Origin of the sequence: Acutalibacter sp. JLR.KK004 (assembly GCF_036941085.1) — a bacterium.
GTDB lineage: Bacteria > Bacillota > Clostridia > Oscillospirales > Acutalibacteraceae > Acutalibacter.
Genome location: NZ_JAYMNQ010000001.1, coordinates 1,630,457 through 2,078,408, shown reverse-complemented (window position 1 = coordinate 2,078,408; position 447,952 = coordinate 1,630,457). Strand labels below are relative to the sequence as shown.

The following is a 447,952-nucleotide window of genomic DNA, read 5'->3' as shown; positions in this document are numbered from 1 at the left end:
AAACTGAAGGATATGTGGGAGAAGCTGAACATCTTCTATCTGGACGATGTTCCCGCTGTGTCCGTTATGTATCGTCCCATCAACTTCCATTCCACCAATGAAACTGTCTGGACAAACTTCCCCCAGGCTGACGATGAAACCAATATCCCTCCCATGATCTGCTATGACGGCTATGGCTATGCCGCCATGTTCAATCTGGAGCTGGTTGAGGGCTAAAGAGGTTTTGCAGTACATTTCAGAAAAACTGAGATGAGCAAGGGCCTGTGCAGAAGAGGCCCTGCATAGAAAGAAGGCGGCGGAGAAAAGGTAATAGGACTTTCTCCGCCGCCAATTTCTATATAAGGATTGGTGAAAAGTACTGAAAAGGAAGCGTTGAACCATATTGTTTTAGGGAAAGCGGCTGAGGGAAGGAATCCCGGGAGCCGCCACTAAAAAGATGAGGTGATAGTGTTGAAAGGCTTTATGAAGTATTACGGCAAGCGCATTGTGTGGTACGTGATCACACTGGTGGTAGCCGTGTTCCTGAACTTCCTGCTGCCGCGGCTGATGCCGGGCGACCCTGTAAAGGCGCTGGCAGTGCAGGCCACCCAGGGCGTAACAGACCCATCGGTGCAGCAGAAAATGATCGAGCAGTACTCCAAAGAGTTCGGGCTTGACAAATCCCTGCCTGAACAGTTCTTTGTATATGTTGGAAAATTATTCCAGGGCGATATGGGCAACTCCCTGTCCCAGTATCCCCGGACTGTAAATGATATAATCGGATCCTCCGTGGTGTGGACGCTGGGGCTGCAGATCCCGGCCATCATCGTGGGCTGGTTCCTGGGGAACCTTTTAGGAGCCATAGCGGCGTACATACGCAAGGCGGTGGACGCGGCGGTGCTGCCGCTGTTCATGTTCATCAGCAACTTCCCGGCCTTCGGCCTGGCGTTCATCATGATTTATGTGTTCAGCTCGGTGCTGAAGATAGCGCCTACAGGAGGCGGGTACTCCTTTGACATGAACCCCAGCATGAGTTGGGAATTCTTTGCCTCCGTATTGCGGCACTACCAGCTCCCGTTCTGGACGGCAGTGCTCATCACCATCGGCGGGCAGGCCATCGGCATGCGTTCCATGTCCATTTACGAGCTGAACGCGGACTATGTGAAATACAGCCGGTTCCTGGGGATAAAGGACTGGAAAATCGTGCTGTACGTGTTCCGCAACGCCATGCTGCCGCAGATTACAGGCCTGGCGCTGTCCTTCGGCACCATGATAGGCGGCAACCTGGTGGCGGAAATTGTGTACAACTATCCCGGGCTGGGGACAGCCATGTTCGGGGCCATAGGCGCCCGGGACTATCCGCTGCTGTCGGGCTGTACGCTGGTGATTACCATCATGGTGCTGATAGCAAACCTGGTGGTGGAAATCCTGTACGGCATAATCGATCCCCGCGTGAAAGCGGCGCAGATGGAAGCGGAATAAGGGAGGTAATGAAATGAAACACCAGTTAAAACAAGCATTCACGAACCCCAAGTTCCTGGTGGGCTTCGTACTGTTTATGCTGATGCTGCTTACAGCCATCATCTACCCGCTGCTTTCGCCGTTTGGAGCGCTGGACATGATAAGCGGGGGATATTCGGCGCCGGGCACGTATGTGTCGGTGCAGGACGTGGCAGGATCGAATAAGGCGGAAGCGCTGAAGGTGGAAACCGTAGGCGGAAGCGCGGCAAGCCTGCTGACAGAAGACAACAAGAAAGACATGAAAGACTGGCTGGTGAAGTTCGGCGGCCTGGATGAATCGGAAATTGATATCAGCAACGGGGATGCGCTGGTGGAGCAGTGGTTTGCCCATTATGACTCCGCGAACAAGCAGAAGGGCATCACCTCCGCGAAGAAGAAGGCGTATGTGCGTCTGGACAATTCCCTGCGGGAAGCCGGGGCGGATATTATCCTGGCCACCCGGGAGGAGGACGGCAGCCTGGCAGAGTCCCGGACAGTGGCAAGCAATGAGTTTGTGTCGGTGGGGTCCATCAGCAACAAGGTGACTTTCCCGCTGGGCACCGACAACTTTGGCCGGGACGTGCTGACAGAGCTTTCGGCGTCCATTGCGGTATCCCTGCGCATTGGCCTGCTGGCGGGCCTTATCGCCACGGCCATCGGCCTGACCATCGGCCTGCTGGCAGGCTTTGTGGGAGGCTGGGTGGATAACTTCCTGACCTTTATCACCAACATTTTCACGGTTATCCCCAGCTTTGTTATCCTGATTCTGATAGCCAACGCCCTGAGCGAAGCAGGCCGCGGGCCGATGATGGTGGGCACCATCATCGGGCTTACGGGCTGGCCCTGGACGGCACGCTCCGTTCGTTCCCAGGTGCTGTCCCTGCGCAACCGGGACCACGTGAACCTGTCAAAGCTTTCAGGGCACAGCATGCCGCGGATTATCATCCAGGACATCCTGCCTTATGTGGCGTCCTACGTGGTGATGGCGCTGATCCTGCAAATCTCTTCTGGCATCCTGGCGGAAGCGCAGCTTTCCATGCTGGGCCTTGGGCCTTCCAACTCCACAACCAGCACTCTGGGCATTATGATGAACTGGGCGCAGAACTTCCAGGCCATCCAGGGCGGAAGCTGGTGGGCATTCGTGCCGGTGGTGCTGTCCGTAGCGATAATCTCATTCTCGCTGAACCTGATGAATACGGGGTTAGACCAGGTGTTCAACCCGCAGCTTCGCGACTAACCGGGAGGATAGAACATGGGAAAAGTAATGCTGGAAGTAAAAGACTTAAAGACGAAGTATGTGACGCGTTTTAAAGAGGACGTGTTCGCAGTGGATGGGGTGTCCCTGAAGATAGAGGAAGGGAAATCCCTGGGCGTGGCAGGCGAGTCCGGCTGCGGCAAATCCACGCTGGCCCTGAGCCTGATGGGGTACTACTTCGCGCCCCTGCACTATATCAGCGGTGAGATTATCATTGACGGGCAGAACATCTCCGGGATGAAGCCGGACGAGGTGCGCAAGAAGATACTGGGGACGGAGATCGCCTACATCCCCCAGGCCGCCATGAACGCTTTGAACCCCACCCAGAAGATCATCCGCTTTATAGAGGACGTTATCCGCGTCCACGACAAGAGCCTGAGCAAAAAAGACATCTATGATATGGCGGTGGAGCGCTTCCGCATCCTGGGCCTGCCCCCGGAGGTGCTGCAGAAGCATGCGGTGGAGCTGTCCGGCGGCATGAAGCAGAGGACGGTTATCGCCATCTCCACCATCCTGTCGCCGAAGGTGCTGATAGCGGACGAACCCTCCTCGGCACTGGACGTAACCAGCCAGAAGATGGTTATCAAGATGATGCGGGAATTGATGGAGAAGGGCTTTATCAAGTCCATGATCTTCATCACCCACGAGCTGCCGCTGCTGTACAACGTGACAGACGACATTATGGTTATGTACGCAGGACAGATAGTGGAGCGCGGCACAGCCAAGGAAATGGTGTTCGATCCCATCCATCCTTATTCCAAGGGCCTGATGGGTTCCATCATTGTGCCGGAGGAGGGCACCAGGGAGACAAAGCTGGAGGCCATCCCCGGCACGCCTCCGAACCTGAAGCACCCGCCGGCTGGCTGCCGGTTTGCGCCCCGGTGCAAGTATGCAAAGCCGGAGTGCAAGGTATATGAGGTGCCGGAGAAGGAGTTTGAGGAGCACAGGATGTACCGCTGCTGCTATGAGGTGGACTATTTGAAGGAGGTGTACGGGAGAAATGGCTAGAGAGTTGGGGAAATCAGTATTGAAGGGTGAGAACATCACCAAGGTTTTCGGCTATGGCAAGACCCGCACCGAGGCAGTGAAGCAGGTGAACTTTGACTTCCGCGAGGGCGAGGTTATCTCCATCGTAGGGGAGTCCGGCTCTGGGAAGACGACCATTGCCAGGATGATCCTGGGTCTTATCAACATCACAGAGGGGACGCTGTACTTTAACGGGCAGCCCCGGGACATTTCCAACGGCAAGAAGAGGAAGGAATACTGGAAGAACATCCAGGCGGTGTTCCAGGATCCGTTCTCATCCTTCAATATGTTCAACAAGATAGATGATTTGCTGCTGGACTGCATCAACATGACAGGAGGGAAGCACCTGTCTGACCAGGAGAAGTTTGACAAGATGACAGAGGCGTGCTCGTTTGTAAACCTGAAGTATGCGGAGCTTACGAACAAGTATCCCTTCGAGCTGTCCGGCGGCCAGATGCAGCGTTTGATGATAGCGAGAATCTTCCTGCTGAAGCCGAAGATTCTGATAGCGGACGAACCCACGTCCATGGTGGACGCCTGCTCCCGTGCGACGATTCTGGATATGCTGTTGAAGCTGCGTGATGAGATCAATATGACCATCATCTTCATCACCCACGACATCGGCCTGGCGTACTATGTATCCGACTCTGTGTATATTATGGAGCATGGCGCGTTTGTGGAGGCTGGCCCTGCGGAGGATGTAATTATCCACCCGAAGGCAGCCTATACCAAGCGTTTGATTTCCGACGTGCCCAAGATTTTCAGCGAATGGGATTTGAGCACTGTGGGGTAAAAAGCTATAAAGCCTGAGAAAACACAGAAGGGAAGCCCCGTCCATTTGGACGGGGCTTCTTTGCTGTGCTTTAAAGGCGGTTACAGATTTAACTCCATGTCCCCATTCTTCACCCAGCCCAATCTGCGCAGGCCAAAGTCAATGATCAGGGAGAGCAGGGCGGGTAGGATAAAACAAATCAGCGCAAGCCCCAGCCAGTCCATGGGAGTGATGGCTGCTTTTGTCCCGGCGGCAATGTCGCTGACCCAGCCGGAATAGACCCCAATCTGCCCTACCAAACCGCATGTGCCCATGCCGCTGGAAATAGGCGCGCCGTTCATCTGCAGGCCGAAAAGACAGGTAGCCAGCGGCCCGGTGACAGCGGAAGCCAGGGTGGGGGCAATCCAGATTCGGGGATTCTTAATAATGTTGGGCACCTGGAGCATAGACGTGCCCAGGCCTTGGGCCACCAGCCCTCCCCACTTGTTTTCCTGAAAGCTAATAACCGCAAAGCCTACCATTTGGGCGCAGCAGCCGGCTACTGCCGCGCCGCCGGCCAGCCCGGTAAGCCCCAGGGCAGCGCAGATAGCCGCGCTGCTGATAGGCAGGGTGAGGGCAATTCCCACCAGTACAGAGACAAAAATTCCCATGAAGAAGGGCTGCAAATCTGTAGCCCACATAATCAGGCTGCCCACGCTGGCGGCGGCTGTGCCGATAGCAGGAGCGCAGAGATAAGCCAGGGCCGCGCCAGAGAGGATGGTGACTGAGGGTGTAACCAGAATGTCCACAGGCGTTTTTTTGCTGACCAGCTTTCCAAGCTCGGCGGCAAGAATAGCAATCAGCAACACTGCCAGCGGGCCTCCCTCGCCGCCCAAGGTGTTGGAAGCGCTGCCCACGGCAGTCAGCGAAAAGAGCACCAAGGGCGGAGCCTTTAAGGCGTAGCCAATAGCCACTGCCATAGCAGGCCCGGCCATGGATTTCGCAAAGTTTCCAATGTCCACCAGCACCGTTAGCCCGCACTGGGCGCCGATGGTGGAAATGATAGTACCGATAAGCAGGGACGCAAACAGGCCCTGGGCCATAGCGCTCATTGCGTCCACAAAATACAGGCGGCAGTAAGCCTTTACAGTCTGCCACGCCCCGGCCCTTTTGCCGGGGGCGGCTGTCTTTTGATTTTCCATACAGGATTTTCCCCTTTCCAAAAAGGGAACGGGGGAAACATGCAGAGGCGTTTCCACCGTTCCTTCAGGCGTTTAAGTGTGGATCCGCTTCCGTACAGGTTGCGTATATATATTGGCTATGTTGCCTGGGCAAGAAGTCTGTTTTTGGCAGGGGAATCGCCGCCGGAGGCTTTCCGGTTTGCCTGGTCGTTCCCTTTCCCTACTGGCAGTACGTCCCGCCCGGGCCGTCTTGGGTTCAATCTATTGTAACATAAAGGCGCACACCTGGCAACCAGAATTTAGAAGTCGTACCAATAGGGCATAGCACAAATCTTTCCGGCAAATTTTGCAGGCTTCTGTGTTGGAAATCCTCGAAAACCGACAGGTTTTCTTGCGGTTTCCGCCTTGAAGCCCACAAAATTTTCTCGAAAAACTTTGTACCACTCCTATCGGTACAACTTCTTACACAAGGGAATGCCTGTTTCAGCACTCCCTTGTGAAAAAGCCGGACTTAGCCTTACCGCACACGTTTCAGCTTCCCGCCGCACAGGCAGCGGTACCGCCAAGGTGCTTTCACCACCTTGCACATGCGCAGCCTTTTTATTTCCCTGCCGCAGGACTGGCACCGCAGGACATACTTTACCTCCTCCCGCCGCAGAGGGGAGAAGGCTTCCTCCACTTTCACCGTCCGCTGGATAGAGGTGCCCAAAGCCTGGTTTACAACTGCCGCATAGCTTTTCCACAAAGGCCCGTGGTTCCGGCACCCAGGGCAGGTGTGCAGCAGTTCATGGAGAAGCGTCTCCTTCAGTAAGTCTGGGGACTGTAAAATCCCGGCGGACACCTCAATGGTATACGTTCCTTCCCGGAACCGGCAGCAGCCCAGCCGCCGCTTGGCCCGGGTATTCACCTGCACCTGCGGCAGGATTTGGGGGGAGACAGGCACCTGCAAGTCCCGCAGTTGTGCCAGCAGGGCTGCCATCAGTCTGTCCAGTTCCCCATCCTGTCCGCACATTTTTAATGCCTGCGGCCCTGTTTCCAAAACCAAACCTCTCCTTTACAGGTCTATCCAATACCGGCGGGTTAAACGGCCATCTTCTTCCACCCTGTTTTCCAGTTCGCCGCCGCAGTCCTCTATGGTGCTGGCAGAGGCCTGGTTCTCATCATCACAGGTGACAAGCACCCGGGCAAGGCCCCGCTCTCGGGCCTTTTCCAGGCATAGGGCCAGCATGTAGGGCGCAAGGCCCTTACCCCGGCAGCTAGGGCGGATGCCATAGCCGATGTGCCCGGCGTAGTGCAGGAGGTAATCATTAAGCTCGTGGCGGAAATCTATGGCCCCCAGCACGCGGCCTGCCCTATCTGCAAAGAAATAGGCGGTGGAGGGCACCAGGCCCTCCGGCGGGTTTGTGCGCATGGCAATAGTGTCCTTCAGCCACTGCTTATGTCTTCTGCCTTTCAGCTCCATAGCTGCCGGATTAAAGCCAGGCCCCTCGCCGCCCCATTCGCCATAATAAGCCATAAACGCCTCCTCGCTTACTTCCTCCGGCAAAACCAGGGCAAGCCCTGCTGCCTTGGCTCGAATCAGGCGGTATTCGGCAGCAGTCATCGAGTAAAAGCTGGCGTCCTTATACGTGCCGTCATAAATCTGCAGGGCGCGGCGCAGTGTTCCTTCATAGGTAAACCCGCATTTTTCTATCACCCGCCGGGAACCTTCGTTGCCTACATAATGATCAACTGTCAAAAGCTTTACACGCAGGCGCTGGAATGCGTAGTCTATAACCGCATGGGCGGCTTCCGTGGCAAAGCCCTTGCCCCAGTGCTCCTTGGCGGTGCAGTAACCCAACATGCGGCACTGGACGTTAGGGGCGCGGTGGGTATCCCTGTGCAGGCCGATGGAACCCACTACGGCACCCGTGCCCTTTTCCTCCATGGCAAATACGACGTCCGGATAATCTTCAGCCGTCCATTTTTCCAGGATTTCTTCGGCTTCCCCCAGGCTTTCACAGGGCTTCCATCCGGCGGAAGGCCCCACGTCCGGGCTGGACGCATACAGGTAAAAGGCTTCCACATCGTCCATGTTCCAAGGCCGCAGGAGCAGGCGGTCTGTAGTCAGCGTCCTCATAGGCGTTGTTCCTCCTTTGCCATAAAAATCGCCATGCGATACAGGATTCGCACAAAGAGCCATGATAATACAGCCTTTTGTGCCCGGTATCGTTCCTTTCTGCATATTTTTCACACTAACTTTGTGTTCACACCCAGGTGGTTAGTTGTCCTCTCTACGGGGATTCTTGGTTTTTGCGGGTTCTTAGGAAACTTGCCGAAAGCAATGTTTTGGACTTCTTTTCAAAAAGTCCCTTAAGTGCGGTCAATGGACAGCACACCCTTGATTTTTGACAGGCGGTCGATAATGTTCTGAAGCTGGGGCAGGCCGTTAATAGAAATGGTGGCGGAAATTACCGCGTTGACGCCGCCCTTTTCCTGGCGGGAATTTAACGAGTGGATAAAAATTTTCATATTGGAAAGCTGCATGGTCACGTCAGCCAAAAGGCCTGCCCGGTCTTCCGCCACAATGTGCAGGGTAGATTTGAAATCGTCTTTCACATCCCCCTCCCAATAGGCGTTCACCCATCGTTCCGGCTCGGGGCATTGGGTCAAATCCTGGGGGACGTTGGAGCAGCCCCGCTTGTGGATGGACACGCCAAAGCCCCGGGTGATAAAGCCCACAATGTCGTCTCCGGGCAGGGGGTTGCAGCACCGGGAAAGCTTTACAAGGCAGTTGTCCATCCCCTCCACCAGTACGCCGTTTGCCACCTTCTGTTTGCGGGGCACTGCGGGCGGGGGGATCTGGGCCGGATCCTCCGGGGCAGAGGCCTTGTGCAGGCGCTGGTATTCCTCCTTAATGCGGGGCAGCACCTTCCAAAGCTGTATGCCGCCATAGCCGATGGCAGCGTAAAAATCTTCCTCATTAGAACAGTTGTGGCGCTTGCCCACGCTTTCCACCATGTAGGCCATCAGCTCCGGGCTGAAGGCCATGCCGCTGCGCCGGAACTCCCGTTCCAGCTCGGCCTTGCCCTCTATAATGTTCTCTTCCCGCTTCTCCTTTTTAAACCAGGCCCTTATCTTGTTCCTGGCCTCGCTGGTGCGCACCAGGGTGAGCCAGTCCCGGTTTGGCCCCTTGCCCACCTCCTTGGTGGTAAGGATTTCAATAATCTCCCCGGTTTTCACCTTGTAATCCAAAGGCACAATGCGCTTATCCACCTTGGCCCCAATCATCCGGTTGCCCACAGCGCTGTGGATGGCATAGGCAAAGTCAATAACCGTCGAACCCATAGGCAGGTTGCGCACATCCCCCTTAGGGGTGAACACGAACACCTCTTCCGGCACAAGATCGCTTTTGATGGAGTGTACCAGGTCGGTGATATCCTCGCTTTCCGCCTGGTTTTCCAGCATCTGGCGTATCCAGGAGAGCCTGTCGTCCATGGAGCGGTTGTCGGAAGCCTTGGCAGACATGCCCAGCTTATACTTCCAGTGGGCCGCAATGCCGTATTCCGCCGTATAGTGCATCTCCCAGGTGCGGATCTGCACTTCAAAAGGCACGCCAGCCTTGTTTATCACAGTGGTGTGCAAAGACTGGTACATGTTTGGCTTTGGCAGCGAGATATAGTCCTTGAAACGGTTGGGCAGGGGCTGGAAGGTGTCGTGGACAATGCCCAGCACGTTGTAGCAGTCCTCAATAGTGTCCACAATCACCCGCAGGGCAAAAACGTCGTAAATCTCCTCAAAGATTTTCCCCTGGATGAACATCTTGCGGTAAATGCTGTAAATGCTCTTGACCCGGCCTTCAATATACACGTTGGGCACTGCCTGCCCGATGCGTTCCTTTATCTGCTTTTTCATGGAAGCAATGAATTCGTCCCGGCTTTTGCTGCGGGAAGAAAGGTTTTCCAGCACCTCGTGGTATGCGGAAGGATCCAGATATTTTAAGGAGATGTCCTCCATGCATTCCTTTACGGTGCGCATACCTAAGCGGTGGGCAATGGGGGCATAAACCTCCAGGCATTCCCGGGCTTTATCCCGCTGCTTCTGAGGGGAAACGTATTCCAGGGTGGAAAGGTTGTGCATCCTGTCGGCAAATTTGATGATAATCACCCGGATGTCCTCTGCCATGGCCATCAGCATTTTTCTAAGGTTTTCCGCCTGCTGCTCCTCCCGGGAAGAATAGGGGATTTTGTCAAGCTTTGTCACGCCGTCAATAAGCAGGGCCACCTCATGGCCAAACTGGGAGGTGATGTCCTCAATGGTGCAGTCGGTATCCTCCACCACATCGTGGAGAAGCCCCGCCATCACAGACTGGGAGTCCATGCCCAGCTCCACCAGAATGGCTGCCACAGAAAGGGGGTGGATGATATACGGTTCTCCGGAACTGCGCCGCTGATCCCGGTGTTTTTCCTCCGCCAGCCAGTAGGCCTCCCCAATGCGCTCCCTGTCATAGTCCTTGCCGCTTTCCCCTATGATTTTTTGCAGCTCTTCATAAGAACTTATCTGGATAATGTCCGCCATTTTTCATCCCTCCTCTTTATTTACAGTTCCGGGCCTGCCAGCCTCTGGTACAGGGGAGAGGCGAAGATATCCACCTTTTCCTTTGCAGGCGCCAGGGCTATATGCAGGGCCTCCCCCTTTTCCTGCCGGATGATAAGCCCCCGCTCCTCCAGCATGTCTAGAGACACCAAAAGCTTTCCCAGGCCGCTTTCCGGCTCTCCCAAGGCCCGCAACAGGGCAAGAGGGCCTGCGGGGCGGCCTTTTCTCCCTCCTAAATGCCTGTACAGCGCCGCAAGCTTTTTCCTGTCCGGGGCAAGGCTTGCTTTCTCCTCCTGTAATAAAGGCTCCCCGCAGCGCAGCCTTTCATACAGCCGCAGGCTTTTTATACAGTCCGCTGTCTCCAGCCCCGCAGGCTTCATGTCTTTTATCACAATGCTCAACTGTTCCTCTCCCCGATATTCCCGGGCTTCCAGGGCCACAGCCAAATCCAGCATGTCTCCCGGGGCATAGGGGAACTCTTCCGGCTTTACCCGGAAGCGCATGCACCGCACAGTCATCTCCTCCCGCGAAAAGAGCAGCCGCAGGTGCTCCCCTCCGCCCACAGGCAGAACTTCCCGCAGTTCCATCCCGTACAGGCCGAAAAGGGGCTGGGGATTGCCGCTGCCAAAAGGCGCCAGAGGGGCAAGGGAGCGGGGGAGGGCAGGGGAGAGGATGCCGGGCCGCAGCTTGCAGTCCAGCCGCAGGGTTTGGGCGGGCATAAAGGGACAGGCTTCTTTTGCGTATTCGTTTATTTTCTCCCGGAAAGCGTCCACATTTTCCGGCGCCATGCTGGCCCCCGCTGCCATGGGATGCCCGCCAAAGCGGGTGAGCAGCTCCGCGCAGTGAGAGACAGCCTCAAAGAGGGAAAAGCCCTCCACGCTGCGTCCGCTGCCCCGGGCCTCCCCGCTGTCCACTGAAATGACAAAGCATGGCTTGCCATAGCGTTCTGTCACCCGGGCTGCCACAATGCCCACCACCCCGTGGTGCCAGCCCTTGCCGCTTACCACAATCACCCGGGCATACCGCAGCCGGGGATCAGCCTCCACTGCCGCCATCACTTCCCCGCTGATTGCCCGCTCAATCTGCCGCCTGCGCTGGTTGTCCTCCGCAATCTCCGCCGCCATGCTCTGGGCGGTGTCCTCCTCCTCGCAGGTGAGCAGCCGCACAGCCCGTTCCGGCGCGCCCATGCGTCCGGTGGCATTGATACAGGGGATAACGGAAAAGGCCAGGGAGGTGGCTGTAAGCCCGGTTTGTTTCCCGCATTGGGCCAGAAGGGCATCCAGCCCCAGCCGGCCCCCTTTTTCCAGCAGCCTCAGGCCAGCCTGCACAATGGCCCTGTTTTCCCCCAGCACAGGCACCACATCGCCAATGGTTCCCAAAGCCGCCAAATCGCCATATTCGCTGACCACCTGCCCCGCATCCCCGTCCTCCAGGGCAATCAGGAGCTTTAACACCACTCCGGCCCCGGAAAGCTCCCGGAAAGGGCTTTCGTCGTCAGCCCGGTGAGCGTCCACTACGGCAGCGGCCTGGGGCAGGCGCTCGTGGGGCCTGTGGTGGTCAGTCACCACCACGTCCATGCCCAGTTCCCCTGCAAGGGCCACCTCTTCTATGGAGGAGATGCCGTTATCCACTGTGACAATCAGGTTCACCCCCTGCTGGTGCAGGGCCTCCACAGCCCCCCGGTTCATGCCATAGCCCTCTCCCTCCCGCTGTGGGATATAGTAGAGCACATCGGCCCCCATGGCCTGCAGATAGGAAAAGAGCATGGCAGTGGCGGTTACGCCATCAGCGTCATAGTCTCCGTACACCGCGATTTTTTCAAAGTCCTCCACAGCCCGCCGGATACGGGCCACAGCCTTATCCATATCCCGCATCTGGTAAGGATCCGCAAGCGCCTCCCCCTGGAAAAGCCCTTCGATGGCTTCCCGGGTGTGGATCCCCCGGATGTCCAGCAGGATGCCCAGGGAAGAGGGCAGGTCATATTCCTCCGAAAGCTTTGCCGCCCGCTCTTTATTGAGGGGCGCAACCTCCCATTTTCTGATATTCAACAAACCCCACCCCATCCGCCATGCGGCACAGAATTCGCACAACAAGCCATAAAAGAACAGCTTTTTGTGTTCAGCATCGTTTTTGCTTTATATAGAGAATCTGTCCCTATTCTATCATTTTCCCCGGGGAAAATCAAGTAACAGGCCGATTACAAGGCTTCCACCGCCATTTCTTTGCCCCTTCCAAAAGCCCATGAAAAGAAAAGGCGGGGCAGCCGGAAATCCCGGCCATCCCCGCGTGTTTTCCAAGCATTACAGCCGCACCAGCCCGGCCTCCAGCATCTCCTGGGCCGCCAGCAGCATTCCCAACTGCCCGCTGTGATAGTTCAGCCCCCCCTGCATCCAGGCGGCGTAAGGCTCCCGCAGGGGCGCGTCGGCGGAAAGTTCGATGGAGGATCCAAGGGTGAAGGCCCCTGCCGCCATAATCACCTGGCTGTCATACCCAGGCATGTCGCTAGGCTCCGGGGCCACAAAGGAATCTACAGGCGCGCCCTTCTGCACGCCCCGGCAGAAAGCGATAAGGTTTTCCGGGGTTTCCAGCCGCACCACCTGGATAATGTCCGCCCGCTTTTCCTCTGGCGCAGGGGTAACGCCAAAGCCCAAAAGGGAAAACAGGGCTGAGGCAAAAGCAGCCGTTTTCAGGGCTTCCCCCGTCACATGGGGGGCATGGAAGGCACCCATGAAAAGCTCCCGGCTGTGGCCCAGGGTGCAGCCGATTTCCCGGCCTGTGCCCGGTGTGGTCAGGCGGTAAGCGCACAGCTCTATCAGGTCATGCCGGCCTGCGATATATCCCCCTGTAGGGGCCATGCCGCCGCCGGGATTTTTAATCAGGGAGCCTGCCATAATATCTGCGCCCACAGACACAGGCTCTGTCTTTTCCACAAATTCGCCGTAGCAGTTGTCCACCATCACAATGCAGTCCGGGGCCTTCCGCTTGGCAATCTCCGCTATGCGCCCAATTTCCGCAACAGAGAGGGAGGGCCGCAGGCTGTATCCCCGGGAGCGCTGGATGTACACCATCTTGTACGCCGGGGAAATCCGTTCTTCCATGGCGGCATAGTCCGGCCTGCCGTCTGGAAGCAGCTCCAACTGCTCATAGCCAATGCCATATTCCTTCATGCAGCCAGGTTTTTCCCTGCCGGGCAGGCCGATAACCCCCTGGATGGTGTCATAAGGGGTGCCCGTTACGCACAGCATCTTGTCCCCGGGCCGCAAAAGCCCAAAAAGAGCCACCGTCAGGGTGTGGGTGCCGCTGACGAAGTTCCACCGCACCAAAGCGTCCTCCGCCCCCAGGGCATAAGCATACACCTGGTCCAACACGTCCCGGCCCGCGTCGTCATAGCCATAGCCTGTGCTGCCGAACAGGTGCCGCTCGCTGACCCTGGCCCGGTTGAAGGCCGCCAGCATTTTCTGCTGGTTATACCGCTGGTTTTCTTCAATCCCCTCAAAGGCGGGACGGCACAGGGCCTCCGCCTTATCCGACAGCGCCAGCAGCCTTTCATCTATGTTAAAATATGGAAACATGCCTGTCCTCCTTCCAAGCCGTATATATCCAGTTGTCCTCATGGACATACTGGTGCTTCCGGTAAAAAGGCTCGTTTTTGTCCTGCTCCCGGAATATGTACAGGGTTTTTCCCGGCAGGCAGGCCTCTGCTTTTTCCAGAAGCCTGCTGCCAATACCCTGGCCCCGCAGGCTTTCTTCCACTGCCAAAGCCGAAAGCACCGCGCCCCTGCGGCTGATGGCGGACACCACCGCGCAGCCTGCCAAGGCCCTGTCCTGGTACTCTGTCAGTGCCAGGGCCGTACCCCGGCGCAGCTTCAGGGATAGATCCAGATAAAACGGCTCAAAGTCCCCGGCCATGCCGCAGGCTTCCAGAAGGCCGTATATGTCCCGGATAGGTGCTTCCCCTAAGGGAAGCGCTGGTTCGCTGCCGGAAGGCAGCACCTTTTTCAGCACCTCCCCCTGCAAAGCGGGGGAAAGCCCCAGGGCCTTGGCAGCGGCTTCCGGCGCGATAACCGCCTCCGGGCCGATTGCCTGTAAAAACCCCCTTGCCTCTGTCCTGTCTCCAATTTCCCCGCAGACAATCAGAAGGCCGTCTACCAGGCAGTAGGCACAGCCGCTTTTCTCCTCCAGCCAAAAGCAGGCAAAGCCTTTGTCAAAGCCATAAGACCGGATAAGCGCCGCCATTTTACAGCCAAAGGCTGTTTCTTCGCACAGCCGGGAAAGCCTGCGCTTGTCCTCCTCTTTTTCCACAAACCGGATCAACCTGCTCCCCCCTCACACAGAAAAAGCGCCCCGCAGGGCCGCGGGGCACCAAAATTTTCAAACTGCCGGGCCTGAACGCATCCAGGCTGCTTACTTGGTGAAATACATCACCGCATTGACAATGATGACAAAGGCAAAGAAGCCCACAGCGATGAACTTCGTCCACCGCGCCAGAAAAGCGTCTACGCTCCGGGCCTTGTGCTTGGCTAAAAAGGTGTCGGCAGCGCCTGTAACCACGCCCACATTTTTCTGGTTGCCCTCCTGCAGCAAAACCACCAGGATAATGGCAATGGAAAAGAGCAGCAGCACAATACCGAAAATAATTTCCACAACGCTCATTTGGTTCTCCCCCTATAAAGGTATTTTTTGCAGCCCCGGCCCACAAGATGTGGGTGATTTTTCCCGGAAGCCAAAACTCTGTCGCAAAATAGCATAAGATATCATACCACAGCCCGGCCTGATTTGCAAGGGAAAGGGGCGCTTTTTTAGAAATTTTTTCTTCCTGCATAATTTCTCCCCGCCTGGGCCACAATATGACCAAGCAGCCGGCAGCGTTTGCGTGCCGGCAAAGAAGCGGGTCGTCCAAAAGGACCGGAGCCTCTGGGGGCTTTCGAGGAATCCGCCCCTTTGCAGGCTCCGGCTGCTCGCCCTCTGGCTCCTCAGCGCCGGCAGCTTTGGAGACCAGGGGGCCGATTTTTTTGCAGGCAAAAATTTTTACAAATACGTGTACGTGTACGTGCCTGCGTTTGAACCCGCGCCCAGCCCCTTACCCGTAGGACACCAGGGGGTTCATCTTGCCATGGCTGCGCCCGTCCATCTTGTCAATGTATTTGATGGCCCGCCCTGCCCCCAGCACCACGCAGTTTTCCGGGTTGTCAAAGGTGACCACTGGGATTTTTGTCTTTTTGGAAAGCAGGGTGGAAAGGCCGTAGAGGTTAGCGGAACCGCCTGTAAGATAGATGCCGTCTGTAAAGATATCTGCCAGCAGCTCTGGCGGTGTTTCCTCCAGGGTAGCCTGCACTGTGCGGACAATGGAAATGGCAGGCTCTATAAGGGCTTCAATCATCTCGTCCGAGTTCATAATAGTGGTTTCCGGCAAGCCGTTCATGGCATTGCGGCCTTTGAGCACAAAGGTCTCCAGCCTTTTCCGGGGATAGGCGCAGCCAATGGCCCGTTTGGCCCCCTCTGCCATGCGATCCCCGATTACCAGATTGAACTTCCGGCGGACATATTTCACAATGGCGTCGTTGAAATCGTCCCCGGCAATGTGGGTGGAGTTTGCAATGGCGATGCCGTTTAAGGAGATAACCGCCATGTCTGTGGTGCCTTCCCCGATGTCCACGATCATGGTGCCATGGGGGGCGGCAATGTCTACCCCCGCCCCGATAGCCGCCGCCACAGGCTCTTCGATCAGGCACACCTTGCGCACGCCGGCCGCGCCAATGGCGTCTACCACCGCCCGCTTTTCCACCTCGGTTACCCCGCAGGGGACGCTGACTACCACCCGGGGCATAAAGACCCGGCTGCTGCCCAGGCGCTTTAAATAGTAGGTGATCAGGTGCTCTGCCAGGGAGAAATCGGAAATAACGCCGTTGCACAGGGGACGGGAGACAACAATGCGGTCTGAGGTGCGGCCCAGCATTTTATATGCCTCTGTGCCAATGGCAATGACTTCATCGGTGAGGGTATCCACGGCAATAATGGAAGGTTCGCTGAGTACAATGCCCTTGCCGTCTAAGTAAACCTTGAAATTAGAGGTGCCCAGATCGATGGCGATATCGGTTCCTATCATACTTCATTCTCATCCTTACTCTTCATTCGGGGGCGCCCCGCTGGAAAGCTTTATTATGTATTTCCCTGCCCCGCAGGCTGGAAAATGCATGGACAATTTTTCTCCGGTTCGGGGCGGCCCATTCCGTTCGCACAATTTGCCTGTACTTATACAACATATAGTATACACCAAAGTTCCCGCTTTTTCAACAAGAATCTTTTGGCGGGATGTTCAGGGCCGGATTTCCCGTTATTAAGCTTTTTCCGGGAAAGAGACGCGGCACTTTTTGAAGCTGCAGCGCTTGTTTTGGAGATGTCACTTTATATAAATAAAAACAACAAAAAATCTCTTGCCAAAAAGCGGAAAACCGTGTAAAATGGGAATAAGCATCCAGATGCCATGCGCGGTGCCCGGATGTTGGGCAGTATACATAAACTAAGGGAGGTTTTTCTTATGATAGACGGGAAGGTTGCTGTAGCTGTTGTGGGCTGCGGCGGTATGGGCGGCGGCCATGCCGTGGCCATTTCCACTGGCAGCGGGCAGGCCCTTTGGATGACAGACGGCTCTAAAGGCCGGGAGCTGGCCCCCGGCGATACGGATCTGAAAACCAAAATGGTGCTGGCAGGCACCTATGACGTAAAGGAAGAGCGTCAGGAGTGGGCCAGAAACCAGGGCTTCCATACCTATGACAGCTTCGAGCAGATTTTGGAGGATCCCCAGGTGGACGTGGTGCTGGTAGCCACGCCGAATGACAGCCACAAGGATCTGTCCATCCGGGCTATGCAGGCAGGCAAAAATGTGCTGTGCGAAAAGCCTGTTATGATGAACAGCAAGGATCTGGAGGATGTGCTGGAGGTTGCCAAGGAGACTGGCAAGGTGTTTTATCCCCGGCAGAACCGCCGCTGGGACAAGGACTACCTGATTATGAAGAAGCTTTATGAGGAAAAGACCCTGGGGGATATTTTCCACATTGAAAGCCGTTACCATGGCTCCCGGGGCATTCCCGGCGACTGGCGGGGCGTGAAGGCCCAGGGCGGCGGCATGATGTTTGACTGGGGCGTACACCTGCTGGATCGCCTAGTGATGATGATCCCGGAGAAAATCAAGACTGTATACGCCAAAATGACCCACGTCACCAATGACGAGGTAGACGATGGCTTCATCATGCAGATGACCTTTGAAAGCGGCTTGACTGCCACTGTGGAAGTGGGTACCTGCAACTTCATCACCCTGCCTCACTGGTATCTCTGCGGCACCAAGGGAACAGCGGAAATCAAGGATTTCCGGGATCCGGGCCACATGGTTATCCTGCGGAGCTGGGAGGACAAGGATGCCACGCCTATCCTCATGGGCGAGGGCCTTTCCAAAACCATGGCTCCCCGGAACGAGGACACCATGGACGATCTGCCCCTGCCAGACATCACCTATGATCGCAACCAGCTTTATTCCAATGTTTGCGACGTGGTACAGGGCAAGGCCGAGCAGATTGTGAAAAACGAGGAAGCCCTCCGCATTCTGCGCCTGATGGAAGCGGCGCTGGAGTCTGACGCAAAGGGCGTTGCCGTACAGTTTGAATAAAATCTTTTGCTGCTCCAAAAGCCTCCGGGTTGTGACGAACCGGAGGCTTTTTTGCGCCTCTGCAGCTTGAGACAGGTAGACATAATTTTTGCGCATATTTCTCCATACTTCTTGACAGGCATATGAGAACCATGATACACTAAATTTACAACATAGTGGGCAATTATTTATACAATAATTCCTTAAACCGAATCAAACGACGCCTGTTAAAGGTGCCGGAAGCCGCCATTTTTTCTTTATGGAATCGTTTAACCCCACTGTACAAAATGTATGATGGAGACGGGATGATATGGAAGGAGGATTTATCTGTGAAAAAAGTATGTATGGCCTTGCTGGTAAGTGTATTCGCCGTTGTTTTTGCAGCAACAGCCTATGCTGCTGATACGCAGAAAGAGCAGGCATATGAGGCGGAAAGCGATAAGATTTATCAAGCCACTTCTCAACGCGTCCGTGCCTATCTGGCAGAGGAGGCAGGTGTTTCTAAAGAGCGGGCTGGCGCGGTGAAACTCAGAGGGGCACAGTGTCAGGAAATCGGCCGCGCCATTGACCAGATTATGCGGGAAGAGTATGAAAAGGCGGGCTGGACAGAGGTTATATCTGGCGCCAGAACTGCCCAGGAGGTATATGAAATTGTATCTCAGGATGTAGACGAGAGAGCGGTTAAACTGGCCTATATGGATTTAGATAATACGCCGGCTGAGCTGCACGACTATATCCTTTCTGCCCGCCGGGAAATTATCTACCGGTTTTCCTGGTCTGCCGACTACGTTGCAGGAGAGCTTGGCTATGGAAGCGCGGAAAATCCGGATGACCGCACCTTTGAGATTTCTCCCAGGTTCAGCGATCTGTTCCCCGGCTGGTATGAGCCAGAGCTGGAATTGGAACTGCCGGACTGGAAGGATGCGCCGAACCCTAGTGTGGATACTGCGGGAAAAGGGCCTCTGGCTGCTGCACTGGTTTCTTCGCTGTCTGAGTCAGCCAGGCTTCATCAGTGTTTGTATAGAGGGTAAACTGCAATATGTATTTATAGGAAGCTGGCGGCTTCCAGAAATCTAACCTGTGCATTTCTGTACAGAAGGCCCTTGCTGCGGCAGCCCTTAAACGGGCGCTGCAGCAAGGGCTTTTTTATAATACAGATTCTTTTTCTCCTACAGGCGATGCCGCTTAAAGCGACAGCCATGAATTGTGCGGTATTGCCTGTAGACAGCCCTCCTAAAACATGGTAGAATAAGGCTGAAAAGACCATGGTCCGGCGGTTCTGAAAAGCGGAAAAAGTCTGCGGCGTGCCTGGGCCGGGGGAGAGAGGGACTACAATAATACGAAAGAAAAGAGGGAGACGCTATGAAGCTGGAAGACAGAGTCCTGCTGCCGGAGGAGGGTTTTTACAAAGCGAACCTCCATTGCCACACCACTATTTCCGATGGAGAACTGACGCCTGAGGAGATTAAGGCGGCCTATAAGGGCCAGGGGTATTCCATTGTGGCCTTCACAGACCACGAGCAGTATCGCTGGCACAAGGAGCTGGACGATGAAAACTTTCTGGCTCTGGCAGCTTATGAGACAGAGATGTGCGGCTTTGAAACCGGCCCTGGCTGCTGGCCGGATTTGAAAACCTATCACTTGAACCTGTTCGACACAGATCCCACGGAAAAGCAGGAGATAAAGGCCCAAAGCCTGCGCCCGCCCCGGCGGTATGGGGATATGGCTTCCCTGAATGAGTACGTCGCCGCCATGAACGAGCTGGGGTTTTTAGTCTGCTATAACCATCCTTACTGGTCGCTGCAAACCTACGAGGACTATAAGGATCTCCGGGGCCTATTTGCCATGGAGATTTATAATTACGGCTGCGAGCATGACGGGCTGTACGGCTTCCATCCCCAGTCTTATGACGAGATGCTCCGCTCCGGGCAGAAGCTTTTTGCCTTGGCTACAGACGATAACCATGACCGCGTGCCCTTTACAGATCCGCTCAATGATTCCTTTGGAGGCTTTGTGATGATAGCCGCTGAAAAGCTTGCCTACAAAAGCGTAATCCGGGCGCTGCGGGCAGGGCGGTTCTACTGGTCTATGGGGCCAGAGCTGAAAGGGGTTTCCATTCAGGACGGCGTGCTGCGGGTGAAAACCTCCCCTGTAGAAAAAATATTTGCCATCCAGAAGGGCCGGGACTGCTACAAGCAGTTAGCCCCCCGGGGTGAAACCATTACAGACGCGGAGTTCCCCCTCACAGGCAAGGAAGGCTGGCTGCGTATAGAGGTGCGTGACGGAAAAGGCCTGTATGCAGGGACAAACGCCTATTTTGTAGAAGATCTGTAAAGGCCTGCCCAGCGCCTTAGAAAGTCTGTAAAATGGAAAGGAACAGCGGCGTGCTGCTTTGCAGCACGCCGCTGTTCCTTTTTTAATAAGCACCTAAAGCCTGTTATTTCTTGCTGAAAACAATCATATTGGTAAGCTTGCGGCTCGGGCTTGCAAGCCAGGATCCGTTTACATACAGGGTGGAGGAAGCGCCGCCGTCCAGGTTCATGGCAGTCTCGCAGCCCAGGGCTGCCATCACCTTGGAAAGGGCGCCCAGGGTGCAGGTGCAACTGACAATCACCACAGTTCCGTCGGTTTTTACGCCAAGAGCCATCCGGGCCCGGGAGCCGCCTGTGAAGCTGGTGTCCAAAAAGCCTTCGTTTTTGTAGGTGGTGGCGTTGCCGTATGCCTTGCCGTTTTTCACAACCGTAGGCCCGGCGCTGAGGGAGGTCTGGATGTCCTGGACGGCAGAGCCTTCATAGGCCACATCCACCCGCAGGGTGTCGCCGGGCTTGGCATCGGTGAAAAGCTTTTCCTCCACCTGGCGTTCGGCCCTCTCTATCAGCAGGAAGCCGCTGCTGGGGATGGGCACATTGCTGGCGTTGCTGTAAACATTGGTAACCTTTCCGTTCCCGTCTACAGCCAGGCCGCGGAAAATCTTGCCGTCCAGGACGCTTTTGCCAAAGGCCCGGGTATAGATCATTCGGGTGGCGTCCGGGGCACGCACAGGCCGGTTCGTGCTCACCCTATCAAAGGAAGCGTATTTTTTTCCGTTTTTTTCCAGGGTGACAGTCTGGTTGATCGTCATAAACTGGATGGATGCCTTGCCGTTTTTGTCCACCACAAAGGCGGGCTTGGGATCCACTGGATTATTGTACACCCGCACTACCTTGCCGCCGCTGACAATGCCGCTGGAGGTGCTGAGGTCACTTCCGGAATTGAAGTCGGCGCCGTTTACAGCTACATAGCCGTTGTTGTTCTTGATGATATTGGAAGCAGTGTCATTTTTATAGAACTGGTTCCCCGCCAGTACAGCCTTGGCGGCATATCCCTTAGAGGGGTCAAGCTCCACGCCCCGCACAGACACGCCTGCCACCGTTTTCCTGAAGGTGACGGGGGCCTTAAACACCGGCTCTGGAGGCTTGGGAGGCTCGGGAGGCTCGGGAATCTGATCGCCCTCAAAGGGAGCAATATCTGCCAGGCGGCACAGCATGGCGGCGGCCTGGTGCCGGGGCGCCTTGCTGCCGGGGGCGAAGGTGCCGTCCGTATTGCCGTTTATAATACCGGCCTTCTGGCAGGCGGCTACGTCCTCTCTGGCCCAACTGGCGATTTTATCCTGATCCTTAAAAGTTATAAGGGGTTTTTTCTCGGTCAAATCCACCTTGCCGGGATAGGCCCTGGCAGCCCGCACCATAAAAGCGGCGGCTTCCTGGCGGGTTACAGGCCCGTTGGGGTCAAACCTCCCGTCGCTGCCGTTGGCAATGCCATGCTGGGCGGCCCAGTTTACATAAGGGTCATACCACTGGCTGGAAGGCACGTCGGTAAACAGGTTCATGCCCTTATACTGGTCAATTTCACTTTGGGGCACAAGGGAAGCCGCCAGCATTTTGACAAACTCCGCCCGACTTACGGAATTGTTGGGGGCAAAGGTTGTGTCGCTGGTGCCATTGATAATGCCCTTGTCTGCCATGGCATACACATAGCCGGCATACCACTCTTTCTTGGGAACGTCATGGAACACTTGGACCGCAGCGGAAGCTGTGGCAACAGGCAGGGCGCTGGCCATAAGGATACAGGCCAACAGGAAGGAACAAACTCTCTTTTTCAAAAATCTTCATCCTTTCTTCTGTCCCGGTGTAAAAAGGGATAGTTTCTTTACGAAATAGGGCGTTGGGGCAAGGGTGTACCTTGGGCCTGTCCTACTGCACCAGCCCCACTGCCACATCGTTGACATTGGTGCCGGTAGGCCCGGTCATCAGCAGGCCCCCGCATTTTTGCAGGGCGTGGTAGGCATCGTTGTTCCGCAGCACAGCAGGGATATCCACTCCGGCTTTTTCCAGTGCCGCCGCAGTGCCGCCGTCTACATAGCCTCCGGCAGCGTCTGTAGGCCCGTCGGTGCCGTCGCTGCCCAGGGAGAACACCGCCGCGTGAGGCAGTCCCGCGATAAGGGGAGCCGCCGCCAGGGCCAGCTCCTGGTTGCGCCCTCCCAGGCCCTTTCCGGTGAGATGCACCACTGTTTCGCCTCCGGCGATAAAGGCCGTTGGCCTGCCCTGCCCGGCATGGGTTTTCAAAATGCTGCCCAGGAAGCTGCCTGCCTCCCGGGCCTCGCAGCACAGCCGGTCTGTGAGGATAACCGGGGCATACCCCAGCTTTTCGCATTCCGCCGCGGCATGGGCGCACAGCTCCCGCACGCTGCCGGTAATCCGGGTTTCCACATTTTCCAGGGACTTGGGGGTTTCCTCCTCCAACAGGGCCAAGGCCTTGGGAGAAAGGCGCAGGCCATACCTTTTCACAATCTCCAAAGCCTCCTCCCGGGTGCTGGAATCCGGGTAGGCGGGGCCGCTGGCAATCATGTCCAGGGGATCCCCGATAATGTCGCTGAGCACAATGCTGAACACCCGGGCCGGGGCGCAGTGCAGGGCAAACCGCCCGCCCTTTACCCCGGACAGCCGCTTGCGCAGGGTGTTCATCTCCACAATGCCCGCGCCGCTTGCCAGAAGCTGGTTTGTGATATCCTGCAGCTCCCCGCCGGGGATGAGGGGCTTTTCAAACAGGGCGCTGCCCCCGCCGGAAAGCAGGAACAGCACCGTATCCTGCTCTGAAAGCCCGGCTGTCAGCTCCAGCGCCCGCCGTGTGGCGGCAAAGCTGTTTTCATCCGGCACCGGGTGCCCGCCTTCCAGGCATTCCACCCCAGGAATATCTCCCAGCACGTGCCCGTATTTTGTGGCCACCACGCCGCCGTCCACCCGGCCCAAAGCGTCCGCAGCGGCTTTGGCCATCTGCCAGGCCGCCTTGCCTGCGGCCACCAGCAGGGTTTTGCCACCCCTGGGCCTGAAATCCTCCAAAGCCCGCCTTACAGCCTCGTCCGGCAGCACTGCCCGCAGGCTTCCTTGGATAATCTGCTGCGCGTTTTGAAACAGGGAACAGTCCATTTGCCTCCCGTCCTTTCCCGGGCGTATGCCCCGCCCATCCTGAATGATTTAGGACAATTATACCACAACCATTGCCCTATGGCAAGATTTCACAAAAACCCTCTTGCAATGGGCTGGGGAAATTGGTATTATTAAGAAAAGTCTTAGGGCAGCGCCGCTGGCACCTTATACTGCTTAGCATGATGCGGTATCGCCTTAACTATTTTCTTTTGTGGAGGTTTTACCATGCTTTTAATTAAGAACGGGCTTATCAGGCCCATTGACGGGGAAGACATCCCCGGCGGACAGGTTTTAATTGACAACGGCAAAATCCTGGCAGTGGGCAAGACAGTGGAAGCGCCTGCCGGCGCGGAAATCCTTGACGCTTCCGGGTGCCTAGTGGCCCCGGGCTTTGTGGAGGGCCACTGCCATATCGGCCTGGACGAAGAGGCCATCGGCTTTGAAGGGGCGGATTACAACGAAAGCACCGACCCGGTCACCCCCCACATGCGGGGTATCGACGGCCTGAATCCCATGGACGAGGCTCTTTTCGACGCCTACAGTCACGGGGTGACCACCGCCGTCACCGGCCCCGGCAGCGCTAACGTGGTGGGGGGCACTTTCCTGGCTGTAAAGCTTTGCGGCAGGCGGGTGGACGACATGGTGGTGAAGAACCCTGTGGCCATGAAAATAGCCTTTGGGGAAAACCCCAAGCGCTGCTACGGCGGGAATAACAAAAAAGCGCCCATCACCCGTATGGGCACCGCCGCCCTGCTGCGGGAAACCCTGCAAAAGGCGCAGAACTATAAGGAAGCCCTGGATGCCTGGGAGAAGGATCCCAAAGAAAACAAGAAGCCGGACTTTGATATGAAGCTCCATGCCATGCTGCCGGTAATGCGGGGGGAGATTCCCCTGAAAAGCCACGCCCACCGGGCAGACGATATCTTCACCTCCCTGCGCATAGCAAAGGAATTCGGGGTGGGTATCACTCTGGATCACTGCACCGAGGGCCATCTCATTGCTGAAGAGCTGGCGGCAGAGCAGCGCCCCTGCCTGGTGGGGCCAACCTTTGGCAGCAAGAGCAAGTTTGAGCTGAAAAACAAGTGCTGGGACACCCCCCGGGCCTTGGTGGAGAAGGGATTAAAGGTTGCCATCATCACCGACGCCCCGGTTATCCCCCTGAAATACCTGCCCCTGTGCGCGGGCCTTGCCATGGAAGCCGGGCTGGAGGAAAAGGAAGCCTGGAAGGCTGTCACCCTGAACCCGGCGGAAATTACGGGTATCGCCCACCGGGTAGGGAGCCTGACCCCTGGCAAGGACGCGGACGTGGTTATTTACAAAGGGGATCCCCTAAAGGACATGCAGTGCAAAACCCTTGTCACCATTATCGACGGAAAAATCGTGTACAAGGCCTGACGTTCTTTTATGGAAACAAAAAAGCTTATGGCGCCCCGGGACGGGCTGCTTCTGCTGGGACTGCTTCTCCTTGCCAGCATCCTTTTCCTGGTGCTGGGAAACCGGCCCCAGGGGACTGCCGCTGTGGTAGAGCGGGACGGGGAAATCCTCTGCCGGCAGGAATTGTCTGCCCTTGCAGCCCCTATGGAGCTGGAGTTTGAGGGGGAGGGGGGGCACCGGGCCACCCTGCGGATTTCGCCGGAGGGCGGGTGTTTTCTTGCGTCCACCTGCCCGGATCAGACCTGCGTGCGCACCGGGGTTATCACCCATGCCGGGGAAACCGCCCTTTGCCTGCCTGCCCGGCTGGTGCTCCGGCTGGAAGGGGCAGCGGGAGAGGCAGACGCGGAAACCTATTAAAGGAGACGGTGGTGTGAAAAACAGTCGAGACAGGGGGGGCGCAGCGGTTTTTACGAAGCAGAAAGCTGCCCGGGTGGCCTTTACGGGCATATTGGGGGCCTTGGCCCTGTCCCTTTCCTTTCTGGAAAGTCTGCTGCCCCCTTTGCCTATGCTGCCCCCGGGTGCAAAGCTGGGGCTGTCCAATATTGCCGCCATGTACGCTGCTGGCAGCATGGGCCTGCCCTGCGCCCTGTTCCTGGCTGTGCTCAAAGGCGGGTTTGCCTTTTTGGGCAGGGGGCTTGCCGCCGGGGCCATGAGCCTGTCCGGCGGCCTGCTTAGCACCCTGGCGGCCTGCTTCCTTTTGCGCCGCACCAGGTGCTCCCTGATGGGGGTGGGGGTTTCAGGGGCGCTTACCCATAATGCCGCCCAGTTGGGAACAGCATGGCTGCTCACCTCCCAGGCAGTCCTGTCCTATGTGCCCGGCCTGATTCTCTTTGGAACCCTTACCGGGCTTTTAACGGGCCTGGCCTTAAAGCTTGTCCTGCCGCCCCTGAAAAAGCTGGGAACAGGGCTGGGGGTCTGGCTGTAAGAAGCTGGAAAAAGTTTGGCCCAGACACTTGACAACCTGGACGCTTTGTGCTATACTGCAAGACAAGAAATAAATACTTGCAAAACCGATGAGCAGGAGTAGTACCGTTTAGCAGGATGCGTTTCAAGAGAGTCCCGGCAGGTGGAAGCGGGGCAGCGCAGGCAGGCGGGAATGGACCTGTGAGGGCCTGCCCGAAGAAAGTTTTCTTTCCTTAGGGGGGACGGAAGCCTGCCGTTATAAAGGATAGCGTATGGAAGTACGCGAAAGAGGTGCGTCCCCCAAAGGGATGAATTTAGGTGGTACCGCAGATGCAAGCGCATTTGTCCTAAGAGATTTAGGATGAATGCGCTTTTTGGTTTTACGGAAAACCCTGCCTTTTGCAGGATTTCCTATGCGGTTATGCAAAATCTTGCGGAATTCCCGCAGGTTTTTATATAGATAAATTCAGGAAAGGAAGAGAGACAATGGAACAGAAAATCCCTTACAAGATCTTTTTAGACGAAAGCGAGATGCCCAGGGCCTGGTACAACCTGCGGGCAGACATGAAGAATAAGCCTGCCCCCCTGCTGAATCCTGATACCCTGCAGCCCGTCACATTTGAGGAGCTTACTCCGGTTTTCTGTGACGATCTGGTGCGCCAGGAGCTGGACACAGACACCCGCTTCTTTGAAATCCCGGAGGAAATCCGGCAGTTTTACAAGATGTACCGGCCGTCCCCACTGGTGAGGGCCTATTTCCTGGAGAAGGCCCTGGATACCCCTGCCAAAATCTATTATAAATTCGAGGGGAACAACACCTCCGGCTCCCATAAGCTGAACTCTGCCATTGCCCAGGCCTATTACGCCAAAAAGCAGGGCCTTAAGGGTGTTACCACAGAGACAGGGGCCGGGCAGTGGGGTACAGCCCTTTCCATGGCCTGCTCTTATTTTGATTTGGACTGCAAGGTGTACATGGTAAAGGTTTCCTACGAGCAGAAGCCCTTCCGCCGGGAAGTTATGCGCACCTATGGCGCTTCTGTAACCCCTTCCCCTTCGGAAGAAACGGCTGTGGGCAGGCGGATCCTGGAGGAGCATCCCGGCACTTCCGGCAGCCTGGGCTGCGCCATTAGCGAGGCTGTAGAGGTGGCAACCTCCACGCCGGGTTACCGCTATGTGCTGGGCTCTGTGCTCAACCAGGTGCTCTTGCACCAGTCCATTATTGGCCTGGAAGCAAAGGCGGCCCTGGAGAAGTACCATATCAAGCCCGATGTCATCATCGGCTGCGCCGGAGGCGGCTCCAACCTGGGCGGGCTTATCTCTCCCTTTATGGGCGAAAAAATCCAGGGTAAGGCTGATTACCGTTTTATCGCGGTGGAGCCTGCTTCCTGCCCCTCCCTCACCCGGGGCAGATACGCCTATGATTTCTGCGACACAGGCATGATGTGCCCCCTCTCTAAGATGTATACCCTTGGTTCCGGCTTCATTCCTTCCGCCAACCACGCCGGGGGCCTGCGGTATCATGGCATGAGTTCTGTGCTGTCCCAGCTCTATGATGACGGCCTGATGGAGGCTGTGTCTGTAGAGCAGACCGCCGTGTTTGAGGCCGCCAAGCTGTTTGCCAGGGTGGAGGGCACCCTGCCCGCGCCGGAGTCCAGCCATGCCATCCGGGCGACTATAGACGAGGCTGTTAAGTGCCGGGAAACCGGGGAGGAAAAGACGATTCTCTTTGGCCTGACAGGCACTGGGTATTTTGATATGACCGCCTATCAGAAGTTTAATGACGGCGTTATGAGCGACTATATCCCCACAGATGAGGAAATTGCAGAAAGCCTTGCAAAGCTTCCCAAGGTTGACTGAGGCGCATAAGCATAATAGTGAAAGGCCCTGTCTGCGTCCAGCAGGCAGGGCCTTTTACTATTGCCAAAGAATTATTTCGTGGTTACATATTTATGGAGCGTCTCCCGCACAGCGCCCGGGCCTGCGTACAGTTCCGCTGTCATGGATTCTACCCGCTCTCCCAGCCCCGCGGCGTAGAGATCCACCCCGAACACGTCCGCCCGGCTGAACAGCGCTTTCAGGCAGGACATGTCCTGCTGTCCCTTTTTCACTTCCAGCGGGGCAACAATGGCCTGCAGTTCCTCCAGCAGGGGATCCGGGGAAGGGGCAAAGGGTGCGCCTGTATCGTCCACGCCCTTGATGTACCGGGCATAGCCTGCCAGCACCAGGGGGATCAGCAGCAGGCTGTCCAGGGAAAGCCCTTGGGCCTGATAGGCCTTGATGGTTTCCCCAAAGCGGACAGGAAGCTTCTGGGAGGTGTCAGTAGCAATGCGCTGGGGCGCGTCGGGCATGAAGGGGTTGGGCAGGCGGCGGGTGAGCACTGCGTCTATAAAATCCGCAGGCTTCAGTACCCCCGGATCCACCACTACAGGCATGGCCTCCTGATATCCCAGCCTGGTAACAAGGCCCCGGATGTCCTCATCCTGCATTTCAGCGGAGATCAGCTCGTATCCCAGCATACAGCCCAAAATGGACATGGCGGTGTGCAGAGGGTTCAGGCAGGTGCAAACCTTCATTTTTTCCACCTTATCCACAGTGCCCCTGTCTGTAAAAAGCACGCCTCCCAGTTCCAGTGGTGGGCGGCCGTTAGGAAAGCTGTCCTCTATCACCAGATACTCTGTCTCCTCCGCGTTGACAAAAGCGGCGGTATAGGTGTTCTTTTCCGTCAGGATTGTCCCGCTGTCTGCAAAGCCTTGGGCTTCCAGCATTTCCCGCACCTTCCCGTTAGGCCGGGGGGTAATTTTATCAATCATGCTCCAGGGACAGGAAACCTTGGTTTCGTCCTGCAAGTAGGACAGGAAAGCCTCCGGCACCAGCCCTGCCTGCACCCAGGCTTTGCCATAGGCCAGCAGGGCCTCCCGCAGTTTGTCTCCGTTATGGGAACAGTTGTCCATGCTTTGCAAAGTAATGGGCCAGGCCCCGGCGCGGCAGCGCTCTAAAAGAAGCAGGGCGGCCTTTCCCATCAGTGCTTCCGGAGCCAGCCCCCGCTGCAGGTCGGCAGGGGAGAGGCCATAGCCCTTTTCCGTAATGGTAAAGCTTACCATCTGCAGGGAGGGGGCCCGGAAGATTTCTATAAGCCGCTCCCAGTCCTGGGGGAGCTGAGGGGAGGCCTTCAGGCTCTCCGCAACGGAAGCCACCACCTGTTTTTCCATGGAACCGTCCGCCTTCAGCACCACCAGCAGGCTCAGATTGTCAAAGGGGCGGTAGGCCCGGTCGATAATTTCATAGTCAAAGCCCTCCGCCACAATCACGCCTTTGTCATACTGCCCAGCGTCCAGCAGCCGTTGCAGCACTGCGGCGGGAAAAGCCCGGAAAATATTGCCCGCCCCGAAGTGCAGCCAGGCAGGCTCTTTCTTGGTGTTCTCCCGAACCTCTTCCAGGTTAAACCGGGGCAGGGCAATGCCGGCCTGCTCCCAGGGGGCCTTGTCCCGTATGCCGTCAAAATGCAGTTTCATACGTTTTCCCTCCCAAAATCAACAAAATATAATGTCTGTCTGGATTTTATCATGTTTTCGCTGCCTTGTAAAGACGGCCTGCTGGTAATGGGTTTATCATTCCGCCTGTAAACAAACCCAACTGCGCATAAAACATGCCAGGAAAATCATAATTTTTATATTGACAAATGCTTTTAAGTGGAATATACTACAAACAGACAGATGCACAACTGTTTCATCTGGTGTGGACAGGTATTTGTGAAGTTCTGTTTAAAACAGGTTGAAAGGAGGTGGATGTATCAAAAGGATAGTGCTGACCAAGCGCGAAGATGAGCTAATGAACTTCCTGTGGGACGCTGGGAAGCCGCTTTTAGTGGAAGAGATGCTGAACACAGGCGGGGAACATGCCTGGAATGAGACATATCTTCGTGCCATGCTGAAATCTTTGGAAAAGAAGGGCGCTGTAGAGTGTTGCGGGTTTCTGTTGCGCAGCAAGCTGTATGCCCGGCAGTTCAAGCCGAAAATTTCCAAAGAGGAGTTCTATATGCAGCTTGCCCTTGACAGAGGCGCAAAGGCGGAAACGCTGTTCCAGGTTGCAGCGGCTGCGGCTATGAAAAGCGGGAATGAAAGCCCAGACGAAGTCAAGCAAAGGCTGGAGGAGATCCTGGAAAAGGAGATCCGGGAAAATGTTAGAACAGGGACTGACGGAGAGAAATGAACATAGAAGTAAGTTTTTTCTCAGTATGTATGGGGATTCTTTTTAGTTCATTTTTTATCGTTGCTGTCCATTTGTTGCGGAATAATAAGGCTTTTTTGAAGGGCTTTGGCGTTATTACAGTGCTGGTGCTGCACGTACTGTCTCTTTGCAGAATGTTGTTGCCTGCAGATTTCCCGTTTACTGAACCCATTCGTGTGGAAAAGATATATAATGACATATATTTGTTTCTCGCGAAGTCCTGTGGAAGCATAGCTGGCAGAGAGTTTAGCATTCTGGATATTCTTCTATGGATATGGTTCTTTGTAAGCGGAGTCTGTCTTGTCTACTGGATGTTTTCTTATTGCAGAAACATGCATCATTTTGGCAGATTTCGGAATAATCGTAACCTGCTGGGCGAGGAGATTCTAAAAGTAGTGCAGAAAGAAACAGGCCGGAAAATGAAAATCCATTTGATGGTTTATCCCACTTTGGATGGCCCGAAGAGTATCGGCTTGTTTAAGAAAATAATTCTTTTACCTGCTAAGGATTACTCAAATGAAGAGTTGTTTTCCGTACTTGTACATGAATACGCACATTTTCTTAACCATGATTTATGGATAAAGTTTCTTGCGAAGCTGTTCCAATGCCTTTTCTGGTGGAATCCCTTAATAATTTTGTTACAGCACGACTTAAGCCAGATACTGGAAATCAAATGCGATTTCACGGTTAGGCAAGTGTTTTCAAAATTCAAGAAGACGGCATACATGCAGACGCTTATCCGGGTTTATGAAGATGAGAGTACGCCTAAAGAAAATACGCACAAAGGGATAATTGCCCGCATACCTTCTCTTTTCTCCTTTGATACATTGTTTCATGGCAAGTTCAAAAACTTGTGGCGTCCTTTTTGGAAACGCGAGAAGCCGCCAGAGAAAACGGAAATTTATGAACGATTCGATATGCTGAGCAATCCTGGAAAACCTGTAACACTTTTCGCGCAAATTCTTTTCTATATTCTTTGTGCGATAGTAATTGTGTGGTCATATTCATTTGTTTTTCAGCCGTTTTATGAGCCACCAACGGAAGAGGTATATACCAATAATTTAACATCTACAGCATTTGTTTTTGATGGTTACATATTAAAAGATACTGATGATATATATTATTTGGTTACAGAAAACGGAGAGTTGTATCCAATAACTAAAGATGCGGCAGAAGCATTTATAGCATGTGGATATTTGCTTAAGGAGGAGTAGGTTGGAATGGACGGAATTATGCCTTTGAGGGATGAAATCCTTATGTATACTCGGATATATAATGGTAGGTTACAGTATCGCCGGTGGAATGCAACACGTAATTACTGGGTGGATCCGTATTGGATTGATGCTCAACCTTAAATGAAACAGAAAATTCACTGCATAAAGCAGTTCCAGGCGGGATACCTTCCGGTAACCCGCCTGCTTTCTGTTTTAATCCTATTATAATGTAAAATAATAGGGATCTATTTCATCCCATGGCTCTGGTTCTTCCCGCATGTCCGCCAGATTGATTACAGGCACGCCTTGCTGCTGGGCGTATTTCACCGTATAGGCAGTGCCGCCGCTGGCTTTGCCTGGCTGTAAGTAACACATGCAATACCCGCTGTGATCCACCATATACCGATTGCGTTGAAACATGCAAGAATGGGTATAGTGTTCGGAAACATAAATGACCTGATCGGCCTGTTCGAGAATTTTATAGTATATCTCAGAGTTTTTCTGGCTCCAGCGGGCATTTTGTTCACGACAGGGCAGTGCCAGGATCAGTTTAAGGTGCGGGAATTGTTTCTCTCTGGCCCATAAAACCGCCTGGGCGGCCATGGTGTCAAACCCCAGGGCACCACCAGCCATAAAGGCTTTAACCCCTTTCCTGGCCGCTAGGGAGGTGATTTCGCTCTGGAGTTTTTGCCGCAGAAGCGTGAGATGTCCACTTTCTATACGTCTATGCCCTGTGAAACAGCAGCATTCTTCCCGGTTAATATTCATAAACATCCCCTTACGCAGCAAAATAAAAAAGCAGCCCGCCCGACCGTATTGTGCATCTCAATAACCTGCTACAGAAAAAGCAGGTGGGTGCCCTCCCGTTTGGTTCTCGCTCCCTTCGTCCAGCAACGGTCAAAGCCGTGCCGGGAGGTCTGCAATCCGCAAGCGGAGGCAAGGCTCCCAATATGAGGAGTGTAGGGTTATATGTGCACAGTCCGCGAATCGGGCAGGCTGTTTTACACAAAAGCCAGCCTGCCGCGCCCAAAGGCGCAGTATTCAATTTCGTGAAAAGATTTTATTCGTCCTCAGGCTCGTCGAAATAGGCTTCATTAAAGCGGGTTTCAAAAATGTCTGCCAGCTTATCCAGCAGCTCGTCGTCATCAACTTCCTGAAGCTGTTCCTCGCCGTCCTCTTCGACAACCTCAAAGATGTAGTAGGTTTCCGCGTCAGAGGAGATGTCCTCCGGATCCTGCTGGGTGGGAACCAGCGCCATATAGTGACCGTCATCGTTATCCAGCTCGTCGATGATTTCGAATTCATGCTCCTGCCCTTCATCGTCGATTAGGGTAATCAGATCGGCCTCATAACCGTTATCCATAAGCAGTTTGCGCTCCTTTCCGAAAGCATGATGAGCTTTCTCTGAAACACATTGTACATAAAAATGGGGCTAAAGTCAAGAGTGAATCGGCAAAAACCACCGGATATCCGTTTTTTTCACGAGGCTTTCACCTCTTTCCGCTTCTATAGCCTGCCCGTTTCCCTGCCCTTTAATGCCCGCAAAGTAATCATATTCCGCAGGCTTGTAAAAAATGCAAAATTTTTTTCAAAAAAGTTTAAAAAACCTATTGACAAGCTCCTGGTTTAGTAGTATACTATAGCCAGAGACAAGGGAATAAGAAAAACTAAAGTCTCAAAAGCGCATTCGCAAACCGGAAGTAGGCAAGGCAAAAGCTGAGCATGAAAACGGTGAGGAGAGAGTAAAAAGAACTGCAAAGCCTGATTTGACAAAGAAAAAATAGCTGCAACCAAAGCTAAAAAGGCAGACAGGTTTTAGTAAACAGAAAAAGTAACTGCAAAGGAGCAGCGAAGGGATTTTCTGAACAGCAAGCAGTTCTGGAAGAGGAGACAATGCGAAGCGCGAAAATCATGAAAGAAAGGCGGGTGAGTCCGATGGATACAGTTGAATCACAGCACCAGGTCTGCGGACTCATAGTCCGCAGATAATAAAAAATCGGGAGAAACGAGAAAACTGAAAGAGGGGTACACCCACTGAAGCATTCTCAAATATGTAAAAGGCCAATAAAGCACGGGACTGCTTAACAACGTCTGGTTATAAGCTTCTTTAAGCGGATAATTTACATAAACATAAAGATAGACGGAAGGCATTAAGCGGCAATGATGTGCTGGAAAAAGAAAGAGGTACACTTCCGGTGTACAGTTTCAAATGTTGGCGGATTGACTAAACAATGTGTCACAGGAAGTTTCCTTAAATAAAAGAGGAAACCTTAATCGGAAAATATTAAGCGCTGTGATGAATGTTGTGATAGAAATCGCATGAGAGACTATATCGAATTACTAACATAATAAGCAGGGATTCGGTTTTAACAGTTCACTCATACGTTAATCTCTCGTAATGAGAGGGGCTTTCAAGGAGCACTTGGAAGCCCCTTTTTAATATTATGCTATGCATTTAAAGGTAAGCTCATTTTAGTTCTTTGGGAAAGCAGCCTTTCAGAAACTGTCTGCAAGTTTCTTGATGCATAAGAGAAGCCCCCGGTTTTTACCGGGGGCTTCTCTATTGAACGCACTTGAAAATGGGAATTTATCTAATTTCAGGCAAAGCTTGTTATAAATATATCTTACAAATTTTACGCCAGGAAATTCATAAGCATCTGGGCCACTTCGGCCCGGGTAGCAGTTCCAGTAGGATCCAGGCGGTTGTTCCCCTTGCCCCGGATAATCTCGTTCTGCACAGCCCAGCGCAGGGCAGGCAGGGCATATTCGCTGGCTTTGCCGGCATCGGTGAAGGGGGAGAGGACATTTTTCTTGCCCTTTGGTTCCCCAGCATACCGCCAGAGGATAGTGGCAAGCTGTTCCCTGGTAATAGAGTTGTTAGGGCCAAAGTGGGTGCTGTCATATCCCATTACATAGCCCTTCTGGGCCGCCCAGTTGACAGCGTTTGCATACCATTCCTTGGCAGGTACGTCGGTGAAAGAACTGCCGTCGCGCACCCAAGGCTTGCCCTCCTTGTTGTAGAGGATTTGCGCCAACTGCGCCCGGGAAAGCTTCTGGTTGGGGGAAAAGACAGTTTTGCTGTCTCCCTGCATCAGGCCGTTCAGTTCTGCAAATTCCACAGCCCCATAGAACCAGTCGCCTTTACGCACGTCGTTAAAGGGATTTTTCCATTGGATAGCGGAGTCAAAGCCCACAAAATAGAGGGAGAAATGGCTTGTGGTATAAGTGGCGGCTTTTTCCACCTGGCTGTACCGGGTCGGGCAGGCCGAGGCTTTCCCTTTCTCGTCCAGATAGTATACAGTGATGCCCGCAGCCGACTGCCCCGGCTTTAAGGTGTAGGGCAGGGAAACTGTGGCTTTGCCTGTGCCAAAATCGGTAATGGCGGCATTGCCCTGGAGGCTTAAATCAAAGGCGGGAGCTGTGCCGATGGACTCCAGTTGCTCAGGCGTTAAATCGTGCCGGTCTTTTGCAAGAATTTTCAGCGTCACCTTGCTGCCTGCCTGCTTCTGAATGGAAGCCAGCGCGGCGGCATCAAAGGAGACGGAGCCTGTGGAGAGCTTCAAAGACAGCCCCTTCACATCGTTGCCCTGGGCCTGGGCCGCAGCGGCAATTTCCCCAATAGCAGCGCCGGGCAGCTCTACTGTGTCAATCTCCTGCTCCAGGCCGGAGAAATCAATCAGCACCATGCCGGTGTCCACCTTTTCCCCAATCACGCTGCCAAGCTGGGTGGTATCAATGGTGCTCACCACAGCGGTGGAATCTTTTATGCTGGCCACAACCTCCACCGTTTTTTCCTCGCCGGAAACCGGGATTTTCACCTCCACAGGCGGAACAGGCACCTCCTCCACCTCGCCGAAGGCCAGCACCTTCACAACGGCATAGCTCCCAGCCTCAAACTTATTAGTTTCCTTCACACGCACGTAATAGGTTCCGGCGGGAAGCCCGGTAATGGTGTTGCCGGTGCAGTCCTTAGCGTTTGTAAAACCACTGTTTGTAGCGTATTCCATTTTATCCGTAGTGCCGCTGATTTGCCCGTCTCTGCCGTCCTTCTTGGTGGGGGAAGTGGCTTTCAGTCCGGTGGGCGCCGCAGGGGCCGCACCCTTGCCAATGCTCCATTTTATTTGTTTTGCATCGGTGGTGCCGTCTGCCCACTGGAATTTTTTAGTATCCTGTAGGGCTGCAGTCGCGGTATACTCGCCTATCTCTGTAGCTGTGTTGCCGACCAGGGTATACCCCGTTCCTGCTTCCACGCCTGTCAGTTCTTTCCCCGTATATTTCAGCCCGGTTTTGGCAACAGGGATAGCGATGGAGGTAGGCTTACCCGGTTCTGGAGACGGAGAGGGGGACGGCGTTGGTGTGGGTGTTGGCGTTGGGGTCGGCGTTGGGGTTTCGCCGTCCGTTGGGATAGTAACAGTAAACTGCGCTTTTGGCTTTACCCCAGCCGCACAGTTAGCTGTGGGAACAGAGATAGTAAAATTATAGGTGCCAGCCGGGATAGGTGTAACACTATTCTCCATTCTGAAAATGAAACTATCATCATAAACTTCAAAGATAAATTTGCTACCTGAATCATTCCAAGTGTAGTAATCGTTTTCGTCAGGTTCGTTATTCTGCACATATTGAGCATCTTTACTATTTATCAGCACAGTTAGACGGATAAACGAAAGAGAGGAAATGGACGCTGAATCCTCCCCAAATTCTACATCATAAGGAATTTCAACCTCTGTTTTATTATCATTTACTTTCGGCGTGTTAGCCGCCAGGCTTTTCACTAATATCTTCTGCTCGGCCCCGGCACTGGGATCTACGACTTTCCAGTTTCCGCTTCCATCATTTTGGATAGTTAGTTTTGATTGATCTGCGGTGTTTTTCGGAAGAAATGAAAAGGAGTTGGAAGCGGACTTGGGAGCTAAGATGAGAAGCTGATTGACCGAGACGTTCCCGGACGAAACATTATTAAACACACTCCCAATCCCAACCTTTGTTTCTCCGCTCACCGTTCCGTTAATGGTAAGCTGCTGTTTTTCTCCCAGCACCAGCGTGCCGCCGCCAGCAAAATTACCGACTGGGGTAGTACAACCTGTGATGTTCAGTTCGGCTCCAGAACGGACGGAAAGTTCTTGTTCATCCCGGAAGCTGCTGTTTGCGCCCATAATCAGCTTGCCCGCCTCAACTGTCAAGCTGGAAATATCCTTAAAAACGCATGTTGGCGTGGAGTTTGGGCTTGCATTGTACACCACTTTCGTCTTTGTAGCGCCAGCTCCGTCCACGTCGGGAATTTTAGCACCCGTAATGGTGACAGTGCCACCTACTTTGTATTTATTAGGATCTGGGCGTGTTTGCTTTGATCCCTGAACTCCTGCTGGATTTCTCTGCTGTGCGCCGCCGGCATAGATTGTTCCTAAAGGAAGCACACCGCCGCCTGCATTTGCATAATTCTCAATGCGGAGGGTGGGGTTCCCTGAAAACGTATTTGCTGTTCCATCAAAGTTATCAGTTGGATTCATAGCGCCCATGCATAGACTGCCTGCGTAAATATTGCCGCTGCCTACCACGTTTGTCTGTTGGTCGTTGCCTTGAAGGTTTGTACTTCCTTGAATCGTGATAGTGTTTGTAGAACCGATGTTAGGAACATCAAAGTTCTCATATGAATTCTTCAGAAGTGTACCGCCAAACACGTTGATAGAGGAGCCCTTGGCTGTTACGCTATCTAAAGTCAGGCTATATCCATTTGCAATAATAGCGTTGCGGGTGCTGGTTGTAAACGTGAATTCGGTGCCTTTAAAAGTTACATTTGCGCCTAATAAAATGCCTCCCCGATAAACACTAATACTTCCACCCTCAATGGTGACGCTTTTGTCGATAATCCAAGGATTGTCACTCGTATTGCCCGATTGTCCGGCAAAAACAGAACCTGAACACTTAATTATATCGCCATCTTGTACATTATTAGTTGAATTCTCAAGATAGGTAATCAGATCTGTGCCGCTTGCAAGGTCATGGACTTTCCCCGCCGCTCCCGCTGCCAAGGGCAGGGCGTATAGGGGGATTGCCAGTGCCAGTAAAAGGCTGATAATTTTTTTCATATATACTCCTCCTGATCTATGATATGCCTGCACGTGAAACCGCGAGCCGAGGGGAAGCTTCCCCTGCCCAGAAAAGCGGGAATCCCCGCTTTTCTAATAGTGTATCATACTCCCTGTATAAAAGTCTACATAAAACTTTTCAAAATAAAAAAATTTATGCCCAGTCCCGCCCAAACAAAAATAAGAATGATTTTCATCTGGACATAAACGGCGCTCCGTGGTACAATAATTTCAGTGGGCTGGCAGGCTTTGGCAGCACGCGCCGGCCCTGGAATTTTTAGAAAGGATATTGTACGCAAAGAGGAGGAAGCTCATCATGGAAAATCAACTGGAATGGCTGGACGAGTATAACATTGGCGTTGAGGTGATTGACAAAGAGCACCAGCGGCTCTTTAAAATTATCAAAAAACTTATGGATTTCAGTGAGGAAGAAAAGAAAAACCAGCGGGCCTGCCAGGAGGGCGTCAAATACTTTAAAGGCCATACCGTGAAGCATTTTGCCGAGGAGGAGGCTTATATGGCCTCTGTGGGCTATGAAGGACTGGAAAGGCACAGGAAAATACATACAGGCTTCCGGGTGAACACCCTGCCCGCCCTGGAGCAGGAGCTGGAAGCGGCGGAGTATGCCCCGGACGCAGTGGATCACTTCCTGGGCGTGTGCGCCGGATGGCTTATCGGCCACACCCTCACAGAGGATCAGGCCATCGTTGGCGGGGCTGTCAGCAAGTGGGAGGGCCTTCTGCCGGAAGAAGAGCTGGCGGCCATGAAAAAGCTGATTGTCCAGTTGGTGTTCGATATGTTCCATCTGGAGTCCCAGGTGATCAGCGACACCTACGGCGGGGAAAAGTTTGGCCGGGGCGTATATTACAGGCTGACCTACGGCGCGCCCAAAGAGGAAAAAAAGCAGGAAGTCCTGTTGATTTTTGAGGAAAAGCTGCTTATCAATACAGTGGGAAAGGCCATGGGCCTTAAAACCAATAAGCTGGACACCAGGCTGGTTCACGCCGCCCGGTATACAGCCCGGCAGTTTGTGGGCCGGGTGCTGGAGAACTTCCCGGAGGCCTCCCGTTACGAGCTGAAGGATGAAAACCTGCTGACGTATGAACAGTTCCAGCAGGTGTTCGACCGGGAAAAGCCCCAGGTAAGCCTGCTGTTCAATACAGGCGGGGCGGGGTATTTTGCCTATTGCATGATTGCCCCCCGCCTGCTGGAAAAGGGCGTGGGCACCTCCCTGGAGGCAGATAACGCCTTGGAAGAGGTGGAGAAGTTTCTGTCCAGGCGGGAAGAAGTGGTGGCGGAGGAGGAGAGCAATCCCAAGCCTAAAGTGCTGGTGGTGGACGATTCCGCAACCATCCGCACCGGCATGAAAACCCTGCTGGGGGAGGACTATGATGTGCTGGTGGCAGAGTCCGGGATATCCGCCATCCGGGCCATCACCCTGGATAAGCCGGATCTGGTTCTGCTGGACTATGAAATGCCGGTTTGCGACGGCAGGCAGACCCTGGAAATGCTGCGTTCCGTAAAGGAATTTGCCAGCCTCCCGGTAGTTTTCCTCACAGGCAGGAGCGATCCGGAAAGCGTGCGCAAGGTTATGGCGCTGAATCCAACTGGTTATCTGCTGAAATATTTAAAGCCTGCGGAGCTGAAGCAGAAAATTGACGCCTTCGTTGCCGCCGCAAAGAAATAAGCTTTTTGCATATGTTTTTCTGCACATATTTCCAGGCGCCTGTTTATGTGCAGACAGCTTTTAAAACAGCCGGAACGCCTGCTGCCTTAGCAGAAAAATCTTGACAAAACAGGCGGGGTGGGCTATAATCTTAGAAAAAATAGAGAGAATGACAGTGACGGGAAGAAGACGCTGCAAGCGGCGTTTCAGAGAGCCTGCGGGTGGTGAAAGCAGGTGCGCGGCCCAGTGTGTATGCTGATCCCCGAGTCGCCCCCCTGAAAGCCTGTGCCGTAGGGAGGGCCGTGCGGCGGCGTTATCCGCCAAGCCTTGTCAGAGGCCTGAAGGGCGCGTCCCGCGCCGAAACCGGGTGGTACCGCGTAAATACCCTTGAGATTTTCGCCCCGGATACAGAAGCAGTTCTGTATCCGGGGCTTTTTCTGCCTCTGGGCAAACCCTATGGAAAGGACGGATTCCTCATGAAGCAAAGCTATAAAAAATACAAGCCCTTCACTCCCCAGCCCCTGCCTGACCGTACCTGGCCCGACAAAGCCCTTACAAAGGCCCCAATCTGGTGCAGTGTAGATCTCCGGGACGGCAACCAGGCCCTTGTAAACCCCATGAACCTGGAGCAGAAGCTGGAGTTTTTCCAGATGCTGTGCAAAATCGGCTTTAAGGAGATTGAGGTGGGCTTCCCGGCAGCATCGGAGACGGAATATGAAATCCTCCGGGCGCTGATAGACCAGGGGCTTATCCCTGACGATGTATCGGTGCAGGTGCTGGTGCAGGCCCGGGAGCACCTCATCCGCAAAACTTTCGAGGCCATCCGGGGCGCAAAAAACGTCATTATCCATTTCTATAATTCCACTTCGGAATTACAGCGCCGGGTGGTATTCGATACGGACATGGCCGGAGTGACAGAAATTGCTGTGGAAGGGGCAAGGCTTATCCGCCGCCTGACCCAGGAGCTTATGGCAAAGGAGCCTGTAAACGTCCGCTATGAATATTCCCCGGAAAGCTTTTCCGGTACAGAGATGGACAACGCTGCCATGATTTGCGACCGGGTGCTGGAAGAACTGGGGGCCACGCCGGAAAACCCGGCTATTATCAACCTGCCCAATACAGTGGAGTTGTGTACCCCCAACACCTATGCCGACCAGGTGGAATACTGCTGCCGGAAAATGAAGCGCCGGGACTGCGCCATTATCAGCCTCCACGCCCACAACGACCGGGGCACAGGTACAGCCGCCACAGAGTTGGGCCTGATGGCAGGGGCGCAGCGGGTGGAGGGCACACTGTTCGGCAATGGGGAGCGCACAGGCAACGCGGACATTATGAATGTGGCCATGAACCTGTATGCCCAAGGGGTGGATCCGGCCCTGGACTTTTCCAACATGAAGCATATCCGCAAGGTATACGAGGAGTGTACCCAGATGCAGGTACACCCCCGCCATCCCTATGCCGGGGAACTGGTGTTCACAGCCTTTTCCGGCTCCCACCAGGACGCTATCAGCAAAGGGGTAAACTACATGGCAAAGCACAGCTCCCCCTATTGGGAGGTGCCTTACCTCGCCATTGACCCGGCAGATTTAGGCCGGCAGTACGAGCCGATTATCCGCATTAACAGCCAGTCCGGCAAGGGGGGCGCCGCCTTTGTCATGCGGCAGAACTTTGGCTATGTACTGCCCAAGGCCATGCACCCGGAGTTTGGGGCCAAGGTTAAGGAGGAGTGCGACCGCCTGGGCCGGGAGATAAGCGCCGGGGAGGTGTTCGCCATTTTCCGGCGGGAATATTTGGACGTGAAAGAGCCATACCACCTGATGGCCTACAAAATCTTTGAAGAGGACGGGGGTCAGGGTCAGGTGGTGGTGGATTTTGAAGGCACCCTGCGTTTTGACAACCACGCCCAGTTTATCTCCGGAAAAGGCAATGGCCCTCTGGACGCGTTCTTCAATGCTTTGCGCACAGTGGGGCTTACAGAATATGAATTTATCTCCTATAGCGAACATGCTGTTTCCGGCGGCGCAGATTCCAAGGCAGTGTCTTACATCCAGCTCCGCTATGGAGGAGAGGTCATTTTTGGCGTGGGCATGGACAACAACATCAGCGTTGCTTCCATCAAAGGCATCCTCTGCGCCATCAACAGGCAGCAAGCGTGACGCTTGTTTCAAGACGCGGGGATCGTAAGCAAAACGGGATCGCTGCGCCGCTGTGCGGCCTGCTCACGAAGGCTGCCGCGTGCCCGGCGCGTATAGTAAACGCACTTGAAAATCGCTGCAGCCCGATTTTCAAGTTGAGCGGCTGAGCCGCCCGGTTCAAAAGAGGTATTCTACCTCTTTTGAACTGCGTTAACTATAAACAGATATTGTGCGAAAATAAAAGCGCCCCCAAGCCTGAAATGGCCTGGGGCGCTTTTAAAAAGGAGGCTGCAAGTGAGCCTGAACGCTGGTCGGTATCCTGCATTTTATATGTTTGCCAGCCTTTGCAGGGCCTCCTCTTTTGTGCTTACAAAGAAAAAATCCTTCCCTTGGTTAGACTCATAGATAAAATCGTGCAGGGGCTTGCTGGTATAGTGGGAAAAATCCCCGAAAATAGCCGCTTTCACATGATAATTGATAAACTTTTGCAGAATTTCCCCTGCAAGCCTGGTGCTGAGGATAAAGAAATCCTCGCATACAAGGCTCTTGTCCAGCACCAGCCTGGCAGCGCCCGTCTCGTATTTAACCGTCATGGCCAAATCCAGGGCGGACTGCGCGTCTGTAATCACCGGGACATCGCTGGAAATAACCGCTATATCCTTCCCGTTTTCCTTTATATATGTAATATCCAAGAATCATTCATCTCCTTTTACCAACCCTGGGGAACAGGCTCTAGCTGGAAAGGAAGTATGCCATATAAAAGGGAAATTGTCAAACCAGCCCCTGGAAAGCGCGGGACAAAAGCTGCCGGCTGCCAGGGGCTGGTTTTCAGGGGTGATTTAGTTCCTGTGCGGAATGATGAACAAACTGTGAATTAGAGGAAAAATGGAAGGTTTCTTGCAAAAAAGCCAGGATTTGCAAACAATTTGTAGCCTTTTCCATTTTTACGAAACCATCAAAATCCCGGCCAGCCAATGCTTTCCCAAAGGCCAGTTCTTTACAGGAACAGCGCTCCTACATGGTATACCACAAAGGTGACAGCCCAGGCCACGGCAATCTGGAAAGCGGCGGTGAGTCCTGTCCAGGCCCAGCTTTCCGATTCCTTCTTAATGGTGGCCAAAGTGGCGGCACAGGGCACATACAGCAAGGAGAAGGTCATGAGGGCATAAGCATTTAAGGGGCCGAAGCCGATGGCGCTGAGGGCCTGGGTAAGCTCTGCCATGCCTGCGGCAGTGGTGGCGTTTCCCACGCTGAACAGCACCGCGCAGGAGGATACCACCACTTCTTTTGCAGAGATGCCCGCAATGAGCGCCACCACAATCTGCCAAAACCCTAAGCCAATGGGGGCGAAGAAGGGCACAATCCACTGGCCTATCTGGGAGCCAAAGGTTTGGGACATGTCCAGAGAATAGCCCTGGGGGCCGAAATTCAAGAGGAACCACATGAGGATGGAGGCGATGAAAATAGTGGTGCCTGCCTTGGTGAGATAGTCCTTTACCTTTTCCCACACATAGATGAAGATGGTGTGGGCGCTGGGGGCCTTATATTCCGGCAGCTCTATGAGCAGGCTGCTGCCTCCGGCGAGGTGGGCGTCGTCCTTTGTCTTGCGGTCGAACAGGTGGATGATAAGGGCGCACAGCACAGCCACCAGAAGCCCCAGCACATACATGGAGTAGGCCGCCAGCATGGCAAATTTCCCGAAAAACAACTGGGAGAACAGCACGTAAATGGGCAGGCGGGCGCTGCAGGACATAAAAGGCGTGATGAGCATGGTTTTAAAGCGGTCACGCCGGTTTTCCAAGGCCCGGGAGGCCATGATGGCAGGCACTGTGCAGCCAAAGCCCAGAATCATGGGGATGAAGGATCGGCCGGAAAGCCCCAGCCTTCCCATAATACCGTCCATCACATAGGCCACCCTTGCCATATAGCCGCTGTCCTCCAAAAAGGCCAGGGCCAAAAACAGGATGACAATGTTTGGCAGGAAGGTTAAAATGCCTCCCACCCCGGCGATGATGCCGTCTACCAAGAGGGAAATAAGGGGCGGGGCTACCTGGAGATATGTAAGCAAAGAGGCGGCCCCGCCGGAGAAGGCCTCCAGGCCCAGCTCAAAATAGCCTTTCAGCCAGTCGCCCACCGTGAAGGTGAAGAAGAACACCAGGGCCATAATCAGCAGGAAAATGGGCAGGCCCCATACCGGGTGGGTCATAAGGGAATCGGCCTTGTCGGTGACAGCGGCTTTTTTGTCCTTATTCACCAGCACTTCGTCGATAACCTCTTTGATAAAGGCATATTTCTCGTTGATAATGTCCTGCTCATAGCTGCGGCTGATAAGGGCCGGATCGGCGAGGGGAAAGGCCTTCGTGATTTCCGGATCCTTTTCCAGCAGCTTGATAGCGTGCCAGCGCAGGTTCTGCAGGGAGGGGTACTGCTTCAGAAGCTGCTCCATCACCTGGTCGATTTTATCCTCTATCTCGTCGCTGTACACCATGGCGAATTCCTTATGGTGCTGGTGCGGGTGCCGGGTGGCGCTGGTGCTTGAGGGCTGGCTGCCATGGTGGTGGATGAGGGGCATGGATTCTTCCGCATCCTTGTGGTGGGCGGCGGCGTGCATGAGGATGTCCAGGCCCGTTTTCCGCCGGGCAGACACAGGGATGACCGGGATGCCCAGCATTTCCGGCAGCCGGTGGGTGTCAATCTCCATGCCACGCTTCTCCACAATGTCCATCATGTTCAGGGCCAGGATAACGGGCTTGCCCAGCTCGATAAGCTGCAAGGTGAGATAGAGGTTGCGCTCCAGGGCGGAGGCATCTGCCACGTCGATGAGCACGTCTACCTCGTCGCTTAAAATATACTGGCGGGTAACCTGCTCTTCCATGGTGTAAGAGGTGAGGCTGTAGGCCCCGGGCAGATCCACTAGCCGGTATTCGTGATCGTGAAGCCGGAAGCGCCCCTCTTTTTTCTCCACCGTCACGCCGGGCCAGTTGGCAACCTTCAGGTTGGCCCCGGTGTAGGCATTGAAAAGGGTGGTTTTGCCGCAGTTGGGGTTGCCCACAAAGCCGATGGAAACCGAGGGCTTTCCCCCCTCCGGCGTGTGCGTTTTATGTTCCATGCTCATCCCTCCTCCACCAGAATGCGGGAAGAAACAGCCCTGCCCAAGGCAAAGCGGCTGCCCCGTATTTTGATAATCATGGCTCCCCGACGCTTTTTCCGCAGTACCTGTACCGGACAGCCCCGGGTCATGCCCAGAGCCTGCAAACGCCGGGTAAGCTCCAGGGGGAGCGCGGTGCCCTCCACCTTATAAAAGGCCCCCGGCCTTCCTTCCTCTAATGTCATGCCCTATACCTCCTTGTAAGCTGTATACCTGCCTGTTTATAAGTTAGTATAAACCAACTCCTTTGTCAATGTTTTTTTCCGGAAATTCCGGGAGCTTCTCCCTTTTTTCTAAAAATTCCCGGCAGGTTTTGACTTTTTCCTCCCTTTATGCTAAAATATACAGTACAAAATTTACAGGAGGGATGGGCTGTGATTGATCTGCACCTGCATCTGGACGGCTCCCTGCCGGCTGCCTTCATAGGGGAACTTGCCGGGAACCAGGGCGTGGCTTTGCCGGAAAACCTGGAAAAGGCCCTGAAGGCCCCGGAAAACTGCCAGAGCCTTGACGAGTATCTCCAGTGTTTTGACTTGCCCCTGTCCCTGCTGCAAAACGCGGAAGCCCTGGAGCAGGCTGCTTTTACCCTGTGCAGCCTGCTTTACAGCCAGGGCCTGCTGTATGGGGAAATCCGCTTTGCCCCCCAGCTTCACACCCGGAAGGGGCTTACCCAGCGGCAGGCGGCAGAGGCTGTATGCCGGGGCGCGGCCCGGGCGGCGCTGCCTGTACAGGTTATTTTATGCTGTATGCGGGGCGGCCCATACCCTGTAAACCGGGAAACCCTGGATACGGCGGCCGCCCTTCTGGGCAAGGGCGTTTGCGCCTGCGATCTGGCTGGGGCAGAGGGGCTGTATCCCACAGAAGAATACCGGGAGCTTTTCGCCTGCGCCCGCTCTTTGGGGCTTCCCTTTACCATCCACGCCGGGGAGGCCGCAGGCCCCGGGAGCATCCGGGCGGCGCTGGAAATGGGAGCTGCCCGCATCGGCCATGGCGTGCGGGCAGGGGAGGACAGTGCCCTTTTACAGGAGCTTGCCGCCCGGCAGGTCCCCCTGGAGATGTGCCTGACCAGCAACGTGCAGACAAAAGCTATAAAATCCCCGGAAAGCTTCCCCTTGCGAGAATATCTCCAAAAGGGCCTGTGCTGTACGGTGAACACAGACAACATGACGGTTTCCGGGGTGAATCTCCGGGAGGAATATAAAAAGCTTGCCGCTTTGGGGCTTACAGGGGAGGAAAAGGAAGCACTGCTCATAAACGCGGCCAGGGCCGCTTTCCTGCCAGAGGAAAAGCGGCTGGCATTTGAAAAAGAGGCGCGGGCAAAAGGGGACAACTGGCCTGCCTGAGAAAACGAAAAGGGAGGGACTGATACATAATGAAAATGAGAAAAATTTCCCGGGGCGCAAGGGCGCTGGCTTTTATGCTGGCCCTGCTGGCAGCAATCCCCTTTGGGGCCGCCGCCAAGACCATTGAGGAGGTGCAGGCCGAGCAGGAAAGGCTTGCCGCCGAGCACGAACAACTGGAGCAGCAGTTGGAATCCCTGCGGGCCGACGAGGAAAAGGCTTTGGAGTACCAGCAGGCTTTGGAGGAGAAAATTGGGCTGACGGAAAAGAAAATCGACGTGTCCAGAGAGTCCATTCAGGTGATGGACAGGGAAATTACGGGCATGGAGAAAAAGCTGGAGCTTTCCCGGCAGGAATATGAAGAAACCCTTACCACCTTCTCCCAGCGGGTGCGGGCGCTGTACATGTCCGGCTCTGTGGGCACTTTGGAAATCCTGTTAAGCTCTGACAGCTTTTCTGATTTTTCCATGAAGTCGGAAATGCTTTCCGCAGTGACAAAGCACGACCAGCGGCTCGTGGAAAAAATTGAGGAGTACCTTCAAAAGACCCAGCAGGACAGGGAAGCCCTGCAGGACATGCGGGAGGAAGAAGCCCAGGTGAAGCGGGAGCTGGAGGCGGCCCAGGAGGAGCTGGAGGGCCTTTATGAAGAGAACAACACCCTGATTGCCGACCTGGAGGAGCGCCAGGTGATGACCCAGGACGTTATCGCCCAGAACGAAGAGGAGGATGCGGCCCTGGAAGCAGAGCTGCAGCGGCTGATTGAGGAGCGCAACGAGGAAGAGCGCCGCCGGAAGGAAGCCGAAGCCTTGGCCGCCGCCCAGGGGGGCAGCGTGTCCCCGAACCCTGGCGGCAGCACCGTAAACCTGCGGGGGGACTTTGCCCCCATGTGGCCCCTGCCGGGGGTGGGCTATGGCAGCATCACCGGGAACTATGGGGATATGTATTTTAACGGGCCTCATAACGGCATGGATATCGGCGCGGGATACGGCACCCCCATCGTGGCGGCCCAGTCCGGGCAGGTGCTTTCCGCGGAGTATCACTGGTCTTGGGGCAACAATGTGCTTATCTGGCATAATTCCAGCTTTTCCACCCGGTATGCCCATTGCAGCTCCCTGGCGGTGTATCCGGGGCAGTATGTAGAGGCGGGACAGACCATTGGCTATGTGGGCAGCACAGGGCAGTCCTTTGGCAACCACCTGCATTTTGAGGTGTATGCAAACGGCGTGCGCACAGATCCCCGGTATTATCTGGCGGGTTTTTAAAAAGCGTTTGAGGCTTCCTTTTGGAGGCCTCTTTTTTTGACAGGATCCGCTTTTTCTCCCAGGATGGCTTTGTTCTGAAACGGGAAAAATCTGCGGCGCGCGTTGACTTCACAGGCGGAATGGGGTATACTCTATTTGTATATATAAAGGCAGCACCGCACAATCCCCTGCTTCCGTCTTAAGCGGTATTGCCTAAAGCAAAGCGGTTCAAAAGAGGCGGAAACCGGGCTTTACCGGTTTTCAGGTGCGCTTGCCATAAAACCTCTCTGCAAATTCGCCGTTTCAGTACGGCTGGAAAGGAACGCGAAATATGAAATTGCTGATTATCGGCGGGGTTGCCGCCGGGACAAAAACCGCCGCCAAGTTTAAGCGGGAAAACCGGGAGGCAGAGGTTACCCTTCTGTCTAAAAGCGGGGACATCTCCTATGCCGGGTGCGGCCTTCCCTACTATGTGGGCGGGGCCATCCAGGACAAAGGGGAGCTGATTGTCAACACCCCCCAGCGGTTTTCCGCCCTCACCGGGGTGGAGGTGAAAACCCTGCGGGAGGCTGTGAAAATCCTGCCGGAGGAAAAGCGGGTGGAGGCCAAAAACCTTGCCACAGGGGAGACGGAAACCTATGGGTATGACGCTTTGGTAATTGCGGTGGGCGCGTCCCCTGTAATGCCCCCTGTGGAAGGCGCGGAGCTGCCCGGGGTGTTCCAGGTGCGCACGCCTGGGGACGCGGTGGCCATCCGGGAATACCTGGAGGAAAACAATGTGAAGAAAGCCGTGGTGGCAGGCGGCGGGTTTATCGGCCTGGAAATGGCGGAAAACCTGCTGCAAAAGGGTGTGGCCCCCACCGTGGTGGAAGCGGCGTCCCAGATCCTGCCCGGGGTGCTGGATCCGGAAATGGCAGGGTATGTGAAGCGCCATTTGCAGCAAAACGGCGTGCGGGTGCTCACCGGGACAAAAGCCCAGGGGATTTCCGGGCAGGAGCGGGCAGAGGCTGTGCAGACCTCCGGCGGCAGCCTGCCCTGCGGCGCGGTGGTTTTCTCTGTGGGCGTGCGGCCCAACACAGCCTTTTTAGAGGGCACAGGCATTGAGATGCAGAAGGGCGCTGTGGTGGTGGACGAAAAGCTGCGCACCAGCCTGCCGGACATCTATGCCGCTGGGGACTGCGCCCTGGTGAAAAACCGGCTGACCGGCAGGACCCAGTGGTCGCCCATGGGCTCCTCCGCCAACCTGGAGGGCCGCACCCTGGCCCAGGCCCTGGCCGGGGAGGAAAAGTCCTTTGCCGGGGTGCTGGGCACTGCCGTGTGCAGGCTGCCCGGGCTGAACGTTGCGAAAACCGGGCTTACGGAGCAGGCCGCTAAAGACGCGGGCTACAACGTGGAGACAGCCCTCATTGTCACAGATGACAAGGCCCATTATTACCCCGACTCCTCCTTCTTTGCCATCAAGCTGCTGGCGGACAGGGACACCCGCGCCCTTTTAGGCCTGCAGGTGTTGGGGCCTGGGGCAGTGGACAAAATCTGCGATTTAGGGGTGCTGGCCATCTCCATGGGGGCAAAGCTTTCCGATTTGGAAAACCTGGATTTAGCTTACGCGCCCCCCTTCTCCACAGCCATCCATCCCTTTGTCCAGGCAGTATACGTGCTGGAAAACAAGCTGGACGGGGTGCTCCAGAGCATGACCCCGGCAGAGTATGCCGCAGGGGCAGCCGAGGGGTATACCATTATAGACACCAACCAGCAGCCTGTTATCCGGGGGGCAAAATATGTGGATCTGTCCACTGTCACTGGGCCAATCCCGGGCATTGATAAGGATGAAAAGCTTCTTCTGGTGTGCGCCAAGGGCCGCCGGGCCTATTTCCTCCAGAACCGCCTGAAGGCGCTGGGATATGAGAACACCCTGGTGCTGGAGGGCGCCACCTCCTTTAACGAGGTGAGAGTGAAAGCGGCTGGGGCCGCTGTGCCCCCGGAGGAGGTCACCCGGGTAAAGGCCCTGGGCTTCCTGTGGGACAAAAACACCCCCGACTGCTTTAACGGCCGGGTTATCACCCGCAATGGCAAGATTACGGCGGAGGAGATGCGGGCCATCACCGAGGCCGCCGAGAAATACGGCAGCGGGGAAATCGCCATGACCTCCCGGCTGACCATTGAAATCCAGCATGTGCCCTTTGACAACATTGAGCCTCTGCGGGAGGAGCTGATGGCGGCGGGCCTGGAAACCGGCGGCACCGGCAGCAAGGTGCGGCAGGTGGTTTCCTGCAAGGGCACCACCTGCCAGTATGGACTCATTGACACCTTTGCCCTGTCAGAGGAGATCCACGAGCGGTTCTTCCATGGGTATGCAGGGGTGAAGCTGCCCCACAAGTTCAAAATCGCCGTGGGCGGCTGCCCCAACAACTGCGTGAAGCCTGACCTGAACGACCTGGGGGTTATCGGGCAGAAGGTGCCGGAAATTGACCTCAGCAAGTGCCGGGGCTGCAAGGTCTGCCAGGTGGAGCGTGCCTGCCCCATCCATGTGCCTGTGGTTGCGGACGGCAAGGTGATTATTGGCGATGCCTGCAACCACTGCGGCCGCTGTGTGGGCAAGTGCCCCTTCAAGGCGGCGGAAAGCTTTGTGCCAGGCTACCGGGTGTATATCGGCGGGCGCTGGGGCAAGAAGTTTGCCCATGGGCGGTATCTTGACAAGGTGTTTACGGATAAAGAAGAGGTGCTGGCTGTAATTGAAAAGGCCATCCTGCTGTTCAGGGAACAGGGCATTACTGGGGAGCGCTTTGCGGACACCATTGCCCGCCTGGGCTTTGAGAACGTGCAGGAGCAGATTCTCTCCGATGAGATTCTCTCCCGCAAGGAGGAAAACCTTTCCGCCCAGAAGCATTTGAAGGGCGGCGCAACCTGCTGAGTTTCTGAATTGGCAGACGAAAGGGTTTCTAAAAAATAGGAAAAGCAGCAAAAAGCGCCCGCCTTAAGTTAGATACTCGTAAGACAGTATTAGATTTGTTTTTTGGAAACGGCGTAGCGTTGGCTATGCCGTTTCCCCGTTTTGTAAGTCGTTCAGCAGGGACGCGGGGAGTATTCCCACAAGGTCATAGGATATGTCAATCTGCTGTTCCCTGTGTCCGTTTGAAGTGTCCGGCATATGGACGTAAACTGCTTTCACCATGTCATTCAGTACGGCGGGGGTCAGTTCGTCCATGTCGAGATACTCATGTACCTTGCTGATGAACCGTTCAATGTTCTCTGCCTGTTCTTCCTGTTGGTTAATTTCCTCATTCAGTTGCAACAGCTTTTCCCGCAGTTCTTCCTGCTCCTGTTCGTAATCGTCAGAGAGCATTTGAAATCTGCTGTCAGAAAGTTTACCATTTGCGTTATCTTCATAAATACGCTTAAACAATCGGTCAAGTTCCGCAATTCGGCGTTCTGCTTGCGTCAGTTGCCGCCGCTTTGCTGTCAACTCCCGTTTTGCGTCTGCTTTCTGTTTTGCGCCCATAGCCTTACGGAATTGTTCTTCATGGTTGGCTACACAGGCAATCGTCAGCCGGAGATGAGCAAGCACACCCTGTTCCAAAACTACGGCGCGGATATAATGCGTCGGGCAGACTTCCTTTCCTTTGAGCCTTGAAGTGGAACACACAAAATGGTCTTGCCGCGCTTCAAAATTTTTGCTTGTGCAGTAGTACAGCTTTTCGCCGCAGTCAGCACAGCGGACAATGCCGGAAAACATATTTGTCTTTCCCGTTCTTGTCGGGCGGCGTTTGTTCTTCCGTAATTCCTGTACTCGCGCCCATGTGTCAGCATCTATGATTGCTTCATGGGTATTTTCAAACCTTGTGTAGATAAACGAGATGCCGCCCCAAAACACCGTGATAAAGTCAAACAATGTGCGGAAAATCCGAAGATTATAGCCAATAAAAGAAGGAAAAAGTTAGATATTTCAAAGCAGCCTCCCGTTTCAAAAAATTTACGCACCAAAGATGCAAAGTCCGCTATTTATGGACGGAGTAAACTCGCTATCCACCTACCCCCAAAGTGACCGGAAAAGTCCGGCAGCTCTGGGGCTTTTGTTTTCCCACCACTGTTACATTTGCTTCGTTTGCACTCTGGTTCTTTGGTGGTGTTGGTAATAGCTTTCTCCATGCCTTTCGGCTATACTTGCCTTGCAATCAGCGGAAAGGAGAATAGCACCATGCCAGCTACAAGAAACCTTTGTGCGCAACTGCCCCTGGACCTGCACCAGCGCGTCTGCGAGGCCAGAGAGGAATCGGGCCTGACCACCGCGCAGTACATCACCAATCTGTTACTCGAATACTATGAAATGAAAGAAAATGGAGGAAATGCAGCTATGACGAATGGCAAGAATCGAACCCTGGCCTTCCAAATCGATGAAGAACTTTTTCAGCGGATCAAGGCGCACCTGGAGCGAGAGAGCGCCCGCCTGGGCCGGAAGGTCACCCAGCGGGAGTTCGTCCTGAACGCAATCATCGGAGTGCTGAACATGAGTGAGCCGATGGACGTGGACGAGGCCGGTGTCAGCCCCTGTGAGGCCGGGGCGGAGGACGGCAGCGCCCAGCCCCAGGAGGAGGACACCCCCGCCGCGTTGAGCGCGTAGTGGGCCGTGTGAGGCGGCGACAACCAAACAGCAGATGAGAGGCCCCCAGAGCATCCCGATCACCGGGATGCTCTGGGGGCCTCTTTTCGTTTTCGCCAAAGGAGGTGACTACTACGAGACGAACCCCAAATCCAGAGGATTTCTGGAAATTCACGGACGAGGAGATGGAGACTGCCAAGGGGACAGACCTGCCGGACCTGCTGGAACACTTGGGCTACACCGTCCGCCGCCTGGGTAGCCGGTATCACACCACCAGGGAGATGGACAGCCTCCGCATCAAGGACCGCCGGATCTGGAAGCGCTACTCCAACGGCACGGGCGGGGACGCCATCACGTTTTTGCAGGAGTTCTGCGGCAAGGATTTCCGGGAGGCGGTGAACTACCTGCTGGAGTTCAATGGAGGCCGCGCCAGGGACTCCCCCATCCCCCACCCCAAGCCTGTCCAGAAGAAGGAAAAACCTGTCTTCACCCTGCCCATCGCCCATGCAGATCAGCGGCGGGTGTTTGCCTATCTTCAAAAGAGAGGCATCGCCGCCCAGGTCATCCGTGGCTTTATCGACTCCGGCCTGCTCTATGAGGACAGCCTGCACCACAACTGCGTGTTCGTGGGCCGGGAGGCCAGCGGCAAGCCGGTGTTCGCCAGCAAGCGCGGCACCTATGACCTGAACGGCTCCGGTTTCAAGGGTGATGCGGTAGGCAGCGACAAGAACGTGGCCTTCCGCCTCCCCTGCGACCCGGCTCTGGATTGGGTGGCGGTATTCGAGGCCCCCATCGACCTCATGAGCTTCTGCACCCTCCACCGGCAGGTGCGGAGCAACGCCGTGGCTCTGTGCGGCCTGTACCAAGGCCCGCTGGACACCTACCTGCGGGAGAATTCACACCTGAAGCGGATCGTTCTTTGCCTGGATGCGGACGGGCCAGGGCGGGAAGCTACAGAGAAGTTCCAAGCGGAGTACGCAGAAAAAGGTTACACCGTATCCGCCCGCGCCCCTGCCCATGGCAAGGATTGGAACGAGTACCTGTTGCAGCGAGGCCGGACCAGAGAAAGGGGGAAATAGGGCTCCCACGGCAGCCCAGCGAAGCGGGTGCCGTGGGAAAAGGAGGAGCAGCGAAGTGAGCGAGTCCTGCCGCTTGCGGCGGGACGAGGGATACGGAGCTTGCGACGATGCAGTCAGGCCGCTGCCAGATAATTCATCATCCAGGCTGAAAAATACGAAAAAACGGAGGAAAATACCATGAAACGCATTTTCACCATCCTGTGTGCCCTGGCCCTTGTCATGGCTGGGAGCGCCACCGCCCTGGCGGCGGAACCGGAAGCGGGCCAGAGCGCCAGCTATTACCCCGTGTCCGTGGAGGAGTACACCTACGGCGACTTTGACGAGCTGCGGATCAACAAGATCTATCAGCTCTCGCTGGCAGACGATCCCAGCCTCATCCCCACCGAGGACTTCATCCGCAACGGGCGGCGCTACTATCTGCTGGACATGACCCGGAAGGACGAGGTGGGGGTGGACATCCAAACTCATACAGAAGCCGTCACCCAGGCCAGCGATACCAATAACCTGGAGACCATCCTCCAGCGGCTGGACGCGGAGATGGAGGTGACCACAGAGGACGGCTATGTGGGCATCCTTCGGCTGGACCACACCAGCGTCCAGGTGACCACAGACGGCTACGCCACCAAGACCAGCACCCTCACCGCCAGCCGCAGCTATCCCAATCTGTCTGGACCGCATCACCGATGAAAACGGCGAGATCAACATCACGGACCTGGAGCCGGGTGTGTACTCGGTCAAGGAGACCGCCACGGTGGCGGACCACATTCTGGATGTGCGGGAGTACCATGTGGAGCTGTTCCCCGGCCAGATCAGCACCATCACCATCGAGAACCAGAAGCGGCCCAACCTGATCGTCTATAAAAAGGATGCGGACACCGGCGAACCCATCCCCAACACCGTTTTTCTGGTGAAAGCGGCGGACGGCCATAGCGTGGACGAGATCAAGACGGACAGTGAGGGCAAGGCCGTCCTGTCCAACCTGCTGCCGGGGGTGTATGAGATCTCCGAGAAGTCCGTCCCCGCCCCCTGGCTGATGGACGCCCCGCCCCAGCTGGTGACGCTGTACGCCAACCGGGAGCATAGCGTCTACTTTGAAAATCACAAAAAGCCGGTCTTGACCATCAACAAGGTGGACAGCGTCACCGGCAGCCCCATCCAGGGGGCCAAGTTCCAGGTGTGGTACGGCAGCAACAACACCAGCACCGGGGAGCTGAACAGCCTGGGCGTGTTCTTCTCCGACGCCAACGGGCAGATCGTCATCGATAACCTTCGGGACGGCTGGTACAAGGTGACGGAGCTGGAACCCGCCGCGGGCTTCACCATCAAGCAGCCCGCTACCCAGGAGTTCTACATCAAGGGCGGCGAGAGCAAAACGGTGGTGTTCGAGAATACCCCGCTCAATGGGATCGTAGTGGAGAAGTATGATTCCGTCACCGGCGAGGCCCTCCCCGGCTGCACCTTCCAGCTGAAGTACCTGGGCGGGACCAGCGGCACAGGCGGCACCGCCATCGGCACGAAGGTGACTGGCAAAAACGGGACCGCCATCTGGACGGGCCTTAAGCCCGGCACCTATGTGCTGGAGGAGGTGGACCCTGCCGATGGCTACAGTATCATCCAGTCCTCCGAGACCATCTTCCTGGCGGACAGCGGGGAGCAGAGCGTGGTCACCGTGCGCTTCACCAACGCCCCGGACGGGACCCTGCTGATCAGGAAAGTCTGCTCCGTCAACCCCTCCATCACCCTCCAGAATGCGGAGTTTAAGGTGGCCTACGCGGACGGTTCTGTGGTAGGAGACAGCAACGGCATCTACAGAACAGACGAAAATGGAGAGATCCGCATCCCCGGTCTGAAGCCCGGAAAGAGCGTGGTGGTCACCGAGACCCGCGCCCCCGCCGGATTTTTGATCGACACTCAGAGCCAGACCATCCAGATCCAGGAGGGCAAGACCGTATCCCTCACGTTCAAGAATCAGCCCAAGGGCCAGTTGATCGTGCAGAAGCGGGACAGCCTGACGGGCCAGCCCCTCCCCAACGCGGAGTTCCGCATCACCACCGCCGCTGGCTGCGAGGTGGGCCTGGACGGGGTCATCGGCACATCTACTTTGACCCAGAACGGCCTGTTCACCACCGACAGCAACGGCGAGATCCGGATCACTAACTCTGTCACCGTCAATGTGATCGAAGCCATTGGCCGCCGCATCCGGGCGGTGGATGAGCAGCTCCGAAAGGAGGCAGCGGCATGAGCGAGATCGGCATCAAGGATACCTGTTCCATTGACGCTCCCTCCTTTGGAGGACAGTGTACCATAAAATGGCGGAAAACGCAAAAGTGAGGTGAGAGAGTATCGCAAAAATCAAAGAAAAACGCACAGTAAAGGGCAGATTGAAGGAAAAAGTCAAGGCCGCGCCCAAGGTACTTGTCCGCCGTGGGCTGGACGATGGTACGGAACGCCTGCGGGGCCAACTCCGGGAAACCGCCCAGCGGGGGCAGGCCAGCGACTACGGCGGCGACCGGATCGAGGACACCGCCGCCCGTGTAGCCTATCAGGCGCGGCGTGGGGTGGAATCTCTTCTGAAGAAGAAAAAGTCCGCCAAGGGCCAGGAGCAGACTGAAGGATCGCGCACCACCGCAGACCAACTCACACAGGAGATCCCGGCAGATCCACCGCCGCCAGAAGTCCCGGCAGAGCAGCCTTCACCCCATGACCCGATTCCACGGGAACGCCCCCGGATCAAAACATGGGAAGCTGTTTCTACCAGGGAGGGCGGCGCCGGCGCTGGGCCATCCCCTGGGGAGCGGATGAAGCAGGGGCAGATCAAAACCAGGGAGTCCGCTGTACATGATGATCCCCGCCCGGATGTTTCGCCCGCGCCGCAGACCGGATCGGGGGCGCCCCAGATTAGGACGAGAGAAAGCACTGCCCGTGAAATCCCCGCTGATGCGGGATCGGCCCCGCAGGTAAGATCGGAGCTGCCGAAGATCAAGACGAGGAGCGCTGTCACCAGCGCCCCCTCTGGCGGCAGTACCGCTCCTCCTGCTGACCATAGGCCGGGGACGCCTGATCGGCTGTCCATCAAGACCAGAGAAGCCTGCATTCAAAGTCAACCTGTACCAGAGCAGCCGCCCCAGGCGCTCGTGCAGGGCGGGCAGGAGTTTGTGCGGGAGCGTGGCCGTGCCGCAGCCATGAAGCGGGCAGAGGGCCAGCGGATGGTGAATGGTGGGGAGACTGCATCCCCTCCCGCTCCAAGCCAGCGCAGGTACGCTGGTGGGCAGGGCCGGCGCACCTCGGTCCAGGCTGTGCGCAGGCCGCCAAGTCCGGGAGAACCGGACACCCGGCCTGTGCGGGATGGTGGACGGACGATCATCAAAACGGCCCGCTCCGGGCGAAAGACCACAGAACGCACCGCCCGCCAGACTACATTGACGCTGGAGTGATTCCCAAGTTCGCCGGCTGCACAGGCGGCTCTAATTGGTTTAAAGACCGGGGCCAGTGGCAGGATGGCGACTATGAGCCACGTCCCGGAGACCTGATATTTTTTGACTGGAACAATAAAGGCGGCTCCGGGCCGCAGGACGATGTGCCGGACCATGTGGGCATCGTGGAGCGGGTGGAGAATGGCGTGGTCTACACCGTGGAGGGCAACTCCGGCGATAGCTGCCGCCAGAACACCTATAGCGTGGGCCATTATGAGATCTGGGGCTATGGCTGTCCCATTTACAACTAAACAGCAAAATCCTATCAATCGCAAGCGGCGGAGAAGCAGTTTCTCCGCCGCTTAACTATTATAAAGGAGCAAAATATTATGGCAGTTTTTAGAGTAGAACGCACCCAGAATTACACCGTCATGAGCAATTACCACCTGCGGGATAAGACCATCTCCTTCAAGGCAAAGGGCCTGCTGTCCCTGATGCTTAGTCTCCCGGAAGATTGGGATTATACCTTGGTCGGCCTCACCCGCATCAGCTTGGAGGGCAAGGACGCTATCCGGGCCGCCGTGGTGGAGCTGGAGAAAGCCGGGTATGTCACCCGCTCCCGTGTGAGAAATGAAAAAGGTCATCTGCAAGGGACTGAGTACGTTATCCGGGAACGGCCTGTTTTTTCGGCCCAGCCTGCGTTGGAGGAACCTGCGTCGGAAAATCCAACGTTGGAGGACACAACGCAATTAAATAGAGATAAAAACAAAATAACTGATTCACAAATTACGGAATCATTTCCCTTCCCTTCATCCCTTCCCGCAGCCACCGCCCCTACTACGGCACAACAGCCGGAAGCGAAGGAAAGGAACCGGAGCAGGCGCGGCAGTATGAGCAAAGGCGAGATGGACACCTATCGGGGGCTGATCCGGGAGAACATCGGCTATGACGATTTCGTGCGGGAGCATCCCTATGACGCCGCACAGTTGGACGAGATGGTGGAGCTGATGGTGGAGGCGGTCTGCTCCAGAAAGAAAAATATCCGGGTGGCAGGGAACGACTTCCCCCAGGCAGTGGTGAAGTCCCGGCTGCTGAAGCTGGACGGAGAACATATCCGCTTCGTGTTCGACTGCCTCCGTGAGAACACCACCCAGGTGCGGAACATGAAGCAGTACCTGCTGACCGTGCTTTACAACGCCCCGGCCACGATTGAGAACCACTACGCCGCCCAGGTCAACCATGACCTCTACGGCGGGGAGGCGGCATAGAGGCAGAAACAGCGCCCTGCCGCTGACAAGGCGCTGTTCTCATTTCGTTGGGGGCAGGGTGGCGTTCAGCAGATCTCCCGCTCGGACGCCAAGAGCATCCGCAATGTTGTATAGCACTTCGAGGGAAAAGGGCCGCACGATGTTGGGGGCCTCAATGGAACTCAGATGGGAACGGCTGATCTTCGCCTTCTCTGCCAGCTTTTCCTGGGACATCCCTTGCATTTTTCGCAGGCTGGCGATCATCAGGCCAAGTTCGATGAACCTGTCCCGATTGCTGAATTCCACTTCCTTCTTGCTCATCCACGGCATCCCCCTGTGATTAGGATGCCTTTATTATAAAATTTTTGCGCTTTGTTATCCGCTCTTATAGTTGAGCTATTGACTAATATATTGAGCAAATGTATAATATACAAGTCTTACATACACAGAGCGGAAAACGAAATCCTCGGTTTGGTGCCGGAGGATCAGGAGCAGAATAGAAAACAGAGGCCGGAGCGGTAACTGCAAAATCCTCCCGTGCCGCTTGGCATGAGAGGATTTTTAATGCTCATTCTCATCAGGATCGAGTCCGTGAAAAAAGTCATCATATGGGCATCCGTAGATCTTCCTTAATTCTATCAAAACACTGGCACGTATGTTCAGCTCGCCAGCCTCATATTTGGCGTAGGTAGTTCTCCCAATATCACATCCCCGCCGTTGTAACTCCGCACATAGCTTTTCCTGCGATATATGACGGCTTTTGCGGAGCCTTCTTAAATTGTCGCCCATATTTCTATCACGCCTGATTTTCTGCTCCATATGCCGCCCCACTATTTTCGACCAGTATTGGTTGCAAGTAGTGTTAGTATATGCTATACTGAGCGGCAGTATTGTCCGTGATACTGGTCAGCTTGGGAAATATATCACGACAAGAAAGGAAAAATTTTTATGATCTATGATGAAAGCACGAAAAAAGAACTGGACGCCATTCTCAAAGCCTTTGAGAATTACATTGATGGGCAGAACTATTTCGATATAGTCTACTCCAAAAAAATCGGCTATGTCTGGATCGTGGTTGATGAACCCGGCGCGGCAGGAGCGGAGCAGCTTGACACACCGGAGGCCCTGCTGGACAACCTGTTCAATGACATTATCAACGATGTTGTTGCTCCCCGTTCAACCACCCACCTCAATGAAACGCGCACTATGACGGAGAGCGAGGAAGCGGAGTGCCGCCGCAGGATCACCGCCATTCTGGAAACGATTGAGGGCGGCGGGGCCGAGTACCTGGAATACCTGGATGAGTATATCCAGGACTACCAGGAACGCTACGCCGGGGACGGTGGATCGTGTTAGAAAACTGCTGCGCGTTCACCGGCCACCGTCCGCATAAGTTTCCCTGGAAGGAAAATGAGGCGGACAGCCGATGCGTGGCGCTGAAAGCGGTGTTGTTGGAGCAGATCGCCGCGCTGGTGGACGTAAGCTTTACACAATTCCTGTCCGGGATGGCCGAAGGAACCGATACCTGGTCGGCCCTCTCCGCCCTCGACTTAAGAGAGAAGAATCCCGCGATCAAGCTCCACTGTATCCTCCCCTGCAAGGAGCAGGCGGACAAGTGGTCAGCTTCATCGCGGGACCTCTATCATTCTATCCTGGATCGGGCGGATTCCATTGTCTACGTCAGCAGGACCTACTACAAAAATTGTATGCTGGACCGCAACCGCTTTTTGGTGGACCACACCGCCGCTCTGCTGGCCGTTTATAACGGAGAACGGCGCGGCGGAACGGCGGCGACTGTGCGCTACGCTCAGAAGATGGGCCGGGAGATCATCGTGATCGACCCTCTTACCCGGTTAATCTCCCATTCGGGATGATCTGCTCCTCTTTATGGAACACATACCCACACGCACAAGCAAAATCGTCAATCAGCCGCCCCTTAATGGTGAACACTTCCACTTCATCACCGCAGTTTGGGCAGACACGCTCATCCAGCACAGGCGTCTTGTTCTTTTCTTCGCATCCGCCGAGAACGCTCATTTTCAATACCTCCCTGTTCTTGATAAGAAGATCGGCTTATAGCCCCAGCTTGCCAACGATCCCCTGCAACGCTTTACGAACGGGGGAATCTGCGGGTAGCGTCACCGTGGGACGGCCATCACAATCATATTGATAGACCAGATTATCATGGGGGACAACCCCCAGCAGCTCCAAGCCTTGCTTTTCAATTTCCTCCCGTGTTCCCTCGTTCAGTTCCCCATTTGGCGCACGGTTGACGATCAGTGCTACACGCTCCGTTTTCAACCCCAGCTCCTTGATAAGCTGTGCGATCCGGCCAGCAGCCTGGACACCCCGGCGGGAGCAATCGCTGACCAAGATGGTGGTATTCATGTTGGGCAGCAGGCCCCGGCTGATATGTTCCAGTCCGGCCTCATTGTCCACCACGATGTAGGGATAATTTCCCTCCAGCTTTTGCATCTGCGTTTGTAGCAGGCCATTGACAAAGCAGTAGCAGCCTTGGCCTTGGGTACGGCCCATCACCAGAAGATCAAAGTCATCGTCCTCCACCAGCGCGTCATTGAGCCGCATCTCCGCCCAGGTGTTTTTCTGCATCCCCACCGGCAGGGCATTTGTCCCCGCCCGCTCGATTTCCTCGCGGATTTCTCCCAGGGTACTTTCAACCTCAACGCCCAAAACCTCATTCAAGTTGGAATTGGCATCGGCGTCCACTGCCAGCACGGGTTTCCGTCCGGTTTCACAGAGGTACTGGATCAGCAGTCCGCAGAGAGTAGTTTTCCCTACGCCGCCCTTTCCGGCCATTGCAATGACATGAGCCATATTTTCATGTCCTTTCAAAATTATGTTGCCGCCGCTTCTTTCACAACAAAATAGCCGCTGACCATATCTGCTTCCAGAATTTCTCCCTCTAAGGCCATTTCCCGATCCATCAAATCGGTAAAAATGACCATGCCATCTTCGCAGCGGATATGTGTGACATTTTTTAGAACAATGCGGCTGGGATGACGCTCTCCCTTATAAATTGTCGAGAGGCACATTCTTACACCAGACCTCCCGAAATCAGGTCCTGCGCCAATTCCTGCACACCAGAACAGCTATTTGTAAGCTCTGCGCCAATCAGGCCAGCGGCGGCAATCTGAGAATCAGCGGGCAGGGTCGCCGCAATTTTTCCCGAATCCGCCACGGCATCCACCATGGCCTGCCGTGTATCGTCTGTAACTTTGTTGAGAACAAACCAAACCGGCTTGCCGATACTGCCGCCCAACTCCTGAATTTTTTTCGACAGCCGCAGGGATTCAAAAGAAGGATCAACGATCATCAGCAGCAGGTCAACGCCGTTATCCACTCCACGCCCAAAATGCTCAATGCCCGCCTCCATATCCATCAAAGCAAATTCGTTTTCCGACAACCGCAGGTTTGCGATAAACTGCTGAATAACATTGTTCATCGCGCAGGCGCAGCCCTCGTTGGCCTGATGAATCTTGCCGCTGGCCATGAGCATCAAGCCATCCTTTTTGCCGCAGTACCCTTCCGGGATGTCTGAAAGCGACCAGGGACCGTCAAAGAATTTGTGAGCAAAATTGGAGAGCATCATATCCTTCAGCACGTTCTCCTTGCCGCCGAAAAACGCGGTGAAGTCCTTGGGCAGCTCCATCCCAAGCTGGCGGTGCAAGCCATAGTTGGATTCATCCGAATCAACGACCAACACCCGCTTTCCAGCGCGGGCCAGTGCCTTTGCCAGCAGAGCGGTGGTGGTGCTTTTTCCGCAGCCGCCCTTTCCGCAGATCGCTATTTTCATAGTGGTTCCTCCATTCGTTCGTAAGATGCCCTCATTATAAAAAAATTGTCCAAGACTACAACCCCCGGTGGGGGATATAGTCCTGGACGTTTTTCTGGAATATGTGCGGAATTAGACAGAAATCAAAAAGATGTGCAGAACTTTCAACCAATGAACATTGCTTCGTATTGCCGTTGGAGCCGGTCTAAGATGATCGTGCCAACAGTTACAGCGTCCTCTATGGACAAATAGTGGTCAGCACTGCCGTCCAGAAACAGCCGCCCGGAGCCGTCAATCTCATCTTCCTCCTCGGCCAGCCAGAGTTTCCATGTTACCGGGTACTGCGGGAGAAACGGAAGGACCGCGCAAAGATCGGCGTTGGAATTTTCCAGCTTCGCACCCAACGCGGTACAGACCGCTTGCAAGTTTTCCAGTGGCTTTTTTCCAAAATACAGGGCCATCGCCTGCTCGCAGGTGCGGTCAAACCCACTGCCGCGAACCAGTCCGTCCCGCAGTTCGCCGAAGGTAATGAATCTCTGGTTCAATGGCGTCCCGTCCGCCATCTCCAGGTAATGCAGGATCACCAGATAGCGCCATTCCTCCAATACTGGTATATTTGCTGCCTATGGTGGCATTGGTGCTGGGCGGAGTGATTGCATCGCTGTTTACAAGTGCAACTGGAATACAGATTGCTACCGCAGCAGTATGTATGGCGCTTGCGCTAATTCCAGCAAAACGATATGATCGACTGCTTGAGGAACGTGGAAAAACATCTTTTATCATTACTAAGCTTCTTACATGATGATGATAAGGAGTACCAAGGAGGGGCGGGTTTCTAATGCCGAGTGAAAAAGCACGCTCTTTTGAAAAGTTGAAAGAAAATGATTTGTATTTTTTAACGGAATTTTTCAAGGCGTTAGGAACTCCCACCCGTGTGCGTATTCTGCTGGTTCTTATGGAGCAGGACGCCTGTGTCAGCGACTTGGCGGACCGGCTGGGCCTGACACAATCTGCGGTGTCTCACCAGTTGAGCCTCTTGAAAGCCAATAAACTGGTGAGGCAGCGCAGGGACGGGAAAATGATCTTCTACACCCTGGTGGACGACCACGTTCGGATGGTCATAGAAAAAGGGACGGAACACGTTCTGTTGCGATAAACGAGGTATTGCACGATGACGATGGATCAGTTGAAACCTGGACAGAGCGCCTATATATTGTCCATAGGTGGAAGCGGTGCGCTCCGCCATCACCTGCTGGATATGGGGCTGACGCCCCAAACAGAAGTTACCCTTCAAAAAATCGCGCCCATGGGCGACCCGGTTCAAATAAAACTACGCGGCTATGAACTGACCCTGCGGCTTGACGAGGCGCAGAAAATCACCGTGGAGCAAGTCCACGAAAAAAAGGCTCTGCCACACAGCGAACAGCGGCGAACGGCTGTGACTCATCCGGGAATGGGTGAGCTTGGCAGGGTCAGAAGCTACCACTTCCACGATTCTGCGAACGAAATTCCAAAAGGAGCAAATATCAGGTTTGCTCTGGCCGGAAATCAAAATTGCGGAAAAACTACGCTGTTTAACCAACTCACCGGCGCAAATCAGCATGTTGGGAACTTCCCTGGTGTGACCGTTGACCGAAAGGACGGTGTAATACGCAATCACCTGGAAGCCGTTGTAACCGACCTGCCAGGAATTTACTCCCTGTCTCCCTATTCCAGTGAGGAAATTGTCACAAGGGATTTTCTGATGGATACCCGCCCGGATGGGATCATCAATATTGTGGACGCCACTAACATAGAGCGAAATCTGTACCTCACCATGCAGATCATGGAATTGGGTATTCCCGTGGTGCTGGCTCTCAATATGATGGACGAGGTTCGGGCGAACGGCGGTTCCATACGGGTCAATGAGTTAGAGGAAATTCTCGGCATCCCGGTTGTTCCGATCTCAGCAGCGAAGAATGAGGGCATCGAGGAATTGATCGACCACGCGCTCCATGTGGCGAGGTATCGGGAGGTTCCTGGGCGGGTAGATTTCTGCCCGGCCAGCGCCGATGAACATGATCCGGTAGGTGCGGTACACCGGTGCATCCACGCCGCAGTACATATGCTGGAACTGGAGGCAAAGGGGAAAGGACTGCCTGCCCGCTTTACCGCCACAAAATTGGTGGAAAATGACCATCTGATTGCGGAAAAGCTATCGCTTTCAACTGAAAAGCAGACGACCTTTGAACACATGGTAGCTATGATGGAGAAGGAAACGGGACTTGACCGGGAGGCTGCCCTCGCCAATATGCGCTTTTCGTTCATTGAATCCCTGTGTGCGAAAACAGTGGTGCGGCCCCATGAGAGCAAGGAACACCGGCGCAGCATGGCAATCGACCGGATATTGACTGGCAAATACACAGCCATTCCCTGCTTCGCTGGGATCATGGCCCTTGTCTTTGTTTTGACTTTTAATGTGATTGGAGCGGCCCTGTCAGATTGGATGGGAGCGGGGATCGATGCGGTCGTTTCGCTGATAGACCGGCTGCTCACCAGCGTCCAGGTCAACCCGATTGTCCATTCCCTGGTGATTGACGGTATCTGCGGAGGCGTGGGGAGCGTCCTGAGTATGCTGCCCACCATCGTGACCATGTTTTTCTTCCTGTCTATTCTGGAGGACACCGGATATATTGCACGGGTAGCCTTTGTGATGGACAGGCTCCTACGGAAGATCGGTCTTTCCGGCAGGAGTATCGTTCCCATGCTGGTGGGCTTCGGATGTTCCGTACCCGCCATCATGGCAACCCGAACGCTGTCCAGTGAGCGGGATCGCAAAATGACTATCCTGCTGACGCCCTTTATGAGCTGCACCGCCAAGCTGCCAATCTACACATTGATGATCGGCACATTTTTCCCCAAACAGTATCAGGCGTTGGCTATGGTGGGACTGTATGCGCTGGGAATCCTCTGTGGGATTCTGTATGCGCTGATTTTGAAAAAGACGAAATACCGCGGCGAGCCGGTTCCCTTTGTGATGGAGCTTCCCAACTACCGGCTTCCCTCCGCAAAGAGCGTATGGCAGTTGATCGCTGAAAAGGCCAAGGGCTTTGCGAAGAAAGCGTTTACTATCATTTTCGCGGCCTCCATTGTGATCTGGTTCTTGCAGACCTTTGATGTGAGGCTGAATGTAGCCGCTTCCGCCGACCAGAGCATCTTGGCGCTGTTAGGCGGAGTGATTGCCCCGCTGTTTATCCCGCTGGGCTTTGAGGATTGGCGGGTTTCTACCGCCTTGATTACCGGCTTTACCGCAAAAGAGAACGTTGTATCTACCCTGACTGTTCTGCTGGGCGGGGATGTATCTCTGCTGGGAAGCCTGTTTACGCCTTTCACCGCGATAGTTTTCTTGGTGTTTACACTGCTGTATACCCCCTGCGTTGCGGCAGTAGCTACTGTGAAACGGGAAATGGGCGGAACCAAGGCCGCAGTTGGAACGGTAATTGCTCAGTGCGCTATCGCATGGATCATAGCGTTTGCTGTGCATAGTGTGGGGCTGCTGGTTGGCCTTGTATAAGGAGATTAGATACCTATGCCTAAAAAGTATTGCGACACACCCTTCCAGACCACCTGCGGCGGTCAGGCCCTCATCGAGGGGATCATGATGCAGGGTCCGGAGAAACGTTGCATCGTGGTACGCAGACCAGATGGGACCACCGAATGTACCGTGGAGGCCATCCCACCGAAGAAAAAAATCTGGACCGTCCCGTTCCTGCGAGGCTTGGCGGGCTTTATCGGCTCCATGTCCTACGGCGTCAAGGCCCTCATGCACTCGGCGGAAGTGGCTGGTGACGATGAGATGGCGGATGAGGAGCCGACTAAGTTCGACCTGTGGCTGGAGAAGCGTTTCTCCACTGAAAAGGCAATATCTATTGCCCTTACCGTCTCCATGATTGTGGGGCTGGCCTTCTCCGTGGGGCTGTTCATTCTGCTGCCCTCCGCCCTGACGGGACTGATTGGTCTGGTCTGGAAAACCATACCTCTATGGGTGCGCAGCGTGATCGAGGGCGTACTCAAGGTGGCGATCTTCCTGTGCTATCTGATTCTCTGCTCCCGGATGAAGGAGATGAAGCGGGTGTTTTCCTACCATGGGGCAGAACACAAGACCATCTTCTGTTATGAAAACGGCCTGGAACTGACGATAGAGAACGTCCGGCCCCAGCCCCGGCATCACCCCCGCTGCGGGACCAGCTTTCTGTTCGTGGTCATTATGGCGTCCATTTTCTTCTCCATCGCCATCTTCACCCCGCTGCAAATCGAAAATACATTTTTGCGCATGGGCCTTCACCTGCTTCTTCTGCCCCTGATCGTGGGCATCACCTGGGAGTTCAACCGCTATGTGGGCCGTCACAGCAACGCCCTTTGCCGCGCCCTCCGCGCCCCCGGCCTTTGGATGCAGAACTTCACCACAAATGAGCCGGACGACTCCATGATCGAGGTGGCCATTGAGGCCCTGAAGCAGGTTATCCCGGAGAAGAAGGGCAGCGATAGGTGGTAACATCAATTCATAGTGTGTCTTTACTACACAGAGCATAGCATTTGCTATGCGCAGTGTAGGGCTGCTGATTGGCCGTGTATAAGGAGATTTAAGATGAATTTAGCGAGCATTATCATTCTTTGTATCGTTGTGGGCCTCTTTGCGGTGTCTATTGTTTGTTCCAAAAGTACCAGCGCAAAGAGCTGTAACGGCAATTGTGTGGAATGTGAATTTCGATGTAATAAAGAAAAATGAGGGAAAACCATTTTAGTGCTTTTCATAAGACCGCCTGTCAAGTGCGGCAAGGGAAGTAACTGCCCTTGCCGCCTTCCTTTATTATAATCCAAAAATATACTGGGGGAGGGAGCATTGTGCTGGGGTTGGACTTAGTTTGTTTGGGTAATCGCATTCGTGAAGCCAGAAAAGAATGTGGTCTTACTCAGCAAGAACTGGCAGATCAAACCGGATTAGCGGTCAAAACGGTTCAAGATATAGAAAAAGGGCGTAAAAATCCATCTTATGAAACCTTAGCGCGCTTAATGGAGCGGCTTGCAATGTCCCCTGATGCGGCGTTTCATTCAAAAACCATTACCCCGACTGAGGAGATGAAGGACTTCATTGAGAATTTCAAGTCATGCGACCCCAAGAGCCAGGAAATACTGCTCAAAACCCTTCATTTTTTAGCGGAGCAACTTCGTTCCCCTCAAGATGAGCCTGACTGAATCCATTTCATCGGCTAAGGTCTGTTACAAAGGAGTATCGTGAGCTATTTACTGATTAAGGAGAATATTTTCTCAAAAAAACTACAGCATTTTCACGGTACAACTTTAGAAAGAAACCGGCACTATTATTTAGGTCAAGTCGGCACTTAAATGCACATACTGATATAAACCAACAGAACGCCAGACGGTCACAAAGACTATCTGGCGTTCTGCTTTGTCGGTTTTGGTCGGATTTTCTGGTGCTGCAGTATCAATGGCAGCCCTACATAGCGAAATACCCGTAATCACCAAATCTCAAACCGATCACCCCTAAAATTTGAGATTGGAGATCAAACAATGTTTTATGACCAAGAAAAGTGCGGAGCGCGTATCCGCCAGATCCGCAAGCAAAACGGCTATACACAGGAAAGGCTTGCAGAGGAGCTGAACATGGACAGGAGCGTCCTGAGCCGTGTTGAAGCCGGTAAATATGTCTGCGGAGTGGATTTCCTTGCCCAAATTGCCAGCCTTTTTGGAGTCTCGTTGGACTTTCTGGTTTTTGGCAAGGTTCAAAGCCAAGAAACTGTACATCTGAGGGAATCCATCGCAGATCTCATCCGGCAGCTCGAACACTTCAAAAGGAGCATCTAAGAAAATGTTCGAAATTAGCACAGGAATGTGCTGATTCCTCTCTAAAAAAGAAAAGCCACACCCTTTAGAATATAACCACGGCGAGAGCCTCTGCACCTTGAAAATTGAACACCAGCAGTACGGATCACCACACGGACAGACGCACAGTGCGCGCCATGGCCTGGAGGGAGCGGAAGCTCTCTCCGGGCCGCGATAAAGCCTGTGCGGGGCAGCCAAGGCAAGGCTGCCCGTCATCCCAATGGGTTGAAAGCAGTAGAGACCCTTGGAATGTGTCCGTGAAGGTCCGCCAAGCCTTATCCGTTACTGTTCCCTATATCTCATCGGGGGTCGAGCTGAGAATACGATGAGTACTTATGAGAAAATGAACCATTACGAGGGGAATTTTACGGATGAATTACGACAATAACAGGCAAAACGCCCATAACGAGATCGACCACATATTCAAAGACCTTCTCCCCACCCGGAACATGGCGGAGCGTCCCGCCCAGGTGGCCCTTTGCCACCAAATGCTCAACGCCATGCTGGAGGGCGGCATCGCCCTGTGCGATGCTGGGACGGGGATCGGCAAGACCTACGCCTATCTGGTGGCCGGAACGGTGTACAGCCGTTTCCGGGCCGCCTGCGGGCTGGGGCCGAAGCCCATCCTGGTCTCCACCTCCAGCATCGCCCTCCAGACCGCGGCGCGGGACGAATACCTTCCCCTGCTGTCCAATGTGCTGACAGAGGACGGCATGATCGTCCAGCCCCTCCAGGCGGTGATCCGCAAGGGAAAGTCCCACTATGTCTGCGATGACCGTCTGGAACGGCGGCTGGGCCAGTTGGATCTCCGAAAGAAAAACTGGAGGGCCGGGAATGCCCTGCTTGCGCTGCGGAATGAGCTGGACATGGACGAGATCGCCCATCTCAGCCACTATGACCGGGAACGTGTCTGCGTCCCCCAGATCTGCAACTGTTCGCAGGAGACCTGCCGGTATCGTTTCTTTTTGGAGAAGTGCGATTCCGGGCGGTATCTTTTCCAGATCTGCAACCACAACCTGCTGCTGGCGGACGCCATCCACCGGGGCAGCGGGCGAAAGCCCATCCTGCCGGACACCTGCGCCCTCATCGTGGACGAGGCCCATAAGCTGCCGGAGACAGCCCGCCAGATGTTCGGGGTGACCCTGGCTGCGGAGGACATCCGTGCGCTCACCCACAGTCTGCGAGGGGAACGCTTCCTGCTGGCTGCAGAAGTCCTGAACGACAGCGCCAAGGGCCTGCTGCGGAAGCTGGACCGCCCGCCGGAGGACAGGCCCTTCGTCCACTACAAAACATCGCTGGCCGCACCGGAGCGGAGCCTGACGGTGATCGCCCGGCAGCTCCACGGCCTGCTCACGCCTGCCACCCGCAGGCGGCTGAACAGCGTGTCCTCTACGGTGTCCCTATTCCACCAGGGCCACCCGGATATGGTTTTCTACACGGAGGAAGATACTCACGGCGGCACCATGCTGTGTGCCACCATTTCCGATCTGACCGCCCAGCTCCGCCAGACGCTCTGGCGGCAGGAGCGGCCCGCCATCCTCACCTCTGCCACCCTGGCTGTGGGCGAGGACTTTCGTCGCTTCAAAGAAGAAACGGGCCTGCTCACCGACAGCCGTGTCACAGAGTCGGTCGCACTTTCACCCTTCGACTACCAGAAGAATTGTCTGCTATACTTACCGCAGGTTCCACCCAAGCAAAAGGCCGCAGCCTATTATGACGAGCTGGCAAAGGAGATCGCCGCCCTGCTGGACGCGGCCCAGGGTCACGCCCTGGCGCTGTTCACGTCTTATGCCGCCATGTCGGCGGTGAAAGAACGTCTGCCGGGCCACGGTCTGCGCTATCCGCTGTTCACCATGGGCCGCAGCGCAATCCATACCACGGAGCAGTTCAAGGCCAGCCCAGGCAGTATGCTGCTGGCGGCGGGGGCCGCCTGGGAGGGCTTTGACTTCCCCGGCGACTGTGTGTCCCTGCTGATCATCCCCCGCCTGCCCTTTGCCGTGCCAGACGCTTTGAAGGAAAAAGAGCGGGAGAACCATCCCACCCTCCGGTTGTTCATCCGGGCGGTGGTGGTACCGGAGATGCAGATCAAGCTGAAGCAGGGCTTTGGCAGAGCCATCCGCACCGAGACAGATACCTGCGTGGTGGCCATCCTGGATGAGCGGGCCGCCAAGGGCAAGCGCTACAGCAAGGATGTGCTGGCCGCTCTGCCGGAAATGCCTGTCACCGGCAGCCTGAAGGACGTGGCGAAATTTATCCAGTCGGTGAAAGGGCCGGACTATTTCCGGGAGGCATCCGCATGATCGACACAAAAAATGAACTGCGGTATATTTTGCTGACCCGCTTGCTGGAAAGGGCCGCCTCCGCTGGCCTGTTGACCCTGGAGGAACTGTACGCCGCCAAACGGCTGGCGCGGGATAAATACCGCCCCCAGACTGTTTGGGAATAGTGATAGCTATTCCCGCCAAGGTGTGGTAGTGTTGTCGGTACCCAGAGGAAAGGAGGCCGCGCCAGATGAGCAAAAACATCACCATCATCCCGCCCAGCGAGGCCAGGCCCGATGTTCTTCGGGTGGCGGCGTACTGCCGTGTCAGCACCGCGCTGGAGGAACAGGAGTCGTCCTACGCCTCCCAGATCCGCAGCTACACCGAACTGATCAGCCAGCATGAGGGATGGGAGCTGGTAGACATTTACGCCGATGAGGCGGCCAGCGGCACGAAAACGGACAAGCGGGAGGACTTCAACCGTCTTCTGGCCGACTGCCGGAAGGGCAAGATCGACCGGGTGCTGGTGAAGTCCATCTCCCGCTTCTCCCGGAACACCAAGGACTGCCTTGCCGCTCTGCGGGAGCTGATGCGGCTGGGCGTGACCGTTCAGTTTGAAAAAGAGAATATCGACACCGGAACGCTCACCACAGAATTGATGGTGAGCGTTTCCAGTTCTCTGGCCCAGCAGGAGTCCATGTCCATCTCGCAGAATATCCGCATGGGGTATCGCCGGAGAATGGAACGGGGTGAATTCATAGCAAGCAGCCCACCGTATGGATACCGGAACGCGGGAGGCGGACGGCTGGAGATCGTGCCGGAGGAGGCGGAAGTGATCCGCTGGGTGTTTGAATCCTATCTGAACGGACAGGGCATCGTCACAATCGCGGAAGAAATGAACCGCAGAGGTGTTCCCAAGAAACATGGAGAGGCAGCATGGATACCGTATGCTGTCGCCTGCTGGCTGCGAAACGAAAAATATACGGGCAATACCCTCTGTCAGAAAACTTTTACAACCGGATTTCCATACATCAGCGTGAAAAACCGGGGCGAAGTGGATCAGTTCTATATAGAAAACAGTCATCCTGCTATCATCAGCCAGGAAATATTCGACAAAGTGCAGGCCCTCCGAAAGAAGAAAAAAGCGCCCGCTTCTGCGCCGTCCAAATTCCCATTGACGAGGAAAATGATCTGCGGAAAGTGCGGCGCAACATTTTACCGCACTGTTGACCGGCACGGGGCAAATAATTGGGTCTGTTCAGGCCACAAAGACGGCAATAGGAATGGGAAGGGCGCCTGCCCAAACCTGTCTGTCCGGGAGAGAGATATCTACACGGCCTTTATTCGGATGTACAACAAGCTGCGGCTCCATGAGGGCATCATCCTGCGGCCCGCTCTTGACCAGATGGAGGCTCTGGAATCCGCTGTGCAGCGGGAGAATCCAGCCATGCTGGAGGTCAATCGGGCCATCGCCCAGGCTACCGAGCAGAACTATAAGATCAGTAAACTCCGCGCCAGCGGTCTGCTGGACGCGGACGCCTGTGCCGCCAAGCTGGCCGCCCTGGACGCACAGCTGACCCAGCTCCGGGCCAAACGGCGGAGACTGCTGAGGAATGATGACATCAGCGAAATGGCGGATGCCCTGCGTCAGACTGTGGAAACACTTCATCAAGGGCCGGAACAGATGGATGAGTTCGATGAGGATTTGTTCAACGAGATGGTTGAGAAAATCACAGTGGATACCGACCATGTTCTGCGGTTCCGCCTGAGAGGCGGTTTTGATGTGGCTGAACCGCTCTGGAGGGAAACGAGATGAACAGAAAAATGCCATACGGTTATCAGATACAGAACGGGATGATTGTTACTCAATCCCAGGAAGCAGCGGGCGTAAAACGGATATTTTCCCTCTACCTCGCGGGAAAAAGCCGGGATCAGATTGCGGACGCCTTAAATACGGAGGGCTACTGTTACAGTGCGGAAAGCCCCAAGTGGGATAAAAACCGAGTCAGGCAGGCGCTTGAAAATCCACGCTATATGGGAGCGCACGACTACCCAGCGATTATAGCTGATGAGACCTTCCGCATGGCACAGGCAATGAAAGAAAAAAGGACCCGCAAGCGGGGAAATCATCCAGCATTGTGCCTGACCCCAAAGCTTCACTGCGGTCATTGCGGCCACAGCCTGCGCCGGATCACAAATCCTGGGGCGGCTTGGCGCACTCCAGCAGGACGAGGAACAGCGGGCCGGTCAGGAGGCCAGACTGCGGGAGCTGGCGGAGTGGCTGAAGAAGCAGAAGTCCGAATTTGCCGAGTACGATGATTCTATCACCCGCAGGTATGTGGAGAGGATCACCGTTGTGGATGCCGAAACCATCCGCATCAAGTTCCGATATACCGATGTTGAGATCGACAGGGCTGTCAGGACATAATCAGGAGAATACACCATGGAAATTTACATCACGGGAGACCTCCACGGAGATCTCCGGCGCTTCCAACCGGAAATCTTCTACGAGCAGGAGGGCCTTACAAAAGAGGACCTCGTACTGGTGGCAGGTGACTTCGGCTGTGTGTGGCACGGCGATGAGCGGGATGACGAGGGCCTGGACTGGCTGGAGGGACGGCCCTTCACCACGGCCTTTGTGACCGGGAACCACGAAAACTACGATGCCCTGCGGAAATATCCGCTGGCGGAGTGGCGAGGCGGAAGCATCCGGCGAATCCGTCCCTCGGTGATCCTGCTGGAACGGGGCCAAATATTTGACCTGGGCGGAAAACGATTCTTCACCATGGGCGGAGCCAGCAGCCATGACATTCAGGACGGCATCCTGGAGCCGGACGATCCTCTGTTTAAGAAGAAATGCAGGGAGTTGGACGCCAGGGGCGCGATGTACCGGGTGAACCACCTGTCCTGGTGGAAGAATGAGTTGCCCAGCGAGGATGAGTACCAGACCACCAGAGCCAGTCTGGACAGAGCGGGCTGGGAGGTGGACTACATCCTCACCCACTGCTGTCCCACCAGTGTGCAGGACATATTCAGCGGCGGGCTTTATCAGAGGGACGCCCTAACAGAGTTCTTTGATGAGGTACGCCAACGGTGCCGGTTCAAATACTGGTTTTTCGGACACTACCACGAGGATATGGTCATAGAAAAGAAATATGTGATGCTCTACGAACAAATCATTAAACTTAAACTGTGAAAAGAGTCCGGCAGGGCGGGAACTTGTTCCCGCCCTGCCGGACTCTTTTCCGTTAAAGCCACAATTCGCCGCAGGCTGGCAGTATGTGCCTGAATTCCTTGCGCTGCAACGCTTACCCAGGTGCATCTTTTTTATCTACAGAAGGAATGGTAGACAATGCCTGCATATTACGTCACTTATACGCAGGTTTAATCGATATTTGGCGAATCTGTTGCAAATCGCCTTTGGAAATTGGTGAAAATCACATATTGAGAGGTATTGTTATGCAGGCTTAGACGAGGCTCTTCGTACTAAAACCTGCTTTTATTCATGCTTAAGAAAGTGAGGCAATCATGAAAATTCCGTATGGATATGCTTTAATCAACAAGGAAATCATTGTCAATGAGGAAAAGGCAGATGTTGTCCGTAATATATTTGGATACTATCTTGCTGGAGCCAGTCTAGGGAAAATTGTAGATATGCTTTACACAAAGGGCATCCTTTCCCCATCTGGTAATCCGAAGTGGGGCAGAGCAGCAGTGGACAAACTCCTAGCTAATGCAAAATATATACCCATTGTTGGTGTGGAAATATATATGGATGCTCAGTTTGAGCGGGAGCGCCGATGCAACGTAGATTACGATAAAGCTGGACATCCCAGAAAAACGTCCAGATATCAATCCCCATCCTTTTAAATAAATTGATACTACCCAAATCTCACTTTTTCTGCTATACTGGTAGAAAAGGGGAGAACTAGATCATGATGCCGGAAGAAATAAGTAACCTATACATACGTATTGCCTTCCAGTATGAGTCTGCGCTTAATCAGCTTGTCGATAAGGGCCTGGTGGATATGGATTTGGCGGACAAGTCCAGGCAAACCTTTTACAACACATTGGATGAAGAAAAACTGCGGACAGCTCAAAAGATTAGGAACCATACGGAGATCATACGCCGTTACATGAGAGGCATGATTTGTGAGGGCATGGTTTCATTGACAGAAGTAGCAAGGCAGTACTCAAAGGATTCTCCTGGGTATATCATTCAAAGCTGGATGCGAAGCCGCAATACTTTGGAGTTTCTTCGTCAATGGGAAAATGACATGAATGGTGAATTTGATGATAGGGCTTGTGAGGAATTGATTTACCAGGCACATACGACATCGCTGACAGTTACACCATCTTTGTGGATCAGGAGGACACACGCTGTTGGGATGCGTGTGAAGCAGGGCAAAGGTGGAGGCGTAAGTGCTTATCCTGAGATCGCAGCAGACTTTCATTTATGGCTTGATCCTGCGGAAAGATTAGCATTGCTCCGCTTGTCTCAGGAGATAAGAAGCAACGGAGAGGCGAAATCATGTAATTAGGGATAAAAGAATGCGGCAAGGCTACATCCAACGATTTCTATAAAGTCTTAGATAAACTATTTATATTGCATAAATAAAGGAGCGTGAAGTATTGTGGCCGTAAATGTCGATGAACATTTTAATGAAATGAAGCAGTCTTTTTTAGCAAGTGCTATTACCGATATTTCGTGCTATATTCAACTTGCTGACACAAAAGTATCTATAATTATGGGTGCTCTTGTTGCGCTTATCGCTGGTGTTCTGGCATGCTATGAGCCTATAATAGAGGTTGTTTCAAATATTAAACCGTGTAGCTGGGTTGGGGTCAGTGTTGCTATTTTTTCAATTCTATGTTTATCCAGCGTTATTGCAGTATTTGTACTGGGAATATTAACTATTCGTGGGCATAGCTCCATTATCGATTACAAATCAAAGGGTATTTACCGAAATCTTCCAAGGAGTATTCATTTGATAAATATAGACAAGATGTTCTCTCAATGTCAGACAAAGACATCATTGAAAACATGGCGGCGGAATTATATAAATTAAATGACATAAATAGGCAGAAATCCAAGACAATGAAGTGGACAATTTATTCTTTTTCCTTTGTACTTTTTTCTGCAGCTGTTCTTGGGGCCCTGCTTCTAATATCTACACGGTGAGGGATTAAAATGGCTATTTTTTCCTCTTTCAGAATACGGGCAATCTGTGTCGGTCCGTACCCCTCTAAGCATAAGCGGAAAATCCGGCGCACCACTTTGGCGGCTTCTTCATCTACAATCCAATGCTTTTTGTTGTCGGGGTCTTTCATGTAGCCATAGGGCGGGTTACTGCAAAGATGTTCCCCCGCTTCCCCCTTTGACTTCATCACAGCGCGGATTTTCTTACTTGTGTCCTTTGCGTACCACTCGTTGAACACAGGTTATTGGGGAAAGGGAAAGCAAACAGGCAAAAATCCAGTATTCATGCGGGTTTGCGGCGAGATGGCTCTCAAAAGCTAACCTCACAAAAGACAGATTATTGCACAATCACATATCGTTTCTAAGGGAGAATGTTGATTCCGGTCACATTCTCCCTTTTTTTATACCAAGAAACGAGGTGATTATCTTGAACACGCAAATCATCGCCATCGCCAACCAAAAGGGAGGTGTGGGCAAGACCACAACCTGTGCTAACTTAGGGATTGGGCTGGCACAGGCGGGAAAGAAAGTGCTGCTCATTGACGGGAACCCGCAAGGGAGCCTGACCATCAGCCTGGGCAATCCCCAGCCGGATAATGCGGATGAAAACAAGACGCATATCCTTAACGCTCTCACTCTTTCCGAGTGGGAGGAATGCGAAGTCCGCCGCCGGATTGCAATACTGTTGGAGCCGCTTGCCGAGGACAAAGACTGCTATCTGCAATTCATGGACAGATACCTGAAAGCCTATCAGAAAAACAACGGATATATCGGGGAGCCGGACGAACTTTGAATTGCAAAAGTGAATTGATTTATTTGAAGTATCAGCCAATAAACTATGAAATACGAAAGGGGAACAGAAATGGAACTGAACTATTTTAGGGACAGGCTTTTTGATTTACTGAATGACAGCGAGGGGATGGGGATTACCGACCTGAACACAGACGAGCGGAACGGATTACTTACTGTCATGACTGACGACGGGAATGTATTTGAAATCGTATGCCAGCAGGCAGCGGGAAAGGGGGACGGATGGATGACCGCAAGCTGACTGTATGTTACGGGCGTGGCAATTACAAGCAGGCTCCGCCGCAGATTGTTTTACAAGGAAAATGGCTGGAACAGACCGGATTTTCCGCCGGGGACAAAATCACCGTGAAATGCCAGCAGGGGCAGCTTATCATCACAAAGAACGGAACAAAGAAAGATTCAGAGGAATAAAATTTTCTGTCAATCTCGGAAACCTCCTAACGGCGCAAAATGCGCCGCCCCTCTCCTGCGCGGATGTGCAGGAGTAAGCGACCGCAGGGAGCGCAAAGCCACGCCGATAGGCGTGTTCGGTCGGACGCGCAAGCGGACGCCTGGGGCTTGGGGGAACCCCAACAAGCGAGCCGGAATATCCCAAAAGGATATTCCGGCTCATTGCTTGCCTACGATATGGAAAATGTCTAATATCAGCGGCTGTCGGAAGATTTTGACATCGGTATGCGAATATGAAAAATAAAAGTCTTATCGGAACAAAAAAGACCGATTGGAGTGGAAAAGCATTTCCTCATCTGCTATCATATTTCACTGGAAGCGCCGGAGGGCGCTTTCATTAAGATAATGCATTAGCGAAAACTAACCAAAAGGAGGATAAACTAATGTCAAATGCAAACACAGACAAAAAAATGAAGGGGAAAGACCTCATTACAATCGGTATCTTTTCTGCGATTTACTTCGTAATCAACTTTGCTTTTATGCTGATGGGTGGTATTCATCCTGTTCTCTGGATGTTGATGCCTGGATTTATCGCTGTCTTTGCCGGGATTCCATTTATGCTGATGGCGGCAAAGGTGCAGAAACCAGGAGCAGTCTTTTTGATGGGATTGATTACGGCGTTGATCTATTTTGCCACAGGACAATTCACTCTGGTAATCTTGATTTCTATGGCCTCCACCTGTATTCTGGCAGAGGTGGCCCGCATTGTTACGAAGTATAACAGCTTTAAGGGCAACTCTGTCGCTTATGTGATTTTTTCACTCGGCATGGTAGGCTCCCCTTTACCGATCTGGCTGTTCAAAGCAGATTTTCTGGCTCAAATTACAGAGCAGGGGATGCCCGCTGATTATGTGTCAGCGGTAGAGGCTCTTTCTTCCAATGCCATGCTGATTGTCCTGTTTGTAGCTCCGATCATTGGCGGGATTATCGGCGCTTTTATTGCAAGGGGACTGTTCAAAAAGCATTTTGTAAAGGCGGGAATTGTGTAATGGATCGTTCTGGCAGAAAACATACATTAAAATTTGACCCTCGGACAGAACTTCTTTTGTTGGTAATGGCAAATGTGGTGGCATTTACACAACATTCCATATGGGTAGAAATTGCATGGGTTGTTTCGCTACTCCTGCTGATTATTGCCTGCGGCTGCAAAAAAGCCGCAGGCAAATTGGCAGTTGCTTTTGGGATTTGCCTGCTCTTGCAATATTATATTTTCCCCAACGGCCCGAAGATTTTAGCCAGCAGTTTTACAATTCTGGTTTCCTATGCAAGAAAGATTTTTCCCTGTCTGATTGTGGGAACCTTGATATTACAGAAAACGCCGGTAAGGGAATTGATGGTTGCTCTCCGTAAATGCCATATTCCGCAAGGTCTGATTATCCCTCTGTCGGTAACAATCCGCTATTTTCCTGCACTAAAAGAGGAAGTGGGATATATAAGGGATGCCATGAAGCTGCGTAATATTCATGGAATAGAGAAAATAGAATGTCTGCTTGTACCGATTATGATTTCAGCCACTACAACCGCAGAAGAATTATCTGCCGCTGCTGTCACAAGGGGAATTGAAAATCCGGCTCATAAGACGAGCATGATTGTTATGAAATTCGGAGGACAGGATTTTCTATGTCTGGCATTTGGAGTTATGTTTTGTTTTATTTCGATTATGGTTGGATAGGGGGTGCGGCTTGTGATAGAAATAAAAGATGTTTCATTTGAATATGAAAAAGAACAAGGAACACTCTCGCATATCGACTTGCAGATTAAGCAGGGCGAATGTGTTCTTCTCTGTGGCGAAAGCGGATGCGGCAAGACCACGGTTACAAAATTGATTAACGGGCTGATCCCCCACTTTGTAGAAGGCGGCACTCTGTCAGGAACGGCTACCGTAAACGAAGTAGAAGTTGCGAAAACAGAAATGTATCGACTGGCAGAGCAGGTTGGTTCCGTTTTTCAAAATCCAAAGTCACAGTTTTTTAACATTGATTCAGATAGTGAGATCACTTTTGGTTTAGAAAATGCCGGTATTGCCCCGGCAAAAATTAAAGAACGGTTCGAGGCCACGGTTTCGGCTTTGAAAATCAGATCACTTCTTGGCCGGAATATTTTTTCCATGTCGGGCGGTGAAAAACAGAGCCTTGCTTTTGCTTCGGTATATGCCATGAATCCGTCTGTTTTTGTTCTGGATGAACCAACGGCTAATCTGGATGCAGACGCAATTGACATTCTGCGTCAGCAGATTATCCAGATAAAAAAGGAAGGACGGACAATCATTGTGGCGGAACATCGGATTTACTTTCTGATGGACTTGATTGACCGGGCTGTATTTATACAAAATGGAAAAATCGCCCGGATTTTTTCCGGAGAAGAATTTCACAAAATATCCGAGGAACAACGGATTACAATGGGGCTGCGGAGCTTGGAGCATCCGGTACTGGATCTGCCGCATACCGACCCGCCAGGAACAAAAATCGGACTTTCGGTAGAAAATATTTCCTGTGCCTTTGACAAGCAAACCGTATTCTGTGAAGTCAGCTTTGGGGCGGCTCCCGGAGAGGTTCTTGGAATCATTGGGCATAATGGGGCTGGAAAAACAACACTGACCCGCTGTCTGTGTGGTCTGCTGAAAGAAACCAGTGGAAAAATCTATCTTGACGGAAAAGCCTTGAACGCAAAGCAGCGAAATAAAGCGAGCTTTTGTGTTATGCAGGATATAAACCACCAGCTTTTTTCGGATAGTGTTTGGAATGAATGTGAATTATCTATGCCGGAGTGTCCGGCAGAGCGTATAGAGCAAATTTTGAAGGCGTTTGACCTGTTCGATTTTAAAGACCGTCACCCTATGGCCTTATCAGGAGGACAGAAACAGCGGTTAGCTGTGGCAACCGCGATTCTCTCGGATAAATATCTCTTAGTGTTTGACGAGCCGACCAGCGGGCTGGACTACCACCGGATGCTGGAAGTCAGCAATATGATTCAGAAACTAAAGACTGAAAATAAAATTATCCTGATTGTTTCACATGATTTTGAGTTTTTGAACCGGACTTGTGATAAAATATTTGACATGGAGGGATACCATTCAGAAAGGAGGCAGGAAAGTGTCAGAAATATTTGAACAAATGAATTATGGCCTCAATGTTCAAGGCATAGTTGAAACGGATGATTGTAAAGTCATGCGGTTGAATGACAGCTCTGGTGATGGCACAATGACACTTTACCAGGTATTTCCCGGAGTGTTTCTCATGTATAATGATTTTCACATGAAGCAGTGTGTTTCAGGCTTTCAGACCGATATGGACTTATTGTGTATCGACCATTGCAGGGAAGGACGGATTGAGCAGGAGGCCGGTGCTGGCGCATATAGTTATTTAGAAGCCGGAGATTTGCGTGTGGATCAGCGTATTCATCACAACGGAAAAGTGACATTTCCGCTTTGTCATTACCACGGAATATCTATTGGCTTTCAAATGAGTGTCGCTGCGAAAGAAATCCCGGCTCATATGAAGGATTTTTCCGTTGATATTTACGAATTACAGAAAAAATATTGCAGTGATACAAAACCTTTTGTAATTCCCGGCGAACCGGCAATCGAGCACATTTTTTCTGAATTATATAATGTACCTCTCAAAATCAAAAAAGATTATTTCAAGATTAAAGTGTTGGAATTGCTTCTGTATTTGGATGCCTTAGAGCTGTCAGGGCATACGGAGGAACGGCCATACTTTTATAAAGGACAGGTAGAAAAAATCAAAGCAATTCAGGCACTTCTGACAGAGGATTTAACTAAGAATTATACATTGGAGGAACTATCAGAACAGTTTGATATTGCATTGACACCGCTCAAGAACTGTTTCAAAACAGTATAGGGTTGACAATCCATGATTATGTACAACGCCGCCAGTTGACCGAAGCTGCAAAACTGCTTGTTCTTTCCGACAGACCAATCCTTGAAATTGCGCTTTCTGCCGGATATGAGAGCCAGCAGTCCTTTACGGATATTTTCAAAGCCATGTATAAAAAATCCCCCAACAGGTACAGAGAGGAAGAAGAATTTTATCCATTGCAGCTAAGATATATCTTGAATGAAAATCCTACAAATTTAGAGGAAAAAGAATGGCAGGATAAAATCGTCTTTGCAACAAAGGAAGATATACCCAAATGGATAGAACTGGTTCACCTTGTCATTGACGGTTTCCCGCACTTGGACGAGAAGCAGTACCTTGCACAGTTACAGGAGTATATCAAAAATAAGCGGGCATTGATTTTGAAAGACGCTGATACGGCAATCGGGATTATGGCATTTAACGAGGTGACAGGGAGCATTGATTTCTTTGGGGTACACCCACAGTATCGGAAAAGAGGGATAGCAAAAGCATTTTGTGAAAAAGCATTGTATGAACTTGCACGTTCCGCACAGATTAGCGTGACGACTTTTCGGGAGGGTGACAAGGCAGACACAGGCTATCGGGAGATATGGGGAAGCCTTGGCTTTGCCGAAGCGGAATTGCTAATTGAGTTTGGCTATCCGACACAGCGGTTTATACTTCACAAAGAAAAATCGGAGGGCGAGGACAATGAGTGACCTAAATTCATTATCACAGAACTTTACACTAAAGTCGTTGCTGAAATTTTCATTTCCGACAATCTTGATGATGATATTCATGGGGCTGTATACTGTCGTTGACACAATTTTTGTAGCACGATTTGTAGATACAAATGCACTTTCGGCATTGAATATTGTCTGCCCTGTTATCAATCTGATTGTCGGTCTTGGAACGATGCTTGCAACAGGAGGAAGCGCGATAGTAGCCCGCAAAATGGGAGCAGGAGAACATAAAAGGGCGGCACAGGATTTTACGCTTATTATCTCAGCGGGCATTTTGTTAGGTGTATTGATTGCAGTGTCGGGAACGGCTTTTTATTGACAGGATTATCTGGGGGCTTGGAGCGAGCAGTATTTTATTTCCATACTGTAAAGAATACCTTTTTATCCTGCTGTTATTCACGCCCGCAAGTATCCTGCAAGTGCTTTTTCAAAATCTAATCGTCACAGCGGGACATCCCGGAATGGGTATGGTGCTTGGCGTAAGCGCGGGAATTGTAAATATTTTACTGGACTATATTTTTATGGTGTCGCTTCATATGGGTATTAAGGGGGCGGCGTTTGGTACGGGCATTGGCTATATGATACCGGCGGTGATTGGATTATGGTTCTTTTCCGCAAAGAGAGGAAACCTGCATTTTAGGAAGCCAGTCATAGATTTTTCCGTATTGGCTGAAAGCTGTTCCAATGGTTTTTCGGAAATGGTAAGTCAGGCGGCAACAGTGGTTACAACATTCCTTTTTAACCGCATTATGATGAAACTGCTTGGAGAAAACGGAGTTGCGGCAATCACAATCATTATCTATACACAGTTTTTATTGAGTGCCCTTTACATAGGCTTTTCTATGGGAGTAGCCCCTGTTATCAGCTATAACTATGGGAGGCAGGACGAAAAACAGCTAAAGAATGTATTTTCTATTTGTATGCGGTTTATTGTCTTTGTTTCGGTCACTGTTTTTGCAGTAGCTTATATTTTTGGTTCGCCATTAGTTGGTGTTTTTGCAGAAAAAGGAATGCCTGTTTATGAAATTGCACGAAACGGATTTTTGATTTTTCCCTTTAGCTTTTTGTTTTGCGGGCTGAACATTTTTACCTCTGCCACATTTACAGCATTATCAAACGGGAAGCTGTCAGCAATTTTGTCGTTCTTACGACCTTTCGGACTGATTACAGTGCTGTTGCTTACATTGCCGAATGTCTTGGGTGTAACGGGTGTATGGCTTGCAGTACCGATAGCAGAGCTAATCACTATGGTTGTAGCACTGGTTTTTCTTTATCAGAACAGGGAAAAGTATCACTACGCATAAAAAGGATTTTCATGCCGTCCGGCGGTTAATAAAAAACCGTTGTGTGGCGGCAAAATCATCATGCGCCAAAACAGAATAGAAGCGGCTGAACGGCGGTTTTGAAATAACAATCAAAGCCGCCGTTTTTATGTGGCAGAATGACTTTCATAGATATGGCGGTATTGTGAGGTACTGCTATGTCTGTTTTTTATTTCATGGATAGTTTTCATTATGGTGAATTGTCAAAAAAATCCTGTCTTGTGGAACGGGATATTCTGCCTATGAGTATGAATACACATATCATTTAGTATGTCTTGATAACTCGTATTACCCAAATGCCTATGCCGCTTTATGCTGTATGGGCGTTTGTTGTAATAGCCCCCTACTGGGAAGAAAGGGGGTGAGAGAAAATGAGATATTCTGAACAATTCATGGAGCATATTGAATATGCTTTCCATGCGTTCTGCAAGGTTGTCCTGCGCCATGAAGCCATAAACGCATGGCGGGATTTGAAGCGGAAAATGGAACGGGAAATATCCCTTGACTATCTGATGTCAGAACGATATTTTGAACCGTCTGTTATGGACAGCTACTTTGAAAAGCGGGACAAACCGACCGTATTTCTTGTGTTGGCAAAGGAAGTTATTGTTGATGATGAACGGTTAGCGACAGCATTATCAGAATTGCCGGAGTTAAGGCAAGAAGTTTTGTTGCTTTATTACTTCGTCGGCTATCGTGATGAAGCAATCGGCAGGCTGTACGGGCGTTGCAGAAGTACGATAAACCACACAAGAAATGTTGCGCTGAAACAGTTGCGGAAAGAATGGAGAGATTGGAACATGAGGAACAAAAAGCTGATACCTTTTGAAGTAATCGAAAAAGCCGTTGCCGGAGAGCTGGAAGCGGTAGACGCAGTATTGCGATATTACACCGCACACATCAAATATCTGTCTATGTATAAGGGGTATATCAATGACGATACACAGGACAGGTTAAAGGCGAAACTGGTTGAAGCCATATTGAAATTCCGCTTCGACAGGTAGGTAGCAAAGACAGGATAAAGCTGTCAAGGGTAAACTTTGCGCTTCGCGCCCTTGGCAGCTTTTCCCGCCTTTGCTTGTGGGTAGTCAAGAGGGCGAAATCAGTAGACTGCTTTCGCCCTCGATTTATTATGGGGATTGTTACGCAGTAGAAGGTGTTTTACCCTTGATTTATGCGGCTTTGCGGGCGCTAAAATGACGGGGTAAGGGTTTTATATGTCTGCCCTCAAAAATAGCGTTCTATTGCGTAACAAAATGAAAAAGACAGGTAAGAAACGGTTTGCTTCTTACTTGTCTTTTTCTGCACCCTGTATGGCAGTTACCCTATTTCAGTTTGTTGGTTGATACTGTTTTATGAGTAGCTATCATAGGCAGGCGCTTTTGTATTTGCACCAAAACCAGGGGCATGTCATAGTATGGGAGTGCCCGGCCTGTTTGTATATGGGCGGGATTCAGGTGTGAAGGGTATGAGCCTTAATGAGCAGACAAAAGAAAAATTTTCACCATACCTTTGGGGTGCTGGGCGGCGACATGCGCCAGGTATATCTGGCACAATCCATTGCGGCCGACGGGTTCCCTGTGTTGACAAGCGGCTTGGAAAAGGCCCAGGGGGAGAGGCCGCCGGAGCCGGTGGATTCTGAGCAATTATGCAGGCAGGCAGACGTCATTCTGCTGCCATTGCCTGCTACCCGGGAAGGGGAGACGCTGAACATGCCCCTATCGACCGAGGGCATAAAACTGGACGAGGAATTTGCCGCCAGGTTTTGCGGCAAGCAGGTGCTGGGCGGCATGACAGGGAAGCTGGCTGCCAGCGCGGAGGGCTGGAGCCGCGTATCTTTGCGGGACTATTACCAGCGGGAAGAACTTTTGATAGGCAACGCGGTGCTTACCGCCGAGGGCGCTATTGGGGCGGCTATAGCAGGCCACCCAGGCTCTATCAATGGGGCGCGGTGCCTTGTCACAGGCTTTGGGCGTATTGGCAAGGCCCTGTGCCTTGCTTTAAGGGGGCTGGGCGCCCAGGTGGATTGCGCCGCCAGGAAAGCCTGGGATTTTACCTCCATACAGGCGCTGGGATGCAGCCCGGTGCAGTATGGGGAAATTGGCGGGGGGTATGACCTTATCTTCAACACCGTCCCCCGTGTAGTGCTGGGGGCAGCGGCGCTTTCCAGACAGTCTCCGGACTGCCTGCTGCTGGAGCTTGCCTCTCTGCCCGGAGGCATTGACCTGGAAGCCGCCGGGCGGCTGGGCCTGCGGGTGCAGCAGGAACCGTCCCTGCCTGGGCGCATGTCGCCTAAAAGCGCTGGAGAGCTGATTAAAGAGACGGTTTACAATATGCTGGAGGAGACAGAGAATTAGGAGAAAGGATGCTGGTTTTACAAGATGAAAACCGTAGGGTTTGCCATGTGCGGTTCCTTTTGCACATTATCAAAGGCTGTTGAGCAAATGGAGGGCCTGCGGGAGCAGTATAACCTGCTGCCCATAATGAGCCGGAATACCTATGAGACAGACACCCGTTTCGGCAAGGCCCAGGATTTTATAGACAAAGCGGAAAGCATATGCGGCAGAAAGGTTCTGCATACCATACCGGAGGCCGAGCCTATCGGCCCGAAAGGGCTGGTGGACGTGATGGCAGTGTGCCCCTGCACAGGGAACACCTTGTCAAAGCTGGCCTTGGGCATTACGGATACCCCGGTGACTATGGCGGTGAAGTCTGCTTTGCGCATTGGCCTGCCGGTGGTGCTGTGCCTTGCCAGCAACGACGCCCTGGGGGCTTCCGGGCAGAATGCGGCCCGACTGCTGAACACAAAAAATATCTATTTCGTGCCTATGAAGCAGGATGATCCGGAGAAAAAACCTTTTTCCCTGGTGGCGGATTTTTCCCTGCTAAAGGAAACAATCCACGCCGCCCTGGAGGGCAGGCAGCTTCAGCCCGTGTTTCGCTGACAAACAAGCCCTATAGTAAACGAACTTGAAAATCGGTATATACGATTTTCAAGCCGGGTGGCTGCGCCACCTGGTTCAAAAGATGTATTCCGCTTCTTTTGAACTGCGTTAACTATAACCAGCCCAGCAAGGCGAAAACAGGATTTCCGCCTTGCCGGGCTGGTTTGTATGCTGAGCAGAGGCAGTAAAAAAAGCCCCTGCCCAAAAGGACAGGGGCCGGAGCTGACAGAAGGGGGGAGTCAGCCCCGCTTCTTGCTGGCAAAAAGGGATTGCAGGAGGGACTGGGGACGCTCTAAAACAGCCACATCCTCCTGAAGGAAAGCCACTGGCTGAAGTCCGGCCTGCACAACCAAACGGCCCGGATGCCGGTGGAGCATGGGAAATTCGCTTTTGGGGATGCAAACAGATTGTTCTACAAAGTTATACATAACCAAACCTCCCTTTCTCTATCGCTGCGCCTCCTGCTTTTTAGGGGCGCTTTTCTGGTTTTTACTATTTTGCGGGGAATAAATTCCCTGCTTCATTGAACACATTATAGCATATACCTGCAAGATTTTCAACATCTTTGTGCGAATTTCATAAAATAATTTTTCCCACATCCCAAAATTCATTTTTTTGACATGCAGAAAGCTCTTCTTCGTAAAAAGAGCAGATTGGTGCAAAAGTGTATTTTGAAAGTTGCAGATACTCTGCCGCTTTAGCAGCGTAGCGGGGGAAAACTTTGCCGCGCAGATAAAACAGAGCCGCCCGCTTTCTGAGCAGGAGGCTCTGTTTTGGGGCAGATTTAAATCCTGGGTCAGGTGGGCTTCCGCTCCCGGAGGATGGCGTCCAGCACCCGGTGGGCCGCTTCCTCCTTGCTCATAAGGGGCAGGGCTTCCTCCCAGGAAGGGGTGATAAGGGTGAGCACGTTTGTCTCCCCGCCAAAGCCCGCCCCTTCCTGGCGCAGGCTGTTAGCACAGATCATCTGAATGCCTTTTCTGGAAAGCTTTTGACGGCTGTTTTCCACCAGGTTTTCCGTCTCCATGCTGAACCCGCACAAAAATTGTCTTGGCTTCCGGTGCTGGCCCAGCCAGCCCAGGATGTCATCCGTACGCTCTAAAGGCAGGCTTAAATCGCCCTCCTCCTTTTTGATCTTCTCTCCGCTTACCTGAGCAGGCCGGTAATCCGCCACAGCCGCTGTCTTGATGATAATATCATGCTCTTCCGCCTGGCTCTGCACAGCCTGGAACATATCCAGGGCGCTTTCCACGTCAACCGTTTCCACATAGGCGGGCTTTTTCAGGCTGACAGGCCCGGAAATTAGCGTGACCTGCGCTCCCCTGTAGGCGGCGGCCCGGGCTACGGCATAGCCCATTTTTCCGGTGGAATGGTTTGAAATGAACCGCACCGGGTCAAGCCGTTCCCGGGTAGGGCCGGCTGTCACCAGAATCCGCAGCCCTGTTAAATCTTTTTCATACCGCACCGCGTGATCCACCGCCTCCAGCAGATCCTCCGGCTCGGGCATTTTCCCTTTGCCTGTGGCGCCGCAGGCCAGGTGTCCTGTGGCAGGCTCTATTACCTCCCAGCCATAGCGGCGCAGGGCGCTGAGATTGTCCTGGGTTACCGGATTTTCGTACATGCGGGTGTTCATGGCTGGGGCAATAAGCTTGGGGCAGTCGCAGGCCAGAATGGTGGTGGAGAGCATATCGTCCGCAATGCCATGGGCCGCCTTGGCGATGATGTTTGCGGTGGCGGGAGCCACAAGCAGCAGGTCTGCTTTGTCTGCCAGAGCCACATGCTCCACATGGCTTTGGAAATTCCGGTCAAAGGTATCCACCATGACCCGGTTGTGGGTCAGGGATTCAAAGGTGTGGGGGCCGATAAATTCTGTGGCGTTCTTGGTGAGCACCACCTCCACATTATATCCCCGCTGGGTAAGCTTGGAGCACAGCGCCGCTGCCTTATAGCAGGCAATGCCGCCTGTCACCCCCACTACGATTGTTTTTTTCTCCATAAAAAAGTCCCCCTCTTTTTACTCTAACAGGAACATCTCTGCCCTGTCCTGTATTTTTTTAGCACATTCTTCGGCGGAGGTCAAGTCATTTTGGAAATACTCGTTGAAAATTTTATTGATATCCTGCAAAAGCATTTCGTTGTTTGTCAGCAGGCTGATGGCATTTACCCGGCTGGCCCAGGCATCGGCTGCTTCCACAGCCTTTTCATCGTCCGGGAACATGCCCTTGGCCAGCTCCAGGGCATTGCGGCGGTTCAGCGGGGTGGGGCCGAAATAATCCCCTTCATAGGGCTTTTGCCCCTCCAGTTCCATTTCGCTTAGGAAGAACCGGATAAACCGCCAGGCAAGTTCCTTGTTTTCGCTTGCCACAGGGATGCCTACTGGCCCCACCACTGCCCCGAAGGGGATTGTGCCGTCTGAGGCGGCCAATTGAATGGCAGGGGTAGCGGTATCCGTGCCCTCATACAGCGGGCGCTGGTCTGCCCCTAGTATTTCCGCAACCTGGTCGTTCATAAACAGCCTGCTTGATAACTCCAAGTTGGAAAAGCCCGCATATTCTGTGTCAAAATCCAGCAGATTGTTCCAGCTTACAGTTTTCATAGTGCGAAGCAGTTCTGTAAAGGCAGGATCGTCAAAGCTGGCAGTTTCCTCTTTTTCCTTCAAATAGCGCTGAAGCTCTGTGTGGAAGCAGGTATAGGGATTATAGGTGGCTCCTACAAAATAGCTGTCTTTTGCTGCGGCTCCAGCGTCCTTGGCCCTGTTATACCACTCTATCATTTCCGGGAAGCTGGCGGTTCCGGGAGCCTCCTCCAGGCTTGCGGCTGCGAGCATAGCCTTGTTCAGCCGCATCCCGTTTACAAGAAAAGCCAAGGGCAGGCCAGCGGCGCTGTCCTTATACGTCACTGCGTCCAGCACATTGGTGTACAGTTCATCCTTTTTTACAGCGGGGTCGTTATCTATCCAGGCCAGCAGGTTTTCAAATACACCCGCCTCCACGCAGTCAAAATAGGGCAGATAGTTCATGTCCACCAGGTCTGCCGGGGCCTCGCCACCCATCAACTCTACGATGGTCTGTTGGGCATAAGTTCCCCTGTCTGTGCCTGCGCCTACAAGTTCTACGGTCACATTGGGATATTTTTTGTTGAAGTGCTTCACCCACCTGCTCCAGTAAAATTCATCCGGGGTTTTCAGGGTCAGGGTGCCGCTGATATCTGTATCTTCTGGCGCAGGATCGGAAGCACTGCTTTCCGGTTGGGACTCCGGGGCGGCGCTGCTTTTCGTCAGTTCGTCAAACTTTTCGTCCTGTTCGGATTTCTGGTTGCAGGACGTGAGGGACAGGATAAGGCACAGGGCTAACAGAATGGCTAAAAGTTTTTTGCATTTCATAGCGAAATCTCCTTTCAGGTTCTGAAATCATTACTCATGCAGCCAGATGTCCACCCGGCCCTGTATTTTCTCTGCGCACTGTTCGGCGGTGGTGAGGCCGCTGTTATAAAACTCATCCAGATATTCCTGCACGTCCGGGGAATACAGCTTCCGGTTTACAAGCCCCATGGAAAGGTATTCATCCATCTTCTGGGCCAGGGCCTCTCCGTCAATCTCCTTGCCGGTTTTACCCACCAACTGCTCATATCCGATTGTGCCGGGCACAGTGGAAAATTCTTCTGCCAGCAGGGCAAAGTTCTTTTTGTTCAGCGGGGCGTTCTGGGAATAGAGCAGGCTGCCAAAGGATTGCTCGCTGGTAAGGATGGTTGATTCCCGTTCCCCCAGGCAATAGGAGATAAAGGCCCAGGCCAAGTCCGGGTTTTTCATGCTGGAGGGTACGGCAAAATCGTCAATGGAACTGACTGCCAGCCGCCCCTGGGTATCTGTTACAGGATAAGGCCCTGCCAGGTATTCCATATCAAAGCCGATATCTGTCAAGGCAAATATATTCATGTTGGTGACGCAGGCTAAGGCCGTGCGCCCGCCTGTAACAAATTGATAGGCATATGGATCCTGGCTTTCATCCAGGCTGGTTTCTTCCCCGGAAGCCTGGTAGCGCAGCAGTTCATGGACTAAATAGGCGTTTTGGGCATACATGTTTGCCATCTTGTCCAGGTTAGGCTCCGCGTCGTCCAGAGCGTTGGTGCGCTCCAAAAACCGGGTGAACTCTGGAGACTGGAAGCTGGCGGCTCGGCCATCCACGTCGATATAAGCAAACTTCTCCTCGCCAAAGAGGAAATCCTTGCCCTGCTCTCCGAAAAGCAGCTTGATTTCCGGGTTTGCGGCCCTGGCCTGCTCGTACCAGTCCAGGAGCATGTCGCTGTTCAGCGTGGTGATGCCTGACGTGTCCACGTTTATGCTTTCCATGGCTTTCCGGTTCAGGTACATGCCGTCAAAGTAGAAGGAGAAAGGCATGGAGGTAAGCTTTCCGTCTACAGAAACAGCGTCCAGCACCTGGGTGAAGTATTCGTCGGGGTTGATGGTAGGATCGCTGTCAAAATAGGGCCGCAGATCCAGAAGCACCCCGCTTTTGGAGATGTCATACAGGTTCAGCTTGCCGGGAGGGGAGTAGAGGATATAGTCCGCCTCGCCGCTGACCAGCTCTGCCCGCACCTGGGCGCAGTAGCTGTCCCGGCTCTGGTTCACATCCGGGATAGCGCTGATATTGGTTTCCGCATAGTCAACTGTAATGGTGACGTCTGGGTTTAAATCCATGAATTCTTCCGCCATAATCTCCAACTGGGAAGGGCTTTCGATACGCGCCCAGGAGGAGACGGTAAGCTCTCCGCTCAGGGAACCTGCCGGGGCAAATTCCGGTTTGCTTGCAGGCTCACTTGTTTCGCTACTTTCGGGCTGGGACTCCGGGGCGGCGCTGCTTTTTGTCAGCTCGTCAAACTTTTTGTCCTGCTCCGATTTCCGTCCGCAGGACGTGAGGGACAGGATAAGGCACAGGGCTAACAGAATGGCTAACAGTTTTTTGCATTTCATAGCGAAGTCTCCTTTCAGGTTCTGAAATCATTACTCATGCAGCCAGATGTCCATCCGCCCTTGGATTTTTTCGGCGCACTGCTCAGGAGTAGTCAGCTTGCTGTCGTAAAATTCGGTGAGGTATTCGCTCATGTCGATCACATGGGTTTTGCCATTCACCAAGGGCATGGAGAGAAATTCATCCAGTTTTTTGACGGCAAGATCCGCGTCCAGATTTTTTTGGTGGAAATCCTCTAAATAGTAAGATGCGGTTTGGTACATCATGCTGCTGGTGCGGCAGAATTCCATCTGTTTGGCAAAATTTTTCTTGTTGATGGGAAGCCGCGCCGTGTAGTAAGCCTGGCCCGCCTTCAACTGCATATCCTCCCGTTCGCTGATGCAGTAGGAGATAAATTTCCAGGCCAAGTCCGGGTTTTTCATGGTTGCGGGAATGGCAAAATCCTCCGTAGTATATACGCCAAGCTGGCCCTTGGTGCTTACGGCAGGATATGGCCCCGCCAGGTTTTTCATCAGCCCGCTGACCAGCCCCAGCTCTTGGGCCGCAATGCCGGTAGGGGCTGCCACAGCCTGATGGGCGTTGTCATAGAACTGCTGCCAATACTCGTTTATAAACTCCCGGTCTAATTCCTCGCCGCTGAATTTCTTCTCCATAAACCACTCCACCGTAAGAATATCCTCGCCGAGGAACTGGTAGTGGCCCAGGGCCTCCTTGTCCGGCTCTTCCAAGGCCCCGGTACGGGTTAAAAACTCAATAAATTCCGGGGAGTTGAAGGAAGCGGTTTTGTTTTCTAAATCCACGTAGGCTGGGGCCTCATACGTATAGAGGAATTCCTGCGTAAGCGCACCAAAGGAGGCTTGTGTGCTGGGGTCAATGGCCTTGGCCTGCTCATACCAGTCCAAAAGCATCTTATAGTCGATGGCCTGTATGCCGTCCAAGTCCACCTTCATTTTCTCCATCAGGGGGCGGTTGAGCATCATGCCCTCAAAACTGAAGCTAAAGGGCATGACCGTGTATTTGCCGTCCACAGACATGGCGTCCAGCACCTGGGTATAGTAATCGTCAGGGTTGATGCTGGGATCGTTTTCAAAATAGGGCCGCAAATCCAGAAATACCCCGCTTTGGGAAAGACCGTAAATGTTCAGTTCCTCAATGGGGGAATACAGAAGGTAATCCGCCTCGCCGCTGCCCAGTTCCGCCAAAATGCGGCTTCGGGCCTGTTCCCGACGCTGGGCGCGGGGCATGTCATCAAATATGCTGGAGATAAATTCCACGTTGATTTTCACACCTGGGTGCAGCTTCATAAATTCCTCTGCCAGATACTCTACAGCGGTTTTCGCAATTCCGTCTGACGTATCGGCAGGCCCCAGCACCGTCAGTTCCCCCGTAAGCCCTTCCGGGTCTACATGAGGCGTAGGCTCCGGGGTGGGGGCGGCTTCGCTGCTTTCTCCAGGAGCACTGGAAGCCTCGCTCTCCAGGGCACTTTCAGGGAAAATGTCAGCAGCGGAGCTGTCCTTCCGGGTCAGCTCGTCGAACTTTTTGTCCTGCTCCGATTTCTGATTGCAGGCGCCAAGGGATACAACCAGGCACAGGGCCAGCAGCAGGGAAAAAAATTTTTGACCTTTCATAGGATAACCTCCCTTATGGTAGAACGTATTTGAACATTATTGAAAAATTATGTATATATAGTATAGCTTTCTTTTCGGAAAAAAGCAAGGAAACAGCGTGAATGAACAGGGGGTCTGTTCCCGATATTTCTTCCAGATGGGGCCATTGTGAAAAATTTGCACACACATTCCAGCGGCCTGTGGGGAAAAAGCAAAAAAACCACGGTAAACCGTGGCTTTTCTGCTTTTGATGAGGATGTATTGTTGAAATTACTTGTACTCAAATTTAGCGGCAGACAGGAGCGCTGATGCCATTTACGCTTACGTAGAACACATCTGCGTTGGCAGCGGCAACGGCGTAATTCTGCAGGGCACGGGCCTGACGCCGGGCCATACGAGCGGCCTTGCGGGCCTGATGGGCATTCTGGTTGATAATGCGGGAAGTATATACAGATTCTGCCTTCTTATTCATTGTAAACTCTCCTTTAAAAGTAGATTGTCATTTTGTAAGCTAAAAATGGTTTAGGCTGTCTGGAGGGGAAGGATGAAGCCGTTGATGTTCTGGTAGGAAACATGGGTGTCGGCAAACTCCCCGGCAAAGCGCTCGAAAGCACTGGCCCGGCGGCTCAGCTTCTGCTGGGCGCGCTCTTCCTTATAAACCTGGCTGTTGGATATATCCTTGGAGTTAAAAAGCTTATTCATAGTATATTTCTCCTTTACTGTGCAAAGTTATTTGTTGTGTTTGGGTTTTCAGGCGGTCAGCAGAGGAAGAATGAAGCCGTTGATGTTCTGGTAGGAAACATGGGTGTCGGCAAACTCCCCGGCGAAGCGCTCAAAAGCGCTGGCCCGGCGGCTTAACAGCCGCAGCTCTCTCTTTTCCTTCTGGGTCTTTACAAAGTTCTGCAATTTCTTTTCGCTATAGTTATTCATAAAACATTACCTCTCTTCTCAAATCAAGCCCGTCTCTTTTTCCTGCCGGATTTTACAGCCGGCATACGGGAGCAGCGATACCATACACATTCACATAACAGACATCACGGTTGGCCATAGCCCTTGCGGCACGATCGAAATCTGCCGCCATCTGGGATGCTTTGCGGGCAGCTTTTCTCTTGTCATGCGCTGCTTTGTTCATCATCTTGGAAGTGTAACCGGTTTCTACTTTCTTGCTCATGAGTACTACCCCTTTCTTAATTGTCTTTCTTCAACTCGTCTGTGTTCTCTTTAGCTTACGTGCTTATTATAAACCGGATTTATAAAGATGTCAAGGGTTTTTATAAAGAATTTTTGAAAAAATTTAGAGAAGTTTATAAACCCAAAAATTTCACTTCACACCAGTAGTTTTCAGCAATTTAGCACAGTGCATTTATGAAATGGCATTGGGATACCGGGGAATCCCAGGATAGGAGGGGGTTATCCAGGCGGCAAACCCGCTGGGAATCTGTTGGGCAATAAAAAACCCCCCTGCCTATGCAGGGGAGCGGTTATCTCCCTATATAATAGTATACCAGATAGAGCGCAAAAGAATTTATAAACTCTTTAGAGGCTTTATTTCTTGGTCAGATCCCGCACGCTGTCCCGTTCCACCAGCTCTGTGGGAAGTTCCAGCTTCAGGCAGGGATTCTTAAAACCTTGCTTTTTCAGGCGGTGCAGGTTTTGCAGCATCAGAACGCACTCCCGCCCCATCAGGTGGCGGTAATTCTTAATACTGGTGATATTGGGTTCAACCATGGTGCAGATAGAGCGGTTGTCAAAGCCAATAACAGAGATGTCTTGCGGCACCCGGTAACCACAGCGCTCCAATGCCTTGATAGTGCGCCAGGCTTGGCGGTCGTTTTCCGCCAGAAAGGCAGTGGGCAGCTTGGGCGCAGATTTCAGCAGGTTTTCCAGCCTGTCGGGATCGTAAATGTCCTCGCTGGCGCCAGCCTGGAAATAGTAGCTCCTGTTGTCCGGCAGGCCATATTCCAAAAGAGCCTGATGGAAACACCGGCGGCGCTCCCGCTGGCTGTCATGATCCCAGCCGCTGTATACATAGCCAATTTCCTGGTGCCCTTTTTCCTTTAAATATCGCACCGCGCTGAAAACACCCTGCTCGTTGTTGATGGAAACGCTGCTCACCCGCACATCCGGCCTGTAAGAATCCACCAGGACGCAGGGAATGTCCAGGCTTCTGATATCATTCAGCGCGTGTTCGTCCACGTTGCTTATCTGCACAATGGCCCCCATGGCCTCTCCGCCGTTTTGCAGCAGGCGGCGCAGGTTGGCGTTTCCCTGGCAGCTCATGTGCAGCACCATCAGGTTATACCCGTTCTCCCGGGCTTCCATCTCCGCGCCTTCCAGCACTGCCGGATAAAAGGCGAAGCGGTCGTCGGCCTCATCGCTGCTGGTGTAAATTAAGTAGGCTATCACCTGCCGGGAATGGTTTGCTGGCTGGGCAGGCTCATCCTGCCGGCCGGAGGAGGGCAGGCACCCTTCACAGCACATGCTTTCGCAACCCAGCTCCTGGATTTTTTCCAGCAGGGAGTGGCGCAGGGAATCGCTGATGCCCGGCTTGTTATTGAGCACAAGAGAGATGGTAGCAGGGGAAACCCCCAGCTTTTTCGCTAGTTCCTTTGCTTTCATTGGCCTGCACACCCCAGCACGTTTTTATAAACTTTATAAAGTATACTGCGTTTTCTTTGAAATTGCAAGTCCATGAGGACAATATTTCAGAAAAATTTATGTCGCTCCCAGAAAAATGTGTGGATAGTCACGTAAATCAGCCCCTTTTTGCAGGCAGATTTACTAAAGCATAGCTTGGGGAAAATCCCTAAGCAGGGCAAGCGCCGCAAAAAAAGCCCGCCCTTTCCCATACGCAGCAGGAAAAGGCAGGCTTTTTCCGTAAACCGGTTTTATTCCACTTCAAACAGCGCTTCCGTCTCTACAGGCATGTTGCCGGGCAGCACGCTCATGCCGATGGCAGAACGGCTGGGCGCGCCGGCTTCCTGCCCGAAGAGATCCACCAGAAGCTGGGTGCCGCCGTTTGCCACCTGGGGCTGCTCATAGAAATCCGGGGCAGAGGCCACAAAGCAGGTAACCTTCACCGCGCTTTTCACCTTGTCCAGGTCGCCAATCTCCCGCTTCAGCACAGCCAGCACGTTGAGCATACAGCCCCGGGCGTAGGCAAAGCCCTGCTCTGTGGTTACATCTTCTCCCAGCTTTCCCGTGATGGCGCTGCCATCTGTGGAAGGCCCGCAGCCGGAAATATATACCAGGCTGCCCCCAAAGCGCTTTGCTGGAGCGTACATGCCGCCCTTTGCGGGAGGCTCGGGCAGGGTAAGGCCCATTTCCCGTAATTTTTCTTCAATCCTGCTCATTGTCAATCTTCCTTTCTGTTTGTCAGTTTTCCCGCCGCAGCACCTTTCCAGCGCCAGAAGCGGGTTCGCAGCCGTTTACCAGTATTTTTGTCAAGCCAGAGGCCGGTTGTTTGGGGTTGTCCCAGGTGGCCTGGTCTGTAAACCTTGCCGGGTCAAACTGCAGGATGTCCGCCGCCATGCCGGGTGCCAGCAGGCCCCTGTCCCGAAGCCCCAGCCGCCTGGCAGGTAGGGATGTCATTTTCCGGATGGCTTCCCCTGTGGAGAGCAGCTTTTTCTCCTGGACGTATTCCCGCAGGAACTTGGGGAAGGAGCCGTACAGCCGGGGATGGGGCATGCCGCCCCCGCCGTAGAGGGAGTCGGAAATCAGGGAAACATACGGCAGGCAGAGCACCCTGTCCACGTCTGCCTGGGCCATGCTCATAACAATAATTCCTGCCTTACCCTGGTTTTCGCTGCACAGGCGGCAGAAAAGCCCGCTTTCTGAAAGTCCTGTTTCCCGGGCGGCTTCCGTAAAGCTTTTTCCCGCAAGGCTTTGCCATGCCGGGTTTGCCGCAGAGCTTATAATAATGCGCTCCCAGCCGATGGAGGAAACCATATTGTCCCAGCCGGGAAACTCCTTCTGAATTTCGCCGGCCAAAAGCGCTTCCCCTTCCCGGGCGCCTAAAAAGCCGCATACATCCGGGCCAGCCGCTGTAAGCACAGTGGGAGGGAGGAGGGAGAGGATGGTGGTGGAGCCGCCTGTATAGGGGTAGCAGTCGGCGGTGGCGTCCTGCCCGGCAGAGCGAGCCTTTTCCAGAGCGGAAATGGCACGTTCAATGCCTGTGCCATGGTTTTTCAGGCCTGTCACTTTAAAGTGGCTGACGTTCACTCCCGTCCCGGCTTGCCTGCCAATTTCCAGCACTTCCTCTACCGATTCCGTCAAGGTGTTGCCCTCTCCCCGGATGTGGGCGGTGAGATACCCGCCACATTCTCCAGCAATGCGGGCCATGAAAGCGAAATCTTCGCAGGTGCTGTAGCACTCCGGCGTGTACATAACGCCGCAGGAAAGCCCGAAAGCGCCGACATCCATGGCGTCCCGGATATAGCCTTCCGCCTTTTTTCGAGATTCCCCGTTAAAGGGCACGTTCCCAAAACCCTTTGCCGCTGTGGTGACAGCCCCGGTGGCTGCCAGCACCCCCAGGTTCAGGGAATGCTTTTTGGCGGCAAGGGCTTCCATAAAGTCGGACACAAGAGGGAAAAAGCTTTCTTTTGGGGCCTTGCCCAGACATGGCTCCAGGAAATCGTATAAATCCTCCCGGTATCGCGGGGCGCAGGGGGCAGGGGCCAGGCCGCAGTTGCCCATAACGGCGGTGGTAATGCCCTGGGCCAGTTCAATTTCGCCAAAATCTGAGTCGTACAGGGCGGCCAGGTCGCAGTGGCGGTGGGCGTCTATAAAGCCGGGGGTGATAAGTTCCCCTTGGGCGTCCCAGATTTCCGCGTCCAGCTCCCCGAAAGAGGCGGGGCCAACAGCGGCAATTTTGTTCCCGTCTACCAGCACTTCTCCCGGATAAGGCTCTTTGCCTGTGCCGTCGCAAATCAGCGCGTTTTTAATATGCAGCATACCGTTACACCAACATGCCCCGGGCCGCCACAGGCAGGCTGGTAAGCTGGCCCCGCTCGTACAGGAACAGCTTGTTTTGCAGGTTCACAGCCGGGCACACATGGACGGGGATAAGCTCCAGAAGCTGCCCCACCCGCAGGCCGGTTTCCCCGTCTGCCGCTGTGACAATGCCATGCTCCTCGCTCATGCGGCGCAGGGTAAGGTTTTCCTGGGGCTTGCCCTCCTTGTTTAAAATTACGGCATAGCCGGGATAATAGTAAGGCGGCACGCCTACAGGCGCGTCCATGGGAAAGGTTTTTACCCCGCCGTCAATTACGGCTAAATCCGGACGGGGCGTGCTTACCACTGTGCAGTACAGGCGCACTGCAATTTGGGAGAACTGGGCGCAGCCCTCCTTCATCACCATCCAGTCGTTGAAAATGTAGGTGCCGGGACGCACCTCTGTGGCAAGGCCCGTCTGGGCAGCCAGCAGGCCCGTGGGCGTGGAGCCGATGCTGACATCCTGGATGTCCACCCCGGCGGCCCGCAGGGCTTTGGCGGTTTCGTCCATCAGCCGGGCCTCCTCCAGGGCGGCGGCCTGGGCGTCCTCTGTGGGAGCGCCTTCCAATATTAGGCTTTTGAAAGTGTAAATGCCTGTCAGGCGCAGATTCCCCAGCTTGTTGATTTCCGTTCCCAGTTCCACGCACTTTTCCCGCAAAGCGCCTGTGCGGGCCGCTCCTGTGTCCACCTCCAGGCGCACTTCGCAGGAAACCCCTGCGGCTTTGGCTGCGTCATCTAAAGCCCTGGCCCCTTCCAGGCTGTCCACTGCCAAAATCAGCCGGCGCATACGCCTTTGCAGTGCCAAAGCCCGCTTCACCCGGAAATCCCCCACCATGGGGTAAGCAATAAAGATGTCCTGGGCGCCGCCGCACACCATCACTTCGGCTTCGCTGACCTTGGCGCAGGTAATGCCCTTAGCCCCGGCCTGCAACTGCAAATTGGTGAAATAAGGGATTTTGTGGGTTTTGATGTGGGGGCGCAGAGCGCACCCGCAGGCAGAAACGCCCTCCTGCATCCGGGCAATATTATCCCGCATAATCCCGCCGTCCACCACCAGAGAGGGCGTTTCGGGCAGCTCCATCTTCCCTGCGCGGATTAAATCAAATATGGTTTCCATTGCAGACATCTCCTTAAAAAGCAAATTTAGGGCTTGTTTGAAAAATCGCAAACGCCGTCCTTTTGTCCAAAACATGCGGCTTCCGCCTTGAAACCGCTATGTTCTGTCTCAAAAATTCAGCCCTTTTTCTTGTTTTCAAACAAGCCCCGGGCTGTAAAGGCGTTTTTTATTTTTATAATACTATACACAGAAAAAGAGCGGAAGATATCGAAATATCCTTTAATACTATCACAATCATGCATAAAGCAACCCTGGAGTTCCCGCCGCCCGGCAGATGAGGCTAAGAAGTGAATCCTGGTTCCCAGCGGCTTTTCTGTCCTTTCTTCTCTGGGGACATTATATCATAAGCGCGAAGCGCGTTGATATATGCCCATCGCCCGTCTGACCAAAGGGAAGGAACCGGGCGGGGCAATTTTAATCAAATATAATAACCGCTTTGCGGTTATTATATCATAGAATATTCGGATGTACAAGCGGCAAGGCTTGCAATTCCCCCAAAATTGTTGTATAATTTAACTGAAAAATTTTTGCCGCGAAAGAAGGGGGTTCGGTATGATGACAGGTATATGGCTTGGGATAACCATCGTGGCGGCAGTGGTGGAGGCTGCTGTGCCGGCGCTGGTATCCATTTGGTTCGTGCCCGGGGGCCTGGCTGCCCTTATCTGCGCGTTGGCAGGAGGGGCTGTGTGGCTGCAAATAGCGCTGTTTTTGGCACTGTCCTGCCTGGCGCTGGTTTTCACCCGGCCTTTGGCAAAGCGCCTGCAAAAGCCGGAGCCTGTGGGCACCAATGCCGACCGGGTGCTGGGCGCCCAGGGGGTTGTCACCGAAGACATTGACAACCTGCTTGCCCAAGGGCGCGTGTCTGTGCTGGGCAATAGCTGGGCTGCCCGCAGCGCGCGGCCGCAGGAAAAAATCCCTGCTGGGGAGCAGGTGACGGTGGAGCGCATTGAGGGCGTGAAGCTTATCGTTGCCCCCAAGGAATAAACACGATTTGGAGAGGAGCATTTTTATGGAAGGTTTGATTTATCTGGAACAGCTCGCTGGTTCTTTAGGCTGGATTGTGCTGGCTGTTTTCGTGCTGGCTGTCATTGTTTCCAACATCAAAGTTGTGCCCCAGGCCCACGCCTATGTAGTGGAGCGGCTGGGCGCGTTTCACGCTTCCTGGGGGACGGGCCTGCACTTTAAAATCCCCTTTTTAGACCGCGTTGCCAAAAAGGTGAGCCTGAAGGAGCAGGTTATCGACTTCCCGCCCCAGCCGGTTATCACCAAAGACAATGTCACCATGCAGATTGACACGGTGGTGTATTTCCAGATTACCGATCCCAAGCTGTATGCCTATGGCGTGGAAAGCCCCCTGTCCGCCATTGAGAATCTGAGCGCTACCACCCTGCGCAACATTATCGGCGACATGGAGCTGGATCACACCCTTACCTCCCGGGATGTGATAAACTCGAAAATCCGGGTAATTCTGGACGAGGCCACTGACGCCTGGGGCATTAAGGTCAACCGGGTGGAGCTGAAAAACATCATCCCGCCTGCGGAAATCCAGGATTCCATGGAAAAGCAGATGAAGGCCGAGCGGGAGCGCCGGGCGAAGATTCTGGACGCGGAGGGCGAGAAGCGCAGCGCCATCCTCATTGCGGAAGGCCAGAAGGAATCTGCCGTGCTGCGGGCCGAGGCTGTGAAGGAGACAAAAATCCGGGAGGCCCAAGGCGAGGCCGAGGCCATTCTTTCCGTGCAGCGCGCTTTGGCAGACGCCATCAAGCTGATGAATGAAGCCGCCCCCAGTGAGCAGGTGATTGCCCTCAAGAGCCTGGAAGCTTTCGGCAAGGCAGCGGACGGCAAAGCCACCAAAATCATTATCCCCTCCAATGTCCAGGGGCTGGCTGGCCTTGCCACCACCCTAAAGGAATTGGTGGAGAAATAAGGCTGGGGAAACGGAAAGCCAAAGCTTAATTTATCCGGAAGCAGGAGTGGAGAATTGTGGAAGAGAAGCAGGACTTTTTATCGAAAATGAGCCAAAAGGCCCAAGAGGCTATGGGCAGCGAGACAGCCCAGAAAGCGAAAGAAAAGGCAAGGGAGATGGCGGAAAGCGCTGCCCAGAAAGCCCAGGAAGCCTGGAGCAGCGAAGCGGCCCAGAAGGCTAAGGAAAAGGCAAGGGAGGTGGCAGGAGCCGCTGCCCAGAAAGCCCAGGAGGCCTTGAACAGTGAAACCGCCCAAAAGGCTAAAGCTGCCGCCGGAGTCGCTGTGCAGGAGGCCCAGCAGGCCGTCAGCGAGGCAGTGGCGGAAACGGCAGAGCAGGCCCAGCGGGTGTATGCCGCCGCCCAGGCAGGGGAAGGCGCCGCTGCTATAAAAAAGGCAAAATTCAGTAAAAAGACACTGGTTGCTTTTGGCGTTGTGGCGGTGCTTATCATTGTGCTGCTGGGCATTGCCGGGATAACCTCCGGGGGCGGCAACACAGAAGCGAAGTTTATTAGCAAGGCGCAAAAGCTGTTGGAAACGGATTTTGAAATTGTGACGGACAAGGAAATGGGGATGAAAACCCAGGACGGATCCACACAATATTATATTATCCATAAACCATCTTTTGATAAAGAGGATCCCTGGGGCTGTATAGTGAATCTGAATGCGGAAAAAGGGAAGGTTGTGGAGGCTTCTATCATAGTCGGGCACAATAACCCTACTGGGGCGGCCGGGATTATTACAGGGTCTATTGCTTTTATCCGGACGCTTGATCCATCCCTTTCAGAGGATGAAGCCAGAACTATGGCGGCACAGGGAATCTCTGGCGGCGGGTTTGACAAGACCGTTAATGGTATAACGTATCTGATAGGCGATGGCGGCAACGGTTATATTTTTTCCGCTGTTGTCCAAAAGTAAATGAACGAAGAAACTTTAGGACGGGCGTGCCCTGGAAGGACTGGCGGAGAAATAGGAACGGCAAAGGGCCTGGCGGACAACCAGGCCTTTTCTGCGGCAGGGGACGGACAGGGAATGGAGAAAGCAGGTGATCCCTATGCGCGTAATCATTTCCCCCGCAAAGAAGATGAACGTGGACACAGACAGCTTCCCTGTGTCGGGCCTGCCCCGGTTCCTGCCCCAGGCCGGGCAGATTTTAAAGGCGATGCGGGCTATGCCTCCCGGGGAACTGCAAAAGCTTTGGAAGTGCAATGACGCCATTGCCAAATTAAATGTGGGGCGCCTGCGCCATATGGATTTGCGGCAGGGGCTTACCCCTGCGGTTTTGTCTTATGAAGGCATCCAGTACCAATATATGGCCCCTGGCGTGATGGAAGCAGAACAACTGGCATATTTGCAGGAGCATGTGCGGATTTTATCCGGATTTTACGGAGTTTTGCGCCCTTTTGACGGTGTAACGCCGTACCGCCTGGAAATGCAGGCCAGGCTGCCGTTGGAGGGGTTCAGGAACCTCTATGCCTTTTGGGGCGGCAGGCTGGCGGAAGCGCTGGCAGCGGAGACGGATTTCATAGTGAACCTGGCTTCAAGGGAGTACAGCCGGGCTGTACTGCCCCATCTGCCTTCCGCGGTGGATGTGCTCACCTGTGTGTTCGGCCAGCGGAAGGATGGGAAAGTCTTGGAAAAGGGCACCAGATGTAAAATGGCCCGGGGGCAGATGGTGCGGTGGCTGGCAGAAAACCGCATAGAAAAGCGGGAACAGCTTCGGGCTTTTTCCGACTTGGGATATCATTTTGAGGCAGGATTATCAACAGAAAATCAATTTGTGTTTATAGAAGGAGGACGCTGAAATGCTGGAAACTGGAATGAAAGCCCCGGAATTTACGCTGCCCGACAAAGACGGCAATATGGTTTCCCTGTCCGGTTTTGCGGGCCAAAAGGTGGTGCTGTATTTTTATCCCCGGGACAACACCCCTGGCTGCACCCGTCAGGCCTGTGCCTTTGGGGCGGCTTATGAGGACTTTCAAAAAATGAACGCTGTGGTCATTGGCATCAGCAAGGACTCTGTGGCATCCCACCAGAAGTTTGCCGCGAAAAATGACTTGCCCTTTATCCTGCTCTCTGACCCGGAGCTTGCCGCTATCCAGGCATACGGCGTGTGGCAGGAAAAGAAAAACTATGGCAAGGTGAGCATGGGCGTGGTGCGCTCCACCTTTGTCATTGACGAAAATGGCAGCATTGAAAAAGTGATGCCCAAGGTGAAGCCGGACACCAACGCGGCGGAGATTCTGGAGTATCTCAGGCAGGCGGAGTAATTCCCATAACCTTGCGTTTTAGACATAGAAAGAAGGCCCCATGCTTTTACGGGGCCTTCTTTCTGCCTCCCAGCGCGCGCTTTGTGCGCCTTTGCGCCCAGCACCATTTCCACAGGAACACCACTGCGGCGCAGGAAGCAAACAATACCAGTTCCCAGAGGAATACGGCGGGCAGGGGGTGCAAGTATTTTTTGAGAAAGGTAAAAAGGGGCTTTGTCAGGTTTATAGCGGCGTCTCCCAGCAGATAGCAGCCGAAGGTGAGCCTGCCAAGGCCCCAAACGCTTTTTTGTACTTTTTCCGGCAGGGGAAACCGGGTGTATGCGTATTTTATGATGATATACAGGCAAGCTGCCGAGGCGGAAATGGGCAGGTAGGTTGCGTTGTCCAAAACCAGATAGTTTTGGGGGTTTTGTTGAAAGAGCTTATAGGTGGCAATTGTTTGCAGGGCAGTGAGCAGCAAAAACAAGGCTCCGGCAATGCCTGCCCTGGCCTTTGTAACAGGCATATATCGCTCTATGGCATAGCCCCACAGCACCATGCCCAAAAACGGGCTGAACAGCCCTTGAGAGAAGCGGGGAGAGAGATAAAACTCCGGAAGGAAGATCTGTGCTACAGGCACAGCACCCAACACCCCTACAGACAAAACCAGGATCCATTGCAGGGCGCGCCTGTCCAGTGCTTTTGCCATACACTGCAAGGCCGGCAGTATGCAAAGAATGGCAAGGTAAAGATACAGATACCAAAAGGCGTTGGTGATATTGCCATGCAGCAGTTTTCCCAGAAAGTCCCGCAGGCCCAGGGGCGTGCCCTTGCGCCAGGCATAAAAGAAATAGTATCCTGTGGAGAAAACAAAAAGCACCAGTCCTGTGCGCAGAAGCCTTTGCGCGGATTTTTCCGGGGTGTCGCTTTTTTCCAGCAGCAAAGCGCCGGAAACCAGCAGGAACAGGGGAACTGCCGTCTTGCTGGCAAAGAAATACGCTACGGAAAGGAACCAGGTGGGGGAAGGAGAGGTGTCCAGGAAAATGGAACTGTTGGTGTGGTTGACAAACACCAGGAAGCAGGCTAGTATCCGCATACATTCAAGATAGGCCTTTTTTTCCTGCATAGCTCTCTCACCTCGAAAAAATTTTTTAGTGGGATATCCCACTAAATGAGGAAAGAGCCCTTTCCTCATTATGATATACTTGTTTTATCAATAAAAACGATAACATGCCTGCCATTTTTTGTCAAGCCTTTTGCGTTTAGAAAGGAAAATATGCGATAAAGGGAATGCCTAAATTCTTTGGAACAGGCATTCCCTGTGATTCTCCCCTTGCGGCTTTTTCAAAACCGTATTATAATAGAGGGGCAGGAAAATCCTGCAAAGAGAAAAAGGAGAACTGCAGAATGCTGATAAATGTGATACAAAGCCTTTCCGACGGCCGGGGCGTGGACTGGGGGCAGGCTCTGGCCCAGGTGCTTTCCGTAGGGTTTGTGGTGCTGTGCGTGCTGCCCCTGCACGAGTTCGCCCATGGCTGGGTGGCTTGCAAGCTGGGGGATCCCACAGCGAAAAACGCGGGGCGGCTTACCCTGAACCCTTTTAAAAGCCTGGATCCCTTAGGGGCCTTGGCTATCCTGCTGGTAGGCTTTGGCTGGGCCAAGCCCGTTCCCGTAAACCCCCGGTATTTCAAAAACCCCAAAAGAGGCATGGCCCTTACAGCCCTGGCAGGCCCTCTTTCCAACCTGCTGGCAGCGCTTTTAGGGGCTTTCCTTGCCACAGGCCTGGCGGCGGGGTCTGCCCGCCATGGGTTTAACGCCGCCACGTATTTTATTTTCCAAGTCCTCTATTACTACGTGGTGGTAAATATCTCTCTGGCGGTCTTTAATCTGGTGCCTGTCCCGCCTTTAGACGGCTCCCGCATTGTAGGCATGTTTTTAAGCGATCGCGCCCTTGCCGCTTTCTATAAAAACCAGCAGGCCCTTTCTTTCATCCTTATGATCCTGCTGGTGTCCGGCAAGCTTTCCGGGCCTTTTTCCATGGCCCAGCAGGCGGTAGCCAATGTGATATTCCGCGTTGCGGGGCTGCCCTTTGGGCTTTTTGGCCTGTAACGTGAAAAATTAAGGAAAAAAGGAACGGTGCCGGGTACGAAAAGCAGGTATTTCACTCTTTTTCGCGCGTATCCTGTACCCTGGATGGCAAGTAAAATGGACAAGCTGCAATATAAGCTGGAGGTGTTTGAAGGCCCCCTGGATTTGCTCCTGGCCCTTATCTCCAAAAATAAAATAGATATTTACGATATCCCCATCGCCGAGCTTCTGGAACAGTATATGGAGCAGATTGAGCTGATGCGGGAGGAAAATCTGGATATTGCCAGCGAATTTTTAGAGATGGCGGCAAGGCTGGTGCATATCAAAACCGTCTCCCTGCTGCCCAAGCGGGAGGAAGAGGAGGATCCCCGCCTGGAGCTTACCGGGCAGTTATTGGAATACCAGCAGTGCAAGGCTGCGGCCCAGCGGCTGGGGGAGCAGGCCAGCTTTGACAGCCTGGTGCGCGCCCCCATGCCCCTTCCGGCAGACAACCTTTATAAACGAATCCACCAGCCCCGGGAACTGCTGCAGGCTTTGCAGGCGGCCTGGGGCAAAGGCAGGAGCCTGCTGCCTCCTAAGCCTGAAAGCTTTTCGGCGCTGGTTTCCCGGAAGATTGTGTCAGTGGCAAGCCAGGCTGTGTTCATCCTGCGCCGCCTGTGGAAGGGGCAGCACGTTACCTTTCAGGGGCTTTTTGCCGGGAAGAGGGACAGAAGCGAGCGGGTGGCCCTGTTTTTGGCGGTGCTGGAGCTGGTGAAAAGCCGGCGCATCCGCATTGAAGGGGACAGGGAGGACAGCCCCGTACGGCTTTTGCGGGAGAAAAGGCAGGGAGGGGAAGAAAGCTGAAGGAAACGGAATTATTTGGAAAAATTGAGGCCATTCTCTTTGCGGGGGGCGAAGCTGTGGCCCTGGAGCGCATTGCCCAGGTGCTGGGTGTGCGCACCTATGTGGTGGAAGAGGCTGTGCAGGAGCTGCAGAAAAAGTATAATACCCCGGAAAGCGGCATACACCTGCTGTTTTTAGGGGACAGCGCCCAGTTTACCACCAACCCGGCTTTTATCGAGCCGGTGCGGGGGGTGCTGGACTTAAAGCGGAACACGCCCCTTTCCCAGGCCGCCCTGGAGGTGCTGGCAGTGGTGGCCTACAACCAGCCTGTGACGAAAGCCTTTGTGGAGCAGGTGCGGGGGGTGGATTGCTCTGGGGTGCTGGGAAGCCTGGTGCAAAAAGGGCTTTTGGAGGAGCGGGGAAGGCTGGAGCTTCCCGGCAGGCCCCTGCTGTACGGCACCACGGAAAATTTTTTGCGGTGCTTCCAGCTTTCCTCCATAGACGAGCTGCCCCCGCCTGGCAGCGGGGAGGAACAGGAGGAAGCTGAAGAGGAGCCTGATCCGGTGCAGCTATCGCTGTAAGATTTGAATGGGAAGGGGGGAGCCGCTTGCTGGCGCTTTATATCCTGGGGAGTATCCTGCTGGTGCTGCTTTTGCTGCTGCTTATCCCAGTGCGGGTGGAGCTGGCTTTCCGGGAAGCCTTCCTGCTGGTGATAGGGTATGGGCCGCTGCGTATCCCCATCCCCTTGGAGGGGGAGGAGGAAACGGAAAAGCCGCAGGAGGAAGAAAAAACGCCCCCTGCAAAAAAGGAAGGCCCGGGCAGGCTGAAGCAGGCCCTGAAGCGGGAGGGCTTCTGGGGGTTTTTGCAGGCCCTGGCAGATTTCATCGGGGCGGCGTCCCGGGCCACAGGCAGGCTTCTTTCCCATCTGAAGCTCAGGCAGTTTGATTTATACCTGTGCCTTGCCGGGGCTTATGACGCGGCAGACGCCGCTGTGCGCTACGGGCAGCTAAGCGCCGGGGTTTACGGGGCCTGCGGCCTGCTGTTTTCCCTGATGCCCTGCAAAAAGAAAGGCGTTACAGTGGATCTGGATTACAGCGCCGCTGAAAACCGGGTGGACTTTTCCGCCTGCCTTTCCCTGCGGCCCATCTTTGCCCTGCATATGGCGCTGAAGGTTTTGTGGAGCGCCATCCCCCTGCTGCGCAAGCTGCGGGCTGGGCCTAAATCCAAAAGCAAATCCCGCAGTGTAAAAGCTGATGAGAAAACCAATTGAAAGGAATGTGTGCATATGAGTGACAACCAGGTAAACCGGCTCATGGGCGTAACCATGGACAAAATCAAGGAAATGGTGGACGCGGACACGGTGATTGGCAAGCCCGTCACCACCCCGGACGGCACAGTGATTATCCCTATCTCCCGCATTAGCTACGGCTTCGCTTCCGGCGGCTCCGATCTGCCCTCCAAGGCCCAGCCCGGCGCAGGGCTTTTTGCCGGGGGCGGCGGCGCGGGGATAACCGTAAGCCCGGTGGCTTTTTTGTCCATCTCCAACGGGAATGTGCGGGTGCTGCAAATCGAACCTTATTTCAGCCCTGTGGACAGGGCGCTGGAAAAGGTGCCCCAGGTGATCGACCAGCTTACCTCCCTGTTCAAAAAGAAAGAGGAAGAAGCTGCAAGCGCGGAGGAAACCCCTGCCCCGGCAGGGAAAGCTTCCGGAGAGCCGGAGGAGCAGGCTTGACTGCATAGAACAAGGCCCGTCTGCATAGGCTGTATGGAAAAAGCAGACGGGGTGATGTGATGTGAACAGTTTTACCAAACGGGGCAGGCAGTGCTTTGCAGCCCTGCTGGCAGCAGGGCTTCTGTGGGCGTTTCCAAGCCTTGCCCAGGGGGCGGAGCCAGGGGTTTCCGCGGAATGCGCGGTGCTGATTTCCGGGGAAACGGGAACGGTGCTCTATGAAAAAAACGCCTATGAGCGCCATGCCATGGCCAGCACCACAAAGATTATGACGGCGCTGCTGGCTTTAGAGGAGTCGGCCCGGGCGGGGGATCCGGTGGTGGATATTACCGAGGAAATGGTGGCAGTGGAAGGCTCCTCCATGGGCCTGCAGGCGGGGAACCGCCTGCGTCTTTCCGAGCTTACGGCGGGGATGATGCTGGCCTCCGGCAATGACGCAGCCAATGCCTGCGCCCTGTTCCTTTCAGGCTCCCAGGAGGGCTTCGGGGCGCTTATGAATGAGCGGGCCGGGGAAATCGGCATGAAGGATACTCATTTTGTTACCCCTTCGGGGCTGGACGACGAGGCCCACTTTTCCACAGCCTACGACATGGCCCTGCTTACAAAGACTGCCTTGGAAAACCAGGATTTTGAGGACATCGTCAAGTGCTTTACCCGGCAGGTGGAGTTTTTAGATCCGGCGGGGACGGTTTCCTACACCAACCACAATAAGCTTTTGCAGCTTTATGAGGGCTGCATTGGCGTGAAAACCGGCTTTACCAAAAAGGCGGGCCGGTGCCTTGTGTCCGCTGCCCGGAGGGAGGGCGCCACCTTAATTGCCGTCACCCTGAACGCTCCGGATGACTGGGATGACCATACAGCCCTTTTGGACTATGGCTTTTCCATGATGCAAAGCGTGGCCTTTGACGGCGCCCAGGTGACGGCCCGGGTGCCCCTGGCAGGGGGAAGCCTTGACAGCGTCCAGGTGCAGGGCGCTGCCGGGGAAATACGCTCCCTGCCGGCTGTGGACGCGGAACGGATTGAGCGCCGGGTGCTGTTGCCGAAATTCCTCTATGCCCCGGTGCGCGCTGGGGACAAGGTGGGGCAGGTGCAGTATTTTGCAGGTGGAAAGGAAATTTACAGCCTGCCTGTTGTGGCGGCGGAAAGCGTCCCGGCAGCGGAAAAGAAAGAACCCGGCTTCTGGCAGCGGCTTTTCCACTGGGACTGGGCATAAGGCACTGTAAAAAATAAAGGAAAGGGCGGCATGGGAGCGGAGAGAGGCTCTGGCTGCGGATATGGAAAATGGCGGAAAAAATAAGGGTGCAGAAGCTTTTGGCCCAGCGGGGCGTGTGCTCCAGGCGGAAAGCAGAGGAAATGATACAGGCAGGCCGGGTACAGGTAAACGGCAGGCCTGTAAAGCTGGGGGACGGGGCCGTTCCGGGAAAAGACATCATCACAGTGGATGGCCAGCGCCTTCCCCGGGAAGGGGAAGGCCGCGTGTATCTGGCGCTTCACAAACCCCGGGGCTTTGTCACCACCATGGCGGACGAACGGGGGCGCAGGTGCGTGGCGCAGCTTGTGGCGGACGCAGGCTGCCGGGTGTACCCGGTGGGCAGGCTGGACAAGGACTCGGAAGGCCTTCTGCTGCTGACCAATGACGGGGAATTCGCCAACCTCTGCGCCCATCCCAGCGGCCACGTGGCGAAAACCTACCGGGTCACCCTGCGCCCCGGCGTGACGGAGGAACAGCTAAACCGCCTGAGCACAGGCATTGAGCTGGACGGAAAAATGACGGCTCCGGCAAAGGTGCGGGTGCTGGAGGAGCAGCGGGGCCGGGCTGTGGTGGAAATTGTGCTGTACGAAGGGCGCAACCGGGAAATACGCCGGATGTGCGAGGCTTTGGGGCTGGAGGTGGCAAGGCTTAAGCGCATTGCCATGGGTCCTGTGCGGCTGGGAATGCTTCCTCAGGGGAAATACCGGGAACTGACCCATGAGGAAGTGCGGGGCATTATAGCGGAAGCGAAAAAGGGAGGAAAACGGAAATGATAGAGATTCTGCCTATGGAGGACAGGGAAAAGGAGCGCTCCCTTTTAGAGGGGCTGCCCCTGTCCGGCGGGGAAGCCCGCGTACTGCTGATGAAAGACAAGGGGGAGCCTTTAGGCCATGCGGCAGTGGAGCTTTGGGAAGGCACCCTGCGGATTTTAAAACTGGAAGCGGCAGGCTGGGACGGCAGCCAGAAGCCCCAGGGGGAACAGATCTTTATTCTGGACACCCTTATGCGCTCTGCGGCCTCTTACGGGGAAACCTTTGGGGCAGGGAAAATCGAAACAGCCTTCCCGGATTTTTTCAGCTTCTTTCAGGCCAGGGGCTTTGAAACCGATGATGCCCACGCTTTCGGGCCTATGAGTTTGATTGTAAAATACGAATAAGAGGTATTTCTCGTCTAAACGCCTGCGGCTGCCTGTATGGAAGCCGCAGTTTTTATGAAGAATCTATGAAATAAAGGAAAAGCGGTTGCATTGCACAGGGAGAAATGGTAAAATTTCTTAGAGTGGGATATTTTCTCCCAAGCAAGATAAAATATACAGCCCAGGCCACGGGACGCGGGCAGGGATGTTGGGACAGGGATGGTTTTTAGTATGCTGAAAAGTATGACAGGATACGGGCGCGGCGAGGGCACAGTAAACGGGCGGCACATTGTGTTCGAGGTGAAAAGCGTGAACCACAAATATTTCGAGTGCAACGCCCGCATAACCCGGGGCTGTCTGTTTTTGGAGGAGCGTCTGAAAGCCTATCTGCAGGAAAGAATGGCCCGGGGCAAAATAGACGTGTTCCTGCAGGTGGAAAACTTGGAAAGCGCCGGCACCCAGGTGGAGGTGAACCATGCCCTGGCAGGGGCTTACGTAAGCGCCCTGCGGGAGGTGAAAGAGCGCTATGGCCTGCCGGGAGAGGTAGATTTGCCTCTTTTAACCCGGTATGCGGATATTTTTTCTGTGCGCAAGGCGCCGGAGGATGAGGAAGCTTTATGGCAAGCTGTGCAGGAGGTGGCAGAGCCTGCGGTAGCGTCCCTTTTGCAGATGCGGGAGACAGAGGGCAGGCGGCTGGAGAAGGATATTAAGGAAAAGGCGGAGGCGATTCTCTCGCTGGTGCAGGAGATTGAGTTCCGCACCCCGGAGACAGTGCGGCAGTATCAGGAGCGGCTGCAGGCCCGGATTACAGAGCTTATCGGGGACAGCAGGCTGGACGAGCAGCGGGTGCTGACGGAGGTGGCTGTGTTTGCGGACAAGGTGGCCATAGACGAGGAGACAGTGCGCCTGCGCAGCCACTTCGGGCAGTTGCAGGGGCTGCTGGAGGCAGGCGGCCCTACAGGCAGGAAAATTGACTTCCTGGTGCAGGAAATGAACCGGGAGGTAAACACCATAGGCTCTAAATCCCTGAACCCGGAGATTGCCCATCTGGTGGTGGACATTAAGTCGGAAATTGAGAAAATCCGGGAACAGGTGCAGAACGTAGAGTAGCGGGGAGGAAAGGCATGAAGCTTATCAATATTGGTTTTGGCAACATGGTTTCCGCCCAGCGGGTGGTGGCGGTGGTCAGCCCGGAATCCGCCCCCATTAAAAGGATGGTGCAGGAGGCAAAGGAAAAGGGTGTGGCTGTAGACGCCACCTTCGGCAGGCGCACCAAGGCCGTTTTGGTGATGGACAGCGGCAGCCTGGTGCTGTCCGCGCTGCTGCCGGAAACCATTTCCAGCCGCTTTAACGGTAAAGAGGAAGGGCCTGCCGCTGAGGAGGAAGCATAGGGGCAAAGGCCTGCTGTCATGGAGAAAGGAGCAAGCATGGAAGGTAAGGAGAGAGGGCTGCTGCTGGTAATTTCCGCCCCGTCAGGCGGCGGGAAGGGCACAGTGTTGAAAGAGCTTTTTGCCCAGGATGAAAACCTGCGGCTGTCTGTTTCCGCCACCACCCGGGCACCCAGGCCCGGGGAGGTGCATGGGGAACAGTATTATTTCACCAGCAAAGAGGGCTTTGAGAAAATGATTGGCGCAGGGGAAATGCTGGAGTATGCCCAGTATGTGGGCAACTATTACGGCACCCCCAAGGCCCCGGTAGAGGCTTGGCTTACGGAAGGCCGGGATGTGGTGCTGGAAATTGAGGTGCAGGGCGGGGCGCAGATTAAAAAGCTCTGCCCGGACTGTGTTTCCATCTTTATCCTGCCCCCCTCCATGGAGGTGCTGGAAAAGCGCCTGCGGGGCCGCGGCACCGAAGCGGACAAGGTGGTGCAAAGCCGGCTGGAGGCGGCAAAGGGGGAAATCCCCTGCGCCAGGGAGTATGACTATATTGTGTACAACGACCGGCTGGAGGATGCTGTGGCAGACGTGCAGGCCATCCTGCGGGCGGAAAAGAGAAGATATGCGAGAAACAGCGATTGTATAGAAAGGGTGTATCCAAATGCTTAAACCCAGTGCAAACATTATCACAACCCCCCACACCAGCGCCTATTCCCTGGTGATTGCTGTGGCAAAGCGTGCCAGGGAAATTGCCGAAAAGGCCGACCGGGAAGGCGCTATGCTGGCGGATAAGCCGGTAGACCTGGCGGTGCAGGACTTTGTGCAGGACAAATACCATATTATCGAGCCGGAAAGCTTTGAAGAATGAGCAGCCTTGCCCAGGTGGCGGTGGAAAAAACAGCCTACCACTTTGACAGGCTGTTCACCTATTCCCTGCCAGAGCGCCTGCGGGAGCAGGCCCTCCCAGGAACGCGGGTGCTGGTGCCCTTTGGGCAGGGCAGCCGGGAGAGGGTGGGGGTTATCTTCGCCCTGGACGGGGAGGAGGCCCCTGGCCTGAAGGAAATAAGCCGGGTGCTAGACAAGGAGCCGCTGCTTTCGGAGGAACTGCTGAACCTTGCCAGATGGCTTCAGGGGCACACCTACTGCACTTTGTTTGAGGCTGTGAAGCTGATGATTCCGGCAGGGCTGCAGATGCGGGTGCGGAACAGCTTCCTGCTGGCTCCCGGCTTTAAGGATTTCGACCGGGAGGGCTATTCCCCTTTAAGCTGGCAGATCCTTATGGCCCTGCAGAAGGCAGGGCGGGCAGTACCCTTTGAAAAGCTCTCAAAAGAGCTGGGGATTACAGAGGACTGCCCGGATTTTCAGGCACTCCTGGCCCGGGAAGCTGTGTGCAAAGTGAACACAGCCGCCAGCCGCATGAAGGACAGCCTTGCCAAAATGGTGCGGGCAAACCCTGGCTTTCAGGGAAAGCTGACACCCCGGCAGCGGGATGTGTACGACACGCTGACAGATGTAGGGGAAGCTTCTGAAAAGGAGCTGTGCTATTTTACAGGCGCGTCCCCCGGGGTGGTGCGGGCCTTGGCAGAAAAAGGTGCGGCAGAGCTGTTTGAATACGAGGTGTACCGCCGCCCCGCCTTTTCCAGGGACATCCGGCAGGAGGCGGGGGAGGCCTGCCTTTCCCCCAGCCAGCAGCAGGCGTTGGAAGGCCTCATAAAGGCCTATGAGCAAGCAGGCAGGCAGGAGGCTTTTCAGCCCTGCGCCCTGCTGTATGGCGTTACAGGCAGCGGGAAAACCTCTGTTTATCTCCAGCTTATCCGCCATGTGCGGAAGCAGGGGCGGGGGGTTATCGTGCTGGTGCCGGAAATCTCCCTGACAGCCCAGGCCCTGCGCCAGTTCCACAGTGCCTTTGGAGATCAGGTGGCGGTGCTGCACAGCGGGCTTTCCCTGGGAGAGCGCATGGACGAGTGGAAGCGCATCCGCCGGGGCGAAGCTTCTGTGGTGGTGGGCACCCGGTCGGCTGTGTTCGCCCCGGTGCAGGATTTAGGGCTTGTTGTTATAGATGAGGAGCAGGAGCCTGCCTATAAGTCGGAAGCATCCCCCCGGTTTGACGCCCGGGAGGTGGCCCGGTTCCGCTGCCTGCAAAACCGGGGGCTGTGCCTGCTGGCCTCCGCCACCCCTTCAGTGGAAGCCTGCTTTCTGGCAAAACAGAAAAAATACAGCTTCTTTCAATTAGAGGGGCGCTTTGGCCCGGCGCAGATTCCAGAGGTGGAGCTGGTGGACATGAACGAGGAGGCCCTGCCCGGGGAGGACGCCGCCATCGGGCCAACCCTGGCCCGGGCCTTGCAGGAAAATTTCCAGGCGGGCAGGCAGTCCATTGTGCTGTTAAACCGCCGGGGCTATCATACCTTTGTCTCCTGTCCCTCCTGCCGGGAGGTCATACGCTGTCCCCATTGCAGCATTTCCATGACCTTCCACAGCGCCAACCGCCGCCTGATGTGCCATTACTGCGGCTATTCCATCCCCATGCCCAAAGCCTGCCCAGCCTGCGGGAAGGAAAACCTGCAATACCGGGGGCTGGGCACCCAGCGGGCGGAGGAACAGCTTCAGGGCCTGCTGCCGGAAGCCAAGGTGCTCCGGCTGGACACCGACGCAGTAGCCGCCCGGTATTCCCTGGAGCGCCGGCTGGAGGAGTTCGCCCGGGGAAACTATCAGGTGATGGTGGGCACCCAGATGGTGGCAAAGGGCCTTGACTTTGAAAACGTCACATTGGTGGGAGTGCTCTCCGCCGATCAGTCCCTTTACAGTGACGATTTCCGCAGCAATGAGCGCACCTTCGATCTGCTCACCCAGGTGGTAGGCCGGGCAGGCCGGGGGAAATATCCCGGCAAGGCAGTGATACAGACATGGATGCCGGAAAACCCGGTGCTCCACCTTGCAAAGGAACAAGATTATTTCGGCTTTCTCAAGCGGGAGCTGCTGTACCGCAAGGCACTATTATATCCCCCTTTTGTAGACCTCTTGGTAATAGGCTTTGTAGGGGAGCGGGAATCTGTGGTAAAGGCTGGGGCGGAACAGTTCCTTTCCCTGTTTACAGGCCTTGCTGCCGCCGAATATCCAAGCCTGCCCTTGCGTGTGCTGCGGCCTTCCCCGGCGGCAGTGGCAAAGGTGGGAGGGAAATACCGCTATAAGCTGATTATCAAGTGCCGCGCCGCTCCGCCCTTGCGGGAACTTGTTTCCCGCAGCCTGACAGGCTTTGCGGCACTGCGGGAATTCCGGACGGTTACCGCCTATCCGGATCCGGATCCAAACCGCGTCCTGTAAATGGGGAGGGAAGCGGAATCAACAGAAAGGACGAAAACTCATGGCAATACGGAATATCGTGACCGAAGAAGATGAAATCCTCACAAAACCCTGCAGACGGGTGGAGAAATTCGATGCCCGCCTGCACCAGATCATAGACGACATGAAGGAAACCCTGCAGGCCGCCCAGGGGGCAGGGCTTGCCGCGCCCCAGGTAGGAATCCTGCGTCAAATCTGCATTATAGACGCGGTGGAGGGCGAGGAGCCTTTGGAGCTTATCAACCCGGAGATCCTCTCTCAGAAGGGGGAGCAGTCCGGGGCTGAGGGCTGTCTTTCTTTCCCTGACCAATGGGCGCTGGTAAACCGGCCCATGCAGGTGAAGGTGCGCGCCCAGGACAGGAACGGCAACTGGTTCGAGACTGCCGGAGAAGAGCTTACGGCCCGGTGCATCTGCCACGAGATAGATCATCTCCAGGGCGTGGTTTTCCTCCAGAAGGCAGAGCGGATGTTAAGCCAGGAGGAACTGGAGTCTGGGGATTACACCTGAACAAAATTTTTAGTGAGAAAGGGCGATAGGGAAGGCTGGAACAAAGGCTTTCCAGAGGCTGCATGCAAAAGCCTTTCCTATCGTATGGCAATGAAAATGCGGATTATTTTTATGGGTACGCCGGATTTTGCCGTACCCTCCCTGCAGGCGCTTTTAGACAGGCAGGATGAGGTCTGCGCTGTGTTCACCCAGCCTGACAAGCCCAAAGGCCGGGGCCATAAGCTGGCCCCTCCTCCTGTGAAGGAGCTGGCCCTCCGGCACAGCCTGCCAGTGTATCAGCCTGCCACACTGCGCAAGGAAGAAGTGCAGGCGCAAATCCGCGCCCTGGCCCCGGAGGCCATTGTGGTGGTGGCCTATGGGAAAATCCTGCCCCAGGCAGTGCTGGACATCCCGCCTTTAGGCTGCATCAACGTCCACGGATCCCTGCTGCCTAAATACCGGGGGGCCGCGCCCATCCAGTGGGCCGTAATAAACGGGGAGCAGACAACCGGCGTAACCACCATGTTCATGGGCGCCGGGGTGGACACAGGGGACATGCTCCTGCGCCGGGAGACGGCCATTGGCCCGGAGGAAACTGCCGGGCAGCTTTTCGACCGCCTAAAGGACATGGGCGCGCAGCTTCTGGGAGAAACCCTTACAGGGCTTGAAAAGGGGGAACTGCGGCCTGTCCCCCAAAACCATGAGGAGGCCACCCTGGCCCCCATGCTGCAAAAGGAACTGTCCCAGATAGATTGGTCCCGTCCGGCAGAAGAAATCCACAACCTTATCCGGGGCCTGAACCCCTGGCCCTGTGCCTCCGCCATGCTGGACGGCAGGCGCTTGAAGCTGCTAGGCTCCCAGGTGGCGGAAGCATCCGGCGCGCCGGGAGAGGCCCGCTGCGAAGAGGGTGAGCTGCTGGCGTGCTGCGGGGAAAAGGCCCTGATGATTACGGAACTGCAAACCCCGGAGGGCAAGCGCATGTCCGGGAAAAGCTATCTGCTGGGGCACCCCCTGCAGGCTGGGGCAAAATTTATGTAATGCAGGAAAAGGAGGGCGGGCCATGGCAAACCCAGGACGGCGGGCGGCGCTGGAAGCGCTGCTTTTAGTGGAGGAAAACAGCGGATATTCCAACCTGGTGCTGGATAAGCTTTTGCGGGGGCAAAGGCTTTCCCAGCGGGACGGCGCTTTGGCTTCCGCCATCTTTTATGGGGTGCTGGAAAAGCGCCTGACCTTAGATTACTACCTGTTCCAGTGCCTGCGAGATCCGAAGAAAAAGCCGGAGCGGGCCGCCCTGGAAGCATTACGCTGCGGGGCCTATCAAATCCTTTTCCTGGACAGGGTGCCGGACAGCGCGGCTGTAAATGAAACAGTAGAGGTGTTAAAGGAAACTGGCAGGGAAAGAGCCGCAGGCTTTGTAAACGGCGTTTTGCGGGGGCTTCTGCGCAAGCGGGATTTCCTCGCCCTGCCTGCCGGGGATTCCCCCCGGGCCTGGACAGTGCGTTATTCTATGCCGGAGCCTTTAATCCGCCTGTGGATGGGCGCGTATGGCAGGGAAACCACCCAAAGGCTGCTGGAAGCCTTTGAAAAGAAGGCGGCCCTTTATGTGCGGGTAAATTTGCTGAAAACCACAGAGGAAGCCTTCCAGGCAGAGCTGGGGCAGGCAGGGATATCCTGCTCCAGTGTGGAAGGCCTGCCGGGAGCGGCGCTGGTGGAAAACTGCGGATCCCCTGCGGCCCTGCCGGCCTTTGAAGCAGGGAAGTTCCATGTGCAGGATCTTTCCGCCCAATGGGTGGTGCGGCTGCTGGATCCCCAGCCCGGCGAAACGGTGTGCGACTGCTGCGCGGCCCCGGGAGGAAAGACCTTCACCATCGCCCAGCAGATGGAGGGCATGGGGCAGGTGTACGCCCTGGACATATACAAAGGCCGGGTGGGGCTTATCGCGAAGGGCGCCGGACGGCTGGGCCTGGGGAATGTTACGGCCCAGGTGCATGACGCACAGAAAGGCTTTGCGGGCTTTCCCCAATTTGACAGGGTGCTGTGCGACGTGCCCTGCTCTGGCTTTGGGGTGATACGCCGTAAGCCTGAAATACGCTATAAGCCTTTGCCCTCTATCAAGGAGCTTCCCGCCCTGCAGCTTTCCATCCTGGAAAACGCGGCCGTGGCTGTCAAGCCTGGAGGGCGGCTGGTGTATTCCACCTGTACCCTGAACCCGGCGGAAAACAGCGCTGTGGCGGAAAAGTTTCTCCAGGCCCACCCGGAGTTTGCCCCCAGCCCCATCCGCCTTCCCGGCCTGAAACGGTTCCTGGAGGAACCGGGGCACATGCTGACCCTGCTGCCCTTTGGGGGCGGATCTGACGGCTTCTTTGCCGCCGCCTTTGAAAGGAAGGGATGAAACCGGATGGAGGAGAAAAAGGATATCAAATCCATGACACTGGAGGAAATCTCCGCCGATTTTAGGGAACTGGGCCTGCCCCGCTTTCGGGCCGGACAGGTGTTTCGGTGGCTTTCCCGGGGCGCAGAAGGCTTCTCCCAGATGTCCGACCTTTCCAAAGAATTGCGGGAGCAGCTTTCGGAACACTATGCGGTACGGGGTGTGGAGATTGTCCGCAAGCAGGTTTCACAAATTGACGGGACGATTAAATATCTTTTCCGTCTTTTTGACGGGGAGCATGTGGAAGCTGTCCTTATGCGCTATCATTATGGAATTTCCATTTGCATTTCTACCCAGGTTGGGTGTAAAATGAATTGCAGCTTCTGTGCTACGGGAAAAAGCGGGTTTTCCCGGAACTTATCTGCCGGGGAAATATTATCTCAGGTGCAGTCAGGGTCGATAGACATAGGGGAGCGCGTTTCCCATATTGTGTTAATGGGCATGGGTGAGCCTTTGGATAACTATGAAAACGTGCTGCGGTTTTTGGAGCTTGCCACCTGTAAGGAGGGCATGAACCTTTCCATGCGGGCCATTTCCCTGTCCACCTGCGGGCTGGCAGACAGGATATACGATTTGGCGGACAGGAAGCTGCAATTAACCCTGTCGGTATCCCTCCATGCCCCCAATGATGAAATCCGTTCCCGTACAATGCCCGTAAACAGGAAATGGCCTATAGGGGAGCTGCTGAAGGCCTGTCGGTATTATGCCCGCACAACCGGGCGGCGCATTTCCTTTGAATATGCCATGATAGCCGGGGTCAATGACAGCGACGGGTGCGCCAGGGAACTGGCCCAAAGGCTTAAGGGGATTCTGGCCCATGTAAACCTGATTCCTGTCAACGACGTGACAGGCACCGGGTATAAAAAAAGCGGTATCCGCCGGCAGCGGCGGTTTGTAGAGGTATTGCAGGAACATGGCGTCACCGCCACAGTGCGGCGCACGCTGGGGGCGGATATTGAGGCCTCCTGCGGGCAGCTCCGCCGAAAACATGAAGGAGGGACTGGGCATGAGGGTTGTGCATGACACCCACGTTGGGGCCGTCCGAAAAGCGAATGAGGATGCCTGCAAGGGCGGGCAGCTTCCGGGAGACGGCGCATGGGCTGTGGTTTGCGACGGCATGGGGGGCGCAAATGGCGGCAGCGTTGCAAGCGCCCTGGCCTTGGAGCGCATTGAGGAATACCTGGCGAAAAATTTCCGGGAAGGTCTGAGCGGAGGCAGCATGAAAAGCCTGCTTCTAAACGCCCTGCGCTGGGCAAATGACGGCGTGTATAAGCTCTCCCTGGAGCGCCCGGAGCTGCGGGGCATGGGTACTACCGCTGTGGTGATGGCGGCGGCGGGGGGCGTTCTCCATGTGGTGCATGTGGGGGACAGCCGGGCTTATATACGTAACAAGTGCGGCCTGACCCAGATAACGGAGGATCACTCCTATGTGCAGGATTTGGTGAATTTTGGGCAGATAACCCGAGAGCAGGCCCGCCGCCATCCCCGCCGGAATATTATCACCCGTGTGCTGGGCGTGCATGAAACCGTCCGCCCGGACTATACTTTCTGTAACTTCCGCCCCGGGGACATAGCCCTTGCCTGCTCGGACGGCTTGAGCAATTACGTGGATGACGCCTTGATGGAGGCGTATCTGGAGAAATATGCCGCCGATTCCCAAGAGCTTCTCCGGCAGTTTATCCAGTATGCCCTGGACTGCGGCGGTTCTGATAATATTACAGCAGCGCTGATTTTCGCGGACTAAAACGGCGCGGCTGTATGATAGATTATAGAAAAGGGGCTTTTGCAAAGGGCTTTGCCCCTTCTGCGTATTTTCACTTGGCACTTTGATTTGGCACTGCGCCAGGAAGCAGCGGCTGTATGCCACAGCAAAATTTCGAAAGGTTTGGTAAAAGTATGGACAAATTTATCGGGAAGCGCCTGGACGGAAAGTATGAAATACACGACCTTTTGGGCGTGGGCGGGATGGCCTATGTATACCGGGCCTATGACAGGGTAGAGGATCGGTGGGTGGCCATCAAAATTTTAAAGGAAGAGTTTTCCGACAACAGCGATTTCCTCCGGCGGTTCCGCAACGAGGCCAAGGCCATCACCCTGCTTTCCCATCCCAATATTGTGGAGGTGTTCGATGTAAGCTTTGGAGACAGGCTTCAGTATATTGTCATGGAGTATATTGACGGCATCTCTCTGAAGGAATATATCGAGCAGGAGGGCACCATCCGCTGGCAAGAGGTTCTGCATTTCACCACCCAGATCCTTCTGGCCCTGGAGCACGCCCATGGGAAGGGCATCATCCACCGGGACATCAAGCCCCAGAACATTATGCTGCTTCAGGACGGCACCATCAAGGTGGCAGACTTCGGTATTGCCCGTTTTTCCCAAAGCGAAACCCAGACCATGACCGACAAGGCCATTGGCTCTGTACACTATATCGCCCCGGAGCAGGCCAGGGGGGACTATATCACCGACAAGGCGGATATCTATTCCCTGGGCGTAGTGCTGTATGAAATGCTCACTGGGAAGCTGCCCTTTGTGGCAGAAAACGCTGTGTCTGTGGCCCTCATGCAGCTACAGGCAAAGCCTGCCCAGCCAAGGGAAGTAAACCCCTCCATTCCCCTGGGATTGGAGCAGATTACCATGCGGGCCATGGAGAAGAATCCAGTCAACCGTTTCCAGAGCGCCGGGGAGATGCTGGACGATCTGGATATGTTCCGCCGCAACCCTGCTATGTCCTTCCACTATGACCTTCATGCCCAGCCTGGCTATGATGCCGCCCGGGGCATGGATGCCTATGACAACACCCGCTTCACTCCCACCTATGACGACAGCTATGAGTATGAGGAGGAGTTTGTGCGATCCCGCCGGGGAGCCAGAGGGGCCATGGCGGTGAAGGGCGTAATAGCCGCAGCTATCATTGTGCTGCTGGCTGTAGGCGCTGTGTGGCTTTTGAACAACTGGGAAACCCTCCTGGAGGGGGAGACGGCAGAGCAGATGGAAATGCCCAGCTTTGAAGGGAAGCTTTACGAAGAGGTTATCGGCAACGAAGAATATAATGACTTTTTCAAGTTCACCACCACCGAGGGCAATGATCCAGACAGGCAGCCTGGAGAAATTTTAAAGCAGACCCCTGCCGCTGGCATTATGGTGAAGAAAGGCCGGCAGGTGGAATTGATGGTAAACGGCAAGGTGGAGCAGGTTCCTGTGCCCGACGTGGTAGGGCGCACAGACGCTGACGCCATTGCCCTGCTGAAAGAGATTGGCCTGAAGTATAAGACGGAAACCGTGGCTGACGATGAAATGGAAGTGGGCAAAATCGTCTCCACAGAGCCTTCCAGCGGCGAAATGGTAGACGCGGGATCCATCGTTATCTTGCGGGTAAGCAAAGGCCCGGCCAAAAAGAAGGTAAAGGTGCCGGATAACCTGAAGGGCCAGCTTCTGTATAACGTAACCGCTACCCTGGAGGACGCGGGCCTGGTGGTGGGCAATGTGACCTATGATGACAGCAGCAAGGAAGGCAAAGATATCGTGATCAGCACGAATCCCGAGTCTGGCGCGGAGGTTTCCGAAGGGGCCACAGTGGATATCATTGTAAGTTCTGGCAAGGGCGCGGAAAAAACGCTGGAAAAGACCATCAGCCTGCCTGCCAGCGTTAACGCCAATGTAAACCTCCAGGTATATCGCAACGGCGTTGTCACCGAGCAGCTTTCCATCAACCCCGCCCTGGCTGGCAGCTACCGGGTGGCCTTTACAGGCACCAGCGGGGTGGACACAGTGATTATCACCTTGGACGGCCAGACCTATATGGAGCTTTCCTTTAATTTCGACACAGGGGAGGAGCCAGTGGTGGTACACACCTATGAGGTGAACTTGGGCGGCGGCAATAACGAGGAACCAGATGAACCCTCCGGCGGGGAGGGAGACGGTGGGGAAGGGGGCGAATAGCCGGGAATGGAATACCGGGAAACAGACGGGCTGGTGCGGAAATGTGTAGGCGGCTTCTATACAGTGGAAACACTGGAAGGCTTTTATACAGTTACGGCCCGGGGGCGCTTTCGCAAGGAGGGGGTTTCCCCCTGCGCTGGGGACAGGGTGCGGGTAAGCGTTACCGAGGAGGGCAGAACCGGGGCGCTGGTGGAAATTTATCCCCGGAAAAATGTCCTGGTGCGCCCGCCTTTAGCAAATCTGGATAAGCTCTTTGTGGTGTGCGCCGCTAAGGATCCTGCCCCGGTGCCCCTGCTCATTGACAAGACTGTGGCGGCGGCAGAGCTTTCCGGCATCGATCCGGTAGTGGTGTTCACCAAGGCAGACCTGTCCGACGGCACCCTGGAGGAGCTGATGAAGGGCTACCAGCTTGCGGGGCTTTCCTGCCGCCTTGTCTCTCCGGTCACCGGGGAGGGGATAGGGCAGGTGCGGGAGATGCTCACAGGCTGCGTCTCCGCTTTCACCGGGAACTCCGGGGTGGGCAAGTCTACCCTCTTAAACGCCCTTTTTCCGGAGCTGTCCCTGAAAACTGGGGAGGTGAGCCGGAAGCTGGGCCGGGGCAGGCATACCACACGGGAAGTGGAGCTTTACAAAATAGATGGAAGCAGTTATGTGGCGGATACGCCGGGCTTTTCCACCTTTGAACTGCAGCGCTACAGGCTGACAGATAAGGAAAAGCTGATAGAGGGGTTTCGGGAAATGGCCCCTTTGGCGGCAGGCTGCCAGTTCACCTCCTGCTCCCACACCTGCGAAAAGGGGTGCGCGGTGCTGAAAGGCGTGAAAAAAGGACTGGTGGCAAAAAGCCGCTTTGAAAGCTATGTACAAATGTATCAAGAGATAAAGGATGTCAAACAATGGCAGCAGAAAAAAGGGAATGTATGATTATAGGCGCTTCGCCCATACGGGGCGGGCAGGTCTTTAAAGAGTATGAACTGGAAAAGTATTATGTAATTTGCGCGGACGCAGGCTTTGAGACAGCCCAGAAAAATGGGGTGCAGCCGGATCTGGTGGTGGGCGATTTCGATTCCGCCAAGGCCCCGCCTCCCAAAGACGTGAAGTGCATGACCCTTCCTGTGGAAAAGGATGTGACAGACACCATGTTTGCCGCCATGAAGGGCCTTTCCAAGGGTTACCGGGACTTTGTGCTGCTGGGGTGCTTGGGCGGTCCCCGCTTTGACCACACCTTGGCAAATCTGGAGGTGTTGCGGTTTATCCGGGACCATGGCGGCCATGGCTTTTTAGCAGACGAACGCACCAAGGTGTTTCTGCTGTATGATGAAAAGCTGACCATTACCGGCATGAAGGGGGCTACTGTTTCTGTTTTCCCCTATGGATGCGCAAACTGCAATGTGAGCTATACAGGGCTGCAGTATCCGTTGACCCGGGAGGATCTCACTGTGGGCGGTTTGGTGATGGGGGTAAGCAACAGCATTACCGCGGACAGAGCGATTATCCGGGTACATAGGGGCACAGCCTTGGTGGCAGTATACCAGGGATAAGCCCCGCAGCGTCAGGCGCGTGTGATTGCTTTGTGTGAACACGCTCTAAAAGAACTCTGCTTAAAAAGCCCCCGCTCCCCATGGGCACAGGACGCCTCCCTTCTGCATAAGATGAAGCAAAGGGGGCAGCGGCCCTTTGCGGCCCCCTCCATGGACATAGGGGGTGTTCTGTATCAACATACTTTTATGTGTGGCGGGAGTCGTGCTGATGATTCTGGGCGCGGCGGAACTTGTGCGCCTGATAACCTTCTGGGCCACCCGGCCCATAGGAGGCCAGAGGATGGCCCTGGTGGTGGCTCCTGCTGGAGAGGACGACTGTGAAGCTATGGTGCGGGCGGCAGCAGAGCGGGTGCGGTGGATGGGCTGCGGCAGCAGTCTTATCTGCTTGCTGCCGGAGGAGAACCCGGAACTTTCAAGCATCTGCCGGTTCTTGCAGCTTCAATACCCCTATTTGCGGGTTTCCAAAAAGGAAGATTTGCTGTACCATATATGGGAAGAACTGTAAGAACCCGGAGAGCGTGACGCGGCTGACAGGGTGCTTTTGAAGTCAGCGGGCTGGATTTAGAGAGTGGAGGATGTGGAAACTTGGCTGAAAACGGGCTTTTAGAGCTGAGTGGGACAGTGGAGCATGTGGTCTACCACAACGATAAAAACCAGTATACTGTGCTGGAAATGGCGGCAGGGGAAGAACTGGTGACAGTGGTAGGGGAGTTCCCCTTTGTCAGTGAAGGGGAGGAACTGCAGGTATACGGCGGATGGGATACCCATCCCTCCTTTGGGCAGCAGTTTAAGGCTCAAACCTTTGAGCGTGCCCGTCCCGCCACTGCCGCCGCCATGATGAAATATCTGGCCTCCGGCGCGGTGAAAGGCGTAGGCCCTGCCACGGCCCGGCGCATTGTGGAAACCTTTGGGGAGAAGGCCCTGGAGGTGATGGAGCGGGAGCCGGAGCGTCTTTCCCAAATTAAGGGGATTACAAAGGAAAAGGCCCAGTCCATTGGGGAGGAACTGAAGCGTGTATACGGCATCCGGGAGCTGATGGCTTACCTGGGGGCCTATGGGGTGCGTCCGGAAGAAGCGGTGCAGGTGTGGAAAACCTATGGGCAGGATTCCGTATCCTGTATTCAGGAAGACCCTTACCGGCTGTGCGAGGATGGCATGAATATCAGCTTTACCATCGCGGACATGATAGCGGAGTCTATGGAAAAGCCCAGGGATGATTTGGGCCGGGTGCAGGCTGGGGTGTTGTATGTGCTGAGGCACAACCTGGACAACGGCCACACCTGCCTGCCCTGGGACAAGCTGTGCAGTGCCGCCGCCCAGATGCTGGGGGTAGAGCTGGAAATGGCCCAGGACGCGGTGTATACCATGTGCGAAAGCTTCCAGTTGAGATGCGAGAACGTGGATGGCAAGGACTTTATCTTTCTGGAGCGCCAGCACATTTCCGAGTCCTACATAGCTGCCCGGATGAAGGCCATGCTCCGCATCCCCCCCCAGGCTCTTGGCGGGGCCGACGCGCAGATTGCGGCTATTGAGGCCCGTAAGGGCGTACAATATGCGGAAAAGCAGAAAGAGGCCATCCGGGCTGCTATGGAAAAGGGAATCCTCATCCTCACGGGGGGGCCGGGCACAGGCAAAACCACCACCTTGAATGCCATCATCCACATCCTGAAGCTTTCCGGGGAAAAGGTGCTGCTGGCGGCCCCCACAGGCCGGGCCGCTAAGCGCATGAGTGAATTGACTGGGGAGGAGGCAAAAACCATCCACCGCATGCTCCAGGTGGACTGGGACGAGCAGGATAATCCCGTATTCACCCGCAACGAGCGCAATCCCCTGGAATGCGACTGCCTGGTGGTAGACGAGCTTTCCATGGTGGACGCTTATGTGTTTGAAAGCCTTTTGCGGGCATTGCCCCTTTCCTGCCGGCTGATTCTGGTGGGGGACAGCGACCAGCTTCCTTCCGTAGGGGCGGGCAATGTGCTGGGGGATTTGATCGCCTCCCAGCTTTTTCCCACAGTGCAGCTAAAGGAAATCTTCCGCCAGTCCATGGAAAGCTTGATTGTTTTAAGCGCCCACCGCATTGTGGAGGGGAAGCTGCCAGAGCTTCGCCGCCGGGACAGCGACTTTTTCTTTATGCCCCGGGAAGATCCGGCAGAGACAGCCCAGTTGATTGTTTCCCTTTGCGCCCAGCGCCTGCCTAGAAGCTATGGTTTTTCCAGCGCTTCCGATATCCAGGTGCTGTGTCCGGGCCGTAAGGGAGAGCTGGGCACAGTAGAGCTGAACAAGCTTTTGCGGGAGGCAGTGAACCCGCCCCGGAAGGGAAAAACGGAAGCGCGGATAAACGGGCAGCTTTTCCGGCTGGGGGATAAGGTAATGCAAGTGAAAAATGATTACAACCTTCCCTGGACGCGGGAGGACGGCACCTCTGGGGAAGGGGTGTTCAACGGGGACATGGGGGTTATCACGGAGATTGATAAGCCCGGCGGCGCTATCCGGGTAGAGATAGACGACAAAGAAGTATTGTATGACTTTGACCATGCCGCCAATGAATTGGAGCCTGCCTATGCTGTAACAGTACATAAAAGCCAGGGCAATGAGTTCACCGCTGTCATTATCCCTGTGCTCAACCCTCCCGGCCAATTGTGTTACCGGAACCTGCTGTATACCGGGGTCACCCGGGCAAAGCAGTTGCTGATTCTGGCAGGACGGAAGTCTACGATTGCCGCGATGATTGAAAATGACCGGAAAACCCGGCGGTATACAGGCCTGCAATGGCTTTTGGAAAAGGAACAGGAAGAAATATAATATGTATGCGGCCCCCTGCCACAACGACAGGGGGCCGCATGTTTGTTATCGGTTATTCAGTTCCGCGTATTGAAGTAAATTGCGGCACAGGTACATGACCAGCAGGGATAGGGGCACATTGACGGCTGTCATTCCCAGGAACATGCCGGCAAACCCAAAGGACTCTGGCAGCAGGAACATCAGGCCGATGCCAGCCGCAATCCCAGGCAGGGCCATTACAATCAGCGCCAGGAAGTAGAAGAACAAGACCATCATTTTGGAAGAAACCGAGCCGAACACCCGCTCCACCAAAATATTGCCCGCCGTAAACAGCAGCGAGAAGGAAATCCGCGCCACAATGCACAGCACAACGATTAGCACATCAGCCTTCACCAGCAGCCCTGCGGGCACAAAGATGATAACAGCTTCTATCACGTCTGAAATAAGCGTTTCCTTCATGCAGTACAGCAGCTTTTTCAGAGGCGGTTCAGGCATCAGGTAGATGAAAGGCTTGATAAGCTCCAGGTTGAAGCGGCCCATGCTCTCCGAGAAGATCTGCATGTAGGTAGCCATGGAAAATGTGGCAATAATTGCGGCCCCGGTATCGCCCTCCATGGATTGCTTCATCACAAAGGCAAAGAAGAGGATGATTACCACGAAAATCAGGGACATGTTGGACAGGAAGAATACCCCGGCCCGCCGGTTTTCAATGCGGTGCTTGTAATAGAGGGCGCTGGCGCCCCAGCCATTGCGGAGGCCAGTCTTGCCCACCTTCACATTCTTGGGCACCAACTCATTGACCTTGCCCTCTTTCTGGGCGGTCACATTGGATTGGGCCAGCTCGGCAGTTTCCAGCACATCCTCATAGTAGTTATTTTTGCAGGTGACAATAAGCACAGCCAGCGCTGCTATCAGCACCAGGCACAGTGCGGCCCCAGCAAGGATCATCGGCATATCCTCTGTAAGAGCGCCTCCGATAATAGCCGCTGACCAGCCCCCAGCTGGGAACAGCATTCCCGGGAAGGAGGACAGGAAAGAAGCACAACTGTCCATGGCGCTATAGAAATCCTTTCCGCCGGAAAGCAGGGGGAGGAGGGAGTCCCGGCAGGTGTAAGCCATCCACACAAGGTAAAGGGCCGCTATAGCATAAATGCATATCCGCAGCGTAGTGGTGGCGTTTTCCTTGCCGCTGGTGCGGCTGTAGATGGCCATGGAGCAGAAGGCAGCCAGGAAAATGCAGATGGCAAACCCCAGGATAATCAGTGCCATATGCCCCCAGGTGATGCCAAACGCCACCTTCAGCCAGCCATACTGGAACGCCAGAACCAAGGCCATCACCAGGGAAAGCCCTAACTGCCGCATAAGCCCGTATACCAGCACCCGGTTAGGGTGCAGGGGGGCAGGGAAGAGAAGGGTCACGTCCGACAAGGTGAACATAGGTGTTTTGGCAGAATTGCCCCCGGTTGCCAGTGCCATCAGGAACGTGAAGCTGTAGAACAAAGTGAGCATGGCAGTAAGCTGGTACATGGGCTGGGGCGTTTCCAGCTCCTGGCCGCTGCGGCCCATAACGGAAAAAATCAGGAGGGCCAGCATTATCACCACGTAAGTCAGCTTCGCCGGGGAGTGCAGCAAATCTTTTATCTGGTTTTTCAGCTTTGTGCGTGTCAGATACCCCAAGGCGTTTCTCATAGGGACTCGCCTCCCTCAGGAGCTTTGCCTTCGGTAATCTGGAAAAACAGCTCCTCCAAATCCTGGCCCTCTGTGCCGTCGTTATACCGGGTGGCGGCAAACCGCCCGCCTATCATAATGTTTGCCACATCCCAATAGTCCTCCACACTGTCTATCATGTGGGTGCTGATAAGCACAGAGCAGCCGCTCTGTTTCAATTCCCGGAAAATAGCCTTCAATTCTTTGATGGCATGGGGATCCAGACCCACAAGAGGCTCGTCAAAAATAGCCACCCTGGGCTTGTGGCACAAGGCGCAGCAGATGGAAAGCTTCTGCTGCATACCCTTGGAAAGCTCCTTGCCCAGCTTATCCTTTTTGTCCCACAGCTCCAGCCGCTCCAGAAGCTGCTGGGTGTAGGCTTCATCCTCCACCTTATAGGCCCGGCGGATGAACTCCAGATGCTCTTCCACTGTCAGCAGGTCGTAAACAGCGGGCATCTCCGGTATGTACCCCAACTGCCGCTTGGCTTCTGTTGAAGTGTTTACAAGGCCGTTGATTTCAATGCGCCCGGTAAAGCGCAAAAGGCCTGTAATGCATTTGATGATGGTGGATTTCCCCGCGCCGTTTGGCCCCAGCAGGATGCCAATCTGCCCGTCCCCTACGGCAAAACTGATATTGTCGTTTGCCAAGGTTTTCCGATACTTCTTTGTTACACCGCTAATGGATAGCATAGCAAAATAACCCCCTTCTCCTTTTTGCCAAGACAGGTTTGCCTGCCTTGGAAGCTCCATTCCCTTCTTGGCACGATATTATTATAATATCATATAAATATCGTGTCAAGAGCCAGCCGCAAAAAACATAATAAATAGAGCGTCCTGTCCTATTTTACTGCAAACACACAGGCCATGCAAGAAAGTTAAAAAAATCGTAAGGTTTTTGACAGATATATCATGGGAAAGTTTTTCTAAGCATACCGGCGGCAAAACCGGGCAGGCTACAAAAAGACCACCATGAAAGGATGATGCAGCATGGAGAAACAAATTCCCGGCATGGACAGGGCCGCCCAATCCTATTTCAATACCTTGCCTGTTATTCTGCAGGAGCAGATTATCCAGAGCGGTGCAAAGCTTTGCACCAAGGCCCAACTGGAAAGCTATTGCAAAAATGCCCTGACCCCAGCAGGCTGGAAAAACCTGCAGGAAAGCAGCGGACAGTGAATGGCAAAAAGCAGGCGCGCCGCCATAAAAGGGACGCGCCTGCTTTTATAGTTAACGCAATTCAAAAGAGGTAGAAACCTTCTTTTGAACCAGACGGCTCAGCCGCTCAACCTGAAAACCGGGATGTACCGATTTTCAAGTGCGTTTACGATATATGCCTGCCGCCCTTCTTCCGCAGCTCCTGGAAAAAATCCTGCAGCAGGGCGCGGCATTCTTCTTCCAGAAAACCCCGGTAAAGCTCCGGGCGGTGGCTGATGGGCAGGGAAAAGAGATCACAGGCTGTGCCAGTGCATCCAGCTCTGGGATCGTCCGGGCCATATACCACTGTGTCTATATGGGCGTTGATAATGGCCCCTGTACACATAGGGCAAGGCTCCAGGGTTACATAAAGCTGGCACCCCTGGAGCCTCCAGCTTTTCAAAGCGGAGCAGGCCTGGTGTATTGCCTCCAGCTCCGCATGAGCCAGGGCCGTTTGGGCGGATTCCCGGCGGTTCCGGCCCCGGCCTATCACCTGGCCTTCCTTTACCACCACCGCCCCCACAGGCACTTCCCCTGCCAGGCCTGCCTCCATGGCAAGGGCAAGGGCCTCCAGCATATATTCTCTTTTGGGGATAAAGGCCAGTTCCATGGATTTACACCAGAAGTACGATAAAGTACACTGCCACAATAGCCGCAAGCGCCCAGAACAGGGGGGCTTTTGCAATAGCCGCTGCGGCGCGCCCAAAGCTTAGGAGCTGTTGTGGGCCGTCATACTGGGGGGAACGGCGGGTGATGAAGATTCTGCGGTAGAAAATCAGTAGCAGAAGCAGGCTGAGTCCCCCCAGCCCCAGCAGGGAAAGCTCCAGTACGGCAGAGAACAGATCCGGATTTTGAGGGCAAATAAGCCCGCTGTAACGGGTGAGGATGACAGCCCCGTTATTTATCATGTGTATCCAGATAGTCAGCCACAGGTTGTTCGTGTGGGCATAGAGAAAGCCCAGTACCAGCCCGGCGTTTATAGCAAATACCACTGTGCCAAGTTCCAGATGGGCCAGCCCGAAAAGCAGGGCAGAGGCGGCAACGGAAAACCCAATGCCATATTTGCGCAGGGTGCCGATGAAAATCCCCCTGTCCATGACCTCCTCTAGCATAGGGCCTAAAACAGCGATGGTGGCAAAGTCTATGAGGAATCCCAGCCAAGTGCCTATATCCTCGCTGGTTTCCAGCACCGTTGGCTGGTAGTCTGCACCTTCCAGTACTGTGTAAAGGATATTTGCAAGGATATTGCCCAGAATCATCAGGGCTGAACCTGCCAGCACGCATAGAAGGCTGGGGAAAAAGCCGGTCTTTTGGAATTTCAGGTAATCTGCTGTGTTTTTGCGTCCTGCCACGAAGAACAGGAAGGGGACAAGGCCGGTGGAAAGCACCACAATAAGGCTGGTAATCATAGACATGCCATAGCTGTCAGAGGCGAAAAGGTTTATCCCCAGAACAACGCACAGGATGCCTAAGATATACCCCCATCCGGCTGAAAGGGCCATCTGGGCCAGGGCCAGCAGGGACATGCGGTTCATATCCCTGCTGGCGGCTTTCCCCAGCGGATCCTTTACCGGCCCAGGCCCCGTAAAGACAGGGGGGGCAGGTTGGGCAGGCTGCGGGTAATAGCAGGGCTGGATCCAGCCCTGTGCAGGGGGGACGGAATACCCCTGGGGCGCAGCCCCGGGCACAGCGCTCTGTGGGGGATAGTACCCCTGGGGCGCAGCCCCGGGCACAGCGCCCTGCGGAGGATAGTACCCCTGGGGCGCAGCCCCGGGCACAGCGCCCTGTGGGGGATAGTACCTCTGGGGCGCAGCCCCGGGCACAGCGCCCTGCTGGGGATAGTACCCCTGAGGCGTGGCCCCGGGCGCAGCGCCCTGCTGGGGACAGTACCCCTGAGGCGTGGCCCCGGGCACAGCGCCCTGCGGGGGATAATATCCCTGAGGCGCAGGAGGTGGATAGGGATTAGTCATAGGCTTTTCCTCCCAGTTTTACAGGATACCGCAGACCTTTTGCACATAGTCCGCCGGGTTGTCCAGGGCAATGCCCTCAATGAGCAGGGCCTGATCGTATAAAATCTCCGCGTACAGCTTTAGTTTGTCCTTGTCCGCCTCATAAAGGCTCTGCAGCTTTGTGAACAGGGGATGTTCCGGGTTCAGTTCCAGCACCCGCTGGGCCTTGATTTTCTCCTGGGCAGGCATGGCGTTGAGCACCTTTTCCATTTCAGTGGAAATCATCCCGTCTGTAGAGATGCATACTGGATGGCTTTTCAGCTTGGCGGAAACCTTCACTTCCTTCACCTTGTCCCCCAAAGCCTCTTTCATTGCTGCCAGCATGTCCTTGTGATCCTCTGAAAGCTTCTGGGTCTTTTCCTTTTCTTCAGGGTTTTCCAGATCCAGGTCATCAGAAGCGATATTTTTAAATTCTTTCTCGTTATATTTTTCCAGCACCCGCAGGGCAAATTCGTCCACGTTGTCTGTCAGGCACAGGATTTCATAGCCTTTTTCCAAAATGGCCTCAGCCTGGGGCAGGCTTAAGATCCGTTCTGGGGTTTCGCCGCAGCCATAATAAATAACAGGCTGATCCGCTGGCATCCTGTCGGTGTATTCCTGGAGGGTGGCAAGCTTTTTCTCCTTGGAGGTGGTGAACAGCACCAGATCCTTCAGCTCGTCCTTTTTGGCGCCGTAATCGTTATACATGCCAAACTTTAGCTGCAGGCCAAAGCTTTTCCAAAATTCTTCATACTTTTCCCGGTCATTCGTGAGCATGGATTTCAGTTCGCTGGCAATTTTTTTCTCCAGCCGCCCGGCAATCAGCTTGAGCTGCCTGTCGTGCTGGAGCATTTCCCGGGAGATGTTCAGGGACAAATCCTGGGAATCCACCAGGCCCTTTACGAAGCTGAAGCAGTCCGGCAGCAGATCCCCGCATTTCTCCATAATCAGCACGCCGCTGGCGTAGAGCTGCAGGCCCTTTTCAAACTCCCGGGTGTAGTAATCCATAGGCGGGGTTTTGGGGATGAACAGCAAAGCGCTGTATGTGGCGGCGCCCTCAGTGGAGGTGCGGATTATCCGCAGGGGATCCTGCCAGTCGTAGAACTTCTCCTTATAGAAAGCGTGCATCTCCTCATCAGACACTTCGCTTTTGGCCTTCTTCCAAATGGGCACCATGCTGTTTAAGGTGTCTGTTTCAAAGTATGTCTCATACTCCGGCTCCTTCCCCTCTGTACCTGTGCCCTCTTTCAGGCGGCTTTTCTGCATCTCCATGCGGATGGGGTAGCGGATATAGTCGGAATAGCGCTTTACAAGCTGGCGCACCCGGTATTGGTCGGCAAACTCGGTATACTTTTCGTCCTCTGTGTCCTCCTTCAGCCAAAGGGTGACGGTGGTGCCATGCTCGGCTTTATCGCAGGGGGCAATTTCATACCCTTCCAGGCCCGCGGATTCCCAGCAGTAGGCGCTGTCCGCCCCAAAGGCCCGGCTTTCCACCCGCACCCGGCTGCTTACCATAAAGGCGGAATAGAACCCCACGCCGAACTGGCCGATAATATCCACGTCCTCTTTCTGTTCCTTTTCGGTCTTAAACTGCAAAGATCCGCTTTTGGCAATAACCCCCAGGTTTGCGTCCAGCTCCTCCTGGGTCATACCCACGCCGTTGTCAGAGATGGTGATGGTGCGCGCCTCCTTGTCCGCGTCAATGCGGATGAAGAAGTCCTCCCGGGAAAGGCCTGTGGCCCCATCCTCCAGGGTGCGGTAATAAAGCTTGTCTATGGCGTCGCTGGCATTGGAGATAAGCTCCCGCAAAAAGATTTCCTTGTGGGTGTAGATGGAGTTTATCATCAAGTCCATCAGCCGTTTTGATTCTGCCTGAAATTCCTTTAAAGCCATGTGCTGAAAACTTCCTTTCCCATTCTCATGATGTTTTTATTGTAATACAATTTTCTGTTTTGTGCAAGTCCTGGCAGGGAGGGGGGAGTGTCCGAACACGCAGTTTATATCTACGGTGCACACCTATGGGGCTTTGCCCCAAACCCCACAACCCCTTTTAAAAGAAGGGGAAACATTCCCCTTGGGAATGTTTTGATCCTAAAACCAATAAAGCCGGGTCTGCCATATTGTCTCCTGCAGCAGCATAAGGGAGCATTCCTGTAAGAAAACAAGGGCAGGCGTGGATTCCTCCAAACCTGCCCTCTTTTCTATGCTGCTTATCCTATATTATTAGTACATCCCGCCCATGTCGGGTGCGGCAGGAGCTGCCGGAGCAGGCTCCTTAATATCTGCCACCAGGGACTCGGTGGTGAGGATGGTGGAAGCCACAGAGGAAGCGTTCTGCAGAGCGGAACGGGTCACCTTGGTGGGATCCACAATGCCAGCTTCAATCATGTCCTGGAACTCGCCAGTCAGAGCATTGTAGCCATAGCCTACCTTCTGCTCCTTCTTAATGGCCTCTACAATGACAGAGCCTTCGATGCCAGCGTTCATGGCAATCTGGCGCACAGGCTCCTCCAGAGCCTTCAGCACGATAGCAGCGCCAGTCTTTTCGTCGCCCTGGGCTTCCTCTACATACTTCTGTACAGCAGGGATAGCGTCGATAAGGGCGGTGCCGCCGCCGGAAACAATGCCTTCCTCCACAGCAGCCTTGGTTGCGGCCAGTGCGTCCTCAATGCGCAGCTTCTTTTCTTTCATCTCAACATCGGTAGCAGCGCCAACCTTGATAACAGCCACGCCGCCAGCCAGCTTAGCCAAGCGCTCCTGCAGCTTTTCCTTGTCAAACTCGGAGGTAGTGGTTTCAATCTGGGAACGGATCTGGCCTACGCGGGCCTTGATATCCTCAGAGGAGCCAGCGCCGTTGACGATGATGGTGTTTTCCTTGTCCACCTTTACCTGGTGTGCAGAGCCAAGCTGGCTAAGCTGTGCGTCTTTCAGCTCCAGGCCCAGTTCCTCGGAAATGACCTGCCCGCCGGTGAGGGTGGCGATGTCTACCAGCATCTCCTTGCGGCGGTCGCCAAAGCCGGGAGCCTTAACGGCTACGCAGGTAAAGGTGCCCCGCAGGCGGTTGAGGATGAGGGTGGTAAGGGCTTCACCTTCAATATCCTCAGCGATGATCAGCAGCTTCTTGCCAGACTGTACAACCTGCTCCAGCAGGGGGAGGATTTCCTGGATGTTGGAAATCTTCTTGTCTGTGATGAGGATAGCAGGATCGTCCAGCTCTGCCACCATCTTGTCAGTATCGGTAGCCATATAGGGGGAAATGTAGCCCCGGTCGAACATCATGCCTTCTACCACTTCGCACTGGGTTTCAGCGGTTTTGCCCTCTTCTACGGTGATAACGCCGTCGGAAGTCACCTTCTCCATAGCGTCGGCAATGAGCTGGCCAATTTCATCGCTGCTGGAGGAAACCGCTGCCACGCGGGCAATGTCCTTTGTGCCGGAAACCTTCACGGAATTCTTCACAATAGCGTCAACAGCAATGTTTGTGGCCTTCTGTACGCCGCCCCGCAGCACCATGGGGTTTGCCCCTGCGGTGACGTTCTTCATGCCTTCCCGCACCAGTGCCTGGGCCAGCAGGGTGGCAGTGGTGGTGCCGTCGCCGGCAATATCGTTGGTCTTGGTGGCAACCTCTTTTACAAGCTGTGCGCCCATGTTCTCAAAAGCGTCCTCCAGCTCCACTTCCTTGGCGATGGTTACGCCGTCGTTGGTGATAAGGGGAGAGCCGAACTTTTTGTCCAGCACCACATTGCGGCCCTTAGGCCCCAGGGTGATTTTCACAGTGTCAGCAAGCTGGTTCACGCCGCTGAGAAGGGCCTTGCGGGCATCCTCCCCATAGATGATTTTCTTAGCCATAGTATATCGTCCCTTTCCTGTATCAAAATGTATTTTTCAAACGATTTGAGAACGGAGCCTTAGTCCTCCACCACTGCCAGGATGTCAGACTGCTTGACAATGGTGTACTCCTCGCCGTCTACCTTCACTTCTGTGCCGGTATACTTGGCGGAAATTACCCGGTCGCCTTCCTTGAGATACATCTTGATTTCCTTGCCGTCTACCTCGCCGCCGGGGCCAACTGCCACCACCCGGGCAATCTGGGGCTTCTCCTGGCTTTTGGCAGCCAGCACAATGCCGCTCTTGGTAGTCTCCTCGGCTTCCTCGGTTTTGATGAGCACTCTGTCCAGAAGAGGTTTCACTTTCATAATTCGTCACCTTCAGGCCCTGTTTTAAACGGGCCAATCCTTTCTCCCCGGCGCTATCGTTTTCGCGCCTGCCGGGGAAAGGCGTGAAAACCGCGGGAACCCGCGAAAAAATCAACACAGAAATTTGTTTTAGCACTCGTGAATCTCAAGTGCTAACACATATTCTAGCTACATGGTCAGGAAAAGTCAATACCCTTTCCCCATATTTTTTGACTTTTAACAAATCTTTCATAAATTTCCAGGCAAAAGGCTTTTAAATCAAAAAAAGAAGCCGAAGCATACGCTTTCAGCTTCTCTTACGGTACTGCCGCACAAGGTGCGTGATAACCATAGCCGCCCCGCCAATCAGCAGGTAAATGAACACATAGATCAGGATGGAGGCATCCCAGCCCGTTATAAACAGGCACGCCCCCAGCCAGTAGAGCAGCGCCGCCAGCAAAGGCGCATACCAGAAGCGCCTCATGTCCCACCCGGCGGCAATGCCAATCCCCAGCGCGAAAAGGGGATTGATAAGCAGGAACAGGAGCACAACAGCCCCCAGGAACGCGTCAGAGGGCAGAAAGGAAACCAGCCATGGCGGCAGGAGCATGGCCCCCGCGCAGGGCAGGACTATTTTCAGGTGCTTATACCATGTCTTTTTCATGAGGGGCTTCTCCTGGCTTTAAGCCAATAAATTTTCGGATGAAATAGCAGAGGAGCATGCCGCCTGCTCCCAGCAGAAGGTACAGTGCCAGCAGCTTCAGAAGCATTTCCGTCAGCAAGACCCGTCCGTATAGGCTGAGGAAAAAGCAGAGGGACACGAGGGCCGGCACATACCAGTACCGCCTGACGTTCTTTCCCGCCCCGGCCCCCAGCCCCAACGCGAAAAGGGGGATGGAGGTGATGGGAGGGAAACAGAACAGGACAAAGCTTACAGGCCCTTCCCGGACTATCAGCATAGCCAGAAGGGGCAGATAGACACAGGCGGCCGCAGCCAGAACAAAAAGCAGGTGGGGGCAAAGCTTTTTCATAAAAACCTCCTTTTGGGACAAAGGAAAGGCTTTATTCGTGGCGCAGAGCGTCAATGGGGTTTAAGTTGGAAGCCTTTACAGAAGGCAGCAGCCCGAAAAGGATGCCGATAGCCATGGAGAAAATCACCGCCAGGATGATGAAGGGGATGCTGATAGACACCGGGGCAGAGGTAAGATGGGAGATAAGCTCTGCCATGCCAATACCCGCGCCCACGCCCAAAAGCCCGCCCAAGCCTGTGAGCACAGCGGCTTCCGTCAGAAACTGCCACAGAATCCGGCCTTTTTTTGCGCCGATGGCCTTTTTTAGGCCTATTTCCCTGGTGCGCTCTGTAACAGACACCAGCATGATGTTCATAACGCCGATACCGCCCACCAAAAGGGAGATACTGGCTATCCAGATAAGCTGCTGGTTAGTGGCGTTGTTTAAATCCTGCAGCTCCTGGGCCTGCTTTAATGTGTCCTCCGACTTATAAAGCACCCTTTCGCTGGTAACCTGGCTGTTCAGCAGGGCCGCTACAGCCTCGCCCACAGTGGACATGGCCTCTGTGTGGGACACCTGTACGGCTATTTCCTGGGGCTCGTCATAGGCGAAAAAGGAGGGCCAGATATTTTCCGGCACAAACACAGACCCGCCGGTCTGGGCGCCGGCATAGGTGTAGTAATCCTCAATGGTATTGATAATCGGCTCGAATTTCCTGTCAGGCTCCACCACGCCCACCACCACCAGCGCGGTGGACTTGAACTCAATGGTCTTGCCAATGGGGTCGGTGCCCTGGAAGAACATCTGGGCGGCGCTGGTGTCCAGAATGGCCACATGCCGGAAGTCGGTAAAATCCCTGGGCACAAAGGCCCGGCCTTTTTTCACAGAATAGCTGCAGGTGGAAAAATAGGCGTTGTCAATGCCGTATATCTCGCAGCCGGATATTTCCGTGTTGCTATAATAGAAGGAGCTGTCGTAGCTGGTGCGGCGGTTGTAAGCGGCGGCAGACACCACGTCAGGCAGATCCAAAATGGCGTTATACACGTCGCTGCTTACAGGGAGCACCCCCTCGGGGATACCCTCAAACTCCATCTGGTAGGGGCTGTCATATTCCTGTTGGTAAAGCTGCACCCGGGTTACGTTATTGCCAGAGCCTATCAGGTTCTGCTTAATCTGCTCGTTGGTGCCCTTGATGGTGGACACGATGGAAATAATGGCGGCAATGCCGATAATGATACCCAGCATGGTTAAAAAGGAGCGCATCTTGTGGGACCAGATGCCCTGAAAGGACAGGCGTATATTCTCAATCAAGGATGACTCCCCCTCCGTTTTCTGTTTCAAAATAGGTGCCGTTTTCATCCCGGCCTGTAATAACAGCCCCATCCGGCAGGTTAGGCTCCACAATGCCGGGGGTCTCCGTCCCGTCCCCGCTGCTTTCTTCCTCCAGGGTGCTGGCGTCTCCTTCTGTAGCAGAGGGCAGGCTTTCGCCAGCTCCGCTTTCCAGCAGGCTGCTGCCTTCGCCCTGCTCCCCTTCCTCAGGGTAGGGGGGATCTTCGCTGTCCTGCAGGATGACCCGCACGCCTTCCTTGGTGTCAACGCCATAGGGGAAGGCAATGAAATCCTCAGCAGTCAGGCCGGACTTTATCTCCAGATAGCTGCCGCTGTAAATGGTTTTGCCTGTCTGCACATACTGCTTGTGCAGGCGGTTGTCGCGGCCTGCCTTCATAACATAGAAGCCCGCGTCGTCTTCCCGCAGGTAGGGCTTATCCAGATAGAGGGCGCCGCCATCCGCTGTGTCCTGCACGTTCATGGTAATTTCCACTCCCATGCCATTTTCCAGGCTGTCGTCCCCGTCCTCTACCACAGCGGTAAACTCATAGCTGGAGCTGTTGGGATTTCCCGCGCCGTAATAGCCGTATCCCGAGGAATTGTCCATAGGGAAGTCGGAGATGCTGACAATCTGGGCAGAGTAGCTCATGCCGTTCATCCAGGACATAGCGCTCACTGTGTCCCCTACAGCTATGCTGCCCAGCAGGCCCTCGCTCAAAGAGCCGGAAATATAGAACTTGTCATCCCCGGACACCACCATAAAGGGCTTGCTTTCTGCCACAGCCAGCTCCAGGTCTATCAAAGTGCGCACCCGCCCATCCACATTGCTGAGAACAGTGGAATTGTCCAGGGCGCGCTGGGCGATTTCCAGGTTCAGCTTAGCCTGCTTCAAGGCATACTGCAAATCCCGGATTTCCGTCTTTTTCTTTTCTATCTCTTCCTTTAGCTGGGAGGAGGTATATCCCATGTCATCGTAATTGTTGGGGTTCGGCGTGGGGGTGGGGGTAGCGTCCAGAAGCACATCCTGGATGTCCTCCATGGTGCTGTCCTCTAAGGGGGCCATTGTCTGAATAATGGCGGAAAGCTGGGTGCCGTCCAGCTTGAAGGAGGAGATAAGGCTCCCGTAATTGGAGTTCCCTTCGCGCACCTCGAAAATGGCCGCGAAAGGGGAAGCCAGTTCATTCCCTGCAGGCTCCGCCTGGGAAGGCGTAGCATCCGGCGCTTCGCTGGAGGGTTCATCCCCGTCCGGCTCCGGGCTGGAACCAGGCCCCGGCGTTGGATCCGGCATATCCTCCTGCCCTGCTCCCAGCAGCAGCATTAAAAATTCCTTTGTCATCACGCACCCGTCTGTGCAGAGAAACACATAAGGGTCGCTGGAGGTGCCGCTGCCCGAGTAGGGGAGGGAGGTTTCATCCAAACGGCTGTAAAGGGTTACATCGGCCGGCGGGATGGCGGTAGGCCCCGGGGTGGGAGTGGGGGTAGGGGTCGGCCGGTTTGTGGGCCGTTGGGTGGGTCTGGGTGTGACTACCGGCTTTGCAGTGGAGGAAGGCTTTGTATTCTGCAGCTTTTTCAACTGCTTCTGCGCCTCGTCAATTTTCAGCTCCGTCTGTTTCACAGCCAGCTCCTTGGCCTCCACGTCCAGCTCCAGCTTGGCCTTGTCGTATTGCAGCAGGGGATCTCCAATGTGGACCTCCTGCCCCTCGGACACAAAGACCTCTGAAATAACCTTGTCGGAGGTGGGGAAAATCTCCTGCATATAGTCGCTGAGGATGGTGCCCGAGGAGGTTGCCTGATCCCCCCAATAGGAAGTGGAGAGATAGCTGACCGGCATAACCTCCACGGTTTTCTGATCATTGCGGTACTGTATAAAAAACCATGTCCCCAGCAGGGCGGCAGTAACCACCACCAGCGTGATGGAAATGATGAGTATCCTGTTCCGCAGCTTTTTATTCTGCCCTTGCGCTTTCAAATGCTTGCTCATAGGGTGTGCAGGACTCCTTTCTGTTGCCCGGCCTTACAGGGCCGTATCCTGTCCCGGCAGGGGGACGGGGGTTGTAACCTCCGTGGGGATGGGGCTGCCAAAGCTGCCCTCTGAAACATCCCCTTCCGGGGGAGAATCCGTCAAAGGTTTTCCCTGCGCGTCCACCAGCCTGCCGTCCCGGATGTGCAGGGTGCGCTTTGCGTGGGCGGCAATTTCCGGTTCGTGGGTAATCATCACAATGGTCACGCCCTCTTCGTTGAGGCGCTGGAATATTTCCATAATCTGCTCGCCGGATTTCGTGTCCAAAGCGCCGGTAGGCTCGTCTGCCAGCAAAATTTTAGGGCTGTTTACAATGGCCCTGGCGATGGCTACCCGCTGGCACTGCCCACCGGAAAGCTGGGTGGGCTTGAAGCCGGTGCGATCCCCCAGCCCAACCCGCTCCAGGGCCTGCCGCGCCATTTCCTGGCGCTCCCGGCGGCGCACCCCGGCATACAGCAGGGGCAGGGCCACGTTGTCCTGGGCAGACTGCCTGGACAGCAGGTAAAAGCTTTGGAACACAAAGCCAATGCTGTGCAGGCGCACATCTGACATTTTTGAGTCTCCCAGCCCGGCAATGTCCTCCCCCTCCAGCAGGTAGGCTCCGGAGGTGGGAGCGTCCAGGCATCCAATAATGTTCATCAGGGTTGTTTTGCCGGAGCCGGAAGGCCCCATAATCGCCAGATATTCCCCTTCCTCCACAGAGAGGGAAATGTCCTTGAGCACAGGCACCTCCATGCGCCCCTGCAAATAGGTTTTGCAGATATTCCGCAGTTCCAGCATCATAAGCGGTCAAACCGGGGCGCGGGCTTCCCCGCACCGTTCCTTTCAAAAGATTCAAACAGTCTCCGTCCAGCAGGCTCACCGCAGCAGGGACAAATTTCCAGGGGAAGCCGCCTGCACCCCGCCGCCATCGGCGGGGGCGTCCGCGCTTTCATACAAAGCGCCATCTTCCGATACAACAGCGCTGTCATCCTCAGCGGCGCCGCCTTCTTCTTCCCCGCCTTCAGGAAGGATTTCTCCTTCAGGAACCACGCCTTCAGGCGTCACGTCCATGCCAGGGTCAAGCATCCCGCCGTTGTCAAAGTCTGTCCCCGGCATAGTGGGATCCTCCCCCTCAGCCTGCTGGGAGGCGTCCATGGTGGTCGGCCCGCCAGGCACCAGATTGTCGCTGGGATAGGCGATATAGTCCAGGGTGGAAAGCCCGCCGGTTATTTCATACAGATCGTTCGCCGAATCATATTCCCCTAATGTGACCATGCGCCGTTCCAGCTTCTCATTTTCATCCCTGGCCCAAACAAAGCTGCCAGTGTCATCGTGGGCCACATAGGAAGCGGGGAGCCACAGCCCGGCCTTAGAGGCGCTGTCGCCCATGTCCGGCTCGATATACACATGCTGGCCTAAAAGCAGGCCGTCCAGATCGGAAAGCAGCACGTAGAAATCATACTTGGAGCTTTGCTGCCCGGAGTCGCTCCCATAATACATCATGCTGTTATTCTGATCCTTGGTAGGCTCTCGGTCGATGGTTTCCACTGTGCCAGGCCATGTCTGCTCTTCGTCCACCCGGGAATGCACCACCACAGCCTGCCCCTCATAGAGGGCGTTGATGTTCAGTTCTGAAACAGTCCCCTTAATGCGGAACTCCCCGGAGGAGAGGATGCTTATAAAAGGGGCTGGCTGACCGCTGGCGTCGGTTTTGGGGGTGGTGTTTATCTCCTGGATAATGCCCTCGGCCTCGGAAAGCACCTGGGCGTTCTGCAGGGAATGGTTGAGCTTGTCAATCTCGCTTTTCTTCACTGAACTGCTGTATTCCTCATTTTTAATCTGCAGCTCCACAGACTGTATCTGCACCGTATAGGAATACTCCTCGTCCTTGCCGGCCTTCTTCTTCAAAGCCTCCAAATCGGTTTTCTGCTTTTGCAGGGTGCTGATCTGGTTGGAGATGCCCTCCAGCTCCAGTTCTGCCTGCTTTAAGGAAAGCTGCATTTCATCGGTGTCATAGGCAAACAAGGGGTCGCCGATATGTACCTCGTCCCCCTCCTCCACCAGCACCTGGGCCACAGTCTTGTTTTCATCCTTATTGACCTTGGTAATCTTCTGCGGCTCCACGATGCCGGAATACCGGGGCACAGCGCCGCTGTTCATGCCGGCAATAGAGGAGACAGAGTTTACATAAGCGGGGGTGGCGTTCTGGGCGGTAAGGAAATCCCTCAGCCACAGGAACCAGAAGCACACGGAGAATACCGCCAGGACTGCCAGGGTACTGAACACGATAATGAGGGGCTTTTTCTTGTTTTTCATAGCAAACGCCGCGCGGTACGCAAAGCCAGGCGGTTCTGCCTGCTGGTACCGCTCCTTCCTTTCGTATTTTCACAGGTCGCCCGTTTTAAAGCAAGGGCAAAACCACAAACAGCATTTCTGCATACTTTTATATTATACCCCCCAAAGGCCGCTATGGCAATGTTTTTTTGCGCCATTCACGCATTGTTAAGAATTTAGAAATATATGAACAGGCACAAACCCTTGGATAAGCACCAGAGGAAGCCACAAGCAGGGGTGCTGGCACAGGAAGCCTCCATTGACAAAACAGGGCGGGGGAGAGTATGATGGAAGCGGTATAACGCGGCGGCGAAAAACAGAACCGCCCAGGAAAGGAATGAGCGTGAATGGAACAGACAGCCCGCAGTATGACAGACCTGATAGGCAATACCCCCCTGCTGGAGGCCAGCCGCTTCCTGGCGGGGCAGGGCGGATGCAGGCTTTTAGCCAAGCTGGAATACCTGAATCCGGCAGGCAGTGTAAAGGATCGCGCGGCCCTGTACATGATAGAGGATGCAAAGCGTACAGGAAGGCTCCGCCCCGGCGGGCTTATCATTGAGCCAACCTCCGGCAACACAGGCATTGGCCTGGCGGCAGTGGCGGCAGCCTGGGGCTACAGGGTGCTGCTCACCATGCCGGAAACCATGAGCATGGAGCGCCGGGCCTTATTGAAGGCTTATGGGGCGCAAATTGTGCTGACTCCTGGGGAAAAGGGCATGGCAGGGGCCATTGAAAGGGCAGAGGAGCTGCAAAGGGAAAATCCAGGCAGCATCCTGGCCGGCCAGTTTGTAAATCCCGCCAATGCCCAGGCCCATTATGAAACCACCGGCCCGGAGCTTTGGAGGCAGGCTGGAGAGAAAATAGACGTGTTTATTGCCGGGGTGGGCACAGGCGGCACCATCACAGGCGTCGGGCGGTATCTGAAAGAGCAGAACCCGCAAATTGAGGTGGTGGCAGTGGAGCCGGCAGGATCCCCGGTGCTCTCCGAGGGAAAGGCAGGCCCCCACGGCCTTCAGGGGATTGGGGCAGGCTTTGTGCCGGATTTGCTGGACACAGGCGTCTATGACCGGGTGCTGGCTGTCACCGAGGAAGAGGCCTATGGTGCCAGCCGGGCTTTTGCCACCAGGGAGGGTGTTCTGGTAGGAATATCTTCTGGCGCGGCCCTCAGCGCCGCGAAAACCCTTGCAGGGGAAAGCGCCTATCAGGGCAAGACGCTGGCGGTGCTGCTGCCCGACACAGGCGACCGGTACCTTTCCACAGCGCTGTTCGGAGAATAATGGTAGGTGTGGCTGTGTTTTGTGCGGATTCTAGGGCTTGTTTGAAAAATCGTAAACACCGTCTTTTTGCCCCAAACGGGACGCATGTATGCGCCTGCGGTTCTCTGTGTTGGGAATCCTCGAAATACGACAGTATTTCTTGCGGTTTCCGCCTTGAAACCGCTCCCTTTGGAACAAAAATTCCGGCACTCCTCTATTTTCAAACAAGCCCTAGGTTTGCTTTGCTGGAAAAAGGAATCCTGCACAAAAATCTTGCAATCAATCCCCTGGCATGATAAAATATTTCTAAAATAAAAGAAAAAATGGGAGGACAGGGCGTGCATATTTTGACGGTGGATGTGGGCACCTCCAGTATGCGGGGAATTGTGTTCACCCAGGAGGGGAGGGCGCTTTTTTCCGGGCAGAGGGCCTATCAGCCTTTATACCTGCAAAACGGCTGGGTAGAGCAGGAGCCGGCAGACTGGGAATCCGCCCTTTTCGGCCTGCTGTCCCAGGCGGCGGAAGCTTCCGGGGAGGGGAGCTGGGGCCTTGACGCCATCGCCCTCACCTCCCAGCGCTCCTCCGTTATCCCGGTGGACAGGGACACGCGCCCCCTGTGTCCTGCCATTATGTGGCAGGACAAGCGGGTGGAACCCCTCTGTCAGGAGCTGGAAAAGGAAAACGATTGGGTGTTTAAGCGCTGCGGTTCCCGGGTAAACCCGGTGTTTTCCGGCACGAAAATGGCTTGGCTGCGGCGGGAGCGCCCGGATCTCTATAAAAAGGCCTATAAGCTTCTGGCAGTGCCCGATTACCTGCTCTGGCTGCTTACCGGGCGGCTTGCCACAGACCATACATACGGCAGCCGTTCCCTGTTGATGAACCTGCGCACCCGCCAATGGGACAGGGATTTGCTGGCCCTTTTCGGGGTTGGGGAGGAAAAGCTGTGCCCCCTTATAGAACCTGGATCTGTCTGCGGCATCCTGACGAAAGAGGCCGCCGCCCGAACCGGGCTTTCTCAGGGCCTGCCTGTTGTTACGGCCGGGGGCGACCAGCAGTGCGGGGCCATTGGCCAGGGGGTGGCAAAGGCTGGGGCTGTTTCCATCACAGCGGGCACCGGGGGATACCTTGTCGCCGGGGCGGAAAAAATTCCGGAAAGCCTCCGGGACGATGTGCTGTGCAACTGTGCCGCTATCCCCGGGCAGTATATTTTAGAATCCAGCGTCCTTACCTGCTGTTCGGCTTTCGACTGGTTCCGCAGGGAGTTTTATGGCCCGGATGCCACCCCCGCCCAACTGGATAAGGAAGCGGAGGAGTCCCCTGCAGGGGCGGGGGGCTGTACCTGCCTGCCCTATTTCCAGGGCCGTTCCACCCCGGACTGGAACACCGCCGCCACCGCCCTGTTCCAGAACGTAACCCTCTCCACCCGGCGGCAGGATATGCTGCGGGCCTTGCTGGAAGGCATTGCCCTGGAGCTTGCCAGAGGCGTGGAGGTGATGGAGGGCTATGCGCCCATAGGGGAAATCACCATCAATGGGGGCCTTACCAACAGCAGGCCTTTTAACCAGATGTTAAGCGATGCCTGCGGCCTGCCTCTCTTGCGCCGGGGCAGGGCAGACGCTACCGCCAGAGGGGCGCTGATGGTGGCGGCTTGCGCTTTGGGAGCGTATGGCAGCGTAGGGGAGGCTTGTGCCGCTGTCAGCCGGAATGATCCGGCACAGGCTTATACGCCCCGAAAGGAAAACAGGGAGGCCTACCGCCTGCTGCGGGAGCAGTCTGACAGGCTGTACCGCCTGCTGTGGCCCCCTGTTCAGTGAGGAGGAAAACAATGTATAGTATACGCAAAAACCCCATAGGCATATACGAAAAGGCCCTGCCTAACGCCTTTGCCTGGGAGGAAAAATTCCGGGCGGCGCGCCTTGCTGGCTTTGATTACATGGAAATCTCTGTGGATGAGTCTGACGAACGGCTTAAACGGCTGGACTGGACGGACAGGGAAATCGAAGATTTGCGAAGGCTTATGGCAAAAGAAGGGATAGTTTTCCCCACCATGTGCTTGAGTGGGCACAGGAAATACCCCTTTGGAAGCAAAAACCCGGAAACCCGCCAAAAGGCCATGGAGATTATGGAGAAGGCCATCCTGCTGGCAGTAAAGCTGGGGGTGCGGTGCATCCAGCTTGCGGCCTATGACGTGTATTACGAGCCTTCCGACGAGGAAACTGACGCTTTGTTTATTGCGGGCATGAGGAAGGCCGTGCAGATGGCGGCCCGGGCCGGGGTGGTGCTTGCCATGGAGATTATGGACACCCCCTATATGGGCACCATCACCAGGGCCATGGAATATCTGAAAAAAATCCCTTCGCCTTATTTTAAAATTTACCCGGACATCGGCAACCTGAGCAATTTCACAGAGAATGTGCCCGGGGAGCTGGCCCTGGGGCTGGGGGAGATTGTGGCCCTGCATGTCAAGGAAACAAAGCCCGGGGTTTTCCGGGACTTGGAATTCGGGGAAGGAACGGTGGATTTTGCAGGCATCTTCCAGGCCCTTCACAATTTAGGCTACCAGGGCATGTTCCTCTTGGAGATGTGGGCGGACAATTCCCGCAGCCAGACTGTGGAGGAAGCGGCGGCCCATATCGCCAAAGCCAGAAGCTATGTGACAGAGAAAATGAAGCAGGGCGGCATGGCCCTCTAAAAGGAGTGTGGCAAATGCAGAAAAAAGTTTTGGCAAAGCTTTCCAAATGCTATTCAGTGGCCCCCCTGCTGTATCAGGGCAGGCCCCATTTCCTGGTGGCGGCGGAAAAGCGCGACAGGTGCATCCTCTTTGACGGGGAGGGCAGGGAGCAGGCCACCATATGGGAAGGACCCGGCGGCGTGATGAGCATGGTGCAGGTGCCGGGAACGGACGGGCAGTTTTTGACCACCCACGAGTTCTATTCCCCCAACGATTCCGCTAAGGCACGTATTGTGTTGGCCCAGCCGGAAGGGGAAGAGTGGTCTGTGCGTACCATAGCGGACTTGCCCTTTGTCCACAGGTTTGATATCCTGCAAAGGGGTGGCAGGCGGTACCTCATTGCCTGCACTCTAAAATCCGCCCACGCCCATAAGGACGACTGGAGCAGCCCCGGCAAGGTGTACGCCGCAGAGCTGCCGGAGGATTTATCCCCCTATGGCCCGGAAAACCAGCTTCCTCTTGTCCCCATCAAGGAGGGCGTGCTGAAAAACCATGGCTACTGCCGGCTTTCGGAAACCGGAGGGGACGCGGCCTTGGTGTGCGGGGAAAACGGGGTTTTTCGGTTTGCGCCGCCCAGCGGGACGGGGGAGCCATGGCAGGAGGAACAGCTTCTCGAAACCCCTGCCAGCGACGCCCTGCTGATAGATTTGGACGGGGACGGCAAAAAAGAGCTTATCGTTATGTCCCCCTTCCATGGGGATACCCTGACTATCTACCGGCAGGAGGGCAAGGCCTGGGAAGCTGTGTATGCATATCCGGAGAAGCTTCTGTTCCTCCACGCCATATGGGGAGGCAGCCTTGCGGGCAGGCCCACTGCTGTTATCGGGCACAGGCAGGGGGCCAGGCGGCTTTTAGCCTTTACCTTTGAGGACGGGGCTTACCGCTTCAAAACCCTGGACGAGGACTGCGGCCCTGCAAACGTCTACGGCTGCCGGATAGAGGGGCAGGACATCCTCATTGCCTGCAACCGAGAGACAGACGAGGTTGCCATGTACTATGATTTTTGAGGAGGCGCGTTATGGGATATATTTCGGACATACGGAAGCTTATAGGCCACAGCCCCATTATGATGACAGCCGCCATGTGCATCTTGTACGACAGGGAGAAGGGGCTTTTGCTGGAGAAGCGTTCCGATGACGGTACATGGTGTGTGCCCGGCGGGGGGCTGGAACTGGGGGAAACTTTAGAGCAGGCCCTCCGCCGGGAGGTGAGGGAAGAGGCTTCCCTGGAGATAGAAGATCCGGTGCTTTTTGATGTGCAGGCGGGGATACACATGGTATATCCCAACGGGGACGAGGTATATTACACGGATGTGGTGTACATCGTGGAAAAATATACCGGGACGCCGGAGCCTGACAGGGAGAGCACAGAGTTAAAGTGGTTTCCCCCTGACGGGCTGCCGGACAATATCATGCCCACGCAGATTGGGTACATAAAGAAATTTTTAGCGGAAGGATGAAACTATGCTGGAAGAGTTGAAAGAACGGGTATACAGGGCCAACATGCTGCTGCCTGCACATGGCCTTGTCACCTTCACCTGGGGGAATGTAAGCGAAATTGACCGGGAGGCAGGGATTTTCGCCATCAAGCCCAGCGGGGTGGACTATGACAAGCTGCGCCCGGAGGACATGGTGCTGATGGACTTGCAGGGCCATAAAGTGGAGGGGCGCTACAATCCATCTTCCGACACCGCCACCCACATTGAGCTTTATAAGGCTTTCCCGAAAATCGGGGGGGTTGTCCACACCCATTCAAGCTGGGCCACAAGCTGGGCACAGGCGGGCCGGGGCATCCCCTGTTATGGCACCACCCATGCCGACTATATGTACGGGGAAATCCCCTGCGTACGCAACCTGACAAAGGCGGAAATCCAGGAGGCCTATGAGAAAAACACAGGGCTTTCCATTGTGGAATACTTTGCCGGGAAGGATTATGGGGCCATGCCCGCTGTGCTGTGCAAAAACCATGGACCCTTCACCTGGGGCAAGGATGGGGCAGAGGCTGTGCATAACGCTGTGGTGCTGGAGGAGGTTGCCAAAATGGCGGCCCGGGCGGAAAGGCTGAACCCTCAGATACAGCCTGCCCCCCAGGCCATGCAGGACAAGCACTATTACCGTAAGCATGGAGCCAATGCCTATTACGGGCAGGCAACGTGACGCTGCATCCATGTTCGCCCGCTTGAACTGATGGTTTGTGGATAAAGAGTGGAAATTTTTTGAGGATTCCAAAGGGACTTTTTTATAAAAAAGTCCCTTTGGGCGGGGTGCGGGGCGGCAAGCCCCGCTTGCAGAGAACAGCAGAAAGGATGGTTTGGATGAGCAAAATTGACGAAATAAGCAGGGAAAGCTGGATTATGAGCACCTTCCCGGAGTGGGGGACGTGGCTTAACGAGGAAATTGAGGAGACAAAGGTAGAGCCGGGCACAGTTGCCATGTGGTGGTTGGGCTGTACAGGCATCTGGTTTAAAACCCCCGGAGGCGCTAATGTTACGGTAGACCTGTGGTGCGGCAACGGCAAGCGCACCCATGGAAACGGCAAAATGGCCCCGGGACACCAGATGGCCAACATGTGCGGGGCCAGGGCCATGCAGCCCAACCTACGGGCTGTGCCCTTTGTGCTGGATCCCTTTGCCGTAAAGCAGGTGGATGCTGTGCTGGCCACCCACTACCACCAGGATCACATGAGCGCCGAGTTTGCCGCCCATGTGATACAAAGCGGCATGACCACCACAGACGAAAGCGGTCGGGAAATTCCCGTACCGTTCATCGGCCCGGAAAAGAGCGTGGCCCTGTGGCAGAAATGGGGGGTGCCCGCAGAGCGCTGCATTATCGTAAAGCCAGGGGATACCATTAAAATCAAGGATATAGAGATTGTGGTGCTGGATTCCTTCGACCGCACCTGCCTTGTCACCACAGACGACACCACAGAAAACCGGGAAGAGCTTACTGGCATATGCCCTACGGACATGGACGAAAAGGCGGTAAACTACCTGCTGAAAACCCCAGGCGGCAATATTTACCACAGCGGCGATTCCCACTATTCCATCTATTTTGCCAAGCATGGCAAAGACTACGATGTGGACGTGGCCTTTGGATCTTATGGCGAGAATCCTGTAGGCATGGCGGACAAAATGACCTCCTGCGACATCCTGCGCATGGCAGAGGCCCTGCGGTGCAAGGTGGTTATCCCCATCCATTATGACGTGTGGACAAACTTCATGGCAGACATCAATGAAATCCGGGTGCTGTATGATATGAAGAAAGACAGGCTGGATTATCAGTTTCATCCCTTCTTCTGGGAGGTGGGCGGCAGATACGTCTATCCTACGGACAAGGATAAACGGGCCTACCATCACCGCCGGGGCTTTGAGGACTGCTTTGAAGCGCCCCAGAATATTCCCTTCCGCTCCTGCCTGTAGAGAAGTCCTGGATACAGGATGCTTGAATAAGCACAAGGAAAGGGCCGCTGTAAAAAGCGGCCCTTTTGCAGGCTTGTAAAGCAGGCTTAAAGCCTTATGAGAGAACTTGAGGCCCTTGCGGCGTACTGGGCAGATCTCCCAGATTGTTGTTTTCGTCCCCGTCCGGCAGGGAGCGGAGGTATTCGCTGCCATTGCGGCTGGCAATGGCTACGCCCCGGATGCCCCCCTGCTTGGCAAGCTGCACGCCCTCTCGCTTGGAGAGCACCTGGCCGTCTGAAAGCTCATAGCCGGACACCTTGCCGTCCTTGCGCACCAGCTTCACAATAGATTTTGCGTCCTTGTTAGGCACCGGATTCATAATGTTGATGTTGGCGGGCAGATTGCCTATCCTGCCGTTTTTTTCCTGTTTCATGGCAAAACTTCCTTTCCGGATAGAAAAATGTAGTATAGGCCTATTTTTCCGCCGGCAGGATTCAAATATGCGGCGCCTTCTATTTTTCTGTCCGGATGAACGAAAACCTAAGGCAATACCGCATGATTTTAAGTGGTATATCGCGAAAAAAGATCCCGCGAGATGCCGCTTAAGGCGGTAGCGGGGAATTGTGCGGTGTTGCCCTAGAGCTTGTCCCTAAGCTATGCCAGTTCATACCGCGCTGTCCTGGCAGATCCCCGGCGCAGGGCCTGCCCGCTTTTCACCAGTTCCCCCAAAGCGGCCTCCACAGTTGTGGGGCTTACATCTGGCAGCAGTTTGCAGATTTCCCCTTTGGAAATGGGCACAGGGCTGCCTGCTATTACAGCCTCCACCCGGGATTTTTTTGTCATTTTCCGGCCGGGCAGCAGGGCAAAGGCCTTTTCCGCCTGACAGCCGCACAGATAGAGCAGGGTGAGGAAAACTTCGATAAAGGGCCAATAATCCTGCCGCCGCTGCACCTGCCGGAGGGCATGTACATAAAAGGCCTCATAGCGGCATACCTGCTCCTCCCAGGAGGCGGGAAGGATATATCCAGCCCGTTGGAGCAGAAGCCGGGTGAGCAGATAAGCCGTCCGCCGTCCGCCAGGGGAGAAGGGGCATATGCAGGTAAAGTCTGCCACAAGGCAGGGAATAAGCAGCAGCGGGGGATAGTTTTTTTCTCCGTAAGCAGTAACCAGAGCCTGCTCCCACAGCTCCATGGCCTCGGGAATCTCTTGTGAAGGAACAGGGGAAAAGCCAGGACTTTCCCGATACCGGCCTCCAGCACACCCCGGCGTCCGGGCCAGCAGCAGAGTGTGCAGGCGCAGCAGATCCCGGCGGCATGGCTCCACAGCAGGATGGCCCATTTCCACCTCGAAGAGGGCGTCACGATAGTCTGCCATGTCCCTTTCTGCCTGGGTGATGGGAGGGGAATTGCGGGCGCAAATCTCAGCCGCGCGGCTCTCCATGTTCCCAGCCTGGCAGGCAGACAGCAGGGAACGCACCCGCCCGGCGCTTTCCAGGGCGCTGTATATGGCAGGATAGGCCCGCTTTTGATCCAGCAGCCGGGCCTGCAGGCGGGAAGTTTCCCGCAGCAGCAGGGAAACACCCTGGGGAGGAGTATCCTGAAGAAAGGAATAGTCAAACATATGCAGATCCATCATGCTGCCAGCCGCCTTTCCTGAAAATGGGGGAGAAAACCTCTCTTTTACACTACATATAGTATACCTCCTGCAACGGCAGAAAGCAAGGCCTATCTGCACATATTTTGCAAAAGGCTTATAGCCAGACGGAAAAAGATATGCAAAAAGCGGCGCGAAAACCTCCGCGCCGCTTTTCTGTACAGATGTCACAAAACTAGAAGGGATTTCCCTGGCCTTCCTCATCCAGCCCAAAGAAAGTCAGCGCCTTTTGAATGAACAAATCCCAGAAACGCCACTCATGAGTAAAGCCCTCGCTCTCCTCAAAGGTGGCAGGCAGGCCAATCTTTTCTGCATACGCCTTGAATTCGCAGTATCTTTTCCAAATGAGCGTGTCCTCTGTGCCGCAGCAGAAGTAAAGCTTGGGCAGGATGCCCTCCTCCATCAGCTTGGGCAGGCGATCCCAGACATTCACCACAGAGTTTTTATAAGCGTCTAAACCGCCAAAGGCAGCAACCACATTCTGCACACGCCGGTTAAAGGCAGACTGGTTGCCGTCACCGCCGCCATCATACTTTAGCTCCTGCATCTGCTTTAAATCCACAGGGGCATTGGACAGGCTGGCAGCCCCGGCAAACTTTTCCGGATGCCCGGCAGCATACTGCATGGCCCCGCTGCCGCCCATGGAAAGCCCGGCGATGAAGTTATCTTCCCGCTTGGAGGAAGCTGGGAACCAGTTGTATATTAAAGGCATCAGTTCTTCAAAAAGATAGTCCCAGGCGTTGTATCCTGTGCAGAAGGTGGGCCAGTTTACGTAGTTTGCGTTGTTCCCGCTGGGCATCACCACAATCAGATCTTTTTCGCAGGCATACAGCTCAATGTTGCTCTTGCGAATCCAGTCGGTATAATCTCCAAAGGTGCCGTGAAGCAGCCACAATACCTTGTATTTCGCGCCGCTGCCGTAAAACTGGGCAGGCGTTTTTTCCCGGGGCTTGTCCGGCAGGATAATGTTTACGTCCGTGTTGGTGGCAAGGAATTCGCTTTCAAAGTTTATATGCACCAGTGCCATATTCTGAAATACCCTCCTTACAATTATATGCAGATTATTTGTGCGCCTTCAAACATGTGCAGATGCTTTTCCGGCCTATTCCCCAATGTGTCCGGAGCTAAGGCCTTCCACAGCGCCGCCTAAGGGCAGCCATTCCATACATTCCCCAATATGCTTGTCCCAGAAAACCCAGTCGTGGCCGCCGGGGCCTTCGTGCCAGGATACCTGGTAGCCCAGAGAGAGCAGCAAATCCCGGTATTCCCGGTTGGAACCGATAAGCTCGTCCTCTGTGCCGCAGGCCATGTAGAACTTGGGCTTGTTGGGATTGTTCGCCACTCTTTTTGCCAGGGCGTCATAATCATATTCGCCGCCCTTCACTGTGCTCATGTCGTTGAAAATAGATTCCCCATAGCCTTTGTTGGTGAAAATATTGTCCGTATATTCTGTGGCCTGGGCAAAATTCGTGTCAATGATATAGGCGGAGGACAGGGCCACCACATGGCTGAAGGTGTCCGCAAACCGCAGGCCGTTTACAGTGGCGCCATAGCCACCCATGGAAAGCCCGCCGATAAAGGTATCCTCCCGCCTGCGGGAAAGGGGGAAGGAACGCCGGGTGAACTCTACCAGCTCCTGCCCGATAAAGGTGCTGTACAGGTTTCCTGATTTTGTGTTGTCTACATAGAAGCTGTTGTCCCCACTGGGGCAGACCACTGCCAAATCGTGATCCTGCGCCCAGGCCTGCACCCGGGTGCCGCTGACCCAGTCGGTATAGTTGCCGAAAAGCCCATGGAGCAGGTAAAGGCTTTTAAGGGGGCGTTCCTCCTGCAGGACCGGCTTACCCTCCGGGCCGAACACACGCTTGTCTGTAGGCAGTACAACCTGAATGGGCACAGTGCGGTTTAGGCAGCTTGAAAAGAAATTGCATTGAATCAGCGCCATAATACATCCTCCTAAAAAGAAATTTAGCTTTTTTCCAAAGCGCGTTCACACAAGCTGCATATGCAGATTATCGGGGAATTTTGTGTGCTTCAAGAATAACCCGAAAAGATACGTATGATTGCTTGGTGTGAACCCATTCTCATTATACCCCGAATTCCTTTCCGCTGCAAGTGGCAGAGGCACACCCCCGCCATTACCCTTTCCCTTCCATCCTTTTTTTCTCCCAGCGGCAGATGGACCCATATCCTGCCGCAAACAGCCCGCCGCAGAAAAAGGTTTCCAGGCCGATAAGAAGGAAGGGGCTTTCCAAGGCCAGCCGGGCCATGGCCCATTCTCCCAGAAGCACGCAGGCTACGGCCCAGGCAAGGGGCAGGGCTACATGCGTCCACAGGGAGAGCCGCAGGGCGCTGACTTTCATCAGCCGGCGCAGGCTCAGGGCAGCGTTGAATATCGTGCTGAAAAAGAGGATGCCCACATAGCTTTCCATGCCCAGGCGGCTTAAAAGAAGAAGCACCAGCGTCACCCGCAGGAAGGAGTCGGCAAAATTATATTTCATGGAGTTAAGCTGCTCGTCAAGCCCTTTCAAAAGGCTGTCCACCACCACATCCAGATAGATGAGGGGCACAATGGGGGAGAGCACCTGTAGATAAGCCCCGGCGCTTTTGCTGTGATAGAAGGCGCGGCCCCAGTCATCCCCGAAAACCGCGAACAGCACCGCAAAGAACATCCCGTAGGCTAAGGCGCTGCGCACTGCCTTGCCGGATATGTATGCTACAGCGCGCTTGTGGTCAAGCTCCCGTTCCCTGGCAATTTGCGGGATAAGCAGGGAAGCGAAGGAAGCCAGGAAGGAAGAGGGGAAATAGAGCATAGGCATTGCCATGCCCTGGAGCAGGCCATATTGGGAAAGGGACACCTGATACCCCATCCCGTATGCCTGTAGCTGCCGGGGGATAAGCAGGTTTTCCCCGGTATTGAGTAAGCTGCGGGCAGCGGAGCTGAGGGTGCAGGGCAGGGCGATGTGGGCAAGGCCATGGAGCACGCCGCGGCTTTTTTCCCGTCTGGCAGGGGTGTGCCGCCTGAGACTCCGGCGGTAAGCCCACCAGCTTGTGAGGAAAGACACCGCCTCCCCCAGGGTGGAAGCAGCCATAGCCGCCATGCAGGCCGCCTCAATGCCCTGGGGGGTAAACTTCCAGAACAGCAGCACCGTAGCGCAGATGGTAAGGATTTGCTCCAGCGTGTCAGAGGCGGCAGTGGAAAGGGATTCGTCCACTGCCAGAAAATATCCCTTCATGCAGGTACACAGAGACATAAAAGGCAAGCCAATTCCTAAAATCCGCAGGCAGGGAGCGGCCTGGGGGTTCCCCAGAAACGCGGCGGCGGCAAAATCGGCGGTAAAAAAGAGCAGCAGGGCAATGCCCAGGCTCAGGGAAAGGCAGAAGGCAAAGCACCGGGCCACCAGGGAGCGGAGGGTTTCCCGCTTTTCTGTGGCAATAGCGGCAGACACCATGCGGGTCACAGCCAGGCTGATGCCGGAGGTGGACAAGGTGACTGCCAGCAGGAACACAGAGAGGATAAGCTGGTAAAGCCCCATGCCTGCCGAACCGATTTTTTGGGACAGATAGGCCCGGTAGCCCATATTGGTAACCCGCAGGAACAGGGACACAGCCGTGAGCACAGCGCCCTGTATAAAAAATTTCCGTTTGGCAGCTTTGGTCATAGGACAGCAGCGCTCCTTTCGGCAGGCAGTTGAAAAAACAGGAAAATCGTGTATAATGAGAAAAAAAGAAAGGCAGGAATGCGCATGGACAGCAACTGGACAGAGATACAGATAAAAATCCCGGCCCCAGAGGCAGAAAGGGCCGGGGACATTGCCAACATGGTGGTGCCCTATGGCATTTATATGGAGGACTACTCCCATTTAGAAGAGGAAGCCATGGAGATTGCCCACATAGATTTAATAGACGAAGAGCTGCTGCAAAAGGACAGGGACACAGCCATTATCCATGTCTATATCAGCCCGGAGGAAAATCCGGCGGAGGCAGTGTCCTTTTTGCGGGAGCGCTATGAAGCGGTGGGCATCCCCTGCGAGATAAGCCAGGGGGCCTGCCGGGAGGAGGACTGGCTTAATAATTGGAAAAAATATTTCAAGCCCATGCCTGTGGGGGAAAAACTGCTGATCCGTCCCCTGTGGGAAGAGGAATACGATCCCCAGGGCCGCACTGTGCTGCATCTGGAGCCAGGCCTGGCCTTTGGCACCGGCACCCATGAAACCACCCGCCTGTGCCTGGAGCTGCTGGAGAAGTATGTGTCCCCCGGCACAGGCTTCCTGGACATGGGCTGTGGCAGCGGCATATTATCTGTGGCAGCCTTGCTTTTGGGGGCAAAGTCTGCGGTGGGTGTAGATATTGACCCCCTGGCTGTGAAAACTGCTGTGGAGAATGCCAGGGTAAACGGCGTGGGAGAACGCTTTACCGGGATTTGCGGCAACCTGGGGGAGAAGGTGACAGGGAAATTCCAGGTAGCGGCGGCAAATATTGTGGCGGATATTGTCATCCTGCTAAGCCAGGATGCCCCCCGGTTCCTCACCCTGGACAGCGTGTATATTGTCAGCGGCATTATCGACACCCGGGAGCAGGATGTGCTGGACGCACTTTCCGGCCGCTTCACCGTGCTGGAGCGCCGAGAGGAAAAGGGCTGGGTGGCTATGGCCCTGCGCCTGAATGCCTGAGGAGCCAGGCAGGCTTTTGCAGTGCTGTTCCAAGCGTAAACCCGGGATCCAACGGTTTCCCGGGTTCTCTTATTTTTCCAGCTTTGGTGCCGATAGAGTAGATAAGGATACAATAACTTGCGAGGATCGCGCCAAAAGGAGTTTTTAGTATGATCGACCTCAGTTTCCTTTCCCAGCGGATGTGGGATGTATATTCCCTGTGTTCCGGCGTTGCCAAGGCGGGCTTCAACCGCATGAGGGATTGGGAAAACCTGTCCGGTGTCACCTTCATGGATTTGATGCGCAACGTGGACGGTACGGTAAAATATGCGGCGTCGAACCCAAAAGAGCAGCTAATGCAGGACTATTATGCCTGGAAGGCTGTGCAGCCCCAGCGCTACCTGCCGGAAAGCAAAGGAGATACAGAGGAAAACCGCGCGTTCCTGCGCCGGAATTTCTCCGGACAGCTTTCTGTCATGGACAGGATCTATGCTCTGGACACAATGCGGGAGATGGGGATGATTACAGAGGAGGAAATGCGGGAAACGATTGGGGTAAACGAGTTTAATATAAGCATTGTTAGTCTAAAGGAGATTGTTCCGGTTATGGCCGAGCCTATAGGGCTTGATCCGGCTATCTCCAGATGGAACGAATTCTTTACCCACGCCAATATTTCCCGGTGCCCCACGCTGGACAAGCTGTATGAGATGACAGGCAAAGTCCGGGAAACGTTCCGCCAACGGGAGGCTTACAAAAAGGAACAGCAAAGCGCTGCCGCAGAGGTGGAATCTGCGCTGAACCTGTTAACCAGCCGGAAGGTGTCTTAAACAAAGGAAAAGGCCGCGCCCCACTAAGAGGAGCGCAGCCTTTTTGTCTATAACAAACCACTCGCTGGGAGAGTGGTTTTCGGTATACAAAAAGGCGGCACAGCCTAAATGCCATGCCGCCCTACTCGCTCTATGCGACTTTTCGCAACTCATCCAAAAGATCGCCGGGCGGGGCCTATAGCCTGTCCGGTTGTTTTAGAACATTAAACCCAGTGCAGCTTGCTCATGTCCGCCGTATCCTCAAAGGGGATAGCGCGCTTCAACACATCGCAGGCCTTAACCAAGCCCTCGTTGGTGCTCAGCATGGCGTCCTCGTGCTCGATGGACAGCACATAGTCATAGCCCACCAGGCGGAGCTGGCTGCAGAACTCCTTCCAGAACAGCTCGTCGTGGCCATAGCCGATGCTGCGGAAGATCCAGGAGCGCTTGCTCATGTCGGCATAGGACAAAGTATCCAGGTTGCCGTTTACAGGGCTGTTGATGTTGTCGATGATAGCGTCCTTGGCATGTACATGGAAGATGGCTTCGCCGCCCAGGGCGCGGATAACCTTCAGGGGATCCATACCCTGCCAGAACAGGTGGCTGGGATCCAGGTTGGCGCCGATTTCGGGGCCGACAGCCTCACGGAGGCGGAGCAGGGTGCGGGTATTGTGGACGCAGAAGCCCTGGTGCATTTCCAAAGCGATTTTGTTCACACCGTGCTCTTTTGCGAAGGCTACGAAATCTTTCCAATAGGGAATGAGGACTTCGTTCCACTGCCACTCCAGGGTTTCGGGATACTCGGTGGGCCAGTTGCACACGATCCAGTTGGGGTTCTTGGACTCGGGGCAGTCGCCAGGGCAGCCAGAGAAGGTGTTGATCTGGTGGATGCCCAGCTTCTCGGCCATGAGAATGGCGTTGTGCAGATCGTCGTCAAACTGCTTGGCAATTTCCTTGTTAGGATGCACAGGGTTGCCATGGCAGCTTAAAGCGCTGATCTCCAAGCCAGACTCCTTGATAGTTTCTACAAATTCATTGAACTTGGCTTCGTCGTGCAGCAGCACGCCGGGATCGCAGTGCTGCTTGCCGGGATAACCGCCGCAGCCGATCTCTACCATCTGGGCGCCTAGGCCCTTCAGATAGGCCAAGGCCTCCTTAAGGGGGGTGGAGCCGATGACGTTCGTGAGTACGCCTAATTTCATAACGCGGTACACTCCTTATTGTTTTATGATGGGGCAGAAAGCTTTCTCTGTCCTATTTAGTTTTATTATATAGATTCCCACCAAAAAAAGCAATCCCATTTTTGAAAAAACCTTCCAGCCCGCACAAATATTTTCGACTCGCAGGTTCCAGCAGATGCAAAATAAAGAAAACAGCCTCATTGCACTGCTGCTAAAAGAGGGGTATACTGGTGATGGAGGCGATGCAAATTGGCAAACGAGGATAAAAAAGATTTTAACGCCATGCTGCAGGACAGCAAGGACATGCCCAAATTCCAGAAGCTTACAGACCGGAAAAGCATTGAGAAGTATGGCGGGGACAACATGTTTTTCGCTCCGCCCCTGGAGTATGACCGCCTGATGCGGCTGGTGCCCTTTGGCAGGCTCACTACAGTGGGGGCTTTGCGGGAACACCTGGCCCGGATAAACAGTGCAGACTTTACCGAGCCTATTACAGCGGGCATTTTTGTTTCCATCGCGGCCTGGGCCAGCTTCCAGCGGCAGGGGGACGAAACGCCCTACTGGCGCACCTTGAAAGCCGATGGGGAGCTGAACCCCAAATATCCTGGCGGCGTGTTGGCCCAGAAGGAAAAGCTGGAGGCAGAGGGCCACAGGGTTCTGCAGCGGGGGAGGAAGAATATCCGGTATTATATACAAAATTTTGAAGATTTCCTTGTGGATTTCTCCGCGCTTGCCCCCTGATTTTCTGGCTCCAGGCAGTTCCCAAATTTCCGGTTTTTGACTATAATAGAATAGTATGCTTCAAAATGACCGGGAAAGGACTGCCTTTATGCCTGAAACCATCTCCTATAAAAGCACCCGGATGGCCTGTTACCGGGGATACATTGTCCAAGGGATTGTCAACAACATAAGCCCCCTGCTTTTCGTCATTTTCCAAAAGGAATTCGGCGTTTCCTACACCATGATTTCCTCCCTGATCCTCTTTAACTTTGTCACCCAAATCCTGGTAGACCTGCTGTGCGTGCGCTTTGTCGACAAAATGGGCTACCGGGCCGCCGCTGTCATGGCCCATGTGTGCAGCGCTTTAGGGCTTACGCTGCTGGGGCTTCTGCCCCGGGTGCTGCCTTCTCCCTTTGCGGGCCTTGCCATCGCCACGGCGGTCAGCGCCATTGGCGGCGGTATGATAGAGGTGATTATCAGCCCCATTATCGACTCCCTGCCCTCAGACGCCAAGGACGCCAAAATGAGCCTGCTCCACTCCTTCTACTGCTGGGGCCAGGTGGCAGTGGTGCTGCTGACCACCCTGGCAGTGCGCCTGCTGGGAGAGGGGCTGTGGTGGGTGCTGCCCCTTTTCTGGGCCTTGCTGCCTGCCTATAACTGCGTGGCCTTTGCCACAGTGCCCCTGCGGCCTACTGTGCCGGAGGAGGAAAAGTCCCCCTTAAAAACCCTGTTCCGATCCGGCGTTTTTATAACCGCCATGGTGCTTATGCTCTGCGCTGGGGCCTCCGAGCTGGCCATGAGCCAGTGGAGTTCCCTTTTTGCGGAAAAGGCCCTGGGGGTGCCCAAGGTCATGGGCGATCTGCTTGGCCCCTGCCTCTTCGCCGTATTCATGGGGATTGGGCGCACTATTTACGGAATCTGGGGGGAAAAGCTGGATTTAAACCGGGCCTTGCTGTGTACCGCCTGCCTCTGCGCAGGGTGCTATCTGGGGGCAGCCCTGTTCTCCGCGCCCCTGGTTTCCCTGCTGTGCTGTTCCCTGTGTGGGTTTTCCATCAGCCTGATGTGGCCTGGGGTTCTCAGCGCCACTGCCGCCGCCTATCCCAAAGGGGGCACGGCCATGTTTGGCGTGCTGGCAGTGTGCGGGGACATCGGCTGCTCCTTAGGCCCTGCCCTCACAGGCGCTGTAAGCGACATCGCCCTGGGGCTGGGACGCGGGGAGCAGTGGGGTTTGAAGGCCGGTATGCTGGCAGCGGCCCTGTTCCCCATGGTGCTTATCCTGTGCCTGCTTCTTTCCCGGCGTTTTCAAAAGACCGCATAACCGTATTTTTTAAAGCGCTTTTCTTCGTCAGCAGCAGTAGGCTGGTAGTGTCAAGAGTTTTTCGCAAAATAGTAAGCAGGTTCTGTGGGAAAGAAGTCAGCCAGCGATAGAGACGCCTTCCAGGCTTGCCTCTAAGTGCTTCATATTCATGTACCTCTTACTGCCCCACTGAGTACCGGCTACATGGCGCAGCCTGGCACAGACCAGCATGAGGGCGGAGTTTCCGTCCGGGAAACAGCCCACCACACGGGTGCGGCGGCGGATTTCCCTGTTAAGCCGTTCAATGACATTATTGGTGCGGATGCGCGTCCAGTGTTCGCTGGGAAAATCGCAGTAGGCAAGCGTCTCTTCGATGCCATCTTCTACCTTCTTGGCGGCTTCTTTCAGTTTCATGGAACGAAGTTCCTCTACAACTGCTTTCGCCTTCTCCCGGGCGGCTTTTTTGCTCTCCTGAGCATGGATCGCCAAAGTTTGCGAAGCAAATCTTTTGAGCATCTCTTGGCTACCAGCTTTACCTTGGAGCGAGGTGTTACCGAGAACACATTGCGGTAAAAGCGGACCGTACAGCGCTGGTACTTGGCCTCCGGGAACACTTCTCCCACAGCCTCCAGCATCCCCAGGCACTTGTCCCCAACCACCAGCTTGACCCCGTCCAGACCGCGGCCACGCAGCCATTGGAAGAAGCTGGCCCAACTGGCCTTGTCCTCCTTCATCCCCTCGGCGGCACCCAAAACCTCACGGTATCCATCCTCATTTACCGCAATTGCCACCAAGATTGCCACATTTTCATACTCTCCGCCCCAGTTCCGCCGCAGATAGATCCCGTCCACATAAATGTAGGGATATCTGCCGCCCTGCAAGGGCCGATTCCGCCAATCCTCGATATGGACGTAGGCTTTCTTGTTCAGTTCGCTGATGGTGGCCGGAGATACCTTGCTGCCCCACAGCGCCTCGGTGATATCCTCCACCCGCCGGACTGACACCCCAGCCAAATACATCTCGATAAGCGCTTCCTCCACACTGCTCTCCCGTCGGCGGTACCGCTCGATAATGGCAGTCTCAAAAGAGATCCCCTTGAGTTTGGGCACCTTCAGGGTGACATCACCGGAAGTCGTGGTGAGATTACGGCTGTAGTGGCCGCTGCGGTACCCCTGCCGCTGCTCATTGCGCTCGTACCGCGCCACCTGGGTCAACTTCTCTACCTCTGCCTCTGCCTCCAGCAGCTCGTTCAGCGTTTCCTCCACGCTGCCTCGCACAAGTTCCTTGATCTGACACTTGATTACTTCCTCGTTTAGCTGTACAATCTTCTCAGACATGGTTTGCTGTCTCCTTTAGGAATGGTGTGTGGTAACTTCATTCTACCAGAATTCTGCAAACTATGTCTCTTTTCCTTTTTGCGAAACTTATTCTACCTTATCAGTAGGCTTCTTTTGAACGGTTCTTTTATTGATAACTTTAATAGCAGGCTGCACAGCACTAAAAAGGCAAGACAAACCGCCATGGTCTGTCTTGCCTTTAAGCTTTTAAGCGGACATCTATTTCTCCTGGGGGACAGGAAGATCCTTTACCAGCAGCAGCCGGGAAAGGCGCTGATCCTCAATTTTCAGTACGGTAACCGTCAGCCCTGCTACCTGCACCTGGGGGCGCTCCCCTTCCTTGGGGATGCGGCCCAGCAACTCTGTTACAAGCCCGGCGATGGTGTCATAGTCTCCTTCGGGCAGCTCCACCCCGGCCAAATCCGACACCTCGTCAATGGCGGCAGAACCGTCCACTGTAAAGGCCCGCTCGGAGAGGCGGAAAAATTCGTCCTCCTCATTGTCATACTCGTCCTGTATGTTCCCCACAATGGATTCCATCAGATCTTCCAGGGTGATAAGCCCTGCCGTACCGCCGTATTCGTCCACCACAATGGCTATCTGCACCTTGCGTTCCGTCATCTCTGTGAAAAGGGAACTGCACTTCTTTGTTTCCGGAATAAAGTAGGCGGGGCGCATAAAATCTGTAAGAGAGAGGCCCTGGGGGATGTCTGCCCCCACATAGGGCAGCAAATCCTTGGCATAGCAGATGCCCACCACAGAGTCGATATCCTCATGGTATACCGGCAGGCGGGAACACCCATGCTCTACGGCAGCTTCCACCAGCTCCCGGATAGGGGCGGTGTCCTCCACGGCAATAATGTCTGTGCGGTGTGTCATGGTTTCCCCGGCGGTGGTGTCATTAAAGTCCAGTATATTGGCTATCATATCCTTTTCTGTCTCCTCAATAACGCCCCGCTCCTCGCCCTTGCCCACCATCTGGAGGATTTCCTCCTCGGTCATAGCGTCCTCCAGGGCATGGGGATCGATGTGGAACAGGCGCAAAAGGCCGTTTGCAATCCAGGTGGAAAGCAGGAGCAGGGGCCGCGCCAGACAGGAAAGCCCCCAGATAAGGCCGGCCCAGCGCTTACAAAAGCTTTCAGCCCCGTGGCGGGCGCTCTTTTTAGGGAGCAGATCGGCAAAGAGGAAAAACACCAGCATGTAACACAGAGATACCAGCAGGCAGGAGAGGACAGGGGCCAGCTTCAAAGGCTGCAGGCCCTCTTGGGCCGGGGGCCAGAAGCCGCTGATGCACAAGCTCAGCCCTAAAAGCCCGCAAAAGAAAAGTCCTAGCTGCAAGGGGGTAACAGCGCCATTTTGGGCCTGCAAAACCTTTAGGAGGGTTTGAGACTTTTTGTCGCCGGACTCAGCGTCTTTTTTCACCTGGGAGGGGGATAAGCACCCCACAGCAGATTCCCCCGCCGCGTACAGCGCGGCAAGCAGCAGGCATAAGACTGTGAGCACAGTGGAAACGGCAAGCGTACCGTCAGGTTCGGGAGGCATGAAAAGGAAACTCCTTTCGGGATGAAATTTAGTTACTTTGCGTTTATTTTACAGGAAAGGCCAGGGTTTGTCAAATGCTTCTCCGCAAAAGAGTTATAATGTACTGTTTAAAAAGCGCGGCTTTCCTTGCCTGTGCCCGTTAAAAATGCTATACTAATAATTAATAAACGGAGCTAAGAGGAGGGAAACAGCCATGATGGAGGTTGTGTTCAGCGACAGTGCCGCCGGAAGCCTGAAATGCGCCCTGGGCCGCAAAGGCGTGACAGAAAGCCACGTTATAGGCATTATCGGGGGAGACGGCCTGACAAAAGCGGAACAGCGTGCGCGAATACAGCAGGCCCGGGAGCAAGAGCGCAGGGCCTGGGAACAGGCTGTGCCTCTGGAGGGAAGCCCTGGAGACGTGCTGTGCTTCCCCCTGTACGAAAGCGTGGGGGACATTTCCGGAGAGGACATAGGCCCCCAGCGGGAGCAGGTGCTGAAAGAGCTTCTGGGAACCTGCCCGGAAGGGGCGGAAGCGGCACAGGCTATGGCGGAAACAGGGCGGCAGAGCCTGAGGCGGCTTATGGAGCGGGCTGCCCTGGGAGAGCCTTTCCGGGTGTGGGCCAGCGGAAGCCCGGACGAAGCCTGCGGCCTCTGCTGGCTCTTGGAACAGCTCCGGCCTTTGGGACTGGAAAGCCTCTCATGCACCTGCGTGCCCCTGCCGCCATGCAGGGAGTGGGAAGCGGGGACGCTGACGGCGTACCAGTCCTGGGCGGAGGCGGAGCCGCACCAGTGGGGGCGGCTGGCGGGGGAGGGGAGGAAGCTTTCCCCGGCCTGGGCCAGGATGCTCCAAAACCGCTGGCGGGAGCTGCAGGAGGAAAACGCGCCGCTGCGGGCAGTGGTGAACGGGCGGCTGGTAAGCGTGCCGGAGGAGTTTTACGACCCCTTTATTGCCCGGGAAATCGCGGTTCAGGGCAGGGAATTCCAGGAGGCTGTGGTGGTGGGGCGCGTGCTGGGCAGATACCGGCTGGGGATAGGCGACGGCTGGGTGGCCAGGCGCATAGAAGCCTTTATCCAGGCGGGCCTTTTGGAGGCTGTCACCCAGCCGGAGAAGGATGAGCCAGGTTATCACAGGATTTTGCGCAAAGTCGTGGGAGAGCGTCCCACACCCTGTAAGCCCTTTTTTAAATGGGCTTAACCTTAAAATTTGTTGCAAAATAAAAAGGGTGGCAGCATAGCTGCCACCCTTTTTAGCGTCTGCGCTTTTTCCGGGGATAAGGCTTTGGCTCGTCAGTTAGTTCCAGCAGGTAATCCACGCTGGTGTTGTAAAATTCGCTGAGTTTGATGAGCACTTCTGTAGGAATGTCCCGATAGCCCAGTTCATAATTTGAGTAGCAAGCTTGTGTACAGTGGAGGTAGGTTGCTAAAGCCTGCTGCTTCAAGTCCATATCTTCACGCAAATCCCGAATCTTCTGGTACATAAATACGCCCTCCCTCCTTAACTGTCTTACGGCAGATAGGTCTTTTTAGGGGGCCTTCTTGGGTAAGGCTTTGGCTCATCGGTGAGGCCCAACAAATAGTCTGTGCTGGTGTTATAAAGCTGGCTCAATTTGATGAGCACATTTAAAGGAATCTCACGGTCACCGCGTTCGTAGCGGGAATAGCATACCTGCGAGCATTGCAGGTATGCCGCCACGTCTTTTTGGAATAAATCATGATCTTCCCGTAAGTCTTTTATCCTCTGAAGCATAGTCCATCTCCCATTTTTGTATTGGGTCTTTACCAGAAAGTATAGACATGACAAAATGGCATATTGACAATAGATACCAAAATGGTTTATGATAATTGGGAGATTTTTATTCCAGAAAGGGGACAGGAACATGAGCACAGGTTTTATAATTGCGCTGGTGATACTGGCGCTGGCAGTCCACATTACGATTGTCATAGCTATGAACCAGGCTATGGAGGACAAAGGCTATGGCCGCGGGAGGGTTCGCGCCATCGGCTTGGTGCTGTGCGCGGTGTGCGGGTTCTGTGGGTGCGTCTATGTGGCGGCTTTGTCGGATCTCGTTTCCCAGGAGGCAGGCCGGAGGATTTTGAAAAGTTTGGAAAAGAAACCGTAAACAAAGCGGGAGGGGGCGGGGAAGCCGTCCTGTTTCTGCAATAATGAGGAAAAGCGCGGCAGGCAGGATGAACCCCGCAGCCTTCCGTAAAAATTTTGCAAAAGGCTGATTTTTGCCTTTACAGCACTCGAAAAAAATGGTAGAATAAAACAACACGGGCATGTCCCGGCGTTTTGTCGCGCCCAAATGCCCGATGGAGCAGTTCCGATCATCCTAAAAGGAGGAAATCGTTATTATGGCAAGAAAAATGAAAACCATGGATGGCAACAACGCTGCCGCGCATGTCTCTTATGCCTTTACAGACGTTGCCGCCATCTACCCCATCACGCCCTCTTCCGTGATGGCTGACGAAACCGACAAGTATGCCGCCGCCGGGCGGAAGAACCTGTTCGGCAGAGAGGTGCGCGTAACAGAGATGCAGTCTGAGGCTGGCGCTGCCGGCGCTGTCCACGGCTCCCTTGCCGCAGGCGCGCTGACCACCACCTACACCGCATCCCAGGGCCTGCTGCTGATGATTCCCAACATGTACAAAATCGCCGGCGAGCTGCTGCCCAGCGTCATCCACGTCTCCGCCCGTACAGTGGCTACCCATGCCCTGAACATCTTCGGCGACCACTCCGACGTGTATGCCTGCCGCCAGACCGGCTATGCCATGCTGTGCGCCAACTCCCCCCAGGAGGTTATGGATCTGGGCGCTGTGGCCCACCTGGCCGCCATTAAGGGCAAAGTGCCTTTCCTCCATTTCTTTGACGGCTTCCGTACCTCCCACGAAGTGCAGAAGATCGAAACCTGGGACTATGAGGATCTGGGCGAGATGCTGGACTGGGACGCTGTAAATGATTTCCGCCGCAATGCCCTGAACCCCGAGCATCCTGTGCTGCGCGGCCAGGCCCAGAACGGCGACATCTTCTTCCAGGCCCGCGAGGCTTGCAACAAGTATTACGATGCAGTGCCCCAGGTTGTTGTTGACTACATGGACAAGGTCAACGAGAAGATCGGCACAAACTATAAGCCCTTCAACTATTATGGCGCTCCCGATGCCGACAAGGTTATCATCGCCATGGGTTCCGCCTGCGAGACCATTGAGGAAGTCATCGACTACCTGCTGGCTGCCGGCGAGAAGGTAGGCCTTGTGAAGGTTCACCTGTACCGCCCCTTTGTGGCAAAGTACCTGCTGGACGTGCTGCCAGAGACGGTTAAGACCATCTCTGTGCTGGACCGCACCAAGGAGCCTGGCTCCATCGGCGAGCCTCTGTACCTGGACGTGCTGGCTGCCATCAACGGCACCCAGTTCGGCGTGTGCCCCGTGCTCTCCGGCCGCTATGGCCTGGGCAGCAAGGACACCAAGCCCAGCGACATCATTGCCGTATACCGCAACATGGAGAGCAGCGAGCCTAAGAAGCGCTTCACTATTGGCATTGTGGATGACGTAACCCATCTGTCCCTGGATGTGAAGGAAGATCCGGATACCGCTCCTGCAGGCACCACCTCCTGCAAGTTCTGGGGCCTTGGCTCTGACGGCACTGTGGGCGCCAACAAGAACTCCATTAAGATTATCGGCGACCACACCGACATGTATGCCCAGGGCTACTTCGACTATGACTCCAAGAAGTCCGGCGGCCTGACCATTTCCCACCTGCGTTTCGGCCACACCCCCATCAAGTCCACCTATTACATTTCCAAGGCGGACTTTGTGGCCTGCTCCAACCCTGCATACCTGGAGACCTATGACATGGTGCAGGATCTGAAGAAGGGCGGCAGCTTCCTCCTCAACTGCGCCTGGAATGCAGAAGAGCTGAACGACCGCCTACCCGGCAAGGTGAAGAAGTTCATCGCTGACAATGAGATCAACTTCTACACCATCGACGCTTTTGCCATTGGCAAGGAGTTAGGGCTTGGCACCCGCACCAACACGGTGCTCCAGTCCGCGTTCTTCTCCATCGCCAAGATCATCCCCGCTGAGGATGCCATCCAGTATATGAAGGACGCTGCCCAGAAGTCTTACGGCCGCAAGGGCGAGGCTGTCGTCAAGATGAACCACGACGCTATCGATCGGGGCGCCACTGGTTATGTGAAGGTAGACGTGCCTGCTTCCTGGAAGGACGCTGTGGATGACAGCCAGAAGAAGGTTGCCACCGGCGGCCGTCCCGAGCTGGTGGATTATGTAAACAACGTAGTGTTCCCTGTGAACTCCTTCCACGGCAAGGATCTGCCGGTTTCCACCTTCGAGAAGTATGCTGACGGCACCAGCCCCCAGGGCACCGCTGCTTATGAGAAGCGCGGCGTGGCTGTGGACGTGCCCCAGTGGATTCCCGAGAACTGCATCCAGTGCAACCAGTGCTCTTATGTGTGCCCCCATGCTGTTATCCGTCCCATCGCCATGACCGATGAGGAACTGAAGAACGCGCCCGAGGGCACCCTCTCCAAGCCCATGACCGGCGTGCCCGGCATGAACTTTGCCATGGTTATCTCCACCCTGGACTGCACAGGCTGCGGCTCCTGCGTGACCACCTGCCCCGCCAAGACCAAAGCCCTGCAGATGGCTCCCATCGACTCCCAACGTCCCCAGCAGGCTGTGTTCAACTATGCTATCGACCTGCCTGTTAAGGAAGCTGTTGCCGAGAAGTTCAAGGAAACTTCCGTCAAGGGCAGCCAGTTCAAGCAGCCCCTGCTGGAGTTCTCCGGCGCCTGCGGCGGCTGCGGCGAGACTCCCTATGCGAAGCTGGCCACACAGCTCTTTGGCGACAAGATGTTTATCGCCAACGCTACCGGCTGCTCTTCCATCTGGGGCGGTTCCGCACCTGCCACTCCCTACACTGTCAACAAGAAGGGCCACGGCCCCGCTTGGGAAAACTCCCTGTTTGAGGACAACGCCGAGTTCGGCCTGGGCATGACCCTGGCCCAGAACGCCGTGCGCGGCCGCCTCAAGGAGCTGACCGAGAAGCTGTGCGCCATTGAATATTGCGTGCCCGAAATCAAGGAAGCCGCCAAAGCCTGGATGGACACCATGTGGGACAGCAAGTCCAACGGCCCCGCTGCCGAGGCTTATATCGCGGCCCTGGAGAACGGCGTGATGACTGTGGACGAGAACATCGCTTTTGCCAGCTCTCCCAAGGCTCAGGAAGTCTTTGGTGACAAGGCTCCCGAGTTCCTGGCACATGCCCAGGCCCGCAAGGCCGCAGGCGAGAAGTATTGCGACTGCGAAGCCTGCACCCTGGCTCTGGAGATTTTGAAGGACAAGGATTACCTTGCCAAGAAGTCCATGTGGATTCTGGGCGGCGACGGCTGGGCCTATGATATCGGCTTCGGCGGCGTTGACCATGCCCTGGCTTCCGGCGAGAACATCAACATCCTGGTGTTCGACACCGAGGTGTACTCCAACACCGGCGGACAGGCCAGCAAGTCCACTCCCTGCGGCTCTGTAGCCCAGTTTGCCGCTACTGGCAAGGCCCAGAAGAAGAAGGATCTGGCGGCTATCGCCATGAGCTATGGCTATGTGTACGTGGCCCAGGTTGCCATGGGCGCCGACATGAACCAGTGCATCAAAGCCTTCTCCGAGGCTGAGAGCTACAATGGCCCCTCCATCATCCTGGCCTACGCTCCCTGCATCAACCATGGCATTAAGGGCGGCATGGGCGTTTCCATGGTGGAAGAGAAGAAGGCTGTGGCTGCTGGCTACTGGCATAACTTCCGCTTCGATCCCCGTCGGGCCGACGCAGGGGAGAACCCCTTCCAGCTCGACAGCAAGGAGCCTTCCGCTTCCTACCGCGACTTTATCATGGGCGAAGTGCGCTATAACAGCCTGACCCGTTCCTTCCCGGAGCGCGCCGAGACGCTGTTCGCAAACGCTGAGAAGTATGCAGCGGAGAAGTATGCGAAGCTGAAGAAGATGGCGGAATAATGGGAAAAATCCCCGTTTAAATCTATATGTTTCCTGAAAGAGGGGCTTGTCTGGTTCGCCGGACAGGCCCCTCTGCTTTTTGCCGGGGAAATTTTTTTCAAGGCATGTTGCCAAAGCTTCCCATCCGCCGTCTAATATAGTAAACGCACTTGAAAATCGGTACATCCCGATTTTCAAGTTGAGCGGCTGAGCCACCTGGTTCAAAAGAGGGTTTCTGTCTCTTTTGAACTGCGTTAACTATAAACAGGAAAGAATTTAAGGGCTTTTTCCTGCCCTGCCTATATGGGGGTGGTAACTTTTTTAGCGGGAAGGAATGGGGATTTATGAAAAAAAGAAAAAAACCATTGGACTTTTCTTCTAATTATGGTACAATAAGCATAGCAACACGCGGCAGGGCAGGAGCTTGGCCGCGGGCAAAGGGAGGAGTGCGTTTTATGAAAAGATGGATGTGCCTGGTTTTAGGTTTATGCATGACGGCGGCGCTGCTGTCCGCCTGCGGGGAGGATGACAAGAAGAATGACAGCAGCTTGCCCAGCAGTTCCGGGACAGGCAGCAGCACAGTTACGCCAATTGCTGTGTCACCTTCCCCCACGCCGGAGCAGATGGCAAAGGCTGTAAAGGTAAAAGCGGATGACGGGTTGAATGTCCGCTCCAAGGGATCTACTGACGGGGACAAACTGGGCCTTGCTAAAAACGGATCCAAGCTGGCATTGCTGGTAGAGGACGAAAAAGACGGCTGGTACCAGGTTTCCTATAACGGCAAAGCGGCCTATGTTTCTGCCGAATATGTAGAGGTGGTGGAAGTAACCCTGGACGAATATAACAAGCTGAAAGAAGAAGCCGGCAAGGATAGCAAAACCAGCGGCAAGGACGAGGATAAGGATAACTCTGCCTCTTCCAAGGAGGAGGACAGTTCTCTGGCATCTTCCGGCGGCGATGACGAGGACGGGGAGTAAAGCTTTTGCTATGAATATTTTGATTGTTGGAGGCGGTCTGCTGGGCAGGCGGATTGCCCAGATGCTGGATGAACTGGGCCACAGCGTGTCCATTGTGGACGAGAGCGAGGACAATCTGGCCCAGCTCAGCGATAGTTTTCAGGGGGTGACAGCCCAGGGCTTTCCCATGGACATGAATGCCCTGCGGCAGGCTGGCATTGAAGGCTGCGACGCGGTGGCGGCTGTGACCTCAGATGACAACCTGAATATTGCTGTGGGGCAGATGGCCAAGGATGTTTTTGGCGTGCCCAAGGTTGTGGCGCGGATTTCCGATCCGGACAGGGAGAGCATTTTCCAGAAGGCCGGCCTGCTTACGGCCTGCCCTACCAACATGGCGGCGGACAAGCTGGCGGCAGCGCTGATAAGCCCTTTCCAGGCCCGGCAGGTCACCTTTGGGGAGGCAACTATCTCCTTGCAGTCCCGTTTGGTGGAGCGGAAAATGGCAGGCCACACCACAGCGCACCTGGAGCCTGCCCCAGAGGAGGGCCTGTTTGGTCTGATTAAGAAAGGCGGGCGGTTCCTGCTTTTCCAGGGGGAACCGCTGGCGCTGGAGGCCGGGGATCTGGTGGTGTACAGCAGGGTGATTGATTAGGCGAAAGGGAGGAAGCCCTCATGCAGATGGTAATTGTGGGCGGCGGCAAGGCTGGGTGGAATCTGGCCCGGGCGCTGCTGGAGCGCAGGCATTCTGTGACGCTGGTGGAGAAAGACAGAGCACGCTGCCGGGAACTGGCGGACGCTTTGGATGCTGCCATTTACCCTGGAGACGGCACCCATGTGCCTGTATTAGAGGCGGCAGGCACCTATGGCGCAGATTGCGTGATGGCAGTGACAGGGGTGGATCAGGATAACCTGGTGTGTGCCCAACTGGCCCAGAACCATTTTGGGGCGAAAAAGGTAATTGTGCGGGTGAACGATCCCCGCAACGCCGGCACATTCCGGGCGCTGGGCATCCACAATATTGTGAGCAGCACGGATATCCTGACAAAGATGATTGAGCAGGAGGCGGATATGGCCCACATGCACCTGATTGCCAGCCTGAATAAGGGCAAGGGGGAGATAAGCTCCATCACGTTAAGTCCTGATACAGCCTGGGCCGGGGTGCGCCTGATGGATATGAAGCTGCCAAAAGGCGCTTTGGTGATTTCCGTCATCCGCCAGGGGGAACTGACTATCCCTAACGGCGCAACAGTGCTGAACCCTGGGGACGAGCTGGTGGCTGTCAGCGAAGAGCGCAGCCAGAAAGCCCTGCGCAGAGTGCTTTCAGAAACAAAGTAAAATACATTTGTATAAGAAAAAGGATCCCGCAGAGGGGATCCTTTTTTGTTTGCTGTAAAGCAGGCTTTTCAGCTTGGGAAAGGGATTATTCCGGGGCTTTCATGCTTTCCACCATGCTGATATTTTTCAGCTTCCTAGCCATCACCAAGTTCACTAACACGCTGAACAGCAGGGTCAGCAGGGCAGACCACAGGTAGCTTAAAGGGTACACGCTTCTGCCAAACATGACGATATCCACTTCTGCTGTGCGGATGACAAACTGGTGCAGGGCCACGCCCAGGCCCAGCCCTGCAAGACAGCCGATTATCGTAAGGATGGCTGTTTCCCGGTATACATAGGCCGCCACCTCCCGGTCGAAAAAGCCCAGCACCTTGATGGTGGCAAGCTCTTTTTCCCGCTCGGTGATGTTAATATTGGTCAGATTATACAGCACCACAAAGGCCAAGGCCCCGGCAGAGATAATCAGCACCACCACAATCAGGTTCAGGCTTTGGATGGTGTTGTCAAAGCTGCGGGAAATCTCTGTGTTGAAGGTGGTCATGGCTACATCCCGGCACTGGAGCAGGGCAGTGGTTAAGGCTGTCTCGCTCTGGGGCGATTCCCCTTCCGGCAGGCGGCACAGAATGGAATTCATCTCTGCCGCCTCTCCGAAAGCCTCCTCATAGGCGGCAGGGGAGAGGTACAGGGTGTGGTGGACATAGTTTTCGCAGATATCGGTGATGGTGAGGGAGGCTTCCTGCTCGTTGTGGTTTTGCAGGGTGATTGTGTCCCCGATTCGCAGGTGCTGGCGCTCTGCCAGCTTTTCCGTAATAATAACAGCGTTTTCGTCGAAGATAACTTCCCCGCCGTCTGTCCTGTGGCGGAAGGTGTAATATTCCGGCAGCAGGGAAACGTCGGAGGGGACGAAAATGGTCACACTGTCGGCGGGATAGTCCCCGGCAGGCACCACCGTGCCTGCATCCTGCATGGCGGGCAGGAAGCCTGCCACCCGGCTTTCATCCTCTAAAATGTCCTGCAGGTCACGGCCTTCTAAAGCGCTTTCCTCTGACAGGCCTATTGTAAGCTGGTAGTGGTTCAGCTCTGTAAACTGCTTGGCAGTGATGTCAGAGATAGAGTCTTTCACCCCAAAACCTGTCAGCAGCAGAGCTGTGCAGCCGGCGATGCCGGTTATAGTCATGAAAAACCGCTTCTTATAGCGGATAAGGTTCCGGGCCGTCACCTTCTGGGTAAATTTCAGGCGGCTCCACAGGGGCGTGATATATTCCAGCAGAATGCGTTTTCCCGCTTTGGGAGCTTTGGGCAGCATCAGCCGGGCGGGAACCTCCCGAAGTTCGTGCCAGCAGGCGTTGAGGGTAGCGCCCATGGTACACACCACTGCCGCAATGGAAGCGATGGCGGCATACAGCCAGTTAAAGGGTGTGAGCACATAGGGGATGTCATACATAATGTTGTAGGCTGTGATGATAATGGAGGGGAACAGCCAGGAGCCTACGGCCAGGCCTATGGCGCACCCGGCCAGGCTGGCCGCCGCGGCATACAGCAGGTATTTCACCGCTATCTGCCCGGAGCTGTACCCCAGGGCCTTCAAGGTGCCGATTTGCTGCCTGTCCTCCTCCACCATGCGGGTCATGGTGGTGAGGGCCACCAGCGCCGCCACCAGGAAGAAGAACAGGGGGAACACAGCGGCAATGGCGGCTATTTTGTCCGCGTTGCCTGCGTAGCTTGCGTAGCTGGTGTTGTCCATCCGGTCAAATACATACCACTGGCCTTCTTCAATATCCCGTATCTGGGCTTCTCCGTCCAGTATCTGCTCCCAGGCGTCTGCCAGTTCTTTGTCAGCCTCAGCCTTGCCCTCGTCATATTCCTTCTGGCCCTCTGCCAGCTCCTTTTTGGCATCCTCCAACTGCTGTATGCCATCATCATACTGGGCCTGGGCGTCTGCAAGCTGGGCCTCCGCTTCTGCAAGCTGGTTTTCCCCTTCCTGCTTTGACTGCCGCAGCAAGGCGGCGTTTTGATCCAGTTGGGCTTTCTGCCCGGAAAGGGCCGCCTGCTGGGTTTGTAGGTTCGCGCGCTGGGCAGAAAGTTCCTTTTGGCCCTTGTCAACCTCTGCCCGGCTGGCCTGCACCTGCTGGGCATTCTGCGCATACGCCGCTTTTCCCGCTTCCAAAGCCTGCCTGGCCCCGGCGGTATCAGTGCCCTGGGCCTGCAGGGCCAGCAGGCTTCCTTGCAGGGGGGCAAACTGCTCTGCCGCTTCCGGGGAAACAGCGCTTAGCTGCGCGATGAGCGCCAAAGCTGCCGCGTCAGAGGTGTCGTTTACCTCCAGCCCCAGGCCTTTGGCGGCTTCCCACAAAAGGGCCTTGCCGTTTTCCAGGGAAGCGAGGTTTGCTTCCTGCTGGTCAAGCTGCTCTTTGGCCTTTAGAAGCTGGCTTTCAGCGGCTTCCACCTGGGCCTTGCCTTCATCCAGCTTTTTCTGGGCGGCGTCTAGCTGCCGCCGCCCGCTGTCTATCTGCTGCTGATACTGGTTTATCTGGGCATAGCCGCTGTCTATCTGCTGCTGGGCAGAGGCGGTTTGGGACTGGAGCGCGGCCTGGTTATCCGAAAGGGCGGCTTTGCCGTCCTCAATCTCTTGCTTCGCGTCCAGCAGCTTCTGCTGGTTTTCCTCAATTTCCTTCTGCCCGTCTGTAAGCTTTTCCAGGGCTTCCGCCAACTCCTGCTCCGCGTCGGCTTTGCCCGTTTCATATTCCGATTTGGCTTCTGCCAGCTCAGCCTCTGCCTCGCCTTTTATCTCTTCATACCGCGCTTTGGCCCGGCCTTCCCCCAGTGCCTCCAGGCGTTCCCGCAGCCCGTCCACCGTTTTTTCATAGGCGCCGTCAAAGGAATTCCAGTTTTTAACCCCTTCGGCGGTAAGATAGGCGCCAGTGTAATAGTCTGTGTGGAAGCTTTCCGGCACAGTGAGGGCGAACATGTCAATGGTGCCGCTGCCGGCAGAGGTGTGCTCCTGCTCCATGGAGAGATAGGTAGAGCTTTGCACCGTGCCCACTACTGTGAAGGAGGCAGGCACTGTGTCCTCCAGATCCTGCCCGTCCTGCAGGGCAAGGGTTTCTCCTATCCAGTCCCGCTTTTCTATCAGGGTCTTTGTGAGGATAACGGCACATTCCCCGGCCTGTTCCGGCAGGCGGCCCGACATCAGCACCGGCGTGTTGATGCTGGGCGCCCCCTCTTCCGGCAAGGTGTGCATCCGCAGGGTGAGATCATCCCCTTCCTGGGATTCCACCACAAAATCCATGTCGCGGACAGGCATTACGCCCTCTATGCCGTCCATTTCCTCCAGCAGGCGGATGTCCTCCTTCGTCATCCCCAGGGTGGAGACGGCCCGCAAATCGTAAAAATCTGTGTCGTCGTAATACTGCTCCGCCGAGGCCCGCATGTCTCCTGGAGAGGAGAGCAGCCCAGCCAGGAACCCTACCCCCAGGGCCACAATGGCGAAAATCGCCAGGAACCGGGAGAGGGAGCTGCGCACAGTGCGCAGGATGGACTTGCAATATGTCTTTTTCATAGCATTCCCCGCCCTCCTTTTGTTCCTGCTACCACTCGATTTCCTCTACGGGAGTGGGATGAGGGTTCACTTCATTGGAGAGAGCCTTGCCGCTCTTTATACGGATGACCCGGTCTGCCATAGCTGTCAAGGCCCCGTTGTGGGTGATAATCAGCACTGTGCGCCCGGTGCGGCGGCAGGTGTCCTGCAAAAGCCCCAGCACTGCCTTCCCGGTGTTGTAGTCTAAAGCGCCTGTCGGCTCATCGCACAAAAGAAGCTTAGGATTTTTGGCCAAGGCCCGGGCAATGGCAACCCGCTGCTGTTCGCCGCCGGAAAGCTGGGCCGGGAAGTTTTTCAGCCTGTCCCCCAGGCCCACGTCCTGCAAGGTCTGGGCGGCATCCAAGGGATCCCGGCAGATTTCGCTTGCCAGCTCCACATTTTCCAAAGCTGTCAGGTTCTGCACCAGGTTATAAAACTGGAACACAAAGCCCACTTCATGGCGGCGGTAGGTTGTGAGCTGCCGGGGATTGTAGCCGCTTATCACATTGCCGTCCAGGGTGATGGTTCCTTCGTCGCAGGTGTCCATGCCTCCCAGCATGTTCAGCACAGTGGTTTTGCCTGCCCCTGAAGGCCCTACAATTACGCAGAATTCCCCTTTTTCCACAAAGAAGCTGATGTGGTCAGCGGCGGCAATGGTGTTGCCGCCCATCGTGTAAAATTTGCACACGTTTTCAAACTCAATAAAATGCGACATGAGAATACCCTCCTGACCGCTTATTTGTATACTTGAAGTATAAACAGGATGTGTGAAGGCAGTTTCAAAAAAGTATGAACAAATTATGATTCCTAAACAAATAAAATTTTATGATGTTTATAAGTATTCGGAATCAGGCCGCTGGGCTTTGGCGGCGGCCCAGTCGAAATCCCGAAGCTCCCCTTTGCAGGCAAGGGAGGGATACCCCCACTGCCGCAGCACCTCGAAAGCGCCCACCGCTACGGAATTAGACAGGTTCAGGCTCCGGGCGCCGTCCATCATGGGGATGCGCACGCAGCTTTCCGGATGGGCAAACAACAGGCTTTCCGGCAGCCCGGCAGATTCCTTGCCGAAAAACAGGTAGCAGCCGTCGGGATAGGCGATATCACTGTGGCGGTTTTGGGATTTGGTGGAAAAGAAGAAAAAATTCCCTTGGTTTTTTGCAAAAAAATCGTCCAGGCTATGGTAATAGCGGAGGGTCAGATATTGCCAGTAGTCAAGGCCTGCATGGCGGAGTTTTTTGTCATCCGGGGTAAAGCCCATGGGGCCGATAAGGTGCAGGGCAGCGCCGGTGACAGCACAGGTGCGTGCGATATTCCCTGTGTTCTGGGGGATTTCCGGCTCTACAAGCACAATGTTCAAGGAAGCCATAAAAGGCCACCGCCTTTCAGAAGCCGTACTATGGGACTGGCGCGGCTTCTTAAAAATTCACAAAATCTGGGGGCGGCTGCCCCCGCATAAAGGGAGGGGCAGCGGGTATGCTGAATGGTAGGACAGCCTTGCGGCTGCTGAGAATTTATTTGATACTATGGAGGATTGACGCTATGTACAAGCAGACCATGAACGTGGCAAAGGGCATAGGCATGGGCGTGTTGGCGGGTACGGTGGTTGCGGCTATTGGCGCAAAGGCCATGGAAGGGAACCACCGCAAGGCGGCACACATGAAGAAAAGCGCGGGGCGGGCCATCCATACCGTGGGAAACCTGATTGGCGATGTGGAGAAAATGCTGAAATAAAGGGGAAGCGGGGGCCGTTAGCGCCCCCGCTTCTTTATAGTTCCCAGTCAGGCTCCGCATACTCCGGGCTGGTAAGCTGGGACTCCTCCGCTGGCTTCTGATACAGGATGCCGTTATAATACTGGTCGTCGCGCCATTCACCGTCAAAGACGATGCCGCCGTTTTTGTCAAATTCTGTGCCGTGGCCATGGCGCTTGCCGTTTTTCCAACTGCCGTAGTAAAGCAGGTTGCCATCCGGATCAAAGGCAGAGGCAAGGCCAGTGTTCTGCCCGCCCTGCCACTTTGTCACCAGCACAGATCCGTCTGCACTGCTGATGCTCACCCCGGCGCCTTCCTTTTTGCCGCCTACAATGCGGCCGCCATAGCGCAGGCTGCCCTCCCGGTCAAAGAGGGACACCTGCTGTCCGGGCTTTCCCTGCATCCAGCGGGAAATGTGCAGGGCATGATCCCCTTCCCGGAAGGAAACACCCAGGCCATCCTTTTTGTCATTCCGCCAGAAGCCCGCATAGCTTAAATCGCCGCTTTTATAATAGTGACTGCCAAAGCCCTGGCGCTTGCCGTCTTTATATTCCCCTTCATAGGCGGTCAGGCCGCCGGGCTGCTCGGCCCGGCCTTTGCCTGTAAGCTTTCCCGCCCGCATCCGATCAGAGCCGGAAGGGCTTACAGGGGCAGGCGCGTTCTGGCGGGCTGCAGGAGGGGCAGGGGGCTGGGAAGTTGGCCCGGCGTGCCGGGGAATGGCAGGACCGCTTTTGTGGGCGTGGTTCTGGGGCTGGCGGACGCCGGAAAAGCTGGGACTTTCCCCTAGGGCTGTGCGCCTGGGCGGCTCCCCGCTGTTTGCCTGCCTGGCGGCGGACAGGATGGCAGTATCCTCCAGGCTCATGGAGGGCTGGGAACGCGCTGGCTGCTGTGCCCGTTTAGGCGGGTTCCCGCCGCCTGCCTGCCTTGCGGCGGACAGGATAGAGGTGTCCTCCAGGCTCATGGCAGGCTGGGAGCGTTCCGGCTGCTGCGCCCGTTTGGGTGGACTCCCGCCGCCTGCCTGTCTGGCGGCGGAAAGAATGGAGGTGTCCTCCAGGCTCATGGAGGGCTGTTCTTCCTGCCAGACGCTGGAAGCATGTGTGCTGGAAACAGGCACACCGGAAGAACTGCCGTTTGCGGCAGTCCGCTTGGGCAGGTGCTGGGCAGCGGGCGCCGGGGGTTCCGCATGGAAGGCAGGACAGGCTGGCTCTTCCGCCCGGGAAATTTCCGCCTGCTGCTCCATGGCTTCCCGCACCACCGGTAATATGGCAGAATCCGGCTCTGGCGGCAGGGGATCTTCCGCAGGCTGGGGTTCGGCAAAAACTGCCTGGGCAGCTTCTTCCCATACCGGGGGGGCAGGCTCCTCCGGTATGGGTTCCTCCTGCTCGGGCATGGGGGCTTCCCCGGCGTCTGCCTGCCGGGCATCTGCCAGGATAAATTCCAGGTCAAGCTCGTCTGTCTGCACAGGCTCTTCCGACAGGGGGGCAGGCGGCTCTTCGTGAGGGATATCCTGGGCCAGGGCCTGCGCAGGGGGCGGGGGAGAGACGGGTTTTTCCGGCGCTTCAATCCTGGCGTATTCCTCCAGGCTGGTGAAGGTTACTGCTGTGTCCTCCTCGCCCTCCTCCACAGGGAAAGCACCCTCCTTTATCTCCCAGGCAGGCATCAGCACCATGGTGCCGCTGCTGATTTCCTCCAGGGCCAGGGCGCGCTCCTCCGCCTCCTTCTGGGGGCAGTAGCACACCTGCCCGCTTTCCAGGACCGCAATCAGCGGCGGCTCCCCAAAGCGGGCGTTGATGAGGGCCTGCTCCGCGGAACCGGCCTGATAGGGCGCAGGGTGCAGGATGACGGAGCGGTACAGTTTTTTGCCGGAATCCCAATCATAGCGCTCCACAGTGTTTTCCATGGGATCGGGCTTGAACATCACCTTGGCAGTGCCCGGATCCCATGGCTCATAATATTCTGATTTTTGCCAGGCATGTTCCTTGTTGAAAAACACCCGGCTGACGATGCTCCCCCGGAAGTCCCGGTTTACCAGCACATAGCCGTTTTTCTGGTCAAAGGCCTCCTCCAGGGCAACGCCCTTTTGCCCGGAAACGCCTAAGGCGGTCTTTTTCCAGTAGAAGCCCCACCGGGAAAGCTTCCCGCGCAAGTCTCCGTCAAAGCCCTTTACAACCTCGTGGCGGCCCATTTTCACAGCCCTGCGGCCGCCGGCGAAAAAGCGCTTCCGGGCCGCTGCCAGCTCTCCCTGCAAAACCTCCAGGCTGTCCCGCTGGGGGAAGCACACGCAATACACGTTTTGAGAGAGCAGGCTGGCGCCGTCGCCTCTGGGATCCTTTTTCTCTTTTTCCATGGTTTCCACACTTCCCTCCCGGACAAAAAGACATACTTTTACCTATTATACTATAAAAACCGGGAATAAGAAAGGTTTTATCAAAAATCCCCGAAATTTCCTATGGCTTGCCGCTGAAACATACTGCCTGCAAGTGACTATATGACGGCAGGGCCGGGCTTTAGAAGCTAAGCCGCCCCTGGGGCGCGGCTTCTTATTCCTTGCCGTCCCAACAATAGGTACACAGGCGGCACTTTTCTAAGCCCACAGAAGCCACCATATCATCCAGGCGGTGATAGCGCAGGGAGGTGAAGCTCAGCTTCCTGCCGATATAGTCCACCATGGCTTGATACTGGGGGGTTTCCGGATCCGCGTACAGGTCGATGTTATCTGGGGTGCTGGTGCCCTCCAGTTCCCGGATAACCCGGCGGGTTATCAAATCGTCCTGGGAGGTGGAGCGGGAGAAGTTCAGGTATTTGCAGCTATACAGCGGCGGAGGACAGGCCGGGCGCACATGTACCTCCCGGGCACCGCTCTGGTATAAAAACTCTGTGGTTTCCCGAAGCTGGGTGCCCCGCACAATGGAGTCGTCAATCAGCAGCAGGCTGCGGTTTTTGATCAGGTCATGGACAGGGATCAGCTTCATCTTGGCAATAAGATTCCGCTGGCTCTGTATGGTGGGCATGAAAGAACGGGGCCAGGTGGGCGTATACTTGATAAAAGGCCGGGAGAAGGGGATGCCCGAGGCATTGGCATAGCCGATGGCGTGGGCGGTGCCGGAATCGGGCACGCCGGCTACGGTGTCCGGCTTGGCGTCGTCCCTTTTAGCCAGCATGGCCCCGCAGCGGTAGCGCATTTCCTCCACGCTGATCCCCTCGTAAGAGGAGGAGGGGTAGCCGTAATACACCCACAGGAAGGTGCAGATGCGCATTTCCTTCCCTGGGGCCAGCAGGGTTCTGGCGCCTTCAGGGGTTATCATGGCGATTTCCCCAGGGCCTAACTCCCTCTCCTGGGTATAGCCCAGGTTCAAATAGGCGAAGCCTTCAAAAGAGACGCAGCAGGCCCCGTCTTTTATGCCTACGGATACCGGGGTGCGCCCCAGCCTGTCCCGGGCCGCCACAATGCCCTGGGGTGTTAAAATCAGCATGGTCATGGAGCCTTCAATGGTTTCCTGGGCATAGCGCACGCCCTCAATCAGGTTTTCCTTCTGGTTGATAACCGCTGCCACCAACTCTGTGGCATTGACCTCGCCGCCGCTCATCTCCAGAAAATGGGAGTGGCCATTTGCGAAAAGTTTGTCTACAATGGCCTGGATGTTGTTGATTTTGCCCACAGTCACAATGGCATAGGTGCCATGGTGGGAGCGCACAATGAGGGGCTGAGGCTCATAGTCGGAGATGGAGCCAATGCCCCAGCGCCCCCGCATTTCCGACACGTCCTTGTCGAACTTCGTGCGGAACGGGGAATTTTCGATGTTGTGTATAGCCCGGTCAAAGCCTTTTTCCCTGTCGTACACAGCCATGCCTGCCCGGCGGGTGCCCAGATGGGAGTGATAGTCTGTTCCGAAAAACAGGTCGAACATGCAGTCGTCCTTAGAAGCTACGCCAAAAAATCCACCCATAAATGATATGTTCCTTTCTTTAGGAAGCGCTGATTAAATCTGGTGCGCAAATCGTACCGACAGATTTTTCGTCAGGGTGTATAGATTGAGCGCAGGCAAGCTGGCGCTTGTCAAGCGAAAGATGTGCATCATGACGGAAAATATGCTAGCGAGGTGCGTGCCAAGCCCCTAGGCGCGATTTAATCAGTGGTTCCTTTATCAGAAGCCGTTCCTTGCCCTGCTGCGGGCTTTCCTTTTATAAGTTTATCATACCTTCGGGAAAACTACAATGTTCTGCGGGTGAAAAATACAGGGAAACAAGGGGTTTTGCGGGAGTTTCATAAGGTTGCACAGAAAAGGCCGAAAAGGGGCCTTGTAATGGTGCAAAACATAAAAAATGCAGGAAAGACAAAATCCACTTGCATTTTCCGCCGGGATATATTAAACTATTTAAAGTTTGACCTGTGAAAATGAAAAAGCATTGCGGTACATGATTCATAATTTCATTTTTGATTAGGAGATGTTCGGAATGAAACTGGCAGCGATGGAAATTGGCGAGCTGCGGCGTGTCTGCCGGGAAGCCGCAAAGCAGTATGAAGATTTCAAGTCTTTGGGTATGAGCCTGAACATGGCGCGGGGGGTGCCCAGCGCGAAACAGCTTGATTTGGCCCTGGGCGTGCTGGAAGCACTCCATGCCAGAAGCGAGTTTGCAAATTCTGACGGTGACGACTGCCGCAACTACGGCGTGTGGAACGGCCTGCCGGAAATGCGGGCCATTTTCAGCGAAATGCTGGGGGTGCCTGCCGGGCAGATTATCCTGGGCAACAACTCCAGCCTGCAGATGATGTTCGACGCTGTGTGCCAGGGGTATGTGAAGGGCTTCGGCGGCTATGAGCCTTGGGGCAGGCAGGGAAAGGTGAAGTTTTTGTGCCCTTCCCCTGGATATGACAGGCATTTCGCGGTGACGGAATATTTCGGCATTGAGATGATTCCTGTCCCCATGCTGAAAACCGGCCCGGACATGGATATTATTGAACGGCTGGTGAAGAATGACGAGAGCATAAAGGGCTGCTGGTGCGTGCCCAAATACTCTAACCCCACAGGCGTTACCTATTCTGATGAAACTGTCCGGCGTTTTGCAGCCCTGCGTCCTGCTGCCAAGGATTTCCGCATTATGTGGGACAATGCCTACTGTGTCCACGACCTGACCGACACTCCCGACACCCTTCTGAACCTCTATGACGAGTGCGTGAAACAGGGGACAGAAAACCAGGTTCTGTTCTTTGCCTCCACCTCCAAAATTTCCTTCCCCGGCGCGGGAGTGGCGGCCCTGGCAGGCAGCTCTAAAAATATTGCAGAGTTCCAGAAGCGCATCACCACCCAGACCATTGGCCCGGATAAGCTTAACCAGCTCAGGCACATCCTGTTCCTCCACGACATCAACGGGGTACACACCCTAATGAAAGGCCACAGGGACATCCTGGCCCCGAAGTTTTGCATTGTGCGGGAAACCCTGCAGAAGGAACTGGGGGATTTGGGTATAGCCAAGTGGAGCAATCCCCAGGGGGGATACTTTGTGAATCTGGATGTGATGAACGGCTGCGCGAAGCGGGTGGTAGAGCTGTGCAAGGAGGGCGGCGTGGCGCTTACCAGCGCTGGGGCCACCTTCCCTTACGGGGCCGATCCCAATGACAGCAATATCCGCATTGCTCCCTCCTTCCCGCCAGAGGAGGAACTGTCCCAGGCCATGCACCTGCTGTGCATCTGTGTAAAACTGGCAGCCGCAGAAAAGCTGCTGGACGAGAGGCAGTAACGGGAAAAAGCGTCCAAAGCTTGAGATGAATGAGATGAAAAGCGAATAAGCAGCAAAAGGGCCTGCCGTCTGGGGAAAACAGATGGCAGGCCCTTTTGCTGCTTTGGAACAATTTTCCCCAATTTTAGAGCATGGGTGAGAATACTCTTAACCCTGCCCGTCCCGGGGATAGGGCTTCTCTTCATCGGTAAGGCCTGCAAGATAATCCATGCTGGTGTCTAAGGCCAAGGCAATGCGGCGGCATTGCTCGAAGGTATAATAGCGTTTGCCGCTTTCAATTTTGGAATAGTCGCTTTGGTCGATGCCTGTCAGCATCTGCATTTTGATTTGCGTGTAACCCCGCTTCTGCCGGAGTTCTTTAAGCCTGTTCATAGGGTATCACCTCTTGTTTATTATGGCGAATTGACCTATTTACATTAGGGGTAATTTGACCTATAATGAAACAGAGGTGATGGAAATGCCGGATTATAAAGAGATGTATCTTACGATGGTTCGTGAGACGGAGAAGGCGATTCGCATATTGATTGACGTACAGAAAAGATGCGAGGAAATGGCAATCAGCTCAGAGGATGCCCCTATTACACCCATTTGCAGGCAGATGGGATTGTACAGGACACAAAAAGAGCAGAAAAGTGGGGGAAATGATTGACAGGCGGCGGGTGGTATTATAAAATAAGGCTGGTAAGGCTTGCCGGAAGGAGGCCTGCCGGGAATTTTTAAAAACAGGAAACCAGCGGCGTAAGGAAAGGGGCAGAATCATGCAGAAAAAAGAACTGCTGTACGAAGGCAAGGCAAAAAAGGTCTATAAAACAGAGGATCCGGAGGTTTACATCGTATCCTATAAGGATGACGCTACCGCCTTTAACGGTTTGAAAAAGGGCACCATTGTGGGCAAGGGCGTTGTGAACAACCAGATGTCCAACTTTATGTTCCGCCTGCTGGAAAAGCAGGGAATTCCCACTCACTATGTGGAGGAGCTGGACGAAAGGGAGACTGCGGTAAAGCGGGTAGATATTGTGCCTTTAGAGGTTATTGTCCGCAACAAGGCCGCCGGCAGCCTTTCCAAGCGCCTGGGGCTTGCCGAAGGCACCCAGATGAAAACCACTGTGCTGGAGTTCAGCTATAAAAATGACGACCTGGGCGATCCCATGGTAAACGATTACCACATTCTGGCTATGGGCCTTGCCACCCGGGAGGAAATTGACCAGATTGCCAGCATGAGCCTGAAAATAAACGATTTGATGATAGAATTCTTTCGGTCTGTCAATGTGGATCTCATCGACTTTAAGCTGGAGTTTGGCAAAACCTCTGACGGCGCCATTATCCTGGCCGATGAGATCTCCCCCGATACCTGCCGCTTCTGGGACGTGAATACCGGCGAAAAGCTGGACAAGGACAGGTTCCGCCGGGATATGGGCGGCGTGGAAGAGGCTTACGCCGAAATGATGAAGCGCCTGGGGCTGTAAGGCCGTGGAGACTCTGTCTCCACACCTCTGCAACCTTTTAAAAAAAGGGTGACCAAAAATTCCATTGTAATTCCGGGCAGCGGGCCTTTGGCCCGCCCGCCGGAATTACCGTGAAGTTCTTAATCGACTTTCTTTCTAAGAAAGTTGCGGGGGTGGGGCAGCGCCCCACAGCCTTAGAATCCCGGATTTCTAGAATGGAGGAAAGGAAATAATGGACGCTATGACAGACAAGCAATTCAAGACCATTTTAGAGATGGTAGATATGATTCTGGACGGCTGCAAGGATTTGGAGGAAGCAAAACAAAAGGTGCAAAAGCTTATTGATAACCAGCAAGGGAAAAAAGAGGAATAACAAAACAGCGTTATAAAGGGGAAAAGCTATGTCGAGGGACGTATATGAATCGCCTTTATCCGCAAGATATGCGGGGAAGGAAATGAAATACCTGTTTTCGCCAGACATGAAATTCCGCACCTGGCGCAGGCTGTGGATTGCCCTGGCGGAGGCGGAAATGGAGCTGGGCCTGCCCGTTACCCAGGAGCAGGTGGACGAGCTGAAAAGCCATGCGGAGGACATCAACTACGAGGTGGCACAGGCCCGGGAAAAAGAGGTGCGCCATGACGTGATGAGCCATGTGTACGCCTATGGGCAGCAGTGCCCGAAAGCGGCGGGCATTATCCATCTGGGGGCAACCTCCTGCTATGTGGGAGACAACACTGACATCATTGTGATGACGCAGGCCCTGGAGCTGGTGCGGGACAAGCTGGTGGGCGTGCTGCGGGTGCTGGGGAAATTTGCGGCGGAATATAAAGATTTGCCCACCTTGGCTTTCACCCACTTCCAGCCTGCCCAGCCCACCACTGTGGGCAAGCGGGCCACTTTGTGGATGCAGGATCTGCTGATGGATCTGGAGGATGTGGAGTATCAGCTTTCTAAGGCAAAGCTGCTGGGCAGCAAGGGCACCACAGGCACCCAGGCAAGCTTTTTAGAACTTTTTGAGGGGGATCATGAAAAGGTAAAGGAGCTTGACAGGAAAATTGCGGAGAAGCTGGGATATCAGGCCTGCTTCCCGGTTTCCGGGCAGACCTACTCCCGGAAGCTGGACAGCCAGATGCTCGCCGTTCTCTCCGGTATTGCCCAGAGCGCGGCGAAATTCTCCAACGACATCCGGCTTTTGCAGCACCTGAAGGAAGTGGAGGAACCCTTTGAAAAAGGACAGATAGGCTCCAGCGCCATGGCCTATAAGCGCAACCCCATGCGCAGCGAGCGCATTGCGTCCCTGGCCCGGTATGTGATAGCCGACGCGGTGAACCCGGCCATGACCATGGCGGCCCAGTGGTTCGAGCGTACTTTGGACGATTCCGCCAACAAGCGCATCAGCGTGCCCGAAGCCTTCCTGGCTGTGGACGGGATCCTGAACCTGTATGGCAATGTGGCGGACGGCCTGGTGGTGTATCCCAAGGTGATTGAGCAGCACATGCTGCGGGAACTGCCTTTTATGGCTACGGAGAATATTATGATGGACGCGGTAAAGCGGGGCGGCAACCGGCAGGAGCTGCACGAACGCATCCGGATACACTCCATGGAGGCGGCCAAGGTGGTGAAGGAACAGGGGGGCGAAAACGATTTGCTGGCACGCATTGCCGCAGACCCTGTTTTCGGCGTGACCCTTTCCGAACTCCAGGATGTTTTGCAGCCCGCAAAATATGTGGGCCGCGCACCGCGCCAGACAGAAGAATTTTTGGCGGGGTCCGTGGACCCTGTGCTGGAAAAATATAAGGATATGGAGACCGAAAAAGCGGAGGTAACGGTTTGATCGGATTATATGTCCCAAGGCTCTCCGAGCTGGGCTTCCGTCAAAGGCTGCTCTCCGACCCTGCGACCATGCGCTATAATAAGGGCTATGGGCTAAGCTTTCCCGGGTATCATAACGACACCGGCTGCATAGACTTTCCCCGGGAGGACTGGGACGGCTGGTATGCCCGGTGGGTGAACAAGGAACCCGCGCGGTTCTACGCCTACCTGAAAGATACAGGGAGCGGGGAGTTCCTGGGCGAGGTCAGCCTGCATGGGACCGGCGGCCCCGGCGTGTACGAGCTGGGCATTGTGCTGCACAGCGCCTGGCGCGGGCGCGGGCATTCCCAGGAGGGAATGCGTCTGCTGCTGGAGTACGCGTTTGGGAAGCTGGGGGCCAGGGAGGTTACCAACTGCTTCGAGCGCACCCGTGAGGCCGCGCTGAAGATCCACACGGCTGCCGGCTTCCAAATCGTCAAGGAAGAGGGCGGCCTGCTATATTTGCATCTGCAATGTGACAGGTAAAAGTTTTTGAAGGGTTTTAGGGGGATTTTCTTAAAGGACCTCCTAAGGAAAGGTTGAGAATTATGGTTAAGGCAATCGTAGGCGCCTGCTGGGGCGACGAGGGGAAGGGCAAGATTACGGACGTGCTGGCGGAGAATTCCGACATTGTGGTGCGCTTCCAGGGCGGGTCCAACGCTGGGCACACCATTATCAACGAATACGGCAGGTTTGCCCTGCACCAGCTTCCTTCCGGGGTGTTCCGGCAGAACATTTTAAATATTATCGGCAACGGCGTGGCCCTTTGCGTGGAAAATCTGGTAAACGAGCTGCAGTATATCCGGGACGGAGGCGTGCCAGAGCCTAAAATCGCCATTTCCAACCGCTGCCAGGTGCTGATGCCTTACCACCGGGAGCTGGACAGCCTGGAGGAGGCAAGGCTGGCGGATAAGGCGTTCGGCTCCACCAAGTCCGGCATTGCGCCCTTCTATTCCGACAAATATGCGAAAATCGGTTTCCAGATAAGCGATCTGTATGATGACAAGGACGCTTTGTATGAGCGCATCGACCACGTTCTGGATTTGAAAAACGTGCTGTACACCCAGCTTTACCATCAGCAGCCTTTGAACCGGGACGAAATCTATGAAAAGCTCATGGAGTATAAGGAAATCCTCACGCCTTATGTGGTGGATACCACGGCCCTGCTGCACGACGCGGTGAAGGCGGGCAAGACTATTCTGCTGGAGGGTCAGCTTGGCTCTTTGCGCGACCCGGATATGGGCATCTATCCCATGACCACCTCCTCCTCGCCTTTGGCAGGCTATGGCGCTGTGGGCGCAGGCGGTATCCCGCCCTATGCCATTGAGAAAATCTATACCGTTGTGAAGGCATATTCCAGTGCTGTGGGCGCGGGGGAATTTGTGGCGGAGATTTTCGGGGACGAGGCAGAGGAGCTGCGCCGCCATGGCGGAGATAAGGGCGAATATGGCGCCACCACCGGGCGGCCCCGGCAGGTGGGCTGGCTTGACCTGGTGGCCGCCCGCTATGGCTGCATGGTGCAGGGGGCTACAGATGTGGCCTTTACCGTGCTGGACGCTTTGGGATACCTGAAGGAGATCCCGGTGTGCGTGGGCTATGAGATGGACGGCAAGCGCATTGACACCTTCCCGCCTACGGCCCAGCTTAAAAAGTGCAAGCCCATCTTAGAAGTGCTGCCCGGCTGGCACTGCGACATCGGGGGCATTAAGAAGTATGAGGATCTGCCGGAGAATGCCCGGCGGTATGTAGAGTTTGCGGAGAAGCACATCGGGGTGCCTATCACCATGGTGTCAAACGGGCCTTCCCGGGATGACATGATTTACCGGAAGCCGTAATATAGAGAGACAAAATCTAACAGGCAGTACCGGCCCTCAGGCCGGAACAGGATGTGGGGCGTAGAGGCCCCACATTCCTTTCAACTCAGGCGATGAAAGGAGAGCGATGCATATGTGCGGCATAGTGGGCTATATCGGGGGGGAGCAGGCGGCGCCTTTTTTGCTTACGGGCCTGCAAAAGCTGGAATACCGGGGGTATGACTCAGCCGGGGTGGCTGTGTATAACGGCACAGGGATTCACGTCGTGAAATCCAAGGGCAGGCTCAGTGTGCTGGACGGCATACTCCAGGGCGGGGAAAAGCTTCCCGGCGTGGTGGGCATTGGGCACACAAGGTGGGCCACCCATGGCGCCCCTTCAGATGTGAATTCCCATCCCCAGGTAAGTGATGGGGGAAAGTTCGCTGTGGTGCACAACGGCATCATCGAAAATTACCTGGAACTGAAAAACCATCTGCTGCGCCGGGGCATTGAATTTGTCTCCGACACAGACACCGAGGTGGTGGCCCAGCTTCTGGAATATTACTACAGGGGAGATGTGCTGGAGGCTATCAGCCGGGTGACAGCCCGGGTGGAGGGCAGCTATGCCCTGGGCATCATCTGCGCCGACTGCCCGGAAAAGGTGTTCGCTGTGCGCAAGGACAGCCCGCTGATTGTGGGCCTGGGCCAGGGGGAAAACTTCATCGCTTCCGACATCCCCGCCATCCTGTCGAAAACCAGGGACATCTGCCGCCTGCATGACAAAGAAATCGCAGTGCTGGAAAAGGATGGGGTGCAATTTTTCAACTCGGACATGGAGCTTGTGGAGAAGCCTGTGGAAAGGGTGCAGTGGGACGTGGCTGCCGCTGAAAAGGGCGGCTATGAGCACTTTATGATGAAGGAAATCTGCGAGCAGCCGGAGGCCCTGCGCAAAACCATCTCTCCCCGGATACGGGAAGGGAAAATTGTGCTGGACGACATGAAGCTGACAAAGGAGCAGATCGAAAAGATAAACAAGGTGTTTATCGTGGCCTGCGGCACCTCCTACCATGTGGGCGTGGTGGCCAAGTATGCCTTTGAGAAGCTTTTGAAGGTGCCCATGGAGGTGGACGTGGCTTCTGAGTTCCGCTACCGGGAGCCTATTCTGGATGAAAACACGCTGGTGATTATCATCAGCCAGTCCGGGGAGACGGCGGACACCCTTGCCGCTTTGCGGGAAGCGAAGAAGCGGGGGGCGCGGGTGCTTTCCATTGTGAACGTGGTGGGCAGCACCATCGCCAATGAATCAGATGACGTGCTGTACACCTGGGCCGGGCCGGAAATCGCTGTGGCCTCCACCAAGGCTTACAGCACCCAGCTTGCGGTGATTTACCTCATTGTGCTGTACATGGCCCAGGAGCTGGGCCATTCCCCCCAAGCGGAGATGGAGGCCTACCTGGAGGACTTGCAGCGCCTGCCGGACTTGGCGGCGGCCTGCCTTGCCGATAAAAAGACCATCCAGTATTTTGCCTCCAAATATTTTAACGCCCGGGATATGTACTTTATCGGGCGCAACGTGGATTATGCCGCTTCCCTGGAAGCGTCCCTGAAATTAAAGGAAATTTCCTATATCCACTCGGAAGCCTACACAGGGGGAGAGCTGAAGCACGGCCCCATTTCCCTGCTGGAGGACGGCACGCTGGTGATTGCCATCTGCACCTACGGCAGGCTGTTTGACAAGATGATGTCCAATGTCCGGGAGGTGAAGGCCAGAGGCGCGGTGGTGCTGGGCATTACCACCAGGGACAAGGAGGAAAGCCTTTCCCAGCAGACGGACTACCAGTTCTGCATCCCGAAGATTACGGACTTCATGCTGCCCTCCCTGTCCATCATCCCCCTGCAGCTTTTCGCCTATTATGTGGCTTCCATGAAGGGCTGCGATATCGACAAGCCCAGGAACCTGGCAAAGTCGGTGACGGTGGAATAGCATTAGGCTGGGGGATTCGGAATATTCCTGGAACCTCTGAGAAAGGAAATACCGCGATGAAAATACTTTTATTCTGTGCAAAAGGCTTTGAAACCATGGAGTTTGCCCCTTTCATCGACGTGATGGGCTGGGCCAGGAACGACTATGGGCACGACGTGGAGGTGGTGACCTGCGGCTATAGGGAGACGGTGGTGAGCGCCTTCGGGGTGCCTGTTGCGGTGGATGTGCGCATTGATGAAGTGGACGCGGCGGACTATGACGCGCTGGCTGTGCCTGGGGGCTTTGAGGAATTCGGCTTTTACGAGGAAGCCTATGATGAAAAATTTCAGAACCTTGTGCGGGACTTTCATCAGATGGGAAAGCCCATCGCTTCTGTCTGCGTGGCGGCGCTGGCCTTGGGAAGAAGCGGCATTCTGCAAGGCCGCAGGGCCACCACCTACCACCTGCGGGGCGGACACAGGCAGGCGCAGCTTGCGGCGCTGGGGGCGGACGTAGTTCCTGACCAGCGGGTGGTGGCAGACGGGAACGTGATTACGTCTTACTGCCCAGAAACAGCGGCGGACGTGGCCTTTGCCCTGCTGGAGATGCTCATTGGAGCGGAAAAGGCAGGGGCAGTCCGGCAGGACATGGGGTACTGACCCCCAAGGCCAGGGAAGTTTTTTGAAGATTTTTAAGAAACTTTTTTCCAAAAAAGTTTCTTAAAGCGGGTTCGGGCGGCAGCCCGATCAAAAGGAAGGATGGGAAAAAGCATGAGCAAGGCGCATGAGAAGGTAGTGGTGCTGGATTTTGGCGGGCAGTATGCCCAGCTTATCGCCCGGCGGGTGCGGGATCTGCGGGTGTATTGCGAGATACGTTCTTATAAGACAGACCCGGAGGAGCTGCGGGGTTATAAAGGCATTCTGTTTACCGGAGGCCCCAACAGCGTGTATGCTGAGGGTGCGCCCCTGTGCAGCCCGGAAGTGTTTAAACTGGGGGTGCCGGTGCTGGGCATCTGCTATGGTGCCCAGGTGATGGCCCAGGTGCTGGGCGGCAAGGTGGAAGCAAGCGGGGTGCATGAGTTCGGCAAAACCCAGACCTCCTTTGCCCCTGAATCCCCCCTCTTTGCAGGGGTGCCGGAGAGCGTGTGCTGGATGAGCCACAATGACTATATTGCAGAGGTTCCGGTTGGGTTCACCTCCTCGGCTCACAGTGCCCACTGCCCTGCCGCAGCCATGGAAAACCTGGGGGAGAAGCTGTTTGCGGTGCAGTTCCACCCGGAGGTGGAGCACACCCAGTTTGGCAATAAAATTTTTGAAAACTTCCTGTATTCCATTTGCGGCTGCAAGGGAGACTGGGAAATGGCCTCCTTTGCCCAAGAAACAGTGGAAGCCCTGAAAAAGCAGATTGGAGACAAAAAGGTGCTGTGCGGCCTTTCTGGCGGAGTGGACTCCTCTGTGGCGGCTATGCTGGTACACAAGGCTATCGGGAAAAACCTCACTTGCATTTTCGTGGATCACGGACTGCTGCGCAAGGGCGAGGGCGACCTGGTAGAGAAGGTTTTCCAAAAGGAATTTGACATGAACATTATCCGCGTCAATGCTGGGGAGCGGTTCCTCCAGAAGCTGCAGAGCGTCAGCGATCCGGAGAAAAAGCGGAAGATTATCGGGGAGGAATTTATCCGGGTGTTTGAGGAAGAATCCCGGAAGCTGGGCAAAATGGACTTCCTCTGCCAGGGCACCATCTACCCCGACGTGGTGGAGAGCGGCACCGGGGAAGCGGCGGTTATCAAAAGCCACCACAATGTGGGCGGCCTGCCAGAGGACATGGAGTTTGAAGGATTGGTGGAGCCGCTGCGGGATCTCTTTAAGGATGAAGTGCGCCGGGTGGGGATAGAGCTGGGCATCCCGGAGGCACTGGTATGGCGGCAGCCTTTCCCCGGGCCGGGGCTGGCTGTGCGCATTATGGGAGAAATCACCCAGGAAAAAGTGGCGCTCTTGCAGGACGCAGATGCCATCTTCCGGGAGGAAGTAACGAATTTCGGCCTGGAGCGGGATATCAACCAGTATTTTGCAGTACTCACTGCCAACCGCAGCGTGGGCGTTATGGGTGACGGCCGTACTTACGGGGTAACTGTGGCCCTGCGGGCTGTCACCACCACGGATTTCATGACTGCCGACTGGGCGCGTCTTCCTTATGATCTGCTGGGAAAGGTGTCCAACCGGATTATCAATGAGGTAGAGGGCGTCAACCGGGTGGTGTATGACGTGACAAGCAAACCGCCTGCTACGATTGAGTTTGAGTGATGAAATGGACTTTAGGAAACCAGTATTTATGCGACTTCCAAACAAATTTGTTTAGGCATTGGCAACGATTTGGCAACATTTTTCACATCACGAACTAAATAATTACATCAATGGCATAAGAAAACCTTGCTGATTTTCAGATATGGAAACTGAATATCGGCAAGGTCTTCTTATGCTTATTTCTGCTTTTTCTTTTTCGCTGTTTTCTTTTCTTCTTTCTCGATTTTCTGAAATTCTTCCATAAGCATATCACTGACCGCCTGTGAGGGGACTTTTGCCCAATGCTTTGATGTGTCCAGTTCGGGGTATTTGTACCGCCATTGGTCGTATTCCTCTTTGGTAATCTCGCCCTGTTCCAGTTTGGCGGCTTGCTCCTGCCATGCGTGGAACATATCGAACATGGACGTGTAAGTGGAATAGTCGGACTTGTCAAGGCGCAGGCAGATTTCCCCGTCAATCTCCCCGATTTTCAGCCCGTACATATCTTCCAACGCAAAGAGCGTGTGCATAAGCCCGATATAGGTATCAATATCCGGCACTGTGAGGGCGTGGGTGCTTATATCAAAGATACCCGCCATTTCTTTTACAAGGTCGTGCTTTGGTGTCCTCGCTTCGGTTTCATACTGCGCCATACGGACATCAGAGGTCTTTCCGAGAAAGCCAAGGATTTCGCCTAGCTGTTTCTGTGTCATGCCTTTTCGGTTGCGGAAAAAGCGGATGCGTTTGCCGATTGCCATAATAAAACCTCCGTTATTGTGAAGTGAGGTAAAGTCATGCCAGCTCGATTACGCTCCGCTTCATCTCGCTGTGGCGGTGCGCCATATACGCCTGTCAGAAAGCAGTTCAGCGTGTGCAAGCACCCGCCGCTCTGTTTTCCGCCAGTCGTGCATGACTTTACTTAAACAAATCTGTTGAAGTTAGTATAACATGGTGTAATAGAAATAGCAAGAATAACTTAAATAAAAAAAGTTAAGATTTTCTCGCAAACCACTTGACTTAACGGAATTTATTTAGTATCATAACCATATAGCTTAAACAAAAACAGTTAGAAATTGAAAGGAGAGGGTATTTTAATGACAGAAAAATAATTTATGACAGTGGAGGAAGTGGCAGCGGAATTGCGTGTGTCGAAGTCAAAAGCCTATCAGATTGTAAGGGAACTGAACGCAGAAATGCAGAAACAGGGCTATCTGACAGTGGCAGGACGTGTGAACGCTACATTTTTTCATAAAAAGGTATGTTACAGCGAATAGAAGGGAGATGATGAAATGGCTGTATACAAAGACAACTCTACGGGGACGTGGCGGGTAATCTACCGCTTTACCAACTGGAAAGGGGAGAGGAAACAGACACAAAAGAGAGGTTTTGCAACCAAAAGGGAAGCGCAGGCGTGGGAGCATGAAGCCATGTTAAAGCAGGGCGCAAAATTGGATATGACGTTCGGCAGTTTCTTTGAAGTGTATGAAGCCGACAAAAAACAGCGTGTCAAGGAAAGCACTTGGGAGTCCAAAAGCCATGTGATACGGACAAAGATTTTACCGTACTTTGAAAACCGCAAAATTGCGGAGATAGAAGCAAAGGACGTGATTGCGTGGCAGAATGAGTTGATGGCTTACCGGGACGAGAAAGGCAAGCCCTATTCCGCAGATTATTTGAGGACGATACACGCACAACTGACGGCGATATTCAACCATGCGGTAAACTTTTACAACCTGCCTTACAATCCGGCAAGGCGGGCGGGGACGATTGGGAGCGAAGCCGTTAAGGAAATGGACTTTTGGACGAAAGAGGAATATCTGAAATTTTCCGAAGCCATGATGGATAAGCCCCGTTCCTATTATGCGTTTGAAATGCTCTACTGGTGCGGTATGCGTTCCGGCGAATTACTTGCGCTCACGCCTGCTGATATTGACTTTGAGAAACAGACGGTCACGATCAGCAAGACCTTCCACCGTTCCAAAGGGCGTGACATTATCACAAGCCCAAAGACGAAAAAGAGTAACCGCACAATCAAAATGCCGCCGTTTCTCTGTGAGGAAATGCAGGAGTACATCAAAATGCTTTATGACATCAAGCCGGACGAGCGTTTATTTACCGTCACAAAATCCTACCTCAATCACGAAATGGAGCGAGGGGCAAAGCAGGCGGGCGTTAAGAAAATCCGTGTCCACGATATTCGCCACCCGTATGTCAAGCCCACGACAAAAAATATATCTTTGTAAAAGCAGAAATCCCAAACTATCAGGTAAAATTTGATAGTCTGGGGGATTCTTTTTTCGTGTATTATTCCTATGCCATTAGGTTTAGTTGGGAATTGCTAGTCATTATTTAGCATTTTCAATATTGGTATTGATTTAATTTTACAGACACTGCCGGTTAAATCAATTAACAAACGAGAGTGTTACTTTTCAACATTCCTCTGTGCAAAATGCTCAATAGTATCATTGAATAAAGCATCATCAAACCTTTTACCTAAGAAAACATCATTGCAGATATTAACTAACCAATCAAAATCGTTCGGGAGCAGCTTGTCCTTCAATAAACAAAGTATTCCATCAATGTTAGTCCGTATACCCTGTATTTCAGATACAAGATAGCTGTCATCTTCTGGTTCTGTCAACAACTCTACAGATTTTGAATATACCCATAATTCTTCTGCAATATCTCCTATAGGAAGTGCATCCAAATCAATATCGTCTGATTCAGGCAAATCATATTTTTTAATGAAGCAACTAAGCATTTGCCGCGTTACATCCACAGGATATGGAGGTGTCAATTTATCAAATAAGGAATTGTCGTCTGATTCAATTGCCTTTTTAAGATCAACAAGCATCCTTCGCGGGAACTGTAAGGCAGCAGGATGTATTTTCCCAACCTCATTTGCAGATAATATGATCAAGTAATCAAAGGAAGTATCAGCAAACGAGATGCAACCATAAAGCCATTCGATTAAATTGCTTTCTGATGTAAAATCTAACCCATCAACTATGATAGGATAATAGCTCAACATGTCAATGGTGTAAATCTGATTAGGAAAATGAATCGAATAATTGGATGCTAATTCTGACAATCCGTCTTCTGCTATCTTTCTCTCATCTCGACAATGTCTGTCATACCAATTCCTAATTTGATATTTATTAAAATACTTATTTGGCGAATGTGTTTGGTAGTAGCTACAGCACATTATTAGTCGTTCTATGCTTTCTGTTTCCATAACACAAAGAGCCAGCTGTCTTTCCTGGAAGCCAAAATCAATTATGATTTCTGCAAAGTAATTCTGCATTGTCACAAGAGCACTTTGGGCTGTTGTGAGATTAACCATAGCCAATCTTTGTTTTTGTTCATCCTTAACGAGAAACCCTGCAAATTGATTCGTAAAATTTTGTATGCTTTGAAAGTATTTATTCTTTATTTTTCCTAACCTCTCGGGCACTGTAGCTTTTTCTTCAAAAGGACGATCTTCCTTAGGATATCGCTTTTCACCAGTAGTAATTAGGGCAAATTCTTCACGAAGTTGATCTGTTTCCCTGGCCAAACTCCCTAGTGGTTTTCCACCAAGGAGTTTGTAAATACATGCACAGCACTTATCTGCAAGCAAACATATATGTTCTCTCACATCAAACCAGTAATTTAACCATTCTGTCACGGTATCAAATTCATAATTGCTCATAATAGTTTTATTCCATAGCGACGTAAGATTCTGATGGAACATGATTACAATATTTCTGATGGGCATTTCTTTATGTGCATCATCAGGTACAGTATAAGCAGATAATAAACTTAAAGTTGGTTTTAACACATCTGCACAGTACAAATCAAATATGGGTAATGTCCTACAGACATATTTCAACCTCGAAACACTTTGCTCATTCCCGGTTTTGATATTGCGCAATCGAAGTATATACTCAACATGAATCGCATTTTTTTCGGAATCAATAAATATCTTGTGTGATTTTGTTTGCTGCTTGAGGTATGTAAGGATACGCTTAAGATTCCTTTCGACAAACTCCATATATATATCTTTGTTACCACAGTAGGAGATATACATTAGAGCTGACATGCACTCCAAAGTTAATTTTTCCGGCTCAATCCAAATATTGTCCAAGGAGATGCTTGTAGACAAATTAAATTTAGAATTTATGTTGTAAATCCATTCGGAAATGGAGGCATAAGATGCAATATCTTTTATCTCGGCAAAACTAAAAGGAAGTAATTTTCTATATAAACAATTGCAAAAAGCATAACTATAGAAGGTATATTTTTTCTGAATAATACATAGATATGGCGATTCGGCAGAGACCAATAATTACTGGGCAATTGCCCATTTCACAGTAATGTTTTCGTTTTGACATATGGTAATTTCATCAATACAGTCTATAATCTCGCTGAGAGCAATTTCTTTATAACTCGCTTTCAATAATTTGCGGAATACATGATACTGTTTTTCATAAGCTGTTTTACTGGTGATAATATCATTCCAAATTGCTTTCTTTTTGTTCGCTGCATCTTGGACTGCTCGAAATTCATCTTTGCTGATCTTTCCGTCAACAAACATCTCATAATGGTGAATAGCATTTCTAAAAATTTCTTGATATTGACTGTCGGATTGGTTAATCCCGTTATTAAGGTGCAATAGTTCTTGCTGGTACTGCGAATCTGAAATGAAATGCTCCTTTACATGCAATTTTAATTGGTAGTAGATAGCACGCAAAACATCTTCCTCCCGTACATACATGCCGGTACATTTGTCTACACCTAAACGGTTTTTGGTAATACAGGTGAAAAAATACCAATCAGCATGATTGGTGCCGCGTTTACGCTGCATTTTTCCCCCGCAACACCCACAAATGACTTTGCCCTTTAAAATATTCTCCGTTGATTGACCGTGCTTGGCGATATTAAATGCTTTTTCCTGAAATGATTTTTGAATGGCATCAAAAGTATTTGTATCTACCAGAGCTTCATGTGTTGCGGATACAACTCGCCTTTCTTTCCCTTGTACAAGCATACCGGTATAAGTTCGATTGGTCAGGATATATTTGACGGATCTACTATTCCAGTTTCCGTTACCGTTATCATAATTTCCGGATAAACCATTTGATCTAGCATATTGAATTGGTGTTGGGATTTCTTTTTCATTTAAGTAGCGAACTATGGTGGTCATGCCGATGCCATTCGCTGCTAACTCAAAAATTTTTCGGACAATAATAGCTGCCTTTGGGTCAGGTATAAGTTGGTCATGGTTGTCTTCTGCTTTTTGATAACCAAAAGGGGCTCTTGGTCCAATAAATATACCGTGCTGTGCTTTCATATCTAAAGTCGCCTCCATTTTCTTTTTAATTTCAATAGATACTTGTTCATTAAATGCGTTTGTTATTGGCATCCGAATCTTGGAACTGTAAGGATTTTTCTGATTGGTAATACCATCAATGGTGTCAAATTGGTCGTTTACAGATACAAAACGTACTCCATTGGATGGGAAAAGGACTTCAATATAATAACCAGTTGAGATATAGTTTCTTCCTAAACGAGAAAGGTCTTTTACAACGACACAATTAATATTGCCTGAAAGGATGTCCTGAATCATTTCTTGAAACGCTGGACGATCATAAAATTTACCGCTAAAACCATTATCAATATAGTAATGTGACATAGGAATTTGTTGCTGTTCGCCCCAGCATTCAATGAAAAATTTCTGGTTTTCTATTGAACTGGATTCTTCTTTATTTGCAACTGAAAGTCGAATATATCCTACCGCAACAGGGGAAAGAAATTTCAGTTCTTCTTTATATTTATGTTTTCTGCTTTTTCGTGCCATGAAAATACCCCTTTCAATAGAAAAGGTTACGGCAAAAACCGTAGCCACTGGCAATATCATATCTCATTTGTCGCTTCCACGGGGAAATATCCATTTGTCGCTTCCACGAGCTTAGTCATACGTTCTGCACCAACTTAGCCAATGCGGGCATGAACCCGAAAGCGTTACAGTATATCATGGGACATTCCAACATTACCATGACGCTGAACTATTACGCACACGCAACTTTCGCTTCCGCAAGGGCTGAAATGGAAAGGCTGATTGCAGCATAGCCGCAGACGGATTTACTACTTCTTTTACTACCACCCAGAGGGAAAACCTAAGAAGTTTTGAGGGTATATAAGAACTTCTCCCCATATCTAAAATGCCGGGAAAGCCCGAAAATACGGGCTATACCGACATATAAGAACTTCTAAAGAGATAATCTAAATTCACCATAAATTTTGAACGAAAAAGTGGGGAGGGGGTGCAAGTAGCCCGGAAGTGTGCCCTTGCTTTCGGAAAAACATAAAGAGCCGAAACCCCTTGATTTTATTGGGTTTTTCGGCAGTTGCGCCCCTCTGGTGGCTACTTGCGGGGGTCATGCGCTTAAAAGCAGAAAATAAGCCCTTTAAGCGGCGTTTGGGCGTGTTCGCTTAAAGGGCTGCTGTTATTTTCTTAAAAGCCGCTTAAACCGCGCCAATACTAGGTTTGTGCGGTTTCTTAAAAGGTTTCTTGTGTGTCCTTAAACGCTCCTAAAAGGCAAATCTGAGCGGTTGGTAGCCTTGCGCCGCACAGGCCACTTTGGGGCCGAAAACGGGCAAAAAAATTTTGCAATCCCATTTTGCGAGATTGCAAAATTTTCGCTTTCATTCAAGCAGTTTTCCGCGAAAAAACCTAGTATTTAGGCCGTTTCCCGGGGTTTTCCACATTTTTTCATGTTGAAAAGTAGGCCCGTCCTGGATTTCTCACTCTTCACGAAAACTTACAATTTCTATGTGCTCACCCCAGCCCCTTCCGCCGTGCTTCTGGTACAAATCGTGGGTAGGCTTCTTCACACGGCGCAGTACCCGCAGAAGCCGGGAAACGTCCTTCGGCATTATGATTATCTGCCTGATTTCGTGCGACCCATACCTCATGCGCAAAGGGTCTTAACGCCCTGATGAAAATGTGCCCGGTTTGAAAAAACTCGGCTATGCACTCTGCTATCAGTACCCGGGCAGCGTCGAAATAAACGGGGTAGAGGTATTTCAAATCGCCGGGGGAGAGGTCTTTGACAAGATGCTCTTTTAATGTTACAATGGCGAGGGATACGTCCAATATGTCATGTGGCTGTTTGTTCCAAAGAGCATCGAGCAAATCTTTCCCCAGGGGCGAAGCCTTGATGATGGCAGTTTTTTCATCCATTTTCGTCACCTGTACACACTCCCTCCTGTTGGGATTTCCAGGCATCCAGCAGAGAGAATATGATTTCCTCCATCTGCTTTTTTGTGTAATCATGCGGGAAATACTTGTTCAAGCACTTCTTTTTAAGTGTGATTTTTTCGGGATTTGGCTTTTCGTCTGTGAGGATGTCAATAATCAGGCTTGTGGTCAACGTTGTGCGTTCACAGTAATCCCTTAACTTTTTCGCCTGTTCCATAGACGGCGGCCCGAAAGACTTTTCCTCTATCACATCATAGAGCAACATTTGATCGTCCAAGGGAAGATAGGAAACTTCCACGGTAGGCCGCAGCACCAGCTTGTTTTCGTCCACCATTTGGAGCAGGAGGGGATGCAGATAGGTCAGACGGATATAACGTTGAATTTGTCTGGCACTGTCTGGTGATTTGTTAGCTAACAATTCATCCGACCTCGTGCCCACTGGGCGCAAAGTTAAATCCACTCTTTGTCCTTGATGCTTCATCGCCTCCAACTTCATCCTGTACGCAAACGCCTTTTCGCTGGGCAGGATTTTCTCCCGCTGAAGGTTGCTGTCCACCATAATCAGCGTGGCTTCGTCATCGTCCAACTCCCGCACAAGCACGGGCATGGCGGTAAGCCCTGCTAATTCGCAAGCCCTCTTGCGCCTGTGCCCGGAAACCAGTTCGTACCCACCCTCCAGCCTTGGCCGCACGATGCCGGGCACAAGTACCCCATGCTGGGCTATGCTGTCAGCCAATTCCTGCATCTTTTCATCGTCTGTGACATGGAAAGGATGGTTTTTGAAGGGGTGCAGGTCTGAAAGCGGGATTTTTTGAAACGGCTCGCCCACGTTCTCGCCCCGGCTGACGCCAAACAGTTCGTCCAGGCTGGCAAGCTGGATTTTCCCCGCGCTGCCCCTCATGACGCTGCCTCCAATGTAAACGCACTGTAGGCGGCGGAGACCTTGCCTATAGGGTCGTGTAAATATATACTCTTGCCCTCCGCACTGGTCTCCGCGGCCCGGATGGATTCGGGGATGATGGTGTCGAAGATACGCAGCTTGTCCCCGTAACTCTCCCGCAGCAGGGCTACAATGTCCTGGGAATAAGCGGTGCGCATATTCGCCATAGTGATAAGGATGCCGGAGATTTGCAGGCCGGGATTGAATTTGCGCCGCACCAGCCCGATGGTGGATAGAAGCTGCTCCAGGCCCTTAATGGACAGATAGTGGGCCAGCATGGGGATAATCACTTCGTCCGCCGCTGTTAAGGCGTTGGCGGTGAGGGTGCCCAAGGACGGGCAGCAGTCCAACAGGATGTAATCGTACTGGCCGCGCACAGCTTCCAGAAGTTCCCGCAAAACCGTTTCCCGGCCCATGACGCCCACCAGGTTCATTTCCACCATAGCAAGGTCGATGTTGGCGGGCAGCAGGTCAACCCCTTCGTCCTGGTGCAAGATGTACCCGGCTGGGTCAAAAGGCTTCTGTTGGACAATCTTACCCAGCACTGTGGAAAGTGTCTTTTCTATGCGGTCTGGTTGGTGGAAGCCAAGGCTGGCGGTAAGCGGTCTCGCCTGCCGGCTCGGTCAGTTCGCACCAGAGCGCCACCGGCGCTCGCTCACCCTTGTGGGTCAACGTCCACCAGCAGGACGCGCTTGCCCTGTTGGGCCAGGCCAACGCCTAAGTTTACAGTGGTGACGGTTTTGCCCACGCCGCCCTTTTGGTTGCAGACGGCAATGATTTTTGTTGTTTTACACATATTTTTATCCCTCTTTTTGACTGTTGAAAGTTTGTCGTTCATGTAACGCCGCTGTTTTCCACTCCTCTTTTAAGAGCCATTTTTTGCCCCTTTTTTACTGGAAAAAGAATAAGGACAAACCTGGAAACCCTTGATATCACTGGGTTTTTTGATTTGTCCTTATTATACCGTAAGGGCACACGTTCTGTACCCGTATGGCAAACGCCGGTATGAATCCCAAGGCGTTGCAGTACATCATGGGCCACGCCAACATCACCATGACGCTGGACTACTATACCCATGTTGACGCCTGTTCCGTAAAGGCGGAGATGGAGCGGCTGGCCGCGTAGTGAGTAGTAAAGTAGACCTCTTGCGAAAATAAAAATAGTGCGATAAAATAGAAGCATGAAATACGAAAAGATAGCGGAATATTCAAACACAAAATTTCGGAGAATTACCGGGGTAAAGCGGGCAACATTTGACAAGATGGTAGAAATTCTGCAAAAAGGATATGCGGAAAAGCATCGGCGCCATGGGAGGACGCCAATGCTGAGCATAGAGGATCTGCTGCTGGCAACCCTGGAGTATCTGCGGGAATACCGTACCTATGCCCATATAGCGGAAAGCGCCGCTGAAAAGTGATGCCGAGTATGAGGTGATTCTGGTTGACGCAACGGAATCGCCCATTGAACGACCTAAAAAAAGCAAAAGCGATACTATTCCGGAAAGAAAAAGCGGCACACACTGAAAACACAGATGCTTGTCAGCCTTCAAACCGGAGAAATCATTGCACTGGCATTTTCTAACGGAAAGAGGCATGATTTTCAACTATTCAAGGATTCTCATGTCCATGTCAAGGCAGAAACGGTGTTGGAGGCGGATACAGGATACCAGGGGATTGCCCAGATACACGCCAATTCTCTCCTGCTAAAAAAGTGTTCCAAGAATCATCCGTTGTCCAAACAAGAACGCAAAGATAACCGCAAGATTTCAAGGGAACGTATCTTGGTTGAACACGCCATCCGCTTTGTCAAAAGGTTTCGCATTCTCTCTGAACGCTATCGCAACCGCAGGCATCGTTTCGTGCTTCGCTTTTCTTTGATTGCTGGTATCTGCAATTTTGACCGTTTTGCCTAATTTCGCAAGAGGTCTAATGAATGCATGACCTTCTTCAAAGTGTGGGCAAACGCAAACGCTGCGCGTTAGCGTTGTATGGTGTTTTTACGGGACGAGGGTTGCCTGTGGCAACCTTCGCCCCGAGCCGACCGAGCCGGCAGGCGAGACTCAAAGCACCTAAACCGCCGGAGGCCGCGCGGTTGGACACTCCCTCCCCCTTTCCGCGCCCCTTGCCAGGCTGGGGCATAGTGTGCTATAATATTTAAAGCAACACCGCAGAAATTCTGCTTGGCAAATGTTAGTTTGCCTGCGCGTCCTTTATGTACTCTGACGAAAAAAATTTTTGCTGCGATATGCAGCCTAGAATTACGCGGTATTGCCTTAAAACTTGTTGCTATATTTCCCGCCTGGAGGAAGCTTTTGAAACTCCAGGCAGAAAGGGGGTGGCCTGTGAAGGGCTGGATAAAAAGCGTCCTGGGGGCGGCGGTGCTGTGCCTGGGGTTTTCCGGATGCTCGTTTGCGGGGTTCTCCACCCAGAACCTGATGTCGCCCCCCAAGGTGAACGCGGATCAGCAGAGCATTTACAAGGTGCTCCAGGGTGCCCAGCAGGATGTGACGTTTATTTACCCCCGCAGCGGACAGTACCGATCCGCCATCATTATGGAGGATTTTACCGGGGACGGGGTGGAGGATGCCATTGGCTTCCACCTGCTGGAGGATAACGGCACAAACGGGGTGGAGGTGCAGTTCCTGACAAAGAGCGGCGGGGAATGGGCGGCTGTTTCTGCCTTTACCAACAACGCAACCCAGGTGGACAGGGTGTGCTTTGGCAGCCTGAAAGGCGGCGGGAAAAGCGTGCTTATCGGCTGGGGCAGCACTGCCGGCGATACGGGCCGCACCGCCACTGTAAACGCATACCTCTTTGAGGACGGAGAGATGCGGGAATACACCTTGGGGCGGTATGGCGAGATGACCCTGACGGATTTTGACGGGGACGGGGCAAGCGAGGTGTTTACCATTGACAAATACCTGCCCGCCCCGGAGGAGGGGGCGGAAGCCTCCCCTGCCCGGGCCAGGGTGTATGCCTTTAACCAGGGAAAGCCGGAGGAGATGGCTTCGGCCCCGGCAGACAATGCCATTGCCTCCTATTCCTCTATGATTTTCGGGCAGCTTACAGAGGAGCAGCAGGGGGTAGTGGTAGACGGGGCCACGGCGGACGGCAGCATGACCACCCAGATATTTGTGATGGAAGAGGACAGGCTGCGCAATTACCCGGCAGGGGTGAACACAGAGAATTACCTGAACCCTTACGCACGGCCTTCTGCGGCGGCTTTCACCTCCCGGGACATTAACGGAGACGGCATGCTGGAGATGCCTGCCGTCACCCGCTTGCCCGGCCTGCCGGAGGACGCGGTGCCGGACACCACCAGTTATCTGGTGGAGTGGGATGCCTTCCGGGAAGGAGGTCACAGGCGCACCGTCCTGTATGCCATGATGAATGTGCGGGAAAACTACTGGTTCCAGGTGCCGTACCGGTTCAGGCGGGAGCTTTCCGCCTCTAACGATCCGGTCCGGCGCACAGTCACCTACACTCAGCTTATTGGGGCGCAGGACGGCACCCCGCTTCTGGGCACAGCCCTGTTCACCATCCGGGTGTTCAGCCAGTCTGCCTGGGAGAGCAGGGGGGAGGGAAGCGGCTATGAGATGCTCTGCTCCCAAAATGATTCCGTTTATGGCATTCAGGTGCTGACAAAGGATGAATTCCTCCTGCGGTGCATTGATCAGGTGAAAGAAAGCTTTCAGATGATAACGGTGTAATGCCGGAAAGAGATAAATCATGGGGAGGACTGCAGCATGAAAAAAATCCTGGTGGCCGAGGACGAGCAGAACATTCGGGAATTTGTGGTGATAAACCTGGAGCGGGCAGGCTACCGGGCCTATGAGGCGGAAAACGGGGATCAGGCCCTAGCTCTTTATGATCAGGAAAACGGCGCTTTCGATATTGCGGTGCTGGACATTATGATGCCCGGGGAGCATGACGGCCTGGCAGTGTGCAAGGAACTGCGCCGCCGCAACAGCTCTATTGGCATTATCCTTTTAAGCGCCAAAACTCAGGAGATGGACAAGGTAAGCGGCCTGATGATGGGGGCGGATGACTATGTGACAAAGCCTTTTTCCCCTTCCGAGCTGGTGGCCCGGGTGGACGCGGTATACCGCAGGGTAGCCTTGGCGGCGGAAAACCGGGAGGGCGCCCTGCGGGACGAGCTGCATTCCGGGGAGTTCTCCCTGAACCTGCGCAACCGTTCCTTCATGAAAAACGGCGTGCCCATTGAGCTTACTCAGGTGGAATTTCAGATTATGGAATACTTTTTCTCAAACTCCGGCACAGCCCTGAACCGGGGGGATATCCTCCGGCACGTGTGGGGGCCAAGCTATGTGGGGGAGGAAAAGATTGTGGATGTGAACATCCGCCGCCTGCGCATGAAGGTGGAGGACGAGCCATCAAGCCCTAAGCATATTGTAACAGTGTGGGGCCTGGGCTACCGCTGGGACGTGTAATGCAATAGACCTCTTGCGAAAATAAAAATAGTGCGATAAAATAGAGGCATGAAATACGAAAAGCTAGCGGAATATTCAAACACAAAATTTCGGAGAATTACCGGGGTAAAGCGGGCAACATTTGACAAGATGGTAGAAATTCTGCAAAAAGGATATGCGGAAAAGCACCGGCGCCGTGGGAGAACGCCAAAGCTGAGCATAGAGGATCTGCTGTTGGCCACCCTGGAGTATCTGCGGGAATACCGTACCTATGCCCATATAGCGGCCAGCTATGGAATAGCGGAAAGCGCCGCTGAAAAGTGATGCCGAGTATGAGGTGATTCTGGTTGACGCAACGGAATCGCCCATTGAACGACCTAAAAAAGCAAAAGCGATACTATTCCGGAAAGAAAAAGCGGCACACACTGAAACCACAGATGCTTGTCAGCTTTCAAACCGGAGAAATCATTGCACTGGCATTTTCTAACGGAAAGAGGCATGATTTTCAACTATTCAAGGATTCCTATGTCCATGTCAAGGCAGAAACGGTGTTGGAGGCGGATACAGGATACCAGGGAATTGGCCAGATACACGCCAATTCTCTCCTGCCGAAAAAGCGTTCCAAGAATTATCCGTTGTCCAAACAAGAACGCAAAGATAACCGCAAGATTTCAAGGGAACGTATCTTGGTTGAACACGCCATCCGCTTTGTCAAAAGGTTTCGCATTCTCTCTGAACGCTATCGCAACCGCAGGCATCGTTTCGCATTTCGCTTTTCTTTGATTGCTGGTATCTGCGATTTTGACCGCTTTGCCTAATTTCGCAGGAGGTCTGTTGTTTATTAGGGCTTGTTTGAAAAATCGTAAACACCGTCTTTTTGCCCATAAGCGGTTATCTTCTGCGTCAAAAATTCTTGTCAACCGACAGGTTGGACTTGCGGTTTTTTCCGGAAATCTGACCACCTCTGACCAAAAATTCGTCATTCCCTCTATTTTCAAACAAGCCCTAGACTGAAGGTTTTTACTATGGCATATAAGATACTCATTGTTGATGATGAAAAAATGCTGACTGAATTATTATCAAGCCACTTGCAGGACTGTGGATATGAGACTTTTGTAGCGGAAGATGCGGAGCAGGCAATATCAATGCTGAGTATATATCCAGATTTAATTTTGCTTGACATCAATATGCCCGAAATGGACGGATTGGAGCTATGCAAGATTATCCGTAATAATGTCACCTGCCCTATTTTGTTTTTGACAGCTCGCATTACAGAACAGGATAAGGTAAACGGTTTGCAGGTCGGCGGCGATGACTACATAACCAAGCCTTTTAGTTTACAAGAATTGACCGCAAGGGTGGCGGCTCACCTGCGGAGGGACGAGAGAAGCAAGTGTACTCCTAAAATCGTATCTTCACAAGGCTTAATTGCAAATCTTGCTGAACGCAAAATTTTTTATGGAGAAAGGTCGCTGAACTTATCAAATCGTGAATTTGATATTGTCGAGTTTCTGATGAGTAACGCTAACCAGATATTTGATAAAGAACGGATATACGAAGCCGTATGGGGCTTTAATGCTGAGGGCGACAGCAATGTTATAAAAGAGCATATCCGAAAAATCAGAAATAAACTGGCTGAAGCTACGGGGAAGGAATATATAGAAACAGTTTGGGGGATGGGATATAGATGGAAAAAATGAAGAAAGCAAAATCTATTAAAAGTGCATTTATCTGGACGGTTGCCATTACAATGATAATTGTTTTTACATCCTCTGTTTTAACAATTTATATCTGTTACCGTGTGCAGAAGAATATCCTCCCCGACTCACAGGAAATTTGGCTGCATACACAGACTATTATGGCAGATGGGACGGTATCTGAGGCAAAGCAAAGATTGATACTTGATGAACCTTCTAAAGTGTCTATACTTACCCCCGCTAAATCGGAAGAAGAAAAGTTAGGGGATACAGAATTTACAATAGAGAGAATAGAATCCAGCTTCTCCACACTCCGCCCGAAACAAAAGTTACTATATAGGGCAATAAGCATTTCTATGGTAGGGCTTCCTTTTATCTATTCAGTTATAGGAATCATACTATGTGCATGGTGGTTTTATAGGCAAAAGCTATCGCCGCCAATTCAGATTCTTGCAGATGCAACAAAGCATATAAAAGGGCAAGACCTTGATTTTACAATTGCTTATAACAGTAACGATGAATTAGGCAGGCTCTGCACAGCTTTTGAAGAAATGCGGCAAGCTTTGTATGATAACAACCGACAGCTATGGAATATGATTGAGCAGCGGAAAATTTTACAGGCATCAGTGGCACATGACCTCAGAAATCCGATTGCGATTATAGAGGGCTATGTTGAATATATGCAGCAATGCTTTACAAATGGAAGTCTGAATGATGAGAAATTGCAGCATACACTATCCAACCTTGCGATAACCTCGAAACGACTTGAGCGTTATACAGATTATATTCGTGATTTGAATACCATTGAAGAAACCGAAACAAAGTATTCTGTCGTTCAGTTACCAGATTTTTTGAAAAATGCTACAGATAGCCTTTCACTTATTGCAGGACAGCATAGCTTGGAGATGGAATATCATTCTACTGTATCCGAATGTCAAGTAAAATTAGATGAGCAAATATTTTACCGTATTGTTGAGAATATCTTTTCTAATGCCATTCGGTATGCTAATAGCAAAGTGAGTTTCCTATACACATTTATTGATGATGTACTTACTATAACCATTACAGACGACGGCAAAGGATTTTCAAAGGCAATGCTCCGCAAAAAGAATACCTTTCTTTATTCTGAGGATAAAACGGGTGAACATATGGGATTGGGATTGGCTACAAGCCGTGTTCTTAGCCAGAAACACGGCGGATGTTTAGAACTTTCAAATGTTACTCCGAGTGGAGCTTCTGTAACAATTAAACTTGCAGTCAACAAAGTAGAGTGATATTTTTATTGGAGTAAAAAGTGATTGATAAAGGAGAACAATATGAGAAAAACAATTTTATTTGTAATTTTGCAGCAATATGCAGATTGGGAAGCTGCTTACATTTCATCTGCAATTTCTATGTTAGGGCAAGACAACTATGAGATAAAAACAGTATCTTTATCAAAAGATTACGTTCAATCAATCGGTGGATTTAAGGTGTTGCCAGACTATGATGTTGCATCTGTTCCGAATGATTATGAAGCTCTTATTCTAATTGGTGGGATGACGTGGAGAAGCGAAAATACACAACCAATGAAGGTACTGGCAAAGGATTGCTTTCAAAGGGGAAAATTGTTATGCGGAATCTGTGACGCTTCTGCATTTTTGGGTACAGCAGGTATATTGAACCATGTTGCTCATACAAGTAATGACTTGAATGATTTGAAACAATGGGCAGAAACGAATTACACTGGAGAAACAAATTATATTGCGAAGCAGGCAGTTTGTGATAAAAATGTGATAACGGCTAATGGAACGGCACCTTTAGAATTTGCAAAAGAGATTTTGCTTGCATTACATATAACTGATGAAAAAACAATCGCTGATTGGTATAACTTTCACAAATTAGGCTTCTATATCGCTCCAATGCCTAAAATGTAACTTCCAGTTTATCCGTCAAATCCCTTTAGAACCCTGATATGTCAAGGCATCCCACAGGTTAAATGTTCAAACCTTATGTAGTTTCCCTTGTTTTTGCCCTTATGGGCTGAAACAAGGGAAACTTTTTCACTCCCCGCAGACTACCTTATCCAGCAGTCGGGCGGAGGTACGCTTGGCCTCCCTTGTGGCGTGGGCGTAAATGTTCATCGTGGTACTGACATCGGCGTGGCCCAGCAGCTCCTGCACGTCTTTGGGAGCCGCCCCGTTGGACAGGAGGTTGCTGGTGAACGTGTGCCTGAGCATATGGAAATGGAAGTCCTCCAGCCCCGGCACTTTCTTCTTTGCCTGACGGCACATGATACCTACCGTCCCCGGCGTTTCAATGGCCCCGTCAGGCCGGAGGCAGACAAAAGAGAGTTCCCGATACCTCTCTGGCACCTCCGCCGTCCTGGGCAGGGTGTAGACCTCGTAATAGGCCCTGTCTTTCTCCCTGACCTCCGTGCAGTAGTTCAGGCTGTAAAGCTCCCCATAGCGCAGGCGGTTCCCAATCTGCTCCTTTTTGGCCCTCCGCAGGATCGCCGCCAGCGTGTCGCAGAAGTCCACGGTGCGGACTTTCTTCCGCTTGGTGGCCCCGATCTCCGTCCTGTGCCTCGCCCCGTTGTAACGGATGCTCCGCCGCACCGTGAGGTACTGCTCGTCCAGATTGATGTCCTGCCAAGTGAGGGCGCAGACCTCCCCAATGCGAAGCCCGGTGTAGTAGGCGATCTGGATGGGCAGCAGAGCCGGGTTATCTTTCTTTTTCAGAAAGTTCTCCAACGCCTGGAACTGTTCATGGGTGAGGGTGGGCACAGCCGGGGCGTCCCCGTCCTCCTGGGAGAACAACTCGTATTCCTCTTTCTTCCCCCGCCAGACCACATACTGCATGGGGTTGAAGCTGATGAGCCGCTTGGGGAACACCGCAAAGCGGAACGCCCCTTGCAGGACTGCTGAATACTGCCGTAAGTACCCTTTACTCAGCGCCTTTGCCGCTGTCCCGTCCGGGTTTGTCCCGCCGAAGCTGAGCAGGTCGATGTAGGCTTGCAGATGGTCGGGGGTGACGCTTTTCAGCTTGCGATTTCCGATGGGGTGCTGCTTGATACGGTTGACCGTCCCCTGATAGGCCATCACGGTGCCGTTGCTGAGATTTCCGGGCTTCAGTTCTTCTTCCACCCACATATCCAATAGCTGTCCCACGGTGGTGTTTTCAGACTTTGCCACGAATTTTCTTGCCTCGTAGTCCTCCATCGCACGGCGGAGCAGGGCCTCCGTCTCGGATTTACTCTCCGTCCCGGCGAACTCCCGCTGTACCTGCCGCCCGCTCTCGTCCTCAATATAGAAACGATAGTACCACTTTTTGCCCTTTTTGCGTACAGAACCTTTTGCCATAGATGAAATGCTCCTTTCTATCCGTGGCAATCGGGCCTGTGACGTATGATGTGCGTTCCATCATTTCTGCCGGGTTTTCCCGGCATATTATGTTGTCAAGGTGCCACGGAATCATTGGCGGCGTTCAGCCGCACCTGGGCCTCATGCAGGATGTTATACAGGTAAACTGTATCTACCCTGGTGCGCCCTTTGTCGAAGATATGTAACAGCCCGTCCAGGAACCGCTTCATATCCTCGATAGGAGCCTCCATCTCCCGGCGATAGACCGGCACGATGATGTCGTCAACGTGGATGGTGTATTGCTGAATAGATTTTTTGAGGGCTTCATCCCCAGCCAGCCGGTCGATTTCGTTCAGCGTCCTGCCGTAGTGCTGGGCGGTGATAGAGAACAGGTCGATCAGCAGGCAAAGTGTGGACGTGAGGAACCGCCGCTGGACTTCCGGCTGTACTGTCCTGCTTACAGCGTCCAAGAAGCTGTTCAGATGGTCTAAAACCTCTCCCTCGCAGATGGTTCGGCCATCCTCATCTTTGATTTCCTTTTCCTCGGACAGGCCCGTGAGCCATTCCGGGGTGGTTTGCAGGGCGTCCGCTAAGCCGTTGATAATCATGCTGCGGTTGGGATTGACCCCATCCGTTTCGTACCGCTGGATGGTGGACTTGTTGACCCCCACCCGCCGTCCAAGCTCCGGCATAGAGATACCGATTTCATTCCTGCGCTCTTTGATACGTTTGCCGACCTCTTTTGGAGTGAGCATTTCTGCGTTATCCAAGAAGTTCACCTCCTATCGAGTGTGAGTATAACACAATCAGGTCTGAATTGCAACCCTATATTTCATATATTTTCAAAAATATTTTTTGAAGCACCTTAAAGCGAGTTGACAAACAGCGGCGGTTTGAGTATAATGACGGAGTTGCAGTTGCAAAACAGGCTCAATAGAAAGGAGCGTGCAGAATGAGCGCAGTTAAAATGGGGCTGACCATCGAGGAAGCTGCCGAGTGTACGGGCATTGGGCGGAACACCATGCGGAAGCTGGTGGAATGGGGCAAGCTGCCGGTGCTGAAGGTGGGCCGGAAGGCCATCATCCGGCGGGACACGCTGGAGCGGTTCATGGCCGTCAACCAGGGGCGGAACCTGCTCCGGGAGGGCGACGTCCGCCGGGTCGAGTGACGTACTTTGGGCGTGTCCTCCCAAAATTCACCGGTTGAAAAGAGCAGCCGGGGCGGCGGGGACGCACTTGCAAAATGCGTTGGGTCGGAAGTGGTACAGTCTTAGCAAGCAACGTATTGTGCTATCACAATACAGCTTGACAGGGGTTCCACCCCTATGACCCTGGAGAAAGGAGAATCCATGCGAAGCAGAACGAACCAAATCATCATCCGTCTGTCCGACGAGGAGCTGGCCGACCTCAACGAAAAGGTCAGCAGGGTAAGAGGTTCCCGTGAGCGGTTTATCCGTCAGTGTATCAGCGGCGCTGCCATCAGGGAGGCCCCCTCCGTTGACGTGCCGAAGCTGATTTATGAAGTCCGCAGGGTTGGGGCCAGCCTCAATCGTATCCTCATCATTGCCAACGCCAAGGGTCTGCTGGAAGTGCCGGAACTCCGCAAGGCGATGGAGCGGAACCGGGAATTGGAAGTACGTATCGTGGATGCCTACACGAAAGACTGACGGCAAGAAGCACCGCACAGCCATTAGGCCATGCGGTGCATACATAGGTAGTTAAGATGCTTTTGCCGCAAATCCGATAGAAATACTGCCTGTTACATTTCCTAAAACGCCGTCTGTGGCTCGGAGGAACAATTTATATGTTCCAGGTTTTACCGGCGGCTTAACAGTGAAACTTGCAGTACATTCCAGTGTTTCATCTTCCTGACGCAAATTCTTCACAGAATAATAGATCGTGTTCAAATGGGTATCCCCGGGTTTGACAAAGCCAACCTGCAAGCCATTCCCTGTTTCCGCTGAAACGTCATACCAAATCCTGTCCCCATCGGACAGTGTGTATTCTCCCAGCCATACAATCTCCCCATTGGCCATTGTTTCCAGGTTGACAGGAAGAACCTGGGGATGCCAAATCCTGCCCCCGGCTGTTTCCTGCCAGTCATCATCGTCATCGTCCATATCCTCCAGCAGTTCCGTCACCTCCGCTTCGGTCATATAAGCGACGCCCGTGATTTTGTTGTTTATATTGCGGACAATTTTGATATTAACTGTCCCTTTTGGGTTCATATTCAACGTGTAAACGGACTGGTTGGGCCGGATGTCCAAAAAGATGTTGACAAGCTGGCCTCGGTAGTAATAGTCCTTGCCGTTCATTGTAACGCCCGCCGCTCGGTATTCCGCCGCCTGCGCTTCGGCCCATTCTTTCTCCTGTTTCTCTTTCAACTCGTCAAATTCCTCGCCTCGGTTTAGCTTATTATAGAGCATGGATTGAAACGCCCAGTTTCCATCTTCCAAAGCCCTGCCCAACCAAAGTTCCAGTTCCGCTTCGTCCATACAGTCCGTTAAAGTGGAGAAAAACGCCATTTCTTCATCGGTATATGCCTTTTCTGCAAAGTCGGCAAGCAGAGGAGAATTTGAGTCAAGTCCGCGCACAGCAACAGAGAAGAAAGCGAAATCGCTCTCGGCATAGAGCTTTTCAAGCCATGTCCTTTGAGCATTTTCGTCCAGCCGGGAGAAAGTGATTTCAAACAGAGGCAAACTGTCGGCTTTATAATACCGCTCTATCTCTGAAGAATTATCCTCAATGCTCACGGCTGCTTCTTTGGGATAGACAAAATTATCATAGGAACGGCTCCCTTGCCCAATCGCAAGGACTGCTCCAACCGACTTATTAGCGGCATTTTTTCCCGCACTCGCGATGTCATAGTCCCGCAGGGTAATGTTGTAAATATGTGCATTTTTCGCAACCCCAAACAGTCCTATGATCTTTGCGTCCGGGTCGGTCATGGTGAGGCCCGTAATCTCAAAGCCATTGCCGTTATAGGTTCCTGTAAAAGGGTCATCCCATGTTCCGATGGGAACCCAGTCACCTGCGGACAAGGAAATATCCGCTTGCTGCATATAATTCAGGTTCATGCCGTACTTGCCTGTGCCAATCGCTCTGAGTTGGGCTTCATTATAAACTAAATAATAGGATGTTCCCTTAAAATCCAATGTTTCCATTTCTGACGAATTGTCTGCTGTTTGCGAATTATCAAACAGCGGCGGTACGGATTTTTCTGTATTTATCGAATTTGGCACATCCGCAGCGGCGGCAGTAGGATAAATCCCGACGAAAGCTGCACTAAAAACAATACATAACGTCAGCATACCAGTCAAAAGCTGAATTGCTTTTGATTTTTTCTTAAATTTCATAATCGCACCTAACCTTTCTTTTAGCAGTTCTTTATTTTCGCTTAAAGTAACGGCGCCAAGATTTTCCTTGTATCTCCCAACTGCGACCATAGCGTCAAGTAAGGTTTTCCCATAGTCTTGCGCGTTGCTGCTCCCCATTTTGGCAAGAACGGCTTCATCACAGGAAAATTCACACGCCTTTGTAATTTCCCGGCTCATAAGATGAACCAACGGATTAAACCAATGTAGGCAGACGGTAATTTGAACCAGCCATTTATAGAACATATCCCGCCGTTTGTAGTGCGTCAACTCATGCAGGACGATATAGCGAAAATCCTTTTCGGGAATGTCTGCGCTGGGCAGTACAACACATGGATGGAAAAATCCAATCAGCAGCGGGGATGAAACCAGCGGATTGACACATAATTCAATGGGCTTTTTGATACCTAATTGCTCCGCGACAATAGAAAGTTCGTTTAACCGCTGAATGTCAGAAACCGGGGTTAATCCAGCCTTGATATATCGTACAAAGCCCTGATAGATTGTTATTTTTCGTATCAGAAAACCCAGCGCGGCCACCAGCCACACCAGCCAGATATGATTGATTAACAACACTCCAATATCTTGAAATTGGTGGGCAGTCGTTATATCATCAGCAGGACTATTCACAGGTTCATTGTGTTGCTCCGCCCCAACAGCGGGGGCAAGATTGTATCCCGGAGCATTTTGCTGCGGCGGTAAAGGAACGGTCTGGGATATTGCCTGATCGACAGCCTGATATGCTTTTCCCATCAGGCTTACTTCCGGCCCGAACGGGAGCAACAGCCGTAAAAGAACAATCAGCCAAATGTAATATTGCCATTGTCGGCTGATTTTATCTTTCAAAAACCGTTTTCCCAAAAGCAGAGCCAAGATAAGCAAGCTGCCGGAAAAGGACATAGACAGGAATATTTTCAAAGCTGCGTTCATTGTTGCCCTCTTCCTTTCTCCAGTAGCCGTTTCAATTCCTCATATTCCCCGTCTGCCAGCAGATCGCCCAAAATCAGATTGGAAACCAGACCTTTTACGCTCCCCTCATAAATCTTATCCAGAAAATGTTTCGTCTGCGTTGTCTGGTATTCTGTTTCCGAAACGAGCGTGGTATATTCGTTGCGGCGGCCAATTTTCTTAGCGCTCAAAAAGCCCTTATTCATCAGCCTCGACAAAAGTACAATCAGGGTATTCTTCTGACACGGCTTGCCCCTGGCCGCCAGCCCATCCATGATATAGGGGAACAGCGTCACCTCCTCCGGGTTCCCCCATACGATTTTCATAATTTCCAGTTCGGCATCGGATAATTGCTGCACCATACATTCACCCTCCCATGATGTATAACAAACCGTTGACAGCAAAAATATAACACAGTGTTGTCCTTTCTGTCAAGACCATTTTGCAAAAAAGCGCCGTGGCAAATGAGAATATCAAATTGGCAAAAATGACGGCGAGGCATTGCCCCGCCGCCACTTTGCTTTATGAGTATATGATTTCCGTGTTTACAATTTCCGTCGCACTTGCTCGGATGTTGTTCATCATACCGACCCAGGCCATTTGGTCGGTAGATTTCAGCGCCTCGGTGATACCCTGGGCCTGGGCCATCTGCTGGACGATTAGGTTCATCATTTCCTGTGCCTGCTGGTCAATGTCTGCAAGGTAGCCGTCCAGCTTGCCGCTCAACAGCAAGGCGTTATACAGGGCTGGACGGTGTTCTTTGAGATACTGCTTGTGCCGCTGACCCCACACGCCGACCGACTGTTTTTCTTCAGCGGGTACAGCCAGACAGGGGAAATAGTAGTCGCCAACGAGTTCATACCATAGGCTGTTATTCTCGTTAAAAATGTACTTGTCCATAGTGAAATCCTCCGCTATAATATATTCGCACATACGTCACAGTTCTCCGATTGCCACACACTGTTATATCCTGTTGCGAGGTTTTCTTGCCCTTGCTTTTGCCCTTATGAATAGTCAGGGTAAGGGTAAACTTGTGTGGAAGCGAATAAAGGGATAAGGCGAACACACTGTGAAAAATCCTTTGTTTTCAAGGCTTTTGGAGGATTTTATTGAAAACCCACGGTGAGCAATAGACGCTCATAAAATCGTGGTATTCAAATTCCCATTTATCGAGCAACATAAATACATAAAGAGTAAGACACATAAGACGCAGAACCAGCAGGCTTGTGAGAAATCACAGTTTGTTGGTTTTTCTTATGTAATTTTCTATTCCTTGACCGCATTTTGACATTTGGCTTTTATAATTGAAATACATCAAACATGACAGGAGGATAAACAATGCGAAAACGGATATTATCATTAGTTATGATTTGTGGCTTGCTATTCACTATGACAGCTTGCGGAAATTATAACATAGAGAACGGAAAAGCTCTCCCACAAAACACGGAAGAAAATCCATTCACCAAATCAGAGGAAGATGGCTCTTTAGGTTTTCTCAGCCACGAGGAAGCGAGTCCCACCAGAGCGGAAGACCAGAGTGTTTTACCGTATGAGTATAACGGCGGAGAATTTACCTTGGACTATCAGTTTGTATCACAGGGAAAATTGGATAACATAGGGTTCCTGCTCTTTTTGGACGGAAAGCCGCAGGCGTACAAGGTGAATGATGCGAGGGCGGAATATGAGTATCTCCATTGTTTCCAAACATCAGAAAAGCATGAAGAAAAATTTTCGTTTGTGTTTACACCGAACACGGGAAAAAAAGGGGATACCTTAAATATTACAATCATGAGCATTACCAAGCCTGCTTTCCAACCCGATATGAAAGAAACATCAAGTTACGGCTGGTATCACCAACACCTTGAAAGAGTGCTGAAACTGCATTTTAATGGGGATGCTCCAGACAGCGATATCTTTTATGGAGAAAGTGAAAATATTTTTCGTGATGTCAGCGTTGCAGAAGAAAAAATCACTTCTTCTTTTATTGAGAATGAGCTTGTGAAAAACGGTTGGGATGGAATTACTATGGATACATTGGATAGCGGCGTTTATTCGACTATTTCCTATGATGGCGAATTAGTGTATGACAATATCAATCTTACCAATAAAGATACACTTACAGTGCGCTATACGATTTGCGGAACGCCGGGTACAAGGTATGGCATATCATTCTTCTTAAATCATAAGCCTATATCGTTTGATAAAGTGATTTCATACGATGCAACATTAAGCAAAGGAAATGTGTGGGTAATTGAAGCCACCATAGACACCTCTAAATTAGATGATTTCAATACTTTCTATGCGGTAGCTGTTGCTGCAAGCAATGATTGTTCTACAAATAAGACAGGCTCAATTTTGCTATATAAGGAGGGCTGAAAATGAAAACGAAATTTATGTGCATTATGCTTATACTCGCTTTAGCTCTTAATCTGTCAGCTTGTGGTAACAGTCAGGAAAATGAGAAAAGTTCTGAAAACGGAATTTCCATAGATGTGCCACAGTCCGAAAAAGATAACACATCGGAAAAAACGGGAAATGAAAGCGGCGACAATAATACAAAGGTTGGAACAGTTAATGGCTCGGCTTTCTCTGGAAAGGTCAGCGGCTGTTATTATGCCGATGGCAATCGGATTATTGTTGCAGCAGATAAACTCTATCTTTATGATACTGGGAAAAGCGAGATTATAGCAAGTGCGGATATTTTTTTGAATGAGTTATGTGTGCAGCCTTATTCGGATGGGTATTTCATTGTCGGTGAAGAAAATGGCAGCGGCAGCACGGGTTCGTTTGCAACGGCACAAAGCAGTAATGGAATAAAAGGATACCTATTGAATAAGGATTTTGTTGTTGAGAATACAATTTCCTTTCGTGGGCTGCTAAATGATGATTTTGGCCTCCAAATGGCGAGTGTCGCCATTTCACAGGACGGAAAGCAGATCGCTTTCGGCGGATTACAAGGACTTTACCTCTATGATACTTCTTCCCAAAAGGTACATACCATTCTGAGCTATTCTGAAAATAGCAGGGCAAATAATATGGAGATTGTAACGATAGATAGTCTTACATTTACAGGAGATAAAACTTTAACTTATGTAGGCATGGGAATAAGCTCTAATGGCGGGGATGGAGTCTCTGTTTACGGAACGGTATCTACAGACAATGCAAGTCTTAGTATCACCCAAAAAGCCGATTATGAAGTGGATGTTGAAGAAGTACAAAAGGGCGGGAACTTACTTGTCATGCCCCAGAGCTTTAACAAAAATAATGGAACGCTGCTAATGCTTGATACTGCATCTAATACAGAAAAAAAGATTACATTCTCAGGCAGCAGCGAAGGAAAAGACGGGGTTTTCTGCTCTGAGCAAGGGAAATATGTTGCTACTTCCATTTTGGGAGAAGCCAGCGTAACAATAAATATTTATGATACAGCATCGGGAAAAGTTATCCATACTGAAACAGTCAAGGACAACAACAGTACTTATTTCCTGCGTGTCCCGCAGATTTTAATTTTGGATGAATCAGGCACCTGTATCGTTGTGCTTGGGCGAGGTATTAGTGAAGTAAGCACCTTGATCACAACATTTGGCTTTAAGGGGTGATTATATATGAAAGTATCATTTCAGAATATTTCAAAACAGTATAAAGGTAAATATGCCTTAAAGGATTTTACCACTGAACTCTCGGAGGGTGTCTATGGACTTTTAGGGGCTAACGGCGCAGGAAAAACAACGCTGATAAATATATTTGTCGGCATTTTGGGCAGCGATAATGGAACTGTTTTGATAGACGGTCAAGATGCAAAAAAAATGGGCAAAGACTTTTTATCAAAAATCGGATATATGCCGCAATACCCTATCTTCTATCGGGATTTTACGGTAATGGATTTCCTGTTATATATGTGTGCGTTAAAAGGAATCCCTGCTGAACAAGGAAAAGAACGGGCTTTTAAGCTTCTGGGCATTGTCAACCTTTTAGATGCGAAAGATAAAAAGATTGGCGCACTTTCTGGTGGTATGCGGCAGAGAGTCGGCATTGTCCAGGCAATGTTAGGCGACCCTAAAATCCTTATTTTAGACGAGCCTACGGCAGGACTTGACCCAAGTGAACGCATCCGCTTTCGCAATTTGATTTCACAGTTTGCACAGGGACGGACGATTTTGCTGGCTACCCATATCGTTTCTGATGTCGAGTGTATTGCAAAAGAGATTATTATTCTCAAAGAAGGCACTTTGATTACGCAAGGAACTACCGACGTATTAGAACAGAGTATCTATGGTAAAGTGTGGGAAGTGACAACAAACGCCAAAGAGGCTGCCTGTCTTAGCAACAAATATTATGTCAGTAATATGAAGCAGCAGGGCGAAAATTTTTCAGTAAGAATTGTAAGCGATAGCTCGCCCGCAACAAACGCAGTAAAAGCTTCCCCTAACTTGGAAGATGTATTTTTATATTATTTTGGAGAGAAAAAATGACACGCTTAATCAGATATGAATTTTACAAATTGTTTTGCAAGCGGTCAATACTTGTTATACTTATTCTGTTCAGCGTAATAAACCTGTTCAGAATAAATAATGAATTTCATTCCTATTCCTACTTGGCAGACGGGAAGGACAGCCGCAGTTGGAACAGCGTGTATTGGCAGCTCTATGAAAAATATCGTGGAGAGATAACTACCGATAAAATCAATAATCTTCTTGACCTGTATCAGCCGTTAGCAGATGCTACGGCTGATATGACGGCAAGCACAGCCACAGATGATCCGAATACGATGACGGGAAATATATATAGTGACGAAAACATCTTAGAAAAATACTATGTACAGCCTATGGAATATTTCTATAATTATCGCAACTTTGCTTCGGAAGTGGCAAAAAAGGCAAAAGAAAATGCTGCATTTTATAAGGAACAAGGACTTAACTTTGAAGTGCGTAAAAACAGTGTAATTTACAATCTTTATTCTGGACGGAATATACCAGCTTTTGCCTATCAGGAAATGTATAACTATTATTTGAACTATGATTTTTCAAATATATTGGTTTTACTCCTTTGTTTATACGGGATTATCAGCACTTTCGTCTATGAAAAGGAAACGCAGATGGATATGCTGTTACTGACGAACCCTAATGGCGGTAAAAAAACCGTATTAGCTAAAATTGTTGCAGTTACTTTATTTGTAATAAGTGTTGTAATATGGTTTTCCGTGCTGGATTATCTTGGCTTTTCCTTTTCATTTGGAACAATGGAGGGATATAATCTTCCTTTGTATGCCATCAGCAATTTCAGTGCGGCTGCGGTAAACTGCAATTTGTGGCAATATGTAATTCTATCCGCAATTACAAAAGCAATCGGCATATGGACTATGAGTATGGTATTCCTATTAGTTTCCATGTTTTGGCGTAACGCTCTTATCCCATTTGTGGCTGACTTTGGAGTAGCCTTATGTTTGATTATTACAGGTGCGTCACAGAGTTATTCAAGCAATATTTGGCTAAAGATAATAAACCCATACTCGCTGCTCACTAACCGCATTCTGTTCGGCAAGACTGAATTTATCGGTTTTGCGGGCTATCCAATACAAAGTTTTTTGGGAGCTATTATTTTTGCCGTAATAGTGGGAATGGCTGTAATAACGATAATGGTTATACTTTCTAAGAAGAATTGTCATTGCCGGGACAGGAGGATAAAATGTCTGGATTCATGTACGAAATAAAAAAGATGATGCTCCACCAAAAAGGACTTTGCTATATCGCCCTTGTTCTATTACTTGGCACCATTTGGCTCGTTGCATCAGACAATCCTTATAATAGTGCAATGGAACAGTACAAAAGTGAATATGAATGGTATCTTGAAAAGGTAAATGGATACTGTACGGATGAATCCTCTCTCTATCTGGAACAGGAGGCAGAGAGAATTGTAGAAGCCAAGGGGAAGAAAAGCTGTCTTTTGGAAAGCTACTATGATGGCAAAATCAGTGAAAGTGAATATAAAAAAGAGAGCCAAGAAATCGAAAATGTTCTGGAACATCAAAATGGATTTGAGGTCATATATCAGCAATATCTCTACACCTGCGAAAATGCTGAAAACCGTTATTTTCTTCAAACAAACGGATGGACGGGACTTCTTGGCGGAGGTACGCTTAATTTTGTCTTGTTCCTTGGCATTTTGCTTTTGGTTACACCCGTATTCTGTTCCGAGTATAGCTGCCAGATGGACGCTTTGATTTTGACCTCAAAAGAGGGACGAAAAAGCTCTTTGCATAAGCTGCTCATTGTTATTTCGTGCGTCCTCTTGATGTGCGTAAGCATATCGCTCATTGAATACGGATTTTACAGCCTCAAATATGGACTGCCTAATGGGAATTATCCCATCCAAAGCCTTAGTTACTTTGCAGGCAGCAGCAAAAGCATAACTTTATTTGAGGGATATGTATATATAGGATTGCTCCGTCTTTTTGGCAGCGTGTTTTTAGCAATACTACTTATGTTTATTTCTGTTTTGGCAAAAAAATATGCGGTGACCCTGCTTGCAGGTGCAGTATCGGTCATTATTCCCTATGTAGGTCTATCCAAAACAATTATATACCGCCTGCCGCTGCCTTTGCCATTTCTGCTCGGAACAGACTTTTTTGCAGGAGATATTGTTTCAAGCGATGCTTTTACAGGTGATGAGAAAATTGTTTTTGCAGAGATTCATACTATTACACTGCTGATTTTGTTTTCAGTATCTGTATTCTTATGTATTTTGGCTGCCGCTTGGATTTTGCGGAGCAATTCTAACAAATGGCAAATGAAAACAAGGAAAATGCGAAATGTACCGACTCTTGCTATCATACTTAGTTTCGTAATGACAATGACAGGATGTTCAGATAGTGGAAAAAGCCAGAATTTTATTTATAATTCATCGGCGGAATATGATTGTATGGGCTATGAAATAACACAGGACGCAGAAACTTTTGATTATTATCTTAAAAACACTTCCACGGGAGAAATGCTTCATTTAGTACGCTCACCTATGTTTGGGGCGTTTTCTGATGAAGAAAAGGTATGTGCGTTTTGTGTGTGTTCACCATATCTCTATTATACGACATCGGTTACGGAAAGCCATGTGAACCGTGTCGGAAACTATAACAGCAGTATAACAAAGGTGTCGGTGATAGAACTTAATTTAGATACCTTTGAAGAAAAAATCGTTTTTGAGCAGATTACAAATTCTGGTCGCTCCCTCTTTGGCATTGATTATGAGACGGGTGATAAATGGAAGTTTTTAGAGTTCCATTACGATTTTTTCATAAATGATGACAGCATATTTTTCATTGGCAATGATGGTATAACAGAAGTAAACCGTTTCACGAAAGGCATTACAAAACTTGACATCCCTACAAGTGGAAATATCTCATTCGATGGAGAAAACATTTTTTACAAAAACGAGCAATCGGTTTTAACAAAGTATCATGTTCTAAGCGGCGAAACTTTTACTTATGAAAAAGTAGTTGCATATGATTTCTGTATGGATGAGCAGTCGATTTATTATGTATCCAGAACAGACGGAAACCGTGTATATTCCTGCAACAAGGATGGGAGCAACAAAAGGTTGATTAGCGATACGCCCGCAATGTCGGTTACTTGTGATGCTGGCAACATTTATATATTAGCAAAAGAAAGCGGGGAGAACATCGTTTTATCAAAAAGTCGTTGAGCAATTCCTAATTCGTGACTGTTTTTTGATTTTCCTATGTGAAAATATGTTTTGAAAGAGGATAAGGAACAAATGCAACAATGAATAAGAAAAAACACAGAAAGAGGATAAGGCTCAGAAAAAGAAAAAAGCTCAAACGACTTATTATTGCTTATCTACTAAGGGCAATCGTTATACTGATACCAATTATAATGATTATACTTATGGTTTGCGAAACAAATTGGACAAGGGATTTGAGAGTAGAAAGCCAGACGAGGGGACGCGTCGATAAGTTGTTGGAGCTGTGGTTATGGGCAGCAAGCTGTTTCTCAAAGTCAGCCAGAGAGAAGAAAGAGTGGACAGAATAAAAGCGTTTCTGGTCTTCCCGGGGGCTGCGCTCCACTTTGCCATTATGCCTGGGCGTGTAAGGGCGCATGAGTTTGCGGTGGATACCAAGAGCACGCAGAAATAGATATATGACCGGCTCTTGTTATACTTCCAGCTGGCTCGGCTAACTCCATATTTCTCTGCGTAGAAAAAATGCCGGAACGATTGACAGGGCAAGGCGGGCCTGCTATACTGAACCGGAAGCTTTATAGCAAAAGGGGATGGGGAAGTGCTTTCCAGACTGCGGAACGATCCGTTTTATAAACAAATATGCAAGCTGATGATACCCATCATGCTGCAAAATCTTTTAAACGCCGCTGTAAACTCTGTGGACGTGGTAATGCTCAACTTTGTGGGGGAGTCTGCCATTGCGGCAGTATCGCTGGCCTCCCAGTACGCAAACGTGCTGTTCATGGTGTTTTATGGCCTGGGCACTGGAGCCACCATGCTCTGCGCCCAATACTTCGGCAAAGGAGACATACGGGCGGTGGAGACAGTGCAGGGCATTGCCCTGCGGTTTTCCATGGGCTTTGCAGCTCTCTTTGCCCTAGTCGCAGTGGCGGTGCCGGAATTTATGATGGGTATCTTCACAAATGACCCGGAGCTTATCCGCCTGGGCGCAGGTTACCTGCGCATCCTCAGCGTCAGCTATCTGTGCTGGGGCATCATCGAGGTATACCTTTCTGTCCTGCGCAGCGTGGGGCGGGTGGCCATTGGTACAATACTGAACACAGTGGCAGTAGGCCTTAACGTGATTTTAAATGCTGTGTTCATTTTCGGGCTTTTTGGCGCGCCCCGGCTGGGAGTTATCGGCGTGGCCATTGCCACCTCTGCTTCCCGTGTGGTAGAGCTGGCGCTGTGCTTTGTGGTGTCCCGCCGCAGCCAGAACATAAAGCTGAAATTTTCTACCCTCTTTGTGCGCAACAAGCTGCTTATGGCGGATTTTGTCCGGCTCTCCCTGCCTGCCCTATTAAATGACGTGGTATGGGGCGTGGGCTTTTCCATGTATTCGGTTATCCTGGGCCACCTCAGCGCCGAGGCTGTGGCGGCAAACTCCTTTGCCAACGTGGTGCGCAACTTCGGCTCTGTGCTGTGTTTCGGGCAGGCCAACGCCGGAGGCATCCTCTTAGGACAGATGATAGGGGAAAACAGGCTGGAGGAGGCAAAGCAGGGGGCGAAAAAGGTGCTGGGTCTCACCATTATAGGCGGCGTGCTGGGAGGGCTTGTCATCCTGGGCATCCGTCCTCTGGTGCTGCAGTATGCCGACCTTTCTGCCACAGCCATGGGATATTTAAGCACCATGCTGCTGATCAATTCCTATTACATCATTGGCGGCGCGGTCAACACCACCCTTATTGCCGGGGTGTTCCGGGCCGGAGGAGACAGCCGCTTTGGCCTCATCTGCGATATACTGGACATGTGGGTATATGCGGTGCCGTTAGGTTTCCTGGCAGCCTTTGTGCTGGAGCTGCCAGTTGTGTGGGTCTATTTCCTTTTGTGTACAGACGAATTTGTTAAATGGCCTTGGGTTATCAAGCACTACCGCAGCGGCAAATGGCTGAAAAATATCACCCGGGAAGGGCTGTTTGAAGCGCCTGCTTCCGGGGGAGACGCCCCATGATATATCTCGCCCGGGTGCCGGAGGTTCCGGCAGGGCAGAAAGCATTCCTGCACAAGGCTGCCTGGGCTTTGCTGGGCCTAGCCCTGGGGAAGAAGGCCTCCCGGCTTGCAGATTCCCTGCGCTTTGGGCCTCATGGAAAGCCTTATTTGGAAAACGGCCCCCATTTCAGCCTTTCCCACACAAAGGGCCTTGTGCTGTGCGCAGTGGAGGAGTGGAACACTGGCGCAGACGGGGAATACCTGCGCAGCTTTTCTCCCAGGCTGCGGGAGCGGGTGTTCACCCCAGAGGAGCGTGAGGAGGCCCTGTCCTCTTCCAGCCCTGACAGGGCTTTCACCACCTTGTGGACATTAAAGGAAAGCTATATGAAGCTTACAGGCCTGGGCCTTGCCCAAGGGGCAGAAACACTCCGCTTCCGCTTGGAGGGAGGACAGCCCTTTTTGGAGGGAGGACAGCCCTTTTTGGAGGGAGGCGAGGCCTTTTTCCGCACGGCTGTGTGGGAGGGATATTCCATCTCCCAGTGCGGGGAGCAGCCTTTTGCAATGGAGATCTGCCCGGTAGATTTTCATCTCCTCAACCTGAGAGAGGATCCACAGTAGAAAATCAGTAAAGAGAATAGCATAGAAGCCGTTGTCCTCTCATATCAATGTCACAGGATTACAGTCAGCGGGCCAAAAGGCCGCAAGAGCCTTGGCCCGGGTGACATACCTGCCCGGAGAAGCTGAAGCCATTCGGTTTCCCCGACTATAAACAGAGAGGAACGGTGCAAAATGGTGGTATCCCTGAAAGCAAACAAAAAGCGGGTTATAGCCTTTCTGGTGCTGGCTGCGGTAGTGGTGGGGGCGTGTATATTCCTGCGTATGGAGAAAGAGCAGGAGCCTCAGCAGCCCCAGGAAATCGTGGGGGAGACAAACGAGGAGCGCGTCGCCTTCCTCCAGTCCTTTGGCTGGGAGGTGGAGGCTCAGGCTGCGGAAACCCGGGAGGTCATGATCCCCGCCGAGTTTAACGATGTGTACACAGCATACAATGCCATGCAGCAGGCCCAGGGCTTTGATTTGCTACCCTATGCCGGGCAGGTATGCACACAGTATAAATACCGGATTACAAATTACCCGGAAAAAACCGAGGTGTTCGCCACCCTCTTGGTATACGGTCGCATTGTCATTGGCGGCGACGTAGCCTGTGCAGAGGTAGATGGCTTCATGCATGGCTTTGCACCGGACAGCGCCCGCTATGGAGAGACTGCCGTAAACAACACTGGCAGCAGGCAGAATGAAGCTTCTGCAAGCAGCGCCCCGGCGGCTGTGGAAAGCGCTCCGGCAGAGAGCGCTCCTGCGGCAGACCAGGGGGCCGCCTCTGCCGTAGAGCCTGTGCAGGAAAGCGGGGTAGAGTCCACCGGGGGAGAGCTTCTGCCGGAGGAGGCCTATCCCACAGACTGAACCGATAATCCATAAAACTGGAGTGTGCGCATAAATTCAAAGGGCAGGGTTGGGGCAGCGGCCCCAGCCTTTGCCTGTTTTCCGGGCAGAACTGCATGTAATTTTTAAGGAGGCACCACTATGCCGGAGCGTCTTGATAAATTCCTCACATCCCAGAACGTATGCAGCCGGAAGGAAGCCGGAAAGCTGGTGCGGGCCGGGCTGGTACAGATTAACGGGGTGCAGGCCCAAAGCCCTGCCCAGAAGCTGGAACCAGGCAGGGACAGGGTAACGGCAGAGGGGCAGGAAATTTTATACAGGCAGTATTTATATATCATGATGCATAAGCCTGCCGGGGTGCTTTCCGCCACAGAGGACAGGCAGGCCCCCACAGTGCTGGATCTCCTGCCCCCAGCCCTTTCCCGGCGGGGCCTGTTCCCAGCGGGGCGGCTGGACAAAAACACCACCGGTCTGCTGATTATCACTGACGATGGAGACTTTGCCCACAGGATGCTGTCTCCCAAAAGCCATGTGTACAAGCTGTACCGGGCGCTGCTGGAAAGGCCCGTCTCCCCGGAGGACATCAATGCCTTTGCCGGCGGCATCTCCCAGGGCGGGACGGCTTTTGCCCCGGCAAAACTCTACGCCTTGCCGGGGGAGGAGGCAAATGCCGCCTATGTGGAGATACGGGAGGGGAAGTTTCACCAGGTAAAGCGGATGTTCCAGGCGGTGGGAAACCAGGTGCTGGAACTTAAGCGGTTGAAAATCGGCAGGCTGCGCCTGGATCCTTCCCTGGAGCCTGGCCAGTGCAAGCTGCTGGAAGCTGCCGAAACAGCCGCCATCTTCCAGCAGGACATGGCTGGTTCGGCGGAGAACAGCCCCTCTCCAGGAGATGTTTAGCGGAATTGTCTAAATACCGGAAAAAAACTTTGGGCAAAACAAATCTATTCCCTTCTTGCGATTTTTGCTATACTTATACAAAGGGTTGTGTGAGAATATAAAAAAATAATATATTTTCTTCCATCTGGTTATATCAGGCAATCCAACAATGAAATTTAGGAAAGGAGCGGTACAGCCTTTTCTGTGCGGAGCTTGTACTGCGGGGCGGTTTTTATGGCAAGCGTAACCTTGAAAAATATCAAAAAGGTATACCCCGGCGGCGTTACGGCAGTGTCCGACTTTAATCTGGAAATAGCGGACAAGGAGTTTATCATCCTGGTAGGGCCTTCTGGCTGCGGCAAGTCCACTACCCTGCGGATGATAGCCGGCCTGGAGGAAATAACAGACGGGGAACTGTACATCGGGGACACTCTGGCAAACGGCGTAGCGCCCAAAGACAGGGATATTGCCATGGTGTTCCAGCGGTACGCGCTGTATCCCCACATGAACGTCTTTGAAAACATGGCCTTTGGCCTGAAGCTGCGCAAGCTTCCCAAGGAAGAAATCCGCAAGCGGGTGGAAGCCGCTGCTAAGCGCCTGGATATTTTCTACCTGCTGGATCGCAAGCCCAAGGAGCTTTCCGGCGGACAGCAGCAGCGTGTGGCCCTGGGCCGGGCTATTGTGCGGGATCCCCAGGTGTTCCTGCTGGACGAGCCTCTCTCCAACCTAGACGCCAAGCTGCGCACCCAGATGCGCACAGAAATTGCCAAGCTGCACAAAACCCTGGGCACCACCTTTATCTATGTCACCCATGACCAGACTGAGGCCATGACCATGGGCGATCGTATTGTGGTAATGAAGGATAGCCTTATCCAGCAGGTAGATACTCCTAAAAACCTCTATGAAAAGCCGGTAAACCAGTTTGTAGCCGGGTTTATGGGTTCTCCTCAGATGAACTTTATAGACGCGGTGCTGGGAAAATCCGGGGAAGGGTACACGTTGTCCTTTGGGGGCTGCGTGATGCCAATACCCGGGCATAAGGCGCAGGGGGCGGAGTTGGAGGCCCTTGCGGGCCAAACGGTAGTGCTGGGCATCCGTCCTGAGGACGTGCATGATGAGGAAAGCTTTCTCCAAAAGGCAGGGGGTGCCCATGTGGAATGCACAGTAGAGGTTGCGGAGCTGATGGGTGCGGAAACTTACCTGTATCTTACCTGCGAAGGCGGCAGCCTGACCGCCCGTGTGCCTTCCGACACCCCTGCAAAACCGGGGGACAAGCGCCCCGTTGCCTTTGATCTGGAGAAAATACATATCTTTAATAAAGAAACGGAAAACGCTGTTTTAAACTGACAGATTATACAGAGGGTAAACCGGGGGAGCCTTGCCGCTCTTCCCGGTTTTTTGCGTCATGAGTCCATTTTGTCCCAGCTTTAGAACTTTCAGGCCTTTTTGGGAGAGGGAAAATAGCGGCATATATAAACTTTATTGGAAATAGCCAAAGTTTTTTTCAAAAAAAGGTTGAATTTTCCCAAAAGATTCTGTAAAATGAGACTAGGTAATTTTTATGCTTGCAAAAAGGAAAAATGGCGGGCAGGCACCTGCCGTTTGCGAAAGGGGAAGAGCCATGTCTAACAGATTGTTTCAGGGAATTATCCACCAGATGAGGGATACCATCGACCGCACTATCGGCGTAGTTGATGAAGCTTCCGTAATTATTGCGTGCAGCGACCTTGGAAGGATAGGCGAGGCAAATGAGGAGGTCACCACGGAGGCTTTAACCTCTTCCGATGTTTTCCAGACCGCCGACAGCACCTTCAAGTCCTTTGGCAGCCGCCCCCACCCGGAGTATGCCGTCTTTGTGGACGGGGTTGATCCGGAGGCCAGGAAATATGTGAAGCTGCTGGCAGTGTCCCTCAACAGCATCAAGCAGTATTATGACGAGAAGTATGACCGGGGGAACTTTATCAAGAACGTGATTCTGGACAACATCCTGCCCGGGGATATTTACCTCAAAAGCCATGAGCTGCACTTTGACTCCGATGTGAGCCGGGTGTGCATGCTTATCAAAATCACCGATAAGAACGATGTTTCCGCTTACGAGGTGCTGCAAAACCTGTTCCCAGATAAGAACAAAGACTTTATTATCAATATCAACGAAACAGATATTGCCCTTGTAAAGGAAATCAAGCCCAATATCGACTCCCACGACATTGACAAGCTGGCAGGATCTATTGTAGATACCCTTTCCAGTGAGTTCTACACCCATTGCATGGTAGGCATCGGCACAGTGGTGGACAGCATCAAGGATCTGGCCCGTTCCTTCAAGGAAGCCCAGGTGGCCCTGGAGGTGGGGAAGGTGTTCGACACAGAAACCACTATTGTCAGCTATAATAACCTGGGCATTGCCCGGCTTATCTACCAGCTTCCCACCACCCTCTGCGACATGTTCCTCAAAGAGGTGTTCAAGCGCGGCTCCATCGACTCCCTGGATCACGAAACCCTTTTTACCATCCAGCGTTTCTTTGAAAACAACCTGAACGTGTCCGAAACCTCCCGGAAGCTGTTTGTACACCGGAACACTCTGGTGTATCGCTTGGAGAAGATCAAGAAGATCACCGGGCTGGATTTGCGCGAATTTGAGGATGCCATCGTGTTCAAGGTGGCTTTGATGGTGAAAAAATACCTGTCGAACAATCCGGTAAAATTCTGAGAAAAGTGGTAAAACTGCCGCAAATTGTAATTTATTTGTAATATATGTTACAAACTTATTACAAATTATTCTTATAGAGAATTAAAAAACGTGCGCCCATTGGTATAATACATCTATGCCGGTGGGTGCTGTTGCGTATGCCGCGGTACAGGCTCTGCCTGCACCCACGGGGAAAGGGACGGTCTTGCAGCATGATTGAATTTCGCAATGTATCCAAAGTGTATAACAACGGCACAGAGGCCCTGCACAATATCAATCTGAAGGTGGAAAAGGGGGAGTTCGTGTTCATTGTCGGATCTTCCGGCGCTGGCAAAAGCACCTTCTTAAAGCTGATTATGTGCGAGGAGCGGCCCAATTCCGGTCAGATCATCGTGGACGGCACAGACGTGTCCCGCATCCGCAAGCGGAAAATCCCCTACATACGCAGGAAAATGGGCATTGTGTTCCAGGATTTCCGGCTCATAGACCATATGACTGTGTATGACAACGTAGCCTTTGCCATGCGGGTGGTGGGAGCGTCTCCCCGCACCATCCGCAAGCGCGTGCCCTATATCCTCAGCCTGGTGGGCCTGCAGCACAAGGCAAAGCACTATCCCACAGAGCTTTCCGGCGGCGAGCGCCAGCGCGTAGGCTTGGCCCGGGCGCTGGTCAATAACCCTTCCATGATTGTGGCGGACGAGCCTACCGGAAATATTGACCCGGCCCTGTCCTTTGAAATCGTGGATCTTTTAAGCGAAATCAACCGCCGGGGCACCACCGTGCTGATGGTCACCCACGAGCATTCCCTGGTGAAGCACTTCCACAAGCGCATCATCCAGATCCACAGCGGCGAAATTGTGGCGGACACCGCCGCCATGCAGGCGCCGGCCCCCCGGCAGGAGCTGCCCCCGGAAACCGCCGGGGATGACGAATACGCCGAATATGACAATGACGAGCCATATGAGCCTGAAGAGCGCACTGTCAACGAAGCCTTGGGAGAGATTCCCCAGCCCTACGCGGAGCATGATTACGCTGGCCGCTATGAGCCAGAGGAGCGCACAGTGGGGGAGGCCCTGGCTGCCGTTACGCCGGAAGCCTATGAGGACGATGACTATGACGTGTATGACGATTACGAGGACATCACAGAGGACTACCGCCCAGAGGGCGATGAAGACGAGGAGGAGTTCTGATGCACAGCCTTGGATATTTGCTTGCGGAAGGCCTTAAAAGCCTGTGGAAGAACAGAACCATGAGCATCGCCTCTATCGGCGTGCTGATTTCCTGCCTTTTAATGACAGGCATTGCGGGCCTGCTTTCCCTGAACCTCTCCGTAACCATGAAGTCTATTGAGGGGAACAACGTGATAACTGTGTTCCTGGATCAAAGCCTGCCTTCCCTGACAGCCGTGAAAATCGGCGAGGAGCTTAAACAGCTTGACAATATCGGGGAATGTACCTTTGTGCCCAAGGATGATGCCCTTGCCAATATTATGGCAGGCATGGAGGGGGAGAGCGATTCCCTGTTTTACGGGCTTCAGGGCCTGGAGAACCCCCTGCCCGACGCATACACCATCTCCCTGACGGATTTAAGCCAGTATGATGCCACCATTGCCGCCGTCCAGGCAGTGGAAGGGGTGGATCACGTCTCGGATTACCGGGATACGGCCACTAAACTGAGCAACCTGGACAGGCTGGTGCGGTACTGCAGCATTGGCATTGTTATTGTGCTGGGAGTGGTGTCCCTGTTCATCATCTCCAACACAGTAAAGGTGACCATGTTTTCCCGCAGGATGGAGATAAACATCATGAAATCTGTGGGGGCCACAAACGGCTTTGTGCGCATCCCCTTTATTATAGAAGGAATGGTAATCGGCATGTTTTCCGGGGCCATTTCCGCCACAGTGCTGTATTTTGCCTATGATAAAGCAGTAGGCGTGGTATATGGCATCGTGACGTTCCTTTCCATTGTGGACATCCATCCCTATGTGTGGATGCTGTATATTGCGTATATTGTGGTGGGCATGCTGTTTGGTATGATGGGCGGCGTGATATCCATCAGCAGATACTTGAAAAAGGAAGGAGAAAACGCCATTGTGTAAGAAAAAACTGGGGCATAGAGGCCCTTCTTCGCTGTGCAGATGTTTAGCGGCGTTTGTAAGCCTTGTGCTGCTGTGCTGCGGCGGGCCTATGGCCCTTGCCGCCGATTCCCTGGAGGAACTGCGGGAAAAGCAGGAGAGGCTGGAAGTCCAAAAGGAGATAAACGATCAAAGGCTGGAAGAGCTGGAAAAGACAGCGGAGGAGAAGGCTATCTACCGGGACGAGCTGAACCAGCGGATAGAATCTGTGCAGAAGGAGATTGACGGCCTGCGCACAGGCATCAATGAGTTAAATTGGGAGCTGGGGCAGTTGGAGGAGCGGATTGCCGGGAAGCAGGCCCAGATAGACAAGAGCATGGATCTGCTTAAAGCCCGCATCCGCGCCCTGTATGTTACCGGGGAGCCTTCCGCTGTGCAGGTTGTCCTGAACAGCCGCAGCCTGGTGGAGGTCACCCAAAAAACCCAGCTTTTGCGGGCGGTTACCCAGCGGGACAGGCAGTTGATTGAAAGGCTCAACGGGCAGATAAAGGCTATTGAAGGGGACTTGGATAAAATCAATAGCGACAAGGAGCTGTTAGGCCAGCGGAAAAAGGCCCTGGAAGCAAAGAACACAGAGCTGCTGGAATTGTACCGGGAAGCCCAGGATCTGGCTGCAAACGCGGTAGACCAGCAGTGGGGCGTGGAATCCATCGCCGCCATGCTGGAGGGTCAGATGGAAGAAAACGAAGAAGCCATTGCCCAGTTGGAAGTGGAGATTTACGGCAGGCGGATTACCGGAGACTTTGTAGGGACAGGCACCTTTGTGTGGCCCATGCCCGGCTATACCTATCTCACCTGCAATTTTGGCGACGGAGGCCACCGAGGCATTGACATTGCCGGCGGCGACATTTATGGCAAGCCTGTTGTGGCGGCAGACGGGGGCACAGTGCTGTATGCGGGCTGGAATGACAGCTATGGCAATTGCGTCTTTATCGACCACGGCAACGGTTATGAAACCCGCTATGCCCATATGAGCGAACTGGCAGTGGAGACAGGGGAAGTGCTGGAGCAGAGCCAGGTTGTGGGCTATGCAGGCAGCACAGGCAATTCCACAGGGCCGCACCTGCATTTTGAGACTATCTATAACGGGGAGCTTCAAAATCCCATGGGCTTCTTCTAATCCCCGGAAAAGCCTTTTCATAAAGCCAGCCCTGCCCCCGGTTTGCCGGGGGTTTTGGCGGTTTTGGCGGAAACATTTTCCTGACAGAGGGGAGAGGCTCTAATTTATTCTTGCTGAATCTGGCAGGATATGGTATACTTAAATGCGCCCACAGCCCCTTTTATGGATGAGAAAGCCTGTTTCCAGAAAAACTGCGCCAGGATTTTCTCTTGGCTGTATGATTGGCCCTTTTTTCTGGCAGACTATCTCCATAAGGAGGTGCCTGTCAGCATGAAAAAAGAAACCGGCAAGAAAAGCCACACAAAAGCCATGAAGAATATGGACGAAGAACAGCAGGAACAGGAAGCGGAAGCCGCTTCTGCCCAGCAGAAGCAGATAAACGAGAGCGGCTCGGTAACCACCCACTGCCAAGGCCACACCATCCACTGCCTGACTGTCATCGGGCAGATAGAAGGGCACTATATCCTGCCCTCCCAGAACAAGACCACCAAGTACGAGCATGTTATCCCTCAGATTGTAGCTGTGGAGGAGGATCCGGAGATAGACGGCCTTTTAATGCTGCTCAATACGGTGGGCGGGGATGTAGAGGCGGGCCTGGCCCTGGCGGAGCTGGTGGCGGGTATGAAAAAGCCTACCGTCTCCCTGGTGCTGGGGGGCGGCCATTCTATCGGCGTGCCCCTGGCTGTGGCGGCAAAGCAGTCCTTCATTGCAGAGTCCGCTTCCATGACCATCCACCCTGTGCGCATGAACGGTCTGGTGCTGGGCATTCCCCAAACCCTGGAATATTTCCAGCGGATGCAGGATCGCATCACCAATTTCGTCACCCAGAACTCCAATATCAGCAAGGAGCGCTTTACCACCCTTGCCATGAACACCCAGGAGCTGGTGATGGATGTGGGTACAGTGCTGGACGGCCCTGACGCGGTGGACGAGGGCCTGATAGATTCCCTGGGTTCCCTTTCCGACGCTATGGACTGCCTTATTGCCATGATAGGCAGGGAAAAGAAGAAAAAGCATAAAACGGCGCAGGCGAAAAAGAAGGAGAAGTAAACGTCTCCCGGCGTTTACGCCGTTACATACCAGCATAATCCTGATAAACATAGAAAAAGGAGGCCGCCATGACCATTTTTGACGCTGCCCTGCAGGGCATTATCCAGGGGGCTACAGAGTTTTTGCCTGTGTCCAGCAGCGGGCACCTTTCCATCTCCCAGCACATGTTCGGCATAGAATTGCCGGGTATCCTTTTTGACATTATGCTTCACCTGGGAACGCTTCTGGCAGTGGTTTTCGTATACCGCCAGCTTGTGTGGCGGCTGATAAAGGAATTTGGTTCCTTGTGCAATGATGTGATACACCAGAAGTTCAAGTGGAGCGAAATGAACCGGGACAGGCGGCTCCTGATGATGCTTATCATTGGCCTGCTGCCCCTGTTCCTGCTGTTTTTGCCTATTCCTGGCACAGGCATGAAGGTGAAAGACTTTTCTGAAATGCTGGCTTCCGACAGTTCCATCCTGATGGAAGGGCTTTCCCTGCTGCTCACCAGTGCCCTGCTGTTTTTGGGTATCTTTGCAAACAGGCAGACCCGGCAGAAAATGGTAAAAAACCGGGAAGGGGAGATGGTGCCCTCTAAAGGCAGAAAAAAGCTGCACACCGCAGATGCCCTGGTAATCGGCTTCACCCAGTGCATGGCGGCGGTGTTTCCGGGATTGTCCCGCTCCGGATCTACCCTGTCTGTGGGTCTGCTGCGGGGCGTCAGCCAGCAGGCCGCCCTGGACTATTCCTTTGTCCTGGGAATCCCCTCTATTGCAGCGGCGGCTTTGGTATCCTTGAAGGACATCGGTTCAGCAGGGGAGAGCATTGGCGCAGCCCCGCTGATTGTGGGCATGGCAGTTTCCACTGTGGTGGGCTTTCTGGCTATCAAACTGCTGAAGTGGATCGTCACCACCAATAAAATGGAGATCTTCGCTTACTATACCCTGATTGCTGGGGGCATTGTCACTGTTTTGGGCATTATTGAACATATTATGGGGAAAAACCTGTTTACCGGGAAGCCGCTGTAGGGAGAAACCGGATAGTTCCGTGAGGAAATGGAGGGGGATTCATTTTGGCAGAGAAGAAAGGGGAGCCGGCACAGCGGAAAAGGCCGGCGGCGAAAAAGAGCGCGGCTCCTGCTAAAAAAAAGCCGGCAGGGGGAAGGGGCAAGGCAGCCCCGGCCCGGATGAACGCGGAGGCCATCCGCCAGCGCAATCAAATGCGGGCAGTGGTGATGTTCGCCTGCGCTATTTTCCTGGGGTGCCTGGTGCTGATTCCCGGGGATAACCTGTGGAAATGGGCGCATACAGCGGTTCTGGGCCTGTTTGGCAGTTGGGCCATGCTGTGGCCTGTGCTGATGATTTATATGGCCGTTGTCACCACCTTGGAAAAGCCCCGAGGCCCCATTACAGGCAAGGTGTGGCTCACAGTGGTGATTATCGTGCTGTTCTGCATGACAGGCTTTATCTTCGGCGGGATAAAGCTGGCGGAAGGTTTGAATTTTGGCGAGTACATAAGCGCCTTGTACACCCGTAACGACGGGGTGGGCGGCGGCGTTATCGGCGGGCTTCTGGGCCAGTTGCTCTTAGGGGCAGTCGGCTCCACAGGCGCGAAGATCATCGTGCTGCTCCTGTTGTTTGTGGCTCTGATGGTGCTTACAGGCACCACTCTTATCGGGCTGTTCCGCACCATAAAAAAACCGGTGGACGTAATGTCAGAAGGGCTGCAAAATGCCCGCCAGCGCCGGGAGGAGGAAAGGCTCATCCTGGAACAGGATCGCCACACCATAGACGTGCCCTTAGACCCGGTAGAGGTTTCTCCTGCTGTGGTGGCAGGGGATGTTTCAGCCCTGTTCCCCAAAGCGAAGCCCAAAAAGGAAAAGCCCCAGCGCAATGAAAAGCTGGACAAGCTTCAGGCTGTGTTTGGGATTGAGGAAGAAAAGCCTGCTGAAGGGCCTGTGCAAATACCGGAACCCCAGCCAGAGGCCCCGGAAACCCCTGCCATTGCCGAGAGCACCAGAGAGCTGGACGAGGCTTTAAAGGAGATTCAGGAAATGCCCCTGCCTGTGCCCGCCGCGGTGCCTGCGGATCCAAAGCCGCCTGTGCCTTTGGCGGAGATGGAGGATATTTCTTCCGGCTTGCAAATGGAAATGCCGGAAAAGGAGGAGCCTTCTGACAAACAGGAGGAATTCCCCGGGGCCACGCCGGAGCAGCTTGCCCTCTATCAGGCAGCAGAGCAGATGCAGGATCTCGCTTCTTATTGCTTCCCTCCCGTAAGTATGCTGAAAGAAAGCCCCAAGGTAGATCCCAGCAAGGAAACCGAGGAGCTGCAAACCAACGGGAGCATTCTGGTGGACACCCTCAGCAGCTTTGGGGTGCAGGTGAAAATTCTGGACATCTGCCGGGGGCCTTCTGTCACCCGGTATGAGATACAGCCGGCAGCAGGGGTGAAAATCAGCAAAATCACCAATCTGGCGGATGACCTGGCCCTGAACCTGGCAGCCACCGGCGTGCGCATTGAAGCGCCCATTCCCGGCAAGGCGGCGGTGGGCATAGAGGTGCCCAACAAAACCCGGAACACTGTATGTATGCGGGATCTGGTGCAGTCCAACGCCTTCCAGACCTCTAAGGGCAAGCTGAGCGCGGCCTTGGGCCGGGATATTGCCGGGCAGCCCGTCATTGCGGATTTGGCGAAAATGCCCCACCTGCTCATTGCGGGCACCACAGGCTCCGGCAAATCTGTGTGCATCAACTCCATCATTATCAGCATCCTCTATAAGGCCAACCCCAGCGAGGTGCGCTTTCTGATGATAGATCCCAAGGCTGTGGAGCTAACCGAGTATAATGGCCTGCCCCACATGCTGGTTCCCGTGGTGACTGACGCCCACAAGGCTGCTGGCGCTTTGGGCTGGGCCGTTTCAGAGATGATGAAGCGCTATAAGCTGTTTTCAGAGACAGGGGTGCGAAACCTCTCCGGCTATAACGCCCTGGCGGAATCCCAGGGCTTCCAGGATGAAAACGGACAGCCCATGCCCGCCCTGCCTCAAATTGTAATTATCATTGACGAGCTGGCGGATTTAATGATGGCTGCTCCCAAGGATGTGGAGGATTCTATCTGCCGTTTGGCCCAGTTGGCCCGGGCCGCCGGCATGCATCTGGTAGTGGCAACCCAGCGCCCCTCTGTGGATGTGGTGACAGGCCTTATCAAGGCCAACATTCCCAGCCGCATTGCCCTCACCGTATCCAGCCCTGTGGATTCCCGCACCATTTTAGACTCTGTAGGCGCGGAAAAGCTGCTGGGACGGGGGGATATGCTCTTTGCGCCTGTAGGGGTGAATAAGCCTGTGCGCGTGCAGGGCTGCTTCCTGGCAGACGAGGAGATATCCTCCATTGTGGAATTTGTGAAAAAGACCAGGGAAATAGAGTATGATGAAAGCGTGCTGGAGGAGATAGAGCGCAACGCTGCCAGCGAAGGCGGCCATGATGATGGCCTGGAAGGCGGGGAAGAGGGGCACGATCCCATGCTGGAGGAGGCAGTAAAATGCGTGGTCGATGCAGGACAGGCCTCCACCTCCCTTTTACAGCGCCGTCTGCGGCTGGGGTATGCCCGGGCCGGGCGTATTATTGATGAAATGGAGCAGTTGGGCATTGTTGGACCTCATGAGGGATCCAAGCCGCGGCAGGTGCTGATGACTTACGCCCAGTGGATGGAGCGAAACATGCAAAGGCCCGATCCGCCAGCCCCTCCGGCGGCAGATGGGCAGGAATAAGCCGGAAGGCCGGGCGCTTCTGCGCATCCGTCTGGGCCTGGTTCTGGGCGTGGTGCTTGTCTTTTCCATCACGCCCCTGGGCGCAGGGCTTTTCAGCCGCCTTTTAACAGATTCCGGCTTTAACGCCCAGGCGGAAAATCTGGACGCTGCTTTTTTGCGCGTCCACGTGCTGGATGTAGGCAAGGCTGACGCTGTCCTTCTGGAAAGCCAGGGCTGTGCGGCTCTGCTGGACGCAGGCACTAGCGAAGACGGGGAAACTGTGGCAGATTATCTTCACCGGCAAGGCATTGAAAAGCTGGACTACGCCATCGTCTCCCACCCGGACAGCGACCATATAGGCGGCATGGCCCAGGTGCTGGCGGAAATTCCTGCGGCCTGCTTCCTGCGGGGGGAGTATTGGGAGGAACCGGGCCAGGAGGCGGCAGATCTGCAAAAACTTCTTGCAGAAAGAGGCGTCCCGCAGCGACTGCTGGCCCCGGGCGAAAGCTTTTCCCTGGGCTGTGCCAGCCTTAGAGTGCTTGGCCCTTTAGAAGACTATAAAGACTCGAACAACAACTCCCTGGTGCTGAAGCTTGCCTGTTTTGACTTCACAGCCCTGTTCTGCGGAGATATGGAGAAAAAGGCGGAAAAGGACTTGCTTGCCTCTGGCGCAGACATTTCCGCCGACTTCCTGAAGGTAGCCCACCATGGCAGCCGCACTTCCACCACAGAGGATTTTGCCCGGGCGGTTTCCCCCAGGCTGGCAGTGGTGTCTGTAGGGGCGGATAACAATAACCTGCCACGGCAGGAGCCTTTAAGCGCTTTGGAAAAGGTGGGGGCCTATGTGCTGCGCACAGACCTGGACGGCAATCTGCTTTTTTCCTATAACGGAGAGCGGATTTCCATCAGGAAAGATGCCTGAGAGACAGAAAAATGGTATAGAAAGGAACGAATACGGGGCATAGGCTTCGTATTGCAGGGCGATTTTTATGAAACAGCTTATCATCGACCGTTATGAGGGAAAATATGCCATCTGTGAGGAGGGGGAGCAGAAATATTTTGCCATCGAGCTTTCCGAGCTGCCGGAAGGAGCAAAGCCTGGCTGTGTGCTGGAAATTACCGATAACGGGGAGCTTTCCCTGAACCTGGAAGAAACCCAGCGCCGCCGCCAGCGGATTCTGGAAAAACAGCGCAGAGCCTTTGGCGGGTAAACTGCTAAGAAAAAAAGCACCTGAGAGATCGGAGTCCCCGGTTTCTCAGGTGCTTTTTTCTCTGTGCCTTTGCAGGCACCTTTCCTGTTTCAGGGCATATACTGAAAGTGGCCCCTACTTCTGACGGGAATTCGGGGCACATTTCATTTAGGAGGTTTTTCAGGCGTGAATATGAAGCGGTATTCAGGCTTCCAGGCCTCTGACGGGCTGGATGGGCGTTGTGGCTGTGGCGGTTGTCCGCCTGCTCCGCCGCCCTGCTGTCCTCCGCCCCCATGGCCGCCTTGTCCTACTGGCGGCACAGGCATCACCGGCCCAACAGGTGCTACTGGTCCCACCGGGCCTACAGGCCCTACGGGAGCTACTGGCCTGCGAGGGCCAACAGGCCCTACAGGGGCAAATGGCATCACCGGGCCAACGGGGCCTACTGGTGCAAACGGGATTACCGGGCCAACCGGGCCTCGGGGCAGTACGGGGGCTGACGGCGCTACAGGTGTTACCGGGCCAGCCGGCCCTACGGGAGCCACAGGCTCAGACGGAATCCCTGGCCCCACAGGCCCGGTAGGGCCAACAGGCGCTACGGGTGCCACCGGGCCAGCCGGCCCCACAGGGGCTACAGGCTCAGATGGAGCCACAGGCCCCACAGGCCCGGTAGGGCCAACAGGCGCTGCAGGTGCCACCGGGCCAGTCGGCCCTACGGGAGCGACAGGCTTAGATGGAGCCACAGGCCCCACAGGCCCGGTAGGGCCAACGGGCGCTGCGGGAGCCACTGGGCCAGTCGGCCCCACAGGGGCTACAGGCTTAGATGGAGCCACAGGCCCCACAGGCCCGGTAGGGCCAACGGGTACTGCGGGAGCCACCGGGCCAGTCGGCCCCACAGGGGCTACAGGCTTAGACGGAGCCACAGGCCCTACAGGCCCGGTAGGGCCAACAGGTGCTGCGGGTGTCACCGGGCCAGTCGGCCCTACGGGAGCCACAGGCCCCACAGGTCCAGTCGGGCCAACAGGCGCTACGGGAGCCACCGGGCCAGTCGGCCCCACAGGGGCTACAGGCTTAGATGGAGCCACAGGCCCCACAGGCCCGGTAGGGCCAACAGGTGCTGCGGGAGCCACCGGGCCAGCCGGCCCCACAGGCACCGTAGGACTTACGCCCGTTTTAACAATCGGCACAGTAACCACAGGCGCGCCGGGTACGGCCGCTGCCGCCACCATTACAGGCACTGCCCCCAATTTCGTGCTGAACCTTACCCTTCCCAGAGGCGCTACCGGCCCCACAGGCCCTACAGGCCCTAACGAAGCGTAACCAGCCGGAAATGGCAGGGAAGCCCCTATGCCCAGGGCATGGGGGCTTTCCCCATTTGAGAGGAGGAACATATGGGAACTGTCAGCTTATGCATGATTGTCAGGGACGAGGAGGACGTATTAGGGCGCTGCCTGGACTCCGTAAAAGATTTGGTAGATGAAATCATCATTGTGGACACAGGCTCCCATGACAGGACAAAGGAAATTGCCCGGCAGTATACGGAAAAAATCTTCGACTTCCCCTGGATAGACGATTTCTCCGCCGCCAGGAATTTTTCCTTTGACAAGGCTTCCTGCGCATACTGCATGTGGCTGGACGCAGACGATATCCTGCTGCAGGAGGACAGGGAACGCTTCAAAGAGCTGAAAGCGGAGCTAAGCCCAGAGGTGGAAGTGGTGATGATGCCCTATCATGTGGGGTTTGACGAGACAGGCCAGCTCACCTTTTCCTATTACCGGGAGCGGCTTGTAAAAAACTACCGGGGTATGCGCTGGAAAGGCCCTGTCCACGAGGTTATCGAAACCCGGGGCCACCGGGTATATGCCGATTGCGCTGTCACCCACTGGAAGCTGCACCCTTCCGATCCGGACAGGAACCTGCGCATTTTCCAGGGAATACTGGCAAAAGGGGAAAGCCTGGAGCCGCGGCAGCAGTTTTACTATGGGCGGGAGCTTTACTACCACCAGGAATACGCCCAGGCCCTGGCGGTTTTTGAAGGCTTCCTATCCCAGGGCCAGGGCTGGGTGGAAAACCAAATTGACGCCTGCCGCCACTGCGCCCGCTGCTTATATGGGCTTTGCCGGGCGGAGGAAGCCCTGCTGGCATTTTTCAGAAGCTTTTCCTATGATGTGCCCCGGGCAGAGATCTGCTGTGACATCGGCCAGCATTTCCTGGACAGGGAACAGTGGCGGCAGGCGGCCTATTGGTACAGGCAGGCCCTGCGGTGCGAACGGCAGGACGATAAGGGCGGCTTTGTGCTGCCAGATGCCTACGGCTATGAGCCATACCTGGGGCTGTGCCTTTGCAGCAGCAGGCTGGGGAACGAACAGGAAGCGGAGGCCTATAACGAGCTGGCAGCGGCCTGTAAGCCAGATTCTCCGGCAATTGCCTATAACCGGGCTTATTTTGCCTCTCTCAAAAAGACCTGACAGAAATAAGCACCCGCCTGCAGAGCAGGCAGGTGCTTATTCTTGTATACTTAGGCGCAAAGGTAAGATAGGGAAGCTCAGGAGTAGCATAAAGAAGAAAAAATAAGTTTTTAGAGGAGGGCACCTATGCAAATGACAAAACGTACCAACACGACGTGACGCGTGGCTGGTATCATAGGGCTATGCCTGCATAAGAAAATACCCCCGACTCCGCCGGGGGTATTTCTTGCGCCTTTCATGCCATGGCCTTCTGGAGCGCCGCCAGTACGGTGTCAAAGTCTGCCTCAGTGATCAGGAGGGAAATCTCCACCTCCGAGGTGGTAATCAGCCGGATGTCGGCGTTTGTGCCGGTAATGGCCCCGAACACTTGGGCCGCAATGCCCGGGGTATTTTTCATGGCTGGGTCGTATACAGAGATTTTGTGGTTCACGCTGCTGACAATGACGTTTACATTTGTTTCCCGCTTGAGCTGGGTGGTAAAAGCCAGGATGTCGATAAGGTCGCTGTCGGAAATGGTGAAGGAAAGCCCGGTAAAAGCGCCGTGGGTGGGAGCCATGGAAATCATGTCGATGTTGATGTTATACCGGGAAATGGCCTCGAAAATGTGGGAGATGGAATCTACATTGGCGGGAAAACCCGCTAATGTAACCAGGGTGATGTTGTCGGTGGTGCTGATAACGGTGGAACTGCTCATAGTCTGCCTTCCTTTCCTGCCCGTCTGTCAGAGCAGATCGGACATGCTGTAAAGCCCCGGGGCCTTGCCGTTCATGAAAACCGCCGCGTTAATGGCCCCGGAAGCGAAAAGCTCCTTGGACTGGGCGGAGTGGGACAGGGTGATAACCTCGTGCTGCCCGGAGAAAATTACCTGGTGCTCCCCCACAATGGTGCCGCCCCGCACAGAGTGCAGGCCAATCTCGCTTTTCTCCCGCTTTTTCCGCTGGGAGTGCCTGTCGTACACATATTTCATGGCGTTTTCCCGTTCCCCGTTTATGGCGTCCGCCAGCATGAGAGCGGTGCCGCTGGGAGCGTCGATTTTCTGGTTGTGGTGCATCTCCAGGATTTCTATGTCAAAGGAGCTGCCCAGTACCCCGGCGGCTTTCTTGGAAAGCTCGATGAGCAGGTTTATGCCCAGGGACATGTTCCGGGAATAGAAGATGGGCATAGTTTCCGCCGCTTCCGCAATGGAGGCGGCCTGATCCGGGGAATAGCCTGTGGTACACAGCACAGCGGCTGTGCCCGGATGCGCCTTGCAGTATGCCAAAATGGCGGACAGGGCGGAGGGGTGGGAGAAGTCGATGATAACATCCGCAGGCTCCGGCACTTCCCCGATTTCCGTATACACAGGAAAGCCGATCTGGGGCGCGCCGGTGATATCCACCCCGGCGGTTATCTTGCAGTCCTCCCGCTCCCGGACAAAATTCTGTACGGCAGCACCCATTTTCCCGCCGCAGCCGCACAACAGCAGTCTTGTCATTTCCGATGGCTCCTTTCCTTTTCACGTCTGGACTGGCTTACAGCAGGCGGTGCTTTTGAAGCAGGGCTGCAAGCTTCTGCCGCTTTTCCTCCTGCATGGTGGTCAGGGGCATGCGGCAATGGTTGGTGGAGATTTTCCCCATCTGGAACAGGGCTTCCTTAATGGGGATGGGGTTCACGTCCATAAAGAAACCGTCCATCAAATCCAGGTATTCCACCTGAAGCTTCCTTGCCTCCTCCAGGTTTCCCTGGAGCATAGCGGCGGTTAAATCGTGCATCTGCCGGGGCAGTGCGTTAGAGAATACGGAAATAACCCCCTTGCCGCCTAAAGCCATTATGGGCAGGGTCTGGTTATCCTCTCCGGAGTATACGGCCAGCTTATCCCCGCACAAAGCTAGAGTACGGGCGGCGGAGGCGGTGTCACCGTTTGCCTCTTTTACGGCAACGATGTAGGGGTTATCCGCCAGCTCCTGATAGGTTTCAGGCTGGATATTGCAGCCTGTGCGGCTGGGCACGTTGTAGAGCACGCAGGGCATCTGCACAGAGTCAGCAATGAAGCGGAAGCTTTCAATAAGTCCTTTCTGGGAGGTCTTGTTGTAATAGGGGGTTACCAGCAGCAGGCCGTCGGCCCCCAGCTTTTTGGCTTCCAGGGAAAGCTCCACGCAGAATTTGGTGTCATTGCTGCCAGTGCCCGCAATGACAGGCACCCGGCCTTTCACCTTTTCTATGATAAAGCCCACTGTCTGTAAATGTTCTTCCGCGCTCATGGTGGCGGCTTCCCCGGTGGTGCCGCAGGCGATAATGGAATCAATGCCGTTTTCTATCTGAAATTCAACAAGCCGCTCCAATTCCTCCCAGTAGATTTCGCCGCAGGGGGTAAAAGGGGTGATAAGCGCCGTACCGGCGCCGGTGAACAGCAACTCTTTTGTCATAGGTATCCCTCCGAAAAATCAGTCAAATCGCCATGCGATACAGGATACGCACAAAAAGCTGTGAAAACGCGGCCTTTTGTGCCCGGTACCGTTTCCTTCTTCTGTGTTTTCAGTCAAAGTAGCCCAGCTTGCACAAAAGCTCTGCCATCAGCAGGCCGCCTCCGGCAGCGCCTCGCAGGGTGTTGTGGGAGAGGCAGACAAACTTATAGTCATACTGGGTGTCGGGCCGCAGCCGCCCGGCAGAGATGGCCATGCCGCCTTCTATATTCCTGTCCAGCTTGGGCTGGGGCCTGTCGTTTTCCTCGAAGTAATGAATGAACTGTTTGGGGGCGCTGGGCAGCTCCAGCTCCTGGGCGGGGCCGCGGAAGCTTTTCCAGCGCTCAATAATTTCCTCCACGCTTGCTTTTTTCTCCAGGGAGAAGAACACCGCTGCCATGTGCCCGTCGGACACAGGCACCCGCAGGCACTGGGAGGTGATAGAGGGAGAGCAGGCGTTTACAATGACGCCGTTTTCTACATGGCCCCAAATTTTCAAAGGCTCCTGCTCGGATTTTTCCTCCTCGCCGCCGATATAAGGGATGACGTTATCCAAAATCTGCGGCATGGTTTCAAAGGTTTTGCCAGCGCCTGAAATGGCCTGGTAGGTGCAGGCCAGCACCTTTGTCACGCCTAAGTCCATAAGGGGATGGATGGCGGGCACATAGCTTTGCAGGGAGCAGTTGCACTTAACGGCGATAAAGCCCCGCTTGGTGCCCAAGCGCTTTCTCTGGTGCTCGATGACCTTGTGGTGCTCTGCGTTTAATTCTGGAATAATCATGGGTACATCCGGCGTGCCCCGGTGCTGCTTGTTGTTGGAGATAACCGGGCACTCCTTTTTGGCATAGGCCTCTTCCAGGGCCATAATGTCCTCAGATTTCATGTTCACCGCGCAGAACACAAAATCCACCAAAGAGACAACCTTGTCTATATCCTTCTCCGCGTCATATACGGGCAGTTCTGCCATGGCAGGGGGGATGGGGGCCTCCATGGCCCAGCGGCCCTCCAAGGCCTCCTGATACGTTTTCCCGGCAGAGCGGGCGCTGGCTGCCAGGGCCGTAACCTTAAACCAGGGGTGGTTTTCTAAAATGGTGGCAAAGCGCTGGCCCACCATGCCAGTGCATCCGATAATGCCTACGCGATACTGTTTCATGTTCCAAGTTCCTTTCTTTAGTGGGAGTATGTTTCGTGTTCTGCTTAATTCCTTAGAAGCTGTACCGATAGGAGTGGTACAAATATTTTCGAGAAAATTTTGTGGGCTTCAAGGCGGAAACCGCAAGACATGCTGTGGCATGTCGAGGATTTCCAACACAGAAACCTGCAAAATTTGCCGGGAAGATTTGTGCTATGCCCTATTGGTACGGCTTCTTAGCCTTTCTTCCACCCGGCCGACCTTTCTGGCCCGCTGGGCTTTCACTTCCTCTTCCACGCGGAAATAAAGCTTCATCTGGTTCAGCATAATTTCCACATCGGCTATCTCTTCTGCAATATCGTCTGTGGTGCGCCTGCCCCGCTTATGCTTGCACAGGGCATCCTGTAGCTCTGCCATCTCTTCCAGCAGGCAGAGGATCTGGGCATCCCCGCCCCAGGTGTCCAGGGCCTTTTGAAAGACAGCACGCTCTTCCTCCGTCATAGCCATTCTCCTTTTCCCTCTTTTTACACTGGCAAGTTCTGCGGGAAGAATCAAAAAAACCGGTTGAAAACCGGCTGCCAATCTCCTATAATAGAAATGCCGCGGCGCAGGGCCGCCTGGTTAAGTAAATAGCACTCCATCATACTTGATGACAGTCGCAAAGCTGTTGGCCGCTGCGACCAGGGTCAACTTGCCGGATATCCCCTTCGGCAGCTTACCCTTTCACAAGACTTCTATGGTTCTGGCAACCTCGATCCCGCTACTTTTGAAAGCCGCGCCTCTATTCGTTCTCTATAATACCTTAGTTTTGCGCCATTGTCAATTTTTTCGGCCGGGATATTCTATGAAAATTTTACAGGACTGGTGAACGCCATGCAGGAACATACTTTACAGACCCGCGATTTTTACTATGATTTGCCCCAGGAGCTGATTGCCCAAAAGCCGGTGGAACCCCGGGACTCTTCCCGGCTGATGACCCTTGACAAGGAAACAGGGGAGATAACCCATCGCCATTTCCGGGATATTGCAGACTTGCTGCGTCCCGGCGACTGCCTGGTTTTAAACGACTCCCGGGTGCTGCCCGCCCGCATTTACGGGGTGAAAGAGGGGACAGGCGCCCATGTGGAGTTCCTTTTGCTGGAAAACAAAGAAGATGATGTCTGGGAGGCCCTGGCAAAGCCCGGCAAGCGGGCAAAAGAGGGCAGCCGCTTTACCTTTGGGGACGGGCTGCTCCAGTGCGAGGTTACAGACGTGCTGGAGGATGGGAACAGGCTTATCCGCTTTATCTATGACGGTGTGTTTTTTCAACTGCTGGACAAGATAGGCCAAATGCCTTTGCCCCCTTATATTAAGGAAAAGCTGGAGGATAAGGAGCGGTATCAGACTGTGTATTCCCAAGAGGCAGGCTCTGCCGCCGCCCCCACGGCAGGCCTGCATTTCACGCCGGAGCTGCTGGAGAAAATTAAAGAAAAGGGGGTGGAACTGGGGTTTGTGACGCTCCATGTGGGACTGGGCACCTTCCGCCCGGTAAGCGCGGAGAGAATCACCGACCACAAAATGCACGCCGAGCATTATTACATGCCCCAGTCCACAGCCGACATGATAAATGCCACCAAAGAGCGGGGGGGCAGGGTGATAGCTGTGGGTACTACAAGCTGCCGCACCATAGAGTCTGTGGCCCGGCGGGAGGGGCGCTTTAAAGAAAGCCAGGGCTGGACAGATATTTTTATCTATCCGGGCTATCAGTTCAAGGGCTTGGACGGGCTTATCACCAACTTCCACCTGCCGGAAAGCACCCTCATTATGCTGGTATCCGCTTTAGCGGGCAGGGAACATGTGCTGCGGGCCTATGAGGCGGCAGTGTGGGAACGGTACAGGTTTTTCAGTTTTGGGGATGCAATGCTGGTGGTGTGAGTAAAAATTTTGAGTAGAAAAAAGCCCGCAAAAGCGCAGTATTACTGGGGTTTCGCGGGTTTTTAGGGCTTAATTTTCAAAACAGTTTTTTAGCGTTTTTGGGGCAAAATCGGGTAAAAAGGGCGTTTTTGACCCAAACTTTTGCAAAAGTTTGAGAGCGGAAAAATCGGGATATTTATTCACTTTTATTGCATAAATAATCCCAACAATTTAACCAATATGTGGGTGTACTTAGACTAGAATTGGTGGTTCTTAAGGATTACTCAATTGAGGTGATTATATGAATCAAATAAACAAGTTTTTAAACCAGCAACAATTAAAAGCGCTATGTGGTGTTATGGCCCATACTTCTAAAGGCTTGACTAAGGATGAGCTGACAACGCTATTAGGACAATGTGCGTTTAATACTGTTGATGATGGTTCCTCTCGTAACCAGTGGGGATATACAATTGGCCTCAACAAAAGGGAGTGGCTTTATAACTGCCTTGCAACTGAACTAAACGAGAGTCATTCGTTTAGTAAGGTTTTTTCATTCGTACAGGCTGCTTTGAATCCTGCCATATATACAAGTATCGATAAAAGAGACAAATAAAGTTCTCCTTTTTGCAGGTTTGTCAGTTAACTCAAGCGGTAAATTGGTTGAAGTTTCTCAGGCTCAAACGCTTGCTGAAGTTGACCAGTGGGTAAATCATCTAAAAAAAGCACTGTACGACCGTGCTATACATACTGAAGTGCAGAAATACTGTATCAAGGATTATTTAAGAGCAGACTACTATGATGCCGTGTTTGAAGCAGCAAAAGGATTGGCTGAACGTGTCAGGCAGATTTCTGGCTTAACAACAGATGGTGGAACACTTTTCCATGTTGCATTTTCGAAGAACGATCCTTACATCTTTTTTAACGCAATGAGTACGAATAGTGAGTGCAGTGAATTTGCAGGATTGAAGGAACTACTTGAGGCAATTTTTCATTTGGTTAGAAACCCAGCTGCACACACTCCAAAAGTTAATTGGAAGAGCGATGAAACGAAAGCGCTTGATATACTTACGCTGATTTCATTTGCACACAAGTACTTGGACGAATGCCACCGCATGCCGGGAAAATTACAAGAAGGTGATTAGATGGATAAACCTCAATACATAAATTGGATAGTTAAAGAGTATGGAGTGGTTTTTGAAGATCAGCAACCATTAAATTGCTATAAACTATCTTACGAAATCGATGATGATATCCTTGACGATTGGGCACTTCATATTAGAAGACACTATGTCCCAGATGATGAATTAAGGGAAGATTCTGCTTTGCACAGATTAACTGTAGAGGAATACTTGCGCCAATACGTCATTCCGCAAAAGGGAGAGCCATTTGGTCCAACTGCACGTTCGAATGATATTAGTGAAGTTCTGTTTGCTGATTAATTTGAATTTATTTTGAACTATGAAGTTCCTCGTTGTAAGCAATACAATCGGTCTGGAAAGAATGAATCTGAGCATGGTACAGACGTTATCGCGTATAGATTTTACACTGAAAGAAAAGAACCAAATAAAAACGATGAGCTTGTGGCAGTAGAAGTGAAGGCTCGGCTTTCTTCAACTGAGGCATGCGCAACCATTAAAGACTCAGTTGCTGATTCAAAAAAAGATGAGCACCGGTTTTCGCATACTTTGGACTACTATAGAAAGAAACTTCGTTCTATGGGAAAGAGTTCAGAAGCTGCTGACATTGCAAGATTTCAGCAGAAAACAGAATACCCTTATAAAATATCCTATGTGGGTGCTGCCATTTCAAGCTTGCCGACTATTGAAAAGAAAGTGATTGTTGGGATTAAAGGAGCAGACTTACAGTTGAAAACAGATCAGTCTGTCTTTTATATTCATGGTATAGATTTGATGACCCTGGCGCATCAGGTTTTCGAGAGGTGTACAAAATGATTTTATCAAACACTTCCAGTTATATGCTCAAATATCAAAAGGCGAAAGCTAAATTGATGGAGTATGATATTCCGCTAAAAGACTATCCGAGGTTCCCATTAAATTCAAATGAACTTTCCTATCCTGTTATTTACATACTCTCCCGATACGCCGAAAGCGTTATTGAAAACAATATAGCTGACAAAGAGGAATTTTTACCGTACTTAGCAATAGCCTCACAATACTTTGATGCCGCTGTAGGGGCTAAGGATCGTATAATGTATGATGTCGATTTTTTGTTGTCTGGCGCGGCGGCTTATTTTCTCTCTGATGACTTTGGGAGCGCTAAAGTGTTATGTTCTGAGTTCTTTAATCGAATAAGCCCAGAAGTTAACGCACTACAAAAAATGCTATCCAGTCTATTTGGATATCTTCTTTTGGGTAAGAAATTCCATATAATCAATGATATGCCAACAGGAGAAAGAGTTTGTTATTTGTTGTTATCATATTACACTACCGGAGAGGGGCTAGATGAAATACAGAATTTTTTGCTGGATTTTCGAAAGGAAATTTATGAAAACGATAATCCGATGGAAATATTCTATATAGATGTGCTATATGCTGTGATACTGATGGCTTTGTCAAAATCTACATGGAGACTTTTGCCCCACTATTCTGGTTTAGAACCTTCTCTGTGGTCGAGTTATCTCAAAAGTCAACAGGCAACAAAGATGCTATGGCCAGCGCAACAACTCATTGGTGAAAATGGAATTTTAAGTGGTCAGAGTGCGGTTGTTCAGCTACCAACGGGTGTTGGCAAAACGAAAAGCATCGAACTCATTATTCGTTCCTCATTTATTTCAGACAGAGCAACTACTGCAATAATAGTTGCCCCACTTCGTGCCCTGTGCAACGAAATAGCAAATGATATGATATCAGCCTTTGGAGATGAAGTTTTAATTAATCAGTTTTCAGATATTCTCGAAGATGATTTTTCGTTAGATTCATTCCTATCTTTTAAATCGACAATATTGATTTGCACACCAGAAAAACTCAGCTATATTCTTCATCACCAAGCCGATTTTTTGGCTGAAATAGGATTGTACATATTTGATGAAGGTCATATGTTTGATGATGGAAGTCGAGGAGCCATTTATGAGTTGCTGATTTCTGAAATTCAGGAGTATATCTCAGGAGAAAGGCAAATTGTTCTTCTTTCTGCGGTGCTTTCCAATGCTGAACAGATTCAGGAATGGCTTTTAGGCGGAACAGGTGTTTTAGCCTCAGATTCTAAAATCAAGTCAACGCCTAAAACGGTTGGATTTGTGTCGCAAACGAAAGACATCCACTATTATTCCGATGACGCAACACAAGAAGATTTTTATATTCCTCGCAGCATAGAAGTTGTCGCATTACAAAAGCATCCCAGGGAGCGGAAACAACGATATTTTCCGGAATTGACGGATGCCAAAGATATTGCTATTTATTACGCAAACAAGCTATGTAAAAATGGCGGGGCGGCCATTTTTGCTAATCGAACCAGCACTGTATTGACTATAATCAAAAGAATTATTGAATTAGAAAATCGAGGTTATGATCTTGCTGAGATTAAGAAAAGCAGTGAGGTCGAGGAAATAAATCGGCTTGCTCAATTGATGGCTGATTATTACGGTGAGCAATATCCATATACGCTAGCATGCCGGCTAGGAGTTGTTCCCCATTACTCTAATCTGCCCAATGGGTTGCGTCTTGCTGTGGAATATGCCTTTCGAACTGGGGCATTACACTTCGTTATTTGCACTTCAACCCTTGCGCAAGGAGTAAATATTCCGATAAAGTACCTTTTTATGACCAGTTTCATGGTTGCAAGGAATAGTATGCAGATACGAAGTTTTCAAAATTTGATGGGGCGAACCGCGCGTTCTGGTATGTACACTGAAGGAAGCGTTATTGTTACAGATTCAAAGTTGATTGATACCAGATAAGGATAAAAATAGATATGTATGGGCAGGAGCATAGATTTTCTCCTGCCACGCCTATATTTAGGCGGTTTGACGTTTGGTACGTTTTCCGTATTCACGTTCCATTTCCCGCATTTCTTCATCCGTTGGAATATCTACAATCCCGACATAGGAATAGTAGATGTCAATATCCTGTGTCCGTTTCCCGTCTTTTTTCTCGCATTCGTGGACTACGATTTTATCCACAAAAGTATTTAAAATTTCGGGCGTTAGCTCGTCAATACGGGTATATTTTTTGGTAACGGCTATCAGCTTGGAAACATTGGTTGCTTCTGTGTCGGCTTCGCTGACTTCGGCTTTCAAGGCTTCGATTTCCTGTTTTAGCTGTTCCTGCTCGGCTTCATATCCATCTGACAGCTTGTAAAAGCGTTCGTCATTCAACTTTCCATTGACATTATCCTCATAGATTTTACGGAACAGGCGGTCAAGCTCTTCCATGCGCTTTTCGTCCTTTTCAATCTGTTTCTGCTTTGCGGATAATTCGTATCGGCGTTCCGCAAGGGTAGTGTCAATCTGTTGTCGGATAAATACCCTTTCAAATTGCTGTAAATAGGACAGGAAATGCTGAAGCTGTTTTAATACCAACTGGTATAGGACATCTTCTCTGACATAATGCTGTGTGCATACGCCGCTCCTGCTGTTTCCTTTATATTTGGAACAGCGGAAATACAGATAGCTCTTTGATGAGCGCAGGCTTAGCTTTGTACCGCAGTCAGCACATTCTAATAATCCTGTAAAAATGCTTGTTGCGCCGTTTTTTGTCGGTCTGCGTTTATTTGCCCGTATCATCTGCACTTTGTCCCATAGTTCCCTGTCAATGAGAGGGGTGTGGGCATTTTCGATATACGTCCGCATTTCTTTTGCGGTAGGGATACGCTTTTTGCTTTTAAAGCCTAAACGGGTAGATTTAAAATTTTCTGTAACACCGATATATGCCACATTTTCAAGAATTAATGCCACTGTGGTAGATTCCCAATTATACGGGTTCTCTGACACAATCGGTGCAGCCAATCCCTTTGAAGCCTTATATGCGGATGGGGTTAATACTTTATCCCCCCAAAGCGTATCAGCAATGGCGGAGATTCCTTTCCCCTGCATACAGAGTGAAAATATCCTGCGGACGACTGCCGCCGCTTCCTCGTCCACAAGCCAACGGGTTTTGTCATCTGGATTCCGCAAATATCCGTAGGGTGGTGCGCCCAAATGCTCCCCCGCAAGCCCTTTCGCTTTCTTGACTTCCTTTACCTTTTTGCTCGTGCTTTTTGGATACCATTCGTTGAAAAGGTTGGTAAAGGCGGCAAATTCGTTGCTCTCAAGGCTGCCCGTGTCCACGTTGTCCATGATGGCGATGAACCTCACGCCCGCTTCGGGGTAGATGATTTCGGAGTAAGAGCCGACCTCGATATAGTTCCTGCCGAAGCGTGATAAGTCTTTGACAATGACGGTCTTTACAAGCCCTTTTTCAATGTCCGCCGACATTTCCTTAAAGCTTGGGCGGTCAAAAGCTGACGTTAGATAACGATACTTTTGAAAACACTGGAAAATCAAGGTTTTTCGAGCGACGGACAAGCAGGGTATTGTACTAAAAACTGAATACGACGCAGAAGCGGCGTTTCTTACTCTCTACATGGGAGAACAGGAACGCCGCTTTTTTCATGCCCTTTGTTACGCAGTAGGGGCAGAAAAAGCCTTGCTACAAGCGGTTTTCCGGGCGCGTATCTGGCGCGGAAAGGGATTTATACCTTATCCCCCGAAACCGCGCTTCTACTGCGTAACAAATCCAAAGCAAAGGAGCTATGAACTATGGCAGTTTTCAGAGTGGAACGGAACAAGGGCTACACCGTAATGAGCAACCACCACCTACGCAACAAGGAGCTTTCCCTAAAGGCAAAGGGGCTGTTGTCGCAAATGCTGTCACTCCCCGAAGATTGGGACTACACCTTGAAAGGCTTATCCCTTATCAACCGGGAGAAGATAGACGCTATCCGCGAAGCCATTAAGGAGCTTGAACGCGCCGGGTATATCGTCCGTTCAAGGGAGCGCGACGAGAAAGGACGCTTGCGGGGCGCGGACTATGTGATATTCGAGCAGCCGCAGCCGCCTACGCCGGATTTACCTATATTGGAAAATCCAACGCAGGAAAAACCAACATTGGAAAAACCTACGTTGGAAAATCCAACGCAATTAAATAAAGATATACAAAGAACTGACTTACCAAAAAAAGAAAAATCAAATACAGATTTATCAAGTACCCATTCCATTCCTATCCTTTCCCCTAACCCCTCTCCTTGCAGAGAAGCGGCTACGCCGCCGGAACGGAAAGGAACGGAAGCGGCAGCACAGAGCGCAGTTGATATATACCGGGAAATCATCAAGGACAATATCGACTACCACATTCTCAAACAGGACATGAAGTTTGACGGGGACAGGCTGGACGAGATTGTAGACCTCATGCTTGAAACCGTATGCACCGCCAGAAAGCGGGTACGGATTGCGGGGGACGACTACCCGGCAGAGCTTGTGAAATCTAAGTTTATGAAACTGGACGGCGAGCATATCCGCTTTGTGCTTGACTGTATGCGGGAGAACACAACGAAAATCCGCAACATCAAGCAATATCTGAAAGCAGCCCTTTTCAACGCCCCGTCCACTATCGGCAATTATTACACTTCCCTTGTCGCCCATGACATGGCAAGCGGCGCACTGTCACCGAAAAAGCCGCAGTACGGCGACCCGGACTATTCTCAATGTTCGCAAGGTAGCGCGGCGAGATAAACATTTCGTCGCTCACTTTCTTGCGGCTCTCCTTGCGCCCTGTCCGCGCCGCCTTTATCGCTGCCCCAAAAGCCTTGAAATCGTATTTCGGTACTGGTCTTTTTGCCATAGTTATTCACCCTGTTACATTTTACTGTTCTCCTTTGCTTTTGAATATGTCTATGCAGTTCTATTAGTTAGCCAAAATAAATCATATTTTTCTGCCTTGCAATTAAATACCGGCTGAATGTATCTTGACAAGCAGACGCAAAAAGAATATAATACATACCAAACGAATGAAATGGAAGGTGGTAGATACATGGCGCGTAATAAATATCCAGAAATAACCGTTGAGAAGATATTAGAAGTGTCACAGCGGTTATTCATGGAAAAGGGGTACGACAATACAACGATTCAAGATATTGTAAATGAACTTGGCGGACTGACGAAAGGAGCAATTTATCATCATTTCAAGTCAAAAGAGGAAATTATTGACGCATTAGGGGGGAAACTCTTTTTTGACAACAATCCATTTGTTACCGTACAAAATCAGAAAAACCTAAATGGTTTAGAAAAAATGCGTGAAGTCATTAAGTTAAACCACGCAGATAATGATAGGACTGAACTTGGAAAACAGAGTATTCCTCTTTTGAAAAATCCCCGCTTGTTGGCTGAACTGGCTGATACAAACAGGAAATTGATTGCCCCTCTTTGGTTGCAGCTTATTCAAGAGGGAATAGAGGACGGCTCTATCCAAACCGAGTATGCAAAAGAACTATCTGAACTTTTGCCATTACTTACAAATTTTTGGTTAATTCCCTCTGTCTATCCTGCAACCCCGGAAGAACTGCTTTCAAAGTTTGCATTTATCAAATATTTGTTAGATAGTATGAACTTGCCGATTATTGATGATGAAATTTTCAGTATGGCACAGAATTACTTTGAACACTTAAACATAGGCGAATAGATAAAATTGCCTTGCAAAAGGCAGTTTTATTTTCAAACTATACATTCATTCGTAAGGTATTATTTTTAAGCATATACATACCGTCTTAATGTATGAAAGGAGAATACTATGTCAAAATTAGACCAAAAAATCGAAAATGCTGCAAACAAAATTGAAGTTGTCGCAAATGAAGCATGGAAAAAGCGGTCATTCCGCATTGTATCTAAGTCTATATCTGCTACGGCAGAAATCGGACTGATGATAGGGGCTGCACATTTATCCGAAAAAGGCTATAAATCAGCCGCCACCTGCCTGTTTGGTTTAGGGGCAGTAGGGCTTGTCTGCGATATGCTTTTTAACAGAAAATAGGAGGACACCGCTATATGATACGATACTTAAAACAATACAAATTCTTGCTTTTCCTTACCGCATTATTTACTGCAATCAGTTCTCTATCTTATGTATTTATTGCTATCTTATTGCAACAAGTTATGGATATTGTAGATATGGGCGATATGGACGGCTTTATTAAAATACTACTCTTTTCTTTAGCCTACTTTGCACTTATGGGAGTATTCATGTACCTACAATCTTTGTTTAGCAAAAAATTTGTCTGTAAAATTATGAAAGCTGTCCGTTCTAAAACCTTTATAGGAATTGAACGGCACACGATTGAGGACTACTCTAAAAATAATACTGCTGATTATTTATCTGCAATTACGAATGATGTAAAAATGATTGAAGATAACTATTTACTTCCCCTGTTGCAAGTTATCCAGTATACGATTATTTTTATAGCTTCCCTTGCTGTAATGATTTACTTTGACATTATCGTTACAGTCTGCGTGATTATCGCAATCGCTATCATGCTTGTTGTACCCAGTCTATTCGGAGGACTACTCTCCAAACGACAGGATAAATATTCTGATATGCTATCCGATTTTACAAACCATGTAAAAGATCTGTTATCCGGTTTTGAGGTTATCAAGTCTTATCAAATGAAAAAATATGTCCTCTCACGATTTGAAATAAGTAACGAGGCCACTATAAAAGCAAAATATTCTGTTGACAAGGCGATTGCGGCAAATGAAGCGGTTTCTATGGTGCTTGCGCTTCTTGTTCAAGTGGTTGTTGTTTTTCTTTCTGCATACTTCATTATCATTGGTCGTATCAGTGCAGGAGCCTTGTTAGGCATGGTACAGGTAAGCAGTAACCTTGCAATTCCATTATTGATTATTTTTAGCAATATTCCCAAAATCAAGAGTATAAAACCAATTACACAGAAGCTAAATAACCTTTCAGATTACAAGGAACAGAACACAAATATAAAAAAATCACCCTCTTTCAAAAAAATGATTTATGTAGATGATTTGCATTTTTCCTATGATAAGGAAAACGAAGTCATAAACGGTATTTCACTATCCATTGATAAAGGGAAAAAATATGCTTTTGTCGGTAAGAGTGGGTGTGGAAAGTCTACATTTATTAAGCTGATTGCCGGATATTACTCTAACTTCAAAGGTGATGTACTATATGACGCAGACAGTCTTTCCGTTTTGGATATTGATAAAATAACTGCGCTATCGTCGGTCATTCATCAGAATGTTTATATGTTTGATGAGAGCATTTTAGACAATATTTGCCTACACGAAGATTTCAGTAAAGAAGAATTGCAATCCATATTGTCTGATAGTGGTTTATCACAGTTTATTGAGCAAGTACCAAACGGACTTAAATATCACGTTGGAGAAAATGGAGATAACCTTTCCGGCGGACAGAAACAAAGAATTGCCGTAGCAAGAGCTTTAATTCGTAAGAAGCCACTGTTGATTTTAGACGAGGGTACGTCTGCTATTGATATGCAAACTGCATATGATATTGAAAGTAGGCTATTGGCAATATCTGATTTAACGCTACTTACTGTCACTCATAATATGAGCAGCGATATTCTTACACTCTATGACGAAATTGTATTTATGGCAGACGGAAAAATAATTGAACATGGCACATTTGAAGAACTTATTACTAAACACGCTGCATTTTATGACTTCTACCAACTAAAGAAGTAGGTATCTTTACCGACAGCTTACAGGACATCATCAACCTTGCACAGAACCTTGACTGCTACTGGATTTATCCGTCCGTCCACAATGAAGAAGAATACGGGCGTTATCTGGTTGACGAACTGGAAGAACCGGAGCTTCCCGAAGAAGCGAAAAAGTATTTCATGTATGAGGAATACGGGCGGGACGCTTCCATTAACGACGACGGTATGTTTACCGAAAAGGGCTATATCTACAACAACCGCAACACCTTTACAGAATGGTACGACGGGCGCGACGTGCCACAGGAATACCGGGTAACGCCGCAGCCCCCGCAGCGGTCACGCCCCGACCCGGAAAAGGTAGAAATGGACGCAGCCGCGCCGGGACAGAGAACCGCACAGACCGCAGAGCAGCCACAGGAGCCGCGCCCGGTTATCCCTATCGTGCTGACGAGCGAGAAGCCCGCCGAGAAATTAAAAGAGATTACCGACCGTCTGGAACAGGGTATTGCGGAACTCTTTGACAGCGAGCGTTACAAGGAATATCTGAAAGTCATGTCAAAATTCCATAATTACAGCTTCCGAAACACCGTCCTTATCGCCATGCAGAAGCCGGACGCTTCCCTTGTGGCGGGCTTTTCCGCTTGGAAGAACAACTTTGAGCGAAACGTGATGAAAGGGCAAAAGGGAATTAAAATCATTGCCCCGTCGCCCTATAAAATCAAACAGGAAATGCAGAAAATCGACCCGCACACGCAGAAGCCCATAATCGGCAAGGACGGGAAGCCCGTCACCGAGGAAAAGGAAGTCACCATACCCGCCTACAAGGTGGTATCCGTCTTTGACGTTTCCCAGACCGAGGGAAAGGAGCTGCCGGACATTGCCGTTGACGAACTGACAGGCGACGTTGACCGCTACAAGGATTTTTTCGCAGCCCTTGAAAAGACTTCCCCCGTTCCTATCGCCTTTGAAAATATCGAGGGCGGCTCTCATGGCTACTACCACTTGGAGGACAAGCGCATTGCTATCAACGAGGGCATGAGCGAATTACAGACCTTAAAGACCGCTATTCACGAAATCGCCCATTGCTGTTCATATTATCTTGCCTCCTGTTCCTGTTGTCTGGGTTTCTTTTCCATGCTGCGGGGCGGGATGGGGCGTTTCAGCCCTTCCAGCACCGAGGGCCTTTCGCGTTTGGCAATCGCCGCTTCTGGACGGGACTGCCCCTTGCTGTCCATGTTCAGCTCCATATCCAGCTCCACCAGACGGGCGTTCTTGACCCGCAATTCCTCCTCATAGGGGAAGGCTTTGCCCACTTCCTCCTTCGCGGCGGCCTGCTGCTGGTAAAGGTTATCCAGCTGGACTTTTACGCTTTCCAACCGCTGGGGCATCTGGGAAAGCGCGTTGTCAATCCGGGTCAGGTTGCCGCGCGGGTCCGCGCCCAGGGCGGTACGGTGGGTCATCCTGCCTTTCAGTTGGAGCATATATTCCTTCTGAAAAGCGTCAAAGGTTACAAACATAGCAAATCCCCGGTAGCTGCCGACCTGCACCGGCTCGGAGCCTTTAACCTCCTTGCAGGCGTCCAGAAGGGCGGCTCCGGCGTTCTCTTTGTCGGTGAGCGTATCGCCCCGGACTTCCATGCCGGTAAATCCGTCTGTCGGGTGGGGGTGTGCCGCCAGGGTTTCCATATCCGTTTCCAAGCCCTGGATAAAGCCCTTGTGTTTTTCAATCTCCTCTGGGAAGTGCTTTAACAGCTGATCTTCCAGCCGGTACTGCTTGCTCTGGTGGTCGGCCTTCATCAGCTTTAAGCGGGATACCTCCACATCCAGGTCCATACGCTCCTTGATGCGGGGGTCCCCGGCACACAGGGCCTTGATCTCCGCAAAGGACAGGGCGGTTTCGTCCACATCGTCACAGCTGCGGACCGGAGATTTTGAGGTCATGATCTGGGAGATGAATGTATAAGTCAAATCTGCGTTGCATAAGCAGATAGATTACTGCCCGAAAAAAGGACATAAAAAAATCCCTCCAAACTTTAAAACAGGTCTGGAGAGTGTCTGTTAAGTCTTTTCGGGCATAGCAATACCGCCCACCACACGCCGTTTTTTTATTATGGTGGGCGTTTGTTTTACAAACTTATATCCTACTAAAAAAGAGCCAACAAACCGCGAGATAACGTACTCACTTGTTCATCGGCTCTGCGTCTTATGCGTCTGGCTCTTTGATAATAATCACTTGTAATTTTTTTGCTTCAATCAATGTTTCCTGTTTGCATTTTGGACAATATAGGGGAAAGTTTTTCAATTCTGTATCTTGCCGTATCTGTAACCTTGTTTTATTTCCGCAGATTGGGCAAAGCAACCATTCTGTTTTCATAATGTCAAATCCTTTTCTTTCATAAAGCAGATGCTTATACTCTTATTTCTTCCTAGATTTTACGCAAATATCGCTTAAACAAAAAGCATATCCACATAGCAGATAAAATAAATGCGGGCAGCATATAAAGCGGCATATTTTCTAAAATCGCTTTTCCAATCCAAAAAGAGGGTAGCGGAGATATTACATACTGTATATCTGATTTAATGAAAAACGGGATAACAGCACCCAAAATAGTCAGCGTAGATAACTTCGTTACTGCCATACCCTCTAGCTTGTTTGATGAAATCGTCAGTACAAGCAATGCAACAATCATGCCCTGCAAGGTTCCTCCTGCCGCAAGCAATAAAATGGTAAGCGGAGAAAGAGGCGTCAGTTTAAAAACAGGCAGCAGAATAATAGTCGCAAGAAATGCAATAGCAGAAGGCACGCCAAACCGTGCAACTATGTAACCTGTTTTTCTTAAAGGCGTAATGAATAAATAGACGGCTGTCTTTTCATCCCTTTCCTCTAAAGAAATCATTGCTGAAACAAAGCAGAACATAGTGGATGACAGCATTGCAAACAGAATGTCAACCAACTTGTAATAGGGAGAAATAATTGCCGCTATATGAAAACTGTCTGTCAAAGCGGCTTCTATGAAAGGTATGGCAAACCGAAAGAAAAAGCCTGCAAGGATGGGCGCAAAACAAGATACAAACAACATCATGTCCCGCCGCATAGCTGCCGCCATTTGGAAAAAACTCAATCTAATTGCTTTCATAGCTTTACACCTCCCATGCTATCCCACATTTTCAAGACACAAAATCTTGAAAGCACAAATAGAATTACCGTCGTTGCCACCACGCCCCAAAAACCTATTACGGACGAAGAATGCCCTGAAACCATATCCATACAAACATTGACAGGATAATACCCGCACCATGCAGGAGTAATTTTAAATAAATGCAAAATTGCAGGAACAAAGCAAACGGCTTCGATTGGCACAGTCCACAATATAAACTGATTAAGGCTTGCAATTTTTGTTGCAACGATTATTCCAAATAATGTAAATATCACACTGGATATAAACGTACCAAAAAGCACAATGTGCAAATTATCCGCATTTGCGGCTAATGCTAAAATAGCTGCTACGACAAGTGAAATGGCTGACAATGAACTGACTTTAGCAATCACATATTCCGTCGCATGGACAGGAGAAACCGCCAATGCACAAGTTGTATGCTGGCTCTTTTCCAAAAGGACAATCGCCCCCATGAAGAACAGCCCCATTGATGCGGGGTCAGAAAAGATTAAAATTGCGGCAGCTTTTTCTTTCCAATTTTCGGGAAGCGCAGAAAGCACTGCTATATAGATTACAGTCAACACTGCATATAAAAAATAAAAACCATATTTCGCTTGAAAGCGCATATCCAATAAAAACAGCTTTTTCAACCTCATAACAGCGTCCTCCCCGTAACATCCATAAAAATATCATTTAAGGTTGGCTCACTGCTGTGAATGGATTGCAGACGGTTTTTGGCTATCAGATTTTTCAGCCGCTCATCAGAAGATATTTGTTCCAAAGGGCAGCTTGCCCTATGCTCCCCATCCTCAACCCATGTATATGTTACGGTTGCCGCTCCTTTTGACATAATCAGATTGTGCGGGCTGTCAAGGGCGCATATTTTGCCGTTTACGATAAATGCCACCCTGTCGCAAAGCTCGGCTGCGTCCTGCATATTATGCGTCGTCAAAAGAATGGTTTTCCCTTTTGCCTTTTCCTCTAAAATCATATTTTTCATCATACGGCTGTTTGCGGGGTCAAGCCCGCTGGTCGGCTCGTCAAGGCAGAGCAGGACAGGGTCATGCAGCAATGCTTTTATAAAGTTTAAGCGGGATTTCATGCCCTTTGAATAATCGGCTACACGTTTATCTGCATCCTGCTCCAAACCTACCGCTTCCAAAAGTTCATCTATCGGGCGTGGCTTTTTTTCGTATAATGATGAGAAAAACTGCAAGTTCTCTTTTGCCGTCAGCTTTTCATACATTGTTGAAAATTCAAAATCAACCCCTATATTCTCATAAAAATTCTTTGCACGATTTTTACACTCAATGCCATTTACCAGACAGCAGCCTTGATATGTTCTCAACATTCCAATCAAGATTTTCTGCAATGTGCTTTTGCCTGCCCCAGATGGTCCTAAAAATCCAAAAATTTCACCCTCTGGAACAGAAAAACTCATACCAGAAATAAATGGATTTTTCGTGTAACTAAACGAAAGATTTTCTACTGTAATCATGTCTACCTCCATACTGTTTGACTTAATCACTCTGAATAGTCAATTTAAGGGCTGTTTTAAGTCTGGCTGGTTGCCAGACTCTTTAAATAATTTGTGTCACAATACCATAAATCAAGGAATACAACGCTTCATCATACTGTTCACCAATCTCTGCTTTATGCAGCGTTGCAAAATAGATTGCATGGAATGTGGCACTAAGAACTTTTATATCTACTTCTTTTTTCACAGGAAATAGGGCAAGCATTTTTTCAATCGTATCTGTATCGTCCCGAAAATGCTCCTCCACAATTTCCCGTGGCAGCTTACGCACAAGCAATTCCACTTCATTAACATCAATCAATTTCAAAATCAGCATTTCCTCTGTCATTTTATAGAACTCAAATATCACATCGGTCAGCTTTTCCGCCGACAACTCTGTATTCGCAATGCCAGAAATGGTCTGATACAGCTTGCGGTTGACAGTTTCCTGCTGTTCTTGAATGACTTCAAACAAAAGTAATTCTTTTGATTTATAAAAGAGATAAAAAGTTCCTTTTGGAATATTAACCCGTTTCACGATTTCATCGACTGTCGTGCGGCGGACGCCATACCTTGCAAGGCATTTTGCCGCTTCTTCTTTCAGCCGCTTTCTGATATATTCCCGTTCCTGCTCTGAATAGCTCTTTGGCACTTTACCGCCTCCCATTTGACTAATTTCGCTTATACAGTCATTATATACATTTTATAAAACTCTGTCAACATTCTATTTCATAGAAGTTTATATCGTTTATGAGAAATAGCAGAAGTTTTTACCATCCGAAATACAAAATATGCTGTTCCGTTGGTATTATCAATGCTTTCATAATTTGGGCAAACCAAAAACAAGAGGGTAAGAGATTTCATCCCTACCCTCTGATTTTAACTCTTTATGCGTATATGATTTCCTCGTTCACAATCTCCCTCGCACAAGCCCTTATGTTATTGAGCTGCCCTGTCCATTCTAAGGCGTTTTCTTCCTTTAGGCATTCCGTTATGCCTTGCGCCTGTTTCATGCCCTCTATGAGCCGTTCAAAGCGTTCCTGCGCTTGTCTGTCGATGTCGGCAAGGTATGTATTCAGCTTGCCGCTTGTGAGAAGATTGGTGTATGTAACCTTGCGGTAATGCTTCAGATATTCTAAGTGTCTCTGTCCCCATATGCCTATCGGCTGTTCTTCTTCGGTGGGTAATCTCAAATCGGGTATAAGATACCCATTTTCTTCGTGGTATGTGCCGCCTAACTGTTCAAATAATGATTTTGCCATTTTCTATTTCCTCCAGATATGATAGTCACTCCACATATTTGTGTCTGCTGTCTTAAACACAATTTTTGAGTTTTGTCCTTATCTGGTTTCATACTTTTCTGATTTATCGACAGAACTGGTTTTTAGTTGCATAAAAGAATATATTGGGGACGGCATAGGCGTGTTCCTTGCAATCTCGCCTATTGTTGCTTGTGTGGCTCGTATGAAGAAAGGGTACTGGCTTGCACTGATATTTACGGAAATATACTCCTGCGCCGGATTGTTTGCTGGGATGTCGAGTGCGCTTCTGCCCCTATATCCCATTAACGCTGTGTTCAATCTTTCCGGCTACCATATTACGACTTCAGGAAAACGGGTCATAAGCATCGCTGTTTTGGCATTGTGTGGCTGTCTCTCTGCTCTGATATTAAAAGGGCTGAAAACGAAAAAAGAATGTTGAACAGGTATCCGATATGAAGAAGAAACTAATCATTTTGATTATTGTTCTATTGGCGTTTGCTATGTTGCATTGTTATACCGAGGATAAATTCAGAACCCCGCCGCCAAAAGGAATGACAGAACAGATAGAAGAGTGGGTTAATCAATTCTTCTTAGATTAGCCGGAAAATGATGTGCTGATAGATAACGGAGGAACAATCGTGGAAAACAAATTATATAGGATTAGGAAAGGAAAAATAATCGCCGGTGTCTGTGGCGGCATTGCAAAATATTTTGGTATAGATACTAAGATAGTACGCCTGCTATGTGTTGCTCTTATAGCAGCATATGGGAGCGGCTTGTTGGTTTACATCGCATTTGCCTTGTTTGTACCAAAAGAACCGAGATAGAAAAACAAGGCAAAATATTATGCGTAACCTTTGTGTCGAAAGATTGGGATATTGTATTCAGATGAAGAAAACGATTGAGTAGATAAAGGAAGACACATAAGAATACAGACATCAGGATGATTCTGATTTGAGGAAGCAGGGTAAGCAGCGGAGGGTATCTTTGCTGGTTGCGTTGCTTTCTTAAATTTGAAAATACAAAGATTTTGAAAGAAGATTTTCGTCATGAACCAACAACAGAATAAGAAAAGAAAAAAGAAAAGGCGCCTGAACTTGCCCAATGCCATTAAGTTAAGCATTTTGTAAAAAGATAAAGAAACCGCCAAATGTCAAGACTAAATTACAAAAAAGTTCAATAAATTTTCCCGACTTGTGAAAAGCGGGGGTTCCGGCGCGTTTGGAACCCCCGCTTTTGTGCAAAAAGGCAACAGGAAACCAAACCGGGCGTTTTTTCGCTTCCGGCTCCGCTCCCTTTCTGTTCAATTTTTCGGGGGCTATGTTATGTACCGCTCGAAAAGCATTTGCGGCGTTGCCCAGCCCAATATCCGCCGGGGATAGTTCGCCAGCCACTCTTCAACTTCTGCAACCTCCGCCGCGGTCACTTCATCAAAGCTTGTTCCCTTTGGAAAGAACCGCCGGATAATGCGGTTCATGTTTTCATTGCTCCCCCTTTCGTATGCAGAATACGGGTGGCAATAATAAATCTTTGTGCGGGGCTTCCGCGCCCGCTTTGACCTCTCCATTCCGGCGCAATCCTGAAATTCGCTTCCGTTGTCAACCGTTATTGACCTGAACACTTGCCGGAACCCCGCGCCCATCCTCCGCTCTATACGGTCAAGCCCCCGCACGACGCTTTCCATCGTGTGATCGGGAACGCGAAAAATCACGGGGTAACGGGTCAACCGCTCTGTCAGCACCACCAGCGCGGCCTTGCTTCCCTTACAACCTATAATGCTATCCATTTCCCAATTCCCGAAAGTTTCGCGGTCTGCTACTTCCTGTGGGCGTTCCTCTATGGTGTCCCCCTTTGCGGGCCGCGCCCGTTTCTGCCTGTCCCTGTCCTCTGGCTTTCTGTGGTCCCCCTTATACAAAAGGTGTTCCGCCGTAACATTCAAGAAAATGTCGCCCCGATAAATCCAGTTATAAAGGGTCGTTTCGCAAATATGGGTGTCGAACTCCATTCCGTCAATCGCAATTTGCGCCAAAGCCGCGCCGGGGGACCTCTTCTTTTCAATAATCTGTTCTTCGATATACTCCGCAAAAGCAAAGTCTTTCCCCAGCTTTATGTCCGGCCCCTTTGCCCGCAAATGCTCTTGATACTTTCGTTCCGCAACGTCCGCGCAATAGCGCGACACGGGTTCCAGTTCGCTTGTAAGCTGTTCGCACATTCCCCGCGCAATTTCATTGTATACGGTTTTCAGGCAAACGCCCAAAGCTTCCGCAATTTTCGGTTTCGGCGTTTTTATCTTTAGCATACGTTCAAGGGAAAGCCGATCTTCCCACTTCAAATGCTGATTCCCTTTGTAATTCATAGGCCCTCCATGCAGGAAAACCCGCCCAAGCTATAAGCAAGGGCGGGTTTTCGTTTTCTCTATTCTTTGTTATTCCCCGTTCGTCTGCTGTGCCGCCGCGTCAAGCGTCGTTTCTATCCATTCATTCAACGACTTTCCCGCCGCTTGTGCCGCGGCAAGATACGTCGCTTTTTTCCCTTTTTTCACATAAGGGTAAAGACGATCATAGTTCGCCGCGTTCCATTTGTTTTTTGCGCGGGTGTTGCTTGCGTATTTCTTTTTTTCCATGCTTGCCCCTCCTTTCTGCTTCCTTTGAGATTATAGCACTTTTCAAATACTCACGCAAGTATGAATATTGCACAATCTCACGCGAGTATCTTTGTGCAATTTTGCGTGTTGACTTTTCATACTCACGCGAGTATAATAATAGACAGAAAGAGGGAAACACAAGCCGCCCACCCGCCGGGGCGTTTAAGAATACGGCGGGGGCTAACCTTACGGGCCGACACGAAAAGGGGGCCGACACGGTAAAAGGTAACGTCAACATTTCGTTTAATATATGGAGGTAATCACATGAACAAGTTTGAAATCGGCAAGGAATACTTTTCCCGTAGTATTTGCAACCACGATTGCGTTTTCACCATCAAAATCACCAAGCGCACCGCTAAAACGGTTTCTTATGAATATATGGGTGAATCCCGGCGTTCCAAGATTCGGGTTGACGATTCCGGCGAATATATCCAGCCTGATCGGTACAGTATGGCCCCTGTTTTTCGGGCTTCCCGTGAAATTCAAGCAGAGGAAGCACCCGCCGTCGTGGAGAAACCCGCCGCCCCCGCGCCCGTTGCAGGGGACGCGGCCCCCTCTAAAATCGTGACGATCTCCCAGCCCGCCGACGACGGCACAGTTATTGTCATGCTGGGTCAGCGCGTCGAATGCGTGTGCGGGGCTTGCTATCCCGTTCAGGGCGGAACGGTCGTCGGATTCTGCGACGAACCCGCCGGACGCTTCACCCGCGGCGGCGTTTTCGCCTTGATTCGCTGGGACGAACGCCCCGGCAAGCCCGAACGGGTCCGCCTTTCCGATATTCACCGCCGGGGCTGGCGTTCTGCGGGCGGCTCCCCCCTGGGCGTGTTCGTCTGCTGATACTTAACACAAAAGCCCGCCGGGTTCCATTCCCGGCGGGCTTTTAATCTTCCTGTTCTGTCAGCCATTCCATAGACACGCCCAGCACCTTTGCAAGCACAGTCAATTCGTAGTCGGTAACAAAGCGGGTCCCGATCTCAATTCGGCTTACGCTGTCCCGCTCCATTGTTACCCCTGCAATCTGCAAGCGGGCGGCAAGTTCGGCTTGCGTTATGTTCCGACGGGCGCGGGCTTCTTTTATCCGCTGTCCGCAAAGGTTCTTTCGGCCTTTGTATTCGTAAATCTTCAACGCGGCTTCCCTCCTATGTGTTAAAGTTCCGCTTTATTCTTTACTTTAACACGTGGCAAGTGTATAATTGTGTTAAAGGTCAGAACGACGTTGAAACAGACGGTTCCACCTTTGAAAAAATAAGCAAGCCGCCTAACCTTTCGGGCGGCGGAATGGAGGATTCCAAAATGAAAAGGGTTCTTTCTCTTATCCTTGCGGTGGGGCTTGCGCTGTCCCTCTCCGCGTGCGGCGACGTGCTGGTTGATCTCGACACGCCGAAATCAAGCGAACTTTCCGCGCAATATGATTTCTACCCGGATTCGATGAACACAATTCGGGCAGATATGCAGATCACGCCGGAACAGGCCGACGACGTTTTCATTGCGCTTGTGTCCTGCGGCCTTGACGGGAAGATCAGCACGGTTTCCGAAACCGACGGCGTTTACAAGGTTCGCTGGGGGACAAATACCCTTGAAGTTATGATGAACGACGACGGCACGATTTCCGAAATCAGCGACGGCAAAGACGTTCTTTATCCTGAATACAAACAATATAACTTCTTGCTTGACTGTGACGTGAAAACTTCCGATGTGAAAAGCGGTTCCGGCGACGTGATCGGGCAACGGGCTTTTGTCAGCGTCCTAAAGTCCCAACTTGCAGAACTTACGGCGGAAAATTTCGCCGAATTTGCCGAAACCGTCGTAAAAGATAGCGGGTACAACTATTTCACGATTAAGTGTGACGACGGAACAGGGATTGTCTTTGACGGCTCCGACGTAACGATTCCCGTTTATGGAACCCTCGACGACGACGGGCGCGTTACTGATACCGCCGGATTTATCACGCGCGGCGTGGACGGCTCTTACACATACGAACAGGCCGACTAAATACCGCCAGCCAACACAAAAAAGCCCGCCGGGGCAAAATCCCGGCGGGCTTTCATGTTGTCCGAACCTGTCCGAATCGGACGGTTATTTTTCGTTCATGGGAACTATCATCCCCGGCTCTGCTTTCAATTCTGTGGCGATTGCTTCCACTTCCAGCGGGGAAGCAGTAACGACAATTTCGGTCGTCGGTTCAATATACGCCGCTATGTTCTCATTGTTGCCCCACGCCTTTTTCGCTTCCTCCAGCGCGGTTTCGATCATGCTTTCAATGTCCTTTTCGCTGAAAAGCAGTTTTAGAACGGCGGGAATCCGCTGGTAAATCCAGTCGGACACGGCGGCAAGCTTCAACTTTCCTGTTCCGCCACCGAACTGCTTTTCTGCCTGTGTAACAAGGCTAAAAAGAACCTTGTTCAGCACCTTTGTTTCGCCGCGCTTGACAAGTACGACGATCAGGGCAAGGAACGCAAGGATAACCAGCACGCTGTCCCAATTTGCGAACAGAAATTGAATAATATTCATTGTTGTTTCCCCTTTCTTTAGCCGACGACGGAACAGGCGGATTCAGGAACCCAGCCCAGCCCGTCAATGTGTACGCCGCATTTGCGGCCCGGATAATAATATTTAACTGTGTATGTGCCGTTTACGGCCTTTCCCTGCCCGTTCCCGTTGCTATCCCGGTATAAGGGGCCGGAATACTTCACCCGCGCACCGACGCGCATTTTCGGGGCCGGGGCGGTCCCTGTGGACGTTGCACCCTGAATGTCTGCAAGGTCAACCCAGCCGTAAACCGTGGACCCGCCGCCGCTTTGCGCGATAAGGTGAACCGGGTGTTTTGCCCCCAGCGCAAGCTGTGTGACCTTTGCCGTTCCCGGCTTACACGCGGGGCCGCTGTTTGCGTTTGCACTTGCATAATGCGCCGCGCCCGTAAAATGCACCACGTCGCCCACAACGGGCATTCCCGCGCCCTGCGTATCATTTGACCCCGTAGACGTTGCGGGCGGCTCTGTGGGCCGCGTGGCGGTTCCAGCGGGGGCTTTGACCGTAACCGCCGAAAAATCAGGCAATCCGAACCCGCGAATATACCGCCCATTGACGGCAAGGCTTCTATACCCCACCGCGTTGCTCATGTTGCCCTCAATCACTTTGATTGTGGACCCTGTGACAGATACCACGATTCCGACGTGATCGGGCGCGGCTGTATTGTCGGTTTCCGCATAATTCGGGCCGTCGTTCCAGTCGTAAAAAACCACGTCGCCGGGGGCCGGAACGTATGCGTCGTTTTCCTGCCAGCGTCCCAGCTTTTGGTATAGTTCAATCATTTTTCCGCAACCGACTTCCTTTGGCATGACCGCCAATGCGCCGCCCCGAATGCTTACAACGGACACAAAGCACGCGCACCACGCGTCGGTGTACTTCATGGGGTAGCCGCGGGCCAGCGGCTTGTCCGCATTGTAAATGTCGATTATCTTCTTGTGGCTCCCGTCGCTCTCTTTGCACCCGAAAAAGCTTTCAGCGATTGCAACGATGTTTGCCCGGTTCTGCTTCTCTTTTGCTGTCATAGTTCCTTGCCCTTTCTCCGCTCCCGCGGCGTACTTGTTATAGTAGGTCTGCCCGTACCCAGCGCGGCGTTCCTGCGCCGCTGTGCTTTGATCTGCGGGCCGCTCGAATTTCAGCAAAACCGCGTCGGACGCGGCCCGAACCGAACCCGTCGTTTTCAGGACGGACAGAACCGCCGCATAACCCGTGTTCAGTTCATGAAGCAAAAATTCAAGCTGTGTTTCAAGATCGCCCACCGACGCGCCCCGCGCTTTGACGAACTCTAAAAGGGCCTTTTTTCGGCTCCAATAGGTCCATTGTGCAAGGCCGTACCCAGCGGAATCGTTCACGAAATTTCCGTATGCGCCGGAATCTACCGCCGCCGTGTACGTTTCGTCTGTGAATCCCAGCTTCTTTTCATAGCTGTTTTGAATGTTCGTCGGCTTCAAGCCGCTTTCGGCGTACAGATTCCCCATAAGGCCCGCGGCTCCCGCCGGGGTCATGCCCTTTCCGATCAGGAAATTATAAATCTGTTCTTCCGCCGTTTTTCCTCTCAATGCCATTTGTAAAACCTCCCGTTTAAGGCTGAATGTTGTTCAGGTCAACGGGCAACCCCTCTGTTTCGGACGGGTTCGCCTTTTTGATCTTCACGACGTTTTCCGCCTTTGCTTTCCACGAATAGAAACCGATAACCGTTGCCGTAGGGGTTCCCACGTATGCAAGAAAAACCCCTAATTGCGAAAGATCAATCAGCACCGCCCAAAAGCCCAGCCCGAATCCCGCAAAATAAGTCAAAAGAACCGCCGAAAGAACAAGCTTTGAAAACTCAATCTTTCGGTCGGTTCCTTTTTCCTCTTTGACAGTCTGTGCGGCTCTGCTTCGCGCGTGTCGGCGTTTCCTATACTGCCGCCGCTCAATCAGCGCAAGGGCGGCAATGCCGCCGATCAGTCCTGCGGCGACGGCGAATACATATCCCATGCCGCACCGCCTTTCACAAGAAATCGTGTTTTATCAACCGTTCATCGTACACGCGTTTAATGTGTGCGACGGCGTGTGTTGCGCGGTTGTTTTCATAGTCCGGGTGGGTATCGCAATACTTTTCGTAAAAGTCGATTTCCGCCAAAATTTCTATGAAATCTTCCCTTGTGTGCGGAATATCCCGCAATAACTCATTGTTGAATTGCAGGATTCTTGATCTGTGTAAATCTGCATTTCGCGCGTCGTCCGTTTTGATGTGTTCATCAAGGGTTTTCCGCGTTTCGTCCAGTTTTGAAAGTACGTCTTTGTTGATTGCGCGTCCTATCGCCCGTGCAATAGCCGTCCACGGGTTAAGCTTGATAGGGGCAATCTGAATCAGCGTGACAAGAACAAGGAAAACCCCGCCTCCACTGGTCAATAACTGTGCAATCGTCACGTTCTCTACCTCCTGAAAAAGAAATCTTTGTAAACGCTTTTCAGCGAATACGGGGCAATGTCAGGCGGTTTCTCTGTTTTACCGTACACGGCGCATTCATAGGCCCATATAAGCCACCGTGCCGTGTCCTCCGCCCAAATCGCAAGGGGCATAATAAAGAACCACAAAAGGCCGAACGCTGGGCAAATCTGCCCCAGCACGTTGCCGGGCTGATTGCTATAATCCCAAACGCCCAGCCCCAGCCAAAGGTTCAGAACGCACCCGCTTACAAACTCGACGGCAAGGACGATCAACGCCCCGATCATTGCTTGCACAATGACCGGGGCGCGGTAAAAACCGGGCCGCTGATTGATTGCCCCCACAAGAACCCCGCAAAGCCCGCCGACAATCAGCATTGCAGGGTGGGAACGTCCCCGAAAGAGGATTTCAAGGGTAACATACACGGCCCCCAGCGCGGCCCAAATCGTCAAAACGCGTTTCATGCCGCACCCCCGCCTGCGGCGGCGATAATTGCCGCCATGCTTGCCGCAAGGTCTTTCGGAAGTTCCGCCCCGTAGACAATCGCGGGCAGTTCTTCCAGATCGGCCCGCGCAATCCACGCGTTCATGTGATTGCAGTATGTCCGATGGTAGAACACGTGGGCCGTTGCCGCCTGTGCAAGCGCGGTAAACTCTTCCGCCGGGTACATACGGCAAAGTTCCCCGTCTGCGTGATAGGGAACCGCCGCCGCGCCCTCTTTGACCGTCTGCGCCTGTGCCATCAATTCTGTTTGGTCGTGTTCGGTCAGGCTATACCGTGACCCGTCAACTTCAATCCCCGCATAGATCGCGGCGGAACAGGCCGCGCCGATCTCTTGCTTTTTCACCGCGCGGACCTGTGCAACGTCGTTCCAGTCGGCGGGGGGCTGAATCCCCATCCGCTCCAGCCGCATATTGCGAATACTGTCTTGCTTGTGCTGTACGCTCATTCAAAATTCCCCCCTGCCGAAACAATGTAGCAATCGCCCGTTGCCCCGTTTCTCTTGACCTTGATTCGGAGATTGAACCCCCATTGTGCCGCGGTCTTTGTGGTGTTATTCAAAAAGAACTTGTTCCCGCTTGTGACGGCCTGTGTCACGTCCTCCCACGTGGGCGACGCGTCAAAGGCATTGTTGCAGGCTTCAACGGTAAAGGTTGCCCCCGTCGGAATCTGCCGCGTAACGCTCATGATTGCCTTTGTAACCGCGTCGTCGGAAGTCAGCGGGGTGGCCAGCGTCATTTCGATTTCGGTTTCGTTCTTTGTGAACGTATAGGTTCGGGTGGCGGTTCCGCCGACGTTATCCGCGGCGGAGATTGTCAGGGTATGGGACCCGTTGGCAAGCTTCACCCACTCCGCCGCCGTGACGTTGAACGAATAGTTCTGCCCACTGGTCGCGGTATAGGTTCGCTTCACCGTGTTGTCGATCTTTTCCGTGACGGACAGCGTTTGCCCGCTGTCCGGGTCTGTGACTGTGTAAGCCTGATTGAACGCCCCGGTTTTCGTTCCAAGATCGCCGTTGTTCCCGCTGATTGTGGGCGGCGTGTTGTTTATGACGGTTCGGGTCGGGCTGGTGCTGTATGCTGATTCTGCGCCCGCGCTGTCGTAGGCTTTAACCCTGTATGCGACGCTTTCCCAGCCCTGCGTGATCGTGTCGGTATAGGTTTTATTGATACCTTTGTAAAGCTGTTTCCACGCGCCGCCGTTGTTCTGCCGCTCCAAAATGTACCCGGACAAATTGCCGTCTGCGTCCGTGGACGTTCCCCATGTTACGGTCAGGCTTTGCCCCCCGCGAACCGTCGTCGGAACGGTCAGGCTGGGCGGCGTGCTGGGGGCGCGATTCCAAATGATTGTGTATGCGCCGTCAGAATCCGGGGAATCAGATACCAAGATTGAAGATAACAAATTACAAAGCGGGCGAACGCCCCAGTAGCCGTAGCACGCGTTGCCCCAGTACATCGCGCCGGAGGAATTGACGCTGCGGACGTCGTACGAGTTGGACGCGTAAGCGTCGCAAAGCCAGTAGTACCAAAACGAATTTGTGTTGAAACTGCTGTTTGTGTACTCACTTTTCGACACACATTCCGCCGTGGGTTTCGCCCGTCTGGAAGCGTCGTCCGTGAACAGGGCCAGCTTGCTCCCGCATACAACGTCGCCCGTCAAGCCGACTTCCGTTGACGACGCAAAAAAGATTTTGTCGGTGCAAGTTTCAGTTCCGCCGCCGTCCACCGACGCTTTGCCGACGGTATGCGTTGTAGTAAGCAGGGCGGCGACAAAGCTTGCCGAGAACCCCGCAAGAAATCCCGCTTCCCCGTCGTATTCGTTGTAGTTGCTCCATACATTAGCGTTCGACGGGGGCGCGTCTGCGCTGTGCTGTGCGGCGTACCATTTGCCCGCCGCCGCTTGACTGTTCAACCACCGCCGGATATTTGAGTAAATCCAGCGGTTATTGCCGTAAGATCGGCGGTTGCTGTCGCTGTTGCCTGATTCGATAGCGTCAAAGCATTTCAGCGAAATAATGCGTTCTGTAATCAGCGTCACGGAATTTGCAGGATAACCCGCGTGGCCCTTGTCGGCAATCTTCCAGACAATGGGCTTGCCATTGTAAAGCGTTCCCGTGTCCTTTACCAATGTACCGACGGCAAGAGAACTTAAAGCTTTTGCCATTATGTGACACACTCCTTTTCTGAAAGTTTTTCTTCAAATAGGGTTTTATACAGTTGGTCCATTTCGCGGATAAGGTGATAGCAATTCCCCTTTTCCGCGTGGCTCCGCCAGCTTCCGTAGGATTGTTTAATCTCCCGCATGGTGATTTTTCCGCGGTCCAGCAAAGCCCGCTGTTTCTTTAGCTTCCGTTGTTCATTGCTCTTGCTTGCCCTCCTTACTTTCCGAATCACTTTGCCGCTGTCGGTCAGGTATGAATGAAACCCTAAAAAGTCAATACCGTTCCGCAAAGGAAAGATGTTCGTTTTGTTGTTCAAGGTCAGCCCCAGCCGGGCAACATACCGTTCTATTTCGCGGCGGCAATACTGCAAGTACGCCTTGTCCTCATGTATCAAGTAAAAGTCGTCCATATACCGCCCATAATAGCGAATACCCAGCTTTTCCTTGATGAAATGATCTAACCCCGAAAGGTACATGACCGCGAACCATTGTGAAGTTTGATTTCCAATCGGAACGCCCGGATTCTCCGTACTGTCAATAATCATATCGACAAGCCATAGAACGCCGGGGCTTTTGACGTACTGCCGTACCATCTGTTTTAACGGTTCATGCTGAATCGAATAGAAATACTTCGATATGTCGCATTTGAGAACCCAGCCGTCGGCGTAATCGGCGGCTTGCGGGGCGGGCCGCGGCAACCCCTCCTCCCGGCCCTCCCGCTCCGCCTTTGCCTTGTGTGAAAAATAATAGGACCGCATGAACTCTTCCAGCCTGTATAGGCCGTCATGCGTCCCGCGCCCGCGCTGTGAAGCGTAGTTGTCCCGGATAAAGGCGCGGGAAAATGCTGGTTCAAGTATGTTATCGCATAGGGAATGCTGAACGACTTTATCTTTGAACGCGTTTGTCATAACGACGCGCTCTTTCGGTTCGTACACCCGAAAAACGAAATAGTCAGACGGTTTATACGTCCTGTTTTTCAGCATTTCCGAAAGTAGGCAAATTGCTTCCAGCAAATTCGCTTCAAACTTTGCGACGCTGGCTTTGCCCCTTTTACCTCTGCGGGCTTTCAGGAACCCCGCATACAGGTTTCCGAAATCATATACCCGCGTAAAATCTGCGTCTGTCATTATAAAAACTCCTTGCCGTGTATAGAATCCGCCTTGCAGGGCGTTTCCCACCCCGTCAATGCTTCATCATCGGACCCCGCCACGCGCCCGCGGCGGGGCGGAAGCTGGTTCCCGTGGGCCTTGCTTCACCAATCTTGTATTTACCGCCGCCCTCTCACCGCGGCGGAGGGATACACCTTCCTTTGATAGTGGGCCTCTGTTTTCGGCTTTTGGCTTACTCAATCGCGGAAATCCACCAAAGCGGGCGAACGCCCCTGTTGCCGTTGTACGCGTTGTTCCAGTTCATCGCGCCGGAGGAATTGACGTTGCGGACGTTGTACGAGTTGGACGCTACAAGGCATACCCCAAAGAAAACCCGGCGGGCTTTATCGCCGCGCCGGGGTCCCTCTCTGCATAGTTGCCGCCCTCTGCTGATCTTGCTTGCGCCACTTCGCCGTCATGTACTTAACGTCCAAAACGGCTTTTGTCCATGCGGCGCATTGATCGTTTGAAATAAGTTCCAGTTCAAGGGAAAGTTCAATCAGAAAAAGGACTGTCTTGCATTTTGTCAAAGCCTTTTTCTGTTCGTATCTCCGTTCGCGGAACTCTTGCAGGTCGGCAAGGTCAAGTTCGTTTGCTTCCTGTATATGCTGGAAAATATCAATCGTCAGGTCGTGTAATCGGTTTACAATGGTAAAGCGATACTTTTTCGGAAAACGCCTGTCATTCGTCATTCGGAATGTATGCTTTACAAGGTCTTTCGCCTTTGCGATTATGGTAAATTCGCTTTGTTCAGCTTGTTTCGGCGGCGGGTTCATTTCAAACACCGCCTTTCCCTGATTCGCGCAACCTCCGCCGGGTCCCCGTCAAACGTGAACCCGTGTTCTGTGACAGTAAGAACCGCCCGCGCCCCGGTGTAGGTTGTCCCGCTGATCGTCAGCACGTCAGCGGCCCCGCACCGTTCGCAAGGCGGTTCAATCTCTGTAAACAGGTTCCCAATTATGCAGGACAGTTCCCGGCGTGTGCAAGCATATTCCGTCAACATTCGATTCTCTGCCGTTCCGCGTTCCAAATACCCTTAGTCAGAATGATTCCGTCAAGGGAATCAAAAGACACAAGAAACGGGTTCCCGGTAATGTTATTGAAAAGTCCATCTTCCACACGGGCAATGCGGCTTTCAAGGCCCGCGGCAAGATTCAGGGCTTGCGCCGCGTCCTCTGCCGCCTTTGCCGCTGTTTCAACCGCCGCGCTCCATGCGGCCTTTTCTTCCGCCGAAACGTGAATGTCTGCGTCCTCTGTATGCTCGATCAGGCCGGAAATAGCCGTGTCATAGTTTCCCATTGTGGTGGGGTTCACGTGAATATCGCTGTTGTTTACATGGGCGTTCAGGTCGGTAACGTCCGCTTTCTGCTCGAACTTTGCTTCATGGGCCGTCTGCGCGGCGTTGTGTTCCTGAATGTCCTTTTTCGTCGCGGTCAGGGCGTAGGGGTCAACGATGAACGTAATAATTCCCGTGTTTGAAAACTCGATGTGCATTGTCACTTCAACTTCGCCCGCCGCGCCGCTGGTAATTATGACTTTTTCCGTGTCCGGCGTGTTGCAAATGGCAATCGTGTATTCGCCGTCGTCCAGAACCGCCATTTCGCGGATAGTGAACCCGCCCACGTCGGAGGGGATAACCGCCACAACGTCAATCATGTTCGGGGAATCCGGGTTGACGGTCACGCTGGACACGTCCCCGCGCCACGTTTCATTTTTTAGCCCCTGCATATCTGCCGACGGCACGTAATAGGCCCCGCCGCCGTCGCCGACGGCAAGGGTTGTCAGGTTGATTTTTTTACCCTCCAGCACCGCTTCGCGGGTTCGCATGGTCCCCACGTCGGTTACGATAGTTCCGAATTTTTTTGTCGTTTCCTCTGGCATTGTCTATCCCTCATTTCTCAAAGGTTGAATTTGAAGCTTTCGCGTCTGCTGTGTGTAGCCGCCGAAAAGCATTGACCCGCTGGACGTGATGAAGTTTGTAAGCGACGGATTGATTTCAAGCCGCGTCGCAAACGTCGCAACGGCCCCGACAAACACGGTTGCTTCCTCTGTGAAGTTGTCCGCCAAATACGGCCACACTTCAAGGCGGGTTCCTATTGCGTGATACCCGGCGACGTGAATTGTCGTCGCTTGCTCCATCTGGTAACTGATCGTTTCCAAATGGGAACGCAAATTTTTATAGAACCGCACCCGCTCCAATACTGCCGCTTGCTGTTCGGCTGTCACGCCCTCCGCCGCGCCGATAATCACTTTGAAGCGGAACGGGTCGCCGCCGTACTCGAACCACTCTTGAACCTTTGTGCCGGGGAATACGGCTCCCAGCGCGGTTTCAACGGCGTACTTTGTCCCCAGCCGCCTGTGTACCCTTACGCTGTCTTTAATAGTCCGCCGTTTTACCTCTATCGGGTAAGAATAGTCGTACCAATCGACGTGGAGATCATAGGCCAAAATATCAAGGGTCTGTTCGTCCAGTTCGTCAATGCGGGCATAGATTATGTTTTGCTTGATCTGCCGTGCCGTGGCCTGTAATTGCTCCGCTATGGTCTGTGCAAGCGCAAGCATATTCGGGTCGTTTTTCAGGGCGGGCGGAAGCGAACGTGTAAAGTCGATTGAATACAGGTCATTCACTCTCTGCACCCCCGTTCACCGCCGACGCGCTCCCGCTCAAAAGCGCAACCGCATTGTCAGGAACGACGGCAAAGGCCGGGGAACGGATTTCAACGCGCTTTGCGCCCGCTTGCATAAGCAGGGCGGTTAAATAGGACGGGTTCACGTCCCGCCCCATTCTTGCCCCCTGCCATTCGCGGAACGTCTGAACCGCCGCGGCGATATTTGCCGCCACCGTTTCCGCGCTTACCGCTCCGCCCTCTTGCGTGTAATAGGTGAAGTCGATAGCATACGAAACCGTTTCAGGGGCCGCAACGGTAACGTGATCGGTCAGGGGGCGCACATTGTCCGCGTTCAGAATGTCCGAAACGGTTTTCAGCATTTCCGTTCCCGGCAATTCGCCCCCTGCAAGCAGAACCCGCACGTCAACTTCCCCCGGTTCCGGGGAAGTTGCTTTCACGTCCACAATCAAGGCCGACGCGGTTTTTGCGAAATACTCATAAGCCCCCAGCGGCCCTGCGGTCGAAAAGGTTTCCATGCTCTCCCGCATTCGGTCATAAAAGGCCGCGTCGCTTTCCTTGTCCGCTCCGCCGTCCGATTCGGACACATTTTGCACGGTTCCAAAATACGGGAAGATGTCTACAAGCTGATTGATCTGTCCCGGAACGAACCCGTTTCCGATTTCCCCCGCGGTCAGGCATTCCGCGGCAACGTCCCCGCTTGTGTCGCCCGCAAGGATTGTCAGGGTTTCCAGCGTTTGAAACATGATTTCCCCGTCAACCGTTGCGCGTGTCCCCGCCGGAATGATTGTCGCAACCTCCAGCGGAATGGAAAGCGTGAACCGCAACGTCGTTTTCGCCTTTTCCGGCTCCAAACGGTAAGCGTCTTTGAATATCTCTGCAAGGGAATCTAAATATTCCCCCTCTGCATACCGCGGCACGTTTTGTTTTGCCGAAAAATCAATGTTGACCCGCTCTTGAATGATAATGTCCGCCACCCAAAGGATAAACAGACGCGCGGGGTCTGCCGGGTATAGCGTCCGCCCCGTGAATGCTTCGTAAGACTGAATCAGGGCGTTTTCAAGTGTCGCCGTGTCCGTGTCTACAAATGAAATTTCGGGATAGCCCCGGTTATTCGTCGTCAATTATGTTCACCTCCACAACTGGAATCAACGCGCCGGGCCGTTCCCCTAATTCAAAAGTCACGTCGCCGATCTGCGCCCGTGGTTCGTATTGTTCCACCGCTTCTAAAACCTCTGAAATCAGGATAGGCTGGGCCGTCTGAATCGGCTTGTCAAGAAACCGTTGTGCCATGCCCAGCCCCCTGTCAAGAGGAACGGAAAATTTCGGGGTCGAGATAATGACCGCTACATTCTGCAAAATCTCTTCTTCCCGTGTTGCGGGCGCAAGATTGATTTTCGTTAAGTCGTAGGCTTTCACAATGTACGCCATTTTCTCACCCCTTTATCTGCTGGAATATGATTTCATTGTTACGCTTACTTTTGAAACAAGCAGATTGCCGCGGTTGTCGTAACGGTCAAGGGAAGTCGAAACTTTCGTAATAACCCACTTGTTTGTGCCGTAGGCTTTCGGCCCGATGATAAGCGGGTGAACTTCTCCCCGGCGCATTGCTTGAAGCAGTTTTGCAACCTCTGAAATGGGATTCACGCCTAAAAAGACGGAAAAGAACATGGAAAAACTCATGCTTTCCACTTCCCGCCCTGTGTACTCCAAAAGCGGCTCTTTCAAATGCCTGTCATGGGTCGAATACTTCGCGCCGCTGTCCCATTTCAGGCCCGTAAACGTCTTTACTTCATTTCTGGAAACGGCAAAGGTAATGTCGCCCCAGCACCCGATCAAGGCCATTTCTTAAATCCCCCCAATCACGAACCCGTCGCCGTCGCCGTTTGGCAAGTAGATACAAAGCACAAAATCGCCGGGTGACGGCAACCACGGCTTTATAATCAAGTCGTGCTTGTGGCTTTGAAAGGCCGCGTCGCCGCTCCCGCCGCTTTCGTACTCCGTCCGATACGGGGCGTAATATTCGGGAACCCACGGCGGGTTTTTAAGCACTTTCAGCGGGCCGGAAACGAACGTGTCGCCCTTGTCCTTAAAGGTAACGCGGGCGGTCCGTTCCGCAATATCCACGGACGAAACCCAGCCCGCTCGAATAATATTCTTTAATGCGGTTAGTTCGCCCATTAGTAACCCTCCAAGACGCGCCGCAATGTGATATTAGTTTTATAGCCGCTCGACGAAATCGTGTGCGACGCGGTTTCGATGATGTACTTTCCGTCGAACGCTCCAAACCCCTCAACTTTGACAGTTACCCCCGCCACCAGCCGCGCGTCGCCCGCAAGATTAAAGCTTGCTTTGAACTCTTGTGAATTTTTTTCGCGCAACCGCTTTTTTGCAAGGGTCAGGGCTTCCGCATTGCTTGAAACCTTTTCGTTTACCTCCAGCACCTGTCCGCTTCCGTCCTTTTCTGCGTCAGGGGCCTTGTAGGTTGCTTCATAGGTCGTTTTTGAAGTAGGGTCCGTATACTTGACCCGGCAACTGCTGTAAGCCGTGTCGTGAAAGCTGGTCCCGAATGTATATTTTGAATAGTCGCCGTCGCCGCGCTTGATCGTCCGCACCGTGTCTTTTTGCTCATACGCCGCCGCGTCGAAAAGAACAATCATTTTCGCGGTAACTTTTAAGGAAATTCCCGCGGCTTTGCAAAGCCTTTGCAAAAATACAATGTCCGATTCTGTCACTTGCTCCCGGCGGCTGTAAAGTGGGTCAAAATCCGATTCAAACAGGCATTTCAAGCCGTTTGCGGCGGCTATTTCGTTTGCAATGCCCGAAAGCTTGATTTTCTCCCATGCCTTTGTCTTTTTCTGTGTCCGAATTGTGGAAGTATAGGGGATTGACCCGGCCTTGATTGTGACTTTCGCGGGCGGGCCGTTGCCGTCCACGCTATCAACCTGAAAAACGCCGCAATCAAGAACCCGGTCTTTCCCGTCTGATTCCCAATTCTTTTGAATGATAACCGCGGAAATCTCCGCGCCCTTTGCGCCGCCGCTCTGCGTCATGGTGTCTTGTTTTGCCGCAGTCTTTGTTACTTGACTTTCGGCGAACCACCCCTTTTGATCGACGTGGATGGGGTATGGAATACCGCTTTTCAAGTTCAGGTGTGTTATTTTCCCCTGATAGTTTGAAAGCGTCGCGCCGGGGTTGCCGTTTCCGTAACTGCTATATTGCGGCCTGCCGCTTACGGTTACTTCGTCGCCGATCTTCCAGCCGCCGCTTTCACTATCTTTCTTTGCCGGGGCCGGGGCGGGCTGTGCGTCGGCGTTCAGCCAATCGCCCAGCCACACGCCCTCCCGGTCGTCAAGGGATAATTGCAAATCGTCTGTTTTATCCTCTTCGTTGTCCGTATAGGTCAGCGAAAGCAAGTGTTTGTTAATGTCCGCCGAAATGTCCACGCCCTCAAAGGTCAAGCGGACCTCTGCCCGTCTTGCGTTCATAGCGTCCGCCCCCTTTTCCACGGCGGCAACTCTGCCGGAATCCGCGCTTCCGGCTCTGGAATATCAAGCGTGATTCCTGCGGGGAAAATGACAAGGCGGCGAAACTGTGGGTTCGCTTTTATCAGCTTGTCGGTATAGGCTTCGTCGCCCAGCGTCTTGTAGGCGATTCCGTCCCACATATCCCCGGCAATGGTGGTGTATTTAGTCATAGTTCCGCCGCCTTTCGTCCTCTTCCTGTTGCTTCATGCGGTCGTCAAACTCGTTCAAAAGTCTTTCGTCCCGCTCGTTCAATATTGCTTCTATGTCCTCCGCCTGTGCGTCGCTTCCAACGTGGAAAACGGGCGCACTGTGAATGACGATACCCGCGCCCCGCGGCTCTGCCGCTGTCACGGACGGGGCCGACACGCCACCCGCTCCGACGCGTGCCGCCGAAAGCGCGGCTTGCAGTAGAGGAAGCAGAGTAACAACCGTCGTTCCGTCCTGCGCTTCGCGGGCCGCGTTGATGTTGTCAAAGATTCGCCCGGTCTGCGCCGCTGTAAACACGGTCCGCCCGCGGGCGTTTGTGATAAGTTCTGCCCCGGCTTCACCCGCAATGAATGTGTCGGGGGTAAATCTTGAACCTTTCGCCAGCGCGGGAATCAAGGGAATATTGATACCTTTTCCGCCGATTCCGGGGACCCAATCGGGAATTTTAAGCCTGTTCAGCCCGCCGATCACGGTATTTATCACATTGATAATTCCGTTTACAACGCCTGTGCAAATGCTCTTGATTGATTCCCATATACCGCTGAAAATGCTTTTCACACCCTCCCACGCTTGCTTCCAGTTGCCTGTAAAAACTCCCGTGATAAAGGTAATTAGCCCGCTCAAAATCTGTGTCAGCCCGTCTATAATGCCGGAAATCATTGTAACGGCTGTCGCTAACTGATTCCCGAACAACTCTGCCACCATCTGAATAATAGGCATAAGGGCTTCAAGTAACTGTTGCAGTAATGGCAGAATCATTTCTACCAGCGGCATAACCGCCGAAACCACCATCATAATCAGGTCGATCGCAACGGGCAAAATCCCGTCTATGATCTGCTGGATAATCGGCATTAGTGCTTCAAGTAGCTGTTGCAGAATGGGAAGCACCGCTTCTATAATCTGCATGATGATGGGTACAAGGGTTTCGACAAGCTGAATCAGCACGGGCAAGATCGCTTCCACAATCTGCCCTATGACGGGCAATAACTGTGCGATAAGGTCAAACAGTACGGGAAGCACCGTTGCAATGATTTCCCCAATTAAAGGTACAATTTGTTGAATCAGGCTCCCAATAACGGGAAGCAGGGAAGTTGCAAGCTGTCCGAACTGGTCTAACAAGCCCGGCAAAATTGCTTTTAGCTGTTCCACAACGCCGATGATTGAATCGAACACGGCAACGCCCGCGTCGCCGAAATGCTCTTGAAAGAAATTGCGGGCATTCCCCATATTTTCACCGCTGAAAACGCCCTTGATTGCCGCGCCGACGTTCTGAATCACGCCCCACACTTTATCAAAGACGGCCAGCGCACCGTCGCCGAATGTCTGTTGAATCCAGCCGCGCACTTCTTCAAGGTTGCCGGAAATCAGTTTGATTGCAAGGGCAACGCCGCCGATTATGCCGACAATGGGCAAAAGCTTTCCTCCGATACCTCCTAACCCCGAAAACAGGCTTTTTATACCTCCGCCCGTTCCGGCAAATGCTTTTAACTTCGTGAATGCGCCTTGAACCGCAAGAACGCCGCCTTTGACCTCCAAGAATCCAAGCTTCCCGGCAAGCGCACCGACTTTCAGGCCCGCAAGGGCGGCGGCAACTTTAACGATTGTTGACAGCAATTCCGGGTTTTCCTGCGCCCATTCCGAAAACTTCGTGACCAGCCCGGACAGTTTTTCCGCCGCTGTTGTTACATATGGTAAAAATGTGTCGCCCAGCACAATTCCCAAATTAGCTATCGCATTTTTGGCTTTTTGCATTTTGGATTCTGCATTGTCCGTCGCGGTTGCGAATGCTGTTGCCGCCGCCCCCGACGCGCTATACATTTCCGCCGTTTTGCTTTTGAAGTTGTCGGCTTGTTCTCCGGCAAGGGCCAGCACCGCTGTTTGGGCTTCAACAGAACTGAATAGCTTTGCAAACGCAAGTTCATCACCGCCCACGCTTTGCCTTAAAGCGTCAAGTGCGCCTTGCAATCCCTTACTTTCCAAAAGGGCCTTGCCGTTCGCATATCCCAGCTTCTCCAGCGACGCTGTCATATCTTTAGAGGGCGACAAAAAGCCCTGCATGGTCGCCTTTAGCTGTGTTGTGACCTCTGCCGTGCTTCCAGTTACGCCCGTAAGCGTTGCCATTGCCCCGAATAAATCTTCCTGTTTTAGGCTTAATGTAGCCGCAAGAGGAATAACCTTGCCAACCGACGACGCAAGTTCCGGGAATGACGTTTGCCCCAACTTAACCGTCTGAAATGCTAAATCGGCAGCTTTTTGCTGTGCTTCTGCGGATATATCGCCATAGCCTTTTGTTACTGCGGAAAGTAGGTTAATTGAATCTGTCGTTGTTGCTCCGCCTGCTGTTGCGGCCTTTGAAGCAATTTCAAGCAGTTTTGCGCTTTCTGCTGTATCTCCAAAGGCGGATATAACTTGATATAAACCGTCTGTCAAGTTATCGGTTCCCGCCCCGGTTATATTGGAAATACTGATAACACTTTTCTTTAACTCTGCGATTCTGCCCGCAACGTCACCGTCAAGCAAAGTCCCGACGTTTGACATCTGCTTTTCAAACTCCATTGAACTTTTAACAGGCCCAGCGTAAATCGCCGCACCGACGGCGGCAAATGCTCCAAGCGTCCCGGTCAACCGCGATTTTGTTTGTGCTATGGCTTCATTGTTCTTTTGCTGTGCCTGTGCTATGTTCGCAAGGTGTTCCTGATTCTTTTTTATGCGTTCGTAGCTTTTAGCAAGCTTGTCATTTTCTTGACTTAAACGGTCGGTATTTATTCCTGCTTCGCTTAGTTCGCTTCCAAGCTGTCCCAGCCGGGCTTCCTGTTCCTCGATTCGGGCGGTTGTCTGTTCAATCTGGCGGGCGTTCCGCTCCATCTTCTGCCGCAAGGCTTCCGACGGTTGTTCCGTTTGGCTCATTTCGCGTTGCAAACGGTCGTGTTCCTCTGTCAGTTGCGCCAGCTTGTCCTTGTTCGCTTGCAGGGCCGCGCTCTGCTTTTGGAATCCCTCGATCTTCCCGGAAAGTGTGTTGATTTTGGAAAGATTTCCTTGTAACTGCCTTGAAGCGTTCATTGCGCTGTTAAAACTAGAATTAAACCCGCTTCCCAGCGTAGCTTGCAGTTTGAAAAGCAATTCAAATTCTTTTCTTCCCGCCAAATTTTCACCCCCTTTTTATGGCATGAAAAAGGCAACCACCCGGAATCCCGGCTGGTTGCCCCATACGATTAGGCCGTTTTATTTTTTTGCGCCATAGAATAACAGACGTTTTCCGTCCATCTGCTTTGTCATTTTGCCGTCCTGAATAAGCGCGTTTAGGGCCTTTAGAACCTCTGCTTGCTCTTCCTCAGCAAATAAGGCGTAGATTTCTTTTCGCATTACGCCGTCATGTTCACTTGCGAATTTAAGAATCTTACGCTTCTTTGCCGCAAACGCCTTTTTCTTTGCCTGTTCCTTGTCCCATTCCGCTTTTTGCTGTGGATAGTCACGTTCCATGTAGGTCCTGTATGCCGCTTCAATGCGCGGCTTTATGCCTGCGCAATGATTCAGAAAATAGGTACTTCCATACGGGCCGCATTCAGCGCAAAAATCTTCCAGTTGATCGCATAGTTCAAGGGCTTTTTCATACGCCTTGATCTGATCGGCGGGGTTGTCACTTTCCACCCACGTTGCGTCATCGATTTTTTCTTGCAGACGGTCGATTTTCGCCCCGTACTGATCTTCAAATGCGTCCTCTTCGTCTAAGCCTGCCCAATGTGTCATTTTAGGCGGAGTCGCTCTTTGTTCCTGCGTTTGGCGTGAATCTGGCTGTTTTTGGGAAAACAGTTTTGAGAAAAGCCCCATACGCAACAAACCTCCTTGAAGTTTTGATATGCTAAAGGTGCGATATATTCTTATCTTTAACATATTCTTAACTCTATTATAGGCTTATGCGTGTAGGTTGTCAAGGTTCCTACCCCCTTTGCGCCTGTTCTTTCTTTGCGCGTTCTCTGTCCTCCGCGGCGGCGGCGTTTATGTCACGAATCCACGTCATAATTTCCGCCGGGGTCATATCTAACCAAAACGGAATCGGCGTGTTCGTCGCCCGTGCAAGGCGGTAACATTCCCGCCGCCACCAGCGGGCCGGGCTTTTTAATAGCCCGTAGACAGTAAAAAATCCCGCGCCGCATTGGTAATGCGGTTAAATTCGGGCAACGGCATAGCGTCCAGCACGTCGCTTCCGATACCCGCGGCCCGCGCCGCCAGCTTGCTCTGGAAGTTGCGGGAAATTTCGGGTGAAAGGGCATATTCGTTGTTCATCTGCATTTCGGTTTCAATGGCCACCATGTCCCGCCCGGTCAACCGCTCGAAATTGAACGTCAATTCGGTGTAGGTCGCGCCGCTGTACTCAAAGGGACGCTTGAACTTGTGCGTATAAACGCCCACGTCGCCCCCTGTGGCCTTTCCCGCCGCTTCCGTGGTAGATGTAGGGGTGGCGGCTTCCGCCGCTCCTGTGGCCTGCTCTGCGCCGATTTCGGCTATATTTGTTACCTTGTCGCTCATCGTCTTTTCCTCCGATTCAAAATTTCATATTTTCAGATACAGAAAAAGGGCATAGGAAAGCCCGGCGGGAAAATCCCTACCGGGCTTACTTACCCAACGCCTTTCGTACTTCCGCCAAATAGTCAACACCGTTGATAAAGTAAATGAAATTCAGAATGTCGATTTCCATGACCTTTTCCCCGTTGATGTACGTGGCGAAATAGGTTGCCGCATATTCCCCGGACGCTTCCGCGGACGCGGCGGGGGCAAGCTTGCCGGGGGCAAACTTCGTCGGCGTTACCATCAAGACGTGTTTTACGGCCTGTTGTACGTGCTTTCCCGCTACATTGTCCCAATACTGCTGGGACGCGCGGAGATCAAGCTGGTGATTTCGCGGTTCGTTCAGCCTGATTGCATACGGGGTAACGGTACGGAAATTCAGCGTCAGCGTCATGGACTCAATTTGACCCGTGAACGCGCCGTTGAATGCGCCTGAAATTCCCGCGCCCTTAACCTCTTCCGCAATCTGCGAAACTTCGGGAAGCGTTACTTCCGCCATGCCGTAAAATTCGGTCGCGTCCTCATATACGGCAAAGCTGTTAATGCCTATATCTGCTCTCATTGCTGTTCCCTCCTTACGCCGTCAACGCCGCGGAAACATAGTCCACGTCGTATTCAAGCACAAATTCGCATTCTTTCATGGGGCTGGGCGGGGTCATGAAGATATGGAAAACGGCCTTGCCCGCCATAAGCGCAACCGTGCTGTTTTCGTCCTCTCTGAACTCGACGCGCCCGCCCAGCAACTTCTCTTCGTTGACAAGGCCGTTCAGCCAAATATTGACCGAATCAACAATGCTGTCGATCAGCCGCCGGGTCATTTTCTTGTCAACCTTGCTCCAATAGGTCAGAATCAGGGAATTTGCAACCCAGCCGAACATACGGGAAACGCACGTGAAATAATTCTTCACGTCGGTATCAGCCGGATAACAGGCGGTTTCGTTGCCCCAAAGCACATAACCGCCGATGAAGTTCAGCGCGGTAACAATGCCGTTGCTGTTCAGGTAGTTTGCATTCTGCAAGTCAAGCAGAATTTCCGTGCCGTCAGCCAGAACCGCGCTGTCGATCTGCAAAAGCTTGTTCGACGGGCTTTCTGCCGGACAACCGCCGTTGTCCGAATCGGTCTGCCCCATGCGCCCCGCCATCTGCACGGAAAGGTGAAAAACACGGTCCCCAAGCTTCACCAAAGGCCAGCAAAGAATCTGCCCTTTGTTGTTGATATTCTGCGCTTTCTTCCAAGCGGGAACGTCTGCATAATGGGTCGCTTCCGTCGTGTCAACGTCAATCAGGGCTTTCCCCTCGAACACGCCGTTGATCGACGCGGCCTTTGCAACCATAACCGCCGCAACCGTGGATTTATGGGACCAGCCGGGGCAAAGCACCAAATCGGCGACAATCCCATATTTCGGGAAAATGGAATCGTACAGTTCAAGGCCCGAACTCTTCTTCGTGTTCGTGTCAAAGCCGCCGATGATCTCATTTTCCGTGATCGCGGAGGGGTTCACCGCGTCGAACGAAATTGTCAGTTCCCCCGTGTTTTCGGGAATCGTCCCGCCCTCCAGCACTTCAAGAATCAGGTTTTCGCCCTCATAGAACAGGTCATAATCTTTCCCCACCGTGTAGGTAGTAACCCGCACGCTGTCTTTCAGGGCTTCAAGGGGTAAAAGAACCTTGCCGTCGTTAATGGGATAGTTCTTTTCCTCCACCGCCTTTTTGTGCTTTGTCGGGTCAAGGATATTGACGAACACAACGGGGGAAACGCTGTAAAGCTTGAACTGCGAATAGATCATTTCACAAATCGGGTATTTCTCCCAATCGTCGCTATACCCCATAGCGGAAACCGCTTCCGCGTAGTTCTGAACCATGACAGGCTCATTGACGGGGCCGCCGACGGTATGAACCGGGGCCGCGCCCACCACAAAGGCAACGCCGCAATCAGCCGTAACAGGGGTCGAAAGCGACGTGTCAACCTGTCTTGTCGATACACCATGATAATAATTAGGCATGATTAAACCTCCTTATTGCCGCGCATTGCCGAAACAATGTCGCTGTAATACTTGTGTGCGATATTTCCGGGGGTTTTTACCTTGATCGAAAACGCCGCCAGCTTGTCCGCCGGAACAATCAGCTTTTCAATCTGCGGGTAATCCTCCAGCGCGTCCGAAAGATAATTCTTCACGTCCTCAAATGCTCCGCGGAATACGGTATTTTCTTTCAGCCGCCCGCGGGGAAGCGACGGCCCGGCGTAAACAAACAGGTTATACCCCTGCTGGGCTTCCTGCTTGCCCTCTGCGGGCTTTTCCGGCGGGGTAGTGTTGTTATCCTCCCCGGACCCGTCGCCGCCGTCTGCACCGCTCTGCGGGCTTTCTGCGGGTGCTTCTTTGCCGTCGCCGTTTTCGCTGTTTCCAATCCCACCGCTGGGCGCGTCCTGCTGGCCCTCTGTGCCGCTCTGTACGGCGTTTTCTCCGCCGTGGGTGTCGTTACCCTGCCCGGACGTTTCGCCGCCGTCTGCGCCGCTCTGCGGGCCGTTTTCGGGCTGTTCTGCGGTTTGTGCCGCTCCCGCCGCTTTCAGCGCGTCCATAATCTGTGTTTTTGTCATGCTGTCGTCAGCTTCAATACCGTTCAAGGCGGCAATTTCCAGCAACTCGTCTTTCTTCATGCCGGGTTTGAACTCTATTCCTGCCATATAAAATTGACCTCGCTTTCTATAATTGGCATACTCCAATTAGTCATCATTTCGCCCAAATAATAAGGGCGGGTACTGTCCGGGTAAACAATCGTTTCAAGGGGTGGTCGCAAAATATACCGATCTGCAATCATGCCGTCGCGCATGAAAGCAATTTTAATCCGGGTCAGCAGATTCAGAACGCACCGTGCGCCCTCTTCCGCGTCCTCTGAATACGTCGCGGCAACAATTCGCACCATGCAAACGCATTCGGGGTGTTCTCCCGATTCCTGCGTGTCGTTGCTTTTGATATACTGCAAAAGAACATAGGGAATCCGCTTTGTTTCCGCTTCCTTGTCAGGCAACCGCATTGTATAGACTTCCGGCGGGCGTTCCTTGTGTTCGCCGCTCTTCCTGTCTACCCGAACAGGCAAAAACAGGTCTTTCGTTTCCTTTTCAACGAACGCTTTCATTGCGTCCAGTAGGTCTAAAGGTGTCATACTACCTCCCGTACCCGTTCAGAATGCGGGTTATTTCATGCTCAACGCGCTTGTCGATGGTGTCTTGTGCCGCTTCCTCCACCTTGTCAAGCACGTTTTCGTTTGCCATCATGTGCGCGGTTGACGGCCCGAAAAGCTGTTCGGAGGAATCGCGCCGCCGCGTCATTCGTTCAAATACGCCCACACCGTACTTTCCCAAATTAGCGACGAAAGCGTGTTCCAGCCGCTTTCCGCCCTCTGCTTTCAGCACCGAAACGGAAACCGTCTTTTGCGCCGGGGCCGACGGGGAAACCTTGAATCGTTTTAGTGGAATGACCGTCCCGGCAAACTCGATTGAACCCACCAAGTCGCCCGCGGTCGCCCGCTTCATCTTCATGTTTTGATTCGCGGTAATGTCCCCTTGCTTGATGTTGTACGTCTGCCGGATTTCTTTTCCCGATTGCGAACGCACCGTACCCAGCGCACGGTTTATCACATTGAAAAGAACCCGATTCGGCGCACCGTGTAAGTCGCCCAAAAGCAGATTGACCCGCTCGATCTGTTCGTTCGTAATCTCAATCATTCTTCCGTCAACCCCTCCAAGTAAAGCACGATTTCCCCGGCTTCCGGGTGAACCTTTGTAATCGTGTAAAGGTCGTCGCCGATCTCCACGGGTTCACCTTTTTTCGGGGTTCGTTTCAGTAGGGAAAGAGGAACATACATGACAAGATCGACAAGAACTAAGCCGTCTACATGGTCCGTAGACGGCTTTTTCCTGTCCTGTGCGCCACCGTCGTCCAGAATAACCGGGCCTTTGTAGCGGGTCCCGGAAATCCAAAATTCTAATACGTCGGCGTGTTCGGTGCTGTTATGGAATACCGCCGTTAAATCCCGCTCGACTTGCGCCTTGAAGTTCATACAAGGCCCTTTGCAACGAACCAGCTATTGACTTCATGCGGCACGGTCAACGGGCGGCTGTTCAGTTGCAGGAAACGGCGATCTGGCCGACGCTCCACCCATGTCTGCGGCACTCTGTCGCCCTCGACGGTAACAAAGTCCTTGCCCTCTTCGGGGATCATGGTAATTGCGCCGTAGTAAATAGAATAGTCCGCTTCGGTCGAAAGCAAGGCAAGCGCACCATCGGGAACCAGCGGCTTGTCCTCTGGGGCCGCCGGGTTTGTCCAGTTGTCAAGGAACCATTCGTTATACTGGTAAATATCAAGGCCCAGCTTGTGAATAGTCCCGATATAGGTTACACCGTTCGGAAGCTGGCGGGGCTTGATAACCGCCAGATCATACGCCCGCACGTCTAAAACGTCCTTGACTTTCGGGTGTTTGACGAACACATTTGCAACGTCTTTCGCCATAATGCAGACATTGCAGTTAATGAAGCCGTTTTTCTGCACGGTTTCATGCCACCGCTCAATGTCCGCCATCGGGTCGGAAGTATCGGCGGACCATTTCAGCGCGTCGGTGACGATTGTTTCGGTATTGCTGAAACCAAAGTCGATTACTTCGTTCAGCCCCTCGCCGATAATGGGAATTTGCCCTGTGAAAAGGGCGGTCGCCGCCATCCACTCTTCACGGCGCACGTTCATTTCGTCCAGTTCGCGGAAATCCCTTGCCAGTTTTTCAATGGCCCGTTCTGCTGGCTTTTTCCCACTATAGGGATTCTCGCCTGCGGACCGCTCCAGCAAGTCGTCTGTATTTGTCACTTTGTTCGGGGCAAGCATGGGCGCGGTATAGGTCTTTGTCTGATACCCGCTGTTCGGAACAGTTCTGCCGCCGATTTTCGGGTGAACGAACGGGGCAAGGGCGCGGTTTCCTTTCCTGAAATCCACGTCAACGCTCTTTGTCACGAATGTTTCGCGGGTTCTGAAAAAGGTGTCGCGGAAAAACGTATGCACGGGGGGCATACGCTCCACAATCTTTTTCAGCGTGCGCGGGGTGTAAATGCTGTTTTCAATAGCCATTTTCTTTTCCTCCTATCACTTCAAAAAGATTCCCAGCTTGCGGAAAGCGGGTTTCAGGGCTTCGACGGTTACGCCGTCTTGCAACGGCAACGCGTCGGCGAAAAATTCGCCTGTCAGACAACACACAACGCCGCCGTCGGTGCTGTCGTCTGCCGCAATACCGTACAAATCAGCCAGCCCGTCTGCCGTGGCTTCGCTGATTCCGTCTGCGGTCTTAATAACGGGGGCATATTTGCGGACGGTTGCGCCGCTCTTCACGTCCCCGGCTTCCGTTACAACGGGAAAGTCGCCCGCAAAGAAATTCACGGGGCTTGTTTGGTCCTTTTGGATTTCATACATGGTGTTTTCCTCCTTATTTCGCCGCGGGGAAAAGCTTGTCAAGAACCGCGTCAACCTCTTTGTCGTCGTCCTTGTCCGCCGCTCCCTCAATTCCTGCGCCCGCTCCCACGTCGCCCGCGTTGCTGTTCTTCGCGTCGTCGGCGCGGTCCTGAATGTACTTGCCGCCCTGCTTGCGCTGTTCAGCGATAATCTTTTTCGCAACGTCGCCCGCCGCGGTCGGCTTCGTGAACTTTGCTTCGTTCACAATAGCTTCAAAGCCGGGAAGCGCCACTTCTTCAATGTCCTGAATCCGTGTGCGCTCCGCCGCGGCTGCCGCTTCCTCGATCTGCTTTGTCAGTTCAGGGAATGCCGCTTTCAGGTCGGCAACCGTCTTTATGTCCTTGATTCCGTCCATGTTCTGATCGCTCCTTTTCGGTTCTGTTTTAGATTTTGTATTTGAAAAACCGCCCGGCGTGTGGGTCGCAAGGCGGTTTAACAACGAAACGGGCATATTCGGGAATTGTTCAAGGTTCATTGATACGCTGTTTACAATGACCTTTGCGGCGTTTTCAACGGTCGTGTCGGCTTCCTCAAACATAAGCCGATCACAAAAGCCCGCGTCAACCGCCTGTTTCCCGTCAAACCATGTTTCCGCCGCCATAATCGCGGCGATTTCTTCCGCGGCCTTGCCCGTTTTCAGGGCATAACCGTTTATAATGCTTTGTTTTATCACTTTCAATTCTTCCGACGCTTTCGCAAGGTCAGCTTCGTTGAAGTAACCTAAAAGGCCGATTGCCGGGTCATGCACCATGAACACGCCGTTTCCCGGAATCTCGATCACGTCGCCCGCCATTGCAACGATTGTCGCCGCGGACGCGGCCCAGCCGTCGATCTTGACCGTGATTTTCGCCGCATTGTCTTTCAGCCGGGTATAAATGGCATTTGCGGCGAACACGTCCCCGCCGCCGCTGTTGATTCGCACGACGATTTCAGGGACGTTCCCCAGCGCGTTCAATTCCTCCGTGAATTGCAGGGGCGTTACTTCGTCGCCCCACCATGTTTCGGAAGCAATGTCGCCGTATAAAATCAATTCCGGGGCGGCGTTTTCATCCGCCGCGGCCCGGAAATCCCAAAATCGCTTATTGCCCCCCTTGCCCTGTGCCGGGGATTTCGGGTTTTTCTGTTCCTGCGCCATCTTGTTTTACCTCCCTTAATGCTCTTTCTTCGCGCTTTAACTGTGCAATGTTGCGGTCATAATCGGACCCGTTCATTTCCATTGCTTCACGTCCACGGGTAGAAAAGCCGTTTTGCACCCGCTTTTCTGCCGCTGTGACTTCCTGAACAGGATTCAAAAGCCCCTGCGCGGGGCCGTTCCATTCCGCACCTGTGAAAGCCTTTCGCCTGATCGGGTCACTAAAAAAGCCGGGCGCGGGGATTCTTCCCTTTGCGACGGCTTCCGCGAACCATTCTTCATAAATCGGCTGGCAAAAGTCATTCGCAAGCCATGTCCGATACATTTTGAACATTTTCCATGCTTCCAAAAGCGCACCCCGCGACGCGCTATACGACGCGTTGAAATTCTTTACCAGCAGTTCGTAAGGGATTTCAAGGGCCGCGCCGATCTGTCGGCAAATGGCAACCACGAACCCGTCAAAGGCTGTGTTCGGTCTGCCGGGGTTTACGTCGTGGGCCTTTTCGCCCTCGTTCAAGTCCATAATCAGGCCGGGGGCAAGTTCAATCGAATTTTCGTCCCCCGCGTCCACCTGATCTTCCGACGAAACGACTTCGCCGAAACCGCCGTCGCTGGACGCTGATTCCTTTTCGATGAAGATAGCAAACAGGCCAGAAACCACGGCGGCGACAAGTTCCGCCTCTGTATAGCGGCCTAACTGTTTTAACGCTTCAATGACCGGGGCAAGGAACGGCACGCCGCGTCGCTGTCCTATCCGTTCCCGGTTCATTATGTGAATCACGTTCCGCCGCCCCGTCTTTTCGCCCCATGCTTCAACCCGCGTCCAGCCCCTTTCGGTCATATCGTATGACAAGGGATGGTGTTTGCTGATATGGTATGCGACGACTTCCCCCGCGTCGTTTGTTTCAACGCCGCCGACAATGTGCGGGTCAAGTGTCCCGTTTGGATTGCTTAACCTGTCCGCTTCAATCAGGCAGATTCTAAGGTCATAGGGCATATTTACCCGCGTTGTAATGGGAAGCGTCGCTATAACGTCGCCGCTCATAAGCCAATTCAGGAAAGCAAGCTGTTGTAATTCATAGAAATTGTCCAGCCGCTCCAAATCGCACGCCGGGGAATCAGCCCACAAAGCAAATTCCCGTTCGATCTTGCTTTCAAGTTCCCGCGCGGCTTCCTCTGTCATTCCCAAAACCTCATAATCAACTTGACTTTTCAGTTTCAGGCCGGAACCGACGACGTTTGTTCTACACGTTTTCAACGCGCCCGTTGCAAGGGGAACCCCCATGTAAAGATCGCGGCAACGCTGGCGGAGGGTCGAAAGGTTTTCTTGAATGTCCTCTTTTGCTGAACCGCCGCCGTATGTCCAGCCGATCATGCCTTTTTTGGTATGCGACGCGCCGTAATTGCTATATCCGCTGTCCAGTATTTCAAGTTTCCGGCGGGCCGCGGCACGTTTCACCGCCGTTTGCGGAAATACGGCGGCAACCGCTCTGTCAAAGATGTTCAAGGCGTTTCACCGTCCTTTCTTATAGGTCCCGCGGAACTGCCCTGTATATGCGGTTCCTGCCGCCGCGCTTTTCGATGTTCTCCAGCCGGGCAACTTCGTTCGTCCAGTATTCAATTTCTTTCCTGATCTCCGAAAGATTCGCTTTTGTCAGGCTCCGCGAACCTATCGTGTAACTTTGGTGGGTCGTAACCTCCAATTCGGCGTTTAACCATGCGTCAAGGTGTTTTCGCGCGATTTCAAGCCGTGTTTTTCCCTGTGCCATTTATAGAATACCTCCGTTCGTTCTTGACCGTCTGCCGCGCTTTTTCGGCGTTGCCGCTGGCGCGGACGGGTCAGGCTTTTTCAAAACCGGGTTCGCAATTTCAAGCGCGACGGTCGCATAATTCCGAATGTCCAGCGGTTCATTTCGCTTGTACCCGCCGTCTTTCAGGGTCCAGACGTATTGTGCTTTACCTTTTTTGTAGGTCATAACCATTTTTTCAGCGGTCAGCCCCCGAAAATATTCTTGCGTATATCCCCGGTCTTTGTCTTTTGGAAAATGGCAGTAGTTCGGCCCCTCTTCCTGCACCGCCAGCCGCTGATATAAAATCGCCTTGCCCGTGTCAACTCCAATTGTGAACAGGGGCGTTTTTACACTGTTTGCGGTTGACGGCCTATTGAAATACGGCACGTCTGCGCCGCCTTTGCCTTTGATAGCAAAGACACGGCGGGCCGTCCGCTCTTTGCAGAAACGGTAAACCTGATTCGTAAAGTGACCGCCGGAATCCACGCAAGTACAAATTATTTTCAGCCGCCGCCCGTCCGCCGTCGTGAACGTCTGTGAAAGAAAAGCGTCAAGTTCATTCCAAACAGGCTTTAATTTCAAGTCGCCGTATATCGCTTGATACCGAATGCCCCAGCTTTCCTTGTCAACGCCCCAGCCGACAACTTCAACCTCGAAACGGTCGTCCTGCACGTCAACGCCCGCGGTCAGCACCAGCACTTCTTCCGGCACTTCGCAATTATATTTTTCCCGCCGCTTGTAAAGATCGTCGGTTTCGATCTGTTCGCCCTCTTCTTCCCATGTCTGCCCCATTTCGGTATTAGTCCAGACTTTGAGAAGTTCAATATTCCCTTTCTTCTTTTCGTCGTTTGCGGTAATGAATTTCTGTACGATCTCCCGCCACTCGACAAACATTGAAGCAAGGGCGTTCAGGTGAAAGCCCCGCACTTTCCGTTCGGGGAACCGTGCGACGAACTTTCCGCCGCCGAAATGCTCTTTCCACTCTGTTTCACTTGACACAACGCCGCATTCTGGACACGCGCACGAAATTTCTTCAAGGTTGTTCGCGTCGAATACGATGTTCGCCCATTCAAGAGGGGTCAGCGCACCGCACGCTGGGCAAGGCACGTTCCATTCCTCTTGCGTGCTGTGTTCGTATTCAACTTCGATTCTTGAAAGCCCCTTGATTGTCGGCGTTGACACGTCAACTTCTTTTTTGTTCCAAAATGTAGTAAGCCGCTTCCCCGCAAGTAAAAGGGGGTCGCCCTCATTGCCCGCCGTCGCCGGGTATCTGTCGATTTCGTCGGCAAGCAATATCCGAATTGGACGGGAAGCAAGGGACGACGGGGAATTTGCCCCTACGATCGTTACATGACCGCCGGGGAAAATCTTTTGCAAGATCGTGTTTCCGCTGTTTCTTGCCTTGTCGTTTACCTTGTCCCGCAAAACGGGGGTGTCGCGCAACATGGGGGAAAGACGGTCTTTGCTGAATGATTCGCCCATCTGTATAGTGGGTTGCAATACCATGATCGGCGACGGGTCGTAGTGCATGAAATAGCCTATCGGGTTTAGAATGAACCCGTCCGTCTTTCCGATCTGCGCCGCGCTCATGACGACAACTTTTTGAATGCTTACGTCGCATATCGCGTCCATGATTTCTTTCTGATACGGGGCCTTTGACGTGCGCCAGCGGCCCGGCTCTGCCGACGATTCAGACGAAAGACGGCGGTATTCGTCCGCCCATTCCGAAATTGTCATGTCCGGCGGCGGGGCAAGAACCGCGAAAATCCGGCAAAACAAATCAACCGTCGCTTGCTTCATCGTCCTTTGCCCCCTCTCCAAATGCGGCGTTGAAGTCTGAAAGTTCCTGCAATGCTTCGTCGATATGCTCTTTTAGCAGTTTGAATATTTCCGCCCTGTCCGTTTTCCTGCAAAGAACCGGGGCCAGCTTCGCGGGGATAGCCATAAGCCGCGCTTTGAAGTTCACCAACATATCTTTCATGACGGCTTCTATGTCCTCCGACGCATGAAGTCGGTTTTCTTTCAACTGCAATTCGTATTCTTCGTTTTTCCGCTTCGCCCGAACCAGTTTTGCCCGCTCGGTGTTGTAGTCTATCGCTTCTTCGCTTTCCGGGTTCCGCTTTCGTAGGTAGTTTATATAGCGGCGGTTTGTGTCGATCAGGTCGTACAGGCCGGGGCGAACCTCTGCAATCACTTTTTCGTCGCGCAACTGCCGCACCCGCCGTTCGGACACGTCCATAAATCGGGCAACCGCTTTCACGTCGTAAAGTTTCAAGTTTTTTCACCCCTCCCGATCTGCGCGAACCGCTTTTTTGACCCCCTCCCCCTAAAAAACGCCCGCCGAACCGCGGAAGCGTTCAAAAATTTTTTGTCCCTGCCCCTGCGCTGGGGTCGCCGAACCCGCAAGCTTTGTCAGCCGCCGAAAGAACCTATCGCCGGGCCGCAGTCACACGTCTAAATCGCCCGAAAGATCGTCGCTTTCGTCGTCGATCTCGCCTGTTTCCGGGTTTATCTCGAATGCGCCGGATAATTTTTGCTTTGCAAGATTGTACTTGCGTTCTTCAAGCCGCACCCGGCGGCATTCCAGTTCATATCCCTTGATTGAATCAAGCAGTTTGATAACGCGCCCGTGTATCTTGTTCAACTCTGCTTCAAGCTTCATCGTTCGTTCAAACGTGCTGGCTTTTATAACCGTCTGCATAGTGACGTTATATGCGCTCTCTTCCAGTTCCCGCGCCCTGTCGCCTGTGGTGTCCTGCAAGGCCGCAATCTCCCGTTGCAGACGTTCCAGCTTCTTTTCCTGCTGGCGCGTCGGCGGCTTTCCTCCCTCTCCGCCGTCCATATCCCAAAGCAAGGAATCTTCTTCCCGTTGCAGGGCTTCCAGCTTTTCCCGCTGTTGCTTCAACCGCTCTTGACCTTTCGGCGTTCTCATTTCCACCACGCGGTCTATATACAGGCTGTCAGGCTCCGCCGCTTCAAGCGTGGCAATCTTGTTTTGCAGGTCGATTTCCTTTGCTAAAAGCTGTCGCAACTCTTCAAGCATATTTGTTTCTGTGTCCAGCGTTAGGCTCTCAATATATGCCCGCTGTTCCGGCTGGAGATCGTCAAGGCGAACCGTGGTATATGCGCCGTGTGTTTCTGCATTCCTGTTCCCTGCGGGCGCACCCGCTCCCGCGGCGTTCTTGTTGCCCGGTTGTCCGCCGCGTTTCCGGGGCGGTTTCTGCGCTTCAAGCGCGGCTTGCCACCCGTCTGCGCTCTTCCACTTGCGAACCTGTGCGGGGGTCGTGCCGACGCTCTCCGCAACCTGTCGGGCGGTCATGGTCCCGCCGGATTCCAGCCACACCCGGCGGGCTTCGTCCCGCGCCGGGCTTCTTTCGCGTGCCATGCGCCCGCGCCCCCTTTCGTTTGTTTTTCATTTTCCGCCCTGCGTACCCCGGCGGAAGCGCATAAAAAACGGGCCGTGTTCAAAACATGGTCCGTTTTTCATCATGCGGGCGGCGTGGAGGATTCCGCCGCCCGTTTCGTTGTGTTCACTTTTCACGATACCAATTATAGCAGATAAATCAGGCAATGGGTGGCAATCTTATTTTTGCGGGAAATTGAATCGCGAAACCGCCTTGTTCTGTGAAAAAAGCCTTGCAAGCTGATTCAAAGCGTTGTTCCGAATATTCCGGCATTGACGGGGGCTATAATTGACCCGTGCCGAAATCTGTTCCCATTGTAGGCCGTCTATGTAGAACCCCAAAACAACCGCCCTTTCATGGTATGTCAGTCGGTTTAATTCCGAAAGGATTTCCGCCCCGATCTTTTCAAGTCTGCTGTTTTCCCGGTTCAAGCTTTCAATCGTGTTCGTAACCGAACGGGGAATGTTCAGCGCGGCCCGCTCGACGGGGCTTTCACCCCCGCCGCTTCCGTGGGGCATTCCGTCCATATTTACCGCGCCCAGCGTCGTGTAATACTGATCTTCAAGGTTCTTTATAACCCGCTCGTTCAGTTTGATTGATTTTTCAATGTCACGGTAAAACCGCAAAACCGAAATAACCTTTTCCCGCTTCATCGTCTGTTTTTCCTCCTGTGTCTGCTTTTAGGGCGGCTTGTATATCCGGCGATAGGGCCTTTCCCGTTCGCACCGCCTGATTTCCGCCCGGTATCTCTGTTCAATGCGTCGCGCCCTGTCCCGCTCCGCTTTGCGGCGGCGTGCGCGGGGTTCCGTTTCTATGTCTGAAATCGCCTTTTCCAACTCTTCAAGGATTTTCCCCGCAAGGTCAACCAGCGTTTCCGCCGATTTCTGCATTATATATGCGATTTCTTCCGCGATTTCCTCTATGGTGCAAGCAACCCTTTCCGCCCATGCCCGCGCAAGGTTATATAATGCCTGTGCTTCATCGTCCGTCAGCGTCATTCGGGCAAAATATCCTTGAATTTCCCTTTCGCTATTCATCGGCACGGCCCTCCATAGCTTCAAGGGCTATATAAAGGGCGTGAACGTCTGCCGTCCAGTCCCGCGAATGGTCGAAAGATTCCCCTTTCCCCATGCAGTATTCCAGCAGATTCTTTAATTGCAGGGCGGCGCGGTCAACGCTCATTCCTTGATTGTCTGCCCGCTCCGCGCTTATAGGCGGCGGGGAAGAGGGGGCGTGCGATTTATCCCGCTCGACGGTTTCCGGCTGTTCCTGCGGCTCTGTGCGGCCCTCTGCGGGCGTTTCCACTGTTGGCGGCATTTCTTCCCGCCGCTTTGTTTCCGTGGTCTGTGCGGCGGGCTGTGGCGCACTTACGGGGGACGCTGGCGGCTCTTTCTGATATTCAATCGGGGGCGCGGGCGATTCCTTGACTTCCACCGCGGGCGGCGTGTCCTGCTTCCGCTCTCGTGCGGTTCTGATCGAGATTTCTCCGCTTGCCCTGTAATCTTCAAACGCCGCTTGCTGATCTGCCGGATTCAGGCCGGAAAGTTCATAGGCCGTCGAAATGTTTATGCGGTCCTCTTGCAACTCCGCTTTGAATGCGGGGCAAAGGTTCCGAATAATCGCGTCATACCTCCCGATCTGTGTTGTGCTGGTATGAAGCACTTTTGCGATAAAGTCCCGCGTCCCGTCTGCTTGAACCTCTGCACTGCCGAACGCCGTTGCAACGATGTTTTGCAGGACGGCGACGAAACGGGGCTTTGTGCGTGCTTTCTCCAGCACTTCCCGCAAGAACCGTACTTCTTCGATCTTGTCCCATGCGGTTTTCTCCCGCTGTGAATTTGTGACAATCAGCATAAGGCCGTCGCGCACTTCCTGATCTTCCGCCGCTTCCTCGTTCGGCTCAATGTCGCACGGTACAAACTCGAATTGCGGCTTTCCCTCTTCTACAAGGTCAATCGACGCAAGCCGCCGCCTGTGTCCCGCTATGACCTTATATTTCCCGCCGTCCATCGGCACGACGACAAGGTTTTGCAGAACTTTTCCGGCGATTTCGATTGCCGCTTTCAGTTCGTCGATCTCCCGCATGGAATAGAAATTTTCTTCCGACGGCACAAGGTCAAAGACGCTGATTCTTTCAATCCGGCTTTCAGCGGGGCGGGGGACCGTTGCCCCGCCGCTTGCCGCCGCTTTTGACGCGTCGCTTAAAATCTGATTCAGGTTGAATTTACCTTTTCCCATGATGTACGCCCCTTTCTGTCCGAATCGGACACGTTATTTCTTGCCGCGGTCTAAATACTCCCGCACAAATGCTATATAGTCCATTGCGGCCCCGCTCCGGCGGCTGTATTCAGCAATGGGCGATTCGGAAAAGGTGCTTTCGGTGACTTTCTCCGAATAGCGAATGTGCGTGTCGAAAACGGGGTATTCGGGCTGGCTCCGCAACCACTCTTCGCCCTGCCTGTCCGCGTCTGTGCGCTGAAAACAGGTAATCAGGCAACCCGCAAGCCGCAAGCGGGGGTTCAGGTCGTCCCGCGTGTCCTCGATCTGCTCTTTCAGTTCCGCCAAACCGTCAAAGGCGTATTTATCAATTTTGAGCGGAATAATCACGTCGTCGGACGCGACAAGGGCGTTTATGGTCGAAATGTTTATGTCGGGGGCGTTGTCTATCAAGCAATAGTCATATTCGCCCGCTATGGGGTCCAGCGCGGCCCGCAAGCGCGTTTGTTGCGGGCGGGTGCTGTCCATCATAACTTCCAGATTCGCGCGAATCAGGGTCATATTTGCGGGCAGTACGTCGATTCCCTCGAAACGGGTTTTCTTTATGGCTTCGTGAATGTCCATGCGGCGCGCGGTCAGTACGTCCGAAATGCTCTTGTCGTCGTAGGAATGAACCCCGAACATTTTTGACGTGTTGCCCTGCTTGTCGTTATCCACAATCAACACCCGCTTACTGTGGAAAACTGCAAGAACGTGCGCCATATTGTCAGCGGTCAGCGTCTTTGCAACGCCGCCTTTCAGGTTGATAATTGAAATGATTTTCACCGTGCAAACCTCCTGTTCTGATTTTGCCCCGCCGGGCGGCGGGTCTATCGCTGAATCAAATGCACCCGCACTTCCGGCGGCGCGTCCTGAATCTCAATCGGGGCATACTGCCCGGAACGGTCCAGTTCAAAGCGAAATTCAACTTTCCCCGTGCGGACGTAATGAACGCACGCAATGTCTGTGATCGTGTGAAGCTTCCCCGTTGTGTCCCTGATTTTGTCGCCGATTTCAAGCGGGCAAAATGCGCTAAACTGTGCCTTTATCATTTCCGTTTCCTGCCTTTCTTCTTTTTCTTTCCCTGTTTCCGTGGAGCGGGAGGGGAGGGCGGCGCGGCCTGTTCCGGCTTTACCTCTTCGCTTATGACTTCGATTTCCTCCACGTCCCGCGGGTCAAAGACAATCACGCACCCGCCGGAATCATATTCGCCCGCGGCCCACGCCGCTTTGAATGCGTCCAGCGCGTCCTTATAGCGGGGATAAGGGTGGGTCTGTTCGGAGTAATACAAAGCCATCATCATGCGTTCGTCGTCCGCTGTGTCCCATGTGAAAAGGTGATACGCGGAATAGTCGTCATATTCCCAAAGGGTAAGCGGGAGAATCAGGCCGTCGAACTGTTCATTCGCCCGCTGTATGTTCTCGAAATCCCGATAAGTAAGCCCCTGCCCGGCGTATCTCTCCCGAATTTCAGGAATTGTCTTGCACGCCATGTTCAGGCGGCAACGAATAATTTTCGGTTGATAAGTCATTCATTTTCACCGTCCTTGTTATGCTTCAAATAGGTTCCCTTGCGTGTCGTCCCGCTCCAATGGGCGGACGGGCGGCGGCGCGTCAAGCACCTTGCGGCATTCCCGCGCCATTTCTTCAAGGCGCGTTACGAACTTTTCATTCACGACTTTGTAAGGGAAGATAACCGCCGCAAGCAAAAGGCCCGCTTTCGCCGCGATATAGCTTTGACCGTCCGGCGTGACCCGCTCGTATAGTTGCACCATGTCCAGCACGTCCTCCAACGGGGCAAGGTATTTCCTCTGAATGAACGTGATTCCGTTTCGGGTCTTTAGCGGTTGCAGTTCCGCGCCGCCGTAGATGATCGAAAAGTCGTCGTCGCACAAAACCCGCTCCGCCGGGTCTGTGTCGTCCACGTTGACCGCTTCCGGCATTTCAGATCGCCGAACAACGATGTTTTCCCGCTGTTTCTCCGATATGTCGAACACGGCGCAAAGGGTTTCTTCGTCCAGTATGGGAAGCCCGATCAAAGGGTATATCGCGTAACCGTCGCCCAGCCATTGCGTGATTTCCCCCGTGCTGTCCAGCTTGTCAAACAGGCGGAACCCCTTTGCTTTATTGCATAGGGCGACAACCTTTTTCAGTTTCATTCCGCGTCCCCCTCCCAATTCCACCAGCCTTGCTTGCCGCGGGCCGGAATGGACTTTTCAAACATGATGGGGTTTTGAAGCACCCATGCGAACCGCCCCGGCGAATAGTCGCCCAGCACCCGCTCCCGCTCGGTCAGCTTGTGCATGATCTCTTCCACGGGGACGCAATCGACAATTTCAACCGTGCCGACAACTGCGCCCAGCGGCAATACCGTTTTCCCGCCGACGGCTTGCATAAGGCCCCAAAAGTCATTATCTGAAAGCCCCATTGTTGCACGCTTCAATTCTGCTTTCCCCGCATGAACCGCGACGCGGCCCCGAATGCTTGTCCGCCGTGGGCGGGTTTCGTAATGTTTCAGCCCCGCAACGGTCGCGTATGCGTAGGGTTGATAAACCGTGTAGGCTTTCACGTCTGAACCTCCTTTTCTCCATTGTAGACAACCACCATTGACGGGAACGGGGCGGGGGCGTATGCGTTGCCCTCTTCATCGGTGAAGCGCAACCGCCCGCGAATGAACCTGATTTCAGCTTTCCCGTATATGTAGTCGTGAAAGTATGTTGTGTCTGTCCGGGCCGGAATCAGCAAAACGACGGTCGCGCCGCCCTGCGCTTCTTCATAGGCTTTGCGAACCCACTTGCCGACTTCGCGCCCGTATGGAGGGTTACAGAATACAGCACCCCCCCCCCCGCAACTTTCCACGGGCTTTTCAGCCCGTCGGTTTCGGGTGTGTAGTACGCCGGGCATTTCGCACTTTTCGCCGTCGCCGCCGCGTCAAGGGTGAAATGAAATTCACTGTTCAGCGCGTCGAAAAATGCTTGCGGCGTGCAATAGTCCATCTTCTTACTGCTGAAAAGCGCGGCGTTCATGCGTCCGCCCCCGTTTCGTCTGCCGTTCCCGCCGCTTTCAGCGTTTCGGAAACGTCGCCGGGCCGTGCGCCCTCGATCTGGACGTGCCAGCGTTCGCCGATTCTGTATGCTTCAATCTTCCGGGGCGGGTGAATGGCCTTGATAACCTCCGCGGCGGCATTCCCCGCCGCTACAATCAGAATCAGAAACCCGGCCCACGTCCAGAACCCCGAAAGAATGAATCTGATAAACTCCATGATTATTTCCCCCTTTCCAGTTTTTCCGCAATGTTTGTGATACCCTGCGCCGCTTCCCGAATATTCGCGTCGGTTCCTGCTGTGATTTCTAAAATCTTTGCAATATCCCACAATTCACGGGCCGCGGCTTCCGCGGTTTCTTTCAAGCAACACGGGCAAACGGTTTCGCCCTCTACAATCTGCTTTCCGCATTTCGCGCATTCCTGCAATTTCACCGTCGCCACCTCCCTTAAAACGGTTTCCCGAATACGACAACGGTTCCAGTCAGCACCGCGCCGACGATGAACACAAGCCACGCCATAACAAGGGCAATCACGATATTTTCAAGCCACCCCGTCGCACGCAAGGCCCATTTCGCCGCCGTAAGCGGCCCACGCTTGCGCTGTGCGGCCCGCTTTGCTTCCGGGTCATTCCTGTTCAGGTCATACGTGTTGGCCTTAATAGCCGCCGTCAAGCGGGGCGTGAAGTGTCTTTTCACTGTGAAGATCGCCCAATAGACGGCGACAAGAATAATTCCCGCGTTCATGTTGATTCCTCCGTTCCGATCTTTGTTTGTGTGTCATAGTCCCAAAGGCGAATTTGTGCCATTTCCAACGCTAACCGCTCCGACGCTTTCACGTAATAGTCGCGGTCGATCTCAAAGCCGACAAACTCGAACCCCTGTCGCCAGCACGCAATCAGGCTTGACGCGCTCCCGGCGTGCGTGTCAAGGATTCTGTCGCCGGGGCGGGCGTAGTTTTTCAAAATCCATTCATACAGGCGGACGGGCTTTTGTGTCGGGTGTATGGTGTCCCCGTCCCGTTGCAGTTCTGCCCGATTGATAACGACAACCCGCGTCGGACAGTCAAAAGACGAATAGGCAAGTTCGCAATCGCTCATTGATAACCCGTGCTGGCCCTTGTCCCAAACCACCCAGCCCTTTGTCCCGCGTTTCAGCATAGGGGCAAAGTAATTCCCGCCGAAAATTATTTGATTCTCCGAAACCCGTTCCAGTTCGCGGAAGTATTCAGGCGGCGGCGTTTCTCTGTCCCAGCCCTTGCGGGCGTGAAACTTGCGGTTGTGCTTCACGTTGTTATGTACCCGCTTGCGCTGTCCGTCATGCCCGATACCATAAGGCGGGTCGCATATAGCAAGCTGAAAGAAACCGTCGGGAATTTCTTTCATCGCTTCCATACAATCAGCGTTGTAAAGGCGGTTCAGGTCAAACACGGCTTATTCCTCCCCGCGGCCCCTTAACGCCAGCATTTTCTCCCGAACCAGCTTGTCAACCACCCGGCCCGGCGTTTTCTGCCCGCTGATCTGCATAAGCCGTTCAAGGTTGAACGCCGTTTGCGGCGTAACCCGAACCGTTAATTTCCGCTTGTGCTGTTTCTGCTTCTGCATTGTTCCCGCTCCTTTCGTGGATATAGTCAAGAAAGAGAACCGCGCCATTGAACCGCACGCGCCACGGCTCAACGTCCGCCGCAGTCACATACTTTCGCCCGAATCGGGCTTTCATGTCCCGCCATACGGACCACGGCACGAAAAAGAATTTGTCGCCTATTCCGGCGCATACCGCGGCAAGCGCACCGCGGGCGGCGTGACGCTCCAGCGCGTCCTGCTGTTCCTTTGTCAGAACGTCCCGTTTCATGCGGTCGGTCGTTGTGTACTTTGCTTCAAAGACGATTGACCGCCCGCCCGCAAGGGTTCCTTGAAAGTCCGGCTGGGCGCGGGCTGTGAACCGCCCCTTGAAAATCCCGTCGCGGCCTTTCTCTATGACGCGGAACGGTTCGGGGGTCTTGTCCACGTCGGCCCGCTCCCGCTCCGAATACAGGGCGCACGCGGCTTTTATGGCCCCCTCGAAAAAATGCCCCTGCGCGTTGTTCACCTTGTTTTGATACTGCAAGGCCGCACGCCGCTTGTCGATCTGCACTATTCGTCGCCCCTTTCAAGTGCTTTTCGGTAATTCGGTTCGTGATAGTCCATGCCCATCATCATTGCTCCAATTTTCATTAGTTCCGCTTTTGTCATTGTTCTTGGCTGTGGTGCTTGCGGGGATTCATCATCTGGGAATATTTGATTTAGGTGCATAAACGCTGTCAGGAACCTTTTTAGTTCCTCTTCCAATGCGGGCTTGTAGAACTCAAAAAGAAATTCTATTTCTAACCGCTCTGCCGGGTTGCATTCCATGCCCAGCTTTTTGTGTTTCCGCCCTGAACCCGCGCCGACGCACCCGGAAGCAATTTTTCCTGTGACCTTGTAAATCACTTGTGCAAGCAACCGTTCTTCAATGGCAGTTTTGTACCTAAACCACACAAGTTCCCGATACTCCCGCGAAATTTCCTGTTCTGAAATATTGTATTTTCCCATCAGTCGTTCAAGCGTCGCGGCGGCGGATTCTCTTTCGCCGTCAAAGCCCCGTTCCGCCAATTCCTGAACGTGCCTGATTTTCTGTAAAAGCCGTTCGCGCTCTGTTGTCACTTTCCCGCCCCTTTCTCTTTCATTCGTTCGTCGTGGTCCCGACACGGGAACGGCTCTGATCGAAAGCATTCTTCGCAACATTCGTCGCAAGTAACTTGCCCGTGCCAGCGTTCGTACCCGCACGGCTTGACCCGCTCGACGGGCTTTCCGCATACGGCGCATATCAAGCCCCCGCCGCTTTCTCTGCCCTCCCGCTCCAAAGCTTTAATTGCTCGCCGCAAGGACCGTATAACCCCCCTATTCCATGCGCGGGAACCGGGGCGAATCTCTGTAATCATGTATTCCAGATTCCAAACGTCCGGGTCGCCCTCTTCGCCGTTCCATCTTTTTTTCAAAAGGTCGCTTTGCCGCTCGATCTGTTTTCGTAAGTAATCACTGTTCATTTTCTGCCCCCGCTTCCTGCCGCTGTTCCTGCTGTGTCGCCCTCATGTCCGCTGCGTGAAGTTCATAGACAAGAGGGGAAACCGCCATTGCCGCCGAAAGTGTCCGGCTTCCGCCGCGGGCCGCGTCGTCATACGCTCCCATGTGCCAGCGGATTGCAAGGGCTTCTTCATCGGTCAGCCGCATAAACCGCGAAATCAGGAAAACCGACTTTTCACCGTGTCCGAACGGGAAGCGGTCTTTCACCTGATACCCGCCGCCGTCCTGCGGTTCGTAATAGTCCGCCTTGCAAATGTCATGCAGTAGGGCGCAAACGGCCCGGCTTTCCGGGGTTCCGACGTTCTGCCGTGTAATCAGTTCGTAATATACGTTCAGACTGTGACCGACAAGCCCGCTGGGGAATGCGCCGTGATGTTTTGTGCTTGCCGGGGCTGTGAAAAAGTCTGTGCTTTCAAGCCATGCTATCAGATCAGCCGCGCCGGGGCGGTCAATCTGCGACACGAAAATTTCCTTGAAGCGTTTTGCGTTCGTCATTGCCGCAACCTCTTTTCTTTATGCCGGGTCAGGTATTCGGCCCAGCTTTCTTTCAGATAGCACCGCCCATAGACAAACCGCTGGGCGAACTCTTTTTGTAATGCGTTCGGAACAATGCCTTTTCGGTCGTTCCGCTCCGCCTGTGCGTAAAGGTTGATACCCTTTAACCGCTTTAGCCGCTCGACACGGTATGCGGCGTTTTCGATGTCCTTTGTCACAAGCAGATAACGGCGATTCTGCCCGTGTCCTTGTCCACTTCCCGGCAAACGGCAATCAGCCGCATTCGCGGTCGTTCTTCCGCCGCGGTCTGTTCCTGTTGTTCAGGTTCCCCGCAATCGCACCGTTCGCCCGCGTCCAAATGCGCCCCGCAATGGGGGCATTCCCTGTAAGGCTTTCCCATGATAACCACCCCTTTCTATTCTTTCTTTCGCAATTTCAGATAGATTGACCAGCCTGTGTAATCGTTATATTCGTACTGAACCCCGTAATCGCTGTCTGTCAGGGTCCAGCCGGGGTATTTCTTTTCCCAAAACTCCCGGCCCGGACGCTCCCGCGCCCATTTCTCAATCTGCCGCCGATTGTACTTGCCGTCGTTCGTTCGGCTTGTGGGCCGCTCCAAATTGTGTGAAGATGTCCACCGCTTTTTCCCGCCAGCCTGTTTGACAAGGTAATTGCAAAGGGCGGCAATGCCGTCGTCGCTTGCTTGCAGACGGTCGGCGTTGCAATAGCCGATTCGGTCGCCCTTTTTCTGCCCCTTGCGCTTTCGCTTGCGCCACAACTCTTCCACCGCGTCCCGATCAAGTCCGCCGTTCATGATGATATGATGGTGAATGCGAACGGGCTTTTCGCTGTTTTTCTTTGTGGCGTAGGCCGTGACAAGCATATACTTTAGGGGCGGCAACCCCTCTTTCTTCCGCTGATACTGAATCCGGCGCAAGTAGTTTGTCACTTCCCGTTCGGCTTCCTCTATGGTCGCTGGAAGATATTTCGCGCTATATGTAGCCGTCACGTGCAACGCGTCCGGGTCGTCCCCGAAATTCAAGTTTGCGGTCTGAATGAAATAGCGGCGGGCGTTCTTGTCGTTCAGGTTCTTTTGCTTCGGCTCCGATTCTTTGATCTTCTTTGACCGTGTGCCGCGTTTTACTGCCCTGCATTGCGCGTCGGTGTATGAAAAAATATCAACCTCCCGATATTGCTTGCCGCAATAGATTTTCTTTTCACGAATGAAACTTCGCACCGTGCTTCACCCTCTTTCTGTCGATGAATGAAGCGGGCGTGTTCTGTTTCCGGCTGTCTGCTAACTAATCCATGCAAGGGGGGAAGAGGGTTCAATGATCGCCCCCTCCCTCTTCCCCCCTTGCAATCCCCCCATCACCCTCGGCGGCGTATGAAGAGATATAGACAAGAGAAAAGAACAAAGGGCAAGGGCCGAACCCTGCTGATCTCCCCGTTGCTTCCTGTATGACGTGGACAAGCTTTCGCCGGAATCTTAATACCCACTACAAGCCCGCCACGCCGCATAAAAACGGCGTTCTTTGTTGACTTTTCCGCCGATCTATGCTATACTTTATCCATAGGTTGATTGATGATTTATTTTCATCGGCGGAATCCGCTTCGCGCGTTCTCTCAAAACGCGCGGGGCGGTTTTCTTATGCAGTTTTTACCGCGGCGGGCTTAAAAAATCCCCTCTGGCGGTTCCGTTTCGGTCGTGCTGATCTCTCGACTTGCTTTTTCTTCCTCTGCCATGTCTGCCGCGTCCTGCTTTGATTGGAAGAGGGACGCAACCGCCGCGCCCAGCGCGTCGCCCCAAAGGTCCGCGGGGTAGTCGTTCAGCGTGTCCAGCACCGCGTCGCGGGCTTCCTCGATAGCTTCGCCCCTGTTCATCTGCATTCCCTCTTCATCTGGAACAGATACAAAGATTGAAGATTCCAAATGACAAAGCGGGCGAACGCCCCTGCGGCCGATGTACGCGAAGTACCAGTCCATCGCGCCGGAGGAAATGACGTTGCGGACGTAGCACGAGTATTCAGGGTCGCACGTCCACGGGGTCAGCGTCCACCACCAGCACCCGATTTTCGGAAGCAAAGCCCGGTGTTCGCGGTAAAGATCGCACGTAATCAGGGCGATCTTGTCCCGCGCGGTTCCGTAGTCCGTCATACCGTCGTCGGCGGTCAGATCGCTTTCAAACTCCTTGAACGCCGCCGGGTCTGCGCCCTCTGCAATCAGCGTGTCAAGGAACGGGCCGTTCAGTTCCCGGCGCAAGGACGACTTGCGCCAATCGTTGCAGTTTTCTTCATCGAAAGCCCGTTCAAAGACGGGTTCGGCGGCAATGGCAACCGTTTCCAGTTTGCCGGATTCAGTGTATAGATGTTCAAGCTTGACCCATTCCACGCCGCCATAAACGAACCGCGCACCGTCTTTCAGGGTTGAAAGTTGTAGTCTTTTCATGGTCCTTTGACCTCCTAATTATTTTTTGAATTGCCCTGCTTGTCCGCGATAACGTCGCGGGCAAGCTTTGAAATGATGAAATAATAGGCTGGCAGAAACAGGGTGAACACTTCTCCGCCTATTGCGGCATAGCCGCGGTCGATCAGGGCGCGGGCTTGTCCCGCTTGAAAAAGCATAATTCCCGCAAGGGTCAGGACCGCATATTTCGCAACGGTCCAGACTTCCGCCCGTTCATACCACGGGACCCCCTGCCGCTTCCTGCGGGGCCGTACAGGTTTCCGGCGTTCAATCTTGATTGGCTTCATGGTGTCCCCCTCATGACCGCCCGCATATATGCCGCAATTCTCCATAAAGGTGGGGTCAGCGTTTCCACAACTTGACCCAAAACCGCCGAAACCCTCTGTACTTCCGGGGCGATAATTTCCGCCGCGCCGAAAGCTTCGATTGCAAGCGGGTTCACGGCCTTGTCGTCGATGTAAAGATCGGCAAACACTTTCCGCCCGTCGGAATGCTTCAAACCGTTTTTCGCGGCGTGCGGGTTTCCCGGATTCTCATTGACCGCATACAGGGGGATTCCCTGTGCCTTGCAGAACGCCACCGCTTCGTTAAGCAAAGGGCGCGTTCCGTTCTCCCTGCTGGTGTAAAGAATGATCTTTGACCCCTCCGCCGCCAGCCGCTTCACATAGTCAATGACAAGGGCTTTCGGCTCTCCCACTTCCGGGAATGTGTCGGCGCAAAGTGTCCCGTCGAAATCGACGGCGACAAACTCATATTTCGGCATTGCTCCCGCTCCTTTCGATTCTGTCAGGGTCGGCAATCGTAACCGAACGCCCGGTTCTGTCCATTAGTTCAGCTTGCAGGAACGCCCGCCGCTTTCCGGGTTCCCTGCGGCTAATCAGGGCGGAAATGCGCTGATATGTAATGCCCCCGTGAATGACCGGGCATTGTTCATCGAACGCCGCTTTCAGTTCGTCACGTGTCATAATGGCAACCCCCATCCGCTTTCCCGAACGCTGAATGCGTCGCCGCATTGCACTATATCGGGGAAATTTGTTGACGCGATTTCCATTGCGGATTTTTCGATTTCATACGCAAAATACCGAATGTTTTTGTACCCCAGCTTCTCAAAGCAATAACGCCCGGTTCCTATCCCGTCATACATGGAAAGAACCACAATTTCTTCATTTTTCGGTATTCCGGCCAGCGCATGGGAAAGAATGTGTATAATAACTTCCGCCGTCCACCCGTTCCCCAGCCCTCGGTATGCGTGTGACTTTTTCGCCATCCAGCAGTAATTGTCCGGCAAGGTCTGTAATCGGCAACACTCCGTAACGGTCAGCGGACGAATGGTGTAAAACCCGTCCGGCAATGCAATTTCATACCTAACGCCGTTGAAAAGGATTTTCCCATTTCTCACTTCGTAAATCTTGCGTTCTTTCATCGTGTTGTTTGTTTGAATTGCTATCATGTTATCTTTTCCAACTGTTGAAATTGTGTTTGTCTTTTGCGGGTCGATGTTTACTTCAAAGCGTTGTATGTGCGGAATATCCGGGTTGTAGTCGTCCCTGTGTCCTGCTTCGTTTATACGCCGCCCTACAACACGCCCCGCAAACGCCGCCGGGGTACTCACACTTTCAGCGACAAGTGTTCTTTTCCGGCTTCCTACCGTTTGTTTGATATTGCTTCCTTTTGCATAGTTCGCCGTAAGGCAATACGCTTTCCCGTCTGTTGTAGTTCCCACGGGGAAAGCCCTTTGTTCTGTTACAGGCTCAAATATCATTTGCCCGTGATTTTTCTTCAAATAGTTTCTTGCTCCTGCATGGTCGTATGTCCCCAAAAGGCAAGTTGCTTTTTCGCGGTCGCATATCCCGCTTTCCAGAATATCCGCCAGCATAATGTGACGATCTTCCGGCTGTTCAACTCTCGGTATGTTATGGGCATAAAACCGCCAACGGTTCTGCGCCGACACAAGGGCGGAATTTATGTACTGCAAGGGCGTTTCTAACTCTTCCGAAATTCGGTCTTTGATTGATTGCGCCGCGCTCTTGTTGTTTTCATAAAGGAAAAAGTCAGGCCGGAACTTTTCTTTTGCTATAAGATAATTCTTGAACAACTCCCAGCCGATTCCGTCCGGCTCTGTTTCCCTCGCCTTGCATTGCGCTATACTCCAATGAGTGCAAGGGGAACCGCCGATTAAAAACTTAATCATTTTTGCCCCCCTTTCGGGAAATCTCATAGTCAGTCCCATAGCGGCGGCGTTTGCACCGCCAGCACGTGATTTTCTGATTCCTGCCGCCCACGCGCTTTATGTTGTGCTTTCCGGCCTTTTGCAGTTCAAGGAAGCAAGGCAAGCAGAATTGACGCTTCATGCTTTCACCGTCCTTTCCTTTTGTGGGTTCGCTTTTGAAAATGCTTCTCGGCTCTGTTGTCGAATCAGGGCTATAAATGTTTCAACCTCTGCCGCACCATGAAGCAAGATTGCATTTTTCCCGAACGTCCCGATTTCAATTATCCGCTTTTCCGGATTGTTCTTTGCAAGGAATCGGGAAACGGCCTTTTCCGTTTCTGTGGCTTCCATTTCTGAAATTTCCCTTTCTGTCAACTCCGCTGAATCGGAAACGGAATAACGGAACATAGGCCGCATACACTCCTGTTCCTCTGCGGTTAATGCCACTTTAGGCCCTGTCGGCTCAAGTTCGATCACATAAGTTCCCTTTTCCACGGTTCACCGCCTTTCTTTTTTCTCCGTTCTGTGGTAAAATACAATAAAATACAGAATGGAGGGTTCGCACCTATGAACGACGCTCAATTTCTTAACCTGATAAGTCATATTCAGCCCACTATATATGAAGATATAGGCCCCGCTGTCGGCTTTGGGAATATCTATAAAGCCTTGTCGCCGTATGGTGAAGATCAGGATTCTATAAGATGGAGAATAGAACAGTTAGAACGCCAGCAAAAACTTGAAGTTTTCCGGCTTGATTCGGTTATTAGTGCCGTTCGTGTTCTCCCGTGAACTATCCCCGGTCATAGATTCCTATTGACTGCGCCGCGCTGATAGCCATTGCCCAATCAATGTCTTTTTCTTCGTTCAGAATTTTTGCCGCGTTCAAGGATATATCCAGCAGTTCTGCGGCTTCCAGCGCGGAATATCGCTTTACAAGGTCTGCAAGCTTTTTCGCCGCCTGTTTCGTCCCCTCGCTGGGTTCGTCCCTCAATTTCAGCCACCAAAGGGGATTGTTGCGGTATTCCTCATACTGGCAGTTGTCGCAATCTTTCGCCGGACAGTAATTGCAGAACCGTTCGTGAAAAGCTTCGTTCCACGGCCCCTCAATGCAGGGCAAGGACGCAAGGAACGCCGCCAGCGTTTCTGTGCTTTCTGTGATTCGTTCAAACTCTGTCACTGTCAAAACCTCCTGTTTGATTTTCGCGGGCTTATGCCCCCGCCGTTTCTGCCGCTTCCTCCGCCGCGACGCGCCCGCGCCGCTTGAAGTTCGCTTGTAACCTCTGCTGGGCAAGAACGGGGTTGTATGCGGGCCGCTGGTTGCGGTCAAGGATAACGGCCCCGCTTTCGTCCGTTTCTTCCCCGCGCTTCAATTCAAGGTATATCGTTTTTACGCTCATACCCAGCCGAACCGCTATGTCCGCCGCACGGTCGTTTGACTGATACCATGCGGAAATCTGCTTTCGGTCTGCGAATGTCAAATATCTGTATTTCCGCAAGATTCTTCACCCCCGTTTCTTGTGTTTATGGTTCTTCCGTTGTCAGCCGCATAAACTCCCCCGCGTATTCTTCAATTCTTGTGGGGTGCAAATTGTCATTTATGTGTGCAAAGGCAATTCCCGAATATGGCTTGTTTGTCCATAACTCTAAAACCGATGTTGCCCATCGAACTGTGCGTGTTTTCAGTCTGTCGCGGCGTTCAATAATCGTTGCGCCAACACAAATTGCGACGGGAACCCTCCCGTATTCTTTGATACACTCCCCGAACGTGCGCCGCACTTCCGGGGTAGAAAGCTTCTTTCTTGCTTCCTTAACCTCTTTTATGAAAGCGAATCGCGCTTCACGGCTTCCGTCGCCATTTGCTTTTTTTCTGACCTCGCGCACAAAATCCCCGTCAAGTTTCATTCTTCCGCCCCTTTCAGGCGGGCGCGGCGGTCATTTGCCGCGCCCGGTTTCTTCTTTTAATCCGCGTACACCTGATACAAGTTTCCGTCTTTCCAAAGCCACGTCATGTGGGCGCAATCAAAGCGGATAAACTGCCAATCGGTCGCGTCGTAGTACGGGGTTCCGATGATCTTCACGCGGCTTGCTTCAAAGCCCCATTCTTCGCAAACTTCGACACGCGCCCGCTCTTCCGAAATTTCCGTGCCGCAGTTATTCACCAGCCACTTGTTCCCCTCATTGTAAGCAATGACAGCTTTCGGGTTCCGCAAGCACCATGTATAAACCGCGTATTGGAAAACGTCGCCGGGTTTCAGTTTCTTTTCTTTAACAAGCTGGGAAAGAACTTCATACAGGGGCGACACGTTAAGTTCCTTGTCCCACTTGACCCGGCTTTTGATCTCCGCCGCGAACTCTTCCGCCGTCACCATGATTCCGTGACTTGCTTTCCATGCTCGATCATATCCGGCTTTCAATTCCTCTTCCGTGTCGTACAGATACCCGCGGTTTAGAATGAACTTTTCAAACTCATTCAGGGCGTTAAAATCCTTTGTTTCCGTCCTGATCTTTTCTTGCAATAGTTCACCGTAACCGGGGACCCGTTCCGGGGTGGTAGCTTCCGCCGCGGCGGTTTCAGCGACAGGGGATGCGGCCCGCTCGTTTTCATCGTAAATCCGGCTTTCCGGGTGTTTGTCGCTCCAAAACTCAATGCGCCCACCGTCGTTCACTTCATAGAACACGCCGTTTTCCTTTGTGGCATAGGTCTTGCGAATGACATTGCCTTCCAGCGTGGAATCTTCTTTATACTGTACGCCTAACAGAATTTCGGCTTTCGCGGCTTCGTACTCTTGAAATGTAACGTGTTTCATTTTGGTGTCCTCCTTTGATTTCCCGGCCCGGATATACAAAAAAATTAGGCTACACGGGTCGTTTGACCTTGTGTAACCTAATTGTAATGCTTGCCAAAGATAAAGAAACCGGCAAAAAGCCCTTGACAAAATGAGAAAAATATGCGGCGAAGCCCCTTGAAAAATAAAAACTTCAAGGGGCTTATAAAATGAAACAAACCGCAAAAAACTTACGAAAAAAGCTGCTGTCTCAGGTAAGGAAAATGGGAAAGAATCCCCAAATTTACGCCAGCCGGCCGGGACGGGATTTCACCCGCCGCAGGGCGCTGGATTTTGAAAATATCATTTTCTTCTTGCTCACCATGAGCTGTGAAAGCGTGGGCAAAAATCTCATGAAAGCTTTCCGTTTTCAAGAAAAAACACCTTCTGCCTCCGCCTTTGTGCAGCAGCGGAAAAAGCTTTTGCCTAAAGCCTTGGAGGACTTATTTCACAGCTTTTCAAATTCACTTACCCCCGAAAAGAAGTACCGGGGATATCGGCTGCTGGCAGTGGATGGAACGTCCTTGAAATCATCAGCATACCCTGCAGATTTGCTTTCTTATCTGCCCGGAACAGACCGCCAGCACGGTTGGAACAAGCACCTGATAAACGCTCTTTTTGACTTGGAAAACGGCATTTATACAGACTTAATTGTCCAAAAGGAACACGAGAAAAATGAAGGCAAAGCTCTGTGTGAAATGACAGACCGTTCGCGGATTTCAGAGCCGGTTATCCTTTTAGCTGACCGGAACTATGCGTCCCTGAACAACTTGGCGCATCTGGAAAACCGGGGATGGAAATATGTCATCCGCCTGAAGGAAAGGGATTCGGTTTTTGGTGTAAAACTTCCTTGTTTTCCCGAATTTGATATACCCGCAAGCCTCACTTTGGGGCGCCTCACAAAACGAAAACTGGAAACAAGAAATATCCCTGTTCCGGCAGATTATTATAAGCTTACAAGTCAGCGTGTTTTCGATTTCCTGCCTGTAGAAAGCGTTGGCTTTTACCGGCTTTCTTTCCGTATCGTACGCGTAAATTTCTGCAATGGAAAAACGGAAACCTTCCTGACAAATCTGAATAAAAATCAATTTCCGCCCGAAACTTTGAAAGCTCTTTACGCCAAACGCTGGGGCATCGAAACATCTTTCCGCAGCCTGAAATATTCAGTGGCGCTCATTCATCTCCACTCCAAAATTCCAGAACTTATTTTACAGGAGGTTTTTGCTGCTTTCCTGATTTTTAACTTTGCACAGGCAGCAGCCTGGAACGTGAAGCTTTCCTGCCACAACACAAAACAAAAACAGCGCCTCAATTTTTCCGACGCTGTCTTTGCCTGCTGTGCTTTCTTACGGAAACCTTTTCGAGAACTGGAAGGGTTGCTTTACAGAAAACGCTTTCCGGTAAGGCGGGGACGGGCTTTCCAGAGACCTGTTTCCTCGGGTAATCGGATTTCTTGGTTTTATCTTCCGGCACGATAGCGGGGCTCTTTGGGGGCGCTTAACTTAATGGCATTGCTGAACTTGCCTGCTGTAATGTTTTTCGGACTGCTCATCACCTGTGCTGTAGTGACTGCTACCGTGGCAGGAAAAAATCTGCTCCATAAAGGTGATGACTTGTTGTGGGCAAAAGATAGCGGTACTACATTAGTGACTAACCCGGAAACCAGCGGTGCATATTTAAAAAATAAGGGTGGAGACAGTACATATTCAAATATCGATAAAACACAATGGAACCTGACTTTGGCGAATAAATGGAACCTTCTGCCGGAGAGTTATAATCCATCTTTAACACAGCTTAAAAACGGACATGCTATTGATGAGAGAGCCTATCCCGATTTGCAGGATATGATGGATGAGTGTCGGGCAGCAGGACTGAATCCGCTGATTTGTTCCTCATACCGTACAATGGATAAGCAAAAGGAGCTTTATAAGAACAAAGTGGATGAGTATCTGGCCCAAGGTTATTCTCAGGAAAGTGCGGAAGCAGCGGCCGGCGAGCTTGTGGCGGTACCGGGGACAAGTGAACACCAGCTGGGTCTTGCTTTGGATATTGTTGACGTGGCAAATCAGGTACTGGATGAACGCCAGGAAAATACAGAGGTGCAGAAGTGGCTGATGAAAAACAGCTGGAAATACGGTTTCATCCTCCGCTATCCAACAGATAAGAGCGATATAACGGGAATCAGTTATGAGCCTTGGCATTACCGCTATGTGGGTAAGGAAGCAGCCAAAGAAATCTATGAGGCGGGGATCTGCCTTGAGGAATACCTAAACGCTTAGAGTAGATAAAATGTTGAAAATTGCGGCGTAATCTGAAAGCCAGAAATGGGAGGTGGGCAGAATATGAGAGATACTATTTTAATTGTAGATGATGAGGCGGATATCGTTTCCACTCTTGCGGACTACTTTATGTACAACAATTATGACGTAGTGACGGCGACAAATGGAATGGAAGCGATTGAAAAGGCGGGAAAACAGCCGGATCTCATTTTGTTGGATATCAATATGCCTGATGTGGACGGGCTGGAGATTTGCTCCCGGATACGGGATTTTGTCAGCTGCCCGATTCTGTTTCTGACCGCCAGGGTGGAGGACAGCGATAAGGTCAAAGGCTTCGGTATGGGCGGGGACGATTACATTGTGAAGCCCTTTTCATTGGACGAGCTTGGTGCAAGGGTTGCCGCACACATCAGACGGGAACGCTGCAGAGGGGAGACTCCCAAAGTGCAGCTTGCCGATAAGCTGGCAATTGATTATACAGAAAGACGATTGTTCTATGACGGAGAGGAAATTCCCTTTGCAAAGAAGGAGTTTGATATTATTGAGCTTCTGTCCGGCCATCCGGGGCAGATTTTCAGCAAAGAGCGGATCTATGAGCTTGTCTGGGGCTATGACAGCGAAGGGGAATCTTCCGTAGTGGCCGAACATGTCCGCAGAATTCGTGCAAAGCTTGCGGCCGCAGGCATAAAACCGTATGTAGAAACGGTTTGGGGAGTGGGATACAAATGGGCAAAATAACAGAGTTTTTCAAAAGAAAGTCGATAAAGACGGCTTTTACAACGTCTATGCTCGTCTGTATTGTTACTGCTTTGCTGCTATCCTTGGCTCTATCAGGCCTTTGTCAGTGGGGGCAGTCCAAGTATTATAGGAAATATCAGATTCAATTTGGCGTATCCGACCCTGAAATGGTGATTGGATTTGATAACACTGACGAAAAAGAGCAGAAAGGAAGCATATCCTATCAGATACCGCTGAATTTATTTGACCATTTTACACCGGCAGACCGGATCATACATAACATTCTTGGGTTTTTGAGTATCGGAGTATATCCCATTTGCTTCATTTTCTGTATTGCCGCTACCAGCATTTTATTCTACAAACGGCATATGCAGAAACCTCTCGCCATACTGGATCATGCCGCCGGCCAGATTGCCGATAACAATCTGGATTTTAAAATTGCTTATGAGAAAGAGGACGAAATGGGAAAGCTGTGCGCTTCCTTTGAGAAGATGCGACGGGCACTGCAGGAAAGCAATGAAGAGATGTGGCGGCAGATGGAGGAATGCAAAAGGCTGAATGCGGCGTTCTCTCATGATTTACGGACACCGCTGACAGTTCTCAAGGGACAGAGTGAGCTTTTGAGGCAATATGCGCCCAAAATGACTGCGGAAAAAGTGAGCGATACCTCAGAGATGATGCACCGGCATATCGTAAGGCTGGAAGAGTATGTGCAGACGATGGGAGAACTGCAGCGGCTGGAGGATATTGAAATCGTCCGGCAGCCGCTAACAATGGATGCGCTTTGTAGGCAATTAGAGGAAACGGGGGAGGCTGTACGCAATGGGAAAGGGTTTTCCTATGAAGTTATAGGTAATAGGGATTCTGATTTGAATATAGACGCCGCTATTGTAATGCGGGTATATGAAAACCTCCTTGCCAATGCAGTACGATTTGCAAAGAAAAAGATTATGATGTCGGCAGAGTTGCAGGATGGATATCTGTATCTGAATGTTTCCGATGATGGAGCTGGATTCGCCGAAAAGGACTTAGAAAATGCCACGAAGCCGTTTTACAAAACAGTGCGGGAAACAGATAACGAGCATTTCGGTATGGGGCTGAATATCTGTAAGATCCTTTGCGAGAAGCATGGTGGGTATATCCGGCTGAACAACCGGAACGGGGCGGTTGTCACTGCGGCGTTCAGGCAGTGATATATCCAAACCAAGACCAAGTAGTTCTGAAAAAATTAAAACAGTCTCATTGCATGGACTGGTAGAACTGATTAAAATATAGGCAGGAGGTGTCAGATATGGCTAATGAAGATAAAAAAGACTTCAATGCGATGCTGCATGACAACAAGGATATGCCAAAGATTCAGACGATCACGGATCAGAAGAGCATTGAAAAATACGGCGGGGACAAAATGTACTTTGCACCGCCAATTGATTACGATAAGGTAATGAGAAGAATCCCATATGGAAAAGTGATTACCTTGGGAGAGATTCGTGAATACTTTGCGAAGCTCAATGAAGCAGATTTTACAGAGCCGATAACGGCAGGAATTTTTGCGTCGATTGCAGCTTGGGCGAGCTATCAGCGTTCTGAGAATGAAACGCCTTATTGGAGAACCTTAAAGGCCAATGGGGAGTTAAATCCCAAGTATCCCGGCGGCATTGAGGCGCAAAAAGAGAAGCTGGAGGCAGAGGGGCATACAATCATCAAAAAAGGCAGAACCAATATCCGGTACTTTGTGAAGGATTATTCTGATGTTCTTTTTGAATTAAATAGAACATAATTCTATAGATATTCCGTTTGTACCGGTATAGTTATCTCGTTCAAATAAATTCATATTTATTTTAATAGGCAGTCCTCCTGGGGCTGCCTTTTTGCATATAATGCGGCAATTTATTCCACAAAATTTTTTGACGAGTAGACAAAAAGTTGAAAATCTCCTTTTATCCTATACCCGTCAGATGGAAAACCCATCTGAAGAAAGGAGCCTTTTCAGATGAATAATTCTATAGAAATCAAAAACTTAAATAAATTTTACGGAAAGAAGCAGGCGCTTTTTGATGTGAATCTTTCCATCCAACAGGGCATGTTTGGTCTGCTGGGGCGTAACGGCGCAGGCAAGACCACCCTGATGAAGACGCTGGCAACACTGCTGCAAAAGAAAGACGGAGAGATTACCGTGTGCGGCGTTCCCATAGAAAACGCCAAAGAGATCCGCAGGATTATCGGTTATCTGCCACAGGAGTTTTCCATGTACCCATCCATGAAGGTGGGGGAAGCCATGGAATACTTGGCTATCCTATCAGGACTCAGCGGTGCTGAGAGAAAAGAACGGATTGACGCACTTCTCAAAAAAGTAAATCTGACAGAGCACCGGGACAAAAAGGTGAAGGCTCTTTCCGGCGGTATGAAGCGCCGTCTTGGAATTGCCCAGGCGCTTCTTAACAATCCCAAGGTGCTGATTGTTGACGAGCCCACTGCCGGGATGGATCCGGAGGAGCGTGTCAGATTCAGAAATCTGCTGTCTGAAATTGCCGAAGATAAGATAGTGATCCTATCTACCCACATTGTAGGGGACATTGAGGCCACCTGCGAGGATATCGCCATCATCAACGAGGGCAGGGTTATCTATAATGGGACAGTCGATCAGCTTTTGCAGGAAGCAGAAGGCAGAGTGTTTACCATGACCGCTTCTAAGCGGGAGCTTCCAGAGCTGAAAAGGCAGCTCTCCATCACCAGTATGCACACCCAGGGAAACAAGGTTCACATCCGCTTTATTGCAGACACCTTGATGCAGGGTGCCAAGGCGTGTGAGCCGAATATTGAGGATGCATATATGCTGTATCTCCACACCAGCGGCGTTGATGAGATCTTAGATGAAATAGGAGGTGAGTGGTAATGCTGTTGTTGCAGGAAATCAAAAAGATTGTAAAATCCATTCCCTACTTGATTTTTGTTGCCGCTGTTGTGGTTGGCCTGTTTTCTCAGGGGGTATTCCGCTTTCAAGACAATCTCCTTGAGGAACCACAGCCGGGCGGCAGCTACGGATTTAAATACGAGGAAATCCCCGAAATCATCATGCCAGCTGCACTCCAAGCTCTGTTGGCGGAGTTTGGAGGCAATGACTATACCACCTATCCCATTGGATTCATTAAGCATGTAAAACTCAGTGAAGGTAAGCGAGAAAAAATGGCTGAGATACTCTCTGAAATTACGGGAGCTGACAAGGAAACAATTCTGCAGGAAGTAGCCGGGATGACGGCTAGCGGTTCCGACAATTACACCTTTCAAATCGGCGGGGAGGGGATGCAGCAGGACGGCAACGGCAACTTTACCATCGGCTCGGAGGAGAAACAGCAGAACAGTCCTGAAAAAATGACATTCGCAGTCCGTGATGACATGGACTATGCCCGGTTCAAGGAGCTGATGGGGAAGGCAGACGATCTTCTGGGCGGCGGTTCCAACTATGCGGTGGATTCCCTCATCGGGTACGGAACGGTTCCGCTGACCTATGAAGAGGCGAAAGAGCGGTACGACCTTGCGGTCAGTTCCGATAAAGTGATCGGCGGCTATGCCCGTCTATTCTCCGACTATGCAGGGGTTATGGTGCTGTCAATCCTGCCGGTGTTTCTGGCGGTCATTCTGAGTATGAAGGACCAGCGTGCCAAAATGGAGGCGCTGATCTATACAAAGAAAACCTCCGCTGCCAAGCTTACCTTTATTCGGTATCTGGCGCTTGTGATAGCAGCAATGGTTCCCGCGATTATCTTGTCTTATCTGTCAAACATGATGGTCTGGAGCAGTTATCACGGGATGCAGCTGGATTACCTGGCTCCTCTCAAGTACGATTTCGGCTGGCTGCTGCCAAGCGTGATGATTTCCACAGCTATCGGTATGTTCTTGACGGAATTAACCGGCACACCCATTGCCGTTGCAGTACAGGGGCTTTGGTGGATGTTCGATGTGAATCTGGGAATCAAAACCGTTCCTTCGGCATATGCCCTGTTTCGCCTGGCGCCCCGCCACAACGCAGGTGCATATTCATGGTTCCGCACCCAAGATTATCTGGAGCATTTTGGGAACCTTGTGCAGAACAGGCTGCTGATGGCGGGAATCGCCCTGGTGCTCATCCTACTCACAATTTTAATCTATGAAGCAAAAAGAAAGGGGAAATTCGGTGGAAATGCATTCTTCAAAAAAGCGGTTTCCGGTATTAGAGATCGCAAAAATCAATCTCAGGCATAACGCACTTTTGTCCATTGTGGTGGCTGTCCTCTTATGCCTTGTCACTCCGCTATTTATCGGCACAGCCAATCTGGATCACAATTCCGCTGCCATGCCGCTGGAGATGTTTGTCTCTCTAATTGGCGTGGTGCTTCTGACACCGGTGTTTCAGCCGGAGCAGAACGAGGAAATTGATGACCTTGTATCTTCCAAGTATTTCAGCACAGCAAAGGTTCACCTGATACGAACGGTGTATTCCGCGGGGATGGCCGCCTTGCTGATCTGCGTATTTACCGTATCTATGAAGCTGCAAAGCTGCGATGTCACTCCGGTGTTGGCGCTTGGAACCATAGCAGACGCCCTGTTCTTAGGTTCCATGGGTATGCTGACCTCAGCGGTTACAGGAAACACAGTCATCGGATATATGCCGCCGCTGCTGTACTATGCGCTTAATATCGGTATGGGGCCAAAGCTGGGAAGCTTTTACCTGTTTTCTATGGCCACAGGCAGCTACACAGCAAAGCTGTGGCTGTTCGTTGCGGGAATTCTGATGATGGCAGCAGCGTTATTCTATCAAAGGCTCCGTAAGCGGATGGCTTAATAAACAGGACATCAATACACAGTGTTCGCTGTGTGTTGGTGTCCGTTTTAATATGTAGGTCTAACCGTTACCCGATGCTCTCTTGAACGCTTTGAACTTGGCAAGGTGGATAAGGTTTCCATTGTTGCGGAAGTGGAAAAAGATATAGCAGACCGTAAAGCGACTGAGAAAGACATCCCGACCAAAACGAGGTGCGGGCATATTGTAGTGGAAGTAATGTAAGCTGTATAGCCCGTCATTCTATAAGGTTTAGAAAATTTTTGCGATTTATAACCGCAAAACTAATTGATTTATTGCGGTTTTTGCGGTATACTACTATACAGACGGAGGTGGTCATCATGATTTACAGACCTATGTATGTGGATAAAATAATGGCTTATGTGGATACCCCTTTTGTAAAAATACTCACAGGGGTACGCCGCTGCGGAAAGTCTACGATACTCAAAATGATTATAGAAAAGCTTCAGACTGAGAGAAATGTTCCGGCGGAGCGTATCATAAGCTGCCGTTTTGACTCAATGGAATATGAGGATATGACGGCGAAACAGATATACGCCCAGCTAAAAGAACAGCTATGCCTAACCTCTGCCGCATACCCAGAGAAAAATCTTTTACTTTTTTCTTTCCCACATTTTCAAGACCAACCGTTTTTAAAACATCCGTTATTCCCTCAAAAGACGGTAATCCAAGGACACGATATTGCACTCTCAGATTGTCCTCAGCTGTCATATCAAGATAAATAGACGGAGTTTCAACCACCGCACCGATTCTGCGGCGGGCTTTTATTATCTCTTTTTCTTTACTGCTGATTCCATAAATGGAATATTCGCCGCTTGTCGGTTTCTGCAATCCGCAAATGAGACGAATTAGTGTTGTTTTTCCTGCACCGTTTTTTCCGACAAGCCCATAGACCTCGCCTTTCGGGACACTCATAGTAAGCCCGTTTAATGCTTTGTAATGACCATACTTTTTTTGCAAAGCATTTGTTTTAAGAACATACTCCATAGTCCTACCTCCTTTTTTCGGTGCTATTACTTTACTGCTAAACCGTTGAGAAAACAGTTACGCAAAAGTTGAGATTTCGTTGAGAATTTACTTTCCTTTCATTCTGAAGCCGATTCCCCAGACTGTTTCTATATATTCTTTGCCGTTCACTTCATATAATTTTGCCCGTAAATGACTGATATGGGTCTTTAATGAACTCTCTGTACAATCTGGCGTATCCTCACTGATAAGGTCAAGAAGCATGGATTTTGATACTATCTGGGTCTGATTCTGAATCAGCAATTTCAAAATGGCGTATTCCGTTCTTGTAAGACTGATTTTTTCTGTTCCAATCTGGACTTCGTGCGTATCCGTGTAAAGCTCCATATCGTCAAATGATAAAACTCTGGACTTCCCACTGGAATCGTTAATGCGAAGATGTACGGAAATACGTGCTAACAGCTCGTTCATGTGAAAAGGTTTCGTCACATAATCCACTGCTCCCCCTAACAAAAGCTCAACCTTGTTATCTATATCCGTCTTGGCACTTAAGATGATAACCGGTATTCCTTTAATATGCGAAAGCACTTCCTCTCCACTTAGTCCTGGCAACATCAAGTCAAGCAGGATAAGGTCTGGCTTTGCCCCCGACAAAACAAAGATAGCTTCTGTTCCAGAATATGCACGGCTAACTTGGTATCCCTCATTTGTCAGTGTTTCTTCCAGTGCATTTCCGATATGTATATCATCATCAATTATCAATATGGTTTTCAAGTGAAATAGCTCCTTTCTTCTGGCTCTTAAACCGTGTATCCGCTGGCTTTTTTGCATTTTGGGGTATCAGCCATATGCGGTTAATATTTATAACGCCCTCAATCCGATTTCCCTTGCAGAGCCGTTGTACCCACCGAAGTGATACATTCCATTTTTCTGCGGCTTCCTGTGCTGTCATATAATCAAACATTTCTGACCTCCTATTGTGTACTGTATATAGTATAGCCGTTCAAACGAACTATATCAAGTGTGTAAATATGAATTTTTATCTCTTGTGATAAGATATTTCATCTCCTATTACAAGAAGTTTCACATCGTTTAATTAGAAGCCACATCTCTGTAAAATATAAAGGTAAGATTTTCAGAGTATAGGTGGTGAGCTAATGGACGAAAGGAACAATCATTTTGACTTCGATTTTACCCCGATAGGACACGCTATCAAAAAAGCCCGTGAAGCCAGAGGGATGACAAGGGAGCAGCTTTCTGGTATCATCGGCTATGCCCCCAGACATATCCAGTCTATCGAAAACGAGGGACAGTATCCAAGCATCGAACAGGGGATGGTTTAACACACATAAAGCGGAAACGAAAGCGGTAACGGAACAATTTGAAGAACTGGTTCAGGCGCTGATTCTGCGTATCGGAGAGTTTGACAGCAGCGTTTTACATATTCAATCCAAGGACACTGTCTTTACGTTGATTTGGTATCCCCGGTTCGGACAGGACTCCATATAATCCGGCATTTCGCGCCCATATTGCCTCAAAAGGGAAGTTGCCAGTTCCAGTGGGATATTATCTGATGATCAAGCCGGGGAACCAGTCCTATCTCTGTGGTGGCTTGTTTGCAAATTCATTTCGGGACGCAACCGAAATGGTTCGCGACTATATCTCAGAGTTCGGTAAAGAATTTGATGAGATCATCCATGCGCCGGAGTTTGAGAAACACTTTACGGTACAGTGGACATCGCTTTTGCGTATTTCCTCCGGATATGATAGGGAGCATCCCCAGTCAGAATACTTAAAGTTTAAAAGCTGGTATTTGAAGTATTCGGTAGCAGAGGAAGTTATTGCTGATGCGGAGCAATTTATGGAAGAGGCCGCAAAGCTGTTTAGAATTATGAAACCATTCAATGACTATCTGAACAAAGCCCTTGAAGGGTTTCAGATGCCGGAAAGATAAAGCAATAACCCGGCTGGGGATATAATATTAAAGCAAGGCCAGACCGGACGGCCGATTTGACACATCCTTATACAAAAAAGTTCCATATCCAAAAGCAGGGGGACTACTGTGTAGTTGAGAAGGCAGAACCTGACCCTTTGAACCTGTTGGCTAATACCAACGTAGGGAGCTGAATGAATACAGCGATTGTATTTTCAGGATGCTCCATGTGGGTGTCCTTTTGTTTTCCTTATTAATTGGGTATATAGCGTGCTTATGGCCGATAGACTGGCTTCAATTGCGTGGTGCAGAGGCAGCTGAAAAGGACCAGAAAGCTGGAATTTCTGAAGACATCGTTATTTCTGATTCCTTCCTTACAGAATTGTAGGCAAAAATTCATCGGATTGTAAGCTGCCTTTGCTATACTCAATCAGTGAGAACTGTGTCCTCCGTTTAGAACAAGTTGACAAAAAAAGTCGATCCAAGCTCTGGACAGAAATATATAATGTAAGGTAAATGTTTCACATGATGTGAGGGTTTACGCTATAATTGCAGGGCCGCAGGAGGCTGAAACGAAAGCGATTATCAGCCGATTCCTGCGTAAGAATATTTACGCGCTTGAGCTATCAATTTGTATAGCTTGAATGCGAGGAAAATCATGAAAGGATAAGCTATAATAGAACATTAGAATAGCGTTAGGTGACCCTATGGAATGGATGCAACGCTTGAACCAATCGATTGAATATATTGAAGAACATATCACAGAGGAATTGGATTATGAAAGGGTGGCGCAAGTGGCCGGCTGCCCATCCTACTATTTCCAACAGATGTTCCTCTATATGACAAATATGACGCTGCGGGAATACATACGGCGGCGCCGGCTGTCCCTTGCGGCTGTAGAGCTGCAAAAGGATAGCGGGAAGGTAATAGACATTGCTGTAAAATACCGGTATGAATCCCCAACAGCGTTTACCCGGGCATTCAAAAGCTTTCATGGTGTAGTGCCGTCTGCTCTCAAGACAGAGAATATACCCTTGCAGGCTTTTCCCCCGATTCAGTTTCATGTATCCATGGACGGAGGGCTGCCATTGAAATTCAGAGTAGAGGAAAAAGCAGCGTTTCGTGTGCTGGGAGTTTCCTGTCCGTTGAATAAGGAGCTTGCCCAGAATTTCGAAGTTATCCCTACCGTATGGGATACGGCTCTTGCTGATGGAACGCTTACAAAACTGAGCGCTTTGCAGGAAAGCAGGCCGCAAGGTTTGCTGGGTATTAGCGTTCATCATACAGAGGACTGGAAATACCTGATTGCGGTCCGCTCCGACAGGAAAGAAGACTCATTTGAAGAGTATCATATCCCGGCGTGTAAATGGGCTATTTTCGAGGGGCGGGGGACAAACCTCTCTCTGTAGGAATTAGAAAAGCGAGTCATTGCAGAATGGCTCCCTACTTCTGGATACACATACGCGAATTCACCGGATATAGAGGTATATATCAAAGCTGATCCACAGGAGGCGGTTTACGAATACTGGATCCCGATTTTATAAGCACTTTTGCAGAGAATCGAATGATGGATTATGCTGCGGAACAACGGGAAGCGATTTCGGTAAAAGTATCGGCATCGATAAATGTATATTATTCTTAGACTCTGGAGGTTAGCTATGGGCGACACGAAAATCGACTATGACGAAAAGTTTGGAATGAATACGTTTAAGAGAGAGATCTGCAATGTGATGGGAGAGAAGTTCTGGGACGCTCTAACAGAGAACTTAAGCTTGCCGGACATTGAGATGGAGTGCAGTTGTCAGTGTCGTAATATGTTTGCCTTTATGCGGCGTTTTGAGGCGGCGACCGGTCAGGAAGCAGTACAAAAGATTCTCTACAGGGTACGGCATGGGTTGCATCCTTCCCAGTCGGCGTGGGCACGAGAAGAGTTTTTGAAAATCGGTGATTTAGACCGCTTTTTAGAAATCCATCAGAAGGCGGAACTTGAGAATTTCATCCGGATGAATCGGGAAGGAAAGGGCTTTTACGGTCAAGAGATTACGGACGAGGTGTTGGATTTTATCCGGCAGAACCCTGCTATGCTGGCTCCTGTCCGAAAAGGCAACAAGCTCATCTGTATGGCATTTCCCTGCAATATAAACGAGTACATAAGAGCTGAAAGCAGCAGGAGGAAACGCTACCACGCCTGTCATTGTCCGTTTGCTAAGGAGTCTATATTGGCCGACGAAACAGTATCTCCAACGCTCTGCTATTGCAGCCTGGGCCATGTGATGAACTTTTCAGAAGCTTTTTTAGGGAGAGAGCTTGAGGACAAGGTCGTCCGATCTGTATTGAACGGTGATCTGACCTGCGAGTATGAGGCTACAATTCCGGAAGATATTATGAGCAAATATCTTCCGCTTAGTGAATCTCAAATGGTTATAGAAAATTATTACCGCTATTATCGCATTTTTGCTTTGTCAGGTATTGTGGAATTTCATGAAGGACCGGTGGACTGGATCGTTCCGAAAACGAATGAGGTTGGCCCGTCTTTGGCTTTCCATATCCGATTGAGTAAAAGCAGATGGCAGGGGGAACTGGACGAACTCATGGAAGGGATCCGGTCAAAGAGCGTTCCGGCGCGTTGGCTCATTACTCCGGATGCAGATCCCAATAACATTGTTGAAGTATTGAAAGGGAAGGGCTTTAAGAGTCTTTCAGAAGACGCAGAGAATCCGGAACCCGGAATGATGCTGTACTAGTCAGATTTTTCTCCATATTCACATTTAGAGAAGTCGAATATCCTTTGTAAAGAAATACGGACAAAGGAAGAGTTTACTGCCTGGGTAGAAGTGGTAAACACCGCACTGCACGGATGGGAAATGATTGATGCGGAACATTATAGTTCCTGGATCGAACAGGATAATATCCGCCTTTTCCTGGCTGAGATAGATGGTGTACCGGTATCGACCGCGGCGACAATTCAGACGGGAAGTACAGCTTCATTAGAATTTGTTTCCACTTTAAAAGAACACCGCCGCCAAAAGGCAGCCATTACACTATGTTCAAGAGCGATTGAGGCTCTGTTTGATCGTGGAGTGGAAACCGTAACCCTTAGTGGCTCCAGCGAAGCGGTCTCTTTGTACGAAAGGCTGGGATTCCATTCCTGCTTTAATAATATGATTATGTTGTATGAATGAACACAGCATTTTTCTGTTTTCAGTATCTCATTCGTATCCTCCATACATTCTTTGTGATTTAGGAGGTATCTTAAATGATCAAAAAGATTACGGTCCTTGCTGCCGCGCTGGTGCTCGTAATAATAAGCGCAGCGGCTTGTGCGGCGAATGACCAACAGGTTTCCGCTCAAAGCAGCCAGCAGACAAGTGCGGATGCAAGCGATCAAGTTCAGGGTAACGTGGGAGGAGCCAAGGACGCAACGGGCAGTTCGGAGGTAAACCAGAAACAGATCGAGAGAAAAACACAGAAAATGAAGGAAGAGGGAGTCGTAGACAAAAACGGCAGGCCGGCGCCAGGCGTCGACCTGAACGATTATCCCGGGCTTGGATGAGTTCAGGCTGAATTGATTTGCAAGAGCGGGTATTAAGTCGGGAGGATGGGAGGTTTATATGAATGAGATACTGAAAGCAGAAAGGCTGTCAAAGACTTACGGGAAAACCATTGCTGTCAGTGAAGTCAGTTTGACGGTAAGGCAAGGGGATATATACGGTCTTATCGGAAAAAATGGCGCCGGAAAGACTACGTTTATGCGTATGGTATTGGGATTGGCTTTACCAGATAGCGGCCAAATGGAGCTTTTCGGCAAAACGGATCTGGAGCAGCAGAGAAAACATATACTCTGCTGTTGCAGCTTGGGTTTCAAATTGAGCATGAAAATGTGTTTTACTCTTCTGTGCTAGAGGCTGCCCGCGATGAGGGTGTTGCCATGCGATGGCATGAGATGAGTACCGGCAGACAGCAATATGGCGAGTTTCTCCTTGATTCCAATCCGATAGGAGAGTGTGAAATTCACTATCTGGAACAACCGGGTATTGCATATCTGCGATGGATATATGTCAAAGAGGGATTGCAGGGAAATGGAATTGGGGCAATGTGTATGTGCAGCCTGAAAAACTTCCTGTATAAGAAAGGAATCCGAAAGCTTGATACAGATACAGCTTTGACGAATGTAGGGGCACAGCACTTTTATGAGAAGAACGGCTTTGTGAGAAAAGGGATCTCAAGGAGTTTCTATTTGGAGAATGAGTGAAGCGGCTAGGAGGAAAACATGAATTGTTCAGAGGTAATAGCAGAATTAAAGATACGGGCGTCTGAGAAATATAAGGCGAACGTGGTTCGTATGGGGATTCCGGAGCAGTATAGTCTTGGTGTATCAACGGCAGAGATCAGAAGCCTTGCCAAAAAGATGCAGAAGTCAAATGAGCTGGCTCTTGGGCTGTGGGTAACGGGATATCATGAGGCGCGGCTGTTGGCTGTATTATTGATGGATCCGAAAGGAATGACAAAAGACGGTGTTGAACAACTGATAGGAGATGTTATATCCTGGGATTTATGCGACCATTTGTGCAAGAATCTTTTAATTAAGATGGATTGCCGGAGCGCCCTGATAGAAGGGTGGATTACTTCATCGCAGACATATAGGAAACGGGCGGCATTCACATTGATTGCATCGTCTGTGGTCCATGACAAAAAGCTTACAGATGATATGTTGGACTATTATCTTGGATTGATAGCCAAGTATTCAGATGACGAGCGGGAGCATGTAAAAAAGGCAGCATCCTGGGCGTTGCGCGAAATCGGTAAGAGAGATTTCAACTATAATGAAAAGGCGCTGTTGTTGGCTCATGAGTTTGCGGAGAGTGACAGTAAGGCATTGAAGTGGATTGGAAAGGATGCCATTAAGGAACTGGAGACATTGGTCAAGGCAGAAGGGCGCGGACGTTTGATTTCATCGAAGTCTCAAATGGGAAAAGAGGCTGTCGCAAGCGAAGCATAATAAGGATAGGGGGATGGATTTTATGCATAAAGGTACGAAATGGGCAAAGCAAATTGGAGGAAATGGCATGACACCAAACGATATTCTTTTCTACTGCCAGTCTAATTTGAAAGATGTTGTATTGGTAGAAAGTTGGGGAGAACGAGGGATTTTTTATAATCCAAACGGAGTTTTGAAACGGGGAGTATATGTTTTAACTGTTAAAGAAAGAGACGGTGATAATGATAAAGGCTCTATGTTGAACCGTGATAATGTATATCGTGTGAATGTCGGTTTAAGGAAACAGACCTTTATTAAAAAATTTGGGTATATTCCAGAGCGTCCGCCTGCTGGAAAAATCGTAAAAATGGATTATGATTTTACCGTTTTAGATACCATTATTCCCCACCCTGTCTACGCATGGATGAGCTGGGTATGTGTTTTAAATCCCTCTGATAAGACCTTTGAGGATTTCAAGGCAATGATACAAGAATCCTATGATTTTGCAAAAGAAAAATTCAACAAAAGAAAAAAGTAAATAATGCAACAGAAGCGGCGACAGTTAATTGCTGCCGCCCCTCTGAATTATAAATGCAACCGTAAACCAAGAACCACCCTATAGCTGCGCGAAATCGGAAAGAGAGGTTTCAACTATAATGAAAAGGCGCTGTTACTGGCACATGAATTTGCGGAGAGTGACAGCAAGGCATTGAATTTGATTGGAAAGGATGCCATTAAGGAACTGGAGACATTGGTCAAGGAAGAAGGACGCGGGCGTTTGATTTTGTCGAAATCTCAAATAGGAAAAGAGGCTGACGCAAGCGAGGCATAATAAGGATAGGGGGGACGGATTTCATGCATAAAGATACAAAATGGGCAAAGCAAATCATTTCTATGCAGAGGAGAGATGGCGCATGGGGCGATTTCCATACGCTTTCCGGCTCATCCAATTCCCCACTTACGACGGAGCGGGCTCTTCGGCGTTTGGAACGTCTGGGCTTTACAATCAAAGATGAATGCATAGAAAGAGCCATTTCCTATATGAGCGATTGCCTTTCCGGCAAAAGTGAAATCCCGGACCGGCGGGAAAAACTTGTAGACTGGGATGTGTTTACTTCTCTGATGCTGTCTACATGGATCAGACGGTTTACAAAAGATGTCCCGATAGCCAATCAGGTTGCTGATCAGTGGGCCGATGTGATTTCTCAAGCCTTTCATCACGGTGCATATGCTCATGAGGACTATATTGCCGCTTATCAGGAGGTTTTTGGAGGAAAGGCCAGAGGCACCAGACTGATAAAGTTTGTGAGCTTTTACACAGTATCGCTTATGCAGGGGTGCCTGGATAAAGGGACAGAGGAAGCCCTGACGGATTATGTGTTGAATAAAGATGACGGTATCTATTACATATATGAGGAGCGGCTTACCGTATTACCGGTTTTTGCAAGTAAACAGGCCAACAGCGGCCATTGGACTGCTTTCCAAATACAGATATGCAGCGTATAAGCTTCAGTTTGTCGTGGACTGGTTAACCGGGCTGAAAAATGAAAACGGAAAGTGGGATATGGGAAAATCTGCGAATGATAAGGTGTATTTCCCGCTTTCTAATAGCTGGAGAAAACAGGAAACCCGTGTGGCAGATTGCACGGAGCGGATCATGTGCTTGCTTTCTGAATTATCCAGGGTTGGAGAAAAGGTATGAAGATATGATTCTCCGAAAGCATTCTGGCCCAAGGAAACAGATGGGGCATATAACAATTTAATAGGAAGGTGCATATAAGTCAATCTTTAGAGTAGAAGCGGAGAAGAAGAATGAAAGAGATTTACTTATTTTTTGACAAGGAGGAGTTGTTCGAGCAGGAGATTCAGCCGATGTTGGACCACCTGAAAAGCTTGCTTCTCCATTATGATCTTCCATTTTTCTTTGCCGTTGCCGTCAAATCAGAGGAGAATGGGACGAAGTACATTTACGAATCACATGATGTATGGAGTACATCGAGACACATGAAAGACGACAAAATACCGGGATTTATAAAAGTCGTAAACGGGTTCAAAACAGTTTTACCGGTTTCTTTTTTAGAATCAGACAAGAAGGAATGACATGCTGCTCTATTTGTGTGGATGTTCCATTCCTTCTTTTTTATATTTTCTCACTATGGCTATTCTTAAGCATTGATTTTGTTTAGACGGAAATGGTGTTGACAATCACAGGAAATCCGGCTATAATAAAGCTATAGTTTAGTTTCGGCGAATAGAATCCTCTAAATTACTTATATTACAATGGAAGGGAGATCGCCATGGCATATATAAAACGAGCAGCAGAAGATACGATTGCACGGGTTTCTAAAATGTTCCCCGTACTGTTGGTGACCGGTCCAAGGCAGGTGGGGAAAACTACTCTTCTGCAAAGGTTGGCTGAAATACAGCGAGACACGGGGACAGAGCGAAAATATGTAACCTTAGATGATCCTGACGCGAGATATTTGGCAAAGCGCGATCCGGCATTATTTCTACAGAGATATTCCCCGCCGGTACTGATTGATGAAATCCAGTATGCAACGGAGCTGCTTCCCCATATCAAAATGAGCGTAGACCGTTCTAAAAGAAAGGGGGACTTTTGGATCACGGGCTCGCAAGTATTCCGCCTGATGAAGAATGTAAGCGAGAGCCTTGCGGGACGGGTGGGCATTGTGAATTTATTAGGATTGTCCGATGCGGAAATCTACCAGGAGTCAAGCGAGCCGTTCCAGACAGACGCGTCATACTTGATGAACCGTTTATCTGTAAGAACCACAAGGAGCTTAAATGAAATTTACGCAAGGATCTTCAAGGGTTCCATGCCGGAGCTTTACGCGGATGAAAATGTGGATTGGGAGACCTATTACCGTTCCTATGTGGATACGTACCTGCAGAGAGATATCCGCGATCTTGCCCAGGTCGCTAATGAAATGCAGTTTTACAATTTTATGACGATTGTGGCCGCACATACCTCAAAGCCCGTTGTCTATGAGGAATTGGCAAGCGCTGCCGGTATTTCAGCGCCAACAGCAAAAAAATGGCTTTCCATTTTGGTATCGTCCCATATCATTGCTCTTGTGCAGCCATATCACAACAACGCGTTGAAACGTGTGGTGAAAATGCCGCTTCTCCACTTTTTGGATACCGGCTTAGCGGCTTATCTCTTAAAATGGGGAAATCCCGAGGCATTGGAAAGGGGAGCAATGTCCGGAGCATTCTTTGAGAGTTATGTATTCTCAGAAATCTATAAGAGTTATCTGAATGCGGGGAAAGAGCCTCCCATCTTCTATTACAGGGATAAAGACCAGAAGGAGATTGATTTGTTGCTTTATCAAAACGGCGTGCTCTCTCCGATAGAAATCAAAAAGGCGGCATCGCCCGGGAAAACGGCAATAAAGAACTTCAATGTGTTAGAGCCAGTGACCCGCGAGGGGGCTTTCGCAGGTTTGGAATCTTTAAAAGTAGAGATAGGGACGGGAAGTGTCATTTGCATGGCCAACGATTTGCTGCCTGTGGACGAAAAAAACTGGTATGTGCCGGTTTGGTTGATTTAGTTGTTCTGCAAAATGTGAAGGAAGAATGAGGGCGTTTCGGCCTTCGTTTATCCAAAAATATGAGATGAATCGTTCTTGGACAAAAACAGGACAAATCTTGGACAAAGCAGGAGATGAAAAAGTGGAGATACAGGCTTCTCTATGGTATAATAAATATTTAACCGTGAAGATCAGTAACAATTCGGTTGGATTGGAATAAATAATCAATCAACTTTTATGAAAATGGGAAACCACAGTTTGAAAGGAGCATTTGCATGAAACACGTATGTATGCTTATATCGGTGGCTGATATTAATGCCGCAAGAAAATTTTACGAGGATCTGTTTAGATTAGAGGTGTTTCAGGACTACGGTAAGAACATCGCCTTTACCTGCGGCCTGGCACTGTAGCAGGATTTTGACTGGCTTGTGAATCTGCCAAAAGAAAAGGTACTAAAGAAATCCAACAATGCGGAAATCGTTTTTGAGGAACAAGATTTTGACAGTTTTCTGAACGAGTTGAAAGAATACCCGGATATTGAATATCTGGGAGAAGTGATCGAGCATAGCTGGGGCCAGCGGGTGATTCGGTTTTACGATTTGGACGGACACATCATTGAGGTTGGCGAGGATATGAAAATGGTGATAAAGCGTTTTCTTGATTCCGGCATGACCATGGAAGAGGTTTCTGTGAAACTGGACGCTTCTATTGAGGATTTGACAAAACTTCTAAATAGCTAATATATGATGGACGAATAAACAAATCTAAATTTGTGGAGGAAACAGATAATGGCAAAAGAAAAAGGCTCATTCAAAGAATTTCTATCGGCAATCGCGCCAGAACACCAAGCATTTGTCGAGAAACTTAATACCAAACTTATTGAGCAGGGCTGTGACCTTGTAATAAAGGAAGCAAAAAGCGGTTACACCGCTTCATACCAACTAGAGAAGAAAACAGTAATGAATTGGGTTTTTCGCAAGACAGGTGTTTTTGCACGGATTTACGGAGACAATGCTGGCAAGTATGAGGATATAATCGCTTCGCTTCCTGCTGATATGCAAAAGAAAATGACTACTTCTCGTGACTGCAAGAGACTGATTGACCCTAATGCCTGTAGTGATACCTGTGTGAAAGGTTTTGTTTATGCCTTGAATGGCGACACACATAAAAAATGCCGTAATGACGGAATGTTCTTTCTACTGACAAATGAAACAGCGGAGCATATAGCTGGGCTGGTCTGTGCAGAGGTTTGTGTGCGTAAGTCAGCTTTATAACGACAGAAAAGTTAAGACCAAATACTTGCTTGTAATCAAGATACGGCAGTATATGGATTAACTTTAACAAGACAGCAAGCTGTTGCCCTCGCGCATACTCGGACAAGTGTCTTAAAAGATAGCAAACGAATCTTATATTCGTACAAGAGGGCTTACGTTGCTTGCTTATAATGCAAAATGGGATAAAGATTATAAAATTGACGAGATTATTGACAAATATTTAAAACACATAACGGATGTTAAGCCCATCACAGCAAGACAATATATCAAGCTGTTACCGCTTATTGCAAGGTATAAACCAGAGTTAAAGAACGATATTCTTTCCGCACTTTATAAGGCGAATATATGTGTTTATGATGACAGTATGCAATCTTTGCTAAACGTGACTCTCAGCAGACAGTAATCAAATCCCTGTCGTATGCTTTGCATTATTTCCACATCCACGGGAGTCTCAAAAACAAGTTCAAAAAGTTTCTTATTATATCCTGCAGTACAGTGGCACCAAGTTAGGGATTGTGAAAGAGCCGCCTCCTCTAACATCGGACACTCACAAGTAAACATTTTCGTATATAACTGATTTTCTTCTATATACCAGCCGGCACCATTTTTATTTAATGCAGATACAAAGCGTTGCAAATCTTTATTAAGGGATTTATATAACCGTTTCAGTTCCTTAGCCGTATCTTCCATTTTCATTACAATAACAATTCTGACGAATTTCTTTGACGATATTTCCATCAAACCTGTTTTCCAGAAGAGACGATAGCTTTTCCACCCATTCCGCGCGTTCTGCAGGTGTTGAATTTGGTGTTAACGGCAATTCAAACATTACACTATCTGATGACTCTTTTGAAACTGTCGTTTCCAAACTGCGTTTCAGTCTCATAAGTTCATCCAATTCTAAAGTCGGTGATATGTGCTCCGGCATAGAAAAATTTCTCATATTTGGAACCTCCCTCGGCTCAAAATTTGTATTCCAGATCAAAGAATTTTTTTATTCCAAGTCCAGCATACTGATTGATTCACATTTTCCCTTCTCAATCACAATAGCAGGCATAGCTTTTGCAGGCCGCAATCAGTTACCAAAGAAGTCTATATCATACCTTGTCCCATGTGAGAAAAGAATTCCTTCTGTTAATTGAATACATAATATAATCGTATTTTCATCGTCAAAATCAGTATGGCCGTTATCGATCCATTCAGCAAAGACCTTTTTCAATTTGTCAGCAATCAGACAATTTTCCGTTTTCCCGAAATATCCTAAGCTAACGCCTTTCCCATGGGCTGTAAACCACTCACCGGCGATTGCAACAACAGGGTTATCCTTTATGTGTTGCATTCTATTTGAAAGCGCATGGGTAATGATATAAAATGCTCCATTTTCGTAATAAGCATTTACATATCGTACATAAGGCATCCCGTTTTCTGTTGTTGCCAAGGCGATAATTGTGTCTTTCCCGAAACGCTCAATCATGACCAGTTCTGCTTCTTGACTAAATTCTTTCATTAAATCTTTCTCCCTTCAAATTATATTTTTCGGATCTGTTCAAAGTCTCGACAAGCTGAAAGTTGTGCTTATAATTTTTATATTTCTTTCAATACTTTTTGAATGTCCTTATAAACCAATGGTTACATCTCTTGACAAGGGCATACAGCCCATAGTCAAGTGCGATGGATCGTTGAAAGTCAGATTTTCCACTCAATAGCGACACATTCACCTGTGGCGCGGATTTGAGAGATAAGGCCGTCAGCCACCTGCCGCCTATCGTCAAAGTCAATCTCTTCCCAGCGGTTCAGGTACACCGACAACCGCTCAATCTGTTCCGGCGACATACTCTCCGCAGACAGGGCCGCGATTTCCTTTGCCAGTGTTTGCCGCTGTGCGTCCAATTCCTCAATCTTGGTGTTGGCGTAGGAGATCAAAACCGCGCTGGCCCCGGTCAGGGTATTCAGCAGCTTTTCAATTTCATCCTCCACACGGGCCAGCTCCACATTTAAGGCGGTGAGCTTGGGATTGACCTTTTCCCGCTTGCCCGTCAGGGTTTGGAATTGCGCCAGCTTCTTCACCATTTCGCCGTAGATAAACCGCTCAAATTCCCTCGTGCGGAGCGTCCCACAGCCCGGACAGCTCTTGTTGTCCGCCCGCTTGGAGCACCGCAAGTATTGAACGCCTGACGGGTTCCCCACGCTCATTAAGGCGTACCCACAGCGGCCACACTTCACTTTCCCGGCCAGCCAAGTATTTTTCGCCTTGCGCCCGTTCTGGAATGTAGTGTTCGCCATCAGCTTTTTCCGACAGCGGAGCCACACATCCGCCGATACCAGCCCCTCGCTGGGGGCCACCACAAGGATCTGGTCTTTCAGGTGTTTGTTTTTCCGCGCCTGCACATCCCGGCCCTGGTAGAGATAACAGCCGTTTGTCCCCGCGAAGTCCGCCGCCTCGTTAATAACTACCGTCCCCTGGCTTTTGAAAAATTCGTACATTTCCAGATCGGCCTGGGCGTAAATGGGGTTGCGGAGCATTTGGGAGATAAAGCCACGGGTCAGTTCCTTGTCGTAAATCAGGATGCCCTCGTCCGTGAAGTGCCGGGCGATGTCCCCGAAAGAGGTGGAGGGCTGGGCGTACATTTCAAACATCAGCCGTGCGATGTCCGCCGTTTCCGGGTCGGGCTTCATCATTTTTGTGCGGATGCCCTGAATGGTGGTGGGTTCCAGTTGGAAACCGAACGGGGCCGCGCCGCTCATGTGAAAACCGCGCTGGCAGCGGGAATAGTAAGCGTCCGTCACCCGCTTCTGAATGGTTTCCCGTTCCAGTTGGGCGAACACGATGCAGATGTTCAGCATGGCCCGGCCCATTGGCGTGGAGGTATCAAACTTTTCCGTGGAGGAAACAAACTCCACGTTGTACGCCTGAAAGGTTTCCATCATGGTGGCGAAGTCCAGAATGGAGCGGCTGATCCTGTCCAGCTTGTAGACCACCACCCGCTTAATCAGGCCCCGCTTGATGTCGGCCATCAGCTCCTGGAATTTGGGGCGGTCGGTGTTCTTGCCGGAATAGCCCTTGTCGGTGTACTGGCGGAAGTTACCCCCTCTCAGTTCGTACTTGCAAAACTCGATTTGACTTTCAATGCTGATACTGGCCTTGCGGTCTACCGATTGCCGTCCGTAAATTGCGTCTTCCCGAATGTTCATTTGGTACTCCTTTCCGTTTCAGGAGCTACCAAACCTTACACTCATATTATACCTCTGGTAGCCCTATTCCACAAGGATGCCTCGCATTACACCACCTGCGCCTGGCCCGGCGCGTACTTGATAAAGACCTCGAAAAGACAGCTCTCAATTTCCCGCTTGCGCTTGTCCTGCGCCTTGGGGGACAGGATCGGGGTCAGGTTTTCCAGCGTGATCGTCCTGCCCTGAAAAGAAGCCGTCTTGACCTCTTTGTGATAAGAAATTCTCGTTTCTGCCATCGGAGCCTCCTTTACAAATCGGTGAACAGGTGCATACAGTTTCCCGCTGTCCTGTGGGGAAACGTCAAAAGGCGGCAGAAAAACCGCCGCCCTTTGACCTCCCCCCACTTCTGGTCAGGATGACCAGAAGCAGAGGGGGGACTGTATTCCATTTCAATCTGCAAAGGCCAGGGGCCGCCCCGCCGGAATAATTTGGGCTGTCGTAAGACAGAACGCCCCGGCTGGGGCGGCCCCCTTGATTGCGTTTATACTGCGCCGTATTTGCCACGCATCCCCGGCGCGGGGAGTATTCCAGACCGCCGATGGCCTCGGCTGCATAGCCCCGCTGTACCGATTGCCGCATACCGCAGGGACTCCCCCTCAAGTCTGTGGGAGGGCGTGAACAAGTTTCATTATCCCCCGCGCTGTCCTCGCGCCCGGCTTGCCACAGCCGGGTCAAAGGCTTGCGTTGATCGCTCGGTCAGCTCCTATTTCACCTCCTCGGAGCTTTCCATCCTGGCGGCGCGCCTTTTGCCGCTATCACGCGGGTTTTGTATCTGGAATACTGTATATTCAGTTGTCAGCGGGAGGGGCTTGTCCCTCCTCACCTATCAGGCGGAAAATTGGGGGAAAGTCCTCTCTCCTAAATGGAATTTTCCAAAATATTTTTCAGGTTCAGCAAGCCTCGGTCAATGGAGCCGCTGATCCGGCTGATCCCCACGCCCTCGGCCCGCGCAAGGTCGGCCCTGCTGATACCGAGTATGTAATGGGCGTAGACGCGCCGGGCCTGGACAGGTGGGAGCTGGTCGATGGCCGCATAGAGGGCGGCCCGGTTTTCCCTGTCCTCCATTACCTGCTCCGGGGTCAGCGGGGGAAAGGTCACGTCTGCCTCAAAGCCGGGGGTGCTGTCCAAGGAACACTCGTCATGTTCCCGCTTGCGGCGCTTGTAGCTGTCACACAGGCGGCCACCAATGGAGAGGGTCACGGCGATCTCGTCAGACACCTCCAGCATGACACGCTCGGTCAGGTGGGGATATCAACCTTGCACAAAACCTTGACTGTTACTGGCTCTATCCCGCTGTCCGCAGCGAAGAAGATTACGGTTATTATCTTATCGACGAACTGGACGAGCTGGAGCTTCCCGAAGAAGCAAAGAAATATTTCAAGTATGAAGAATACGGGCGGGACGCAGTTAGCAAGGATAAGGGGCAGTTTACCGAACAGGGCTATATCTATAACAATCAGAACACCTTTACCGAATGGTATCGGGGAACGGAAAACGAGATACCCAAAGAATACCGCGTTATGAGCTTCCCACAGCCGGAACGCGGCGGACAGGACAAGACCTTTATGGACGCAGCCGCCACAGAGCAGACCGCCCGAACCGCCGCAGAGCAGCCACAGGAGCCGCGCCCGGTTATCCCTATCGTGCTGACAGCCGGGAAGCCCGCCGAGAAATTAAAAGAGATTACCGACCGTCTGGAACAGGGCATTACGGAACTCTTTGACAGCGAGCGTTACCGGGAATATCTGAAAGTCATGTCAAAATTCCATAATTACAGCTTCCGAAATACCGTCCTTATCGCCATGCAGAAGCCGGACGCTTCCCTTTTGGCGGGCTTTTCCGCTTGGAAGAACAACTTTGAGCGAAACGTGATGAGAGGGGAAAAGGGAATTAAAATCATTGCCCCGTCGCCCTATAAAATCAAACAGGAAATGCAGAAAATCGACCCGCACACGCAGAAGCCCGTTATCGGCAAGGACGGGAAGCCCGTCACCGAGGAAAAGGAAATCACCATACCCGCCTACAAGGTGGTATCAGTCTTTGACGTTTCCCAGACCGAGGGAAAGGAACTGCCGGACATTGCCGTTGACGAACTGACAGGCGACGTTGACCGCTATAAGGACTTTTTCGCAGCCCTTGAAAAGACTTCCCCCGTTCCTATCGCCTTTGAGAATATCGAGGGCGGCTCTCATGGCTACTACCACTTGGAGGACAAGCGCATTGCTATCAACGAGGGCATGAGCGAATTACAGACCTTAAAGACCGCCATTCACGAAATCGCCCATGCGAAGCTGCACGACATTGACCTCAACGCGCCAAAGGACGAGCAACCCCGCGTTGACCGCCGCACCCGCGAAGTCGAAGCGGAAAGCGTCGCCTATACCGTCTGCCAACATTATGGGCTTGACACGTCGGACTACTCTTTCGGCTATGTCGCCGGGTGGAGCAGCGGGCGGGAGCTGTCCGAGCTGAAAAGCTCCCTTGAAACGATACGCAGCGCAGCCGCCGAGATTATCAATTCAATAGACGAAAATCTTGCGGAGCTGCAAAAGGCACAGGACAAGGAGCAGACCGCCGGACAGGAGCAGCCCACCAGAGAGGAAAAGGCAGCCCCGAAAGAACAGCCGCAGCCGGAAGCCCCGGCAAAGGCAGATACAGCCGGGAAAGAGAAGCCGGAAGCAGCTGCACCGGGAAAATCCGGCGCACAGGAAAAGGCGGGCGCAGCCCCGAAAGAAGCCTTTACCCCGGAAACGATTTACAGAGTGCGCCGGAACCCTTACAGCGACAGCCGGGAAAACAGCCACCTCTTGCAAGCCTATGTGACACAGGAGAACGGGCGGGCGAAAATGGGCGACGTGCTTTATACGGGAACGCCGGAGAAATGCCGCGAGCTTATGGGGCAGCTCAAAAGCGGCGAGCTGACCGAGGGCGACGTAAAGCAGCTTTACGCAAAGGCACAGGAAACGGCGCAGACCGCCGGACAGGACAAAGACACCTTTTCCATTTACCAGATAAAAGGCGGGGACGAAACAAGGGATTTCCGCTTTGAGCCATACGACCGCCTGCAGGCGGCGGGGAATGTGGTTGACAGGGCGAACTATGAGCTTGTCTATTCCGCGCCCCTTGCGCCGGAAACTTCCCTTGAAGATATTTACGCCCGTTTCAATATCGACCACCCCAAAGATTTTAAGGGACACAGCCTTTCCGTTTCGGACGTGGTAGTGCTTCATCAGGACGGACAGGACGCGGCGCATTTCGTTGACAGTGTAGGTTTCCGGGAAGTGCCGGAGTTTTTACAGGAGCAGAAGCAGCTTACCCCGGACGACTTGGAAACGGGCGAAACTGTCAAGACACCGAGAGGGACTTTCCATGTAACCGCCATGAGCCGGGAGCAGATAGAAGCCGCCGGATATGGCTTTCACCACCAGTCGGACGACGGAAAGTATCTGATTATGGGGAATGGGACGCGGGCGTTTGCCGTTGCCACAGAACAGGCGCAGCGGGACAATCCCTTGAAAACCGCCGAGCAGACCACAGAGCAGAACGGGAACATGATTCCCCGGCTTTATCTCATAGCCCGCCGCCTGTAACCGCTGCAACAATTCCTCAAAACTGGAAACTTGGGGGATAAGCGCGTCAACGGCAATCTTTAGCTTGCCTTTCCAACTTGTACCCGTCTTTTCTGCCTGGTACTCCGCATAGCTCTTTCCCTTGCTGCCCTTGCCGGGAACGACGACGGACAAGCCATTTTCCCGACACAGCTTGTCGCTCATGTTCCGTATGCCGTAATAGCTCCTTTTGTTGGAATTATATTTGCGGTGGTCTACGAAATTTACGGCGCAGAAAATAATGTGATTGTGGACGTGTCCTTTGTCAATGTGCGTCGTGAGTACATATTCATGCTGCCCCTTTGTTACCGCGTCGGCAAGCTGCTTTCCGATTTCATGGGCTTTCTGATAATCGACTTCCCCCGGCTCAAAGGACTGTATCAGATGAAAGGCTAAATTGTTCCCCTTTTGGAGTGCTTGGGACAATGTATATTCAAACTCAATATCTGCCGTTTCATAGGAGCAGCCGAAAGAGGACACAAGCATTTTTCCGTCCGTCTTGTCCGGGTTTTCGATATAGTCAAGGGCTTTGCTTAGAGTGCTTTTAATAGGCTTAATCTTTGTAACCGCCATATCTCCGCAAGCACCCCCTTTATTTCCTCTATGTCCTCTTTGTATGCGTTCCCCGTTGCGTTCACGCGGCGGGCTATCTGGTTGACGTTGACACCGATTTTCTGTATCTCTGCGGTCATTGCTTTTATATCGGCGTGGTCTATCTGAATGATGTACCCGTCAATGGCAATCTTCCGCAGATACGCCGCCATGTTCCGGGTGGGAACGAGCTTCATTTTTTCCAGTATTAAATCCCGTTCCGCTTCCGTCACTCTGAATTTGATTTGCACCGTCCTTTTCCGTCCGTCCATTGCTTCGCTCCTTTCCGTTTTTTAGAGGGTTTGGGAAACTTCCCAACAAGCCATTTTCAACCGACGCGCTGCAGCGCGGGAGGGGGAAAATACGGAAGTGGGTACCCGCTTCCTATGCTTGCTACGAATGTTTTTATCCTTTAGGCTCTTATCCCTTACTACGGAGCAATCCCCGATTTGCCAAACTTTCGCAAAAGAAAAACGCTGCAATCTCAAAAAAAGATTACAACGCTCTCTATACTCTGTTCAGTTTTGACGGACACATCTTATCTGCCCTCTGTTTCGACTTCCGCTATCTCTTTTGCCGTTGCGGTCACAATCCGTATCTGCGGCCCGCACCTCGTTCAGAAAGTCCATGCCGGAACCATCCGGCAGATCGAGATTACAGCAGACCACCAGCGGCATTTCCTCTTGGATGGCGGCCCGCGCTTCTTTCAGTGTACAAGCCGTTTCTACCGGGTAGCCTCGCCGTTGTAAATATTTTTGCAGATGCCATATATAGGTGTCGCTGTCATCGATCAGCAGTATCTTTTTCATGTGTCCGCACCCCCAATATTGATTTACTATAAGCATAAACTACAAATGTTACACAAATGTCCGAGGTGCCTTTGATTTCGACAGAAAAACAGGCTGAATTGTTACAAAGCTCGGACATTTCAAAATATTTTGTCAAGGGACAGCAAAAATCAGTGGCGCAGCTAATGAACCGCTCCACTGATTTTCCCAAATCGCAATTTATAGATTTTTACGTTTCAGTTCTTTTTCTGTTAATTTTCTTTTATCGTCAGCCATAGATAATTCCTCCAAATTTTATACGCTTATTCCATTTCCCTGATTTGCTCAACAAGAGATTGCTTTTTCAGATTTCCAGTTGTGTAAGAAATCAAGGTAAACTGCACAATCAGCAGGATCGCTAAATATATCAATACGATCAGCCGCGGAAATGAATAATAAAAGTATGGATTCATCGTTTTCACAACTACCTGTACGGATAGGAAGCCCAATCCAGTTCCCAAAACCACTGTTACAAGCGTAGCAAAAACTGAATAAATCAACCCCTCATAACACAGCATTTTGATAAGTTGCTTTTTACTCAAACCAATCGCCTGTAACATTCCAATTTCCTGCCTGCGGGACAGAAAGTTTGTGATTGTCGTATTGACAAGGTTGATTAAAGAAAAGCACACAACAATAACAGCTACGATCAACAATACCCCGAAAGAAAGTTGTTGAAGTCCGCTATAATAAGAGATACTTTCTTTTATGGTTTCCATAACCAAATCGCTATTTCTGTCTATCAGTTGATTTAATGCAGCTTCAACCGTATCAAATTTTTCCATATCGGTAATTACGGAAATCGTACCTGTGCAATCTATCCCGGCCGCTTCATTCATAAGCTGCTCCGGAAGCGCAAAGCACTTTGAGAAGCCGGAGTAAGAATATTCATTTACAATGCCCATGACTGTATAGGTCTTTGTGCAAATTTGCCCGGATTCGGTTTTATAGTCCACTTCGACGGTATCACCCAACGAAGCCTCAATATCATAGAGATCGGCACGCTCTTGAAGCAAGACAATTCCATTGTCTGCCACCAGTTCATCATAATCAATCGTTCCCGCAATTCGCTCTTTCTCCAAATTCTGCTGCTCATCCCGGCAAAATCCCTGAATCCATTTTCCAGAATTGCCATTTACACAATATTCTGCATCCGTGTAATACCAGCGTTTGATTCCTGTAACGCCATCAATAGATTCTACTGCATTTACAAAATCGGCATTTAGAAAGTTCTTTCGCTGTAATCCAGACAAAGAAATACCGGCAGTGTCCCACGATTGATTTGCGTTGAGCTGGATGTTAAATTCACCGACAGGGAAAGCCCTGCCTCTTGCTTCTGCAACGCCATCATAGGAAACTAACATTGTCGAAATCAATACAACCAATACTCCGCCGAGTGAAAGAGAAAGTATTGTTAAAGTGGACTTTGCCTTTTGTCTGGACAGATTCATTTTAGCAAGTGAAGCAGGCGTTATTTTACGGTGCAACACGGAACTTTCTTTCATTTTCCCCTGATAATCGGAATATCGCAATGCTTCCAGCGGAGATACTGCCGCAGCTCTTTTTACAGGAGTATGAATAGCAATCATCACAATAATAAATGCAAAAAGGCCAACCCCGACCGTCACACATAAAGCAGTCAGCCAGTACCAACCGGCAGGAACCAGAAAATACCCAATCACATTTCCAATAACCAGACCAATCGGGATAGCAATGGCAGCAAGTAATTTTCCCTCGCGGTAAACCATCTTTTTGATCTGTCGTTTTGTTGTTCCGATTGTGCGAAGCTGTCTATAGTTACGGATACTGCTTGCTACTGAAATATAAAAAATCGAATAGATCACAATGCCGGAACCAATGAAAGTTATAAAACCGACCAAGAAGTAGAACAGCATATCACTTCCACGATTTTCGTCCTTTAAGTTGAAATAAGTGGAACGGACAATCACATTATCATCGGAAATTTCTAATTGCTGTGCCAGAGTATTTGCATAGTTGGCGGCTTCTTCCTCGCTCATGTTTTGAGCGCCTTTCAGCCCAATGTAATAATCAATCATGCCCTCGCTGCCATACTGCTGTCTTACTAATTCTTTCGATATAATGGCTGTATAGCGTCCAATATCGCCGGTTTTCACATTTAAGATTCCCGTCAATTTGAAATCATGGGTAGTGCCGTCAGAAAAGGGGATTTGAATTGTCTGTCCCAATTCATTTGAATAGCCCAAACTATCCAAAAAGGATTCCTGTACTACAATTTCATCCTCCGAAGCTGGTAAATCTCCCGAATAGGGCATACTTTGGGATATTAGCATATCTGCATTTGCATAAGTAAAATTCACGGTTGAATGGTTTACCTGTTCAGAAAATGCGTTAAAAAATTCCCCGACCCACGCAATTTCTTCCTGCTTGTATAGTTCCTGTCCCTGTTGTTCAGAAATCGCATGATACATAATCTGCGCTGTTTTTTGGTTGCGTTTCTGCGTTTCCTGCATAACCCCAAAGCCATAGAGGACAATAGCAGACAGCAATGCGCTGGCAAGTGCAATCGTCAAAACAATAAAGATATTTCTTTTTCGATTCGCCGATATACTGCGATTTGATATGCGCTTTACTATGCCACTGGTATCATTTTCAAAAGGCCAAGTCATAGCCTGCCACCTCCTTATTCCACAATTTGTTCCTATTTCTCAAAAACTACAAAATTCCTCCAAATTTTATACGCTTATTCCATAGCCCGCATTTGTTCGATCAGGGATTGTTTTTTCTGTCTACGGATTGTCCATACAGACAAGATCAGCTCCATTCCGAACAACACCAGAATGAACAGCCCCATTTCCAAAACCGGGAATTTGTAAGGCACTACATTTCCGGCAAAAGCACCTACACTCATTTTTCTGCAAGCAAAGATGGAAGCCGGAAGCCCAACGATCAGCGTCGCCAATGTTGCAAAGAGCGCATAGCACAGCCCCTCACAGATGTTCATTTTACATAGCTGTTTTTGTGTTAGGCCGATAGAACGCAGAATACTGTTTTCCTGCTTTCGGGCTATCTGGTTAGAGAGTGTCGTATTGATAAGGTTGATAACGCCAAAGAGAAATACCAACCATGAAAGTATCTCCATACTGCCAAACGCAAAAGAATTTGTCATTTCTTCATATTCAATCACTGTATTGATTTCATCTAAGGCAATATTACTATGGCTGGCAACAATATTTTTCAATTCAGCTCCCACATAGTCCGTTTTTTTAGGGTCATTTACAATGCTCCATGAATAGTCAAAAGAGGTGATTTCCGGGTGCAGTTCGTGGAACAACGCTTCTGGTGCAAAAAGAGTTGCCCCATCTAAGTGCATCCTGCCATGTCCTGAATATACCTTTGCAGGAGCGTATAACCCCGATATGGTAACAGAAACGGATGGCTGTTCTTCTCCCAAAGAAATCTCAACCGTTGAACCAACACCCATATCCTCATTCTGCTTTAGCACATTATAGTCAATTACAATACTACGGGAATCTGTTGGCATGGTTCCCTCTGTCAAAGCCGCTTCAACTGCCGCATAATTCTGGTCGGTCAGCATATCGCACATACCACCAGCTTGATGAATCTTTGTTTTATAAGTTGCATGGAGAGATTGCCTGCTTGGAATTATATCTGTAACGCCATCAATAGATAAGATTTCCTGCTTCAATTCCTCATTCAATGGATTTCCCGCTGCCATAACCTTTTCTTCTGTCATTTCAGAATCCAAATAAATTTTATAGTCGCCGTCCGGGAAAAACTGTCTTGCAAGTGCCTCTGGTGAGCGCAGCAAAACAATGGAGGATACCACAAGCAGGATAATTCCGCCCAAACTCAATGAGGCTACAATAGCAACGGTCTTTTTTCGGTCACGCTTAAAATTTGCAATTCCCATTGAAACAGGATTGAGCTTGATATTCTTTTTCCGGCTGCGGATGTCCTTTTGCGCCGGGGTAAAACGGACGGCTTCAATCGGGGAAATCCCTGCCGCAATTTTTACCGGCTTACGGATGGAAACAGATACCATGATCCAACTGCTTATGAGTGTCAAAATAACCGTTGCCACATAGGAAACAGCGTTAAAACCCTTAGAAAACAGGAGAAAACCGCCGCATACACCCAGCACTGTACCAATCAAAATCCCGATACTGCCGAGTTTACGCCCCTCCCGCTTTACAATCCGCTTGATTTGCTTTGGCGTTGCACCAATCGTCCGAAGCTGCCCGTAGCTCTTGATTTTGTCATTGATGGAGATACGGAAGATACTCTGGATCACAATATAGCCGCCGATCAGAACAATGGCAATCACGCCAGCCATCAGTGCAAAATCAAAGGATTTAGAAGCATAGGCAAAATACTTACTGTTCATTTTGGGCATAGGAAGCTGATATTCCTCCGCAATCTCCCTACAATAAGAGGTCATCAGTTCTTCGTCCAACTGGTCGCTGTTTTTGAAATGGGCATAGGCACGATACCCAGCCGGGTCAAACCCAGCCCATTCTGTCAGGGCGGCTTTGGAAAGAATGATAGCGCAGGTATTCGCTTCTTTCTCATTTGCGCTGTCCATAATGCCGGTAACAACATAATTACCATGAAAGCTCTCGGTATCTAAGGTCACAGTGTCCCCAATTTTGGCATTGTTTCCATAGGTGGAAAGAAAGTATTCGCTTACGACAACTTCATTTGCTTTTTCAGGAACCCTCCCCTCTAACAACTCCATCTGCGCCTTGGTAATCTCCATCATTTGCGCGTCGCAATACACATAAGACGCATGATAGCCCTGTTCCGAAAGTTCCTCACCCAGCATATAGTAGCCGCCTACGCGCTCAAACTCCGGCAGTCCTTTCAGGGTTTCAATGTCGTTTTCCTCCACGCCCAGCCAGACCGCCTCATAAGTATCGACAACCTGATTGCGTTGCATTTGTGTCAGGGAAGTAGACACAATTCCCGTAAAGCAGATTAGAAACGCCGCCAGTGCAACGGCAATCACCACCATCAGATTCCGGCGCTTCTCGCTTTGCAAACTTTTCTTTGCCAGCTTCTTTGTAATGGCGCTGGTATCATTCTCAAAAGGCCATGTCATAGCCTGCCACCTCCTTACTCCACAATCTTGCCGTCCTCAATGCGGACAATCCGATCTGCAAGGCGGGCAATGTCGTTGTTGTGGGTAATCATCACAACAGTTTGCCGGAACTCTGCACTGGTGCGCTTGATAAGCCCCAGCACCTCGGCGCTGGTCTTGCTATCAAGGTTGCCGGTTGGCTCGTCGGCCAGAACAATAGCCGGTTTGGTAATCAAGGCGCGGGCGATAGCCACACGCTGCTGCTGGCCGCCGGAAAGATTGTTCGGCATATTTTTCAGTTTATCTTCCAGCCCCAGCAGGTGAACGATCTCGTCCAAAAACTTCTGATCCACCGTGTCCCCGTCCAGCTCCACCGGCAGGACGATGTTCTCATACACATTCAGGATAGGAACAAGGTTATAGTTCTGGAAGATAAAGCCGATGTTGCGGCGGCGGAAGATGGTAAGCTGTTCGTCGTTCATTTTCGACAGTTCTTTGTCCCGGACAATCACATTGCCGGAAGTAGGGGTGTCCAGCCCGCCCATCATGTGAAGCAGGGTGGACTTGCCGCTGCCGGAGGTTCCCACAACGGCCACAAATTCGCCGTCATTTACAGAGAAGTTCACGCCGTCAAGGGCGCGGGTGATATTCGGCTCTGTACCGTAATACTTTTTCAGGTCGATAGTCTGTAAAATGCTCATATTCAAAACTCCTTTCAAGGCTTTCTGCCTGTTGATAAGGGTATTGTAAAACCCAAATGTCCGCGAAATGTTATCATGCGTCCTATGTGTATTGCGACGCGCAAATGATGGAGATTACCAAGGCGCAGATGGAGTTGTTAGAGGGCCGGGTTCCTGAAAAAGCAAATGAAGTTGTCGTAAGCGAATACTTTCTTTCCACCTATGGAAACAATGCCAAGATCGGGGACACTGTGACCTTAGATACCGAGAGTTTTCATGGTGATTATGTCGTTACCGGCATTATGGACAGTGTAAATGAAAAAGAAGCGAATACCTGCGCTATCATTCTTTCCAACGCTGCCCTGACAGAATGGAAAGGGTTTGACCCGACTGGCTATCGCGCCTATGTCCATTTCAAAAACAGCGACCAGTTAGGCGAAGAACTGATAACCTCTTATTGCAGGGAGATTACAGAGGAATATCAGCTTCCTAATCTCCGCATGAACAACAGGTATTTTACTTATGTTTCTAAGTCCTTTAATTTTGCACTGATGGCTGGCGTGATTGCCATTGTGCTGATCGGCGGCTATATTGTGATCCAGAGTATCTTCCGTATCTCCATCAATGACAAAATCAGGAGCTATGGGCAGCTACGGACGATTGGTGCAACGCCAAAACAAATCAAGCGGATTGTAAAGCGGGAGGGACGCAAACTCGGCAGTATCGGAATTTTGATTGGTACAGTGCTGGGCGTATGCGCTGGTTTTCTCCTGTTTTCCAAGGGATTTAACGCTGTTTCCTATGTGATTATGATTTCCCTGACACTCATAAGCTGCTGGTTTATGGTGTCTATTTCCATCCGTAAGCCAGTAAAGATTGCGGCAGGAATTTCCCCTATTGAAGCCGTCCGTTTTACCCCGGTGCAAAAGGACATCCGCAGCCGGAAAAAGAATATCAAGCTCAATCCTGTTTCAATGGGAATTGCGAATTTTAAGCGTGACCGAAAAAAGACCGTTGCTATTGTAACCTCATTGAGTTTGGGCGGAATTATTCTGCTTGTGGTATCTTCCATTGTATTAACGCGCTCCCCGGAAGCGCAGGCAAGGTCTTATTTTCCAGATGGAGACTATAAAATTTATTTGGATTCCGGCGAGGTGTCAAAAGAAAAAATTATGGCAGCAGGAAATCCACTGAATGAGGAATTAAAGCAGGAAATACTGGCTATTGATGGCATCACAGATGTAATTGTAAAAAGACAAGCAGTTAATACAACTTTTAAGACGGACATCAATCAGAACACTGGAAACTGTGATATGCTGACCGACCAGAATTATGCTAAGGTTGAGGCTGCATTGACGGAGGGAACGATGCCGACAGATTCTCATAGTATCGTAATTTCACGCTCGATTGTAGATTCTTATGAAGATATGGGAGTTGGTTCAACGGTCGAAATATCTTTCAGAGAGGGGCAGTCATCAGTTCCTGTTACTATATCAGGACTATTTGGAGCAGGCACATATACCGGGCATGGTAAATTACTTATTGATGGGGCTGTTGCATTTGCACCACAGGATTTGTTCCGTGAACTACACCCTGAAATTACCTCTTTTGACTATTCATGGAGTATTGTAAGTGATCCGAAGAAAGCGGACTATGTGGAAAGTGAATTAAAAAATATTGTAGCCAGCCATAGCAACCTTGCTTTAGACGAAGTGAGTACGCTGATTGAAGTTAAAAAGGCGGAAGATAGGGCAGCATTTGGGAGTATGGAGGTACTTTCATGGCTGGTATTCCTTTTTGGTGTTATCAACCTTATCAATACGACACTCTCTAACCAGATGTCCAGAAAGCAGGAAAACAGTGTTTTGCGTTCCATCGGTCTAACACAAAAACAGCTATGTAAAATGAACATCTGCGAGGGCCTGTGCTATGCGCTCTTTGCAACATTGGCGACGCTGATCGTTGGGCTTCCGGCTTCCATCTTTGCTTGTAGAAAAATGAGCATTGCCATTTTTGCCGGAAAAGTAGTGCCATATCAATTCCCGGTTTTGGAAATGGGCCTGTTCATTCTGGTGTTGTTCGGAATGGAGCTGATCTTGTCTGTATGGACAATCCGCAGACAGAAAAAGCAATCCCTGATTGAACAAATGCGGGCGATGGAATAAGCGTATAAAATTTGGAGGAATTATCTATGGCTAACGATAAAAGAAAATTAACAGAACTGATAAGCAAGAAAGTGTGTATTGCGCCCATCCTTACGAATGTGCTTTTGTAGTTTTTGAGAAATAGGAACGAATACTATAAATCGGGATTTAGGAGAGGGAAAAATATGAAAGCAGATGTCATTAAGAAATATTTTCAGTCTTGGATAGATAAGGATATTGAGATTGTAAAGCAGACTTTTTCTGAAAATGCTTTGTATAGTGAATGCTATGGTCCGGAATATCATGGCTTATCACAAATTGCAATGTGGTTTGAAGATTGGCATAATAAAGGACAAGTATTGGAATGGACAATTAAGCGAATATTAGAACTAAATCAAACGTTAATTGTTGAATGGTACTTTAAATGCAATTATGATGGCAGGGTAGATGACTTTGATGGTGTTACAATAGCAGACTTTGATAATGATATGAAGATATTAAAATTATGTGAATTTCAGTCGAAGGCAGAACACTACTATCCATATGAATCATGATACAAATATGGATTAAAAACAATGAAATTCCAGTTTGTCGGGCAAAAGAAATTTATGGAGGCATAGTATGAAGATAACTGATAGAGATATAGATAACGGAAAACCTTTTGATTGGGGGAAAACCTCTTTAGATTATGCAAAGTTCCGTGATATTTATCCAAAAGAATTTTATCAAAAAATTGTTGACCGCAAATTATGTATAGACGGACAATCTATCCTTGATGTTGGAACAGGGACAGGGGTGCTTCCCAGAAATATGTACCAGTATGGGCAATGCCATTAAGTTAAGCGCCCCCAAAGAGCCCCGCTATCGTGCCGGAAGATAAAACCAAGAAATCCGATTACCCGAGGAAACAGGTCTCTGGAAAGCCCGTCCCCGCCTTACCGGAAAGCGTTTCCTGTAAAGCAACCCTTCCAGTTCTCGAAAAGGTTTCCGTAAGAAAGCACAGCAGGCAAAGACAGCGTCGGAAAAATTGAGGCGCTGTTTTTGTTTTGTGTTGTGGCAGGAAAGCTTCACGTTCCAGGCTGCTGCCTGTGCAAAGTTAAAAATCAGGAAAGCAGCAAAAACCTCCTGTAAAATAAGTTCTGGAATTTTGGAGTGGAGATGAATGAGCGCCACTGAATATTTCAGGCTGCGGAAAGATGTTTCGATGCCCCAGCGTTTGGCGTAAAGAGCTTTCAAAGTTTCGGGCGGAAATTGATTTTTATTCAGATTTGTCAGGAAGGTTTCCGTTTTTCCATTGCAGAAATTTACGCGTACGATACGGAAAGAAAGCCGGTAAAAGCCAACGCTTTCTACAGGCAGGAAATCGAAAACACGCTGACTTGTAAGCTTATAATAATCTGCCGGAACAGGGATATTTCTTGTTTCCAGTTTTCGTTTTGTGAGGCGCCCCAAAGTGAGGCTTGCGGGTATATCAAATTCGGGAAAACAAGGAAGTTTTACACCAAAAACCGAATCCCTTTCCTTCAGGCGGATGACATATTTCCATCCCCGGTTTTCCAGATGCGCCAAGTTGTTCAGGGACGCATAGTTCCGGTCAGCTAAAAGGATAACCGGCTCTGAAATCCGCGAACGGTCTGTCATTTCACACAGAGCTTTGCCTTCATTTTTCTCGTGTTCCTTTTGGACAATTAAGTCTGTATAAATGCCGTTTTCCAAGTCAAAAAGAGCGTTTATCAGGTGCTTGTTCCAACCGTGCTGGCGGTCTGTTCCGGGCAGATAAGAAAGCAAATCTGCAGGGTATGCTGATGATTTCAAGGACGTTCCATCCACTGCCAGCAGCCGATATCCCCGGTACTTCTTTTCGGGGGTAAGTGAATTTGAAAAGCTGTGAAATAAGTCCTCCAAGGCTTTAGGCAAAAGCTTTTTCCGCTGCTGCACAAAGGCGGAGGCAGAAGGTGTTTTTTCTTGAAAACGGAAAGCTTTCATGAGATTTTTGCCCACGCTTTCACAGCTCATGGTGAGCAAGAAGAAAATGATATTTTCAAAATCCAGCGCCCTGCGGCGGGTGAAATCCCGTCCCGGCCGGCTGGCGTAAATTTGGGGATTCTTTCCCATTTTCCTTACCTGAGACAGCAGCTTTTTTCGTAAGTTTTTTGCGGTTTGTTTCATTTTATAAGCCCCTTGAAGTTTTTATTTTTCAAGGGGCTTCGCCGCATATTTTTCTCATTTTGTCAAGGGCTTTTTGCCGGTTTCTTTATCTTTTTACAAAATGCTTAACTTAATGGCATTGACCAGTATGGGGCGAAGTGGAGGGCTACCGATATTTCAGGAAATCAAATTGAACAAGCCAAAATCCTTTCAAAAGATATGGATATAGATTATTACGTTGTGCCAACAGAAGATATAAGTTTTTCAGATAAATCTTTAAAGGGATCTCCATACTCTTTAAAACTCATCTGATCCATGATCTGGTCTTCCCTTTCCTGATCCTGGATGTATTTCTGAATGGCCTTTTTATTTCCTCCTACTGTGCTTACATAATATCCTTTTGCCCAGAACACTCTGCGGCCATATTTATACTTCAGATTTGCATGCCGCTCGAATATCATCAAGGTGCTTTTCCCTTTCAAATATCCCATAAACTCCCCCACACTCATCTTGGGCGGAATGGACAGCAACATGTGAATATGGTCCGGCATAATATTTCTTTTTGTCTAATCTTTGGGGGGTACTTTAAAAAGGAAAGAATCTGGGAGAATTTGACAAACCCCGCCCCTGGTGGTATCATGTTCCCCGTTGGGAATCCGGGTGCGCACAGCCTAACAAAGGAACGGGGTGGGAATCCCCGGCGAGCACGTCGCCGTGATGGCGGAGCGCCCTCCTGCTAAATGCTTTCAGACATTTGCCCACTGGCTTTTTGCTGGGAAGGGAAAGGGGGCGCGTTTGACGCCTAAGCCGAAAGACTTGCCCGGATGGCCGCACAGCAGCCGCGAGCGCCGGTGTGCTGTGCATGTCCTGCCTGCAGGACTGCCGCCCCTCACTATTTTACTATTTGAGAGGGATGAAACACAGATGCCCTCTCAAAGGAAAGAGGGTATTTTTATGAACAAACGCACGTACACAAAGAAGGGCCTTGCCCTGGCGCTGGGCCTGCTGCTGGTGCTGGGGCTTTTCTCCGGCTGCGGAGAAAAGCCTGGGGCTGGGGAAGGTGAAAGCGGCCTTGTGAAGAACATCACCCTGCAGGTGATGCACCGGGACGAAAGCGTGAAGGATTTCCAGCTTGCCACAGACAAGGAAACCCTGCGGCAGGCTCTGGAAGAGGAAGGCCTGATTGCCGGAGAGGAAAGCGAGTTCGGCATGTTTGTGAAAACTGTGGACGGCGAGACAGCAGACGATTCCAAGCAGGAATGGTGGTGCCTGACAAAGGGCGGGGAAACCTGGACAAGCGGGGTGGATTCCACGGAAATTGCTGACGGGGACGCCTTTGAGTTCACCCTCACCACAGGCTACTAAGGCAAAGCCCCCTGCATGAAAAAGATTTTTGCGCTTTGCCTGATGGCAATTATGGGCGTGGTGCTGGCGGCCTCCAAGGAGGCGCTGGCCTTCCTGCCCAATTTCGAGCTGGTGACTTTGCTGCTCATCCTGTTCACCCTGTGCTTCGGGCGGTATGTCATAGGGGCGCTGGGGGTGTTCCTGCTGCTGGAAGGGCTGCTGTATGGCTTTGGCCTGTGGTGGGCCATGTACCTGTATGTCTGGCCCCTGCTGGCAGGCCTTGCCTGGCTGTTCCGCTGGATGGACAAGGCGTGGCAGTGGGCGCTTTTGGCAGGGGGATACGGGCTGTGCTTTGGCTCCCTGTGCGCCCTTGCCTACCTTCCCTTGGGCGGCGCTTCCATGGCCCTCGCCTGGGCCATAGCCGGCCTGCCTTTTGATTTCATCCACGCCGGGGCGAATTTCCTTCTGGCCTTGGTGCTGTACCGCCCCCTGCGCACAGCCCTGGACAGGCTGCCCAGCATCACATAAAGCCCCTTTTACAGCATACCCCAGCAGCCATGGGCTTATTTGAAAAATCGGAAATACCGCCTTTATGCCAAATATGGGAGGATTTCTGTGTCAGAAATCCTCCCAGGCGAAAATCCGGCGCTTCCACTATTTTCAAGAAAGCCCTATACGCAAAATAAAAAAACCACAAAAAGGATGCTTCCGTTTTCCCCAGCCGCTTTACTTTTTCCCGCAAATGGGGTATACTATTGGTGCCTGACATTAAGACACACATCTGCGTGAAAGGCACGGACAGCGAAAGCTTTTGGAAAACGCACAGCTCCCCTGTGGGTTTTTATGCCGTGCCTTGCAAAGGCGCGGCTTTTTTGTCCTCTTTTGGGGAAAGGATGGAGACATATGGAAACGCGGGTTGCGGTTATGAGCATGATTGTGGAAAACAGCGACACAGTGGAAACCCTCAACGGGCTGCTCCACGAATATGGTCAGTATATTATCGGCAGGATGGGCATTCCTTACCGGGCGCGGGACATCAACATCATCAGCATTGCCATCGACGCGCCCCAGGACACCATCTCCGCCCTGGCCGGGCGCATTGGCAGCCTGTCGGGAGTCAGCGTAAAAACAGCTTTTTCAAACCAGAAAGGAGGCACAGCATGACAGCAGATTTATCTTCTTTGGCAAACCGCCTTGTAAAAGGCCGGGAGCTTTCTATAGAAGAATACGCCTTTTTCATAGAAAACCGCACCCCGGAACTTGCACAGGAGCTTGCCTGGCAGGCAGTGGAGGTGCGGCAGGGGATATACGGCAAGGATGTGTACGTGCGGGGGCTGATTGAAATCAGCAACATCTGCAAAAACGACTGCCTCTACTGCGGCATCCGGGCCTCCAATAAAAACTGCCAGCGGTACCGCCTTACCCCGGAGGAAATCCGGGAATGTGCGGCTGAGGGCTACCGCCTGGGCTTTCGCACCTTTGTGCTCCAGGGGGGTGAGGACGCTTACTATACCGACGCGCTGCTGTGCGCCCTTATCAGGGAGCTGAAGGAGAAATATCCAGACTGCGCCATCACCCTCTCCCTGGGGGAGCGCAGCTATGAAAGCTATAAAGCTTTAAAGGAGGCTGGGGCCGACCGGTATCTTCTGCGCCACGAGACAGCGGACAAGGCCCATTATGAATCCCTGCACCCGGTGGAGATGTCCTTTGAAAACCGCATGGAGTGCCTGAAAAGCCTGCGGGAGCTGGGATACCAGGTGGGCTGCGGGTTCATGGTGGGTTCCCCGGGACAGACGGCCCGGACCCTGGCAAAGGATCTTAAGTTTATTGAAGAGTTCAAGCCTGACATGTGCGGCATCGGGCCCTTTGTGCCCCACGCGGACACGGTTTTTGCAAAGGAGCCTGCCGGAACGGTGGAGCTTACCTGCTTCCTGCTTTCCATCATCCGGCTGCTGCACCCGCCGGTGCTGCTGCCCGCCACCACAGCCCTGGGCACCATCCACCCCGAAGGCCGGGAAATGGGCATCCTTTCCGGGGCAAACGTGGTAATGCCCAACCTCTCTCCTGTGTCTGTGCGGAAAAAATACGCCCTGTATGATAATAAAATCTGCACCGGGGAGGAATCTGCCCAGTGCAAGGACTGCCTCAGCGCCCGGATGCGCTCCATTGGCTATGAAATTGTGACGGACAGGGGTGACGTAAAGAAGGATGGCCGCCATGGAAGAGTATAACCACAGCGTATACCGGGGCCTTATTATAAAGGGCTGCTTAAAGGAAGCCATGGCTTATTGCGGCAGGTTTCCCCAGCACCAGGAGCTGCTGGAAAAATATGAAGCCCGGTTTCAGCAGGAGAAGTATCTTTCCTATGCGGTTTGCCCTAAGCTGAATCAGCTTCTCCTTGCATATCAGAAATACTGCCGGGATGTTTTCTATCTGGAACAGGCGCCGGAAAAAGCCGCCGCTGCCCTGCGGCAAAGGCTCGCGAGTCTGCTGGGCCTGGACAAAAGCCTTTCTATGGAAGATTTGGAGGAAAAAGAAGCCGCCAAAGCCTTTGCGGCAGAGGGGTTCCACTTTTTAGGCGGCAAAACCAGCGGCTATTACGGGCCATACATCTGGAAAACAGAGGAGCTAAAGCGTTACGCTGTCCAACTCCCGGAAGGGGAGCAGGAATACCCTGTAAAGTTTTTGGATGGGTTTGTTTTTCAGGGCTGGATGGATTATATTTCCTTTGGCATTGTGCGCACTGGGGGATGGTCTAATGGAGATGGGCTTATCCACTGCGTGAAGCCCGCGTACAATTTGGAATCGGAAAGCTTCCAGGTTTCCCTGCTGAAACACGAGGCCCAGCACGCAGCGGATTTGGCAAGATATCCGGACATGAGCAATGAAGATTTGGAATACCGGGCCAAGCTGGTGGAGCTGGTTTATTCTAAGGAAAGGGATCTGCTCACCTCCTTTGCACAGCAAGCCGGCGACAGGAACAAGGCAAACGGCCACGCCAGGGCGGCGGCCCGCATTGCCGCAGGCATGGAACGGCTTCTGGGCCGAAAGCGGGAGTGTTTCCCCGCCCTGCCTCACGAGGAAGTGATGGCGGCAGCCGGAACGCTTTTTGCAGAAAGCTGTTGGGAAATGGCGGAGAAATATGGATAGGAGGATGCCATATGACCCTGAGAGAAAAGGCGGAACACATCCTGCAAGCCTCCGGGCTGCTGGAGCATCTGAAAGCATACGGCACGCCCCACATCATTGGCAGCCTGCGCATGGATATGATGGCCTGGAACGATATTGACATCGACATTGAAAACGACGGCATGGATTTAGAAAAGCTGTACCGCCTGACAGGGTTTGTGATGGACGCCTTCCATCCCGTCTGGTATGAGGCCAGGGAGGAAACGGACGGCGGGGCGAAAACCGTGTGGTTCCAGGGCTTTGAGGCCATGATAGACGGGGAAAAGTGGAACTTTGACCTGTGGTTTTTCGACCGGGAAAGCATTGAAAAGGCCGAGACCCTCTGCGACGACATAGCCGCCCGGGCCACGCCTGCCCAGCGGGAGAGCATCACAGAGATGAAGCGCGGGCTGCTTGCCCGGGGCTTGTACTCTTTTGAAAAATTCCGCTCCATGGATGTGTACCGGGCGGTGCTGGAAGAAAACATTCAAACTATAGAAGGGTTCCTTGAACGGTATGCGCCGGGCAAGGGGACAATATAAACCTGAAACCATCAAAATTCTGAGGCTAAGGCGGCGCTTTCCTAAGCGCCTGCGCTGCCCCAAAGAAAAGGAGAAATGCAAAATGGCAAAGTACGACCCGAAATCCCTGAAAGCGGAGGAATTCATCAACGATGGGGAAATCCAGGAAACCCTCCGGTACGCCGAGGAGAACAAAGACAACGTGGAGCTTATCGACCAGATTCTGGAAAAGGCCCGCCCGAAAAAGACGGAGACAGGCTTCGTCTGCGCCGGACTGACCCACCGGGAGGCTTCCGTCCTGCTGGCCTGCGAGATCCCGGAGAAGATCGAGAAAATGTACGAGATTGCCGAGGAAATCAAGCTGGCCTTTTACGGCAACCGCATCGTCATTTTCGCGCCCCTGTACCTTTCCAACTACTGCGTCAACGGCTGCGTTTACTGCCCCTACCACCTGAAAAACAAGCACATCCCCCGGAAAAAGCTGACCCAGGAGGAGGTAAAGGCAGAAGTTATCGCCCTGCAGGACATGGGCCACAAGCGTCTGGCCATTGAAGCCGGGGAAGATCCCAAGAACAACCCCATCGAGTATATTTTAGACTGCATCAAGACCATCTACAGCGTCCACCACAAAAATGGCGACATCCGCCGGGTGAACGTGAACATTGCCGCCACCACAGTGGAGAACTACCGGAAGCTGAAGGAGGCGGGCATCGGCACATACATCCTGTTCCAGGAAACCTACCACAAGGAGAGCTACCTGGAGCTGCACCCCACCGGCCCCAAGCACGACTATGACTACCACACCGAAGCCATGGACAGGGCCATGGAGGGCGGCATTGACGACGTGGGCCTGGGCGTGCTGTTTGGCCTGGAAATGTATAAATACGAATTTGCGGGGCTTATTATGCACGCCGAGCACCTGGAGGCCGTTCATGGCGTTGGGCCTCACACCATCAGCGTGCCCCGGCTAAAGCGGGCTGACGACATCGACCCCGATCAGTTCGACAACGGCATTGACGACGAAATTTTCGCCAAAATTACCGCCTGCATCCGCCTGGCTGTGCCCTACACCGGCATGATTATCTCCACCCGGGAGACAGAGGAAGTGCGCAGCAAGCTTTTGCGGCTGGGCATCTCCCAGGTAAGCGGCGGCTCCCGCACCTCTGTAGGCGGCTATACGGAGGAAGAACGCCCCCACGACACAGAGCAGTTTGACGTATCCGACCAGCGCACCCTGGACGAGGTGGTGTGCTGGCTGATGGAAAACGGGCACATCCCCTCCTTCTGCACCGCCTGCTACCGGGAGGGCCGCACTGGCGACCGCTTTATGAGCCTGTGCAAATCCGGCCAGATTTTGAACTGCTGCCACCCCAACGCCCTCATGACCCTGTCGGAATATCTGGAGGACTATGCCTCGGAGAAAACCAGAGAAGTGGGCTATAAGATGGTGGAAGAGGAGTTAAAGCGCATCCCCAAGGACAAGGTACGTGAGATTGCGGAGCAGAATATAAAGGACATCAAGAATTCCAACCGCCGGGACTTTAGGTTCTGATTGACACCGGGTGGCGGGCATGGTATCCTGATAAAAACACTTATTGGGAGGGAAAACGTATGGGAAAAAAATTTTTATCCTTGTGCTTGTGCGCCTGCCTGCTGGTCTTAGGAGGATGCACAAAGACAGAGCTTTCCGCGCCGCCACCCAGCAGCGCCCCGGCTTCTTCACAAGTATCGGAGGCCGCGCCGGAGGAGGAAGCGGTCACCCTGACGCCGGAGGAAATTGAGAAGGCCAACGAAGCCTTTGCGTCTGTCCGGTATGGGGATAACACTCGGTACGCTTCGGAGATTAGCTGCTTTTTTACCAGCGAATACACCGACGTGCGGGACTTGGATTTTGAAGAGTTTCTGCGGTACTGCCCTGCACAGACCGCTGTGGGGTGCATAGAGGTAGAGGAATACGATGACGTAATGGCAGCGGCAAAGGAAGGAGAGTACCCCGGTCTGGAGGGCTATGAGGACATACTGGGCATGGGGACGGAAAGCTCTCCCGCAGCCGCGGACACCATTATCCCTGTCCACCGCTTTAAAAAGGAGGACATTTCGGCCCTGCTGAAAAAATATGCCGATATCACCGTGGACGACCTGAAGGATACCAGCCAGGTGATGTACCTGGAAAAGTATGACAGCTTCTATAATTTCACCAGCGATTTCGCCCCCGGCACCTTCCAGTGCGAAAAGGGCTGGAAAGAAGGGGATATGTACCGCTTTGTTTCGGAGGAGTACGGGAAAGAACTGGTCATAGAAAAGGCGGGGGAAGATTATTTTATCCGTTCTTTCACGGCCATAGAAGGAGGGGAATCATGAGAAAATGCCTGCGGTGTGACGCAGAGATGCGGGAGGGCCTGGCCCTTTACGGGAGCCAGAGCGGCTGGCGCACGGATTTGTGCGAGATGAAGGCGTTTTTTCCCCGTAAAGTGGGGACGCTGCTTGCGGCCGTATGCCCCCAGTGCGGCTATACGGAGCTGTATACAGAAAACCTGTCCCAGGAGAAGGAGTGAGCGAACATGAGCCTGAACGCAACAGTTTCCGCCGAGCGGCCCCATATTGGCTTCTTTGGGCTGCGCAATGCGGGGAAATCAAGCCTGGTGAACGCGGTGACGGGCCAGGCCCTTTCGGTGGTGTCGGAGGTAAAGGGCACCACCACTGACCCGGTGAAAAAAGCCATGGAGCTTTTGCCCTTAGGCCCGGTTGTCATAATCGACACCCCAGGCCTGGATGACGAGGGGGATTTAGGCGCGCTGCGGGTGGAAAAAGCCCGGCAGATACTCAGGCAGACCGATATCGCCGTATTGGTTACAGACAGCGCCCAGGGGCTTTCCCCCGCTGAAAACGAGCTGATAAGCCTGTTTAAGGAAAAAAATCTGCCCTACCTCTTGGCCTGCAACAAGGCCGATCTGCTCTCAGGGCGCAGGCCTCTCCCGGAAAAAGGGCTTTACGTCAGCGCCCTCACTGGGGAGGGCGTGGGGGAACTGAAGGAAAAGCTGGGCGCGCTGTTAAAGGCAGAGAAAAATGAAAAGCGCATTGTGGCGGACTTGCTTTCCCCCGGCGATCTTGTGGTGTTAGTAATGCCTATAGACGAGGCCGCCCCCAAGGGCCGGCTGATTCTCCCCCAGCAGCAGACCATGCGGGATATTCTGGACGCCCGCTGTGCCTTTGCGGCCTGCCAGCCGGAGGAATTGAAGGAGCTGCTTGCCGGCCTTGGAAAAAAGCCCCGGCTCATTATCACAGATTCCCAGGCCTTCGGGCGGGTGGCAAAGGACACCCCGGAGGATGTGCAGCTCACTTCCTTTTCCATCCTCTTTGCCCGCTATAAAGGGGACTTGGAAACCCTGGTGCAGGGGGCGGCAAAGCTGAAATCCCTCCAGGACGGCCACAAGGTGCTCATCTCTGAGGGCTGCACCCACCACCGCCAGTGCGGGGATATCGGCACTGTGAAGCTGCCGGGATGGATACGGGAATTTTCCGGGGCAGAGCCGGAATTCCACTTCACCTCCGGCGGGGAGTTCCCGGAGGACTTAAACCAGTATGCCCTGATTGTCCATTGCGGCGGCTGTATGCTCAACGAAAAGGAAATGCAGCACCGCCTGGCCTGCGCCCAGCAGGCCGGCGTGCCTGTGGTAAACTACGGGGTGGCTATCGCCCAGATCCATGGCATCCTCAAGCGGAGCCTTGCTCCCTTCCCTGCCCTGCAGGCTTTGGTGTAAGGATCTGCCAGCGTAAAAAACGAAAGGGGGCGCAGGCATGGAGCCTTGCCCGGTATATAAAAAATGCGGGGGCTGCCAGCTTCAAAATCTCTCCTATGAGCGGCAGCTCCAGTGGAAGCAGGCCCGCTGCCAAAAGCTGCTGGGATCCTTTGGGAAGGTGCGCCCCATTATAGGGATGGAGCACCCCTGGCACTACCGCAACAAGGTGCAGGCCGCCTTTGCTTGGGACAAGCGGCGGGGCAGGGCCATTTCCGGGGTGTACCAGTCCAGCACCCACCGGGTGGTGCCAGTGGATTCCTGCCAGATTGAGGACGAGAAGGCAGATGAAATCATCTGCACACTCCGGGGGATGCTGAAAGGCTTTAAGCTGACCCCTTACGACGAGGACACCGGCAAGGGGTTCCTACGCCATGTGCTGGTAAAGAGAGGCTTTGGCACCGGGGAAATTATGGTGGTGCTGGTAACCGGCACGCCTGTCTTTCCGGCAAAAAAGCATTTCCTGGCAGAGCTGCTGAAAAGGCACCCGGAAATCACCACGGTAATACAGAACATAAACGACATGCGTACCTCCCTGGTGCTGGGCAGGCAGGAAAAAGTGCTGTATGGCCCGGGCTTTATTGTGGATGAGCTGTGCGGCTGCCGGTTCCGCATTTCCGCCAAGTCCTTTTACCAAATAAACCCCCTGCAAACCCAGACGCTCTACCAGCAGGCCATTGAGTTTGCCGGACTTACCGGGAAGGAAAAGGTGCTGGACACTTACTGCGGCATTGGCACCATCGGGCTGATTGCCGCCAAAAACGGCGCAGGCCAGGTGCTGGGGGTAGAGGTGAACCGGGACGCAGTCCGGGACGCTATTGGCAACGCCAAGGAAAACCAAGTGAAAAACATCTATTTCACCTGCGCTGACGCCGGGAATTTCATGGAAGAAATGGCCTCCCAGAAAGAGCCTTGCGATGTAGTTTTTATGGATCCGCCCCGGGCCGGGGCCAGCGCAGCTTTCCTGAAGGCCCTGCGCGCCCTAGCCCCCCGGCGGGTGGTGTACATCTCCTGCAACCCCGAAACTCTGGCCCGAGACCTAAAGCTTCTGCAAAAGGATTACCGCGTCCAGGCCATCCAGCCAGTAGATATGTTCCCCCATACGCAGCATGTGGAGACGGTTGTAATGCTTTCCCACAAAAAACCCGACAGCGTAATCAACGTAAAAGTCGAGTTTGGCGAGGGTGAGGGAAAAGTGCCGCTTGATAATATCGCCAAGAGAGCCGAAGCGTATAAGCCAAAAGAGCGGGTTACATATAAGATGATTAAGGAGTACATAGAAGCGAAGTATGGCTTCAAAGTACATACCGCATATATTGCAGAGGTAAAGAGGGAGTTAGGATTGCCGATGTATGATGCTCCTAATGCGGTAGAGGAATTGAAACAGCCGAGGAAACATCCGACGGCAGAGAAAGCGGAAGCGATAAAGGATGCTTTGAAACATTTTGAAGTTATTTAAAGCCGTGAGCGTATCATTAGAAATAGTGGTACGCTTATTTTTTGTCCGAATCGTACCTTTGATTGGCTTGTTAGTTCTCTATATAATGAAATCAAAAAAGGATGGTGGACTTTATGAGAGAAAAGAAAAATCACTTGTATGTGGATAGTGGGGAACGGAGCATTTTGCTACATAGCCTTGTGGAACTGAAAAATCAGCTCATACAGCAAGGCAGATATACAGACTGTGTTGACGAACTTATTTTTAAGGTTATCCATGCGCCTATAAAAAAATTAAGAGTAGAACTGGCAGGGGGAAGTGATGTGCGATAAGGAATTTAAAGAACTGGTTAAAATAGCAGTAGAAAAATTAAAAGATGAATCCGTATTGAAACTGTTACAAGCCGATGCAAGTTATCAAAAGGATAGTAATAATGAGGGAAGTGCAGAGGACGCTTTTAATCAGCTTGATTTAACGGAAAAGCAGAGGAAAGTTTGCCAACATCTTATAGATTGCAGGGATAAGCAGGATTTTGAATACGGCACTCATGCCTATATTGCAGGACTGATGGATGCGTTTCATATTATGGCGGTATTGTTCCCAGAAAAATGGGATACAGAGAGAATAAGAGAAGCCTTATCACGACAGTGCAGATAAGACAGATAATAAAAGCAGAATAAATTTTACATAGCCGATTGGTGTAGTTAAAAAACAGCCAGTCGGCTTTTTTTATTGCCATGAATCCTTTACATAGCCACTCTGACAAAGTGGCTAAATTTATGCGAAAGGAGGACGCACCTATGTCAAATTGCAAAGTAATCGCTCTGACGAACCAGAAAGGCGGTGTCGGAAAGACCACCACGGCGGTCAATCTGGGTGTCAGTCTGGCACAGCAGGGTAAAAAAGTCCTGCTCATTGATGCCGATGCACAGGCAAATCTTACCATGTCACTTGGCTACGGCAGACCAGATGATTTGTCTGATACGCTCTCAAGCATTATGCAGGATGTGATAGACGATAATCCTGTCAATGTCCAGAAAGCTATCCTGCACCATAATGAGGGCGTTGACCTGCTCCCGTCCAACATTGAACTGTCGGGCTTGGAAGTAAGGCTAATCAATGCCATAAGCCGTGAAAGCGTGCTGAAAACCTGCATCAATGAGGTAAAAAAGAATTATGATATGAGCAGTTTGGAAAGGAGGTAGCAGAGATTGGCGAGAAGCAAAAGAACAGGAATCGAGCTGACCGCATACGATGACCTCTTTGAAACAGACGAGAGCCGAGCAGAAGCAAATTTAAGCAAGATAAGGGAAATCCCCATTTCCGAGATTGATGAGTTCCCAGACCACCCATTCAAGGTTTTGATGAATGAGGATATGGAGCAGCTTGTGGAAAGTGTCAGTCGGAGCGGTGTAATGACCCCTGCCACGGTTCGGCAGAAAGAGGACGGTCGGTATGAGCTTATCAGTGGTCACAGGCGGAAAAAGGCTTGTGAGCTTGCAGGGCTTGAAACGCTGAAATGTGAGGTTAAGGAGCTGACACATGATGAAGCAATTATTGTCATGGTTGAAAGTAATCTCCAACGCTCTGTTATTCTGCCAAGTGAGAAAGCCTTTGCCTATAAGATGCGGCTTGAAGCGATGAACAGACAAGCGGGCAGACCACCAAAAGATAATTTGACACCAGTGGTGTCAGATTTAGAAACTCCCCGAACAAATGAGAAGTTGGGAAAAGAAGTTGGTGAAAGCCGTGAGCAGATACGCCGCTTTATCCGCTTGACCGAGCTTGTACCCGAAATTCTGCAAATGGTAGATGAACGTCAGATTGCTTTCCGCCCTGCTGTTGAGATTTCCTATCTTTCCGAGGAACAGCAGTACACTTTGCTTGAAGCAATGGGCTAAGCATCTTCAGGGTCTGGGAAAGCATCGGAAGTCATTGTGACCTCAAACCGTTCTTGCGGCGGCTCGGTTTCCTGTTCCTTTGCAGCTTTTTCAACCTCCGCAGGCATTTCATGGGCGGCAGGCTGTTCCTCGGTATTTTCTATTTCTTCGGACTGTTCCTTATCCTCACTTTTCCTGTTCCAGTCAGATTCAGTAGCCAAAATCTTAGCAAGGAGCTTTTCATCCTCTGATGTCAGCTCGGTATGCTGCTCCAAAAACGGGATAAACACATCCTGCCCAAAACGCAACGTTTCCATCTGCTCACGGTAATAATCTTCGCCCTGCCGTTTCCATTCTGGGACAAACGGGCAGTCGGGAGAGAGGGAATATTCATAGAAATTTCGGATATGGGCAATTAAATCCCCCTCACCGTCGCCAATGTCAAACCGCCCCTCGTAGTTAAATTCCTCACCGCCGATAGCCCTATTCCACAAGGATGCCTTGTATCAGACCATCTGCGCCCGGCCCGGCGCGTACTTGATAAAGACCTCGAAAAGACAGCTTTCAATTTCCCGCTTGCGCTTGTCCTGCGCCTTGGGGGACAGGATAGGGGTCAGGTTTTCCAGCGTGATGGGTTTGCCCTGAAAAGAAGCCGTCTTGACCTCTTTGTGATAAGTAATTCTTGTTTCTGCCATCGGAGCCTCCTTTACAAATCGGTGAACGGTTGCACACAGTTTCCCGCTGTCCTGTGGGGAAACGTCAAAAGGCGGCAGAAAAACCGCCGCCCTTTGACCTCCCCCCACCTCTGGCCAGGATGGCCAGAAGCAGAGGGGGACTGTATTCCATTTCAATCTGCAAAGGCCAGGGGCCGCCCCGCCGGGCTAATTTGGGCTGTCGCAAGACAGAACGCCCCGGCTGGGGCGGCCCCCTTGATTGCATTTATACTGCGCCGTATTTGCCACGCATCCCCGGCGCGGGGAGTATTCCAGACCGCCGATGGCCTCGGCTGCATAGCCCCGCTGTACCGTTCTACCGTATACCGCAGGACTCCCCCTCAAGTCTGTGGGAGGGCGTGAGCAAGTCTCATTATCCCCCGCGCTGTCCTCGCGCCCGGCTTGCCACAGCCGGGTCAAAGGCTTGCGTTGATCGCTCGGTCAGCTCCTATTTCACCTCCTCGGAGCGTTCCATTCTGGCGGCGCGCCTTTTGCCGCTATCACGCGGGTTTTGTATCTGGAATACTGTGTATTCAGTTGTCAGCGGGAGGGGCTTGTCCCTCCTCACCTATCAGGCGGAAAATTGGGGGAAAGTCCTCTCTCCTAAATGGAATTTTCCAAAATATTTTTCAGGTTCAGCAAGCCCCGGTCAATGGAGCCGCTGATCCGGCTGATCCCCACACCCTCGGCCCGCGCAAGGTCGGCCCTACTGATGCCGAGTATGTAGTGAGCGTAGACGCGCCGGGCCTGGACAGGCGGGAGCTGGCCAATGGCCGCATAGAGGGCGGCCCGGTTTTCCGTGTTTTCCATCACCTGCTCCGGGGACAGCGGGGGAAAGGTCACGTCTGCCTCAAAGCCGGGAGTGCTGTCCAGGGAACACTCGTCATGTTCCCGCTTGCGGCGCTTGTAGCTGTCGCACAAGCGGCCTCCGATGGAGAGGGTCACGGCGATCTCGTCAGAAACCTCCAGTATGACGCGTTCGGTCAGGTGGGGGTAATAGTTATTCAGAATGATGGTTTTCATATTGCCTCCATTTCGATGTTGCGCGGTTGACGGGTCAGCAGATCGAAATGGAGGGTTCGGCGGGGAGCGGCATCCGGGGGTGCAGCTCTGCAAAGCCTCTGGCCACGATGACCAGAAGCGACAGGAAACGACAGCGCCCGCACAGCGTTGTACTGTGCGGGCGCGTGAAGTGACATGGTTCTTTATGTACTTACATATTTCGCGTTCGTGGCCGGAGTAACCCGGCGGAGGGTCTATGCTTTTTTTGGAAAATTATATATAGCAGAAACGAGAAAAGACACGGCGCTACCTCCTAAACGGTCGCCGTATCTTTCAAATAGAAAGAGCCGATAACCGCATTTTTAATTTGCGTGTTATCGGCTCTGCGTCTATGCGTCTGGCTCTTTTGATATTTATTTGGATATTAGGCTACTCAAGCAAACAACAGATAGGTTTCCTTTTTTTACATTTACTAAAGTCTCCTGCTTGCATTTTGGACAATACAGCGGGAAATTGACAAGCTCTGTGTCTGGACGCACTTTAAGTCTGGTCTTATTTCCGCATACGGGGCATAGAAGCCATATCATCTGACCCATCAAAGGCTTTCCTCCTTGTAACTTTTTTGAATTAGCTTTTTTTGCTCCCACTTTCTACTTTTGAAATAGAGCAAGCCCACAATAGCAGGCAGGACTGGCGAGAGTGCCTGCCCATAAAAAATGCCAGGAAATCCCATGCAAAGCGTAAAAGCTAAAAACCAGCTCACTGGCAAACGAATGATAACTGCATCCAATAAGGCGTTAAACATGGCAACATTTGCCGCACCTGCCCCGATGGAAAAGGAATCCAGCGTATACATAGCCGCATAAATCAAACTATTGATACCGCAACAAATACGCAGGTAATAAACACCATCGTTTACTACTTCTGGGCTGGTACTACCGAACAGTAAAATCAATGGTTCCGCAAAAAGTTGCACGCCAATTACAACAATGAGCGTAACAGCAATATTCATCACTAAACTGATTTTTACCACCTTTCGGGCTCGCTCGATTTGTCCTGCGCCCATGCACTGGCCGACCATCGCTGTTACTGCCTGTCCAATAGCCCAGCAGGGCATACCAGCAAAGGTATTGATCTGCAAGCCTACGCCAGATGCGGCGGAAACAGATGTACCAAATTGATTGAGCATACCTGTTACCAGCAGATAGGCTGTGTTGACTACTACCATCTGAATTGCTGTGGGTAGACCGACTTTTATAATGGCGGTCAGCTTATCCCATTGAAGTGTAAATTTTCCGTGTTCCGCCGCAGAGAAAAACACCTTGCGTCGTTGTAGATAGAGCAAAGAAATCACAAAGGAAATTCCCTGTGCCGTGATTGTTGCGTAAGCGGCTCCTACTGTCCCCATTTCAAAGGGGCCTACCAATATAATATCTAAAAATACATTGATGATGGTGGCAATCCCAACAAAGCAGAGGGGAGATTTAGAATCTCCCAGTCCCTTGAGTACAGAGCAAACAGCATTATATCCAAACACAAAGACCGTCCCGCAGCAAATAGTTTTCATATAGTCACAGGCATCTTGATACACATCTGCCGGAACATTTAGTGCCTGAAACAGAGGACGGTAAATTGCCAGGCTCACAACAGTCACAAGGAAAGAAGATACCAGCGAAAGTAACGCTAACATTTGAAAAGACTCCGCTTGCCCCTTTGCATCGTCTGCCCCTTTGTATTGAGCAATCAATACAGCTCCCCCCATTGTCATACCAATACAAATTGAGTTAATGATATAACACAGTTTAGAAGCGTTACTAATCGCCGCAAGGCCCACATCTCCTACAATCTGGCCGATCACAAGCATATCTACCACATTGTAGAAAGATTGCAGCATATTCGCCAGAAGTAACGGGAGCGCGAAAACAGCCAGCTTTCTTGGCACACTACCGGTCAATAAGTTATGTTTTTCTATCATATCCATTCCTCCAAAAAGAAAAGGGCACACCATATCGTGTACCCTTTGCACATTCATAAATAAGCATAACAAAAAGTCACAAACAAAACATTGTTTGTGGCCTAAACAGTCGATTGTCTATCGTTGGTTGGATAAAAGGGTACAAAAACCAAGGGCAGTCTATATCCGCCCTGGCCTTTTCACCATATCAATCAACTTTCCGAAAAGGCTCCGCACAATGTTTCGTGGTATAAACTTGTGTGGAGCCGAATCCAATACAGAACTTCCCGAACAACATTGTGTTCACCTCTCTTGTTAATTTGTATAAATTATACACAGTTTGCACTTTCTTGTCAAGTCAAATCCGTAGGCTCTTTATAGTTAGAGACTTTGATTTACGAAAAAAAATACTACTAAAATATAAAATTGTATTTCGTCCTCATACCCGCCCCTGAAATGTAAAATAATATAGAGGTGATATGAAAATGTACCAATATGAAAAGCGCCTGGACTGCCACGCCCTGGGTGCAGAAATCAAGCGCAGACATAAAGCAAAGGGCTGGACGCAGGAGCATCTGGCCCAGCTTGTAGACCTCACCCCGCGCTCCATCATGTATATCGAGAACCGGGGCCAGCACACCAGCCTCAACTCCTTTTACAAACTCGTCACTCTTTTGGATATTTCCGTAGATGAATTTTTCTACCCGGACAGGTACAACGGAGAGGACGAACGCCGGAAACACCTTGACCGTATGCTGAACGGAATGGACGAAAAAGAGCTTATCATCATGGAGGGGGCCGCAGAGGGCATCCGCAAGGCCCGTGAAAGGTCGGAGACGTAGGAAGAACGCCTCCGGCCTTTTTCGCGGGGGTTTCCGGGGGAGCGCGTTAGCGGCAAGCAAGGCAAGTGTATAGACACTTGCGGTTTTCGCTCCGCGAAAATGCTTGTTGGGGTTCCCCCAAACCCGATGGACTTCTGGCCATGCTGGCCAGAAGTCCCCCTGTCTGCGGCCCTGTCGCTACCGCTCCTGGGCCTTATTTTCCCGCCCGTCCGTCAGGCCGAGCAGATGATCCACACCGCCCTTGACGGCCACCAGCTCACGCATCTGCCGCTGGGCCTCCCGGTACTCGGCATAGAGGGCCTTTTTCTTGTCGGCCAGTTCCCGGCGCTCCTTTTTGAGCGCGTCCATTTTCGGGAGCTTGGCCCCGCCCAAAATGTCATTGATTGCAGCCTTGGCCGCCCGGTAGTCGGCCAGCTCCGCCTCATGCTGGGCCAGATACTTTTTTGAATACTTGGCCGCCTTGTACCCATCGAACACGGGCCGGGTCTTGGCATAGCTCACCACGGCAGCCATCAGCTTGGAAGTTTGGGAGAGCCGGGCCTCGGTGGACTGTATCTCCCCGGCCAGGGCATGAAAGCGATCCACCGCCGCCGTGGTCTGCTCCGCCAGCGCGTCATAGTCGGTCAGCCCATGCTCCTGGAGGAATTGGAGGGCGGCGGCCATCTGTTTCAGGTTGTAGACCTTGGCCCACCGCTCATAGGCTGGGCCTTTGCCCTGGCGCATTTTTTCCTGTATGTCAATCAGCAAATTGACGCGCTGGGGCGCGGGCCGGGGTCGCGCCTGTTTGGGCTGGCGCGTGGGGGCCTTGCCGTCAATCACGGCCTGAATATCCTCCAGCCCATAGCCAGCCCCCAGGGTGGAGGCCCGGAGCCGGGCCGCCCGGTCATGGCCGGGAGCGCGGAACGAGATCACCCCGCCCCGTCCATGCACCACCTGAAAGCCCACCGCCTCCATGCGCCGCAGAAAATCAGAGAAGTCGGCGGGGCGTTCGGACAGGGCCGCATCTATGGCCCAGCGTATCTGCTCCTTTTGGGACGGTGGCCGGGCCGCCCCCTGCCACTGCCCATAATGCAGAAAGCGGCCCTTGCTGTGGAGCTTGGGCCGCTCTACCACGGACAGCGCGTGTTCCAGGCACACCCGGTCAGACAGCCGCCGCAGGGCGAAGCTGGAGCCGATGAAGTTTCGGAATTTCCTGGAGCGGTCATAGGCCGTGGAATTGTAGTAAATGTGGTTGTGAATATGGCCTTTGTCGGTATGGGTGCAGACAAAAAACTGATACTTGCCCTTTGTCCACCGCATCGCCGTTTCATAGCCGATCCTGTTGGCCTCCTCCGGGGTAACTTCCCCCTGGGGAAAGGCTTGGCGGAGCTGGTAGCACAGCGCCCCCTGCTCCGCCGTCCGGCCCGTTTCCGCCTGATACTGGCCCTTTACCAGCATAAATTCAGCGTGGGCGGTTTCCGGGTCGCAGAGGTAAGAGGACACCGCCCCCAGTTTCTCCGGGTTCAGGCCGTAGTCAAAGCGGTCTTTCAGACTTTGTATGGCCGTTCGCTTGGCGGCCTGTTTGTGGGGCTTGATATAGGTCGTAGCCGTGGGCGTTCCTCCTTTCCGTATCGGTTCTCCTTGCTTCTGGCCACACTGACCAGAAGCAAGGAAAAATTGGGGCAAAACTATATTTTATTCTTGTAGAAATAAAGCCAATATGATAAACTAAAAATAATTTACTATTAAGAACAGCAAAATCGAGGTGTGTAAGGTGCGCTCCAAAAAATATTCCTGCCCTAATGGATGTAAACTTCCACCGAGAAGAAAAGTTTTACAGGAATCTAAAGACCATACATATAAGTTTGACTATAATGATTTTTTGTTTTGTCCCGTATGTGGAAGCCTTATGCCATATTCGTTGGATAAAATTCGAGATTTTTTTGATGTATACCATGTTCATTCATCGCTCAAACGTGCAATCAACCTTGTATATAAATCCGAATTTGAAGCCGCTGCACGAGAAACTTTTGTTGTAGTTGAAACCACATTAAAAAAGAAATCTGGTCTCGACTTGCATGGTTTTGATTTGGCGACCAAAGCGCTGTCTTTTGAGTTTGATAAAAAGACTGGAAAAATTACAAAAGCTCCATTGATTGCAATTAACGATTTAGTTACGGAATCCGAGCGAAATGAACAAGATGGAATACGATATATGCTTATGGGCTTTTTCCAAGGGCCAAGAAACTTATATCAACATAGGCATATTGGAGCAGGCGTAGATAACACCCTTTCAGTTATTATTGAGGCGTCATTTTTTTTGAGATTATTGGACGGACATAGTATAACAAAAAATGGGCGGTGGATTCCTTCAAAAGTAAGTTACAGAGAAATCTATAATTCTATGCCCAAACGGATTGATCGCTGGCGGCTTATTCGCCTTTTGAAAAAGCGCGAACATCTTTTTAGAAAGCAAAAAAATCCAGAGCATCTATCTTCTGGCCACACTGACCAGAAGCAAGAGTGACAGGGAGCGGCGCGGGGCCGCTCCCTTTTGTCACAGGCGCACCACCTCGGAGAGCTTCTGGAGCAGATCAGCCAGCGGCCCCCACAGATCGGCATAGTCCTTTTGCAGAGATTTGATCTCTTCCTGGTACACCCCGTAGCTGTTGGCATGGGTCGCCACCTGATTGAGATTATTTGCACACCGCCTCTGGAGGGACACCAGCTCCTGGACGGGGGAAAGGTCAACATGGAGGATATAGCCGTTGAGGGCCATTTTGCGGATATAGGCGCTCATATTGCGGATGCCCGCCTCCTCCATGCGCCCCCGGATGGCCTCCAGCTCGTCAGGCCGCACCCATACATAGAGCGGCACATCCCGGACGCGCTTTTTTCCGGCCATGCTACCTGCCGCCCCGTTCAGGGGCCTCCCGCCTGGATGGGGCCGGGGCCGGATGTTCCCCAGCCTGTTCCGCCGCCTCGCGCATCTGCTGGGCGATAGGCCGCTTGACTTCCCGCACCCGAAAGCGGCGCTGGTAGTCGGCGGCGCGGTCAGCGTAGTCCTTTTCCGCAGCGACTCCGTCATCGTAGTAATGGCCCCAGTAGTAGTCCCGACGGCCCTGCTCCTCGGTGAATTGCCACGTCACAAAGCCCTCCCTGGGATGCTCCCCCAGGGCAATCCCCCGCCCATTATCAAACAGAATGGACTGCCGGATGACATAGCCTTGATTTTCGTCCATAGTAGCCTCCTCTCAAACTGTAAAATGTGGAAAGTATCAGCGGAAAACAGGGGCAGGACGTGAAATGATACGCCCCACCCCTGAACGGCCCCGGCAAAGCCTTGATACAGGCGGGTTTCAGGGGGCCTAATTTTCCACTCATCAGCCCCGTTTTTTCCGCATATAATCCCGCTTTTGTTCCCGGAGCGCGGCGCGGGCGCAAGCCTCGGAGCAGTAGCGCCGCCGCCCGTCCAGGAGGGCGGGCCGCCCGCAGACGGGGCAGGGCCGGGTTTCCGGGGCTGGCCCCTGGCCGGACAGGGCGGCCTCCAGCGCCGGATCAAGAGGGAGAACGGCCTCCCGGAAGTAGCGGCAGTAGGCTCCTGTCCAGCACTTCCCCAGCATATAACATTCACAGTTCAGGGGCAAGCATCCGTACTCCCGGTCATAGTTGGCGCACCACTTCACCACCAGGGCGCGGATGATGTGCTTATTAGCGTAAAATGTCGTGATGGTTATCCTAAAACGGAGGATGGAATTAAAAGTAAATTTAAAGAATTTTTGGTAGATATTGCTTTTGCAAGTGAGTGTTATCCAGCTTGCGAAATATCGAAGCGAAAGATTGCTGCTACAAATAAGAAAATATATTCTTCATTGATATTTTGGATTGACAGAAATCGAAATGATGGACGAGAAAAAGAATCTGTAATTGATAAAATTGGAGGATTTTATCTTAGAGAAGAATGTCATTATGATACTGTAGCACTTATAGATAATAATCGTGCACAGTTTCTTTATACTTCAATTAAATTTGCAAAATCTAAATACGGGGAAGATAACTGTAAATTTTTTTATATTAATACTGGATTAAATAATGCTAATATAAATCGAAAGTATAGCGGAACAATTTTACCTTATGAATATTTAAATTCAGATGTCTTGCCTATGGCAATAAATCAGAATAATCAAAATATACTACTTTTACTTGTAAAAGATGAATTTTGTGAAGAGTATCTTAGACGTTTAATTGGATTAGCACAAGAAATTACATTTGACTGGGCGGCAAATATAATAATTGCTTTCCCAAATTATAATGAATTTGAAGATAGTGAAGCAGTAATATCTGCAAAATCAGAATTTGAAGATTCTAGTTTTACTGATAAAATTACAGTTTTAACTTATGATCCAGATTTTAGAGATGAGGTGTGAACGAATGAATGATAGCATCAATACAGATACTTTGTTGCCAGTAGGAGAACGCTTAAAGCCATTGTTAAATAAATCTTGTATCAGTGAGTCAGATATGAAGGCTCTTCTTGCCGAGAGAGGAGTGTATATTGGTGACAGCAATAAACGATTATCTATCCCGATTTTAACATTGTCAATATTAAGCCCAAAGGAATTTGAAAAATTGCAGGAACTGCAAAAAACAAAAGAGGACAGTCTTAAGACAAGAATTACAAAAACAAAATCTCAATCAGATAATAATTTAAACAATTTGATTCCACAGGATTTAATAAAAAAAGATGAATTACTTGATGAGTATGATTGTTTTGATTTTGATACTGATTTGAGCTTTAACATGGATACTCCAAATAAATTAGTATTGGATTATGCAATTATCAGGGAGGATGTTACTAAAGATTGGGCAAATAATAAGAGTAGATATACTGGAAGAGTGGAGGTTGAAAAAACATCAACTGATAGTATGATTTGCTTTAACAATGAATATACATCTTCGGAAACGGAAACTATCAATAAAAAAATAATCAAATCAGTGTCTAATCATTTATTAACAGAGGGAGAAATATCTAGTAGGGAAGACACGTTTGAAATAACATCCGATAAATTTAATAATAATCAAAGGTTTGCAACAGTGTACAAAGGGATACATATAAAAAAACAAAATAATGGACTGCCAACCTACTGAAAAACCGCTCTTTCACAACGAAGGGCGGTTTTTTCATGGGCGCAGGGAAAGGAGGCAACCCAACTACCGGGGCTTGACAAGAGAGGTCAAGCCCTTTTTTCATGCCAGAAAACCAAGAAGGAGGTATTGCGAATGGCCGATGAAAAATCGAAAAACCTGACTGGCGCAGACGGTCCGGACAAAGATCCGGCGCAGCCCGAGGTGGGCGGCTCCCTCGCTCCGGGGAAGGCGCAGAAAGCGCCCGAAGCCGCCGCACCGGAAAAAACGGTAAAGCGGCTCCCGCTTCTCCCGCAAAGGAGGCCGCCAAGGGGACGAAAGAGGCAGCCCCAAAGCAGAAGGAGGAAAAGGAGACGGAACCGCCGAAGCGGAAGGGCCGCCCGCCCAAAGAGGCAAAGGACAAGGCGGCTCCCACGAAGAAGGAGCCCACGGCAAAGAAGGAAAAGGCGAGGCAGAAAACGGCCACGGCCATGAAAACGGAGAAATCTTCACCGGCTGGAAAGGCAGCAGAGGCGGAGAAAGCGCCCCAGTCCCAGAAGGGCGGCGGCAATCAGCTTTAAAGAATTTCGTGTGCGGTATCACACAGAAGCGGCCTGTCGGGAAGAATTGTTTCGTCAGCGTTTTCCTGAGGGCTTCGTGTGTCCGAAATGCGGATGCGAAGAGTTTTATGCCATTCGCAGCCGCAACATCTGCCAATGCCGTTCCTGCCGCCGCCAGACCTCCGTCACTGCCGGAACGGTGATGCACCGTAGCGGCCCGACAATACTAAGGGAAAGAATGATACCCATTGCAAGCTCCGCTGGGAAAATGCTTCCGTTCTGTACCAATAAAAGACCAACAGGCAGAACCTCTAGAAGTGTTGTCGGCATAATCGCCATCATCAAGTTCATGGTTTTCCATGTGCTCTTAAACCATGTCAGCGTAAAATCCTTAAAAGACTGGACGGCACCAACAAAAGGTGCTTTCATTAGGCGGTTTGCAATTTTCAGCCGAATACCCTCTAAAATCGTATAGGCTGAAATGTGTGCTAAAATCGTAGAAATACCAAAGCAGATAACCGAACAGACAGAACACTTTCAGCTGGTTTGCAAAAATTCCTCGCTGACCGGCTTAATTTGCTATACCCATTTTCATGCCGCAAAAATTATGCTGTCTTTTTTCATTTTGGGGCTTGACACCTATTTGCAGGTTTGCAATCATTGTGCCGGATTTGCAAAGTTTCGCTATTGGGAAATGGAGACAACGAACTCTTTTTGACAATGGACGAATATATTTCTCCTGGCGATATGGTTCAGGTTGTCGGAGCGGAAGGCGAAAAAGGAATCGTACTATCTGTTGTGGAGCTTTCAGAATATGCGATTTCTGCTTCTCTGTATCAAATGAGGACGGTCATAAAATTACAAGAAGAAGTTTAGAGCCAACAATGGTTAATCCACTGTTGGCTCTATTTTCTTAACTACTCAATTCAGCCAAAAGTTTCTGAATCTCCGTCCTATCCATTTTCACTATGAGGCTTCGAGCATCTCCACTTCGGGTTATGTATGTCAAATCACCGGTTTGCAAATAGCCTGTAATCTGACTGAATGGATCGTAGCCGGCTTCTCGAAGGGATGAGGCTATTGATTCAAAGATTTCTCTTGAGGTATCACTCATAAACCGTCGCATCTCCCTCCGAAAAGTCAAGACTATTGAAAATGGAACCGTATACATCAATCATATCATCAAGAAGTATCTCAGCGTCGGACTCCATGATGAGGACACGCTCGTGATGGAGTATCTTTCTGATAATACCCTTGGTTTCGATATATGCGCCACCAGACTTTTTCCCATCCTCAACGAAATGAAGAACTGTTACTTCGGGCTTTTCGACCAGTCTGCTTTGCAAGAAACTGATTTTGAGATTAAGGGTTTCTATCTCATCGTCCGTCAAGTTCTTTCGTGCATCTGTCACTCTTGCAGACTCCGCTACAAGGCTGTCATAGCCGGTGAGGGCAGCGAAAGGGGAGAACTGCGCTGCACGGTTGAGGCGGGACATCTGAGGGCGCTTCTGGGATACATGGTGTTCGTGGTCTATGATGTCCTTATATTCTGTTCTTGCATCGCTCATGCTTTCACCTCATTTCACGCCTTGTGACCGCCGATCTGCTTGTTGCGCTCCATAGCGGTAGCGCCTTCGTGTATATTCAGCCCTTTCACGATGGCGTTCTTTCCGAACTTATCCCTGATGCCAATAAGAGCTTTCTGAATCTTTAGCTCTCGATCACGCTCTTCTTTCTCAGCAGCTCGCTGCTGATCCAGCGCCTCGTAGTCGGTGAAAAGGTCGAGCTGCTCCATTTCAGGAATAGCGGCCTTTGTTTCGCTCTCCGGTATCAGATGGGTTACGGCGACTGTGAAACGCCGGACTAAAAGGTTTTTATCAACGATGCTGTCATAGATGGAGGCAACCGCAGCCATGATCTTGTTGGCGGAGGATGTTTGCCTGCCAAGGTTTTTTGAACCGTGAACAGATTTTGGGACTTGACGCCCATAATGGTCGGTCACGATTGCACCTTTGTACTTGGCAGCTCGCTTCGGGTCGGTGAGGTTCTCAATGTCATAGCCAACATCAACGACCACCTGATCGGTAAAAAGACCTGATCGAACAAGGTCAATGGAAAGCTGGTCGGCCATTTCAAGGATAACGATTCTGCCTTCATCGAATCCGTAGGGGCGAGAAAGAACCTGACCGGAGCTTAGACTTTTTGATTCCGGCTTGTATGCCTTGCAGTCGGCAATCTCTGTCGGCTCCCAGCCCCAGGCGTGGTCAATGAGCAATTCTGCATTGACCCCAAACAGCTTATAGAGGAGATCTTCGCTATAGTAGTCTGTATCCTTTCCCTCGGAGCAGCGGGCGATGTCGCCCATCGTGAACATACCGTTCTGCTCCAGCTTTCGAGCAATACCCTTGCCTACTCGCCAGAAGTCCGTCAAAGGCTTATGTGTCCAGAGCTTTTCTCGATAGCTCATCTCGTTCAGCTCGGCAATGCGAACCCCATCCTTGTCGGCGGGGATATGCTTTGCCACAATGTCCATGGCGATTTTTGCAAGATACATATTCGTGCCGATACCTGCTGTGGCAGTGATTCGAGTCTCCTTCAAGACTTCCTGAATCAGCATCATGGCGAAGTCATGGGCTGTCATGTCGTAGGTGGAGAGGTAAGGCGTGGCGTCAATGAAAACTTCGTCGATAGAGTAGACCAGAATATCATCCATCGAGACATAGCGCATATAGATTCCCACGATGTCCTTGCTGTATTCCATGTAGTAGGCCATGCGTGGGGGAGCAACAACAAGGTCAAGCGCCAAAGATGGATCAGCAGCAAGCTCAGAGCCGAAGATGGATTTCCCCCTGAACCTATGTTCAGGGGCTTTTCTTTGCCTTTCTCTGTTGACTTCTTTGATTCGTTGTTTTGCCTCAAACAATCTTGCACGACCAGAAATGCCATGAGATTTCAGGGCAGGGGAAACCGCAAGGCAGATCGTCTTATCTGTTCTGCTTGCGTCAGCAACCACAAGATTGGTATCAAGTGGGTCTAAGCCTCGCTCTGCACATTCGACGGAAGCATAAAAACTCTTGAGGTCGATTGCAATGTAAGTTTTGTCTTTCACACTCCGCCTCCTCAATGCCAGAGATTTACGGGGCAGTCGTTCACGGCCCCATAATTGAAATCAGATTTGTAGAGGTGTTGTTGTCCATCATTTTTGTAAGACGGGCAATAAACCGATTGTAAAAGTCTGTAATCAGGTGACTATATTTTTGGATGGCGGCATTATTGCCGGTTATCCAATCCTCTGAATCCTGTGGGCAAAGGTAGTATATTGAATATCTTTCTTTAACCCTATCCAAAGAAGGATCATCGAAGTTCCTATCCAGGAGATCAGAGACTCTGGACATTTCTGAAAGCATCTCCCGTAGAGTATCATAGGTAAAGTAGTTGTGGGTCAAATACCATTCAAAGCCGCCACTGAAGAAATATCCAGATTCAAAGCGGTTCTTGTTATATACCAATTCACTGTCAAAATACTTGAAAAGGAAGTAGGAGAGGAAACAATCAACATCCCCCTCCTCAACGGAGAACTCTTCTTTCAGTTCCTCGGTAGCCTTCCATGTTACTTTCTCGGTGTTATGCACTATCACAGGACGAAACCAGAAGTATGAGGAAGGGTCATGTCCCTCGATGATTTCAATCTCAAAAGCCATAAACCATTCCTCCTTGAGTTATATAAATCATCACAAAATCGTGTCATCCATCAAGAAGTCTATTATGCCTACATTGAGTATCCCGTTGTCATCATACCAGCGTTTCCGAATATCATGACGCACAATGATTTTGGGGAAAGAGTCACCGGTGAGGGAGAAGGGCTTGTTTTCTGTAAGAGACTTTTCTTCAGTGCCAAGAGCATAGGCTGACTGGATATAGACCTTTTTCCCACCGAGGGTTGCGATGAAATCAATCTCTCTTGCCACCTGAGTGGGCTTGCCGGTACTGCTTTTCTCAGTAGAAAAGACAATGCCCACATCTACGGCGCAACCACGAATGATTAGCTCGTTGTATATGATGTTTTCCATGATATGGGTCATTTCCTGTTGCCGGAACCCGATGCGGGCATTCCGCAGTCCAATGTCCTCACAGTAGTATTTGTTGGGGTAGTCGAAGTAGCTCTTGCCCTTGACATCCCAGCGCTTGCATTCACTGAACAGGAAAGCATCAGCCAAATGATCCATATATGATTTCACTGTATTGATGGAGACCAGATTCTCACCGGCTCGCTTTTGCATAGTGTTGATTGCTCCCGCAACTCTGTTGGGATTGGTGAGAGAGCCAATGGAGGAACAGAGCAGGTCAAGAATGGCGGCAAGTACATCTTCACGCTTGATGCCTTTTCGCTCAACAATGTCCTTCAGGTACACCTCGGAGAACAGCGATTGCAGATAGTTCATTTTTGCGGCATCGGAGGGGCGGGAGAGTACAAGGGGCATCCCCCCGAAGAAAGCATAGCTTTCAAACGCATCCGCTTTGTCACCGCCTACAGCGGAGTAGAACTCCGCAAAGCTCAGAGGGTGGACTCGGATTTCATCGCTACGCCCTCTAAACTCAGTCAGAATATCGCTGGACAACATTTTTGAGTTGCTGCCGGTCACATAAATGTCCAAATTGGACAGAGATTTCAAGTCGTTCAGCGCATCATAGAAGGTGATCGCCTTGCCTTCTTTGTTATATGGGTTCGCCACTTCATCGGACATTTGAATCTCATCAACGAAGAGGTAAAACTGTTCGTCGTTGCCCTCAACAATGCTCCGTACATACTGTGCAAGTTCCAGAGGGTTTCTATAACGGATGTCCTTTGCCAAGTCCAGCTCAAAGCAAAGAATATGATCTTCTGCTACCCCCTGAGACAGTAGATGTTTTTTGAAAAGAGTGCGGAGCAGATAGGATTTTCCGCATCTGCGGATACCGGTTATGACCTTCACCTGACCATCCCACATGAAGGAGACAAGCTGATTTAGGTAGCGGTCTCTTTTGATTTCCATAGTTACCTCCATTGAAAACTTTGTGGAAAATATAGTCAACATATCAACAAACCTATTATACCCCAGACGGAAGAAAAAATCAAGGCTATGTCTGAAAACTTGCCAAAGAAATACAAGCTACTTTTCAATGAGCGGTCATTGCAGGTTTAAGGCGAATGATGCTTATGAGACCATGCTCTACTCAAACATCCTCTTGAAGCTGTACCTAAAATCGCTGAAAAACGGGGGAAAGCTCCAGCTTGCCGAAAATATCCCCTACACCGCACAGATGATAGCCACAATCACCCGCCAGCAAGTCGGCACAGTGGAGAGGGCTTTGCAGATTTTTATGAAATTGAGGCTTGTAGAACCCTTGCAGAACGAGGCTTTATACATGAGCAACATTGAACTCTTAATCGGTTAGTCCTCTACCGAGGGGGGGCGAAAACGCCGGGCAAGGCGGGCTTTGCAGGAGCAGAAAGCCTTGCCGGAAGCCGTGGCGGACAAACGTCCACCATATGGGGCGGACATTTGTCCACCAGAGATAGAGAAAGAGATAGATAACCGGCTCCCGCCGCCCATCCTTTCCCATCCGGGTTTTCCTTTTGCCCAAGCCACTCCACATATTCCGCACAGCCCCTCGTGACATATTTGAAACGTGGGTCGATGCAGGCGTTCATCAGCCTGTCCGTGGAGGCATAGGCTTTCAAGTGCTGCACCTGCGCCCGGATGCCGAGCTGCGGCGTGTCAAAGGAATTTCCCTTCATGCCATTCGCCGTTACGCCCATGCCGCAGAAATTGTTCTGGGAAAGCGTGACTGCGGAGCCGGAAAAAGTGAAATTCCCCGTCTCAAGGCAGGACTGCGCAAAGGCGATGTCGCCACGCACTCCCTCCGCTTTTCCTTCCGAAAGATACAGCGGACCATGTCAAGGACAGACTGCACCACGTTCGGATTCTTCGCTTTCAGATACGCTTTCATCTGCTCCGCCGCTGCCACGGCATTCCCCATGATTTTTGTGTATCCATCTGTTCCGGAGGATGCGCCGCCCATTGCCGCCTTGACTGCCTTGCGGAAGGAATCCATCGTGTACCCCATGCCAAGCTGCGTCCATAAATGCTCCGGGTCGCCGTGGTTGCTGGCAATACCCCTGCTGTGGCCTTCCCTGTGGCTGATGACCACGCCGTCCGCCAGCGGGTCCAGGCCGTATTTCTTGCAGAGCATGGCGAACAGCTCCACTGCCGACTCATAGGTTCTCTTTGCCACCGCCCGTGCTTCTTCCAGGTTGGAGCAGGTAAAGTTTGAGCCTGCCGTGTACTTGATACACGCAGGCTCGCACATCTCCACCCCGATATGGGTAACCAACTTACTATAAACCAACTAAAAGAGAACCAACGAAAAGGAGTGAGTGGGGAGCAGCCCGCACCCTTTGGCAGATATAAAAACCTTTTCCTCTCCGAATCCGAGTATGCGGAGCTGAAAGGGGAATACCCAGACAGGCTGGAACGGTTCATTGAGGAATTGAGCGAGTTCATAGCCGCCTACGGGAAAGTGTACGCCAACCATGCCGCCGCTGTCCGTATGTGGGCAAGACGTGACAGGAAAGCCACAGGAAAGAAAGGAATCCCCGATTATTCCTACAAGGAGGGCGAGAGCCTTTGACCGCATAGACACAACGCCCCGTAAACAGGGCGTAAAAAACCATGAACAAGGAGGAAGATTTTATGAGTGATTACGATAACGCCATTTTCCGGCTTGCCACGGCACAGGAAGCAGAGCCGGAGGACTACACCGGGGAGGACGGGCTTTTATATTGCGGGAGCTGCCGCCAGCCCAAAGAAGCCTACTTCCCGGAGGGCAAAACATTTTTCGGACGTGACCGACACCCCAAAGAATGTGACTGCCAGAGAAAACGCCGGGAAACGCTGGAAGCCAGCCACCGGGAATACAAGCACCGGGAGGAAGTGGAACGGCTGAAAAGAATAGGCTTCACCGACCCGGCTATGCGGGAATGGACGTTTGAAAACGACAACGGCAAATGCCCCCAAATGCACAAAGCCCATGCCTATGTGGAGTGTTGGGAGGAAATGAAAGCCGGGAATATCGGCTATCTGTTATGGGGCATGGTAGGCACAGGCAAAAGCTATTTCGCCGGGTGTATCGCCAACGCCCTCATGGAGAAAGAAGTTTCCGTGTGCATGACAAACTTTGCCTTGATACTCAACGACCTTGCCGCCAGCTACAAGGACAGGAACGAATACATAGCCCGCCTTTGCAGCTTCCCTTTGCTTATCCTTGACGATTTCGGTATGGAGCGTGGCACGGAATACGGGCTTGAACAGGTTTACAACGTGATTGACAGCCGATACCGCAGCAGAAAGCCGTTAATAGTCACAACAAACTTGACGCTGGAGGAATTGCAGAACCCGGAGGACACCGCCCACGCCCGCATTTATGACCGCCTTACAGAAATGTGTACCCCCGTCCGCATTACCGGGGAGAATTTCAGAAAAGCCAAAGCAAGGGAGAAAATGGAACAGCTTAAAAAGCTGCTGAACGGAAAGGAGATTTGCCTATGACCGACACGCCCAAGAAAAGCACCACCGCCCGCCGCCCGGATTGCGTGACCGAGGTACGCCGGGGCAACACCGTCCTTGTGGTTTCCGGTTATTTCAAACAAGGCACTACCGCCACCGCCGCCGACAAGATGATGAAAGTGCTGGAAGCCGAAAGCGCAGCCGGACACAAGCCGCCTTTTACTGCCTAAGCCGTGATATGGAAAAGCGGTCATGCCGGGGAGCGTGACCGCAAGAATTAAATATGGATTTGGAAATCAGCAAAATCAAATATACCGTTGCCTTGCTCTAATCTGCCTTCTCCTGCTAATTGACTAAAGGCTTTTTCAATACTGTTTATTATATTTACAGGAATATTTAGCTGGTGATGTGCGGGCAAAACACGTTCTACGTCCAAATGCTGAATCTTTTTAACAGACTGCCAAAAAAGTTGAGGGTCTGTTGTGGGATAAAAAGCGTCAAGACAGCCACTATATATCAAGTCGCCGGAATACAAGTATTTCCGTTCCGGTTCATAGAAACAGCAATGACCGGGTGAATGACCGGGAGTGTGAATAACTGTTATTTTTCGCTCTCCCAAGTCCAAACAATCACCGTCATGTAAAATTTGTTGCGGAGAAATTTTAGGCAGTTGATAACTGTCAATGGAAAAATCCAAAGGAAAATCACAGGGCTTACATACAAGATTATGTTTTACTGCTTGTAACGGAATGGGAAATTTGATTGATAACCAGTCCTTTTCCGCTTCGTGGACTGCAATATTTTCAAAATATTTATGACCGCCAATGTGATCCCAATGTATATGCGTTGTTACAACCAAGACAGGAAGCAAGGTTAAGCTATCCACCACTTTTTTGATATTTGCAACTCCTAATCCAGTATCAATCAGTAATGCGTTTTTTACTCCGCATAACAGATAACAGTGGGTTTCTTCCCAATGCTTATCCTCATTGATTGCAAATGTATTATCATCAATTTTACTTACAGAGAACCAATTATCCATTTGCCACCTCTCATATCGCTAAAGCTATTGTTTGAAAACAAAGATAGTATAGCACAGAAATTTGAAATTTTCCACCTCAAACACTTTGCGATAAACCTTAATAAAAAAATGTGATATTTTTCGATATAAAGTAGCAAAAAGGACTGTACAGCAAGCCCCGCCCTATGGTATAATAGACCTACGGAATAGTGGGGCTGGCTGTCGGAAATGGAGGAAACCATGACAAGACAGACCACCCAAAAACTGATTACCGCCCTATATCCGAGATTGTCGCACGAGGACACGCTCCAAGGCGAATCCAACTCCATAAGCAACCAGAAGCGAATCCTTGAAGCCTACGCAAAACAGAACGGCTTTTCCAACCTCAAATGGTACACGGACGACGGATTCTCCGGGGCAAATTTTTGTTGAGGTAAGATAACGATACCTTTTTTGCAGAGGGTGTTATCTTACCTCTTTTTGATGTATGTTAGATAGCATAACTCTTTACGTCGGCTCCTATCTGTCTGAAATAGGAGATACTTTCAGTAGGCTTGTCGCCTGTATCAACTCTGCCGACAAAGCTATAAAAGATTTCGATTTTGCGGGTGTTCGTTTCCTTATCCAGTTCGTGAATAAGAATACGGTCAATAAATTCATGGACGTTTTCGTAGGTCAGTTCTTCAATCGCTGTGTATCTGCGTACCAGTGCGACAAACCTTTTTACGTCCGCGCTGCGCTCGGTGGCGTTGTCGATTTCCTGTGACAGCTCCGCAATCCTCCGGGTCAGCGTCTTTTTTTCTTCATCATAGCCGGAAGTCAGAAAAGCAAATTGTTCATCTGAAAGTTTCCCTAAAGCGTTGTCCTCGTAGAGCTTGCGGAATAAGATGTTCAGCTCGTTCATACGGTTCTGTGCCTTGTCAAGCTCTTTCCGCTGCTGTGTCAGCGTTTTTTGTACTGCCTTTGCGCTGCACTCGTTGGCGGTTTCGATAAACTCCTGTTCATGCTCTTTCACATAAGACGTTACGCGCTGCAAGTCTGCAAGGACAAGTTCTTTTAATACGCTTTTGCGGATATAATGCGTAGTGCAGAGCATATCATTTCTTGCCCGGTTACGGTAGTTGCCGCAAGTGTAGGCGTGTTTCCGTTCAAGCGTCCCGGCTCCGCGTACTGCATACATTTTGTAGCCGCAGTCCCCACAAAAGAGCAGCCCGGAAAACAGGTCAATTTCATCAACCTTTGTCGGGCGTTGCCGGGTGGCAATCCGCTTCTGTGCAAGTTCAAAGGTTTCTTCATCAATCAAAGGTTCGTGAGTGTTGGGGAAGAAATACCTTTTTTCCTCCGGGTTCTTTTTCGTCTTTTTCGACTTATAAGATACCTTGTAGGTTTTCCCGGTTATGGTATGCCCTAAATACTCTTTCCTTGTCAGAATGTCGTACAGTGTCTTATCCGGCCAGTTGTACCATGCGTTGAGCTGTGGGCGGGGGTGGCGTTTGCTCCCTGTCCTGCGGTAGCGCAGTTCCCCGACGGTCAATATCTCATTGTCCCGCAGCCAGTTCTGGATTTCACACATACGGTCGCCCCGTACATACATTGCAAAAATCTGTTTTACGACGTGTGCCGTTTCCGGGTCGGGTATCAGATGATTGCGGTTATCCGGGTCGATAAGGTAGCCGTAGGTGATGTGATTCTCAAAAGCAGTGTTTCTACCAGCAGGCCGATCAGTTCCCCGATGCCCATAGCATCCAACTGGCCCTGCACATCCCCCAAGACGGTGGCGAAATCTATGCTGGTGCTGCCCGTGATAATGCCCGCGCTTTGCTGGACAATATGCTGTCCCAGCTCAAATATCGCTATTGTAATATCAAAGGTGTGCGTAACCAGATAGACAGCGACAAATGCCTTGAAAATCCACTTGTAGATGGTGAAAGTGTCAAAGTCGTGGAGATTGTTCCTGTCAATAATCATGGTGATAAGCTCATAGGTCAGGACAAAGGTTATTATCAGCCCCGCGACTGGCACCACCACGTTATCGCTCAGATTGCGTATCATGGAGAAAACTCCGGCATTCCATGCCGCCGGAGTTTGCCCCACTTCTCCCGCTACCTCCCCGACCTGCGTGTTAATCTGGTCAAACATCCCGCTGAAATTGCCTAAAATGCACTCTATCAGGATGGATTTGAGCCATTCTTGTATCGTGTCGAGGATATTCAGCATGGTTTAGTCCTCTGGCCTACACCGTAAACAGGTTGGACAGCAGGGGAATGAGCTGCATCCCGATCAGGGCCACGCCGCCGCCCGCCATGAGCTGTTTCATGCCCTGCGACTTCGCGCCGGGGTTATCGTTGCCGTAGCCTTCCAGCAGGTTAATGACGCCCCAAACGCCCAGGCCAGCGCCGAGGGCAATCACGAGGACCTTCAAAGTGTTGATAGCCGAAGTGAAAAATTCCATTAGATTACCTCCATATTTGTTGTCAGATTGATTGAGTGGTTGAGCATGAAGAACCGCCCCCGGACAAGTCAGGAGGCGGCACGGGTGTCGGGGGGGGCGCTCTCACCATACGGGTTTTGTCCAACATGGGCATCACTCCTTTGTGTTGAGAATAAAAAAACCGCTCCCTGAACAGGTCAGGAGGCGGTATCATCAGGATCAGGCGGCGCGTCTAACTCGCAGCACTCGTAGGAATCGTTGGGCTGGACAGTAAGATAGCGGCTCAGGTATTTCTTTACATCAAAAGCGTTTTTCTTACTGAAATCCAGAAGATTTTTATATTGCGGATGCCTGGTAATATCAAACTTGTCGCTGAAAAAGGGCCTCACGCCCTGCACTTGCAGGATGCACTTGCCGTTGTCCATGACAGCCAGCTCATCCTGGCTCATCAATTCTTTCCCCAGCTTTTGATAGTTGATCCCCATGCTCCGCTGACTGCCTCTGGTGTCGCTGGTGTTGAAAAGATCAATGGTTTCCTTGCCTAAAGTTTCGGAAATTTCCTTTAATGTGCTTCTCTCCTTACCTCCGAGGAACAAAACACAGGAGCAGTTGCCGATGATGGTTTCAGCGTGGTCCTTATAGACCGCTTTAAGTTGGCTCTGCGTCTGTACCACGATATGGGCGGAAATCTCACGGCTTCGGATCACGCTGATAAGGTGCTGAAAATTGGGTATCTTCTGGTTGGCGAACTCATCCAGCAGACAGGTGACGTGCTGTTTCAGCGCACCTCCATTCTGTAAGGCCCTGTCGCACAGAACATTGAACATCTGCGTGTAGACCATGGCTGATATGAAATTGAACGTCATGTCTGTGTCAGATACGATACAGAACAGGGCCGTTTTCCTGTCCCCAATCAGCTCCAATTCCAGATCATCCCCCTCCATCATCTGCCGGACTTCCGCAATATCAAAGGGGGCCATCCTTGCGCCGCAGGAAATCAGAATCGACTTAGCTGTTTTGCCCGCCGCTAACTTGTATTTGCGGTACTGGCGGACAGCGAAATGGTCCGGCTTTTCCGCTTCAAGCTGGTCAAAGAGCATATCCACGGCATTTTTGAATGTCTCATCTTCCTCCCGAACCTCGGAGGCGTTGAGCATATCCAACAGCATGGTCATGTTCTTTTCTTCCTCCGGGGCCTCATACCAAATATAGGCGATCAATGCCTGATAATAGAGGGCTTCGGCCTTCGCCCAAAAATCCTCACCGCCCTTGCTGTCCTCGCCCTTGGTATTTTCCATGATACAGTTGACCAGCTTCAGAATGTCGTTTTCACAGTAGATATAGCGGAACGGATTGTATCTCATTGTCTGCTTAAAGTTGATGGTATTGAGTATTTTTATCTCATATCCACCCATTTGGAGCATTTTACCACATTCTTCCACGACTGTACCTTTTGGTAATGTCAAGTAGGGAATAAGAAAAAGTGTATCTTCTTTTCAGTTGGTTACACTGTCCTTGTCATTCTCGATAAGCCGCACTACCTTATCCGTAAAGGTTTCCCGGCTGGTTTCGCTGAAATGGATATGAATGTCAAAGGTGGTGTTCCCTATCCGCTTCACAAGGTCGGGCTTCACGTCCAGAGGGGCGGCAGGGCGGCTGGTCTTGCTGGTGTCATAGTTCATAGGCTCTCCTTTCCGTTCATCAATCCCCTTAACCGTTCCATTTTCCCCTGTGCCGTGGCTTTCCTGATGTTCTCCCCGGTAATGCAGACAGGGCAGCACATTTCAAGCAGACGGTCATAAATCCGGGCATGGGCGGTGTCCTCCGGGTGCTGTAATTCCTCCAGCGTCAAATTCGTTGTGACAATTAGCGGCTTCCGGCTTCGGTATCGGCTGTCAACCACGTTGTAAACCTGTTCAAGCCCGTATTCCGTTCCGCGCTCCATGCCGAAATCGTCAAGGATAAGCAGAGGGAAGCGGCAAAGGCGGTCTATGTATTCGTTCCTGCCCTTGTAGCTGGCGGCAAGGTCATTGAGGATAAGGGCAAAATTTGTCATGCAAACGGAAATCTCACGCTCCATAAGGGCGTTGGCGATACACCCGGCGAAATAGCTCTTGCCTGTGCCTACCTTGCCCCATAGCAGATAGCCGATATTTTCCGCTTTCATTTCCTCCCAGTTCGCCGTATAGAATAAAGCCTTATCCATTTGGGGGCATTTGCCGTTGTCATTTTCAAAAGTCCACTGGCGCATGGCGGCGTTGGAAAATCCCCGGCGTTTCAGTTCTTCCACGGTGTCGCGGTGCTTGCGCTCCCGGTCGGCGGCTTCCTGCTTTTCCCGGCGTTTGCGCTGGCAGTCACATTCTTTCGGGTGTCGGTCACGTCCGAAAAGCCCCTTTCCCTCGGTGAAGTAGGCTTCTTTGGGCTGGCGGCAGCTCCCGCAATATAAAAGCCCGTCCTCGCCTGTGTAGTCCTCCGGCTCTGGCTCTGTTTCTGTGGCAAGCCGGAAAATGGCGTTATCATAATCACACATAAAATCGTCCTCCTTGTTCATGGTCTTATTCACGCCCTGTTTACGGGGCGTTTTATCTCCGCTGTCAAAGGCTCTCGCCCTCCTTGTAGGAATAATCGGGGATTCCCTTTTTCGGGTTCTCCTTTTTCTCCCTGTCCGCCCACCTGTAAAGCGTGGCGGCATGGCTTACATAGTCATTCCCGCTGGAAGCAATATACCGGCTCATTTCCTCGATAAGCCGTTCAAGGCAGTCCGGGTATTCCTGCTTCAGCTCCGCATATTCCCTTTCAGTGAGGAAAACATTCTGGTATTTGCCATAGGGCGCGGGCTGCTCCCCACTCACTCCCATTAGTTGATTCTCTTTTAGTTTGTTTATATTTATTTGATTAGGGTAAAGTTTTCTTGATGTCATAGGTAAAGTTTCCTTTAGGTCTGATGTACAGTTTTCTTTATGACTGACATCAAGATTTCTTTGTGTCATAGGTAAAGAAACCTTTACTACTTCCGGCACTTTTACATAAAGGCGGTTCGGCGCGGAAAATCCCCGGCGTTCCCTCTCCAAAAGCCCGGCAGCGTCCAGCTCATTCAGTGCGCTTTGTATCGTCATGGTGCTTTTATCCAGTATTTCCGCTATCTCCGTAATGGGATAGACAATGTATGTCCTGCCCTCGCTGTCCTGCCAGCCGTTCTTCTGTGAGAGGGCGGAACGGTCAAGGAGCAGCGCATAGAGCAGCTTCGCCGTCTGTGGCAAGTCCATTTTCAGCAGGAAACGGGGGTAGCGGAAAAACGGCGGCATTATCGTTTCAGTTGTGATGTATTCAGCTATGGTTTTCACCTCCTGTCTGTGGCTTCTGTTACGCATTTAAAACGGCTTTTCCGGGGGTAAAGGATAAAAGTATCGCATACCCATTGAGCAGTAGCCGCAAAGCCTTGATTTACGGGGGTTCTGTATTTTCTAAAGCGTGACATTTCCCCCTCTGTTTCCGCTTGCGCTGTGCGGCTCTGGCTCTTTTCATTCGTCCGGCGCAGTCCGGGCGGTATTTCCCCCGGTTCGATTTGGGGAGAAACTGACCGCCGCACTCGGTACAGCGTTTCAGTTCTGCCCGGTGCAAAAGGGCGGCTTCCAGCTTCCAGTCAAGAGGAAGAACAGCAGAGATAAACCAGCGGCATAGGAGCGAATAACTGATACTCTGCACACATACACAAGGCTCGCCATAGTCCAGCGCAATACAGTTGCCGTTGTCATAGTTGCAGCACTCATGCACAAGCCGACAAGCCGCCCGGTGCTGGCGGTAGTCCATGTAGGGGCATTTACCGTTCATTATCCCGCCCCTTTCCGCGCCCCGGCTCGCGCCTTAAAATCTGCTCAATGTTACTCTTGACGGTCTGCAATTCTTTTTTGCGCTCCCTCTTTTCCCGGTACTCGTTGTAAAGGCTGTTCTTTTCCCTCATAAGCTGCTCAATCTCCGCTTGTAAGGTCTTGGACGCTGGCAGCTTGGAGATTCCCTTTGATTTAAAATACCGGGTGGCAGCTTCGGCTATCATAAATTCGCTTTCGTGCTGCTCCCGGTAGTTTTTGCGGGCTTTCTCTGTTTTCTGTGCTTTCAGCCCGTCACGGGCAGGCTTGGTCTTGATGTATGCCAATAGCTGTTTCTGCAAGTCCTTTTTCTCATGCAAGGTGCTTTCCACGGTTTTCAGTTCGGCGTGGACGCTGTTCAGCTCCGCGCTGGCGGCGGCAAGGGCGGCTTCCAGTTCTTCCGGGGAAGAAAAGCCGGATTCCTCGTAAATGCTTATGGTCGCCGCCATTTGCTTTAGGTTGTGCAAAGTCGCCCATTTCTCGTAGCCTTTCCCCTTGCCCTCGGCTCTCTTGGCGGCTATGTCTACCATGCGCTGTACTCCGTCCTGTTTCGGGGCGTTTATGGCGGCTTTGTTACGCTGTAAGCGGTCTTTTATGCTCCGGGGGTATTCCCGTTTGGGTAGGGGCTTTTCGGCGGCTCTGGCGGCGTTCTGTGCGTTTAGGGTGAGTGCTTCCAGTACGGCGGCACGGTCAAAATCATCACCCAGTTTCCGGGCGGTGATTGGCTTCGTCCTGTCCGGCGTGAGATAGCTCAACCTCCCCCGGCTCTCTTTGACGGTCACACCTTGCTGTAACAGTTTCCCGGAAAAGTCCTCAAAAGAAGTAGCAGAGGACAGGGCGGCGCGGATCGTGCGCCGCAGCTTCTCCTTGTCCGTTTCAAACTTGGTCGGTTTGGGCGGCTCTCCTTTGGCAGCAAGGGAAACATTTTCTTTATCCAGTGCGGCTTGTCCTTTCCGCTTCGCCCAATACTCACGCTCGGTAACTCGGTTCTTGCTCCCATGCAATAAATCAATCTGATAGAGATTTTCCCGGTGGCACATCTCCATGACTTCCGCTTTGAAATACTCCATAGCAGCGTCCGTACAGCGGTGCTTGCAGCCCTCCTTTGTGTCCGCTGGTCTTTCCATGTAGGGAAGCAGCGGCACTTCCGCAATCCGTAGGGAATTGATTACGATATGCACATGAATGTTGCCGCTGTGGTTATGCCCGTCCGGGTGGGTGCATACAAGGGCTTGGTGTCCGGGGAAATGCTCTTTACAGAACTGCTCGCCTAACTGTTGCGCCCGGTCTACGGTCAAGCCGTTATCGGTTGCGTCACGGGGGTCAAAGCTGATAATGTAATGGTGGCTCTTTACGTCCTCCCGTTTTTGGTTCTTGCCGTATTTCAGATTGGAGCGCATACACGCTATGGCAAAATCTTCCCCGCCGCAATTAAGGGAAGATATGCGGTAATCGTCACGGAGAACAAGCCGCCCATTTTTATCAAGCGTGGGCTTCATGGTAAACTCGTCATGCTCAAAGGTTAGGTACTGCTCGGCAGCTCCATAGTCGGCATTTTTAGAGCTGATATGTTTGAACGTTGCCAACGGCTTCACCTACTTTCTGCAAGACTTCAAACTTCAAGGCGGCAAGCTCGGATATGGCAGCTCGTACCTCTTGGGAGAGGGCGTTATAAGGTGCGCCGTACTCGTTCAGACAGCGGGCAATCTGATTCAAGTTGCCGCCGATTTTTCCATACTCGGCGGTTAGCTTCCCAACGGCAGAGAGTAATTCATCATTAACCGGGGAAACGGTGATAACCGGGCGTATGCTTGACTTGATAAGGGCTTGCCGGATATATTCAGACTGGCTCATTTTGCAGAGGGAAACGCGCTCGGAAAACTCTGTATATTCTTCCTCGGTCAAGCGTGTCTTGATAACCCGGCGGCGGTGGGGCGTGTTGTATTTTCTCATGGCTGTGAACCTCCTTTCGTGGGTGGATTTTTTCAAGCGGCGCAAGCCGCAAAAGGCGGGCTTGGGGTGGCAACCCCAACAAGATTCCCGCAGGACAAAATGAGCCGGTAGGCGAAATTTGGTACTGTGGTAGAATCTTGCTCTTAGTAACTGACGGATTCCGCTGTGCTGGCTTTTGCCGTTTTCCCCCGGCTTGCATGGCGTGGATTCTGCCAATTTTGCGGCGGTATTTTCCCATACAGTAAAGCCGGAACTAAGCAAAATGGGCGCAAAAAAACAGGAAACCTTTTTTCTTTGATTTCCTGTTTCGTATCTTCGCCAATAGCGGCGGTTATCCTGTTGTTATTCCCCGGAAGTAAACTTGTAGCCTATGCCTAAAACGGTCTTTATGTAGGTGGGGCGGCGGCTGTCCGGCTCTATCTTTTTCCGTAGATTGCATATCACATTTGTCACGTTTGACTGGTAGCTTTCACTCTCCATGCTCCACACGGCTTCAAAGATTTGCGCCTTTGTGAACACCCTCCCCGGACTGGCAGCAAGATAGCAGAGTGCGCCGTATTCCAGACGGGTGAGAGAAACATCAATTCCGTTTTTCAGTACCCGGCGTTGATGTAATCTGATTTCCAATCCCGGAAAAATAAGTGCCGGAGAATGGGGCGGCTGTATGGCTTCCAGCGGTATCATATCCGCAAGGGCGGCTATGGCTTTCTCAACCGCTTTTTCCTCGGTATCATTGAATATCAGCATGGCTATTTTCCCGACAAACCTCACCTCCTGTCATGCCGCCTTTTTCAGTCAAAGCGGAACTGGAACAGGGCAGTAATGAGCCGCCGTTTTATGCTGTCCTCGGTGTCTGTGTTGACGTACCCGTTTTCAAGGGCGGCAAAGCGGATTCGTTTGCTGTAATGCCGTAAAACCTCGTCCACGGCTTCCGGCTCGCCGTTTGTCGCCCGGACAATGGTTTCATATGGCACAAGGTTAGTATTCCCCATGTGAAAATCCCTCCATTTCTCTCTGCAACATCTGTAATGCGCTGTGTATGTAATGCCATGCCGTACTCTTACAATGCCCGTATAAATCCGCGATTTCCTGCTGTGTGTAATTCCCGAAAAAGTAAAGGTAAATGATTTCCCTCTTTTTCTCCGACAGGGATAGCAGGGCGGCGGCAAGCTCCCCATTGGTGAGGATGATTGTCTGACCGCATATCGTAACGGGGTATTGTTCGTAAGGTGATTTGAGAAATTCGTCTGATGTGCTTAGAGGGTAGAACTTTTCTTCTGTGAGGTATTCAAAGGATATTTCTTTTTGCCGCCGCCTGTTCCTGTCGCGCCATGCGTTGATAGCGGCATAGCGTATGACGACTTTGCAAAAGCCATTGAAAGAATACATGATGTGTTCCTTGTATGCTTCTGTGCAATCCATAGAAATTTCCCCCTTTCTCCCACATGGGGCGGTGCATGGTTTACAGTTGCTTTTTATAATTCAGAGGGGCGGCAGCGTTTGCGGCTGTCGCCCCTTGATTATCTATCTGTAAAACTACGTGGGCTATTAACGGCAATATAAAACAGTATTTATTTTGCCATTAGCTCCCCGACTGATTTATAAAACATTATTTTTCCTGTGCAGGTGCGACTTTTGCATATCCTTCCCATGCAAACAAGGCTTCTTTTGATTCATCTGCAACCATTTTCTCAATATTGCAGAGATATAAGTAATGGTCGCCGGATTCTATTGTCTGTGCAAGTGACACCACAAAGGCAATTCGTGAATCCTCCGGGATTTGAATATCGCTTCCCTCTACTTTCTGTAATGCAATCGGAGTTTCTTTCAGCTTGTCCTTTTGACCGCCGTTAGAAGAACCAAATGCCATTACTGCGCCATTCAGACTTATTCCCGGAGCTGCAAGAACCGCTTTTCCTGTTCTACGGATATTCTCGCCGGAATTAGCTGCTTTACCCATTGCAAATGCAAGCATGGGTGGATTGAAAGAGGAATACATAAAGAACGATACCGGAGCCATATTGAGGCTTCCGTCCTCCTTTGTTGTGCAAACCAACATAAGCGGGTCGGGAGAAGTGATTGCTGTTGCTTGACCAATGTTAATTTCTTTCATGTTAATTTTCCTTTCTGTACAGTGTTTTGATTTACAGTGTAGCCTTTATTGACTTTTGCTGATAAGATTATTATACTTAGTTTGCAAACTTCTTCAAGTACGCAGAATATTCTTACATAGTATGGTAGACCGTACTATCCTAATATCTGTGTTTGTTATCTATTACTCAAAGAAAGGACTGTGACGATATGGCAAAAAATTTGACATATGAGGAATGGACGCAAAAGGTAAAAGATGGTATTTTTACCGAAGCAGGAAATTGTCCTGTAACATCATTGCTTCTCATGTTGCAAGGCAAATGGAAATTCCTAATAATTTACGAAATGTGTATTAAATCTCCTATACGTTTTGGTGAGTTAAGGAAAAATATTGACGGAATCACAAATACAATGCTTACTTCTTCCTTGCGTGAATTAGAGAAAGACGGGCTAGTATTACGAATACAGTTTAATGAAATTCCCCCTCATGTAGAATATTCATTAACTGAAAAAGGAATCGCTTTACTCCCTGTTTTTTATGCTATGACCGAATGGGGGTTAGCATATATTCCATAAGGCTTTAAAACTTAATATTACTTGAAAAATATATTGAATGAGAGAGATTCCGTAGTAGTCGGCATTGTGCCGTAATGTGTATAACTGGCTGTCTTATGGAATTGTGGGTAACTCTGTTTGCAGGACGTGGGAAAGCGGCTCTTTCGCTTTTCCATGTGCTGTGAATAGAGTTATCCATGATTCCATAGCCAGTTATGCACATTTCCACAATGCGCCCTTGCTTTTCAGCCCTTATGCGGTTCGTTCCGCTTCCTGCTTTTTCTTGTGGTATGCTTCCCTTCTTGCGGCAAGATAATTCTCATAGCGTTCTACCGCTTCGGGGTTTCCTGTGGCGGCTTCCTCATACATTTTCTGCCGGGATTTCTTGGTGGCTTCGGAAGCATACGCCCGCTTCTTTGCCAGTTCTGCCGCCGCTGCCGGGTCGGTTTCGGCTTGCCGTACCAGCTTTTCCCTTGCGATTTTCTTCCGGCTTCTGTGGGCTTCCAGACGTTCCGATTCCTCCGGCGTTAAGGCTTCCCCCTCTTTCTGGGCGGCGGCAAGCTCTTTCAGCGTCCTTGCCTTTGTCTGTCCGGCTTTCTGCCTTTCGCGCCACGCCTTATGCTGTGTGGCTTTTTTCTGGCGGTGTTCTGCAAGCCGTTCCGTTTCCTCCGGCGTAAGCTCTGCCCCGGTCTTTTCCAGTTCCATAAGCTCCTTTATGGATTTTTTCTTAGGCGGCTTGGGCGGTTCTGTGGCTTTGCGTTTCTCCCGCCATTCCTTTTGCCACTCTCGGTTATGTGCAAGCCGTTTTTCCTCGGCTTCCAGTTCTTCCGACGTAAGAAGCCCCGCTTTCTTCCTTGCGGTAAACTCCCGTTTCTCTGCCTTGCGCTTCTCATACCGCGCCTTTGCAAGCTCCTTTGACCGGGCTTCCTTTGCCGCCTGTTCCTCCTGCTGGCGGCGTTGTTCCTCCACTTCTGCCGGGGTGACGATATGGGCGGGTACTTCAAAAGCCCCGATAAAGTTTAGGTATATGTCTATGCGCTGGCGGCGGTCATTCCCCCGCCCCTCGCCCTCATGCACAATCACTTTCTCGATAAACTCATTGAGCATGGGCGTTGTAAGCTCGGAGAAATCCGTGTAGCGTTTCACAAGCTGGATAAACTGGTCTGTTTTCAGCTTATCGGCGTTCCAGCTTTCAATCTGCCTTTGCCATTCCGCTATGGACGTTTCAAGCCCGGTCTGTTCCTCGTCATATTCGGCAAGAAGCCGGGTAAAATGCTTGTCGGGTATCTTGCCCGTGGCGTTGCCCTCGTACAGCTTTTTTACAAGCCCGTCAAGCTCTTTGTGCCGCTTCTGAGCCTTGCTGATTTTCTGCTTACATTCCTTGACGGTTTTCTCTTGGTTCTGGTCGGACGCTTCCCGGACACGCTCGGCAAACTCTTTTTCATTGTGCCGCACATACCAGCTCACCCGCTGGATAACGGCAAGGATAGCGGCTTCAATTTTTGCCGTAGGGATATGGTGCATGGTGCAGTCATGGATTAAATGGCGGTAGCCGGAGCAGATAAAAGCGTCCTCAATCCATTTCCCTTGTACAAGGTTGTAGCGGTGTGTGAGTTTTGAACCGCAGTCGGCGCAGTATAAAAGCCCGGTCAAGCGGTTCGGGGCGTTCTGCCGTTTAGGTGCGCGGCGTACCGTTTCCCGTATCTTCTGTACGGTCTGCCACGTTTCCACGTCCACAATAGCGGGGATTGCGCCCTCAAAAATATACTGTTCCTCCGGCGTGGTCTTGCGGCTGCTCTTGGTCTTGTAGTTCTCGCATACGGTTTTCCCTAATACTTTGCGCCCTGTGTATTCCGGGCGTTTCAGTATGTAGCCGATAGTGGTGGCTGACCATGCGTAGGGGTCGGCGTACTTTGCCGCCCGGACTGGCTCGCCTGCCCGTTTCCAATGCTCGGACGGGATAGGGATTTTCTCGGCGCGGAGTGCTTTTGCTATGCTGGCTACGGTTTCCCCGGCAAGGACGCTCTGGAAGATACGGCGCACAACGGCGGCGGCTTCCTCGTCAATTATCCACTCGCCTTTTTCTTCTTTGGAAGCGCGGTAGCCATAGCAGACACTACCAGAACAGCGCAAGCCTTTTTCCATTCTGGACTTGAAAACAGCCTTGATTTTGCGGCTGGTGTCGGCAACATACCACTCGTTTATCACGTCACGGAAGATAGACATAATATCAAAGCCGTTGGCGGTGTCAAGGTTGTCATTGGCGGCGATAAAACGCACATGGTACTCGTCAAAGGTGCGCTTTAAAAGCCCCACTTCAACCACGTCACGCCCGATTCGGCTCTGGTCTTTGATGATAACCGTTGCCACGTTCCCCGCCCGGATTTCGTCTAACATAGCGTCCAGCCCCGGACGCTTGAAAGTAGTTCCCCGGATTCCGTCATCGGTAAAATGCCGGATATTGGTAAAACCGTTTTTCCTTGCGTAGTCCTCTAAAATCCGTTTTTGGTTCTCAATGCTCACGGATTCCCCTGCCCGTTCATCGTCATGTGAGAGTCTTTCGTATAGGGCGGTGAGTTTGTCTTTCTCTGCCTGCTTCTTCATGGTGTGTAACCTCCTTCTTTCTTTGAGGGTGCGCGCTTCCCTATAACCTTATTATACTTATCTGTTCGGGTCTGTGACAATATAGCTGGCGTTCATTTGCATGAGGTTTGGCTTAATGTGAAAGCGAGTTTTGCCGGAGCCGGAACCGCCGATTACCAGCACATTCTTGTTGATGTTGTATTTCGGGTTTTTGTTGCGGCCCACCATGACGCGCTCGGTCTGCGTCAGGAGAATGTTCTGGTCAAACTTGGGGTCAATAAAGGGCTTAATATCCTCGGCTGTCCCCCATCGGGCGCTGCCATACTCTACGCCGTGGCGGTACTTCTTGGCGTTTTTGCCTTTCCAATAGACGGCAAAACGGATTGCCGCCGCCCCGATCAGGCCGATCAGCAGATCGCGGGGATGGAGGCTGGGGAGGGGATTACGCGAAATTGCCGTCCCCAGGTCAGATATGGTGGCCATCAGCTTCGTCACCATATCCGCACCGGCCGCCAGCCGGTAGCACTCTCCGGCTTTGTCAAACACCCAGAGAAAAATGAGATAGGGAAAGTAGGTCAGAGCCAGCTTCTTATAGTCCGGCCTCACAGCTCAATTCCCCCCTTCTGGCGGTGCTTCTCCGCGTCCCTCGACTGGCTTTTTACGATCTCCTTAAAATGGGTCAGCCGCGCTAAAAGAGATGGCTTGCTTTTGTCACGCTTGAGCGTCTTTGCGGTATATTCGGCAAAGGCGGCGTTGAGCGCATCCGTGTCCTTTGCTTTGAAAAAAACCAGATACTTCCCCTCGCTGGGGTCCTTTTTCAATGCGTAGTCCACGCCATATTTCCGGGCGATGTGTTCAAAAGACTTGATATTCCTATCTGTGATCTCGATGTTCTGAACGCCCGCCCCCTGCCGCACAAGCTGCTTGACTGTCTGTCTGCCATGGTGGATATGCGGGTTTCTGGACTGCTCCATATACTGGCGCATGGCCCATTTCAGCAGAGAGGCGGTCATTCTCCCGCCGTTTTTACCCACATTTATCACAAACACTACGGACTTATCCCGTACTTCCTCCTGCATCACGTTCACCTCCTGTTATGCGGAGCGGAAGAATGGTCAGCGGCCCTCGCCGCCGCGGTCACGGCTATGCCCTGACGCCTGACGGTGCGCCTCCTGGATAGCGGCGTTCAGACGCTCCCGCACAGATACCTTTTCCGGGGGCGGCGTAGGTTCCGCCAGCGGGAACCGCTCACGCGCCCGTACTGTTCCCAGCAGTTCACAGATGGGGAAACTGTACTCATGGGGATTGTCCTCCCAGCAGGCTTTCGCCACCTCCAGCGGGTCGGCAAACCGCAAAAGGCCGTCCACCTCGGCGGCGTTGAACTCATGGGCCGTTTTCAGATAGCAATGCAGTTCGGCCAAGCCCTGCAATTTGTAGACACCCAAAATAGTAGGGCCGCTGCTGTCGCTGCTCAGAGCGGCGGCGTGGTCCAAAAGGCTTTTGTCCAGCCGCTCCATCAGCAGTTTTTTGGCTGCAAATTCCATGGTTTATATCATCTCACTTTCATCTGTTGGAATATTCGGGAAATTGTACCGCCACTGATCGTATTCCTCGCTGGAAATTTCACCGCAAAGATACTTCGTCCGCAGTTCCGCCCATGTTCTCAGCATGGTGCGGACAGCCAGAGGAACATTGTTGTCCTCTATGTCGCTCCACAGTTCAATATTGCCCGCAAGAGAAAGTACATTAAAGAAGCGGGAATCCTCCAGGGCAAACAGCGTGTGCATCAGGCACGTCACATTTTCAAGATCGGGCGTGGTCAAGGCGTCTGCCGATATGTTAAGGGCATCCGAAATCTGTTTCAGCAGTTCCAGTTTTGGGGTTCTTGCGCCGATCTCATATTGAGCAATACGGACCGAGGCGGTTCGGGAGGAAAAGCCAACGGCCTTACCAAGTTCCTTTTGTGTCATGCTCCGCAGCCTGCGGAAGAAGCGGATTCGCTTGCCGACTGCCATACTCATGTCGTCTGCGCCCCCTCCCTCGCAAAGCGTTCCTCCAGCCGCTCCACACTCCAGTCCTTCTTGAACTGCCCCAGGGGGCCGGGGCCGAACATGGCCCGCGCCCGGTTGTCCAAATCCCGCAGCCGCGTCCACAGTTCCGGGTGATATGTCCGCAGTTTTCGCAGTTCGTCAATGCGCTGAAGGGGACAGCACCAGCAGGAGGCGCGATGATAAATCTCGTATAACCCGCCCCAATCAAAGCCCCGGCTATAGCAGATTTGCAATGCTTGGGCCTCGGTGATTTTCCATTCCACCAGCGGATAGCAGTTTTGCGGATCGTCCTTGCACCTGTGGGCTTCGTCAGCAGCGATGCCAATATAGTGCAGAGCGTTCTTCTCCTTTTTGAGCCGGTTGACCTCTTTCTGAATCAGATGGGTCTTGAGCTGGCCGGTACACCAGCGCACCTTTGCACCTGGCCAACCGTTGCCATAGGGCGGCACACCCAACTTAGCACGGCGTTCCAAACAACTCTGCTTTACCTTTGGTTCATCAAACATCAGCCATTCAAAGCCGTGCGGGTGGCGCAGGGTAGTAATATGGATGCCGCGCTTCTGGCAGAGAAGATTATCCAGCTTGGCGATATGCGCTTCCATCTCAGGAAACTCCATGGTTGTATCTGCATAAAGTACGCAGTCAATCGGCATCCCCTTTTCCAGCATCAGCAGAAGAAGCGCAGTGCTGTCCTTGCCTCCACTTAGGCTGACAGCGTGGTATTCATTGCGATTTTCGCTTGTTTTCGTTATATCTTCCTCCTTTTAGGCAAAAAAGAAGCCCTGGAAGGAGCAAAGTCCTTCCAGGGCAAAACAGGTTGAAAGTTGATCGGTTAGGCTTGAAAAGGCTTAATAGCCCGTTCTGGGCAGGGTGGTGGGCTTGCCGTAGATGACCGTCACCCAGCGGGAAACAGCCTGAATCCACTCGCCGTTATACACGCCGCCCACATCAGCCTTGTTCACGAAGGAACCAGCGGGGAGGCCGGGTCTGGCGTTGCAGTAGATATAGGGCTTTTCCACCTGCGCGAAGCCAGCAGGGGCTTGACCGAACACAAACATGATCTCGGTCACACGCTCGTTGGAGGCCAGCCCAAGGGCCACGGGGGACGCCGCCAGGGTGTAGTTCTTCTGCGTACTCAGGTTATCGGCCAAGGTCTGGTATTCGCCGCCATTGACGCGGTACACGATCTTATAGTTGCCGGGGTAGTTGTAAGTGCCGGTCACAACTTTATCCAGAATGACCTCGGCGGGCAGGGTATCCCGCCAATAGAAGCTGTCCAGACGGACATTGGAGGTGTTGGCGATCCCGAAGAACATATAGCGCACCGGCTGGCCGCCCATGACCTCCTTGGGGCCAGTCTTGGTAATGGCAACGCCGGTGGTCAGGGACTTGTTTGTGACCTCAAAGGTGAGGATTTGCCCCTTATGCTCCAGATAGGCGTTGAGAACTGTATCGTTCACGCCGTAGTTGTCCGGGGCCTTGACCTCCTTGATGGTGTAGCGGCCCAGCGGGAGGGGCTTGGAAACCGCCAGCCCCCGGCTGTCGCTCTTGATGGTGTCCACCACATTGTTGGCCTTGTCGTAAATCTCAAAGACCGCGCCGGACAGAAGCGTCCCTGCCGGCAGACCGTTGGTGGGATTGTAGTCCGCAGACTTCTTGATAATCTGGATTTGCGCGGTAATAGGGGTATTCTTCCACTCCACCAGAGTAGTCTCCCCAGCGGTCACATAAACCGTTTTCATCTGCGTGTCCACAATGTAGCCCTCGTTCTCCAGTTCACGGAGATAGTACCGCCCGGAGGTGGTCAGCCCCTCGATGTAAACATAACCGCTGTTGTCGCTGGTGTATTGCCCGATGGGAGTGTTGGTGTTGTCGTACAGCAGGAATGTTACCCCATAAATGCCCTTGCCGGTCACACTGTCGGTTTTGTGAATCAATATCCCGGAAAAGGGCTTATTTTTTACCGTCAGCGTGGTAGTTTTACCGTCCGTGATGGTGAAGTAGTGGGGCGTGTCGTCCAGCTTGAAGCCCTGCGCCGCCTCAATCTCCACGGCATAGTAGTCCCCGGCATCCAGCGCCACATGGACGCGGCCCGTGCTGTCGGTGGTAACGGTGTCCACCAGAGCGCCATCCATTTTCCTGATCTCAAAAGTAGTGCCAGGGATGCGCCGGGTGGTGTCGCTCTCGGAAACCTTAATAAGCTCCAGCCCACCCTCGGCCTTGTTGAAGAAGGTCAGGGTCTGGGCCGCTCCCTGCTTGATGAGGATGGACTGCGGCGTGGTGTCCAGCACATAGCCGCTTATTGTTTTGGTCTCCTTGGCGGTGATGGTGACGCCGGGGGTCAGGTCGGTGATAACAATGCGTCCATTTTTATCGGTGACATACTCGCCGTTATTCGGCCCCACAACCGCACCGCTGCTGTCGGTGACAAGGAAGGTCACACCCTGGATGGGGTCGGTAGTGCCGTCTACATATTTCTGGATGGTCAAGGTCTGCTGGGGCGAATTGTAAAAGGTGAGGGTCTGCGTGTCTGCCGGATTGACGGTGATGGTCTGCGTCCGGGTAGCCTCGTCAATGGTGTAGCCGGGAATCGTCCTGGTCTCTCTGGCAACGATAGTGCCGGTCACGCCGGAAATGCGGATTTCGCCGTTGGCATCGGTGGTATAGAGGCCGTTGCTGGACAGGTGGCCGTTGGCGTTGTCCACATAGCCGCCGCCAGCGTAGGTCAGCTCAAATTCCACGCCTGCCAGCGGCTGCTTGGTGACGGAATCCAGCTTACGAATCACCAGCTCGCCCGCCCGCTGGTTCCAGAAGGTCAGTTCGGGGGCCTGGGGGCCTGCGGTGATCTTCACCGTCTTGGGCGTGCCGTCCAAAACAAAACCGTCCACCGTCTTGATCTCGCGGGCGGTGATGGAAGTGCCGGGTTCCAGCCCCTCAATCACAATTTCACCCGCAGCGTTGGTGTAAAATACGCCATCGCCAGGGCCAACCGCCGCGCCGGTGCTGTCCGTAATTTTGAACGCAACACCCGCCAGCGGCTCATTCTGTGTCCCCTCAATGTATTTGTGAATCGTGAGGGTCATTTTGGGGTCATTCTCAAAGGTCAGATCGTTGCCGCCGCTGGTTCCGTCATTGTTCCCGATGTTGGTTCCGCCGCCGCCCACGCCGCTGGTCAGGCTGTTGGTTCCATTCTTCACAATGATTGTTTTGGGAGTTGTGTCCAAAACGTACCCGCTGGGGACCTTGCTCTCACTGACTACTATGGTGCTGCCCGGAACGAGGCCGGATACTGTCACCGTGCCGTCCTTCCCTGTGGTGTAGCGGCCCAGCACAGTGCCGTTACCGTCCTTCACTGTAAATTCAGTTCCAGGAACGGGCTTTCCGGTCACAGAATCCAGCTTGGTCAGGGTCAAGCTGCAAAGAGGCTCATTGAGGAAGGTGAGGGTCTGCGTATCATCCGGGTTGACGGTGACGGTCTGCGTCTGCGTGGACTGGTCGATCACATAGCCGGGAGCGGCCTTGACCTCTTTCGCTACAATCGTGCCGGTCACGCCGGAGATGCGGATTTCCCCGTTGGCATCGGTGGTATAGAGGCCGTTGGAGGACAGATGTCCGTTGTCATTGTCCACATAGCCGCCGGAGGCATACGTCAACTGGAACTGAGCGCCGGAGATGAGAGCGCCGGTCACGCTGTCCTTTTTCTGGATAACAAGAGAACCGGCCCGCTTGTTCCAGAAGGTAAGTTGCTGTACGGTCCCGCCCTTGATAAGAATATCCTGGGGCGTTCCATCCAGCACGAAGCCCTCCACGGTCTTGATTTCTCTGGCAATCACTGTGGTTCCGGGTTCGATGCCGTCCAACACAATCTCGCCAGCCTTGTCGGTGAAGTAGGTTCCATCGTCCGGGCCGACTGCGGCCCCGCTGCCGTCTACTACTTTGAACGCTACGCCGGACAGCGGCTCATTTTCCGTCCCCTCAATGAACTTTCGGATAATAAGGGTGGTTCCAGGCTCATTGTCAAAAATCAGGCTGTTGGAAATGCCGGATTTCACCACAATGCTTTTGGGCGTCTCGTCCAGAATATAGCCGGTAGGGGCCTTGGTTTCAGACACCATGATCGTGCTGCCAGGTTCCAGACCGGAGACGATCACGGTTCCGTCTGTCCCGGTTTTGTAAATGCCATTGGTGGGACCGACCGCGTGACCTTCACTGTCCCGGACGATAAATTCAGCGTTCGCCAGGGGCTTGCGTGTCACGGCATCCCGCTTGGTGATGGTCAGGGTGGCCTTGGGAGTGTTGGTGATGATGACCGTCTGCGTGTCCCCGTTGGCCCCGATCACCACATTCGTGCTGGGGGCATCCATAACATACCCTGTCGGGGCCTTGGTTTCGGTCAGCACATAAGCACCGGGGGCCAGATTACTGATACGGATTTCTCCGCTGCTGTCGGTAGTAAACAGACCATTTTGGGTCAAGGTGGACGTGCCGATCACGCCGTCCAAACCGACCTCACAGCCCGCCGCCGTGGTGACACGGAACTCCGCGCCGGGGAGCGGCTGGCCGCTGATGCTGTCCCGTTTCTGAATAATAATGCCGCCCTTGGGCTGATTTTTGAAGGTGAGCGATACCGTTTTGCCTTCTTGAATCTGAATGGTCTGGCTTTGCGTGTCGATGATGAAGCCGTCCGGGGCTTTGGTCTCGGTGACGACCACGCTCTTGCCCGGTTTCAGCCCGGTAATGCGGATTTCCCCGTTTTCATCCGTTCTGAAAATGCCGTTGGAATCCCCAATCAGAGTGCCATCCGCATACATGACCTTGAACTCGGCGTTCTGCAAGGTTACAGAGGGATTGACGGAGCATACCTTTCGGATTAAAAGCTGGCCGTCCGGGGCATTGTCAAAACGGACGGTAATGACGCTCTGCGTCCCATTATCAGAGATATAGACTGTTTCAGAGGCATTGATGATGCTGTACCCGTCAGCGGGGTCCACCTCCTCCACGATATAAGTGCCGCTTTTCAGTCCAGTCCAGATGCAGGTCCCATTTTTCCCTGTCACCTTCTGGCCGATTACAGTGCCGCCCGTGCCAGAGGTCCCGCCCAGGTAGCGAAGCTGGAAGGTGCAGCCGGGCAGGGCCTCATGGGTCACGCTGTCATACTTCTCCACGACAATTCCATTCAGCGGCTCATTCTGGAATGTGACAGTTTTGCTCTCGCCGCCGTGGAGAATGACCTTCTGCGTGGTCGGCTCCTTCATCTGAAAACCGGGGGCCGGGGCAACCTCGGTAATGGTGTACTCGCCGGGATACAGCCGCTTGCCCTGCTCATGGAGCTTGATTTCACCGTTGGCGTCCGTCAGGATATACCCGAAGTCGATGGTGCTGGGAGCGTCCGCCGCCTCGCCGTTGGAAGTATAGGTGACATGGAATTTTGCCCCCTCAATAGGAGCGCCCGCAACAGAATCCTCTTTGAAAATCGTCAGTTCCGGGGCCTTGTGATTCTTGAATACCACCGTCTTTTCATCGCCGGGATTCAGAGAGATGGTCTGCACCCGGTCCGCATCCTTGTCCGGCAGATAGTAGGGGGCGGGGACGGATTTCTCGGTAATGCGGTAAGTGCCGGGATCCACCCGCAGAGAAACCGTGCCGTCCGCGCCGGTAGTCACATCATGCTGATAGTCACTGTTGACGCCCTCCACGGTTAGCACCGTTCCGGGGACAGGATCGCCGCTGATCGCGTCCACCTTGGAGATGGTGAGCAGGGGCTTTTTGCTGTTCTTGAAAATCAGCGTCTTTTCATCGCCGCCGTTCAAGCTGATGGTCTGGGTCCGGTCCGCTTCGTTCTCCGGCAGACAGTAGGGGTCAGGCACAGATTTCTCCGTCACCCGGTAGCTGCCGGGTGCAACACGCAGGGTGGCGAAGCCGTCCGCCTCGGTGGTCACATCGTGGCGGTAGTCGCTGTCGATGCCCTCCACAGTGAACACCGTGCCGGGGATGGGGGTGTTGGTTCTCTGTTCCACCTTGGAGATTTTCAAAACAGGCTGCTTCAGATTGTCAAAAATCAGCTCCCGGTTCTCGCCGGGTCCCAGGTAGATGGTCTGCATGGGTTCCTCGCCCACCACATAGGGGTCGGGGACGGACTTCTCGACCACCTCATAACTGTCCACGGGGATATTGGAGAGAACGGCCCTGCCGTCCGGCCCGGTGGTCACATCGTTATGATAGCCGTAGTGGATGCCCTTAATCTCAAAGACGGTGCCGGGAATGACCTCCTTGGTCTGGGCGTCCCGCTTGAGAATGGTGAGGCTGGGCAGCTTCTGATCCGCCGCCGTTACGGTGACAGTGCCGCCGCCGTTGATGGTGGCCTGATCCACATGGGCAAACACAGGCTCGGTCAGGCAGGAATAAGGCGCAGGCGCGGACACCTCCACAAAGGCGTACATTCCCTCGGTCACATCGGTAACGGTGATACTGCCATCCGCTTTGGTGGCCTCTGTGCCGATGATCTGCCCGTCCTTGATGATGTTGAACACAGCGCCGGGGAGAGGGTTATCAGAATCATCTTTTTTAACAAGCCTTATCTTCACCTTGGCGTCATTTTCAAAGACCAGGGCCACATCGGTCTTGCCGTCCCAAACAAAGGTCTGCTTGGTCTTGCTGACATCCGGGCTGAGAGAGTAGCCCTCCGGGGGTTTGATTTCCTCGGCGGTGTAGCTGCCCAGGGGCATATCCTTCCAGGGAACGTCCGTCAGATAGCCGCCAGCGCCAGTGACATAGGTTCCGGTAAAATCATTGTCCACGCCGGTGATTTTGATGACCGCTCCGGCCAGCCCCTTGGTGGGGTCGTCCGCATCGACCTTGCGGATGCTGCCCTCGCCGGTAATCTCAGGGGTATCGGAAAAGGTGACAGTCACTGTTTTATTGGTTCCGTTAGGCAGGACAATGTACTGCGGCCCCGAGTTGTCGATCTCGTACCCCGCCGGGGCCTCCAGTTCGGTCACGGCGTAAGTACCTGCTTCCAATTGGGGTATTGTAACAGTGCCGTCTCCGCCTGTCACCACTTCCTTGGAGTAGGCGCCATTTTCGGAAGCAACAAGAAACCTTGCGCCGGACAGTCCTTTGTTGGGATTGGTGGAATCAACCTTTTTAATCATCAGGCTATACAGTTCACGGGTAATGCTCAGGTCGCCCACCATGACAGCCTGCACATCGTTGGAGGGGTGATAGCTGGAGCCGGGGCCAGTGTAGGCGTACTCATAGACCTCGCACTCGCCCCATACGCCCTGCGCCCCCAGGTCGAGAATATACTGCGCCCGGTCACGGAACGATTTGCCGTCCATTGTATCGTCAATACTGGAATAGTTGGTATGCTCCAGATTGTTATAGACGCAAAGCAGTTCCTCGGCACAGGCCACCACTGGATCAGACAGCAGACCGGCCTTGTAGCGCCAGACGATAGCCTGCGTCCAGGAGTTCATGGTCCAGGTGTAGTTGCTGTCCCATACGTCATTTACGCCCAGTGCCTTGGCCTGATCGGTAAAGACGCCGGTAGAATGGGCGTAAAAGTACGCCATCATTGTCCTTACAGTGGGGTCGGAGATGGGCTGGGGATTGCCCCAGGTGTGGCCCTTCAGCGACCAGCCCATGCCCTTGCCCTTCTCGGCGCAGAAGCCCATTGTACTTTTGCCGTTGTAGTTAAAGTGCATCTGGTGCATATAGCACTCGCCTAGAGCTGGGGAATCGTACTTGGTTCCGCTGTATGCGCAATCGTCCATCTTGATGGTGCTGGGGTTCGCCGCCAGTGCCGTGGAGGGCAGCAGTCCCAACATACACACCAGCACCAGCAGCAGAGCCGTCATGCGGGTGAAAGAGAAACGGATTTTTCCCATAAATCAAAAGCTCCTTTCCGTTTTGGGAATAAAAAGGCCCTCCAGCTTGCGCTGAAAGGCCGTTCAGGTTTATATTCAGTTACGCATAAAAGTTGATGCTGTTGGGTATTCCAACAAACATATAGCAGTAGGTGATGCCGTCATATTGGGTTACGCCTACACCAATGCAGTCGCAATCCGGGTCAATCATAGTCTGGAAATGGCCGGGCGAGTTGATCCAGTTAGTGACGGCGCGTTTGGCGGCATCCTCCGTGCCAGTGAATACGGTGAGGTTGTCACCGAAGCCGTAGGGATAGCCAGCATCTGCGGCGGCCTTGCCCTCCTCCTGGGCGTGATGCCAGGTGTACCGTTGATTGGAGCAGGCTTGCGCGGCGTTCATTAGGGCCTCGCTGACCGGCAGCTCCGACACACCGTTTGCCACGCGGGTCTGGTTGATAAGCCGTACCAGTTCCAACCGTATCGCCATGTTGTCTGTCAAAGCGGCGGTACTTTCACCGGCAGGGGAGGACGGGATGGCGGATTGCACGGTGATAGTCACACTTCCTGTCCTGCCGTCCGGGGCGGTCACAGTGATCGTTGCTGTGCCGGGGGCCTGAGCGTTGGCTGTCCAATGCCCCAGCACATTTTCCACACGCACAACATTGGGATCACTGGAAACTGCGGTACAATCCGATTCTGAAACCATCAAGCCGCTGATCTCTCCGGTAGCCAGAGTATTGCCCTTATAGCTGCCTACCCGTATGGAAGCATCCGCCTGTACGGGAGCAACGCCGGTATAAGGGGCGTCACTGTCAATTTGAACCGCGCCGTCCCAATAGACGTTGAAGCCCACCAGCTCACCCACGTCCCGCAGCTTCACATAGTTGCTGCCATCAATGGTAAACGCCGCCAGCTCTACCCGCTGGCCGTCCAGATAGATGATGTTTGTGCTGGGGATCGCCTTATAGAAGATTTCCGCCGCGTGCGCCACGCCGCCGCTGAACAGGGCCGCGCCCAAGATCATCCCGGCAAACAGGGTCAAAATGGTCTTTCCTGCGTTTTTCATAATGTCCTCCTTTTGTCCTGTGTGGTTGGTGTTGTATTTTATCGTAAAACAACCCAATTATACTATATACCAAAACCGCACAGAAAGCAAGCTGGAGAACACTCAAATGATGTAGAAAATGGGCGGCGTTTTTTGGTGGTCCTACACAGCTCTGTTTGAGGCTGTCAGGTCCTTTCCACCGCTGTCACGCACCAGCGGTAGGCGCTCTCGTTGCGGACACAGGTAAAGAGCGTAATGCGGTTATCGCTGGTGGAGCCGGTGGCGCTGCTGTCTGTTTCGCTGATTTTCTGGACGCTGGTGACGTAGTAGGTACGGGTCCCCAGCATAGTGGTCAGCGTGATCTCGTCCCCGATGTTCAGCGTATGGATTTCTCCGAAGTAGCAGTTGGTTCCTCGGTTGTGGCCCGCCACGCAGACATTTCCGGCCCAAATGCTGGTATCGGTGAAGTGGCCCGCGCCTTTGGCGAGGGTGGCGCTGTCCGTCCCCTGATATATCTTCACATTCACGCCAATAGCGGGGATTTTCAGCGTCCCCAAGTGTCCTCCAGCGTAATAGAGGTCGCTGGTCACGTCCGTGTAGCCGATGGTGCTGGTGGTGAAGTTCTCATTACCAGCAGGGGGATAAGTCCCCGCGCTGATGGAGGTATCCGTGGCGGGATAACCGCCAGGGCTGGAATCGGTATAGCCATAATTGCCCACAGCGTTCACCAACCCTCCAGACATAGCGCCGGGGGCAAGGTTGGGCGTCAGATACTCCCCGGAGCCGCGGAGATAGCTGGTGGGCGTTCCAAAACCCGGAGCGATCAGGGTGGCGGTCTTGCTCCTGTTCACGTTCTGGTCCTCCGCCTGATAGATCACATCCTGGGAGGTGGGGTCCGCGAACAGGTAATCGTCCGCGCCGTCAAAGCCGTATTCCAAGGCGCTGGCCTGGGTGACACAGAGCGCAGTAACCAGCAGGGACGAGATAAGCTGGGATTTCAGATGGGTTTTCAGCTTCATGTGGCCGATCTCCTTTCCTTGATTTTTTCATAGCCCCAATAGGCGGCAGCAAGCAGGGCGGCGATACCGCCCACGCATCCGGCGATGGAGAGGGCCGCTGCCCCGCCAGACGGGGCGGCGGTATCAGTGACCGTATCGCCGTCGGCCTGGAGGGTGTCCCCCGGGGGATTGCTCCCAGCGGGGCCATCCTCCTGGGCGTCCTGCCTCTCGCCGCCCGTATTGCCGTTTTCCTGGGTGGGGGCGGTATTGGTGTAGGGTACATCCGTACATCCGAAGATTGCGGTATAAATCACAACCTCGCAGGAGGTTTTCGCCACTTCCCCGGTATAGTCGGCGGTCACGGTGTAGCCGGTGACGTAGCGGCTGCTCACCGAGCCGGTGTAGCTGGCTGTGGCGGTGTAGCGTGTCACCACGTCCTCGCCCTCCATGTCGGTGGTACTGGACCACTTCACATCCGCCAGATTGAGTGTCTTGCCGCCCTCCGTCACCGTTTTGGGCACAAGGGACAGGTCGGCGTCGGACAGGTTGGGATAGGTTCGGGAAGCGGAGAGGCTTCGGGTGGAAGTGCCATAACCCTTAACATCCACCTGGACGCTGTTGTAGTCCAGCTTCAGCACTCCGGTGTAACCGTCCTCTGTTTCGGACTCGATCTCCGCGTCAAGCTGCTTCAAAATCTCACCCAAATCGCCGGTCTTGCTGTCCGTGGTGACGGTTTTGGTCAGCGGCTGAGTGTCCACGCCCACCTCCGTTTTCCGGGTCATCTCCATCAGGTGGAAGGTCATGCCGTATTCCTCGAAGTCCTCCGTAGGGATGCCAGCCGGATCGTCCGAAAGGGAAAGCTGGTAGACCTTGCGGACACGGGGCTGGTCGAAATCGCCAGCGGTGTAGGATTCAACCTCGATGGGGTAATAACAGGCCGCCGAACGGTCAGCGGCCAGAGCGGGGGGCGACGCCATGCACAGCATCAGCACCGCAGCGCACAGCAGCATGGAAATTCGCCGTTTTGTCATTTCGATCATCTCCTTATCGGTAAAAAATAGGACGGCCATGTGGGGCCGTCTGACTGTGTGGAATTACCGTGCCCCGGTGCGGGGGGCGCTCTGCTCCGCCGCGTTATGTTCATACAGAATCACCCTTCTCCGGGCTGTGCGGCAGGGCGAAGTATGCCTCAAATTCCTTCTGCTGGGCGGCGGTCAGGGAGGCGAAATGTTCCCCCTCGAAACTGCACAGCAGGAAAGTCCCGGCGATAAAGTCCCCGCTGTCCGTGGGGTTCTCCCGGTTGGGCATCAGGCCCATGTGCTTCCCCTCGCTGTTACAGACCAGCATGACCCGCTGGGGCAGGTAGCACCCGGCCTCAATGGGGCCGCCCACAATCTTCTGAAAGGCTTCCAGCGTGTCCTCCGCCTTGGCAGGGTACGGGGCTTTGCCGGGTTCCACCACCAGAATGTCGATTTCTTTTGTCATACAATGTCCTCCGTTTCGTGTTATATTCCAGCGGCATCCTGGGCCAGATCGTGGCTGACCAGGGACGCGTAATACTGGCCGATGGTTGTGGGCGCATTGTAAAGCGCCGCCAGGGTGTACGCCTTGATGTTCTTCACCAGCGTGGTGTTCTGGCTCAGACTTTCCAGAACATAGGCGATATGCTCATGGCTGAGTTTCAGAAAGCGGCTCTTGACCACGCCGGTGGCAACTTCCTCCCCGGCGATACGGATGAAGTCACGCCGGGAGCAGCAGACCTCCACCATGAGTTCCACATAGCCCTCCAGCGTTTCCTCGTCATAGGGATGCTCCGTCAGGAGAAGGTCATAGTCGATATTTTCTTTTATCAGCTCTCGGTATCTATCCATCTCATCCATCCTCATCCGGCTCTTGGGCCTTGCACGGGCAAACGGTGCGGGGGTAGGGGGAAGGATGGATAGGTCAGTATCATTCAGTTCAGTATTTTTCTTTTCAGTCTTATTAGGGGCGGAAAAACCGCTGTCAAGACCGCGCATTTTCAGCGGTGCAGACTGCGGAATTTCCGCAGTCAAGAGTGCGGCACTGTCCAGCGGTCTTGACTGCTGATTTTCCGCAGTCTGGGGGGCGGGGGGCGGCGGTGTCTGTTCCGGTTGCTGGGGCTGTCCGGGTTCCGGGGGCAGGATGAAGTTTTTGACGTAGATGCGGGTGGGCCGTCCCTGGCCCTGCTTCTTCCGCTCGATCAGGCCAATGCCGTCCTTGTCCAATTCCCGGAACAGCTTCGTGGCCTTGTCCTTGCCGCAGCTCATCAGGGCCATAGCGTCCTCCTGTGTGAAATAGATGTAGACGCGCCGGTCGCTGTCCATCCAGCCGTTCTTGACGGACAGCCCCATGCGGTCCAGCAGAAGGCCATAGAGAACCTTGGCCTCGATGGAAACGCCCTTATAACGGGGGTCGGTCAGCAGGACCTTGGGGATGCGGTAGAAACTGTACTGCTCCGCTTCGTTGCCGTAGTAGTAGTCCAGATTCAGATTTGACGGCATGGTGATTGCCTCCTTTGAAATGTGCGGAGAAGCAAAAAAAGCGCCCCGGTGACTGCGATAGTCACCGGGGCGCTCATGCTTCCTGCCGCTTTGTAGATTTATCCGTAAACGTAAAAAAGCCTCCGCATAGCTGGCAGTCAGCTATGCGGAGGCGGATGTATTGCGTTCAGCTAAAAACCTGGGCAGCGGGCCGCTGGATGCCATAATAGAGGCGATCTCCATATAGCGCAGAAATGCGGCATAAAATGTTTCCTTGGAGCCTCCGTAGGCATCCGCCACATCTTGCAGGGCCTTACGGAAAACACGCTCCCGCGCCGCCTCATATTCGTCATAGGCGGCAAGCAGTCCGCTCAGCGTCCTCTTGAGATGCTTTTTCCTGATCCTCTTGTTCATTACGGCTGGTCGCCCTCCCTTACCCGGACCGCCAACCCTTTCAAGGGGAGATCGGCGTAATTGGCAAGGTAATAGTCCCTGCCGTCATACCGCAGGAATGTCCGCTCCCAATGAGAATTGTCCAGACGGTATTTGTCCGGCACAAGGACTTCAATAGGGCTTCCCTCACGGAAGCAGAACCCCGCCGTTGTCTCATACTGCCCGCTGCCATTTTTCCACAGGCGACTGGTTTCCTTGATGGGCCGGGACAGGTACGACGCCATCTCCTGCACAGTCCGCAGGTTATCAATCACAATTTCTAAATGTGCGGACAGGAGGTTTGCGTCATAGTCGTCAAGGGTATGCGTGTCCATCTTAGCGGCAAGGGCCTGGATTCTCGCCGTCCGACTGCTGGATTCATTTACCAGCCGAAGAAGTTCTTCCAATTTCGGCATCTGCGCCTCCTTTCCCCCGTATGCCCGATAGGTCAGGCTGATTCTGCCGTAAACGTAAAAAAGCCGCCCCCACAACCGATTTCAGTCAGTTGTGAGGGCGGCTGATGCTGGCCTATTGCCACGGCCAGGGCTGGGTCCGCACACGGACGCGCAGTCCCTTCATAGTAATATCTTTATGTCCAACCAGGTAATAATCCCTGCCGTTATGCTCCACGCTGGTGATTGTCCAATAAGGAACATCGTGGTACTCATCCGACACAAGAGCCTCAATCACGCTGGTGCAATCATAGTAGTGGCCCTTTGCCGTCCGGTACTTCCCGGCAGTCCCTTTACTCAGGCGGCTTTCCTCTGCGACAGGCCGGGTCAGATAGGAAATGTATTCCTGCACATCCGCCAGCCGTTCCGTGATACGCCGCAGCTCATCCCAAATGAGGATTTGTTCTCCATCATGGAAATCAATATCCAGACCGCTTAAATCGTTGTATTCGGGATAGGTGGAGAATTTGAGAAATTGCGAGATGTGCTGGTTCAGCTTGACCGCCTCCGCAAGCGCCGCTTGTAAATCTGCCATGATAACAGCCTCCCTTCTATTTGTGCTGAACGCTCCACGTTTCCAGCAGGGACACTATGACTTCCTCCATCTGCTGGGCGGTGTAAGTCTGCGGAAAGTATTGACGCAGCCTTGTCTGTTTGAGGACTACCTGCACAGTGGCGGGGCATCCCTCTGACAGAATGGCCTCAATAACAGTGATGGTCAGCACTTCGGTTCTGCGCTGCTCTTTGATTTTCACAAGTTGGCTCCTTGTAGGAATTACACTCAGCTTGTCCATCACCGATGCGAGGATAGTCTGCTCCTGTTCTGTCAGAATAGCGATATAGTCAGCGGCGGTACTGAACGATAGTTTGTCCTCGTCCACTAAAGTCAGCAGGGGCGAGATTAACTTGGTTAAAGCTATGTACCGGGTGACTGTCAGACCACAGTTCTCTCCAGCGTCCTGTGCGATTTTCTCCCGTGCGGTCAACTTCGGAACTGCCGGTTCCGAAGTGAGGTCCCGCCGCTTACCCTGATGCTTCAAGGCTTCCATTTTCATCTTGTAGGCAAAGGCTTTCTCGCTGGGCAGGATTTTCTCACGCTGGAGGTTGGAATCGACCATGATTATGGTAGCTTCATCATCATCCAATTCCCGAACGAGGACTGGCATTGTCTCCCTGCCCGCCAACTCGCTCCCTCGCTTGCGCCGGTGTCCCGCTATGATCTCATAGCCGCCCTCTTTGCGGGGGCGAACAATTCCGGGAGCCAAGACACCGCTCCGCGCGATACTCTCCACCGTTTTCTGCATCGCTTCATCATCCCGCACTTGAAAAGGGTGATCTTTGAAAGGAAACAGTTCTGCCAGCGGAACCTCCTGCACCTGTTCGCCGTTGGCCTCCGCTTTGCCGCCAGTTTGAAACAAGTCGTCAAAGCCAGCCAACTGTATCTTACTGGCGCTGCCTTTCATGATGCCAAGACCTCCCTTGTCAGAGACGCATAGGCGGCGGAGACTTTACCAGCAGGGTCATGGAGGTAAATGCTTCGGCCCTCTGCGCTGGTTTCTGCCGCCCGGATTGACTGAGGGATAATACTGTTGAAAATCCGCAGCTTGTCCCCATAGGAATTGCGGAGCAGCTCAATGATCTCCCGTGAATAGGTCGTTCGCAAATCCGCCATAGTGATAAGGATGCCCGCAATCTCCAGACCGGGATTGATTTTCCGCTTTACATTTGATATAGTACGGATAAGCTGTTCCAATCCCTTGATTGAGAGGTAGTGCGCCTGCATGGGAATCAGCACTTGATCCGCAGCGGCCAGGGCATTGATGGTCAGCATACCCAAGGAAGGGCAGCAGTCCAACAGAATCACATCGTACTGATCTCGGACGCTGTTCAGATAGTCCCGCAAGATCGTCTCTCGGCTCATAGTGTTTACCAGCGTGACCTCCAAGCCGGACAGCTCGATGTTGGCCGGAAGAAGGTCAACAGCTTCCGCTTGATGGAGGATGCCCTCGCCGGGGGACACTGGCTCATCCAAAATTATGCGGCCCAAAATGGTCGCCAGCGTATTTTCCATCTGATCGGGCCGCTGGTATCCCAGGCTGGCAGTCAAGGACCCCTGAGCATCCATGTCCACCAGAAGAACTTTCTTGCCTGCCCGCGCCAGACCGATACCCAGGTTGACCGCCGTTACGGTTTTGCCAACTCCGCCTTTTTGGTTGCAGATTGCCGTTATTTTCGCCATTTCGCTCATTTTTGGCCTCCTTCTATGTTCATAGAATAAAAACAGGACTAAACCAGCGCGCCCCTTGCTGTGGGGTGTTTCTGATTTAGTCCTATTTTAACAGGCCCGTCAACGTAAAACTGGCAGTTGAGAAAACCGTTGCGCTTGGCATATTCTTTCAGCATGGTTTTCTGTGTGCTGATACTCATGCTCTCGTTGTTTGTGCCGTCGTCTTTGGAAAGCCTGCAATATAAAGCAGTGATTTTGTCGTTATTCAGTTTTGCCCTTTTCATTTTGTCCTCCTTGATGAAAAGGGACTTCCTCTTAACTCATATTATACTATATTCCCTTTTCCGTTTCCAGTGCTAATTTGCGTTGTTTGCCGCTATCTCCTTAACCTTTTTTGTTATCTGTTCCTCGGCTATCCGCTTGAATACTGTTTCCATTTTTTCAGTGCCTACATAGTGCCTTTCCACAATAATTTTTGTGGGTGGGTGCTGTCGGGTGGCTCTTTGCTGTGTATTGCTGTCTTTGCTCATAAATCTGCTCCTTTAAAATAAAATAGAGCGCATAGATTTTCCTATACGCTCTGACGCTGTGTTACTTATTCAGTTCTGATTGTGGGAAATGGTTGTTTAGATACACAGGAATTTGTATCAGCTTTGCAGATATTCAATCAGCTTATTTGCATATTCATCGCTATGCTCGTGTAAATACTGCCCATGTCCCATATGTTCAATCTCTATATCTACTATAGCAGGCAGATATTTCTTTAACAAAGTAACGCTCTTTCTTGGATATTGCTCATTTGAGCCTCTCCAGAACAAAATAACCCCCTTGTAATTTCTTATACTTTCAGGAATATGATACCTATACACAAATTCACACGCATTTTTTATAGTATTTGAGGTGATGCCCGTATAAAGCATTTCGATAATACTGTTGTTATCTTTTCCCATAACGGCGTCCATCATAAATTTAGGGATTGCTTTTCCGTTTTGAATCCGCTTGATTGCTTTGCAGAATATATATTCATATGGCTTTGTCAACAAGCCCATCTTTGTCAGAAACGCCGCATCCAAATGTGTTTTAGCGACATTAACATTGCCTCTTCCAATAATTTCAACAGCCATTGTTGCTCCCATAGAAAATCCAGACAGACAATACAAATTACCAGATAGATTATTTATTATGTAATTTTCTATCTCGTCGCAATTGTTTTTAAGACTGACAAGTTCATCTGTTCTTTCACTGTGACCATCCACTTCTGCCAATATCACATAATAATCTGCCAAATGTTTTAAAATTGGTTCATAGCAAAGCATTGCTGTGGAAGCCATTCCATGTATAAATAGTATTGACCTATTATTTTTATCGCCAAAACATAAAAAATTCATAACACTATCCTCCATCAATTCCGATTTTGTACCTTTAACAGAATACCACAATCAAACCCATATTTCTATTGAATTTCCATTAAATTTCTTCCTCCCTCCGCTTAGTCTTGTTTTGTTGTCTGCTATGCTGTCGGCTCTCGTTCTGAAGCTCCCTTTCAAGGTTCTTTCTGTTGTAGCTGATTACTTCCGCATAAGCTAATTCTGTGGCGGTTTTGGTCTGCTCCTTGCCGATACTGTCATATTCCGATTGCAAAGACTGTATCTCTGCTTTCCACTGTTTAGGCGTTATCTTCTCGCCGTTCTGTAAAAGGCTCTGCATACGCTCCTTTAGTTCGGGGTACTTTGCAAGGCTTTCTTTATGCTCCTTATCGTATCTCATTTTCGCAAGTCCTTTGAGTGACTGGCTCTCTTTATAGGTAGCTTGGATTGGCGCATAGAGGGCATACATTTTTGACAGTTCCTTTACCCTTGCCGATTATCTTCACTTGCTGATGGCATGGAGAATGGACTACGCCCCGCACTCCCCGGAGGAAGCCTTTCATCGCCGCTGATTGCCCCGCTTACCTTATCTTCATAAAGTTTTGCGGTGATCTGTTCCAGCTCCTCCAAACGCCGCCGCAAACGGCTGATTTCCTGTCGGCAGTCCTCTTGTTGCGCGGCGCTTGCGGATTGGATGTGCTGTTTCAGCTTATCCAGTACAGCGGCTTCATCGGCTGCTACCGCTTTTCCATGCGCCCGGATTTCACTCAGCACCAGGTTTTTCAGGCTGATCTCAAAAATCCGGTGCCAGGAGCAGATGCTGTGTCCGGTAGTGGCAAACCGGGAGCAGAAATAAGAAGTATAGTGCTTGACAGTGCCATTTTTCCGGCGCTGTGTTTCGCGGGCGGCAACCAGAGGATGCCCACAGTCCGCGCAGACCAGCTTGGATGACAGTTTCCAAGGCACCAACATACATAGATGTGTCCTTGCTATGCACATCAAAATTTCCCACTGCCATCTCTTTGAGCAAATGTGCCTCGTCCTGAATAACGCCGGAGAGGGTCGCTTGGCTGCTGCGTAGAGCATCACACATGACCCCCAATTCATTCTTACTTTGGTAGTCAACAGGAATTCTTGCTCACGTCTACGTTGGGCATTTCGCCCCGGTCAGCCGTCACTACCGGCTCGATGGAGGTGGACTTGCCGTACTCCGGGTCGCCGGGGCCGTCGATGTTGTAGTCCAGTGCGCTGGCGGGGACAGTCAGGGCCAGTGTCAGGCACAGAACGGAAAAAAGCATCCTCGGTGATGAACTCCTTTGTCTGCGGGAGAAGGGCCAGCACCGCGCCCATGTCCTTGCTCTGGCTGGACACAGACACGGTTTCCGTGTGCTGACGGCTCTCGTTGGCGGGAAGTTCCTGTTTCAGCAGGTCAGTCAGGGTGTAATGGTATCAAAGCTCATCCCTTGGTAGTAAATTCGTAGTAATCTGGGGGTTCGATTATCAGGAAATGCGGGGTAATGCGCTGTTTCACAAGGTTTTGCGGGTTCTTACAAAATATTTATGTTAAATGTAAGTAAAGAAACGCCTAACCAAAGTGCGGTTGGCGTTTCTCATTGTGCGCCTTTAGGCGTTGCTGGTATTATGCCCTTTTAGGGCTTATTATTCATACCACGTCCTTCGGGCGTGGTATTGATTGCTTACAGACCAAGAACTTCTTTTTTCTTCGTGTCAAATTCTGCTTGGGTGATAACGCCACTATCCAGCAGGTTTTTATATTTTGCCAGTTCATCTGCAGCGCTGGCCGGAGCAGGCGCCTGGGGCTGTACTACAGCGGTGTGCGTCTTTTGCCGGGCTACCAGCAGATCGCTGATGCATCGGTAAATTTCTTTTTTGTTGCCCAGTCCGGCAAATTTTATTCTCCCGGAGGAAGTGCCGATTATAATGCCGCCCAAAATGCTGGAGCTTATGGACGAAATTGTGTCAATGGGAAGGTCAACCTTTTTCCCCCAGGAGCCTGTGCCGTACACCCGCTCCGTTGTGACCGTCATTTCTACAGGTGCTGTAAGCAGAGCCAGCAGGCCTGTGGGGACAATGTAGGCGACAAGGACTGGAAGCAGGGCTTTTCCACCTGAAGTGATTGAGACAGAGATACCCATAATCACAGATAAGATAAACAGGATCAGGCATATCCTTCCGAGAATACCCCGTTTGCTTTCTGCCAGCACTTTTTCGTTCATATCCATTCCTCTTTTCTTTTTCCCTCACGGGAATTTTGATTACCTTCATTATAGCCCGAATACGGGCTATTGTCAAGAAGAATACCAACTAATACGATGAAAGCAAAAACAAAGGGGGCATTTGCTTGATCGTATTTGACAGGCTCTGGAAAACTATGAGGGAGAAAGAGGTTTCTCAGTATAAACTGATAAAGGAATACAATTTCAGCAGCGGGCAGCTTGACAGGCTGCGCAAAAACGGGAACGTAAGCACCTACACGCTGAACCAGCTTTGCGGGATTTTAGACTGCGGGCTGGAGGATATAGCAGAGTATGTGGAGGATATAGAAGCATGAAAGAATATATGTAATAAGATTTCTAACAGAAAAACAGCAGGGAAAAGCCGTAGCCTTTCCCTGCTGTTTTTGCATACATCCTGTTATTGCATAATTAACTCGCCGTCGGCAGGCAGTTCTGCCGGAAGGGCGGCTGGCCTGTCCAGATACCAGTATGCCACGGAGGTATAATCGTCATACCGGGGGCCTGTCCAGCCCAGGTTGTCCATGGTCATGCGGAAAGAACGGCTGAAATATACGGGATCCTGTATGTGGAAGCGGTACAGCAGGAAGCGCTGCTGCCCGTTATACATCTCGCTGCTGTCGTTGCCTGTAATGGCGTACAGCCCGGCATACAGCCCGCTGAAGGTCTGGTACTGCTTTTGCAGGATGTCGTTGCCAAAGCCATAAGAGCCGCAGAAATAGTCCTCTGTGCCAGTATAGTTGATGGTGGGATACTCCCCGCCGTCAATATACATTTTAGGCTCCCCTTCCACCCAGCAGGTGTTGTGACCGTTCATCCCGGCGGCAAAGCACAGCCCGACAAACTGCCCCTTGCCCTCAAGGCCGTCTACAACCGTATAGGCCCGGCCCTTCTGCACAGGGTGCTCCTGGCGGTAAAAGGCGTGGAAATATCCGGCGGCAGGGGAAATTTCCCCCTTCCAGCCCTCAATCATGTAATAGAGGGTCTGCTCCTTGTCTCCCCGGTTTTCCATGGTGACCCGGCAGTGCCGGCGGAAGGGCATCTCCCAATAACAGTTATAGCCCCGGCCCGGGGCCATCAGGATGGGCGCGGCGCTGAGCACCGGATATTTGCCGTCCCTGTCCTTGAAATTCTCATCGTAGGCGCAGCCGAAAAAGGCGGAGATGGGAGCCTCTACAGAAGGGGCCTCCTGGCCCTCCCAGTATACCCGCAGGACAAAAGAATGGCCGATATACCCGGTAAACCACATGTGGGTGATCATTCCCGGGCCGTCTGTATCGCACAGGGTAACAGTCTCTCCCGGCGCAATCTGGATGCAGGGCCGCAGCTTTTCGCAGTCCCTGCCCCGGGTGCCGCCGGCGTGGGTTCCGGTGGGATTTTCCGCAGAAAAGCCAAAGCTTTCCCTTGCTTGGATTTCAAAGACAGACATATGAGTACCTCCTCGCATTTTTTCCAGTATATCCCATCCGCTCCCAAAGTGCAACCCTGTCCCGCCAAAAGATTTCATAAAAGCTTTGCGCTTCCCTGTTAAAAGAATTTGGCCATGGCGTACACGTCCTGGCAGGTGCCGTCGGCCAGCTTCCCTTCCCCGCAAAGCTTTCCCTCCACCTGGAAGCCCAGGGAGAAGTACAGTCCCAGCGCGCGGGTGTTCTGGGTGTCCACTGTCAGCTTTAATTTTTCAATTTGGTGCTCCCGGCACCAGTCCAGTTGGATGGACATCATCCTGCGGCCTAGGCCCATGCGCCAGAAGTCCTGCCGGACGGACACGGCGATTTCCCCGATGTGCCTGCTCCGCCTGCGCCCTTTGGAATAAAAGCAGCCGCAGGTGGCGGCAAGCTCCCCGCCCTCTGTTTCCGCAATGAGGAACAGCTTTTCATCCCCTTCGGCCCAGCGCCTCAGAAGCTCTTCCTCCTGCTCCAGGGTATAGCTTTCCGCAAATTCCCCCGGCTCCCTTGCCAGAAAGACTGTCTCCCGGTCTACATGATCCATGTACGTAAACAGCCTGGGGGCGTCTGTCCCTTCCGCGTTCCGGATGATGAAGCGCCCACCTTTTCCCTCAAAAACTTCCCTATACCGTGACATGCTTTCAGCGCCCCTTTCAAAAATAAATTGCAATATTATACCATGGGGCGGGAAAGCGTGTCAAGGCTGGAGCCTGGAAGGGAATGTCCAAAACGAGTATTTTAAAGAATGAAGAAACAATAAAGTTTCGTCCACCTTTTCAAAGGTGGTGGGGTATTTAGGGGCGAAGCCCCTAAACCGCCGGAGGCATAAAACGCGTAGTTTAGGCACTCCCGCCTGGAAAAACAGGATATGCCCCTTCTGCGCGGAGGGGGCATATCCTGCAAAGCTATGGCTTCTCAGTCGTGGAACCTTGTTACAATATGCTTTTCGCTGTTTTCCGGGGAATAGGCAAACTCCTCCATATGCGCGCCCTTGAAAAAGTAAACGGGCTTTGCGGGCTTTGCAGAGGGGCCTTCAAAAGTTTCGATGATAATCAGCTTGATTTTCATGCGGCTGGGCAGGATGCTCTTAATAAACACGCTGGCCTGCTGCCCGGGGAAGATGTTTTCCTTCAGTTCCGCAAGGCCCGCCAGGTTAGGGGCAAGCTCCACGAACACGCCGTAATTTTCAATGCTGCGTATGACGCCGCCCACAGTTTCCCCAGCCCGGAAGGACTGGACGTTTTCCTCCCAGGTGCCTAAAAGCTCTTTATGGGTCAGGGTGATGCGCTGGTTCTCCCGGGATTTCACCACAGCCCGGATGTCCATCCCCGGCAGGAAGCGCTCCCTAGGGTGCTCAATGCGGGAAACAGAGATGGAGTCGATGGGCAGCAGGGACACAATGCCGCAGCCGATATCGGCAAACACCCCAAAAGGCTCAATATGGGTAACCCGGGCGTCTATCACGTCTCCAGGGACAAGGCCTGCTATGTATTCGTCCCGGCACTTCTCCTGGGCGGCCCGGCGGGAGAGCAGGGCCGTGACGCGGCCCTGGCTGTCCCGGATAAAGTCCTGCACCAGAAAACACACAGGGCGGTTCACCCGGGATATTACGGCAATATCCCGCACTGTACCTTCCCGTATGCCCAAGGCCCCCTCCTCCCGGGGGATGATGCCTTTCATAAATTTGAAGTCCACAATCAAGTCATGGGAGCTGTCGCACATCACAGCCCTGGCTTCCAGTATTTTTCCCTCCCGCATGGCCTCCGACAGGGAGGCTGGGGAACTTAGGGCGGTTTTATTTTCAAAGCTGTCCAGTAAATAGCCTTCCGGATAAAATTTCATGTTTTCTGCCAAAAGATACGGGCTGTATGCACCACGGTATCGGTCCTTTCTTTTAGTATTTTCACGTGCGTCCGGCTGCAGGACAACCCTTTCCCGGCCTGCCCTCCTTTTTCCTGATACAGGGAAACTATATGCGGCAAAGGCGCAAAAAATGCGCCGGAAAGAGGGGGGGTGAAAAGATGCGGCAGGGGACGGCGGACGGAAAACCCCGGAACAAAGGCCTGCCCGGCAGATAGGGCTTGCATATTTCCCTGAGATGCGCTAAAATAAAGAACAAATTATGCTATAAGGAGGAATTTTTTTGCGAAAAATTCTTTGCGGGCTGATGGCCCTTGTTTTTGTTTTGACCATGGCTTCCTGCGGCAGCGCCTCCCAGGAAGCGTCCTCTTCCGGGGAAAGCTCCGGCCCGGCCCCCTCAAAGGCGGCAAAGGTGATAGGCAGCGGGGATGAGCTGGTGGGCATGGAGGAATTGACCCCGGCAGAGACAGGCCAAAAGCCTGGCTTCCAGCTTGAGCTGCCGGAGAAGGGGGAGGAGATCGCCGTTATCACCATGAAAAGCGGCGAGGTTATCAAGCTGCGCTTTTTCCCCAACGAGGCCCCGAAAGCTGTTTACAGCTTTAAAAAGCACGCCCTAGACGGTTATTACGATGGCCTTACCTTCCACCGGGTTATCGAAAATTTCATGGTGCAAGGGGGCGATCCCACCGGCACAGGCTATGCCGGGGAAAGCGTGTGGGAAGAGGCTTTCCCCGATGAGTTCAGCCCTAACCTTTTGAATATTGACGGCTCCGTTTCCATGGCAAACAGCGGGCCGAACACCAATGGCAGCCAGTTCTTCATCAACTGCACCCAGGGCGCGGCTATCGACTGGGACAGCTACCAGCAGGGTTTTGAGGTATACAAGCAGGATCCGGACGCCTTTAAGGTTATGTACAGCAGCAAGTGGGTGGACATGGATCTGGTGACAGACGATATGAAAAACTTATATACAGAGCATGGCGGGAACCTCCACCTGGACGGCTACTATTCCACAGACAAAACAGGCCACACAGTGTTTGCCCAGGTGTTTGAAGGCATGGACGGGGTGGAAGCCCTCTCCAAAGCGCCAGTGGATCCCCAAAGCAGCAAGCCTTTGGAGGATATGGTGATGGAAAAGGTGGAGATTGTGGCCTACGAATAAGGCTGCTGCCCCAAGCCCTGTGAAATCCTATGGGATTGAAAATGTTTAAAGAAAGGAGGGGCGCTGGAGGCCTGGTTTCTGCGTCCGGCGCCCCATGGCGATTCAAATGGAGCATATTGTCACGTCCCTGGTGAATTTTTTCAGCCAGACCATCCCCGGGGAGCTAACCGTCTTTCTGCTGTCCCTGATGCCCGTTATTGAGCTGCGGGGCGGGATTTTGGCGGCAAAGCTTCTGCATCTGGAGATGCTGCCCGCCTTTTTCATCTGCTTTGTGGGCACCATCCTGCCCACACCCTTTATCCTGCTGTTTATCAACAAGATTTTCGACTGGATGCGCAACACCCGCCTGGTGAAGCTTGTCAACCGCATGGAGGAAAAGGGCCGCAGCAAGTTTGACAAGATAAACCGCTATAAGACCCTGGGCCTGCTGATTTTCGTGGCGATCCCCCTGCCGGGCACAGGGGCGTGGACAGGCTCCCTGGCGGCGGCGCTGATGAAAATGGACTTTAAGTCCGCCATGATTTCCGTGGTGGGAGGCACCCTGGTGGCGGATGTTATCATGTGCCTGCTGTCCTATGGCCTTTTAGGACTGGTGGTATAGGCGCGGCGATGAAAATGAAGCGTTATAAGCTGGCTGTCGTAGGCGCGGGGGCCGCCGGGCTGATGGCTGCCTGCCAGGCAGGAAAAGCTTTGGGACCGGAGGCTGTGGCCCTTCTGGAGGGGAACCCCAAGCCTGGGAAAAAGCTTTTAGCAACAGGGAACGGCCGGTGCAACCTGACAAACCTCCATATAAGCCCTGCCCGCTATCATGGGGATGTTTCCCTGGCAAAGCCCCTTCTTTCGGCCTGCCCGCCGGAAAGGGTGCTGAAGGCTTTTTCCGCCCTGGGGCTGTACACCCGGGCAGATGGGGAAGGCCGGGTGTACCCCTATGGCCTTCAGGCAGCGGCAGTGCTGCAGGCGCTGCGGGGAAGCTGCGAAGAGGGGAAAGCCTCCCTTTTCGCAGGCTTTCCCGTTACAGCCATTGCCCCCCGGCAAGGGGGCTTTTTCTTGCAGTCCCCGGAGGGGGCGGAGCTGTGGGCGGAAAAATGCCTGCTTGCCTGCGGGGGCGCGGCCTCTCCCAGGCATAGCTGCCAGGAGGGCGGATATGCCCTGGCAAAGCGCCTGGGCCACAGTCTCACCCCTTTGCGCCCGGGCCTTACGCCCCTTGCCTGCCCTAAAAAGCTTACTTCCCCTTTAAAGGGGATGCGCTGCAAGGCCAGGGCGGCTTTATGGATACAGGGCCGGGAGGTGTACGCGGAAAGCGGCGAGGTGCTTTTTGGGGAGGGGAGCCTTTCCGGCATCTGCATTTTTAACCTCTCCCTGAGGCTTTCCGCCGGGCGGGGGGAAGTGGCCCTGGACTTGCTGGAGGGCATGGAAGAAAGGGCGCTTTTCGCCTATTTGGAGAATCTCCGCAGCGGACGGCCCCGCCTGCCGACCCGGGAGATTTTCTCCGGGCTGGTAAACCTGCGAATAGGCCAGCAGATTGCCAAAAACCTGGGCTTCACAGGGGAAAAACAGATTTCCGCCCTGTCCCGGGAGGATTTGCGGCGCGCGGCAAGGGCTGTGAAGGACTGGCGCCTGCCGGTATCCCCCTGGGAGGGCTGGGACAGCGCCCAAATAACGGCAGGGGGCGTGCCCTTGTCAGAAGTGAATATGAAAACCATGGAATCCCGCAGGCAGCCGGGGCTGTATCTGGCGGGGGAGCTTTTAAACCTGCATGGAGACTGCGGCGGGTATAACCTTCACTGGGCCTGGGCCACGGGAATGACGGCAGGGCTTGCGGCGGGAAGATGAATTTTGCGACAGAGGGGGAAGCAGGATGCTGAAGGTTTCCGGCCTGCACCTGGGCCTGGATTTCACAGAACAGGAGCTGCGCCGCGCTGCCGCCAGAAAGCTGAAGGTGCCGGAAAGCGCTTTGGGAGAAGTGCGCCTTTGGAAAAAATCGGTGGACGCCCGGAAAAAGGACAAGGTACACTTTGTCTGCGCGGCAGAGGTGCAGGCGGAAAATGAAAACCGCCTGCTGGCAAAATGTCGGGACAGCAGTGTACAGAAGGTTATTCCTTACCGCTATGAGCCGCCCAGGGTGTCTAAGCCCTTGGATCCGCGCCCGGTTGTGGTGGGTTTAGGCCCGGCAGGGCTTTTTGCGGCCCTGCTTCTGGCCCAGTGCGGGCAGCGCCCCCTTGTACTGGAGCGGGGCCTGCCTGTGGAGGAGCGCCAGAAATCTGTAGAGGCCTTTTGGCGCACCGGGGCGCTGAACCCGGAATCCAATATCCAGTTTGGCGAGGGCGGGGCCGGGGCCTTTTCCGACGGGAAGCTGACAACCGGCACCGGGGACGGGCGCGTCCGCAAGGTGCTGGAGGAGCTGGCAGCGGCAGGGGCGCCGGCGGAAATCCTCACAGAGGCAAAGCCCCACATTGGCACAGACCGGCTGCCGGAAGTGGTGGGGCATATCCGGCGGCAGATTGAAGCCCTGGGAGGCCAGGTGTTTTTTGGGGCAAAGCTTGCGGGGATAACCCTTAAGGACAGCGCCCTTCAAAGCATCACCTACATCTGCCGGGACAGGCGGGAAACCCTGCCCTGCCAAAGCTGTATCCTGGCAGTGGGCCACAGCGCCAGGGATGTTTTCGAGCTGCTCCAGCAAAAGGGCCTGCCCCTTGCCCCCAAGGCCTTTTCCCTGGGCGCGCGCATTGAGCACCCCGCCGCCCTTATCGACCGGGCGCAGTATGGAAGCTTTGCAGGCCATCCGGCCCTGGGCGCGGCAGATTACAAGCTTTCCTGCCACCTGCCTGACGGCAGGGGTGTGTACACCTTCTGCATGTGCCCTGGCGGCACAGTCACCGGGGCGGCTTCAGAGCCGGGAGGCGTGGTGACAAACGGCATGAGTCCCTGGCTGCGGGATGGGGAGAACAGCAACGCCGCTCTTTTAGTGGGGGTAACCCCGGAGGATTTCGGCAGCGGCAGCCCCCTTGCGGGTATATATCTCCAGCGGGAAATTGAACAGGCCGCCTATAGAGCAGGGGGCGGCGCCTACAAAGCCCCTGCCCAGCGGGTGGAGGATTTCCTCCAAAACCGCCCCACCAAAAGCTTTCATGGGGTTTCTCCCACCTATCAGCCGGGGGTTTCGCCTGCCGCCCTGGCAGGCTGCCTGCCGGACTATGTGGTGCGTTCCATGCAGGCAGCTTTGCCTGTCCTGGGGCAAAGGCTACGGGGCTTTGACTATCCAGACGCCATCCTCACAGCTCCGGAAACCCGCAGTTCGTGCCCTGTGCGCGTCCTCCGGGACGACACCCTCCAGTCTCCTCTGGCCCGGGGGGTGTACCCCTGCGGCGAAGGGGCTGGCTATGCGGGAGGCATTGTGTCCGCCGCTGTAGACGGCCTGCGCTGTGCCGAGGCCCTGCTGCTGGCGGGGTGCTCTTAAAAACGTAAAGCCATGCTTCCTAGCATAACTGGTGAAGCATGGCTTTTGGTTTATGTATTTAGCGGCATTTACAGGTAGTGGGTCTGCCCGGATTTTTTCCGTTTGTCTGTGGGCAGCAGGGAATACAGGCTTAAATCCACAATCCCCTTGTCAGGCCACAAAAATCCCTCCCGGATAGTCCCCTCCTTTAAAAAGCCGCAGCGCTCCAGCACCAGCACGCCCCGGTAGTTGGTGGGGAGGACATAGGCCTGGATGCGGTGAACGCCGATGGTGCTCATCAGGTATTCTGCTGTGGCCCGCACAGCAGAGGAGGCATAGCCCATGCCTGTGCATTCCCGGTGGAGGGTGAAACGGATGGTGGCAGCCTGCACATGGGGGTCAATGCCATAAATTTCAAAAAAGCCAGCCAGCCGATTTTCCTCTTCTCCGTTGGGATAGATGCCCAGGGTGATGGCGGCCCTGTCCCGGAAAAGGGCTTCAATCTGCCGCAGCTTTAAAACGCATTCCGCCGGAGAGCGCAGGGCGGCGGTGGGGGCGAAGCGGTAGTTGTCGTCGTCCCCCATAATCTCCCACATGGCGTTTAAGTCCAGTTCCGTCATGCGCGTCAGGGTAACCTTTTCGCTGGCGATAAAGGGGAAGCTGGAAAACAACAGGCTGGTTTTCATAGGCGGGAATGTGTCTCCTTTCCGGGAAGAGTGCGGCTTAATCGGATAAATAAGTCATGTCGGTTTGCCCTGGCGGGCAGACCAACCGGCAGGATATCGCGCAGGGATATTCTGCTGCTTGAAAAATGGCAGTTTCAAGTTCAGTGGCTATACTGCAAAAGTCCCGGCAGTTCCAGGGGCTTCTGAATGCTGGGAACGCCCTCCACCTTGCCGAAGCCGTAGGCCGCGTGGATAAAGGGTACGCCGGCGACTTTGGCGGCTTCATAATCCAGAGGCGTGTCGCCTACGTATACAGGGGCCTGCAGGCCCAGGCGCTCTGCCACCAGCTTGATGTTTTCCCCCTTGGGCAGGCCGGTGCGCCCGCTGCACTCCCAGTCGGCAAAATATTTTTCCAGGCCATGGGCCTTTAAAAAACAGGGGGCATATTCGGTGTTGCAGTTGCTGACAATGGCCAGGGGCACTTCCTTGGAAAGCGTCTCCAAAAGCGCCTCTATGCCCTCATAGAGCCTGCCGCCGTGTTGGAGAAGATATTCATTTTCCACCTCGCAGCAGCGGGAAAAAAGCTCGGCCCCCCGCTCTTTGGTGATGTGGGGAAAGAGGGCCGCCATCAGTTGTTCCGCTGTCATGCCCATCACGCCCTCCAGTTCCCGCACCGTTGGCGGCCGCGGGATATCCGGTGCGTCCCGCAGGGCCATCTCCCAGGAAACCGCAATGGCCTCCGTAGCATTCCACAGGGTGCCGTCCAGGTCGAACAAAACGCCGTCGTATTTCATATTCTAACTGCCTTTCTGTTTTTCTTCTTTCCTGTCCCTATTATAGCGGGAACGGCAGGGAAAATCAAGGCGGCAGGGAAAGTTTGGGCGCGCTCCCCCTTGCGCGGGGCAGGGGCCTGTGCTATAATAGTTGCAAATGATACTATACGGGTTTGCAAAACAATAGGGAGGATGGGAAAATTGGAAGGAAAGCAAAGCCTCCTGCAAAGGATGAAGCCCTATTTAGGGGACAAAGCATTTTACAGGCAGGTGGTGGCAATTGCCCTGCCTATCTCCCTGCAAAGCCTCATTACCATCGGCGTGAACATGATGGACACCATTATGCTGGGAAGGCTGGGAGAAACGGCCCTGTCCGCCTCCTCCCTGGCAAACGATTTTATCAACCTGTTCCACATTTGCTGTATGGGTATGGGCATGGGGGCTTCTGTGCTCACCTCCCGCTTCTGGGGCATGCAGGATAAGGCTTCCCTGCGCAAGGCCATCACCATTATGCTGCGGCTATGCTTTTCCATCGGCCTGCTGTTCACTCTGGCCACCATCATTGCTCCGGAAGGCCTTATGCGCATTTACACAGGGGAGGAAATCATTATCCAGGCCGGAGCAGCCTATTTCCGCTGGTCTATCCCCTGTTACTGGCTTTTAGGCTTTTCCCTCACCTGCACCATTGTCCTGCGCAGCGTGGGCCAGGTGACTTTGCCCCTTATCAGCTCCATAGCGGCCTTTTTCATAAACATATTTTTTAACTATATGTTTATTTTCGGCAAATTCGGCGCCCCGGCTATGGGAATAGAGGGCGCGGCCCTGGGCACGCTTATCTCCCGCGTCTTTGAATTTGCCTTTATCTGCGGCTATTTCTTCTTCTTCGATAAAAAAATTGGATACCGCATGAAGCACCTTCTGATGAAATGCGGGGATCTGCTGAAGGATTATCTGCGCATCAGCATCCCTGTGCTTGTAAGCGACGCGCTGCTGGCCTTTGGCAATACGGCTGTTACCATGGTTACAGGGCGTTTGGGCGCAAGCTTTGTTTCCGCTAATGCCATTACCATGGTGACCCAGCGGCTGAGCACTGTGTTCATCCAGGGCATTTCCAACGCAAGCTCCATTATCACAGGCCACACCTTGGGCAAGGGGGAGACAGACAAAGCCCAGAAACAGGGCGTCACCTTCCTGGGTCTGGGTACGGTTATCGGCATTCTGGCAGGCGGGCTGATTATCGCCATCAGCGATCTGGTTATCAGCGCCTACAATATTAACGCCGAAACCCAGGCTATTGCCCAGCAGCTTATGATGGCGGTGGGTGTAATTGTCATCTTCCAGTCCATGAACTCTATCCTGACAAAAGGGGTGCTCCGGGGCGGCGGGGACACCAAATTCCTGATGCTGGCAGATATCCTGTTTTTATGGGTGGCCTCCATCCCCCTGGGATATCTGGCAGGCCTGGTGTGGCACCTGCCCGCTTTCTGGATTTACACCTTCCTGAAAATCGACCAGTTTATCAAGGCTGTCTGGTGCGTGTTCCGTTTAAGCAGCAAGAAGTGGATCAAGCGGATTTAACAACCATTACAAAGCCCGCCCAGCATGGAAAATATCTTGCAAATTTATGCAGGATCCTGTATAATAAAGGCAGGCAGAACATTACAGAAAAGGGGTCGGTTCACTTGGCGCGTACCATTACAGATTTTCAGACCGCCCGCCCTGACGAACAGGTGCGGCAGATTGTTATGGACTACATGAAGAATGAAGGCTTTTCCTACACCACTGTGAAAGGCGAGCCTGTGTGGAAGAAAGGCGTTGGCGCCCTGACAGCGCCGCAGTTTATGAAGGTGGAATGCCAGAACGGGCATGTCCACATGGAGGCGTGGATTAAGTATGCCCTGCTCCCCGGCGTATACGTGGGGGAGATGGCTTTGAAAGGTTTTTTCGGCATTGCCGTGAAAAAGCCTTTGAAAAAACGGATGGAGCTGCTTACCCAAATCCTCACCCAGCAGGCGTGAAAAAAGCCGGCACGCTCTTTTGCGCGCCGGCTTTCCATACGGCAATACCGTACAACTCGCGGCCGCAGCCTTAAACAGTATCTCACAGGCGATTCTTTCCGTCATATAGTTAACGCAGTTCAAAAGAGACAGAATGTCTCTTTTGAACCAGGCGGTAAAGCCGCCTGGCTTAAAAATTGGGATGTACCGATTTTTAAGTGCGTTTACTATAGCACACAAAGCCTGTTTGACAGGCGCCAGCCTGCCTGCTCATCCTTTATGCACTCTGACGAAAAAATCTCTGCCGTGATATACTGCTTAGATTTATGCGGTATTGCCTTATCGGAATTTTTCCAGCAGGAACCGTCTGGCGTCCATAAGGCTTTCAAAGGGTGGCAGGCCCTCCCGCAGGGGCGCGTCCCGAAGCATGTGTGCGCCGAAATCGTGCAGGCACACCGCGTCCAGCACCTGTTCCACAAAGTTTTCCTTGTCCTCTCCGGCGAAAAGCCGCAGAAGCCCTTCCCGGCACTGGAAAAGTTCAAAGACAATGGGAGCAAGCTCATAGAAAGCAGGGGCCAGGCAGGCGTCGGCGCAGTCGATAAGGGTCAGCTTTCCCTCTGCGTCCACCAGCAGGTTTTCCCCTGTGAGATCTCCATGCACCAGCACAGAAGGGCGCAGGTCAAGCCCTTTGGCCCGTTGGGCCATTTCCTCCCGCAGATTGGGAGGCAGGGCCTGCAGCCGGGGATTTTCCACAGCCCTTTTCAGAAGATCCACAGGAGGAATCAGCCCTTCCGCAGGCTGGTTCAGCTTTGCAAGCAGGCTTTTTAACTGCCCCACAAAGGCTGCCTGCTCTTTAGTGGAAGCGGACGCAAGCCAGGGGCCGGCCTCTTTTCCAGGGAAAAACCGGGTAATCAGATAGTAAAAGGTGTAGGCGTCCTCTATAACGCCCTGGGCCGTAAGGGCCGGGGTGGGAACGCCCTGCTGGGCCAGCCTGCCGCAGACAGCGGCCTCGTTCTCAAAGTCCGGGCGGGGATCCGGGCCTGCCTCTTTTGGGAAAAAGATTTTTACCACATAAGGCCCGCTGCGGAAAACCCCGTTTGTGCCAGGGGTCAGGCTTGTGAGGGGCGCAAAGGGCAGGCCCTCCCGGCGGAAAATTTCCCGGGCAAGGGGCGCGAAAGCTTCTTTCGACTGGAATACCCGGCCCCAATCCTCCCAGTTTTCAACAGTCTCCTGAAAGAGAGGGGGCTTTTCTCCGGCCTTATCCTGGCTTTTCAGGGAATCGGAAAAGGTTTTCAATTCCTTTTTCCGGCTTTCCGAAAGGCTGTCAAAGGGCAAATGGCACACAGCGCCTTCCAGCGCGTATAAATGCACCAGGCAAACTTGCGGATAGCGGGCTTTCAGCTTTGCAAAAGCCGCTTCGGCTCCCAGGGCTTTCAGGCTTTCCCCTGAATCAATTCCAATGGCGGCCAGCTTTTCTGACATTCCCTGGCCAATGTTTTCCATGGACGTCAGCTTTTCCATACGTTTCCTCCTATGATAAATAAAATTCTGCGAAAGAAGGTTTCCCTATGATTCTGCACATACTGGGCAGTTGTTCCGGCACAGAGCCTTACCCCAACCGCCACCACACCAGCGTGGCCCTGGAAACAGAAGGCAGGCTGTATTTTTTTGACGCCGGGGAAAACTGCTGCCACGCCTCCTATAACCTGGGCCTGGATCAGCTTTGCACCCAGGGGATTTTCATCTCCCACACCCATATGGATCACGTGGGGGGGCTGCCCCACCTGCTGTGGAACCTGCGCAAGCTCTGCACCCTTTCCCTGGAAAACCAGGAGCGGATGGCAGGCCGGATAATCCCTGTGTATATCCCGGATTTGGCTGTGTTTCAGGGGATTTATCAGATGCTTTTGGGCAGCGAGGGCCATTATGAAACGGTTTTTTCCCTAGAACCCCATTTGGTGGCAGACGGTGTCCTCTGTCAGGGGGCGCTCCGGGTGGAAGCCTTTCACAACCTCCACCTGGGAACCCCGGCGGCTGGGGAGCCTTGGAAAAGCTTTTCTTTCACAGCAGAGGCGGAGGGGAAAAAGCTGCTCTATTCCGGGGACTTCGGGCAGCTTCCGGAGCTTTTGCCCCATGCCTCCCATGCCGATCTGGTTTTCCTGGAAACAGGTCACCACAGGGCCTGCGATCTGTGCCGGGAACTGCTGGAATCCGGCATAGATTTCGGGCAGGCGGTGTTCTACCACCATGGCGTGGAAATCCTCCGGGATTATGAAGGGGAACTGGCCCTGGCAAAAGAAGTGCTGGGGGACAGGGTGGTTTTCACAAATGACGGCTCCCGCATTGAGTTGTAGGAATACACTGAAAAGGGCCTTCCGGCGTGTACGCGCCAGGAAGCCCTTGGCGTTGCGGGGGCGGTTAAGCAGCCCTGTGCCTGCCCATCTGGTAAAGCGCCGCCAGCATGGCCAGGTTTGCCGCCTGTATAACAATGGAGCCGATAAGCACAGGATCGCAGCTTCCTGTTACATCGTACACCAGCCCAATAATGGTCAGGGCCAAGGCGCTGCCGCCGTTAGCGAAAATCTGCACAATGGAGAAAGCAGCCGTATACTGCTCCCGCCCGAATACCCGCTGGGTGAGCAGGGGAATGCCAGCTGCTCCCACAGAGTAGATGGCCCCAAAGAAAAACGCGGTTCCAACAGCGGCGGGGGCGTTGGCGGGAAGCCGGAGCAGCACTGCCATGGCGGCCCCGTTAATGGCTATCATGCAGGCATTGGCAAAAAAGGGGCCTTTGTGGTCGCTGAGCAGCCCAATAATCAGCTTTGAGATAATGTTGCCCACCATGCCGGCGGAAACCATCATGGCCCCCACCTGAGCGGACAGGCCCGCGGCCTCCGCAACTGTGGGGAAATGCTGCCCCACGCTGGTGATGGCGCAGGCCAGAACAGAAAAACCGCAGGTAAGCGCCAAAGCGGGCAGGTAAAGCTTTGCCTTGGCAGCGCCTGCTTTCTGCTGGGACGGGGGCAGGCTTACCGGCGCGCCGCCGCCGTATGGGGGGAGGGAAACCTCCTGGGGCGCAAGCCGCAGGGTGAACACGCCGGGCAGGGCCAGGATAAGGGAAAAGGCCGCCATGCAGATAAAGGCGGCCTGCCAGCCGGCGCTTTCTATGATAAAGGAAAACAGGGGGCTGAAAACAGCGCCGCAAAGCCCGCTGAAAGAGAGGGCCAGCCCAACCGCCAGGCCGTGGCTTTTAAGAAACCAGTTGCTGATAATGGAGGTGACGGGTATCACGCCAAAGAAAGCAACGCCGATGCCTTTTATCACGCCTAAAACATAAAAGGCCCAAATATTGCGGGAGAAAGCCAGAAGCAGGGTGGCGCCTGCCCCCAGCAGAACGCCCGCGCCCAGATACAGCCGCAAGGGAACGTGCTGCAAAAGCTTTGCCGCCAGGGGGGAGAGAAGGGCGATGGACAGCATAGCCAGGGTGGCGTGGGTGGCGATGGCCCCCCGGCCCACCCCTAGGCTTGTGGAAACAGAGGCATAAAACACGCCAAAGGAATTTGTCAGAATGCCGATGGAACTGCCGGTAAGGCCGCAGCAGGAGGCCACTGTCAGCAGGTAGCGGAATTTTGATTTTTGACCCATACCCAAAACATCCTCACTGGGATATCCCCGAGCCGGAGGAAATGGCATAAAAAATCTCCAGAACAGGCATTTCCCATTTTTTATTCTCCACAATCATAGCATATTTTGGGAGAAGCTGTCAAATATTCTTCTGGATTGCAGAAAAAATAGAGCCTTTTCCAAAACGGGGATAGAGCGGCAAAGCAGAGGCACAATAGAGTAGGGCTTGTTTGAAAAATCGAATTTTAGAAAGAGGGGAATGCGCATGTGTTTAAATAAAAGGAAAATTGTGCTGGTGGGCACAGGCATGGTGGGCATGAGCTTTGCCTATTCCGCTTTAAACCAGGACTTGTGCGACGAGCTGGTGCTGGTGGACATCGACAAAAAGCGGGCCGAAGGGGAGGCCATGGATTTGAACCACGGCCTGGCTTTTTCCGGGGCCAGCATGAAAATCTATGCCGGGGAATACGGGGACTGCGCCGACGCGGACATTGTGGTGCTGTGCGCCGGGGTAAGCCAGAAGCCGGGAGAGTCCCGCCTGGATCTGCTGCGGCGCAACGCCAAGGTGTTCCAGTCCATTGTAGGCCCTGTGGTGCAGTCAGGGTTCGGGGGCATCTTCCTGGTGGCTACAAACCCTGTGGACATTATGACCCGGGTCACCTACGAGCTTTCCGGCTTTAACTCCGCCCGTGTGCTGGGCACAGGCACCACCCTGGACACCGCTCGGCTGCGCTATCTCTTAGGGGAATATTTTTCCGTTGACCCCCGGAACGTCCACGCCTATGTAATCGGCGAGCATGGGGACAGCGAATTTGTCCCCTGGAGCCAGGCCATGCTGGCCACAAAGCCTGTCACCGCCATCTGCGAGCATTCCGGTGGCAGGTTCAGCCTGGAGGAGGTGCAGGGGCTGAGCTGCCAGGTGCGGGACGCGGCACAGCAGATTATCGCGGCGAAAAACGCCACCTATTATGGCATCGGCATGGCCCTGGTGCGCATTGCCCGGGCCATCCTCTCCAATGAAAACAGCGTGCTCACTGTCTCCGCCCGGCTGTGGGGGGAATATGGGCAGAAGGACGTATATGCCGGCGTGCCCTGCATCGTAAACCAGGGAGGCGTGGACAGGGTGCTGGAGTTGTGCCTGAACGAAAAGGAGCAGGAAAGCTTTCGCGCTTCCTGCAGCGTCCTGCTGGAAAGCTATGAGGGGTTGAAGCTGTAGGGCAGCGGGCTATGCCTTTATCACGCCTTGCCGCTGCAAGCGGCCGCAGGGCTGGGGCACAGGGGTGGCGAGGGCGTAAAGATCGTCTGCCCGGGCTTCCAGGGCATAAAGGGCCTGGGCTTCAGGGGGCAGGGCAGAAACGTCCCCGGGCCGGACTACTACAGGCAGGGAGGCCCCCTTCAGCAGCCCCGCGCCTTTTCCCGTCATGCCCAAAACGTGGAGGTAAGGGGGCAGGGCAGGCCGCTCTTTGGGGATCCCCAAAAAGGCTGAAAGCACCAGCCTGCGCAGCCGGGCGTGGGTGTACCGCTTGGTTTTCAAAAGGGCATACAGCCCCTCTAGGGAGGCAGCCTGCCGGGAAGCCTTGTACAGCCGGTTTTCCAGCCCCTCGCTGATGTCCGGCAGGCAGGCGAAGTCGGCACAGGACATGGCCCGCAGCCGGGAGAGGATGGGGCGCTCCAGAAAAGACAGGGAGGCAGGGCAGCGGCCCGCCTCCTTTTCTTTTTGGACAGCCTCCAGGGTGCAAGGGGGAACAAGGCCGGAAATGTCCTCTCCAGCAGTTATCATTGCCCGAAGCTGGCTGGCGGAAAGGGTTTCGCCGGAAGCGGCGGGCGCGTCGTGGCCGGCGCCTGTCCGCGGGAAGGGCGCTGGGGCAATAGGGAGCCTTTGTTCCAGCAGCGCCTTGCAGTATTCCACTCCCAAAGCGGCGTTGGGCTGCCGGAGCAGGGCGGCCTTTTCCCCGATAAGCTCTGTCAGGGCCTGCTGCCTGCGGCGGGCAAAGGTGGAGCCATCCTGGGGCAGGCGGGAAAGGGCGGCGGAAAATTCCGGGGAGAGAAGGGCCTCAGCCGCCTGGGTGATGGCCCCGGCGTCCGGCATTTCGCTGCCAAAGGCCAGAACGCCCACTGCCGGAAGGCTTCCCGCCAGGGCTGCGCCGCCCCGGGCAAAGGCTTCGGCCCCGGCGCAGGCCCAGGGCAGGGGCAGTTCAATTACCAAATCGGCCCCGGCGGCAAGGGCCAAACGGGTGCGGGTCCATTTGTCCAGGATGGCAGGCTCCCCCCGCTGGACAAAATTGCCGCTTAAAATGCAGACAATCCCAGCCCAGCGGCGGCCCATGGCGGCAAGCAGGGACAAATGCCCCCAGTGCAGGGGGTTAAACTCACAGATAACAGCGGAAAATAGGTTTTTCTCAGGCATTTTTAAGGAAACTCCTTGCAATCAACAGGAAAGTGTATTAAAATAATGACGAACAGCCCTTCGGGGCCGTATCCCAACTCAATTGTACAGCACCGGCCTTGGTTCTGGCAAGGCCCAAGCTTAAAAAAACTCATGCGGGGCCGCTTTTTCCAGATTGCGCAGGCCCCAGCGGAAAGGAAAAAAGAGTTATGAAAATTCTTGTTATCAACGCAGGCAGCTCCTCCCTCAAGTACCAGCTTATCGACATGGACAACGAGGAGATGCTCTGTAAGGGCAACTGCGAGCGCATTGGCATTCCCGGCGGCATCTTCACCCACAAGACCGCAGACGGGCGGGTGCTGGACAAAAAGGTGAATATGCTGGATCACACAGCCGCTTTCACCCAGGTGAAGGACGCTTTGCTGGATCCGGAGTTTGGCGTAATCAAAAGCCTGGACGAAATTTCCGCCGTGGGCCACCGGGTGGTGCAGGGCGGCGCTATTTTCAGCAAGTCCGAGCTGGTGACGGAAAAGGTCATTGAGGATATTGAGAGCCTTATCCCCTTAGCCCCCTTACATAACAAGGCCCATGTCCAGGGCATCCGGGCCTGCCGGGATCTTTTCGGCCCCGAACTGCCTGAGGCTGTGGTGTTCGATACCTCTTTCCACGCCACCATGCCCGAAAAGGCTTATATTTACAGCATTCCCTATGAGTATTATGAAAAATACGCTGTGCGCCGCTATGGCGCCCATGGCACCTCCCACCGCTATGTAAGCGCCCGCTGCGCCGAGCTGATGGGGCAGGACATTAAGGATCTGAAGATTATCACCTGCCACCTGGGCAACGGCTCCTCCATCACCGCTGTGGAGGGCGGCAAGTGCATTGACACCAGCATGGGCCTCACCCCCCTGGACGGCTTTATGATGGGCACCCGCTCCGGGACGCTGGATCCCTCTGTGGTTACTTTCATTATGGAGAAGGAACACCTGACCCCTAGTGAGATGGATCAGGTGCTCAACAAGAAGTCTGGCCTTCTGGGTGTTTCCGGCGTCTCCAGCGATGACCGGGATGTAACCACCGCCCGTAAAGAGGGCAATGCCCGGGCCAAGCTTGCCCAGGATATTCTGGAGTATCAGGTCAGCAAGTTTGTAGGCGGCTATATGGTTTCCCTGGGCGGCTGCGATGCCATTGTCTTTACGGCTGGCGTAGGCGAGAACCAGACTGCCCACCGGGCTGAAATCTGCAAGTATCTGGAGTTTGCCGGCGTAAAGCTGGATCCCCAGAAGAACGAGGAGATGACCCTCGGCAAAGAAGGGGAAATCTCCGCGCCGGACAGCAAAATCAAGGTGTTCGTCATTCCCACAAACGAGGAGCTTGTCATTGCCCGGGACACCAAGGCCCTGGTAGAGGCGCTGTAAGGCCCCTTCCGGCAGGCGGCGTTTTGGGAGGATTTCTTTCCCATAAGCTTTTAAAAAGATTTTACAGTAAAGCGGGAGCCATTGAGGTTCCCGCTTTTCCTTTTTCCTGATATAGTCACGTAACTTGAAAAAATGAATTTTCCAAGTTTCAGGATATCGCAAAGCTACATTCCCCCTGGTTTACGGTTTTTCTTTTTCAGTATTTTCCCAGAAGGGCAGGTTTGCCACCTCCGCCTGGGTCTGCTCTGTATGCAGGTACTGGGAAGAATAGAGCACCACGCCGCTGCACTGGGAGGCCCGGGCCGCCTCAATCTGCCGGCGGATAATGTCATCTGACAGCAGCCAGGTGCCCCCGTCTGCGTCTGTCCCGGCCTTATACAGGGCCAGGCCCGCATAAAGCGCCAAATTTTCATGGCGGGGCAGGGCCTGCCACTGGGCAAGGGCTTCAGCATAGCCCAGGGCTTCGTTTTCAAAGCTATAGTAAAGCTGGGGGCAGATATAGTCCACATATCCCGGGCTGGCGCACCAGGCCTGCACGTCCGCGCCCATATTCTCATCGTTTTCTATGTTCCCCTGGGGGGAGATGCCGAAAACCGCCTGGGGCCTGGCCTTCTTCACCTTTGCGTAGACCTCTGCCACCAGGGCGCTGATGTTGGCCCTGCGCCACTCCAAAAGGGGCAGGGGCGTCTCCACAGTTTCCATATAAAGGGCATAGGCTTCGCTGTCCAGGGAGGCGTCCTCCGCAGGATAGAAGTAGTCGTCAAAGTGGATGCCGTCCACCTCATATTTTTCCGCGATTTCCGCTGCCCCGTCGGCTATCAGGCTGCGCACATAGGGGTAAGCCGGATCCAGATACACGCCGCCCTCCCATTCCATGAAGTAATAGGGGCAGTCGGCCTGGAGGACGCTGTAAGGGTTGTTTGCCGCCAGTGCCTTGGGGGTTTCGGCAGTCTTTACCCGCAAAGGGTTTATCCAGGCGTGAAATTCCAACCCCAGGCTGTGGGCGCAGTCCACCATAAAGGCCAGAGGGTCAAAGCCTGGGTTCTTCCCCTGTTCCCCGGTAAGCAGGTGTGACCAGGGGAACAGGGCAGAGGGGTAGAGTGCGTCGCTAAAGGGCCGCACATGGACAAAAAGGGCGTTTAAGCCCATTTCCTTTGCTTCCCGGGCAATGCTTTGAAAGTTTTCCTCAAAGGCCTTCTGGGTGTGATCTGCTGTGTCCAGGGACATATAGGGCACCCACACCCCGGCAAGCTCTTTTTCCTGCGCCATATCTTCCGCCTCCAACTGGATTTTCCCTCCCGCAGCCGCCCCGGTCTGCAAATCCGGCAGGAAGGGGGGGAGCGCCTGTTCTGCCTGCCGCCCGCCCAAAAGCCACACTGCGCCCACTGCCAGGGCCAGGAAGAACCACAACAGGATGTAACAATGCTTTCTCAGATTCAGCCGTCTCATATGCCCTCCATTGACAGTGGAAAAAATTTGAAGTACAATGGGCGTATGCTCTGTAAGGGCCTGTCCCTATCCTACCACATCTGCGGCCCCGGCGCAACCGGGCAGCGCCCTTTGCGTGATGGGATGCCTGCCGCAGCGCCCGTCTCTATATAGTATGCGCAAACAACAGGGGACATGCATCCCCGCAAAGGCTTTTCCCAGCCAAGAAAGGAGACGCCAAAATGGAATACTGCACCCTGCTTTTAGATGCCGATGGCACCCTGCTGGATTTTCCCAGGGACATGGAAAACGCTTTCCTTTCCCTGTATAAGGATTTTTTTGCCTCCCAGCGGCCCTACGCGCCGGAATATTTGGCATGTTACGACCGCTGCAACGCCGCCTGGTGGGCAAAGCTGGAGCGGGGAGAGTGTACAAAGCCCCAGCTTTATGTGGGCCGTTTTGTCGATTTCCTCCGGGAAACCGGCCTTACAGGCACGCCTGAAAGGCTGACAGAGGAATATTTCCTCCGCCTGGGAGCGGGGGGCGCGGTGTATCCCGGGGCGCTGGAGCTGGTGGAGCGGCTTGCGGGGAAATACAGCCTGTATATTGTCACAAACGGCAACGCCTCCACCCAAAAGACCCGCCTGCAAAATTCCGGCCTGCTGTCCTTTATAAAGGATTATTTTGTGTCAGAGGACGCGGGGGCCGCAAAGCCAGACCCCCGGTATTTCGACTATGTGTTCTCCCGCCTGCCGGAAGCGGACAGGGAAACCTCCCTGGTTATCGGGGATTCCCTCACCTCCGACATACAGGGGGCAGTAAACGCCGGGCTTCACTCCCTCTATTACCACCCGGAAGGGTCTGCGCCCTTGGAGGGCTGCCCTCCCTATACCTATGAGGCCGCAAGCTATGAGGAGATAGCGGGGATTTTAGGCGTATGACATACAGGGTGTTTTTGGTGGAGGATGACCCGGTAATCGCGGAAGCAGTGCGGGCGCACCTGGTTATGTGGGGGTATGAGGTGCAGGCGGCAAAGGATTTCTGCCATGTGCTGGAGGAGTTTTCCGCCTTCCAGCCCCACCTGGTGCTTTTGGATATCGGCCTGCCCCACAAAAGCGGCTATGAGTGGTGCCGGGAGATACGCAGGCAGTCCACAGCCCCGGTGGTGTTCCTGTCCAGCGCTTCCGACAACATGAATATTATTACAGCCATGAACCTGGGCGGAGATGACTTTATCCCCAAGCCCTTTGACCTTTCTGTGCTCACAGTAAAGGTGCAGGCGGTGCTGCGCCGGGCTTATGATTTCGGCAAAAGCGGCAGCCTGGTGGAATATGGCGGCATTCAGGTGGACTTGGCCTCGGCAGTCCTTACAGGGCCTTTGGGGAAAAGCGAGCTGACAAAAAACGAACTGCGTATCCTCCAGGTGCTTCTGGAAAACGGCGGGCACCTGGTGTCCCGCCAGGAACTGATGGAGCGGCTGTGGGAAAGCGAAAGTTTTGTGGATGACAACACCTTGACGGTGAACATTTCCCGCCTGCGGAAAAAGCTGGAGAAAGCGGGCCTGCCCGGTATGCTGGCGACCCGCAAGGGCCTGGGATATATCATAGAGGAAAAGCCATGAAGCTGGCGGCGTCTTATGTGAAAGAGAGGCTGCGGGCAGTGCTGGCGGCCCTTCTGCTGGGGTCGGCGGCAGCCGGCCTGTTCTGGCTGTTTAACCTGTCCCTTGCTGTGCTGGGCTATATCCTGCTGGTGGCGGGGACGTTGTGGCTGCTGTTTTTCATTATCCCCGGCTTTGTGCAGTATGTCCGCCGGGTGGGGAAGCTGCGGGAGCTTCAGGAAAACGTGACGGCCCTTCTGCCGGATCTGGAGCCTTCCGGGCCGCTGCCGGAAGCGCTGCTGCTGGAAAGCCTGAACGCCGTTTGCAGGCAGTCCCGGCAAAAGCAGGAGCTTCATGCCCAGCGCCAGGAGGACATGCTGGCCTATTACACTTTGTGGGTACACCAGATTAAAACACCCATTGCCGCCATGCGGCTGATTCTGCAGTCCCAGCCAAGCCCGGGCGGGGAGGCTTTGGGCCAGGAGCTTTTCAAAATTGAACGCTATGTGGAGATGGTGCTGGGATACCAGCGCCTGGAAACCATCTCCCAAGACCTTTGCCTGGAGCCTTGCGCCCTGCGGCCCATTGCCGCCCGGGCCGCGAAGAAGTTTGCCCCTCAGTTTATCTATAAAAAGCTGTACCTGCACCTGGAGGATTTCGAGCTGGAAGCGGTGACAGACGAAAAATGGATGCTCTTTGTGCTGGAGCAGCTTCTGTCAAACGCCGTGAAATATACCCACAGCGGCGGCGTGGAGGTGTTTGCGGAGGGTGCTGTGCTGGTTATCAGGGACACAGGCGTGGGCATATCCCCGGAGGACTTGCCCCGGGTGTTCCAGCGGGGCTTTACCGGGCGCACCGGGCGGCGGGAAAGCGCCTCCACAGGCCTGGGGCTGCACCTGGTAAAGCGGGTGCTGAACACCCTGCAAATTCCCGTTGAAATCCGGTCGGTCTTGGGAAAAGGCACCCAGGTGCGGCTGGATCTGCGCCAAACCCCTGCCCCCCGGGACTAAGAAGCCGCACCCCCCTTGCCGGGGGCGGGACATTTCCCATTGAAATGGCGGGCGGGTTTGTGGTATACTATAGTGCAAAGCGGCAGGCATTTTCCAGAAGCGCTGTCCGGCTGGCCTTACTATAGAGAGGAGTACAGAAGGAATATGGGATATGGTGTGCAGATATTTGGATGCCTGAGGGATTTCCGCAAGGATCCGGCAGGCTTTTTCGCAAGGCTTGCCCAGGCAGGCTATCAGCAGGTAGAGCCTTGTGTGCTCTTTGGAGATGCTTCCGGCTATCCGGCAGCCCTCAGGGAACTGGTCTGGAAGCCCCAGGAGGTGCCGGCCTTTCAGGAAATGATGGAGGGACAGGGCCTCTGTCTCCGCTCCTGCCACGTGTTCTCCCGGGATGTGCTGGGTGCGGCGGAGGAAATGGCAGAGCTTGCCCAAAAAACCTCCATTGATGCCTATGTGGTAAACTGCCCACCGGACATTGCAAAGGTATACCGGGATTTCGCCAGGGACTGCCGCGCCCTCGCGGAAAAGCTGGCGGAAAGCGGCACAGCCCTGTGGCTTCACAACAACGCACCGGAGATAGCGGCCCGGGTGCAGGGGGAAGCGGGGGAAACCACCGTGATGGAGGCCATCCTCCAGGAAGCGGGGGAGGGCCTGGGCGCCCAGGTGGATACAGGCTGGGTGCTTTACGGCGGGATAGATCCGGCGGCGTTCCTGAAGCGGCTGGGAAGCCGCCTGCGCTCTGTACATTTTAAAGACATGGCGGAAAACTGCCAGTCTCTTTCCGGCCTGGATCGTTTTGCGGTGCTGGGCAGCGGGGTGACGGGCATCCCCTCTGTAATGGCCCAGATTCCGGAAGGGATGCCTGTGCTGGTGGATCAGGATGCCACACAGGGAGATTTCCTGGAGGACTTGTCCGCCTCCATTCAGGCGCTGCAGGCGGTGCGGCCATGATAAAATGCGCGATATTTGACGCGGACGGCACCTTGCTGGATTCCATGGGCATGTGGCGGGATATCACCTATGAATACGCGGCGGAAAAGGGCGTGAAAGCTCCCGCCGATCTCCACCACACCATGAACCGGCTGAGCATGGAGCAGTGCGCGGACATGTACCGGGCACTGGGCGTGCCTAGAAGCACCGAAGAGGTGGTAAAGGAACTTGCAGCCTGCGCCCTGGAAGGCTACCGCACCCGGGTGGGGGAAAAGCCCCGGGCCGGGGAATTTTTGCGGCTGCTGGCAGAAAACGGCGTGAAGGCGGCAGTGGCAACAGCCTCCCAGGCAGAGGGAGTGGGGGAGGCCCTAAAGCGGCTGGGGATGCTGCCTTATATCAGCCTGCTTGTAAGCTGCACGGAAATCGGCAAAAGCAAGGAGCACCCGGACATTTTCCTGGCCTGCGCGGAAAAATTCGGTGCCGCGCCCGGAGAGTGCGTGGTGTTTGAAGACTCCGCCTATGCCATGGAAACGGCGAAAAAAGCGGGTTTCCCGGTGGTGGCGGTGGAGGATGAAAGCGCCCTTCTGCTGAGGGAGCGCATAGAAAAAGCGGCAAACCGGCGCATTGCCGGCTTTGGCGAACTGATAGAAGAACTGCAGCCCGCCGGGGAAGCTTTGGGAGAGGCCCTGGAAGCCGGGCTTTGCAGCAAATTATAAAGGAGTTTCATAGGAATTATATGTTTTCAAATTTCCGTAAACGTTATATAGGGGACAAGGGCTTTTACATGGCGGTTATCGCCCTGATTATCCCCATGATCGTGCAGCAGGGCATCACCCAGTTTGTAAACCTGCTGGACAACGTGATGGTGGGCCGCCTGGGCACAAACCCCATGTCCGGCGTGGCCATTGTCAACCAGCTTATCTTTATTTTCAACCTGACCATTTTCGGCGGGCTTTCCGGCGCCTCCATTTTCGGGGCGCAGTTTTACGGCAAAGGAGACGAGAAGGGCCTGCGCCATTCCTTCCGCTTCCGGCTGCTGTTCGGCTTGGGGGTGACAGCGCTGGGGCTGGCTGTTTTCCTGTTTTTTGGGGATCAGCTTTTCCATCTGTACTTGAATAAAGAGAACTCCAGTCCGGCGGATATAGCCGCCACCTTGGGGTATGCCAAGGAATACCTGCTGATTATGCTGTGGGGGCTGTTCCCGTTTATGGTAATGCAGGTATATTCCAGCGCCCTGAAGGATATGCGGGAAACCTTTTCCCCCATGATGGCAAGCGTTATTTCCATTTCCGTGAACCTGGTGCTCAACTACCTGCTGATTTTCGGCAGCCTGGGCTTTCCGAAAATGGGCGTGCGGGGCGCGGCCCTGGCTACTGTGATAGCCCGGTATGTGGAGATGCTGTACCTGGTGGTATACGCTACCCGCCGGAAGAAAAAATTCACCTTCCTCCAGGGGGCTTTTAAGAGTATGCGGGTGCCCCTGCCCTTGGTGAAGAAAATCACCATCACCGGCATGCCCCTGCTGCTCAATGAAACCCTGTGGTCTATGGGCACCGCCATGATTAACATGTGCTATGCCACCCGGGGGCTTACCGCTGTGGCAGCCACCAATATTACAGGAACGGCGAATAACCTCTTTTCCATTATCATGATGACCATGGGCAATGCCATCGGCATTATGGCCGGACAGCTTTTAGGGGCAAACGACATAGAAGGGGCCAAAGACACAGTGCGCAAGGTGATGTTTTTCAGCGTCTCCTGCTGTGTGGTAACCGGAGGCCTGCTGGTGGTCTGCGCTCCTTTTATCCCCTACATTTATAACACCGAGGAGGCAGTGCGGCAGATTGCCGCCCAGACTCTCATCATTTGCGGATGCTTCCAGCCTGTCCATGCTTTTGTAAACTGCGCTTACTTTACCATCCGCTCCGGCGGCAAAACCTTCATCACCTTCCTTTTCGACTGTGCTTTCACATGGGTCGTATGCCTGCCCATTGCCTATTCTTTAAGCCATTTTACAGCCCTGAGCGTGGTGTGGGTGTTCTTCTTTGTGATGAGCGCGGATATTATCAAGGTGGTTATCGGGGCTTTTATGTTAAAATCCGGCATATGGGCCAAGAATGTAGTCAACGACACAGCAGCATAGCAAAGGCCTGGAAGGCCTTTTTATGAGAGAGGAGCTGTATACCATGAAAATCGTATTGCTGGGAGAGCCGATGGGCCTTTTTATGGCCAATGAAACCGGGGCTATCAGCGAGGTGAAAACCTTCACCGCTTCCATTGCGGGGGCGGAATACAATGTGGCGGTGGGCCTTGCCCGCCTGGGCCATACCCCGGCCTACTGCACCCGCTTAGGGTTTGATCCCATGGGGGAGAAAATCCTGAACGGCCTGCGCCAAAACGGCATTTCCACAGACCTTGTCATGCAGGCGGAGGGGGAGCTTACAGGCCTGATGATGAAAAGCTCTACCCAGAAGGGCGACCCGGACATCGCCTATTACCGGAAAGGATCGGCTGCTTCTAAAATCAGCCCCCACGATATAGACGGCCTGGATTTATACGGCTGCGAACGGCTCCATGTGACGGGGATTTTCCCCGCTGTGTCGGAGAGCGCCCTTTCCGCCACCCGGCGGCTTATCAGCCGCGCCCAGGCTTTGGGCATTCCCTATTCCTTTGACCCCAACCTGCGCCCCCAGCTTTGGACGGACAAGGGGCAGATGGTGCAGATCCTGAACAGCCTGGCCCAGGGCGCGGAGACAGTGCTGCCCGGGATAGGGGAGGGCAAACAGCTTACAGGCCAGGACAGCCCGGAGGGCATAGCAGATTTCTACCACGCCATGGGAGTGAAAAACGTGGTGGTAAAGCTGGGGGCAGACGGCGCGTTCTATTCTGAAAAGGACGGTGCCAAAGGCGTTTCCCCCGGCTTTCCGGTGGAAAAAATCGTGGACACTGTGGGCGCGGGAGACGGCTTTGCCGCTGGGGTGGTCAGCGCCCTGGCAGAGGGGGAAACCCTGGAGCAGGCAGCCTTCCGGGGCAACGTGATAGGGGCTGTGCAGATTACCCACAAAAGCGACAACGAGGGCCTGCCCACCCGGCAGCGCCTTTCGGAAATTATCCTGGCAGGAAAGGTATAGGCATATGGAAAACACTGCCATAAATTTTCAGGAACTGACAGAACTGGCCCTGCAAGCCCGGGAAAGGGCTTATGTGCCCTATTCCCATTTTGCTGTGGGCGCAGCACTGCTGTGTAAAGATGGCACAGTGTATCAGGGCTGCAACATAGAAAATGCCGCCTACCCCGCCACAAACTGCGCCGAGCGCACGGCTTTCTTCAAGGCTGTCAGCGAGGGCAGGCGGGACTTTGCCGCTATTGCCGTAGCAGGCGGCCCGGCAGGGGAAGCGCCTGCGGCCTTCTGCCCGCCCTGCGGGGTGTGCCGGCAGGTCATGCGGGAATTCTGCGGGGCGGATTTCGCCATCGTCCTTTCCGATGGCGGCAAGATACAGGCATATACCCTGGGGGAGCTGCTGCCCTGCTCCTTTGGGCCGGAAAACTTGTAAAACCATATGGGCAGGAGAGGGGAGAGGGCTTATGGAACAACTGGAACGCAGGGATAAAGTGAACTATTATCTGGATTTGGCGGAAATCGTCTCCCAGCGGTGCACCTGTCTGCGCAGGCATTACGGGGCGGTGATTGTAAAAAACGACGAGGTAATCTCCACAGGCTATGTGGGCGCGCCCCGGGGCCGGGACAATTGTTCCGATTTAGGCTACTGCCTGCGGCATAAAATGGGCATTCCCCGGGGGGAACGGTACGAGCTGTGCCGCAGCGTCCACGCCGAGGCTAACGCCATTATCTGCGCCTCCCGCCGGGACATGATAGGCGCCACCTTATATCTGGTGGGCCGCACGGTAGAGCGGGACGAAGCCACAGGAGCGCTGCGCCAGGGCGCCTATATTGAAAACGCTGTGTGCTGCTCCATGTGCAAGCGCCTGGTGATAAACGCGGGCATTGCCCAGGTGGTGTGCCGGGATGACAAAGAGCATTACCGTGTGATCGACGTGAGCCAGTGGATAGTGGATGACGAATCCCTGCGGGGGGTGCTGGGGTATTGAAAAAGGGCCGCTACAACGCTCTGGACACCCTCCGGGGCCTGCTGCTCGTCAATATGTCAGCCTATCACGCCCTTTATGACGTGGTATTTATAAAAGGCGTGCCTATAAGCTGGTATACCGGCCCCCTGGGCTATATATGGCAGCAGGGCATCTGCTGGGGGTTCATCTTTCTCTCCGGCTTCTGCTTCCGGTTTTCCCGTCATCCCCTGCGCCATGGCCTCACTGTGCTGGGGGCTGGCATCCTGGTAAGTTTGGTGACCACCCTTGCCATGCCGTCAGAGCGCATCCTCTATGGCGTGCTGTTCCTGCTGGGAATGGCCGGGCTTATCCAGTGCGGGGTCTGGTGGCTGTGGAACAAGCTGAAGCTGCCCCCATATCCGGCATGGCTGGGGCTTGCGATTTTCATTTCCCTCTTTTTCCTTACCCGGGGCGTGCCTTACGGGTATCTGGGATTTGAAGGCATCCGCCTCTTGGAACTGCCCTCCTGGCTGTATCAGAGCCAGTGGCTGGCCCCAGCGGGCCTGCCGGGGCCGGGCTTCTGGTCATCCGATTATTTCCCCCTAATCCCCTGGCTGTTTTTATATCTCTCCGGTTATTTTCTGTGGCGGCTGGTAGGCCACAACCCCCGGATTATGGAAAAGCTGAAGCCGGGCTTTCGCCCCCTGGCCTTTTTAGGGCGGCACAGCCTGCTTATTTATCTGGCCCACCAGCCTGTGCTTATGCTGGTTTTTATGCTGGTGTAGGAGGTGCGCTATGCGGTTTAAACGGGAAGGCAGCGTGATGTCCGTGGATCTCCATGGCGCCTCTGTGGAAAACGCCCGGGAATTGCTTCTCACATGGCTTGACCACGCGCCCCAAAGCGTTACAGAACTGCGGGTGATACACGGCTACAACCGGGGCACCCTTTTGCGGGACATGGTGCGGGAGGAGCTAAGCCATCCCCGGATAAAGGAAAAGCTTCCCGCCTTAAACCCCGGCGAGACCCGGCTGGTGCTGCGGAATATGCAAAAAAAGACTGTGAAAGGATGAAAGTATATGTCAATGCTGGTTGCGAAAGCCACCTGCGAACTGCGGGCGGCAGTAGGGCAGGCTATAGAAAAGGCCCAGGCGGCAGGGGAGCTTCCCCAGGCCCAGGCCCCGGAAATCGCTTTGGAGGTGCCCGGCGACCGCGCCCATGGGGACTGGGCCTGCAACGCCGCCATGGCAGGGGCCAGGGCCTTTAAAATGCCTCCCCGGAAGATTGCGGAGGCCATCCAGAAAAATCTGGATCTTTCCGCTACCTGCTTTCAAAGCTGCGAAATTGCGGGGCCTGGGTTCTTAAATTTCACCTATGCCCCCCGATTTTACGGGGAAGTGCTCCAGGATGTCCACAAGTTGGGCCAGGCTTACGGCAGCAGCGCCATGGGAGAGGGGAAACGGGTGCTGGTGGAGTTTGTTTCCGCCAATCCCACCGGCCCCATGCATATCGGCAATGCCCGGGGCGGCGTGCTGGGAGACGCCCTTGCCGCCACCTTGGAAACTGCGGGCTATCAGGTGGAGCGGGAGTTTTACGTCAATGACGCGGGCAACCAGGTGAACAAATTCGCCTGCTCCCTGGAGGCCCGGTATCTCCAGATATATAAGGGGGAGGACGCGGTGCCCTTCCCAGAGGACGGCTATCAGGGAGAGGACATTAAAGAGCACGCCAGAAGCTTTGCGGAGAAATACAGCGACCAGTATGTGGAAGCGCCGGAAAGCGACAGGCGGCAGGCACTGGTGGACTTCGCCCTGCCTCAGAACATCCAGGGCCTCCATGACGATCTGCTGCGCTACCGGGTGGAATATAATAACTGGTTTAGGGAATCCACCCTCCATGAAAACGGCGCTGTAGGCCGGGTGGTAGAGCTGTTAAAGGAAAAAGGGGCCACCTATGAAAAGGAAGGGGCCGTCTGGTTTAAGGGGAAAGCATACGGCAGCGAGGACTTTGTGCTGGTGCGCGGGAATGGTGTGCCCACCTACGTGGTGCCGGACATCGCCTACCACTATGATAAACTGGTCACCCGGAACTTTGACATAGCCATCGACGTGCTGGGGGCTGACCACCATGGCTACGTGCCCCGGTTAAAGGCTGCCCTCACCGCCTTGGGTGTGGATGCTTCCCGCCTGCAAATTGTCCTGATGCAGATGGTGCGCCTGGTGCGGGACGGGGAGATTGTCAAGGCCAGCAAGCGCAGCGGCAAAGCCATCACACTGGTAACCCTGCTGGAAGAGGTGCCTGTAGACGCGGCCCGGTTCCTCTTTAACTCTTACGAGCCTAACACCCGCATTGACTTCGATTTAGATTTGGCTGTCCAGCAGGACTCCCAGAACCCTGTATACTATGTGCAGTATGCCCACGCCCGGGTGTGCAGCATCCTGCGGAATCTGGCTGCCGATGGCATCACTCCCCGGGAATGCACCCTGGAGGAGCTGGGCCTGCTTGCTGCCCCGGAAGAAGCAGAGTTAATCCGCCAGATTTCCGCCTATACAAGCGAGGTGGAGGGAGCGGCAAAGGCCATGGACCCGGCCCGCATCACCCGGTACGTTATGGCCCTGTCCACCCTGTTCCACAAATTCTACAATGCCTGCCGGGTGAAGGGGGATAATCCCGCCCTCACTGCCGCTAGGCTGTACCTCTGCACCGCTTTTAAGCAGGTGCTGGAAAACGGCCTGGGCCTGTTCAAGGTGACGGCTCCTGAAAGCATGTAAATGGTCATGGGATACAGGCTTCCCACGCAAAGCCGTGAAAAAGCGCCGCTTTGCGTCCGGTATCTTGTTTTTCATACCCTGCCCCAGCCAGACTGGCTGGGGTTTTGCCGTCCCGGAAAGTTTATCGTTTGTTAATTTGACTGCCCGCGCAGAATTTGGTATAATAACAAGATAGAGCCTGCTGTCTCAAGCAGGTCCCAGGCAGAAACAGAAAGGTATGAGAATAGATTGGCGAATAATATTCTGACAAAGCTGTTTGGCAATTACAGCAAACGGGAGTTAAAACGTGTACAGCCGCTGGTGAACAAGGTGCTGGGGCTGGAGAATGCCTATAAAGCCATGGATGACGCAGAGCTGAAAGCCCAGACTGGCCTGCTGAAGGAGCGGCTGGGAAAAGGGGAAACCTTGGATGACATCCTCCCAGAAGCCTTTGCCGCCTGCCGGGAGGCTATGGACCGGGTGCTTTCCCTGCGGCTGTTTCCAGTGCAGGTGCAGGGCGGCATTATCCTGCACCAGGGCCGTATTGCGGAAATGAAAACAGGCGAAGGGAAAACCTTCACCCTGGCCCTGCCCGCCTTTTTAAACGCCCTGACAGGCCAGGGGGTTCACATCGTCACCGTAAACGAATATCTGGCAAAATACCAGGGAGAGATGATGGCCCGCGTTTTTAACTTCATGGGCCTTACAGTGGGCCTTGCTTTAACGGGCATGTCCAGCGCGGAGAAGCGGGAGGCTTATGCCTGCGACATCACCTATGCCACCAATAACGAGCTGGGCTTTGACTACCTGCGGGACAACATGGTTATCCGCAAAGAGGATAAAGTGCAGCGGGGCCACCATTACGCTGTTGTGGACGAGGTGGACTCCATCCTCATTGACGAGGCCCGCACCCCCCTGATTATTTCCGGGCATGGCGATGAAGCGGACATCCTTTACCAGCGGGCAAATTCCCTGGCTAAAACCTTGAAGCCTATCCGGGTGAAGGAAACTGACGAAAAGCAGGATAATGACGAGCTGTATAACGAATATGATTATATTATCAATGAGAAGCTCAAAACCTGTTCCCTTACCCGCCGGGGCGTGAAAAAAGCGGAAAACTATTTTGACATTGAAAACCTGACCGACTCTGATAATATCCGCATCCAGCACCATGTAAACCAGGCCATCCGGGCCTGGGGCATTATGCACAAGGATCAGGACTATGTGGTGAAGGATGGCGAGGTGATTATCGTTGACGAATTTACCGGGCGCCTGATGTTCGGGCGGCGGTATAACGAAGGCCTGCACCAGGCCATTGAGGCCAAGGAAGGGGTGGAGGTCGCCCGGGAGAGCAAAACCCTTGCCACTATCACCTTCCAGAACTATTTCCGCCAGTATGAGAAGCTTTCCGGCATGACGGGCACCGCTATGACGGAGCAGGAGGAATTTTCCGAAATATACAGGCTGGACGTGGTGGAAATCCCCACCAACCGCCCTATGATCCGGGAGGACTGCCCGGACGTGGTGTATAAGACTGTGGCGGCCAAGTTCCAGGCCGTGATTGATGACATTGCGAAACATCACGAAAAAGGCCAGCCTGTGCTGGTGGGCACCATCACCATTGAGAAGTCTGAAGAGCTTAGCAAAATGCTGCGCCAGCGGGGCATTAAGCACCAGGTGCTAAACGCCAAGTTCCATGAAAAGGAAGCCCAGATAGTGGCTCAGGCGGGCCGGAAAGGGGCTGTCACCATTGCCACCAACATGGCTGGACGTGGTACGGATATCCTCTTGGGCGGCAACGCAGAATTTATGGCAAAGGCCGAAATGCGTAAAATGGGCTATGCCGAGGAGCTTCTGGTGGAGGCCACTGCCTACAGCCACACCCAGGACGAGGCCATCCTGGAGGCCAGGGAAACATTTGCAAGGCTGAACCAGAAATACAAGGAGGAAATTGCGCCGGAGGCAGAAGAGGTGAAAGCCCTGGGCGGGCTTTACATCATTGGCACAGAGCGCCATGAGTCCCGCCGTATTGACAACCAGCTCCGGGGCCGCGCGGGCCGCCAGGGGGATCCGGGCAAAAGCCGGTTCTATATTTCCCTGGAGGACGATTTAATGCGCCTGTTCGGCGGGGAGCGCCTGTCCGCTATCATGGATAGGATGAAAATTGACGACGACATGCCTATTGAGACAGGCATGGTGTCAAATGCCATTGAAAGCGCCCAGCGCCGGGTGGAAAGCCGGAACTTCGGCATCCGCAAGAACGTGCTGCAATATGACGAGGTGATGAACAGCCAGCGCCAGATTATCTATGGGCAGCGGGATCAGGTGTTGAACGGCGAGGACATGCAGGAGCATATCTTGAAGATGATAAACGAAGATCTGGAAGAAAAGGTAAAAGCCGCCATGCCGGAGGAAATACAGCGGGATATCTGGGACTTGCCCGGCCTATGCAAGGACTACGACTGGCTGATACAGGAAGGGGATCTGCGCTATACGCCGGATGAACTGGAAACCCTCCAGCAGGAGGATGTGCTGGAGCTTCTGAAAAAGCGGGCCGCCGACATGTATGCCCAGCGGGAGAAGAAGTTCACGCCCCAGCGGATGCGCATTCTGGAGCGGGTGAAGCTGCTGGAGACAGTTGACGAAAAGTGGATGGATCACATTGACGCCATGGAGCAGTTGCAGGAGGGCATCCGCCTGCGGGCCTATGCCCAGCATGATCCGGTGGTGGAATACCGGTTGGAAGGCTTTGAGATGTTTGATAAAATGATTTCCGCCATCCGGGAGGACACTGCCAAGCTGGTGCTTACCTGGGAGCCAAAGAGCGAGGAAGCGCCGAAGCCCCAGCAGCGCGTTAAGATTATAAGCGCCGGCTTAGCCGGGGACAATACGGTGAAAAAGCAGCCTGTGCGCAAGCAGAAGAAGCCAGGGCGCAACGAGTTGTGCCCCTGCGGCAGCGGTAAAAAGTATAAAAAGTGCTGCGGGCGGGACGAATAAGGAGGAGAAGCCCCATGAAGAAAAAGATAAAAGCGTGGGGGCTTCTGGTGCTGGCAGCCCTGCTGGCCTTCGCCCTGTCCGGATGTGATATCCCGATGCCCGGCTTTGCCGACTATGACGTTTCCGGGTATATCCAGGCCTTGCTTGACAGCAGCTATCACAATTCCCACGACAGCTTCATTGTGGTGGCCCAGACTACAGAGGAGGCTGCCCGGGAAAGCCACGCCACCACCATAGAAAACATGGTGATAAATTTCTGCAATACCTATGGCGTAAATCCCTCGGAAGAGCAGCTTTCCCAGCTTACAGAAATTTTCTCCCAGCTTCTCCAGCACGCCAAGTATACGGTGCGGGAGGAGCAGAAGGTGGATACAGGCTATTATATTGAGGTGGAAGTCACGCCCATTGTGAATTTCAGCGACTGTTCCGCCCAATTAGAGGCCCTGCGCCAGCAGGCCCAGGAGGAGGCCGACGCCCTGAACACGCCCAGCCCCAGCCCGGAGCCAGAGGAGGATGAGGACGGGGATGGAGGGGAAGACGATTGGGGAGAAGAGGAACGGGAAAACGATGAAGAAGAAAGCCCCATTGCCACGCCCAAGCCGGTGACTACCCAGGTAAATCCCCAGGAGCTGTATATGGAAAAGGTGGTGGAATTCTGCCGCCAGCAGGCTGCCGCCATTGACTATGGGGTGGCACGCACCATGTCCCTGGACATCCGCCAGACAAATGAGGGAGAATTGCAGCTTGATTTAAACCAGATTGAAAATATCGACCAAACAATACTGCAATTGACAGCAGGCTGAAGAAAGGATGGCTGCCTTATGGAATTGGAAGCTTTATGCACA

General features: G+C 52.5%; 453 protein-coding genes, 1 other RNA gene, 38 pseudogenes and 3 riboswitches (2 of these 495 cut by a window edge). Of the genes and pseudogenes, 244 read left to right on the top strand and 248 right to left on the bottom strand.

The features are described from left to right. The 5 genes from VSQ30_RS11320 to VSQ30_RS11300 form a co-directional block, all read left to right on the top strand. Window positions 1-216, top strand: the end of a protein-coding gene (locus VSQ30_RS11320) for an ABC transporter substrate-binding protein (protein ID WP_334464142.1). 1,716 nt of this gene lie to the left of the window's left edge; only the last 216 of its 1,932 coding nucleotides appear in the window; its start codon lies beyond the left edge, outside the window; the stop codon is at window positions 214-216. A 234-nt stretch (window positions 217-450) separates the two neighbouring features. Beyond that, the gene (locus VSQ30_RS11315; protein WP_160644912.1) at window positions 451-1,461 is read left to right on the top strand and encodes an ABC transporter permease; all 1,011 of its coding nucleotides are present in this window, start codon (window positions 451-453) and stop codon (window positions 1,459-1,461) included. Between the two features lie 13 nt (window positions 1,462-1,474). Continuing rightward, window positions 1,475-2,716 (top strand): ABC transporter permease, encoded by a 1,242-nt coding sequence (locus VSQ30_RS11310; RefSeq protein WP_334462957.1) that lies wholly within the window; start codon window positions 1,475-1,477, stop codon window positions 2,714-2,716. A gap of 15 nt (window positions 2,717-2,731) precedes the next feature. Beyond that, window positions 2,732-3,742 carry an ABC transporter ATP-binding protein gene (locus VSQ30_RS11305; RefSeq protein WP_334462959.1) on the top strand — a complete coding sequence of 337 codons (1,011 nt, stop codon included), beginning with the start codon at window positions 2,732-2,734 and terminating at the stop codon, window positions 3,740-3,742. Continuing rightward, window positions 3,735-4,553: an ABC transporter ATP-binding protein gene (locus tag VSQ30_RS11300; RefSeq protein WP_334462961.1), complete on the top strand. Its 819-nt coding sequence runs from the start codon at window positions 3,735-3,737 to the stop codon at window positions 4,551-4,553. Before VSQ30_RS11305 ends, VSQ30_RS11300 begins: the two co-directional genes overlap by 8 nt. Window positions 4,554-4,633: 80 nt before the next feature. Here VSQ30_RS11300 and VSQ30_RS11295 read toward each other — a convergent pair whose 3' ends face one another. The 9 genes from VSQ30_RS11295 to VSQ30_RS11255 form a co-directional block, all read right to left on the bottom strand. Further along, the gene (locus VSQ30_RS11295; RefSeq protein WP_334464141.1) at window positions 4,634-5,713 is read right to left on the bottom strand and encodes a PTS sugar transporter subunit IIC; all 1,080 of its coding nucleotides are present in this window, start codon (window positions 5,711-5,713) and stop codon (window positions 4,634-4,636) included. A 496-nt stretch (window positions 5,714-6,209) separates the two neighbouring features. Continuing rightward, a complete protein-coding gene (locus VSQ30_RS11290; protein WP_334464140.1) occupies window positions 6,210-6,731 on the bottom strand; it encodes a SprT-like domain-containing protein in 522 nt (173 codons plus the stop codon). A 15-nt stretch (window positions 6,732-6,746) separates the two neighbouring features. Continuing rightward, window positions 6,747-7,811, bottom strand: coding sequence for a GNAT family N-acetyltransferase (locus VSQ30_RS11285; protein ID WP_334464139.1), 1,065 nt, complete (start codon window positions 7,809-7,811; stop codon window positions 6,747-6,749). 233 nt (window positions 7,812-8,044) lie between these two features. Further along, window positions 8,045-10,249, bottom strand: a complete 2,205-nt coding sequence (locus VSQ30_RS11280; protein ID WP_334464137.1) for a RelA/SpoT family protein — start codon at window positions 10,247-10,249, stop codon at window positions 8,045-8,047. Between the two features lie 20 nt (window positions 10,250-10,269). Further along, window positions 10,270-12,318, bottom strand: coding sequence for a single-stranded-DNA-specific exonuclease RecJ (gene recJ, locus VSQ30_RS11275; protein ID WP_334464135.1), 2,049 nt, complete (start codon window positions 12,316-12,318; stop codon window positions 10,270-10,272). 249 nt (window positions 12,319-12,567) lie between these two features. Further along, window positions 12,568-13,839, bottom strand: a complete 1,272-nt coding sequence (locus tag VSQ30_RS11270; protein ID WP_334464133.1) for a methionine gamma-lyase family protein — start codon at window positions 13,837-13,839, stop codon at window positions 12,568-12,570. After that, window positions 13,823-14,581, bottom strand: coding sequence for a GNAT family N-acetyltransferase (locus VSQ30_RS11265; RefSeq protein ID WP_334464132.1), 759 nt, complete (start codon window positions 14,579-14,581; stop codon window positions 13,823-13,825). The genes VSQ30_RS11270 and VSQ30_RS11265 overlap by 17 nt, the downstream gene beginning before the upstream one ends. 90 nt (window positions 14,582-14,671) lie before the next feature. Then, window positions 14,672-14,920, bottom strand: a complete 249-nt coding sequence (gene secG, locus VSQ30_RS11260) for a preprotein translocase subunit SecG (protein WP_160642725.1) — start codon at window positions 14,918-14,920, stop codon at window positions 14,672-14,674. Window positions 14,921-15,347: 427 nt separating this feature from the next. After that, window positions 15,348-16,373, bottom strand: a complete 1,026-nt coding sequence (locus VSQ30_RS11255) for a rod shape-determining protein (protein ID WP_160642726.1) — start codon at window positions 16,371-16,373, stop codon at window positions 15,348-15,350. An 84-nt stretch (window positions 16,374-16,457) separates the two neighbouring features. Here VSQ30_RS11255 and VSQ30_RS11250 point away from each other — a divergent pair, with 84 nt between their 5' ends. From VSQ30_RS11250 to VSQ30_RS11235, 4 genes are all read left to right on the top strand, one after another. Continuing rightward, window positions 16,458-16,727, top strand: coding sequence for a hypothetical protein (locus VSQ30_RS11250; protein WP_334464131.1), 270 nt, complete (start codon window positions 16,458-16,460; stop codon window positions 16,725-16,727). Window positions 16,728-16,805: 78 nt separating this feature from the next. Beyond that, window positions 16,806-17,930, top strand: a complete 1,125-nt coding sequence (locus VSQ30_RS11245) for a Gfo/Idh/MocA family protein (protein ID WP_334464129.1) — start codon at window positions 16,806-16,808, stop codon at window positions 17,928-17,930. Window positions 17,931-18,238: 308 nt separating this feature from the next. Beyond that, the gene (locus tag VSQ30_RS11240; protein WP_160642729.1) at window positions 18,239-18,940 is read left to right on the top strand and encodes a hypothetical protein; all 702 of its coding nucleotides are present in this window, start codon (window positions 18,239-18,241) and stop codon (window positions 18,938-18,940) included. Window positions 18,941-19,271: 331 nt separating this feature from the next. Continuing rightward, the gene (locus VSQ30_RS11235; RefSeq protein WP_334464127.1) at window positions 19,272-20,243 is read left to right on the top strand and encodes a CehA/McbA family metallohydrolase; all 972 of its coding nucleotides are present in this window, start codon (window positions 19,272-19,274) and stop codon (window positions 20,241-20,243) included. Window positions 20,244-20,346: 103 nt separating this feature from the next. Here the strand turns inward: VSQ30_RS11235 and VSQ30_RS11230 are convergent, their stop codons facing one another. Then, a complete protein-coding gene (locus VSQ30_RS11230) occupies window positions 20,347-22,050 on the bottom strand; it encodes an S-layer homology domain-containing protein (protein ID WP_334464125.1) in 1,704 nt (567 codons plus the stop codon). Between the two features lie 91 nt (window positions 22,051-22,141). Further along, window positions 22,142-23,374: a glycerate kinase type-2 family protein gene (locus tag VSQ30_RS11225; protein WP_334464123.1), complete on the bottom strand. Its 1,233-nt coding sequence runs from the start codon at window positions 23,372-23,374 to the stop codon at window positions 22,142-22,144. Window positions 23,375-23,599: 225 nt separating this feature from the next. Between VSQ30_RS11225 and VSQ30_RS11220 the strand changes: the two genes are divergently transcribed. The 4 genes from VSQ30_RS11220 to VSQ30_RS11205 all read left to right on the top strand — a co-directional run bounded on the left by VSQ30_RS11220 (window position 23,600) and on the right by VSQ30_RS11205 (window position 27,568). Continuing rightward, window positions 23,600-24,769 carry an amidohydrolase gene (locus VSQ30_RS11220; protein ID WP_160642732.1) on the top strand — a complete coding sequence of 390 codons (1,170 nt, stop codon included), beginning with the start codon at window positions 23,600-23,602 and terminating at the stop codon, window positions 24,767-24,769. A 9-nt stretch (window positions 24,770-24,778) separates the two neighbouring features. Then, window positions 24,779-25,165: a NusG domain II-containing protein gene (locus VSQ30_RS11215; protein WP_334464121.1), complete on the top strand. Its 387-nt coding sequence runs from the start codon at window positions 24,779-24,781 to the stop codon at window positions 25,163-25,165. Window positions 25,166-25,178: 13 nt separating this feature from the next. Continuing rightward, on the top strand, window positions 25,179-25,733 hold the full coding sequence (locus VSQ30_RS11210) for a Gx transporter family protein (protein WP_334464120.1): 555 nt from the start codon (window positions 25,179-25,181) through the stop codon (window positions 25,731-25,733). Window positions 25,734-26,197: 464 nt separating this feature from the next. Further along, window positions 26,198-27,568 carry a TrpB-like pyridoxal phosphate-dependent enzyme gene (locus VSQ30_RS11205; protein WP_334464119.1) on the top strand — a complete coding sequence of 457 codons (1,371 nt, stop codon included), beginning with the start codon at window positions 26,198-26,200 and terminating at the stop codon, window positions 27,566-27,568. Window positions 27,569-27,639: 71 nt separating this feature from the next. Here the strand turns inward: VSQ30_RS11205 and VSQ30_RS11200 are convergent, their stop codons facing one another. Then, window positions 27,640-29,223 carry a mannitol dehydrogenase family protein gene (locus tag VSQ30_RS11200; RefSeq protein ID WP_334464118.1) on the bottom strand — a complete coding sequence of 528 codons (1,584 nt, stop codon included), beginning with the start codon at window positions 29,221-29,223 and terminating at the stop codon, window positions 27,640-27,642. A gap of 289 nt (window positions 29,224-29,512) precedes the next feature. Between VSQ30_RS11200 and VSQ30_RS11195 the strand changes: the two genes are divergently transcribed. Together VSQ30_RS11195 and VSQ30_RS11190 are read left to right on the top strand one after the other, a co-directional pair. Next, window positions 29,513-29,920, top strand: coding sequence for a BlaI/MecI/CopY family transcriptional regulator (locus VSQ30_RS11195; protein ID WP_334464117.1), 408 nt, complete (start codon window positions 29,513-29,515; stop codon window positions 29,918-29,920). Then, window positions 29,917-31,152, top strand: a complete 1,236-nt coding sequence (locus VSQ30_RS11190; RefSeq protein WP_334464115.1) for a M56 family metallopeptidase — start codon at window positions 29,917-29,919, stop codon at window positions 31,150-31,152. The genes VSQ30_RS11195 and VSQ30_RS11190 overlap by 4 nt, the downstream gene beginning before the upstream one ends. Before the next feature lie 222 nt (window positions 31,153-31,374). Here the strand turns inward: VSQ30_RS11190 and VSQ30_RS11185 are convergent, their stop codons facing one another. From VSQ30_RS11185 to VSQ30_RS11170, 4 genes are all read right to left on the bottom strand, one after another. Beyond that, window positions 31,375-31,920, bottom strand: coding sequence for an SLOG family protein (locus tag VSQ30_RS11185; RefSeq protein WP_334464113.1), 546 nt, complete (start codon window positions 31,918-31,920; stop codon window positions 31,375-31,377). 28 nt (window positions 31,921-31,948) lie between these two features. Then, a non-coding RNA gene (ssrS, locus tag VSQ30_RS11180) (6S RNA) lies at window positions 31,949-32,153 on the bottom strand. Window positions 32,154-32,212: 59 nt separating this feature from the next. After that, window positions 32,213-32,515 carry a DUF1292 domain-containing protein gene (locus tag VSQ30_RS11175; protein ID WP_160642740.1) on the bottom strand — a complete coding sequence of 101 codons (303 nt, stop codon included), beginning with the start codon at window positions 32,513-32,515 and terminating at the stop codon, window positions 32,213-32,215. A 1,270-nt stretch (window positions 32,516-33,785) separates the two neighbouring features. Further along, window positions 33,786-37,238 carry an S-layer homology domain-containing protein gene (locus VSQ30_RS11170; RefSeq protein ID WP_334464112.1) on the bottom strand — a complete coding sequence of 1,151 codons (3,453 nt, stop codon included), beginning with the start codon at window positions 37,236-37,238 and terminating at the stop codon, window positions 33,786-33,788. Between the two features lie 316 nt (window positions 37,239-37,554). Between VSQ30_RS11170 and VSQ30_RS11165 the strand changes: the two genes are divergently transcribed. Beyond that, complete coding sequence (locus VSQ30_RS11165) at window positions 37,555-38,925, top strand: hemerythrin domain-containing protein (protein ID WP_334464110.1); 1,371 nt, start codon at window positions 37,555-37,557, stop codon at window positions 38,923-38,925. Window positions 38,926-39,380: 455 nt separating this feature from the next. After that, entirely contained in the window at window positions 39,381-41,060 is a 1,680-nt protein-coding gene (gene leuA, locus VSQ30_RS11160; RefSeq protein WP_334464108.1) for a 2-isopropylmalate synthase, read from the top strand. A gap of 305 nt (window positions 41,061-41,365) precedes the next feature. Here the strand turns inward: leuA and VSQ30_RS11155 are convergent, their stop codons facing one another. The 3 genes from VSQ30_RS11155 to VSQ30_RS11145 all read right to left on the bottom strand — a co-directional run bounded on the left by VSQ30_RS11155 (window position 41,366) and on the right by VSQ30_RS11145 (window position 44,372). Next, the gene (locus VSQ30_RS11155) at window positions 41,366-41,731 is read right to left on the bottom strand and encodes a DUF4180 domain-containing protein (RefSeq protein ID WP_334464106.1); all 366 of its coding nucleotides are present in this window, start codon (window positions 41,729-41,731) and stop codon (window positions 41,366-41,368) included. A gap of 305 nt (window positions 41,732-42,036) precedes the next feature. Continuing rightward, complete coding sequence (feoB, locus tag VSQ30_RS11150; RefSeq protein WP_334464104.1) at window positions 42,037-44,148, bottom strand: ferrous iron transport protein B; 2,112 nt, start codon at window positions 44,146-44,148, stop codon at window positions 42,037-42,039. 2 nt (window positions 44,149-44,150) lie between these two features. Beyond that, complete coding sequence (locus tag VSQ30_RS11145) at window positions 44,151-44,372, bottom strand: FeoA family protein (protein WP_334464102.1); 222 nt, start codon at window positions 44,370-44,372, stop codon at window positions 44,151-44,153. A 189-nt stretch (window positions 44,373-44,561) separates the two neighbouring features. Here VSQ30_RS11145 and add point away from each other — a divergent pair, with 189 nt between their 5' ends. From add to VSQ30_RS11130, 3 genes are all read left to right on the top strand, one after another. Beyond that, window positions 44,562-45,530 (top strand): adenosine deaminase, encoded by a 969-nt coding sequence (add, locus tag VSQ30_RS11140; protein WP_334464100.1) that lies wholly within the window; start codon window positions 44,562-44,564, stop codon window positions 45,528-45,530. Window positions 45,531-45,559: 29 nt separating this feature from the next. Then, entirely contained in the window at window positions 45,560-46,789 is a 1,230-nt protein-coding gene (locus VSQ30_RS11135) for a murein hydrolase activator EnvC family protein (RefSeq protein WP_334464099.1), read from the top strand. Between the two features lie 310 nt (window positions 46,790-47,099). Then, window positions 47,100-49,679, top strand: a complete 2,580-nt coding sequence (locus VSQ30_RS11130; protein WP_334464098.1) for an FAD-dependent oxidoreductase — start codon at window positions 47,100-47,102, stop codon at window positions 49,677-49,679. 123 nt (window positions 49,680-49,802) lie between these two features. Here VSQ30_RS11130 and VSQ30_RS11125 read toward each other — a convergent pair whose 3' ends face one another. After that, window positions 49,803-50,657 (bottom strand): DUF4368 domain-containing protein, encoded by an 855-nt coding sequence (locus VSQ30_RS11125; RefSeq protein ID WP_334464096.1) that lies wholly within the window; start codon window positions 50,655-50,657, stop codon window positions 49,803-49,805. 306 nt (window positions 50,658-50,963) lie between these two features. Here VSQ30_RS11125 and VSQ30_RS11120 point away from each other — a divergent pair, with 306 nt between their 5' ends. The 7 genes and pseudogenes from VSQ30_RS11120 (at window position 50,964) to VSQ30_RS11090 (ending at window position 57,125) form a co-directional block, all read left to right on the top strand. Then, the gene (locus tag VSQ30_RS11120; RefSeq protein ID WP_334464094.1) at window positions 50,964-51,386 is read left to right on the top strand and encodes a translation initiation factor 2; all 423 of its coding nucleotides are present in this window, start codon (window positions 50,964-50,966) and stop codon (window positions 51,384-51,386) included. A gap of 104 nt (window positions 51,387-51,490) precedes the next feature. Next, a complete protein-coding gene (locus tag VSQ30_RS11115; protein ID WP_334464093.1) occupies window positions 51,491-52,444 on the top strand; it encodes a toprim domain-containing protein in 954 nt (317 codons plus the stop codon). A gap of 177 nt (window positions 52,445-52,621) precedes the next feature. Then, window positions 52,622-53,131 (top strand): hypothetical protein, encoded by a 510-nt coding sequence (locus tag VSQ30_RS11110; RefSeq protein WP_334464092.1) that lies wholly within the window; start codon window positions 52,622-52,624, stop codon window positions 53,129-53,131. Beyond that, window positions 53,112-54,602, top strand: a pseudogene (locus tag VSQ30_RS11105) (SpaA isopeptide-forming pilin-related protein); the annotation flags it as partial. The gene VSQ30_RS11110 and the pseudogene VSQ30_RS11105, both read left to right, overlap by 20 nt. Window positions 54,603-54,825: 223 nt before the next feature. Beyond that, window positions 54,826-55,878 (top strand): hypothetical protein, encoded by a 1,053-nt coding sequence (locus VSQ30_RS11100; RefSeq protein ID WP_334464091.1) that lies wholly within the window; start codon window positions 54,826-54,828, stop codon window positions 55,876-55,878. Beyond that, window positions 55,860-56,168 (top strand): annotated as a pseudogene (locus VSQ30_RS11095) (CHAP domain-containing protein); the annotation flags it as partial. The gene VSQ30_RS11100 and the pseudogene VSQ30_RS11095, both read left to right, overlap by 19 nt. A gap of 78 nt (window positions 56,169-56,246) precedes the next feature. After that, window positions 56,247-57,125, top strand: a complete 879-nt coding sequence (locus VSQ30_RS11090) for a DUF6017 domain-containing protein (RefSeq protein ID WP_334464090.1) — start codon at window positions 56,247-56,249, stop codon at window positions 57,123-57,125. A 39-nt stretch (window positions 57,126-57,164) separates the two neighbouring features. On the opposite strand, the gene VSQ30_RS11085 is transcribed toward VSQ30_RS11090, so the two are convergent. Together VSQ30_RS11085 and VSQ30_RS11080 are read right to left on the bottom strand one after the other, a co-directional pair. After that, entirely contained in the window at window positions 57,165-57,425 is a 261-nt protein-coding gene (locus VSQ30_RS11085) for a helix-turn-helix domain-containing protein (protein ID WP_295759829.1), read from the bottom strand. Window positions 57,426-57,665: 240 nt separating this feature from the next. Continuing rightward, window positions 57,666-57,923 carry a helix-turn-helix domain-containing protein gene (locus VSQ30_RS11080; protein WP_334464089.1) on the bottom strand — a complete coding sequence of 86 codons (258 nt, stop codon included), beginning with the start codon at window positions 57,921-57,923 and terminating at the stop codon, window positions 57,666-57,668. 129 nt (window positions 57,924-58,052) lie between these two features. Here VSQ30_RS11080 and VSQ30_RS11075 point away from each other — a divergent pair, with 129 nt between their 5' ends. Further along, complete coding sequence (locus tag VSQ30_RS11075) at window positions 58,053-58,460, top strand: hypothetical protein (protein WP_334464088.1); 408 nt, start codon at window positions 58,053-58,055, stop codon at window positions 58,458-58,460. Then, the gene (locus VSQ30_RS11070; RefSeq protein WP_334464087.1) at window positions 58,454-58,978 is read left to right on the top strand and encodes an SLOG family protein; all 525 of its coding nucleotides are present in this window, start codon (window positions 58,454-58,456) and stop codon (window positions 58,976-58,978) included. The genes VSQ30_RS11075 and VSQ30_RS11070 overlap by 7 nt, the downstream gene beginning before the upstream one ends. Here the strand turns inward: VSQ30_RS11070 and VSQ30_RS11065 are convergent. The 5 genes from VSQ30_RS11065 to VSQ30_RS11045 all read right to left on the bottom strand — a co-directional run bounded on the left by VSQ30_RS11065 (window position 58,950) and on the right by VSQ30_RS11045 (window position 61,502). Continuing rightward, window positions 58,950-59,141 (bottom strand): hypothetical protein, encoded by a 192-nt coding sequence (locus VSQ30_RS11065; RefSeq protein WP_334464086.1) that lies wholly within the window; start codon window positions 59,139-59,141, stop codon window positions 58,950-58,952. The two genes, VSQ30_RS11070 and VSQ30_RS11065, sit on opposite strands and share 29 nt — an antisense overlap. A 36-nt stretch (window positions 59,142-59,177) precedes the next feature. After that, on the bottom strand, window positions 59,178-59,939 hold the full coding sequence (locus VSQ30_RS11060; RefSeq protein ID WP_334464084.1) for an ATP-binding protein: 762 nt from the start codon (window positions 59,937-59,939) through the stop codon (window positions 59,178-59,180). Window positions 59,940-59,959: 20 nt separating this feature from the next. Beyond that, entirely contained in the window at window positions 59,960-60,157 is a 198-nt protein-coding gene (locus tag VSQ30_RS11055) for a CooT family nickel-binding protein (protein WP_334464083.1), read from the bottom strand. Between the two features lie 2 nt (window positions 60,158-60,159). Next, window positions 60,160-60,945: an ATP-binding protein gene (locus VSQ30_RS11050; RefSeq protein WP_334464857.1), complete on the bottom strand. Its 786-nt coding sequence runs from the start codon at window positions 60,943-60,945 to the stop codon at window positions 60,160-60,162. A gap of 116 nt (window positions 60,946-61,061) precedes the next feature. Further along, window positions 61,062-61,502: a DUF3786 domain-containing protein gene (locus VSQ30_RS11045; RefSeq protein WP_334464081.1), complete on the bottom strand. Its 441-nt coding sequence runs from the start codon at window positions 61,500-61,502 to the stop codon at window positions 61,062-61,064. Here VSQ30_RS11045 and VSQ30_RS20635 point away from each other — a divergent pair. From VSQ30_RS20635 to VSQ30_RS10980, 14 genes are all read left to right on the top strand, one after another. Further along, window positions 61,442-61,699 (top strand): SoxR reducing system RseC family protein, encoded by a 258-nt coding sequence (locus VSQ30_RS20635; protein WP_350339945.1) that lies wholly within the window; start codon window positions 61,442-61,444, stop codon window positions 61,697-61,699. The two genes, VSQ30_RS11045 and VSQ30_RS20635, sit on opposite strands and share 61 nt — an antisense overlap. Window positions 61,700-61,735: 36 nt before the next feature. After that, complete coding sequence (locus VSQ30_RS11040; protein ID WP_334464080.1) at window positions 61,736-62,053, top strand: ArsR/SmtB family transcription factor; 318 nt, start codon at window positions 61,736-61,738, stop codon at window positions 62,051-62,053. A 15-nt stretch (window positions 62,054-62,068) separates the two neighbouring features. Then, complete coding sequence (feoB, locus tag VSQ30_RS11035) at window positions 62,069-64,450, top strand: ferrous iron transport protein B (RefSeq protein WP_334464078.1); 2,382 nt, start codon at window positions 62,069-62,071, stop codon at window positions 64,448-64,450. 15 nt (window positions 64,451-64,465) lie between these two features. After that, window positions 64,466-65,431 carry a DUF1385 domain-containing protein gene (locus VSQ30_RS11030; protein WP_334464076.1) on the top strand — a complete coding sequence of 322 codons (966 nt, stop codon included), beginning with the start codon at window positions 64,466-64,468 and terminating at the stop codon, window positions 65,429-65,431. Window positions 65,432-65,781: 350 nt separating this feature from the next. After that, on the top strand, window positions 65,782-66,132 hold the full coding sequence (locus VSQ30_RS11025; RefSeq protein ID WP_334464074.1) for a helix-turn-helix domain-containing protein: 351 nt from the start codon (window positions 65,782-65,784) through the stop codon (window positions 66,130-66,132). 336 nt (window positions 66,133-66,468) lie between these two features. Then, window positions 66,469-66,762 (top strand): helix-turn-helix domain-containing protein, encoded by a 294-nt coding sequence (locus VSQ30_RS11020; RefSeq protein ID WP_334464072.1) that lies wholly within the window; start codon window positions 66,469-66,471, stop codon window positions 66,760-66,762. Between the two features lie 389 nt (window positions 66,763-67,151). After that, complete coding sequence (locus VSQ30_RS11015; RefSeq protein ID WP_325233628.1) at window positions 67,152-69,080, top strand: ATP-dependent DNA helicase; 1,929 nt, start codon at window positions 67,152-67,154, stop codon at window positions 69,078-69,080. Then, a complete protein-coding gene (locus VSQ30_RS11010; RefSeq protein WP_304424674.1) occupies window positions 69,077-69,226 on the top strand; it encodes a hypothetical protein in 150 nt (49 codons plus the stop codon). The genes VSQ30_RS11015 and VSQ30_RS11010 overlap by 4 nt, the downstream gene beginning before the upstream one ends. A gap of 65 nt (window positions 69,227-69,291) precedes the next feature. Continuing rightward, a complete protein-coding gene (locus VSQ30_RS11005; RefSeq protein ID WP_334464068.1) occupies window positions 69,292-70,857 on the top strand; it encodes a recombinase family protein in 1,566 nt (521 codons plus the stop codon). After that, the gene (locus VSQ30_RS11000) at window positions 70,854-71,360 is read left to right on the top strand and encodes a recombinase family protein (protein ID WP_334464066.1); all 507 of its coding nucleotides are present in this window, start codon (window positions 70,854-70,856) and stop codon (window positions 71,358-71,360) included. Before VSQ30_RS11005 ends, VSQ30_RS11000 begins: the two co-directional genes overlap by 4 nt. Window positions 71,361-71,484: 124 nt before the next feature. Further along, the gene (locus VSQ30_RS10995) at window positions 71,485-72,237 is read left to right on the top strand and encodes a metallophosphoesterase family protein (RefSeq protein WP_162220944.1); all 753 of its coding nucleotides are present in this window, start codon (window positions 71,485-71,487) and stop codon (window positions 72,235-72,237) included. Window positions 72,238-72,569: 332 nt separating this feature from the next. Continuing rightward, on the top strand, window positions 72,570-72,911 hold the full coding sequence (locus tag VSQ30_RS10990) for a recombinase family protein (RefSeq protein WP_334464065.1): 342 nt from the start codon (window positions 72,570-72,572) through the stop codon (window positions 72,909-72,911). Between the two features lie 65 nt (window positions 72,912-72,976). Continuing rightward, the gene (locus VSQ30_RS10985) at window positions 72,977-73,582 is read left to right on the top strand and encodes a hypothetical protein (RefSeq protein ID WP_334464064.1); all 606 of its coding nucleotides are present in this window, start codon (window positions 72,977-72,979) and stop codon (window positions 73,580-73,582) included. Between the two features lie 93 nt (window positions 73,583-73,675). Beyond that, window positions 73,676-74,110 carry a hypothetical protein gene (locus tag VSQ30_RS10980; RefSeq protein ID WP_334464062.1) on the top strand — a complete coding sequence of 145 codons (435 nt, stop codon included), beginning with the start codon at window positions 73,676-73,678 and terminating at the stop codon, window positions 74,108-74,110. A gap of 127 nt (window positions 74,111-74,237) precedes the next feature. Here the strand turns inward: VSQ30_RS10980 and VSQ30_RS10975 are convergent. Then, window positions 74,238-74,480, bottom strand: a pseudogene (locus VSQ30_RS10975) (recombinase family protein); the annotation flags it as partial. Between the two features lie 188 nt (window positions 74,481-74,668). On the opposite strand from VSQ30_RS10975, the pseudogene VSQ30_RS10970 reads away from it, so the two are divergent. From VSQ30_RS10970 to VSQ30_RS10905, 14 genes and pseudogenes are all read left to right on the top strand, one after another. Continuing rightward, window positions 74,669-74,836, top strand: a pseudogene (locus VSQ30_RS10970) (ParA family protein); the annotation flags it as partial. A 267-nt stretch (window positions 74,837-75,103) separates the two neighbouring features. Beyond that, a complete protein-coding gene (locus tag VSQ30_RS10965) occupies window positions 75,104-75,292 on the top strand; it encodes a hypothetical protein (protein ID WP_334464061.1) in 189 nt (62 codons plus the stop codon). Further along, window positions 75,274-75,462, top strand: a complete 189-nt coding sequence (locus VSQ30_RS10960; protein WP_161880119.1) for a SymE family type I addiction module toxin — start codon at window positions 75,274-75,276, stop codon at window positions 75,460-75,462. Before VSQ30_RS10965 ends, VSQ30_RS10960 begins: the two co-directional genes overlap by 19 nt. Window positions 75,463-75,884: 422 nt before the next feature. Further along, on the top strand, window positions 75,885-76,490 hold the full coding sequence (locus tag VSQ30_RS10955) for an MptD family putative ECF transporter S component (RefSeq protein ID WP_334464058.1): 606 nt from the start codon (window positions 75,885-75,887) through the stop codon (window positions 76,488-76,490). Then, window positions 76,490-77,173 carry an energy-coupling factor transporter transmembrane component T gene (locus VSQ30_RS10950; RefSeq protein WP_334464056.1) on the top strand — a complete coding sequence of 228 codons (684 nt, stop codon included), beginning with the start codon at window positions 76,490-76,492 and terminating at the stop codon, window positions 77,171-77,173. The genes VSQ30_RS10955 and VSQ30_RS10950 overlap by 1 nt, the downstream gene beginning before the upstream one ends. 12 nt (window positions 77,174-77,185) lie before the next feature. Beyond that, the gene (locus VSQ30_RS10945) at window positions 77,186-78,610 is read left to right on the top strand and encodes an ABC transporter ATP-binding protein (protein ID WP_502876235.1); all 1,425 of its coding nucleotides are present in this window, start codon (window positions 77,186-77,188) and stop codon (window positions 78,608-78,610) included. Then, window positions 78,594-79,361 (top strand): AraC family transcriptional regulator, encoded by a 768-nt coding sequence (locus VSQ30_RS10940; RefSeq protein WP_334464052.1) that lies wholly within the window; start codon window positions 78,594-78,596, stop codon window positions 79,359-79,361. Before VSQ30_RS10945 ends, VSQ30_RS10940 begins: the two co-directional genes overlap by 17 nt. A 2-nt stretch (window positions 79,362-79,363) precedes the next feature. Beyond that, the gene (locus tag VSQ30_RS10935) at window positions 79,364-80,077 is read left to right on the top strand and encodes a GNAT family N-acetyltransferase (RefSeq protein WP_334464050.1); all 714 of its coding nucleotides are present in this window, start codon (window positions 79,364-79,366) and stop codon (window positions 80,075-80,077) included. After that, on the top strand, window positions 80,070-80,420 hold the full coding sequence (locus tag VSQ30_RS10930) for an MATE family efflux transporter (RefSeq protein WP_334464048.1): 351 nt from the start codon (window positions 80,070-80,072) through the stop codon (window positions 80,418-80,420). The genes VSQ30_RS10935 and VSQ30_RS10930 overlap by 8 nt, the downstream gene beginning before the upstream one ends. Beyond that, complete coding sequence (locus tag VSQ30_RS10925; RefSeq protein WP_334464046.1) at window positions 80,392-81,405, top strand: MATE family efflux transporter; 1,014 nt, start codon at window positions 80,392-80,394, stop codon at window positions 81,403-81,405. The genes VSQ30_RS10930 and VSQ30_RS10925 overlap by 29 nt, the downstream gene beginning before the upstream one ends. Before the next feature lie 389 nt (window positions 81,406-81,794). After that, window positions 81,795-82,252, top strand: a pseudogene (locus VSQ30_RS10920) (RNA polymerase sigma factor). Next, the gene (locus tag VSQ30_RS10915) at window positions 82,224-82,427 is read left to right on the top strand and encodes a helix-turn-helix domain-containing protein (protein ID WP_334464043.1); all 204 of its coding nucleotides are present in this window, start codon (window positions 82,224-82,226) and stop codon (window positions 82,425-82,427) included. The pseudogene VSQ30_RS10920 and the gene VSQ30_RS10915 overlap by 29 nt, the downstream one beginning before the upstream one ends. Before the next feature lie 474 nt (window positions 82,428-82,901). Further along, complete coding sequence (locus VSQ30_RS10910) at window positions 82,902-83,780, top strand: dipicolinate synthase subunit DpsA (RefSeq protein ID WP_334464041.1); 879 nt, start codon at window positions 82,902-82,904, stop codon at window positions 83,778-83,780. 24 nt (window positions 83,781-83,804) lie between these two features. Next, window positions 83,805-84,368 carry a dipicolinate synthase subunit B gene (locus VSQ30_RS10905; RefSeq protein WP_160642084.1) on the top strand — a complete coding sequence of 188 codons (564 nt, stop codon included), beginning with the start codon at window positions 83,805-83,807 and terminating at the stop codon, window positions 84,366-84,368. A 239-nt stretch (window positions 84,369-84,607) separates the two neighbouring features. On the opposite strand, the gene VSQ30_RS10900 is transcribed toward VSQ30_RS10905, so the two are convergent. From VSQ30_RS10900 to VSQ30_RS10840, 13 genes are all read right to left on the bottom strand, one after another. Next, window positions 84,608-84,796, bottom strand: coding sequence for a hypothetical protein (locus VSQ30_RS10900; protein ID WP_334464040.1), 189 nt, complete (start codon window positions 84,794-84,796; stop codon window positions 84,608-84,610). 368 nt (window positions 84,797-85,164) lie between these two features. Further along, window positions 85,165-86,361 (bottom strand): bifunctional phosphopantothenoylcysteine decarboxylase/phosphopantothenate--cysteine ligase CoaBC, encoded by a 1,197-nt coding sequence (gene coaBC / locus VSQ30_RS10895; RefSeq protein WP_334464039.1) that lies wholly within the window; start codon window positions 86,359-86,361, stop codon window positions 85,165-85,167. A gap of 18 nt (window positions 86,362-86,379) precedes the next feature. Continuing rightward, on the bottom strand, window positions 86,380-87,747 hold the full coding sequence (locus VSQ30_RS10890; protein WP_334464037.1) for an extracellular solute-binding protein: 1,368 nt from the start codon (window positions 87,745-87,747) through the stop codon (window positions 86,380-86,382). Between the two features lie 30 nt (window positions 87,748-87,777). Continuing rightward, window positions 87,778-89,334, bottom strand: coding sequence for an ABC transporter substrate-binding protein (locus VSQ30_RS10885; RefSeq protein WP_334464034.1), 1,557 nt, complete (start codon window positions 89,332-89,334; stop codon window positions 87,778-87,780). 30 nt (window positions 89,335-89,364) lie between these two features. Continuing rightward, the gene (locus VSQ30_RS10880; RefSeq protein WP_334464031.1) at window positions 89,365-90,960 is read right to left on the bottom strand and encodes an ABC transporter substrate-binding protein; all 1,596 of its coding nucleotides are present in this window, start codon (window positions 90,958-90,960) and stop codon (window positions 89,365-89,367) included. Between the two features lie 265 nt (window positions 90,961-91,225). Continuing rightward, a complete protein-coding gene (locus VSQ30_RS10875) occupies window positions 91,226-91,411 on the bottom strand; it encodes a hypothetical protein (RefSeq protein ID WP_160642078.1) in 186 nt (61 codons plus the stop codon). A 50-nt stretch (window positions 91,412-91,461) separates the two neighbouring features. Then, complete coding sequence (locus tag VSQ30_RS10870) at window positions 91,462-91,641, bottom strand: hypothetical protein (protein WP_334464029.1); 180 nt, start codon at window positions 91,639-91,641, stop codon at window positions 91,462-91,464. A 48-nt stretch (window positions 91,642-91,689) separates the two neighbouring features. After that, the gene (locus VSQ30_RS10865; protein WP_160642076.1) at window positions 91,690-91,869 is read right to left on the bottom strand and encodes a hypothetical protein; all 180 of its coding nucleotides are present in this window, start codon (window positions 91,867-91,869) and stop codon (window positions 91,690-91,692) included. A gap of 52 nt (window positions 91,870-91,921) precedes the next feature. Next, the gene (locus VSQ30_RS10860; RefSeq protein WP_160642075.1) at window positions 91,922-92,110 is read right to left on the bottom strand and encodes a hypothetical protein; all 189 of its coding nucleotides are present in this window, start codon (window positions 92,108-92,110) and stop codon (window positions 91,922-91,924) included. A gap of 374 nt (window positions 92,111-92,484) precedes the next feature. Continuing rightward, the gene (locus tag VSQ30_RS10855) at window positions 92,485-93,558 is read right to left on the bottom strand and encodes a LacI family DNA-binding transcriptional regulator (RefSeq protein WP_160642074.1); all 1,074 of its coding nucleotides are present in this window, start codon (window positions 93,556-93,558) and stop codon (window positions 92,485-92,487) included. A 269-nt stretch (window positions 93,559-93,827) separates the two neighbouring features. Further along, a complete protein-coding gene (locus VSQ30_RS10850; protein ID WP_334464026.1) occupies window positions 93,828-94,292 on the bottom strand; it encodes a RidA family protein in 465 nt (154 codons plus the stop codon). Window positions 94,293-94,314: 22 nt separating this feature from the next. Beyond that, the gene (locus tag VSQ30_RS10845; protein ID WP_334464024.1) at window positions 94,315-95,892 is read right to left on the bottom strand and encodes an N-acyl-D-amino-acid deacylase family protein; all 1,578 of its coding nucleotides are present in this window, start codon (window positions 95,890-95,892) and stop codon (window positions 94,315-94,317) included. 4 nt (window positions 95,893-95,896) lie between these two features. Further along, the gene (locus tag VSQ30_RS10840; protein ID WP_334464022.1) at window positions 95,897-97,048 is read right to left on the bottom strand and encodes an alanine racemase; all 1,152 of its coding nucleotides are present in this window, start codon (window positions 97,046-97,048) and stop codon (window positions 95,897-95,899) included. Between the two features lie 552 nt (window positions 97,049-97,600). Between VSQ30_RS10840 and VSQ30_RS10835 the strand changes: the two genes are divergently transcribed. The 5 genes from VSQ30_RS10835 (at window position 97,601) to bcp (ending at window position 101,280) form a co-directional block, all read left to right on the top strand. Beyond that, entirely contained in the window at window positions 97,601-98,032 is a 432-nt protein-coding gene (locus VSQ30_RS10835) for an NfeD family protein (RefSeq protein ID WP_160642071.1), read from the top strand. A 25-nt stretch (window positions 98,033-98,057) separates the two neighbouring features. Continuing rightward, entirely contained in the window at window positions 98,058-98,975 is a 918-nt protein-coding gene (locus VSQ30_RS10830; protein WP_334464020.1) for an SPFH domain-containing protein, read from the top strand. A 56-nt stretch (window positions 98,976-99,031) separates the two neighbouring features. After that, window positions 99,032-99,928: a hypothetical protein gene (locus VSQ30_RS10825; RefSeq protein WP_334464019.1), complete on the top strand. Its 897-nt coding sequence runs from the start codon at window positions 99,032-99,034 to the stop codon at window positions 99,926-99,928. A gap of 136 nt (window positions 99,929-100,064) precedes the next feature. After that, a complete protein-coding gene (gene yaaA, locus VSQ30_RS10820; protein WP_334464018.1) occupies window positions 100,065-100,814 on the top strand; it encodes a peroxide stress protein YaaA in 750 nt (249 codons plus the stop codon). A gap of 1 nt (window position 100,815) precedes the next feature. Further along, on the top strand, window positions 100,816-101,280 hold the full coding sequence (gene bcp, locus VSQ30_RS10815; RefSeq protein ID WP_334464017.1) for a thioredoxin-dependent thiol peroxidase: 465 nt from the start codon (window positions 100,816-100,818) through the stop codon (window positions 101,278-101,280). Between the two features lie 46 nt (window positions 101,281-101,326). Here the strand turns inward: bcp and VSQ30_RS10810 are convergent, their stop codons facing one another. Continuing rightward, complete coding sequence (locus VSQ30_RS10810; protein WP_334464016.1) at window positions 101,327-102,385, bottom strand: acyltransferase; 1,059 nt, start codon at window positions 102,383-102,385, stop codon at window positions 101,327-101,329. Between the two features lie 281 nt (window positions 102,386-102,666). Between VSQ30_RS10810 and VSQ30_RS10805 the strand changes: the two genes are divergently transcribed. The 23 genes from VSQ30_RS10805 (at window position 102,667) to recD2 (ending at window position 124,200) form a co-directional block, all read left to right on the top strand. Further along, on the top strand, window positions 102,667-103,368 hold the full coding sequence (locus tag VSQ30_RS10805; RefSeq protein WP_334464014.1) for a site-2 protease family protein: 702 nt from the start codon (window positions 102,667-102,669) through the stop codon (window positions 103,366-103,368). A 96-nt stretch (window positions 103,369-103,464) separates the two neighbouring features. Then, window positions 103,465-104,190 (top strand): segregation and condensation protein A, encoded by a 726-nt coding sequence (locus VSQ30_RS10800; protein ID WP_160642064.1) that lies wholly within the window; start codon window positions 103,465-103,467, stop codon window positions 104,188-104,190. Next, the gene (gene scpB / locus VSQ30_RS10795) at window positions 104,187-104,750 is read left to right on the top strand and encodes an SMC-Scp complex subunit ScpB (protein ID WP_334464855.1); all 564 of its coding nucleotides are present in this window, start codon (window positions 104,187-104,189) and stop codon (window positions 104,748-104,750) included. Before VSQ30_RS10800 ends, scpB begins: the two co-directional genes overlap by 4 nt. A 26-nt stretch (window positions 104,751-104,776) precedes the next feature. Beyond that, window positions 104,777-105,439, top strand: coding sequence for a hypothetical protein (locus VSQ30_RS10790; RefSeq protein ID WP_334464012.1), 663 nt, complete (start codon window positions 104,777-104,779; stop codon window positions 105,437-105,439). Window positions 105,440-105,454: 15 nt separating this feature from the next. Then, window positions 105,455-105,901 carry a GerW family sporulation protein gene (gene ytfJ / locus VSQ30_RS10785; RefSeq protein ID WP_160642062.1) on the top strand — a complete coding sequence of 149 codons (447 nt, stop codon included), beginning with the start codon at window positions 105,455-105,457 and terminating at the stop codon, window positions 105,899-105,901. Window positions 105,902-105,962: 61 nt separating this feature from the next. Next, on the top strand, window positions 105,963-107,111 hold the full coding sequence (locus tag VSQ30_RS10780) for a D-alanyl-D-alanine carboxypeptidase family protein (protein WP_334464009.1): 1,149 nt from the start codon (window positions 105,963-105,965) through the stop codon (window positions 107,109-107,111). Window positions 107,112-107,179: 68 nt separating this feature from the next. Continuing rightward, window positions 107,180-107,923, top strand: a complete 744-nt coding sequence (locus tag VSQ30_RS10775; protein ID WP_334464007.1) for a pseudouridine synthase — start codon at window positions 107,180-107,182, stop codon at window positions 107,921-107,923. Then, complete coding sequence (locus VSQ30_RS10770; RefSeq protein WP_334464005.1) at window positions 107,920-108,306, top strand: hypothetical protein; 387 nt, start codon at window positions 107,920-107,922, stop codon at window positions 108,304-108,306. The genes VSQ30_RS10775 and VSQ30_RS10770 overlap by 4 nt, the downstream gene beginning before the upstream one ends. A gap of 210 nt (window positions 108,307-108,516) precedes the next feature. After that, window positions 108,517-109,395, top strand: a complete 879-nt coding sequence (locus VSQ30_RS10765) for a YicC/YloC family endoribonuclease (RefSeq protein WP_334464003.1) — start codon at window positions 108,517-108,519, stop codon at window positions 109,393-109,395. A gap of 14 nt (window positions 109,396-109,409) precedes the next feature. Beyond that, window positions 109,410-109,676 (top strand): DUF370 domain-containing protein, encoded by a 267-nt coding sequence (locus tag VSQ30_RS10760; RefSeq protein WP_160642057.1) that lies wholly within the window; start codon window positions 109,410-109,412, stop codon window positions 109,674-109,676. A 36-nt stretch (window positions 109,677-109,712) separates the two neighbouring features. Next, window positions 109,713-110,330, top strand: coding sequence for a guanylate kinase (gene gmk, locus VSQ30_RS10755; protein ID WP_334464000.1), 618 nt, complete (start codon window positions 109,713-109,715; stop codon window positions 110,328-110,330). Beyond that, on the top strand, window positions 110,323-110,529 hold the full coding sequence (locus tag VSQ30_RS10750; RefSeq protein WP_160642055.1) for a DNA-directed RNA polymerase subunit omega: 207 nt from the start codon (window positions 110,323-110,325) through the stop codon (window positions 110,527-110,529). The genes gmk and VSQ30_RS10750 overlap by 8 nt, the downstream gene beginning before the upstream one ends. Continuing rightward, window positions 110,526-112,982: a replication restart helicase PriA gene (gene priA, locus VSQ30_RS10745; RefSeq protein WP_334463998.1), complete on the top strand. Its 2,457-nt coding sequence runs from the start codon at window positions 110,526-110,528 to the stop codon at window positions 112,980-112,982. The genes VSQ30_RS10750 and priA overlap by 4 nt, the downstream gene beginning before the upstream one ends. Window positions 112,983-113,022: 40 nt before the next feature. Continuing rightward, window positions 113,023-113,508 carry a peptide deformylase gene (def, locus tag VSQ30_RS10740; RefSeq protein WP_334463997.1) on the top strand — a complete coding sequence of 162 codons (486 nt, stop codon included), beginning with the start codon at window positions 113,023-113,025 and terminating at the stop codon, window positions 113,506-113,508. 96 nt (window positions 113,509-113,604) lie between these two features. Continuing rightward, the gene (fmt, locus tag VSQ30_RS10735) at window positions 113,605-114,525 is read left to right on the top strand and encodes a methionyl-tRNA formyltransferase (RefSeq protein WP_334464854.1); all 921 of its coding nucleotides are present in this window, start codon (window positions 113,605-113,607) and stop codon (window positions 114,523-114,525) included. 22 nt (window positions 114,526-114,547) lie between these two features. Beyond that, entirely contained in the window at window positions 114,548-115,879 is a 1,332-nt protein-coding gene (rsmB, locus tag VSQ30_RS10730; protein ID WP_334463996.1) for a 16S rRNA (cytosine(967)-C(5))-methyltransferase RsmB, read from the top strand. 6 nt (window positions 115,880-115,885) lie between these two features. After that, complete coding sequence (gene rlmN, locus VSQ30_RS10725; RefSeq protein WP_334463995.1) at window positions 115,886-116,941, top strand: dual-specificity RNA methyltransferase RlmN; 1,056 nt, start codon at window positions 115,886-115,888, stop codon at window positions 116,939-116,941. Then, window positions 116,925-117,662: a Stp1/IreP family PP2C-type Ser/Thr phosphatase gene (locus VSQ30_RS10720; protein ID WP_160642050.1), complete on the top strand. Its 738-nt coding sequence runs from the start codon at window positions 116,925-116,927 to the stop codon at window positions 117,660-117,662. Before rlmN ends, VSQ30_RS10720 begins: the two co-directional genes overlap by 17 nt. Window positions 117,663-117,814: 152 nt before the next feature. Further along, window positions 117,815-119,860, top strand: coding sequence for a Stk1 family PASTA domain-containing Ser/Thr kinase (pknB, locus tag VSQ30_RS10715; protein ID WP_334463993.1), 2,046 nt, complete (start codon window positions 117,815-117,817; stop codon window positions 119,858-119,860). A gap of 6 nt (window positions 119,861-119,866) precedes the next feature. Then, window positions 119,867-120,781, top strand: coding sequence for a ribosome small subunit-dependent GTPase A (rsgA, locus tag VSQ30_RS10710; RefSeq protein WP_334463991.1), 915 nt, complete (start codon window positions 119,867-119,869; stop codon window positions 120,779-120,781). Further along, on the top strand, window positions 120,754-121,398 hold the full coding sequence (locus tag VSQ30_RS10705) for a thiamine diphosphokinase (RefSeq protein WP_160642047.1): 645 nt from the start codon (window positions 120,754-120,756) through the stop codon (window positions 121,396-121,398). The genes rsgA and VSQ30_RS10705 overlap by 28 nt, the downstream gene beginning before the upstream one ends. 208 nt (window positions 121,399-121,606) lie before the next feature. Next, window positions 121,607-121,903 (top strand): hypothetical protein, encoded by a 297-nt coding sequence (locus tag VSQ30_RS10700; protein WP_160642046.1) that lies wholly within the window; start codon window positions 121,607-121,609, stop codon window positions 121,901-121,903. An 80-nt stretch (window positions 121,904-121,983) separates the two neighbouring features. Beyond that, on the top strand, window positions 121,984-124,200 hold the full coding sequence (gene recD2, locus VSQ30_RS10695; protein WP_334463990.1) for an SF1B family DNA helicase RecD2: 2,217 nt from the start codon (window positions 121,984-121,986) through the stop codon (window positions 124,198-124,200). 45 nt (window positions 124,201-124,245) lie between these two features. On the opposite strand, the gene VSQ30_RS10690 is transcribed toward recD2, so the two are convergent. Both VSQ30_RS10690 and VSQ30_RS10685 read right to left on the bottom strand, forming a co-directional pair. Further along, window positions 124,246-125,868: a putative ABC exporter domain-containing protein gene (locus VSQ30_RS10690; protein ID WP_334463988.1), complete on the bottom strand. Its 1,623-nt coding sequence runs from the start codon at window positions 125,866-125,868 to the stop codon at window positions 124,246-124,248. Further along, a complete protein-coding gene (locus tag VSQ30_RS10685) occupies window positions 125,865-126,578 on the bottom strand; it encodes an ABC transporter ATP-binding protein (RefSeq protein WP_334463986.1) in 714 nt (237 codons plus the stop codon). Before VSQ30_RS10685 ends, VSQ30_RS10690 begins: the two co-directional genes overlap by 4 nt. A gap of 297 nt (window positions 126,579-126,875) precedes the next feature. Here VSQ30_RS10685 and VSQ30_RS10680 point away from each other — a divergent pair, with 297 nt between their 5' ends. Continuing rightward, on the top strand, window positions 126,876-127,064 hold the full coding sequence (locus VSQ30_RS10680; RefSeq protein ID WP_160642042.1) for a hypothetical protein: 189 nt from the start codon (window positions 126,876-126,878) through the stop codon (window positions 127,062-127,064). A 145-nt stretch (window positions 127,065-127,209) separates the two neighbouring features. On the opposite strand, the gene VSQ30_RS10675 is transcribed toward VSQ30_RS10680, so the two are convergent. From VSQ30_RS10675 to VSQ30_RS10625, 11 genes are all read right to left on the bottom strand, one after another. After that, window positions 127,210-127,692, bottom strand: a complete 483-nt coding sequence (locus VSQ30_RS10675; protein ID WP_201751209.1) for a nucleoside deaminase — start codon at window positions 127,690-127,692, stop codon at window positions 127,210-127,212. Between the two features lie 4 nt (window positions 127,693-127,696). Further along, window positions 127,697-129,052: a CPBP family intramembrane glutamic endopeptidase gene (locus tag VSQ30_RS10670; protein ID WP_334463983.1), complete on the bottom strand. Its 1,356-nt coding sequence runs from the start codon at window positions 129,050-129,052 to the stop codon at window positions 127,697-127,699. A gap of 18 nt (window positions 129,053-129,070) precedes the next feature. Further along, entirely contained in the window at window positions 129,071-130,963 is a 1,893-nt protein-coding gene (htpG, locus tag VSQ30_RS10665; protein ID WP_334463981.1) for a molecular chaperone HtpG, read from the bottom strand. Window positions 130,964-131,293: 330 nt separating this feature from the next. Beyond that, entirely contained in the window at window positions 131,294-132,919 is a 1,626-nt protein-coding gene (groL, locus tag VSQ30_RS10660; RefSeq protein WP_160642010.1) for a chaperonin GroEL, read from the bottom strand. A 59-nt stretch (window positions 132,920-132,978) separates the two neighbouring features. Next, window positions 132,979-133,266, bottom strand: a complete 288-nt coding sequence (locus tag VSQ30_RS10655) for a co-chaperone GroES (protein ID WP_160642009.1) — start codon at window positions 133,264-133,266, stop codon at window positions 132,979-132,981. Window positions 133,267-133,552: 286 nt separating this feature from the next. After that, entirely contained in the window at window positions 133,553-133,909 is a 357-nt protein-coding gene (locus tag VSQ30_RS10650) for a DUF2651 family protein (protein WP_334463977.1), read from the bottom strand. Then, window positions 133,890-134,276 carry a hypothetical protein gene (locus VSQ30_RS10645; RefSeq protein WP_160642007.1) on the bottom strand — a complete coding sequence of 129 codons (387 nt, stop codon included), beginning with the start codon at window positions 134,274-134,276 and terminating at the stop codon, window positions 133,890-133,892. The genes VSQ30_RS10650 and VSQ30_RS10645 overlap by 20 nt, the downstream gene beginning before the upstream one ends. Before the next feature lie 31 nt (window positions 134,277-134,307). Continuing rightward, on the bottom strand, window positions 134,308-135,567 hold the full coding sequence (locus tag VSQ30_RS10640) for an ABC transporter permease (RefSeq protein ID WP_334463975.1): 1,260 nt from the start codon (window positions 135,565-135,567) through the stop codon (window positions 134,308-134,310). Continuing rightward, window positions 135,560-137,566, bottom strand: coding sequence for a biotin/lipoyl-binding protein (locus VSQ30_RS20780; RefSeq protein WP_237076182.1), 2,007 nt, complete (start codon window positions 137,564-137,566; stop codon window positions 135,560-135,562). Before VSQ30_RS20780 ends, VSQ30_RS10640 begins: the two co-directional genes overlap by 8 nt. A gap of 33 nt (window positions 137,567-137,599) precedes the next feature. Beyond that, complete coding sequence (locus VSQ30_RS10630; RefSeq protein WP_334463973.1) at window positions 137,600-138,388, bottom strand: ABC transporter ATP-binding protein; 789 nt, start codon at window positions 138,386-138,388, stop codon at window positions 137,600-137,602. A gap of 75 nt (window positions 138,389-138,463) precedes the next feature. After that, the gene (locus tag VSQ30_RS10625) at window positions 138,464-139,903 is read right to left on the bottom strand and encodes an efflux RND transporter periplasmic adaptor subunit (protein WP_334463972.1); all 1,440 of its coding nucleotides are present in this window, start codon (window positions 139,901-139,903) and stop codon (window positions 138,464-138,466) included. A gap of 365 nt (window positions 139,904-140,268) precedes the next feature. Here VSQ30_RS10625 and cysK point away from each other — a divergent pair, with 365 nt between their 5' ends. From cysK to ulaG, 7 genes are all read left to right on the top strand, one after another. Further along, a complete protein-coding gene (gene cysK / locus VSQ30_RS10620; protein ID WP_334463970.1) occupies window positions 140,269-141,198 on the top strand; it encodes a cysteine synthase A in 930 nt (309 codons plus the stop codon). Window positions 141,199-141,515: 317 nt separating this feature from the next. Continuing rightward, window positions 141,516-142,991 (top strand): FGGY-family carbohydrate kinase, encoded by a 1,476-nt coding sequence (locus tag VSQ30_RS10615; RefSeq protein ID WP_334463967.1) that lies wholly within the window; start codon window positions 141,516-141,518, stop codon window positions 142,989-142,991. An 11-nt stretch (window positions 142,992-143,002) separates the two neighbouring features. Next, complete coding sequence (locus VSQ30_RS10610; RefSeq protein ID WP_334463965.1) at window positions 143,003-143,869, top strand: L-ribulose-5-phosphate 3-epimerase; 867 nt, start codon at window positions 143,003-143,005, stop codon at window positions 143,867-143,869. Window positions 143,870-143,883: 14 nt separating this feature from the next. After that, window positions 143,884-144,915, top strand: a complete 1,032-nt coding sequence (locus tag VSQ30_RS10605; RefSeq protein WP_334463963.1) for a hypothetical protein — start codon at window positions 143,884-143,886, stop codon at window positions 144,913-144,915. An 11-nt stretch (window positions 144,916-144,926) separates the two neighbouring features. Continuing rightward, entirely contained in the window at window positions 144,927-145,367 is a 441-nt protein-coding gene (locus VSQ30_RS10600; protein ID WP_334463961.1) for an NUDIX hydrolase, read from the top strand. A 4-nt stretch (window positions 145,368-145,371) separates the two neighbouring features. Beyond that, entirely contained in the window at window positions 145,372-146,064 is a 693-nt protein-coding gene (locus VSQ30_RS10595; protein WP_334463960.1) for an L-ribulose-5-phosphate 4-epimerase, read from the top strand. A 158-nt stretch (window positions 146,065-146,222) separates the two neighbouring features. Continuing rightward, window positions 146,223-147,326, top strand: coding sequence for an L-ascorbate 6-phosphate lactonase (ulaG, locus tag VSQ30_RS10590; RefSeq protein ID WP_334463958.1), 1,104 nt, complete (start codon window positions 146,223-146,225; stop codon window positions 147,324-147,326). A gap of 94 nt (window positions 147,327-147,420) precedes the next feature. Here the strand turns inward: ulaG and VSQ30_RS10585 are convergent, their stop codons facing one another. The 5 genes from VSQ30_RS10585 to VSQ30_RS10565 all read right to left on the bottom strand — a co-directional run bounded on the left by VSQ30_RS10585 (window position 147,421) and on the right by VSQ30_RS10565 (window position 152,620). Then, the gene (locus tag VSQ30_RS10585) at window positions 147,421-147,738 is read right to left on the bottom strand and encodes a DUF3892 domain-containing protein (protein WP_334463956.1); all 318 of its coding nucleotides are present in this window, start codon (window positions 147,736-147,738) and stop codon (window positions 147,421-147,423) included. 221 nt (window positions 147,739-147,959) lie between these two features. After that, entirely contained in the window at window positions 147,960-148,940 is a 981-nt protein-coding gene (locus VSQ30_RS10580; protein WP_334463955.1) for a Fic family protein, read from the bottom strand. A gap of 193 nt (window positions 148,941-149,133) precedes the next feature. Then, complete coding sequence (locus VSQ30_RS10575) at window positions 149,134-149,985, bottom strand: alpha/beta hydrolase (protein WP_334463953.1); 852 nt, start codon at window positions 149,983-149,985, stop codon at window positions 149,134-149,136. 75 nt (window positions 149,986-150,060) lie between these two features. Continuing rightward, window positions 150,061-150,903, bottom strand: coding sequence for an alpha/beta hydrolase (locus VSQ30_RS10570; RefSeq protein ID WP_334463951.1), 843 nt, complete (start codon window positions 150,901-150,903; stop codon window positions 150,061-150,063). Between the two features lie 193 nt (window positions 150,904-151,096). Continuing rightward, window positions 151,097-152,620: an oligosaccharide flippase family protein gene (locus VSQ30_RS10565; protein WP_334463950.1), complete on the bottom strand. Its 1,524-nt coding sequence runs from the start codon at window positions 152,618-152,620 to the stop codon at window positions 151,097-151,099. Window positions 152,621-152,704: 84 nt separating this feature from the next. On the opposite strand from VSQ30_RS10565, the gene prmA reads away from it, so the two are divergent. Continuing rightward, window positions 152,705-153,631 carry a 50S ribosomal protein L11 methyltransferase gene (prmA, locus tag VSQ30_RS10560; RefSeq protein ID WP_334463949.1) on the top strand — a complete coding sequence of 309 codons (927 nt, stop codon included), beginning with the start codon at window positions 152,705-152,707 and terminating at the stop codon, window positions 153,629-153,631. Window positions 153,632-153,780: 149 nt separating this feature from the next. After that, the gene (locus VSQ30_RS10555) at window positions 153,781-154,437 is read left to right on the top strand and encodes a hypothetical protein (protein ID WP_334463947.1); all 657 of its coding nucleotides are present in this window, start codon (window positions 153,781-153,783) and stop codon (window positions 154,435-154,437) included. A gap of 203 nt (window positions 154,438-154,640) precedes the next feature. Here the strand turns inward: VSQ30_RS10555 and VSQ30_RS10550 are convergent, their stop codons facing one another. Beyond that, entirely contained in the window at window positions 154,641-155,618 is a 978-nt protein-coding gene (locus VSQ30_RS10550; protein ID WP_334463945.1) for a sugar phosphate isomerase/epimerase family protein, read from the bottom strand. 228 nt (window positions 155,619-155,846) lie between these two features. Here VSQ30_RS10550 and VSQ30_RS10545 point away from each other — a divergent pair, with 228 nt between their 5' ends. Further along, on the top strand, window positions 155,847-156,338 hold the full coding sequence (locus VSQ30_RS10545; RefSeq protein ID WP_160641989.1) for an MGMT family protein: 492 nt from the start codon (window positions 155,847-155,849) through the stop codon (window positions 156,336-156,338). Window positions 156,339-156,426: 88 nt separating this feature from the next. Then, complete coding sequence (locus VSQ30_RS10540) at window positions 156,427-157,635, top strand: MFS transporter (RefSeq protein WP_334463943.1); 1,209 nt, start codon at window positions 156,427-156,429, stop codon at window positions 157,633-157,635. A 96-nt stretch (window positions 157,636-157,731) separates the two neighbouring features. Here the strand turns inward: VSQ30_RS10540 and VSQ30_RS10535 are convergent. Together VSQ30_RS10535 and VSQ30_RS10530 are read right to left on the bottom strand one after the other, a co-directional pair. Next, window positions 157,732-158,951 (bottom strand): annotated as a pseudogene (locus tag VSQ30_RS10535) (IS256 family transposase). A gap of 219 nt (window positions 158,952-159,170) precedes the next feature. Continuing rightward, window positions 159,171-160,493 (bottom strand): hemolysin family protein, encoded by a 1,323-nt coding sequence (locus tag VSQ30_RS10530; protein ID WP_334463942.1) that lies wholly within the window; start codon window positions 160,491-160,493, stop codon window positions 159,171-159,173. 193 nt (window positions 160,494-160,686) lie between these two features. Between VSQ30_RS10530 and VSQ30_RS10525 the strand changes: the two genes are divergently transcribed. Continuing rightward, window positions 160,687-161,670: a DUF3658 domain-containing protein gene (locus tag VSQ30_RS10525; protein ID WP_334463941.1), complete on the top strand. Its 984-nt coding sequence runs from the start codon at window positions 160,687-160,689 to the stop codon at window positions 161,668-161,670. 52 nt (window positions 161,671-161,722) lie between these two features. Here the strand turns inward: VSQ30_RS10525 and VSQ30_RS10520 are convergent, their stop codons facing one another. Both VSQ30_RS10520 and VSQ30_RS10515 read right to left on the bottom strand, forming a co-directional pair. Then, complete coding sequence (locus tag VSQ30_RS10520; protein WP_160641985.1) at window positions 161,723-161,953, bottom strand: helix-turn-helix domain-containing protein; 231 nt, start codon at window positions 161,951-161,953, stop codon at window positions 161,723-161,725. A 26-nt stretch (window positions 161,954-161,979) separates the two neighbouring features. After that, complete coding sequence (locus tag VSQ30_RS10515; RefSeq protein ID WP_334463940.1) at window positions 161,980-162,222, bottom strand: helix-turn-helix domain-containing protein; 243 nt, start codon at window positions 162,220-162,222, stop codon at window positions 161,980-161,982. Window positions 162,223-162,352: 130 nt separating this feature from the next. Here VSQ30_RS10515 and VSQ30_RS10510 point away from each other — a divergent pair, with 130 nt between their 5' ends. The 5 genes from VSQ30_RS10510 (at window position 162,353) to VSQ30_RS10490 (ending at window position 168,766) form a co-directional block, all read left to right on the top strand. Beyond that, window positions 162,353-162,595, top strand: coding sequence for a hypothetical protein (locus VSQ30_RS10510; RefSeq protein WP_334463938.1), 243 nt, complete (start codon window positions 162,353-162,355; stop codon window positions 162,593-162,595). A 235-nt stretch (window positions 162,596-162,830) separates the two neighbouring features. Continuing rightward, complete coding sequence (gene nifJ, locus VSQ30_RS10505) at window positions 162,831-166,496, top strand: pyruvate:ferredoxin (flavodoxin) oxidoreductase (RefSeq protein WP_334463937.1); 3,666 nt, start codon at window positions 162,831-162,833, stop codon at window positions 166,494-166,496. A 434-nt stretch (window positions 166,497-166,930) separates the two neighbouring features. Next, complete coding sequence (locus VSQ30_RS10500) at window positions 166,931-167,452, top strand: SH3 domain-containing protein (protein WP_160641981.1); 522 nt, start codon at window positions 166,931-166,933, stop codon at window positions 167,450-167,452. A 10-nt stretch (window positions 167,453-167,462) separates the two neighbouring features. Beyond that, a complete protein-coding gene (locus VSQ30_RS10495) occupies window positions 167,463-168,083 on the top strand; it encodes a potassium channel family protein (RefSeq protein WP_160641980.1) in 621 nt (206 codons plus the stop codon). Window positions 168,084-168,103: 20 nt separating this feature from the next. Then, window positions 168,104-168,766 carry a potassium channel family protein gene (locus VSQ30_RS10490; protein WP_334463936.1) on the top strand — a complete coding sequence of 221 codons (663 nt, stop codon included), beginning with the start codon at window positions 168,104-168,106 and terminating at the stop codon, window positions 168,764-168,766. Between the two features lie 85 nt (window positions 168,767-168,851). Here the strand turns inward: VSQ30_RS10490 and VSQ30_RS10485 are convergent, their stop codons facing one another. The 3 genes from VSQ30_RS10485 to VSQ30_RS10475 form a co-directional block, all read right to left on the bottom strand. Beyond that, complete coding sequence (locus VSQ30_RS10485; RefSeq protein WP_334463935.1) at window positions 168,852-172,322, bottom strand: FtsX-like permease family protein; 3,471 nt, start codon at window positions 172,320-172,322, stop codon at window positions 168,852-168,854. Between the two features lie 28 nt (window positions 172,323-172,350). Then, window positions 172,351-173,055 (bottom strand): ABC transporter ATP-binding protein, encoded by a 705-nt coding sequence (locus tag VSQ30_RS10480; protein ID WP_334463934.1) that lies wholly within the window; start codon window positions 173,053-173,055, stop codon window positions 172,351-172,353. A 117-nt stretch (window positions 173,056-173,172) separates the two neighbouring features. Beyond that, a complete protein-coding gene (locus tag VSQ30_RS10475) occupies window positions 173,173-173,706 on the bottom strand; it encodes a tRNA (cytidine(34)-2'-O)-methyltransferase (protein ID WP_160641976.1) in 534 nt (177 codons plus the stop codon). 107 nt (window positions 173,707-173,813) lie between these two features. Here VSQ30_RS10475 and VSQ30_RS10470 point away from each other — a divergent pair, with 107 nt between their 5' ends. Beyond that, complete coding sequence (locus VSQ30_RS10470) at window positions 173,814-174,071, top strand: hypothetical protein (protein WP_160641975.1); 258 nt, start codon at window positions 173,814-173,816, stop codon at window positions 174,069-174,071. Between the two features lie 34 nt (window positions 174,072-174,105). Here VSQ30_RS10470 and VSQ30_RS10465 read toward each other — a convergent pair whose 3' ends face one another. Both VSQ30_RS10465 and VSQ30_RS10460 read right to left on the bottom strand, forming a co-directional pair. Then, window positions 174,106-176,436 carry an MORN repeat-containing protein gene (locus VSQ30_RS10465; RefSeq protein ID WP_334464852.1) on the bottom strand — a complete coding sequence of 777 codons (2,331 nt, stop codon included), beginning with the start codon at window positions 176,434-176,436 and terminating at the stop codon, window positions 174,106-174,108. Between the two features lie 193 nt (window positions 176,437-176,629). Next, window positions 176,630-178,036, bottom strand: coding sequence for an amidophosphoribosyltransferase (locus VSQ30_RS10460; RefSeq protein ID WP_334463932.1), 1,407 nt, complete (start codon window positions 178,034-178,036; stop codon window positions 176,630-176,632). A gap of 508 nt (window positions 178,037-178,544) precedes the next feature. Here VSQ30_RS10460 and VSQ30_RS10455 point away from each other — a divergent pair. Continuing rightward, window positions 178,545-179,828, top strand: coding sequence for an aspartate aminotransferase type Ic (locus VSQ30_RS10455; RefSeq protein WP_201751207.1), 1,284 nt, complete (start codon window positions 178,545-178,547; stop codon window positions 179,826-179,828). Between the two features lie 147 nt (window positions 179,829-179,975). On the opposite strand, the gene VSQ30_RS10450 is transcribed toward VSQ30_RS10455, so the two are convergent. Further along, complete coding sequence (locus VSQ30_RS10450; RefSeq protein WP_160641971.1) at window positions 179,976-180,200, bottom strand: helix-turn-helix domain-containing protein; 225 nt, start codon at window positions 180,198-180,200, stop codon at window positions 179,976-179,978. Between the two features lie 386 nt (window positions 180,201-180,586). Here VSQ30_RS10450 and purC point away from each other — a divergent pair, with 386 nt between their 5' ends. From purC to guaA, 8 genes are all read left to right on the top strand, one after another. Then, window positions 180,587-181,294, top strand: a complete 708-nt coding sequence (gene purC / locus VSQ30_RS10445) for a phosphoribosylaminoimidazolesuccinocarboxamide synthase (protein WP_334463930.1) — start codon at window positions 180,587-180,589, stop codon at window positions 181,292-181,294. Between the two features lie 211 nt (window positions 181,295-181,505). Then, window positions 181,506-181,646 carry a hypothetical protein gene (locus VSQ30_RS10440; protein ID WP_334463928.1) on the top strand — a complete coding sequence of 47 codons (141 nt, stop codon included), beginning with the start codon at window positions 181,506-181,508 and terminating at the stop codon, window positions 181,644-181,646. 28 nt (window positions 181,647-181,674) lie between these two features. Then, window positions 181,675-183,108, top strand: a complete 1,434-nt coding sequence (gene purB / locus VSQ30_RS10435; RefSeq protein WP_334463926.1) for an adenylosuccinate lyase — start codon at window positions 181,675-181,677, stop codon at window positions 183,106-183,108. Beyond that, the gene (locus tag VSQ30_RS10430) at window positions 183,105-183,611 is read left to right on the top strand and encodes a GNAT family N-acetyltransferase (RefSeq protein ID WP_334463924.1); all 507 of its coding nucleotides are present in this window, start codon (window positions 183,105-183,107) and stop codon (window positions 183,609-183,611) included. Before purB ends, VSQ30_RS10430 begins: the two co-directional genes overlap by 4 nt. A gap of 62 nt (window positions 183,612-183,673) precedes the next feature. Next, entirely contained in the window at window positions 183,674-184,960 is a 1,287-nt protein-coding gene (locus VSQ30_RS10425) for an adenylosuccinate synthase (protein WP_160641967.1), read from the top strand. 112 nt (window positions 184,961-185,072) lie between these two features. Further along, the gene (gene glmS, locus VSQ30_RS10420; protein ID WP_334463922.1) at window positions 185,073-186,902 is read left to right on the top strand and encodes a glutamine--fructose-6-phosphate transaminase (isomerizing); all 1,830 of its coding nucleotides are present in this window, start codon (window positions 185,073-185,075) and stop codon (window positions 186,900-186,902) included. A 56-nt stretch (window positions 186,903-186,958) separates the two neighbouring features. Then, window positions 186,959-187,540: a DJ-1/PfpI family protein gene (locus VSQ30_RS10415; RefSeq protein ID WP_334463919.1), complete on the top strand. Its 582-nt coding sequence runs from the start codon at window positions 186,959-186,961 to the stop codon at window positions 187,538-187,540. A gap of 111 nt (window positions 187,541-187,651) precedes the next feature. Continuing rightward, window positions 187,652-189,184 (top strand): glutamine-hydrolyzing GMP synthase, encoded by a 1,533-nt coding sequence (gene guaA, locus VSQ30_RS10410; RefSeq protein WP_334463918.1) that lies wholly within the window; start codon window positions 187,652-187,654, stop codon window positions 189,182-189,184. 176 nt (window positions 189,185-189,360) lie between these two features. On the opposite strand, the gene VSQ30_RS10405 is transcribed toward guaA, so the two are convergent. Continuing rightward, on the bottom strand, window positions 189,361-189,921 hold the full coding sequence (locus VSQ30_RS10405) for a helix-turn-helix domain-containing protein (protein ID WP_301423800.1): 561 nt from the start codon (window positions 189,919-189,921) through the stop codon (window positions 189,361-189,363). A 354-nt stretch (window positions 189,922-190,275) separates the two neighbouring features. Here VSQ30_RS10405 and VSQ30_RS10400 point away from each other — a divergent pair, with 354 nt between their 5' ends. Together VSQ30_RS10400 and VSQ30_RS10395 are read left to right on the top strand one after the other, a co-directional pair. Then, window positions 190,276-190,437 (top strand): DNA-binding protein, encoded by a 162-nt coding sequence (locus tag VSQ30_RS10400; RefSeq protein ID WP_334463915.1) that lies wholly within the window; start codon window positions 190,276-190,278, stop codon window positions 190,435-190,437. Window positions 190,438-190,452: 15 nt separating this feature from the next. After that, window positions 190,453-191,406: a tyrosine-type recombinase/integrase gene (locus VSQ30_RS10395; RefSeq protein WP_334463914.1), complete on the top strand. Its 954-nt coding sequence runs from the start codon at window positions 190,453-190,455 to the stop codon at window positions 191,404-191,406. A 179-nt stretch (window positions 191,407-191,585) separates the two neighbouring features. Here VSQ30_RS10395 and VSQ30_RS10390 read toward each other — a convergent pair whose 3' ends face one another. Then, window positions 191,586-193,196 carry a hypothetical protein gene (locus VSQ30_RS10390; protein ID WP_334463913.1) on the bottom strand — a complete coding sequence of 537 codons (1,611 nt, stop codon included), beginning with the start codon at window positions 193,194-193,196 and terminating at the stop codon, window positions 191,586-191,588. A 294-nt stretch (window positions 193,197-193,490) separates the two neighbouring features. Next, window positions 193,491-195,002: a recombinase family protein gene (locus VSQ30_RS10385; RefSeq protein WP_334463912.1), complete on the bottom strand. Its 1,512-nt coding sequence runs from the start codon at window positions 195,000-195,002 to the stop codon at window positions 193,491-193,493. A gap of 104 nt (window positions 195,003-195,106) precedes the next feature. On the opposite strand from VSQ30_RS10385, the pseudogene VSQ30_RS10380 reads away from it, so the two are divergent. Further along, window positions 195,107-195,274: pseudogene (locus VSQ30_RS10380) on the top strand (tyrosine-type recombinase/integrase); the annotation flags it as partial. A gap of 709 nt (window positions 195,275-195,983) precedes the next feature. Here VSQ30_RS10380 and VSQ30_RS10375 read toward each other — a convergent pair. From VSQ30_RS10375 to VSQ30_RS10365, 3 genes and pseudogenes are all read right to left on the bottom strand, one after another. Then, complete coding sequence (locus VSQ30_RS10375; protein ID WP_334463911.1) at window positions 195,984-196,397, bottom strand: hypothetical protein; 414 nt, start codon at window positions 196,395-196,397, stop codon at window positions 195,984-195,986. Further along, window positions 196,381-197,307, bottom strand: coding sequence for a ParB/RepB/Spo0J family partition protein (locus VSQ30_RS10370; protein WP_334463909.1), 927 nt, complete (start codon window positions 197,305-197,307; stop codon window positions 196,381-196,383). Before VSQ30_RS10370 ends, VSQ30_RS10375 begins: the two co-directional genes overlap by 17 nt. Beyond that, a pseudogene (locus VSQ30_RS10365) lies at window positions 197,304-198,142 on the bottom strand (ParA family protein). Before VSQ30_RS10365 ends, VSQ30_RS10370 begins: the two are co-directional and overlap by 4 nt. Before the next feature lie 176 nt (window positions 198,143-198,318). Here VSQ30_RS10365 and VSQ30_RS10360 point away from each other — a divergent pair. From VSQ30_RS10360 to VSQ30_RS10325, 8 genes and pseudogenes are all read left to right on the top strand, one after another. Beyond that, window positions 198,319-198,471, top strand: a pseudogene (locus VSQ30_RS10360) (tyrosine-type recombinase/integrase); the annotation flags it as partial. A 55-nt stretch (window positions 198,472-198,526) separates the two neighbouring features. Then, window positions 198,527-199,258 (top strand): annotated as a pseudogene (locus VSQ30_RS10355) (transposase). 429 nt (window positions 199,259-199,687) lie between these two features. After that, window positions 199,688-201,055: a hypothetical protein gene (locus VSQ30_RS10350; RefSeq protein WP_160643198.1), complete on the top strand. Its 1,368-nt coding sequence runs from the start codon at window positions 199,688-199,690 to the stop codon at window positions 201,053-201,055. Window positions 201,056-201,091: 36 nt separating this feature from the next. Continuing rightward, window positions 201,092-201,796 carry a response regulator transcription factor gene (locus VSQ30_RS10345; protein WP_160643197.1) on the top strand — a complete coding sequence of 235 codons (705 nt, stop codon included), beginning with the start codon at window positions 201,092-201,094 and terminating at the stop codon, window positions 201,794-201,796. A 48-nt stretch (window positions 201,797-201,844) separates the two neighbouring features. Continuing rightward, window positions 201,845-202,593, top strand: a pseudogene (locus VSQ30_RS10340) (transposase). 207 nt (window positions 202,594-202,800) lie between these two features. Continuing rightward, window positions 202,801-203,475, top strand: a complete 675-nt coding sequence (locus VSQ30_RS10335; RefSeq protein ID WP_334463907.1) for a response regulator transcription factor — start codon at window positions 202,801-202,803, stop codon at window positions 203,473-203,475. Beyond that, complete coding sequence (locus VSQ30_RS10330; protein WP_334463906.1) at window positions 203,463-204,746, top strand: HAMP domain-containing sensor histidine kinase; 1,284 nt, start codon at window positions 203,463-203,465, stop codon at window positions 204,744-204,746. The genes VSQ30_RS10335 and VSQ30_RS10330 overlap by 13 nt, the downstream gene beginning before the upstream one ends. A gap of 42 nt (window positions 204,747-204,788) precedes the next feature. Next, the gene (locus tag VSQ30_RS10325) at window positions 204,789-205,388 is read left to right on the top strand and encodes a type 1 glutamine amidotransferase family protein (protein WP_334463905.1); all 600 of its coding nucleotides are present in this window, start codon (window positions 204,789-204,791) and stop codon (window positions 205,386-205,388) included. A 126-nt stretch (window positions 205,389-205,514) separates the two neighbouring features. Here the strand turns inward: VSQ30_RS10325 and VSQ30_RS10320 are convergent, their stop codons facing one another. Both VSQ30_RS10320 and VSQ30_RS10315 read right to left on the bottom strand, forming a co-directional pair. Further along, window positions 205,515-206,813, bottom strand: coding sequence for a tyrosine-type recombinase/integrase (locus VSQ30_RS10320; protein WP_334463904.1), 1,299 nt, complete (start codon window positions 206,811-206,813; stop codon window positions 205,515-205,517). Window positions 206,814-206,908: 95 nt separating this feature from the next. After that, the gene (locus VSQ30_RS10315; protein WP_502876232.1) at window positions 206,909-207,592 is read right to left on the bottom strand and encodes a helix-turn-helix domain-containing protein; all 684 of its coding nucleotides are present in this window, start codon (window positions 207,590-207,592) and stop codon (window positions 206,909-206,911) included. A gap of 173 nt (window positions 207,593-207,765) precedes the next feature. On the opposite strand from VSQ30_RS10315, the gene VSQ30_RS10310 reads away from it, so the two are divergent. Both VSQ30_RS10310 and VSQ30_RS10305 read left to right on the top strand, forming a co-directional pair. Continuing rightward, window positions 207,766-207,981: a helix-turn-helix domain-containing protein gene (locus VSQ30_RS10310; protein WP_334463902.1), complete on the top strand. Its 216-nt coding sequence runs from the start codon at window positions 207,766-207,768 to the stop codon at window positions 207,979-207,981. 156 nt (window positions 207,982-208,137) lie between these two features. Beyond that, entirely contained in the window at window positions 208,138-208,479 is a 342-nt protein-coding gene (locus VSQ30_RS10305) for a plasmid mobilization protein (protein ID WP_334463901.1), read from the top strand. A 51-nt stretch (window positions 208,480-208,530) separates the two neighbouring features. Here VSQ30_RS10305 and VSQ30_RS10300 read toward each other — a convergent pair whose 3' ends face one another. The 3 genes from VSQ30_RS10300 to VSQ30_RS10290 form a co-directional block, all read right to left on the bottom strand. Next, complete coding sequence (locus VSQ30_RS10300) at window positions 208,531-211,116, bottom strand: M56 family metallopeptidase (protein WP_334463900.1); 2,586 nt, start codon at window positions 211,114-211,116, stop codon at window positions 208,531-208,533. Continuing rightward, on the bottom strand, window positions 211,113-211,496 hold the full coding sequence (locus VSQ30_RS10295) for a BlaI/MecI/CopY family transcriptional regulator (RefSeq protein WP_334463899.1): 384 nt from the start codon (window positions 211,494-211,496) through the stop codon (window positions 211,113-211,115). The genes VSQ30_RS10300 and VSQ30_RS10295 overlap by 4 nt, the downstream gene beginning before the upstream one ends. Before the next feature lie 160 nt (window positions 211,497-211,656). After that, complete coding sequence (locus VSQ30_RS10290; RefSeq protein ID WP_334463898.1) at window positions 211,657-212,034, bottom strand: TnpV protein; 378 nt, start codon at window positions 212,032-212,034, stop codon at window positions 211,657-211,659. Window positions 212,035-212,472: 438 nt separating this feature from the next. Here VSQ30_RS10290 and VSQ30_RS10285 point away from each other — a divergent pair, with 438 nt between their 5' ends. Genes VSQ30_RS10285 through VSQ30_RS10265 form a run of 5 tightly spaced genes read left to right on the top strand, consistent with a single transcriptional unit; the run spans window position 212,473 to window position 218,829 of the window. Beyond that, window positions 212,473-213,510 carry a hypothetical protein gene (locus VSQ30_RS10285; RefSeq protein WP_334463897.1) on the top strand — a complete coding sequence of 346 codons (1,038 nt, stop codon included), beginning with the start codon at window positions 212,473-212,475 and terminating at the stop codon, window positions 213,508-213,510. 2 nt (window positions 213,511-213,512) lie between these two features. Then, window positions 213,513-214,733 (top strand): hypothetical protein, encoded by a 1,221-nt coding sequence (locus VSQ30_RS10280; RefSeq protein WP_334463895.1) that lies wholly within the window; start codon window positions 213,513-213,515, stop codon window positions 214,731-214,733. A gap of 6 nt (window positions 214,734-214,739) precedes the next feature. Then, window positions 214,740-215,606, top strand: coding sequence for an ABC transporter ATP-binding protein (locus tag VSQ30_RS10275; protein WP_334463893.1), 867 nt, complete (start codon window positions 214,740-214,742; stop codon window positions 215,604-215,606). Then, complete coding sequence (locus VSQ30_RS10270) at window positions 215,603-216,844, top strand: ABC-2 transporter permease family protein (protein WP_334463891.1); 1,242 nt, start codon at window positions 215,603-215,605, stop codon at window positions 216,842-216,844. The genes VSQ30_RS10275 and VSQ30_RS10270 overlap by 4 nt, the downstream gene beginning before the upstream one ends. Next, window positions 216,820-218,829: a DUF5050 domain-containing protein gene (locus tag VSQ30_RS10265; protein WP_334463890.1), complete on the top strand. Its 2,010-nt coding sequence runs from the start codon at window positions 216,820-216,822 to the stop codon at window positions 218,827-218,829. Before VSQ30_RS10270 ends, VSQ30_RS10265 begins: the two co-directional genes overlap by 25 nt. A gap of 151 nt (window positions 218,830-218,980) precedes the next feature. Here VSQ30_RS10265 and VSQ30_RS20775 read toward each other — a convergent pair whose 3' ends face one another. Further along, window positions 218,981-219,244 (bottom strand): hypothetical protein, encoded by a 264-nt coding sequence (locus tag VSQ30_RS20775; protein ID WP_502876231.1) that lies wholly within the window; start codon window positions 219,242-219,244, stop codon window positions 218,981-218,983. A gap of 180 nt (window positions 219,245-219,424) precedes the next feature. Here VSQ30_RS20775 and VSQ30_RS10255 point away from each other — a divergent pair, with 180 nt between their 5' ends. The 16 genes and pseudogenes from VSQ30_RS10255 to VSQ30_RS10180 all read left to right on the top strand — a co-directional run bounded on the left by VSQ30_RS10255 (window position 219,425) and on the right by VSQ30_RS10180 (window position 237,488). Then, window positions 219,425-220,816 carry an MATE family efflux transporter gene (locus VSQ30_RS10255; RefSeq protein WP_334463885.1) on the top strand — a complete coding sequence of 464 codons (1,392 nt, stop codon included), beginning with the start codon at window positions 219,425-219,427 and terminating at the stop codon, window positions 220,814-220,816. Beyond that, entirely contained in the window at window positions 220,813-221,412 is a 600-nt protein-coding gene (locus VSQ30_RS10250) for a 4'-phosphopantetheinyl transferase family protein (RefSeq protein ID WP_334463883.1), read from the top strand. Before VSQ30_RS10255 ends, VSQ30_RS10250 begins: the two co-directional genes overlap by 4 nt. A gap of 171 nt (window positions 221,413-221,583) precedes the next feature. Then, entirely contained in the window at window positions 221,584-222,252 is a 669-nt protein-coding gene (locus VSQ30_RS10245) for a DUF4830 domain-containing protein (RefSeq protein ID WP_334463880.1), read from the top strand. A gap of 120 nt (window positions 222,253-222,372) precedes the next feature. Continuing rightward, entirely contained in the window at window positions 222,373-223,131 is a 759-nt protein-coding gene (locus VSQ30_RS10240) for a pseudouridine synthase (protein WP_334463877.1), read from the top strand. Between the two features lie 213 nt (window positions 223,132-223,344). Then, window positions 223,345-224,457 carry an ABC transporter ATP-binding protein gene (locus tag VSQ30_RS10235; protein ID WP_160644050.1) on the top strand — a complete coding sequence of 371 codons (1,113 nt, stop codon included), beginning with the start codon at window positions 223,345-223,347 and terminating at the stop codon, window positions 224,455-224,457. Between the two features lie 274 nt (window positions 224,458-224,731). Further along, window positions 224,732-225,817: a helix-turn-helix domain-containing protein gene (locus VSQ30_RS10230; RefSeq protein ID WP_160644052.1), complete on the top strand. Its 1,086-nt coding sequence runs from the start codon at window positions 224,732-224,734 to the stop codon at window positions 225,815-225,817. 191 nt (window positions 225,818-226,008) lie between these two features. Then, window positions 226,009-226,662, top strand: a pseudogene (gene ftsE / locus VSQ30_RS10225) (cell division ATP-binding protein FtsE); the annotation flags it as partial. Between the two features lie 323 nt (window positions 226,663-226,985). Next, complete coding sequence (ftsX, locus tag VSQ30_RS10220; RefSeq protein WP_160644055.1) at window positions 226,986-227,894, top strand: permease-like cell division protein FtsX; 909 nt, start codon at window positions 226,986-226,988, stop codon at window positions 227,892-227,894. Then, on the top strand, window positions 227,887-229,050 hold the full coding sequence (locus VSQ30_RS10215; protein ID WP_334463871.1) for a murein hydrolase activator EnvC family protein: 1,164 nt from the start codon (window positions 227,887-227,889) through the stop codon (window positions 229,048-229,050). Before ftsX ends, VSQ30_RS10215 begins: the two co-directional genes overlap by 8 nt. 270 nt (window positions 229,051-229,320) lie before the next feature. Continuing rightward, the gene (locus VSQ30_RS10210) at window positions 229,321-230,100 is read left to right on the top strand and encodes a ClpP family protease (RefSeq protein WP_334463869.1); all 780 of its coding nucleotides are present in this window, start codon (window positions 229,321-229,323) and stop codon (window positions 230,098-230,100) included. A 68-nt stretch (window positions 230,101-230,168) separates the two neighbouring features. Next, complete coding sequence (locus VSQ30_RS10205; RefSeq protein WP_334463866.1) at window positions 230,169-231,110, top strand: undecaprenyl-diphosphate phosphatase; 942 nt, start codon at window positions 230,169-230,171, stop codon at window positions 231,108-231,110. Between the two features lie 44 nt (window positions 231,111-231,154). Further along, window positions 231,155-233,851, top strand: a complete 2,697-nt coding sequence (locus VSQ30_RS10200; RefSeq protein ID WP_334463863.1) for a DNA translocase FtsK 4TM domain-containing protein — start codon at window positions 231,155-231,157, stop codon at window positions 233,849-233,851. Further along, complete coding sequence (locus VSQ30_RS10195; protein WP_334463860.1) at window positions 233,838-234,752, top strand: ComEC/Rec2 family competence protein; 915 nt, start codon at window positions 233,838-233,840, stop codon at window positions 234,750-234,752. The genes VSQ30_RS10200 and VSQ30_RS10195 overlap by 14 nt, the downstream gene beginning before the upstream one ends. Before the next feature lie 67 nt (window positions 234,753-234,819). After that, window positions 234,820-235,041: a DUF3006 domain-containing protein gene (locus VSQ30_RS10190; RefSeq protein ID WP_334463858.1), complete on the top strand. Its 222-nt coding sequence runs from the start codon at window positions 234,820-234,822 to the stop codon at window positions 235,039-235,041. 171 nt (window positions 235,042-235,212) lie between these two features. Continuing rightward, window positions 235,213-236,340 carry a collagen-like domain-containing protein gene (locus VSQ30_RS10185; protein ID WP_502876275.1) on the top strand — a complete coding sequence of 376 codons (1,128 nt, stop codon included), beginning with the start codon at window positions 235,213-235,215 and terminating at the stop codon, window positions 236,338-236,340. Between the two features lie 71 nt (window positions 236,341-236,411). Next, entirely contained in the window at window positions 236,412-237,488 is a 1,077-nt protein-coding gene (locus VSQ30_RS10180) for a glycosyltransferase (protein WP_334463852.1), read from the top strand. A gap of 235 nt (window positions 237,489-237,723) precedes the next feature. Here the strand turns inward: VSQ30_RS10180 and VSQ30_RS10175 are convergent, their stop codons facing one another. The 5 genes from VSQ30_RS10175 to VSQ30_RS10155 form a co-directional block, all read right to left on the bottom strand. Next, on the bottom strand, window positions 237,724-238,182 hold the full coding sequence (locus VSQ30_RS10175; protein WP_334463850.1) for an ACT domain-containing protein: 459 nt from the start codon (window positions 238,180-238,182) through the stop codon (window positions 237,724-237,726). Between the two features lie 27 nt (window positions 238,183-238,209). Further along, the gene (gene dapB / locus VSQ30_RS10170) at window positions 238,210-238,962 is read right to left on the bottom strand and encodes a 4-hydroxy-tetrahydrodipicolinate reductase (protein WP_334463847.1); all 753 of its coding nucleotides are present in this window, start codon (window positions 238,960-238,962) and stop codon (window positions 238,210-238,212) included. A gap of 37 nt (window positions 238,963-238,999) precedes the next feature. After that, window positions 239,000-239,893: a 4-hydroxy-tetrahydrodipicolinate synthase gene (gene dapA / locus VSQ30_RS10165; RefSeq protein WP_334463844.1), complete on the bottom strand. Its 894-nt coding sequence runs from the start codon at window positions 239,891-239,893 to the stop codon at window positions 239,000-239,002. Between the two features lie 109 nt (window positions 239,894-240,002). After that, window positions 240,003-241,082 (bottom strand): aspartate-semialdehyde dehydrogenase, encoded by a 1,080-nt coding sequence (gene asd / locus VSQ30_RS10160; protein ID WP_334463841.1) that lies wholly within the window; start codon window positions 241,080-241,082, stop codon window positions 240,003-240,005. A 192-nt stretch (window positions 241,083-241,274) separates the two neighbouring features. Further along, entirely contained in the window at window positions 241,275-241,562 is a 288-nt protein-coding gene (locus VSQ30_RS10155) for a nucleoside triphosphate pyrophosphohydrolase family protein (protein ID WP_334463840.1), read from the bottom strand. A gap of 121 nt (window positions 241,563-241,683) precedes the next feature. Then, window positions 241,684-241,853: riboswitch (Lysine riboswitch) on the bottom strand. Between the two features lie 81 nt (window positions 241,854-241,934). Here VSQ30_RS10155 and queA point away from each other — a divergent pair. From queA to VSQ30_RS10125, 5 genes and pseudogenes are all read left to right on the top strand, one after another. Next, window positions 241,935-242,975 carry a tRNA preQ1(34) S-adenosylmethionine ribosyltransferase-isomerase QueA gene (gene queA / locus VSQ30_RS10150; RefSeq protein WP_334463837.1) on the top strand — a complete coding sequence of 347 codons (1,041 nt, stop codon included), beginning with the start codon at window positions 241,935-241,937 and terminating at the stop codon, window positions 242,973-242,975. Window positions 242,976-243,255: 280 nt separating this feature from the next. Next, window positions 243,256-243,567, top strand: coding sequence for a hypothetical protein (locus VSQ30_RS10145; protein WP_334463834.1), 312 nt, complete (start codon window positions 243,256-243,258; stop codon window positions 243,565-243,567). A gap of 43 nt (window positions 243,568-243,610) precedes the next feature. Then, on the top strand, window positions 243,611-244,096 hold the full coding sequence (locus VSQ30_RS10140; RefSeq protein ID WP_334463831.1) for a TIGR02391 family protein: 486 nt from the start codon (window positions 243,611-243,613) through the stop codon (window positions 244,094-244,096). Beyond that, window positions 244,097-244,906 (top strand): annotated as a pseudogene (locus VSQ30_RS20770) (Hachiman antiphage defense system protein HamA). After that, the gene (locus VSQ30_RS10125) at window positions 244,903-246,870 is read left to right on the top strand and encodes a DEAD/DEAH box helicase (protein WP_334463824.1); all 1,968 of its coding nucleotides are present in this window, start codon (window positions 244,903-244,905) and stop codon (window positions 246,868-246,870) included. The pseudogene VSQ30_RS20770 and the gene VSQ30_RS10125 overlap by 4 nt, the downstream one beginning before the upstream one ends. 57 nt (window positions 246,871-246,927) lie before the next feature. Here the strand turns inward: VSQ30_RS10125 and VSQ30_RS10120 are convergent, their stop codons facing one another. Beyond that, window positions 246,928-248,454: a DUF4368 domain-containing protein gene (locus VSQ30_RS10120; RefSeq protein ID WP_334463821.1), complete on the bottom strand. Its 1,527-nt coding sequence runs from the start codon at window positions 248,452-248,454 to the stop codon at window positions 246,928-246,930. Between the two features lie 255 nt (window positions 248,455-248,709). On the opposite strand from VSQ30_RS10120, the gene VSQ30_RS10115 reads away from it, so the two are divergent. Then, window positions 248,710-249,681: a DUF6017 domain-containing protein gene (locus VSQ30_RS10115; protein ID WP_334463819.1), complete on the top strand. Its 972-nt coding sequence runs from the start codon at window positions 248,710-248,712 to the stop codon at window positions 249,679-249,681. Here VSQ30_RS10115 and VSQ30_RS10110 read toward each other — a convergent pair. Then, window positions 249,647-249,790, bottom strand: a pseudogene (locus VSQ30_RS10110) (transcriptional regulator); the annotation flags it as partial. The gene VSQ30_RS10115 and the pseudogene VSQ30_RS10110 overlap by 35 nt on opposite strands. Before the next feature lie 189 nt (window positions 249,791-249,979). On the opposite strand from VSQ30_RS10110, the gene VSQ30_RS10105 reads away from it, so the two are divergent. The 4 genes and pseudogenes from VSQ30_RS10105 to VSQ30_RS10090 all read left to right on the top strand — a co-directional run. Next, entirely contained in the window at window positions 249,980-250,627 is a 648-nt protein-coding gene (locus VSQ30_RS10105; RefSeq protein ID WP_334463816.1) for a TetR/AcrR family transcriptional regulator, read from the top strand. 108 nt (window positions 250,628-250,735) lie between these two features. Next, on the top strand, window positions 250,736-250,975 hold the full coding sequence (locus VSQ30_RS10100; protein WP_334463814.1) for a hypothetical protein: 240 nt from the start codon (window positions 250,736-250,738) through the stop codon (window positions 250,973-250,975). A gap of 14 nt (window positions 250,976-250,989) precedes the next feature. Continuing rightward, entirely contained in the window at window positions 250,990-252,675 is a 1,686-nt protein-coding gene (locus VSQ30_RS10095; RefSeq protein WP_334463812.1) for an ABC transporter ATP-binding protein, read from the top strand. Continuing rightward, window positions 252,675-253,736, top strand: a pseudogene (locus VSQ30_RS10090) (antirestriction protein ArdA); the annotation flags it as partial. The gene VSQ30_RS10095 and the pseudogene VSQ30_RS10090, both read left to right, overlap by 1 nt. A gap of 11 nt (window positions 253,737-253,747) precedes the next feature. On the opposite strand, the pseudogene VSQ30_RS10085 reads toward VSQ30_RS10090, so the two are convergent. The 7 genes and pseudogenes from VSQ30_RS10085 to VSQ30_RS10055 form a co-directional block, all read right to left on the bottom strand. Beyond that, window positions 253,748-254,608: pseudogene (locus tag VSQ30_RS10085) on the bottom strand (SNF2-related protein); the annotation flags it as partial. A 231-nt stretch (window positions 254,609-254,839) separates the two neighbouring features. Then, window positions 254,840-255,026: pseudogene (locus tag VSQ30_RS10080) on the bottom strand (cysteine-rich KTR domain-containing protein). Window positions 255,027-255,078: 52 nt separating this feature from the next. Then, the gene (locus VSQ30_RS10075; RefSeq protein WP_334463808.1) at window positions 255,079-255,789 is read right to left on the bottom strand and encodes an Rv2686c family ABC transporter permease subunit; all 711 of its coding nucleotides are present in this window, start codon (window positions 255,787-255,789) and stop codon (window positions 255,079-255,081) included. Beyond that, on the bottom strand, window positions 255,786-256,466 hold the full coding sequence (locus VSQ30_RS10070) for a fluoroquinolone export ABC transporter permease subunit (protein ID WP_334463807.1): 681 nt from the start codon (window positions 256,464-256,466) through the stop codon (window positions 255,786-255,788). The genes VSQ30_RS10075 and VSQ30_RS10070 overlap by 4 nt, the downstream gene beginning before the upstream one ends. Then, the gene (locus VSQ30_RS10065) at window positions 256,463-257,308 is read right to left on the bottom strand and encodes an ABC transporter ATP-binding protein (RefSeq protein ID WP_334463805.1); all 846 of its coding nucleotides are present in this window, start codon (window positions 257,306-257,308) and stop codon (window positions 256,463-256,465) included. The genes VSQ30_RS10070 and VSQ30_RS10065 overlap by 4 nt, the downstream gene beginning before the upstream one ends. Before the next feature lie 82 nt (window positions 257,309-257,390). Then, window positions 257,391-257,978 carry a TetR/AcrR family transcriptional regulator gene (locus VSQ30_RS10060; RefSeq protein ID WP_334463803.1) on the bottom strand — a complete coding sequence of 196 codons (588 nt, stop codon included), beginning with the start codon at window positions 257,976-257,978 and terminating at the stop codon, window positions 257,391-257,393. 235 nt (window positions 257,979-258,213) lie between these two features. After that, the gene (locus VSQ30_RS10055; RefSeq protein WP_334463800.1) at window positions 258,214-258,588 is read right to left on the bottom strand and encodes a TnpV protein; all 375 of its coding nucleotides are present in this window, start codon (window positions 258,586-258,588) and stop codon (window positions 258,214-258,216) included. Window positions 258,589-258,628: 40 nt separating this feature from the next. Between VSQ30_RS10055 and VSQ30_RS10050 the strand changes: the two genes are divergently transcribed. Together VSQ30_RS10050 and VSQ30_RS10045 are read left to right on the top strand one after the other, a co-directional pair. Further along, a complete protein-coding gene (locus VSQ30_RS10050; RefSeq protein WP_334463798.1) occupies window positions 258,629-259,027 on the top strand; it encodes an ABC transporter permease in 399 nt (132 codons plus the stop codon). A 199-nt stretch (window positions 259,028-259,226) separates the two neighbouring features. Then, on the top strand, window positions 259,227-259,415 hold the full coding sequence (locus VSQ30_RS10045; protein ID WP_334463796.1) for a PspC domain-containing protein: 189 nt from the start codon (window positions 259,227-259,229) through the stop codon (window positions 259,413-259,415). A gap of 491 nt (window positions 259,416-259,906) precedes the next feature. Here the strand turns inward: VSQ30_RS10045 and VSQ30_RS10040 are convergent, their stop codons facing one another. Together VSQ30_RS10040 and VSQ30_RS10035 are read right to left on the bottom strand one after the other, a co-directional pair. Beyond that, window positions 259,907-260,944: an IS30 family transposase gene (locus VSQ30_RS10040; RefSeq protein WP_160265513.1), complete on the bottom strand. Its 1,038-nt coding sequence runs from the start codon at window positions 260,942-260,944 to the stop codon at window positions 259,907-259,909. Window positions 260,945-261,013: 69 nt separating this feature from the next. Then, the gene (locus VSQ30_RS10035) at window positions 261,014-261,211 is read right to left on the bottom strand and encodes a hypothetical protein (RefSeq protein WP_160578480.1); all 198 of its coding nucleotides are present in this window, start codon (window positions 261,209-261,211) and stop codon (window positions 261,014-261,016) included. A 285-nt stretch (window positions 261,212-261,496) separates the two neighbouring features. Between VSQ30_RS10035 and VSQ30_RS10030 the strand changes: the two genes are divergently transcribed. After that, entirely contained in the window at window positions 261,497-262,069 is a 573-nt protein-coding gene (locus VSQ30_RS10030) for a hypothetical protein (RefSeq protein ID WP_160265514.1), read from the top strand. Window positions 262,070-262,112: 43 nt separating this feature from the next. On the opposite strand, the gene VSQ30_RS10025 is transcribed toward VSQ30_RS10030, so the two are convergent. Continuing rightward, window positions 262,113-262,358, bottom strand: a complete 246-nt coding sequence (locus tag VSQ30_RS10025) for a helix-turn-helix domain-containing protein (protein WP_160265515.1) — start codon at window positions 262,356-262,358, stop codon at window positions 262,113-262,115. A gap of 167 nt (window positions 262,359-262,525) precedes the next feature. Here VSQ30_RS10025 and VSQ30_RS10020 point away from each other — a divergent pair, with 167 nt between their 5' ends. Next, window positions 262,526-263,224 (top strand): LptM family lipoprotein, encoded by a 699-nt coding sequence (locus VSQ30_RS10020; protein ID WP_160265516.1) that lies wholly within the window; start codon window positions 262,526-262,528, stop codon window positions 263,222-263,224. An 84-nt stretch (window positions 263,225-263,308) separates the two neighbouring features. On the opposite strand, the gene VSQ30_RS10015 is transcribed toward VSQ30_RS10020, so the two are convergent. The 63 genes and pseudogenes from VSQ30_RS10015 to VSQ30_RS09710 all read right to left on the bottom strand — a co-directional run bounded on the left by VSQ30_RS10015 (window position 263,309) and on the right by VSQ30_RS09710 (window position 306,808). Continuing rightward, window positions 263,309-263,743 (bottom strand): hypothetical protein, encoded by a 435-nt coding sequence (locus VSQ30_RS10015; RefSeq protein ID WP_160265517.1) that lies wholly within the window; start codon window positions 263,741-263,743, stop codon window positions 263,309-263,311. Between the two features lie 17 nt (window positions 263,744-263,760). Continuing rightward, window positions 263,761-265,323 (bottom strand): phage tail tip lysozyme, encoded by a 1,563-nt coding sequence (locus tag VSQ30_RS10010; RefSeq protein ID WP_334463791.1) that lies wholly within the window; start codon window positions 265,321-265,323, stop codon window positions 263,761-263,763. Between the two features lie 16 nt (window positions 265,324-265,339). Further along, complete coding sequence (locus tag VSQ30_RS10005; protein WP_160265518.1) at window positions 265,340-265,738, bottom strand: hypothetical protein; 399 nt, start codon at window positions 265,736-265,738, stop codon at window positions 265,340-265,342. Window positions 265,739-265,751: 13 nt separating this feature from the next. Continuing rightward, window positions 265,752-266,174, bottom strand: a complete 423-nt coding sequence (locus tag VSQ30_RS10000; RefSeq protein ID WP_160265519.1) for a hypothetical protein — start codon at window positions 266,172-266,174, stop codon at window positions 265,752-265,754. A gap of 5 nt (window positions 266,175-266,179) precedes the next feature. Beyond that, window positions 266,180-266,656, bottom strand: coding sequence for a putative ABC transporter permease (locus VSQ30_RS09995; protein ID WP_160265520.1), 477 nt, complete (start codon window positions 266,654-266,656; stop codon window positions 266,180-266,182). Then, window positions 266,653-267,141 (bottom strand): DUF4376 domain-containing protein, encoded by a 489-nt coding sequence (locus VSQ30_RS09990; protein WP_120428263.1) that lies wholly within the window; start codon window positions 267,139-267,141, stop codon window positions 266,653-266,655. Before VSQ30_RS09990 ends, VSQ30_RS09995 begins: the two co-directional genes overlap by 4 nt. Continuing rightward, complete coding sequence (locus tag VSQ30_RS09985) at window positions 267,138-268,856, bottom strand: DUF6273 domain-containing protein (RefSeq protein WP_334463788.1); 1,719 nt, start codon at window positions 268,854-268,856, stop codon at window positions 267,138-267,140. The genes VSQ30_RS09990 and VSQ30_RS09985 overlap by 4 nt, the downstream gene beginning before the upstream one ends. Then, entirely contained in the window at window positions 268,856-270,031 is a 1,176-nt protein-coding gene (locus VSQ30_RS09980) for an RNA-directed DNA polymerase (RefSeq protein WP_334463786.1), read from the bottom strand. Before VSQ30_RS09980 ends, VSQ30_RS09985 begins: the two co-directional genes overlap by 1 nt. Before the next feature lie 163 nt (window positions 270,032-270,194). Next, window positions 270,195-270,395 (bottom strand): DUF6273 domain-containing protein, encoded by a 201-nt coding sequence (locus VSQ30_RS20620; RefSeq protein WP_350339954.1) that lies wholly within the window; start codon window positions 270,393-270,395, stop codon window positions 270,195-270,197. Further along, window positions 270,346-270,777 carry a four helix bundle protein gene (locus VSQ30_RS09975; RefSeq protein ID WP_160265522.1) on the bottom strand — a complete coding sequence of 144 codons (432 nt, stop codon included), beginning with the start codon at window positions 270,775-270,777 and terminating at the stop codon, window positions 270,346-270,348. The genes VSQ30_RS20620 and VSQ30_RS09975 overlap by 50 nt, the downstream gene beginning before the upstream one ends. Continuing rightward, window positions 270,774-271,004: a hypothetical protein gene (locus VSQ30_RS09970; RefSeq protein WP_161474296.1), complete on the bottom strand. Its 231-nt coding sequence runs from the start codon at window positions 271,002-271,004 to the stop codon at window positions 270,774-270,776. Before VSQ30_RS09970 ends, VSQ30_RS09975 begins: the two co-directional genes overlap by 4 nt. Continuing rightward, window positions 270,998-271,882: a phage tail protein gene (locus VSQ30_RS09965; protein ID WP_160265523.1), complete on the bottom strand. Its 885-nt coding sequence runs from the start codon at window positions 271,880-271,882 to the stop codon at window positions 270,998-271,000. Before VSQ30_RS09965 ends, VSQ30_RS09970 begins: the two co-directional genes overlap by 7 nt. A gap of 3 nt (window positions 271,883-271,885) precedes the next feature. Next, window positions 271,886-272,629 carry a phage tail protein I gene (locus VSQ30_RS09960; protein ID WP_160265524.1) on the bottom strand — a complete coding sequence of 248 codons (744 nt, stop codon included), beginning with the start codon at window positions 272,627-272,629 and terminating at the stop codon, window positions 271,886-271,888. Further along, complete coding sequence (locus VSQ30_RS09955; protein WP_120428257.1) at window positions 272,622-273,752, bottom strand: baseplate assembly protein; 1,131 nt, start codon at window positions 273,750-273,752, stop codon at window positions 272,622-272,624. The genes VSQ30_RS09960 and VSQ30_RS09955 overlap by 8 nt, the downstream gene beginning before the upstream one ends. Next, complete coding sequence (locus tag VSQ30_RS09950) at window positions 273,739-274,059, bottom strand: GPW/gp25 family protein (RefSeq protein WP_120428256.1); 321 nt, start codon at window positions 274,057-274,059, stop codon at window positions 273,739-273,741. The genes VSQ30_RS09955 and VSQ30_RS09950 overlap by 14 nt, the downstream gene beginning before the upstream one ends. A gap of 12 nt (window positions 274,060-274,071) precedes the next feature. Continuing rightward, window positions 274,072-274,473 carry a phage tail protein gene (locus VSQ30_RS09945; protein ID WP_120428255.1) on the bottom strand — a complete coding sequence of 134 codons (402 nt, stop codon included), beginning with the start codon at window positions 274,471-274,473 and terminating at the stop codon, window positions 274,072-274,074. A gap of 3 nt (window positions 274,474-274,476) precedes the next feature. Continuing rightward, window positions 274,477-274,809, bottom strand: coding sequence for a hypothetical protein (locus tag VSQ30_RS09940; protein WP_120428254.1), 333 nt, complete (start codon window positions 274,807-274,809; stop codon window positions 274,477-274,479). Beyond that, window positions 274,809-276,116, bottom strand: a complete 1,308-nt coding sequence (locus tag VSQ30_RS09935; RefSeq protein ID WP_160265526.1) for a phage late control D family protein — start codon at window positions 276,114-276,116, stop codon at window positions 274,809-274,811. The genes VSQ30_RS09940 and VSQ30_RS09935 overlap by 1 nt, the downstream gene beginning before the upstream one ends. Further along, entirely contained in the window at window positions 276,113-276,325 is a 213-nt protein-coding gene (locus VSQ30_RS09930; RefSeq protein ID WP_120428252.1) for a tail protein X, read from the bottom strand. The genes VSQ30_RS09935 and VSQ30_RS09930 overlap by 4 nt, the downstream gene beginning before the upstream one ends. Further along, window positions 276,318-279,506 carry a phage tail tape measure protein gene (locus VSQ30_RS09925; RefSeq protein WP_334463775.1) on the bottom strand — a complete coding sequence of 1,063 codons (3,189 nt, stop codon included), beginning with the start codon at window positions 279,504-279,506 and terminating at the stop codon, window positions 276,318-276,320. Before VSQ30_RS09925 ends, VSQ30_RS09930 begins: the two co-directional genes overlap by 8 nt. 78 nt (window positions 279,507-279,584) lie before the next feature. After that, a complete protein-coding gene (locus VSQ30_RS09920) occupies window positions 279,585-280,253 on the bottom strand; it encodes a hypothetical protein (protein ID WP_334463772.1) in 669 nt (222 codons plus the stop codon). Window positions 280,254-280,478: 225 nt separating this feature from the next. Further along, entirely contained in the window at window positions 280,479-280,889 is a 411-nt protein-coding gene (locus tag VSQ30_RS09915; protein ID WP_120428249.1) for a phage tail assembly protein, read from the bottom strand. A gap of 85 nt (window positions 280,890-280,974) precedes the next feature. After that, window positions 280,975-281,490: a phage major tail tube protein gene (locus VSQ30_RS09910; protein ID WP_334463771.1), complete on the bottom strand. Its 516-nt coding sequence runs from the start codon at window positions 281,488-281,490 to the stop codon at window positions 280,975-280,977. Between the two features lie 13 nt (window positions 281,491-281,503). Then, window positions 281,504-282,931 carry a phage tail sheath family protein gene (locus VSQ30_RS09905; RefSeq protein WP_334463770.1) on the bottom strand — a complete coding sequence of 476 codons (1,428 nt, stop codon included), beginning with the start codon at window positions 282,929-282,931 and terminating at the stop codon, window positions 281,504-281,506. A gap of 2 nt (window positions 282,932-282,933) precedes the next feature. Further along, a complete protein-coding gene (locus VSQ30_RS09900) occupies window positions 282,934-283,611 on the bottom strand; it encodes a hypothetical protein (protein ID WP_334463768.1) in 678 nt (225 codons plus the stop codon). After that, complete coding sequence (locus tag VSQ30_RS09895; RefSeq protein ID WP_334463767.1) at window positions 283,599-284,090, bottom strand: hypothetical protein; 492 nt, start codon at window positions 284,088-284,090, stop codon at window positions 283,599-283,601. Before VSQ30_RS09895 ends, VSQ30_RS09900 begins: the two co-directional genes overlap by 13 nt. 1 nt (window position 284,091) lies before the next feature. After that, window positions 284,092-284,652, bottom strand: a complete 561-nt coding sequence (locus VSQ30_RS09890; protein WP_120428244.1) for a hypothetical protein — start codon at window positions 284,650-284,652, stop codon at window positions 284,092-284,094. After that, window positions 284,649-284,987: a hypothetical protein gene (locus VSQ30_RS09885; protein ID WP_334463764.1), complete on the bottom strand. Its 339-nt coding sequence runs from the start codon at window positions 284,985-284,987 to the stop codon at window positions 284,649-284,651. The genes VSQ30_RS09890 and VSQ30_RS09885 overlap by 4 nt, the downstream gene beginning before the upstream one ends. Then, entirely contained in the window at window positions 284,984-286,042 is a 1,059-nt protein-coding gene (locus VSQ30_RS09880; protein ID WP_217958088.1) for a major capsid protein, read from the bottom strand. Before VSQ30_RS09880 ends, VSQ30_RS09885 begins: the two co-directional genes overlap by 4 nt. Window positions 286,043-286,057: 15 nt before the next feature. Beyond that, entirely contained in the window at window positions 286,058-286,381 is a 324-nt protein-coding gene (locus VSQ30_RS09875; RefSeq protein WP_120428241.1) for a hypothetical protein, read from the bottom strand. Window positions 286,382-286,394: 13 nt separating this feature from the next. Further along, the gene (locus VSQ30_RS09870) at window positions 286,395-287,555 is read right to left on the bottom strand and encodes a head maturation protease, ClpP-related (protein WP_334463762.1); all 1,161 of its coding nucleotides are present in this window, start codon (window positions 287,553-287,555) and stop codon (window positions 286,395-286,397) included. Beyond that, window positions 287,500-289,059, bottom strand: a complete 1,560-nt coding sequence (locus VSQ30_RS09865) for a phage portal protein (protein ID WP_199715124.1) — start codon at window positions 289,057-289,059, stop codon at window positions 287,500-287,502. The genes VSQ30_RS09870 and VSQ30_RS09865 overlap by 56 nt, the downstream gene beginning before the upstream one ends. A 19-nt stretch (window positions 289,060-289,078) precedes the next feature. Continuing rightward, window positions 289,079-289,321: a DUF6148 family protein gene (locus VSQ30_RS09860; RefSeq protein WP_120428239.1), complete on the bottom strand. Its 243-nt coding sequence runs from the start codon at window positions 289,319-289,321 to the stop codon at window positions 289,079-289,081. Continuing rightward, a complete protein-coding gene (locus VSQ30_RS09855; RefSeq protein WP_120428238.1) occupies window positions 289,322-291,142 on the bottom strand; it encodes a phage terminase large subunit family protein in 1,821 nt (606 codons plus the stop codon). Then, complete coding sequence (locus tag VSQ30_RS09850; RefSeq protein ID WP_120428237.1) at window positions 291,123-291,617, bottom strand: hypothetical protein; 495 nt, start codon at window positions 291,615-291,617, stop codon at window positions 291,123-291,125. The genes VSQ30_RS09855 and VSQ30_RS09850 overlap by 20 nt, the downstream gene beginning before the upstream one ends. 171 nt (window positions 291,618-291,788) lie before the next feature. Beyond that, window positions 291,789-292,727, bottom strand: coding sequence for a phage terminase small subunit (gene terS / locus VSQ30_RS09845; RefSeq protein WP_120428236.1), 939 nt, complete (start codon window positions 292,725-292,727; stop codon window positions 291,789-291,791). A 198-nt stretch (window positions 292,728-292,925) separates the two neighbouring features. Then, a complete protein-coding gene (locus VSQ30_RS09840) occupies window positions 292,926-293,399 on the bottom strand; it encodes a sigma-70 RNA polymerase sigma factor region 4 domain-containing protein (RefSeq protein ID WP_120428235.1) in 474 nt (157 codons plus the stop codon). Window positions 293,400-293,426: 27 nt separating this feature from the next. Beyond that, window positions 293,427-293,783 (bottom strand): hypothetical protein, encoded by a 357-nt coding sequence (locus VSQ30_RS09835; RefSeq protein ID WP_120428234.1) that lies wholly within the window; start codon window positions 293,781-293,783, stop codon window positions 293,427-293,429. Then, window positions 293,776-294,984 (bottom strand): ParB/RepB/Spo0J family partition protein, encoded by a 1,209-nt coding sequence (locus VSQ30_RS09830; RefSeq protein WP_161474298.1) that lies wholly within the window; start codon window positions 294,982-294,984, stop codon window positions 293,776-293,778. The genes VSQ30_RS09835 and VSQ30_RS09830 overlap by 8 nt, the downstream gene beginning before the upstream one ends. A gap of 33 nt (window positions 294,985-295,017) precedes the next feature. Then, window positions 295,018-295,788, bottom strand: a complete 771-nt coding sequence (locus VSQ30_RS09825) for a ParA family protein (RefSeq protein ID WP_160265534.1) — start codon at window positions 295,786-295,788, stop codon at window positions 295,018-295,020. A gap of 44 nt (window positions 295,789-295,832) precedes the next feature. Then, the gene (locus VSQ30_RS09820) at window positions 295,833-296,054 is read right to left on the bottom strand and encodes a hypothetical protein (RefSeq protein ID WP_160265535.1); all 222 of its coding nucleotides are present in this window, start codon (window positions 296,052-296,054) and stop codon (window positions 295,833-295,835) included. Further along, window positions 296,051-296,533 carry a hypothetical protein gene (locus VSQ30_RS09815; protein ID WP_160265536.1) on the bottom strand — a complete coding sequence of 161 codons (483 nt, stop codon included), beginning with the start codon at window positions 296,531-296,533 and terminating at the stop codon, window positions 296,051-296,053. The genes VSQ30_RS09820 and VSQ30_RS09815 overlap by 4 nt, the downstream gene beginning before the upstream one ends. A gap of 18 nt (window positions 296,534-296,551) precedes the next feature. Next, window positions 296,552-297,160: a hypothetical protein gene (locus VSQ30_RS09810; protein WP_160265537.1), complete on the bottom strand. Its 609-nt coding sequence runs from the start codon at window positions 297,158-297,160 to the stop codon at window positions 296,552-296,554. After that, window positions 297,157-297,570: an ASCH domain-containing protein gene (locus VSQ30_RS09805; protein WP_160265538.1), complete on the bottom strand. Its 414-nt coding sequence runs from the start codon at window positions 297,568-297,570 to the stop codon at window positions 297,157-297,159. The genes VSQ30_RS09810 and VSQ30_RS09805 overlap by 4 nt, the downstream gene beginning before the upstream one ends. Continuing rightward, window positions 297,567-297,905, bottom strand: coding sequence for a DNA N-6-adenine-methyltransferase (locus tag VSQ30_RS09800; RefSeq protein WP_334463757.1), 339 nt, complete (start codon window positions 297,903-297,905; stop codon window positions 297,567-297,569). The genes VSQ30_RS09805 and VSQ30_RS09800 overlap by 4 nt, the downstream gene beginning before the upstream one ends. A gap of 8 nt (window positions 297,906-297,913) precedes the next feature. Beyond that, window positions 297,914-297,997: pseudogene (locus tag VSQ30_RS09795) on the bottom strand (DNA N-6-adenine-methyltransferase); the annotation flags it as partial. A 26-nt stretch (window positions 297,998-298,023) separates the two neighbouring features. After that, entirely contained in the window at window positions 298,024-298,263 is a 240-nt protein-coding gene (locus VSQ30_RS09790) for a hypothetical protein (RefSeq protein WP_334463756.1), read from the bottom strand. Between the two features lie 2 nt (window positions 298,264-298,265). Continuing rightward, window positions 298,266-298,478: a hypothetical protein gene (locus VSQ30_RS09785; protein WP_334463755.1), complete on the bottom strand. Its 213-nt coding sequence runs from the start codon at window positions 298,476-298,478 to the stop codon at window positions 298,266-298,268. A gap of 14 nt (window positions 298,479-298,492) precedes the next feature. Continuing rightward, on the bottom strand, window positions 298,493-298,789 hold the full coding sequence (locus tag VSQ30_RS09780; protein WP_334463752.1) for a hypothetical protein: 297 nt from the start codon (window positions 298,787-298,789) through the stop codon (window positions 298,493-298,495). Continuing rightward, a complete protein-coding gene (locus VSQ30_RS09775; protein WP_334463750.1) occupies window positions 298,786-299,472 on the bottom strand; it encodes a DNA-methyltransferase in 687 nt (228 codons plus the stop codon). Before VSQ30_RS09775 ends, VSQ30_RS09780 begins: the two co-directional genes overlap by 4 nt. 103 nt (window positions 299,473-299,575) lie before the next feature. Then, window positions 299,576-300,175, bottom strand: coding sequence for a Holliday junction resolvase RecU (locus tag VSQ30_RS09770; RefSeq protein WP_334463748.1), 600 nt, complete (start codon window positions 300,173-300,175; stop codon window positions 299,576-299,578). Next, window positions 300,175-300,723, bottom strand: a complete 549-nt coding sequence (locus VSQ30_RS09765; RefSeq protein ID WP_161474301.1) for a DUF2786 domain-containing protein — start codon at window positions 300,721-300,723, stop codon at window positions 300,175-300,177. Before VSQ30_RS09765 ends, VSQ30_RS09770 begins: the two co-directional genes overlap by 1 nt. Before the next feature lie 372 nt (window positions 300,724-301,095). Continuing rightward, on the bottom strand, window positions 301,096-301,638 hold the full coding sequence (locus tag VSQ30_RS09760; protein ID WP_160265544.1) for a hydrolase: 543 nt from the start codon (window positions 301,636-301,638) through the stop codon (window positions 301,096-301,098). Then, the gene (locus tag VSQ30_RS09755) at window positions 301,635-301,856 is read right to left on the bottom strand and encodes a hypothetical protein (RefSeq protein ID WP_160265545.1); all 222 of its coding nucleotides are present in this window, start codon (window positions 301,854-301,856) and stop codon (window positions 301,635-301,637) included. Before VSQ30_RS09755 ends, VSQ30_RS09760 begins: the two co-directional genes overlap by 4 nt. Next, window positions 301,853-302,038 (bottom strand): hypothetical protein, encoded by a 186-nt coding sequence (locus VSQ30_RS09750; protein ID WP_160578465.1) that lies wholly within the window; start codon window positions 302,036-302,038, stop codon window positions 301,853-301,855. The genes VSQ30_RS09755 and VSQ30_RS09750 overlap by 4 nt, the downstream gene beginning before the upstream one ends. Window positions 302,039-302,053: 15 nt before the next feature. After that, window positions 302,054-302,875 carry a rolling circle replication-associated protein gene (locus VSQ30_RS09745; protein WP_160265546.1) on the bottom strand — a complete coding sequence of 274 codons (822 nt, stop codon included), beginning with the start codon at window positions 302,873-302,875 and terminating at the stop codon, window positions 302,054-302,056. Window positions 302,876-303,312: 437 nt separating this feature from the next. Next, on the bottom strand, window positions 303,313-304,086 hold the full coding sequence (locus VSQ30_RS09740) for a DUF6273 domain-containing protein (RefSeq protein ID WP_334463743.1): 774 nt from the start codon (window positions 304,084-304,086) through the stop codon (window positions 303,313-303,315). 14 nt (window positions 304,087-304,100) lie between these two features. Then, a complete protein-coding gene (locus VSQ30_RS09735) occupies window positions 304,101-304,391 on the bottom strand; it encodes a hypothetical protein (RefSeq protein ID WP_160578463.1) in 291 nt (96 codons plus the stop codon). Next, the gene (locus tag VSQ30_RS09730; RefSeq protein ID WP_160265672.1) at window positions 304,388-304,867 is read right to left on the bottom strand and encodes a hypothetical protein; all 480 of its coding nucleotides are present in this window, start codon (window positions 304,865-304,867) and stop codon (window positions 304,388-304,390) included. Before VSQ30_RS09730 ends, VSQ30_RS09735 begins: the two co-directional genes overlap by 4 nt. Then, on the bottom strand, window positions 304,854-305,069 hold the full coding sequence (locus VSQ30_RS09725; RefSeq protein ID WP_160265671.1) for a hypothetical protein: 216 nt from the start codon (window positions 305,067-305,069) through the stop codon (window positions 304,854-304,856). Before VSQ30_RS09725 ends, VSQ30_RS09730 begins: the two co-directional genes overlap by 14 nt. Further along, entirely contained in the window at window positions 305,066-306,295 is a 1,230-nt protein-coding gene (locus VSQ30_RS09720; RefSeq protein ID WP_334463741.1) for a DNA cytosine methyltransferase, read from the bottom strand. The genes VSQ30_RS09725 and VSQ30_RS09720 overlap by 4 nt, the downstream gene beginning before the upstream one ends. After that, window positions 306,288-306,455, bottom strand: a complete 168-nt coding sequence (locus VSQ30_RS09715) for a hypothetical protein (protein WP_322199399.1) — start codon at window positions 306,453-306,455, stop codon at window positions 306,288-306,290. Before VSQ30_RS09715 ends, VSQ30_RS09720 begins: the two co-directional genes overlap by 8 nt. After that, window positions 306,452-306,808, bottom strand: coding sequence for a hypothetical protein (locus VSQ30_RS09710; RefSeq protein ID WP_160265669.1), 357 nt, complete (start codon window positions 306,806-306,808; stop codon window positions 306,452-306,454). Before VSQ30_RS09710 ends, VSQ30_RS09715 begins: the two co-directional genes overlap by 4 nt. A gap of 72 nt (window positions 306,809-306,880) precedes the next feature. Between VSQ30_RS09710 and VSQ30_RS09705 the strand changes: the two genes are divergently transcribed. After that, complete coding sequence (locus VSQ30_RS09705) at window positions 306,881-307,102, top strand: hypothetical protein (protein ID WP_160265668.1); 222 nt, start codon at window positions 306,881-306,883, stop codon at window positions 307,100-307,102. A 1-nt stretch (window position 307,103) separates the two neighbouring features. Here VSQ30_RS09705 and VSQ30_RS09700 read toward each other — a convergent pair whose 3' ends face one another. The 4 genes from VSQ30_RS09700 to VSQ30_RS09685 are packed head-to-tail and all read right to left on the bottom strand — an operon-like array spanning window position 307,104 to window position 309,120. Continuing rightward, window positions 307,104-307,490 (bottom strand): hypothetical protein, encoded by a 387-nt coding sequence (locus tag VSQ30_RS09700; protein WP_160265667.1) that lies wholly within the window; start codon window positions 307,488-307,490, stop codon window positions 307,104-307,106. Between the two features lie 31 nt (window positions 307,491-307,521). Next, window positions 307,522-307,809, bottom strand: a complete 288-nt coding sequence (locus VSQ30_RS09695; RefSeq protein ID WP_160578461.1) for a helix-turn-helix domain-containing protein — start codon at window positions 307,807-307,809, stop codon at window positions 307,522-307,524. 25 nt (window positions 307,810-307,834) lie between these two features. After that, a complete protein-coding gene (locus VSQ30_RS09690; RefSeq protein WP_160578460.1) occupies window positions 307,835-308,215 on the bottom strand; it encodes a hypothetical protein in 381 nt (126 codons plus the stop codon). Between the two features lie 56 nt (window positions 308,216-308,271). Beyond that, complete coding sequence (locus VSQ30_RS09685) at window positions 308,272-309,120, bottom strand: hypothetical protein (protein WP_160265665.1); 849 nt, start codon at window positions 309,118-309,120, stop codon at window positions 308,272-308,274. A gap of 188 nt (window positions 309,121-309,308) precedes the next feature. Between VSQ30_RS09685 and VSQ30_RS09680 the strand changes: the two genes are divergently transcribed. The 9 genes and pseudogenes from VSQ30_RS09680 to VSQ30_RS09640 form a co-directional block, all read left to right on the top strand. Further along, entirely contained in the window at window positions 309,309-310,616 is a 1,308-nt protein-coding gene (locus tag VSQ30_RS09680; RefSeq protein WP_334461212.1) for an IS4 family transposase, read from the top strand. Between the two features lie 27 nt (window positions 310,617-310,643). After that, complete coding sequence (locus tag VSQ30_RS09675) at window positions 310,644-311,417, top strand: M15 family metallopeptidase (RefSeq protein WP_334463731.1); 774 nt, start codon at window positions 310,644-310,646, stop codon at window positions 311,415-311,417. A gap of 63 nt (window positions 311,418-311,480) precedes the next feature. Further along, entirely contained in the window at window positions 311,481-312,155 is a 675-nt protein-coding gene (locus VSQ30_RS09670; protein WP_334463729.1) for a response regulator transcription factor, read from the top strand. Continuing rightward, entirely contained in the window at window positions 312,143-313,348 is a 1,206-nt protein-coding gene (locus VSQ30_RS09665; RefSeq protein ID WP_334463726.1) for a HAMP domain-containing sensor histidine kinase, read from the top strand. Before VSQ30_RS09670 ends, VSQ30_RS09665 begins: the two co-directional genes overlap by 13 nt. Before the next feature lie 98 nt (window positions 313,349-313,446). Continuing rightward, a complete protein-coding gene (locus VSQ30_RS09660; protein WP_334463725.1) occupies window positions 313,447-313,932 on the top strand; it encodes an MGMT family protein in 486 nt (161 codons plus the stop codon). A gap of 213 nt (window positions 313,933-314,145) precedes the next feature. Continuing rightward, entirely contained in the window at window positions 314,146-315,048 is a 903-nt protein-coding gene (locus tag VSQ30_RS09655; RefSeq protein ID WP_334463724.1) for an ABC transporter ATP-binding protein, read from the top strand. Next, entirely contained in the window at window positions 315,048-316,394 is a 1,347-nt protein-coding gene (locus tag VSQ30_RS09650; RefSeq protein ID WP_334463722.1) for a hypothetical protein, read from the top strand. Before VSQ30_RS09655 ends, VSQ30_RS09650 begins: the two co-directional genes overlap by 1 nt. After that, window positions 316,327-316,974, top strand: coding sequence for a hypothetical protein (locus VSQ30_RS09645; RefSeq protein ID WP_334463720.1), 648 nt, complete (start codon window positions 316,327-316,329; stop codon window positions 316,972-316,974). The genes VSQ30_RS09650 and VSQ30_RS09645 overlap by 68 nt, the downstream gene beginning before the upstream one ends. Window positions 316,975-317,312: 338 nt before the next feature. Beyond that, a pseudogene (locus VSQ30_RS09640) lies at window positions 317,313-317,486 on the top strand (AAA family ATPase); the annotation flags it as partial. Here the strand turns inward: VSQ30_RS09640 and VSQ30_RS09635 are convergent. The 3 genes from VSQ30_RS09635 to VSQ30_RS09625 all read right to left on the bottom strand — a co-directional run bounded on the left by VSQ30_RS09635 (window position 317,470) and on the right by VSQ30_RS09625 (window position 318,922). Next, entirely contained in the window at window positions 317,470-317,907 is a 438-nt protein-coding gene (locus VSQ30_RS09635; RefSeq protein WP_334464848.1) for an ATP-binding cassette domain-containing protein, read from the bottom strand. The pseudogene VSQ30_RS09640 and the gene VSQ30_RS09635 sit on opposite strands and share 17 nt — an antisense overlap. A gap of 159 nt (window positions 317,908-318,066) precedes the next feature. Further along, the gene (locus VSQ30_RS09630; protein ID WP_334463719.1) at window positions 318,067-318,732 is read right to left on the bottom strand and encodes a response regulator transcription factor; all 666 of its coding nucleotides are present in this window, start codon (window positions 318,730-318,732) and stop codon (window positions 318,067-318,069) included. Beyond that, a complete protein-coding gene (locus VSQ30_RS09625) occupies window positions 318,710-318,922 on the bottom strand; it encodes a helix-turn-helix domain-containing protein (protein WP_334463717.1) in 213 nt (70 codons plus the stop codon). Before VSQ30_RS09625 ends, VSQ30_RS09630 begins: the two co-directional genes overlap by 23 nt. A gap of 193 nt (window positions 318,923-319,115) precedes the next feature. On the opposite strand from VSQ30_RS09625, the gene VSQ30_RS09620 reads away from it, so the two are divergent. From VSQ30_RS09620 to VSQ30_RS20615, 16 genes and pseudogenes are all read left to right on the top strand, one after another. Next, window positions 319,116-319,301, top strand: coding sequence for a helix-turn-helix transcriptional regulator (locus tag VSQ30_RS09620; protein WP_502876228.1), 186 nt, complete (start codon window positions 319,116-319,118; stop codon window positions 319,299-319,301). Further along, window positions 319,231-319,912: pseudogene (locus VSQ30_RS20765) on the top strand (DUF2461 domain-containing protein). The gene VSQ30_RS09620 and the pseudogene VSQ30_RS20765 overlap by 71 nt, the downstream one beginning before the upstream one ends. An 86-nt stretch (window positions 319,913-319,998) precedes the next feature. After that, window positions 319,999-320,097, top strand: a riboswitch (TPP riboswitch). A 501-nt stretch (window positions 320,098-320,598) separates the two neighbouring features. Further along, a pseudogene (locus VSQ30_RS09605) lies at window positions 320,599-321,435 on the top strand (AraC family transcriptional regulator). 114 nt (window positions 321,436-321,549) lie between these two features. Then, window positions 321,550-322,635 carry a hypothetical protein gene (locus VSQ30_RS09600; protein ID WP_334463714.1) on the top strand — a complete coding sequence of 362 codons (1,086 nt, stop codon included), beginning with the start codon at window positions 321,550-321,552 and terminating at the stop codon, window positions 322,633-322,635. A 120-nt stretch (window positions 322,636-322,755) separates the two neighbouring features. After that, window positions 322,756-323,073, top strand: coding sequence for a GNAT family N-acetyltransferase (locus tag VSQ30_RS09595; RefSeq protein WP_334463712.1), 318 nt, complete (start codon window positions 322,756-322,758; stop codon window positions 323,071-323,073). Between the two features lie 74 nt (window positions 323,074-323,147). Further along, window positions 323,148-323,444: a hypothetical protein gene (locus VSQ30_RS09590; RefSeq protein ID WP_334463710.1), complete on the top strand. Its 297-nt coding sequence runs from the start codon at window positions 323,148-323,150 to the stop codon at window positions 323,442-323,444. Between the two features lie 58 nt (window positions 323,445-323,502). Then, window positions 323,503-323,793 (top strand): ATP-binding cassette domain-containing protein, encoded by a 291-nt coding sequence (locus VSQ30_RS09585; RefSeq protein WP_334463709.1) that lies wholly within the window; start codon window positions 323,503-323,505, stop codon window positions 323,791-323,793. A gap of 26 nt (window positions 323,794-323,819) precedes the next feature. After that, on the top strand, window positions 323,820-324,143 hold the full coding sequence (locus tag VSQ30_RS09580; protein WP_334463707.1) for a GNAT family N-acetyltransferase: 324 nt from the start codon (window positions 323,820-323,822) through the stop codon (window positions 324,141-324,143). 18 nt (window positions 324,144-324,161) lie between these two features. Further along, window positions 324,162-324,890: a DNA alkylation repair protein gene (locus VSQ30_RS09575; protein ID WP_334463705.1), complete on the top strand. Its 729-nt coding sequence runs from the start codon at window positions 324,162-324,164 to the stop codon at window positions 324,888-324,890. Window positions 324,891-324,912: 22 nt separating this feature from the next. Continuing rightward, window positions 324,913-325,407: a DUF6194 family protein gene (locus VSQ30_RS09570; protein ID WP_334463704.1), complete on the top strand. Its 495-nt coding sequence runs from the start codon at window positions 324,913-324,915 to the stop codon at window positions 325,405-325,407. Window positions 325,408-325,724: 317 nt separating this feature from the next. Beyond that, the gene (locus tag VSQ30_RS09565) at window positions 325,725-326,375 is read left to right on the top strand and encodes a hypothetical protein (RefSeq protein ID WP_334463702.1); all 651 of its coding nucleotides are present in this window, start codon (window positions 325,725-325,727) and stop codon (window positions 326,373-326,375) included. A 306-nt stretch (window positions 326,376-326,681) separates the two neighbouring features. After that, on the top strand, window positions 326,682-326,969 hold the full coding sequence (locus VSQ30_RS09560; protein WP_334463700.1) for a hypothetical protein: 288 nt from the start codon (window positions 326,682-326,684) through the stop codon (window positions 326,967-326,969). A gap of 197 nt (window positions 326,970-327,166) precedes the next feature. After that, window positions 327,167-328,441 carry an ATP-binding protein gene (locus VSQ30_RS09555; RefSeq protein WP_334463698.1) on the top strand — a complete coding sequence of 425 codons (1,275 nt, stop codon included), beginning with the start codon at window positions 327,167-327,169 and terminating at the stop codon, window positions 328,439-328,441. A 254-nt stretch (window positions 328,442-328,695) separates the two neighbouring features. Then, a pseudogene (locus tag VSQ30_RS09550) lies at window positions 328,696-329,160 on the top strand (VOC family protein). Window positions 329,161-329,208: 48 nt separating this feature from the next. Beyond that, a complete protein-coding gene (locus VSQ30_RS09545) occupies window positions 329,209-329,694 on the top strand; it encodes a hypothetical protein (protein WP_334463696.1) in 486 nt (161 codons plus the stop codon). A 21-nt stretch (window positions 329,695-329,715) separates the two neighbouring features. Further along, on the top strand, window positions 329,716-329,865 hold the full coding sequence (locus tag VSQ30_RS20615) for a DUF6323 family protein (RefSeq protein WP_350339953.1): 150 nt from the start codon (window positions 329,716-329,718) through the stop codon (window positions 329,863-329,865). A gap of 180 nt (window positions 329,866-330,045) precedes the next feature. Here VSQ30_RS20615 and VSQ30_RS09540 read toward each other — a convergent pair. From VSQ30_RS09540 to VSQ30_RS09510, 6 genes and pseudogenes are all read right to left on the bottom strand, one after another. Then, window positions 330,046-330,523 (bottom strand): annotated as a pseudogene (locus VSQ30_RS09540) (DUF6144 family protein). Window positions 330,524-330,769: 246 nt separating this feature from the next. After that, a complete protein-coding gene (locus tag VSQ30_RS09530; RefSeq protein ID WP_334463688.1) occupies window positions 330,770-331,201 on the bottom strand; it encodes a pyridoxamine 5'-phosphate oxidase family protein in 432 nt (143 codons plus the stop codon). 179 nt (window positions 331,202-331,380) lie between these two features. Continuing rightward, a complete protein-coding gene (locus tag VSQ30_RS09525) occupies window positions 331,381-332,886 on the bottom strand; it encodes a recombinase family protein (protein WP_334463685.1) in 1,506 nt (501 codons plus the stop codon). Window positions 332,887-332,972: 86 nt separating this feature from the next. Then, window positions 332,973-333,161 (bottom strand): hypothetical protein, encoded by a 189-nt coding sequence (locus VSQ30_RS09520; protein WP_334463683.1) that lies wholly within the window; start codon window positions 333,159-333,161, stop codon window positions 332,973-332,975. A 64-nt stretch (window positions 333,162-333,225) separates the two neighbouring features. Further along, on the bottom strand, window positions 333,226-333,504 hold the full coding sequence (locus tag VSQ30_RS09515; RefSeq protein WP_334463681.1) for a hypothetical protein: 279 nt from the start codon (window positions 333,502-333,504) through the stop codon (window positions 333,226-333,228). A 279-nt stretch (window positions 333,505-333,783) separates the two neighbouring features. Beyond that, on the bottom strand, window positions 333,784-334,152 hold the full coding sequence (locus VSQ30_RS09510) for an RNA polymerase sigma factor (protein ID WP_334463679.1): 369 nt from the start codon (window positions 334,150-334,152) through the stop codon (window positions 333,784-333,786). A 23-nt stretch (window positions 334,153-334,175) separates the two neighbouring features. Here VSQ30_RS09510 and VSQ30_RS09505 point away from each other — a divergent pair. Beyond that, a pseudogene (locus VSQ30_RS09505) lies at window positions 334,176-336,515 on the top strand (YodL domain-containing protein); the annotation flags it as partial. On the opposite strand, the pseudogene VSQ30_RS09500 reads toward VSQ30_RS09505, so the two are convergent. From VSQ30_RS09500 to VSQ30_RS09475, 6 genes and pseudogenes are all read right to left on the bottom strand, one after another. Continuing rightward, window positions 336,474-337,106 (bottom strand): annotated as a pseudogene (locus VSQ30_RS09500) (relaxase/mobilization nuclease domain-containing protein); the annotation flags it as partial. The pseudogenes VSQ30_RS09505 and VSQ30_RS09500 sit on opposite strands and share 42 nt — an antisense overlap. After that, window positions 337,067-337,396: a plasmid mobilization protein gene (locus VSQ30_RS09495; RefSeq protein WP_334463678.1), complete on the bottom strand. Its 330-nt coding sequence runs from the start codon at window positions 337,394-337,396 to the stop codon at window positions 337,067-337,069. The pseudogene VSQ30_RS09500 and the gene VSQ30_RS09495, both read right to left, overlap by 40 nt. Before the next feature lie 320 nt (window positions 337,397-337,716). Beyond that, window positions 337,717-337,933, bottom strand: a pseudogene (locus tag VSQ30_RS09490) (response regulator); the annotation flags it as partial. Window positions 337,934-338,214: 281 nt separating this feature from the next. Beyond that, window positions 338,215-340,599, bottom strand: coding sequence for an ABC transporter permease (locus VSQ30_RS09485; protein WP_334463676.1), 2,385 nt, complete (start codon window positions 340,597-340,599; stop codon window positions 338,215-338,217). 74 nt (window positions 340,600-340,673) lie between these two features. Next, window positions 340,674-343,052 (bottom strand): ABC transporter permease, encoded by a 2,379-nt coding sequence (locus VSQ30_RS09480; protein ID WP_334463674.1) that lies wholly within the window; start codon window positions 343,050-343,052, stop codon window positions 340,674-340,676. 14 nt (window positions 343,053-343,066) lie between these two features. Continuing rightward, a complete protein-coding gene (locus VSQ30_RS09475; protein WP_071422048.1) occupies window positions 343,067-343,732 on the bottom strand; it encodes an ABC transporter ATP-binding protein in 666 nt (221 codons plus the stop codon). A 104-nt stretch (window positions 343,733-343,836) separates the two neighbouring features. Here VSQ30_RS09475 and VSQ30_RS09470 point away from each other — a divergent pair, with 104 nt between their 5' ends. From VSQ30_RS09470 to VSQ30_RS09460, 3 genes and pseudogenes are all read left to right on the top strand, one after another. Then, entirely contained in the window at window positions 343,837-345,876 is a 2,040-nt protein-coding gene (locus VSQ30_RS09470) for an ABC transporter permease (RefSeq protein ID WP_334463672.1), read from the top strand. Between the two features lie 164 nt (window positions 345,877-346,040). Further along, window positions 346,041-346,409: a nuclear transport factor 2 family protein gene (locus VSQ30_RS09465; protein ID WP_334463671.1), complete on the top strand. Its 369-nt coding sequence runs from the start codon at window positions 346,041-346,043 to the stop codon at window positions 346,407-346,409. 67 nt (window positions 346,410-346,476) lie between these two features. Then, window positions 346,477-346,680, top strand: a pseudogene (locus VSQ30_RS09460) (class I SAM-dependent methyltransferase); the annotation flags it as partial. A 36-nt stretch (window positions 346,681-346,716) separates the two neighbouring features. Here VSQ30_RS09460 and VSQ30_RS09455 read toward each other — a convergent pair. Next, window positions 346,717-348,024: an IS4 family transposase gene (locus VSQ30_RS09455; protein ID WP_334461212.1), complete on the bottom strand. Its 1,308-nt coding sequence runs from the start codon at window positions 348,022-348,024 to the stop codon at window positions 346,717-346,719. 212 nt (window positions 348,025-348,236) lie between these two features. Continuing rightward, window positions 348,237-348,560 (bottom strand): annotated as a pseudogene (gene tnpA, locus VSQ30_RS09450) (IS200/IS605 family transposase); the annotation flags it as partial. 84 nt (window positions 348,561-348,644) lie between these two features. After that, window positions 348,645-348,841, top strand: a riboswitch (cobalamin riboswitch). Between the two features lie 116 nt (window positions 348,842-348,957). Here tnpA and VSQ30_RS09445 point away from each other — a divergent pair. The 15 genes and pseudogenes from VSQ30_RS09445 (at window position 348,958) to VSQ30_RS09375 (ending at window position 360,172) form a co-directional block, all read left to right on the top strand. Continuing rightward, window positions 348,958-349,368 carry a DUF4430 domain-containing protein gene (locus VSQ30_RS09445; protein WP_334463668.1) on the top strand — a complete coding sequence of 137 codons (411 nt, stop codon included), beginning with the start codon at window positions 348,958-348,960 and terminating at the stop codon, window positions 349,366-349,368. A gap of 15 nt (window positions 349,369-349,383) precedes the next feature. Next, window positions 349,384-349,875: a hypothetical protein gene (locus VSQ30_RS09440; RefSeq protein WP_334463666.1), complete on the top strand. Its 492-nt coding sequence runs from the start codon at window positions 349,384-349,386 to the stop codon at window positions 349,873-349,875. A gap of 375 nt (window positions 349,876-350,250) precedes the next feature. Then, window positions 350,251-350,511: a TM1266 family iron-only hydrogenase system putative regulator gene (locus VSQ30_RS09435; RefSeq protein ID WP_334463663.1), complete on the top strand. Its 261-nt coding sequence runs from the start codon at window positions 350,251-350,253 to the stop codon at window positions 350,509-350,511. Further along, window positions 350,508-351,578 (top strand): [FeFe] hydrogenase H-cluster radical SAM maturase HydE, encoded by a 1,071-nt coding sequence (gene hydE / locus VSQ30_RS09430; protein WP_334463662.1) that lies wholly within the window; start codon window positions 350,508-350,510, stop codon window positions 351,576-351,578. Before VSQ30_RS09435 ends, hydE begins: the two co-directional genes overlap by 4 nt. Further along, window positions 351,565-352,497, top strand: coding sequence for a hypothetical protein (locus VSQ30_RS09425; RefSeq protein WP_160643202.1), 933 nt, complete (start codon window positions 351,565-351,567; stop codon window positions 352,495-352,497). Before hydE ends, VSQ30_RS09425 begins: the two co-directional genes overlap by 14 nt. A gap of 11 nt (window positions 352,498-352,508) precedes the next feature. After that, window positions 352,509-353,057, top strand: coding sequence for a hypothetical protein (locus VSQ30_RS09420; RefSeq protein WP_160643203.1), 549 nt, complete (start codon window positions 352,509-352,511; stop codon window positions 353,055-353,057). Window positions 353,058-353,139: 82 nt separating this feature from the next. Continuing rightward, on the top strand, window positions 353,140-354,588 hold the full coding sequence (hydG, locus tag VSQ30_RS09415) for a [FeFe] hydrogenase H-cluster radical SAM maturase HydG (RefSeq protein ID WP_334463657.1): 1,449 nt from the start codon (window positions 353,140-353,142) through the stop codon (window positions 354,586-354,588). A gap of 59 nt (window positions 354,589-354,647) precedes the next feature. Beyond that, on the top strand, window positions 354,648-355,397 hold the full coding sequence (locus VSQ30_RS09410; protein ID WP_334463655.1) for a hypothetical protein: 750 nt from the start codon (window positions 354,648-354,650) through the stop codon (window positions 355,395-355,397). Further along, on the top strand, window positions 355,394-355,591 hold the full coding sequence (locus VSQ30_RS09405; RefSeq protein ID WP_334463653.1) for a nucleic acid-binding protein: 198 nt from the start codon (window positions 355,394-355,396) through the stop codon (window positions 355,589-355,591). The genes VSQ30_RS09410 and VSQ30_RS09405 overlap by 4 nt, the downstream gene beginning before the upstream one ends. A gap of 6 nt (window positions 355,592-355,597) precedes the next feature. Beyond that, a complete protein-coding gene (gene hydF / locus VSQ30_RS09400; RefSeq protein WP_334463651.1) occupies window positions 355,598-356,797 on the top strand; it encodes a [FeFe] hydrogenase H-cluster maturation GTPase HydF in 1,200 nt (399 codons plus the stop codon). Window positions 356,798-356,834: 37 nt separating this feature from the next. Then, the gene (gene rlmD / locus VSQ30_RS09395) at window positions 356,835-358,292 is read left to right on the top strand and encodes a 23S rRNA (uracil(1939)-C(5))-methyltransferase RlmD (RefSeq protein ID WP_334463648.1); all 1,458 of its coding nucleotides are present in this window, start codon (window positions 356,835-356,837) and stop codon (window positions 358,290-358,292) included. A 113-nt stretch (window positions 358,293-358,405) separates the two neighbouring features. Next, complete coding sequence (locus VSQ30_RS09390; RefSeq protein ID WP_016303374.1) at window positions 358,406-358,603, top strand: hypothetical protein; 198 nt, start codon at window positions 358,406-358,408, stop codon at window positions 358,601-358,603. Next, window positions 358,593-358,928, top strand: coding sequence for a hypothetical protein (locus VSQ30_RS09385; protein WP_016303373.1), 336 nt, complete (start codon window positions 358,593-358,595; stop codon window positions 358,926-358,928). The genes VSQ30_RS09390 and VSQ30_RS09385 overlap by 11 nt, the downstream gene beginning before the upstream one ends. A gap of 143 nt (window positions 358,929-359,071) precedes the next feature. Continuing rightward, window positions 359,072-359,452, top strand: a pseudogene (locus VSQ30_RS09380) (ParA family protein); the annotation flags it as partial. A gap of 30 nt (window positions 359,453-359,482) precedes the next feature. Continuing rightward, complete coding sequence (locus VSQ30_RS09375; RefSeq protein WP_502876227.1) at window positions 359,483-360,172, top strand: ParB/RepB/Spo0J family partition protein; 690 nt, start codon at window positions 359,483-359,485, stop codon at window positions 360,170-360,172. On the opposite strand, the gene VSQ30_RS09370 is transcribed toward VSQ30_RS09375, so the two are convergent. From VSQ30_RS09370 to VSQ30_RS09350, 5 genes are all read right to left on the bottom strand, one after another. After that, a complete protein-coding gene (locus VSQ30_RS09370; RefSeq protein ID WP_334463643.1) occupies window positions 360,169-360,645 on the bottom strand; it encodes an LPD25 domain-containing protein in 477 nt (158 codons plus the stop codon). The genes VSQ30_RS09375 and VSQ30_RS09370 overlap by 4 nt on opposite strands. A gap of 12 nt (window positions 360,646-360,657) precedes the next feature. Next, window positions 360,658-360,846 (bottom strand): hypothetical protein, encoded by a 189-nt coding sequence (locus VSQ30_RS09365; RefSeq protein WP_033118327.1) that lies wholly within the window; start codon window positions 360,844-360,846, stop codon window positions 360,658-360,660. Window positions 360,847-361,467: 621 nt separating this feature from the next. Beyond that, window positions 361,468-361,887 (bottom strand): RNA polymerase sigma factor, encoded by a 420-nt coding sequence (locus VSQ30_RS09360; RefSeq protein WP_334463638.1) that lies wholly within the window; start codon window positions 361,885-361,887, stop codon window positions 361,468-361,470. A 392-nt stretch (window positions 361,888-362,279) separates the two neighbouring features. After that, window positions 362,280-362,462: a cysteine-rich KTR domain-containing protein gene (locus tag VSQ30_RS09355; protein WP_172551910.1), complete on the bottom strand. Its 183-nt coding sequence runs from the start codon at window positions 362,460-362,462 to the stop codon at window positions 362,280-362,282. Continuing rightward, window positions 362,462-363,841, bottom strand: a complete 1,380-nt coding sequence (locus VSQ30_RS09350; RefSeq protein ID WP_334463636.1) for an MATE family efflux transporter — start codon at window positions 363,839-363,841, stop codon at window positions 362,462-362,464. The genes VSQ30_RS09355 and VSQ30_RS09350 overlap by 1 nt, the downstream gene beginning before the upstream one ends. A gap of 458 nt (window positions 363,842-364,299) precedes the next feature. On the opposite strand from VSQ30_RS09350, the gene VSQ30_RS09345 reads away from it, so the two are divergent. Continuing rightward, window positions 364,300-364,662: a helix-turn-helix domain-containing protein gene (locus tag VSQ30_RS09345; protein WP_502876226.1), complete on the top strand. Its 363-nt coding sequence runs from the start codon at window positions 364,300-364,302 to the stop codon at window positions 364,660-364,662. A gap of 177 nt (window positions 364,663-364,839) precedes the next feature. Here the strand turns inward: VSQ30_RS09345 and VSQ30_RS09340 are convergent, their stop codons facing one another. Beyond that, complete coding sequence (locus VSQ30_RS09340) at window positions 364,840-366,192, bottom strand: relaxase/mobilization nuclease domain-containing protein (RefSeq protein WP_334464844.1); 1,353 nt, start codon at window positions 366,190-366,192, stop codon at window positions 364,840-364,842. A 358-nt stretch (window positions 366,193-366,550) separates the two neighbouring features. On the opposite strand from VSQ30_RS09340, the gene VSQ30_RS09335 reads away from it, so the two are divergent. Beyond that, complete coding sequence (locus VSQ30_RS09335) at window positions 366,551-367,168, top strand: TIGR02391 family protein (RefSeq protein ID WP_334463630.1); 618 nt, start codon at window positions 366,551-366,553, stop codon at window positions 367,166-367,168. A 30-nt stretch (window positions 367,169-367,198) separates the two neighbouring features. Here the strand turns inward: VSQ30_RS09335 and VSQ30_RS09330 are convergent, their stop codons facing one another. The 3 genes from VSQ30_RS09330 to VSQ30_RS09320 all read right to left on the bottom strand — a co-directional run bounded on the left by VSQ30_RS09330 (window position 367,199) and on the right by VSQ30_RS09320 (window position 368,327). Next, on the bottom strand, window positions 367,199-367,546 hold the full coding sequence (locus VSQ30_RS09330) for a plasmid mobilization protein (RefSeq protein WP_123158738.1): 348 nt from the start codon (window positions 367,544-367,546) through the stop codon (window positions 367,199-367,201). Between the two features lies 1 nt (window position 367,547). Further along, a complete protein-coding gene (locus VSQ30_RS09325) occupies window positions 367,548-367,883 on the bottom strand; it encodes a hypothetical protein (protein ID WP_334463625.1) in 336 nt (111 codons plus the stop codon). A gap of 141 nt (window positions 367,884-368,024) precedes the next feature. Continuing rightward, window positions 368,025-368,327 (bottom strand): cysteine-rich VLP protein, encoded by a 303-nt coding sequence (locus VSQ30_RS09320; protein ID WP_502876225.1) that lies wholly within the window; start codon window positions 368,325-368,327, stop codon window positions 368,025-368,027. An 18-nt stretch (window positions 368,328-368,345) separates the two neighbouring features. Here VSQ30_RS09320 and VSQ30_RS09315 point away from each other — a divergent pair, with 18 nt between their 5' ends. The 3 genes and pseudogenes from VSQ30_RS09315 to VSQ30_RS20610 all read left to right on the top strand — a co-directional run. Then, window positions 368,346-369,068, top strand: coding sequence for a PD-(D/E)XK nuclease domain-containing protein (locus VSQ30_RS09315; RefSeq protein ID WP_334463624.1), 723 nt, complete (start codon window positions 368,346-368,348; stop codon window positions 369,066-369,068). A 4-nt stretch (window positions 369,069-369,072) separates the two neighbouring features. Then, the gene (locus VSQ30_RS09310) at window positions 369,073-369,789 is read left to right on the top strand and encodes a hypothetical protein (RefSeq protein WP_334463622.1); all 717 of its coding nucleotides are present in this window, start codon (window positions 369,073-369,075) and stop codon (window positions 369,787-369,789) included. 567 nt (window positions 369,790-370,356) lie between these two features. Further along, window positions 370,357-370,443 (top strand): annotated as a pseudogene (locus VSQ30_RS20610) (transposase); the annotation flags it as partial. An 8-nt stretch (window positions 370,444-370,451) separates the two neighbouring features. Here VSQ30_RS20610 and VSQ30_RS09305 read toward each other — a convergent pair. Continuing rightward, the gene (locus tag VSQ30_RS09305; RefSeq protein ID WP_502876284.1) at window positions 370,452-370,754 is read right to left on the bottom strand and encodes a hypothetical protein; all 303 of its coding nucleotides are present in this window, start codon (window positions 370,752-370,754) and stop codon (window positions 370,452-370,454) included. 285 nt (window positions 370,755-371,039) lie between these two features. On the opposite strand from VSQ30_RS09305, the gene VSQ30_RS09300 reads away from it, so the two are divergent. Then, entirely contained in the window at window positions 371,040-371,201 is a 162-nt protein-coding gene (locus tag VSQ30_RS09300) for a hypothetical protein (RefSeq protein ID WP_334463620.1), read from the top strand. A 37-nt stretch (window positions 371,202-371,238) separates the two neighbouring features. Here VSQ30_RS09300 and VSQ30_RS20605 read toward each other — a convergent pair whose 3' ends face one another. The 5 genes from VSQ30_RS20605 to VSQ30_RS09280 are packed head-to-tail and all read right to left on the bottom strand — an operon-like array spanning window position 371,239 to window position 375,358. Beyond that, window positions 371,239-371,439, bottom strand: a complete 201-nt coding sequence (locus VSQ30_RS20605; protein WP_350339944.1) for an IreB family regulatory phosphoprotein — start codon at window positions 371,437-371,439, stop codon at window positions 371,239-371,241. After that, entirely contained in the window at window positions 371,432-371,893 is a 462-nt protein-coding gene (locus VSQ30_RS09295; protein WP_334463619.1) for a hypothetical protein, read from the bottom strand. Before VSQ30_RS09295 ends, VSQ30_RS20605 begins: the two co-directional genes overlap by 8 nt. 14 nt (window positions 371,894-371,907) lie before the next feature. Beyond that, the gene (locus VSQ30_RS09290; RefSeq protein ID WP_334463616.1) at window positions 371,908-373,434 is read right to left on the bottom strand and encodes a Y-family DNA polymerase; all 1,527 of its coding nucleotides are present in this window, start codon (window positions 373,432-373,434) and stop codon (window positions 371,908-371,910) included. A gap of 40 nt (window positions 373,435-373,474) precedes the next feature. Further along, window positions 373,475-374,026: a hypothetical protein gene (locus tag VSQ30_RS09285; protein WP_334463614.1), complete on the bottom strand. Its 552-nt coding sequence runs from the start codon at window positions 374,024-374,026 to the stop codon at window positions 373,475-373,477. A gap of 30 nt (window positions 374,027-374,056) precedes the next feature. Then, the gene (locus VSQ30_RS09280) at window positions 374,057-375,358 is read right to left on the bottom strand and encodes an ATP-binding protein (protein WP_334463612.1); all 1,302 of its coding nucleotides are present in this window, start codon (window positions 375,356-375,358) and stop codon (window positions 374,057-374,059) included. Window positions 375,359-375,515: 157 nt separating this feature from the next. On the opposite strand from VSQ30_RS09280, the pseudogene VSQ30_RS09275 reads away from it, so the two are divergent. After that, window positions 375,516-375,908 (top strand): annotated as a pseudogene (locus VSQ30_RS09275) (phage replisome organizer N-terminal domain-containing protein); the annotation flags it as partial. Between the two features lie 163 nt (window positions 375,909-376,071). Here the strand turns inward: VSQ30_RS09275 and VSQ30_RS09270 are convergent. Next, window positions 376,072-376,224, bottom strand: a pseudogene (locus tag VSQ30_RS09270) (glucosaminidase domain-containing protein); the annotation flags it as partial. Window positions 376,225-376,739: 515 nt separating this feature from the next. On the opposite strand from VSQ30_RS09270, the gene VSQ30_RS09260 reads away from it, so the two are divergent. From VSQ30_RS09260 to VSQ30_RS09250, 3 genes are all read left to right on the top strand, one after another. Beyond that, the gene (locus VSQ30_RS09260; RefSeq protein WP_502876224.1) at window positions 376,740-376,997 is read left to right on the top strand and encodes a hypothetical protein; all 258 of its coding nucleotides are present in this window, start codon (window positions 376,740-376,742) and stop codon (window positions 376,995-376,997) included. A gap of 62 nt (window positions 376,998-377,059) precedes the next feature. Beyond that, on the top strand, window positions 377,060-377,914 hold the full coding sequence (locus VSQ30_RS09255; protein ID WP_016300909.1) for an ATP-binding protein: 855 nt from the start codon (window positions 377,060-377,062) through the stop codon (window positions 377,912-377,914). Beyond that, window positions 377,911-378,102, top strand: a complete 192-nt coding sequence (locus VSQ30_RS09250; protein ID WP_016300908.1) for a transposon-encoded TnpW family protein — start codon at window positions 377,911-377,913, stop codon at window positions 378,100-378,102. The genes VSQ30_RS09255 and VSQ30_RS09250 overlap by 4 nt, the downstream gene beginning before the upstream one ends. A gap of 47 nt (window positions 378,103-378,149) precedes the next feature. On the opposite strand, the gene VSQ30_RS09245 is transcribed toward VSQ30_RS09250, so the two are convergent. Further along, window positions 378,150-378,914, bottom strand: coding sequence for an MBL fold metallo-hydrolase (locus VSQ30_RS09245; RefSeq protein WP_334463608.1), 765 nt, complete (start codon window positions 378,912-378,914; stop codon window positions 378,150-378,152). 219 nt (window positions 378,915-379,133) lie between these two features. Here VSQ30_RS09245 and VSQ30_RS09240 point away from each other — a divergent pair. Beyond that, window positions 379,134-379,319, top strand: a pseudogene (locus tag VSQ30_RS09240) (recombinase family protein); the annotation flags it as partial. Between the two features lie 64 nt (window positions 379,320-379,383). Here the strand turns inward: VSQ30_RS09240 and VSQ30_RS09235 are convergent. The 14 genes and pseudogenes from VSQ30_RS09235 to VSQ30_RS09170 form a co-directional block, all read right to left on the bottom strand. Next, window positions 379,384-380,571 (bottom strand): annotated as a pseudogene (locus tag VSQ30_RS09235) (DUF4368 domain-containing protein); the annotation flags it as partial. Further along, window positions 380,532-381,032, bottom strand: a complete 501-nt coding sequence (locus VSQ30_RS09230) for a VirB6/TrbL-like conjugal transfer protein, CD1112 family (RefSeq protein ID WP_334464840.1) — start codon at window positions 381,030-381,032, stop codon at window positions 380,532-380,534. The gene VSQ30_RS09230 and the pseudogene VSQ30_RS09235, both read right to left, overlap by 40 nt. Before the next feature lie 94 nt (window positions 381,033-381,126). Continuing rightward, on the bottom strand, window positions 381,127-381,345 hold the full coding sequence (locus VSQ30_RS09225; RefSeq protein WP_334463606.1) for a Maff2 family mobile element protein: 219 nt from the start codon (window positions 381,343-381,345) through the stop codon (window positions 381,127-381,129). Between the two features lie 176 nt (window positions 381,346-381,521). Continuing rightward, window positions 381,522-382,790: pseudogene (locus VSQ30_RS09220) on the bottom strand (VirD4-like conjugal transfer protein, CD1115 family); the annotation flags it as partial. Window positions 382,791-382,820: 30 nt separating this feature from the next. Further along, window positions 382,821-383,006: a transposon-encoded TnpW family protein gene (locus tag VSQ30_RS09215; protein WP_334463604.1), complete on the bottom strand. Its 186-nt coding sequence runs from the start codon at window positions 383,004-383,006 to the stop codon at window positions 382,821-382,823. After that, entirely contained in the window at window positions 383,003-383,854 is an 852-nt protein-coding gene (locus tag VSQ30_RS09210) for an ATP-binding protein (protein WP_334463602.1), read from the bottom strand. Before VSQ30_RS09210 ends, VSQ30_RS09215 begins: the two co-directional genes overlap by 4 nt. Before the next feature lie 64 nt (window positions 383,855-383,918). Further along, the gene (locus VSQ30_RS09205; protein WP_334463601.1) at window positions 383,919-384,695 is read right to left on the bottom strand and encodes a replication initiator protein A; all 777 of its coding nucleotides are present in this window, start codon (window positions 384,693-384,695) and stop codon (window positions 383,919-383,921) included. Window positions 384,696-384,768: 73 nt separating this feature from the next. Beyond that, complete coding sequence (locus tag VSQ30_RS09200) at window positions 384,769-385,155, bottom strand: cysteine-rich VLP domain-containing protein (protein WP_334463599.1); 387 nt, start codon at window positions 385,153-385,155, stop codon at window positions 384,769-384,771. Next, a complete protein-coding gene (locus tag VSQ30_RS09195; RefSeq protein WP_334463597.1) occupies window positions 385,145-386,776 on the bottom strand; it encodes a relaxase/mobilization nuclease domain-containing protein in 1,632 nt (543 codons plus the stop codon). The genes VSQ30_RS09200 and VSQ30_RS09195 overlap by 11 nt, the downstream gene beginning before the upstream one ends. Beyond that, window positions 386,748-387,143, bottom strand: a complete 396-nt coding sequence (locus VSQ30_RS09190; RefSeq protein ID WP_334463595.1) for a plasmid mobilization protein — start codon at window positions 387,141-387,143, stop codon at window positions 386,748-386,750. The genes VSQ30_RS09195 and VSQ30_RS09190 overlap by 29 nt, the downstream gene beginning before the upstream one ends. A 342-nt stretch (window positions 387,144-387,485) precedes the next feature. Then, entirely contained in the window at window positions 387,486-387,890 is a 405-nt protein-coding gene (locus tag VSQ30_RS09185; RefSeq protein ID WP_334463593.1) for a winged helix-turn-helix domain-containing protein, read from the bottom strand. 44 nt (window positions 387,891-387,934) lie between these two features. After that, window positions 387,935-388,135, bottom strand: coding sequence for a helix-turn-helix domain-containing protein (locus tag VSQ30_RS09180; protein ID WP_057572164.1), 201 nt, complete (start codon window positions 388,133-388,135; stop codon window positions 387,935-387,937). Next, window positions 388,122-388,565 (bottom strand): RNA polymerase sigma factor, encoded by a 444-nt coding sequence (locus VSQ30_RS09175; RefSeq protein WP_334463591.1) that lies wholly within the window; start codon window positions 388,563-388,565, stop codon window positions 388,122-388,124. The genes VSQ30_RS09180 and VSQ30_RS09175 overlap by 14 nt, the downstream gene beginning before the upstream one ends. 187 nt (window positions 388,566-388,752) lie before the next feature. Beyond that, window positions 388,753-389,256, bottom strand: coding sequence for a flavin reductase family protein (locus VSQ30_RS09170; RefSeq protein ID WP_334463588.1), 504 nt, complete (start codon window positions 389,254-389,256; stop codon window positions 388,753-388,755). Window positions 389,257-389,444: 188 nt separating this feature from the next. Here VSQ30_RS09170 and VSQ30_RS09165 point away from each other — a divergent pair, with 188 nt between their 5' ends. Next, window positions 389,445-389,810, top strand: coding sequence for a winged helix-turn-helix transcriptional regulator (locus VSQ30_RS09165; protein ID WP_334463586.1), 366 nt, complete (start codon window positions 389,445-389,447; stop codon window positions 389,808-389,810). Between the two features lie 231 nt (window positions 389,811-390,041). Here the strand turns inward: VSQ30_RS09165 and VSQ30_RS09160 are convergent, their stop codons facing one another. The 21 genes and pseudogenes from VSQ30_RS09160 to VSQ30_RS09060 form a co-directional block, all read right to left on the bottom strand. Then, a complete protein-coding gene (locus VSQ30_RS09160; RefSeq protein ID WP_334463584.1) occupies window positions 390,042-392,393 on the bottom strand; it encodes a DUF4368 domain-containing protein in 2,352 nt (783 codons plus the stop codon). A gap of 66 nt (window positions 392,394-392,459) precedes the next feature. Beyond that, window positions 392,460-392,978, bottom strand: a pseudogene (locus tag VSQ30_RS09155) (type IV secretory system conjugative DNA transfer family protein); the annotation flags it as partial. Beyond that, entirely contained in the window at window positions 392,975-393,451 is a 477-nt protein-coding gene (locus VSQ30_RS09150) for a PcfB family protein (protein WP_334463583.1), read from the bottom strand. The gene VSQ30_RS09150 and the pseudogene VSQ30_RS09155, both read right to left, overlap by 4 nt. A gap of 36 nt (window positions 393,452-393,487) precedes the next feature. Beyond that, on the bottom strand, window positions 393,488-393,916 hold the full coding sequence (locus VSQ30_RS09145; protein ID WP_334463582.1) for a hypothetical protein: 429 nt from the start codon (window positions 393,914-393,916) through the stop codon (window positions 393,488-393,490). Between the two features lie 3 nt (window positions 393,917-393,919). Then, window positions 393,920-394,393, bottom strand: a complete 474-nt coding sequence (locus tag VSQ30_RS09140) for a helix-turn-helix domain-containing protein (protein WP_334463580.1) — start codon at window positions 394,391-394,393, stop codon at window positions 393,920-393,922. Next, entirely contained in the window at window positions 394,390-395,175 is a 786-nt protein-coding gene (locus VSQ30_RS09135) for a phosphoadenosine phosphosulfate reductase domain-containing protein (protein ID WP_334464838.1), read from the bottom strand. Before VSQ30_RS09135 ends, VSQ30_RS09140 begins: the two co-directional genes overlap by 4 nt. A 96-nt stretch (window positions 395,176-395,271) precedes the next feature. After that, the gene (locus VSQ30_RS09130) at window positions 395,272-402,309 is read right to left on the bottom strand and encodes a SpaA isopeptide-forming pilin-related protein (RefSeq protein WP_334463579.1); all 7,038 of its coding nucleotides are present in this window, start codon (window positions 402,307-402,309) and stop codon (window positions 395,272-395,274) included. A 79-nt stretch (window positions 402,310-402,388) separates the two neighbouring features. After that, the gene (locus VSQ30_RS09125) at window positions 402,389-403,354 is read right to left on the bottom strand and encodes a CAP domain-containing protein (RefSeq protein ID WP_304965843.1); all 966 of its coding nucleotides are present in this window, start codon (window positions 403,352-403,354) and stop codon (window positions 402,389-402,391) included. A gap of 164 nt (window positions 403,355-403,518) precedes the next feature. Next, window positions 403,519-404,352: a class D sortase gene (locus VSQ30_RS09120; RefSeq protein WP_334463578.1), complete on the bottom strand. Its 834-nt coding sequence runs from the start codon at window positions 404,350-404,352 to the stop codon at window positions 403,519-403,521. Continuing rightward, complete coding sequence (locus tag VSQ30_RS09115) at window positions 404,349-405,362, bottom strand: hypothetical protein (RefSeq protein ID WP_334463576.1); 1,014 nt, start codon at window positions 405,360-405,362, stop codon at window positions 404,349-404,351. Before VSQ30_RS09115 ends, VSQ30_RS09120 begins: the two co-directional genes overlap by 4 nt. A 109-nt stretch (window positions 405,363-405,471) precedes the next feature. Continuing rightward, on the bottom strand, window positions 405,472-405,816 hold the full coding sequence (locus tag VSQ30_RS09110; protein ID WP_304965840.1) for a DUF3846 domain-containing protein: 345 nt from the start codon (window positions 405,814-405,816) through the stop codon (window positions 405,472-405,474). A gap of 20 nt (window positions 405,817-405,836) precedes the next feature. Next, window positions 405,837-406,853 carry a DUF6017 domain-containing protein gene (locus VSQ30_RS09105; protein ID WP_334463574.1) on the bottom strand — a complete coding sequence of 339 codons (1,017 nt, stop codon included), beginning with the start codon at window positions 406,851-406,853 and terminating at the stop codon, window positions 405,837-405,839. Between the two features lie 141 nt (window positions 406,854-406,994). Further along, window positions 406,995-407,246, bottom strand: a complete 252-nt coding sequence (locus VSQ30_RS09100) for a hypothetical protein (RefSeq protein WP_334463573.1) — start codon at window positions 407,244-407,246, stop codon at window positions 406,995-406,997. Beyond that, a complete protein-coding gene (locus tag VSQ30_RS09095; RefSeq protein ID WP_334463572.1) occupies window positions 407,246-407,680 on the bottom strand; it encodes a DUF5348 domain-containing protein in 435 nt (144 codons plus the stop codon). Before VSQ30_RS09095 ends, VSQ30_RS09100 begins: the two co-directional genes overlap by 1 nt. 112 nt (window positions 407,681-407,792) lie before the next feature. After that, window positions 407,793-408,251, bottom strand: coding sequence for a DUF5348 domain-containing protein (locus VSQ30_RS09090; protein ID WP_334463570.1), 459 nt, complete (start codon window positions 408,249-408,251; stop codon window positions 407,793-407,795). A gap of 16 nt (window positions 408,252-408,267) precedes the next feature. Further along, entirely contained in the window at window positions 408,268-409,179 is a 912-nt protein-coding gene (locus VSQ30_RS09085) for a ParB/RepB/Spo0J family partition protein (RefSeq protein WP_334463568.1), read from the bottom strand. Further along, window positions 409,176-409,964, bottom strand: a complete 789-nt coding sequence (locus VSQ30_RS09080; RefSeq protein ID WP_502876223.1) for a ParA family protein — start codon at window positions 409,962-409,964, stop codon at window positions 409,176-409,178. The genes VSQ30_RS09085 and VSQ30_RS09080 overlap by 4 nt, the downstream gene beginning before the upstream one ends. A gap of 38 nt (window positions 409,965-410,002) precedes the next feature. After that, window positions 410,003-410,227, bottom strand: a complete 225-nt coding sequence (locus tag VSQ30_RS09075; protein WP_334463566.1) for a recombinase family protein — start codon at window positions 410,225-410,227, stop codon at window positions 410,003-410,005. Window positions 410,228-410,299: 72 nt separating this feature from the next. After that, window positions 410,300-410,473, bottom strand: a complete 174-nt coding sequence (locus VSQ30_RS09070; protein ID WP_016226240.1) for a hypothetical protein — start codon at window positions 410,471-410,473, stop codon at window positions 410,300-410,302. A gap of 117 nt (window positions 410,474-410,590) precedes the next feature. Next, window positions 410,591-411,331: an alpha/beta fold hydrolase gene (locus tag VSQ30_RS09065; RefSeq protein WP_016226241.1), complete on the bottom strand. Its 741-nt coding sequence runs from the start codon at window positions 411,329-411,331 to the stop codon at window positions 410,591-410,593. Between the two features lie 79 nt (window positions 411,332-411,410). Continuing rightward, window positions 411,411-411,710, bottom strand: a complete 300-nt coding sequence (locus VSQ30_RS09060) for a hypothetical protein (RefSeq protein WP_334463565.1) — start codon at window positions 411,708-411,710, stop codon at window positions 411,411-411,413. 88 nt (window positions 411,711-411,798) lie between these two features. On the opposite strand from VSQ30_RS09060, the pseudogene VSQ30_RS09055 reads away from it, so the two are divergent. Beyond that, window positions 411,799-411,879, top strand: a pseudogene (locus VSQ30_RS09055) (CHC2 zinc finger domain-containing protein); the annotation flags it as partial. Here the strand turns inward: VSQ30_RS09055 and VSQ30_RS09050 are convergent. From VSQ30_RS09050 to VSQ30_RS09040, 3 genes and pseudogenes are all read right to left on the bottom strand, one after another. Then, window positions 411,872-412,261 (bottom strand): annotated as a pseudogene (locus VSQ30_RS09050) (recombinase zinc ribbon domain-containing protein); the annotation flags it as partial. The pseudogenes VSQ30_RS09055 and VSQ30_RS09050 overlap by 8 nt on opposite strands. Before the next feature lie 170 nt (window positions 412,262-412,431). Beyond that, window positions 412,432-412,608, bottom strand: coding sequence for a hypothetical protein (locus tag VSQ30_RS09045; protein ID WP_334463564.1), 177 nt, complete (start codon window positions 412,606-412,608; stop codon window positions 412,432-412,434). A gap of 399 nt (window positions 412,609-413,007) precedes the next feature. Further along, on the bottom strand, window positions 413,008-413,547 hold the full coding sequence (locus VSQ30_RS09040) for an SHOCT domain-containing protein (RefSeq protein ID WP_334463563.1): 540 nt from the start codon (window positions 413,545-413,547) through the stop codon (window positions 413,008-413,010). Between the two features lie 125 nt (window positions 413,548-413,672). Between VSQ30_RS09040 and VSQ30_RS09035 the strand changes: the two genes are divergently transcribed. After that, on the top strand, window positions 413,673-413,882 hold the full coding sequence (locus VSQ30_RS09035; RefSeq protein WP_160641208.1) for a helix-turn-helix domain-containing protein: 210 nt from the start codon (window positions 413,673-413,675) through the stop codon (window positions 413,880-413,882). Between the two features lie 83 nt (window positions 413,883-413,965). On the opposite strand, the gene VSQ30_RS09030 is transcribed toward VSQ30_RS09035, so the two are convergent. From VSQ30_RS09030 to VSQ30_RS09020, 3 genes are all read right to left on the bottom strand, one after another. After that, window positions 413,966-414,994 carry a glycoside hydrolase family 172 protein gene (locus tag VSQ30_RS09030; RefSeq protein WP_334463562.1) on the bottom strand — a complete coding sequence of 343 codons (1,029 nt, stop codon included), beginning with the start codon at window positions 414,992-414,994 and terminating at the stop codon, window positions 413,966-413,968. Between the two features lie 98 nt (window positions 414,995-415,092). Further along, window positions 415,093-415,647: a GNAT family N-acetyltransferase gene (locus VSQ30_RS09025; protein WP_334463561.1), complete on the bottom strand. Its 555-nt coding sequence runs from the start codon at window positions 415,645-415,647 to the stop codon at window positions 415,093-415,095. Between the two features lie 278 nt (window positions 415,648-415,925). After that, the gene (locus tag VSQ30_RS09020; protein ID WP_334463560.1) at window positions 415,926-416,852 is read right to left on the bottom strand and encodes a S1 RNA-binding domain-containing protein; all 927 of its coding nucleotides are present in this window, start codon (window positions 416,850-416,852) and stop codon (window positions 415,926-415,928) included. A gap of 301 nt (window positions 416,853-417,153) precedes the next feature. On the opposite strand from VSQ30_RS09020, the gene VSQ30_RS09015 reads away from it, so the two are divergent. The 4 genes from VSQ30_RS09015 (at window position 417,154) to VSQ30_RS09000 (ending at window position 421,489) form a co-directional block, all read left to right on the top strand. Beyond that, entirely contained in the window at window positions 417,154-418,032 is an 879-nt protein-coding gene (locus VSQ30_RS09015) for a peptidylprolyl isomerase (protein ID WP_334463559.1), read from the top strand. 94 nt (window positions 418,033-418,126) lie between these two features. Continuing rightward, on the top strand, window positions 418,127-418,633 hold the full coding sequence (locus VSQ30_RS09010; protein ID WP_237076115.1) for a COG2426 family protein: 507 nt from the start codon (window positions 418,127-418,129) through the stop codon (window positions 418,631-418,633). Window positions 418,634-418,647: 14 nt separating this feature from the next. Further along, window positions 418,648-419,865, top strand: coding sequence for an aminoacetone oxidase family FAD-binding enzyme (locus VSQ30_RS09005; protein ID WP_334463557.1), 1,218 nt, complete (start codon window positions 418,648-418,650; stop codon window positions 419,863-419,865). A 25-nt stretch (window positions 419,866-419,890) separates the two neighbouring features. Next, on the top strand, window positions 419,891-421,489 hold the full coding sequence (locus VSQ30_RS09000) for an NAD(P)/FAD-dependent oxidoreductase (protein WP_334463555.1): 1,599 nt from the start codon (window positions 419,891-419,893) through the stop codon (window positions 421,487-421,489). Between the two features lie 68 nt (window positions 421,490-421,557). On the opposite strand, the gene VSQ30_RS08995 is transcribed toward VSQ30_RS09000, so the two are convergent. Together VSQ30_RS08995 and VSQ30_RS08990 are read right to left on the bottom strand one after the other, a co-directional pair. Then, window positions 421,558-422,154 (bottom strand): GNAT family N-acetyltransferase, encoded by a 597-nt coding sequence (locus tag VSQ30_RS08995; protein WP_160641222.1) that lies wholly within the window; start codon window positions 422,152-422,154, stop codon window positions 421,558-421,560. A 140-nt stretch (window positions 422,155-422,294) separates the two neighbouring features. Further along, window positions 422,295-422,927 carry an HAD family hydrolase gene (locus VSQ30_RS08990; protein WP_334463554.1) on the bottom strand — a complete coding sequence of 211 codons (633 nt, stop codon included), beginning with the start codon at window positions 422,925-422,927 and terminating at the stop codon, window positions 422,295-422,297. A gap of 180 nt (window positions 422,928-423,107) precedes the next feature. Between VSQ30_RS08990 and VSQ30_RS08985 the strand changes: the two genes are divergently transcribed. Both VSQ30_RS08985 and VSQ30_RS08980 read left to right on the top strand, forming a co-directional pair. Continuing rightward, a complete protein-coding gene (locus VSQ30_RS08985) occupies window positions 423,108-424,484 on the top strand; it encodes an MATE family efflux transporter (protein ID WP_334463553.1) in 1,377 nt (458 codons plus the stop codon). A 104-nt stretch (window positions 424,485-424,588) separates the two neighbouring features. Then, on the top strand, window positions 424,589-424,924 hold the full coding sequence (locus VSQ30_RS08980; RefSeq protein WP_334463551.1) for a hypothetical protein: 336 nt from the start codon (window positions 424,589-424,591) through the stop codon (window positions 424,922-424,924). Window positions 424,925-425,242: 318 nt separating this feature from the next. On the opposite strand, the gene VSQ30_RS08975 is transcribed toward VSQ30_RS08980, so the two are convergent. Further along, window positions 425,243-426,424: a phosphotransferase gene (locus tag VSQ30_RS08975; RefSeq protein WP_334463549.1), complete on the bottom strand. Its 1,182-nt coding sequence runs from the start codon at window positions 426,422-426,424 to the stop codon at window positions 425,243-425,245. 47 nt (window positions 426,425-426,471) lie between these two features. On the opposite strand from VSQ30_RS08975, the gene VSQ30_RS08970 reads away from it, so the two are divergent. After that, on the top strand, window positions 426,472-427,257 hold the full coding sequence (locus VSQ30_RS08970) for an MBL fold metallo-hydrolase (RefSeq protein WP_334463547.1): 786 nt from the start codon (window positions 426,472-426,474) through the stop codon (window positions 427,255-427,257). 64 nt (window positions 427,258-427,321) lie between these two features. Here the strand turns inward: VSQ30_RS08970 and VSQ30_RS08965 are convergent, their stop codons facing one another. Continuing rightward, window positions 427,322-428,548 carry an MFS transporter gene (locus VSQ30_RS08965; RefSeq protein WP_334463546.1) on the bottom strand — a complete coding sequence of 409 codons (1,227 nt, stop codon included), beginning with the start codon at window positions 428,546-428,548 and terminating at the stop codon, window positions 427,322-427,324. A 244-nt stretch (window positions 428,549-428,792) separates the two neighbouring features. On the opposite strand from VSQ30_RS08965, the gene VSQ30_RS08960 reads away from it, so the two are divergent. Further along, window positions 428,793-429,743: an L-lactate dehydrogenase gene (locus VSQ30_RS08960; protein WP_160641228.1), complete on the top strand. Its 951-nt coding sequence runs from the start codon at window positions 428,793-428,795 to the stop codon at window positions 429,741-429,743. A gap of 9 nt (window positions 429,744-429,752) precedes the next feature. Here VSQ30_RS08960 and VSQ30_RS08955 read toward each other — a convergent pair whose 3' ends face one another. After that, a complete protein-coding gene (locus tag VSQ30_RS08955) occupies window positions 429,753-430,934 on the bottom strand; it encodes a tRNA(Met) cytidine acetate ligase (protein WP_334463545.1) in 1,182 nt (393 codons plus the stop codon). Between the two features lie 188 nt (window positions 430,935-431,122). On the opposite strand from VSQ30_RS08955, the gene VSQ30_RS08950 reads away from it, so the two are divergent. Then, complete coding sequence (locus VSQ30_RS08950; protein ID WP_334463542.1) at window positions 431,123-432,331, top strand: acetate/propionate family kinase; 1,209 nt, start codon at window positions 431,123-431,125, stop codon at window positions 432,329-432,331. 180 nt (window positions 432,332-432,511) lie between these two features. Here VSQ30_RS08950 and VSQ30_RS08945 read toward each other — a convergent pair whose 3' ends face one another. After that, the gene (locus VSQ30_RS08945) at window positions 432,512-433,780 is read right to left on the bottom strand and encodes a glycoside hydrolase family 10-like protein (protein WP_334463539.1); all 1,269 of its coding nucleotides are present in this window, start codon (window positions 433,778-433,780) and stop codon (window positions 432,512-432,514) included. Window positions 433,781-434,001: 221 nt separating this feature from the next. Here VSQ30_RS08945 and VSQ30_RS08940 point away from each other — a divergent pair, with 221 nt between their 5' ends. The 15 genes from VSQ30_RS08940 to VSQ30_RS08870 form a co-directional block, all read left to right on the top strand. Continuing rightward, on the top strand, window positions 434,002-434,700 hold the full coding sequence (locus tag VSQ30_RS08940) for a YjjG family noncanonical pyrimidine nucleotidase (RefSeq protein ID WP_334463536.1): 699 nt from the start codon (window positions 434,002-434,004) through the stop codon (window positions 434,698-434,700). Then, on the top strand, window positions 434,697-435,380 hold the full coding sequence (locus VSQ30_RS08935) for a response regulator transcription factor (RefSeq protein WP_334463534.1): 684 nt from the start codon (window positions 434,697-434,699) through the stop codon (window positions 435,378-435,380). Before VSQ30_RS08940 ends, VSQ30_RS08935 begins: the two co-directional genes overlap by 4 nt. Continuing rightward, window positions 435,377-436,366, top strand: a complete 990-nt coding sequence (locus VSQ30_RS08930; RefSeq protein ID WP_334463533.1) for a sensor histidine kinase — start codon at window positions 435,377-435,379, stop codon at window positions 436,364-436,366. Before VSQ30_RS08935 ends, VSQ30_RS08930 begins: the two co-directional genes overlap by 4 nt. 144 nt (window positions 436,367-436,510) lie before the next feature. Continuing rightward, a complete protein-coding gene (locus tag VSQ30_RS08925) occupies window positions 436,511-437,314 on the top strand; it encodes a sugar phosphate isomerase/epimerase family protein (protein ID WP_334463532.1) in 804 nt (267 codons plus the stop codon). Further along, a complete protein-coding gene (locus VSQ30_RS08920) occupies window positions 437,311-438,009 on the top strand; it encodes an HAD family hydrolase (protein WP_334463531.1) in 699 nt (232 codons plus the stop codon). Before VSQ30_RS08925 ends, VSQ30_RS08920 begins: the two co-directional genes overlap by 4 nt. Next, window positions 437,994-439,436, top strand: a complete 1,443-nt coding sequence (locus tag VSQ30_RS08915; RefSeq protein WP_334463529.1) for an MATE family efflux transporter — start codon at window positions 437,994-437,996, stop codon at window positions 439,434-439,436. Before VSQ30_RS08920 ends, VSQ30_RS08915 begins: the two co-directional genes overlap by 16 nt. Window positions 439,437-439,479: 43 nt before the next feature. Continuing rightward, window positions 439,480-440,424 carry a sugar kinase gene (locus tag VSQ30_RS08910; protein WP_334463526.1) on the top strand — a complete coding sequence of 315 codons (945 nt, stop codon included), beginning with the start codon at window positions 439,480-439,482 and terminating at the stop codon, window positions 440,422-440,424. A 4-nt stretch (window positions 440,425-440,428) separates the two neighbouring features. After that, the gene (locus tag VSQ30_RS08905) at window positions 440,429-440,848 is read left to right on the top strand and encodes a cytidine deaminase (protein ID WP_334463525.1); all 420 of its coding nucleotides are present in this window, start codon (window positions 440,429-440,431) and stop codon (window positions 440,846-440,848) included. Window positions 440,849-440,888: 40 nt separating this feature from the next. Next, entirely contained in the window at window positions 440,889-441,404 is a 516-nt protein-coding gene (locus tag VSQ30_RS08900; RefSeq protein ID WP_160641343.1) for a deoxycytidylate deaminase, read from the top strand. Continuing rightward, complete coding sequence (locus VSQ30_RS08895) at window positions 441,401-442,147, top strand: heparan-alpha-glucosaminide N-acetyltransferase domain-containing protein (protein ID WP_334463523.1); 747 nt, start codon at window positions 441,401-441,403, stop codon at window positions 442,145-442,147. The genes VSQ30_RS08900 and VSQ30_RS08895 overlap by 4 nt, the downstream gene beginning before the upstream one ends. A gap of 10 nt (window positions 442,148-442,157) precedes the next feature. After that, window positions 442,158-442,433 (top strand): Smr/MutS family protein, encoded by a 276-nt coding sequence (locus VSQ30_RS08890; RefSeq protein WP_334463521.1) that lies wholly within the window; start codon window positions 442,158-442,160, stop codon window positions 442,431-442,433. Window positions 442,434-442,439: 6 nt separating this feature from the next. Continuing rightward, window positions 442,440-444,131 (top strand): arginine--tRNA ligase, encoded by a 1,692-nt coding sequence (argS, locus tag VSQ30_RS08885; protein ID WP_334463518.1) that lies wholly within the window; start codon window positions 442,440-442,442, stop codon window positions 444,129-444,131. 228 nt (window positions 444,132-444,359) lie between these two features. After that, entirely contained in the window at window positions 444,360-447,107 is a 2,748-nt protein-coding gene (secA, locus tag VSQ30_RS08880; RefSeq protein WP_334463515.1) for a preprotein translocase subunit SecA, read from the top strand. Window positions 447,108-447,121: 14 nt separating this feature from the next. Next, window positions 447,122-447,910: a hypothetical protein gene (locus VSQ30_RS08875; protein WP_160641242.1), complete on the top strand. Its 789-nt coding sequence runs from the start codon at window positions 447,122-447,124 to the stop codon at window positions 447,908-447,910. Between the two features lie 18 nt (window positions 447,911-447,928). Continuing rightward, window positions 447,929-447,952 carry the beginning of an acyltransferase gene (locus VSQ30_RS08870; protein WP_334463513.1) on the top strand. Its footprint extends 648 nt past the window's final position, so the window shows 24 of its 672 coding nt (coding positions 1-24); the start codon lies at window positions 447,929-447,931; its stop codon lies beyond the right edge, outside the window.

What these genes read in the sequence shown, in the direction of transcription:
- VSQ30_RS11020 (WP_334464072.1), top strand. Translation starts at nt 66,469, where the DNA reads ATGTTTTATGACCAAGAAAAGTGCGGAGCGCGTATCCGCCAGATCCGC.
- VSQ30_RS11175 (WP_160642740.1), bottom strand. Translation starts at nt 32,515, where the DNA reads ATGGATAACGGTTATGAGGCCGATCTGATTACCCTAATCGACGATGAA.
- VSQ30_RS09855 (WP_120428238.1), bottom strand. Translation starts at nt 291,142, where the DNA reads ATGAAGCAAGCGACGGTTGATTTGTTTTGCCGGATTTTCGCGGTTCTT.
- ulaG (WP_334463958.1), top strand. Translation starts at nt 146,223, where the DNA reads ATGAGCAAAATTGACGAAATAAGCAGGGAAAGCTGGATTATGAGCACC.
- VSQ30_RS09910 (WP_334463771.1), bottom strand. Translation starts at nt 281,490, where the DNA reads ATGAGAGCAGATATAGGCATTAACAGCTTTGCCGTATATGAGGACGCG.
- VSQ30_RS10645 (WP_160642007.1), bottom strand. Translation starts at nt 134,276, where the DNA reads ATGAAAAAGCTTTGCCCCCACCTGCTTTTTGTTCTGGCTGCGGCCGCC.
- VSQ30_RS10575 (WP_334463953.1), bottom strand. Translation starts at nt 149,985, where the DNA reads ATGGCACTGGTGCATATAAACTTTGAAAGCGAATTCCTTGCCACCAAC.
- VSQ30_RS10860 (WP_160642075.1), bottom strand. Translation starts at nt 92,110, where the DNA reads ATGAGCAAGAAAGTAGAAACCGGTTACACTTCCAAGATGATGAACAAA.
- VSQ30_RS09325 (WP_334463625.1), bottom strand. Translation starts at nt 367,883, where the DNA reads ATGGACGAAAATCAAGGCTATGTCATCCGGCAGTCCATTCTGTTTGAT.
- VSQ30_RS09680 (WP_334461212.1), top strand. Translation starts at nt 309,309, where the DNA reads ATGAAACAAACCGCAAAAAACTTACGAAAAAAGCTGCTGTCTCAGGTA.
- VSQ30_RS10565 (WP_334463950.1), bottom strand. Translation starts at nt 152,620, where the DNA reads ATGACCAAAGCTGCCAAACGGAAATTTTTTATACAGGGCGCTGTGCTC.
- hydG (WP_334463657.1), top strand. Translation starts at nt 353,140, where the DNA reads ATGGCAAAGTACGACCCGAAATCCCTGAAAGCGGAGGAATTCATCAAC.
- VSQ30_RS11185 (WP_334464113.1), bottom strand. Translation starts at nt 31,920, where the DNA reads ATGAATATTAACCGGGAAGAATGCTGCTGTTTCACAGGGCATAGACGT.
- VSQ30_RS10465 (WP_334464852.1), bottom strand. Translation starts at nt 176,436, where the DNA reads ATGGAAAAAGAGAAAAAGGATCCCAGAGGCGACGGCGCCAGCCTGCTC.
- VSQ30_RS08945 (WP_334463539.1), bottom strand. Translation starts at nt 433,780, where the DNA reads ATGAGACGGCTGAATCTGAGAAAGCATTGTTACATCCTGTTGTGGTTC.
- VSQ30_RS08925 (WP_334463532.1), top strand. Translation starts at nt 436,511, where the DNA reads ATGGGATATGGTGTGCAGATATTTGGATGCCTGAGGGATTTCCGCAAG.
- VSQ30_RS10330 (WP_334463906.1), top strand. Translation starts at nt 203,463, where the DNA reads ATGGAAAAAATGAAGAAAGCAAAATCTATTAAAAGTGCATTTATCTGG.
- VSQ30_RS11120 (WP_334464094.1), top strand. Translation starts at nt 50,964, where the DNA reads ATGCCAGCTACAAGAAACCTTTGTGCGCAACTGCCCCTGGACCTGCAC.
- VSQ30_RS11165 (WP_334464110.1), top strand. Translation starts at nt 37,555, where the DNA reads ATGGAAAATCAACTGGAATGGCTGGACGAGTATAACATTGGCGTTGAG.
- VSQ30_RS09080 (WP_502876223.1), bottom strand. Translation starts at nt 409,964, where the DNA reads ATGAGCGAAATGGCGAAAATAACGGCAATCTGCAACCAAAAAGGCGGA.
- VSQ30_RS09125 (WP_304965843.1), bottom strand. Translation starts at nt 403,354, where the DNA reads ATGAAAAACGCAGGAAAGACCATTTTGACCCTGTTTGCCGGGATGATC.
- VSQ30_RS11245 (WP_334464129.1), top strand. Translation starts at nt 16,806, where the DNA reads ATGATAGACGGGAAGGTTGCTGTAGCTGTTGTGGGCTGCGGCGGTATG.
- VSQ30_RS09750 (WP_160578465.1), bottom strand. Translation starts at nt 302,038, where the DNA reads ATGGGAAAGCCTTACAGGGAATGCCCCCATTGCGGGGCGCATTTGGAC.
- VSQ30_RS10075 (WP_334463808.1), bottom strand. Translation starts at nt 255,789, where the DNA reads ATGAAAGCAATTAGATTGAGTTTTTTCCAAATGGCGGCAGCTATGCGG.
- VSQ30_RS08965 (WP_334463546.1), bottom strand. Translation starts at nt 428,548, where the DNA reads ATGGGTCAAAAATCAAAATTCCGCTACCTGCTGACAGTGGCCTCCTGC.
- dapB (WP_334463847.1), bottom strand. Translation starts at nt 238,962, where the DNA reads ATGACAAGACTGCTGTTGTGCGGCTGCGGCGGGAAAATGGGTGCTGCC.
- purB (WP_334463926.1), top strand. Translation starts at nt 181,675, where the DNA reads ATGTCGAGGGACGTATATGAATCGCCTTTATCCGCAAGATATGCGGGG.
- VSQ30_RS09520 (WP_334463683.1), bottom strand. Translation starts at nt 333,161, where the DNA reads ATGGCAGAAACGAGAATTTCTTATCACAAAGAGGTCAAGACGGCTTCT.
- VSQ30_RS10960 (WP_161880119.1), top strand. Translation starts at nt 75,274, where the DNA reads ATGGATGACCGCAAGCTGACTGTATGTTACGGGCGTGGCAATTACAAG.
- VSQ30_RS09525 (WP_334463685.1), bottom strand. Translation starts at nt 332,886, where the DNA reads ATGAACATTCGGGAAGACGCAATTTACGGACGGCAATCGGTAGACCGC.
- VSQ30_RS09875 (WP_120428241.1), bottom strand. Translation starts at nt 286,381, where the DNA reads ATGTATGAAATCCAAAAGGACCAAACAAGCCCCGTGAATTTCTTTGCG.
- VSQ30_RS10770 (WP_334464005.1), top strand. Translation starts at nt 107,920, where the DNA reads ATGATAGAGATTCTGCCTATGGAGGACAGGGAAAAGGAGCGCTCCCTT.
- VSQ30_RS09590 (WP_334463710.1), top strand. Translation starts at nt 323,148, where the DNA reads ATGATCAAAAAGATTACGGTCCTTGCTGCCGCGCTGGTGCTCGTAATA.
- VSQ30_RS10405 (WP_301423800.1), bottom strand. Translation starts at nt 189,921, where the DNA reads ATGGCAATCGGCAAACGCATCCGCTTTTTCCGCAACCGAAAAGGCATG.
- VSQ30_RS09185 (WP_334463593.1), bottom strand. Translation starts at nt 387,890, where the DNA reads ATGCTGATATTCAATGATACCGAGGAAAAAGCGGTTGAGAAAGCCATA.
- VSQ30_RS09790 (WP_334463756.1), bottom strand. Translation starts at nt 298,263, where the DNA reads ATGGAGTTTATCAGATTCATTCTTTCGGGGTTCTGGACGTGGGCCGGG.
- VSQ30_RS10125 (WP_334463824.1), top strand. Translation starts at nt 244,903, where the DNA reads ATGATTTTATCAAACACTTCCAGTTATATGCTCAAATATCAAAAGGCG.
- VSQ30_RS09420 (WP_160643203.1), top strand. Translation starts at nt 352,509, where the DNA reads ATGACCCTGAGAGAAAAGGCGGAACACATCCTGCAAGCCTCCGGGCTG.
- VSQ30_RS10370 (WP_334463909.1), bottom strand. Translation starts at nt 197,307, where the DNA reads ATGAGGGGCAGCGCGGGGAAAATCCAGCTTGCCAGCCTGGACGAACTG.
- queA (WP_334463837.1), top strand. Translation starts at nt 241,935, where the DNA reads ATGCAGGAACATACTTTACAGACCCGCGATTTTTACTATGATTTGCCC.
- VSQ30_RS20635 (WP_350339945.1), top strand. Translation starts at nt 61,442, where the DNA reads ATGGCGTCCCGTCCGCCATCTCCAGGTAATGCAGGATCACCAGATAGC.
- VSQ30_RS09350 (WP_334463636.1), bottom strand. Translation starts at nt 363,841, where the DNA reads ATGATAGAAAAACATAACTTATTGACCGGTAGTGTGCCAAGAAAGCTG.
- VSQ30_RS09030 (WP_334463562.1), bottom strand. Translation starts at nt 414,994, where the DNA reads ATGTCTGTCTTTGAAATCCAAGCAAGGGAAAGCTTTGGCTTTTCTGCG.
- htpG (WP_334463981.1), bottom strand. Translation starts at nt 130,963, where the DNA reads ATGGCTTTAAAGGAATTTCAGGCAGAATCAAAACGGCTGATGGACTTG.
- VSQ30_RS09885 (WP_334463764.1), bottom strand. Translation starts at nt 284,987, where the DNA reads ATGAACTTCAAGGCGCAAGTCGAGCGGGATTTAACGGCGGTATTCCAT.
- asd (WP_334463841.1), bottom strand. Translation starts at nt 241,082, where the DNA reads ATGAAACAGTATCGCGTAGGCATTATCGGATGCACTGGCATGGTGGGC.
- VSQ30_RS09445 (WP_334463668.1), top strand. Translation starts at nt 348,958, where the DNA reads ATGAACAAACGCACGTACACAAAGAAGGGCCTTGCCCTGGCGCTGGGC.
- VSQ30_RS09115 (WP_334463576.1), bottom strand. Translation starts at nt 405,362, where the DNA reads ATGACAAAACGGCGAATTTCCATGCTGCTGTGCGCTGCGGTGCTGATG.
- VSQ30_RS10310 (WP_334463902.1), top strand. Translation starts at nt 207,766, where the DNA reads ATGAGCGCAGTTAAAATGGGGCTGACCATCGAGGAAGCTGCCGAGTGT.
- VSQ30_RS09405 (WP_334463653.1), top strand. Translation starts at nt 355,394, where the DNA reads ATGAGAAAATGCCTGCGGTGTGACGCAGAGATGCGGGAGGGCCTGGCC.
- VSQ30_RS10775 (WP_334464007.1), top strand. Translation starts at nt 107,180, where the DNA reads ATGGCGGAAAAAATAAGGGTGCAGAAGCTTTTGGCCCAGCGGGGCGTG.
- VSQ30_RS10685 (WP_334463986.1), bottom strand. Translation starts at nt 126,578, where the DNA reads ATGCTATCCATTAGCGGTGTAACAAAGAAGTATCGGAAAACCTTGGCA.
- VSQ30_RS09365 (WP_033118327.1), bottom strand. Translation starts at nt 360,846, where the DNA reads ATGGCAGAAACAAGAATTACTTATCACAAAGAGGTCAAGACGGCTTCT.
- VSQ30_RS09060 (WP_334463565.1), bottom strand. Translation starts at nt 411,710, where the DNA reads ATGAGATACGATAAGGAGCATAAAGAAAGCCTTGCAAAGTACCCCGAA.
- VSQ30_RS10385 (WP_334463912.1), bottom strand. Translation starts at nt 195,002, where the DNA reads ATGGCACGAAAAAGCAGAAAACATAAATATAAAGAAGAACTGAAATTT.
- VSQ30_RS10855 (WP_160642074.1), bottom strand. Translation starts at nt 93,558, where the DNA reads ATGAAAGCAAAGGAACTAGCGAAAAAGCTGGGGGTTTCCCCTGCTACC.
- VSQ30_RS10705 (WP_160642047.1), top strand. Translation starts at nt 120,754, where the DNA reads ATGGCAGCAGAAAAAAGGGAATGTATGATTATAGGCGCTTCGCCCATA.
- VSQ30_RS09905 (WP_334463770.1), bottom strand. Translation starts at nt 282,931, where the DNA reads ATGCCTAATTATTATCATGGTGTATCGACAAGACAGGTTGACACGTCG.
- VSQ30_RS10305 (WP_334463901.1), top strand. Translation starts at nt 208,138, where the DNA reads ATGACCCTGGAGAAAGGAGAATCCATGCGAAGCAGAACGAACCAAATC.
- cysK (WP_334463970.1), top strand. Translation starts at nt 140,269, where the DNA reads ATGGAACAGACAGCCCGCAGTATGACAGACCTGATAGGCAATACCCCC.
- VSQ30_RS09715 (WP_322199399.1), bottom strand. Translation starts at nt 306,455, where the DNA reads ATGAAGCGTCAATTCTGCTTGCCTTGCTTCCTTGAACTGCAAAAGGCC.
- VSQ30_RS09920 (WP_334463772.1), bottom strand. Translation starts at nt 280,253, where the DNA reads ATGTTAAAGATAAGAATATATCGCACCTTTAGCATATCAAAACTTCAA.
- prmA (WP_334463949.1), top strand. Translation starts at nt 152,705, where the DNA reads ATGGACAGCAACTGGACAGAGATACAGATAAAAATCCCGGCCCCAGAG.
- VSQ30_RS09130 (WP_334463579.1), bottom strand. Translation starts at nt 402,309, where the DNA reads ATGGGAAAAATCCGTTTCTCTTTCACCCGCATGACGGCTCTGCTGCTG.
- VSQ30_RS09650 (WP_334463722.1), top strand. Translation starts at nt 315,048, where the DNA reads ATGCTGTTGTTGCAGGAAATCAAAAAGATTGTAAAATCCATTCCCTAC.
- VSQ30_RS08910 (WP_334463526.1), top strand. Translation starts at nt 439,480, where the DNA reads ATGAAAATCGTATTGCTGGGAGAGCCGATGGGCCTTTTTATGGCCAAT.
- VSQ30_RS09345 (WP_502876226.1), top strand. Translation starts at nt 364,300, where the DNA reads ATGAAAATGTACCAATATGAAAAGCGCCTGGACTGCCACGCCCTGGGT.
- VSQ30_RS10525 (WP_334463941.1), top strand. Translation starts at nt 160,687, where the DNA reads ATGATGGAGGTTGTGTTCAGCGACAGTGCCGCCGGAAGCCTGAAATGC.
- VSQ30_RS10155 (WP_334463840.1), bottom strand. Translation starts at nt 241,562, where the DNA reads ATGACGGAGGAAGAGCGTGCTGTCTTTCAAAAGGCCCTGGACACCTGG.
- VSQ30_RS10475 (WP_160641976.1), bottom strand. Translation starts at nt 173,706, where the DNA reads ATGGCTTCCTTGAACATTGTGCTTGTAGAGCCGGAAATCCCCCAGAAC.
- VSQ30_RS09495 (WP_334463678.1), bottom strand. Translation starts at nt 337,396, where the DNA reads ATGGACGGACGGAAAAGGACGGTGCAAATCAAATTCAGAGTGACGGAA.
- VSQ30_RS09800 (WP_334463757.1), bottom strand. Translation starts at nt 297,905, where the DNA reads ATGCCCGGCGTACTACACACCCGAAACCGACGGGCTGAAAAGCCCGTG.
- VSQ30_RS09670 (WP_334463729.1), top strand. Translation starts at nt 311,481, where the DNA reads ATGAGAGATACTATTTTAATTGTAGATGATGAGGCGGATATCGTTTCC.
- VSQ30_RS10300 (WP_334463900.1), bottom strand. Translation starts at nt 211,116, where the DNA reads ATGAACGCAGCTTTGAAAATATTCCTGTCTATGTCCTTTTCCGGCAGC.
- VSQ30_RS10145 (WP_334463834.1), top strand. Translation starts at nt 243,256, where the DNA reads ATGAATCAAATAAACAAGTTTTTAAACCAGCAACAATTAAAAGCGCTA.
- VSQ30_RS20775 (WP_502876231.1), bottom strand. Translation starts at nt 219,244, where the DNA reads ATGCGCCCTTACACGCCCAGGCATAATGGCAAAGTGGAGCGCAGCCCC.
- VSQ30_RS09760 (WP_160265544.1), bottom strand. Translation starts at nt 301,638, where the DNA reads ATGACGAACGCAAAACGCTTCAAGGAAATTTTCGTGTCGCAGATTGAC.
- VSQ30_RS10850 (WP_334464026.1), bottom strand. Translation starts at nt 94,292, where the DNA reads ATGAGCAGGATTGAAGAAAAATTACGGGAAATGGGCCTTACCCTGCCC.
- VSQ30_RS10810 (WP_334464016.1), bottom strand. Translation starts at nt 102,385, where the DNA reads ATGCAGGAAAAAAAGGCCTATCTTGAATGTATGCGGATACTAGCCTGC.
- VSQ30_RS08970 (WP_334463547.1), top strand. Translation starts at nt 426,472, where the DNA reads ATGATTCTGCACATACTGGGCAGTTGTTCCGGCACAGAGCCTTACCCC.
- VSQ30_RS08890 (WP_334463521.1), top strand. Translation starts at nt 442,158, where the DNA reads ATGCGGTTTAAACGGGAAGGCAGCGTGATGTCCGTGGATCTCCATGGC.
- VSQ30_RS10415 (WP_334463919.1), top strand. Translation starts at nt 186,959, where the DNA reads ATGAAAATACTTTTATTCTGTGCAAAAGGCTTTGAAACCATGGAGTTT.
- VSQ30_RS09730 (WP_160265672.1), bottom strand. Translation starts at nt 304,867, where the DNA reads ATGCCGAAATATGAGTTTGTCGCCGTCGATTTCGACGGGACACTTTGC.
- VSQ30_RS08905 (WP_334463525.1), top strand. Translation starts at nt 440,429, where the DNA reads ATGGAAAACACTGCCATAAATTTTCAGGAACTGACAGAACTGGCCCTG.
- VSQ30_RS09025 (WP_334463561.1), bottom strand. Translation starts at nt 415,647, where the DNA reads ATGTCACGGTATAGGGAAGTTTTTGAGGGAAAAGGTGGGCGCTTCATC.
- VSQ30_RS09560 (WP_334463700.1), top strand. Translation starts at nt 326,682, where the DNA reads ATGAAAGAGATTTACTTATTTTTTGACAAGGAGGAGTTGTTCGAGCAG.
- feoB (WP_334464078.1), top strand. Translation starts at nt 62,069, where the DNA reads ATGACGATGGATCAGTTGAAACCTGGACAGAGCGCCTATATATTGTCC.
- VSQ30_RS09470 (WP_334463672.1), top strand. Translation starts at nt 343,837, where the DNA reads ATGATGGAGATTACCAAGGCGCAGATGGAGTTGTTAGAGGGCCGGGTT.
- VSQ30_RS10690 (WP_334463988.1), bottom strand. Translation starts at nt 125,868, where the DNA reads ATGAGAAACGCCTTGGGGTATCTGACACGCACAAAGCTGAAAAACCAG.
- VSQ30_RS09070 (WP_016226240.1), bottom strand. Translation starts at nt 410,473, where the DNA reads ATGAGCAAAGACAGCAATACACAGCAAAGAGCCACCCGACAGCACCCA.
- VSQ30_RS09200 (WP_334463599.1), bottom strand. Translation starts at nt 385,155, where the DNA reads ATGAACGGTAAATGCCCCTACATGGACTACCGCCAGCACCGGGCGGCT.
- VSQ30_RS09440 (WP_334463666.1), top strand. Translation starts at nt 349,384, where the DNA reads ATGAAAAAGATTTTTGCGCTTTGCCTGATGGCAATTATGGGCGTGGTG.
- VSQ30_RS09935 (WP_160265526.1), bottom strand. Translation starts at nt 276,116, where the DNA reads ATGAACGCAAGACGGGCAGAGGTCCGCTTGACCTTTGAGGGCGTGGAC.
- VSQ30_RS10440 (WP_334463928.1), top strand. Translation starts at nt 181,506, where the DNA reads ATGGACGCTATGACAGACAAGCAATTCAAGACCATTTTAGAGATGGTA.
- VSQ30_RS09175 (WP_334463591.1), bottom strand. Translation starts at nt 388,565, where the DNA reads ATGGATTGCACAGAAGCATACAAGGAACACATCATGTATTCTTTCAAT.
- VSQ30_RS09255 (WP_016300909.1), top strand. Translation starts at nt 377,060, where the DNA reads ATGAGTGATTACGATAACGCCATTTTCCGGCTTGCCACGGCACAGGAA.
- VSQ30_RS11200 (WP_334464118.1), bottom strand. Translation starts at nt 29,223, where the DNA reads ATGAAACTGCATTTTGACGGCATACGGGACAAGGCCCCCTGGGAGCAG.
- VSQ30_RS09250 (WP_016300908.1), top strand. Translation starts at nt 377,911, where the DNA reads ATGACCGACACGCCCAAGAAAAGCACCACCGCCCGCCGCCCGGATTGC.
- VSQ30_RS10495 (WP_160641980.1), top strand. Translation starts at nt 167,463, where the DNA reads ATGAATATTTTGATTGTTGGAGGCGGTCTGCTGGGCAGGCGGATTGCC.
- VSQ30_RS09190 (WP_334463595.1), bottom strand. Translation starts at nt 387,143, where the DNA reads ATGAGAAAATACAACACGCCCCACCGCCGCCGGGTTATCAAGACACGC.
- VSQ30_RS09245 (WP_334463608.1), bottom strand. Translation starts at nt 378,914, where the DNA reads ATGGATAATTGGTTCTCTGTAAGTAAAATTGATGATAATACATTTGCA.
- VSQ30_RS09915 (WP_120428249.1), bottom strand. Translation starts at nt 280,889, where the DNA reads ATGAGCGACAAGGTAACAAATATAGCCGAAATCGGCGCAGAGCAGGCC.
- VSQ30_RS08995 (WP_160641222.1), bottom strand. Translation starts at nt 422,154, where the DNA reads ATGAAAACCAGCCTGTTGTTTTCCAGCTTCCCCTTTATCGCCAGCGAA.
- VSQ30_RS09660 (WP_334463725.1), top strand. Translation starts at nt 313,447, where the DNA reads ATGGCTAATGAAGATAAAAAAGACTTCAATGCGATGCTGCATGACAAC.
- VSQ30_RS09120 (WP_334463578.1), bottom strand. Translation starts at nt 404,352, where the DNA reads ATGAAGCTGAAAACCCATCTGAAATCCCAGCTTATCTCGTCCCTGCTG.
- VSQ30_RS11270 (WP_334464133.1), bottom strand. Translation starts at nt 13,839, where the DNA reads ATGTTTCCATATTTTAACATAGATGAAAGGCTGCTGGCGCTGTCGGAT.
- VSQ30_RS10760 (WP_160642057.1), top strand. Translation starts at nt 109,410, where the DNA reads ATGAAGCTTATCAATATTGGTTTTGGCAACATGGTTTCCGCCCAGCGG.
- VSQ30_RS09655 (WP_334463724.1), top strand. Translation starts at nt 314,146, where the DNA reads ATGAATAATTCTATAGAAATCAAAAACTTAAATAAATTTTACGGAAAG.
- VSQ30_RS10345 (WP_160643197.1), top strand. Translation starts at nt 201,092, where the DNA reads ATGAAAAAAATCCTGGTGGCCGAGGACGAGCAGAACATTCGGGAATTT.
- VSQ30_RS09735 (WP_160578463.1), bottom strand. Translation starts at nt 304,391, where the DNA reads ATGAAGCCAATCAAGATTGAACGCCGGAAACCTGTACGGCCCCGCAGG.
- VSQ30_RS09890 (WP_120428244.1), bottom strand. Translation starts at nt 284,652, where the DNA reads ATGATTGAGATTACGAACGAACAGATCGAGCGGGTCAATCTGCTTTTG.
- VSQ30_RS09595 (WP_334463712.1), top strand. Translation starts at nt 322,756, where the DNA reads ATGATTGATGCGGAACATTATAGTTCCTGGATCGAACAGGATAATATC.
- VSQ30_RS09990 (WP_120428263.1), bottom strand. Translation starts at nt 267,141, where the DNA reads ATGAGCGTACAGCACAAGCAAGACAGTATTCGCAATATGCGGCTGGAG.
- VSQ30_RS09285 (WP_334463614.1), bottom strand. Translation starts at nt 374,026, where the DNA reads ATGGCTTTTGAGATTGAAATCATCGAGGGACATGACCCTTCCTCATAC.
- VSQ30_RS09475 (WP_071422048.1), bottom strand. Translation starts at nt 343,732, where the DNA reads ATGAGCATTTTACAGACTATCGACCTGAAAAAGTATTACGGTACAGAG.
- VSQ30_RS10570 (WP_334463951.1), bottom strand. Translation starts at nt 150,903, where the DNA reads ATGGCGCTGATTCAATGCAATTTCTTTTCAAGCTGCCTAAACCGCACT.
- VSQ30_RS10905 (WP_160642084.1), top strand. Translation starts at nt 83,805, where the DNA reads ATGAAAACCGTAGGGTTTGCCATGTGCGGTTCCTTTTGCACATTATCA.
- VSQ30_RS10955 (WP_334464058.1), top strand. Translation starts at nt 75,885, where the DNA reads ATGTCAAATGCAAACACAGACAAAAAAATGAAGGGGAAAGACCTCATT.
- VSQ30_RS10070 (WP_334463807.1), bottom strand. Translation starts at nt 256,466, where the DNA reads ATGAGGTTGAAAAAGCTGTTTTTATTGGATATGCGCTTTCAAGCGAAA.
- VSQ30_RS09455 (WP_334461212.1), bottom strand. Translation starts at nt 348,024, where the DNA reads ATGAAACAAACCGCAAAAAACTTACGAAAAAAGCTGCTGTCTCAGGTA.
- VSQ30_RS10650 (WP_334463977.1), bottom strand. Translation starts at nt 133,909, where the DNA reads ATGAAAAAGACATGGTATAAGCACCTGAAAATAGTCCTGCCCTGCGCG.
- VSQ30_RS09780 (WP_334463752.1), bottom strand. Translation starts at nt 298,789, where the DNA reads ATGAACGCGGGAATTATTCTTGTCGCCGTCTATTGGGCGATCTTCACA.
- VSQ30_RS09225 (WP_334463606.1), bottom strand. Translation starts at nt 381,345, where the DNA reads ATGGAATTTTTCACTTCGGCTATCAACACTTTGAAGGTCCTCGTGATT.
- VSQ30_RS11225 (WP_334464123.1), bottom strand. Translation starts at nt 23,374, where the DNA reads ATGGACTGTTCCCTGTTTCAAAACGCGCAGCAGATTATCCAAGGAAGC.
- VSQ30_RS10015 (WP_160265517.1), bottom strand. Translation starts at nt 263,743, where the DNA reads ATGAATATTATTCAATTTCTGTTCGCAAATTGGGACAGCGTGCTGGTT.
- VSQ30_RS09355 (WP_172551910.1), bottom strand. Translation starts at nt 362,462, where the DNA reads ATGGGTCAGATGATATGGCTTCTATGCCCCGTATGCGGAAATAAGACC.
- VSQ30_RS09600 (WP_334463714.1), top strand. Translation starts at nt 321,550, where the DNA reads ATGGGCGACACGAAAATCGACTATGACGAAAAGTTTGGAATGAATACG.
- VSQ30_RS10335 (WP_334463907.1), top strand. Translation starts at nt 202,801, where the DNA reads ATGGCATATAAGATACTCATTGTTGATGATGAAAAAATGCTGACTGAA.
- VSQ30_RS10095 (WP_334463812.1), top strand. Translation starts at nt 250,990, where the DNA reads ATGATACGATACTTAAAACAATACAAATTCTTGCTTTTCCTTACCGCA.
- VSQ30_RS10205 (WP_334463866.1), top strand. Translation starts at nt 230,169, where the DNA reads ATGACCATTTTTGACGCTGCCCTGCAGGGCATTATCCAGGGGGCTACA.
- VSQ30_RS11040 (WP_334464080.1), top strand. Translation starts at nt 61,736, where the DNA reads ATGCCGAGTGAAAAAGCACGCTCTTTTGAAAAGTTGAAAGAAAATGAT.
- VSQ30_RS11055 (WP_334464083.1), bottom strand. Translation starts at nt 60,157, where the DNA reads ATGTGCCTCTCGACAATTTATAAGGGAGAGCGTCATCCCAGCCGCATT.
- VSQ30_RS10180 (WP_334463852.1), top strand. Translation starts at nt 236,412, where the DNA reads ATGGGAACTGTCAGCTTATGCATGATTGTCAGGGACGAGGAGGACGTA.
- VSQ30_RS20605 (WP_350339944.1), bottom strand. Translation starts at nt 371,439, where the DNA reads ATGAGTGATACCTCAAGAGAAATCTTTGAATCAATAGCCTCATCCCTT.
- VSQ30_RS10175 (WP_334463850.1), bottom strand. Translation starts at nt 238,182, where the DNA reads ATGAGCAGTTCCACCGTTATCAGCACCACCGACAACATCACCCTGGTT.
- VSQ30_RS10900 (WP_334464040.1), bottom strand. Translation starts at nt 84,796, where the DNA reads ATGTATAACTTTGTAGAACAATCTGTTTGCATCCCCAAAAGCGAATTT.
- VSQ30_RS09985 (WP_334463788.1), bottom strand. Translation starts at nt 268,856, where the DNA reads ATGGCAAAAGCTTTAAGTTCTCTTGCCGTCGGTACATTGGTAAAGGAC.
- VSQ30_RS08935 (WP_334463534.1), top strand. Translation starts at nt 434,697, where the DNA reads ATGACATACAGGGTGTTTTTGGTGGAGGATGACCCGGTAATCGCGGAA.
- VSQ30_RS09555 (WP_334463698.1), top strand. Translation starts at nt 327,167, where the DNA reads ATGGCATATATAAAACGAGCAGCAGAAGATACGATTGCACGGGTTTCT.
- secG (WP_160642725.1), bottom strand. Translation starts at nt 14,920, where the DNA reads ATGAGCGTTGTGGAAATTATTTTCGGTATTGTGCTGCTGCTCTTTTCC.
- VSQ30_RS10185 (WP_502876275.1), top strand. Translation starts at nt 235,213, where the DNA reads ATGAAGCGGTATTCAGGCTTCCAGGCCTCTGACGGGCTGGATGGGCGT.
- VSQ30_RS09665 (WP_334463726.1), top strand. Translation starts at nt 312,143, where the DNA reads ATGGGCAAAATAACAGAGTTTTTCAAAAGAAAGTCGATAAAGACGGCT.
- VSQ30_RS09105 (WP_334463574.1), bottom strand. Translation starts at nt 406,853, where the DNA reads ATGCCGTCAAATCTGAATCTGGACTACTACTACGGCAACGAAGCGGAG.
- VSQ30_RS09580 (WP_334463707.1), top strand. Translation starts at nt 323,820, where the DNA reads ATGCGATGGCATGAGATGAGTACCGGCAGACAGCAATATGGCGAGTTT.
- VSQ30_RS09170 (WP_334463588.1), bottom strand. Translation starts at nt 389,256, where the DNA reads ATGAAAGAAATTAACATTGGTCAAGCAACAGCAATCACTTCTCCCGAC.
- VSQ30_RS10290 (WP_334463898.1), bottom strand. Translation starts at nt 212,034, where the DNA reads ATGGACAAGTACATTTTTAACGAGAATAACAGCCTATGGTATGAACTC.
- VSQ30_RS09230 (WP_334464840.1), bottom strand. Translation starts at nt 381,032, where the DNA reads ATGTTTGACCAGATTAACACGCAGGTCGGGGAGGTAGCGGGAGAAGTG.
- VSQ30_RS09950 (WP_120428256.1), bottom strand. Translation starts at nt 274,059, where the DNA reads ATGGCGTACATTGTGAAAGCCTACGACTTAACGAAAATCAATCTTGCG.
- VSQ30_RS10190 (WP_334463858.1), top strand. Translation starts at nt 234,820, where the DNA reads ATGAAACAGCTTATCATCGACCGTTATGAGGGAAAATATGCCATCTGT.
- VSQ30_RS08920 (WP_334463531.1), top strand. Translation starts at nt 437,311, where the DNA reads ATGATAAAATGCGCGATATTTGACGCGGACGGCACCTTGCTGGATTCC.
- VSQ30_RS09150 (WP_334463583.1), bottom strand. Translation starts at nt 393,451, where the DNA reads ATGCAGGAGGAAGTACGGGATAAGTCCGTAGTGTTTGTGATAAATGTG.
- VSQ30_RS09075 (WP_334463566.1), bottom strand. Translation starts at nt 410,227, where the DNA reads ATGAAAAGGGCAAAACTGAATAACGACAAAATCACTGCTTTATATTGC.
- hydE (WP_334463662.1), top strand. Translation starts at nt 350,508, where the DNA reads ATGACAGCAGATTTATCTTCTTTGGCAAACCGCCTTGTAAAAGGCCGG.
- VSQ30_RS11015 (WP_325233628.1), top strand. Translation starts at nt 67,152, where the DNA reads ATGAATTACGACAATAACAGGCAAAACGCCCATAACGAGATCGACCAC.
- VSQ30_RS11030 (WP_334464076.1), top strand. Translation starts at nt 64,466, where the DNA reads ATGCCTAAAAAGTATTGCGACACACCCTTCCAGACCACCTGCGGCGGT.
- VSQ30_RS10210 (WP_334463869.1), top strand. Translation starts at nt 229,321, where the DNA reads ATGAAAAAAGAAACCGGCAAGAAAAGCCACACAAAAGCCATGAAGAAT.
- VSQ30_RS09530 (WP_334463688.1), bottom strand. Translation starts at nt 331,201, where the DNA reads ATGAAAGAATTTAGTCAAGAAGCAGAACTGGTCATGATTGAGCGTTTC.
- VSQ30_RS10550 (WP_334463945.1), bottom strand. Translation starts at nt 155,618, where the DNA reads ATGAAATTAGGCGTACTCACGAACGTCATCGGCTCCACCCCCCTTAAG.
- ytfJ (WP_160642062.1), top strand. Translation starts at nt 105,455, where the DNA reads ATGAGTGACAACCAGGTAAACCGGCTCATGGGCGTAACCATGGACAAA.
- VSQ30_RS09570 (WP_334463704.1), top strand. Translation starts at nt 324,913, where the DNA reads ATGCATAAAGGTACGAAATGGGCAAAGCAAATTGGAGGAAATGGCATG.
- VSQ30_RS10500 (WP_160641981.1), top strand. Translation starts at nt 166,931, where the DNA reads ATGAAAAGATGGATGTGCCTGGTTTTAGGTTTATGCATGACGGCGGCG.
- VSQ30_RS09045 (WP_334463564.1), bottom strand. Translation starts at nt 412,608, where the DNA reads ATGCTTTTTTCCGTTCTGTGCCTGACACTGGCCCTGACTGTCCCCGCC.
- VSQ30_RS09100 (WP_334463573.1), bottom strand. Translation starts at nt 407,246, where the DNA reads ATGAACAAGAGGATCAGGAAAAAGCATCTCAAGAGGACGCTGAGCGGA.
- VSQ30_RS09725 (WP_160265671.1), bottom strand. Translation starts at nt 305,069, where the DNA reads ATGACACGTGACGAACTGAAAGCGGCGTTCGATGAACAATGCCCGGTC.
- VSQ30_RS10320 (WP_334463904.1), bottom strand. Translation starts at nt 206,813, where the DNA reads ATGGCAAAAGGTTCTGTACGCAAAAAGGGCAAAAAGTGGTACTATCGT.
- VSQ30_RS09310 (WP_334463622.1), top strand. Translation starts at nt 369,073, where the DNA reads ATGAATGATAGCATCAATACAGATACTTTGTTGCCAGTAGGAGAACGC.
- rlmN (WP_334463995.1), top strand. Translation starts at nt 115,886, where the DNA reads ATGGAGGAGAAAAAGGATATCAAATCCATGACACTGGAGGAAATCTCC.
- VSQ30_RS20780 (WP_237076182.1), bottom strand. Translation starts at nt 137,566, where the DNA reads ATGAGCAAGCATTTGAAAGCGCAAGGGCAGAATAAAAAGCTGCGGAAC.
- dapA (WP_334463844.1), bottom strand. Translation starts at nt 239,893, where the DNA reads ATGACAAAAGAGTTGCTGTTCACCGGCGCCGGTACGGCGCTTATCACC.
- rsgA (WP_334463991.1), top strand. Translation starts at nt 119,867, where the DNA reads ATGGAATACCGGGAAACAGACGGGCTGGTGCGGAAATGTGTAGGCGGC.
- glmS (WP_334463922.1), top strand. Translation starts at nt 185,073, where the DNA reads ATGTGCGGCATAGTGGGCTATATCGGGGGGGAGCAGGCGGCGCCTTTT.
- VSQ30_RS10580 (WP_334463955.1), bottom strand. Translation starts at nt 148,940, where the DNA reads ATGATGGATCTGCATATGTTTGACTATTCCTTTCTTCAGGATACTCCT.
- VSQ30_RS09435 (WP_334463663.1), top strand. Translation starts at nt 350,251, where the DNA reads ATGGAAACGCGGGTTGCGGTTATGAGCATGATTGTGGAAAACAGCGAC.
- VSQ30_RS09720 (WP_334463741.1), bottom strand. Translation starts at nt 306,295, where the DNA reads ATGATTAAGTTTTTAATCGGCGGTTCCCCTTGCACTCATTGGAGTATA.
- VSQ30_RS10950 (WP_334464056.1), top strand. Translation starts at nt 76,490, where the DNA reads ATGGATCGTTCTGGCAGAAAACATACATTAAAATTTGACCCTCGGACA.
- VSQ30_RS09210 (WP_334463602.1), bottom strand. Translation starts at nt 383,854, where the DNA reads ATGTGTGATTATGATAACGCCATTTTCCGGCTTGCCACAGAAACAGAG.
- VSQ30_RS10020 (WP_160265516.1), top strand. Translation starts at nt 262,526, where the DNA reads ATGAAAAGGGTTCTTTCTCTTATCCTTGCGGTGGGGCTTGCGCTGTCC.
- VSQ30_RS10250 (WP_334463883.1), top strand. Translation starts at nt 220,813, where the DNA reads ATGATATATCTCGCCCGGGTGCCGGAGGTTCCGGCAGGGCAGAAAGCA.
- VSQ30_RS09010 (WP_237076115.1), top strand. Translation starts at nt 418,127, where the DNA reads ATGGCGATTCAAATGGAGCATATTGTCACGTCCCTGGTGAATTTTTTC.
- VSQ30_RS11110 (WP_334464092.1), top strand. Translation starts at nt 52,622, where the DNA reads ATGAAACGCATTTTCACCATCCTGTGTGCCCTGGCCCTTGTCATGGCT.
- VSQ30_RS10480 (WP_334463934.1), bottom strand. Translation starts at nt 173,055, where the DNA reads ATGTCGCATTTTATTGAGTTTGAAAACGTGTGCAAATTTTACACGATG.
- VSQ30_RS09480 (WP_334463674.1), bottom strand. Translation starts at nt 343,052, where the DNA reads ATGACATGGCCTTTTGAGAATGATACCAGCGCCATTACAAAGAAGCTG.
- VSQ30_RS10870 (WP_334464029.1), bottom strand. Translation starts at nt 91,641, where the DNA reads ATGAATAAGCTTTTTAACTCCAAGGATATATCCAACAGCCAGGTTTAT.
- rlmD (WP_334463648.1), top strand. Translation starts at nt 356,835, where the DNA reads ATGGAGCCTTGCCCGGTATATAAAAAATGCGGGGGCTGCCAGCTTCAA.
- VSQ30_RS10985 (WP_334464064.1), top strand. Translation starts at nt 72,977, where the DNA reads ATGATGCCGGAAGAAATAAGTAACCTATACATACGTATTGCCTTCCAG.
- VSQ30_RS11135 (WP_334464099.1), top strand. Translation starts at nt 45,560, where the DNA reads ATGAAAATGAGAAAAATTTCCCGGGGCGCAAGGGCGCTGGCTTTTATG.
- VSQ30_RS09975 (WP_160265522.1), bottom strand. Translation starts at nt 270,777, where the DNA reads ATGAACCCGCCGCCGAAACAAGCTGAACAAAGCGAATTTACCATAATC.
- VSQ30_RS09940 (WP_120428254.1), bottom strand. Translation starts at nt 274,809, where the DNA reads ATGGGCGAACTAACCGCATTAAAGAATATTATTCGAGCGGGCTGGGTT.
- coaBC (WP_334464039.1), bottom strand. Translation starts at nt 86,361, where the DNA reads ATGGAGAAAAAAACAATCGTAGTGGGGGTGACAGGCGGCATTGCCTGC.
- VSQ30_RS09970 (WP_161474296.1), bottom strand. Translation starts at nt 271,004, where the DNA reads ATGTTGACGGAATATGCTTGCACACGCCGGGAACTGTCCTGCATAATT.
- VSQ30_RS09880 (WP_217958088.1), bottom strand. Translation starts at nt 286,042, where the DNA reads ATGGCTATTGAAAACAGCATTTACACCCCGCGCACGCTGAAAAAGATT.
- VSQ30_RS10910 (WP_334464041.1), top strand. Translation starts at nt 82,902, where the DNA reads ATGAGCAGACAAAAGAAAAATTTTCACCATACCTTTGGGGTGCTGGGC.
- VSQ30_RS10885 (WP_334464034.1), bottom strand. Translation starts at nt 89,334, where the DNA reads ATGAAATGCAAAAAACTGTTAGCCATTCTGTTAGCCCTGTGCCTTATC.
- VSQ30_RS10460 (WP_334463932.1), bottom strand. Translation starts at nt 178,036, where the DNA reads ATGGGTGGATTTTTTGGCGTAGCTTCTAAGGACGACTGCATGTTCGAC.
- VSQ30_RS09840 (WP_120428235.1), bottom strand. Translation starts at nt 293,399, where the DNA reads ATGAAGCGGGAAAAGGTTATTTCGGTTTTGCGGTTTTACCGTGACATT.
- VSQ30_RS10455 (WP_201751207.1), top strand. Translation starts at nt 178,545, where the DNA reads ATGAAACTGGCAGCGATGGAAATTGGCGAGCTGCGGCGTGTCTGCCGG.
- VSQ30_RS10585 (WP_334463956.1), bottom strand. Translation starts at nt 147,738, where the DNA reads ATGAAACAGGAAAAAAACGGCAGGATAGGCAATCTGCCCGCCAACATC.
- VSQ30_RS09000 (WP_334463555.1), top strand. Translation starts at nt 419,891, where the DNA reads ATGCTGAAGGTTTCCGGCCTGCACCTGGGCCTGGATTTCACAGAACAG.
- VSQ30_RS09810 (WP_160265537.1), bottom strand. Translation starts at nt 297,160, where the DNA reads ATGAAACTGAAAAAGGTTGTCGCCCTATGCAATAAAGCAAAGGGGTTC.
- VSQ30_RS09995 (WP_160265520.1), bottom strand. Translation starts at nt 266,656, where the DNA reads ATGAAACGCGTTTTGACGATTTGGGCCGCGCTGGGGGCCGTGTATGTT.
- VSQ30_RS09335 (WP_334463630.1), top strand. Translation starts at nt 366,551, where the DNA reads ATGCCATATTCGTTGGATAAAATTCGAGATTTTTTTGATGTATACCAT.
- VSQ30_RS09625 (WP_334463717.1), bottom strand. Translation starts at nt 318,922, where the DNA reads ATGTTTGATTATATGACAGCACAGGAAGCCGCAGAAAAATGGAATGTA.
- terS (WP_120428236.1), bottom strand. Translation starts at nt 292,727, where the DNA reads ATGGCACGCGAAAGAAGCCCGGCGCGGGACGAAGCCCGCCGGGTGTGG.
- VSQ30_RS10485 (WP_334463935.1), bottom strand. Translation starts at nt 172,322, where the DNA reads ATGAAAAAGACATATTGCAAGTCCATCCTGCGCACTGTGCGCAGCTCC.
- VSQ30_RS10995 (WP_162220944.1), top strand. Translation starts at nt 71,485, where the DNA reads ATGGAAATTTACATCACGGGAGACCTCCACGGAGATCTCCGGCGCTTC.
- VSQ30_RS10530 (WP_334463942.1), bottom strand. Translation starts at nt 160,493, where the DNA reads ATGCCTCCCGAACCTGACGGTACGCTTGCCGTTTCCACTGTGCTCACA.
- VSQ30_RS11075 (WP_334464088.1), top strand. Translation starts at nt 58,053, where the DNA reads ATGATCTATGATGAAAGCACGAAAAAAGAACTGGACGCCATTCTCAAA.
- VSQ30_RS10840 (WP_334464022.1), bottom strand. Translation starts at nt 97,048, where the DNA reads ATGGAAACCATATTTGATTTAATCCGCGCAGGGAAGATGGAGCTGCCC.
- VSQ30_RS10515 (WP_334463940.1), bottom strand. Translation starts at nt 162,222, where the DNA reads ATGCTTCAGAGGATAAAAGACTTACGGGAAGATCATGATTTATTCCAA.
- VSQ30_RS10245 (WP_334463880.1), top strand. Translation starts at nt 221,584, where the DNA reads ATGGTGGTATCCCTGAAAGCAAACAAAAAGCGGGTTATAGCCTTTCTG.
- VSQ30_RS10835 (WP_160642071.1), top strand. Translation starts at nt 97,601, where the DNA reads ATGATGACAGGTATATGGCTTGGGATAACCATCGTGGCGGCAGTGGTG.
- VSQ30_RS11065 (WP_334464086.1), bottom strand. Translation starts at nt 59,141, where the DNA reads ATGAGCGTTCTCGGCGGATGCGAAGAAAAGAACAAGACGCCTGTGCTG.
- VSQ30_RS09390 (WP_016303374.1), top strand. Translation starts at nt 358,406, where the DNA reads ATGAGAGAAAAGAAAAATCACTTGTATGTGGATAGTGGGGAACGGAGC.
- VSQ30_RS09095 (WP_334463572.1), bottom strand. Translation starts at nt 407,680, where the DNA reads ATGCCGAAATTGGAAGAACTTCTTCGGCTGGTAAATGAATCCAGCAGT.
- VSQ30_RS10400 (WP_334463915.1), top strand. Translation starts at nt 190,276, where the DNA reads ATGACAGTGGAGGAAGTGGCAGCGGAATTGCGTGTGTCGAAGTCAAAA.
- priA (WP_334463998.1), top strand. Translation starts at nt 110,526, where the DNA reads ATGAGCAGCCTTGCCCAGGTGGCGGTGGAAAAAACAGCCTACCACTTT.
- VSQ30_RS09585 (WP_334463709.1), top strand. Translation starts at nt 323,503, where the DNA reads ATGAATGAGATACTGAAAGCAGAAAGGCTGTCAAAGACTTACGGGAAA.
- VSQ30_RS09410 (WP_334463655.1), top strand. Translation starts at nt 354,648, where the DNA reads ATGGGAAAAAAATTTTTATCCTTGTGCTTGTGCGCCTGCCTGCTGGTC.
- VSQ30_RS11305 (WP_334462959.1), top strand. Translation starts at nt 2,732, where the DNA reads ATGGGAAAAGTAATGCTGGAAGTAAAAGACTTAAAGACGAAGTATGTG.
- VSQ30_RS10700 (WP_160642046.1), top strand. Translation starts at nt 121,607, where the DNA reads ATGATTCTGGGCGCGGCGGAACTTGTGCGCCTGATAACCTTCTGGGCC.
- VSQ30_RS11190 (WP_334464115.1), top strand. Translation starts at nt 29,917, where the DNA reads ATGAACATAGAAGTAAGTTTTTTCTCAGTATGTATGGGGATTCTTTTT.
- VSQ30_RS10115 (WP_334463819.1), top strand. Translation starts at nt 248,710, where the DNA reads ATGGCAGTTTTCAGAGTGGAACGGAACAAGGGCTACACCGTAATGAGC.
- VSQ30_RS11090 (WP_334464090.1), top strand. Translation starts at nt 56,247, where the DNA reads ATGGCAGTTTTTAGAGTAGAACGCACCCAGAATTACACCGTCATGAGC.
- VSQ30_RS10490 (WP_334463936.1), top strand. Translation starts at nt 168,104, where the DNA reads ATGCAGATGGTAATTGTGGGCGGCGGCAAGGCTGGGTGGAATCTGGCC.
- VSQ30_RS09635 (WP_334464848.1), bottom strand. Translation starts at nt 317,907, where the DNA reads ATGAGTGTCCCGAAAGGCGAGGTCTATGGGCTTGTCGGAAAAAACGGT.
- VSQ30_RS09110 (WP_304965840.1), bottom strand. Translation starts at nt 405,816, where the DNA reads ATGACAAAAGAAATCGACATTCTGGTGGTGGAACCCGGCAAAGCCCCG.
- VSQ30_RS09945 (WP_120428255.1), bottom strand. Translation starts at nt 274,473, where the DNA reads ATGGCCTTGATCGGGTGCTGGGGCGACATTACCTTTGCCGTTTCCAGA.
- VSQ30_RS08940 (WP_334463536.1), top strand. Translation starts at nt 434,002, where the DNA reads ATGGAATACTGCACCCTGCTTTTAGATGCCGATGGCACCCTGCTGGAT.
- feoB (WP_334464104.1), bottom strand. Translation starts at nt 44,148, where the DNA reads ATGGAACATAAAACGCACACGCCGGAGGGGGGAAAGCCCTCGGTTTCC.
- VSQ30_RS10520 (WP_160641985.1), bottom strand. Translation starts at nt 161,953, where the DNA reads ATGTACCAGAAGATTCGGGATTTGCGTGAAGATATGGACTTGAAGCAG.
- VSQ30_RS11145 (WP_334464102.1), bottom strand. Translation starts at nt 44,372, where the DNA reads ATGACATTAGAGGAAGGAAGGCCGGGGGCCTTTTATAAGGTGGAGGGC.
- VSQ30_RS11080 (WP_334464089.1), bottom strand. Translation starts at nt 57,923, where the DNA reads ATGGAGCAGAAAATCAGGCGTGATAGAAATATGGGCGACAATTTAAGA.
- VSQ30_RS10285 (WP_334463897.1), top strand. Translation starts at nt 212,473, where the DNA reads ATGCGAAAACGGATATTATCATTAGTTATGATTTGTGGCTTGCTATTC.
- nifJ (WP_334463937.1), top strand. Translation starts at nt 162,831, where the DNA reads ATGGCAAGAAAAATGAAAACCATGGATGGCAACAACGCTGCCGCGCAT.
- VSQ30_RS10670 (WP_334463983.1), bottom strand. Translation starts at nt 129,052, where the DNA reads ATGACTAATCCCTATCCACCTCCTGCGCCTCAGGGATATTATCCCCCG.
- VSQ30_RS10055 (WP_334463800.1), bottom strand. Translation starts at nt 258,588, where the DNA reads ATGGCAAAATCATTATTTGAACAGTTAGGCGGCACATACCACGAAGAA.
- VSQ30_RS11220 (WP_160642732.1), top strand. Translation starts at nt 23,600, where the DNA reads ATGCTTTTAATTAAGAACGGGCTTATCAGGCCCATTGACGGGGAAGAC.
- VSQ30_RS10680 (WP_160642042.1), top strand. Translation starts at nt 126,876, where the DNA reads ATGGAGAAACAAATTCCCGGCATGGACAGGGCCGCCCAATCCTATTTC.
- VSQ30_RS11235 (WP_334464127.1), top strand. Translation starts at nt 19,272, where the DNA reads ATGAAGCTGGAAGACAGAGTCCTGCTGCCGGAGGAGGGTTTTTACAAA.
- yaaA (WP_334464018.1), top strand. Translation starts at nt 100,065, where the DNA reads ATGCGCGTAATCATTTCCCCCGCAAAGAAGATGAACGTGGACACAGAC.
- VSQ30_RS09305 (WP_502876284.1), bottom strand. Translation starts at nt 370,754, where the DNA reads ATGAAAGCACCTTTTGTTGGTGCCGTCCAGTCTTTTAAGGATTTTACG.
- VSQ30_RS08950 (WP_334463542.1), top strand. Translation starts at nt 431,123, where the DNA reads ATGAAAATTCTTGTTATCAACGCAGGCAGCTCCTCCCTCAAGTACCAG.
- VSQ30_RS10005 (WP_160265518.1), bottom strand. Translation starts at nt 265,738, where the DNA reads ATGGGATATGTATTCGCCGTCGCCGCAGGACTGATCGGCGGCATTGCC.
- VSQ30_RS09860 (WP_120428239.1), bottom strand. Translation starts at nt 289,321, where the DNA reads ATGGCACAGGGAAAAACACGGCTTGAAATCGCGCGAAAACACCTTGAC.
- VSQ30_RS09565 (WP_334463702.1), top strand. Translation starts at nt 325,725, where the DNA reads ATGCATAAAGATACAAAATGGGCAAAGCAAATCATTTCTATGCAGAGG.
- VSQ30_RS10065 (WP_334463805.1), bottom strand. Translation starts at nt 257,308, where the DNA reads ATGATTACAGTAGAAAATCTTTCGTTTAGTTACACGAAAAATCCATTT.
- leuA (WP_334464108.1), top strand. Translation starts at nt 39,381, where the DNA reads ATGAAGCAAAGCTATAAAAAATACAAGCCCTTCACTCCCCAGCCCCTG.
- VSQ30_RS10605 (WP_334463963.1), top strand. Translation starts at nt 143,884, where the DNA reads ATGCAGAAAAAAGTTTTGGCAAAGCTTTCCAAATGCTATTCAGTGGCC.
- VSQ30_RS10425 (WP_160641967.1), top strand. Translation starts at nt 183,674, where the DNA reads ATGGTTAAGGCAATCGTAGGCGCCTGCTGGGGCGACGAGGGGAAGGGC.
- VSQ30_RS10600 (WP_334463961.1), top strand. Translation starts at nt 144,927, where the DNA reads ATGGGATATATTTCGGACATACGGAAGCTTATAGGCCACAGCCCCATT.
- VSQ30_RS11285 (WP_334464139.1), bottom strand. Translation starts at nt 7,811, where the DNA reads ATGAGGACGCTGACTACAGACCGCCTGCTCCTGCGGCCTTGGAACATG.
- VSQ30_RS09690 (WP_160578460.1), bottom strand. Translation starts at nt 308,215, where the DNA reads ATGAAACTTGACGGGGATTTTGTGCGCGAGGTCAGAAAAAAAGCAAAT.
- VSQ30_RS10800 (WP_160642064.1), top strand. Translation starts at nt 103,465, where the DNA reads ATGGACAAGCTGCAATATAAGCTGGAGGTGTTTGAAGGCCCCCTGGAT.
- VSQ30_RS10655 (WP_160642009.1), bottom strand. Translation starts at nt 133,266, where the DNA reads ATGAAAGTGAAACCTCTTCTGGACAGAGTGCTCATCAAAACCGAGGAA.
- VSQ30_RS09005 (WP_334463557.1), top strand. Translation starts at nt 418,648, where the DNA reads ATGAAGCGTTATAAGCTGGCTGTCGTAGGCGCGGGGGCCGCCGGGCTG.
- VSQ30_RS08875 (WP_160641242.1), top strand. Translation starts at nt 447,122, where the DNA reads ATGAAGAAAAAGATAAAAGCGTGGGGGCTTCTGGTGCTGGCAGCCCTG.
- VSQ30_RS11295 (WP_334464141.1), bottom strand. Translation starts at nt 5,713, where the DNA reads ATGGAAAATCAAAAGACAGCCGCCCCCGGCAAAAGGGCCGGGGCGTGG.
- VSQ30_RS10540 (WP_334463943.1), top strand. Translation starts at nt 156,427, where the DNA reads ATGCCTGAAACCATCTCCTATAAAAGCACCCGGATGGCCTGTTACCGG.
- VSQ30_RS10450 (WP_160641971.1), bottom strand. Translation starts at nt 180,200, where the DNA reads ATGAACAGGCTTAAAGAACTCCGGCAGAAGCGGGGTTACACGCAAATC.
- VSQ30_RS09065 (WP_016226241.1), bottom strand. Translation starts at nt 411,331, where the DNA reads ATGAATTTTTTATGTTTTGGCGATAAAAATAATAGGTCAATACTATTT.
- gmk (WP_334464000.1), top strand. Translation starts at nt 109,713, where the DNA reads ATGGAAGGTAAGGAGAGAGGGCTGCTGCTGGTAATTTCCGCCCCGTCA.
- VSQ30_RS10470 (WP_160641975.1), top strand. Translation starts at nt 173,814, where the DNA reads ATGCTGAATGGTAGGACAGCCTTGCGGCTGCTGAGAATTTATTTGATA.
- VSQ30_RS09360 (WP_334463638.1), bottom strand. Translation starts at nt 361,887, where the DNA reads ATGAAAACCATCATTCTGAATAACTATTACCCCCACCTGACCGAACGC.
- VSQ30_RS11255 (WP_160642726.1), bottom strand. Translation starts at nt 16,373, where the DNA reads ATGATAGGAACCGATATCGCCATCGATCTGGGCACCTCTAATTTCAAG.
- VSQ30_RS09965 (WP_160265523.1), bottom strand. Translation starts at nt 271,882, where the DNA reads ATGCCAGAGGAAACGACAAAAAAATTCGGAACTATCGTAACCGACGTG.
- VSQ30_RS11010 (WP_304424674.1), top strand. Translation starts at nt 69,077, where the DNA reads ATGATCGACACAAAAAATGAACTGCGGTATATTTTGCTGACCCGCTTG.
- guaA (WP_334463918.1), top strand. Translation starts at nt 187,652, where the DNA reads ATGAGCAAGGCGCATGAGAAGGTAGTGGTGCTGGATTTTGGCGGGCAG.
- VSQ30_RS10625 (WP_334463972.1), bottom strand. Translation starts at nt 139,903, where the DNA reads ATGAAAAACAAGAAAAAGCCCCTCATTATCGTGTTCAGTACCCTGGCA.
- VSQ30_RS09160 (WP_334463584.1), bottom strand. Translation starts at nt 392,393, where the DNA reads ATGAAGAAGCAGGCAGAGAAAGACAAACTCACCGCCCTATACGAAAGA.
- VSQ30_RS11000 (WP_334464066.1), top strand. Translation starts at nt 70,854, where the DNA reads ATGAACAGAAAAATGCCATACGGTTATCAGATACAGAACGGGATGATT.
- VSQ30_RS11085 (WP_295759829.1), bottom strand. Translation starts at nt 57,425, where the DNA reads ATGAGCAAGAAGGAAGTGGAATTCAGCAATCGGGACAGGTTCATCGAA.
- VSQ30_RS10720 (WP_160642050.1), top strand. Translation starts at nt 116,925, where the DNA reads ATGAGGGTTGTGCATGACACCCACGTTGGGGCCGTCCGAAAAGCGAAT.
- VSQ30_RS09620 (WP_502876228.1), top strand. Translation starts at nt 319,116, where the DNA reads ATGGACGAAAGGAACAATCATTTTGACTTCGATTTTACCCCGATAGGA.
- VSQ30_RS10390 (WP_334463913.1), bottom strand. Translation starts at nt 193,196, where the DNA reads ATGGAGTTTGTCGAAAGGAATCTTAAGCGTATCCTTACATACCTCAAG.
- purC (WP_334463930.1), top strand. Translation starts at nt 180,587, where the DNA reads ATGCAGAAAAAAGAACTGCTGTACGAAGGCAAGGCAAAAAAGGTCTAT.
- VSQ30_RS08960 (WP_160641228.1), top strand. Translation starts at nt 428,793, where the DNA reads ATGTGTTTAAATAAAAGGAAAATTGTGCTGGTGGGCACAGGCATGGTG.
- VSQ30_RS09215 (WP_334463604.1), bottom strand. Translation starts at nt 383,006, where the DNA reads ATGAACTATGACACCAGCAAGACCAGCCGCCCTGCCGCCCCTCTGGAC.
- VSQ30_RS09145 (WP_334463582.1), bottom strand. Translation starts at nt 393,916, where the DNA reads ATGGAATTTGCAGCCAAAAAACTGCTGATGGAGCGGCTGGACAAAAGC.
- VSQ30_RS11280 (WP_334464137.1), bottom strand. Translation starts at nt 10,249, where the DNA reads ATGGCGGACATTATCCAGATAAGTTCTTATGAAGAGCTGCAAAAAATC.
- VSQ30_RS09895 (WP_334463767.1), bottom strand. Translation starts at nt 284,090, where the DNA reads ATGACACCTTTAGACCTACTGGACGCAATGAAAGCGTTCGTTGAAAAG.
- VSQ30_RS10630 (WP_334463973.1), bottom strand. Translation starts at nt 138,388, where the DNA reads ATGATGCTGGAACTGCGGAATATCTGCAAAACCTATTTGCAGGGGCGC.
- VSQ30_RS10765 (WP_334464003.1), top strand. Translation starts at nt 108,517, where the DNA reads ATGCTGAAAAGTATGACAGGATACGGGCGCGGCGAGGGCACAGTAAAC.
- VSQ30_RS11250 (WP_334464131.1), top strand. Translation starts at nt 16,458, where the DNA reads ATGCATGGACAATTTTTCTCCGGTTCGGGGCGGCCCATTCCGTTCGCA.
- VSQ30_RS10675 (WP_201751209.1), bottom strand. Translation starts at nt 127,692, where the DNA reads ATGGAACTGGCCTTTATCCCCAAAAGAGAATATATGCTGGAGGCCCTT.
- VSQ30_RS09295 (WP_334463619.1), bottom strand. Translation starts at nt 371,893, where the DNA reads ATGAGCGATGCAAGAACAGAATATAAGGACATCATAGACCACGAACAC.
- VSQ30_RS10195 (WP_334463860.1), top strand. Translation starts at nt 233,838, where the DNA reads ATGGGCAGGAATAAGCCGGAAGGCCGGGCGCTTCTGCGCATCCGTCTG.
- VSQ30_RS09165 (WP_334463586.1), top strand. Translation starts at nt 389,445, where the DNA reads ATGGCAAAAAATTTGACATATGAGGAATGGACGCAAAAGGTAAAAGAT.
- VSQ30_RS09705 (WP_160265668.1), top strand. Translation starts at nt 306,881, where the DNA reads ATGAACGACGCTCAATTTCTTAACCTGATAAGTCATATTCAGCCCACT.
- VSQ30_RS10805 (WP_334464014.1), top strand. Translation starts at nt 102,667, where the DNA reads ATGCTGATAAATGTGATACAAAGCCTTTCCGACGGCCGGGGCGTGGAC.
- VSQ30_RS09510 (WP_334463679.1), bottom strand. Translation starts at nt 334,152, where the DNA reads ATGCTGGAGGTGTCTGACGAGATCGCCGTGACCCTCTCCATTGGTGGC.
- VSQ30_RS09820 (WP_160265535.1), bottom strand. Translation starts at nt 296,054, where the DNA reads ATGATAAAGGCACAGTTTAGCGCATTTTGCCCGCTTGAAATCGGCGAC.
- VSQ30_RS10325 (WP_334463905.1), top strand. Translation starts at nt 204,789, where the DNA reads ATGAGAAAAACAATTTTATTTGTAATTTTGCAGCAATATGCAGATTGG.
- VSQ30_RS10275 (WP_334463893.1), top strand. Translation starts at nt 214,740, where the DNA reads ATGAAAGTATCATTTCAGAATATTTCAAAACAGTATAAAGGTAAATAT.
- VSQ30_RS10235 (WP_160644050.1), top strand. Translation starts at nt 223,345, where the DNA reads ATGGCAAGCGTAACCTTGAAAAATATCAAAAAGGTATACCCCGGCGGC.
- VSQ30_RS08930 (WP_334463533.1), top strand. Translation starts at nt 435,377, where the DNA reads ATGAAGCTGGCGGCGTCTTATGTGAAAGAGAGGCTGCGGGCAGTGCTG.
- ftsX (WP_160644055.1), top strand. Translation starts at nt 226,986, where the DNA reads ATGCACAGCCTTGGATATTTGCTTGCGGAAGGCCTTAAAAGCCTGTGG.
- VSQ30_RS11130 (WP_334464098.1), top strand. Translation starts at nt 47,100, where the DNA reads ATGAAATTGCTGATTATCGGCGGGGTTGCCGCCGGGACAAAAACCGCC.
- VSQ30_RS10930 (WP_334464048.1), top strand. Translation starts at nt 80,070, where the DNA reads ATGAGTGACCTAAATTCATTATCACAGAACTTTACACTAAAGTCGTTG.
- bcp (WP_334464017.1), top strand. Translation starts at nt 100,816, where the DNA reads ATGCTGGAAACTGGAATGAAAGCCCCGGAATTTACGCTGCCCGACAAA.
- VSQ30_RS09900 (WP_334463768.1), bottom strand. Translation starts at nt 283,611, where the DNA reads ATGGCAGGAATAGAGTTCAAACCCGGCATGAAGAAAGACGAGTTGCTG.
- VSQ30_RS10280 (WP_334463895.1), top strand. Translation starts at nt 213,513, where the DNA reads ATGAAAACGAAATTTATGTGCATTATGCTTATACTCGCTTTAGCTCTT.
- VSQ30_RS11215 (WP_334464121.1), top strand. Translation starts at nt 24,779, where the DNA reads ATGGAAACAAAAAAGCTTATGGCGCCCCGGGACGGGCTGCTTCTGCTG.
- VSQ30_RS09575 (WP_334463705.1), top strand. Translation starts at nt 324,162, where the DNA reads ATGAATTGTTCAGAGGTAATAGCAGAATTAAAGATACGGGCGTCTGAG.
- VSQ30_RS10915 (WP_334464043.1), top strand. Translation starts at nt 82,224, where the DNA reads ATGAGGAACAAAAAGCTGATACCTTTTGAAGTAATCGAAAAAGCCGTT.
- VSQ30_RS11005 (WP_334464068.1), top strand. Translation starts at nt 69,292, where the DNA reads ATGAGCAAAAACATCACCATCATCCCGCCCAGCGAGGCCAGGCCCGAT.
- VSQ30_RS09515 (WP_334463681.1), bottom strand. Translation starts at nt 333,504, where the DNA reads ATGCGGCAATCGGTACAGCGGGGCTATGCAGCCGAGGCCATCGGCGGT.
- VSQ30_RS10880 (WP_334464031.1), bottom strand. Translation starts at nt 90,960, where the DNA reads ATGAAAGGTCAAAAATTTTTTTCCCTGCTGCTGGCCCTGTGCCTGGTT.
- VSQ30_RS10750 (WP_160642055.1), top strand. Translation starts at nt 110,323, where the DNA reads ATGCTTAAACCCAGTGCAAACATTATCACAACCCCCCACACCAGCGCC.
- VSQ30_RS09330 (WP_123158738.1), bottom strand. Translation starts at nt 367,546, where the DNA reads ATGGCCGGAAAAAAGCGCGTCCGGGATGTGCCGCTCTATGTATGGGTG.
- VSQ30_RS09140 (WP_334463580.1), bottom strand. Translation starts at nt 394,393, where the DNA reads ATGAGTATGGCAGTCGGCAAGCGAATCCGCTTCTTCCGCAGGCTGCGG.
- VSQ30_RS09930 (WP_120428252.1), bottom strand. Translation starts at nt 276,325, where the DNA reads ATGACTAAATACACCACCATTGCCGGGGATATGTGGGACGGAATCGCC.
- hydF (WP_334463651.1), top strand. Translation starts at nt 355,598, where the DNA reads ATGAGCCTGAACGCAACAGTTTCCGCCGAGCGGCCCCATATTGGCTTC.
- VSQ30_RS08990 (WP_334463554.1), bottom strand. Translation starts at nt 422,927, where the DNA reads ATGAAATACGACGGCGTTTTGTTCGACCTGGACGGCACCCTGTGGAAT.
- pknB (WP_334463993.1), top strand. Translation starts at nt 117,815, where the DNA reads ATGGACAAATTTATCGGGAAGCGCCTGGACGGAAAGTATGAAATACAC.
- VSQ30_RS10865 (WP_160642076.1), bottom strand. Translation starts at nt 91,869, where the DNA reads ATGAATAACTATAGCGAAAAGAAATTGCAGAACTTTGTAAAGACCCAG.
- VSQ30_RS10270 (WP_334463891.1), top strand. Translation starts at nt 215,603, where the DNA reads ATGACACGCTTAATCAGATATGAATTTTACAAATTGTTTTGCAAGCGG.
- VSQ30_RS10265 (WP_334463890.1), top strand. Translation starts at nt 216,820, where the DNA reads ATGTCTGGATTCATGTACGAAATAAAAAAGATGATGCTCCACCAAAAA.
- VSQ30_RS10555 (WP_334463947.1), top strand. Translation starts at nt 153,781, where the DNA reads ATGATCGACCTCAGTTTCCTTTCCCAGCGGATGTGGGATGTATATTCC.
- rsmB (WP_334463996.1), top strand. Translation starts at nt 114,548, where the DNA reads ATGGCAAACCCAGGACGGCGGGCGGCGCTGGAAGCGCTGCTTTTAGTG.
- fmt (WP_334464854.1), top strand. Translation starts at nt 113,605, where the DNA reads ATGCGGATTATTTTTATGGGTACGCCGGATTTTGCCGTACCCTCCCTG.
- VSQ30_RS10875 (WP_160642078.1), bottom strand. Translation starts at nt 91,411, where the DNA reads ATGAATAAGAAGGCAGAATCTGTATATACTTCCCGCATTATCAACCAG.
- VSQ30_RS09740 (WP_334463743.1), bottom strand. Translation starts at nt 304,086, where the DNA reads ATGAAAAGACTACAACTTTCAACCCTGAAAGACGGTGCGCGGTTCGTT.
- VSQ30_RS09425 (WP_160643202.1), top strand. Translation starts at nt 351,565, where the DNA reads ATGGAAGAGTATAACCACAGCGTATACCGGGGCCTTATTATAAAGGGC.
- argS (WP_334463518.1), top strand. Translation starts at nt 442,440, where the DNA reads ATGTCAATGCTGGTTGCGAAAGCCACCTGCGAACTGCGGGCGGCAGTA.
- VSQ30_RS09180 (WP_057572164.1), bottom strand. Translation starts at nt 388,135, where the DNA reads ATGGGGAATACTAACCTTGTGCCATATGAAACCATTGTCCGGGCGACA.
- VSQ30_RS10990 (WP_334464065.1), top strand. Translation starts at nt 72,570, where the DNA reads ATGAAAATTCCGTATGGATATGCTTTAATCAACAAGGAAATCATTGTC.
- VSQ30_RS10845 (WP_334464024.1), bottom strand. Translation starts at nt 95,892, where the DNA reads ATGCTGCATATTAAAAACGCGCTGATTTGCGACGGCACAGGCAAAGAG.
- def (WP_334463997.1), top strand. Translation starts at nt 113,023, where the DNA reads ATGGCAATACGGAATATCGTGACCGAAGAAGATGAAATCCTCACAAAA.
- VSQ30_RS10230 (WP_160644052.1), top strand. Translation starts at nt 224,732, where the DNA reads ATGTCTAACAGATTGTTTCAGGGAATTATCCACCAGATGAGGGATACC.
- VSQ30_RS11060 (WP_334464084.1), bottom strand. Translation starts at nt 59,939, where the DNA reads ATGGCTCATGTCATTGCAATGGCCGGAAAGGGCGGCGTAGGGAAAACT.
- VSQ30_RS11205 (WP_334464119.1), top strand. Translation starts at nt 26,198, where the DNA reads ATGGAACAGAAAATCCCTTACAAGATCTTTTTAGACGAAAGCGAGATG.
- VSQ30_RS09465 (WP_334463671.1), top strand. Translation starts at nt 346,041, where the DNA reads ATGAAAGCAGATGTCATTAAGAAATATTTTCAGTCTTGGATAGATAAG.
- VSQ30_RS09020 (WP_334463560.1), bottom strand. Translation starts at nt 416,852, where the DNA reads ATGAAATTTTATCCGGAAGGCTATTTACTGGACAGCTTTGAAAATAAA.
- VSQ30_RS08975 (WP_334463549.1), bottom strand. Translation starts at nt 426,424, where the DNA reads ATGGAAAAGCTGACGTCCATGGAAAACATTGGCCAGGGAATGTCAGAA.
- VSQ30_RS09040 (WP_334463563.1), bottom strand. Translation starts at nt 413,547, where the DNA reads ATGAACGAAAAAGTGCTGGCAGAAAGCAAACGGGGTATTCTCGGAAGG.
- VSQ30_RS10035 (WP_160578480.1), bottom strand. Translation starts at nt 261,211, where the DNA reads ATGGAAAAAAAGAAATACGCAAGCAACACCCGCGCAAAAAACAAATGG.
- VSQ30_RS10100 (WP_334463814.1), top strand. Translation starts at nt 250,736, where the DNA reads ATGTCAAAATTAGACCAAAAAATCGAAAATGCTGCAAACAAAATTGAA.
- VSQ30_RS09675 (WP_334463731.1), top strand. Translation starts at nt 310,644, where the DNA reads ATGGCATTGCTGAACTTGCCTGCTGTAATGTTTTTCGGACTGCTCATC.
- VSQ30_RS09815 (WP_160265536.1), bottom strand. Translation starts at nt 296,533, where the DNA reads ATGACTTATCAACCGAAAATTATTCGTTGCCGCCTGAACATGGCGTGC.
- VSQ30_RS09280 (WP_334463612.1), bottom strand. Translation starts at nt 375,358, where the DNA reads ATGGAAATCAAAAGAGACCGCTACCTAAATCAGCTTGTCTCCTTCATG.
- VSQ30_RS10030 (WP_160265514.1), top strand. Translation starts at nt 261,497, where the DNA reads ATGAACAAGTTTGAAATCGGCAAGGAATACTTTTCCCGTAGTATTTGC.
- VSQ30_RS09085 (WP_334463568.1), bottom strand. Translation starts at nt 409,179, where the DNA reads ATGAAAGGCAGCGCCAGTAAGATACAGTTGGCTGGCTTTGACGACTTG.
- VSQ30_RS09870 (WP_334463762.1), bottom strand. Translation starts at nt 287,555, where the DNA reads ATGGCGCAGGAACAGAAAAACCCGAAATCCCCGGCACAGGGCAAGGGG.
- groL (WP_160642010.1), bottom strand. Translation starts at nt 132,919, where the DNA reads ATGGCTAAGAAAATCATCTATGGGGAGGATGCCCGCAAGGCCCTTCTC.
- VSQ30_RS09830 (WP_161474298.1), bottom strand. Translation starts at nt 294,984, where the DNA reads ATGGGAAAAGGTAAATTCAACCTGAATCAGATTTTAAGCGACGCGTCA.
- VSQ30_RS10965 (WP_334464061.1), top strand. Translation starts at nt 75,104, where the DNA reads ATGGAACTGAACTATTTTAGGGACAGGCTTTTTGATTTACTGAATGAC.
- VSQ30_RS10595 (WP_334463960.1), top strand. Translation starts at nt 145,372, where the DNA reads ATGCTGGAAGAGTTGAAAGAACGGGTATACAGGGCCAACATGCTGCTG.
- VSQ30_RS09835 (WP_120428234.1), bottom strand. Translation starts at nt 293,783, where the DNA reads ATGAATAGCGAAAGGGAAATTCAAGGATATTTTGCCCGAATGACGCTG.
- VSQ30_RS09205 (WP_334463601.1), bottom strand. Translation starts at nt 384,695, where the DNA reads ATGCGTAACAGAAGCCACAGACAGGAGGTGAAAACCATAGCTGAATAC.
- VSQ30_RS09685 (WP_160265665.1), bottom strand. Translation starts at nt 309,120, where the DNA reads ATGAAACACGTTACATTTCAAGAGTACGAAGCCGCGAAAGCCGAAATT.
- VSQ30_RS10010 (WP_334463791.1), bottom strand. Translation starts at nt 265,323, where the DNA reads ATGGCATTGAGAGGAAAAACGGCGGAAGAACAGATTTATAATTTCCTG.
- VSQ30_RS09385 (WP_016303373.1), top strand. Translation starts at nt 358,593, where the DNA reads ATGTGCGATAAGGAATTTAAAGAACTGGTTAAAATAGCAGTAGAAAAA.
- VSQ30_RS10610 (WP_334463965.1), top strand. Translation starts at nt 143,003, where the DNA reads ATGTATAGTATACGCAAAAACCCCATAGGCATATACGAAAAGGCCCTG.
- VSQ30_RS11310 (WP_334462957.1), top strand. Translation starts at nt 1,475, where the DNA reads ATGAAACACCAGTTAAAACAAGCATTCACGAACCCCAAGTTCCTGGTG.
- VSQ30_RS10240 (WP_334463877.1), top strand. Translation starts at nt 222,373, where the DNA reads ATGCCGGAGCGTCTTGATAAATTCCTCACATCCCAGAACGTATGCAGC.
- VSQ30_RS10105 (WP_334463816.1), top strand. Translation starts at nt 249,980, where the DNA reads ATGGCGCGTAATAAATATCCAGAAATAACCGTTGAGAAGATATTAGAA.
- VSQ30_RS10295 (WP_334463899.1), bottom strand. Translation starts at nt 211,496, where the DNA reads ATGGTGCAGCAATTATCCGATGCCGAACTGGAAATTATGAAAATCGTA.
- VSQ30_RS10890 (WP_334464037.1), bottom strand. Translation starts at nt 87,747, where the DNA reads ATGAAATGCAAAAAACTTTTAGCCATTCTGTTAGCCCTGTGCCTTATC.
- VSQ30_RS09545 (WP_334463696.1), top strand. Translation starts at nt 329,209, where the DNA reads ATGGCAAAAGAAAAAGGCTCATTCAAAGAATTTCTATCGGCAATCGCG.
- VSQ30_RS10830 (WP_334464020.1), top strand. Translation starts at nt 98,058, where the DNA reads ATGGAAGGTTTGATTTATCTGGAACAGCTCGCTGGTTCTTTAGGCTGG.
- VSQ30_RS11300 (WP_334462961.1), top strand. Translation starts at nt 3,735, where the DNA reads ATGGCTAGAGAGTTGGGGAAATCAGTATTGAAGGGTGAGAACATCACC.
- VSQ30_RS10510 (WP_334463938.1), top strand. Translation starts at nt 162,353, where the DNA reads ATGAGCACAGGTTTTATAATTGCGCTGGTGATACTGGCGCTGGCAGTC.
- VSQ30_RS09090 (WP_334463570.1), bottom strand. Translation starts at nt 408,251, where the DNA reads ATGGCAGATTTACAAGCGGCGCTTGCGGAGGCGGTCAAGCTGAACCAG.
- VSQ30_RS09485 (WP_334463676.1), bottom strand. Translation starts at nt 340,599, where the DNA reads ATGACTTGGCCTTTTGAAAATGATACCAGTGGCATAGTAAAGCGCATA.
- VSQ30_RS10040 (WP_160265513.1), bottom strand. Translation starts at nt 260,944, where the DNA reads ATGAATTACAAAGGGAATCAGCATTTGAAGTGGGAAGATCGGCTTTCC.
- VSQ30_RS11170 (WP_334464112.1), bottom strand. Translation starts at nt 37,238, where the DNA reads ATGAAAAAAATTATCAGCCTTTTACTGGCACTGGCAATCCCCCTATAC.
- VSQ30_RS10395 (WP_334463914.1), top strand. Translation starts at nt 190,453, where the DNA reads ATGGCTGTATACAAAGACAACTCTACGGGGACGTGGCGGGTAATCTAC.
- VSQ30_RS08955 (WP_334463545.1), bottom strand. Translation starts at nt 430,934, where the DNA reads ATGCCTGAGAAAAACCTATTTTCCGCTGTTATCTGTGAGTTTAACCCC.